408 protein-coding genes, 6 tRNA genes and 12 pseudogenes (2 of these 426 cut by a window edge) are annotated in these 461373 nt (G+C 65.8%); 230 read left to right on the top strand and 196 right to left on the bottom strand.

Going from position 1 to position 461373, the window contains the following annotated elements; genetic code table 11:
• The 7 genes from ACQPZ2_RS37375 to ACQPZ2_RS37345 form a co-directional block, all read right to left on the bottom strand.
• Positions 1-20, bottom strand: the beginning of a protein-coding gene (locus ACQPZ2_RS37375) for an AI-2E family transporter (protein WP_063043080.1). The gene continues 1123 nt to the left of window position 1, outside the view; 20 of the gene's 1143 nt are visible here — the first part of the coding sequence; it begins with the start codon at positions 18-20; its stop codon lies beyond the left edge, outside the window.
• A 4-nt stretch (positions 21-24) separates the two neighbouring features.
• Positions 25-1401: a DUF5933 domain-containing protein gene (locus tag ACQPZ2_RS37370; protein ID WP_433522711.1), complete on the bottom strand. Its 1377-nt coding sequence runs from the start codon at positions 1399-1401 to the stop codon at positions 25-27.
• A gap of 129 nt (positions 1402-1530) precedes the next feature.
• A complete protein-coding gene (locus ACQPZ2_RS37365; RefSeq protein ID WP_433522710.1) occupies positions 1531-2400 on the bottom strand; it encodes a universal stress protein in 870 nt (289 codons plus the stop codon).
• Positions 2401-2430: 30 nt separating this feature from the next.
• Entirely contained in the window at positions 2431-3345 is a 915-nt protein-coding gene (locus ACQPZ2_RS37360; RefSeq protein ID WP_433522709.1) for a universal stress protein, read from the bottom strand.
• Between the two features lie 166 nt (positions 3346-3511).
• Positions 3512-5242, bottom strand: coding sequence for a GAF domain-containing protein (locus ACQPZ2_RS37355; protein ID WP_433522708.1), 1731 nt, complete (start codon positions 5240-5242; stop codon positions 3512-3514).
• Positions 5243-5301: 59 nt separating this feature from the next.
• Positions 5302-5952, bottom strand: a complete 651-nt coding sequence (locus ACQPZ2_RS37350) for a response regulator transcription factor (RefSeq protein WP_433522707.1) — start codon at positions 5950-5952, stop codon at positions 5302-5304.
• Between the two features lie 121 nt (positions 5953-6073).
• On the bottom strand, positions 6074-7072 hold the full coding sequence (locus ACQPZ2_RS37345) for an Acg family FMN-binding oxidoreductase (protein ID WP_433522706.1): 999 nt from the start codon (positions 7070-7072) through the stop codon (positions 6074-6076).
• A 117-nt stretch (positions 7073-7189) separates the two neighbouring features.
• Here ACQPZ2_RS37345 and ACQPZ2_RS37340 point away from each other — a divergent pair, with 117 nt between their 5' ends.
• Positions 7190-8002, top strand: a complete 813-nt coding sequence (locus tag ACQPZ2_RS37340) for a sigma 54 modulation/S30EA ribosomal C-terminal domain-containing protein (RefSeq protein WP_433522705.1) — start codon at positions 7190-7192, stop codon at positions 8000-8002.
• 299 nt (positions 8003-8301) lie between these two features.
• On the opposite strand, the gene ACQPZ2_RS37335 is transcribed toward ACQPZ2_RS37340, so the two are convergent.
• The gene (locus ACQPZ2_RS37335) at positions 8302-9129 is read right to left on the bottom strand and encodes a DUF1460 domain-containing protein (protein WP_433522704.1); all 828 of its coding nucleotides are present in this window, start codon (positions 9127-9129) and stop codon (positions 8302-8304) included.
• Between the two features lie 701 nt (positions 9130-9830).
• Between ACQPZ2_RS37335 and ACQPZ2_RS37330 the strand changes: the two genes are divergently transcribed.
• Positions 9831-10460, top strand: a complete 630-nt coding sequence (locus ACQPZ2_RS37330) for a hypothetical protein (protein WP_433522703.1) — start codon at positions 9831-9833, stop codon at positions 10458-10460.
• Between the two features lie 239 nt (positions 10461-10699).
• On the opposite strand, the gene ACQPZ2_RS37325 is transcribed toward ACQPZ2_RS37330, so the two are convergent.
• From ACQPZ2_RS37325 to ACQPZ2_RS37310, 4 genes are read right to left on the bottom strand one after another with little or no spacing between them, the layout of a single operon-like run.
• A complete protein-coding gene (locus tag ACQPZ2_RS37325; RefSeq protein WP_433522702.1) occupies positions 10700-11791 on the bottom strand; it encodes an ABC transporter ATP-binding protein in 1092 nt (363 codons plus the stop codon).
• Between the two features lie 16 nt (positions 11792-11807).
• Positions 11808-12662: a carbohydrate ABC transporter permease gene (locus ACQPZ2_RS37320; protein WP_433522701.1), complete on the bottom strand. Its 855-nt coding sequence runs from the start codon at positions 12660-12662 to the stop codon at positions 11808-11810.
• A complete protein-coding gene (locus tag ACQPZ2_RS37315) occupies positions 12659-13504 on the bottom strand; it encodes a carbohydrate ABC transporter permease (protein WP_433522700.1) in 846 nt (281 codons plus the stop codon). Before ACQPZ2_RS37315 ends, ACQPZ2_RS37320 begins: the two co-directional genes overlap by 4 nt.
• Before the next feature lie 2 nt (positions 13505-13506).
• Positions 13507-14814 carry an ABC transporter substrate-binding protein gene (locus ACQPZ2_RS37310; RefSeq protein ID WP_433522699.1) on the bottom strand — a complete coding sequence of 436 codons (1308 nt, stop codon included), beginning with the start codon at positions 14812-14814 and terminating at the stop codon, positions 13507-13509.
• Positions 14815-15103: 289 nt separating this feature from the next.
• On the opposite strand from ACQPZ2_RS37310, the gene ACQPZ2_RS37305 reads away from it, so the two are divergent.
• The 4 genes from ACQPZ2_RS37305 (at position 15104) to ACQPZ2_RS37290 (ending at position 18765) form a co-directional block, all read left to right on the top strand.
• Complete coding sequence (locus ACQPZ2_RS37305; protein ID WP_063043105.1) at positions 15104-15325, top strand: hypothetical protein; 222 nt, start codon at positions 15104-15106, stop codon at positions 15323-15325.
• Complete coding sequence (locus ACQPZ2_RS37300; protein ID WP_433522698.1) at positions 15325-16611, top strand: hypothetical protein; 1287 nt, start codon at positions 15325-15327, stop codon at positions 16609-16611. Before ACQPZ2_RS37305 ends, ACQPZ2_RS37300 begins: the two co-directional genes overlap by 1 nt.
• 184 nt (positions 16612-16795) lie before the next feature.
• Positions 16796-17674, top strand: coding sequence for an alpha/beta fold hydrolase (locus tag ACQPZ2_RS37295; RefSeq protein ID WP_433522697.1), 879 nt, complete (start codon positions 16796-16798; stop codon positions 17672-17674).
• 53 nt (positions 17675-17727) lie between these two features.
• Positions 17728-18765, top strand: coding sequence for a GlxA family transcriptional regulator (locus ACQPZ2_RS37290; RefSeq protein WP_433522696.1), 1038 nt, complete (start codon positions 17728-17730; stop codon positions 18763-18765).
• Here ACQPZ2_RS37290 and ACQPZ2_RS37285 read toward each other — a convergent pair.
• Entirely contained in the window at positions 18719-19996 is a 1278-nt protein-coding gene (locus ACQPZ2_RS37285; RefSeq protein WP_433527626.1) for a lipase family protein, read from the bottom strand. The two genes, ACQPZ2_RS37290 and ACQPZ2_RS37285, sit on opposite strands and share 47 nt — an antisense overlap.
• 336 nt (positions 19997-20332) lie before the next feature.
• On the opposite strand from ACQPZ2_RS37285, the gene ACQPZ2_RS37280 reads away from it, so the two are divergent.
• The gene (locus tag ACQPZ2_RS37280) at positions 20333-21889 is read left to right on the top strand and encodes an amino acid permease (protein ID WP_433522695.1); all 1557 of its coding nucleotides are present in this window, start codon (positions 20333-20335) and stop codon (positions 21887-21889) included.
• A 490-nt stretch (positions 21890-22379) separates the two neighbouring features.
• A complete protein-coding gene (locus tag ACQPZ2_RS37275) occupies positions 22380-24824 on the top strand; it encodes a hypothetical protein (RefSeq protein ID WP_433522694.1) in 2445 nt (814 codons plus the stop codon).
• Positions 24825-24851: 27 nt separating this feature from the next.
• Here the strand turns inward: ACQPZ2_RS37275 and ACQPZ2_RS37270 are convergent, their stop codons facing one another.
• Positions 24852-25868, bottom strand: coding sequence for an alpha/beta hydrolase (locus ACQPZ2_RS37270; RefSeq protein WP_433527625.1), 1017 nt, complete (start codon positions 25866-25868; stop codon positions 24852-24854).
• Between the two features lie 216 nt (positions 25869-26084).
• Here ACQPZ2_RS37270 and ACQPZ2_RS37265 point away from each other — a divergent pair, with 216 nt between their 5' ends.
• The 5 genes from ACQPZ2_RS37265 to ACQPZ2_RS37245 all read left to right on the top strand — a co-directional run bounded on the left by ACQPZ2_RS37265 (position 26085) and on the right by ACQPZ2_RS37245 (position 32513).
• Positions 26085-27506: a condensation domain-containing protein gene (locus ACQPZ2_RS37265; protein WP_433522693.1), complete on the top strand. Its 1422-nt coding sequence runs from the start codon at positions 26085-26087 to the stop codon at positions 27504-27506.
• 37 nt (positions 27507-27543) lie between these two features.
• Positions 27544-29091 (top strand): glycosyltransferase family 39 protein, encoded by a 1548-nt coding sequence (locus tag ACQPZ2_RS37260; protein WP_433522692.1) that lies wholly within the window; start codon positions 27544-27546, stop codon positions 29089-29091.
• Between the two features lie 33 nt (positions 29092-29124).
• On the top strand, positions 29125-30090 hold the full coding sequence (locus ACQPZ2_RS37255; RefSeq protein ID WP_433522691.1) for a glucosyl-3-phosphoglycerate synthase: 966 nt from the start codon (positions 29125-29127) through the stop codon (positions 30088-30090).
• 26 nt (positions 30091-30116) lie between these two features.
• Positions 30117-31148: an alpha/beta hydrolase gene (locus ACQPZ2_RS37250; protein WP_433522690.1), complete on the top strand. Its 1032-nt coding sequence runs from the start codon at positions 30117-30119 to the stop codon at positions 31146-31148.
• A 135-nt stretch (positions 31149-31283) separates the two neighbouring features.
• The gene (locus ACQPZ2_RS37245; RefSeq protein WP_433522689.1) at positions 31284-32513 is read left to right on the top strand and encodes a PucR family transcriptional regulator; all 1230 of its coding nucleotides are present in this window, start codon (positions 31284-31286) and stop codon (positions 32511-32513) included.
• Here ACQPZ2_RS37245 and ACQPZ2_RS37240 read toward each other — a convergent pair.
• A complete protein-coding gene (locus tag ACQPZ2_RS37240; protein WP_433522688.1) occupies positions 32493-32927 on the bottom strand; it encodes a helix-turn-helix domain-containing protein in 435 nt (144 codons plus the stop codon). The two genes, ACQPZ2_RS37245 and ACQPZ2_RS37240, sit on opposite strands and share 21 nt — an antisense overlap.
• A gap of 239 nt (positions 32928-33166) precedes the next feature.
• On the opposite strand from ACQPZ2_RS37240, the gene ACQPZ2_RS37235 reads away from it, so the two are divergent.
• The gene (locus ACQPZ2_RS37235; RefSeq protein ID WP_373283277.1) at positions 33167-33661 is read left to right on the top strand and encodes a MarR family winged helix-turn-helix transcriptional regulator; all 495 of its coding nucleotides are present in this window, start codon (positions 33167-33169) and stop codon (positions 33659-33661) included.
• Here ACQPZ2_RS37235 and ACQPZ2_RS37230 read toward each other — a convergent pair whose 3' ends face one another.
• The 3 genes from ACQPZ2_RS37230 to ACQPZ2_RS37220 form a co-directional block, all read right to left on the bottom strand.
• Complete coding sequence (locus tag ACQPZ2_RS37230) at positions 33662-35860, bottom strand: hypothetical protein (protein WP_433522687.1); 2199 nt, start codon at positions 35858-35860, stop codon at positions 33662-33664.
• Between the two features lie 107 nt (positions 35861-35967).
• Complete coding sequence (locus ACQPZ2_RS37225) at positions 35968-36243, bottom strand: response regulator transcription factor (protein WP_063043118.1); 276 nt, start codon at positions 36241-36243, stop codon at positions 35968-35970.
• 278 nt (positions 36244-36521) lie between these two features.
• On the bottom strand, positions 36522-37034 hold the full coding sequence (locus tag ACQPZ2_RS37220) for a hypothetical protein (RefSeq protein ID WP_433522686.1): 513 nt from the start codon (positions 37032-37034) through the stop codon (positions 36522-36524).
• A gap of 269 nt (positions 37035-37303) precedes the next feature.
• Between ACQPZ2_RS37220 and ACQPZ2_RS37215 the strand changes: the two genes are divergently transcribed.
• Positions 37304-37633, top strand: coding sequence for a cupin domain-containing protein (locus ACQPZ2_RS37215; protein ID WP_433522685.1), 330 nt, complete (start codon positions 37304-37306; stop codon positions 37631-37633).
• Positions 37634-37643: 10 nt separating this feature from the next.
• On the opposite strand, the gene ACQPZ2_RS37210 is transcribed toward ACQPZ2_RS37215, so the two are convergent.
• From ACQPZ2_RS37210 to ACQPZ2_RS37195, 4 genes are read right to left on the bottom strand one after another with little or no spacing between them, the layout of a single operon-like run.
• Positions 37644-37973 (bottom strand): SH3-like domain-containing protein, encoded by a 330-nt coding sequence (locus ACQPZ2_RS37210; protein WP_063043121.1) that lies wholly within the window; start codon positions 37971-37973, stop codon positions 37644-37646.
• Complete coding sequence (gene scnC / locus ACQPZ2_RS37205) at positions 37970-38677, bottom strand: thiocyanate hydrolase subunit gamma (protein ID WP_433522684.1); 708 nt, start codon at positions 38675-38677, stop codon at positions 37970-37972. The genes ACQPZ2_RS37210 and scnC overlap by 4 nt, the downstream gene beginning before the upstream one ends.
• The gene (locus tag ACQPZ2_RS37200) at positions 38674-38973 is read right to left on the bottom strand and encodes an SH3-like domain-containing protein (RefSeq protein WP_433522683.1); all 300 of its coding nucleotides are present in this window, start codon (positions 38971-38973) and stop codon (positions 38674-38676) included. The genes scnC and ACQPZ2_RS37200 overlap by 4 nt, the downstream gene beginning before the upstream one ends.
• Positions 38970-39395 (bottom strand): SH3-like domain-containing protein, encoded by a 426-nt coding sequence (locus ACQPZ2_RS37195; protein ID WP_040699665.1) that lies wholly within the window; start codon positions 39393-39395, stop codon positions 38970-38972. Before ACQPZ2_RS37195 ends, ACQPZ2_RS37200 begins: the two co-directional genes overlap by 4 nt.
• 460 nt (positions 39396-39855) lie before the next feature.
• On the opposite strand from ACQPZ2_RS37195, the gene ACQPZ2_RS37190 reads away from it, so the two are divergent.
• From ACQPZ2_RS37190 to ACQPZ2_RS37175, 4 genes are all read left to right on the top strand, one after another.
• Positions 39856-41994 (top strand): MMPL family transporter, encoded by a 2139-nt coding sequence (locus ACQPZ2_RS37190; RefSeq protein ID WP_433522682.1) that lies wholly within the window; start codon positions 39856-39858, stop codon positions 41992-41994.
• A gap of 63 nt (positions 41995-42057) precedes the next feature.
• On the top strand, positions 42058-42327 hold the full coding sequence (locus tag ACQPZ2_RS37185) for a metal-sensitive transcriptional regulator (protein WP_063043125.1): 270 nt from the start codon (positions 42058-42060) through the stop codon (positions 42325-42327).
• Between the two features lie 99 nt (positions 42328-42426).
• Positions 42427-43281, top strand: coding sequence for an MFS transporter (locus ACQPZ2_RS37180; RefSeq protein ID WP_433527624.1), 855 nt, complete (start codon positions 42427-42429; stop codon positions 43279-43281).
• 138 nt (positions 43282-43419) lie between these two features.
• A complete protein-coding gene (locus ACQPZ2_RS37175) occupies positions 43420-45639 on the top strand; it encodes an MMPL family transporter (protein ID WP_433522681.1) in 2220 nt (739 codons plus the stop codon).
• Between the two features lie 6 nt (positions 45640-45645).
• On the opposite strand, the gene ACQPZ2_RS37170 is transcribed toward ACQPZ2_RS37175, so the two are convergent.
• Positions 45646-46095 (bottom strand): EthD domain-containing protein, encoded by a 450-nt coding sequence (locus ACQPZ2_RS37170; protein ID WP_433522680.1) that lies wholly within the window; start codon positions 46093-46095, stop codon positions 45646-45648.
• A 156-nt stretch (positions 46096-46251) separates the two neighbouring features.
• Positions 46252-47304: a DUF3068 domain-containing protein gene (locus tag ACQPZ2_RS37165; RefSeq protein ID WP_433522679.1), complete on the bottom strand. Its 1053-nt coding sequence runs from the start codon at positions 47302-47304 to the stop codon at positions 46252-46254.
• 214 nt (positions 47305-47518) lie between these two features.
• On the opposite strand from ACQPZ2_RS37165, the gene ACQPZ2_RS37160 reads away from it, so the two are divergent.
• From ACQPZ2_RS37160 to ACQPZ2_RS37150, 3 genes are read left to right on the top strand one after another with little or no spacing between them, the layout of a single operon-like run.
• Positions 47519-47875: a DoxX family protein gene (locus ACQPZ2_RS37160; RefSeq protein WP_433522678.1), complete on the top strand. Its 357-nt coding sequence runs from the start codon at positions 47519-47521 to the stop codon at positions 47873-47875.
• A complete protein-coding gene (locus ACQPZ2_RS37155; protein ID WP_433522677.1) occupies positions 47872-49071 on the top strand; it encodes a cytochrome P450 in 1200 nt (399 codons plus the stop codon). The genes ACQPZ2_RS37160 and ACQPZ2_RS37155 overlap by 4 nt, the downstream gene beginning before the upstream one ends.
• Positions 49072-49085: 14 nt before the next feature.
• Positions 49086-49283, top strand: coding sequence for a ferredoxin (locus ACQPZ2_RS37150; protein WP_433522676.1), 198 nt, complete (start codon positions 49086-49088; stop codon positions 49281-49283).
• Positions 49284-49489: 206 nt separating this feature from the next.
• Here the strand turns inward: ACQPZ2_RS37150 and ACQPZ2_RS37145 are convergent, their stop codons facing one another.
• Positions 49490-50077: a hypothetical protein gene (locus tag ACQPZ2_RS37145; RefSeq protein ID WP_433522675.1), complete on the bottom strand. Its 588-nt coding sequence runs from the start codon at positions 50075-50077 to the stop codon at positions 49490-49492.
• 296 nt (positions 50078-50373) lie between these two features.
• Between ACQPZ2_RS37145 and ACQPZ2_RS37140 the strand changes: the two genes are divergently transcribed.
• Entirely contained in the window at positions 50374-51057 is a 684-nt protein-coding gene (locus tag ACQPZ2_RS37140) for a TetR/AcrR family transcriptional regulator (protein WP_433522674.1), read from the top strand.
• A 69-nt stretch (positions 51058-51126) separates the two neighbouring features.
• Here ACQPZ2_RS37140 and ACQPZ2_RS37135 read toward each other — a convergent pair whose 3' ends face one another.
• The 18 genes from ACQPZ2_RS37135 to ACQPZ2_RS37050 all read right to left on the bottom strand — a co-directional run bounded on the left by ACQPZ2_RS37135 (position 51127) and on the right by ACQPZ2_RS37050 (position 68711).
• Complete coding sequence (locus ACQPZ2_RS37135) at positions 51127-51879, bottom strand: DUF6390 family protein (protein ID WP_433522673.1); 753 nt, start codon at positions 51877-51879, stop codon at positions 51127-51129.
• Positions 51879-52985 carry a HoxN/HupN/NixA family nickel/cobalt transporter gene (locus ACQPZ2_RS37130; protein WP_433527623.1) on the bottom strand — a complete coding sequence of 369 codons (1107 nt, stop codon included), beginning with the start codon at positions 52983-52985 and terminating at the stop codon, positions 51879-51881. The genes ACQPZ2_RS37135 and ACQPZ2_RS37130 overlap by 1 nt, the downstream gene beginning before the upstream one ends.
• Positions 52986-53033: 48 nt before the next feature.
• A complete protein-coding gene (hypE, locus tag ACQPZ2_RS37125; protein WP_433522672.1) occupies positions 53034-54122 on the bottom strand; it encodes a hydrogenase expression/formation protein HypE in 1089 nt (362 codons plus the stop codon).
• Positions 54115-55227 (bottom strand): hydrogenase formation protein HypD, encoded by a 1113-nt coding sequence (gene hypD / locus ACQPZ2_RS37120; RefSeq protein WP_433522671.1) that lies wholly within the window; start codon positions 55225-55227, stop codon positions 54115-54117. The genes hypE and hypD overlap by 8 nt, the downstream gene beginning before the upstream one ends.
• Positions 55224-55589 carry a HypC/HybG/HupF family hydrogenase formation chaperone gene (locus ACQPZ2_RS37115; RefSeq protein WP_433522670.1) on the bottom strand — a complete coding sequence of 122 codons (366 nt, stop codon included), beginning with the start codon at positions 55587-55589 and terminating at the stop codon, positions 55224-55226. The genes hypD and ACQPZ2_RS37115 overlap by 4 nt, the downstream gene beginning before the upstream one ends.
• 16 nt (positions 55590-55605) lie before the next feature.
• Entirely contained in the window at positions 55606-57879 is a 2274-nt protein-coding gene (gene hypF / locus ACQPZ2_RS37110) for a carbamoyltransferase HypF (protein WP_433522669.1), read from the bottom strand.
• The gene (locus ACQPZ2_RS37105) at positions 57876-58121 is read right to left on the bottom strand and encodes a HypC/HybG/HupF family hydrogenase formation chaperone (RefSeq protein ID WP_433522668.1); all 246 of its coding nucleotides are present in this window, start codon (positions 58119-58121) and stop codon (positions 57876-57878) included. Before ACQPZ2_RS37105 ends, hypF begins: the two co-directional genes overlap by 4 nt.
• A gap of 2 nt (positions 58122-58123) precedes the next feature.
• A complete protein-coding gene (locus ACQPZ2_RS37100) occupies positions 58124-58597 on the bottom strand; it encodes a hydrogenase maturation protease (protein WP_433522667.1) in 474 nt (157 codons plus the stop codon).
• 1 nt (position 58598) lies between these two features.
• The gene (locus ACQPZ2_RS37095) at positions 58599-58718 is read right to left on the bottom strand and encodes a DUF6893 family small protein (protein ID WP_373864772.1); all 120 of its coding nucleotides are present in this window, start codon (positions 58716-58718) and stop codon (positions 58599-58601) included.
• 13 nt (positions 58719-58731) lie between these two features.
• Entirely contained in the window at positions 58732-60033 is a 1302-nt protein-coding gene (locus ACQPZ2_RS37090) for a hypothetical protein (protein ID WP_433522666.1), read from the bottom strand.
• Positions 60030-60674 (bottom strand): DUF6084 family protein, encoded by a 645-nt coding sequence (locus ACQPZ2_RS37085; protein WP_433522665.1) that lies wholly within the window; start codon positions 60672-60674, stop codon positions 60030-60032. The genes ACQPZ2_RS37090 and ACQPZ2_RS37085 overlap by 4 nt, the downstream gene beginning before the upstream one ends.
• On the bottom strand, positions 60674-61303 hold the full coding sequence (locus ACQPZ2_RS37080; RefSeq protein ID WP_433522664.1) for a DUF5947 family protein: 630 nt from the start codon (positions 61301-61303) through the stop codon (positions 60674-60676). Before ACQPZ2_RS37080 ends, ACQPZ2_RS37085 begins: the two co-directional genes overlap by 1 nt.
• Positions 61300-62214, bottom strand: a complete 915-nt coding sequence (locus ACQPZ2_RS37075) for a NifU family protein (protein WP_433522663.1) — start codon at positions 62212-62214, stop codon at positions 61300-61302. The genes ACQPZ2_RS37080 and ACQPZ2_RS37075 overlap by 4 nt, the downstream gene beginning before the upstream one ends.
• A gap of 29 nt (positions 62215-62243) precedes the next feature.
• Entirely contained in the window at positions 62244-64040 is a 1797-nt protein-coding gene (locus tag ACQPZ2_RS37070; RefSeq protein WP_433522662.1) for a nickel-dependent hydrogenase large subunit, read from the bottom strand.
• A 12-nt stretch (positions 64041-64052) separates the two neighbouring features.
• Positions 64053-65108 carry a hydrogenase expression protein HypE gene (locus tag ACQPZ2_RS37065; RefSeq protein ID WP_063043142.1) on the bottom strand — a complete coding sequence of 352 codons (1056 nt, stop codon included), beginning with the start codon at positions 65106-65108 and terminating at the stop codon, positions 64053-64055.
• Between the two features lie 112 nt (positions 65109-65220).
• Positions 65221-66021 carry a hydrogenase nickel incorporation protein HypB gene (gene hypB / locus ACQPZ2_RS37060; RefSeq protein WP_433522661.1) on the bottom strand — a complete coding sequence of 267 codons (801 nt, stop codon included), beginning with the start codon at positions 66019-66021 and terminating at the stop codon, positions 65221-65223.
• A complete protein-coding gene (locus ACQPZ2_RS37055; RefSeq protein WP_433527622.1) occupies positions 65979-66353 on the bottom strand; it encodes a hydrogenase maturation nickel metallochaperone HypA in 375 nt (124 codons plus the stop codon). Before ACQPZ2_RS37055 ends, hypB begins: the two co-directional genes overlap by 43 nt.
• A 126-nt stretch (positions 66354-66479) precedes the next feature.
• On the bottom strand, positions 66480-68711 hold the full coding sequence (locus ACQPZ2_RS37050; protein ID WP_433522660.1) for a serine/threonine-protein kinase: 2232 nt from the start codon (positions 68709-68711) through the stop codon (positions 66480-66482).
• Between the two features lie 236 nt (positions 68712-68947).
• Here ACQPZ2_RS37050 and ACQPZ2_RS37045 point away from each other — a divergent pair, with 236 nt between their 5' ends.
• The 6 genes and pseudogenes from ACQPZ2_RS37045 (at position 68948) to ACQPZ2_RS37020 (ending at position 73651) form a co-directional block, all read left to right on the top strand.
• The gene (locus tag ACQPZ2_RS37045) at positions 68948-69217 is read left to right on the top strand and encodes a DUF1876 domain-containing protein (RefSeq protein WP_063043146.1); all 270 of its coding nucleotides are present in this window, start codon (positions 68948-68950) and stop codon (positions 69215-69217) included.
• A 171-nt stretch (positions 69218-69388) separates the two neighbouring features.
• A complete protein-coding gene (locus ACQPZ2_RS37040) occupies positions 69389-70327 on the top strand; it encodes a class I adenylate-forming enzyme family protein (protein WP_433522659.1) in 939 nt (312 codons plus the stop codon).
• A gap of 169 nt (positions 70328-70496) precedes the next feature.
• Complete coding sequence (locus tag ACQPZ2_RS37035; RefSeq protein ID WP_433527621.1) at positions 70497-71717, top strand: PucR family transcriptional regulator; 1221 nt, start codon at positions 70497-70499, stop codon at positions 71715-71717.
• A 223-nt stretch (positions 71718-71940) separates the two neighbouring features.
• Positions 71941-72138 (top strand): annotated as a pseudogene (locus ACQPZ2_RS37030) (class I SAM-dependent methyltransferase); the annotation flags it as partial.
• Between the two features lie 19 nt (positions 72139-72157).
• The gene (locus ACQPZ2_RS37025; protein ID WP_433522658.1) at positions 72158-73171 is read left to right on the top strand and encodes an alcohol dehydrogenase catalytic domain-containing protein; all 1014 of its coding nucleotides are present in this window, start codon (positions 72158-72160) and stop codon (positions 73169-73171) included.
• 168 nt (positions 73172-73339) lie between these two features.
• Positions 73340-73651: a hypothetical protein gene (locus ACQPZ2_RS37020; RefSeq protein WP_433522657.1), complete on the top strand. Its 312-nt coding sequence runs from the start codon at positions 73340-73342 to the stop codon at positions 73649-73651.
• Positions 73652-74430: 779 nt separating this feature from the next.
• On the opposite strand, the gene ACQPZ2_RS37015 is transcribed toward ACQPZ2_RS37020, so the two are convergent.
• From ACQPZ2_RS37015 to ACQPZ2_RS37000, 4 genes are all read right to left on the bottom strand, one after another.
• Positions 74431-74997: a nuclear transport factor 2 family protein gene (locus ACQPZ2_RS37015; protein ID WP_433522656.1), complete on the bottom strand. Its 567-nt coding sequence runs from the start codon at positions 74995-74997 to the stop codon at positions 74431-74433.
• A gap of 662 nt (positions 74998-75659) precedes the next feature.
• On the bottom strand, positions 75660-78968 hold the full coding sequence (locus ACQPZ2_RS37010) for a protein kinase domain-containing protein (protein WP_433522655.1): 3309 nt from the start codon (positions 78966-78968) through the stop codon (positions 75660-75662).
• A 123-nt stretch (positions 78969-79091) separates the two neighbouring features.
• Positions 79092-79541 carry a nitroreductase/quinone reductase family protein gene (locus ACQPZ2_RS37005; protein WP_433522654.1) on the bottom strand — a complete coding sequence of 150 codons (450 nt, stop codon included), beginning with the start codon at positions 79539-79541 and terminating at the stop codon, positions 79092-79094.
• A gap of 56 nt (positions 79542-79597) precedes the next feature.
• Positions 79598-82882 (bottom strand): BTAD domain-containing putative transcriptional regulator, encoded by a 3285-nt coding sequence (locus ACQPZ2_RS37000; RefSeq protein WP_433522653.1) that lies wholly within the window; start codon positions 82880-82882, stop codon positions 79598-79600.
• A gap of 56 nt (positions 82883-82938) precedes the next feature.
• Between ACQPZ2_RS37000 and ACQPZ2_RS36995 the strand changes: the two genes are divergently transcribed.
• Positions 82939-83613 carry a hemerythrin domain-containing protein gene (locus ACQPZ2_RS36995; RefSeq protein ID WP_433522652.1) on the top strand — a complete coding sequence of 225 codons (675 nt, stop codon included), beginning with the start codon at positions 82939-82941 and terminating at the stop codon, positions 83611-83613.
• A gap of 276 nt (positions 83614-83889) precedes the next feature.
• On the opposite strand, the gene ACQPZ2_RS36990 is transcribed toward ACQPZ2_RS36995, so the two are convergent.
• Positions 83890-85095 (bottom strand): AI-2E family transporter, encoded by a 1206-nt coding sequence (locus ACQPZ2_RS36990; RefSeq protein WP_433522651.1) that lies wholly within the window; start codon positions 85093-85095, stop codon positions 83890-83892.
• A 341-nt stretch (positions 85096-85436) separates the two neighbouring features.
• On the opposite strand from ACQPZ2_RS36990, the gene ACQPZ2_RS36985 reads away from it, so the two are divergent.
• Positions 85437-85814 carry a phage tail protein gene (locus tag ACQPZ2_RS36985; RefSeq protein WP_433522650.1) on the top strand — a complete coding sequence of 126 codons (378 nt, stop codon included), beginning with the start codon at positions 85437-85439 and terminating at the stop codon, positions 85812-85814.
• A gap of 217 nt (positions 85815-86031) precedes the next feature.
• Here ACQPZ2_RS36985 and ACQPZ2_RS36980 read toward each other — a convergent pair whose 3' ends face one another.
• The 10 genes from ACQPZ2_RS36980 to ACQPZ2_RS36935 form a co-directional block, all read right to left on the bottom strand.
• Complete coding sequence (locus tag ACQPZ2_RS36980) at positions 86032-86601, bottom strand: Dabb family protein (protein WP_433522649.1); 570 nt, start codon at positions 86599-86601, stop codon at positions 86032-86034.
• Complete coding sequence (locus tag ACQPZ2_RS36975) at positions 86601-86930, bottom strand: hypothetical protein (RefSeq protein WP_433522648.1); 330 nt, start codon at positions 86928-86930, stop codon at positions 86601-86603. The genes ACQPZ2_RS36980 and ACQPZ2_RS36975 overlap by 1 nt, the downstream gene beginning before the upstream one ends.
• Positions 86927-87832 carry a TIGR03619 family F420-dependent LLM class oxidoreductase gene (locus tag ACQPZ2_RS36970; RefSeq protein WP_433522647.1) on the bottom strand — a complete coding sequence of 302 codons (906 nt, stop codon included), beginning with the start codon at positions 87830-87832 and terminating at the stop codon, positions 86927-86929. The genes ACQPZ2_RS36975 and ACQPZ2_RS36970 overlap by 4 nt, the downstream gene beginning before the upstream one ends.
• Before the next feature lie 671 nt (positions 87833-88503).
• Positions 88504-89544, bottom strand: a complete 1041-nt coding sequence (locus tag ACQPZ2_RS36965; RefSeq protein WP_433522646.1) for a tyrosine-type recombinase/integrase — start codon at positions 89542-89544, stop codon at positions 88504-88506.
• A 3-nt stretch (positions 89545-89547) separates the two neighbouring features.
• A complete protein-coding gene (locus ACQPZ2_RS36960) occupies positions 89548-90036 on the bottom strand; it encodes a hypothetical protein (RefSeq protein ID WP_433522645.1) in 489 nt (162 codons plus the stop codon).
• A gap of 256 nt (positions 90037-90292) precedes the next feature.
• Positions 90293-90844 (bottom strand): TerD family protein, encoded by a 552-nt coding sequence (locus ACQPZ2_RS36955; RefSeq protein ID WP_433522644.1) that lies wholly within the window; start codon positions 90842-90844, stop codon positions 90293-90295.
• A gap of 17 nt (positions 90845-90861) precedes the next feature.
• Complete coding sequence (locus ACQPZ2_RS36950; RefSeq protein ID WP_433522643.1) at positions 90862-92151, bottom strand: SLC13 family permease; 1290 nt, start codon at positions 92149-92151, stop codon at positions 90862-90864.
• Between the two features lie 28 nt (positions 92152-92179).
• A complete protein-coding gene (locus ACQPZ2_RS36945) occupies positions 92180-92632 on the bottom strand; it encodes a CBS domain-containing protein (RefSeq protein WP_433522642.1) in 453 nt (150 codons plus the stop codon).
• A 62-nt stretch (positions 92633-92694) separates the two neighbouring features.
• Positions 92695-93135, bottom strand: a complete 441-nt coding sequence (locus ACQPZ2_RS36940) for a hypothetical protein (RefSeq protein WP_433522641.1) — start codon at positions 93133-93135, stop codon at positions 92695-92697.
• Positions 93136-93349: 214 nt separating this feature from the next.
• Positions 93350-93835, bottom strand: coding sequence for a MarR family winged helix-turn-helix transcriptional regulator (locus tag ACQPZ2_RS36935; RefSeq protein ID WP_433522640.1), 486 nt, complete (start codon positions 93833-93835; stop codon positions 93350-93352).
• A 183-nt stretch (positions 93836-94018) separates the two neighbouring features.
• Between ACQPZ2_RS36935 and ACQPZ2_RS36930 the strand changes: the two genes are divergently transcribed.
• A complete protein-coding gene (locus ACQPZ2_RS36930; protein WP_433522639.1) occupies positions 94019-96256 on the top strand; it encodes a hypothetical protein in 2238 nt (745 codons plus the stop codon).
• An 85-nt stretch (positions 96257-96341) separates the two neighbouring features.
• Positions 96342-98114, top strand: a complete 1773-nt coding sequence (locus tag ACQPZ2_RS36925) for a chloride channel protein (RefSeq protein ID WP_433522638.1) — start codon at positions 96342-96344, stop codon at positions 98112-98114.
• Positions 98115-98147: 33 nt separating this feature from the next.
• On the opposite strand, the gene ACQPZ2_RS36920 is transcribed toward ACQPZ2_RS36925, so the two are convergent.
• Together ACQPZ2_RS36920 and ACQPZ2_RS36915 are read right to left on the bottom strand one after the other, a co-directional pair.
• Positions 98148-99293, bottom strand: coding sequence for an alpha/beta hydrolase (locus ACQPZ2_RS36920; RefSeq protein WP_433522637.1), 1146 nt, complete (start codon positions 99291-99293; stop codon positions 98148-98150).
• A gap of 425 nt (positions 99294-99718) precedes the next feature.
• Positions 99719-100447 (bottom strand): class I SAM-dependent methyltransferase, encoded by a 729-nt coding sequence (locus ACQPZ2_RS36915; protein WP_433522636.1) that lies wholly within the window; start codon positions 100445-100447, stop codon positions 99719-99721.
• A 723-nt stretch (positions 100448-101170) separates the two neighbouring features.
• Between ACQPZ2_RS36915 and ACQPZ2_RS36910 the strand changes: the two genes are divergently transcribed.
• The 4 genes from ACQPZ2_RS36910 to ACQPZ2_RS36895 are packed head-to-tail and all read left to right on the top strand — an operon-like array spanning position 101171 to position 105358.
• Positions 101171-101785, top strand: a complete 615-nt coding sequence (locus tag ACQPZ2_RS36910; protein WP_433522635.1) for a TetR/AcrR family transcriptional regulator — start codon at positions 101171-101173, stop codon at positions 101783-101785.
• Positions 101760-102500, top strand: coding sequence for an ABC transporter ATP-binding protein (locus ACQPZ2_RS36905; RefSeq protein ID WP_433522634.1), 741 nt, complete (start codon positions 101760-101762; stop codon positions 102498-102500). The genes ACQPZ2_RS36910 and ACQPZ2_RS36905 overlap by 26 nt, the downstream gene beginning before the upstream one ends.
• A 5-nt stretch (positions 102501-102505) precedes the next feature.
• The gene (locus ACQPZ2_RS36900) at positions 102506-104857 is read left to right on the top strand and encodes an ABC transporter permease (protein WP_433527620.1); all 2352 of its coding nucleotides are present in this window, start codon (positions 102506-102508) and stop codon (positions 104855-104857) included.
• Positions 104858-104893: 36 nt separating this feature from the next.
• Positions 104894-105358: a nitroreductase family deazaflavin-dependent oxidoreductase gene (locus tag ACQPZ2_RS36895; RefSeq protein WP_433522633.1), complete on the top strand. Its 465-nt coding sequence runs from the start codon at positions 104894-104896 to the stop codon at positions 105356-105358.
• 183 nt (positions 105359-105541) lie between these two features.
• Here ACQPZ2_RS36895 and ACQPZ2_RS36890 read toward each other — a convergent pair.
• A pseudogene (locus ACQPZ2_RS36890) lies at positions 105542-106572 on the bottom strand (IS1380 family transposase); the annotation flags it as partial.
• Positions 106559-107503 (bottom strand): NADP-dependent oxidoreductase, encoded by a 945-nt coding sequence (locus ACQPZ2_RS36885; protein ID WP_433522632.1) that lies wholly within the window; start codon positions 107501-107503, stop codon positions 106559-106561. The gene ACQPZ2_RS36885 and the pseudogene ACQPZ2_RS36890, both read right to left, overlap by 14 nt.
• Positions 107504-107773: 270 nt before the next feature.
• Here ACQPZ2_RS36885 and ACQPZ2_RS36880 point away from each other — a divergent pair, with 270 nt between their 5' ends.
• The 7 genes from ACQPZ2_RS36880 to ACQPZ2_RS36850 all read left to right on the top strand — a co-directional run bounded on the left by ACQPZ2_RS36880 (position 107774) and on the right by ACQPZ2_RS36850 (position 113287).
• A complete protein-coding gene (locus tag ACQPZ2_RS36880) occupies positions 107774-107974 on the top strand; it encodes a hypothetical protein (protein ID WP_433522631.1) in 201 nt (66 codons plus the stop codon).
• Positions 107975-108024: 50 nt separating this feature from the next.
• Positions 108025-108672: a TIGR03085 family metal-binding protein gene (locus ACQPZ2_RS36875; RefSeq protein WP_433522630.1), complete on the top strand. Its 648-nt coding sequence runs from the start codon at positions 108025-108027 to the stop codon at positions 108670-108672.
• Between the two features lie 1280 nt (positions 108673-109952).
• Positions 109953-110261, top strand: coding sequence for a PadR family transcriptional regulator (locus ACQPZ2_RS36870; protein WP_433522629.1), 309 nt, complete (start codon positions 109953-109955; stop codon positions 110259-110261).
• The gene (locus ACQPZ2_RS36865) at positions 110258-110614 is read left to right on the top strand and encodes a DUF1048 domain-containing protein (RefSeq protein WP_433522628.1); all 357 of its coding nucleotides are present in this window, start codon (positions 110258-110260) and stop codon (positions 110612-110614) included. The genes ACQPZ2_RS36870 and ACQPZ2_RS36865 overlap by 4 nt, the downstream gene beginning before the upstream one ends.
• Before the next feature lies 1 nt (position 110615).
• A complete protein-coding gene (locus ACQPZ2_RS36860; protein WP_433522627.1) occupies positions 110616-110942 on the top strand; it encodes a DUF1048 domain-containing protein in 327 nt (108 codons plus the stop codon).
• Positions 110943-111293: 351 nt separating this feature from the next.
• Entirely contained in the window at positions 111294-111644 is a 351-nt protein-coding gene (locus ACQPZ2_RS36855; protein WP_433522626.1) for a DUF190 domain-containing protein, read from the top strand.
• 170 nt (positions 111645-111814) lie between these two features.
• On the top strand, positions 111815-113287 hold the full coding sequence (locus ACQPZ2_RS36850; protein ID WP_433522625.1) for a cation:proton antiporter domain-containing protein: 1473 nt from the start codon (positions 111815-111817) through the stop codon (positions 113285-113287).
• Between the two features lie 34 nt (positions 113288-113321).
• Here ACQPZ2_RS36850 and ACQPZ2_RS36845 read toward each other — a convergent pair whose 3' ends face one another.
• The gene (locus ACQPZ2_RS36845) at positions 113322-114185 is read right to left on the bottom strand and encodes an alpha/beta fold hydrolase (protein ID WP_433522624.1); all 864 of its coding nucleotides are present in this window, start codon (positions 114183-114185) and stop codon (positions 113322-113324) included.
• Between the two features lie 417 nt (positions 114186-114602).
• Between ACQPZ2_RS36845 and ACQPZ2_RS36840 the strand changes: the two are divergent.
• From ACQPZ2_RS36840 to ACQPZ2_RS36825, 4 genes and pseudogenes are all read left to right on the top strand, one after another.
• Positions 114603-114922, top strand: a pseudogene (locus tag ACQPZ2_RS36840) (PadR family transcriptional regulator).
• Positions 114923-114924: 2 nt separating this feature from the next.
• Positions 114925-115281, top strand: a complete 357-nt coding sequence (locus ACQPZ2_RS36835) for a DUF1048 domain-containing protein (protein WP_433522623.1) — start codon at positions 114925-114927, stop codon at positions 115279-115281.
• Positions 115278-115604: a MerR family transcriptional regulator gene (locus ACQPZ2_RS36830; RefSeq protein ID WP_433522622.1), complete on the top strand. Its 327-nt coding sequence runs from the start codon at positions 115278-115280 to the stop codon at positions 115602-115604. Before ACQPZ2_RS36835 ends, ACQPZ2_RS36830 begins: the two co-directional genes overlap by 4 nt.
• A 155-nt stretch (positions 115605-115759) precedes the next feature.
• The gene (locus tag ACQPZ2_RS36825) at positions 115760-116548 is read left to right on the top strand and encodes a lysostaphin resistance A-like protein (RefSeq protein ID WP_433522621.1); all 789 of its coding nucleotides are present in this window, start codon (positions 115760-115762) and stop codon (positions 116546-116548) included.
• A gap of 338 nt (positions 116549-116886) precedes the next feature.
• Here ACQPZ2_RS36825 and ACQPZ2_RS36820 read toward each other — a convergent pair whose 3' ends face one another.
• Positions 116887-117165, bottom strand: coding sequence for a hypothetical protein (locus ACQPZ2_RS36820; RefSeq protein ID WP_433522620.1), 279 nt, complete (start codon positions 117163-117165; stop codon positions 116887-116889).
• Positions 117166-117234: 69 nt separating this feature from the next.
• On the opposite strand from ACQPZ2_RS36820, the pseudogene ACQPZ2_RS36815 reads away from it, so the two are divergent.
• Positions 117235-117939, top strand: a pseudogene (locus ACQPZ2_RS36815) (TetR/AcrR family transcriptional regulator C-terminal domain-containing protein).
• On the opposite strand, the gene ACQPZ2_RS36810 reads toward ACQPZ2_RS36815, so the two are convergent.
• On the bottom strand, positions 117930-118364 hold the full coding sequence (locus ACQPZ2_RS36810; protein ID WP_433522619.1) for a hypothetical protein: 435 nt from the start codon (positions 118362-118364) through the stop codon (positions 117930-117932). The pseudogene ACQPZ2_RS36815 and the gene ACQPZ2_RS36810 sit on opposite strands and share 10 nt — an antisense overlap.
• A gap of 612 nt (positions 118365-118976) precedes the next feature.
• On the opposite strand from ACQPZ2_RS36810, the gene ACQPZ2_RS36805 reads away from it, so the two are divergent.
• Both ACQPZ2_RS36805 and ACQPZ2_RS36800 read left to right on the top strand, forming a co-directional pair.
• On the top strand, positions 118977-119597 hold the full coding sequence (locus ACQPZ2_RS36805; protein ID WP_433522618.1) for a hypothetical protein: 621 nt from the start codon (positions 118977-118979) through the stop codon (positions 119595-119597).
• Positions 119598-119670: 73 nt separating this feature from the next.
• The gene (locus tag ACQPZ2_RS36800) at positions 119671-122103 is read left to right on the top strand and encodes a hypothetical protein (protein ID WP_433522617.1); all 2433 of its coding nucleotides are present in this window, start codon (positions 119671-119673) and stop codon (positions 122101-122103) included.
• Between the two features lie 205 nt (positions 122104-122308).
• Here ACQPZ2_RS36800 and ACQPZ2_RS36795 read toward each other — a convergent pair whose 3' ends face one another.
• Positions 122309-122788, bottom strand: a complete 480-nt coding sequence (locus ACQPZ2_RS36795; RefSeq protein WP_433522616.1) for a cation:proton antiporter regulatory subunit — start codon at positions 122786-122788, stop codon at positions 122309-122311.
• A gap of 736 nt (positions 122789-123524) precedes the next feature.
• On the opposite strand from ACQPZ2_RS36795, the gene ACQPZ2_RS36790 reads away from it, so the two are divergent.
• Together ACQPZ2_RS36790 and ACQPZ2_RS36785 are read left to right on the top strand one after the other, a co-directional pair.
• The gene (locus ACQPZ2_RS36790; protein ID WP_433522615.1) at positions 123525-124343 is read left to right on the top strand and encodes an SDR family NAD(P)-dependent oxidoreductase; all 819 of its coding nucleotides are present in this window, start codon (positions 123525-123527) and stop codon (positions 124341-124343) included.
• Between the two features lie 590 nt (positions 124344-124933).
• The gene (locus ACQPZ2_RS36785) at positions 124934-125326 is read left to right on the top strand and encodes a winged helix-turn-helix transcriptional regulator (protein WP_433522614.1); all 393 of its coding nucleotides are present in this window, start codon (positions 124934-124936) and stop codon (positions 125324-125326) included.
• A 60-nt stretch (positions 125327-125386) separates the two neighbouring features.
• Here ACQPZ2_RS36785 and ACQPZ2_RS36780 read toward each other — a convergent pair whose 3' ends face one another.
• On the bottom strand, positions 125387-126079 hold the full coding sequence (locus ACQPZ2_RS36780) for a response regulator (RefSeq protein WP_433522613.1): 693 nt from the start codon (positions 126077-126079) through the stop codon (positions 125387-125389).
• An 882-nt stretch (positions 126080-126961) separates the two neighbouring features.
• On the opposite strand from ACQPZ2_RS36780, the gene ACQPZ2_RS36775 reads away from it, so the two are divergent.
• From ACQPZ2_RS36775 to ACQPZ2_RS36760, 4 genes are read left to right on the top strand one after another with little or no spacing between them, the layout of a single operon-like run.
• Positions 126962-127048, top strand: a complete 87-nt coding sequence (locus tag ACQPZ2_RS36775; protein WP_433527619.1) for a potassium-transporting ATPase subunit F — start codon at positions 126962-126964, stop codon at positions 127046-127048.
• Entirely contained in the window at positions 127049-128719 is a 1671-nt protein-coding gene (kdpA, locus tag ACQPZ2_RS36770; RefSeq protein WP_433522612.1) for a potassium-transporting ATPase subunit KdpA, read from the top strand. It abuts the gene before it with no gap.
• 1 nt (position 128720) lies between these two features.
• The gene (kdpB, locus tag ACQPZ2_RS36765; RefSeq protein ID WP_433522611.1) at positions 128721-130889 is read left to right on the top strand and encodes a potassium-transporting ATPase subunit KdpB; all 2169 of its coding nucleotides are present in this window, start codon (positions 128721-128723) and stop codon (positions 130887-130889) included.
• A gap of 1 nt (position 130890) precedes the next feature.
• Positions 130891-131778 carry a potassium-transporting ATPase subunit C gene (locus tag ACQPZ2_RS36760; protein WP_433522610.1) on the top strand — a complete coding sequence of 296 codons (888 nt, stop codon included), beginning with the start codon at positions 130891-130893 and terminating at the stop codon, positions 131776-131778.
• Between the two features lie 104 nt (positions 131779-131882).
• Here the strand turns inward: ACQPZ2_RS36760 and ACQPZ2_RS36755 are convergent.
• The 3 genes and pseudogenes from ACQPZ2_RS36755 to ACQPZ2_RS36745 form a co-directional block, all read right to left on the bottom strand.
• Positions 131883-133815 (bottom strand): annotated as a pseudogene (locus ACQPZ2_RS36755) (potassium transporter Kup).
• A 429-nt stretch (positions 133816-134244) separates the two neighbouring features.
• Positions 134245-134649, bottom strand: a complete 405-nt coding sequence (locus tag ACQPZ2_RS36750) for a hypothetical protein (protein WP_433522609.1) — start codon at positions 134647-134649, stop codon at positions 134245-134247.
• A gap of 159 nt (positions 134650-134808) precedes the next feature.
• Positions 134809-135645 carry an alpha/beta fold hydrolase gene (locus ACQPZ2_RS36745; RefSeq protein WP_433522608.1) on the bottom strand — a complete coding sequence of 279 codons (837 nt, stop codon included), beginning with the start codon at positions 135643-135645 and terminating at the stop codon, positions 134809-134811.
• A 113-nt stretch (positions 135646-135758) separates the two neighbouring features.
• Here ACQPZ2_RS36745 and ACQPZ2_RS36740 point away from each other — a divergent pair.
• The 6 genes and pseudogenes from ACQPZ2_RS36740 to ACQPZ2_RS36715 form a co-directional block, all read left to right on the top strand.
• Positions 135759-136037 (top strand): annotated as a pseudogene (locus ACQPZ2_RS36740) (cytochrome P450); the annotation flags it as partial.
• Positions 136038-136210: 173 nt separating this feature from the next.
• A pseudogene (locus ACQPZ2_RS36735) lies at positions 136211-136384 on the top strand (IS1380 family transposase); the annotation flags it as partial.
• A 507-nt stretch (positions 136385-136891) separates the two neighbouring features.
• Positions 136892-138484: a TIGR02677 family protein gene (locus ACQPZ2_RS36730; RefSeq protein ID WP_433522607.1), complete on the top strand. Its 1593-nt coding sequence runs from the start codon at positions 136892-136894 to the stop codon at positions 138482-138484.
• Positions 138481-139710: a TIGR02678 family protein gene (locus ACQPZ2_RS36725; protein WP_433522606.1), complete on the top strand. Its 1230-nt coding sequence runs from the start codon at positions 138481-138483 to the stop codon at positions 139708-139710. Before ACQPZ2_RS36730 ends, ACQPZ2_RS36725 begins: the two co-directional genes overlap by 4 nt.
• Positions 139711-139712: 2 nt before the next feature.
• Positions 139713-143831: a TIGR02680 family protein gene (locus tag ACQPZ2_RS36720; RefSeq protein WP_433522605.1), complete on the top strand. Its 4119-nt coding sequence runs from the start codon at positions 139713-139715 to the stop codon at positions 143829-143831.
• Positions 143828-145069: a TIGR02679 family protein gene (locus ACQPZ2_RS36715; RefSeq protein ID WP_433522604.1), complete on the top strand. Its 1242-nt coding sequence runs from the start codon at positions 143828-143830 to the stop codon at positions 145067-145069. Before ACQPZ2_RS36720 ends, ACQPZ2_RS36715 begins: the two co-directional genes overlap by 4 nt.
• 191 nt (positions 145070-145260) lie before the next feature.
• Here the strand turns inward: ACQPZ2_RS36715 and ACQPZ2_RS36710 are convergent, their stop codons facing one another.
• Both ACQPZ2_RS36710 and ACQPZ2_RS36705 read right to left on the bottom strand, forming a co-directional pair.
• A complete protein-coding gene (locus ACQPZ2_RS36710; protein ID WP_433522603.1) occupies positions 145261-145680 on the bottom strand; it encodes a type II toxin-antitoxin system VapC family toxin in 420 nt (139 codons plus the stop codon).
• Positions 145673-145927: a type II toxin-antitoxin system Phd/YefM family antitoxin gene (locus ACQPZ2_RS36705; protein WP_433522602.1), complete on the bottom strand. Its 255-nt coding sequence runs from the start codon at positions 145925-145927 to the stop codon at positions 145673-145675. The genes ACQPZ2_RS36710 and ACQPZ2_RS36705 overlap by 8 nt, the downstream gene beginning before the upstream one ends.
• Positions 145928-146595: 668 nt before the next feature.
• Between ACQPZ2_RS36705 and ACQPZ2_RS36700 the strand changes: the two genes are divergently transcribed.
• Together ACQPZ2_RS36700 and ACQPZ2_RS36695 are read left to right on the top strand one after the other, a co-directional pair.
• A complete protein-coding gene (locus tag ACQPZ2_RS36700; protein ID WP_433522601.1) occupies positions 146596-147582 on the top strand; it encodes a potassium channel family protein in 987 nt (328 codons plus the stop codon).
• Between the two features lie 473 nt (positions 147583-148055).
• Positions 148056-148211: pseudogene (locus ACQPZ2_RS36695) on the top strand (IS630 family transposase); the annotation flags it as partial.
• A gap of 15 nt (positions 148212-148226) precedes the next feature.
• Here the strand turns inward: ACQPZ2_RS36695 and ACQPZ2_RS36690 are convergent.
• The 5 genes from ACQPZ2_RS36690 to ACQPZ2_RS36670 all read right to left on the bottom strand — a co-directional run bounded on the left by ACQPZ2_RS36690 (position 148227) and on the right by ACQPZ2_RS36670 (position 153631).
• Positions 148227-149909, bottom strand: coding sequence for an ABC transporter permease (locus tag ACQPZ2_RS36690; protein WP_433522600.1), 1683 nt, complete (start codon positions 149907-149909; stop codon positions 148227-148229).
• Positions 149906-150841, bottom strand: coding sequence for an ATP-binding cassette domain-containing protein (locus ACQPZ2_RS36685; protein WP_433522599.1), 936 nt, complete (start codon positions 150839-150841; stop codon positions 149906-149908). The genes ACQPZ2_RS36690 and ACQPZ2_RS36685 overlap by 4 nt, the downstream gene beginning before the upstream one ends.
• Positions 150842-151503: 662 nt before the next feature.
• Entirely contained in the window at positions 151504-151806 is a 303-nt protein-coding gene (locus ACQPZ2_RS36680; protein ID WP_433522598.1) for a hypothetical protein, read from the bottom strand.
• A gap of 290 nt (positions 151807-152096) precedes the next feature.
• On the bottom strand, positions 152097-152729 hold the full coding sequence (locus ACQPZ2_RS36675; protein WP_433522597.1) for a CBS domain-containing protein: 633 nt from the start codon (positions 152727-152729) through the stop codon (positions 152097-152099).
• 626 nt (positions 152730-153355) lie between these two features.
• A complete protein-coding gene (locus ACQPZ2_RS36670) occupies positions 153356-153631 on the bottom strand; it encodes a hypothetical protein (protein ID WP_433522596.1) in 276 nt (91 codons plus the stop codon).
• 372 nt (positions 153632-154003) lie between these two features.
• Between ACQPZ2_RS36670 and ACQPZ2_RS36665 the strand changes: the two genes are divergently transcribed.
• A complete protein-coding gene (locus tag ACQPZ2_RS36665; RefSeq protein WP_433522595.1) occupies positions 154004-154654 on the top strand; it encodes a lipocalin family protein in 651 nt (216 codons plus the stop codon).
• A 304-nt stretch (positions 154655-154958) separates the two neighbouring features.
• Here ACQPZ2_RS36665 and ACQPZ2_RS36660 read toward each other — a convergent pair whose 3' ends face one another.
• Complete coding sequence (locus tag ACQPZ2_RS36660) at positions 154959-155195, bottom strand: hypothetical protein (protein WP_433522594.1); 237 nt, start codon at positions 155193-155195, stop codon at positions 154959-154961.
• Between the two features lie 163 nt (positions 155196-155358).
• Between ACQPZ2_RS36660 and ACQPZ2_RS36655 the strand changes: the two genes are divergently transcribed.
• The 3 genes from ACQPZ2_RS36655 to ACQPZ2_RS36645 all read left to right on the top strand — a co-directional run bounded on the left by ACQPZ2_RS36655 (position 155359) and on the right by ACQPZ2_RS36645 (position 157490).
• A complete protein-coding gene (locus tag ACQPZ2_RS36655) occupies positions 155359-155637 on the top strand; it encodes a DUF1918 domain-containing protein (protein WP_433522593.1) in 279 nt (92 codons plus the stop codon).
• A gap of 889 nt (positions 155638-156526) precedes the next feature.
• Positions 156527-157018 carry an Hsp20/alpha crystallin family protein gene (locus ACQPZ2_RS36650; RefSeq protein WP_433522592.1) on the top strand — a complete coding sequence of 164 codons (492 nt, stop codon included), beginning with the start codon at positions 156527-156529 and terminating at the stop codon, positions 157016-157018.
• A 25-nt stretch (positions 157019-157043) separates the two neighbouring features.
• Positions 157044-157490: an SPW repeat protein gene (locus ACQPZ2_RS36645; RefSeq protein ID WP_433522591.1), complete on the top strand. Its 447-nt coding sequence runs from the start codon at positions 157044-157046 to the stop codon at positions 157488-157490.
• Between the two features lie 534 nt (positions 157491-158024).
• Here ACQPZ2_RS36645 and ACQPZ2_RS36640 read toward each other — a convergent pair.
• Positions 158025-158106 (bottom strand) — tRNA-Leu (locus ACQPZ2_RS36640).
• Between the two features lie 385 nt (positions 158107-158491).
• Between ACQPZ2_RS36640 and ACQPZ2_RS36635 the strand changes: the two genes are divergently transcribed.
• Both ACQPZ2_RS36635 and acpS read left to right on the top strand, forming a co-directional pair.
• Positions 158492-167848 (top strand): fatty acid synthase subunit beta domain-containing protein, encoded by a 9357-nt coding sequence (locus ACQPZ2_RS36635; protein WP_433522590.1) that lies wholly within the window; start codon positions 158492-158494, stop codon positions 167846-167848.
• 92 nt (positions 167849-167940) lie between these two features.
• On the top strand, positions 167941-168375 hold the full coding sequence (gene acpS / locus ACQPZ2_RS36630; RefSeq protein WP_040687506.1) for a holo-ACP synthase AcpS: 435 nt from the start codon (positions 167941-167943) through the stop codon (positions 168373-168375).
• A gap of 66 nt (positions 168376-168441) precedes the next feature.
• Here the strand turns inward: acpS and ACQPZ2_RS36625 are convergent, their stop codons facing one another.
• A complete protein-coding gene (locus ACQPZ2_RS36625; RefSeq protein ID WP_245721387.1) occupies positions 168442-169062 on the bottom strand; it encodes a TetR/AcrR family transcriptional regulator in 621 nt (206 codons plus the stop codon).
• Positions 169063-169376: 314 nt separating this feature from the next.
• Here ACQPZ2_RS36625 and ACQPZ2_RS36620 point away from each other — a divergent pair, with 314 nt between their 5' ends.
• On the top strand, positions 169377-170636 hold the full coding sequence (locus ACQPZ2_RS36620; RefSeq protein WP_433522589.1) for a hypothetical protein: 1260 nt from the start codon (positions 169377-169379) through the stop codon (positions 170634-170636).
• 107 nt (positions 170637-170743) lie between these two features.
• Here ACQPZ2_RS36620 and bcp read toward each other — a convergent pair whose 3' ends face one another.
• A complete protein-coding gene (gene bcp, locus ACQPZ2_RS36615) occupies positions 170744-171217 on the bottom strand; it encodes a thioredoxin-dependent thiol peroxidase (RefSeq protein ID WP_433522588.1) in 474 nt (157 codons plus the stop codon).
• 110 nt (positions 171218-171327) lie between these two features.
• On the opposite strand from bcp, the gene ACQPZ2_RS36610 reads away from it, so the two are divergent.
• The gene (locus tag ACQPZ2_RS36610; protein WP_040687513.1) at positions 171328-171549 is read left to right on the top strand and encodes a DUF3618 domain-containing protein; all 222 of its coding nucleotides are present in this window, start codon (positions 171328-171330) and stop codon (positions 171547-171549) included.
• 60 nt (positions 171550-171609) lie between these two features.
• On the opposite strand, the gene ACQPZ2_RS36605 is transcribed toward ACQPZ2_RS36610, so the two are convergent.
• Both ACQPZ2_RS36605 and ACQPZ2_RS36600 read right to left on the bottom strand, forming a co-directional pair.
• Entirely contained in the window at positions 171610-171906 is a 297-nt protein-coding gene (locus tag ACQPZ2_RS36605; RefSeq protein ID WP_040687515.1) for an excalibur calcium-binding domain-containing protein, read from the bottom strand.
• A gap of 136 nt (positions 171907-172042) precedes the next feature.
• Positions 172043-173020, bottom strand: coding sequence for a pirin family protein (locus tag ACQPZ2_RS36600; protein ID WP_433522587.1), 978 nt, complete (start codon positions 173018-173020; stop codon positions 172043-172045).
• A 58-nt stretch (positions 173021-173078) separates the two neighbouring features.
• Between ACQPZ2_RS36600 and ACQPZ2_RS36595 the strand changes: the two genes are divergently transcribed.
• Positions 173079-173543 (top strand): MarR family winged helix-turn-helix transcriptional regulator, encoded by a 465-nt coding sequence (locus ACQPZ2_RS36595; protein WP_433522586.1) that lies wholly within the window; start codon positions 173079-173081, stop codon positions 173541-173543.
• Position 173544: 1 nt separating this feature from the next.
• Here the strand turns inward: ACQPZ2_RS36595 and ACQPZ2_RS36590 are convergent, their stop codons facing one another.
• The 3 genes from ACQPZ2_RS36590 to ACQPZ2_RS36580 form a co-directional block, all read right to left on the bottom strand.
• Complete coding sequence (locus ACQPZ2_RS36590) at positions 173545-173856, bottom strand: hypothetical protein (protein ID WP_433522585.1); 312 nt, start codon at positions 173854-173856, stop codon at positions 173545-173547.
• 95 nt (positions 173857-173951) lie between these two features.
• On the bottom strand, positions 173952-174569 hold the full coding sequence (locus ACQPZ2_RS36585) for a transglycosylase SLT domain-containing protein (protein WP_433522584.1): 618 nt from the start codon (positions 174567-174569) through the stop codon (positions 173952-173954).
• A gap of 532 nt (positions 174570-175101) precedes the next feature.
• Positions 175102-175572 carry a MarR family winged helix-turn-helix transcriptional regulator gene (locus tag ACQPZ2_RS36580; protein WP_433522583.1) on the bottom strand — a complete coding sequence of 157 codons (471 nt, stop codon included), beginning with the start codon at positions 175570-175572 and terminating at the stop codon, positions 175102-175104.
• A gap of 77 nt (positions 175573-175649) precedes the next feature.
• Here ACQPZ2_RS36580 and ACQPZ2_RS36575 point away from each other — a divergent pair, with 77 nt between their 5' ends.
• Positions 175650-176024 (top strand): cupin domain-containing protein, encoded by a 375-nt coding sequence (locus ACQPZ2_RS36575; RefSeq protein ID WP_433522582.1) that lies wholly within the window; start codon positions 175650-175652, stop codon positions 176022-176024.
• A gap of 134 nt (positions 176025-176158) precedes the next feature.
• Here ACQPZ2_RS36575 and ACQPZ2_RS36570 read toward each other — a convergent pair.
• Positions 176159-176231 (bottom strand) — tRNA-Lys (locus ACQPZ2_RS36570).
• Positions 176232-176547: 316 nt separating this feature from the next.
• On the opposite strand from ACQPZ2_RS36570, the gene ACQPZ2_RS36565 reads away from it, so the two are divergent.
• Complete coding sequence (locus ACQPZ2_RS36565; RefSeq protein ID WP_433522581.1) at positions 176548-177762, top strand: L,D-transpeptidase; 1215 nt, start codon at positions 176548-176550, stop codon at positions 177760-177762.
• Between the two features lie 8 nt (positions 177763-177770).
• Here the strand turns inward: ACQPZ2_RS36565 and ACQPZ2_RS36560 are convergent, their stop codons facing one another.
• Complete coding sequence (locus tag ACQPZ2_RS36560; RefSeq protein ID WP_063047778.1) at positions 177771-178049, bottom strand: hypothetical protein; 279 nt, start codon at positions 178047-178049, stop codon at positions 177771-177773.
• A gap of 152 nt (positions 178050-178201) precedes the next feature.
• On the opposite strand from ACQPZ2_RS36560, the gene menC reads away from it, so the two are divergent.
• Entirely contained in the window at positions 178202-179308 is a 1107-nt protein-coding gene (gene menC, locus ACQPZ2_RS36555; RefSeq protein WP_433522580.1) for an o-succinylbenzoate synthase, read from the top strand.
• A gap of 84 nt (positions 179309-179392) precedes the next feature.
• On the opposite strand, the gene ACQPZ2_RS36550 is transcribed toward menC, so the two are convergent.
• Positions 179393-179465, bottom strand: a tRNA-His gene (locus ACQPZ2_RS36550).
• Positions 179466-179520: 55 nt separating this feature from the next.
• Positions 179521-180162, bottom strand: a complete 642-nt coding sequence (gene orn / locus ACQPZ2_RS36545) for an oligoribonuclease (RefSeq protein ID WP_063047777.1) — start codon at positions 180160-180162, stop codon at positions 179521-179523.
• A gap of 312 nt (positions 180163-180474) precedes the next feature.
• Here orn and ACQPZ2_RS36540 point away from each other — a divergent pair, with 312 nt between their 5' ends.
• Positions 180475-182262: a helicase HerA-like domain-containing protein gene (locus tag ACQPZ2_RS36540; protein WP_433522579.1), complete on the top strand. Its 1788-nt coding sequence runs from the start codon at positions 180475-180477 to the stop codon at positions 182260-182262.
• Between the two features lie 86 nt (positions 182263-182348).
• Here ACQPZ2_RS36540 and ACQPZ2_RS36535 read toward each other — a convergent pair whose 3' ends face one another.
• Positions 182349-183443 carry an FAD-dependent oxidoreductase gene (locus ACQPZ2_RS36535; protein ID WP_433522578.1) on the bottom strand — a complete coding sequence of 365 codons (1095 nt, stop codon included), beginning with the start codon at positions 183441-183443 and terminating at the stop codon, positions 182349-182351.
• Between the two features lie 52 nt (positions 183444-183495).
• Between ACQPZ2_RS36535 and ACQPZ2_RS36530 the strand changes: the two genes are divergently transcribed.
• Complete coding sequence (locus ACQPZ2_RS36530) at positions 183496-183939, top strand: MarR family winged helix-turn-helix transcriptional regulator (RefSeq protein WP_433522577.1); 444 nt, start codon at positions 183496-183498, stop codon at positions 183937-183939.
• Positions 183940-183949: 10 nt separating this feature from the next.
• Here ACQPZ2_RS36530 and lysA read toward each other — a convergent pair whose 3' ends face one another.
• The 4 genes from lysA to ACQPZ2_RS36510 all read right to left on the bottom strand — a co-directional run bounded on the left by lysA (position 183950) and on the right by ACQPZ2_RS36510 (position 189161).
• On the bottom strand, positions 183950-185293 hold the full coding sequence (gene lysA, locus ACQPZ2_RS36525; RefSeq protein ID WP_433527618.1) for a diaminopimelate decarboxylase: 1344 nt from the start codon (positions 185291-185293) through the stop codon (positions 183950-183952).
• Between the two features lie 311 nt (positions 185294-185604).
• Positions 185605-186408, bottom strand: a complete 804-nt coding sequence (gene cmrA / locus ACQPZ2_RS36520) for a mycolate reductase (protein WP_433522576.1) — start codon at positions 186406-186408, stop codon at positions 185605-185607.
• 144 nt (positions 186409-186552) lie between these two features.
• Positions 186553-188583: an FAD-dependent oxidoreductase gene (locus ACQPZ2_RS36515; protein WP_433522575.1), complete on the bottom strand. Its 2031-nt coding sequence runs from the start codon at positions 188581-188583 to the stop codon at positions 186553-186555.
• Entirely contained in the window at positions 188580-189161 is a 582-nt protein-coding gene (locus ACQPZ2_RS36510) for a PadR family transcriptional regulator (RefSeq protein WP_433522574.1), read from the bottom strand. Before ACQPZ2_RS36510 ends, ACQPZ2_RS36515 begins: the two co-directional genes overlap by 4 nt.
• 105 nt (positions 189162-189266) lie before the next feature.
• Here ACQPZ2_RS36510 and ACQPZ2_RS36505 point away from each other — a divergent pair, with 105 nt between their 5' ends.
• Positions 189267-190655, top strand: a complete 1389-nt coding sequence (locus ACQPZ2_RS36505) for an MFS transporter (RefSeq protein WP_433522573.1) — start codon at positions 189267-189269, stop codon at positions 190653-190655.
• Between the two features lie 14 nt (positions 190656-190669).
• On the opposite strand, the gene ACQPZ2_RS36500 is transcribed toward ACQPZ2_RS36505, so the two are convergent.
• Positions 190670-191290, bottom strand: a complete 621-nt coding sequence (locus tag ACQPZ2_RS36500; RefSeq protein ID WP_433522572.1) for a TetR family transcriptional regulator — start codon at positions 191288-191290, stop codon at positions 190670-190672.
• Positions 191291-191473: 183 nt separating this feature from the next.
• Here ACQPZ2_RS36500 and ACQPZ2_RS36495 point away from each other — a divergent pair, with 183 nt between their 5' ends.
• The 3 genes from ACQPZ2_RS36495 to ACQPZ2_RS36485 are packed head-to-tail and all read left to right on the top strand — an operon-like array spanning position 191474 to position 194011.
• Positions 191474-192532, top strand: a complete 1059-nt coding sequence (locus ACQPZ2_RS36495; protein WP_433522571.1) for a ferredoxin reductase — start codon at positions 191474-191476, stop codon at positions 192530-192532.
• 21 nt (positions 192533-192553) lie between these two features.
• Entirely contained in the window at positions 192554-193702 is a 1149-nt protein-coding gene (locus tag ACQPZ2_RS36490) for a fatty acid desaturase family protein (RefSeq protein ID WP_433522570.1), read from the top strand.
• A gap of 42 nt (positions 193703-193744) precedes the next feature.
• Positions 193745-194011, top strand: a complete 267-nt coding sequence (locus tag ACQPZ2_RS36485) for a hypothetical protein (RefSeq protein WP_433522569.1) — start codon at positions 193745-193747, stop codon at positions 194009-194011.
• Here ACQPZ2_RS36485 and ACQPZ2_RS36480 read toward each other — a convergent pair whose 3' ends face one another.
• Positions 194012-194551 (bottom strand): DUF4254 domain-containing protein, encoded by a 540-nt coding sequence (locus tag ACQPZ2_RS36480; protein ID WP_433522568.1) that lies wholly within the window; start codon positions 194549-194551, stop codon positions 194012-194014.
• A gap of 440 nt (positions 194552-194991) precedes the next feature.
• On the opposite strand from ACQPZ2_RS36480, the gene ACQPZ2_RS36475 reads away from it, so the two are divergent.
• Complete coding sequence (locus ACQPZ2_RS36475) at positions 194992-195270, top strand: hypothetical protein (protein WP_397046142.1); 279 nt, start codon at positions 194992-194994, stop codon at positions 195268-195270.
• A 167-nt stretch (positions 195271-195437) separates the two neighbouring features.
• Entirely contained in the window at positions 195438-196106 is a 669-nt protein-coding gene (locus ACQPZ2_RS36470; protein ID WP_433522567.1) for a DUF4389 domain-containing protein, read from the top strand.
• 35 nt (positions 196107-196141) lie between these two features.
• Here the strand turns inward: ACQPZ2_RS36470 and ACQPZ2_RS36465 are convergent, their stop codons facing one another.
• From ACQPZ2_RS36465 to ACQPZ2_RS36455, 3 genes are all read right to left on the bottom strand, one after another.
• A complete protein-coding gene (locus ACQPZ2_RS36465; protein WP_373864792.1) occupies positions 196142-197005 on the bottom strand; it encodes an ABC transporter ATP-binding protein in 864 nt (287 codons plus the stop codon).
• A 128-nt stretch (positions 197006-197133) separates the two neighbouring features.
• Positions 197134-197967, bottom strand: coding sequence for an ABC transporter permease (locus tag ACQPZ2_RS36460; RefSeq protein WP_433522566.1), 834 nt, complete (start codon positions 197965-197967; stop codon positions 197134-197136).
• On the bottom strand, positions 197960-198814 hold the full coding sequence (locus ACQPZ2_RS36455) for an ABC transporter permease (protein WP_433522565.1): 855 nt from the start codon (positions 198812-198814) through the stop codon (positions 197960-197962). The genes ACQPZ2_RS36460 and ACQPZ2_RS36455 overlap by 8 nt, the downstream gene beginning before the upstream one ends.
• A 151-nt stretch (positions 198815-198965) precedes the next feature.
• On the opposite strand from ACQPZ2_RS36455, the gene ectB reads away from it, so the two are divergent.
• Positions 198966-200258: a diaminobutyrate--2-oxoglutarate transaminase gene (ectB, locus tag ACQPZ2_RS36450; RefSeq protein WP_433522564.1), complete on the top strand. Its 1293-nt coding sequence runs from the start codon at positions 198966-198968 to the stop codon at positions 200256-200258.
• Here the strand turns inward: ectB and ACQPZ2_RS36445 are convergent, their stop codons facing one another.
• Complete coding sequence (locus ACQPZ2_RS36445; RefSeq protein WP_433522563.1) at positions 200259-200918, bottom strand: L,D-transpeptidase family protein; 660 nt, start codon at positions 200916-200918, stop codon at positions 200259-200261.
• A gap of 118 nt (positions 200919-201036) precedes the next feature.
• On the opposite strand from ACQPZ2_RS36445, the gene ACQPZ2_RS36440 reads away from it, so the two are divergent.
• The 3 genes from ACQPZ2_RS36440 (at position 201037) to ACQPZ2_RS36430 (ending at position 202801) form a co-directional block, all read left to right on the top strand.
• Positions 201037-201411, top strand: a complete 375-nt coding sequence (locus tag ACQPZ2_RS36440; RefSeq protein ID WP_433522562.1) for a VOC family protein — start codon at positions 201037-201039, stop codon at positions 201409-201411.
• 152 nt (positions 201412-201563) lie between these two features.
• The gene (locus ACQPZ2_RS36435) at positions 201564-202043 is read left to right on the top strand and encodes a DUF4383 domain-containing protein (RefSeq protein ID WP_433522561.1); all 480 of its coding nucleotides are present in this window, start codon (positions 201564-201566) and stop codon (positions 202041-202043) included.
• A gap of 149 nt (positions 202044-202192) precedes the next feature.
• Positions 202193-202801: an Rv1733c family protein gene (locus ACQPZ2_RS36430; RefSeq protein WP_433522560.1), complete on the top strand. Its 609-nt coding sequence runs from the start codon at positions 202193-202195 to the stop codon at positions 202799-202801.
• 13 nt (positions 202802-202814) lie between these two features.
• On the opposite strand, the gene ACQPZ2_RS36425 is transcribed toward ACQPZ2_RS36430, so the two are convergent.
• Both ACQPZ2_RS36425 and ACQPZ2_RS36420 read right to left on the bottom strand, forming a co-directional pair.
• A complete protein-coding gene (locus tag ACQPZ2_RS36425; protein ID WP_433522559.1) occupies positions 202815-203396 on the bottom strand; it encodes a hypothetical protein in 582 nt (193 codons plus the stop codon).
• An 88-nt stretch (positions 203397-203484) separates the two neighbouring features.
• Complete coding sequence (locus ACQPZ2_RS36420) at positions 203485-204435, bottom strand: FAD-dependent oxidoreductase (protein ID WP_433522558.1); 951 nt, start codon at positions 204433-204435, stop codon at positions 203485-203487.
• Between the two features lie 84 nt (positions 204436-204519).
• Between ACQPZ2_RS36420 and ACQPZ2_RS36415 the strand changes: the two genes are divergently transcribed.
• Complete coding sequence (locus ACQPZ2_RS36415) at positions 204520-205944, top strand: amino acid permease (RefSeq protein WP_433522557.1); 1425 nt, start codon at positions 204520-204522, stop codon at positions 205942-205944.
• Between the two features lie 281 nt (positions 205945-206225).
• On the opposite strand, the gene ACQPZ2_RS36410 is transcribed toward ACQPZ2_RS36415, so the two are convergent.
• A tRNA-Arg gene (locus ACQPZ2_RS36410) sits at positions 206226-206299 on the bottom strand.
• 222 nt (positions 206300-206521) lie between these two features.
• On the opposite strand from ACQPZ2_RS36410, the gene ACQPZ2_RS36405 reads away from it, so the two are divergent.
• The 7 genes from ACQPZ2_RS36405 to ACQPZ2_RS36375 all read left to right on the top strand — a co-directional run bounded on the left by ACQPZ2_RS36405 (position 206522) and on the right by ACQPZ2_RS36375 (position 219297).
• Positions 206522-208561, top strand: a complete 2040-nt coding sequence (locus ACQPZ2_RS36405; RefSeq protein ID WP_433522556.1) for a cytochrome c oxidase assembly protein — start codon at positions 206522-206524, stop codon at positions 208559-208561.
• Positions 208562-208581: 20 nt separating this feature from the next.
• Entirely contained in the window at positions 208582-209550 is a 969-nt protein-coding gene (locus tag ACQPZ2_RS36400) for a threonine/serine dehydratase (protein WP_433522555.1), read from the top strand.
• A gap of 156 nt (positions 209551-209706) precedes the next feature.
• Positions 209707-210234 carry a single-stranded DNA-binding protein gene (locus ACQPZ2_RS36395; RefSeq protein ID WP_433522554.1) on the top strand — a complete coding sequence of 176 codons (528 nt, stop codon included), beginning with the start codon at positions 209707-209709 and terminating at the stop codon, positions 210232-210234.
• A gap of 77 nt (positions 210235-210311) precedes the next feature.
• Positions 210312-211988: an energy-dependent translational throttle protein EttA gene (gene ettA, locus ACQPZ2_RS36390; protein WP_433522553.1), complete on the top strand. Its 1677-nt coding sequence runs from the start codon at positions 210312-210314 to the stop codon at positions 211986-211988.
• A gap of 1108 nt (positions 211989-213096) precedes the next feature.
• On the top strand, positions 213097-218034 hold the full coding sequence (locus ACQPZ2_RS36385) for an NAD-glutamate dehydrogenase (protein ID WP_433522552.1): 4938 nt from the start codon (positions 213097-213099) through the stop codon (positions 218032-218034).
• Positions 218035-218075: 41 nt separating this feature from the next.
• Complete coding sequence (locus tag ACQPZ2_RS36380; protein WP_157124589.1) at positions 218076-218498, top strand: acyl-CoA thioesterase; 423 nt, start codon at positions 218076-218078, stop codon at positions 218496-218498.
• Between the two features lie 133 nt (positions 218499-218631).
• Positions 218632-219297 carry a hypothetical protein gene (locus tag ACQPZ2_RS36375; RefSeq protein WP_433522551.1) on the top strand — a complete coding sequence of 222 codons (666 nt, stop codon included), beginning with the start codon at positions 218632-218634 and terminating at the stop codon, positions 219295-219297.
• Here the strand turns inward: ACQPZ2_RS36375 and ACQPZ2_RS36370 are convergent.
• The 3 genes from ACQPZ2_RS36370 to ACQPZ2_RS36360 all read right to left on the bottom strand — a co-directional run bounded on the left by ACQPZ2_RS36370 (position 219294) and on the right by ACQPZ2_RS36360 (position 220553).
• Positions 219294-219449: a hypothetical protein gene (locus tag ACQPZ2_RS36370; RefSeq protein WP_433522550.1), complete on the bottom strand. Its 156-nt coding sequence runs from the start codon at positions 219447-219449 to the stop codon at positions 219294-219296. The two genes, ACQPZ2_RS36375 and ACQPZ2_RS36370, sit on opposite strands and share 4 nt — an antisense overlap.
• Before the next feature lie 23 nt (positions 219450-219472).
• Positions 219473-219793, bottom strand: coding sequence for an AzlD domain-containing protein (locus tag ACQPZ2_RS36365; protein WP_433522549.1), 321 nt, complete (start codon positions 219791-219793; stop codon positions 219473-219475).
• A gap of 61 nt (positions 219794-219854) precedes the next feature.
• Positions 219855-220553 carry an AzlC family ABC transporter permease gene (locus ACQPZ2_RS36360; protein WP_433522548.1) on the bottom strand — a complete coding sequence of 233 codons (699 nt, stop codon included), beginning with the start codon at positions 220551-220553 and terminating at the stop codon, positions 219855-219857.
• A gap of 79 nt (positions 220554-220632) precedes the next feature.
• On the opposite strand from ACQPZ2_RS36360, the gene ACQPZ2_RS36355 reads away from it, so the two are divergent.
• A complete protein-coding gene (locus ACQPZ2_RS36355; RefSeq protein ID WP_433522547.1) occupies positions 220633-221193 on the top strand; it encodes a helix-turn-helix domain-containing protein in 561 nt (186 codons plus the stop codon).
• Between the two features lie 183 nt (positions 221194-221376).
• On the opposite strand, the gene ACQPZ2_RS36350 is transcribed toward ACQPZ2_RS36355, so the two are convergent.
• Positions 221377-221982: an HNH endonuclease gene (locus ACQPZ2_RS36350; RefSeq protein ID WP_433522546.1), complete on the bottom strand. Its 606-nt coding sequence runs from the start codon at positions 221980-221982 to the stop codon at positions 221377-221379.
• 291 nt (positions 221983-222273) lie between these two features.
• Here ACQPZ2_RS36350 and ACQPZ2_RS36345 point away from each other — a divergent pair, with 291 nt between their 5' ends.
• The 4 genes from ACQPZ2_RS36345 to ACQPZ2_RS36330 all read left to right on the top strand — a co-directional run bounded on the left by ACQPZ2_RS36345 (position 222274) and on the right by ACQPZ2_RS36330 (position 225205).
• Positions 222274-222678, top strand: coding sequence for a globin (locus tag ACQPZ2_RS36345; RefSeq protein ID WP_433522545.1), 405 nt, complete (start codon positions 222274-222276; stop codon positions 222676-222678).
• Positions 222679-222812: 134 nt separating this feature from the next.
• The gene (locus ACQPZ2_RS36340) at positions 222813-224417 is read left to right on the top strand and encodes a glycoside hydrolase family 13 protein (protein WP_433522544.1); all 1605 of its coding nucleotides are present in this window, start codon (positions 222813-222815) and stop codon (positions 224415-224417) included.
• A gap of 61 nt (positions 224418-224478) precedes the next feature.
• On the top strand, positions 224479-224754 hold the full coding sequence (ctaJ, locus tag ACQPZ2_RS36335; RefSeq protein WP_063044630.1) for an aa3-type cytochrome oxidase subunit CtaJ: 276 nt from the start codon (positions 224479-224481) through the stop codon (positions 224752-224754).
• Entirely contained in the window at positions 224741-225205 is a 465-nt protein-coding gene (locus ACQPZ2_RS36330; protein WP_433522543.1) for a DUF5130 domain-containing protein, read from the top strand. Before ctaJ ends, ACQPZ2_RS36330 begins: the two co-directional genes overlap by 14 nt.
• A gap of 69 nt (positions 225206-225274) precedes the next feature.
• Here the strand turns inward: ACQPZ2_RS36330 and pepN are convergent, their stop codons facing one another.
• A complete protein-coding gene (gene pepN, locus ACQPZ2_RS36325; RefSeq protein WP_433522542.1) occupies positions 225275-227857 on the bottom strand; it encodes an aminopeptidase N in 2583 nt (860 codons plus the stop codon).
• Positions 227858-227994: 137 nt separating this feature from the next.
• Between pepN and ACQPZ2_RS36320 the strand changes: the two genes are divergently transcribed.
• Positions 227995-228831, top strand: coding sequence for a phosphoribosylaminoimidazolesuccinocarboxamide synthase (locus ACQPZ2_RS36320; RefSeq protein ID WP_433522541.1), 837 nt, complete (start codon positions 227995-227997; stop codon positions 228829-228831).
• A 97-nt stretch (positions 228832-228928) separates the two neighbouring features.
• Positions 228929-229312 (top strand): hypothetical protein, encoded by a 384-nt coding sequence (locus tag ACQPZ2_RS36315; RefSeq protein ID WP_433522540.1) that lies wholly within the window; start codon positions 228929-228931, stop codon positions 229310-229312.
• A gap of 135 nt (positions 229313-229447) precedes the next feature.
• On the opposite strand, the gene ACQPZ2_RS36310 is transcribed toward ACQPZ2_RS36315, so the two are convergent.
• The 4 genes from ACQPZ2_RS36310 to ACQPZ2_RS36295 form a co-directional block, all read right to left on the bottom strand.
• Complete coding sequence (locus ACQPZ2_RS36310) at positions 229448-229924, bottom strand: NUDIX domain-containing protein (RefSeq protein WP_433522539.1); 477 nt, start codon at positions 229922-229924, stop codon at positions 229448-229450.
• A gap of 699 nt (positions 229925-230623) precedes the next feature.
• Complete coding sequence (locus tag ACQPZ2_RS36305; RefSeq protein ID WP_433522538.1) at positions 230624-231853, bottom strand: RNA polymerase sigma factor; 1230 nt, start codon at positions 231851-231853, stop codon at positions 230624-230626.
• A 9-nt stretch (positions 231854-231862) separates the two neighbouring features.
• Positions 231863-232261: a YciI family protein gene (locus tag ACQPZ2_RS36300; RefSeq protein WP_433522537.1), complete on the bottom strand. Its 399-nt coding sequence runs from the start codon at positions 232259-232261 to the stop codon at positions 231863-231865.
• Between the two features lie 97 nt (positions 232262-232358).
• Entirely contained in the window at positions 232359-233606 is a 1248-nt protein-coding gene (locus ACQPZ2_RS36295; protein ID WP_433522536.1) for an NAD(P)/FAD-dependent oxidoreductase, read from the bottom strand.
• 181 nt (positions 233607-233787) lie between these two features.
• Here ACQPZ2_RS36295 and ACQPZ2_RS36290 point away from each other — a divergent pair, with 181 nt between their 5' ends.
• A complete protein-coding gene (locus tag ACQPZ2_RS36290; RefSeq protein ID WP_063044640.1) occupies positions 233788-234432 on the top strand; it encodes a mycothiol-dependent nitroreductase Rv2466c family protein in 645 nt (214 codons plus the stop codon).
• An 8-nt stretch (positions 234433-234440) separates the two neighbouring features.
• On the opposite strand, the gene ACQPZ2_RS36285 is transcribed toward ACQPZ2_RS36290, so the two are convergent.
• Positions 234441-235583 carry a M48 family metalloprotease gene (locus ACQPZ2_RS36285; RefSeq protein WP_433522535.1) on the bottom strand — a complete coding sequence of 381 codons (1143 nt, stop codon included), beginning with the start codon at positions 235581-235583 and terminating at the stop codon, positions 234441-234443.
• Positions 235584-236019: 436 nt separating this feature from the next.
• Here ACQPZ2_RS36285 and ACQPZ2_RS36280 point away from each other — a divergent pair, with 436 nt between their 5' ends.
• Together ACQPZ2_RS36280 and ACQPZ2_RS36275 are read left to right on the top strand one after the other, a co-directional pair.
• Positions 236020-236493: a ribose-5-phosphate isomerase gene (locus ACQPZ2_RS36280; protein WP_063044643.1), complete on the top strand. Its 474-nt coding sequence runs from the start codon at positions 236020-236022 to the stop codon at positions 236491-236493.
• Positions 236494-236709: 216 nt separating this feature from the next.
• Positions 236710-237525 (top strand): Fpg/Nei family DNA glycosylase, encoded by an 816-nt coding sequence (locus ACQPZ2_RS36275; RefSeq protein ID WP_433522534.1) that lies wholly within the window; start codon positions 236710-236712, stop codon positions 237523-237525.
• A 9-nt stretch (positions 237526-237534) separates the two neighbouring features.
• On the opposite strand, the gene ACQPZ2_RS36270 is transcribed toward ACQPZ2_RS36275, so the two are convergent.
• The 6 genes from ACQPZ2_RS36270 to ACQPZ2_RS36245 are packed head-to-tail and all read right to left on the bottom strand — an operon-like array spanning position 237535 to position 243929.
• Entirely contained in the window at positions 237535-237993 is a 459-nt protein-coding gene (locus ACQPZ2_RS36270) for a MaoC family dehydratase (RefSeq protein WP_433522533.1), read from the bottom strand.
• Positions 237994-238021: 28 nt separating this feature from the next.
• Positions 238022-239536, bottom strand: coding sequence for an acyl-CoA synthetase (locus ACQPZ2_RS36265; protein ID WP_433522532.1), 1515 nt, complete (start codon positions 239534-239536; stop codon positions 238022-238024).
• Positions 239533-240408 (bottom strand): amidohydrolase family protein, encoded by an 876-nt coding sequence (locus ACQPZ2_RS36260; protein WP_433522531.1) that lies wholly within the window; start codon positions 240406-240408, stop codon positions 239533-239535. Before ACQPZ2_RS36260 ends, ACQPZ2_RS36265 begins: the two co-directional genes overlap by 4 nt.
• Entirely contained in the window at positions 240405-241328 is a 924-nt protein-coding gene (locus ACQPZ2_RS36255; RefSeq protein ID WP_433522530.1) for an SDR family oxidoreductase, read from the bottom strand. Before ACQPZ2_RS36255 ends, ACQPZ2_RS36260 begins: the two co-directional genes overlap by 4 nt.
• 26 nt (positions 241329-241354) lie before the next feature.
• Positions 241355-242455 carry an NAD(P)-dependent alcohol dehydrogenase gene (locus ACQPZ2_RS36250; protein ID WP_433522529.1) on the bottom strand — a complete coding sequence of 367 codons (1101 nt, stop codon included), beginning with the start codon at positions 242453-242455 and terminating at the stop codon, positions 241355-241357.
• 19 nt (positions 242456-242474) lie between these two features.
• Complete coding sequence (locus ACQPZ2_RS36245) at positions 242475-243929, bottom strand: aldehyde dehydrogenase family protein (RefSeq protein ID WP_433522528.1); 1455 nt, start codon at positions 243927-243929, stop codon at positions 242475-242477.
• 189 nt (positions 243930-244118) lie between these two features.
• Here ACQPZ2_RS36245 and ACQPZ2_RS36240 point away from each other — a divergent pair, with 189 nt between their 5' ends.
• From ACQPZ2_RS36240 to ACQPZ2_RS36215, 6 genes are all read left to right on the top strand, one after another.
• Positions 244119-244577: a MarR family winged helix-turn-helix transcriptional regulator gene (locus ACQPZ2_RS36240; RefSeq protein WP_433522527.1), complete on the top strand. Its 459-nt coding sequence runs from the start codon at positions 244119-244121 to the stop codon at positions 244575-244577.
• Between the two features lie 12 nt (positions 244578-244589).
• On the top strand, positions 244590-245333 hold the full coding sequence (locus ACQPZ2_RS36235) for an IclR family transcriptional regulator (protein WP_433522526.1): 744 nt from the start codon (positions 244590-244592) through the stop codon (positions 245331-245333).
• Between the two features lie 85 nt (positions 245334-245418).
• Complete coding sequence (locus tag ACQPZ2_RS36230) at positions 245419-246498, top strand: Rieske 2Fe-2S domain-containing protein (protein WP_433522525.1); 1080 nt, start codon at positions 245419-245421, stop codon at positions 246496-246498.
• Positions 246495-246689 carry a hypothetical protein gene (locus tag ACQPZ2_RS36225; RefSeq protein WP_433522524.1) on the top strand — a complete coding sequence of 65 codons (195 nt, stop codon included), beginning with the start codon at positions 246495-246497 and terminating at the stop codon, positions 246687-246689. The genes ACQPZ2_RS36230 and ACQPZ2_RS36225 overlap by 4 nt, the downstream gene beginning before the upstream one ends.
• Positions 246686-247621: a PDR/VanB family oxidoreductase gene (locus ACQPZ2_RS36220; protein ID WP_433522523.1), complete on the top strand. Its 936-nt coding sequence runs from the start codon at positions 246686-246688 to the stop codon at positions 247619-247621. The genes ACQPZ2_RS36225 and ACQPZ2_RS36220 overlap by 4 nt, the downstream gene beginning before the upstream one ends.
• A gap of 24 nt (positions 247622-247645) precedes the next feature.
• Positions 247646-248428, top strand: coding sequence for an alpha/beta fold hydrolase (locus ACQPZ2_RS36215; RefSeq protein ID WP_433522522.1), 783 nt, complete (start codon positions 247646-247648; stop codon positions 248426-248428).
• A gap of 42 nt (positions 248429-248470) precedes the next feature.
• Here the strand turns inward: ACQPZ2_RS36215 and ACQPZ2_RS36210 are convergent, their stop codons facing one another.
• Positions 248471-249424: a diguanylate cyclase domain-containing protein gene (locus tag ACQPZ2_RS36210; RefSeq protein ID WP_433522521.1), complete on the bottom strand. Its 954-nt coding sequence runs from the start codon at positions 249422-249424 to the stop codon at positions 248471-248473.
• A 513-nt stretch (positions 249425-249937) separates the two neighbouring features.
• Here ACQPZ2_RS36210 and ACQPZ2_RS36205 point away from each other — a divergent pair.
• The 5 genes from ACQPZ2_RS36205 (at position 249938) to ACQPZ2_RS36185 (ending at position 253566) form a co-directional block, all read left to right on the top strand.
• Positions 249938-250011, top strand: a tRNA-Gly gene (locus ACQPZ2_RS36205).
• Between the two features lie 44 nt (positions 250012-250055).
• Positions 250056-250129: transfer RNA gene (locus ACQPZ2_RS36200), tRNA-Pro, on the top strand.
• A gap of 151 nt (positions 250130-250280) precedes the next feature.
• Positions 250281-250559, top strand: a complete 279-nt coding sequence (locus ACQPZ2_RS36195; protein ID WP_433522520.1) for a hypothetical protein — start codon at positions 250281-250283, stop codon at positions 250557-250559.
• 473 nt (positions 250560-251032) lie between these two features.
• Positions 251033-252139 carry a GAF domain-containing protein gene (locus ACQPZ2_RS36190; RefSeq protein WP_433522519.1) on the top strand — a complete coding sequence of 369 codons (1107 nt, stop codon included), beginning with the start codon at positions 251033-251035 and terminating at the stop codon, positions 252137-252139.
• A 176-nt stretch (positions 252140-252315) separates the two neighbouring features.
• Positions 252316-253566: a cytochrome P450 gene (locus ACQPZ2_RS36185; protein WP_433522518.1), complete on the top strand. Its 1251-nt coding sequence runs from the start codon at positions 252316-252318 to the stop codon at positions 253564-253566.
• A gap of 25 nt (positions 253567-253591) precedes the next feature.
• On the opposite strand, the gene ACQPZ2_RS36180 is transcribed toward ACQPZ2_RS36185, so the two are convergent.
• Positions 253592-254797, bottom strand: coding sequence for a styrene monooxygenase/indole monooxygenase family protein (locus tag ACQPZ2_RS36180; protein ID WP_433522517.1), 1206 nt, complete (start codon positions 254795-254797; stop codon positions 253592-253594).
• A 113-nt stretch (positions 254798-254910) separates the two neighbouring features.
• Between ACQPZ2_RS36180 and ACQPZ2_RS36175 the strand changes: the two genes are divergently transcribed.
• From ACQPZ2_RS36175 to ACQPZ2_RS36150, 6 genes are all read left to right on the top strand, one after another.
• Complete coding sequence (locus ACQPZ2_RS36175; RefSeq protein ID WP_433522516.1) at positions 254911-257514, top strand: LuxR C-terminal-related transcriptional regulator; 2604 nt, start codon at positions 254911-254913, stop codon at positions 257512-257514.
• A gap of 66 nt (positions 257515-257580) precedes the next feature.
• Positions 257581-258297: a response regulator transcription factor gene (locus tag ACQPZ2_RS36170; protein WP_063044666.1), complete on the top strand. Its 717-nt coding sequence runs from the start codon at positions 257581-257583 to the stop codon at positions 258295-258297.
• Positions 258298-258376: 79 nt separating this feature from the next.
• On the top strand, positions 258377-259876 hold the full coding sequence (locus ACQPZ2_RS36165; protein ID WP_433522515.1) for an ATP-binding protein: 1500 nt from the start codon (positions 258377-258379) through the stop codon (positions 259874-259876).
• 248 nt (positions 259877-260124) lie between these two features.
• A complete protein-coding gene (locus tag ACQPZ2_RS36160) occupies positions 260125-261330 on the top strand; it encodes an RNA-guided endonuclease InsQ/TnpB family protein (RefSeq protein ID WP_433522514.1) in 1206 nt (401 codons plus the stop codon).
• 21 nt (positions 261331-261351) lie between these two features.
• Positions 261352-261714, top strand: a complete 363-nt coding sequence (locus tag ACQPZ2_RS36155) for a GMC oxidoreductase (protein WP_433522513.1) — start codon at positions 261352-261354, stop codon at positions 261712-261714.
• A gap of 139 nt (positions 261715-261853) precedes the next feature.
• Positions 261854-262060, top strand: a complete 207-nt coding sequence (locus tag ACQPZ2_RS36150; protein WP_433522512.1) for a hypothetical protein — start codon at positions 261854-261856, stop codon at positions 262058-262060.
• A gap of 35 nt (positions 262061-262095) precedes the next feature.
• Here ACQPZ2_RS36150 and ACQPZ2_RS36145 read toward each other — a convergent pair whose 3' ends face one another.
• Complete coding sequence (locus ACQPZ2_RS36145) at positions 262096-262797, bottom strand: NAD(P)-dependent oxidoreductase (protein ID WP_433522511.1); 702 nt, start codon at positions 262795-262797, stop codon at positions 262096-262098.
• Between the two features lie 98 nt (positions 262798-262895).
• Between ACQPZ2_RS36145 and ACQPZ2_RS36140 the strand changes: the two genes are divergently transcribed.
• Positions 262896-263612, top strand: a complete 717-nt coding sequence (locus tag ACQPZ2_RS36140) for a TetR/AcrR family transcriptional regulator (protein ID WP_433522510.1) — start codon at positions 262896-262898, stop codon at positions 263610-263612.
• A gap of 93 nt (positions 263613-263705) precedes the next feature.
• Here ACQPZ2_RS36140 and ACQPZ2_RS36135 read toward each other — a convergent pair whose 3' ends face one another.
• From ACQPZ2_RS36135 to ACQPZ2_RS36120, 4 genes are all read right to left on the bottom strand, one after another.
• Positions 263706-264932 (bottom strand): serine hydrolase domain-containing protein, encoded by a 1227-nt coding sequence (locus ACQPZ2_RS36135; protein WP_433522509.1) that lies wholly within the window; start codon positions 264930-264932, stop codon positions 263706-263708.
• Positions 264933-265275: 343 nt separating this feature from the next.
• Positions 265276-267846, bottom strand: coding sequence for a polynucleotide kinase-phosphatase (locus tag ACQPZ2_RS36130; protein ID WP_433522508.1), 2571 nt, complete (start codon positions 267844-267846; stop codon positions 265276-265278).
• Positions 267846-269483: a 3' terminal RNA ribose 2'-O-methyltransferase Hen1 gene (locus tag ACQPZ2_RS36125; RefSeq protein ID WP_433522507.1), complete on the bottom strand. Its 1638-nt coding sequence runs from the start codon at positions 269481-269483 to the stop codon at positions 267846-267848. The genes ACQPZ2_RS36130 and ACQPZ2_RS36125 overlap by 1 nt, the downstream gene beginning before the upstream one ends.
• A 54-nt stretch (positions 269484-269537) precedes the next feature.
• Complete coding sequence (locus ACQPZ2_RS36120) at positions 269538-272006, bottom strand: phosphoketolase family protein (protein WP_433522506.1); 2469 nt, start codon at positions 272004-272006, stop codon at positions 269538-269540.
• 272 nt (positions 272007-272278) lie between these two features.
• Between ACQPZ2_RS36120 and ACQPZ2_RS36115 the strand changes: the two genes are divergently transcribed.
• The 7 genes from ACQPZ2_RS36115 (at position 272279) to ACQPZ2_RS36085 (ending at position 278555) form a co-directional block, all read left to right on the top strand.
• Positions 272279-272869, top strand: a complete 591-nt coding sequence (locus ACQPZ2_RS36115; RefSeq protein WP_433522505.1) for an FKBP-type peptidyl-prolyl cis-trans isomerase — start codon at positions 272279-272281, stop codon at positions 272867-272869.
• Between the two features lie 168 nt (positions 272870-273037).
• Positions 273038-274411: a trigger factor gene (tig, locus tag ACQPZ2_RS36110; RefSeq protein WP_433522504.1), complete on the top strand. Its 1374-nt coding sequence runs from the start codon at positions 273038-273040 to the stop codon at positions 274409-274411.
• Between the two features lie 179 nt (positions 274412-274590).
• Positions 274591-275199, top strand: a complete 609-nt coding sequence (locus ACQPZ2_RS36105; protein ID WP_084509095.1) for an ATP-dependent Clp protease proteolytic subunit — start codon at positions 274591-274593, stop codon at positions 275197-275199.
• A gap of 47 nt (positions 275200-275246) precedes the next feature.
• Positions 275247-275915 carry an ATP-dependent Clp protease proteolytic subunit gene (locus ACQPZ2_RS36100; RefSeq protein ID WP_063044696.1) on the top strand — a complete coding sequence of 223 codons (669 nt, stop codon included), beginning with the start codon at positions 275247-275249 and terminating at the stop codon, positions 275913-275915.
• Positions 275916-276343: 428 nt separating this feature from the next.
• Positions 276344-277624 (top strand): ATP-dependent Clp protease ATP-binding subunit ClpX, encoded by a 1281-nt coding sequence (clpX, locus tag ACQPZ2_RS36095; RefSeq protein ID WP_063044679.1) that lies wholly within the window; start codon positions 276344-276346, stop codon positions 277622-277624.
• A 26-nt stretch (positions 277625-277650) separates the two neighbouring features.
• A complete protein-coding gene (locus ACQPZ2_RS36090) occupies positions 277651-277974 on the top strand; it encodes a hypothetical protein (RefSeq protein WP_433522503.1) in 324 nt (107 codons plus the stop codon).
• Positions 277975-278156: 182 nt separating this feature from the next.
• Positions 278157-278555, top strand: coding sequence for an STAS domain-containing protein (locus tag ACQPZ2_RS36085; RefSeq protein ID WP_433527617.1), 399 nt, complete (start codon positions 278157-278159; stop codon positions 278553-278555).
• Positions 278556-278615: 60 nt separating this feature from the next.
• Here the strand turns inward: ACQPZ2_RS36085 and ACQPZ2_RS36080 are convergent, their stop codons facing one another.
• Positions 278616-278993 (bottom strand): nuclear transport factor 2 family protein, encoded by a 378-nt coding sequence (locus ACQPZ2_RS36080; RefSeq protein ID WP_433522502.1) that lies wholly within the window; start codon positions 278991-278993, stop codon positions 278616-278618.
• Between the two features lie 546 nt (positions 278994-279539).
• Here ACQPZ2_RS36080 and mihF point away from each other — a divergent pair.
• Together mihF and ACQPZ2_RS36070 are read left to right on the top strand one after the other, a co-directional pair.
• Positions 279540-279854: an integration host factor, actinobacterial type gene (gene mihF / locus ACQPZ2_RS36075; RefSeq protein ID WP_040687687.1), complete on the top strand. Its 315-nt coding sequence runs from the start codon at positions 279540-279542 to the stop codon at positions 279852-279854.
• A gap of 52 nt (positions 279855-279906) precedes the next feature.
• On the top strand, positions 279907-280317 hold the full coding sequence (locus tag ACQPZ2_RS36070) for an NUDIX hydrolase (RefSeq protein WP_433522501.1): 411 nt from the start codon (positions 279907-279909) through the stop codon (positions 280315-280317).
• Positions 280318-280382: 65 nt separating this feature from the next.
• On the opposite strand, the gene ACQPZ2_RS36065 is transcribed toward ACQPZ2_RS36070, so the two are convergent.
• From ACQPZ2_RS36065 to ACQPZ2_RS36055, 3 genes are all read right to left on the bottom strand, one after another.
• Positions 280383-280916 carry a hypothetical protein gene (locus ACQPZ2_RS36065; RefSeq protein WP_433522500.1) on the bottom strand — a complete coding sequence of 178 codons (534 nt, stop codon included), beginning with the start codon at positions 280914-280916 and terminating at the stop codon, positions 280383-280385.
• Between the two features lie 68 nt (positions 280917-280984).
• Positions 280985-281818 carry a formate dehydrogenase accessory sulfurtransferase FdhD gene (gene fdhD, locus ACQPZ2_RS36060; RefSeq protein ID WP_433522499.1) on the bottom strand — a complete coding sequence of 278 codons (834 nt, stop codon included), beginning with the start codon at positions 281816-281818 and terminating at the stop codon, positions 280985-280987.
• Complete coding sequence (locus ACQPZ2_RS36055) at positions 281815-284124, bottom strand: FdhF/YdeP family oxidoreductase (RefSeq protein WP_433522498.1); 2310 nt, start codon at positions 284122-284124, stop codon at positions 281815-281817. The genes fdhD and ACQPZ2_RS36055 overlap by 4 nt, the downstream gene beginning before the upstream one ends.
• 274 nt (positions 284125-284398) lie before the next feature.
• Here ACQPZ2_RS36055 and ACQPZ2_RS36050 point away from each other — a divergent pair, with 274 nt between their 5' ends.
• The 3 genes from ACQPZ2_RS36050 to ACQPZ2_RS36040 are packed head-to-tail and all read left to right on the top strand — an operon-like array spanning position 284399 to position 288731.
• Complete coding sequence (locus tag ACQPZ2_RS36050) at positions 284399-285454, top strand: hypothetical protein (protein WP_433522497.1); 1056 nt, start codon at positions 284399-284401, stop codon at positions 285452-285454.
• Positions 285451-286284 (top strand): hypothetical protein, encoded by an 834-nt coding sequence (locus ACQPZ2_RS36045; protein WP_433522496.1) that lies wholly within the window; start codon positions 285451-285453, stop codon positions 286282-286284. Before ACQPZ2_RS36050 ends, ACQPZ2_RS36045 begins: the two co-directional genes overlap by 4 nt.
• On the top strand, positions 286281-288731 hold the full coding sequence (locus ACQPZ2_RS36040; protein WP_433522495.1) for a protein kinase domain-containing protein: 2451 nt from the start codon (positions 286281-286283) through the stop codon (positions 288729-288731). Before ACQPZ2_RS36045 ends, ACQPZ2_RS36040 begins: the two co-directional genes overlap by 4 nt.
• A gap of 115 nt (positions 288732-288846) precedes the next feature.
• Here the strand turns inward: ACQPZ2_RS36040 and ACQPZ2_RS36035 are convergent, their stop codons facing one another.
• Complete coding sequence (locus ACQPZ2_RS36035) at positions 288847-290883, bottom strand: FHA domain-containing protein (RefSeq protein ID WP_433522494.1); 2037 nt, start codon at positions 290881-290883, stop codon at positions 288847-288849.
• A 429-nt stretch (positions 290884-291312) separates the two neighbouring features.
• Entirely contained in the window at positions 291313-292143 is an 831-nt protein-coding gene (locus ACQPZ2_RS36030; protein WP_433522493.1) for an SDR family oxidoreductase, read from the bottom strand.
• Between the two features lie 92 nt (positions 292144-292235).
• On the opposite strand from ACQPZ2_RS36030, the gene ACQPZ2_RS36025 reads away from it, so the two are divergent.
• A complete protein-coding gene (locus ACQPZ2_RS36025; RefSeq protein WP_433522492.1) occupies positions 292236-292907 on the top strand; it encodes a TetR/AcrR family transcriptional regulator in 672 nt (223 codons plus the stop codon).
• A 5-nt stretch (positions 292908-292912) separates the two neighbouring features.
• Entirely contained in the window at positions 292913-293455 is a 543-nt protein-coding gene (locus tag ACQPZ2_RS36020; protein ID WP_433522491.1) for a GNAT family N-acetyltransferase, read from the top strand.
• 2 nt (positions 293456-293457) lie between these two features.
• Here the strand turns inward: ACQPZ2_RS36020 and ACQPZ2_RS36015 are convergent, their stop codons facing one another.
• Positions 293458-295011, bottom strand: a complete 1554-nt coding sequence (locus tag ACQPZ2_RS36015) for a glycerol-3-phosphate dehydrogenase/oxidase (protein WP_433522490.1) — start codon at positions 295009-295011, stop codon at positions 293458-293460.
• A 28-nt stretch (positions 295012-295039) separates the two neighbouring features.
• Complete coding sequence (locus ACQPZ2_RS36010; RefSeq protein WP_433522489.1) at positions 295040-295648, bottom strand: TetR/AcrR family transcriptional regulator; 609 nt, start codon at positions 295646-295648, stop codon at positions 295040-295042.
• 152 nt (positions 295649-295800) lie between these two features.
• Between ACQPZ2_RS36010 and ACQPZ2_RS36005 the strand changes: the two genes are divergently transcribed.
• Positions 295801-297378 carry an FAD-binding oxidoreductase gene (locus ACQPZ2_RS36005; RefSeq protein WP_433527616.1) on the top strand — a complete coding sequence of 526 codons (1578 nt, stop codon included), beginning with the start codon at positions 295801-295803 and terminating at the stop codon, positions 297376-297378.
• Positions 297375-298331, top strand: a complete 957-nt coding sequence (locus tag ACQPZ2_RS36000) for a diacylglycerol kinase (protein WP_433522488.1) — start codon at positions 297375-297377, stop codon at positions 298329-298331. Before ACQPZ2_RS36005 ends, ACQPZ2_RS36000 begins: the two co-directional genes overlap by 4 nt.
• Positions 298332-298341: 10 nt before the next feature.
• Here the strand turns inward: ACQPZ2_RS36000 and ACQPZ2_RS35995 are convergent, their stop codons facing one another.
• A complete protein-coding gene (locus ACQPZ2_RS35995) occupies positions 298342-299022 on the bottom strand; it encodes an AAA family ATPase (RefSeq protein WP_433522487.1) in 681 nt (226 codons plus the stop codon).
• A gap of 416 nt (positions 299023-299438) precedes the next feature.
• On the opposite strand from ACQPZ2_RS35995, the gene ACQPZ2_RS35990 reads away from it, so the two are divergent.
• The 9 genes from ACQPZ2_RS35990 (at position 299439) to proB (ending at position 312182) form a co-directional block, all read left to right on the top strand.
• A complete protein-coding gene (locus ACQPZ2_RS35990; protein ID WP_433522486.1) occupies positions 299439-302117 on the top strand; it encodes a valine--tRNA ligase in 2679 nt (892 codons plus the stop codon).
• Positions 302114-303574, top strand: a complete 1461-nt coding sequence (gene folC / locus ACQPZ2_RS35985) for a bifunctional tetrahydrofolate synthase/dihydrofolate synthase (RefSeq protein WP_433522485.1) — start codon at positions 302114-302116, stop codon at positions 303572-303574. Before ACQPZ2_RS35990 ends, folC begins: the two co-directional genes overlap by 4 nt.
• A 170-nt stretch (positions 303575-303744) precedes the next feature.
• Entirely contained in the window at positions 303745-304071 is a 327-nt protein-coding gene (locus tag ACQPZ2_RS35980; RefSeq protein ID WP_433527615.1) for a DUF4233 domain-containing protein, read from the top strand.
• A 95-nt stretch (positions 304072-304166) separates the two neighbouring features.
• Positions 304167-304583, top strand: coding sequence for a nucleoside-diphosphate kinase (ndk, locus tag ACQPZ2_RS35975; RefSeq protein ID WP_327096241.1), 417 nt, complete (start codon positions 304167-304169; stop codon positions 304581-304583).
• A gap of 416 nt (positions 304584-304999) precedes the next feature.
• Positions 305000-308197 (top strand): translation initiation factor IF-2 N-terminal domain-containing protein, encoded by a 3198-nt coding sequence (locus ACQPZ2_RS35970; RefSeq protein WP_433522484.1) that lies wholly within the window; start codon positions 305000-305002, stop codon positions 308195-308197.
• A gap of 305 nt (positions 308198-308502) precedes the next feature.
• A complete protein-coding gene (gene rplU / locus ACQPZ2_RS35965; RefSeq protein ID WP_040687720.1) occupies positions 308503-308814 on the top strand; it encodes a 50S ribosomal protein L21 in 312 nt (103 codons plus the stop codon).
• Between the two features lie 40 nt (positions 308815-308854).
• On the top strand, positions 308855-309121 hold the full coding sequence (gene rpmA / locus ACQPZ2_RS35960) for a 50S ribosomal protein L27 (protein WP_063047669.1): 267 nt from the start codon (positions 308855-308857) through the stop codon (positions 309119-309121).
• 262 nt (positions 309122-309383) lie between these two features.
• Positions 309384-310838, top strand: coding sequence for a GTPase ObgE (obgE, locus tag ACQPZ2_RS35955; RefSeq protein ID WP_433522483.1), 1455 nt, complete (start codon positions 309384-309386; stop codon positions 310836-310838).
• 228 nt (positions 310839-311066) lie between these two features.
• Positions 311067-312182: a glutamate 5-kinase gene (proB, locus tag ACQPZ2_RS35950; RefSeq protein ID WP_433527614.1), complete on the top strand. Its 1116-nt coding sequence runs from the start codon at positions 311067-311069 to the stop codon at positions 312180-312182.
• A gap of 183 nt (positions 312183-312365) precedes the next feature.
• Here proB and ACQPZ2_RS35945 read toward each other — a convergent pair whose 3' ends face one another.
• The 3 genes from ACQPZ2_RS35945 to ACQPZ2_RS35935 form a co-directional block, all read right to left on the bottom strand.
• Positions 312366-313784, bottom strand: a complete 1419-nt coding sequence (locus tag ACQPZ2_RS35945; RefSeq protein ID WP_433522482.1) for a hypothetical protein — start codon at positions 313782-313784, stop codon at positions 312366-312368.
• Positions 313785-313854: 70 nt separating this feature from the next.
• Positions 313855-314229 carry a hypothetical protein gene (locus ACQPZ2_RS35940; protein WP_433522481.1) on the bottom strand — a complete coding sequence of 125 codons (375 nt, stop codon included), beginning with the start codon at positions 314227-314229 and terminating at the stop codon, positions 313855-313857.
• An 86-nt stretch (positions 314230-314315) separates the two neighbouring features.
• Complete coding sequence (locus ACQPZ2_RS35935) at positions 314316-315029, bottom strand: ESX secretion-associated protein EspG (protein WP_433522480.1); 714 nt, start codon at positions 315027-315029, stop codon at positions 314316-314318.
• A 251-nt stretch (positions 315030-315280) separates the two neighbouring features.
• On the opposite strand from ACQPZ2_RS35935, the gene ACQPZ2_RS35930 reads away from it, so the two are divergent.
• From ACQPZ2_RS35930 to ACQPZ2_RS35895, 8 genes are read left to right on the top strand one after another with little or no spacing between them, the layout of a single operon-like run.
• Complete coding sequence (locus ACQPZ2_RS35930) at positions 315281-318040, top strand: phosphoenolpyruvate synthase (RefSeq protein WP_433522479.1); 2760 nt, start codon at positions 315281-315283, stop codon at positions 318038-318040.
• A complete protein-coding gene (locus tag ACQPZ2_RS35925) occupies positions 318027-321428 on the top strand; it encodes an AMP-binding protein (protein WP_433522478.1) in 3402 nt (1133 codons plus the stop codon). The genes ACQPZ2_RS35930 and ACQPZ2_RS35925 overlap by 14 nt, the downstream gene beginning before the upstream one ends.
• Positions 321425-321751: an acyl carrier protein gene (locus ACQPZ2_RS35920; RefSeq protein ID WP_433522477.1), complete on the top strand. Its 327-nt coding sequence runs from the start codon at positions 321425-321427 to the stop codon at positions 321749-321751. Before ACQPZ2_RS35925 ends, ACQPZ2_RS35920 begins: the two co-directional genes overlap by 4 nt.
• The gene (locus ACQPZ2_RS35915; protein ID WP_433522476.1) at positions 321748-322839 is read left to right on the top strand and encodes an SDR family oxidoreductase; all 1092 of its coding nucleotides are present in this window, start codon (positions 321748-321750) and stop codon (positions 322837-322839) included. Before ACQPZ2_RS35920 ends, ACQPZ2_RS35915 begins: the two co-directional genes overlap by 4 nt.
• The gene (locus ACQPZ2_RS35910; protein WP_433522475.1) at positions 322836-323756 is read left to right on the top strand and encodes a nucleoside-diphosphate kinase; all 921 of its coding nucleotides are present in this window, start codon (positions 322836-322838) and stop codon (positions 323754-323756) included. The genes ACQPZ2_RS35915 and ACQPZ2_RS35910 overlap by 4 nt, the downstream gene beginning before the upstream one ends.
• Positions 323753-324739 carry a ScbA/BarX family gamma-butyrolactone biosynthesis protein gene (locus ACQPZ2_RS35905; protein WP_433522474.1) on the top strand — a complete coding sequence of 329 codons (987 nt, stop codon included), beginning with the start codon at positions 323753-323755 and terminating at the stop codon, positions 324737-324739. The genes ACQPZ2_RS35910 and ACQPZ2_RS35905 overlap by 4 nt, the downstream gene beginning before the upstream one ends.
• A complete protein-coding gene (locus ACQPZ2_RS35900; RefSeq protein WP_433522473.1) occupies positions 324739-325371 on the top strand; it encodes a nitroreductase family protein in 633 nt (210 codons plus the stop codon). The genes ACQPZ2_RS35905 and ACQPZ2_RS35900 overlap by 1 nt, the downstream gene beginning before the upstream one ends.
• Complete coding sequence (locus ACQPZ2_RS35895; protein WP_433522472.1) at positions 325368-326306, top strand: hypothetical protein; 939 nt, start codon at positions 325368-325370, stop codon at positions 326304-326306. Before ACQPZ2_RS35900 ends, ACQPZ2_RS35895 begins: the two co-directional genes overlap by 4 nt.
• 21 nt (positions 326307-326327) lie before the next feature.
• Here the strand turns inward: ACQPZ2_RS35895 and ACQPZ2_RS35890 are convergent, their stop codons facing one another.
• Both ACQPZ2_RS35890 and ACQPZ2_RS35885 read right to left on the bottom strand, forming a co-directional pair.
• Complete coding sequence (locus ACQPZ2_RS35890) at positions 326328-326792, bottom strand: hypothetical protein (protein WP_433522471.1); 465 nt, start codon at positions 326790-326792, stop codon at positions 326328-326330.
• A 77-nt stretch (positions 326793-326869) separates the two neighbouring features.
• On the bottom strand, positions 326870-327043 hold the full coding sequence (locus ACQPZ2_RS35885) for a hypothetical protein (RefSeq protein WP_433522470.1): 174 nt from the start codon (positions 327041-327043) through the stop codon (positions 326870-326872).
• A gap of 150 nt (positions 327044-327193) precedes the next feature.
• Here ACQPZ2_RS35885 and ACQPZ2_RS35880 point away from each other — a divergent pair, with 150 nt between their 5' ends.
• Both ACQPZ2_RS35880 and ACQPZ2_RS35875 read left to right on the top strand, forming a co-directional pair.
• Positions 327194-327493: a hypothetical protein gene (locus ACQPZ2_RS35880; RefSeq protein WP_433522469.1), complete on the top strand. Its 300-nt coding sequence runs from the start codon at positions 327194-327196 to the stop codon at positions 327491-327493.
• Between the two features lie 60 nt (positions 327494-327553).
• Positions 327554-330295: an ATP-binding protein gene (locus ACQPZ2_RS35875; RefSeq protein ID WP_433522468.1), complete on the top strand. Its 2742-nt coding sequence runs from the start codon at positions 327554-327556 to the stop codon at positions 330293-330295.
• Positions 330296-330595: 300 nt separating this feature from the next.
• On the opposite strand, the gene ACQPZ2_RS35870 is transcribed toward ACQPZ2_RS35875, so the two are convergent.
• The 7 genes from ACQPZ2_RS35870 to ligD (ACQPZ2_RS35840) form a co-directional block, all read right to left on the bottom strand.
• A complete protein-coding gene (locus tag ACQPZ2_RS35870) occupies positions 330596-331366 on the bottom strand; it encodes a MerR family transcriptional regulator (RefSeq protein WP_433522467.1) in 771 nt (256 codons plus the stop codon).
• Positions 331367-331467: 101 nt separating this feature from the next.
• Positions 331468-332991 (bottom strand): flavin-containing monooxygenase, encoded by a 1524-nt coding sequence (locus tag ACQPZ2_RS35865; protein ID WP_433527613.1) that lies wholly within the window; start codon positions 332989-332991, stop codon positions 331468-331470.
• A gap of 38 nt (positions 332992-333029) precedes the next feature.
• Positions 333030-333956, bottom strand: coding sequence for a ferritin-like domain-containing protein (locus tag ACQPZ2_RS35860; RefSeq protein ID WP_433522466.1), 927 nt, complete (start codon positions 333954-333956; stop codon positions 333030-333032).
• A gap of 2 nt (positions 333957-333958) precedes the next feature.
• Positions 333959-334864, bottom strand: coding sequence for an SDR family NAD(P)-dependent oxidoreductase (locus tag ACQPZ2_RS35855; RefSeq protein ID WP_433522465.1), 906 nt, complete (start codon positions 334862-334864; stop codon positions 333959-333961).
• A 1-nt stretch (position 334865) separates the two neighbouring features.
• Complete coding sequence (locus tag ACQPZ2_RS35850; protein WP_433522464.1) at positions 334866-335852, bottom strand: alpha/beta hydrolase; 987 nt, start codon at positions 335850-335852, stop codon at positions 334866-334868.
• A gap of 213 nt (positions 335853-336065) precedes the next feature.
• The gene (locus ACQPZ2_RS35845) at positions 336066-337022 is read right to left on the bottom strand and encodes a D-isomer specific 2-hydroxyacid dehydrogenase family protein (RefSeq protein ID WP_433522463.1); all 957 of its coding nucleotides are present in this window, start codon (positions 337020-337022) and stop codon (positions 336066-336068) included.
• 122 nt (positions 337023-337144) lie between these two features.
• Positions 337145-338101, bottom strand: a complete 957-nt coding sequence (ligD, locus tag ACQPZ2_RS35840; RefSeq protein ID WP_433522462.1) for a non-homologous end-joining DNA ligase — start codon at positions 338099-338101, stop codon at positions 337145-337147.
• A 113-nt stretch (positions 338102-338214) separates the two neighbouring features.
• On the opposite strand from ligD (ACQPZ2_RS35840), the gene ACQPZ2_RS35835 reads away from it, so the two are divergent.
• From ACQPZ2_RS35835 to ACQPZ2_RS35820, 4 genes are all read left to right on the top strand, one after another.
• Positions 338215-338655, top strand: coding sequence for a MarR family winged helix-turn-helix transcriptional regulator (locus tag ACQPZ2_RS35835; RefSeq protein WP_433522461.1), 441 nt, complete (start codon positions 338215-338217; stop codon positions 338653-338655).
• Positions 338652-340055 (top strand): MFS transporter, encoded by a 1404-nt coding sequence (locus ACQPZ2_RS35830; RefSeq protein WP_433522460.1) that lies wholly within the window; start codon positions 338652-338654, stop codon positions 340053-340055. The genes ACQPZ2_RS35835 and ACQPZ2_RS35830 overlap by 4 nt, the downstream gene beginning before the upstream one ends.
• A 44-nt stretch (positions 340056-340099) precedes the next feature.
• A complete protein-coding gene (locus tag ACQPZ2_RS35825; RefSeq protein ID WP_433522459.1) occupies positions 340100-340681 on the top strand; it encodes a hydrolase in 582 nt (193 codons plus the stop codon).
• A 64-nt stretch (positions 340682-340745) separates the two neighbouring features.
• Positions 340746-340955 carry a hypothetical protein gene (locus ACQPZ2_RS35820; protein WP_433522458.1) on the top strand — a complete coding sequence of 70 codons (210 nt, stop codon included), beginning with the start codon at positions 340746-340748 and terminating at the stop codon, positions 340953-340955.
• A 28-nt stretch (positions 340956-340983) separates the two neighbouring features.
• Here the strand turns inward: ACQPZ2_RS35820 and ACQPZ2_RS35815 are convergent, their stop codons facing one another.
• Both ACQPZ2_RS35815 and ACQPZ2_RS35810 read right to left on the bottom strand, forming a co-directional pair.
• Complete coding sequence (locus ACQPZ2_RS35815; RefSeq protein WP_433522457.1) at positions 340984-341142, bottom strand: hypothetical protein; 159 nt, start codon at positions 341140-341142, stop codon at positions 340984-340986.
• Between the two features lie 171 nt (positions 341143-341313).
• Positions 341314-343446, bottom strand: a complete 2133-nt coding sequence (locus tag ACQPZ2_RS35810; RefSeq protein ID WP_433527612.1) for a RecQ family ATP-dependent DNA helicase — start codon at positions 343444-343446, stop codon at positions 341314-341316.
• 324 nt (positions 343447-343770) lie between these two features.
• On the opposite strand from ACQPZ2_RS35810, the gene ACQPZ2_RS35805 reads away from it, so the two are divergent.
• Positions 343771-344253 carry a hypothetical protein gene (locus ACQPZ2_RS35805; protein ID WP_063047099.1) on the top strand — a complete coding sequence of 161 codons (483 nt, stop codon included), beginning with the start codon at positions 343771-343773 and terminating at the stop codon, positions 344251-344253.
• 186 nt (positions 344254-344439) lie between these two features.
• Here ACQPZ2_RS35805 and ACQPZ2_RS35800 read toward each other — a convergent pair.
• Both ACQPZ2_RS35800 and ACQPZ2_RS35795 read right to left on the bottom strand, forming a co-directional pair.
• Positions 344440-344835, bottom strand: a pseudogene (locus tag ACQPZ2_RS35800) (RtcB family protein); the annotation flags it as partial.
• Positions 344836-345855: 1020 nt separating this feature from the next.
• A pseudogene (locus ACQPZ2_RS35795) lies at positions 345856-346689 on the bottom strand (RtcB family protein); the annotation flags it as partial.
• 203 nt (positions 346690-346892) lie between these two features.
• Here ACQPZ2_RS35795 and ACQPZ2_RS35790 point away from each other — a divergent pair.
• Entirely contained in the window at positions 346893-347633 is a 741-nt protein-coding gene (locus tag ACQPZ2_RS35790) for a DsbA family protein (RefSeq protein WP_433522456.1), read from the top strand.
• Here ACQPZ2_RS35790 and ACQPZ2_RS35785 read toward each other — a convergent pair.
• Both ACQPZ2_RS35785 and ACQPZ2_RS35780 read right to left on the bottom strand, forming a co-directional pair.
• Complete coding sequence (locus tag ACQPZ2_RS35785; protein WP_433522455.1) at positions 347630-348685, bottom strand: amidohydrolase family protein; 1056 nt, start codon at positions 348683-348685, stop codon at positions 347630-347632. The genes ACQPZ2_RS35790 and ACQPZ2_RS35785 overlap by 4 nt on opposite strands.
• A 1-nt stretch (position 348686) precedes the next feature.
• Positions 348687-350060 (bottom strand): glutamine synthetase, encoded by a 1374-nt coding sequence (locus tag ACQPZ2_RS35780; RefSeq protein ID WP_433522454.1) that lies wholly within the window; start codon positions 350058-350060, stop codon positions 348687-348689.
• 240 nt (positions 350061-350300) lie between these two features.
• Between ACQPZ2_RS35780 and ACQPZ2_RS35775 the strand changes: the two genes are divergently transcribed.
• From ACQPZ2_RS35775 to ACQPZ2_RS35755, 5 genes are all read left to right on the top strand, one after another.
• Positions 350301-353750 (top strand): protein kinase domain-containing protein, encoded by a 3450-nt coding sequence (locus ACQPZ2_RS35775; RefSeq protein ID WP_433522453.1) that lies wholly within the window; start codon positions 350301-350303, stop codon positions 353748-353750.
• 462 nt (positions 353751-354212) lie between these two features.
• Positions 354213-354542 carry a type VII secretion target gene (locus ACQPZ2_RS35770; RefSeq protein WP_433522452.1) on the top strand — a complete coding sequence of 110 codons (330 nt, stop codon included), beginning with the start codon at positions 354213-354215 and terminating at the stop codon, positions 354540-354542.
• Complete coding sequence (locus tag ACQPZ2_RS35765; RefSeq protein ID WP_433522451.1) at positions 354542-355267, top strand: WXG100 family type VII secretion target; 726 nt, start codon at positions 354542-354544, stop codon at positions 355265-355267. Before ACQPZ2_RS35770 ends, ACQPZ2_RS35765 begins: the two co-directional genes overlap by 1 nt.
• Positions 355268-355756: a hypothetical protein gene (locus tag ACQPZ2_RS35760; RefSeq protein WP_433522450.1), complete on the top strand. Its 489-nt coding sequence runs from the start codon at positions 355268-355270 to the stop codon at positions 355754-355756.
• Positions 355753-356328, top strand: coding sequence for a hypothetical protein (locus tag ACQPZ2_RS35755; protein ID WP_433522449.1), 576 nt, complete (start codon positions 355753-355755; stop codon positions 356326-356328). The genes ACQPZ2_RS35760 and ACQPZ2_RS35755 overlap by 4 nt, the downstream gene beginning before the upstream one ends.
• Positions 356329-356677: 349 nt before the next feature.
• On the opposite strand, the gene ACQPZ2_RS35750 is transcribed toward ACQPZ2_RS35755, so the two are convergent.
• The 4 genes from ACQPZ2_RS35750 to ACQPZ2_RS35735 form a co-directional block, all read right to left on the bottom strand.
• Complete coding sequence (locus tag ACQPZ2_RS35750; protein WP_433522448.1) at positions 356678-357619, bottom strand: SDR family NAD(P)-dependent oxidoreductase; 942 nt, start codon at positions 357617-357619, stop codon at positions 356678-356680.
• A gap of 399 nt (positions 357620-358018) precedes the next feature.
• The gene (locus tag ACQPZ2_RS35745) at positions 358019-358210 is read right to left on the bottom strand and encodes a DUF397 domain-containing protein (RefSeq protein WP_433522447.1); all 192 of its coding nucleotides are present in this window, start codon (positions 358208-358210) and stop codon (positions 358019-358021) included.
• A 9-nt stretch (positions 358211-358219) separates the two neighbouring features.
• A complete protein-coding gene (locus tag ACQPZ2_RS35740; RefSeq protein WP_433527611.1) occupies positions 358220-358426 on the bottom strand; it encodes a DUF397 domain-containing protein in 207 nt (68 codons plus the stop codon).
• Positions 358416-359321, bottom strand: coding sequence for a helix-turn-helix domain-containing protein (locus tag ACQPZ2_RS35735; protein WP_433522446.1), 906 nt, complete (start codon positions 359319-359321; stop codon positions 358416-358418). Before ACQPZ2_RS35735 ends, ACQPZ2_RS35740 begins: the two co-directional genes overlap by 11 nt.
• A gap of 231 nt (positions 359322-359552) precedes the next feature.
• Here ACQPZ2_RS35735 and ACQPZ2_RS35730 point away from each other — a divergent pair, with 231 nt between their 5' ends.
• Genes ACQPZ2_RS35730 through ACQPZ2_RS35720 form a run of 3 tightly spaced genes read left to right on the top strand, consistent with a single transcriptional unit; the run spans position 359553 to position 360506 of the window.
• On the top strand, positions 359553-359921 hold the full coding sequence (locus tag ACQPZ2_RS35730; protein WP_433522445.1) for a hypothetical protein: 369 nt from the start codon (positions 359553-359555) through the stop codon (positions 359919-359921).
• Positions 359921-360250: a hypothetical protein gene (locus ACQPZ2_RS35725; RefSeq protein ID WP_433522444.1), complete on the top strand. Its 330-nt coding sequence runs from the start codon at positions 359921-359923 to the stop codon at positions 360248-360250. The genes ACQPZ2_RS35730 and ACQPZ2_RS35725 overlap by 1 nt, the downstream gene beginning before the upstream one ends.
• 10 nt (positions 360251-360260) lie before the next feature.
• Positions 360261-360506 carry a hypothetical protein gene (locus ACQPZ2_RS35720; protein ID WP_433522443.1) on the top strand — a complete coding sequence of 82 codons (246 nt, stop codon included), beginning with the start codon at positions 360261-360263 and terminating at the stop codon, positions 360504-360506.
• 429 nt (positions 360507-360935) lie between these two features.
• Here the strand turns inward: ACQPZ2_RS35720 and ACQPZ2_RS35715 are convergent, their stop codons facing one another.
• The gene (locus ACQPZ2_RS35715; RefSeq protein WP_433522442.1) at positions 360936-362342 is read right to left on the bottom strand and encodes a PQQ-binding-like beta-propeller repeat protein; all 1407 of its coding nucleotides are present in this window, start codon (positions 362340-362342) and stop codon (positions 360936-360938) included.
• A gap of 619 nt (positions 362343-362961) precedes the next feature.
• Here ACQPZ2_RS35715 and ACQPZ2_RS35710 point away from each other — a divergent pair.
• The 5 genes from ACQPZ2_RS35710 (at position 362962) to ACQPZ2_RS35690 (ending at position 370508) form a co-directional block, all read left to right on the top strand.
• A complete protein-coding gene (locus ACQPZ2_RS35710; RefSeq protein WP_433522441.1) occupies positions 362962-364227 on the top strand; it encodes a glutamate-5-semialdehyde dehydrogenase in 1266 nt (421 codons plus the stop codon).
• Between the two features lie 84 nt (positions 364228-364311).
• A complete protein-coding gene (locus ACQPZ2_RS35705; protein WP_433522440.1) occupies positions 364312-365193 on the top strand; it encodes an AAA family ATPase in 882 nt (293 codons plus the stop codon).
• Between the two features lie 3 nt (positions 365194-365196).
• Positions 365197-366612: a vWA domain-containing protein gene (locus ACQPZ2_RS35700; RefSeq protein WP_433522439.1), complete on the top strand. Its 1416-nt coding sequence runs from the start codon at positions 365197-365199 to the stop codon at positions 366610-366612.
• A 91-nt stretch (positions 366613-366703) separates the two neighbouring features.
• Positions 366704-368557 carry an HSP90 family protein gene (locus tag ACQPZ2_RS35695; RefSeq protein ID WP_433522438.1) on the top strand — a complete coding sequence of 618 codons (1854 nt, stop codon included), beginning with the start codon at positions 366704-366706 and terminating at the stop codon, positions 368555-368557.
• Position 368558: 1 nt separating this feature from the next.
• Positions 368559-370508 (top strand): hypothetical protein, encoded by a 1950-nt coding sequence (locus tag ACQPZ2_RS35690; protein WP_433522437.1) that lies wholly within the window; start codon positions 368559-368561, stop codon positions 370506-370508.
• Here the strand turns inward: ACQPZ2_RS35690 and ACQPZ2_RS35685 are convergent, their stop codons facing one another.
• Positions 370509-370943, bottom strand: coding sequence for a nuclear transport factor 2 family protein (locus tag ACQPZ2_RS35685; RefSeq protein ID WP_433522436.1), 435 nt, complete (start codon positions 370941-370943; stop codon positions 370509-370511).
• Positions 370944-371116: 173 nt separating this feature from the next.
• Here ACQPZ2_RS35685 and ACQPZ2_RS35680 point away from each other — a divergent pair, with 173 nt between their 5' ends.
• The 8 genes from ACQPZ2_RS35680 (at position 371117) to ACQPZ2_RS35645 (ending at position 377273) form a co-directional block, all read left to right on the top strand.
• A complete protein-coding gene (locus tag ACQPZ2_RS35680; protein ID WP_433522435.1) occupies positions 371117-371881 on the top strand; it encodes a DUF3298 domain-containing protein in 765 nt (254 codons plus the stop codon).
• Between the two features lie 49 nt (positions 371882-371930).
• Entirely contained in the window at positions 371931-372611 is a 681-nt protein-coding gene (locus tag ACQPZ2_RS35675; RefSeq protein ID WP_063046820.1) for an RsiV family protein, read from the top strand.
• Between the two features lie 48 nt (positions 372612-372659).
• Positions 372660-373301, top strand: coding sequence for a nicotinate-nucleotide adenylyltransferase (gene nadD / locus ACQPZ2_RS35670; RefSeq protein ID WP_433522434.1), 642 nt, complete (start codon positions 372660-372662; stop codon positions 373299-373301).
• Positions 373302-373384: 83 nt separating this feature from the next.
• Positions 373385-373822 carry a ribosome silencing factor gene (gene rsfS / locus ACQPZ2_RS35665; protein WP_433522433.1) on the top strand — a complete coding sequence of 146 codons (438 nt, stop codon included), beginning with the start codon at positions 373385-373387 and terminating at the stop codon, positions 373820-373822.
• Positions 373819-374478 (top strand): histidine phosphatase family protein, encoded by a 660-nt coding sequence (locus ACQPZ2_RS35660; RefSeq protein ID WP_063046817.1) that lies wholly within the window; start codon positions 373819-373821, stop codon positions 374476-374478. The genes rsfS and ACQPZ2_RS35660 overlap by 4 nt, the downstream gene beginning before the upstream one ends.
• Positions 374479-374974: 496 nt before the next feature.
• Positions 374975-375670 (top strand): diglucosylglycerate octanoyltransferase, encoded by a 696-nt coding sequence (gene octT, locus ACQPZ2_RS35655; protein ID WP_387291419.1) that lies wholly within the window; start codon positions 374975-374977, stop codon positions 375668-375670.
• 3 nt (positions 375671-375673) lie between these two features.
• Entirely contained in the window at positions 375674-376516 is an 843-nt protein-coding gene (locus ACQPZ2_RS35650; RefSeq protein ID WP_433522432.1) for a DegV family protein, read from the top strand.
• 256 nt (positions 376517-376772) lie between these two features.
• Positions 376773-377273 (top strand): HIT domain-containing protein, encoded by a 501-nt coding sequence (locus ACQPZ2_RS35645; protein ID WP_433522431.1) that lies wholly within the window; start codon positions 376773-376775, stop codon positions 377271-377273.
• Positions 377274-377276: 3 nt separating this feature from the next.
• Here the strand turns inward: ACQPZ2_RS35645 and thrS are convergent, their stop codons facing one another.
• Complete coding sequence (thrS, locus tag ACQPZ2_RS35640) at positions 377277-378737, bottom strand: threonine--tRNA ligase (RefSeq protein ID WP_433522430.1); 1461 nt, start codon at positions 378735-378737, stop codon at positions 377277-377279.
• A complete protein-coding gene (locus tag ACQPZ2_RS35635) occupies positions 378682-379437 on the bottom strand; it encodes an SDR family oxidoreductase (protein WP_433522429.1) in 756 nt (251 codons plus the stop codon). Before ACQPZ2_RS35635 ends, thrS begins: the two co-directional genes overlap by 56 nt.
• Positions 379438-379543: 106 nt before the next feature.
• Between ACQPZ2_RS35635 and lexA the strand changes: the two genes are divergently transcribed.
• A complete protein-coding gene (gene lexA / locus ACQPZ2_RS35630; protein ID WP_433522428.1) occupies positions 379544-380203 on the top strand; it encodes a transcriptional repressor LexA in 660 nt (219 codons plus the stop codon).
• Between the two features lie 86 nt (positions 380204-380289).
• Positions 380290-380781: an FBP domain-containing protein gene (locus ACQPZ2_RS35625; RefSeq protein ID WP_433522427.1), complete on the top strand. Its 492-nt coding sequence runs from the start codon at positions 380290-380292 to the stop codon at positions 380779-380781.
• Between the two features lie 136 nt (positions 380782-380917).
• Here the strand turns inward: ACQPZ2_RS35625 and ACQPZ2_RS35620 are convergent, their stop codons facing one another.
• Both ACQPZ2_RS35620 and ligD (ACQPZ2_RS35615) read right to left on the bottom strand, forming a co-directional pair.
• Complete coding sequence (locus ACQPZ2_RS35620) at positions 380918-381118, bottom strand: hypothetical protein (protein WP_433522426.1); 201 nt, start codon at positions 381116-381118, stop codon at positions 380918-380920.
• A 111-nt stretch (positions 381119-381229) separates the two neighbouring features.
• Positions 381230-382180, bottom strand: a complete 951-nt coding sequence (ligD, locus tag ACQPZ2_RS35615) for a non-homologous end-joining DNA ligase (RefSeq protein ID WP_433522425.1) — start codon at positions 382178-382180, stop codon at positions 381230-381232.
• A 192-nt stretch (positions 382181-382372) separates the two neighbouring features.
• Here ligD (ACQPZ2_RS35615) and ACQPZ2_RS35610 point away from each other — a divergent pair, with 192 nt between their 5' ends.
• The gene (locus ACQPZ2_RS35610) at positions 382373-382999 is read left to right on the top strand and encodes a histidine phosphatase family protein (protein WP_433522424.1); all 627 of its coding nucleotides are present in this window, start codon (positions 382373-382375) and stop codon (positions 382997-382999) included.
• Here the strand turns inward: ACQPZ2_RS35610 and ACQPZ2_RS35605 are convergent.
• Entirely contained in the window at positions 382992-383579 is a 588-nt protein-coding gene (locus ACQPZ2_RS35605; RefSeq protein ID WP_433522423.1) for a TetR/AcrR family transcriptional regulator, read from the bottom strand. The two genes, ACQPZ2_RS35610 and ACQPZ2_RS35605, sit on opposite strands and share 8 nt — an antisense overlap.
• Before the next feature lie 62 nt (positions 383580-383641).
• Here ACQPZ2_RS35605 and ACQPZ2_RS35600 point away from each other — a divergent pair, with 62 nt between their 5' ends.
• The 4 genes from ACQPZ2_RS35600 to holA all read left to right on the top strand — a co-directional run bounded on the left by ACQPZ2_RS35600 (position 383642) and on the right by holA (position 389571).
• Positions 383642-384457, top strand: coding sequence for a class I SAM-dependent methyltransferase (locus tag ACQPZ2_RS35600; RefSeq protein WP_433522422.1), 816 nt, complete (start codon positions 383642-383644; stop codon positions 384455-384457).
• A 167-nt stretch (positions 384458-384624) separates the two neighbouring features.
• Entirely contained in the window at positions 384625-385716 is a 1092-nt protein-coding gene (locus ACQPZ2_RS35595) for a ComEA family DNA-binding protein (protein ID WP_433522421.1), read from the top strand.
• The gene (locus ACQPZ2_RS35590; RefSeq protein WP_433522420.1) at positions 385713-388289 is read left to right on the top strand and encodes a ComEC/Rec2 family competence protein; all 2577 of its coding nucleotides are present in this window, start codon (positions 385713-385715) and stop codon (positions 388287-388289) included. Before ACQPZ2_RS35595 ends, ACQPZ2_RS35590 begins: the two co-directional genes overlap by 4 nt.
• 310 nt (positions 388290-388599) lie before the next feature.
• Complete coding sequence (gene holA, locus ACQPZ2_RS35585; RefSeq protein WP_433522419.1) at positions 388600-389571, top strand: DNA polymerase III subunit delta; 972 nt, start codon at positions 388600-388602, stop codon at positions 389569-389571.
• A gap of 299 nt (positions 389572-389870) precedes the next feature.
• Here the strand turns inward: holA and ACQPZ2_RS35580 are convergent, their stop codons facing one another.
• A complete protein-coding gene (locus tag ACQPZ2_RS35580; RefSeq protein ID WP_433522418.1) occupies positions 389871-390941 on the bottom strand; it encodes an aldo/keto reductase in 1071 nt (356 codons plus the stop codon).
• Positions 390942-391064: 123 nt separating this feature from the next.
• On the opposite strand from ACQPZ2_RS35580, the gene ACQPZ2_RS35575 reads away from it, so the two are divergent.
• A complete protein-coding gene (locus ACQPZ2_RS35575) occupies positions 391065-391976 on the top strand; it encodes a helix-turn-helix domain-containing protein (RefSeq protein WP_433522417.1) in 912 nt (303 codons plus the stop codon).
• A 49-nt stretch (positions 391977-392025) separates the two neighbouring features.
• Here ACQPZ2_RS35575 and ACQPZ2_RS35570 read toward each other — a convergent pair whose 3' ends face one another.
• Complete coding sequence (locus ACQPZ2_RS35570; protein WP_040687907.1) at positions 392026-392271, bottom strand: hypothetical protein; 246 nt, start codon at positions 392269-392271, stop codon at positions 392026-392028.
• 360 nt (positions 392272-392631) lie between these two features.
• Positions 392632-392892 (bottom strand): 30S ribosomal protein S20, encoded by a 261-nt coding sequence (gene rpsT / locus ACQPZ2_RS35565; RefSeq protein ID WP_040687883.1) that lies wholly within the window; start codon positions 392890-392892, stop codon positions 392632-392634.
• Between the two features lie 432 nt (positions 392893-393324).
• Here rpsT and ACQPZ2_RS35560 point away from each other — a divergent pair, with 432 nt between their 5' ends.
• The 5 genes and pseudogenes from ACQPZ2_RS35560 to ACQPZ2_RS35540 all read left to right on the top strand — a co-directional run.
• Entirely contained in the window at positions 393325-394911 is a 1587-nt protein-coding gene (locus ACQPZ2_RS35560; protein ID WP_433527610.1) for a circularly permuted type 2 ATP-grasp protein, read from the top strand.
• Positions 394911-395885 carry an alpha-E domain-containing protein gene (locus ACQPZ2_RS35555; protein ID WP_433522416.1) on the top strand — a complete coding sequence of 325 codons (975 nt, stop codon included), beginning with the start codon at positions 394911-394913 and terminating at the stop codon, positions 395883-395885. The genes ACQPZ2_RS35560 and ACQPZ2_RS35555 overlap by 1 nt, the downstream gene beginning before the upstream one ends.
• Positions 395882-396724: a transglutaminase family protein gene (locus tag ACQPZ2_RS35550; protein ID WP_433522415.1), complete on the top strand. Its 843-nt coding sequence runs from the start codon at positions 395882-395884 to the stop codon at positions 396722-396724. Before ACQPZ2_RS35555 ends, ACQPZ2_RS35550 begins: the two co-directional genes overlap by 4 nt.
• Positions 396725-396888: 164 nt before the next feature.
• Positions 396889-397677, top strand: a complete 789-nt coding sequence (locus ACQPZ2_RS35545; protein ID WP_433522414.1) for an aquaporin — start codon at positions 396889-396891, stop codon at positions 397675-397677.
• Positions 397678-397767: 90 nt separating this feature from the next.
• Positions 397768-397970: pseudogene (locus ACQPZ2_RS35540) on the top strand (IS5/IS1182 family transposase); the annotation flags it as partial.
• 640 nt (positions 397971-398610) lie between these two features.
• Here the strand turns inward: ACQPZ2_RS35540 and ACQPZ2_RS35535 are convergent.
• Entirely contained in the window at positions 398611-398985 is a 375-nt protein-coding gene (locus ACQPZ2_RS35535; RefSeq protein ID WP_433522413.1) for a hypothetical protein, read from the bottom strand.
• An 82-nt stretch (positions 398986-399067) separates the two neighbouring features.
• A complete protein-coding gene (locus ACQPZ2_RS35530; protein ID WP_433522412.1) occupies positions 399068-399436 on the bottom strand; it encodes a hypothetical protein in 369 nt (122 codons plus the stop codon).
• 746 nt (positions 399437-400182) lie between these two features.
• Here ACQPZ2_RS35530 and ACQPZ2_RS35525 point away from each other — a divergent pair.
• Positions 400183-400560, top strand: a complete 378-nt coding sequence (locus tag ACQPZ2_RS35525; RefSeq protein WP_433527609.1) for an RDD family protein — start codon at positions 400183-400185, stop codon at positions 400558-400560.
• A 312-nt stretch (positions 400561-400872) separates the two neighbouring features.
• On the opposite strand, the gene ACQPZ2_RS35520 is transcribed toward ACQPZ2_RS35525, so the two are convergent.
• Both ACQPZ2_RS35520 and ACQPZ2_RS35515 read right to left on the bottom strand, forming a co-directional pair.
• The gene (locus tag ACQPZ2_RS35520; RefSeq protein ID WP_433522411.1) at positions 400873-401451 is read right to left on the bottom strand and encodes a type II toxin-antitoxin system PemK/MazF family toxin; all 579 of its coding nucleotides are present in this window, start codon (positions 401449-401451) and stop codon (positions 400873-400875) included.
• A 72-nt stretch (positions 401452-401523) separates the two neighbouring features.
• On the bottom strand, positions 401524-402252 hold the full coding sequence (locus tag ACQPZ2_RS35515) for a hypothetical protein (protein WP_433522410.1): 729 nt from the start codon (positions 402250-402252) through the stop codon (positions 401524-401526).
• Positions 402253-402317: 65 nt separating this feature from the next.
• Here ACQPZ2_RS35515 and ACQPZ2_RS35510 point away from each other — a divergent pair, with 65 nt between their 5' ends.
• From ACQPZ2_RS35510 to ACQPZ2_RS35500, 3 genes are all read left to right on the top strand, one after another.
• Complete coding sequence (locus ACQPZ2_RS35510) at positions 402318-402971, top strand: DUF6304 family protein (protein ID WP_433522409.1); 654 nt, start codon at positions 402318-402320, stop codon at positions 402969-402971.
• A gap of 62 nt (positions 402972-403033) precedes the next feature.
• A complete protein-coding gene (lepA, locus tag ACQPZ2_RS35505) occupies positions 403034-404920 on the top strand; it encodes a translation elongation factor 4 (RefSeq protein ID WP_433522408.1) in 1887 nt (628 codons plus the stop codon).
• A 106-nt stretch (positions 404921-405026) separates the two neighbouring features.
• Positions 405027-405635 (top strand): Uma2 family endonuclease, encoded by a 609-nt coding sequence (locus ACQPZ2_RS35500; RefSeq protein ID WP_433522407.1) that lies wholly within the window; start codon positions 405027-405029, stop codon positions 405633-405635.
• Between the two features lie 3 nt (positions 405636-405638).
• Here the strand turns inward: ACQPZ2_RS35500 and ACQPZ2_RS35495 are convergent, their stop codons facing one another.
• From ACQPZ2_RS35495 to ACQPZ2_RS35485, 3 genes are all read right to left on the bottom strand, one after another.
• Positions 405639-407354 carry a sensor histidine kinase gene (locus ACQPZ2_RS35495; RefSeq protein WP_433522406.1) on the bottom strand — a complete coding sequence of 572 codons (1716 nt, stop codon included), beginning with the start codon at positions 407352-407354 and terminating at the stop codon, positions 405639-405641.
• Between the two features lie 139 nt (positions 407355-407493).
• The gene (locus ACQPZ2_RS35490; protein ID WP_433522405.1) at positions 407494-408189 is read right to left on the bottom strand and encodes a response regulator transcription factor; all 696 of its coding nucleotides are present in this window, start codon (positions 408187-408189) and stop codon (positions 407494-407496) included.
• A gap of 26 nt (positions 408190-408215) precedes the next feature.
• A complete protein-coding gene (locus ACQPZ2_RS35485) occupies positions 408216-408593 on the bottom strand; it encodes a hypothetical protein (protein WP_433522404.1) in 378 nt (125 codons plus the stop codon).
• A gap of 417 nt (positions 408594-409010) precedes the next feature.
• Between ACQPZ2_RS35485 and ACQPZ2_RS35480 the strand changes: the two genes are divergently transcribed.
• Together ACQPZ2_RS35480 and ACQPZ2_RS35475 are read left to right on the top strand one after the other, a co-directional pair.
• Entirely contained in the window at positions 409011-411254 is a 2244-nt protein-coding gene (locus ACQPZ2_RS35480) for a hypothetical protein (RefSeq protein ID WP_433522403.1), read from the top strand.
• Positions 411255-411339: 85 nt separating this feature from the next.
• The gene (locus ACQPZ2_RS35475; RefSeq protein ID WP_433522402.1) at positions 411340-413139 is read left to right on the top strand and encodes a hypothetical protein; all 1800 of its coding nucleotides are present in this window, start codon (positions 411340-411342) and stop codon (positions 413137-413139) included.
• A 303-nt stretch (positions 413140-413442) separates the two neighbouring features.
• Here the strand turns inward: ACQPZ2_RS35475 and ACQPZ2_RS35470 are convergent, their stop codons facing one another.
• Complete coding sequence (locus ACQPZ2_RS35470) at positions 413443-413730, bottom strand: hypothetical protein (RefSeq protein WP_433522401.1); 288 nt, start codon at positions 413728-413730, stop codon at positions 413443-413445.
• A gap of 106 nt (positions 413731-413836) precedes the next feature.
• Here ACQPZ2_RS35470 and ACQPZ2_RS35465 point away from each other — a divergent pair, with 106 nt between their 5' ends.
• A complete protein-coding gene (locus ACQPZ2_RS35465) occupies positions 413837-415825 on the top strand; it encodes a glycoside hydrolase family 15 protein (RefSeq protein WP_433522400.1) in 1989 nt (662 codons plus the stop codon).
• Positions 415826-416121: 296 nt separating this feature from the next.
• Here ACQPZ2_RS35465 and ACQPZ2_RS35460 read toward each other — a convergent pair whose 3' ends face one another.
• Positions 416122-417186, bottom strand: a complete 1065-nt coding sequence (locus tag ACQPZ2_RS35460) for a M48 family metallopeptidase (RefSeq protein ID WP_063047839.1) — start codon at positions 417184-417186, stop codon at positions 416122-416124.
• A 72-nt stretch (positions 417187-417258) separates the two neighbouring features.
• On the opposite strand from ACQPZ2_RS35460, the gene ACQPZ2_RS35455 reads away from it, so the two are divergent.
• From ACQPZ2_RS35455 to ACQPZ2_RS35415, 9 genes are all read left to right on the top strand, one after another.
• On the top strand, positions 417259-417348 hold the full coding sequence (locus tag ACQPZ2_RS35455; RefSeq protein ID WP_373864843.1) for an Ms4533A family Cys-rich leader peptide: 90 nt from the start codon (positions 417259-417261) through the stop codon (positions 417346-417348).
• A 164-nt stretch (positions 417349-417512) separates the two neighbouring features.
• Positions 417513-418571: a sulfate ABC transporter substrate-binding protein gene (locus tag ACQPZ2_RS35450; RefSeq protein WP_364477741.1), complete on the top strand. Its 1059-nt coding sequence runs from the start codon at positions 417513-417515 to the stop codon at positions 418569-418571.
• Positions 418572-418638: 67 nt separating this feature from the next.
• Complete coding sequence (gene cysT, locus ACQPZ2_RS35445; RefSeq protein WP_433522399.1) at positions 418639-419580, top strand: sulfate ABC transporter permease subunit CysT; 942 nt, start codon at positions 418639-418641, stop codon at positions 419578-419580.
• Positions 419577-420383, top strand: a complete 807-nt coding sequence (gene cysW, locus ACQPZ2_RS35440) for a sulfate ABC transporter permease subunit CysW (protein ID WP_062991326.1) — start codon at positions 419577-419579, stop codon at positions 420381-420383. The genes cysT and cysW overlap by 4 nt, the downstream gene beginning before the upstream one ends.
• Entirely contained in the window at positions 420380-421375 is a 996-nt protein-coding gene (locus ACQPZ2_RS35435; RefSeq protein WP_063047837.1) for a sulfate/molybdate ABC transporter ATP-binding protein, read from the top strand. Before cysW ends, ACQPZ2_RS35435 begins: the two co-directional genes overlap by 4 nt.
• 225 nt (positions 421376-421600) lie before the next feature.
• Positions 421601-422311, top strand: coding sequence for a hypothetical protein (locus ACQPZ2_RS35430; protein WP_433522398.1), 711 nt, complete (start codon positions 421601-421603; stop codon positions 422309-422311).
• Between the two features lie 499 nt (positions 422312-422810).
• Positions 422811-423923, top strand: a complete 1113-nt coding sequence (locus tag ACQPZ2_RS35425) for an Hsp70 family protein (RefSeq protein ID WP_433522397.1) — start codon at positions 422811-422813, stop codon at positions 423921-423923.
• 127 nt (positions 423924-424050) lie between these two features.
• The gene (locus ACQPZ2_RS35420) at positions 424051-425055 is read left to right on the top strand and encodes an AurF N-oxygenase family protein (RefSeq protein ID WP_433527608.1); all 1005 of its coding nucleotides are present in this window, start codon (positions 424051-424053) and stop codon (positions 425053-425055) included.
• 1 nt (position 425056) lies between these two features.
• Positions 425057-426640 carry an FAD-dependent oxidoreductase gene (locus ACQPZ2_RS35415; protein WP_433522396.1) on the top strand — a complete coding sequence of 528 codons (1584 nt, stop codon included), beginning with the start codon at positions 425057-425059 and terminating at the stop codon, positions 426638-426640.
• Between the two features lie 159 nt (positions 426641-426799).
• On the opposite strand, the gene ACQPZ2_RS35410 is transcribed toward ACQPZ2_RS35415, so the two are convergent.
• The gene (locus ACQPZ2_RS35410) at positions 426800-427561 is read right to left on the bottom strand and encodes an SDR family NAD(P)-dependent oxidoreductase (RefSeq protein WP_433522395.1); all 762 of its coding nucleotides are present in this window, start codon (positions 427559-427561) and stop codon (positions 426800-426802) included.
• A gap of 591 nt (positions 427562-428152) precedes the next feature.
• On the opposite strand from ACQPZ2_RS35410, the gene ACQPZ2_RS35405 reads away from it, so the two are divergent.
• The 3 genes from ACQPZ2_RS35405 to ACQPZ2_RS35395 all read left to right on the top strand — a co-directional run bounded on the left by ACQPZ2_RS35405 (position 428153) and on the right by ACQPZ2_RS35395 (position 432124).
• Entirely contained in the window at positions 428153-430393 is a 2241-nt protein-coding gene (locus ACQPZ2_RS35405) for an Hsp70 family protein (RefSeq protein ID WP_433522394.1), read from the top strand.
• 291 nt (positions 430394-430684) lie between these two features.
• Entirely contained in the window at positions 430685-430819 is a 135-nt protein-coding gene (locus tag ACQPZ2_RS35400) for a hypothetical protein (RefSeq protein ID WP_433522393.1), read from the top strand.
• Positions 430820-431293: 474 nt separating this feature from the next.
• Positions 431294-432124, top strand: coding sequence for an HAD family hydrolase (locus ACQPZ2_RS35395; RefSeq protein WP_433522392.1), 831 nt, complete (start codon positions 431294-431296; stop codon positions 432122-432124).
• Positions 432125-432295: 171 nt separating this feature from the next.
• Here the strand turns inward: ACQPZ2_RS35395 and ACQPZ2_RS35390 are convergent, their stop codons facing one another.
• Positions 432296-432694: a VOC family protein gene (locus ACQPZ2_RS35390; protein ID WP_433522391.1), complete on the bottom strand. Its 399-nt coding sequence runs from the start codon at positions 432692-432694 to the stop codon at positions 432296-432298.
• 89 nt (positions 432695-432783) lie between these two features.
• Here ACQPZ2_RS35390 and ACQPZ2_RS35385 point away from each other — a divergent pair, with 89 nt between their 5' ends.
• The gene (locus ACQPZ2_RS35385; protein WP_433522390.1) at positions 432784-433725 is read left to right on the top strand and encodes a helix-turn-helix transcriptional regulator; all 942 of its coding nucleotides are present in this window, start codon (positions 432784-432786) and stop codon (positions 433723-433725) included.
• Positions 433726-434360: 635 nt separating this feature from the next.
• Here the strand turns inward: ACQPZ2_RS35385 and ACQPZ2_RS35380 are convergent.
• Together ACQPZ2_RS35380 and ACQPZ2_RS35375 are read right to left on the bottom strand one after the other, a co-directional pair.
• Positions 434361-435047, bottom strand: a complete 687-nt coding sequence (locus tag ACQPZ2_RS35380; RefSeq protein ID WP_433522389.1) for an SGNH/GDSL hydrolase family protein — start codon at positions 435045-435047, stop codon at positions 434361-434363.
• A gap of 8 nt (positions 435048-435055) precedes the next feature.
• On the bottom strand, positions 435056-436471 hold the full coding sequence (locus ACQPZ2_RS35375) for an MFS transporter (protein ID WP_433522388.1): 1416 nt from the start codon (positions 436469-436471) through the stop codon (positions 435056-435058).
• Positions 436472-436575: 104 nt separating this feature from the next.
• Between ACQPZ2_RS35375 and ACQPZ2_RS35370 the strand changes: the two genes are divergently transcribed.
• On the top strand, positions 436576-437190 hold the full coding sequence (locus tag ACQPZ2_RS35370) for a TetR/AcrR family transcriptional regulator (RefSeq protein ID WP_433522387.1): 615 nt from the start codon (positions 436576-436578) through the stop codon (positions 437188-437190).
• A 10-nt stretch (positions 437191-437200) separates the two neighbouring features.
• Here ACQPZ2_RS35370 and ACQPZ2_RS35365 read toward each other — a convergent pair whose 3' ends face one another.
• From ACQPZ2_RS35365 to ACQPZ2_RS35350, 4 genes are read right to left on the bottom strand one after another with little or no spacing between them, the layout of a single operon-like run.
• Complete coding sequence (locus ACQPZ2_RS35365) at positions 437201-438733, bottom strand: bifunctional 3-(3-hydroxy-phenyl)propionate/3-hydroxycinnamic acid hydroxylase (RefSeq protein ID WP_433522386.1); 1533 nt, start codon at positions 438731-438733, stop codon at positions 437201-437203.
• Positions 438734-438755: 22 nt separating this feature from the next.
• Positions 438756-440633, bottom strand: a complete 1878-nt coding sequence (locus ACQPZ2_RS35360) for an acyl-CoA synthetase (RefSeq protein ID WP_433522385.1) — start codon at positions 440631-440633, stop codon at positions 438756-438758.
• Positions 440634-440635: 2 nt separating this feature from the next.
• Positions 440636-441574 (bottom strand): fumarylacetoacetate hydrolase family protein, encoded by a 939-nt coding sequence (locus tag ACQPZ2_RS35355; protein ID WP_433522384.1) that lies wholly within the window; start codon positions 441572-441574, stop codon positions 440636-440638.
• On the bottom strand, positions 441571-442704 hold the full coding sequence (locus ACQPZ2_RS35350; protein ID WP_433522383.1) for a VOC family protein: 1134 nt from the start codon (positions 442702-442704) through the stop codon (positions 441571-441573). The genes ACQPZ2_RS35355 and ACQPZ2_RS35350 overlap by 4 nt, the downstream gene beginning before the upstream one ends.
• A 126-nt stretch (positions 442705-442830) precedes the next feature.
• On the opposite strand from ACQPZ2_RS35350, the gene ACQPZ2_RS35345 reads away from it, so the two are divergent.
• On the top strand, positions 442831-443487 hold the full coding sequence (locus ACQPZ2_RS35345) for a TetR/AcrR family transcriptional regulator (RefSeq protein WP_433522382.1): 657 nt from the start codon (positions 442831-442833) through the stop codon (positions 443485-443487).
• Positions 443488-443489: 2 nt separating this feature from the next.
• Here the strand turns inward: ACQPZ2_RS35345 and ACQPZ2_RS35340 are convergent, their stop codons facing one another.
• Genes ACQPZ2_RS35340 through ACQPZ2_RS35330 form a run of 3 tightly spaced genes read right to left on the bottom strand, consistent with a single transcriptional unit; the run spans position 443490 to position 446539 of the window.
• Entirely contained in the window at positions 443490-444626 is a 1137-nt protein-coding gene (locus ACQPZ2_RS35340) for a 2Fe-2S iron-sulfur cluster-binding protein (protein ID WP_433522381.1), read from the bottom strand.
• A 12-nt stretch (positions 444627-444638) separates the two neighbouring features.
• Positions 444639-446126 carry a phytoene desaturase family protein gene (locus tag ACQPZ2_RS35335; RefSeq protein WP_433522380.1) on the bottom strand — a complete coding sequence of 496 codons (1488 nt, stop codon included), beginning with the start codon at positions 446124-446126 and terminating at the stop codon, positions 444639-444641.
• Positions 446123-446539 (bottom strand): nuclear transport factor 2 family protein, encoded by a 417-nt coding sequence (locus ACQPZ2_RS35330; protein ID WP_433522379.1) that lies wholly within the window; start codon positions 446537-446539, stop codon positions 446123-446125. Before ACQPZ2_RS35330 ends, ACQPZ2_RS35335 begins: the two co-directional genes overlap by 4 nt.
• Before the next feature lie 124 nt (positions 446540-446663).
• Here ACQPZ2_RS35330 and ACQPZ2_RS35325 point away from each other — a divergent pair, with 124 nt between their 5' ends.
• Positions 446664-447257, top strand: coding sequence for a PadR family transcriptional regulator (locus ACQPZ2_RS35325; protein WP_433522378.1), 594 nt, complete (start codon positions 446664-446666; stop codon positions 447255-447257).
• Between the two features lie 203 nt (positions 447258-447460).
• Here ACQPZ2_RS35325 and ACQPZ2_RS35320 read toward each other — a convergent pair.
• Positions 447461-447695: pseudogene (locus tag ACQPZ2_RS35320) on the bottom strand (transposase); the annotation flags it as partial.
• On the opposite strand from ACQPZ2_RS35320, the gene ACQPZ2_RS35315 reads away from it, so the two are divergent.
• Positions 447681-448868, top strand: a complete 1188-nt coding sequence (locus ACQPZ2_RS35315; protein ID WP_433522377.1) for an RNA-guided endonuclease InsQ/TnpB family protein — start codon at positions 447681-447683, stop codon at positions 448866-448868. The pseudogene ACQPZ2_RS35320 and the gene ACQPZ2_RS35315 overlap by 15 nt on opposite strands.
• Before the next feature lie 275 nt (positions 448869-449143).
• Here ACQPZ2_RS35315 and ACQPZ2_RS35310 read toward each other — a convergent pair whose 3' ends face one another.
• The 6 genes from ACQPZ2_RS35310 to ACQPZ2_RS35285 form a co-directional block, all read right to left on the bottom strand.
• Entirely contained in the window at positions 449144-449944 is an 801-nt protein-coding gene (locus ACQPZ2_RS35310) for a sirohydrochlorin chelatase (protein ID WP_433527607.1), read from the bottom strand.
• Between the two features lie 106 nt (positions 449945-450050).
• On the bottom strand, positions 450051-451340 hold the full coding sequence (locus tag ACQPZ2_RS35305; RefSeq protein WP_433522376.1) for a sulfate adenylyltransferase subunit 1: 1290 nt from the start codon (positions 451338-451340) through the stop codon (positions 450051-450053).
• A gap of 1 nt (position 451341) precedes the next feature.
• On the bottom strand, positions 451342-452271 hold the full coding sequence (gene cysD / locus ACQPZ2_RS35300) for a sulfate adenylyltransferase subunit CysD (protein WP_433522375.1): 930 nt from the start codon (positions 452269-452271) through the stop codon (positions 451342-451344).
• Positions 452268-453002, bottom strand: coding sequence for a phosphoadenylyl-sulfate reductase (locus ACQPZ2_RS35295; RefSeq protein WP_387290850.1), 735 nt, complete (start codon positions 453000-453002; stop codon positions 452268-452270). Before ACQPZ2_RS35295 ends, cysD begins: the two co-directional genes overlap by 4 nt.
• A 14-nt stretch (positions 453003-453016) precedes the next feature.
• Positions 453017-454816 carry a nitrite/sulfite reductase gene (locus tag ACQPZ2_RS35290; protein ID WP_433522374.1) on the bottom strand — a complete coding sequence of 600 codons (1800 nt, stop codon included), beginning with the start codon at positions 454814-454816 and terminating at the stop codon, positions 453017-453019.
• A 136-nt stretch (positions 454817-454952) separates the two neighbouring features.
• The gene (locus ACQPZ2_RS35285) at positions 454953-455045 is read right to left on the bottom strand and encodes an Ms4527A family Cys-rich leader peptide (protein ID WP_357470198.1); all 93 of its coding nucleotides are present in this window, start codon (positions 455043-455045) and stop codon (positions 454953-454955) included.
• 212 nt (positions 455046-455257) lie between these two features.
• Between ACQPZ2_RS35285 and ACQPZ2_RS35280 the strand changes: the two genes are divergently transcribed.
• From ACQPZ2_RS35280 to ACQPZ2_RS35265, 4 genes are all read left to right on the top strand, one after another.
• The gene (locus ACQPZ2_RS35280) at positions 455258-455647 is read left to right on the top strand and encodes an SgcJ/EcaC family oxidoreductase (RefSeq protein ID WP_433522373.1); all 390 of its coding nucleotides are present in this window, start codon (positions 455258-455260) and stop codon (positions 455645-455647) included.
• Positions 455648-455691: 44 nt separating this feature from the next.
• Complete coding sequence (gene hemW, locus ACQPZ2_RS35275) at positions 455692-456897, top strand: radical SAM family heme chaperone HemW (RefSeq protein ID WP_433522372.1); 1206 nt, start codon at positions 455692-455694, stop codon at positions 456895-456897.
• 216 nt (positions 456898-457113) lie between these two features.
• Complete coding sequence (locus ACQPZ2_RS35270) at positions 457114-457329, top strand: hypothetical protein (protein WP_063040796.1); 216 nt, start codon at positions 457114-457116, stop codon at positions 457327-457329.
• 354 nt (positions 457330-457683) lie between these two features.
• Positions 457684-458487 (top strand): alpha/beta fold hydrolase, encoded by an 804-nt coding sequence (locus ACQPZ2_RS35265; RefSeq protein WP_433522371.1) that lies wholly within the window; start codon positions 457684-457686, stop codon positions 458485-458487.
• Between the two features lie 19 nt (positions 458488-458506).
• Here the strand turns inward: ACQPZ2_RS35265 and ACQPZ2_RS35260 are convergent, their stop codons facing one another.
• Complete coding sequence (locus tag ACQPZ2_RS35260) at positions 458507-459178, bottom strand: hypothetical protein (protein WP_433522370.1); 672 nt, start codon at positions 459176-459178, stop codon at positions 458507-458509.
• Positions 459179-459431: 253 nt separating this feature from the next.
• On the opposite strand from ACQPZ2_RS35260, the gene hrcA reads away from it, so the two are divergent.
• On the top strand, positions 459432-460463 hold the full coding sequence (gene hrcA / locus ACQPZ2_RS35255; protein ID WP_063040803.1) for a heat-inducible transcriptional repressor HrcA: 1032 nt from the start codon (positions 459432-459434) through the stop codon (positions 460461-460463).
• Positions 460464-460556: 93 nt separating this feature from the next.
• Positions 460557-461373: the 5' portion of a molecular chaperone DnaJ gene (gene dnaJ / locus ACQPZ2_RS35250; protein ID WP_433522369.1), read on the top strand. 335 nt of this gene lie beyond the right edge of the window; only the first 817 of its 1152 coding nucleotides appear in the window; it begins with the start codon at positions 460557-460559; the stop codon falls past the right edge of the window.

Raw genomic sequence — 461373 nt, 5'->3', positions numbered from 1 at the left:
GTGCCGTCCTGCTCACTCACGCCGTCAGTCTGGCACGGTAGACGGCCGGACGGTGCCATCATCGGCACGCTGCGCAGGACTCAGCGGGTCGACCTCTACCGAGTCGTTTGCGGCGAACCAGGTCCGGTAGAAGGTGAACGCCAGCGCGGCGAAGACACCCAGAATCGCGACGCCGAACGGGAACGGGTAGTTCGCCATCGGCAGCGCGAGGAAGCGCACGCACAGCAGCACCCCCGCGAAGGTCGCGATACCGAAGGCCACCACTTGGGCACGGCCGCGGTCCCAACCCCGGTCCGGATCGCGCAGGACGGATTCGACGGTCAGGCACAGTGCCGCGCCTGCGACGAGGTCGACGCCGTAGTGCGCCCCGAGGCCGAGCGTCGCGACGAGGGTGCAGACCAGCCAGAACGCACCACCCCAGCGCAACCAGAGCGGCCCGCGCCGGGAGTGGATGAACAGCGACAGCGCCCACGCGGTATGCAGTGACGGCATGCAGTTACGCGGTGTGATGCTGTCGAAAGGCATCGAATCGACCGAGGACGGCAGTGCCGCAACGATATTCGGCCAGACATCGGCGAGTTCGAAACCCTGCCCCTCCGGGCCGAACGCGAGCACCGGCCCGACCACCGGGAAGACCACATAGAACAGCGGACCGACCACACCGAGCGTCAGGAATGTGCGCACCAGGTAGTGCCGCGGCCACCTGCCCGCGGTGACGCCGCGCAGTTGCCACGCCGCGACCACAATGGCCGCGACCGGCAGTTCGAAATACACCCAACGCACCACACCCAGCGGCACCGGTCCTGCCGCGTCGAGTACCTGTCCGACGAGCCACGACGGATTGCCGAGCGCGTGATCGGCCAGTTCCGCATAGGGATCCAGCACGGTCGGGCAGGCCCATGCGGTGATGTCCAGCCAGATCTCGCCGACCTTCGTCGCCAGAATCAGCAGCGCACCGAGAGCGATTGTGCGCAGCGCGGTTTCGCGACGCGCACCGGTCCAGCGCACGGCCGCGATCACCGCCAGTGCGGTGAGCACAATGGTCGGACCGTTCCCGACCGTGAACAACCGCCCCTCGATCGCCCGAATGATCACGAAGACCACATCGATGCCGACCGCGGCCGCCAGTGCGCGCACCCGCACCTTCCAGGAGACGCCGATCAGCGCCAGCAGAAACCCGGCCCACGGCGTGGTCGCCGACTTGGGCCGCCCGACATAATCCCAAGAAAGACTGGTCAGCGGCCCGAGCGCATTGATATGCACGGCCATCAACTGCCCCGCGATCAACACCACGACCGCGCCCGCGATACTGCCCCAGATCAACCGAGTTCGCCACGGACGCGCAATCCCCACTTCCCCCGGGGGTGCAACCGATCTCTCCTGCGCGTCCTGAATCAACATCCCGACATCGTAAACAGGATGTGAACACCACCGTGCGCCCCGATTAACGCAACCTGTGAACTCGCTGCGCGCGCTTACGGACCGGTGCGTTCCGGAGCTTGCTGAAGCACCAGCCGAGGTGGCCGGATATCAGGGGCGGGCGATGATGAGGGGGCAGTCGGTGGCGTGTAGGACGGCCTGGCTGACCGAGCCGAGGGTCATGCCCGCGAAGCCGCCGCGGCCGCGGCTGCCCAGGACGATCAGTTGCGCGTATTCCGCCTCGGCGAGTAGGCATCTGGCCGGTCGATCCTCGACGACCACGCGCTGTACTTCGAGGTCCGGATACTTTTCCGCATAGCCCGCCAGGCTCTCGGAGAGCAACGCCTCGGCCTCTTTCTGCATATCGTCTCGGGAGATATAGCGGTTGAATTCGGACCAGGTGAGTACCGCGCGCAATCCGACCGCGCGATGGGCGGCCTGGTCGAAGGCGACCTCGATGGCGCGGGTGGCGCTGGGGGAGCCGTCGACACCGACGAGCACCGGTCCCCGCAGCCGATCGGCTTTGTAATCCTCGGGTTCGGGAATGACGGCGACCGGGCAGTGCGCGTGTCTTGCGACGGCGGTGCTCACCGAGCCGAGCAGGCCACGACGGAAGGCGCCGAGACCGCGGGTGCCGACGACGAGCATGCGCGCTTCCTTGGAGCGGTCGAGCAGGACCGGTATCGGCGGCGCGTCGACCACGAAGGTGGCGATTTCGAGGTCGCCGACCGGTGCCGCGGCCGCGGTCGCGTAGGCGCTGGCGGCGGTGACGGCGGCGGCGCCGTCCGCTCGATAGGTGTCGTAATCGATTTGGTCGAAGGCTATTCCGGGGCCGAAGTCCATCGGGGCGCCGATGCCGTGCACGATGTGCAGCGGCGCGCGGTGGTGGACGGCGTCGGCCGCGGCCCAGCGCACCGCCTCGGCGGCGGCGTCGGAGCCGTCGAAGCCGACGAGTACGGGGGGATTTATGGTGGTGGACATGGGATTTCGTAGCCCTCCAGCGTGACCGTGCTACTGCGGACGGACGACCATGACCGGGCAGTGCGCGGTCTGGACCAGTGCGTCGCTGGTGGAGCCGAGCAGCAGTCCGCGGAATCCGCCGCGCCCCCGGCTGCCGACCACGACCAGCTGCGCCGACCGCGACCATTCGCGCAGTGCCTGCCGCGGACCCGACAGGTACACCTTGCGGATGACCTGCACGTCCGGGTACTTCTCCTGCCAGCCCGTGAGCTGCTCGGCCAGGATCGCCTGTCCGGCGGTCTCGGCATCGTGATCAACGGCGTAGGGGAGCCCTGCGATGCGGTCGAAATACAGGTCGCTCCAAGCGTGGACGGCGACGAGTCGGGTTCTGCGTTCGCTGGCCTCGGCGAACGCGGCCCCGACGGCGGCCGTGCTCCCCGCTCCACCGTCGATACCGAGCACAACCGGGCCTACGCGTCGGGTCTGCTGTTCGGTGCCGGTGTCACGTACGACCACGATCGCACCGCGGCCGTGGCTTGCGACCGCGAGCAGCGTCGATCCGAGATAGCTCAGGGTGCCGTCGGAACCTGCGGTCCCGATCGCGACCAGATGCGCCGCCTCGGACAGCTCGATCAACAGATGTGCCGGATTGGCATCGGAGAGTTCGGTTTCCACGGTGAGGTCCGGATCGATCTGATGGGCGAGTCGGCGTGCGGTGCGCAGCACGTCGGCACCTTCGCCGCGGATCGCGTCGATCACCGGCGGCATGATCACGTCGTACATCCCGTAGACCGACCCCGTCGCCGCGAGGTCGAGACCGTGCACGATGCGCAGCCGCCGGCCCCGCTGGGAGGCGGTCTCGGCGGCCCAGCGGACGGCGAGATCGGCCGCCTCGGAGCCGTCGGTGCCGACCACTACTTCGGCCGACGCCAGCCGGTGTGATTCATCGCGGTGCTGGTCGGTCATGGATGTCCCTTCGGGTTCCGAGATATCAGCTACCCGTAGGTTAGGAATCCGAGGTCGTCGCGCACGCCTGGCATTGGTCACCAACCGCAGGGCCCAAAGGCCGCTCATGTCCGAACAGGGTGCGGATGACACAGCGCCCGGACAACCCCGCCTGGGCAATACGGGTTCAGGGCAACGGTGCCGACCAGCGCAACATCGTGCCCCCGTGCTCGCCCTTGATCACGCTGAAACTGCCGCCCGCCTGCTCGGCGCGTGTCGCCAGATTCGCCAATCCGCTCATCCGTGCGAGGTCGTCGGGCACGCCGATACCGTCATCGGTCACCTCGATGGTGACATCGTCGCGCACCCGGAGCTGGACCGATACCGTCGTCGCCGACGCATGCCGCACCGCATTGCTCACCGCCTCGCGCAGCACCGCTTCGACATCCTCCGACAGCGGCGGTGTCAGCACCGAGACCGGACCGGCGAGGCGAATCGTGGTGCGCAATCCGCTTTCGCCGATCATTTCGGCGATGATGCCGTGCAGCCGTTTACGTAGTGTCGGCGCATCCGCGGTGGTGCTCTCGTGCAGATCGAAGATCGAATGCCGGATTTCCTGCACGATCGACTGGACGTCCTGGATGGTCTCGGTGAGCCGGGATTTGACCTCGGGCACGCGGGCCCGCTGGGCAGTGCCCTGCAGGGAGAGACCGACCGCGAACAGGCGCTGGATGACATGGTCGTGCAGGTCACGCGCGATCCGGTCGCGGTCGGAGAGCACGTCGAGTTCGCGGTTGCGGCGCTGGCTCCGGGCAAGTTGCAGTGCCAGTGCCGCTTGGACGGAGAAGTCCGCCATCATGGCCTGTCCTGCGGCGTCGATCGGCCCGGCCGCTGGTGGACGCAGGAGCGTGAGCACACCGATAACCGTCTGTTCGGCCCGCAGTGGCAGTACCAGCGCCGGACCGAATTCGGTCGAGTTGCCGAACCGCAGGCTGTATTGGAGCCGATCGACCGAAAGGACCCGGTTCTCCCGAAATGCGATGCCCGAGTGCGATTCGTTTATCGGAATGCGTTGTCCGGTCAGCTTTTGCGCATCGACACCCGCCGCGGCGACCACGACCAGATCGGTCACCTCGTCGGGCGGAATATCCGGATCTTCGGGCAGTGAGAGGAAGCTGCACGCCGATTGGGTCAGCTGCAGCGCTCGGTCGGTGACCAGCTCCAGCACCTCGTTCGGTTCGCCGCCGGCGAGTAGTTCGGTGGCCACATCGCGGTTGGCCTCCAGCCATTGCTGGCGGATCCGGGATTGTTCGTACAGGCGGGCGTTGGCGATGGCGATACCCGCGGCGGCGGCCAGCGCCCGCACCACCACCTCGTCGTCGTCGGTGAATTCCTGCCCACCGGCCTTCTCGGTCAGGTACAGGTTGCCGAAGATCTCGTCGCGAACCTTTACCGGTACGCCGAGGAAGGTGTGCATCGGCGGGTGGTGGGCGGGAAAGCCGACCGACGAGGGATGCTTCGAAAGATCTGGCAGCCGAATGGGTTTCGGTTGTTCGAAGAGCAGGCCGAGGACACCGTGACCACGCGGCAGATCGCCGATCATGATCCGGGTGCGGTCGTCGATGCCCTCGTAGACGAATTCGGCGAGCTCGTTGCTGTCGGTTTCGCGCACGCCGAGCGCGCCGTATTCGGAGTCGACCAACTCGATGGCGGTGTGCACGATCGAGCGCAGCGTATTGTCCAGGTCCAATCCGGCGGTGACGACCAGCATGGCCTCGATCAGGCGGTCCATCTGATCGCGGACGCCGACCATTTGGGCGATGCGGTCCTGGACTTCGCCGAGCAGTTCACGAAGTCGCAGTTGAGACAAAGTTTCCGTGACCGGCGCCTGGCCGGAGACGGTCGACTCGTCTGCCATGATCTGTATTCTGCCCGGCGGGGATACCCCATGTCACGCCGAACGAAACCACAGGTTGCTCACTCCTGCTGTTTGGTGGGCGCGTTGAGTTTGGAGGCCAGCACCGCTGCTTGGGTGCGACGTTCGACCCCGAGTTTGGTCAGCAGCCGGGAGACGTAGTTCTTCACGGTTTTTTCCGCAAGGAACATCCGGCTCGCGATCTGCCGATTCGTCAGCCCCTCACCCAGCAGACCGAGCAGCGTCCGTTCCTGTTCGCTGAGACCGGCCAACGGTCCCGTCTTGGCCTCGGCTTCCTCGCGCAGCTTCGTCATGAGGGCCGCGGCCGCCCGATTATCGAGCAGCGACTTACCCGCGCCGACCTCGCGAATGGCCTCGACCAGCTCCATCGTGTCGATGTCCTTGACCACATACCCGCTGGCCCCGGCCAGGATGGCGTCGAGCATGGCCTGCTCGTCGGTGAACGAGGTAAGTATCAGACACCGCAGCTCAGGATGCTGATTCAGCAGTTCACGACACAATTCGATGCCATTGCCATCGGGCAGGCGCACGTCCAGAACCGCGACCTGCGGGCGCAGCGCGGGAATGCGCGCCAATGCCTGCGACACCGTGCCCGCCTCGCCGACGACCTCGAGATCGGGCTCGGAATCGATCAGATCCTTCACACCGCGACGCACGATCTGATGGTCATCGACCAGGAACACGCTCGTCATCGCAACACCTCCGCTGGGTCCCTCCAGCGTAGCCCCGCCGATATGCGCATCTGGGCGGTCGATCACCACGCGTAGGCGGAGCCAGATGTCGAGAAGGCCCCACCACCAGCGCATTCTCGAGTTACCGCATTGTGAGGATGTCGGGGAGGGGACGGCGGGGGGTCGGTGGGGGTTCGGGGGTGTTGTCGGGGGTGGTGCCGACGCGGATGAGGACCTGGGGGATGGTGGGGTGGGGGAGCATGGTTGCGATAGCTGTGCGGGCCGAAGGCAATTCGGTGATGTGGGTCATCGGGCAAGTTGCCAGGCCGGACGTGGTGCATTCCAGGAGGACGGCGGAGAGGGCTTCGCCGGTGTGCAGCCAGGTGGTGACGGATTCGCGTGGCGAGCTGAGTACCAGTAGGCGGGCGCGGTCCTCGAGGGTGTCGCGGCGGGCCGCATGCGGTGCGGACGGGAAGGTGCGGCCTACGCCGACGCGGGCGAATTCGGCATCGGAGGCCAGGGATTCGCGCGGGACGCCTTCCGTATCGCCGGAATGTCCGGCCCACCAATGCAATTCGGCCTGGTATTCCATGTCGTAGCGCCGGACCGCAGTGGCGTGGTCGGAGGCCGCCGTGAGCTTCGCGCGGGCGCTGTCGTCGAGGAGATCGAGTTCGATGTCGTGGGGTGTCACCAGCATTCGACCGGCATGCAGGAGCGGCGACAAGTCGGTCGGCGCGTACAGCGGCAGTCGGTCCGTGCGTCGCTTATCGATGGCGTGGGCGCGGGCCAGCACGCCGGTCGGCGGCTCGGGCCATGGCCGGAACTCGATCACCGCCAGATAGCCGGGGCGGCCGGTATCGGGTAGCCGGGTGGTATCGGTGTGCCAGCCCTTTGCGGCGAATGCGGTGCGCACGTGGTGCAGCATCGCGCCGCAGCTGATCACCAGTTGCCGACCCAGCGGGTCCGCCGAGGTCAGCAGGCGGTCGTCGTCACGGTACAGGTGCAGTCGGGTCCCGTCGAAGACCCAGCGCCACGGTTGGGTGTTGTGCAACGACGGCGCGCGGCTGGCCGAACGCATGGCCGCCAGCACCGTCGAATTGTCCGGCACGGAACGTACGGGGGAAAGGCGGGTGTCGGTCATACTCCCGAGCCTCGTCCGCCGATGCGCCGGTCGAAAGGGCCTTTTTCCTGTTCTCGAAGGTCGATGGTCACCCGCCCGGTCGGGCGGTGCACTTGGTGCCGAAGGTCAGGTGTGGCAGTGACTTTCGGCCCTCCCATCGTGGACGTCGCGGATGCTGCCATCGAGTCCCGAGGGTCGGAACTCGAACAATCCAATAGCGAGGTCGTCATGAGTGCGTCAGGGAAGTGGTCCACCCCGGCCTTCCCCGACATCGTCGTATTTCCGCGTGGACCGATCGCGGAGTTGGAACTCGAACGCGTGGCCGGCGCGGTCGGGCGATTGCTTACCCGAAATCGAATCGACGGTGGTGCCCGGGTGCGGGTCGTCGTCGCGAATTGCCCGAGCGGGCCGCAGTTGGTGCAGGTGAATCTGTGCGTGCGCGGCACTCCGGCGCGCGTGCAGACGATCACGCCGGGGGCGGGCATGGTGCTGCCGGTCGTGCAGCGGCTGGAGCGCCTGATCGAGCGTTTGACGACAAAGCGACGGGTGGCGCCGGAAGGGGAGCCGATACGGCGACTACTCGCGGCATCCGGACATGGCACGATCACCCGCCGCAAGAATTGTTCGCTGCTGGTGGTCCCCCCGGATGCGGCGGCCGCGGTGCTGGACGCGATGGACTACGAGGCGCACCTGTTCGTCGACGCCGAGACCGGCGCTGACGCGATCGTCTACCGTGGCGATCCCACAGGTATCGAGCTGCTCCGTTCGCCGAGTGACCCATCAGCAGCCGATCCGAGAATTCCGGAGTTGTCCGAGACCGCGGCCGTCGACCGCCTGTGCGCCGTCGGCCTGCCGTTCCTGTTCTTCATCGATCCCGTCAGCCGCCGCGGGAACCTGCTGTACCGCCGCTACGACGCCGACCTCGGGCTGATCACGCCCCGGACCAGCTGACCTGGGTTCGGTAGGACCAAACGTCCCTGGATCTAGGGCATCCCGGCTCTGTCGACGACGGTGCCACCCCGAGCACAGTTGGGATGGGAGCCGGCCACCGATGGTCGGGCAGAAGCGAGGCGGTACGAGAACGGCATACTGCGAGAGCGGATCACGGGGCGGGCGAGTCGACTCGGCGGTGCCATGCGGGGCAGCGCACGAGTTCTGTGGCGATCGACGACCACGCCGTGATCCGACGGATTCGCGCCGTCGCCGCCGAAACCGCTCGCCCGCTGTCGCGCTGGCCGGCTCCGTTTCGATTACTGCGCGCGGAGCACCATGATGCCCGGCGTCGTTCGCACGTAGTCGGCGAAGGGGGAGTCGACCACCTTGTTGTTGGCGGCGAGCGAGGACGCGTTGCGGAAGACCGGGCCGCTCGGTGTCATGACGAAGATTCCGACATGGGTGACATCGAGTCCCGGCTGGTCGGCGTAGGCGCCGATGTAGTCACCGGTGCGAAGTCCACCGATGACGCTCTCGTCCACCGCAGCGCCGGGGATGTAGGTGATATCGCGATCGACCACCGGCAGTCCCGGAAGATATGTTCCGCCACCGGCTTTCGCGTTGAGGTGCTTGGTGACGGTCACCGCGGCCGGGCTCAATGTGCCGGTGATATCGGTGGCCGCGATGCGCGCGGTATGCGACCAATCGCTGAAGAAGTGCTTGCGCTGCTGGAACTCGACGCGACCGTCGGTGTAGCGGGTCGCGATCAGATTCGCGACGAACTGGTCGCGATCCGCGGACCTGCTGAGCGCTTCGACATAGTCGAGATAGGTGAAGCAATCCACTCGCCGCAGGTCGATGACCAGCTGTTCGGGCTGGTCCGCCGAGCCGATGAGCATATCCGCGCCGTACGGCGTCCCGAGCAGGCGTCCCGACAACCGCTCGATCAGCTCACCCTTGCTCGCACCCGGCGAGGCGGCCCGCAGTGCCAGCAACTCATCGATCTTCCCGGCAGTGACGTCATCGCTGATCGGTGCGCCGAACGCGGCGGGAACGGTCGGTATGGCCATGCCGACGAACGCCGAGATGATGAGCAGTACGCGGGCGATGCTGCGCAAAGGGCCTCCAGCGGGTCGATCGGTCATTGCTGCCACGGTAGTCCGAGTCCGGCGGTCCTCGGTCGCCGAACACGAAAACGGCCCGGCGGCCGCAAGATCCGTTGGGGATTCCGTCATGAGCCCTACATTCCGAGTCGAACAGTTTGGACACGGGATGATCACGATGTTGCTGTTTCGTTATCTCGGAGGGGCCTTGGTTATTGGAAATTGCCTGGTCGAGCGCGATTCGACCGGACTTGCAGATGCAAGCGCACGGTGGGGTCCCGCAGGACCCGGGGCTCGGCGCGACGATTCCCGGCAAGTGTGGCAGGCTCAGTAATCGAGGCCGGGGTGCAGAGGTTTCGACTCGCACAACGGTCGGCGTGACCACGGGAGACCCCAGCTACGGCTGGGGTCTTCGTGTGTCTGTGGCGTGCTTGCCGCCTCGAAACGGTGCTCATCAATGTCGATTCCGCACCGATGTGAGCTCAGTAACCATATCCTGTTAAGCGTCAGTTACCGACGTAAAAGTTCGTTACGGCCGACCTGCTGCGTTTGTGAGGCCGGAACCTCCGTGTAACGATAGTTTCAATCGCGAACGAACAAATCATCCCGAAGTGTTCACCCACGGCAGATACGGTCCCCATCGTCGCACCGGATTTGTTCCCTTCGGTGTGTTCGCATGCGGGTCCAATCGCCGGTTGTGGCTGTCTCGCGCATGTCTGCGCGAAAAACGAGGAATGGTGTACGTGAGTGAGTTCTGGAGTCTGAGCACGTCGGCAGCTTTGGTCAGCGTCGGCATCTCATTGTATGGTGTCGTCGCATATCTGGTCGGAATTCTGGATGGTGGTACGCGACCGCGAATGGCGTCTTGGGTGGCCTGGTGTACTGCCAATACGGTATTCGCGATGGTCGCATATCTGGCGGGCGCATATCTCGCCGCTGGTATCAATGCCGCGTCGGCAAGTATGAATGCCGCCGTTATCGTCCTCGGTTTGCGGCGTGGGGTGAGTCTGCGGCCCTGCGACAATATCGATTGGGCTTGTCTGCTCTCCTCCATCGCATGTGTGCTGGTCACATTGGAGATTTCGGAGAAGACTTTCGGTGCGCTGGTGGCCATCTGCGCCAATCTCGTCGCCACCGTCCCGACGCTCCGGCACGCCTGGTCGAAGCCTCAGGAAGAAACCTGGCAAATGTTCGCCGCGAATGCATTCGCCGGAGCCCTCGGTGTGCTGGGAGTGCTTCTGGCAAGTGGATATCAATTCGCCACTGTCGCGGGACCGCTGATTACCACGATCGGCAACATTGCCTTGGTGTCACTTACCGTCGGCCGTGGCCGAATTGCGGAAGAATCTGCTGTGCCCGTGCGAGTCGGTTAGTCGAAATGCGATCGATAATCTCCAATATCGGCGACTGTTTCAGTGATCCCGGTGAATTGACTCCGGGACAAGCGCGGCGTGCGATGGCCATTCACTATATTTGTTCATCGCGCTGCCGAATCTTGCCGCAGGCGAAACTTACTCTCGATGGCTCATTGGTATCCACGGAGGGCTTCGGCGAGATTCCAAAGTATTCGGACGTCGAATTGATCGGATACGACGAACTCTCCACCGGATATCTATACTGAGTCCTCCAGCAATAATCCGGTTTCCGGGTCGTACCAGCGGCAGGCCCGCGGTGGCACATGCAGGTTCAGCGCATCGCCCTGGTCGGCCCGGAAGCCGGGCCGCGTCTGAATCTTGACGGTCTGTCCGCTGACATCGGTGGTCAACAGGGTGGACGAGCCGAGCGGCTCCAGCACCTGGAGTTGGGCGCGCACCGAATCAGTGCCCGCCTCGTCGCCGACGGCGATGGCCTCGGGCCGGATGCCGAGGTTGAGCTTCTTGCCGTTGAACGACGCGAGTGCGGTGGGAACCGGCAGCGATTGCCCGCCGAGATCGATATGCGGTCCGGCCTCGCCTATGTCGACGATCCCGGTGAGGAAGTTCATCGGTGGGCTGCCGAGGAAGCCGCCGACGAATTCGGTCGCCGGACCGTCGTATACCGCTGTCGGCGAACCGCATTGAACGATCACCCCGTCGCGCATGACCGCGACGCGATCGCCGAGCGACAGCGCCTCGACCTGGTCATGGGTGACATAGATCGTGGTCGTGCCGAGCTCGCCGACCAGCTTCTTCAACTCGGCGCGGAACGAAAGTCGCAGCAGCGCATCCAGATTGGACAGCGGTTCGTCCATGAGCAGCACATCGGCGTCCATGACGATCGCGCGCGCCACCGCGACACGCTGGCGTTGGCCGCCGGACAATTTCGCCGGATACCGATCCAGGTACGGCGTGAGTTGGAGCAGATCCGCGGCCCACGCGACCTTGCGCCGGATCTCCTCGGCGGGCACACCGTGCACCCGCAGGCCGAAGCCGATATTGTCGGCGACCTTCTTATTGGGGAAGACGGCATAGGACTGGAACACCATCGACAGATTGCGCCGCCGCGGTTCGAGGTAGGTGACATCCTTGCCACCGATCACGATCTGCCCCGCGTCGGGCAGTTCCAGCCCGGCGATCATGCGCCGCAGCGTCGTCTTACCGCAGCCGGACGGCCCGAGCAGCACCATGAATTCACCGTCGGCGACCTCGAGCGAGACCTGGTCGGTGGCGCGCGTCGTGCTGCCGGGGTAGGTCTTCGCCAGGTCTCGCAGAATCACTTCGGCCATATGCCCTGCACCTCTGTCATCTCAGCGTCGTCCCCCACATGTTCACCAGATAGCGTCGCATCACGAAGATGAAGACCAGCGCCGGAATGATCAGCGCGAACCCGCCCGCGAACCGGTACGGCGTCGACGCCTCACCGAGCGTGGTGAGCACCTGCGCGGGCAACGTGCGATGTCCGAGCGTCACGATGGTCGCGCCGAGGATCTCGTTCCACGACAGCACGAACGTGAAGATCGATGATGCGGCGAGACCGGGAAGTGCCAGCGGCACGACGACTGTGCGAGCCGCCTGCCAGCGCGTGCAGCCGAAGACGCGCGCCGCCTCCTCGAGATCGGCCGGTACCGCGACGAAAATGCTCGCCGTGATGAGCACGGTGGTGGGCAGCGCGAGCGTCGTGTGCACGAGCGTCACGGCGAAGACGGTGTCGTAGACGTCGAGCCGCAGGAACATCGTGGCCAGTGGCACCGAGAGCACCACGATCGGCAGCGCCCGCACGAACAGGATGAATATCTGGTAGCTGTCCTTACCGCGGAAGGCATTGCGAGCCAGCGCATATCCGGCGGGCGCGCCGATGAGCAGCGACCAGAACACGGTGTAGAGCCCGACCAGCACCGAGTTGCCCAGTGCTGCAACGGTTCCGGTCGCGTGGAAGAACGACCGCAGCGTCTCGGTGGAGAATTCGCTGGGCAGCAATGGCTTCGGGAACTCGTTCAGCGCCTCGCGCGAGGACACCGCGGCGAGTCCGATCAGCACGATCGGGAGCGCCATGAACAGCGTCACCGCGATACAGGCCACCTGCACTCCGACGGCCCGCCACCGACGTCGGCGCAGCGGTGCGCGATCGATCGGCGGCAGCGCCGTGGCCTCACTCATCGCGACCCTTCCGGCGCCCGGACCGTCCGCAGATAGAACACCGCGGTACCGAGCGAGATGGCCAGCACCACAAGCGAAACCGCGCTCGCGACCGCCGGATTCTGCAGATTCGAGTACCACTCGTAGGTCTCGCCGACCAGCAGCGGAAAGTCGCGACCGGTCAGTGCCTGTGCCACGGCGAAGGCCTGCAGCGCGAGGATGGTGCGCAGGATCAGCGCGACCTGCAGGCTCGGCCCGAGTTGCGGCAGCGTCACGTGCCGGAGGCGCTGCCAGAAGTTCGCCCCGAACACCTGCGCGGCCTCGTCGTAATCCCGTGGAATCAGCTGCACGCCCGCCACCACGATGACGAAGACCAGTGAGGTCGCCCGCCAGATCTCGGCGATCACCACCGCGAGCAGCATGGTTCCGGTGTGCTGATAGTTCAACCACTGCACACCGTCTTCGGACAAGCCGAGCCAGACCAGCAGTGAGTTCAGGTATCCGCGATTGCCGAGGATCGACAACCACACCAGTCCGGCGGCCAGTTCGGAGATCGCCAACGGCACACACCACAGGTAGAAGTGGCCACTGGCGAACCGCGGCCGCGCCTGCATCAGCAGCGCCATACCGACCGCGAGCACCAATTGGATCGGCACCACGATGACGATCAACAACAGGGTATTGCGCAGCGAGGTAAGGAAATACGGGTCGTCGAACAAGCGCCGCCAGTGCGCGAGCGTGAAGCCGTGATCGTCGCCGAACGCATCGAAGATCGCCCGCACCAATGGCCAGCCGAACAGCGCGGCCAGCAGCACGATCGAGGGCAGCAGCAGAATAGCCGGTGAACCGAGTCGCGCGCGCACGGCTACCCCACCCCGCAGACGTCGGCGACCGGATCGGGTGCCCAGCACGGCACCTTCAGCTCGTCGAGAATGCCTTGCAGCACCCGCGCCTGTTGATCGAGTGTGGTCCGAATATCGGCTCCTTCCAACACGATCGAGCGGAAGCTGTCCTTGAACACCTTGCTCACCTCACCCTCCCGCTGGCCGAGACCGACCGGTGGCAGCGACAGGATCGCGCCCGGTGCCTGCTGCTGCCGTTCCACGGCATCGGCCTCGAGTCTGACCGCCGACGGCAAATCGTCCGGGATGGCGGTGTCGACCGACGGGAAGAAGCCGTTGGAGCGCAGCAGTTCGATCTGGGTTTCCGGCTTGGTCAGTGCGCTGATCGTGCGCTGGGCGAGCTCGGCATCGGTGCTGCCCTTGGGAATCGCGAGCCCGGCGACCACGGCCATATAGCCGAGTCCGTGTTTGCCGCGCGGCGCGGGCAGCATGTGCCAGTCCTGCGGTTCGTGCTCGGGCGCGTGCACCAGGCGGACGACGTGATCCCAGGCCATGCGCACCTCGCCGCTGGCAAGGGGCTCCTGCATGAAGTCGAAATTCGTGCTCGACTGTGCGCAGTTGGCCCACAGTTCGCGGAAGTACTGCCAGGCCGTCACGGCCTCGGCTGAGCGGAAGGTGGTGATCTGACCGCCCGTGAACGACGGCAGCAGATAACCCTGGGTGAATCGATGCAGCAGGCCTTTCGGGCCTGCGGGCAGCCCGAGCATCGGTCGGTTGCTGTTGGCTCGGCGCGCCGCGATCGCCCAGTCGAGGAACTGGTCGTAGGTCAGTGCCGTGGCGTCCACGCCGGATGGCAGATGCTGCAGCGCGTCGGCATGTGCGGCGAGTACGTAACTGGCTGTGGCCCAGGGGATATACCACGTCCGGTCGGTACCGGCCCGCGCCAGTCGCAGGTAGGCGGCGGGCCAGCCGCGGTTGCCGAGATCGGCGAGCAGGCCGGTGAGATCCTCGAGATAGCCGTCGGCCAGCGGTGCGATATCGCCGTGCAGGCCGCCGAGCAGACCGACCTGCGTCGAGCCCGCCCCGACCTGGCTGCGCACCTGACTCGCGAACGGACTCTCCTCGATGGTCACATAGCTGACGCCCGGCGCTGTCTTCCCGAGCAGGCCGCGGAAACGCTCGGCCTCGTCGGCGGGGCGGAATTGCGTGGACAGAAAGAGCATGCCGCCGCTGCCCGTGGTGGCGAAGCCGGTGCACGCGGCGGTGAGCGCGAGGGTACCGAGGCCCGCCGCGCCGAGGAACGTCCGGCGCGTCAGGCCGGATGCCGGCATGGGTGGCTCCCGAGGCAGGTATGGACCCGGGTGCGCCGACACCAATCCATCATGCCCAGATACAAACAGATGTGCGCGCACAGCCGGACACGCAACTTCCCGTGACTGAGAATAAAACCCGAGTTGTCTTGCGGCACAAATAAAAAGGAAGTCAACCCTCTCAAAAAAGTTATGAAGATCTTTGGATAACGAATTCTTTACGCACTGCCCCGCCGGGTCGCCGAGACACCTATGCTCGGGGCTTTCACGAGTGATCGACGTTGCGATAGATGAAGAAACAGGTAGCCGTATGACCGCCAGGACCGACCTAGAACACGAACTACGCGGGCCGCTGGCGGCAACCGGGCTGATCACCGAACAGGAGGCCGCCGAACTGCTCGAGATGTTCCGCGCGGCCAAACAACTCGAGACGGCCGCGCTCATCGAGGCCATCGATGAGATGGTCGGCGCGCTGCCCCGGCCATTCCGGGCGGTGACGAAGAAGATCATGTTCGGGAGCCGGCTCGGCTGATGAGTGATCTGGTAACCGGCGCCCAGATCGTCCTGCTGTCACGGACTTTGCACGCTCCCGTGGAGCGACTGGCGCATCTGGAGCGGTTGGGCAGTGAGAATCTGCACGAACTCCAGGATCGGCTGGCGGGCCTGATCTTCGACCAGCACAACGAGACATTCGAGCGGATCAGCAAGCTGGTGCCGATCATTCCGCTGCGCATCTCGATGCCGCTGGTGCAGCGCCTGGTGCCGCCGATGATGACGGGCCGGGCTGCGGGTGCGGTCGGTGTCGATCACCCGAAGAAGGCGGCCGAGACGGTTGCCATGCTCGCGCCCGCGTATGTGGCCGACTGCGCGCCGTATATGGATCCGCGCACCGTCGGCCAACTCGCCGAGGTGGCGCCGCCGGAACCCATCGTGCGCATCCTCAACGAAATGCTGGCCCGCAAGGACTACATCACCGCCGGGCCGTTCCTCGACGCCTTCGCCACACCCACACTGGTCGCGGCCTTCGAACAGGGCGTGCTCGATGACGAGGGCCTGATCTTCTCCGCCGCCTATGCCTATTCCGTCGCGGGCGTGAGCGCCATTTTTCGTCAACTGCTGGCCGGGCCGCGGCAGCGGGTCCCGCGCATGCTGCATACCGTGCTCATCGGGTCTACGGGGCTGCAGTTGGCAGCGCTGTCGACGTTCGCGCGCTGTGAAGCCGAGCTGACCGCGTCGATCGGTGATGTCCTGTTCAGCATCGGCTCCACCGAAATGATCGGCAATCTCGTCGCCGGTTATCTCCGGGCCGGTGCGGCGCCGGAGCTGTTGACCTTTATCGGAAGGCTGAGCAAGTGGGCACTGGGGGCCTTGGCCGCGAATCCGATCATCGCGAACGACGCGGCGCTGGCCGGACTCGTCGGCAGCCTGGAGGGCCGCATCGAATCCGACCTGTGGCGTGGACTTTTCAGCCTGCTGGCACACGCCGACGCCGGGATTCAGCGCCGGATGATAGCCCTGCTCGCGCAGATGAACGATGCGATGGTCTCCGCATTGCCCGGCATCGCCACCGATGCCCACGACTGGCCGCTGCTGCTGGACCTGATCGCCGGCGCTGACGCTCCGGTCCGCGGCCGCTTCGAAACGATGTGGTCCAACCTGCCGCCGGAGCGCCGCATCGATCTGGAACACCGCATCAGGGAACTCGGTCTGAACATCCGCCTGGCGCCCGTGACTACCACGACGCTATCGGTGGACGAGGTGTTCTACCGTCGCCGCCAGATGCGCCGCCGCTACGACGCGGTGCAGAGTTGGGACTGATCGCTCTAGCTGCAAGGTAGCCCGCGCGGAGGCGGCTGGGAGCCGGTTGGGTCAGGGACTGACGAAACCAGCTGTCTATCTGACCGATCCGGTCGGGGCTACCGACAACCGCGCAATTCCGGCGTTCAATTCGAGCACATCGCGCGCCACGCGACGTTTCGAAAACGCTTGGAAGGTAAGACAAATGACCGAGTTCGTGACATTCGAGGAGGGGCGGATCGCCTGTGATGTCGTAGGGGACGGACCGCTGGTCGTGCTTTCGCACGGTATCGGAACTTCCCGGCACGACTATCGCCATCTCGTACCGCGACTCACCGCCGCGGGCTACCGGGTGGTGAATGCCGACCTGCGCGGGCACGGCGAATCCAGCCCCGGCTGGCCGTCGGTGACCGGGAAGGCGGCCATCAGCCGAACCGATGTCGCGGGCGATCTGCTCAGTGTGATCCGGCATTTCGGCGGTCCCGCGGTGATCGTCGGCCACTCCCTGTCCGGCGGTGCGGCGACCATTGCCGCGGCCGAGGCGCCCGAACTCGTCAGCGCCATCGTCGAGATCAACCCGTTCACCAAGAGGCAGCGACTGGATTTCGGTGCTCTGTGGACGGTGCCGCGGTACCGGCGCGGACTGGTGCGGTTGATGGGCACGCTGCTGCTGGGGTCGCCGCGGTTATGGCGCAGGTACCTCGATGTCGCCTATCCGACCAAGCCCGAGGACTTTCCGCGCTACCTCGACGGCGTGTTCACGGCCCTGCGTGAACCCGGCCGGTGGCGCGAGTTCCGGAAGACCGGCAAGACCACTCCGGCCGACGCCGAGGTGGCGCTGTCGCAGGTGCACCGGCCGGCACTGGTGATCATGGGCGCCGAGGATCCCGATTTCCCGGATCCGAAGGCCGAAGCCATGGCGATCGTCGCGGCCATGCCGATGGGCATCGGCAAGGTGGCCGTCATCGAGCACTGCGGGCACTATCCGCATGCGCAGTTCGCCGACCGTGTCGCCGAATTGATCATTCCCTTCCTCGGACGGCACGCCGCCGGTGTGGTCGCACCGGTCCGGCACGCGAGGTGATCGGACTGCACATTGCCGTGACAGTCCGGGGGCAGTGCGGCGATGATAGGGATGTGTCGACGCCTCGCACGGTTGTCCTCGTGGTCTACGACGGCATCCAGCTGATCGAATTGGCCGGCCCCATGGACATTTTCGGTGCGGCGAACGCCATCGTCGGCGCACCGGCCTACCGGTTGGTGACGGCATCGCCGCGCGCGGGCACCGTCGCGGTGGACGGCGGACTGACGATGAATGTCGAACATTCTCTGCCGGAGATCGCCGCCGGTGACGACGAGATCGACACCATGATCGTGATCGGGGGCAACGGAGCCTTCGTCTCATCGGTATCCGCCGAAGTGGTGCGCGAGCTCCCGGCGATTGCCCGGCGATCGCGGCGGGTGGCATCGGTATGCGCCGGTTCGCTTCTGTTGGCCGGTGCCGGATTGCTCGACGGTTATCGTGCGACAACGCATTGGGGAGCGTGTGCGGTGATGGCCGAGCGCTTCCCGCGGGTGCTGGTCGAACCGGACCGGATCTATGTCAACGACGGCAACCGGTGGACCTCGGCGGGGGTCACCGCGAGTATCGATCTAGCGCTCGCCTTGGTCGAGGCCGATCACGGTACCGAGGTCGCGCAGTTGATCGCCCGGTGGTTCGTCGTCTTCACTCGAAGGCCCGGTGGCCAAGCGCAATTCAGCGCCCAGCTACGTGCGCAACCCGCGCGCACCCCGGCGATCCGGGCCGTGCAGCAATGGCTGCCCGACCATTTGGACGAAGACTTGAGCGTGTCCGCATTGGCAGCGCGGGCGGGGTTGAGCGAGCGCGCCTTCGCCCGCGCTTTCCGTACCGAAACCGGTAGTACACCAGCAGCTTTCGTCGAGAATCTACGTGTCGAGGCGGCCCGGCGACTGCTCGAGACGACAGATCTGACGGTGGTCGCGATCGCCAAAGCGGTCGGCTACAAACACGGTGAGACGCTGCACCGGGTCTTCTCCCGCCAGCTCGCCACCACGCCCGACCGCTACCGGCAGCATTTCGCGATTACCGGTTCGGACACAGACGATTTCAGCTACCGGGAAAGCCGGGCGGCAGCGGCTGGAAATCAGCTTTGAACTTCGGCCCCGGCGGCAGACCGCGCAACACCGCGCTGGTCCAGGCCACCGCGGGCGGCCAGCCGGTGACGGCATTGACGATGTGCTCGGGGACGGGAACGGTGTAGAAGCGCAGATCCACGCCGCGCTCCCAATAGCTTTGGACGGTAGGCAGCACCACCGACGGCGGAATCAGTTCATCCCACAGTCCGTGCCACCACAGGATCGGCGTATCCGGAAGGTATTTGCCCAAGCTGTTGTCCTGCAGGACCCGAAGGATCTCCGGGGACGATTCCAGCGACTTGCCGGGCTGGTAGTAGGCGCTGATGGGCCGGTAGACGCCGGTGAGCGAAATGGTCGCGTAGCAACGACTTCGGACGTCCCTGATGATCTGCTGCCCCTCGGCGGTCAGCAGATCGGCGGGATCGAAGACGTCCGGATATTCCCGGGCCAGACTCGCGAAGCCGAGCCACATGGTGAAGTTGCTGGTGCCGGTGAGTCCGGGTTCCGCGTGGGTCGCGTACCTGGCCTCCGCCACCAGGTCACCGGGCGTGCCGCCGATGGTGGTGCCGAGCAGCCGCACATCGGGTGCGTAGCTCGCGCGCAGCTCCGCCGCGCGAATGGAACCCGAACCGCCGCCGGAATATCCGTACAGCGCGATGCTGGAATCAGTGAGGCCGAGGGTGGGATCGTTCTTCATCGCGCGCAGGCTGTCGAGGACCATCTTGCCCTCGGCATAGGTGTTGAAGGTATTGAACTTTCCGTCGAAGTCGGGCACGTTGATCGCGAAACCCTGTGCCAGCCAATAGATCACCAGCGCCGACTCCTTCATGGTGCCGGTCTGCATGGTGTGCGAGGGATTGCACGCCGAATCGGTGGAGTCGATCGCCTCCTGGAAGGACAGCACCGGCCGAGGGCTGCCCTGCCACGGAATGCCGGGCACCACAACGGTTGTCGCGGTGACGATCGGATTGTCGTGCACATCGTTCGAGCGGAACAGCAGCTGCTCGGTATACACCGGGAAGGGAATTCCGAGCACCCGCGTCTGCACTTCGCGGCTGCGCACGATCTGGCCCGGCTGATACGACGCGAGATCCGCGGGATCGTCGTACCACGGATCCTGATCCGGCGACGGGATCGGCAGCAGATCGTAGATCTGCGGTTCGGTCGGCAACTGTGGCAGCTGATTCTGATCCGGTGGGAAATTCGGCGGGAAGGCCGGATCGGCGATCGCCACCCCGGCACTGCCCATCGCCAGGCCTGCCGCCACCACCAGCACCGCGAGCCGCCGTCGAGATCGCTTCACCGCATCCTCCGAATCTCCATTGATCCGCCAGCCGATCATGGGTTCGGCTTGCTGGATTCAGCTCACCGCAATTGACGGCGCCGGGCTATCGGCATGATGCAGAGCCTGGACCTCGGGTTTTGTGCATATGCACGAACCCGCTCGGCCGGGAGTCCGGCTCGTATATCGTCCTGTGGGGCCGCCAGAATACCCGTTGAACCTTCAAACAAAACACGTTGAATGTACCGCTAAATAACGGTACATTCTTCCGCGACATGACTTCCCTTACTGGAAGGCCTGGTCGTGATCGCAGTTCGGGGACCAGTTGAGTTATCGGCGCTCGCAGATGCGCTGCATGCCGAGGACGTCGGTTATCGCAGATCGCTGCGCGCACGCCAAGTGCAGATGATCGCGATCGGCGGGGTGATCGGCACCGGGCTATTCCTGGGTGCCGGTGGGCGGCTCGCCAGCGCCGGACCGGGATTGTTCCTGGTGTATGCGGTGTGCGGCGTATTCGTCTTCTTCATCCTGCGCGCGCTCGGCGAACTGGTGCTGCATCGCCCCTCCGCCGGATCGTTCGTCTCCTATGCGCGCGAGTTCTACGGGGAGAAGCTGGCCTTCGCGGTCGGGTGGACCTACTTCTTCCACTGGTGCCTGACCGGGATCGTCGATATCACCGCCATCGCCACCTATGTGCACTACTGGGGCGCGTTCGAGGTCGTCCCGCACTGGGTGATCGCGCTCATCGCCCTGATCGCGGTGGTGAGCACCAATCTGATCTCGGTGCGCTGGTTCGGCGAACTGGAGTTCTGGGTCGCTCTGGTCAAAGTCGTTGCGCTGGTGGGCTTTCTGATCGTCGGCACGATTTTCCTGGCCGGTCGCTTCACAATTCAGGGTGCGCAGACCGGTGTCGGGGTGATAAGTCAGCACGGCGGGTTGTTCCCGACCGGTTTGCTGCCGCTGGTCACGGTGACGACCGGTGTCGTATTCGCCTATGCCGCAGTCGAACTGGTCGGCATCGCGGCCGGTGAGGCGGAGCGTCCGGAGACGATCATGCCGCGGTCGATCAACTCCGTCATCGCCCGCATCGGACTGTTCTACGTCGGTTCGCTGGTGCTGCTCGGACTGCTGTTGCCCTATACGGTCTTTCGGGCCGGTGAGAGCCCGTTCGTCACGTTCTTCGCGAAAATCGGTGTTCCGGCGGCCGGTTCGGTCATGAACCTGGTCGTGCTCACTGCCGCGTTCTCCAGCCTCAATGCCGGGCTGTACTCGACCGGCCGGATTCTGCGTTCGATGTCGATGAACGGCAGCGCGCCCGGTGTGGCGGCGCGCATGTCGCGGACGGGCGTACCCTACGTCGGTATTCTCGCCACCGGTGCGATCGCCCTGGTCGGCGTCGGGCTCGATGCGGTGGTGCCGGACAAGGCATTCGAGATCGTGCTGAACGCGTCGGCACTCGGCACCATTGTGTCGTGGACTGCGGTTGTGCTGTGTCACCTCCGACTCTGGCGGGAGTGGCGCCGCGGTCTGGCCTGGCGCCCGGCCTCCCGCCTACCCGGCGCCCCGTACACCGATGTGGCGACTCTGCTCTTCCTCGCCACCGTGGTAATCCTGATGGCCACCAGCGGCGACATGGTCCAGCGCACAGCCGTACTCGCCATGCTCGTCATCCTGGGGCCGGCTTTGGTCGGAGGCTGGTTCCTCGCGCGCCGAAAAGTGTTGCGAATAGCCAATATCCGACAACATCACACCGGCCAATTCGAGGTAGTTGCCGAGCGTCCGCCGCTCGGGCCCTCGGCCGAACCGGAAGTGATCGTCGAGGCTCCGAAATCCCGCTACGCCAACCCGGATCCGCTCTAAGGACTTGATTCTCGCGACGGTGCGTACTCGCTGTAGCAGCGATGGGCGGGCAATCGTCACGCTTCCTCGATCGGGCTAGCGGTCCACGTGGAGACCGGACCGGTAGGTTTGCTCGCTTTCTGTGGAAAATACTGAGCTACAGCCACTTTCGTGGGCGCTCTCTGCTCGATCGAGCCTGACCCTGGGCAATGTTACGGCGAAACCTGCGCCCGACGACGCGTCGGGCAGCGCGAATGTTCCGCGACCGCGCAGGACGAACAAACGGTGAACGGCCGTGGTCGGGATGAAGACGAAAAGCCAACGGGCTCTGATGTTTTCGCAGTGCTCTGTTCACTGATCGGAGGGTGGTCGTTCACGGCGCGTGATTAGCGTGTGAAGTTGTCGTTTCCGGAGACTGTTGAGCAGCTCCGAGTGTTGTCCGCTTCGATGCTCGTCTTGCCATGCCGTGCCTGCGATCCGGGGGTGCGCGGAAACGAATCAGGTTGTGGTCGTGAACAACTGGAGATCGGATTACTGGGATCCGGACCGGTGGCGGTTGCCCGCAGTGCTGCGAAGGTGTCGTGCGTGGATACGCGCCACGCGCCGTCGGCGCTGGACGGTCGGAGTGCTGCTCACTGTCTTCGTTCTGGTCGTCTTCCCTGGTCTACTCGGCGCTACAGCCTCGGCTACGGCCGAAAGCGGTACCCGGTCCGCCGGATCGTCGGTAGGTACTGCGCTCGGCTGGACTCATGTCGCCGATTCCTCGGGCGTCGAGGCCGCCGGCTATATCTTCGCCACCGACCACGGCGGCGTACTGAGTCCGGGAAATACCGCGATTTCCCTGGTGATCGGCCTGGAATTCGCGGGCTGGAAAATCATTGTGATCACGGCGATCTGGCTGATCGGCTACGCCCTGAGTTTCGAGTGGCTGAACCTCTTCTCGAAAGCACTGCTCGGTGTGGCGCACAGCCTGACCGGACAGATCGCGACGCCGATCATGCTGGTGACCGCGGCGACGATCGGCGCATTCTTCGTCGCGTGGTTCGTCGTGCGCGGCCTCTACTCCAAAGCCACCCTGCAAGTGGTGACCATGATCATGGTCGGATTGCTGGGACCGGTATTCCTTGCCGAGCCCCTCGCCGATGTGCTGTCGTCGGACGGCCTGCTTGCGAAGGGCCGCGATCTCGGCATCTCGGTGGCGGCCGGGCTGAACGGCGATAACAATATCGATCCGCACCACATGGTGGCGACCATGCAGGGCACGCTGACCGACAACTTCGCTCGTCGTCCGCTGCAGGTCTGGAACTTCGGGCATGTAGTCGACGAGCAGGCCTCTTGCCGTAGCGCGTGGTCGGCAGCTGTCACGGCACGCAGCGAAGACCGGGTGAAAAAGGGTATCGGCTCCTGCGGGGACAGCTCGGCCAAGGAATCGATGGAGAATCCGAATTTCGAGCAGATCGGCACCGGCTTATTACTGCTGTTGGCCGGGGCGATCCTGCTCGCCTTCGGAGCCGTGCTCGCGATCAAGGTGATCCGGGCGGCGCTCGACACGATCTACCACGGATTGATGTCGATCTTCGGTTTCGCCGCAGGCGGATTCGTGTACGGCCCCACGCAGACGTTCCTGATCCGCAATGTCGTCGACAGCTTCGTGGCTGCGGCACGGATGACCGCCTACACCATCTTCCTCGGCGTTTATGTGCTGATCCTGGGAGACCTGTTCAAGCTCGCCGGTGATCAGGTCATGGTGGTGTTCATCATCGGCGCGATCTTCGAAATCGTGGCGATCCTTCAGCTCAAACGCCTCAGTAAAAGTCTGGATCGCGGCAATGAGTGGATCGCGAATCGATTCGCACTGGCCGTGCAGGGCAGTGGTGGTGGCGCACGCGGTTCGGGTGGCAGCGCGACCGCCCTCGGCATGGGAGCGGCCGGGGCGGGCCATTCCATGCGAATGGGCATGCTGCCTGCTCTTGCCGCGTTCAGCACCGTCAGCAATTCGCCTGCGACCGAATGGCTCTGGGGTCGGACCCGTTCACCGCTGCGGCCGTTCGCCCGGATGGAGCGCGAGGCACAATTGGGCCAATGGGGATTCTGGGGCGCGCCGGGTGTGGGTGGCCCCGACGGCTCCTATGCCCAGGCATACGTGCACCGGCCTGTGTTCGCGCGGGCTGCCCGGGAGGCCGCCCTTGCCGCGCCGAATGGCGGCATCAATACCGTTCGCGGCGCGGCGGCGGCGATACAGGGTCTGGTGGATATCGGCGGGAAGATCACCGATGCACCGGCGGCATTGATGGCCGCCGGATTCACCGACGAGGACATCATGTTCAACGCCATTCGCTCGTCGTCGATCGTCGATGACAACGCCAAGGGCTGGACGCTCGGCAATAACCATCTCGGCCGCGTGGTGGCCGCGGTCCAACGTGTCCAGGACTCCTCGCTCCGACTCCTCGAGGGGGGCAGTTCCACCGGCGAAGTCGCCGCGGATCTCGCCACCTTGCAGGCCGCCGCATTCCGGTATCGGCGCTCGGCGCCCGCAGGCGTCACCCTTACCGCGGACGAGGACCGATTTGTCGCCTCATACCTGCGCACACCCACGGAGGACGTGGCACAGGATCTCCAAACAGTCGCTGGTGGCGGCACCCTCGGGTCTGGACGCCCATTGCATGGTGGTCCATTCGCAAGCGACGCCCTCGCCGCCCAGCGCATACTGGGGGAGATCGGAAGCAGACAGGCGGACCGTATCTTGGGCAGCGTCAACGATGTACTGCGTAATCCGGCGGACCAAGAATTGCTCCGCGTGGCTCGAGGCCACATCTCCGAAACGGTGCTCACCGACCAGGCGTTGAGCGGGGCCAAACGAACAGCGACGAACACGCCGACGCCGCCGAGGCAGGGCAGTCCGCAGCGACCCGGCTGGGCCCCGCCGATGGCCCGGGTCGGCGCTCGGCTGAATTGAGATGGTGCGCTGAATTGAGTTGGCGCGCTACCCGTTCAGCGCGTCGCGGATCATCGGCCACGACTTGTGCAGGTCTTCCTGCCAATAGCCCCACGAGTGGGTGCCGGTCGGGCGCAGGTCGAAGGTGGCGGGGATGTTCAGTTGCTGAAGGCGGTCGCGCAGAGCGTGCGCGCACTGGTTGGTAATGGCCTCCAGCACGCCGCCGTTGACGAGCTGCCCGACGAGTTTGCCCCCGTTACCTCGGATGCCGTGACCGCCGAGGGTGTCGAGCGGTCCGGGGACGCCGGTTCCGGTCGAGACGTAAACGGCTGTGCCGCGGAGCTTTTCGGCATGCACATAGGGGTCGTTTGCGGCCCAGGCCGGATCGCTGGGCGACCCCCACATATTGATCGGATTGCCCCGCCATCGTAGGACGACGGCATCGACCATGGCTTGGCCCAGCGGGTCACTGGTCTGGACGCAACCGCTGTAGGAGCCGATGGCCCGGTAGCGTCCGGGTGCCGCGAGCGCGAGCTGGAATACCGATGTCGCGGCCATGGAGATCCCCGCGATCGCGTCGGCGCCGCTGCCGTTGAAGGCCGAGTCGATGATCGGCGGTAGTTCCTGGGTGAGGAAGGTGGTCCAGCGTTGGCGGCCGAGGATCGGATCGTCGTCGCGCCAATCAGTGAAGTAGCTGCCATTGCCACCCATCGGAGTGACGACCGTGACCTGTTCGTCGCGGAAGAAATCGACGATATCCGTCTGCTCGGGCCAACTGCTGGCATCCGCGCCACCGCTGGCGCCGTTGAGCAGGTACAGGGTGGGTGCGCGTAGCGAACTATCGGGTGCCCGAAGCACTTTGACGAGAATATCGGCGTCCATCGCGGCCGAGTGCACCCGCAGGTCGAGCATGCCATCCGGGTTCTCGACCATGTCTACGAGGTAGGAGCCGTCGGCGGCGGGGCGAGCGGCGGTGGTGGCCGTGGTGACCGTGATCGGGCCACCGGGTTCCGAGCGTGCGGTCACGGGCACGGCGACCAGACCCACCGCGGAGATGAGCGCCATCAGCCTTGCAGTTCGCACTCGACTCTTCCTTCCCGCTACCCGATGCCGTCGTCACGATAGTCGGCGATTACCAGGGCGGATAAGGCTGTTTGGACGATCTTTCGGCGAAATCCATTGCTGCTGGGGAACATCACAAAGTTCGCGCCCGGCCATGGTCGACGGGCATTACATGCCGTTGACTGAGATTCTCCTGGCTTCACGAATTGAGGGCATCCGTTGGTCAATTTCGGTTTCTTCGATGAATGGCATCCCGAGGGCGGCCGGCTCACCGCATGGACGGCGTCGCCGAGCTCGCGGGCGGCGGTGCGGACCGCTCCGATACATGCGACAGGCCCCTCTTACCAGCAGGAGGCGTATCTGCGGACCGCGTATCGCAATGCCGATGCGGGCGTTCGAGCTTCGCGATTGTGCATGATTGCCTTCGATATTCCCGGCGCTCCGGTCTACGATGCGCTGACCCGCGCATGCAACGAATTCCTGCGCAGGCACGACACGTTTTGGAGCTGGTTTTCGTTTACCACCGACGGCCGGATCGTGCGGCATGTGGCGCGGCCGGAGGATATCGAATTCGCCGCTACCGACCACGGTGAATTCGCCGACGCCGACGCGATTCGCGACCGGGTACAGGCCGAAACTCCGGGCCCGTTCGAATGGGATTGCTTCAGCTTCGGCGTGATCGATCACGGTGATTCGTTTACGGTGTACGCGGCCGTGGATCATCTGCATACCGACGGGGTTGCGCAAGCGCTGTCGTGTGTGGATCTGCTGACGCTGTACGGCAACGAATTATCGGGTGGCCGAGTCCCCTCCACGCCCGTCGACGGTCACGTCGCGTACTGTGCGCGCGAACGCGAGCTCAATGAACAGCTCACGCTGGCGTCACCGCAGATCCGGCACTGGGTCGAGCTGCTGCACCTCAACGACGGTGAAATGCCGTCGTTTCCTCTGGATCTCGGACTGACCGACGGTGGCCACATCCGGGGTGCGCAGGTGACGCTGCCGCTGATGAGCGAGGCCGAAGCATTGCGATTCGAGCAGGTCTGCCAGGACAATGGGGGCCGATTCATCGGCGGACTGTTCACCGTGCTCGCCATGGCGGAGCTCGAATTGACCGGTCGGGATTGGTATTTCGGACTCACCCCCGCCAATACCCGCGCCACAGCCGGTGAGGCGACCTCAGTGGGCTGGTACACCAACCTCATTCCGGTCACCGCGGCGATCCGGCCGGATGACACCTTCACCTCGCTTGTCGCCTCGGTCCAGGACGCAACCGAGCGCGCCAAGGAGCTGACCGATATTTCGCCGCACCGGGTGCTCGAGCTGGTCACGCCGGATCTTGGCATCCGGACGAATCCGGGCTGGGCCGCGCCGATGCTGTCGTATGTCGATGTCCGCAGGATGGCGGGCGCGGAAATGTTCGATCGGATCAACGGCGGCCTGTACGGCAACCGGGCCAGTGCGAGCGAGGTCTATCTCTGGATCAACCGGTTCAACGATGTCACCAAGTTGAGCCTGATGTTTCCGGATACCCCGCAGGCACACGCCTCGATCGACCGGTACGCGAAGGCGCTGACCGCGGTCATCACCGCGGTGGTCGCGGACGGTGACTATGCCGTGCGGGTCGACGTCTTGTCATGACCGTCCGGCTTCCCGCGTTTTTGCCGACGAGGCGCTGATGACCACCGCGACCGAGGCGGATGGCGCTGATCGGCGAAATACCCTGCCGCCGTTCGCATTGCGTCCGGTGGGCGCGATCACCGCGCTCGTCGCGGTCGTGCTGCTGGCGCGAGCGGACCGATACGACTACTTCGGTGACGAACTGTACTTCATTTCAGCCGGTCATCGGCTCTCCTTCGGCTACGTCGACCAGGGGCCGTTGCTACCACTCATCGCTCGATGCATGGACTGGATCGATACGGGTTCACTTGTTGCACTGCGTATTCCGTCGATCATGGCGGCCGTGCTCGCGATCCTGACGGCCGCCGCGTCGGCCCGCGAATTCGGCGGCGGGGTTTTCGCGCAGGTACTGGCGGCACTGGCCTACGCCTGCTGTCCGTTCGCGATCACCCAGTCGGCCACGCTGTCGACGTTCGCTCTCGATGCCACGCTGGTTTCGGTGCTGATCTGGTTGACCGTGCGCTGGATCCGGATTCGTGACGATCGGCTCCTGATCGCGGCGGCCGCGGTCGTCGCGCTGGATCTACAGGTGAAACTACTGGCTCCGGTGCTGGTCGCCGGAATCGGTATCGGTGTCATTGTTTTCGGTCCGCGAGATCTGGTTCGGCAGCCTGCCCTGTGGTTCGGCGCCGCGTTTTCGGTAATGGCGGTGCTACCGGGACTGGTGTGGCAGGCGCGGCACGGGTGGCCGCAACTGGCTATGGGCGCGACGATACGAGCCGAACAGCAGACCGCCACCGGTGGAATCGCCGGATTGCCCATGCAGTTCGCCATGCTGACCGGTATCGGCGGATTCCTTGCCCTGGTGGGCATTTGGGCGTTGATCAGGCATTCCGCGCTGCGACCGTATCTGTTCATCGTCGTCACGGCCGCCGTCCAAGCGGGTTTCGTGCTGGTGACCGGGACGCGTGCGTACTACGTCGCGGGGCTACTTCCCATTTTGTTCGCCGCAGGTGCGGTGTGGGCGGAGGCCCGCGAGTTCCGCCGATGGGAGCGGGCCACGGGAATCGCTCTGTCCGCGCTCACCGCGACAATCGCTGTGGCCGCGGTGTCTCTGTTGCCGGTATCGTCGGCTACCCGAGATCGGCCGACGAGTACGCAGAGCGAGTTGTCCACCCGAATGCGCGTATTCGGCACCAGCGGTTGGCCGGAACTGCTTGCTGCCGTCGATAGCGCTTACCGCACAGTCGATCTCGGCGAGCACGCCGACACAGTCATTGTTACGCACACCTATTGGCAAGCAAGTGCGCTGGACCGGCTCGGCAGTCCCGGCCTGCCCCCGATCTACAGCCCCAACCGCGGATTCGCCTACTTCGGTCAGCCGTCGGAGACCGACTCCACGGTGCTGTACGTCGCCCCTGAAACAGCAGAACCGCTTTTGCGACATACATTTTCGGATGTCACGTCGGTGGCGCGTCTCGATGATCGACTCGGATTTCCCGGTATCAACCGCGAGATCGTCATCTGGCGCTGCGACCGCCTCATCCGCCCCTGGGCCGAAACCTGGCCGCAACTGACCACCAACGTGCTCGACCCGGGTATCTGACACCCCGCGGTCTCCGAGGAAAGGGACTCACCGATGAGATATACGAGCACCGGCATTGCCTGGTTCCAGCGAACCTGGTCGCTGCCAGAGCTTGTCGAGCGCAAAGGCGAGCGCATCATCTCCGTCGTCATCCCGGCGCTCAACGAGCAGGACACCATCACCGATGTGATCGCCGCGATCCGCGAGCTCGTCGGCACGCTTGTCGACGAACTGATCGTCATCGACTCCGGCTCGACCGACGACACCATGGTGCGAGCCCGAGCGGCCGGTGCGACCGCGGTCTACACCCGCGAGCAGGCCCTCGAGGGACTGTCGCCACGCCCGGGCAAAGGCGAGGTGCTGTGGCGCTCGCTGGCGGTGGCAAACGGTGATGTCATCGTTTTCCACGACTCCGACCTGGTGGCGCCGGACCCGCGATTCGTACCGGCCTTGGTGGCGCCGCTGCTATTCGACGAGCAATTGAAGCTGGTCAAGGGCTACTACCGGCGGCCACTGGCCACCGATCCATTCGGCGACGCCGACGGTGGCGGGCGCGTCACCCAACTGGTGGCGCGTCCATTACTTGCCGCGCTGGCCCCCGAACTCGCGGAGGTGCTGCAGCCGCTGGGCGGGGAATACGCGGCGACGCGAGACCTGTTGACCAGCCTCCCGTTCGCGCCCGGCTACGGCGTCGAGATCGGCATCCTCATCGATACCTGGCAGCGCCACGGCGCACACGCGATCGGCCAGGTGGACCTCGGCACCCGGATCCACCGCAACCGGCCCACCCACGAGCTGGCCGCCATGAGCCGCCAGATAGTCGCAACCATGCTCGACCGGTTCGGCATTCGCGACTCGGGCCGCGGACTGATCCAATACCGCCCCGACGGCGCGACCTGGCGACGTACAACGAGCACGGTCTCCCTGGCCGACCGCCCCGCTATGTCGGCGCTGCCCTCGGCACCGATCACCGACGAAATCGCCTCCGCCGCAGTCGAACACTTGCTTTTTGCCTGGTAGAAACTTCATATCGCTCAGGAGCACTCGTGATCGGTACCATCGACAGCGCCGGGCTTGTTCGAGTCCGCTTGTTATGTGTCGCAATGGTTCTCGTCATCTGCGGGGCGCCTGCCGCTGTGGTGCGCGCCCAGCCACCGCAGGAACCGATAGCGGAGTCCGCCGACGGGTCGCGCCTGGACCGCATCCAGCAACGGAACGACCGCCTGATCGACATATCCGTCTATTCGGCCGCGATGAACACCGCCTTCCCGGCACAGGTGTTGCGCGCCCGCGACGAGGACGCGCCCGCACCCACGCTGTACCTGCTCAACGGGGCCAACGGCGGTGTCGGCGGCAGTTGGTACGACGAAACCGATGTGGCGGACTTCTTCCGCGACAAGCAGGTCAATGTCGTCATCCCCATCGGCGGCGCGGGCAGCTATTTCACCGATTGGCGGTCCGATGATCCGCTGCTCGGGCGGCAGCGCTGGACTACCTTCCTGACCGAAGAACTGCCGCCGATCATCGACCGGGCATTCAACGGCAACGGCGCCAATGCCATTGCCGGGCTTTCGATGTCCGCGACCTCGGTGTTCCAGCTCGCACTGGCGGCGCCAGGCCGGTACCGGGCGATCGGCTCCTACAGCGGTTGCGTCCGCACCAGTGATCCGCAGGGACAGGCGTTCGTCACCGGCGTCGTCGCGCGTTGGCGCGGCAATGCCGTGAATATGTGGGGCCCGCCCGCGGATCCGGCGTGGGCCGCCAATGATCCCTACCTGCACGCCGATCGGCTGCGCGGCACCGCCATCTATGTTTCCGCGGGAACCGGCGCACTCGGCCCGTTCGACACCCCTGAAGGCACGCGGGGCGACCTGATCCAGCTGGTGTGGCAGGTGATGTTCGGTGTGCCGCTGGAAGCGGTCATGAACATGTGCACCCACCAACTGCACGACCGGCTCGAATCCCTCGGCATTCCCGCCACTTTCGATTTCCGATCGAACGGCACGCATTCCTGGGGCTATTGGCAGGAGGACCTGCACAAGTCCTGGCCGATATTCGAAGCCGCCTTGACCGAGTGAGCGTCGGCTCGGTGCGCGTCATCGAAATCCACGGAAGGTTTTGTGTCGGTTCACCATCGACCGCCTGGTGCGTGTCACACACCGAAATCTGTCGTAGCGTGACCGACCGACGCTGCAGTCGAACGGGGAAATGCCATGACGGTCACGAATGATCCGATCGAACCGAATTTCGCGGCATTGTCGCGCAAGATCGTGAACCGACTCGAAAGCGTACCGGGCGAAGGGCTCGATGGCGCCGTCCAGAGCGACCTGATCACGATCGCGCGCTGTGGTCTGGAAGGGCTCACCGCCGCGATTCGTACAGGTAGGCCGGTATCAGAGCGAACCGTTGCCCGGCTCGAAGCCATCGCGGCCAGAATGGCGGATCGGGAGTTGCCGATCGCGCTGATCCAGCACGTCATGCATGCCGGTATCAAAGCCGGTTTCGAACTCGTCGCATCCGATGGGCCGCGGTCGGTTCGGCAGGGGTTCTACACCGACGGCACCCGGCTCATCCAAGCGACACAGGCGCTTTCGACCGCGGTATTGCGCGGGTACGTCGGCGAAGTGCGTGCCATGACCGGTGATCGCAGAGTCGCCGCGCAGACGCTGGTCTCGGCGCTGCTGGCCGGAAAAGCGGATCCGACGATGGCACACCGATGCGACACCGAACTCTCGCGGTCCTATTTCGTGGTCGCGGTCGCGCTGGGACCGCATCCCGACGAGAACGATCGTCGACTCGATTCCCGGGTGGTCGCGCGCCGCAAGCTGCGGCGCGTCCAAGCCGAGCTGGCGACCCTTCGTGAATGCCAGGTGTTATCGATACTCAGCGTCGACGGCGGAACCATCCTGATCCCAACGGAATTCGCGGCTGATGTCGAGAAAAGACTGGACGACCTGGTCGCTCGGCTGACCCGCGCCGCTGCCGCACCGATAATCGCGACATTCACGGCATCGCCGCGCAGCCGGATTCCCCATGCCGCCGACCGCGTGCACAAACTGCTCGACCTCGCGCAGCGCCTGGATCGCGGACCCGGTTTGCACCGGTTCGAAGATCTGGCGCATGAGTACCAACTGATCCAGCCGGGTCCCGGCTACCGGCACCTGCGCGCGATCCTCGATCCACTGCGGGCCGAGCCCGGACTCCTCGACACCCTGCGCGCCTACTTCGCCGCGCAAGGCAAACGCGCGCCGACCGCCCGCCGACTCGGCGTCTCGACCAGCGCCGTCCGCCGCCGCCTCATCAGAATCGCCGAATTGACCGGACTCGATCCCGAAAATGCCACCGACGCCTGGTATCTGAGATCGAGTCTGGTCGCATGCACCTTCGCCGACTTTCCATCGAGACATGCGCCGGGCACGACGTTATGCCTGGTCGGGTCCTGAGTCGCCGGTGTCCGACGGCGCGGCCGGTAGTCCTTCGCTCGCCCGCAGCTTCTCCGCCATGGTGGCGAGCAGATTCTGCGATTCCTCGGAAAGGTCGAAAGCCCGGCTCGATAGTCGGCGCAGGTGGTAGCCCTGGAGCTGAGAGAGCAGTTCCAGGTCGTGGTCGATTTTGGCGGCGTAGACGTCGTTGAAGAAGTAGTCCGGTTTGACCTTGAAGAACTTGGCGAGAGCGGCCATGGTCTCGTTGGACGGGTTGGCGCGCTGTCCCGAACGCAATTGGGACAGATAGGGTTTCGAGATCGGGTGTCCGGAGTTCGTCAACGCGTCGGCGACTTCCGCGTTGGTATGCGAGCGGCGGCCGGGGGGATGCACGGTTTCGAATAGCTTGTTCAACCGCTCGGCGAAATCAGCCATCTGAGGTGCCCATCTTCTTCGCAGATCGAAACATCGGCCTCGCAGGTTACCGTGCCCGCTCGCGGACCACTCGGGCGACGTCGATGCGTTGCACCACCGGAAGGCCCCTTCGTCGAGTCGATTGGACAATCGCCTTGGGCGTACGTCCAATCCAACTCCGACAATGGCACTCTGCAATAGTTGTCATAAGCAAGACGGTGTTAGCGGGTAAGGTCCTTACGTCACACCGACGGAGGAGGATGATGGCGACGTCAGCCCGCTCGACACCATCGGACTCGGTCGACGAGGTCACCGATGCATTGCTGACCGCGTCCCGCCTGCTCATGGCCATCTCAGCCCGCTCGATCGCGCACGTCGACGATACGATCACGCTGCCGCAGTTCCGTACTCTGGTGATCCTCGCGACGCAAGGCCCGAGCAATCTGGCCACCTTGGCGCAGCAGCTGGATGTGCAGCCTTCGACCGCGACCAGGATGGTCGAGCGACTCGTATCAGCGGAATTGCTTACCCGGCAACCCAATCCGCAGTCCCGTCGCGAGCAGATCGTCGATCTCACCGAGCACGGGCGCCACGTCGTCGCCGAGGTGACCGCGCGCCGTCGCGCGGAAATCGCCCGCGTCGTACAGACCATGCCCGCTGCTCAGCGGCAGGGGCTGGTGCGAGCGCTGACCGCGTTCACCACCGCGGGGGAGGAGTGCGGAGCCGCCAAGGGGCTGCAGGCGTACCCGCTCTAGCTAGCCGCGCGCGACAACCAGTTCCGGCTCGCGCTCGGGCTTATCGGGCACCTCGTCGTCCGGGAATCGACGCCTGGGCCGGCCATGAGCCCACTGCAAGGCGGCCAGCCCGGCGAGTCCGGCAAGTGCCGCCGCACTGCTGATCTTCCACCCGGGTGGCCGCCAGGACAGGAGCAATTCCGCGTTGTCGGTGTTCGGCGGGATGTCGACGGCGATGAAGGTGCCCGCCACCGTCGTGAACGGAATATCGGTGCCGTTGAGGGTGACTCGATAACCCGGCCAGCCGAGGCGAGCGAAGACGACACGTCCGCCGCCGGGTGAGGTGACCCGGATCCGGCTGGTGACACTGTCGCGTGACACCGAACTCGCTTGTACGCCTTCGGCATCGGCGATCAGTCCATTGCGGGTCGAGAGCGGACCGTCGACCCGTTCGAGTACCCAGATGTAGCGTTCGTGGCCCGGGTAGTCGACCCACTGCCAGCCCGGTGGTGCGGGGTGGTCGCGGGCATCGGGGAATTGGGCCCGCTGCAGGACGACCCGATCGACCTTCATCAGATCGACAATCGTTTTGCCAGTGGAGGATTCGGTCGAAAATGCGCGACGGTAGGCGTCCGGACAGGTGCTGCCGTCCCAACCCATGCACAGCAGCGCGCTGAAGGCGGCATATCCGATCGGGGTGTACGCGTTGACGTAGTCCAAGGGCAGGTTCTTGGCGTAATTGCCGAAGGCGAGGGACCCGTATGCGCCCGCGAGGCTCTTATCGCTCGGCTGCACGAGCGCGCGATCGGCGAGTTGCAGTGTGACACCGGGGAAATCAGGGAAGGTCGCCTGCATCTGCGAGCGCCGTTCCGGAAAGTTGTACGACATCGGCGTCGGCGGTGCGCCGCGCACCTGCGAGTTGGCGATCGGGAACATCGCCACGATGGTCAGCAGGCAGGCCACCGCGACCCCTCGAGTGCGGATCACCCACAGCACCGCGGCCCCGAGCGCGGTCACCGCGACGACCGCGACGAGATGCCACACCAGCAGTGCCGGCGCGGCCGAGAACGACCGCAGGAACAGCAGTCCGATCAATACCCCCGCGGCCGTCCCGCGACGTCGCCACTGCTCGAAAGTGCCGTGGCGACTGAGTAGTACGCACACCAGCACCAGCAAACCGAGCGCGAGCATCGGCAACACCCTGGCGGGCCACCGCAGCGGGCCGATACGACCCGGCCCCGCGGTCCACATCAACATCCCCGCGGCGAAGATCGCGATCGAACCGAGGTCCCGCGCCGACTTCAGCGCCGCCCGCCAATCGATGAATGCCAGCGCGGGAATCAGGAACCACGCGATGTACACCATGGGCAGCGGCTGTATATAGCCCCACCATCCGGTGAATGCGGGCACGGTGCTGGGCAGGCTGGCATTGAGCGATTCCGACCACGGCACCGTCAGGAACGGGTCGTTGAGCACCCGCTCGTTTCCGCGCCAGGTCACCGCCGAGGACAGCACACCGGGCAGATAGGTCGCCAACCCCGCGAGACCCGCGCATCCCGCCGCGAGCAGCAGCCGGATCGAGGGTCGCCATCCGCGGTGGTAGAAGAATTCGCCGACGGCGACCGCACCGATCATCAATGCCGATTCGACTGCGGGAAAGACATATTGGACCGAGATCGCCAGATACAGGAATACGAAGACCGGGATCGGTCCGCCCCGGCCACGCGAATAACGCACCGCCGCGGCCCAGGCCTGCACCATCCACGCGGTGCCGGTCAGTGAGGTCGCCCAGCTGGCCTCGTCGAAGAACAGGAACCACCCACTCAGCGTGAACGCGACCCCGGCGACCGCCGCCCAAGGCGCACGCGCGTCGTATGCCAGACAGATCCGGAACACGCCCAGCGCGGCGATGATCGAGAAGACCAGCTTCACCACCGTGACGAACAGCGCGAGGTTGTCGACCGACGGCGCGATCAGGTCGACCAGCAGCTGTGGCGGGTTGTAGATTCCGGCTTCTTCCAGCGCATAGTTGCCCGACATCCACTCCCACGGCACCAGCGCGGGAAACCGCCCCTCCCGCAGCTGGCGACCGAGCATGACCCACATCGGCCCGTACTGGGATTCGGTGTCATCGGTATAGAAGTGCCGTCCGTTTGCCAGCAGCACCGCCGCATAGCCAAGGACCACGCCGACCCCGGTGATCGTCCCCCATCGACACACATCCCTCGGTGATCCAACAGCCGCACTCGATGCCACGAGTCCGAGACACTACCGGACCGGGGCAGTATGCAACAGTTGCTATCTGCATCTGTCTCGCTGCCCGATGGTCAGAGCTCGTTCAGGCCGATATGACCGTCCTGCAGTGCGCGCGCCAGCAATGCGGCCTTGGTCGACGCCGGTCGGCCTGCGGCATGGTACTTGTCGCGGATGCGTGCGAGGTGGGTGTTGACCGTGCCCGCCGAGATGTAGAGCTGTTGACACACTTCGGTTTTGGAATCGCTGAGGATCCAGGCTCGCAGCACTTCGCGCTCGCGCGGGCTGAGCGACGGAACGAAGTTGTGCGCTGCTCGCGGCACGGACGTATGACCAGTGAAGGTGAGCACGGATGCTTCCTCTCGCCGAACTCGGGTGGGGACAGGATGTTCGGTCCCCGACCGTTGCCTGCGGCGCAATCACCTTGTCCTGCATATGTTCTCCCACCCATCGAAACACGGTTGCTGCGTAGTTACGACGCGACTCGAGGCGATCGGCACAGAATGGCTCGGGCTCGATCGTTCCGGCAAAATCAGCCAAACCGAACGGTGTGCTGGGCAAGATCTTGCTGAGCGGATGGGGCGCGCGGGTGGTGACGCGCCCCATCCGCTATCCGGTGATCACTGGGTTACGTCGGGCATTTGACGGTGTAGTCCCAATCGGTCCCGTTCGGACCGGTGACGCGCACCAGCACGGCCGTCGCGCTCCCCGGCGGGACATTGACCACCACCGACCCGGTTCCTTCGTTGATATTGTCGCCGACATACCCCGTACTGCGGATCAGGGATCCTTCGTAGAACACCTCGATCAGATCCGGGATGCTGTAGGTCTCATAGACCAGCACGAACGATGTCGGGCCGCTCCTGCCGAGTTGGTGCATCGTGTCGGTGACCCCCGCACCGCCGGATTTGGTCGATTGGTTGCAGCGTTGCGTCTGCGGCGGTGCGGACTGGCCGCCGCCGCTGCTGCCGCTGCTTCCACTACCCCCACCGCTACTGCCCCCGTCGCTGCTCCCCGCACTGCCTGTTCCCGGATTCGCGGACACACCCGCCGAACCCGCGAGGACGACCGCCGCCGCCAGCACCACGGCCGCGGCCACGCTACGCGCACCCGATTGTCGAATTCCCGCCTTGCCCAACACTTTTCCTCCCACAGTTCGTTGTCGAACATCCGCTGTCAACGATGCCAAGCGGACAGTTCGCCGAATATCCGTCGTTCGCACGACACCCCCGTCGGGAGCTGTTGTCGACGGCGAAACTGTTGCGTGGCTACCGAATCCGGTGTGGACACGTGCGGCTACTGTGGAGTTGCGTTGATGGCGTCGCGGACCGTGGATTCCGGGTTGCCGAGGAATTTCGGGTCCGGTTCGCTCAGCGGAATAGTGCGGCCGAAACCGGCGGTTGTAGAGATATGGAGATCACCGAGTTCCCTGGATACGAGTGGACAACCGTCGCGGATTCGCCTGTGCGAGAGCTGTTTCCGGGCATTCGCTCACGGGCGCTGTGGCGCGGGGCGAACGACGCGAAAGCGTACGTGCTGGAAATGGATCCGGGCACCGCATGGGAGGGCATCGATCTGCACGAACCCGGGCCGGAGGAGGTCTTCGTAGTGTCCGGCACGTTCAACGACGGATTCCGCGACTATCCGGCCGGATCGTTCATCCACGCTCCGGCCGGATCGTCACACATCCCGCAGTCGAGCACCGGCTGCACACTGTTCGTCTTCTACCCCGAGGGCTGAAGTCGTCGAGTTACTCGCGGTTGAACCGCTCCCGGACCGCGTCCATTCGGGCGCGCAACTCGTCCGGGACTATCACTCCACGATCCATCAGCGTGTGGGCCGTCACGACGACCGATCGGGTGTGTACGGGAAAGTCGTGGTAGATCGTCTCACCGAGCGCATCCTCGGCATGACGGCGTTCCAGATTGTCCAATGCGCCGCGCCAGGACAGGCATTCGCATGTCGCCTGCATGCTCGACTCCCATGGGTCGGGCTTGCGATCGAGTTCGGGCAGCGCGTTCTCCCGCCGCGACTCCGGATCGAGGGTGCGCAGGAGCACGTCGTACGGGCTGCTTGTCACCGACCGCTCCTTTCCGAGGCGGCCTCGACCTGGTCCGGCGGCGCCTGCGCGGTCCAGTCGACCTGCGGCACGGCCACGCCGATCATCGTGTCCCGGGTAACGATGGCGGCCAGCTGTTCCTCCGTCCAGCCCTCGGTGCCCGCCGGGCGCATCGGCATCACCATGAACCGGGACTTCTGATTCGAATCGTGCACCCGGACCTCTACCTCGGGTGAGATATGCAGGCCGAATTCGGCGAGCACCTGACGGGGCCAACGCACCAGGCGCCGACGGTAATTGGGGGTGCGATACCAGTCCGGCGACATACCGAGAACCGGTCGCGGATAGCACGAACACAGCGTGCAGACGATCACGTTGTGCACCTCGGGCGTATTCTCCAGCACGTAGAAGTAGGTGTAGTCGCTCGGCGTTCCGGAGCCGGTCGGGTCGCGCCAGTCGATGCCGACCTCCTTGCACGTCTCGGTGCCGTCGGCGAGCAGGCGCGCCTTGAACTCGGGATCCGTCCACGCCTTCGCGACCAGTTTCGATCCGCCGTGCGGCCCGACCGATTCCGCCCATTCGGAGAACCGTCGGTGGTCTTCTTGCGAAAAGAGGCCCTTCTCGATGGCGAGCTCGCGAACCGCGGTCTCCAGGATCTCGAACTCGCTGATCTGCGAGCTCGTCTGGATCGGCGCATGCGCCCCGTGATCGTGGGTCTGACTCACTTGGCATCCTCCTCTGCGGGCTCGAGCCAGCGCTCGGAGACCTCCGTCTCCAGGGTGTCGACGTCGAAGCCGGTGTATTTGGGCCAAAGATCTGTCTGGCGGAATCGCACGACGTAGAACGGTTCGAAGCGACCGTCGTCACGTCCCCAGGCCTCGTCTTCCGGAATCACCCATTCGGGTCGGTATTCGACGACGACACCCGTTCGACCACGGGTGTAGGCCTGGGTGCGAGTGTGGAACATCGACGTCGCGTTTCGAACCCGGACGCGATCGCCGATTGCATACTTCCTGGTCATTGCCGCGCCTCCAGCCGTGCGCGTACCTCGTCCAATTTCGCGGACAGTTCGTCGGGGGTGATCAAACCCTTGTTGATCAGAACCTTCGCCGCGACGGTCGCCCAGCGCGCGTAATAGGGCAGGCCGAAGTACAGCGTCGCGCCGAGGTCGTTTTCGGCTCGTCGGCGCTCCTCGGAATTCCACACGCCACGCCAGCCGAGGCATTCGCAGGTGACGTAGGTGTTCATCTCCCAGGGTTCTTCATCTTTTTCGCGGTACTCGACCGGCACGTCCGGCTGTCCGCCCACGTCGTGCAGGACGTGTCGAAGTGCGGTGAACAATTCGTTCGAGATCTCGTACGGCGAGTCCAGCGGTTTGCGGAAAACGGGAGCGAGATCTGCTACGCGAGTTTGAACTTCGTCGAATCGATTCGGTGAACTCATGAGGTCTCCGTAGTGACGGATCCGATGTTCCCCCGGCCGAGTGATCGCATACGGCGCACACCCGGCTGCGGGGCCGCGAGCCCCTATTCACATTGCGTTGATCCGACTGACAAGGCTACACGTCAAGATCGTTCGATTGAAGCCGCCGCCGCCCGCCGTGTCACCCGAAAGGCCACCATGACCTGCTCGGACGCGGATTCGGCGCGGTGCATGAGCACCGCAGCTCGGGCGGCACGTCGAACAGCACCTGTTCGACGTGCTCACCGCACCCTCGATAGGTGGGCTTACCGCATTTCGGGCAAACGGCACGTTGACACATTGGGTCTCCTTCAGGGGTGATACCCACAGGGGTATGGCGGAGTTAGATCTTTCACTCGACCCGAGCTTGGCATGTCATATACCCCAGGGGGTATTGTGCTCACAGGATCACATACCCATGGGGGTATAGAGAGGATCGAGCATGCGAGTGACAGAGCAAGGCATGACCGCCACCGGAACGACCGGTGGTCTGGGCCGATTGGGTGCGGCTATGACAGATCGGGCGCGATGGGTGTTCGGCGTGTGGTTGCTGACGCTGGTCGCGTTGGGTGCGGCCGCGCCTACGGTGTTCGACTCCCTGGCCGGTGCGGGCTGGCAGGCGAACGGATCGGAGTCGGTGCAGGTTCGGGAACTCGCCGAACAGCACTTCGGCGGTAACTCGGCGGCTGCGGTTCAGGTCGTCGTCCACTCGGACACGGCCACTGTCGACAGTGGCCGGATGCGTCAGGTGATCGGGGAGATCACCGACGTGCTGGGGCGGGACTCGCGCTTCGGTGCGGTGATACCGCCGCAGCAGGGGATGACGATCAGCGCCGACGGGCACACCGGCATTCTCATCGCGGGCGCGAATGCGAACACCGACGACATGGTCGCCGCGGTCGACGATCGGAAGGCGGAGTTGACCGCACTGTCCGGCAATGGGGTCGAGGTCTATCCGACCGGGTCCTCGGCGCTGTGGAGTGACTTCAACAAGGCCAATCACGACGCCATGATGAAGGCCGAAATGTTTTCCTGGCCGGTCACTTTGGGCATTATGGTGATCGCCTTCGGTTCCCTGGTGGCCGCCGGGCTGCCGCTATTGCTGACGCTGGCCGGGCTGGTTGCCTCGGCGGGCGGTCTGGTGCTGCTGAACCAGATGACGCCGATCTCGGTGTGGGCGATGAACTTCGCCATGATGTTCGCACTCGCCCTAGGTATCGACTACGCGCTGTTCATCGTGTCCCGCTTCCGTGACGCCATTCGGCAGACAGGCGATGCGCGGGCCGCGGTCGCCGAGACCATGGACACCGCGGGCAAGGCGGTTCTGCTGTCCGGATCGACCGTGCTGGTGAGTCTTTCGGCCGTACTGATCGTGCCCGCCCCGGCGGTGCGGACGATGGCGGTCGGCATCATGTTCGCGGTGTCGTTCGTCCTGCTCGCCACGCTGACCCTGCTGCCCGCGACATTGGGCAAATTGGGGCGCAAGGTGAATGCCGTTTCGCTGCCGCATGTGCAGCGGCAGCAACACCGATCGCCGCGCTTCGCGGCCTGGGCCGAACTGCAGCACCGGCGGCCGTGGCCGTTCGCGATCGGCGCGCTGGCGGTACTCATAGGCTTGGCGATTCCGGTCTTCGGCCTGAAGGTGGCAATGCCCTCGATCGCGGTCGTGCCCGAGGATGCTCCGGTGCACCGCGGCTACGAATTGGTGCAGCAGCAGTTCGGGGCGGGCGCTCCCGGGATGCTGCAGATAGTCGCTGCGCAAGACATCGGCGCGCGGGCAGCCGAGATTGCGTCGGCGACCGACGGCATCGCCATGGTCACCCCGCCGCAGCCCGCCTCAGACGGCAGTGGTCTCGTCATGCTGCAGGCCATGCCGGAGGTCGATCCGTCGGATGCGTCCATGGGCGCGACCCTCGACATGCTGCGTGATCGGCTGCCCGACGGCGCGTTGGTCGGTGGCGCGGCGGCGGAGAATCTCGATCTGCAGCAGGCGCTCGACGACTACTTGCCGATCATCGTGGGCGTCATCCTGGTACTCGGCTTCGGGTTGCTGCTGATCGCTTTGCGGGCTCCGCTGATCGCGCTGCTGGGCACCGTGGTGAGCCTGCTGTCCACGGCGGCGGCCTTCGGTGTGGCGAAACTGGTGTTCCAGGACGGGCACGGCGCGAGCCTGCTCGGCTTCACCCCGCAGGGATTCCTGGACGGCTGGGGACCGGTGTTCTTCTTCGCCATGATCTTCGCCATCGCGATGGACTACACGGTGTTCCTACTGGCCACCGCGAAGGAGCACTACGAGTTGTCGAATGATCCGAAGGTCGCGCACGTGGACGGTGTGGCGCATTCGGGCCGGGTCATCTTCGCCGCGGCGGCGGTCATGGTGGCGGTGTTCTTCACCTTCGCGCTGGCGGATCCATTGCCGCCCAAGGAAATGGGCATCATCCTCGGTGTCGCGGTGCTGCTGGACGCGGTGCTTATCCGACTGGTGCTGTTGCCGGTGCTATTGCGCCTGACCGGTCGTGCGGCCTGGTGGTCACCGGCCTGGCTGCAGAAGGTGCTGCCCGCCATCAGCTTCTCGCACTGACCCCGGAAGCCGCATATACCCCGGCGGGTATACTGGGTAATTCGATCGAAGGAGACGATTCTCATGGTTGGTGACGAGGAAAGCATCGCCCAGGTGCTCAACCGCCTGCGCCGCGCACACGGACAACTCGCGGGCGTGATCTCGATGATCGAACAGGGCCGCGACTGCAAAGATGTCGTCACCCAACTCGCCGCGGTATCCCGTGCCCTCGACCGCGCGGGCTTCAAGATAGTCGCCAGCGGCCTGCGCGAATGCCTGACCCGGGAAACGCCCGAAGGTTCGGAACCCATGACCGTCGACGAACTCGAAAAGCTGTTCCTGGCCCTGGCCTGACCCGAAGGATCAGAACGATCCTGGTCACGATCGCAGTGGCCGCGGCGAGCCGGTTCTACTCGATGCCGTCGTGCGCCGGTTGCGGGTGCGCTCCCTCCAATTGCGCCGCGGCTCTGGAGATTTCATCTGCTTTTCGAAGGGGCGCGCAACGGTTGGCGCACTTCCGCGCTGGTCGCGGGCATTGTGGGCGTGATCGCCGCCGCCGGATTCGTTGTCTGGGAATTGCGTCATCCCAACCCGATGCTCGACATCCGCAAGTTCGGCAACCGTGCCTTCGCCGGTGCGAATCTCGCTGTGCTGCTGTTCTTCTTGGCTGCTTTCGGTTCGATCTGTTACGTCACCCGGCATTTGCAGTTCGTGCTCGGAGACGATGCACTCGAGACGGGCGTGCGGTTGCTGCCGCTGGCGGGCGCGGTCTTCGTCGGCTCGGCGATCACCGGTGTACTGACTCCGCGCCTCGGGCTGCGCGCGATGGTCGTGGCGGGCATGATGCTCGGCATTCTCGCCCTGGTGGTCCCCATCCGGGTCGACGCCGAATCCGGCTACGCCGCGTTCGCCTGGCCGCTGGTGCTGCTGGGCCTCGCGATCGGCCTGAGCGTCTCACCGGCCACCGACACGATCATGGACGCCTTCCCGGAAGAAGGCATACGCCGGTGCGGTGTACCTCTACACCGCGGCCCATCAGGATGCTGTTGCGGCCCGGCATGTTTCCGGTGCCGAGTGCGGTTCCTGCTCGCGGTCGGCGACCTGCTGGTTGCCTGGCGACTGCTCGTCGCCGCCGAAATCGCGCTCGCCGCTCTCGGCTCCGGCACCGGCGATCGAACCTTCTATGAGGGCAAGGTCGCCGTCGCCTCGTTCTTCGCCAAGACCGTCCCGCCCGGTCTCGGCGCCGATTGGGCGGTCATTTCCGATATCGACGCCACCGCAATGGAACTCGACGACGCGGCGCTCTGACGCCTGTCTCGATGGTCTAACAGGTTGCTGACCATTGCTGCGTTTATGAGGAAATCATCAGTTGTTGTGTTATCGTACCGGTGTTGTGCGTGATCGCTTTGCTGATGTGTCAATCGGTGGCTCGGTGAGAGGACCCGTATGTCCCGGTATCTGTTCGCCCTCGGCCAGGTCGTAGCGCGTCGCCGCTGGTGGGTGCTCGCACTGTGGATCGTCCTGCTGGTCGGCGCGATCGGTTTCGCCGTCGGCGCCGGTGGTAAGACCAACGACAACTTCACCGTTCCTGGCACCGAGTCGCAGGATGCCGTGTCATTGCTGCAGCAGCGGATGCCCGCGTTCAGTGGCGCGCAGATGCAGGTTGTTTTCGAAACCCCCGCCGTGGCCAAGGTGACCGACCAGCAGGTGACCGCCGAGATCGAACGGGCAATGGCGGGGTTGAAGGGACTGCCGCAGGTCGCGGCGGTCGTCGATCCGTTCGAGGCGCAGGCGGTGTCGCCGAATCAGCGTGTGGCACTGGGCAGCGTGCAGTTCGCGGTGTCGGCGGGCGAGGTCGGCGAGGGCACCCTCGACGAGGTGGATCGCATCGCCGACTCGGCTCGCGATGCCGGTCTCACGGTGGAATTCTCCGGTGCGGTGTATCCGGGCTTCACGGCCGAGATCCCGCATACCCCGGAGATTCTCGGCATCGTCGCGGCATTCATCATTCTGCTGATCACCTTCGGCGCGGTGGTCGCCGCCGGACTGCCCATCATTACCGCGCTGGTGGGCGTGGGTATCGGGCTCACCGGGATTCTGGGCGTCGCCGCCTTCGTCGACGTGGCCTCGGCGGCGACGTCGCTGGCGCTGATGCTCGGTCTGTCCTGTGGCATCGACTACGCGCTGTTCATCCTGTCGCGGCATCGGCACCAGATCGTGCTGGGCATGGCTGCGGACGAGTCGATTCCGCTTGCCGTCGGAACCGCGGGCAGTTCGGTCGTATTCGCGGCGATAACCGTGATCATCGCACTGTGCGGCCTGGCGGTCGCGGGCATTCCCTTCCTCACCGTCATGGGGCTGACCGCGGCGGGTGCGGTGCTGGTCGCCATGCTGGTCGCACTGACACTGCTGCCCGCGCTACTCGGCTTCGCCGGCGATATGGTCGCCAAGTTCATCTCGCCGCCGCTGCATCCAGGCAAGCCGCAGGAGGTCGCGCGCATCGCCGCCTACGAGCCCGAACGCACATTCGGGCACGCGTGGGGCCGATTCGTCACCCGATTCCGGATCCCGATGCTGGTTCTCGGTATCGCCGTTCTCGCCGCACTGGCTATCCCGGCCACGCGCATGGACCTCGGATTGCCCAGCGGTGAAACGCAATCGGAGTCGAGCACCGCCCGGAAGGCGTACAACATCGTCAGCGGGTCGTTCGGCCCCGGTTTCAACGGACCCCTGCTGGTTGTCACCGACCTGTCGGCCGCTACCAGTCCGGACGCCGCACAAACACTGATGGGCCGACTGCGGCAGGTGCCCGGCGTCGCCGCCGTCCAGCCCGCGGGCTCCGGCAACGGGTTGCTGCTCGTCCAGGTGATCCCGAAGACCGGTCCCAACGACTCCGCGACCACCGATCTGGTGCACCGGCTGCGTGACGATCGCGACAACATCGAAAGTGGCACCGGCGCAAAGTATCTCGTCGGTGGCACGACGGCAGCGAACATCGACACCTCGAACCAGTTGGCGAAGGCGCTGCCCCCCTTCCTCGCGGTCGTCGTGGGTCTGGCGCTGGTATTGCTCACGATCGCGTTCCGCACGATTCTGGTCCCGCTGTCCTCGATCGTCGGATTCATCCTGTCGGTCTTCGCCGCCCTCGGCGCCCAGGTCGCGGTATTCCAATGGGGCTGGGGTGCAAGCTTTTTCGACGTGACCAAGGCGCAGACGCTGAGCTTCCTGCCGATCATCACGCTGGCCATCATCTTCGGCCTGTCCAGCGACTATCAGATCTTCGTCGTATCCCGGATCAAGGAGGAGCACACGCGCACCGGCGAGGCCATCAGTTCGGTGCAGAACGGCGTCGCGCACTCCGCGCGCGTCGTCACCGCGGCGGCGCTGATCATGTGCGCGGTATTCGTCGCCTTCACCACCACCGACAATCCGATCGTCAAACCCCTGGCGTTCACCCTGGCGGTCGGTGTCCTGCTCGATGCCTTCATCGTCCGGCTGACCCTGGTGCCCGCGGTCATGGCCATCATTGGAAACCGCATGTGGTACCACCCGCGCTGGTTCGCCCGCTATGTCCCCGACCTCGACATCGAGGGTGTCGAACTCGAACGCCGATTCGGTCACCACGCCGAAGCCGAAGTGCCGCAGGACATTACCGGCGTGTCGTGACGCCCGCTAGCCGAGCAGCACGTGCTCCTGGGTCACGAAGTAGGAGGACTGCGCCAGGTCGATGAAGTTCTTCTCGTCCTGGGTGAGTCGGTCGTCGGCCTGGATTCCGGCGGGTGTGGTCAATGCCGTGATCACGGCTTGTGCGGAGGGGAACCAGACTTCGGTGACGCCGTCGAAGGCCGCGCCGGTGCCTCGCGCGGTGGCGAGGAGCAGGTTCTGAGTCGAATCCGCCGTGTGGCTCTGGACGTAGCGGTAGCCGCCGAGCACTTTGATCTGCTCGGTGGCGAAAGGCCCGTGGCTGTTGAGCCAGTAGTCGTAGAACTGGGCGGGCGACAGGTCCGCCCGACGTCGGATGGCGCACACCAGCTTCAGTGGATAGGACGAGGAGTCCGCGGCCGCGTCGGGTGCGCGGGAGGCCAGGATGGCCCCGATGCCCGCTGCGGTCGAACCGGTCATGAAGGCGCGCCTTGAACCTGTGCTCTCGCCGGTGTTCTCGTTCAACTGCACTCCTTGTGGTGGCCGCGGGCCGCGGCGTTTCTGATCATTTGATCAAGCGTGATGAGGCTAACAGTTGGCATCAATATGATGCAACGGTCACATTTGACTGATTCATCATTTAGTGGCTCGGCGTGCTCTGGGCCGCGAGATGCCGAATGTCAGCGCCGCCATCGCGGCTATCGCGGCGGCGATGGGGCCGTAGACGTGCAGTGCGGCGATTTGCCTGCGGGCGTCGCGAGCCTGGCCGGTCATCTCGTGGACGGACTGCTCGTCGAACTGCAGTGTGCCGTCGAAGACGGTGATGGCGGCGGGGTCGTCGGACGCCGTCGCCAGATATCGGTGCTGATATTCGCTCACCGTGATGACCGCGCCGGTCACCGGCTCGACCCAGATGTCGCGGGTGGCGGTGTAGTACAAAGACATCGCCACCCCCTGGTCTCCGGCTCGTCCCACCGACTCCGCGGGCAGTGTGATCTCGCCTCGCATCGGCAGCAGGGGAGCGAGGTCGACCGGCGGTACCTGTGAGCGGAAATGCAATAGGCCCAGGCCATCTCGCACGGTGGTGTCGTCGACGTACCGCAGGCGTGTCTCCTGTTGGGAGATGACGTCGAAGTACGGATAGTCGTGCCTGTCGGTGTCGAAAGGAAACTTGTACTGGAATCCGCTGCGGACCGTCTCGAGTGGACGCTGACCGGGCTCGAAAACCGTCTGCGCCGGGGTGTGCCGAGGCGTCCCGCTCGTCCGGCTGATGCTCACCTGATCGACCAGTGCGTCGAGTAACCCGGCCTGTCCCTGGCGATCCAGCCGCGAGGTCTGCTGCGCGACCCGGAGCGTGATGCTGTCGGAATCAGTCGGCTCGACGCTGGTCACCAAAGACGACACCTGGACAGGGACCTTCGACTGGATCTGCACCTTGCCCCGCATCAGGAGGTCGAGGTCCAAGACTGCGCCGGTGCCGACCGCCATCGTCACCTGCCGAATCGGTGCGGGAACCTTGATCAGCGCATCCGCGGTATGGATCGGCAGCAGTGCCGCGACCACCGCGAACACCGCGGCGACGGCTATCGCGACGAATCCGAGGACGCGCCGCCTCGCCCGCGCCTCGCCCTTGCGTTCTGTGCTGCGCTCGCACGGTAGGTCGGTACGCGGGTGGCGATAGCCGAGCATCGACCACTCCTTTCAGCTAACTGACGATATCGGCACTCATGATGACAGAGTCATTTGAAAGCAGTTGACGAATTCGTCACATTCGATCGACGGGGCTCGAGGCCGACGCTGCCCAATGCCGGTCGTGCTGACGAAATATTCAGAATCCTTGACTGACTGCATCCTCGTGAGTGACGATATCGTCAGACAATCACTGGAAAGTAGGAGTGCGCCGATGACAGCCGCATCCATCGTGTTCGCCGTGCTGTTGGCGGTCGGGCTTCTGCCGCTCGGTGCGGTCAAGGTGCTGGCCGTGGCGGCCATGCGTCAGCGTGCCGAACACTTCGGCTACTCGGTGACCGTCTTCCGCGGCATCGGCGTGCTCGAGATCACCGGGGCCCTGGGCGTGCTGGTCGGCATGGTGTGGTGGCCGCTCGGGGCGGCGGCCGGAATCGGGTTGGTGCTCTTGATGATCGGCGCTGTCATCACCCATGTGAAGGTCGGTGACGGTGTGGGCGAGTACGCGCCGTCGATCGGCGTTTGTGTGCTGGCAATCGCCTATGTCGTGACTGTATTCGGGGCGCACCTATGACTGCTCGAAGGGGAGTTCCTCCAGCCCACGTCCCGGTCTACCGTCCCGACATCTATTCGCGCGAGGGCATTCTCGACCCTTATCCGCACTATGCGCGGTTGCGCGAACTCGGGCCGGTGGTGTGGCTGGCCGAGCAACGCGCCTATGCACTGCCGCGCTACGCCGAATGCAAGGCCGTCCTGCGCGACGATCGGACGTTCGTCTCCGGAGCCGGTGTCGGGTTGAACCCGGTGGCCAACCGGCTCTCGAAGGGCACCACCCTCAACAGCGACGGCGAGGATCACAACCGCCGCCGCGCGTTGCTGGCCCGCCGGTTGTCCCCGCGGGCACTGCGAGCGATGCGCGAATCGATCGACCAGCAGGCGGCCGCGGCCGTCGAACATGCGATCGCGCAGGGACGTATCGATGGTGTCGAATTGGCGGCCGCGCTGCCGCTGTCGGTCGTGCCGGATCTGATCGGGTGGCCCCAGCGCGGTCGAGAACACTTGCTGCGGTGGGCGGGAGCCACATTCGACGCGCTCGGGCCACTCAACCGGCAGTCCATGTGCACCGCACCGTCGGCGATCGGGATGATGCATTTCACGCGACGGCTCGCCCGCGAGCGAGACCTGCTGCCGGGCAGCGTCGGGGAGGACGTGCTGCAGGCCACCGACGACGGCAAGCTTTCCCGCGCCGAATGCCCCGCTCTGCTGATCGATTACCTGGCCCCTTCGTTGGACACCACGATCAGCGCGATCGCCAGCGCCATGTACCTTTTCGCACGCCACCCCGAACAGTGGCAGATGCTCGAGGACGATCCAACACGGATACCGAACGCGGTGAACGAGGTCGTACGATTCGAATCACCGCTACGTGCGTTCTCCCGCAAGACGATTCATGATACCGACATCGCCGGAACCAGCATCCCCTCGGGCTCCCGCGTGGTCGTGATCTACTCCTCGGCCAATCGTGACCCGCTGGAATGGGACGACCCCGACACCTTCGACATCCGCCGCGACGCCACCCGCCAACTCGGCTTCGGTCACGGCATACACGGTTGCGCCGGTCAAGGTCTCGCGCGGCTGGAAACGCAGGCCATGCTCGCCGCACTCGTCGAGCAGGTCGACCGCATCGAGATCGCCGGTGCGCCCGAATGGGCGATCAACAACATCATCCACCGCTTCGAACGCCTTCCGCTGCAACTCATTCCAGCCTGACAGAGGAATCCGCCATGAAGATCTCCGTCGACTACCCCCGGTGCGAGGGACACGGCCTGTGCGCCGCACAGGCACCCGAGGTGTTCAGCCTCGATGGCGACGCCGAGCTCATCTACCGTTTCGACGGCGCCGAGGTGCCCGTTGATCTCGTCACGGCTGCCCGCACGGCCGTGGACTCCTGCCCCGTCGCGGCGCTGCGGGAGATCTCGTGAGCCAGTCCGGCTGGCGCCGCTGTCGAAATGCATTACCGGGTTCGCGGCCAATGCGAGGGGCCTGAACAGACAACCGGAGGCAGATATCCTCTTTGCGCACGCCAGCGCTTCGGACCGTGCAGTCGGCGTCGTGTTGCTCGGGGCAGCGGTGATCAGGCCGCACGCTGCTGCGATTCCCGCACGCCGCGCCGATGTTCGACCGCCTGCTACTGCTCGGCCTGGACCGCCACGTCGGCGTCGATTTCCGGGCTGTCGGTTTGGCGGGTGTGCCGGATGCCGCGCCAGCCCAGTGGGAGTTGGACGCGGCCTGCCCGGATATCGCCGATGAGGTGCTCGTATCCGTCACGGACCTCGCTGAGATGGACCCATGCGGAGTGCCGAAGCTCCTCGCAGTCGGCGTGCAGCACCGTCCACCATGCCTCGGCGTAAGTCTTCGCGACATGACTGATCACCTCACCGAAGGTGTGGGTGTGGCGGCGGGCGCACCGGCTGTGACGGACGTAGGACGCCGCCCAAGAGTTGATCTTGTCGATCACCTTCGCGATATCCGCGTGCAGGGCCGTCTCGGTGACTTCGGGCGCATGCCGTTGCGGATTCAAAACCGCCGAAATCAGGGCGGCATGCAGATCGCCGAGTTCTCTCGCCCACGTGATCATCGGGAACGGTTCGGTGAGACGCCCTGCGATCGCGGCCAGCAGTTGATCCGGCGACAGCACCGACGCCGCATCGATCGCACTGTCCCCCGGTGCCGCTATGCCCGCGTCCATGGTGCTCACGGCGCTGCTGACCACCATCTGCGGCCGATGCTGACGTAGTGGTCGCCAAATCGGGCGATGCGCGTCGTGATGTCGGTGGCGCTATCGCGGAGGCTGGTCATGTGGCTCGTCGATCGATGACGGCCTCGGCGGGATGGGCGTGCTGAATCATAGGTTGTTGCTCGACTATTTCGAGATGAACGGTTGATGCGGCGAGTGCGGCGCTGCGTCTCGGCGCATAATGCTAATACTGACTGCGCACTCAGTCAACGACTGGCAAAGCAGTCGGCTGGTGCTAGAGTTTCCGGAAATTTGGCCGAGGAGGGGTGGGATCCGTGGGTGAGCGTGCGACAGGACCGGGCAAGTCGGGCGCGATTCTCGATATCTTCACGCGCCATGTCGCCGAGAAGGGTTACGACGGAACCAGCTTCAGTGGTGTCGCAAGGGAGTTGGGCATCTCTCAGGGCCTGATCGTGCATCACTACGGCACGAAGGCGCGGTTGTTGGAAGCTCTACATGTTTCCTACATGCGGCAGCGGATCGACGAGGCCGAGCGGATTGTTTCGAAGTTCGCCACGCCGACCGAGCAGCTTGCCGGGCTGTTGCACGCGGCCATGCTCTATCAGGTGCACGATCGGAATCGGACCGTCGCATTCCAGCGTGAGGTCGCGCGGTTCGCGCAGCAGGATGAAGCTTCCGAAGGGCGCAAGCTGCGCAGGGCTTACATCGGAATCCTGCACAACGTGGTCGATGCGGGCGTTGCCTCGGGTGAGTTCCGCACTGTCGATACCAGCATCCGGAGCCTGCTCATCTTCGGTTCCGCGCAGTGGGCGTGGACGTGGTTCGAGCCGGAAGGGCGCAGATCCGCCGCGCAGGTCGGTGCCGAACTGGTAGATCTCACCCTTGGATCCCTCTTGGTGAATCGCAATTCGCTGCCGCGCCTGAGTGACCCCGACGGCCCACTGATCGCAGCGGTACTCGAGATCATCACCGCCACCCCGAAAACCGCGTCGGAGTGAAGTCGGCGAAGTTCACGGTCGCCGGGCCGCTCGCGTAGGCGCCGAGCCAAAGCCGGGTCTCGGCAATCCCTATGGGCGGTAGCGCGGACCAACGCCGTCGATGGCCGCCAAACGCTGATTCGTCACCTGCAGTTGACGTTCTGTGCTGCTGGTGAGGTCGTCGACTTGCTCGGCGGTCAACCGCCCGCACGGTTGTCCCCAGTGCAGTGCGATGTCGTCCCCCGGCGCCGCGTCAGGGAGCGCGGCGTAGCCGTCGGTCCACACCGGGATGGTTCGCCGTGTCGTCGCCGACAGTGATAGGCGTGCGCCGTCCCAGCGCAACCGGCTGATCCCGACCGTGAGGTCGTCGCGGTGGCGATCCAGTACCGTCGCGGCGGTGATGCGGCAGTTGTCGAGGATTTCCAAGGGCTGGTCGCCGCCGGCGACGGGCAGCAGCCTGGTCCACGGGTAGACGCCGAAGACGTGGAAGCTGTGGTTCGCGGCCGCCTCCGGAGCGAGATCGGGCCCCAGATGGGACCAGTACACACCCGCGATCGGAGCGATGAGGCGCAGCAGCTCGGCCAGGAACTCGGGACCGTCGAGTTCGTCGCCGATGCCTCCACCCAGCCAATAGGACGCCACCAGCCGCTCGTCGAGCGGGTCGGTGACGCCGGTCAGGCGCGACATCGCCCGCAGGTACGGCCATGCGCCGGAGAAGCCGCGCGCCAGCACCCGCACGCGTTCGCCATCGCGGTCACGTAGCGCCGCGGTGTGCTCTGGCCCGCAGTACCCGAGGTGGTTGGGCGCGTACGCGTAGCGCGCGAACATCTCCACACCGTCCATCAGGTCGGTTCCTCCGATAGCGTTGCGCTCCAGCGGTTTTCGATGTCGCCGTAATGCCAGATCGCGAGTGCGCCTGCCCAGGTGAACGCGAAGAGGCCGACGATGATGAAGCCCATCGTGGCGAGGTCGACGCCCCCGATCCAGGCGAGTACCCCGCCGGTGACCTCGAGTTTCTCGGTGAGGATGGAGATGAGCTCCTGGACACCGATCAGCAGGGCCACCGCGACCGAGAGCCCGGTGACCACCATGTTGTAGTAGATCTTGCGGATCGGTCCGGCGAAGGCCCACCCGTAGGCGTAGTTCATGAACGAACCGTCCAGCGCGTCGAACAGCGACATGCCCGCCGAGAACAGCACGGGCAGAACGAGAATCGCGTACCAGGGCAGCCCGGTGGCGGCCGCGCCGCCAGCGATCACCAGCAGACCCACTTCGGTGACGGTGTCGAAACCGAGGCCGAACAACAGCCCCACCGGATACATCTGCCAGGGCTTGCGCACCGTGCGCATGACCGGCGCCAAGATCCGGTTGAGCACGCCGCGCGAGTCCAGTGCGCGCTCGAGTTGCGCTTCGCTGTAGCCGCCGCGCCGCATGGCACGTAAGACCTGCCAGATCCCGATCAGCGCGGCCAGGTTCAGCAGTCCGATGAGGATCAGGAAGGTGCCCGAGACCGATGTGCCGAAAACCCCGGTCCACCGCTGCAGCCGCGAGTCCTCGTCTTCCAGGTTTCGCGCCAGCGCCGTAATCCCCGAGGCCAGCAGTCCGACGAGCACGAAGACGATCGTGGAGTGCCCCAAGGAGAACCAGAAGCCGACCGTGATCGGTTTCTGCTTGTCTGCCACCAGTTTTCGGGTGGTGTTGTCGATCGCCGCGATATGGTCGGCGTCGAAGGCGTGTCGCATGCCCAGCGTGTAGGCGGTGACGCCGAGCCCGACGCCGAAGATCGCGCCGTCCACCAGGTACTCGTCGGGCACGACCAGCAACAGCAGCGTTCCCCATCCCACGATGTGCAGGATGACGATCGTCGCTGCCATGCCGAGGATGCCGCGACGCTGCCCGCGGTCGAATCCGGCCCAGGCATCTCGCAGCCTCGTGGTGATCGTCGCCATCGCCACGGTCCCATCTTTCCCACTCGTCCGGCGGAGCCACCGCCGTGTTCAACAGATTCGCGGTAGCTGTTCTCCTGCGGGCAGGTCGACGACACGGGTGCCGCCGAGGGCGGTGCGGGCCACCACCATCCCCGGATGCTCGACAACGCAGTGACCCACGAGTGCCGCGTGAGCGCCGAGGGGATGCGCGTGCATGGCATCGAGGACCCGGTCGGCGTCGGCGGGTGGCACGAACGCGACGAGTTTGCCTTCGTTGGCGACATACAGCGGGTCGAGACCGAGCAACCCGCAGGCATCGCGCACCCCGACAGGCACCGGTATCGCCCGTTCGTCGAGTTCGACGCCGACGCCCGCGGCCCGGGCGATCTCGTTGAGGGAGGCGCCCATGCCACCGCGTGTGGGATCGCGCAGCACGTGCACATCGGCACCGGTGGCGAGCATGGCCGCGACCAATCCGTGCAGTGGCGCGGTATCGCTGCACAGTGTCGTGCCGAACTCGAGTCCTTCCCGGCAGCTCAGCACCGCGATACCGTGCAGTCCGATCTCACCGCTGACCAGCACCATATCGCCGGGCCTTGCCCGCTTGGGCCGGATGTCCACGCCCTCGGGCACCAGTCCGATGCCCGCGGTGTTGATGAAGATGCCATCGCCGTGCCCGGCGTCGACGACCTTGGTGTCACCGGTGACCAGCCGGACCTCGGCCGCGAGCGCGGCGGTGCCGACGGCTTCGGCGATGCGGGCGATCTCGGCCAGCGCGGTGCCCTCTTCGAGGATGAACGCGGTCGAGAGCACCATCGGCTTGGCGCCGGACATCGCCAGATCGTTCACGGTGCCGTTCACAGCGAGGTCACCGATCGAGCCGCCCGGAAACACCAGCGGCTTGACCACGAACGAGTCGGTGGAGAACGCCAGCCGCGCGTCGCCGAGGGGGAGCACCGCCGAATCGCCGAGCTCGGTGTCGGCGGCCGCGCCGAATGCGGGCAGGAACAGGTGCTCGATCAGCTCGCCCGACATCGCACCGCCGCCGCCGTGTCCCATCACGATATTGGGCGCGTCGCGCAGCGGCATGGGACAGACCCAACCATCGATGTCGAGCGGGGGAGATGCGGCTGCCCGACTGCCGTTGGTGTCAGGCATGGGCGACCTCCGCGGGAAGATCGAGACGCCGGTACAGGTAGTACGCGGCACAGGCGCCTTCGGAGGAGACCATTGTCGCGCCCAACGGGTTTCGCGGGGTGCATTCCTTGCCGAATGCGGCGCATTCGTGAGGTTTGATCAAGCCTTGGAGCACTTCACCGGACCGGCACACCGAAGACTCGGCGGTGTGCAGATCGCCGACGGCGAAACGCTGTTCGGCGTCGTAGTCGCGGTAGCGCGACGACAGCCGCCAGCCGCTGAGGGGGATCACGCCGATGCCGCGCCACGCTCGGTCGGTGACCTCGAAGACGTCCTCGAGCATCGCCTTGGCCGCCGGATTCCCGGCCGCGGCTACCGCGCGGGGATAGGCGTTCTCGACCTCGTGGCGTCCTTCCTCGAGCTGGAGCACGGTGCGGCGGATGCCTTCGAGGATGTCCAGCGGTTCGAATCCGGTGACCACCATCGGAACCTTGTATTTCTCGGCCAGCGGCGGATATTCGCCGGTGCCCATCACCGTGCAGACGTGCCCGGCGGCGAGGAATCCCTGCACCCGGCAGCTGGGCGACTCCATGATCGCCGCGATGGCGGGCGGGACGAGCACGTGCGAGACCAGCAGCGAGAAATTCTCGATGCCGAGCCGTTGGGCCTGGTACACCGTCATCGCGTTGGCGGGCGCGGTGGTCTCGAATCCGATGCCGAAGAACACCACCTGCCGATCCGGGTTGTTCTTGGCCAGTTCCAGCGCGTCCAGCGGCGAGTAGACCACCCGCACGTCGCCGCCTTCGCTCTTGACCCGGAACAGATCCTTGTGACTGCCGGGTACCCGCAGCATGTCGCCGAAGGAGCAGAAGATCACCCCCGGCCGTGCGGCGATCTCCAGTGCCTTGTCGATCACCTCGAGCGGGGTGACGCACACCGGGCAACCGGGCCCGTGGATCATCTCGATCTGATCCGGCAACAGCTGGTCGATCCCGTGGCGGATGATCGAATGTGTCTGTCCGCCACACACTTCCATGATCGACCAGCGCTTGCTGGTGGTGGCGCGGATACGGTCGAGCAGGTGCCGCGCCAGCTCGGGATTGCTGAATTCGTCCAGGTATTTCATGACTTCGCCTCCTGGTCGTCGACGGTTGCGCCCGGCGCGGTCGCGTCGGAATTGTTCGCCCCGGGTTGTGGGGCTTCGGGGTTGTCGACACCGGCCTGCTTCGCCGCGAGCGCGAAACCGTCGCCGAACTCCTCCTTCAGTACGCCGAGATGTTCGAACTCGGCCAGCGTCCGCAATGCGGATTCTTCATCCAGGCGTTGGATCGCGAACCCGACGTGCACCACGACGTAATCGCCGACCGCCACGTCCGGGATGTATTGCAGGCACACGTCTTTGTGCACGCCGCCGAAGTCGACCTCCGACATCAGCGTGCCGTCGCGTTCGTTGACGCTGAGCACCTTTCCGGGAACCGCAAGACACATCGCTCGTCTCCTTCACTCACACCGCACCGGCTACCAGGAGCTGACCGAACGCGATCCCGCCGTCGTTCGGTGGCAGTCTGCGATGACTGATGACACGGAATCCGTCGTGCCGCAGCAGACGGGTACAGCTCGACAACAGCAGCGCGTTCTGGAACACACCGCCCGACAGCGCGATCGCCGACTCGGGCGCGGCGAATCGCCGTGCGGTGTCGTGCACGAGGTCGGCGACGGCGGCGTGGAATCGGGCGCCGATGATCGCGGGCGATACGCCGCCTGCCGCGTCGGCGACGACCTCGGCGAGTACCGGGGCAGGATCGATCCGCGCGGGATCGCCGTCGTGCCAAGTGAATCGGTACCGGCCCGCCGCCGGGCCTGCCCCGCGGGCCAGACCCTCGAGTTCGATCGCGGCCTGCGCCTCATAGTCGACGATGTGCCGCACCCCGGCCAGGGAGGCGACCGCGTCGAACAGTCTGCCCATGCTCGAGGTCGGCGCGCAGCCGAGCCCGGTGTCGAATTGGTGCGCGAGCACGGCCCGCTCGGCTTCGGGGCAGGCGTCGACCGAGGCGATGCCGGGGAACCATTCGATGCCCGCGGTGCGCAGATGCGACAGGGCCATCCGATAGGGCTTTCGGACGCTGAGGTCGCCGCCCGCCAAGGGCACATAGGACAGGTGCGCAATGCGCCGGTAGCCCTTGTATCCGGCGACGAGCACCTCACCGCCCCAGACCGCGCCATCGGGTCCGTACCCGGTGCCGTCGAAGGCGATGCCGAGGACCGTCTCGTTCGCATCGATCCCGTGCTCGCCCATCACCGCGGCCAGATGCGCGTGATGATGTTGCACCGTGTGCACCGGTCGGTCGGCCGCGTTCGCCCGGGCCCACGCGGTCGAACGGTAGCCGGGGTGCGCGTCGGCGGCGAGTTGGGTCGGGTGCACGCAAGTGAGTTCCTCCAGGTGGGATCGCGCCGTGTCGAATGCCTGCAAGGTGGCCAGATCGTCCATGTCGCCGATGTGCTGACTCAGCCAGGCGTACCGTCCGTCGGCGACAGCGCAGGTGTTCTTCAGGTCGGCGCCGACCGCCAGGGTCGGCGGAACCGGGATGGGCAGCGCCAGCGGGAGCGGTGCGTAGCCGCGGGAGCGGCGCACCGGCAGCTCGGCGCCGTCCACGACACGCACCACCGAGTCGTCGCACGGGACGAGAATGCGCCGGTTGTGGCCGAGCCAGGCGTCGGCGAGCCCGGCCAGACGGGTGCGGGCGTCGGCGTCGTCGTAGCAGATCGGTTCGCCGCCGAGATTGCCGGAGGTCATGACCAGCACGTCGGGGCCGGGTGGATCGCCGGGCAGGCCGAACAGCAGCAGATGCAGTGGGGTGTAGGCGAGCATGACGCCGAGGTCGGGATTGCCCGGTGCGACCGCGTCGGCGACGGGCCGTTGGCCACGCGGCAGCAGGACGATAGGCCGCTGCGGACCGCTCAGCAGGGTCGCACCGGTGGGATCGATGGTCACGATGCGGGCCGCGGCGTCCAAGTCGGCGACCATGACGGCGAACGGCTTGTTGCCGCGCCGCTTGCGGCGACGCAATTCGGCCACGGCCGTGTCGTTGTCGGCGTCGCAGGCGAGGTGGTAGCCGCCGATGCCTTTGACCGCGAGAACGCCTCCGGCGCAAAGTAATTCGCGCGCCGCGGCGAGTGGTCGGGCGGGATCGCCGGGGCCGACGTAGGACAGGGTGGGCCCGCAGTCCGGGCAGGCGATGGGCTGGGCGTGGAACCTGCGATCGGCGGGGTCGGCGTATTCGCGGGCGCAGCGCGGGCACATGGCGAAATCGGCCATGGACGTGCGCTCGCGGTCGTAGGGCAGTCCGGCGATGATGGTGAATCGCGGGCCGCAGTTGGTGCAGTTGACGAAGGGGTGGCGGTAGCGGCGGTCGGCGGGGTCGCGCAGTTCCCGCGCGCAGTCCGTACAGATCGCCACATCGGGTGAGGCCAGGGTGCGTCCGGCGCCGCCGCGCCGGGTGTCCCCGATCCGGAATCCGGTACCGCCGCGGATATCGACCGCGGTCTGCTCGACCGAGGCGACGGCGGCCAGCGGCGGCGGGGACTCGTGCACCCGGCGAACGAACTCCCGCACCGATGCCTCGGCGCCCTCGATCTCGATGACGACGCCGTCCGTGTCGTTGGCGACGCTGCCGGTCAGCGCGAGCTCGACGGCCGTGGTGTAGACGAACGGCCGGAATCCGACGCCCTGCACCACGCCGCGCACGAGCAGGCGGCGGCGAACGCGGTCGACGGTCACGGCTGTTCTCCGCTGCCGAGCAGGCGCAGCCCGGCCATCGCCCGCTCCGCCCCAGCGGCGTCGGTCTTCTCGACGACGAATCCCATGTGAATGATCACCCAATCACCCGGTGCGGCGGACTGATCCGCGTCGAGCAGACCGATATTGACCTTGCGCTTCTCCCCGGATACCTCGACCACGGCGATCTGCCCGTGGTAACCGTCCGGAATCTCCACGACCCGCCCCGGAATGCCAAGGCACATCCTCACACCTCCTGTCCAGCGCGCAATTGGGCCGCGATGCGCGTGACCTCGGCCGCCGCCGGGTCGACGGCCGCGGAGACGGCAGGGCTGAGGCCGATTCCCTCGGCCACCGAGTCGACCTGGCAACCGACGACGACGGTCGGCGGCACGACACCGCCGAGCGCGCGCACCGCGGCGAAGACCGCTTCGGGATTCATCGCGTGCGCGTCCATTGCCGTCGTCGCCCCCGACTCGTGTTCGGCGCGCAGTATCTGCACGCGTCCGGGTTCGCCGGTATTCGGCAGGGCGTCGACCAGCACCACCGCATCCCACCCGTCGAGCAGGTCGTAGGCCAGGTGCAACCCGCGGATGCCGTAGTCGACGATCCGCTGGTTCTCCTCCCACGCCGTGGGCAGCCGACTGACCACCTCGGGGCCGAATCCGTCGTCGCCGAGGAAGATATTGCCGATCCCGGCAATGAGCACACGAGCGCCCATCTCACATGTGGCGAATCTTCATATACCGCCGGAGGTCGGGGATCGACCGTATGCCGACATACGCGCCGCCCACGACAATGACTGCCACCACCGCGATAGCGACCACACCGACTACTTCCATGACCGTATTCCTTTCACTCGTCGCCGTTGACAATCGGTTCGAGCTCATCTGGAGCGAAATACAGATAGCGGCCATACCACTCGTGCAGATCGGCCGCGGGATCGTCGTCGATGACCACACCGACGTGCGTTTCGCCGTCGACGTCGGCGTGCACCGAGGTGACGCGCGCCGCCCTGCCCTCGTAGAACAGGTCGTGTGCGTCGGCGCGCCGCATCGGGCGCAGCCGAACCCGGCTGCCCTTGCGTACCAGCACCCCGGCGATCGGGACCGCGTCGGACTCCGGGCGCACCGCGCCGTCGGCCGCGGGATCCCACCAGCTCATGCCCTCGGGCACCTCGGGAACCAGGTGCGGCGTCGGCTCGCGCCACAGTCCGTGCAGGTCGTGCATGGCCTCGGGCGTCATCCCTTCGCAGCGGTCGATGATCTCGGCCGCTCTCGGGTCGGTGGCGCGGGCCCGTTCCTTTTCGTCGTCGGTGAGCGTCATCACCCGCAGTGTGAGGATTTCGTCGATCTCGGTGGAGTCGAACAGCTGGCCCGCGCTCTGCTCGGCGATCTCGGGATGGTCGTAGAGGATGATCGGCGACACCAGGACAACGCCGTGGTGGCCGGGCGGCCCGGCCAAGACCGGGAAACAGCGGTGCTGGGCGCAGTGCCCGACGGCCGTCTCTGCGCCGGGTTCGGGGTCGAGGAGCGAGACGAACTCACCGTCGTCGAGTTCGGCGATCACGTGGGCGCCGAGCATGGAGCGGGCGGTGGCGTCGTCCGAACTGGCGGCTGCGCCGCCGCTGTTGCGCAGCCGTATTCCGATCCGCCGATAGTCGCCCTCGGGGGCGACCGTCAATTCGAGTGTGCCCTCGATCGGTGCGCGAATGCGCACCATCGTGCCCGCCGTCGATCCCGGAATCGGTTCGACCGCCTGCCAGCCCGGCACCTCGATCGGCGTCGTAGTTTCAACCAAAGTCCAAGGGCCACAGGTTATTTCGCATTCGGTGGCCTCGTCCCAGCTGACCCATCGGCGGCCGTCGACGATCAGTTCGGCGCGCTCGGTCCCGTCCAGTTCGACGGTTCGGCGCTGCAGTTGCAGGAACCGCGCGGTGAGCGTGATCCGCGTGGCACCGGACGCGCGGACGAGGCATTCGGCGGCCAGCGAATCGTCCTCACCGAATCCGGCCGCGGCCGCGCCGCGCGGGCCGAGCACGCCGAACTGCCAGCGGGACTGGTTCTTTCGCGCGTCCGACCGGTACGGGTACAGCAGATACCCCTCGTACAGCACCGCGTCGGCGACGGCGCGGGCGCGGGTCATGGCGGCGTTCACGGCGCGGACTCCTCGGTGAGAAGTTTCGCGACAGCGTCGTCGAATCCGAGCAATCCGTGCGAAGACTTGTAGGCGGCAAGCGCTTCGACATTCTCCCTGCGCAACCGCACCCAGCCGGAATTCGGATAGTGGGCGTCCATGAGATCGCGCCATACGGCGACCGGCATCTCGAATTTGTCCTCGCGGTCCCATGGCACCTGCTGAACCGCGAAACCCGTTTCCCCCCTGATGAATACGGTGCCGCTGAACAGGAAGATCAGGGGCACGGTGCCCTCGCGCAGGGCGTGCAGATACTTCGATCCGGTGACCTCGAAGTCGTAGGTGCACGGCATCGGCAGTTCCACCTCGGCGCCGCCGGAGAAGCCGGGCACCATGGTGGCACAGTGCATCCAGGTGAACGACTTCTGTGTTTCGTGCCAGCGTTCGCGCGGGCCGAAAAGGTCGAGCAGCCCCGCGCCTTCGGCGTCGGAGTAGCCGCGCCGGAAGGGTTCGATGCGCACCTGGGCGCGCAGCGCGATCGCGTGCACCGGCTCCTCGGCCAGCGCGGCGATGCCGATGCGCGCCGACAGATTCGGGGCGACCGCGTACGGTTCCGGTCGCACCTCGAGCACCGCGAAGGTCATCGCATAGGCCGGGCTCATCACGCCACCTCCGGCCGGGCCCGAGCCGACATCGTGGTGAAGAATTCGGCGATGTAGTCCCTGGCCTCCTTGCCGCCGTCGAATCCGCGCCACAGCATCCGCATCCGTCCGACGAACTCGTAGCAGGCATCGATCGGAAGCAGCAGGACCGCACCGGGACCGCCGCGCTCGGGCATCCGGATCAGCAGGGCCTCGACATCCGGTGCGAGCCGGTCGAGTTCGGGATGGCGATCCAACATCGCCTGCCAATCCCGCAGTGGCAGTTCGGATTCGGTCGCCCCGGCCGGTCCCGGATAGAACGCGGCAGTGCGTCCGAGCGCCGAATTGACGAAGAAGAACGCCAGGCCGACCGGGATTTCGAGGGCGTCCCATTCGCCCTGACCGATCGCACAGTCGGGGAACGAGACGTAGTGGTCGGGCACCGCCCGGTAGCGCAGCGCGGCGTGCTGATCGGTGAACAGCAGATAGCAGCCCACGCATACGCACATGAGCTGCCTGCCCTCGATATCCACCACATGCCGATGCTGTGCACCGACCGGTTCGGCGCACATTTCGCATCGCTCTCCGGCCGCTGCTGGCGGGGGCGGATCGGTCACGATACGGCGCAGTGCGCGCAGACCCTGGTTCATCCACTGACCTCCGCGGGCACCGCCACCGAGATCTCACCGGAGCGCACCAGCACGGGCAGCGGCTCGAGATGCCCCTCGCCGTCCAACCGCGTTCCGGCGTGCACCACGTCGAAATGGGCCAGGCACCCCGGACAGCGCAGCACCGCCGAACCGGCCGGAGCTCCCATCCTGCGGTGCAGCGCGGCCCCCGCCATCGAACGCCCACAGGCCGCGCAGCGGTCGCGATAGACGAACAGGTCCGTGCCGACCCGGCAGGCCAGCACCGGCACGTCGGCCACGGTGAACCCGCCGACCTCGCCTGCCGCCAGCTCCGCGAGCTCCGGGACCGAGATCCAGCTGCCCGCGGGCGGATCAGCGGTGTGTACCCGCGCGAAGAGCGCTTCGGCCGGTATCACCCCCGCCTGCGGCTCTGCCGCCGCGGCGACCACCTCGATGGTCTCGATTTCCGGCGCGGCCGCACGCACCGCATCCTCCACCGCCAGTTCCAGCGTCACCGACGATGAAGGGCAGGTGCGACAGCTGCCGGACAGCTCGAGCCGCACGACACCGTCGGCCACATCGATGAGCGTCACATCGCCGCCGTGCGAGCCGAGGTAGGGGCGGACGCTGTCCAGCGCCGTCGCCACCCTCGTTCGCACGTCGTGCGGGTGCAGGCCGTGCACCAACAGCAGGCTCGCGACCAGATCGTCGCGGGTCAGCTGCTCGACGACCCGGTCGTCGAGCCCGGCCGTGATCCGGCCGAGTGCCGCGCCGTAGAGGTCGACCACCTCACGCACGAGACGCTCGGCGCGCTCGCGCGCCACCGGCCCGCCTGCCGAACAGGCATCCAGCAGGGTGTCGATCCGATCACCCGCGCCCCGCCACTGGTTGTCGTCGATCGGTCTGGCTCGCTGCTGCGGGCCACCATCCACGCTGTGCCTCCCGTCGTCGGCCCGACCTGTCATTCCGCGGTGAGCGCCTGTGTCGGTGAATGGAGCTTGTCCAGGGTGACGCCGTTGCCCAGATACATGTGCACCCCGCAGGGCAGGCACGGATCGAAGCTGCGCACCGTGCGCATGATGTCGATGCCCTTGAAGTGCTCCCGGTCGTTCTCCTCGAAGATCGGCTGGCCCTGGACCGCGTCCTCATAAGGCCCCGGCGTACCGAAGGAGTCACGCGGACTGGCGTTCCATGGCGTCGGCGGATACGGGTGGTAGTTGGCGATCTTGCCGTCCCGGATGACCATGTGGTGCGACAGCACACCGCGCACCGCCTCGGTGAAACCACAGCCGATGCCCTCGTCGGGCACCTCGAAGTGTTCCCAGGTCTTGGTATGGCCCGCCCGGATCTCACCGAGCGCCTGCTCGGCGAAGTGCACCGCACATGCCGCCGCGTAGGCCTGGAAGTAGGTCCGCGCCCGGTCGCGTTCGATGGTGTTGCTGCCGTGCGCCGGAATCTTCCATTCCAAGGTGACCGGGCCCTTCAACGCGGTCTTGGGCAGGTTGATCTGCACGCTGGAACCGGTGGATTTGACGTAACCGATGTCCACCAGCCCGGCCAGCGCCGTCGCCCACAGGCGAGCCAGGGGCCCACCTCCGGTGTCGAGTGCGAGATGGTCCTTGCCATCGAACCAGCGGGGGGACATCACCCAGCTGTACTTGTCGTCCAGGTCGCGCTTCTGCGGTCTCGGGTTGGTGTGCTGATTCCACGGGTGGCGCCGGTCGACCGGATTGCCGAGCGGATCGGTCGTGACGAACATTTCCTGATCGGTCCAGTCCTCGTAATACGAACTGCCCAACAGGATCCGGAGACCGAGATTGATGTCGACCAGCGAGGTGGTGATCAGCTTCCCGTCCACGACTACGCCGGGGGTGACGAACATACCCCGGCCCCACTGCTCCATGCCCTTGTAGTCGAAGTTGCATACCGCTGGATCCTGGAACGATCCCCAGCAGCCGAGCAGTGTGCGGCGCAGACCAACCTGCTCGTAGCCCGGCAGCGCCTCGTAGAAGAAGTCGAACAGGTCGTCGTGCATCGGCACGACCTTCTTCATGAACTCCACGTACCGCATCAGCCGCGACATGTAGTCGGTCATCAGCTGAATCGTCGCGACCGTGCCGACCCCACCGGGATACAGCGTCGACGGGTGCACGTGCCTGCCCTCCATCAGGGAGAACATTTCGCGCGTGTACCGACTGACCTGCAGCGCCTCCCGATAGAACTCGCCGGTGAACGGATTGAGCGCCCGCATGATGTCGGCGACGGTGCGATAGCCGTGGTCACCGGCGTGCGGCGCCTCGGTGCGCTCGGCTTGTTCGAGCACGCCCGGGTTGGTCTCGGCGACCATCTTCTCGCAGAAGTCCACCCCGACCAGGTTCTCCTGGAAAATGTTGTGGTCGAACATGTACTCGGCGGCCTCGCCGAGGTTGACGATCCACTCGCCGATGGGCGGTGGTTTGACCCCGTAGGCCATGTTCTGGCAGTAACACGAACAGGTCGCGTGGTTGTCACCGCAGATGCCGCAGATGCGGCTGGTGATGAAGTGCGCGTCGCGGGGGTCCTTGCCCTTCATGAAAATCGAATAGCCGCGGAAGATCGACGAGGTGCTGTGGCACTCGACCACTTCGCGACTGTTGAAGTCGATCTTGGTGTAGATGCCCAGGCTGCCGACGATGCGGGTGATCGGATCCCAGGCCATCTCGACCAGGGCGTCGGGTTCGATCTTGCGAAGCGACGGATCGGGAATGATCTCTGTCATCGAAATATCTCCCTACCAGGTGCGTGTCGCGCCGGACTCGAGCTTCCCGCCCTTGTGCCGCCAGCGCGGTTCCTTGTCGACGGTGCGGCCGGTGATGTGACGCAGACTGCGGATCACCGACCCGTACAGCCCGGAAGCGGTCGAGGAGATCTTGCCGCCCGGCGGTTCGTCCATGAACGGCATGAACTTGTCCGGGAATCCCGGCATCGTGCAGCCGATGCAGATGCCACCCACATTCGGGCACCCGCCCACGCCGTTGACCCAGCCGCGCTTGGGCACGTTGCACTTGACGACCGGGCCCCAACAGCCCAGCTTCACAATGCATTTCGGTGATCCGTACTCTTCGGCGAAATCACCCTGCTCGTAGTAGCCCGCTCGGTCGCAACCTTCGTGCACGGTGGCGCCGAACAACCACTTCGGGCGCAGCGCGTCGTCGAGCGGGATCATCGGCGCCTGGCCCGTGGCCATATAGAGAAGGTATGTAAGGGTTTCGGACAGATTGTCGGGCTGGATCGGACAGCCGGGCACGCAGACGATCGGAATGCCCGCTTTGCTCTTCCATTCCCAGCCGAGATAGTCCGGGACACCCATCGCGCCGGTCGGATTTCCCGCCATCGCGTGGATGCCGCCGTACGTCGCGCAAGTGCCCGCGGCGACCACCGCGGTCGCCTTCGGCGCCAGTCGATCGAGCCATTCGCTCGTCGTCATCGGCTGACCGGTCGCAGGATTGTTGCCGAAGCCGCACCAGTAACCCTCTTCGTGCAATTGCTCATTGGGGATCGACCCCTCGACGACCAGAACGAACGGATCCAGTTCGCCCCGATCTCCCTTGAAGAACCACTCCAGGAAATCGTCCGCGCCGCCGGTCGGGCCGCATTCGAAATCGATGAGCGGCCAATGCACGGCAATCTTCGGCAATCCCGGGAGTGATCCGAGTGCGATCTCTTCGATGCTCGGCTGGGTGGCGGCGGTGAGGGCCACCGAATCGCCGTCACAGCTGAGTCCCGCATTGATCCAGAGGACGTGGATCAAGGTGTCTTCGGCTTTTACTGCTTCCTGAGTTGGCATCGGACTGCCACCTTCCGCAGCGGGGGCACGCGGATGAATCTCTGGTCAGCTACGCCGACAGATCCGCGTGTGACTCTGATCACATGAGTCTAGGTCTGAGAGCTGACGGCTTTCAAGGTATCGGTATGCCGACGGTTAGCCGGGCCTCGAGCCAGTCGTACCAGAGGGCCAGTCCATCGCCGGTGGCCGCCGATACCGGAAGAATCTTTACGCCGGGATTCACCGACTGCGCGTATTCCACGCATCGCCCTGAATCGAAGTCCACATATGGCAGCAGATCGGTTTTGTTGATCAATACCAGCTCCGCCGCGGCAAACATGTGCGGATATTTCAACGGCTTGTCGGTGCCCTCGGTGACCGAGATGATCACGACCTTGCCCGCCTCGCCGAGATCGAACAATGCCGGACAGACCAGATTGCCCACATTCTCGACGAACAGCAGGCTGCCCGGCGCCGGATCCAGCGCGTCGAGAGCGCGTCGCATCATGTCCGCATCGAGATGGCACCCGGCGCCGGTATTCACCTGCACGACCTTGCAGCCGGTTGCCTCGATGCGCTGCGCGTCCAGCATGGTCGCCTGATCGCCCTCGATGACGGCCACCGGAACCGAGTCGAGTTCGCGGATCGTCCGCTCGATCAGGGTCGTTTTCCCCGCGCCGGGCGAACTGGTCATATTCAGCGCCAAGATCCCACGTTCACGCAATCGCGCACGGTTCGCCGCGGCGAGCTCGTCGTTCTTGGCGAGCACCTTCTGTTCGAGGGTCAGCGTGGTCAGAGCGTGTTCGTGGGGGTGTTCGTGTTCATGCCCGGGACCATGCTCATGGTGGCCATGATCGTGCGGCTGATCGTGGTCTTGATGTCCGACGGTGATCACCGCGACCCCGTCGCCCTCGCATCCGCAGGTTGCGCACATTGCTCACTCACCTCCATCGATACGATTCGAAGTTCCCGCCCCGCGGTTATCTCGACATCGGCGCTGCCGCAACGGCACAGCACGATGAGGTCGGGCAGGAGGAATTCCGCCCCGCAGTTCCGGCAACGCGCCGTCCCTTCGACAATGCGCAGGTCCAGCTTTGCTCCCTCGGCGATCGTTCCCTCGGTGGCAAGCTCGAAACAGAACTGCATGGACTCGGGCACCACAGCGCACAGCGCGCCGACCTCGACCGTCACGTCGTGCACAAGGCGCCCTTGCGCATGCTCGCAGACGGCGTCGACAAGGTACTGGGTTATAGCCATTTCATGCATCCCGACCTCGCCTTTCGACAAGCCCCGAGGTGAATCCTACGCTGCGGTGTTCTGCGATTGCTCCGGTATTCCGTAGGTGCTTTTCCAGGCAATGCGAGGGCGCAATCCGGCCACCGAATAACGCCGTCAGCGAGAATCAGGCTTTTGCAAGACCACCCGCTCGAGTGCGCGCAGATCTGCATCCAGCTTGCGGAACAACCAATAAGCGGCGACGAACGCGAGCCCGGAGGCCGCGCACAACCCAAGGACCGAATCGCGCACGAGCGGAAGCTCCTCGGGTTCGAGGGCGGTGAATCCGGCCAGCACTCCGACCAGCGGCACCGACGCAGTCACCGCGAGATAGGCCGTGAGTCTGCGACGCAGCGCACGCAGATAGGCGGCGTCGTGCGCCGACGTGCGGCCGTGGCGCAGGTAGATGGGATAGACGCAGCGGACGACGTAGAACGTGGAAAGGAAGAATGTGTACGCAACGGAGATGGTGCCCGCCACCAGAACGGTTGCCGCGGCATGGACTATCAGCCGCGCCGGTAGATCGGTGAACCAGCGAAGCAACATCACTCCCGTCACCGTTGCACACACCGCGAACAGCAGGGTGTTCATCGCACACAGGTCGCCCCAGAACAGTGTTCGCGACCGCACCCGCGCGAGCTTTGCCTCGTCGTAGCGTCTGCCGACGCGTAAACCGCGAGGAACCGCGAGCAAATCACGCGACATGTATGCGTAGATGAGGATGGCAGGCGGCGAGGCGCAAAGGATGAAAACGATGACACCCTTGTTCAGCTGCGAGTTGGTGGCATCGGAGAGCTGCTCTCTGATCAGCTCCTGGACGTGCACAGCCATGTAGACCGTAGCCAGGGTGACGCCGACCAGCGAAGACAACCACAGGATGGGGGTGGGCCAGCGTGAAAGCCGGGCCCGCCAGCTGTTCGGCGGCGGATAGACAAGGTCGCGGGCCAGTTCCTCGAGACACAAATCGAGCTGCTGGGCCAATTCCGAACCGCAGGAGTAGCGGTCTTCGCGGTCGGGCGACAGACACTTCAGCAGCACTTGGCGCAACGCCGCGGGGCAATCCGGCGGAAGCTCCGATAGGAACGTCGACTCGACGGGTCTACGCCGCAGTTCGAGCATGCGGGCCAGCGATGTCTCCGACTCGCCCGCGCAGGTTTCATCCGCGAATGGCCGGTGTCCCGTGAGCAACTCCCACAGCATGACAGCCAGCGCGTAGATGTCGCTTCGAGTATCGAGGTCGGCGGCGGTCGCCGGGAGGTCCGGGTGGCAGGCTTCGAGCTGTTCGGGCGACATGTACGCCAGTGATCCGCCGAAGTACGCGAGAGGACTCGTCCCCTTCAGGTGTTTGCTGGAGCTGACATTGAAGTCGGCCAGTTTCGGGATTCCCTCGGCGCTCAGCAGCACGTTTGCGGGTTTGATGTCTCGATGCAATACCCCGCGGTCGGACGCGTGCTGCAGTGCGTCCGCGAGCCGGCGGCCCAGCCAGGCGACGGTCTCCGGCCAACTCAGTGCGGCGGTCCGGGTCCGAACAGCTGATTCCGTCGGCCGAACCTCGCCCTTATCGGCGAGTACCTTGTCGATGGCATCGAGCAGCAGTTGCCCGCTGCGGTATTCCGGAGGCGTCGAGTGCTGCAGACGCAGCACGTCGAGCAGCGTTCCCCCGGGTAGGTACTGCATGTACAGCAGCTTCAGCTCGCCGTCGGCGATGAGGCGCTGGTCGAAGATGCGCACGATGTATTCGTGGTCCAGTTGCGCAAGGGTCTGTGGCTCGTTGCCGTGGTTATGGGAAATCTTGACCGCGACCAGTCGCTGCATTGATTGTTGTCGAGCGAGATACACCTGGGCGAAGGCGCCGGCCCCGATCCTCATCAGGAGATCGAAATCGTCGATATGGTGGCCGACATCGATCGTGTCGAGAACTATTTGGGCACTCGGACGAGCAATCATGGTGCTGTGGTAGTCGCTCGTGAGCTGTGCGAGATCGGGACCGGCCGCCGTGGCGGTGGCCTCGGCGAGAGTAGCCGCATCGGCTGTGTGCGAACCGCGGCGCAGGGCGTGGAACTCCTCGTAGACCAGCTCGGCCGGAAGCGGACCATCTTGCAGCTCTGCGAATTCCGCGCGGTATTCGAACAGTCGTTTGGGAAAGTGGTAGCGAAGCCAGCGGTATTCCAGATCGATCTTGATCAGTTCGATCAGTATCGTGCGCCGCTCGGCCGGTTCGCGGGGCAGGTACGCCGACAGATCTGGTGGCGAACCGGACGCCCAAGCCTTGGAAAACCGTGCCACCACAGCGGCAAGCGCTGTGCGGGTTCGCTCCGCTGGATCGACCAGGTCGGTCGGCTCGTACATCGGTCGCTCGGGGATCAGCGCCAGGCGCTCAGCCGGCGGCTACGCGCGATGCGGCCCAGGTCGTAGTTGCCCCACATTATTTCCTTTCCGCCAAACCTCTCTGCCCAAGGGTATCGCCCCGATACGAGCGCATGGTCGGCAAAATCGCCGAACCGAGCATGGTGTGCGCGAGCCATGATGGTGCGATATTGGAGGTGAAGCGACACAGTCCCCGCTGAATCTGGAGGGCAGTGCGAATGCCGTCGAAAACTTGGAACATCTCCATCGCCATCGAAGAACTCGACCGCCTGACCAAAGTAAAAGCCCAGCTGATCGGCCGCGGAGATGAGCCGTTGATCTCGGCCGGTTCCGCTCACACAAATCCCGCCGACGAGAATGTCCCCGCCATCGGCGATGAGCTGGCTTGTGCCCGTGCGCTGCAAGATTTGGCTCACCAACTGCTGCACGCGGCCATAACGGATATCGAAGCCCACACGCACAAGCCGGTTCAGGGCTTGCAGGGCTGACATCTGACCAGGCGATAGTTTCATCCCGGTTACTGCGGCGGGGCATTGCGAGGTGGGCATTGTCCTCCGGTGACAATGCCCGCGGGGAATTTGGTTCATGCACGACGGTGTCCAGCAGCGGTGTGATTTCTACCGTTGTCGTCATTCCCTGTACCCCTACCGAGGACACCGATGAATGTTTCGACTCTTCCGGACCGTCGTGCGGCCGCCGCGCCGGACGCGGCCGCCGTCGCCGACGACAGCACCGACCTGGACAACACAGGATTCCTCGACGCTGTGCGGCGTGCTGCCGCTACCCTGCGGGCCGCGGGAGTGTCGAGCGGCGACGTGGTGGCGATCATGCTGCCGAACACTGCCGCCTTTGTGGTATCGCTGTTCGCCACCTGGCGTGTCGGTGCCACGGTCACCCCGATCGACCCGTCGCTGACCGACGCGGAAGCCGACTGCCAGCTGACCGACACGGGCGCCAAGGTCCTGATCACCGCGCAGCGGCCCAGTGTCGATGCCCCGGTGCACGCGGTGATCCCCGCGGACGATCTCACCGCCGCGGACCCCGATGTCGCTGAACCCGCACGGCCCCGCAACGACACACTGGCGCTGCTCATCTGTAGCAACGGCACCACAGGCAAACCCAACAGCGTCACGGTCGACCACGCCAACCTCGACGCCATGTGCGCAATGGTGATCGAGGCATTCGAACTCGACGGGGCCGACCACAGCCTGCTGAATCTGCCGCTGTGCCACGTCAACAGCATCGTGGTCGGCACGTTGTCGCCGCTAATCGCCGGTGGCCGCGCCACCGTGGCCTTCAGCCCGAAGACGTTCTTCGACCGGATCGAGCGCAACCGTGCGACATATATATCCGCGGTCCCGACCACGTATGCACTGCTGTCGGATCTGCCCGCCCAGATCCGGCCGAACACCGCATCGGTACGGTTCGCCATCTGTGGCGCGGTCCCGGTCGACGTCGAACTGCTGGCTGAATTCGAACGCAGCTACGGAATACCGATCATCGACGGCCACGTCTCCGAAGTTCCCGCGCGAGCACGCTCGTTCTGCTCACCGTCACCCGCAAGGACACCGTCGGAATACGCCGCCCGGGCCAGCTGATTCGGATTGATTTCCACGATCCGCAGTTCGCTGCCGGTGTTGTCCCTGGAGCACAACACCGCAATTTTCCGCGCGGTAGCCGTCGAGTAACTACCGTTGGGGCGTGACGACTTTTCGTCGCGACGGTCATGTCGATGTGAGCCGCTATGTCGCGGAGATCGCCGCCCGCATGAACGAGCGGGTGACGGAAATCAGCGCGATCCTCCGACGCGGTCTCGAGCACGATATCCCCGAATTACGCGGCGACCCACGCACCGTCGAACTGCTCGGCGCCAGCGTGGAAGGCAATCTCGATACCGTCCTGCACGCGCTGCAGCACGACATACCGGTCGCTCGGATCAACGCTCCCACGGCCGCCATCGAGTACGCCAGACGCCTTGCCCAGCATGGAGTTCCGGTCAATGCCCTGGTGCGCGCCTATCGGGTCGGCCACAGGCGGATGACCGAGTTGGTCTTCGCCGAATTACGGGCCGGTGATATCGCGCCCGCCGATGGTGTCGCGGTCGCGGAAGCGATCACCACCACGATGTTCGACTACATCGACTGGATCACCCAGCAAGTCGTCGCGGTGTACGAGTCCGAGCGCGAGCAGTGGCTGGAGAGCCGCAACAGTGCCCGCGCGCTGCGCGTACTCGAGGTGCTGTCCGGGAAGAAGCCAGTCGATATCGATGCCGCGACCGAAGCCATACGCTACCCGATGCGTTGGCATCACCTAGCGCTGATTCTCTGGTATCCCGACACCGGCGCGAGCAGTGACGAGCTGAACCGGCTGCAACGCTTCGTCCGTGAGCTGGCCGAGGCGGTCGGCGCGGACGCCGCGCCGCTGGTCGGGGCCGCCGACCGGACAAGCGCCTGGGCTTGGCTGCCGTATCGGTCCGAGCAGTCCGACGCGGTGGACAAGGTCCGTGATTTCGCCGCCAAGTGTCCGGATGCCCCGCATCTGGCGATCGGCATCATGGGCCAGGGGCTATCCGGTTTCCGCCGGTCGCATCGGTATGCGCTGCGCGCACGCTCGGTCGCGCTCGCCGGTGGCGATGTGGAACCGAGGATCATCGCGGCGGGTGAGCCGGGGTTGTCGGCTGCGGCGCTGTTCGACGGCGGCAGCGCGGAGGTCCGCGAATGGGTGGGCGAGGTGCTCGGCGAATTGGCCGCCGACAACGAGAACGATGCCCGGCTGCGCGAGACGCTGCGGGTGTTCCTGCGCACCGGTTCCAGCTACAAGGCGGCTGCCGCAGAGCTCGATCTCCATTTCAACTCGGTGAAATACCGGGTCGGGCGGGCGGTTTCGCGGCGGGGGCGGCCGATCACCGACGACCGGTTGGACGTCGAGCTGGCGCTGCTGATCTGCCACTGGTACGGCGCGGCGGTATTGCGGCCGAATTCGGACTGACCGCGGCGAGAAATCGAGATCCTTGGGACCAGAGTGACCTTCCCAGTCTGATGGCCGAGGAAATCGTGGTTCCCGCCGTCGCCGACAGCGGTAGCGTTGGACACAGCGCGCGCAATCGTTTCGCTCGAGGCGGCGGCGACCACGGAGACCGATGCGGTCATCCGAGATCTTCCACCGCCAGCTGTGAACAGCAAGTACTGGCTTGTGAGAAAGTGCCGCACTCATGACCGGTCACATCACTTACCGCGAGGTCGACTCCCATGGCGGTGTTCGCCTCGATCCGTCGGATGAATTCTTCTCTCTGTTCCTGGATCCGACACGGACCTACAGTTGCGCGTTCTGGACCCGCCCCGACGACACACTCGAACAGGCCCAGCTGAACAAGATCGACCTTGTGCTGGGCAAATGCACCGCCGCTCCCAGGGAAAGCGAGGATACCGATGTCCAATCATCAGGCCGTTCACGTGCAATCCGCCGGTGCGGAGTTGAAACTGGTCGATGTCGAAACAGAAGCGCCGCCGCGCGACCATGTGCGCCTCGCGGTTTCGGCGTGCGGGATCTGCGGTACCGACCGTGCGTTCGTCAGCGGAGCATTTCCGGACATGTCGTGGCCGCTGACACCGGGGCATGAGATCGCGGGCACGATCGCCGAACTCGGCGCAGGCGTCGACAACTACGTCGTCGGTGACCGCGTTGCCGTTGGCTGGTTCGGTGGGCATTGCAACAAATGCGTCCCATGCCGCAGTGGCGACTTCATCCATTGCCGGAACATGCAGGTTCCCAGCTGGCAGTACCCGGGCGGATACGCCGAGTCGGTGACCGTACCGGCCAATGCGCTGGCCCGCATCCCTGACGCGCTCTCCTTGGCCGAGGCCGCGCCGATGGGTTGCGCCGGCGTCACCACCTACCACGCGCTTCGCGAAACCCGGGCGGTACCCGGCGACCGCGTCGCCATTCTGGGCGTCGGCGGACTCGGCCACCTCGGCGTGCAATTCGCTCACGCGATGGGCTTCGAAACCATCGCGATCGCCCGCGGCGCGGACAAAGCCGAAGACGCCCGCGCCCTCGGCGCCCATCACTACATCGACTCGACTGCCGGCGAGGTCAGCCGAGCGTTGCGGAGACTCGGCGGCGTGTCCGTTGTCCTTGGGACCGTGGGCAACGCGAAAGCCATGGGCGAAACCGTCGATGGGCTACTACCGCGCGGTGAGCTCATCACCATCGGGGTCTCCGCCGAGCCACTGCCGATCAGCCCGATGCAGCTGATCACTCGCGGACTCAGCGTCACCGGCCACGCCTCCGGCACCGCGCGCGATATCGAGGAAACGATGCAATTCGCGGTCCAATCCGGCGTGCGCACACGAATCCAACAGCGGCCGCTGGATCAAGCCGCCGAGGCATACGCCGCAATGGAACAGGGACGGGCCCGGTACCGCATGGTCCTCACGGTCTGAGTGATCAGGTTTGGCCGCATTGCTGATCGTCGCAGGTCATCAGGCCTGTTCGGAGACGTCGGCGGGCGATTTGACGTGGATGAATCCGGGCCGGAGCCTTCCCTTGCGACGTACCATCGATTAATGTGTCGTTATATAGCGGTACGTTAGTTGAGGGGAAGATGTCTCATGGAGATCGCGACGAAGTTCTGGACGGTGCGTCGTGTGGTGATTGCGACGCTTTTCAGCATCGCGCTGGTGCTGATGACGATCGCGTCGCCGCACCTTTTCGCGGCCTCGGCCGGGCCGCGGGATTCGCACAGTCCCGGGGGTGGTCACGGCTACGGGGTAGGGACGCGCCCCAACAGTAATGACCACAGTCAGCGCAACAGTGGTTACGGCTACGGGGCGCGCTCCAACAGTGACGGCCACGATCAGTACCGAGGTCGCACCGAGAACCCCTGCCAGTACACCCCGACGGGGACGTGCGGAGCGCGCTGACAACGAGGTCGGGCGCCATCCCGATCCCCGTTGGGGTGCAGGGTTTTGCGGCATTTGCAGTGCGGATACCTGGAGAAGCCGGGGATCCGGCCGAGTGTCGCGACGGGAATCCCGTCCGCGGCGGTGCCGCGGCAGCGTCTGGGGCGGAACTCTGCTCAGTCGCGGCAGGGGCACGGTCTTGACCCTCCGCTGTCGTGGCATTAGGATTCTATCAATTATCCGTCAGATATTATCGAATAATCGATAGAAAGAAGTTCGATACTCGCTCGCGTATACCTGGATGCGGCCGGAGCCTGCGGCTCTCCGGACGCGCGTGTGGGTCGGGCGGACTTGCGCGAGGACGCCCACGCGCGGGTAGCCGCCGCATCGAGAGGTGTGCAGTTGTTATTGACTGGCAGTTTCTTCGGCCGGGTCGGTGTGTGGGGCAGGGCCTGGATCGCTCTCGCGATGCTTATGGTCCTCGCGCTGGCAGTTCGGGTTCCTGCGGGGCGCTGGGCTCGCGCGGTGCGTTCTATTCGTATGGCCCATCCCACTGTCCGAGAATTGAAAATCTCCACCTCACCGCACTTACCTGGATCCACTTCTGGTGCGGGAAAGAAATCGATGGCTACCGTGCGCTGAGGCCAATCAAAAGAATGGCTCCGGCATGTTTTCGAGTTTCCTGTCATCTTTCCCGGAAAGGCATCGATGCTGCTGAGTGGCGCCCGCTCCGGTTGCCACTTCACCTCGGGCAGCGCAAAGGCGGGAGGCCACGCAGTGGTCTCCCGCCTTTGCCGTGATTACCAGGGGCCGATGATATCCTTGACTTTCTCGACGATCTCCTCGAGTGGAACGTTCGCCTGGATTACCGTGCCGTCGTCGGGGTTGATCAGATCCAGGCGGGTGCGGGTGAGTTTGGAGTATTTGATCACCCACTTGCCGTTGCTGTTTACATAGCGATCGTGGTAGTTGCCATAACCGTGCACCCCGAGTGTCCCGCCCCAGACGAGTATGTCCTCCAATCTCCAGTCGCCCTCGGCAGTCGTCGCGGACGTCAGCTGGATCGCGGGATCGAAGCCCTGATGGTGCGTTTTGGCGGGACCGATCGTGAGCTTCAGGAAGGCGATGAACGGGTCCCGGCCGACAAGGATGGGGCCACCGCTGCCTGTGGTGTCCACCACGACGTCCGGAGCGAGGAGGTCGCGCAGCGCGTCCCAGTTTTTCGCGTCGATATCCGCGAAGTAGCTGGTCTTGAGCTGCTTGATCGCTTCGATGTCGGCGGTCGCGTCGGTCGCCGAGAAGACGCCCGGGAAAGCGGGCGGCGACGGCTCGGCGTTGGCGATCGAGATGCCGACGGCGCCGAGCATTGTCGCCGTGCTCAACGCGACTGCGGTGCGCAGTGCACGTCGCTCGCCCGGTCTGGCCAGGAATCGACGATGGTTTTCTACAGACATATCTCTTCTCCTCTTCGAGTGGGATATCTCGGATAATTTGGTCGGTAGCGGATGATCAGCAGGACCGAGCAGCTCAGGTGCTTTGGTCCGTGCAGAATCCGATTGGTGATGTCTTTTGGAATCCAGAAGCATTTCCTCCACTCGGTGTGCGGCACCGGGTGATTCATTTCATGCATTTGCCGTGTTTCTGAGCCGAAGGAGCTCGAATCTATTTACCTCGAATAATAGGAGGTGCGTATAACTGGTGCCGTACGGTAGTGACATTTTTAGCACCGAGAAAGTAAAAGTGGAAGCAATAAAAGTTGTGCGGAATATGTGAATCTCGATCCGATCCGTGGGAGCCGGTCGGCGCGCTTTGTCCCGCTCACTGGGAGGTGGATTTGACAGAGCGAGCTATGGGAGTGCAATCCGAAAGCTATCGGCAGTGCCGCGTGCTGTTGATTGCCCCTATGTTGATCGCGTGAATGCGCGAGGCTATCACTGTGTCGGTTGATAAATACATAGCAGACGATTCCGGTTTAAGCGGTGCGATGACCGGAAATTTCCGTTTAACGAGAAGAACTCTCGAACCTCGTTCAGCGCATCGGGCCGAAACCGCCATTGGATCCGTGGTCCCGCTCTTGCCGGACCTCGTCGATGACCCAGGCCGCGATCTGGGCGCGGGAGGTGAAGCCGAGTTTGCTCAGGATGTGTTCGACGTGGTGCTGTGCGGTGCGCTGGGAGAGCACGAGTTTTGCGGCGATCTGTTTGTTGGTGAGTCCTTGGGCGACAAGGTTGGCGACTTCGCGTTCGCGCTTGGTCAGGGTCGGTCCGGAGTCGTGTGGTTTGGTGGTCGGTGGTTCTCCCAGGGCGTACGCGACAGCGGCGTTCATCCCCATGGCTTGTCCGCGCTGGAAGGCGGCGTCGAATCCGCGGTCGCCGAGTGCGCGCCGCACGAGGCGCTCGCATTCGTCGTGATAGTGGGATAGCTCCGTGAAAAAAGTGGTGACACCTGGGGCGGAGCGCAGCAGGTGCTCGGCGGCGCCCATCAGGATGGCCGCGCGTTCGCCATTGTCGTCGGCGCCGGTCCAGGCCAGTCCCTCGATTGCCAGCGCCGCGACGACAGGGCTGCGGACGCGCCGGTTGGCTCGTAGTGATTCCAGCAGTAACTCTTGTGCGCGGGACTGCTCGCTTTGCTGCCATACGGTGATGGCGATGCCCCACAGTGTGGTCGATCGGAACAGCGATTCGCCGCACGCCTGGGTGATGGAAAGTATCCGCTCGTGATACTGGATCGCCCGTCCGGTGTCTCCCCGGAGTGCGTGTGCCCATCCGAGGTTGGACAACGTGGAGATATACAGAGCTCCTCGTGCGTTGGATTCGAATACCGCGAGGGTGGGCTCGAGTGCGGATATCGCCTGATCGAGTTCACCTCGAAACAGTGCCAGGGTGCCCTCGGCGGCCGTGGCCAGCGCTTTGGTGGTGGGTGCGGGGTCCTGTTCGGCGAGGGCGCATGCCTGCTCGACGAGGCTGGCCGCGTATTGCAGGTTTCCCCGCACCGCAGCCATGTACGTGCTCGTATGCAGTGCTTTGACGCGATCGGGTATCGAATGTGCGGCGGGGTGGTCGAGGATGCGGTCGAGCCAGCGTCGGCCTTCCCCGAACCGTCCTCGGAAGCTCCAGTACACGAATAACGCGGCGGCGGTGCGCAACCCGGACTCGGCCGATTCCGCGGTGTCGTCGGATACACAGAACTCGAGCGCGTCCCGCAGATTCGACTGTTCGCGGTCGAGTCGAGCGAGCACGTCGAGCTGCCGGTCACTGATCCACCCGGCCTCGGCGTCCAACGCCAGGCGCTGGTACCAGTCGCGGTGGTGTCGACGCAGATCCTGGTATTCGCCGGTCTCTCGTAGCTTCTCGCGACCGTAGTCACGCATGGTCTCGAGCATTCGGAAGCGCACGACGCCTTCGGGTTCCTCCCGATTCACGATGGACTTGTCCACCAGGGAGGACAGTGCGTCCAGCACACTCTCCGGCGCCAACTCGGCACCACACACGCATTCGGCGGCGTCGAGCTCGAAACCACCGGCGAATACCGTTAGCCGAGCCCACATCCGCTGCTCGACCGGCGTGCACAGCTGGTAGCTCCAGTCGATGCACTCTCGGAGTGTCTGTTGCCGGGTGGGTGCGGTGCGACTACTGCGGGTGAGCAGCGCGTATCGGTCGGTGAGCCGCTGCAGGATCTGGTGCGGCGACATGGCGCGCATCCGTGCCGCCGCGAGTTCGATCGCCAGCGGCAATCCGTCCAGCCGCGAACAGATTCCGGTCACGGCGGCCTTGTTGTCGTCGGTGAGTTCGAAGCCGGGCACCACCGCCGCGGCGCGGTCGGCGAACAATGTCACGGCGTCGTATTTGGGCAGTCCGCGCAGCGGCGGTTCACCGTCGGGGTCCGGCACGCTCAGCGGCAACACCCGCAGTACCGCTTCCCCGGCAATGTCGAGGGGTTCGCGGCTGGTGACGAGAATCCGCAGATCCGGACAGGCCATCAGCAACGTCTCGACCAGCCCCGCGGCAGCCGCCGACACTTGCTCGCAGTTGTCCAGAACGAGCAGCGTTTCCCGGGATTGCAGGAACTGGACCAGCACTCCCTGCGTCGACCGGGCCGAATCGTCCCGCAGGCCAAGGGCGGCCGCGACGACGTCGATGAGCATCGCTGGGTTGCGCACATCGTCCAGTTCGACAACCTGGACCCCATCGGCGAAATCGCGTCGAGCGTTCGCCGCCGCTCGCAGCGCAAGCCGGGTCTTGCCGACGCCACCGATCCCGGCCAGCGTCACGAGTCGGCAGGTGGACAACAGATTTTTCACCTCGGCCGTCTCGGTGCGGCGGTCGACGAAACTGGTGAGCTCCAATGGCAACTCGCCGATGCTGCCGTGACCTTCAGCCGTCGGCGGCGGGCCCCATTCCCGCATTGCCGAGGCGTAGTCCAACGGCTCTGGGGCTGGTTTCACGTGCAGCGCCATCTCGCCGACCGGGTATCCGTGGCGCAGCTGTACCTGCCGGAGGGCCTCGCCTATTCCAGTCGCCGACGGCCGCTGCTGCGGATCCCGTTGCATCGCCGATTCCACCACCGCCGACAAGTCATCGGGTATGCCGCTTTCGCGCAGCTCCGGCACCGGCTGGCTGGTGATCCGCAGGAACTGGGCGACTACTTGCTCACCACGGCGGCGTTCGAACGCGGCATGCGCGGTGAGCGCGCAGAACAGGGTCGAACCGAGCCCGTAGATATCCGCGGCCGACGTCGGGTCGTCGCCACCGAGCACCTCGGGCGCGGTGAACGCCGGAGACGCGGTCACGACGCCCGTGGTCGTTCGGAATCCGTCGGCAATGCGCGCGATGCCGAAATCTGTCAACGCCGGCTCGCCGTAGTCGGTGAGCAGAATATTTCCCGGCTTCACATCACGGTGCACGATGCCGAGCCGATGGGCGCTCTCGAGCGCACCCGCGATCTTCACCCCGATCCACAACACGGTCTGCACCGGCAACGGTCCCTGCCGACGGATCCACGCGTCCAGCGAATCCAACGGGTGATACGGCATCACCAGATAGGGACGTTCACTTGCGGTGACACCCACCTGGAGCACAGTGACGATATTCGGATGTCCGGTCAGCCGCCCCATCGCCCGCTGCTCGCGAAAGAACCGCTCCTGGTTCTCCTCGTCGAGCTCCGCGGTCAGCACCTTCACCGCCACCGTGCGATCCAGCGCCACCTGCCTGCAGCGATAGACCTCACCGAAACCGCCACGCCCGACCTCTTCGGCGTCCTCGAACCCGGACGCGCTCAAATCATCCGCGACGGGTGTGACCGCGTCGCGGCGGGTCCGAAATGGATCATCGGCTGTCATCAGCGGCGTGCAATCCACTCGGCAGGTACGCGAACATCGGCGCCATGCGCTCCCTTTCGACAATGCCCAGCGTATCGCTGGCAAAGATGAACGGTCCGCCCGTCCGCGTCGCGAGTCACGGGCCTATGGAGCGTCGATCTCATCGGCGAGTGGGGTCAGGGTGACCAGAGGAATTGTTCGGGTCGTCATCGCCTGATAGTCGGCGTAGCCGGGGTGGGCTGCGATGACGTCGGGCCAGAGTTCGTCCCGCTCGGCCGGTGACAGGACGCGAGCGGTCATCGGCCGGTTCGGGCCGTGCACGAGCGAAACCTGGACTGCGGGGTTCGCGCGCAGGTTGTGCAGCCACGCCGGGTCGGTGGGATCACCGCCGCGGGAGGCGACGATGACGATCGTGTCGCCGTCGATGATCGGTGCGGTGAGGACGACGGTGTGCGGTCGGCCGGATTTGCGGCCGGTGGTGGTCAGCGTGAGCGTCGGCATGCCTTTGAAGGTTGTGCCGAGGATGCCGCCGCTGATCTTTATTACCGTGCGGTGGATGGTGGTCAAGGTCTTGAGCTGACGGTCGGTCGGCATGGCGGCGCTCCTTCTGCTGGCTGATGCGTGATCTGCTACCCAGCTTCCGGATGCGACTAGTAGTCCACTTGTAAACCGATGCGGTTGTGCACGGTGGTGATCCACTCTCGGCATCCGCAGCGGCGGGCGAGGCGTTCTGCGGCGGCGTAGTGCTCCGCCGCGCGGTCGGGTTTGCCGAGCAGCGCCGCGAGGTCGCCGAGCACGGTGTCGACCGGGCCAACGGCGTGCGCGCCGGTGTCCGCGCCGCCGATCTGACCGGTGTAGGTGCGCAGCTGCTGGTACACCTGCGCCGCTTCGGCGCGTTGTTCGAGACCCGCGACGGCCATGCCGCGCACGGTGAGGAACAGCGAGCGGAAGAAGTCGTTACGCAGCGGGCGGCGACCCTGCGTTGCCGCTCGTGCGCCGCGCCGGTCACCGGTCGCCAGCAGCGCCAACGCGAGCGGGTCGGCGACGAGGTCGTTGCCCGAACTTCCGAGTTGGGTGAACATTTCGGCGAGCAGCGGTGCGAATTCGCCGACCCGGCCTTGCGTGAGACGGATGGTGAGGAGGGCGATCAGCTGGTTGCCGTCCGAATCGAAGACCTTGTGGCGCATGAACAATTCGTGGGCCTGCTGATAATGCTGTTCTGCCGCTTCGAGATTCCCCGTCAGGTGGGCGATCATCGCGCGGCCCATGGTGTTCGCGGCTTGGGCCTGACGCCACTGGTAGCGGTCGGCCAGCAGCGTCGCGGCCGCGAGTTCGGTATTCGCGCGGTCTACGTCGCCACCGGCCGCGGCGACTTGGAATGCGGCGTTGCGGCCGATCAGCGCGAAAGCGGGAAGATCGTTGGCCTCGCCGAGGCGAATCAACTCGGTGGCGAGCCGTTCACGATCGGCGAGCGGAATTGATGTGTCGTACACCGAGGTTCGCGCCTGCAAGGCCAGCCCGAGCAGTCCAGGATCGCTCAGTCCGCGTGCCAGCGCTTCGGCTTCCTCGGCCGCCTCGCTTGCTCGTTCGTGCAGTTCTCCGCCGATCTCGCGGACGAGCGCGACGAGGAGCCTGCAGCGCGCCTGCGGCGTGAGCCCGGGTGTCCGCAGCGCCTCGTCGATGGAGGCAACCACCCGCTGGTCGACGGATCCGTACGCGCGGTTCAGCCAGGGAGTCGGCGTGTCCCATGCGGTGAGCGCCTCGACGAGCAATTCAGGCGTGTCGGCCGCCGACACCGCCTGGTCGCGTGCATCGCGAGCTGGCAGTCCGGCGCCGGCGGCGAGATGGCTCCTGCTCATAGCCGAAAGCACGGCGACCCGCTCGGCCGTCGTGTCTGCGCCGGTGATCCGTTCGAGCGCGTTGACGGCGCGACCGTAGCTTTCGGCCGCGACATCGTGGACGAATCGGCGTTCGGCCTGTTCACCCGCCGCGCGAGCATAGTCGGCGGCCCGCCGTGCCGTCGCCGCGGTGAGCGCCTCCCCGAAATGGTGCGCGAGCGCCGACAGGTCGTCCGGTCGGGCCCGCTCGATCGACTCGGCAATGCGCAGATGCCAGCGGCGTCGCCGTATGCGGGACAGGTCACCGAGCAAGGTGTCGCGGACGAGCGCGTGCGTGAAGCGCGCGTGGTCGGGATCCGGTTCCTCGAGCAGTCCGGCGAGCACGCCCGCCTCCACGGCATCGAGGACCTTGTCCTCGTCGATTTCGGCCGCGCCGATCAGCACGTCGATGTCGAATTCGCGTCCGATCACCGCGGCGAGGCGCAGGACCGACACGCTGACTTCGGGTAGCCGTGCGAAGCGCCTGCGTAGCACGTCGCGGACGCCTTCCGGTACCTCCGAAGTCGCCACGAGCGCGCCCTCACTGGCGAGTAGACGAGCACTTTCGGTGAGGTAGAAGGGATTTCCGTCGGTGCGTTCGGCCAGTGCCTCGATCGTTGCCCGATCCGGATCGTGTCCCGATACCGACCGGATGAGAACCGCCGCATCGTCGAAACCCAGGCCGCGCAGGCGTATCCGCGCTGCGGTCACGGTGGCCAGCGAGGCCAGCGTGTCTTCCAGCGGCATCCCGATCTCGTCGGGACGGTAGGCGATCACGATCAGGATCGAGGCCGATTTCGCCACGCTGGCGAGCAGAGTTGCCGTCTCGGAGTCGCCGCGGTGCAGGTCGTCGAGAAATACCGCGAGCGGTTGCTGTCGTGCCGCCTCGTCCAGGTACGCACCGACGGCGCGATGCAGTAGGAACCGCCCGACCGAGGCATCGGCGCCGAACTCGCGGCGCCGATCGGCGAGCAACGGCTCCAGCGGCTCGGCGTATCGGCCGGGATCGACCGTGCCTGCGAGCTCACGTAGCGCCTCCAACCAGGCCCAGGCCGGTGGTGCGCCGTCCTCCTCGGGACAGCGGCCCGTGACCACACGCCAGCCGCCGGCCGCCAGCTCGGCCCGAAACCGCTGCAGCAAGCGGGATTTGCCGCTGCCTGCTTCCCCGATCACGGCCGCGACACGAGGTGCGCCGCCCGCTCGTGCCGCCCGCCGCAGCTCATCCAGTTCCCTTGTCCGGCCGATGAATTCGGAATGCGCTGCGGGTGGCTCGGGTGTCGGTGACGGAAATGAAACCGGTGCGGGTAGATCGACGGGGATGCGTTGCGCCAGCAGATCGGCCTCGAGTTGGACCAGGGCGGGGCCGGGGTCGATGCCGAGTTGGTCCGCGAGTACGTCGCGGGCGGCACGTAGCGCGGCGAGCGCGTCCGCTTGTCGCCCCGCATGGAACCGCGCCAGCGCCGAAATACGCCACGCCTCCTCGCGCAGCGGATGCGTACTCGTCAACGCATCCGCTTCCGCGGCAGCGGCGGTCGGGTCACCGAGTTCGACCAGTGTCGCGGCCAGTCGCTCGCGCGCGGCCAGGCGTAGTTCCTCGAGTCGGTTCGCTTCGGGTTGTGCCCACGATTCGTCGCTGAACTCGGCGAATGCCGGGCCGTGCCATCGGCTGAGCGCCTGTTCGAGAATGCGCCGTCGTTCTGCGGAATCCGTTGGCGCGCTGCGTAGTTCGGCTTCGAACTGCCAGGCGTCCACCGCCTCGGGGGCGAGCCGTAGCGCGTATCCCGGTGCTTGGCTCACCAGCACGGTGGCCGGCGAGCGGGGCGGCCGATCCGGCTCGAGGAGCTTGCGCAAGTGCGAAATGTAGACCTGCAACGCGGCGAGTGCACGCGGCGGCGGCTCACCGCGCCAGAGATCGTCGATCAGCCGGTCGATCGGTACGACCGCGCCGCGGGCCACGACCAGAAGGGCGAGCACACCGCGCTGGCGTGGGCCACCGAGATCGACGCTGCCGCGCTCTGTCTGCGCGGCCAGCGAGCCGAGCACCTGAATCCGCACCATGACCGGCCAAGTCTATTGCAAGTGCGCTACAAGCGGATCGACACACAGTGAGAACCATGAACACCGCGACTCAGACCACCGAACGCCCCGATACGGCTGACATGGTGCTTGTCCACAACGCCTTTCGCCGCCATTTCAACGCGCTGCCCGGACTCGTCGGCGATGTAGCCGACGGCGATACCGCTCGCGCGGGCCGCATCGTCGAGTTCCTCACCGAACTCGATACCGGCCTGCATCACCACCACGCCGGCGAGGACGAGCTGATGTGGCCACTGCTGCTCGGGCGGGCGAAGACCGATGGCGCACTGATTCTGCGGATGGAGGAACAGCATGAGCGGATCGCCGAACTGATCGCCCGCGCGGACCGCCAGGCCGAGGAATTCGCCGCATCGGCGCATCCTGAGGCGCGCGGGCATCTCGTGGCCACGCTGTCGTCGCTCGCTGCCGCCCTCGACGAGCATATGGCCGAGGAGGAGGCACTCGTCCTGCCGCTCGCCGGGCGCGTCATGACCGTTCGCGAATGGGCGGCGCTCGGCGAACGGGGACGCGCCGCCGTGCCCAAGGACCGGCAGTTGGTCTTCCTCGGCTTCATCCTGCAAGGGGTACCGCACGCTGAACGCCGAAAGTTCCTTGCCGACATGCCGTTCGCCGCCAGACTCGCCTGGCGCCTGCTCGGCCGCCGCGCCTTCGCCAAGGAGTACCGCTCGATCTATGGGACAGATCCCGAATAGATCCTCGGCCTGTGTTGGCCCCGAGACCTTCCCTGCTGGGCGATACCTGCGCGGCGGAGCCGTCTCAGGTGTCCGATCACATTCAGGCGCATGTGCATCGCAGTGCGGCGGCGGATTCGCGAACCGAGTTGGACAAGGAGTGGGAGCGCGCGGACAACGTCGATCCGGACGCGAAGCCAGGTGAGCAGCAGCAGGGGGCTGATCCCGGAGCGCCGTCCCAAACTGATTTGATCCCGGAGATCGGTCCGCCGCCCGCATCCAGCCGAGCGCGGGTAGCTAGCGCTCGTCCAGAGACGGCAACACCGTTTCACTGATGATCAGCAGCACCGCGGCAGCGACCGGGATGGCGAGCAGGGCACCGACGATCCCGAGCAAGGCTCCACCGAGCAGCACCGACACCACCGTCACGACCGCAGGCACCCGCACCGTTCTGCCGATGATTCTGGGCACAAGTACGTAGTCCTCGAACAACCGCAGGATGATGAAGAAGACGATGGTGGCCACCGCGACGGGCAGGGACACGGTGAGTGCGACCAGGGCCACGATGATTCCGGCCAGCGTGGAGCCCACTACCGGGATCAAGTCCAGGACGGCGACCAGGACGGCCAGCAATAGCGGATAGGGCACGTCGAAGATCAGCAGCCAGATGAATGTCAACACCGCGGTTATCACCGAAATGACCAGATTGCCCAGGATGTAGCCGCCGACCTTCACGAAGATCTCGTCGCCGATCAGGATCGCTCGAGCTCGGCGCGAGTGCGGAAACAGCCGGTAGATCGAAGTTCGAAGCTGTGCGAAATTGGCCATGAAGTAGCCGGTGAGCACCGCGACGACCACCGTGCCACTGACGATGCTGAATACGAGGCGGCCCGCGCCCAGGACACCACCGGCCAGCTTCGAGGGATCGGACCCGAGCCACTGCTGGAGTCGGTCCTGCAGGTGCAAGCGTGTGTTGAGCGTGTCGATGAGCGGATATCGGTGCGCAAGATGGTCGACGTAGTCCGGAGCGTTGTGGACCAGGGCGCTACCTTGGGTGACCAGCGGAGGTATCGCGGCGGCGAGGAACCCGGCCAGCAAGCCGATCGCGACCAGGAACACCGCGGTCACGGCGGCCCATCGTGGAAACCACGGCCGAACCAACCACGACACGACAGGTTCCAACCCTATTGCCAGGAACAACGCGATGGTGATCAAGACCAGCACTTGACTTACGGCCATCAGTGCTTGGATCGCGCCGTAGGTCACCGCCACTCCGGCCGCGCCTGTCATGCCGACCATGAACGGCGATCGCGGATCGAATCGTCGCCCCGGCTTGCCCAGCGGGTTATGCGCCGTGCTGGCCCGCGCAGCCGCCGCTTCCGCGGTAAGGATCGGTCCGCCCTCGTCGGGGGTGTGCGGTTGCGCGACCAAGTCCCTGTGGCCTTGCTCCGTCCCGTCCAGGGTTCGGCGCTCCTCGGGTTCTGGGTCGGTGTCTTCATTCATGGCATCGACGCCCACGTGCACATGGGCCCCGCACCCGGGCCATCCCTCTCATGCGGGCGGGACTCGAATCCGTTCGCAGCGCGGCGATGTTCGTGTGCCCCAGGGTGACTGTTTCGACTTGGACCGGTTTCATCGCCAACCGCCGCTCTTTACTCGACCTCTGCATGTCGACCTACCCACCGGCCGGTCCTGGAAACAGCCGCTCACCATGATCCCCAGGACGGCGAGGGCATGGTGCGCCTCGGCGAATTCGCACTCCGGTGGCCCGAGCCACACCGTATTCTCGAGTGGCATTGCCTCATGAGAGAGAACCCAACCGGTTACGAATTCAGGAGGTCGACATGCAAATCCAGGACAAGGCCGACAACCGTAGCTTCGCCATCGATCTGGGCGATTTCAGGGTGGAAACGGTGCAGGACGTGCGGGGTATCAGCACGCCGTCGGAGGGCACGCTGGGGGAGGTGCGGATCACCCGGGGGCTTGATCGGAGCAAAGCGTTCACCGATTGGATCGAGCGAACGTTGGCCGACGGAGGCATGGATTCCGCCAGAGAGGACATCACCATCACCGTGATGGACTCTGATAAGAATCCTGGTCGGCGAATTCGCTTGCTGCGCGCCCTGCCGACCAGTTGGACGGAGCCTTCGCTCGACGCTGAGCACGCAGAGCCGGTGAGTGAGAGCGTCACTGTCGCCTACGAAGAGATGAAAATCGAGTAGCACAGTTCGCTCGGCGTCGTTCCGCGACTAGCCGGATCTTCGGCGCTGGATCGGCCCGCGCTGGTCTGTGGCGGGCCGACTCAGTGGCCATCGAGCTAGCAGTCGTGACCCGTGGGCATCTCGCAGCAGATTCGCCGCAAGTTTCGGGCGGGGTCAACCGGCCGGAGCGAGGGGGAAGCGGGCCGTGTCAGCCGATTAGAAGCCACCGAGGCCTGCTCTACCCGAGGATGGGGTTGTCGGCCCAGCGGAAAATGTGGGCGATGGCGGGCTCGACGATGGCGTCGGGAATCTCCGCGTCGAACCAGCGATCGACGCAGGTCCAGTGATAGGGGTGCAGCAGATATTCGCCGTTGAGACCGTCGGGGTCGGCGAACTCCTGCTCCCACGCGTGCGTCCAGCCCGCAGCGGCGTCGGTTCTGCTCAGTGCCCACGAGTGAATGGTGCGGATGTGTCGGGGCATCGCTGTGAGGTCCGCTTCGAACCGCGTGACGGTGTGCTCAGGTGTACCGGGTCGGACCCGCAGCAGCAGGGTCCGTTTGACTCGCGGCCCCGATAGTGTGACCTGCTGCGACGCAACCGGTCTCAGCGCCACGATATCGGCTGATGTAGGCAGGCCGGGCAGTGCTCGCCATGGCTCGACATCTGCGGTCAGGTCGCATGTCATGCCCAATCCGCCGACGCTGCCGGGCAGATCCGGCCCGGCCGAACAGACACGCACCGAGGATGTTCCGGCTTCGGGTAACACGACCCCGTTATCGACCGGTGTACGAATGAACCAGCGGGTCATCAGTTCGCCTCCAGTGGTTGAAGCATGCGGCGGTCGCGGGTGATGGCTATGGCGTCGGTCTCGACCCAGAATCGGTCCACCCCCGGATCGGCACCGGCCGCGCTGCGCATACCGTAGAAGGCGTAGCCGCCGTCGAGTTCCCACAGAATGTGGATCGAGACGGTGTCAGGTGACGGGTAGGACCGCCATACGCGCACGACGCGCATGCCACGCTGTTCGTGCGCATCAGGTAGATAGTCGGTATGCCAGCGTTGCAGCCACGAATCGACGTGGTCTGCCGCGAGGGTTATCACATCGAGTACGTTGACGACGTCGATCAGGGGTTTCACAGTTTCTCCAGCGTGTCTTGATACCGGGCGAGGTAGTCGCGCAGGCCGCGCGGGCCGAGTAGCGATTCCGGGCCGAACAACGGCGGGTTGATCACCAGTCGGGAAGCGCCCGCTGTCACATACGGCCGGATGAAGTCCGGGTCGAACTCGCGTGTCATGTCACACGAGCCCGGCCAAGCGGTGAATTCGACTGCATCCGAGGCCCTTCCGACGGCCTCGGCGGTCTCGCGGATCAGGTCGGCTCGCAGCGCGAAGTCCTCGGGACCGATGGTGTAGGGGAACCAACCGTCCGCGAGTCGAGCTGCTCGCTGCACGGCAGGTTCGCTATTGCCGCCCAACACGATTGGAATCGCGCCGCCAGCCGGTTGCGGCACACAGTGCAGTCCGTCGAAGGATACGTGGGTACCGTGGAAGCTCGCCGGAGCATCGGCCCACAGGGTCCGCATCGCGCCGATGCAGTCGTCCAGGCGAGCGCCCCGCGCGCGATAGGGCACACCGACGGCGGCGTATTCCTCTTTCTGCCATCCGATGCCCAATCCGAGCAACAGCCGGCCGTCGGAGTGCAGGTCGATGGTCGCTGCCCGTTTCGCCAGCACCACCGGGCTGTGCAGGGGTGCGACGACCATTGCGGTGCCGAACCGCAGCGTGGTCGTGCAACCCGCGGCGAAGGCGATGGTCTCGAGCGGATCGGTCATCGGGACGACTCCGGTGTCCGGACCGGGCATTCGTCCGTCGTCCGAATACGGATACAGCGGTTCGTAACTTTCGGCTACCGCCACATGCTCGACGGTCCACAACGATTCGACGCCGCAGTCCTCCAGCGTCCCGGCGAAATCGCGGAGAAATCCACCAGAGGTGATGAGACCGTCGACATAGGGTGCCAATACGCCGATTCGAACCATGGTCGCGGCTCCATCCTTTTCGAACTATCCGGAACCCGCGGCTGCGGGCTGTCGAATCGAGCCTGCAGTGTGACGGCCATCGCATACGCGGCCAATCTCGCTGAGCAAGACCCACAGGTCGAACGGGATACGAAGCCGATATCGGGGGACTATGGCGCACCTTCAGGGCTGGTCGGGTGGCGAGCGACCCCTGCGCGCGTCGGCGTCGTCAGAGGCCCTGGAGACAAACGTGGTCGGCGAGCCCGCCGGTCCGCGCATTCGGCCAGCACCGAGCAGCATCGCCGGTGGGAACGCCGTGTCAGAGGGATTCGAACACGGATTCGTGTCAGGCATTGGCACAAATGCGTGCTCGAGAGGTGCGCGAGAGGGGAATCGATCACGCAGCCGCAACAATATTGGTGCAGATGTGTGCACGAGTGGCATCTATCGTGCGTCGCTAGAGAATAGCACAGAATCTGTGATCACGTATTGACGACGGTATTATCTTGAGCTGCAACACTTTTCGGTATTCCATTGGGGGTAGCTGGGCGGAAGGGGCTGGCGTCGGTTCTGTCGCGTGGTTCAGATTCGGGTTGTTGCCCGAGTCAAATGTGTTGTGGCCGTGGAATCGTTGGTCGAGGGCTGCTCTGGATGGTGCCGGTCGCGTGTTGGTGGGACCGGCACCATGGTTGTCAGAGCGTGATGCGGTGGGGTTCAGCAGTGACTAGTGGGTGGGGTTCTTGGGTGAGGGCGGATAGTGCTGCGGCGATTTCGTAGAGGTCGGCTTTGACGTACGTGGCGGTGGTGCCGTGGGTTTTTCGGGTGTGGTGGCCTGCGTAGGTGCGGGCGGTGGCGTAGCCGAAGGTGCGTTCGACCCAGGTGAGGGTGGTGTGGCGTAGCCAGTGGGTGGTGATGTGTTGGGTTGCGACCCAGGGGAGGTGTTCACCGATGCGGGCCCAGAGGTGGTCGTATCGGCGGGCGGTGATGGGTTTGGTGTTGCGGTAGCGCAGGAGTTGTTCGGTGGGTGGGCTGCCGCGTTGTTCGGCGTGGCGCAAGAGGTGTCGTATGAGGGTGGGGGAGACGGGTTGCCACCGGTCGATGCCTTCTTTTTCGCGTAGCAGAATTAGACAGTGGTGTGGGTCGAGGTCGCAGGGGCGAAGCCGCAGGGCACCAACACGGCGGCAGGCGGTTTCGGTGTGTAGGCGTAGTAGGAGGGTGTCGAGTTCGGGGTCGTTGAAGGTGAGGGCAGTGATGTGGCAGATCTCGGTGAGTTGGGGCGAGGGGATCGCTTGGCGTTGTGATGGGGGTCGGGTGGGTATTGCTAGGTGGCGGGCGGGGTTTCGGGTGGGGTGGATCCAGTTGTTGTCTTCGGCGTAGCGGTAGAGGCAGCGTGCGGTGCTGATGAAGTGTTCTCGTGCGCTGGTTCCGTTGCGTGCGCCGGGTTTGGCGCTGCTGGTGGTCTGGATGGTGTGGGCTCGGTGGTCGAGATCAGCTTTGGAGATTTGGTCCAATGGGTGGTTGTGCCAGGTGGTTTCGAGCCAGTTGAGGTGGGTGTTGTAGGTGCGCAGGGTGCCAGGGGTGAGGGTGGCCCGAAGTTTCGGGATGGCTTGGCCGAAGGTGGGTACGGCGGGGGTGGTGAGTAGGTCGGTGGCGGTGATGCCTATCTGCGACAACAGGATTCGGGTGGCGTCGATGGCTGTCGGGTCGGCGACGGTGCGGACGTCTGTTGTCATCGGCTATGACTCCAGTGACCGCAGGTAGTTGCCGAACAGCGCGTTCAGCATCGGTGGTGGGTAGATCGCGAGTTGCTGTTGATCCGGGTGAGCGACGAGCAGGACTTTGTCGCCGATGTCCAGGTGTGCTTGGCGTCGTTGCCGGAAGGGGATGCGGAAGTAGGCGCTGGTGACGTGTGCGGTGCCGAGATCGGTGTGGTGGACGAGCAGGATGCCGTCGTAGTAGCAGCGGATTGTGAGGCGGGTGCCGCTGGTCCAGTCGAGGGCGTCGGCAGGCGTGGCGCCCACGGCGAGGCAGCCTACCTCGACGATGCGAATCCATCTTCGTCGTGGCGAGGTTCTGCGCGCCCGGATAGCCGATGCTGGTTCCGATAAGCGCCGACGAACTCGAACAGCGGTTGTATCGGTTAATCTCGGGAGCGGTTTTTGGTTCGCATCAGCAGTGAGACCAACGAATGTCCCAATCAGCACCAGTGCGGCGATCTCGGCCATGACGAGTGCTCCTCCATGGGAGCGGCGCGATATTTTATTCGCGATCCGGCCGCGCCCGACGGGAGAGTACCCACTCGCGACACTTGCCTCGCGGGGAATATGTCGAGGCCGGTTTTCCGGGTCTCCTCCTGATCTCAGGACTCACCGTCCAGCGCCGTGAGCAACCGTCCCAGCGGCGCAACGCTGACGCTCCCTGAATCTCGGGGTGTCGGACTGTTCTTGCCGGCCATGTCGGTCGCGCGCTGGACCGTCGCGACTAGGTCAAAAACGCCCGCAGTTGGGGGATGGCTTCGACGGGATGTTGTGCGCGGATGGCTTCGCCGATCGGGTCGAACTGCCACACCTCGTTCGTGCGGAACAGTTTGCCCATGACCAGCCCAGTGTGCGGCCCGCCGCCGGTCAGGTCGTAGCGGGCGATTTCGGTGTCGGACACGCCGTCGACCAGGCGGCAGAACGCGTTTTCGATCTGGTCGAAGGTCTGGCCCGAGTAGGAGGTGACGATGAAGACGATGGTGGTGGCCTCCGGTGGTAGTCGGGTCAGGTCGACGGTGATTATTTCGTTGTCGCCCTTGCCTTCTCCGGTTGTGCTGTCGCCGAGGTGCCGTACCGATCCGTCGCGGGAGCTGAGTTGTTCGTGGTAGACGACATCGACGATCTGGTCGGCGGCGAACAACAGCGCCGCCGCGTTCAAGTCGATGTCGACCGACTGTGAGCGCAACCAGCGGCTGGTGCGGACGGGGTCCCAGCCCAGCGCCATGGTGACGTGGTTGAGCTCCGCTCCGCTTTGGTCGCGCAGCGTTACGAACAATGGTTTCTCCCTTGATGTCAGGCGAATACGAAGTAGCGCAACCACAGATACGGCGCGGCGACCGCGATGGTGATGGCGGTGACGACCGCGCCCTTGCGGGTGAATTCCCAGAATGAGATCGGTGCCCCGGCGCGGGCGGCGATGCCGAGCATCACCACGTTCGCGCTGGCGCCGACCGCGGTTAGATTCCCCCCGAAATCCGAGCCCAGAGTCAGCGACCACCACAGGGCGTCGGTGTGCCCGGGGTTGTCGATTCCGGCCGCGAGGTCGGCGACCAGTGGGCTCATCGTGGCAACGTACGGAATGTTGTCGATGATCCCGGACAGCAGCGCCGATACCACCAGGATCACCATCACCGCCACCAGCGCGTCACCACCGGTGGCGTCGGTGGCCCAGCCTGCCATCGTCTCCACCACACCGGTCTTGACCAATGCGCCGACCATCACGAACAGTCCGGCGAAGAACAGCAACGTCTCCCATTCGACACCGGACAGATAGTCGGTGGGCTCGGTGCCGGAGATCAGCACCAGCACTCCGGCGCCGAGCAACGCGACGACCGAGGGATCAACATGTAGCACCGGGTGACCCACGAATCCGGTGAACACAGCGAGCAGTACGACGCCGCATTCGATCAGGAGTCGGTGGTCGCGGATGGCTTCGCGTTCGTCCAGTGCCATCACATCGGTGATCCGTTCGGGGTCGGCGTCGAAGGAGCCGCGGAACAGTCTCGGAAGTATCAGGGTGAACACCACCAGTTCCAGCACCACGATCGGCGTCATGTGCACCAGGAAAGCGTTGAACGACAACCCGCTTCGGCTGGCGATGATGATGTTGGGTGGGTCGCCGATCAAGGTGGCGGCGCCACCGATGTTGGAGGCGAATACTTCGGCGATCAGGAACGGTGCGGCGCGGATTCCGAGTCGGTCGCACACGAGCAGGGTGACCGGGGCGATCAACAGCACGGTGGTGACATTGTCCAGAAACGCCGAAGCGACGGCGGTGATCAGAGTCAGCAGGATCAGCACGCGCACCGGGGATCCCTTGGCGCGCTTGGCCGCCCAGATCGCGGTGTATTCGAAGACGCCGGTTTGGCGCAGTACCCCGACGATGATCATCATCCCGAACAGCAGCAGGATGACATCCCAGTCGACTCCGGTGTCGTGGGAGAAGAACGCCTCCCCGGAATCGAGCACCCCGAGCGCGAGAATTACCGCCGCGCCACCGAGGGCGGCTTTGGTTTTGTGGATGCGCTCGGTGGCGATGAGCAGATACGCCACTGCGAATGCGGTGACCGCGATGGCGGTCATCGTCGGCTACTCCCGCGCGGGCGGCCGTTCACGTGGCGGCGAGCGCCACCTGAAGGAGCCGTGACGCGGTGATCACGCCGATCATTCGTGTTCCGTCGACGACCGCGATCAGCGGGCATCGGCAGCGGGCCATCAGCGCGGCGACTTCGATCACGGTGTCGTCGGCGCGGGCCACCGGCAGGACGGGTTTGGGTTTCGATTCCGGCAGCAGTTGCCCAACGGTCTTGCCGCGCAGTGCTTCCGCGACCCGATCGGCCGCCGATTCCGACAACACGCCGGCCAGCGACGGATCGTCCTGGACATATCCCGGTACCAGGAACCGCACCACCTGCGACGCTGGCAGTACGGCCTGGGGCACTTGGTCGCGGTCGGTGACCACGATGCCCGGCAGCCGATGCTCGGCCAGCAGCTTCGCCGCGGCCAACGCGTCGGAATCCTTGGTCACCGACGGGTAGTCCTCGGCCATTTGACTTGCGTGCACACCAGCACGATACGACCGTCCGAGCTTCCACCGACACATATCCGCCCTCGACATCGGTACGATCAACCGTCGCCGCACAGCACACCCGAGCGAGCCTCACGAATCACCCCTTCGCCGGACCGCCCGACCCGCCGACCGGGCCGGGTTGCCGACCAGACTTCCCGGCGCACCACCCGTAAAGATGCCGTAAAAACGCCAGCTGGGCAAACCGTGGGCGCGGAGGACAGCGCTCGATTCGGTCCGAGACCGGTTGGGAGGTGCAGGATCGAATCGGGGCTGCCACCGCGCGGTCCGGCGAGTTCGATGACGCCGAAGATCATCGCCAGCAGCGCAAGCAGCAACCCGAAGACAGTGGAGTCGAGATAGCCTGCGGTCGAGGAGATATCGTCCAAGCGCAGCGCTTCTCGCATCGCTTGTGGATAGTTGGCCACGTCGGTCATACCGCCTTCGGAGACCTGCGGGTAGAACTCGGCATACATCGGGTCGACCGCCGCGATGCCCACCGACCAGGCGATCAGTCCGCGCCGTCGTCGGTGATGGTCTGATGGATATCAGGCACCATCGGATTCTCCAGTGACGTGGCCTGTGGTCGCCTGATCCCAGCATGCCAGGGCACGGCGAATACACCGAGGATCGTGGCCGCACAACAAGAATCCGCGCTCGCCATCCGGGGAATAACGGTATGACGCCGCTCGTCGTCGGGTCGGATGCTCTCGATCAGAGTTGATAACTGTCGATGTCGAAGCCGAGTTGGGGTTCGCCGCCAGCATTGGTGAACGCGGTGAGCGCCCGCACCAGCCCGGATCGGTCCCGCTCGGACATCCGTTCCACGACGGTGGCGATCTCGCTCCGTCGATGGGTGGTGACCCGGTCGACGACTCGATGTCCGAGTGTGGTCAATTCGATGATCAGCTCGCGGCGTGAATCGGGATTCGGTTTGCGGTTCACCAGCCCCGCGGTGACCAGTCGGTCGACCATGCGGGCCGCCGTGGACGGCTGAACGTTGAGCGATTGAGCGAGCGTGACGACTTTCGACGGTCCTCGGGTCGACAGGATCACCAGTGTCCGGAACTGCGGGATGGTGATGGATTCGTCGACGAGTGCGATCGAGCGCGCGGACATGGCGACGAGCAATCGGGACGCGGCCAGCAGCGCATCGGTGATCTCGTCGGCCGACTCTCCGACCACTGTGTCTTTCGCCATCGCGACCGCCTCCGCCGACTCTGTGTGCATCTATCTTTCTATCGTGCCGCGTGCGCCCTGTTCACGGGTATCCCCGTCGCCGTCGCGCCGGGACAGAACTCAGGCAAATCGCAACTGTTGCATACTGCCTTTATCGGGTAGGGTCCACGACTCGTGGTAGTTCGCACATCGCCCGGGGCTCGAATGGACGTGTGCCGGTGGGGATTCGTCACCGTCGTCGGCGTGGTCGCGGGGTATGCGTCGGTACTGTTGGCCAATCCGCGCCACTTCTATACCGACGACACCGAATCGCAGTATGGGCCCATGTGGGTCATGCTGGGACGGCACCTGCATCAGGGGCGGTTCCCGGCATTGGTGCCGTGGGAGTGGATGTCGGGCAACTACTCCATGGAGGAGGCGGGGCTCTACAACCCGCCGCAGTTGCTGCTGGACTGGTTCGCGCCGGAAGTGGACAACCTTGCGCTGTATGTGACGGTCGTGAAGCTGATCTTCTCGATCATCGCCGCGTTGGGCGTATTCCGGGTGTGCCTGGCCTATGGGGCGCGCACGCCGTGGGCTGCGGTGGCGGGCGTTGCTTTCCCGCTGTCGGGATGGTTCCTGTTCTTCGACGAATCCAGTTGGGCTACTTCGCTCACCGGTACCGCGTGGATGTTGCACGCGTGGGCCTCGGCGGTGCGGTACGTGCGTGTCGAGCCGGACGCCAGGCGCTGGTGGAACGGGCCGATTCCGGTCTTCGTGTTCCTGTACCTGGCGATCTCGGTCCAATACGTCTTTCCTGCGGTCGAGGCCGCGCTGATGATCGTGGCGGTGGTTGTCGGAGAGGTGGTGTACCGGCGTACATGGTGGCCCTCGCTGCGGCTGCTGGCGGTGGCGGCCTGTGCGGGCCTGGCGGGATTGGAAACCTATCTACCGGGAATGCTTTCCTCGTCGGTGACATGGCGCGGCAATGAGCGCGTCCTCAACGACGATTTCTTGAACGTGGGTTGGTCGGAATCGTTGAACGCCAGTCTGCCCAGCACGGTTCCGGCTTTCACCGGCTGGTGGGGATATGTGCAGCCGATCCCGATGGTCTACATCGCCTGGTTCCTGATTCCCTTGCTGGCTTTCATCGATTGGGCCGCCGTGCGGCGGTCGTGGCGCGAGTTCGCCGGTGCGGCCCTGTTCGCGCTCATGTTCCTGATGTGGACCGCCGGGCCGGGCCGTATCGGGCCGTTGCGCTGGCCCGCCCGAGTGCTGCCAATGCTGGCGGTCGGTCTGCTGGTGCTGGTGTGTGTATTGCTGTCGCGGTACGGCAGTTTCGCCGACTGGCGACGCCGGGGCATCGCGGCTGCGGTGCTGATCGGGTTGCTGTTCGTCCGATCCTTCAGCGCGGCACCGCATCTGGTGCTGCGGCATCTGGGTGCGGTGGCGGTGGTGGCTGTGCTCACCGCGGCCCTGGTATGGCTGGCGCGTATCCGCGGCGTGGCGGCGGCTTGCGTGCTGGCCATAGCGGCCATGTTCCCTATCGCCTACTACCAGGTCATCGCGCAAGCGCCGACGCCGCTGTCGTATCACTTCCCGGAGCGGCGTTCTGACATGCGCGCCGCGTTCCCGCATTTCGACGGCGTCACATTGCAACTCGGCGACCGCGCCCTGGTGCCGCCCGCCGAGCAGAGCCTCGACCGGGCCTGGGGTTCGCTGGCGTTCGGCAACTACGCCAAGAACATGGGGCTGCAATATGTCAACGCGTACACTCCGATCGGCTACCGGAAGTTCAGCAAGCTGTTGTGCATGGGCTGGGACGGCAGCACCTGCCCGGCCGCGTTCGGTGCGGCCTTCTCGGTCGAACCGTCCACCGGGCGAACCTATATCGACCTGATGAAGGTGGATCGTGTGGTGCTGCAACGCGCCCAGTACCCCGACATCGGCAACCATCCCGCCCCACCGGGGTGGAAATGGGTCGACTACCCGGGGCACGAACGCGACATATGGGTGCTCGAACGCGAGAACGGCCCGATCTCCACCAGTGCGGGTCCCGCCGACGCGCAGGCTGTCGCCTTCACCCAGGTCGGCCGCGACAGTGTCAGCAGCCACTTGCGGGTCGACTCGACCGAAGGTGGGCGGCTGGTGTTCGCCCGCCTGGCCTGGCCCGGCTATCGCGTTACGCTCGACGGGCACGACATCGGCTTCGGCGCCGTCGCGAATACCTTTGTCGCCGTGGACATCCCGCCGGGCACTCGTGATGGCGACCTGATCGTGGCCTGGCGGCCGCCGGGCTGGAAGATCGGCATCGCCACCGCCCTGGCCGGACTGTTGGGTCTGGGCCTGCTGCAGTGGTCACACCGTCACGACAGCCGTCGGGGCGGCCGCATCGACGCCGACACGCCCGTGGACAGGCTCGGTCCGGAGACCGAGCCCTCGACGACCCCGGTACTCGTCTGATCAACCGACCTCGGGCGGGGTGTCTCCGGTCACGGATGCCGCGACCCAGCTCTCATGTATATGACAACTATTGCATACTGCATGCATGCTGTTGCTCGACGGGGCCAAACAGAACACGCTCAGAATCTCTCGCGGCTCGCGCCGGACTTTTCTCGGCTGGCTGCGGGAGAGTTCATCGGGCGTGCTCGTCATGGCGGTCGGCGTCGGCGCGGTGACAGGCGTCGCGGCGGTGGCGTTCCGGTTCCTGATCACCGCGGCCACCCGCCTGTTCACCGGTTACGACGACTACTCCGGGCTCGGCCGGATCGCCTCGACACATTGGCCCGGACTCGGCTGCTGGTTCCTGCTGCTGGCCCCGGTCGTGGCCGGTGCGATCTATGGGCCGATCGTGTACCGGTTCGCGCCGGAAACGCGCGGGCATGGTGTACCCGAGGTGATGTATGCGGTGGCCGAACGTGGCGGACGCATCGCGCCGCAGGTGGTCGTGCTCAAGGCGGTGGCTTCGGCGCTGTGTATCGGCGGGGGCGGCTCGGTGGGCCGGGAAGGGCCGATCGTGCAGATCGGATCGGCTGCCGGATCGGCCATCGCGCAGCCGATCCGGCTCGATACTCAACGTATGCGACTGCTGGTGGCCTGCGGCGCTGCGGGCGGTGTCGCCGCGACCTTCAACGCACCGCTGGCCGGGCCGTTCTTCGCCATGGAACTGATCCTGCGCGACTTCGCCGCCGAATCCTTCGGCGCGATCGTGCTGTCCAGCGTAACCGCGAGCGTGGTGGGCCGGGCCGTCCTCGGCGACCAGGCGTTTCTGACCCTGCCGGTCTTCGCGGTCCGCAATCCTGTCGAATACCCGCTGTACCTGCTACTCGGCTTGGCGGTGGGGATCGTGGGCGTGTGCTTCTCGAAGGTGCTGTATCTGATCGAGGATCTGTGCGACTGGGCCTGGCGCGGTCCCGAATGGGCGCGTCCTGCCGTGGGCGGACTGCTGCTGGGCGGGCTGCTCGTCGCCCTGCCGCAGATGTACGGGGTCGGATATCCCGTGCTGGAAAACGCGGTCGAGGGCAAGTACCTGCTCGGCATGCTGGCGCTGCTACTGGCCGGGAAGATGGTGGCCACCGGCCTCACGATCGGCATCGGCGGCTCCGGCGGAGTCTTCGCGCCCACATTGTTCATCGGCGCGATGGCCGGTACCGCATTCGGTGATATCGCGCACCAAATCCTGCCCGGCGCAACGGAATCCCCCGGTGCGTACGGTTTGGTCGGGATGGCCGCGGCGCTCGGCGGCGCGACCCGCGCTCCCATCACGGCGGTCATCATCCTGTTCGAGCTCACCGGCGAGTACCGCATCATCCTGCCCCTGATGGCCGCCGTCGCAATGGCCGCAGCCGTGTCGCGGCTCTTGTCGAAAGACACCATCTACACACGAAAACTGCGGCGTCGCGGCGTCGACATCGATCGCCCTCGGCATCCGTTCGCGACGGTGACGGCGGCCGACCTCGCCCGACCTATCCCGCAACCCCTGTGGCAGACAAGCGATCTCGCAACGGCCGCGACCGCGCTCGAGCGCAACCCCGGCGGGATTCTTCCGGTTCTCGACGCGACCGGGCGCTATCGCGGATGTGTGTCCGCGCGCGAGGTCGCCGAATCCCTCGACGCGCCCGAACCCCCGCCCACCCTGGCCCCGCTGGTGCGGGAGTTGTCGCCGATCGCCGCCGACACCTGTTTCCACGACATCGTCATCGCCCTCGCGGGTCATGGCAGCACCGGACTTCCCGTGGTCGATGCCGACCACACCGCCGTGATCGGCTGGGTGAACCACGAAGACCTGCTCTCGGTCCTGCACACAGAACCGGGACGGTAACGCTCATCCGGATCGACTGCGGCAGAGCCGACTTCAGTGCGGAGAACATACCGACGGACAGGGCTGGCGCCGTTGCGGCGGCTCGGTGGTTCCGGGCCGGGGGATGGACAGGGCGGCGGGCGCGGCCGGCTTTCGTGGTGGACTCAGATGAGTGTTGAGCCAGCCGAACGCTTTCGGATACATCGCCCGCCAGGTCCCCCAATTGTGGCCGCCGTCATCGACGATCAGCGGAGGCGCGACCTGCGTCGGCGCCTTCGCGGCAGCGACCAGCGCTCGGGCATTGGCGGGCGTGCTGGACGGGTCGCGGCGGCTCGTCGCGACCAGCAGCGCAACCGGCGCTCCGGTGCCGACAAGGCGAATCGGGTCGTTGAGCCGACGCAGCGTCCGGCTGGGCACCACATCCGGATCGCCGCGAAAGTCGTCGGGGCTGAACGCGAGCCCCGTGGCGAACTGCGCCGGATACCGCAGTGGCAACGTGATCGCGCACAACCCGCCGGTCGAGTCCCCGGCCATCGCCCACCCGGAGGCGTCCCCGATCACCCGGAAATGGCCGATGATCAGATTACGCACATCCTGGGACAGCCATGTCGCGGTCTGCGCGCCGCGGGGGATGTCGGCACAGTCGGTATTTCCGCCGGGATCGACCCGCGGCATGACCAGAATCGCTGGCGCCAGTTGACCTTTGCGCATCATCTCCGCCAGCTCGGTGGTGACACGGCCGCCCTTGATCCAAGCCTGCGGCGTTCCGGGAACTCCGTGCAACAACATGATCACCGGAAACCGCTCCCCGCGGTACTCGGGCTGGTCGTATTGCGGTGGCGTCCAGACCAGCACCCGCCCCCGAAGACGCGACCGCGGGCCGCGGTATTCAGCGGAGCTGACCCTGTCGCCGAGGTCGTGGAAGACGGCGGTGCCGGTTGCCCCGCCCGGTGCGGTGTCGTCGGCGGCCGGTTCGCCCAGCAGGTCGTTCCACGAGCTGTAGAGAGCAAAGTTGTCGTTGACCCACAGGCCCAGCACCGCGACCGCGGTCGCCTGGCACATGCCGATCATCAGCAGTCGTGTCAGCCAGCGCACCGGGCGCGGGCCGCGCACCCGATTCCAGGCCGACAAAGTGACCATAACCGCGGCGAGAGCTGCGGCGATCACGGTGTAGAAAAGCCAATCGCTGGTCAGGCTCATCGAATCGAGGTGGGACGGCCTTCATCCGCCATCGTATCCCGTTGCGTCACGGCGATTCTGCGATCGGAAAGAGGCATCGAGCGCAGGGAACGTCGTGCCGGAGCGTCGTGCGTCACGGATTCGGAGGCTACCGGATGGACTCCTACTGCAATAGTTGCGATATGCCACCTTTTGCGCGGCTGGTGCCCTGACTTCCATGGCGACAGCCACGGCCACACGTGCGCTCGGCGACACGCAGGGTTTTCGCCGCCAGCCGGACATGGTCACTGCACAGGCCACCTGCTCCGACAGCCGAGCCACGCGGTCGGACAGCAGCTTGCCGCGACGGCGGCCACAGTGGGGGCGGCATGCGGCTCATCGGACAGCGGGGGATGGGGAGGTCTGCGACAAGATCTCGTTTCGTGTGCCAGAGGCTCGGCCCATGCTCACGGGCGGGTGCCCACCAACATGTCGACCAGATAGGTCTCCTCGATGGTGCCATCCGGGAAAGCAGTGCTCAGCAGCCTGTGTTCGTCTGCAAGAAGGGCACGCCGTCGGCTTTCGTCGAGAACGAGGCACGCCGAGCGGCTACCGATGTTGGCCAGATGCGTGTCCAGTGAGACCGTGCGGGACCAGCGCATCTGGCACCGCGCGACGCGCAGACCTGTCAGGCCCGCAAGCCGGATGGCTTCGGCGTCGTCCGGGCGCGCGGCGGGCCTGGGTTTCGTCCCGCAGTGGTGGGCGATGCGCAGGTGCTGCGCGTGGATCCACGGCACATCGAACGCCGTGGTGTTCCACCAGATCGCCAGTGCACCATCGCCACGTAATACACGCAGCGCCTCGGGCACGGAAACCGCCGGGTCGGTCCACTGCCAAGATTGCGCGTAGGTGACGAAGTCGTGTGAAGTGCTCGCGAGTGGGAGAGCGTTGCCGTCTCCACGCACGACCAGCACGCCCGGGACCCGGCTACGACACTCAGCGGCCATCTCCGCACCAGGCTCGACCGCGGTGACCTCGGCTCCCCGCCCAACCAGCAGCGCGGTGGCGATCCCGGTGCCCGCGCCGACATCGGCGACGCGCGCACCCGTCAAACTGTGGCCTGCGAGTTCTTCGATCGCGTCGAAAAGCTCAGGCGGATAAGAAGGTCGGCTGGCCGCATACTCGGCGGCGGCCATATTGAAAGACTGGGCCCGCGATCTGGTGGTCATCTACCCATCATCGACGCTACCCGGCGGCGTCAGGGCGTCGTCTCCTAGTGACGCTTTCGTGCGGTTCAGCCGCTGACACTCTCGTGCGGTCTTGCAGTGTCGGTGGATTCGGCATGGCGCGGTTTCGGACAGCCATCTCCGCAGCAACGGGAGGACTGACGGCAGCGTGTGGCATCGACTCCGACGCGATAGCGCTAGCGCGGCGTATCCGAATATTCGATTCGGACGGTCAGGTCCGCAACCGAACGCGGGTGGCGGACCCGAGACACCGATCGTCCGAGAACCGCGCGGACGGATACGCATGTCGACCGGTTTGAGACGATCAGTCACCTCGGTGACGCAGTGACGCACCAATTCTTCGGACCGGCAATCCAGTCGGACCATCGTGACGGTCGGGTCCAGCCGCAGGTGTCTACTGGTTTCGGCCACGCGGAAGCCGCGTTCGGCGAACCTTCGCGCTATCGCCTGTCCGGTACCCGATGACGCGCCGGCCACCAATACCGCGGCTGACACTGTGATCGGCCGCCTTCGCGACTTGCCGGCGAGCGTGCCTCCATATTGTCAAATCACGCACTCGATGCGCTGGGGGTGCTCTGCCATCAGATGCAGGTAGTAGGAAACTATTGCATAGTGCAATTGATGGGCGTAGTTTGGACATACGCCCAAGGTGATCGTCCAATCGGAGGTCCGGTGGTAACCGCAACCGAACAAGGTCGAGAAACCCGCGCCCGCCTGATGGCGGCGGCGATCGAACTCGTCGCCGAACATGGCTGGGGTGCGGTGAGCACTCGCATGGTGGCCGAGCGCGCCGGGGTGCGTCCCGGGGTGGTGCACTATCACTTCCACTCGGTAACCGACCTGTTGATCGATGCCGCGGTGTCCGCCGCGCGGCGGGAGTACGAGTCGGTGATGGCCGGTGTGCTGGCGCTTCCCGGGCCGGAGGCGATGCGCGGAATGCTCGCCGCCATCGCCTCCTACACAGCGGCCGATCCGGTCACGGTGGCGATGACGGAGATGATGCTGGCGGCCACGCGGCACGAGCGGCTGCGTATCGAACTCGGCCGATTGGTGGCCGAGGCGCGGGCGGCGATGGCGAATTGGTTCCGCGCCAACGGCGCGGTGACCGATCCCGAAGCGACCGCCGCGGTGGTCGCGGCGCTGCTGGACGGACTCATCCTGCACCGCCTGATCGATCCGAGTCTGGGCGCAGTGGATATGACCGGCCCGCTGCTTCGCGCGGCAGGGTTGACCGAAAACCAAGCGAGCGAGGCGAATTCGGATGGATCGGACAGACACCAGCGGTGATGCTCGCCGCCGCGGCGGCATAACACTGCGAGCAGTGAACAAGACCTACGGCACAGGCGAGGCCGCGGTCCACGCGCTGACCGACGTCGACCTCCACGTCAGACCGGGCGAGCTGGTCGCGGTCCTGGGGGCGAGCGGTTCGGGAAAAACCACACTGCTCAATATCATCGGCGGCATCGAAGCGGCCGACTCCGGATCGATCGTTGTCGCGGGACAAGACATCTCGGGCCGGAACCCGGCCACCCTGGGGGAATTCCGGCGCGATCACGTGGGATTCGTATTCCAGTTCTTCAACCTGATCCCGACCCTGACCGCGCGCGAGAACGTCGAGGTCATTGTCGAGTTGACCGGCCGTGGCGATCGCCGCCGCGTGCGGACGTTGCTGGCCGCGGTCGGACTCGCCGACCGCGCCGATCACTTCCCGTCGCAGCTGTCGGGTGGTCAGCAGCAGCGTGTTTCGATCGCGCGGGCGCTGGCGACTGATCCGGACCTGCTGCTGGCAGATGAGCCGACCGGCGCGCTGGATGTGGCCACGGGGCGGGGCGTGCTCGAACTTCTGCAGCAGACCAGCCGGGCCGGTCGCGGTGTTGTCATGGTCACCCACAACGAGGTGGCAGCGGGCATCGCCGATCGGGTGATCCACATGCGCGACGGTCGTGTCGTCGCCGACGAGGTGAACGCGAATCCGGTTGCCGCCGCGACCATTCGGTGGTGAGTGCGATGTTCATGGTGTCGAACCGGGTGCTCGCGACGAAGATCCTGCGCGATCTGCGCCGCCGTGCCGCGCAGGTCGCGGCGGTCGCTGTCACCGTGCTGCTCGGCGTGCTGCTGTTCGTGGCCAGCTACGACTCCTTCCGTAACCTCGAAACCTCCTACCAGCAGACCTACGCTCGCCTGCACTTCGCCGACTTCACCGCCACCGGGGGAAATCCGGCGCGAATCGCCGACGCTCTACGAGGGGCACCCGGTGTGGCGCGCGTCGCCGTACGCACCCAAGCCCATACGGCGATGTCGATCGGCGGCACGAAACTGCTGGGCAGGATCGTGGGCCTGACCGGGTCCGCGGGCGTGAACGAGATCAGCCTGGCCGCAGGGAGATTGCCCGATCCGGCCTATCCGGACGAGGTGCTTGTCGAGCATCACGCGGCACAGACATTCGGCCTGCACGCGGGCAGCCAGGTGCGCACCTTCGACGGCACGAGCTGGCATACCGTCACGGTGTCGGGCATCGCCTGGTCATCGGAGTACCTGTGGCCAGCCCGCAGCCGCCAGGAAGTGCTCGGCGACCCGCACGGCTTCGCGGTCGTGTTCGCGCCCCAGAACGAGGTGACGCGCTTGTCCGGACGTCCCGGCCCCGATCAGACCCTCGTCGAAATGAATTCCGGGGCAACGGCATCCGAGCGTGACCAGGTCACCCGGCTGCTGTGCGACACCGGGGCCCTCGACGTGCAGACCAGGGCCGATCAGCCCTCCAACGCGGCCCTGCACGAGGATCTCAGCGGCTTCTCCGAACTCGCGGTCGCCTTTCCCGCGCTGTTCCTCGTCGCGGCGGGTGTGGCGGAATACGTGTTGATCACCAGGCTGGTGCTCGCCGAGCGGCCGATCATCGGGACGCTGCTGGCAATGGGCGCACGCCGGCGCACGGTCATCAGCCATTACGTCGGCTACGGGTTGGGGATGGTGCTCGCGGGCACGGTGTTCGGTGTACTCGGCGGGTTCCTGGCCACCTCGGCGGTGACCGCCGCCTACACCGAGGCGGTCGGGATTCCCGACACCGTCGTCGAGCACCGGCCGACGACCGCGATCGTCGCCGTGCTGCTCGGCCTGCTCACCGGGGTCGCGGCGGGCCTGGCCCCGGCGGTGGCCGCGGCACGCATCGCGCCCGCCGCGGCAATGCGCGGCGACGGCCTGCGCCCGGCGCGCGCAGGGCGATGGTCCCGGTCGAGCGCACGCTGGCACCGGGTACCAGTGGTCGCGCGAATGACGCTGCGCTCCTTGGCGCGCGGCCGCCGCCGCACGGTGGCGACGATGACCGGGACCGTACTCGCGCTGGTCCTGATCCTGGCCTCGCTCGGCATGCTCACCAGCATGCGCTCGGCACTGCACATCCAATTCGACGAGATCGAACGCGAGGACGCCACGGTGATCACCTCGGATCCGTCGAACGAGCTTGCCACCCAACTGCGCTCGATATCCGGCGTCACCGCCGTCGAGCCCACCGGTCTCACACCGGTGACATTGTCCGCGGGTGGGCGCTCGTATTCGACGACACTGACCGGATTGCTGCCCGACACCACGATGCACGGTTTCCGCGCACACGGTGGCGGCACCGTGGCATTGCCCGACACGGGCATCCTCGCCGGGGCCGCGGTGGCCAAGCAGCTCGGAGTCTCGGTCGGCGATACTCTCACCGTCACCCCTGCGGGTGGTCTGCCGAAAGCCGAGCAGTTGACGGGTCTGCTCGATGAGCCGCTGGGAACCTACGCCTACGCCACCGACGCGACCGTCACGGACATCGGCGGCGCCGGACTGCGCGGCTACCTGCTGCGCTTCACCGCGAACGCCGATCGAGACGCCTTGCGCGCCACGGTAACCGAGCTACCCGGCGTCATCGCCTACAACGACTCCCACGCCATGCAGGACCAGCTCGACCGGTTCCTCGGGCTGTTCTGGGCGTTCATCGCAGCGATGCTGATCTTCGGCACGGTGCTCGCCTTCACGGTCATCTACGTGACCATGACGGTGAACCTCGCCGAACGCACCACCGAACTGGCCACCCTTCGCGCGGCGGGCGTGCCCGTGCGCAGGCTCACCGCGTCGCTGGCCGCGGAAAACCTCACCGCGACACTGCTGGCCGTCCCGCTCGGACTGGTCGCCGGATATTTCGCGGCCTGGGCATTGCTGCGCTCGTTCACCAGCGACATGTTCACCTTCGACCTCGCCTTCGGCGTCGCCGCGCCCGTGCTCGCCGTCGCGGCGGTGCTGGCCGCCGCCGGACTGTCACAGCTGCCGGCGGCGCGCCTGGTCCAACACATCGACATCGCCCACGTCGTGCGCGAACGAGCCCAATGACACCCGACCGACATCATCACCGAAGGAGCATGAGCGATGGTCTCTCCCAGCCGAACCGAAAGATTCGGCGCTCGCGCGCTGCGAACCCGATGGGTGGTCCGAGCACCGATAATCCTCTACCGGGTCGGCCTCGGATTCCTGTTCGGATCGCGGCTGTTGATGTTGGAGCACACAGGACGACGGACCGGCGTTCGCCGATACGTCACCTTGGAGGTGGTCGATCATCCCGAATCCGCTACGTACGTTGTGGTCTCCGGATTCGGCGTCGGCGCCCAGTGGTACCGCAATATCACCGCGAACCCGCATGTGCGGATCTCCATCGGATTCCGCCGCAAGGTGTCCGCGATCGCGACACCGATGACAGCCGATGAATCCGCGCTGGCGCTCGAACGCTACATCGACCATCATCCCAAGGCGTGGACCATGTTGCGCGGCACTATCGAAGCGGCCACGGGCACACCGGTGAATACCCTTCCGATGGTTCGGCTGGTCACCGGATAGCTTGTGCCCCTAGCTCGGATCTTTCGTGGGGCTGACGTGCTGGCCTGACGGGTCGGGTTGGTGTTTTGCGGCGTTCCGGCCGCAGAACGGCATGATTCGTGGCCCGTTCAGCGAGTCGGCTGCCGGGTTCCACTGTCCCGGAGTGGTTGGTCCTCTCCTCTGGCTAGGGCGATTTTGTGCTGGTCAGCCGGGTATCAGGCGGGCCAGTGCGGTCAGGATCAGTTCGGTGAAGGGCCAGTGGGCCGAGAATCGGAGGTGGGTTCGGCGTGCGTGGCGGGCGACGCGGGCCTTGGCGCAGAACAGTCGCAGCCGAAACCGTTCGGGTTCCCAGCGGCGTGCGGGGTGGTCGTGCAGGGCGGGCATCTGCATCCAGGCGGTGAGTTTTGTTGCCAGACAGATAATCTCGATCCAGATCCGGTTCTGCTCGAACCCCTGCAGTGGGAGGTTGGCCAGACCGGTGTCCTTCGCATTGCGGATGCGGTCCTCGCAGCGGGCGCGTCGGCGGTGCCGGAGTTCCAGATCGGGCAGCTGCCCGCGGCGGGTGTTGGTGGCGATCGCGTTAACCGCAGGCCGTCGCGGTCGGTGAACCGCAATTGGGCGCCAGGGTGCGGGCGCTCTTTCCGCACGATTACGCGCATGCCCGGCGGCCACTGGCTCAGGTCGATCAGCCCGGTCAGCTCCGCCACCCACGCCCCGTCACGAACCTTCCCGTCGGCGTCGTAGGCTTCTGTCCACGCGTCGGCGGGGATGAGATCGACTGCGGCGGCCGTGGCGTAAATCAGCCCGAATCCGACGGAATACTGCAGGTGCCGATTGTGGCAGTAGGCGGTGAATTCGTGGGTGCCGCCACCGGAATCGGTGCGCACCAGCACTTTCCGGCCGACTCGGTAGCCGGGCTGCCATGGTAACTATCGGAGAGCCTGGTTGAGTACCTGTTTGTGGTCGGCCGACGGTATTGGAGCCGGCGTTGCCGGCTCGCAGCATCACTACAAGAGGTTCACCGGTGCCGGTGGGGCGGCGTGGTCGACCCACGATCCCAGCGGGTGATGGCCGAAGGTTATCTTGAATGTCGGTGTCGCACATTCCTTCTCCGAATGCGAGATCGTCACGGTCGCATCCACGTCGATGATCAGCGGGTGTTCGACATCGATGCCGTGATCGGGAGCCGATCTGCTGCCCGGCGATCGCGTCGCCGAGTCCTTACGGGCGAACGCGGATGATCGTCTTCCCCTTGGCCCGCTTGGTCGGGTTGAAGGCGGCTACGGCATCGTCAAGGGTCGCGATGTTGCCGATGTTCGTCCGCAGTCGTCCGTCACGCACCCGCCGGACAATCTCACTCAGTTGGGCGCGATCGGGCACGACAACGAAGTCGATCGCCAGGCCGTCGGCGGGCCGCGCCTCGGGCGGCCCGGCGATGGTCACCAGCGTTCCTCCGGTCCGAATCAGGCCTGCGGACCGCCTCCCGATGTCTCCGCCGAAGACGTCGAATACCAGATCGACTCCGCCGACGTCTTCCAGCGAGTCGTTCTCGAGGTCGACGAACTCCTGCGCGCCGAAGTCGAGCGCCGTCTGACGGCCGGCAGCGCGTCCGATGCCGATGACATAGGCGCCGGCCTCGCAGGCGAGCTGCGTCGCCATCGAACCGACCGCGCCGGCCGCACCGTGCACCAGGACGCTCTGCCCCGCCCGGAGGCGGCCATGCTCGAACAGTCCCTGCCACGCGGTCAGGCCCGGCATCACGACGCCCGCGCCCACCGCGAAGTCGACGTCACCCGGCAGCGGCGCGAGGTTGCGTGCCTCGACGACTGCGTACTCCGCCAGCGTGCCGTCGCGAGTCCAGTCCGTGAGGCCGAACACCCGCTGTCCCACCGACAGCCCCGTCGTGCCATAGCCGAGAGTGCTGACCACTCCGGCCAGCTCGTGCCCGGGGATCGACGGCGTCCGGTCACGGCCGAGGCGGTCGGTCCAGGTCGAGGGCCACTCCAGCTCATCCCAGGTGAATCCCGACGCATGAACTTCAACGACTACATCGCCGTAGCTCGCGCCCGAGAGGCTGGCGAGCCTCGCCGCCTGCGGCTCGGGCCGCTCCACCAGCTTCATCCCGGCCGTTCCGGCGACCTGGTCCGTCACCACGATCGCTTTCATCTGGCACCTCCCCTGTATCCGGTCCTCGCCGCCACACTTTCTGGACGATTCTCTGGGCTAATTCGTCCATCTGCCATGATAAATGCCTGGTGACTGGACTTATATAGCCCTTATCGCGTGTTGGGAGGTCGATCATGAACATGCACGAACCACGGGAGTCATTGGGGGGGAGATCGCCGGGCCCAAATACCCAGGACGCATCGAAAGCTTCCTTCCGCGCCGCATCGCGCTTACACGCGGCCGGGTTCGTGCGGTCCGCCGCCGGGCTTGGTGCTGAACCTCGGCGGTGAGCAACCGCAGCTGCGGCGTGATCTCGGCTACAGGCGCGAAGTGAACAGGCAGATCGCGCGCCGCGTCGGGCAGTTGCACGAGGTCGGCTTCGAAGCGGTCGCGGCACATCGCGACGCCGTCCGCAGCAGCGATGCGTCGTCCGGCGCGCATCACCGGTTCCAACAGCGGATGTGCGGCTGACGTGGCCCCGCTGGGTTGTGCAGCCGAATCGCGTTGCCATCATTGATGTCATGCGGGACCTGCCGTTCGACGCACAGGAGCGTATTGCGCTATGCGATCTTCTTGGTGAACTCGGAGCGCAAGCGCCTACGCTCCTCGCCGGATGGACCACGCGAGATCTGGCCGCCCATCTCGTGTTGCGTGAGAGGGATCCCGTTGCGGGTCTGTGCCTGGTCCTTCCCGGGCCGTTCGAACGGTTCGCCGAGCGGCGCAGAGTGCGCCTCGCCGGGCGCGCAGAGTTCGGGTGGCTCGTTGCGCGGCTTCGGTCGGGCCCACCCCCTGGGTTCTTCCGCATCGGGTGGGTCCGCTCCTTCCCGAGCTTGAACGAGTTCTTCGTCCACCATGAAGACGTGCGCAGGGCCAACGGACTCGGCCCTCGCGACACCCTGACGCCAGCGTTCGATGAGGCGTTGTGGCGGAATGTTCGTCGAGGTGGCCGCTATTTGAGCCGACGGTTGCGCGAGGTCGGACTCGAGATCGTATGGGCGGGAACTGGCGAACGGGTGATGATCCGGAATGCCGAGCCCACCGTTCGGCTCGGCGGCGCGCCGGGTGAGGTCCTGCTGTACCTCTTCGGGCGCCGGGCGGCGGCACAGGTGGAACTGCACGGACCGGCGGACGCTGTTGCGATCGTCCGTCACACACACTTCGGGATGTAGATCCTTCTCGCGCGGGAGGTGGGAGGTTCCCGCAAGGGCGGGGCATCACCATCGGTGATGTACTGCTGCACGCGTTCCACCGGCCGATGCCCAGGGTGATGGCGGTCGCTTTGCTGGTTGAGCATTCGGGTGTGATCGTGTCCATGGCGGACAGTGATTTCGGAGCGGGCGGTAGTTCTCATGGCGGCCGAACTCGATTCCGGCGAATGGGAACCTGCGACCCGATCGCGGCCACCCGCTCGGCGGCAGCGATCTCAATCACATGCCCGTCGCTGATCGAAGTGCCCCATAGCCCTTCCGTCGCCTGATCGGCGTGTCTCGATCAGGTGGCATGTGGTCCTCGACGCTGCCCAGCAAACATTCCGGTTGGCTCAACGGTGCAATGCCGTGTGTCAACGGGTGGTGCGGGGGAGCGCTCGCGCACGTGTCCGCCTCAGTTGTGCCGTTTCCGTGGGGCAGAGGGTGAGTGAACTTCTACTCGCACACGCAGATGTGTCACCGGTGACGAAAATGTGTGCTGCGAGCGGCATTGCTGTCTCAGCTGGGCCGACGTCTGACTGCACAAGCGCGGGGGGACGTGCTCGAGTAATGCACGAGGGGGGATTTGAACACGCGGGAGCAAGAATATTGGTGCAAATGTGTGCGCGAGTGGTTCTATTGTGCGGCGCTGGAGCGTAGCACAGATCATTCTTTCTTGTTGTAGGCGTTGTATTCTATTGAGCTGTAACAGTTTTCGCTGCCTCGGTGGAAGTAGCTGAGTGGCAGGCCGTCGTCGCGTTCTGTCGATTGGCTTGGTTTCGGTCTGTTGCCTGCTTCAAACAGGTTGTGGCATGGGCGGAATCATTGATCGGAATGTTGTTGATTGTGGTGCCGGTCGCGTGTTGTGGGCGACCGGCACCGTGGTGGTTAGGGGGTGATTGTGGCGGGGTTCGGCAGTGAGTAGGGGGTGGGGGTTCTTGGGTAAGTGCTGCGCGTGCTGCGGCGATTTCGTGGAGGTTGGCTTTCATATGGGGTGGCGGTGGTGCCGTTGTTTCAGGTGTGGTGGTCGGCGTATGTGCGGGCGGTTGCGTAACCGAGGGTTCGTTCGACTCGGGTGAGGGGGTGTGACGGAGCCTGCCGTCCACCCTCCACTGCGATCGACGGCCGCTCCGGGGCGACCCCTCCGAGTCGGGCGAAGGGCAGTCTCACTGCCTACTCTGTGATACAGTCTAGTACTACTCAGTAGTACTGAATAGCGTATTCCTGTCGAGAGAGGGGCTGTTACGGACAATTTGACGGAGATGCTGAAAGGTACGCTCGAAGGCTGCGTCCTCGAGATCATCGACACCGAGGAGACATATGGTTACGCCATCACGCGCCGGCTGAATGAACTCGGTTTCACAGACGTCATCGAAGGGACGATCTACGCCATCCTGCTGCGGTTGGAGAAAAATGGACTGGTCGATGTTTCCAAACGATCTTCCGAAGTCGGCCCGCCGCGCAAATTTTACGCACTCAACGACGCGGGACGCAGAGAACTAGCGACATTCTGGGCGAAATGGGAATACGTCTCATCGCGCATCAATGAGCTCAAGGAAAACGAGAAATGAACTTCTGGGAGACAATCACAGGCAACGATCTCACCAGGGAATATAAAGCCTTCGAAGCTCGAGCCAAGGCCCTCCCGACCGAGTATCAAACGGCGTGGGAAGAGATCAAGATCCATCTCTTCCCCTACTCGGGCTGCACGGGCCGAAACTTGATGCCGATTCTCGACGGCACTCTAGGGCTGCTCGAGGAAACAGCGTCGGATGGTCAGAGTGTCCACGAGGCATTGGGCGACGACATCAAAGGCTTCTGTACGGCGATTGCCGGCGAAGAAGGAGCCAAGAGTTATCGCGACAAGTGGCGCGAGCAGCTGAACAAGAACGTTGCAAAGAAACTGGGCCGGCTAGGAGGGTAAAGTGGGCATCCGCGACATCATCGAAGGTAAGAGAGAGTGGCGGGCGCACATGGCGCGAGTCAAGGCGCTCCCACCCGATTACCAGATTGTCTACAAGGAGATTCAGAAGTACTTTTTCAAGATCGGGCCAGTCGAGCTGGTCGACGGGAGCTTGCTCTCGGGGATTCTCGATTTCTTCGAGGAAGGAGTCGCGGCCGACAAAGGAGTCATGGAACTCATTGGCGATGATGTCGCGGCTTTCTGTGATGACCTTATAAAAGACTCACCGACCTATGCCGCTATCTATCAGGAGTCTGTCCGCAAGGAAGTCGGTAACGGAATGAACTGATCTCCATTGTCTCGCTGTCCATCTGTGGTTGAGTCAGGAGCTGACCAGGGATTTTCCGTTTGAGGGGCGTCATTTCTGGCGGTGGGGACGGGCCTGGCGGTCGGCTGTGGTCGGGTCTGAGCGCCACCACGCGTCGTGCTGTCGACAGCAGTGCTGAATGGTGGCCCGGATGGCGCTCTGATCATCGCGGGTGTGGAGGTCTGGGGCCTGTAAAGAAGGCGTATGACACTCGCGGCCGGGGTTCGAATTCCTTGATTACGCACCGCAGCGGGGAGTTGGATCGAAGCACGCGGTAAAGCGTTGTCAGGGCCGCGACGGGCCTATCGGGTGTCCGGGATAGGGTGAGCGCGAATGCGGGTTGTGGGCAAGGCGTTGCGGCTGTCGATCTTCGTCGGTGATGGTGACACCTGGCATCGGGAGCCGGTGTGGCGGGAGATCGTGCGGCGTGCCCATGCGGCCGGACTGGCGGGGGCGTCGGTGTTTCGCGGGATGGAGGGCTACGGCACCACCTACCGTATTCACAGCCGCCGCTTCTTCGCCCCGTCGAAGGACCTCCCGGTGGCGATCATCATCGTCGATGCCGAGGACAGCATCCAACGGTTCCTGCCGCAGATCGACGAGATCGTCACCAACGGCCTGGTCACGCTGGACCCGGTCGACATGCTGATCCGCTACGCGGGGAATGCCGATCGCGCTCCGTAGCCGGGCGACACGAGCAGGTCCACCGCCCCGGCGGAAATTCGCTGCCACGGCAGGATTCCGGACCGTTAAGGTTGGTACGGGTGTGCCGGGAAGTCTGGTCGGCGACGTATGTTTCATCGCCGGAATCAGAAGGAGTACTCGGTGGCAGGGCAAGGCATCGGTCGGCTCCGATGAACGATGTGCTGCCCTTCGCGACCGCGCTGATCATCGTCGCCGGAGTCGGACTCGCTGCGGTGCTCTCACACCGTTTTGTCGAGCGCTTTCCCATACCGGCATCGGCGTTGTTCCTGATCGGAGCCGCCGTGGCCTCCGATATCTGGACACCGCTGACCGAGGTACCGATCCTGCAGGTGGAGCGGGTGGTCACCATCGCGCTGGTGGTCATCCTCTTCGACGGCGGTATGCAGCTCGGTTGGCGCAGGGTACGTGCCAACGCGGGAGCCATCCTGTGGCTCGGCGCGACCGGTACCTTGCTTACCGCGCTGGCGGTTGCCGCGTCCGCGCACCTGCTGTTCGGCCTGGACTGGCGCATCGCGCTGCTGCTGGCCACCGCGCTGTCACCGACCGACCCGGCCGTGGTGTTCTCCGTGCTCGGTCGTAGGCAGATCGGTGGACGCAGCGGCGTGCTACTGCAGGGCGAATCAGGCGCCAACGATCCGGTCGGCATCGCGCTGCTGGTCGTGCTGCTGAGCACCAGTCAATTCACCGGCGCCGCAGCCGTTTCCGTCGCCTGGTCATTCACAACGCAACTGGTCATCGGCGCGGCGATCGGCGTCCTCGGCGGGTTGGGGCTGCTCTGGCTTATGCGCAGCATCCTGCTGCCCGCGGCCGGGTTGTATTCGGTGCGCGTGCTCATGTGCGTATTCGCCATCTACGCGCTCACCACCATCGCCCATGGGTCCGGATTCTTGGCGGTGCTGGTCGCGGGCGTCGTGGTCGGTGACCAGCGTGCCCCGTACAAGGTCGAGATCGAGCGGTTTCATTCCGCGTTGGCGAATCTGGCCGAGATCGTCGCTTTCGTCATGCTGGGGTTGACTATCCAGATCACCGGCCCGCACGGGATCACCGGGGGCAACGCGTTGGGGATCGGGCTTTGCCTGGCGGCATTGCTGGCCATCGTGATTCGCCCACTGCTGGTCGCAGTCCTGCTGTGGCGCACCGATCTCACCCGTGGCGAGCGGTTGTTCATCTGCTGGACCGGCCTCAAGGGCGCAGTACCGATTCTGTTGGGCGTGTTCATCCTTCAGGCCGGTGTCCCCGACGCCGCGCGCGCATACGACATCATTTTCGTCGTCGTCGCGTTCTCCGTCATCGTGCAGGGCGGCACGGTGACCGCCCTGGCCCGCCGCCTGAGCATTCCCCTGGAATCGGTCAACCCACGCCCCTGGGGTATGAACGCCCGCTTCGAAGAGGAGCCGAACAGCTTGCACCGGTTCACCATTGCTCCCGGGGCGACGGCCGACGGCAGCACCGTCAACGACCTGCCATCGGATGATCTGTGGGTGAGCGTGCTGATCCGGCATGGGCGGCTGGTCACCGTCACCGCCGATACCGTCCTGCACGCCGGTGACGAAATCCTGGTGCTCGCCGAACCGGAATCGGTTACCGATGTGGCCAAACTCTTCGGCCGAACCGCTGGATAACCTGCCGGGGTGGACGGCGAGCGATTCCGCCCACTCATGCGCCGCCCGGTCGCGGTGCGACCTCGGCTACGAGTGTTACCACCTCGTCGAGGTGGGCTGGGGTGGTCAGGTGGCCCATGCCGGCGATGATGTGCGGGTCGACGTTCATGGTGCGCTGGACTGCCGGGGCCAGTCGGCGAGGTGGCAGGAACCGGTCGTGCTCGCCGACAGCGACCACGCAGGGGCTATCGGCGCGGTCGGCCAGCACATCCGCTGGCAGAGGTGGTGGGGCCAGAGTGGTGCGACAGCTGGTGGCCATGAGAGTCATCCATTCCACCTCGGTCTCGGGTGGTTCCTCGCCGGGAGCGACGAACCACCGCAGCATGTCGCGTGTGTGTTCCGTGCTGGGATGTAGCATCCAAATGGCGGAAGCCACAGCGACTTTCGGGTTCACGGTGAGTCGGATGTAGCCGGCGGGGGAGATCAACGCTCGTGCCGTGATGCGAGCCGAGTCAGCGGCGAGAGCCACTGCCGCACCCAGCGAATTGCCCACCAGTACAACGTCATCCAGCTGTGCGACGGTCAGAATTTCATCGAGCACCTGGCCGTACCAGGGCAGCCGGGCTCGGCGTGGCCGGCGCGGGTCGCTGAGACCGGGTTGACCGGGAAGATCCACGATCACGCTCGGCCAATGTGCCGAAAACGCCTGGAGCCAAGGCAAGGCCACTGCGGCATTGAATCCGGTGCCCGGCACCACCACGATTCGTGGCGTTCCGGTTCCGGCAGAGGTGAGCTGAATCCGTCCGACGCTGGTATCGATGGCGGTCGTGGTCAGCGGAAAGTTCGCTCGCGATATGGCCTGCGCGCACCACCGCTGGACCGCGCGCTGACCACGTGCGCTCTTGTAGGCAGTCTGCATCGCGCCAGTGTGCGCGCCGGGCTCGTGATTCGTCCAGCGAACGCGCACCCAGATGCCTACTGCTCTCGAACGCGCCGTATTGCCGCTGATTTGCTCAGTCGAGGGACCGGTAGTTCAGCGAACCGTTGGTCTCGTTTGCGGGCTGGTCTTGAAGCAGAGTTGTTGCGGCTCAGCAACTTTCGCGAGACTGCAACAGTTCGCGACAGGTGTGGCATCGGGATTCGGCCGGTGGCGCTGACCTTGGACATCGGCCTCGGTCCGTTCCCCGGAGCCGCTCGACCGGACGCTACCCGAAACGTCGTTGTGCTCTTACCGAACCCCTGACTTTCGCTGGACAGCGAGCGTCTTGCGCCACCACTACTCAGTGTTACTATCTACTGGTAGTCGGCAACACTGAGTAGTGCGAGGAGGTGGTCCATGGGCAAGCAGATAACGGAGATGCTCAAGGGCACGCTGGAGGGCATCGTTCTGGCAATCCTGGCCGTGCGGTCGGCGTACGGCTATGAGATCACGGCGTGGCTGCGGGAGCAGGGCTTCTCGGATATCCCGTCTATGCCCTGCTCGTCAGGATCGAGAAGAGGGGCCTGGTCGACGTAAAGAAGATCCCGTCGGAGAAGGGGCCGCCGCGCAAGGTGTATTCCCTCAACGCTCAGGGCCAGGAATATCTCGACGAGTTCTGGCGGACCTGGAGCTTCCTCTCCGAACGGCTCGAACAGCTCCAAGAAGGGAGCAAGTGATCATGTTCGTCGAAAAGGTAATCGGCGATCTCGGTGATAAGCGGCGATGGCGGCAGTATCGGGCGCGCGTGCGACAGCTTCCGCAGAGCCATCGCGCGGCAGTCGAGGCTTTCGAGCGGTACCAGACGAGCTCTGGTCCGGGTGGCGGCGTTCCGATGTTCGAGGATCTTGCCCATCTATTCGAACAGAGCGCCGCGGATCGAACCCCGCTCCGCGAGGTCGTCGGGGAGGGGCCCGTGGAGTTCATCGAGACGTTCGCGCAGAACTACGGGGAGGATTCGTGGCGCAACCGTGAACGGGAACGGCTGATCAACGCCAGTGAACGCGCCACCGGAAGAGAAATTAGGGCCGTTCGATGACGACACAGCAAACCCTGGCGATCCCCGTGCAGGGTTTGGAGAAGTCCTGCGAGGCACTGCATGTCGCGCGGGACGGGTTCACGATCGGCCAAGCGGCGGCATTCGTCGGCGTCACGGTGACGACGGTGCAGCAATACCACCAGTACGGATTGGTCGACGAACCGGACTGCGACGGCTCCGGCCACAGGCGATATCGAGCTGCCGAGCTGATGCGGCTGGTGCAGGTCCGGACACTGGCCGGAGCGGGTGTGCCGCTGGCCGAAATCGGGGATCTGCTCGACTATCTCGCCCACGTCGAGCACGTCCTCAGCAACCCCCACTGAGCCACGGCACTCGAAGCATATTGTGCCCCAACCGAATACGCGGATAGGAGCCGCTGTGGAATCCGCCCACCAACCTTGGGACCTCCGGCCCGACGACCCGAGGGCGTCGAGCCTGGCCGAAGCCGTCCGATCCTGCCTCTAGAGGAATTCTTGTCATGCGCGCCGTTGAAGACACTCGACCGAACGGAATAGCCGCGCGGCTGCTGGGTGACCGCCACTGCCTGCCGCTGTCGATCGCGTTGCATCTTGTCCCCGGCGCCCTGGTCGTCGCCGTCTATCTGCTCATCGGGGAGCCGTTCGTCGAGGCCATCGGTTATCCGGTCCTCATGGGCTGGGCGATCGCCCTGTGCGTGGTTCTGATCCCGGTCCTGGTGGGGCTGCTGTGGCTGGGCCGCATGCGCAACGGCCATTTCTCGCTGCGCGGCGTGCTGCACTACACCGACAAGCCGGTCCCGCGCGGGAAGCTGGTGGCGATGGTCATTCCGCTCATCGTATGGATGATGGTGCTGAGCTTCGCGCTGATGCCGGTGAACCGCTTCTTCCTCGACCACTTCTTCGCATGGGTCCCGTATACGGACGGCGCCGGCAGTGCCACCGCATTCCTCGACGGATACTCGTACTCGATCAGGCTCACCACGATGCTGATATGCCTGCCGCTGACCGGAATCTCCCTCCCACTCATCGAGGAGTTGTACTTCCGCGGTTTCCTGCTGCCCCGCATCACCCACCTGGGCGGCTGGGCGCCGGTGGTCAGCGCGGTCTTGTTCTCGCTGTACCACTTCTGGACGCCGTGGGTGTTCGTGTCGCGGGTGATCTTCATGTTCCCGGGATTCTGGTTCGCCTGGCGGAACAAAGACATCCGGCTGTCGATCGGGATGCACGTCGGCGTGACCTCGATCATGGCGACGCTCGGCACCATCGCCGTTGCGCTGAACCTCATCTGAGACCCAGCAGGAGCCGCACGCAATCTGGGGCATCGTGAACCCGCAACCGCCTCGCCGTCGGCGGCGACTGGATCAGCGGGCCGGCGCCGCCCGCATCCAGCGGGTGCGGTTGCCTCAGCTAGACCGTAGGTGCAGCGGGCGGACCACCAAGGCGCTGTTGTGGTTTGGCTGGCTCCTATTCCTCGGCCACACCGTAACCCGGCCCGCGGTAATCATCTCCGCACTGGCACAGGACAACCCCGTGCCTGAGCACCTGGCCTCGCAAAAGTCGCTGAGCCGCAACAACTTTGCGTCAAGCCAGCCCGCAGCCGAGAGCAACGGCCGAGCATCACCGGCGCTTATTCCGTGTCGTCGCGCTGCTCTTCGGTGAGTTCGGCCAGAATGTCGGAAGCATCGCTGTTGGCGTCGGCTGCGAGCCGCCGCAACTCGGCGACATCGCCTCGTTCGGACGCCAACTCGACGAGCTGGTCGACCGCATCGCCGTTTCCGTCAGCTGCCAGACGCCGCAGCTCATCCATATCGCCACGCTCACCAGCCAGCTCGACCAGTTCGTCGGCCGCGTCCGTGTCACCGGCAGCAGTCCTGGCCCGAAGATCGGACAGCTCGGCATCGGTCATGACAGCCACCCTATCCGCGGGGCGCCGGTCCGGGAAGCCACTGCGGTTCGATCCGCCGAGTCGGAGTTGGTGCTGGGTACGGTGGCGGTTGTGCCGCGAGAGACGTTGACCAGGGAACAGATCGTCACCGCGGCGGTCGCGGTGCTGGACGCCGAGGGCGTGGCCGGTTTGAACGTGCGCCGGCTCGGTACTCGGCTGGGCGTGGCGTCCACCGCGATGTACTACTACGTCAAGAACAAGGACGAGTTGGTCACCCTGGCCGCGGACCTGGTCTGGCGCGAGATCGAACTGCCCGACCCCGCGGTCACCAAATGGCGTTCGGCCGCTGCGAAGTTGGCGCGCGAGGTGCACGCGATGCTCGGCCGCCATTTCTGGCTGCTGCCCGCCATGAGCACGCATCTGATCTACGGTCCGGGCAAAGCCCGGTTCGACGAATGCTGCCTGGCGGTGTTCGAGTGTGCGGGGTTCACCGGGCCGGACGCGGACCATGCCGCCGCGACCGTGCTGATGTATGTCATCGGCGCGGCGCATGGCTCGGCCGCCGAACGCGCCTAGCAGGCCCGGACGCGACGTGCGGGTGTCGACGAAGACGCACGCCAGGCCGAGGTACTCGCCTACATCACCGAGACTGCGCGGCAATTCCCCCGACTTCGGGCCCGGCTGGAAGCCGCGGCACCCGAGACCGTTGAAACCTTGCCCGCCGATACGGGTTTCGAGTTCGGGTTGCGCACCGTGCTCGATGGCCTGCAGGCCCGGCTGGATTATCAGAAGTAGCGGTCGGCCGAAGGTAGAGTCAGCAGAACGATCACCGCGAGCGAGCCCACGGTCGCCAGCAGCCACCGTGCCACGATCGCCGGTCGACACCACGACGGCAGGGCATCGACCGCGGCCTGCAGCACCGTGCGGATGTCGAGCCCCCGCACTCGCGGATCGTCGAGTTTCGCGAACGCGGACACCGTCATTCGCATCGCGAACACCTGCATGGTGGTCACCCAACCGACCCCGAGCAGAACCAATGGCTCCACCACCCACGACAACACCCGTCCGGTCCCGATACCGGCTAGATCGAGTGCTGCCAGCACGGTCAGCACCGCCGCGATCGCATATCCCGCGATGAAAAGCCCCTCGTCCTTCGTCCAACCGGACCCCGTGCTCGGCGAGCACCTCCGGCGCCACCCCTTGCCGCGCCGCCGCCGCATCCGCCGCGCCCTGCGCAAGCGGCCCAGCAGTCCGGTAGGCGCCCAGCATCACAAAGAACATTCCCGCCAACCCACCTGCAACAGGCTTGCGATCACCACGGCAACAGACATGCAGTCTCCCCGAATCGATTTGAACTAAGTTCAAAACGAGCCTAGCCAGTATCTCAACTTGGCTCAATCCGTGAACCCGGGCGGATCGCGGGTTTGTTGTCCGTGCAACGCGCGTGTCGAATGCGCCTGGAGGACTTCTCATCTCGATCCGAGGCACTTGGTGGCCCGGCGAACGATCGGTAGTCGGCAATGCCGAGCGGTTGGCTGCAAGGAATTCATCAAGGAATTCATCGGTCTATCCGAGTTGCGGTAAAAGCCTCGTATGGAGCGCAATGAGGGTGCCAACCCGTTCATAGCATGCTGAGATGGTCTGGCATCAGGGACTTTTCGGCGGCGGGCACGTGTGCATCACGGACGGAGATGTCCATCGGCTTCGGTCGACGTTTCCGAGTGGTTGCTGAGATGATTCAGCCGACGCCTTGGCAGTTGCGTGAATCTTCTCGTGTCGCGAAAACCACACGGACCATCCCCCGGACGCGAGCGCTGCAGTCTGCTTCGCGAGTGCTGCAGTGGGCTCTGCCGGATGGATGGGCAGCGTCGGTACGCGGAAACTCGGGTTATCTGGTGGCCGCTGCCGCGAACCTGGTCACCCTGGTCATGCTGTTCCGGCCTTGGATCACCGTCACCGGACCCGACGGGTCCGCTCGGGCCGATGCTTTCGGCCGGATCGAGGCCACCACCAGCTACCTGATGGCGTGGTCGGGATCCGGTCCGACCACGGCTGATATCAGTGGCACGTGGGCCATCCTCACCACAGCCGCGATCTTCGTGATGGTGACGGTGGTGGTGACCAATCTCCGACTCCGTAAGGCGGCGCTGTATCGGACATCGGTCGCTTCCGGTATTGCGGTGGCGGTTTTCGTGCCGCTGGCCATGCGTAACCTGAATAGCCGAGCCTCGGACTTGTTGGACATGACCTCTCGCGGTTGGGACGCGGGTGGCCAAGTGGGTTCCTGGATTCAGTGGGCCTTTTCCGGCGGTGACCTGATGTTGCCGGGTGTTCGTTCCTCCGGATATTCCACCACCAGTTTCACCGGTGCCGCCTTGATCGCCTGCGGTGCATCGATGATCGCGGCGGTCGCGGCCATCACCCAGTGGATGCTCCAGCGCTCGAAGCGATGACACCGGTGCCGTGGACAACAGTTGAGTGGCGCTCGATGAGGTCTGAATCTATGGCGCTGCAATGGATTTCGGTATGACGGCCGATCCGGTGACCGTCGGCGGCGTGCGTAAGCGGCGCGGCCAGGAGGCGTTCCTTGCATGGCAGTCGGCATTTTTCGACCCGGATCGCTGGTACCCGCAGGTAGTGGCCCGGCGGGTCGCCGCGTGGATCGAGGCGAGTCGGTGGCGTCGGCGAATTGTGGTGGGGGTGGTGACGTTCACCGTGCTGGTGGTCGTCCCGGTCGCGGTCGGCGCGTTGGCCACCGCGCAGCCGGGCGCGGTCGCTCCGACCGAGCACGGTACTGCGTCGTCGGCTCCCAATAGCGGGCTGAGCTGGACGCACGTGCGCGACTCATCCGGTGTCGAGTTGTCGAAGTACACCTTCGTCACCGATCACGGTGGTCCCTTCCATCCCGGAACGACCGCGCTGGCGGTCATCCTCGATCTGGAGTTCGCCGGCTGGAATGTCATTGTCACCTTCGCGATCTGGTTGGTCGGGTGGGCGTTGAGCTTCTCCTGGCTCAATGTGTTCAGCTCGGCCCTGCACGGGGTCGCGGTGAACCTGACCGGACAAATCGCGACGCCGCTGATGCTGGTCACGGCCGCCACCATCGGGGCGTTCTTCGTCGCCTACTTTGTCACCCGCGGGTTCTACTCGAAGGCGACGATGCAAGTGGTCAGCATGCTAGGGGTGGCGATCGCGGGGACGCTGTTCCTGTCGGATCCGCTGGCGGAGGTGTTGTCCTCGGACGGGTGGCTGGCCCAGGGCCGCAATGTCGGCATCTCGGTGGCCGCCGGATTGAACGGCGATGCCGATCCGAATCCGGCCGCGCTTGTGGCGACCATCCAGTCGGAGATGGCCGACAATTTCGCGCGTAAACCGTTGCAGGTATGGAATTTCGGGCACGTGGTCGACGATCGACCGGCGTGCAAGGCGACATGGACGGCAGCGGTCAACTCCGGCAACGACGAGCGCGTCAAGAACGGCATGAAGTCGTGCGGTGATTCCGCCGCGTATGCCGCGGCCGACGATCCCACGGCGAGGCAGGTCGGTGCGGGGCTGGTGCTGTTGCTGGCCGGTGCGGTGCTGTTGTTGTTCGCGGTCTATCTTGGACTGAAGATCATCAAGGCGGCACTGGACGCTATCTATCACGGGTTCATGTCGATCTTCGGATTCGCCGCGGGTGGGTTCATCTACGGGCCGACGCAGACGTTTCTGGTTCGCAATATGGTCGATTCGTTCATCGCGGCCGGGCGGATGGCGGCCTACACCATATTTCTGGGCGTCTACCTGTTGTTCCTCGGTGATCTGTTCCGGCAGGCACGCGGTCAGGAGATGGCGGTATTCGTTATAGGCGCGGTGGTGGAGATCATCGCGATCTTCCAGCTGCGCAAGCTGGGCAGCGGCCTGTCCAGTGGCAACGATTGGGTGGCGAACCGGTTCGCACTCGCCATGCAGCGGGGGTCGTCCGCAGGCGGCGCAGGCGGTGGAAGGGCATTGGGGATGGGACAATTCGGCGCTTCCCACGCCAGCACGACGGCGCTGGTCAGTGGGCTCGGCACCGTCGCCGAGCCGGCGATGGAGTGGTTCGTCGGCCGGGGACACACCTATCCGCACTCGCGCATCGACGGGAATATGGGGCCAGCACATTTCCGGCAGATAGCACGCCGATACGGGCAGGCGTATGGGGGTGTGGGGACCGCGCGCGGGGCGGCGGCTGCGGTCGAGGCCGTGGTGTGGCGTGCCGGAGGCGGTCTGGCGGAGGCGGCCGGCGCGCTCGAGCTCGAGGGCTGGAGTGGGCCGATGATTTCGGACGCCATGGAGGTCTACGCCGAACAGCAGAGGTACGCGCAGCACAATCCGCTCGTCCATCGGCCACTGGCCGAACTCACTGCGGCGCAGACGTTGGCGGAGAACTCACTCGGTCGGCTGGCGGGGTTGGGTGGCAGGCAGGCGCGGTTGCGCGAGGAACAGCGCCTCCAGGCCGCGGTGTACGCGATGGAAAGGGCCACGCTTCGCTACCGCGACTCACTGCCCCGCGGTGTCGACCTGATCGACGGCGTGAACACTCTCAACGGACACACCTATCGCGGCAATCATCTGAGGTCGATCGTCAACGACTACCTGGCGAACCCGACCGAAGCGAAGATGCGGGCGCTGGAGCAGGCTTCGCGCGGCGACACCTCGGCGATGGGGCGTGCCAACGCATTCGGACACCTCGGTCTCGGTGCCCGCGATCTCGAATCCGTCGCCCGCGACCCCGCGGCACGCATGATGCAGTCGATCGCCAACGCGGACGCCAGAAACTTGGCCGATTCGGTCCACGCCGTCGTGCACAGCGACCTGCGCGACCTCGACCTGCACCGCGAGGTCCGACACTTCGTCGGCCGTGCCGTCGATACCGACAACTGGTCGACCGGCACCGCACGCAGCGCCTCCGCCCCGAGCCCACCGAACCGCCCGTAATCAGGTGTGGACCACGGTGGCCGACGAAGACCATCTGCGTCGGCACTTTCATGATTTCCAGTCGATCAGATGCCTTGGCAGACAGGTGGATTCCACAGTGCGGCCAGCGTTCATGGCACGTCCGCCGTCTGCATATAACCGAATCGGGCGGTGAGGTGGATGATGCCGTCGTCGGCGTAACCGAGCGTGAGCGCCGTCGGCGGTGCTATCCGTGAGTGAGGATGCGCACAGCCGTGGTGACGCCATCGGCGGTACCGACGATCACCAACACGTCCCCAGTGGTGAATACGAGGTCGGGGCCGGGCGACGGAATCACCTGCCCAGCTCGGATCACCGCGACGATTGATGCCTTCGCGCGGGCGCGCATGCGAGTCTGGCTGAGCCTCTGTCCGTCATACGTCGATCCGCGGTGGATCGGCACGTGCCGGATCGCCACCGCGTGGATGTCGCGACAATCGTCTTGGGGCCGAGCGACCAGTTGTGGTGCGCCGAGCAGTGCAGCCAAGAGTGCCGCTTCCGAGGCCGACAGCAAGATCCGACCGGCGACGTCGGGATCGCCTGGTTTGCCGACGATCAGGTCGACGGTGCCGTCCCGGCGATCGACTACCCCGATCCGCCGGGAACTGGTGAGTGAAATGTCTTTGTGCACACCAATTCCCGGCAGAAAGGCTCCCTCGATGTGCACACCACCAGGATATTGGCGAATTCCGAGGCAAGCCGGAAATATTTCGTCAATATAAGCGTCCGACTTGCCCGCAGCACTGTCATTCACCGCTGGCCTGGTACGGAAATTGGCTGACCGAGCCCCTGGAACAGGTGGTCCCCGACCGTGGTCGCTGGTCGCTGCCACGGCAGCCTCGCTCCCTTGCCGCTGGCTCCTGCGGTACTGGAGCCGACCGCGGTACCCACACCACCGTGGTCGCTTCACCTCGTAGAACTGGGGTGTGCGGCCGGACTCCTGCAGATCGACCTATTCGGTTTCGATGGTCTGCGGTACCCGGCAAAGGTTCGCCCAGCACCGCGGCCCGGGGTGTCAAATATCCGTCAAAGCGAGTACGGCGGGCTTGTCCGCATTGCGCGGGGTGCGTTTATATGAGGGTGTGACCGCAACTTTTGGCCCTCCTCGCGCCTTGCGCACCGCGGCCGCCGTTGCTCGACACCGTGTGGCGCGCATGCCGTCCGCCCTGGAGCTGTTCGGCTTCGGGAGTGAGGACGAACCGCCGAGTCCGGTGTAGCCGGTCTGTCCTGATCTCCAAAGCCGCACGGCTGCTCTATTTTGTGCGGTTTCACCGCTGAGCGTGCAAAGCATCCGCTGAGCATGTGACGCATCTCTGCGACATCTGGTCGCGAACCTCACTTCCGCGCGTCCCCGTACTGCTCCTCGCGGTGCGACCGCTGCGCACTCACCCGATGGGAGAACTATGTCCGCAAACTCCTCCACCGCCCGTACCGTGCTCGTAACCGGTGCCGACCACCGCCTGGGTTTCGCGGTCGCCCAGCGTCTGATCGCCGACGGTGCCATCGTTATTGCCCACGTCCTGCGCAAGGATCGCGCCGACGAGATATCAGAAGGGCTCTCGGCCGAATCGCGACCCAACCAGGTGCGCATGGTGCATGCCGACTTCGCCCGCCTCAGCGAGGTCGACGAGCTCGGCCGCACACTCACCGCCCAGCTGCCCGGCCTGGATGCACTGATCAACACCGCATCCATCGCACCGCCGCAGCGGCGCACGTATACCGAGGACGGGCACGAACTGACCTTTCAGACCGACTACCTCGCGCCGCAGCGCCTCACCATGGCAATGGCTCCCGCTGTGGCGGCAGTCGGCGGCCGGGCGGTCACTGTTACTTCGAGGCTGCATATCGGCGGCAATATCGACTACACCGACCTCGATCGCAACCGCGGTATCTACACCCCGCTCGCGGTATACGCGCAGGCCAAGCTTGCCCTGACGATGTTCTGCCGTTCTCTGGCCGAGACCGGGCCCGCGGGACTCACCTCGGTCAGCGTGGCCCCTGCCGACTTCGAGATCGACCTTCCGCAGCTGCGCAGCCATCGTATGGCGCCGCTCGACGCGGCTGCGTCGTTGCTGGTCGCATTGAGCGTGTCGGCCACGCCGGTCGTCAACGGCGGCTACTACGAGGGCACCGAACTCACGGAAGCGGCTGCACTGGTACGCAATTCGCGCTCTCGGACCCGGCTTGCGGCATGGAGCAACCGGCTCGTGCCTGCCGCGTAGAGCATTCGATACCCCGGTAAGGAGACAGGCGACATTGTCCAAACGAGCGAGCAAGAAACGCGCCCGCCGCAAGAAGAAAGCGAATCACGGCCACAAGCCCGGTCAGGGTTGACCGCTCTTCGACGCTGCCACTGTTGAGCTGCGCGGGCACGCCGAGGGAATATGAGCCGCCGCGGACCCAGACAAGGATCGCGGCGGCTCGGCCGTTCGGATACTTATTCTCCTCTCAGAGAACAGAAACCGCTGCGGCAGAATTGGATTCGCTTGGGCCCACCAGTCGGGCAGGATCGTCATCTCGACCAAGGCTCACCCATCAAGGATTCACCGAACACGCTGATCACCTCATAATGTCGGCACGCGTTACGCGCCGAGCCAATCCGCGGCCAGACAATTCGGCATCAACATCTCACATCACACGCACCACGAACACCGCGTCCCGATCAGTAGGGGTTCGGGCGGAGCCGGAGGATAGAACCGCAATGAGCCGTTGCCGGTAGGAATCCGACGAAGTCCTGCCAACGGAGCCCGTATGAATTCTGTAAAGAGTGACGTGGCGGTCCGAGAAATCTCATCAAGAAAAATTTGCGGCAATGAAGACGCCGCTAGTGTCCGTAGCTGATGTGCACTTCCCTGAGGCAGTCGCCTCGATGAACGATCGACCGTATGATATTGCGGCGCTGCGTGAGCTGGTCAGCCGTCGTCATGTCGTGGAGATTCTGGACGCCCTGTCGAACAGGCCCCACACAACTGCCGAGCTGACCACACTCATTCACGTTCGCCGCAACACCCTGGCGCGCGTGCTGCGGGTGATCGCCTCGCAGAGCCTCATCGCCGCCGATAGCCAGGGAAGCTGGGATTGGCCGCTCGAGGCGACCGATGTGATCCGATTGACAGGCCGCGGTACCCAAACCATCGAGTCGCTGTCGAGCCTGTCGGTGTGGACGGCGTTGTACGAGTGCGCCGGTTACGAGCACGAACGGTAAGCCCACGAGCGATCGTGCCAGGGGCGACGACTCCTCCTGGTCGCGCAGCGCGCGTAGCCACTATCGCTGGAACCGGTATCCCATACCTGCTTCGGTCAACAGATGCTTCGGATGCGACGGATCGACCTCGAGCTTGCGACGCAGCTGGGCCATATACACCCGCAGGTACTGGGTTTCGGACTCGTGGGACGGACCCCACACCTCGCGCAGCAGATCCCTGCGCCCCACCAGCTTGCCGTTGTTACGCAGCAGCATCTCGAGGATTCCCCACTCGGTCGGTGTCAGACGCACGGTGTCACCGTCCTTGATGACCTTCTTGGCGGCCAGATCGATGCTGAGCGAGGCTGTCACCACCACGGAGTCGGAGGTGACAGCAGCACCGCGCCGGACCGCGGCGCGCAGCCGGGCCAGCAACTCGCCCATCCCGAACGGTTTGGTGACATAGTCATCGGCACCCGCGTCGAAGGCTTCCACCTTGTCCGCCGAACCCGTACGCGCGGACAATACAATCACCGGCACCGAAGTCCACCCGCGCAGTCCAGCAAGTACCTCGATACCATCCACATCGGGCAGCCCGAGATCGAGAAGCACCACATCGGGATGCTCGTCGGCGGCTGCGCGCAGTGCATCGGCACCAGTGGCCGCAGTGATCACCTCGTAACCGTGTACGGACAAATTGATGCGCAGCGCGCGCACGATCTGCGGCTCGTCGTCGACAACCAGTACCTTGACCTCGGTTGTCGTCTTGGTCATCACAGGTTCTGTGTCACGACTGGTATGCACGCCTTGGTCGGCTCCGTCCGACGGCGCCAGGTCACTGTCACTCGAATCGGTTGTCATCTGTACTCTCCGATTCATTTCCGCTGGCGACCGCCGATTCGCGCAATGCATTGTCGGGCCGCAAGATACTGCGCACTGGCGCATTGCCCGCACCGGCGAGCTCGACATTGCGGCGCGACAGCCTGCGCCTCAGTACTTCCGGCGGCGACACAAGGCGCGCTCGATCCGACGAGGCGCCCCGGCCGTGCAACGCGTAACTCTTGCCCGCATCTGGTGGAGCACCGAGATACAGCACAGTCGCCTGCGCCTTACTCGCCTACCATCGCGCGACTCGACGAAGCGCCCGGGTGCCGCATTCGGTCGGTAACGACATCGGTTTGCCAGAAACCATCCACGCGAGTATTCGTGCTGGCTCCCAGTGCACGAATGAGCAACGCGCAGCAGACAAATCCAGCGATCACTACAACGGTAACAACCGACATGGCAATACCTTTCGCAACGAAGCCCGGTTGCGCCGGAATCTTCCGATTGGCAGGGTCGTGACTTTTCTACCCGCCGATCGAGCGTCGATCTCGATCTTTACGGTGTGTTAACTCCCTGTCGGCATACCTTGACGGCATCCTTTCATCCATACAGGGCTCAGTTGTAAGTGAAGTGTCAAACCTTATCGACGAGACGCTAAAGACTCGTAAAGGCCCCTCCACAGGCGCCCCGCTGCCGCTTGACTCACCCTGGCGCGTCCGATGAGGGAGCGCGCGATATGGAGGTTGTGTAAATGTCTGTCGTGGTGTTCACGGTGCTCACCGTGGCGATCTTCGCGCTGCTGGGCTTGATCCAGCGGGGGGTGGAAAAGCTGTGATCGCGAATCTGATCGGTCTGGTACTGGCGATTCTGATCGCCGTCTACATGGTCGCGGCGCTGCTTTTCCCCGAGAGGTTCTAGGTGAACACGACAACAGCGGGGATCGCCTTCCTTGCGTCCCTGATCATCGCGCTGGCCCTGGTGCATGTGCCGCTCGGCGACTACATGTTCCGGGTGTACAACGCCAAGAAGCACTCCCGCGCGGAACAGGTCATCTACAAGGTCATCGGCGTCCAGCCCGAGGTCGAACAGACCTGGGCCGTCTACGCCCGCAGTGTGCTGGCGTTCTCCGCGGTCAGCGTCTTGTTCCTGTTCTTCTTCCAGCTGATCCAGGGCAGGCTGCCGCTGCACCTGAACGATCCGGCCACCGACATGACCCCGGCGCTGGCCTGGAACACCGCGATCAGCTTCGTGACCAACACGAACTGGCAGAACTACTCCGGTGAATCGACCCAGGGCCACCTGGTGCAGATGGCCGGTCTCGCGGTGCAGAACTTCGTCTCGGCCGCGGTCGGCATCGCGGTGGCGGTGGCGCTGGTGCGCGGCTTCGCCCGCAGGCACACCGGCGAACTCGGCAACTTCTGGGTCGACCTGGTGCGCGGCACCATTCGCATCCTGCTGCCGTTCGCGTTCGTCTTCGCGATCATTCTCATCGCCGGTGGCACGATCCAGAACTTCCACCTACACGACCAGGTCGCGCAGACACTCAACGGCACCGAGCAGACGATAACCGGCGGACCCGTGGCCAGCCAGGAGGTCATCAAGGAACTCGGCACCAACGGTGGCGGCTTCTACAACGCGTACTCCGCGCATCCCTTCGAGAACCCGACCACCTGGACCAACTGGGTGGAGATCTTCCTGCTGCTGGTGATCAGCTTCTCGCTGCCGCGCACCTTCGGCCGGATGGTCGGCAGCAAGAAGCAGGGCTACGCGATCGTGGCGGTGATGGGCACGATCGCCTTGATCAGCGTGACCCTGCAGAATTTCTTCCAGTTGCAGCACCACGGCACGGTGCCGACCGCGATCGGCGCATCCCTCGAGGGCGTCGAAACCCGTTTCGGCGTGGCCGATTCCGCGACCTTCGCGACCGCGACTACGCTGACCTCGACGGGCGCGGTGGATTCGTTCCACGACTCCTACACCAGCCTCGGCGGCATGATGACGATGTTCAACATGCAGCTGGGTGAGGTCGCGCCGGGCGGCACCGGCTCGGGGCTGTACGGCATGCTGATCCTCGCGGTGATCACCGTTTTCGTCGCGGGTCTGATGGTCGGTCGCACACCGGAGTACCTGGGTAAGAAGATCACCCCGCGCGAAATCAAGCTCGCCGCTTCGTATTTCCTGATCAGCCCGCTCATCGTGCTGGTGGGCACGGCGGCCGCGATGGCGATGCCGGGACAGCGCACCGGAATGCTCAATTCCGGACCGCACGGGCTCTCGGAAGTGTTGTACGCCTTCACATCCGCGGCCAATAACAACGGCTCGGCCTTCGCGGGTCTGACCGGCAATACCGAGTGGTACAACACCGCGCTCGGCCTGGCCATGGTGTTCGGCCGGTTCCTGCCGATGATCTTCGTGCTCGCCCTGGCCGGTTCGCTGGCCCAGCAAGGCACCACCCCCGAGTCGATCGGCACGCTGCCGACGCACCGGCCGCAGTTCGTCGGCATGGTGGTCGGTGTGACGGTGATCCTGGTCGCGCTGACCTTCCTGCCCGCACTCGCGCTCGGGCCGCTCGCTGAAGGAATCCACTGAAATGACCAGTCCCACTACTGAAGTGACCGCTGTGGCCGAGGCCGCTGCTCCGAAGCAGCAGACCGAGCACAAGGGCGGCCGCGTCCCGCGTGGCGCGCTCGATCCTAAGATGCTGTTGACCTCGCTGTCCGATGCTGCGCGCAAGCTCGACCCGCGCACCATGTGGCGCAACCCGGTGATGTTCATCGTCGAGATCGGGGCCGTCTGGTCTTCGATTCTCGCGATCGCCGACCCGTCCTTCTTCGCGTGGGCGATCGTGGTGTGGCTGTGGCTCACCGTGATCTCCGCCAACCTCGCCGAGGCCGTCGCCGAGGGACGCGGTAAGGCCCAAGCCGACACGCTGCGCAAAGCCAAGACCGACACGATGGCTCGCCGGCTCGTCGATTGGTCACCCGGCGCGCGGGTCGTCGAGGAGAGTGTCGGCGCGCCCGCGCTGCAACGCGGCGACTACGTCGTAGTCGAGGCGGGCCAGATCATCCCCGGCGACGGCGATGTCGCGGAAGGTATCGCATCGGTGGACGAATCGGCCATCACCGGCGAATCCGCCCCGGTTATCCGGGAATCCGGCGGTGACCGCTCCGCCGTGACCGGCGGCACCACCGTGCTCTCGGACCGCATCGTCGTCAAGATCACCCAGGAGCCCGGCGCGAGCTTCATCGACAAGATGATCGCCCTGGTCGAAGGCGCGAGCCGGCAGAAGACGCCGAACGAGATCGCGCTGAACATCCTGCTCGCCTCGCTCACGATCATCTTCGTATTCGCGGTGGTCACCCTGCAGCCGCTGGCGATCTTCGCCAAATCGAACAACCCCGGCGTGGCTGACACTTCGGCACTCGACCTACACGGTGTGACCGGCATCGTGATGGTCTCACTGCTGGTCTGCCTGATCCCCACGACCATCGGCGCCCTGCTCTCGGCCATCGGCATCGCCGGTATGGACCGCCTGGTGCAGCGCAATGTGCTTGCCATGTCGGGCCGCGCCGTCGAGGCCGCGGGCGACGTCAACACCCTGCTGTTGGACAAGACCGGCACCATCACCCTCGGCAACCGCCAAGCCTCGGAATTCGTTCCGGCGCCCGGCGTTCCCGATGACGAATTGGCCGATGCCGCACAGCTTTCCAGCCTCGCCGACGAGACCCCCGAGGGGCGTTCCATCGTGGTGTACGCCAAGCAGACGTTCAACAAACGCGAACGCACCCCGGGTGAGCTGACCGGCGCGACCTGGGTGGAGTTCACCGCCCAGACCCGGATGTCGGGTGTGGACCTGGCCGACGGTCACCAACTACGCAAAGGCGCCGCCAGCGCCGTCGTCGAATGGGTCCGCGCCCAAGGCGGGAACGTACCCGACGAGATCGGCATGATCGTCGACGGCGTCTCCGCATCCGGCGGCACACCACTGGTCGTCGGTGAAGTCGATGACGGCAAGGCCCGGCTGCTCGGCGTCATCCACCTCAAAGACGTCGTCAAGCAAGGCATGCGCGAACGCTTCGACGAAATGCGCCGAATGGGCATCCGCACCGTCATGATCACCGGCGACAACCCGTTGACCGCCAAAGCGATCGCGGATGAGGCCGGCGTGGACGACTTCCTCGCCGAAGCCACACCGGAAGACAAACTGGCGCTGATCAAAAAGGAGCAGGACGGCGGTCGCTTGGTCGCCATGACCGGTGACGGCACCAATGACGCTCCGGCACTGGCCCAAGCCGATGTCGGCGTCGCGATGAACACCGGCACCTCGGCAGCCAAAGAGGCCGGAAATATGGTCGATCTGGATTCGGATCCGACCAAGCTCATCGAAATCGTGGAGATCGGCAAACAGCTGCTCATCACCCGCGGAGCGCTGACCACCTTCTCGATCGCCAACGACATCGCCAAGTACTTCGCGATCCTGCCCGCGCTGTTCATCGCACTGTTCCCCGGCCTCGACGCGCTCAATGTCATGCGGCTGTCCAGCCCGCAGTCAGCGATCCTGTCGGCGGTCATCTTCAACGCGCTGGTCATCATCGCGCTGATTCCGCTGGCGCTGCGCGGGGTGAACTACACCCCGACCAATGCCTCGAAACTGTTGAGCCGCAACCTGACGATCTACGGTCTCGGCGGCATCGTCGCGCCGTTCATCGGCATCAAGCTGATCGACCTCGTCGTCCAACTCCTCCCCGGGATGTCCTGATATGCGTATGTCAACTTGGATCCGGCAGCATCTGGCCGCGTTGCGTGCGCTGCTGGTACTCACCGCGATCACCGGAATCGCCTACCCACTGGCGGTTTTCGCGGTTGCTCAGCTGCCCGGCCTGCACGATAAGGCGCAGGGCTCGCTGATCGAGTCCGACGGCAAGGTCGTCGGCAGCAGCATCATCGGACAATCGTTCACCGACAAGGACGGCAACGCCCTGGTGCAGTACTTCCAGAGCCGCCCGTCCGCGGCCGGTGACGGCTACGACCCGCTGTCCACCGCGGCGTCCAACCTCGGCCCGGAGAGCATCGTCGACACGCTCGACGCCGATCCGGCGAATGTGAAGTTGAGCCTGCTGTCCACCGTGTGCTCGCGCAGCAAGGCGATCGGCGACCGTGAGGGGGTCGACGGCAGCCGTTCGTTCTGCACTAAAGACGGTGTCGGCGCGGTGCTTTCGGTGATCGGGCCGCGCGACGCCGTCGGTGAGGTTTCGCAGCCGGTGCAGGTCGTGAGCGTCAACGAAGCGTGCCCGGCCAAGCCGTTCCTGTCCACCTACAAGGGCGTCGCGGTCGAATGCGCCAAGCCGGGTGAGGACTATTCGGTCGGCCGGATCGTTCCGATCATCGGCGATGCCTCGACCGATACCCCGGTGCCGACCGATGCGGTCACCGCCAGCGGCAGCGGCCTGGACCCACATATCTCACCGCAGTACGCAGCCATCCAGACCGCGCGAATCGCCAAAGCCCGCAATATCTCCGAGGATCAAGTGCGCGCACTCGTCGATGCCCACACCGATGGCCGGACCCTCGGCTTCCTCGGTGAACCCCGCGTCAACGTGGTCGAACTGAACCTCGACCTCGACAGCAATTACCCGTTCCGCGGTTAGTCATCCGCAGCCGATCCAACGGCCCGGCCCGGCAATGCGAATTGCCGGCCGGGCCGTTTCGTCGTCGGCGACACCCGCAGGAGACATCATGCTGGCCGGTACAGCTACACCTCGACTCGCGAACCCATGATCACTGTCCGCTCCCCGGGCAGGCCGAAGTACTCGGCGGCATCGGCGGTGATGTAGGACGTGGCGATGAACAGGCCCTTGCGCCATCGTGGGTTCGGTCCCCTTCTTCAGCTCGATCTTCGACAGGAAGTAGGAGGCGTCATCGACCGATATCCGGCCCTCGGTCTTCGCCGGGTCGAGCAGGCGCAGCGTATTCGGGACGTTCGGTGTCTCCATGTATCCGAAATACGCGTTCGCATGGATGATTCCGTCCTCGGTGTAGCCGAGCGGGTCGATTTCGGTCCGCTCGGCGTCCGGCACGCGCGGCACCGGCAGCGTGATGATCGACATGATCACGACATGCTCGTGCAGCACGCGGTTGTGCTCGACATTGGCCCGCATCGCCAGCGGCGCGGTCTCCTTGCCACGATTGAGGAATACCGCGGTACCGGGGATCCGTACCAGTGGCGGCCGATAGTCCGGCAACTGGTCGATGAATTCGCGCAGCGGTCCCTCCGCCCTTTCCCGCGCGTCGGTGACGACTTCACGACCGCGTGCCCAGGTGGTCATCACAGTGAAGGCGGTGAGCCCGATCAGCAGCGGCAGCCACGCCCCATGCACCAACTTGGTCATGTTCGCGGCCAGGAACATCACATCGACCACCAGCAAGGGGATGGCGCCGAGCAGGATGAGCCACAACGGGGTGTGCCACTTGGTGCGGGCGATGTAGAAGAACAGCAGGGTGGTGATGGTGATCGTGGCGGTCACGGCCATACCGAACGCGAACGCCAGCGCCGCCGAGCTGCGGAAGGCGAAAACCAGCGTGATCACCGAGACCATCAGCACCCAGTTGATCCACGGCACGTAAATCTGACCGATCGTCGACTCCGAGGTGTGCGCCACCCGCAACCTCGGCAGATAACCGAGCTGGGCCGCTTGCGCGGCCACCGAGAACGCGCCCGTGATCACCGCTTGCGAGGCGATCACCGTAGCGGCTGTCGCCAACAGCACCAGCGGCAACCGCGCCCAACCCGGAGCGAGCAGAAAGAACGGGCTGCCGACCGCACTCTCATCGCCGAGCAGCAGCGCTCCCTGTCCGAAGTAACTCAAAGTGCACGCGGGCAGCACCAGTCCCAACCAGCCGCGGGTGATCGCCTTGCGCCCGAAGTGCCCCATATCCGCGTACAGTGCCTCGGCGCCGGTCACCGACAGTACGACTGCGGCCAACGCGAAGAAGGCAATGCCGAAGTGCCCGCACATGAAACTGATGGCATAGGTCGGCGACAGCGCCTTCAGGATTTGCGGATGATCGGCAATACCCACCACCCCCAACGCGCCGATCGCCACGAACCAGACGATCATCACCGGCCCGAACAGTCGACCGACCGCCGCGGTGCCGCGTCGCTGCACGGCGAACAGCCCGACGATGATCACCACCGTGATCGGCACGACCAACTCTTCCAACCCCGGCTGGACGACCTTCAACCCCTCGACCGCGGATAGCACGGAGATCGCCGGGGTGATCATGGAGTCGCCGAAGAACAATGCGGCACCGAACATGCCGAGCCCGGCCAACAGCACGGCGACCCGACCACCCGATCCCCCACCAAGTCGCCGCAACAGCGTTATCAGCGCCATGATGCCGCCCTCGCCGTCATTGTCGGCACGCATTACGAGCAGGACATATGTCAGCGTGACGATGATCATCACCGACCAGAAGATCAGCGACACAACGCCGTACAGGTTGGCGGTACCGATCGGCACCGGATGGGGATCGTCCGGGTTGAACGCGGTCTGGATGGTGTAGATCGGGCTGGTGCCGATATCACCGAACACGACCCCCAACGCACCGACCACGACGCCGGCCCGGACACTGCCGCCACTACCCGATAGGTGATTCGAAGGACCGAGTTCGGTCGCTGTACTCATGGTGCTCCTCATTTGCTGGTCCGCACCATATCGTGCCGTGTTCGCCGCGGGGACGCGGTAACGACTCGGCTCGACAATGGCTGTCGATACAGCCAGCGACCGCGCCGATGACACATCGGACGACAGGCTCGCTCAGATGATCGATGTAGGAGTCCAGCCACTCGGTCACTGTCGCGGGCGCTGCGGTGCTGCCGCGCTGAAAGTCCAGCAACGCCAACGCACCCGCAGGGCCGAGCTTGATGAACGGCTGCGCCGACTCGCTCGCAGCGCAGCTGTCAATCAGCAAATGGAGTTCGGATGTCTCCCACAGCTCACCACGTTCGGGCGTCCATACGAGACCGGACAGACCATGAGCTCTATCCGGTCTCTCGATGCGCATCCCTTCAGTTCACCGACCTGACGCCGGTTTCCGGGCACCGTCTTGTCGCATCACGCGGCGTCGAGGGCTGCGGTGATCTTGCGGACCATCTCGGTCATGGTGGGGCTCGGCTTGTCACGGTGGGTTCGGGCGGCTTCGATGGCGACCAGGACGGTGTTGCGGAAGTTGTCGGCTTCGGCCGGATCCTGCTTGTGCAGCAGGCTCATCGCTGCGGTCAGCGCGGGCAGCACGTGGTCGGCGAGTTCGGCGACGGTCTTGCCGTCGAGGTTCACGGGCTTGGACTTCTTGGCGAGCACGTGTCCGACCAGGCCGGTCGCCGAGGACAGGGCGATGGAGCCGTTGGTGGCGATCTTGTGGGGTTTGCCGGTGGCATCGGCGGCGACCAGCAGCGAGATGGCGCCGTAGGCGGCGGTGCGCAGGGTGGCCTTGTCGGAGTCGGTGAGGGTGATGGACATAGTGGTTCTCCTTGGAATCTGTTGTGGTGGAAGTCGATTGAACGAATGAGTGGTGGCTTGCGGCCGGGCCTGTGCCCGGGTGTCCGGATCGCTCGGGGCGCGTCGCGTAGGTCGCGGAGGCGGTGAACGGCGCCGCCTGACCGGTCGTGAGCGAGTCGGTCAGCGGATCGCTGAACCGTCCCGGTCGAGGGCGGCGACCTCGCGCACGGCGTCGGTGACGGCACGGAAGTCTTTGCGCAGGATGTGGTCGTGGTTGCTGGCGACTTTCGCGCTGATGCGGATGTTGTGGTTGCGGGCGGTCACCGCGCCGAGGCTGGCGCGGATGCGTTCCTGCTCGTCACCCTTGCTGCCGAGCGAGGCGCCCGAGGCGAGCACATACCGCGTCGCGACGGTGATGTTGTCCAGTACGGGGCCCAGCTCGCGCTCGCGGGCGATCTTGCCGAGTTCGATATTGCACTCGGCCTGCTGTGCCGCACCTATGCGCGGGGTCAGCCCTGTCGGGCGCAGCAGCGCGGTGATCGGGCGCAACCGCTTGAACAGCTTGCGGATCCGCGCCTCCATGGCCTCGTCGAGCCAGTCATGCGGTTGCGCGCCATCGACCAGGACCGCGCCCATGCACCGTTGCGGATTGCGGCTGGCCCAGTGCGCGGCGACGAACGCCCCGTAGGACCATCCGATCACCACCGCCCGCTCGACGCCGCGGGCCGCGAGCACGGCGTCGACATCGTCGACGCAGGTGGCGAAGGAATAGTCGGCCGAGGTCTTGGATTTGCCGCGGGCCCGCTCGTCGAAGGTGATGTGCCGGAAGCCGGGACCGAGGTCGGCGATGACGCGCTTCCAGTACCCCTGCGTGGCGAACTGGCCATTGCAGTAGATCACGGGGATCCCGGGACCGCCGGTGTCGGTGACGGCTAGGGCGGTGTCGTCGACCGGCACCATGCCCGTCCAGGCCGGGGTGTTCGCGGTGTGGTTCGAGTTGTTCGCTGCGCTGTTCATGTGGACTACTGTCGCCAGCCCGGCTGACACCGACCTGACGCCGACCTGACACCCCCACTGACACGGTGTCCGACCTGGTGACAGCGGACAACGGGGACAGATAGGCATCGGCTCGACATCGGTCGTGGGGTGGTGATCCCGAGGCGTTCGACCCGGATCGGTTCCTTCCAGAGCGAGTCAAAGCCCGCCACCCCGAGCTCTACAGGCCGTTCGGGGTCGGGCTGCGAGGGTGCATCGGCCGTCAGTTCGCCTACCACGAGCTTCAGTTGGTCCTCGCGACGATTCTGCGGAATTTCGATCTGACACCGGACCCCGGTTATCAGCTGCGCGTCAAGGAAACGATCACTCTGAAGCCGGAAGGGTTGCAGCTCGAGCTTTTCCGGCGTGACTAGCATCGGTTGCGCTGCCGCTCGTCAAGGCTAGGGGATAAGGGCTTGGCGCTCGAAGTCGGCTTGCCGCGGCAATCGGATGCGGTTGCCCGGAGTCGCGCAGCGCTCGCAGCAGGTCGACCGCCCGTCGCAGCTACTACGACAGAAGCGACTCGCCCTTCTAACCATGTCCCCTAACGTGCGGAGAGTTCGGTCAGCTGGAGTCGGTGCTGCGGGGGCATATGTCCAGGTTGTGTGAGTGGGTCCATCTGTTGCCTGGCGCGCACGAGCGGGCATTCGTCGATATCGACTCGCTGCTGCGTCCGGTGTACGGGCCTGCCAAGCAGGGCGCGTCGTACGGCTTCAACCGGACATGGCCCTCCTACCGCTGCTGACAACATCGATCGTCAAAGACGCGCGTATCGAGGCAGATTCATGTGGCCACAGGTGGAACGACGCTAAGTTGTGGTTTGCACGTGGGTCAGATCCGCATCAAGCAATTGGTCAGGCCCGGCAGGCCGCCGGGCCTGACCAGCTTCGGTCGAATCGTCACCGCCCTTCTCTCACCGATGATGTCGACGTACGGGTGCTCGATTGCGGTGTAGGCCCGGGCGCCGTAGACGGTCTCGACCGGTCGGATGTTCTGACCGTGTCCATCGTTGTGATCCCCAGACGCCGCGCTGCCGTGGCGAAGCTTCGAGCGGTCTCGCGGGTCGATGCTCCCGGTCTCGATCGTGGCTCGAGCCGGCCCGGCTACCGACTCGGTGAACCGTGGTTCGCGTTGTTGCCGGGCAGGATCGGCCAATCGCGTTGGTCGGTCCTGGTCCGTGTCGGGGCGTGCCCGTAGACTCGCACAAACGCTAGTGAGGAGGGGTGTTTTGGCGGGAGCGACCGATGCGGGGCAACCCGCTCGGGAGACGAGTCAGGGACCGCGGCCGTTCGCGCACATCAATGCCGGGAATACCGGGTTGTACCGGGGGATCATGGGGGCGTTCGCATCGGCCAAGCGGCGGTTCACCATTCATTTGCGGCCCGAGGACGTGCAGCACCACCTCAGGCAGTCCGGGCAACAGTCGCCCGAATACGCGGTGATCGTCGACGCATTGGCTCAGCTGTGCGGGTGGGGGAATCTGCGGGCCGATCCCGACACCAGTCGGGTGACAACGGTGGAGGAGTTCCACCGGGCGCGGTTCCTATATCAGCTCACTGTGGAGGGTGAGGCCGCGGAGGAAGCGTTGGCCGCCTACGACGCGGCGCTCGGTAGGCGCGGGGCGCTGCAATCGGTGGCATTGGTCGATATCGTCGTGCACCTGCGTGCGCTGCTGGAGCTGGCGGGTGCCACCGAACCGGATGTCGCGCGAGTTCACTTGTCGCTCAACGCGCTTGCCGGGCGGTTCCGTGACCTGGCAGATAATGCGCAGGCGTTTATGGGCTCGCTGCAGCGAACGATCGAATTGCAGGACGCGGAGGTCGAGGCATTCCTTGCCTATAAGGATCGCCTTATCGAGTATCTCGAGCGTTTCATCAAGGATCTGGTTGCCACCGGAGCCGAAATCTCGGAACTGGTGCTCGAACTCGAGCGGCGTGGTGTATCTGCGCTACTCGATGTCGCGGCCGAGCGCGAGTCCGCGGATGCCGCGCCCGACGGAACCGACGATTTCCGGGGGCGGGAATTCGCGCGGTGCCGGGCACTGTGGGCCGAACGCTGGGACGGTTTCCACGCCTGGTTCATCAGCGGCTCCGGACATGCCAGTCAGGCCGCGATTCTGCGCGGTCAGGCCAGGGCCGCGGTGCCCAGGATGTTGGCGGTGGTCGCGGCGCTCAACGACCGGCGGGCGGGGCGGTCGGATCGATCGGCTGATTTCCGCACGCTCGCACGGTGGTTCGCGCAAGCCCCCGACGACGCCGCGATGCATTGTTTGTGGCGGGCGGCGTTCGGCCTGCACTCCGCGCGTCATTTGACCATTGACGCCGATACGGTCGACGCCAGGGAGCAGCGGCCGGTGCCGCCGAGCGCGTCGTGGGCGGATGCTGCACCGATCATGATCAGCCCGCGGTTGCGTAAGACGGGACGATATGAGCGGCGTGGCCGCCCGAACCGGGTGATCGACCGTACCGAGCAGCGCCGGTATCTGGCGGAGTTGGCGGCCAAGGAAGCGGAGGAGACGGCCGCGGCGCGGGAGGTGTTGCTCGCGAAAGTGGGTGCGCCGACACGACTGTCGGATGTCGGCCACCTCGACCCGGATGCGTTCCGTCTGTTCCTGGGGCTGCTCGGTGACGCGCTCGCCGGGAAGACGCCCGGGCGCACCGAGGTGACGACGGTGACCTCCGACGGCAGCCTGCTGGTACGCCTCACCGAATTGGCCAACTCCGGTGTCGCCGAAATCCGCACCGATATGGGTGTTTTCCGTGGGCCCGACCACTTGCTACAGATCGAGGATCCAATGGCGTGGCGGGAGGCGGCATCATGACCAGTGCTCTCACCGACGCGGTGGTCGCGACCCGGGCCGCCGAACAGCGCAAGGCCGCCCGTGCCCTGCTGCGCCGCCCGCTGCTGCGGGCCGACAGTCGTGACGCCGAGATGTTCGCGCTGGTGACCCGGCATGCTCAGGAACTACGCGAATGGTTCGACCGGGAGACCGGGTGGCGGTTGTCGGTTTCGGGTGAGGTGGCGAGGCTGTTCAAGGTCGTCGCCGACACCGCCGATCCAACCCACCCTGCCGTCGACGCCGGCCGCAAGCTCGCGTTCGGGCGACGTCGCTATGTGCTGGTCTGTCTGGCGCTGGCAGTGCTGGAGCGTTCGGATAATCAGATCACCCTCGGTCGGCTCGCCGAGCAGATCGTGCTGGCCGCTGCGGATCCGGAATTGGTGGCCGCGGGAATAGTGTTCACGCTGCAACGTCGGGACGAGCGTGGCGATCTGGTCGCCGTCGTTCGATTGTTGCTCGATCTCGGTGTGCTGGATCGGGTCGCTGGTGAGGAACAATCGTTCATCGATCACGGGGGCGATGTGCTATACGATGTGCGCCGCCGGATCACTTCGGCGCTGCTGACCAGCGTGCGTGGTCCATCGATGGTGCGGGCGAACGGCTTCGCCGACCGCCTGGCCGAGTTGACCCACGAAATGCCCGCCACCACTGACGATCTGCGCAACCGGCGCATCCGTCAGCGGCTCACCCGGATCCTGCTCGACGAGCCGGTGCTGTACTACGAGCGCTTGGGCGAGGACGAGCGGGCGTACCTGACCGGTCAGCGTGCGGCGATCTGCGCCCGGATAGCCACGTTCACCGGGCTGGTCGCCGAGGTGCGGGCCGAGGGTATCGCCATGGTTGATCCGGGTGATGAGCTGACCGATATCCGGATGCCGGAGGTGGGTACCGACGGCCATGCGACGTTGCTGATCGCCGAGCGTCTCGCGCGATCGATCGGCGCGCGAGTTCCGGTGCCTGAGCTGCGTGTTTGGATGGCTGGTCTCGCGAAAGAGTATGTGCGCCAACGTGTATGGCGGGCAGGCTCGGCCGAGACGGGGGCCGAAACGGAATTGGTCGAGGCCGCGCTGACCAAGTTGGAAGCGCTGCGGTTGGTGCACCGCTCACCCCGCGCGACCGACGAGGAGTGGGTACTGCCGCTGCCCGCGATCGCCCGGTACGGAGTGGATGCCCCAACGGTCGCCGAGCCGACCGGCCGAAAGGCGTGACGTTGACAGAACAACAACTGCCGCAACCACATTCGGCGCGCTGGCAGCCGCTGCGTGCCGGTTTGGTCGACCTGTTCTACTACGATCTGCAGGAATTCTGGTTTCGTGACGGGCGTCTGCTGCTGCGCGGCAACAATGGCACCGGCAAGTCGAAGGTGCTCGCGCTGTTGCTGCCGTTCCTGCTGGATGGTGACCTGTCCGCGCACCGGGTCGAACCCGACGCGGATCCGAAGAAGCGCATGGAGTGGAATCTGCTGCTCGGTGGCGCACATCAACATCCTGAGCGAATCGGGTACTCCTGGCTGGAATTCGGGCGCGTCGACGCCGAGGGGGCGATGCACTACCGCACCATCGGCTGCGGAATGAAAGCCGTTGCCGGGCGCGGGATCGCCGGGCACTGGTATTTCGTCGTCTCCGGGCGGGTAGGTGTCGACTTCCAATTGGTCGACGGACAAGGATTCCCACTTACCAGGGATCGGCTGGGAGAGGCGGTAGCCGCTTACGGTGAGCGCTACGACAAGGCGCGTGATTACCGGCGTGCGGTGGACGGGGCCCTGTTCGGGCTCGGTGAGCAGCGCTACGGCGCGCTGGTCGATCTGCTGATCCAACTGCGCCAACCCCAACTATCCAAGCGTCCGAGCGAGAAAGCGCTGTCACAGGCGTTGACCGAGTCGCTGCCGCCGTTGGATCAGGCGATCTTGGCCGATGTCGCCGAGGCATTCCGCAGCCTGCAGGAAGACCGTGACGAGCTGAACGAGATGCGCGAGGCGCTGGCCGGTACACGCAGTTTCCTGAATCATTATCGCGGATACGCGCGGATCGCCACCCGTCGTAAGGCCGGTGTGCTGCGGCAAGCGCACTCCCGATATGAGCGCGTCGGGCGAGATCTGGGCGAGGCCAAAACCGCTTTGGCCGCCGCACGGGACCTGGAAGCACGGTTGCGTGCGGGGCTCGAGGAAGTGGCCGACGAGCAGACGCGACTGACGCAACGCCGCCAAGCCCTGCACGACAGCAAGGAAATGGAAGCGGCCCGGGAACTCGAACACGCCAGAGCCGCCGCCGAGCGGGCGGAAAAGTCCGCCGCGCAACGAGAGTCGGAGCGCGCCGAGGCCGAACGTGGCGCGGCTGAGCGAGAACGCAAACATGCCGACGCCGAAGGAACCGCCGAGAGCGCTCATGCGGAACTGGCCACACGCCGTGCCGCGGCAGAGATAGCGGCCGAGCGTGCCCTGCTCGCACAACCGCATACCGTCGAGGTCACGGGCCGCTTGGAGCAGGCCGCCTCCATCGACGTCTTACGGCATGCGGCGGCCACGGCAGTGACAGCCCAGCAAGGCGCGATCAAGCATGTGCGGACTCTGATCGGCCGCGCCGACGCAGCGCAGGCACGATTGCGCGAAGCTCGGGGACATATCGATCAAATCGACAGCCGCGCGGCGGAACTGGCTCAGTGGTGTGCCGATGCCGAGGGCCGGATCCGCACCGAGGCAGGCGAATTGGCCCGGGCAACGGAACGGCACTTCACCGCTGCCACCGAACTCACACTCGACGATCTCGCCGATCTGCTCGATCGACTCACCGAATGGGCCGAACTGCTCACCGGCGACAACCCCGCCGTCATTGCGGCCCGCGCCCGTGCGGAGGAACTCACCGCGCGGTTGAGCCGCGCCGATGCCGCGGCCGAAGCCGAACAGGCCCGGCTCACCGGCGCCCGCGACCTGTTGCTCGCCGAACAGAATAGGTTGGAGCGCGGCGGAATCGAAACTCCGCCAACGCCTTACACCCGCGACCCGGCCACCCGCGCCGAGTGGGACGGTGCACCGCTGTGGCGGCTCATCGATTTCGCCGCCGGTCTCGATGATCTTGCCAAGGCCGGACTGGAAGCGGCGCTCGAAGCGGCGGGCATACTGGATGCCTGGGTGACGCCCGGCGGCGAACTTCGTTCCGACACTGGTGATGTCATCGTGACCGCAGGCGAGTCGGCGCCTGGTGTGAACCTGGCCGAGGCGGCCGTACCGGCGATCGATGACGCCGACGAACACGCTCGTGCCGTCGATCCGGAGACGGTGGCGAATATTCTGCGTGCCATCGGTCTGGGCGCTGACTCGAGTCATCACACGTGGGTGGATCCCGGCGGCCGATTCCGGATCGGCGTCCTCGACGGCGCCTGGCACAAGCCTGCCGCACAGTACATAGGTGCCGGGGCGCGCGAGCAAGCCCGGCGGCAGCGTCTGGCCGAACTACGCGACGAGATCGCGAACCTCGCTGAACAGATCAGCGAAATCGCTGGTCAGCGAACGGTATTGGCGACCCAACTGGAAACGGTTCGCATCGAACGCGATACGGTACCCAGCGACGCGGCACTGCGCACGGCGCATCAGGATCGTGCCGAGATCGCCCGCAGACAAAGGGAACTCGCCGACGAGCGCATCGCCGCCGTTGCCGAAGCTGATAGCACCTCAGCGGCACACGCGGCGGTGGCCGCCGAACGCGACCGCGACGCCGCCGACTGCGGCTTGCCGACCGACCGGGAATCGCTGGAACAGGTCGCCGAGGCACTCGCCGACTATCGGGTCGCGGTGGGCGAACTGTGGTCGGCGGTGATGTCTGTGCGTACCGCGGAGCAGCACGCTGCGGACACGCGCGGCGATCTCGAAGAGGCCATCGAGCGCCGTGAGCAGCGCACCGAACTCGCCGCCGCCGAACGCCGCGACGCCATCGGCGCAAAGGAGCGGTTCGACACCTTGAGCGCCAGCGTCGGCGCGGCCGTCGCCGAACTGGAAACGAAGCTCGCCCGGGTGGAACGCGAGTCGACCGCCAATCGCAACCGCCACGGAACTCTTACCAAAGATCTGGAACGGACCCTGCTCGATGCCGGTCGCGCCGAGGGCAAACGCGATGAGCTGACGACCCTACTCGAACAGGAAAGACAAGAGCGCGACAGCGCCGCGGCCGGGCTGCGGCGATTCGCCGACACCGGACTGCTCGACATCGCCTTGGCACACACCGCGATACCCGATACCGGCGAACCGTGGGCGCCGAATCCGGCGGTGACCTTCGCCCGCGCGGTAGACGTCGAACTTGCCGAGGTGGTCGACGACGACAAGGCGCTGGAACGGGCCCAGCGCCGGGTCACCGAGGAACACAAGGCCCTTGGCGATATGTTGAGCCGACAGGGTAATTCGACGTCGGCGTCATTGTTGGAGGAAGGCATCGTTGTCGATGTCGTCTTCCGCGGCAAGATCACCACCGTGTCGGCGTTGGCCGCCACTCTTGACGCCGAGGTTGTCGACCGGGGCAGGCTGCTCACCGAACGTGAACGCGAAATTCTGGAGAACCATCTGGTCAGCGAGGTCGCCTGCGCCCTGCAGGAACTCATTCTCGCCGCCGAACGGCAAGTGGCACAGATGAATTCGGAGCTCGCCGCCCGGCCGACCAGCACCGGGATGAAACTGCGGCTGGACTGGGTGCCCGGTGACGACGCCCCGGCGGGGGCCGGGGCGGCGCTGCGGCAGCTGCGCCGGACCGCGGATGTGTGGAACGAAGCCGATCGCGCCGCCGTCGGCGAATTCCTGCAGCGCGAGATCGAGCGTGTCCGCTCGGCCGATACCGCGGGCACCTGGCTCGAGCATCTGACGAAGGCACTCGACTACCGGCAGTGGAACAAATTCATCATTCAGCGCTACCAGCACGGCAATTGGATGGCGGCGACCGGACCCGCCTCCGGCGGTGAACGAGTGCTGGCGGCGAGTGTGCCGTTGTTCGCCGCCGCATCGGCCCATTACGCGTCGGCGGGCAATCCGCATGCCCCCAGGCTGGTCATGCTCGATGAGGCATTCGCCGGTGTGGACGACAACGCCCGTGCCAAGTACCTCGGCCTGTTGGCCGCCTTCGACCTGGATGTCGTCATGACCAGCGAACGCGAATGGGGTTGCTACCCAGAGGTTCCAGGGCTGGCCATAGCCCAGCTCGCCCGTGTCGACGGAGTGTCCGCGGTGCTGGTCACCAACTGGGAGTGGGACGGGCGGGAGCGTACGCGGGTGCGGCGACCGGCTCCGGCGCTTGTCCCGGTCACTGGCGAGCGCACATCCGATGCCACCCAGGATGGGCTGTTCGAATGACGCATGATCCGGTTCGGCTCGCGAAGATCCTGGGCGGTGCGGACACCGACTGGCTGGTGGACCGGGTGGCCGAGCGGCTGGCCCGAGGGCTCTCGCTGGCCGAGACGATCAGCTTGAAGAACCCCACCGCCGCCCAACGCATGGCCGTGGATCAACTACTCGGCCGCCGGGCGAGCACCGGCGCGAGCGTGACCGTCCCATTGGCGAAACTCGATGCGGCACTGAAGTATTCAGGCATACACCCCGATGGCCTCGCGGCGGCCGTCGCGGCACTGCGTGGGCCGGTTGTCAATCGTGCCTCAGCGGGCGTCGCAGCCGAACGAGCCTGGGCTGAGGCGTTGCAGCCGTTGTGGGAATACTGTGGGCAACGAACCGAACTGCTGGATTGGTGGACCGAAGCGGTTCGCTCCGGATTGGTGCGCAGGCTTGCCGGTGATGCCGTCGCCGCGGGACCACTGATCCTCCGGTTACAGGCTGTGCTTGCGGCGTTGCCCGCGGAACGTGAGTTGCTGGGAGCCTTGGCCGCTCGAGTGGTCGGTGGCGCGCATGCCCTCGATCCCGGTGAGCCGCTGGCGACGCTGACGCTCAGCGCCGCGCGTGAGCTCGGCGGTGTTCCAGACGGTGCCGACCGGCGCACCACTTGGGCGGCGGTCGGTGTCGTAGTAGATGAGCTGAGCAGCACAGTGCTGACCGTCGGTCTGCCAGGCGATTCGCACACTGCGACGGGGCGGGTACTGCGGGAATTCCAGCGGGTCGGACAACCGGTTGTGCTCACGTTACGTCAGCTCCTGCGCGACCCGCCGGTGTTCATATCGGGCCAGGTGATCTCGATCTGCGAGAACCCGGCAGTTGTAGCCGCGGCCGCGGACCGCCACGGGCCCGCCTGCCTACCACTGGTGTGCACCTCGGGACAACCGGGCGCCGCTGTGCTGCGCCTGCTGGAACTCGCCGTCGGCAACGGCGCCCGCTTGCGCTACCACGGTGACTTCGACTGGTACGGCATCGCCATCGCCAACTTCCTGCGCAGCCGATTCGCCTGGGCCCCATGGCGATTCGATCACCAGCAGTACCGTGCGGCCGTAGCCGTGACCGATACCCCCGGACTGACCGGCAAACCGGTTACCGCGACCTGGGATCCGGATCTGCGACATGCGATGCGAGAACTCGGCAAACAGGTCGAGGAGGAGGCAGTGCTCGAAGATCTACTGACCGATCTGGCGCCGACCCCGCCCGCCTGAGCGGCTCAGCCTTCGAGTTGCGGGAAAGTAGTCCCGGCATCGACGTGGCGGGCCGGTGGTAGGGCCGCTTCGGCGAGTGACCATGCCACCCTGGGTAATCCGCTTGCCAATACTTCGATGACCTGGGCGCCAGCTGCGGGGCAGCGAGGTGCTGGCAGATGCCGACCGGGTCCCAATCGGTGCTCGAGTTGTCAGACCGATATCACGGTCAAGAACGGATCCAGCCCTTTGAAGTCGTCCGCGTTGCGGGTGAACAGCGGTAGATCGTGCACCGATGCCACGGCCGCGATCATCAGGTCCATCTTGCGTGGTTTGGGATTGCGTCCCGCTGCGACCACCAGTTTCGCCATGGAGGTAAATCGCCGTGCCGCCGCGGACGCGAAGGGAAGCGCATCGAAACCGTGCTCGACCTCCAGCAGTCGCTCGGTGCGCAACGCCAGAGCTTCCGGTGTGGCGGCGACCGCGATGCCCAAACCCAGTTCGGCGAGTGTGATTGTGCTGATCCTCGCTCGAACCGGCAGTTCGGCCTCGTCGATGATGCCGATGTCGATGAGGACGCAAGTGTCCAGCAGTCCCACCGGAACTCGCTTATCCGATTCCGGTTCAGTCATCGAGGCGGTCCTCTCCGAATGCCGCTTCGATTTCAGCTCGCTCCGCCGTGCCACTGCTGATATCGGCGAAGCGGGCAAGCCGTGCCTTGAGGTCCGCGACCGCCATGTCCTGTCGTGGCGCGATGGGCCGCAGTTCGCCGACGGCGCGCCCGTTGCGGGTGATGACGAAGTCCTCGCCGGCTTCGAGTGCGTCCATCACGCCAGCGCTGCCGTTGCGTAGCTCGGCCTGTGTGATCGTTCTCGTCATGCATCCACGATAGCAACGGATGCTATGAACTGCTATTGGCCGACTGCTCAGTATTCAGCTGGCGGCGCCGTCCTGCTGCCCCAATCGAGGAGGCTCAACAGGAGCGGTTCCGGCCAGCCTGATCCATCACGGCCCGGCATCCGGTGGAGGCCGTCCCGCGACTCGGGTCCTACCTGAGCTGAGCGCCGCCGCCGTGCGGCCTGCGTATTTCCGGTCGAAAGTACGCGGCGGCTCAACCTGTCGCGACGCGTTCGTCGACGAAGCAAAGAGGCGCCTGGATTCATCGCACGGCTGGTCGGCGATCGGGCTCCGCGGTCGCGGTGCCCGATCTGGGAGTAGAGCGGGCGATGGTGCCGGATGTCGTTTTTGCCCATGAAGATCGACAATTGAAGGGCGCGGCCGCATGGCGGCACGGTAGTCAGTCCCCTCCGGGTGCTCGTGGTGGGCGAGGGCCCCGGCAACGGGTGTGCGGACCGCCTTCGAGGCGGCGGAGCACGAGGCGGACCTATCACCTTCCCGTAGTACGCGTGGGTCGACCGCGATCCAGCCCCGGGCGGCCGCCATCCCGTTCGGTGTCGAGCTGTTGCAGGACTAACGGATGGATCGGCTCCCTGGTATATGAAGCACATGGTGGGCCACGGTTGTTGCGCCGATGCCACAATCTTCGTGTGAACCCGTTGCGCCGCCTCAGCCGTGTGGTTCTGGCGTTCGTGCTGGTGACGATTGCGGGCACAATCGGTTACCTGGTGCTGGGGTTCGGGTTTCTCGACGCGCTCTATCAGACGGTGACGACGATAACGACGGTCGGTTTCCGCGAGGTCCATCCGCTCACCCCGTTGGGGCAGGTCTTCACCATGGTGCTGATCCTGGTCGGGGCGGGCACTGCCTTCTATTTGTTCGGGGTCATGCTGGAGGCCCTCATCGATGGACACCTACGGCACCGTCTGGAGCGAAGACGAATGGATCGGCAGATCGATCGGATGCGCGGGCACGTCATCGTCTGCGGCTGGGGAAGAGTGGGCCGCTCGACCGCGCAGTACCTCAGCAGCCTCGGCAAACCGATCGTAGTCATCGATCGCGATCCGGAGCGGTTACGCGGCATCGAGTTCGCGCACATCCTCGGTGACGTCACCGACGATGCCGTGCTCCACGCGGCCGGTCTCGAGCACGCCTACGCGCTGATCGCGGCACTGGACAATGATGCCGACAATGTCTACGTGACGCTGTCGAGCAGATCACAGCGCGCGGATCTGGTAATCATCGCGCGGGCGCGCAACGACAGTTCCAAGTCCATACTCCTGCGCGCGGGCGCGAATCGGGCGGTCAACCCCCAACTGATCGGCGGTCGCCGGATGGCGGCCTTCGCGTTGCAGCCCAACGTGGCCGAGTTCCTCGACGTGGTCATGCACGAGGACGCCCTCGAATACCGCATCGAGGAGATCACGATCGGCGCGCAGTCGCCGCTGATCGGCCACACCCTGACCGATGCCGCGCTGCGCCGCACCACCGGCGCCCTGGTAATCGGCATCCGAGCGTCGAGCGGTCGGTTCATCGCCAACCCCACCGACGACACCCGAATCCACGCCGACACCATCCTGATCGTGCTCGGCACACCGGCTCAGCTCAATGCGGTCCACACCCTCGCTATGTGCTAGCGGGCTGCCATCCGAGGATTGAGCCGACTCGGAGGTCGAGAGCGGGGCGAGGGGGCGGGACTTGGTGGTGGTGAGATCCGTGGGGAAGACATTGAGATAGGCGGCGGGGACGCCCCAGCACGACACGCTTGGCCAGATCGACTGGTGAAACCACGAAATGGCGGCCTACGGAGACTCTGGTCTTCGGGTTGTATGGACTCCGAAAAACTGCGTCTGATCGCGAAGGATATCGACAAGATGCTGGCCCAACGCCGCAGGGCGATGGTTATCGTCCGCGGACTCATCTGTGCCGACCACAGGTGGCAATAGAACCGATGAACAAACCGGCGAGCAACCTCGCTTACCTCAGGAATTGGTCTCTCGCGAATTCGTGGTAGCGATCCTGGACGCGCTCACAGAGAGCCCCCTTCCTGCGGACTCGGGCCTGCCGGGTCGCCGCCGCGCCCTCCTCACCGCTTTCCGCGTGCTCGTCGCGGCGCGGGGTGTTTCACTGCGTACCCGACCTGGCCCCTCGATCCAGGAGTACCTCGACGCGCACAACGAAGACCCGCCCGTAGGTCTGGACCGCGACCGCCGAATCGATCCTTGCGAAAGCTGCCCGCAGGCGCGTCGCACTCGAAAAACTCAGCCAAATGCGCGACACACTAGGAGGTCGTGAGGTCGCGGCGGCGGAACAACACGACCCCGGCGGCACCGATCCCGAGAGCGAGCACCGTCAGCCACGCGAGCGGAGTGGCTGTCACCTGCGCCGCGGGGACCGCGGGTACGTGGGTGAACGGTGACAGGTTCCGGACGGATTCGGGCAGGTCGAGCAGTGATCCGAGGAATCCGAAGGTCAGACAGAGGGCGAGGACGCTCCAGGAGAGTCCGGCCGACCAGGCGGGGAGGCTGCCGAAGAGGAGTGCGACCGCGGCCGCGACGACCAGGATCGCGGGCACGATGACGAGAGCGGCACCGGTGAGCCGCACGACCTGATCGGGCACGTCCCCGACGACCAGCCCGTACGCGAGTCCTGTCGCCGCCCCGGTCAGCAGCTGCAGGGCCACGATGCCCGCCGCGACCAGGCCGAGGTGCGCGAGCATCCAGCGCGGACGCGAGACTGCTGTCGCGAGAACGGGTTCGAGGCGACCGGCGGCCTCCTCGGTGCGCATCCGTAGCAGCGCCTGCACCGCGTAGCCGGAGACCGCGATCGCCGTTATGCCGAAGATCGCGGCGAAGTAGGCGTCGACCATGTCGGTGGTGCCGCCGCCCAGTTGCTCCATCATGTCGGCCACCTGGTCGCCTTCGCCGAGGAAGTCGTCGATCTGATCGCCGATCGCGCCGTACACCACCGCGAGGACGCCGGTGCCGAACGCCCACCAGAACAGGATCGTCCGCTGCATCCGCCACGCCGATCCGAGCGTGGTCGGCAACGAACGGGATGCCCGGGCCGGCCCTGGGCGGGTCGGGACGAGTCCCGAGCCGACGTCCCGGTGCTCGGTGAGGGCGAATCCGACGGAACCGACCACCAGCGCGAACGCGACGGGCAACGCCAGGAGCCACCAGGTGTTGTCGTCGTATGGCCGGATCTGCTCGGCCCACCCGATCGGCGACAGCCACGTCGGCCAGCCACTGATCACCCGGGTGCCGTCGTGCGTCACCGTGCCCGTCATGTCGCCCACCGCCCGCAACAGGAACGCCACGCCCAACGCGGCCCCGGCCAGCCCGTTCGCGGTGCGGGCACTGTCGCTCACCTGTGCGGTGACCGCGGCGATCGCCGCGAAGGCGATCCCCGCCGCCGCCACCGCCGCGCCGAGGGCCACCGACCCGACCAGTGGCAGGCCCTGCGCCGTCAGGACGACGATGTTGAGGAGTCCGAGAAGCAGGTTGGCCCCGACAGCCACCATCAGCGCGGCAGTGAGCAAGGCCGCGCGACCGACCACAGCGGACTCGACGAGTTCGGCGCGGCCCGTCTCCTCGTTCTGGCGGGTGTGCCGCACGACAAGCAGCGTGGTCATCAAGGCGGCAGCCAGCGACAGCGGCATGACGATCTGACATGCGAGCACGGCCCCGGCGCTGTAGCCGGAGACGAGGCCGTTGGTGGCCAGCGCGACCGGTGACGCCGCAGTGGCGATCGAGAAGCTGCGCAGGTCGGCCTCCGTGGGATACAGGCCGAGCACGCTCGACGCCGAGAACGCCTGCAGGGCCGTGAGGGCGAGCAGCCATACCGGCAGTTGGATACGGTCGCGGCGCAGTGCGAGCCGCACGAGCCGGGCAGTGCCCGCGTACCGGTTCCGCCACGTCGACTCGGCTGGCGGTGCCGGTGCCGGTGCCGTCCGGGTGCTCATCGTGTCCGGGTCTCGGATTCGGCCCGTCGGTGGTTCTCGCCTTCGCGGGCCAGTTCGTCGCCGTAGTGCCGCAGGAACAATTCCTCCAGGGTCGGTGGCGTCGAGGTCAACGACAGGACGCCGAACGCCAGCAACTGCCGCAGCGCTGCGTCGACCGCGCTGGTGTCCACCTCGCATCGGGCGTGGAGGCCGTCGACGCGCACGTCGTGCACACCGTCGACGGCCTCGAGTCCGGTCACCGGCCGCTGCGTCTCGGCGGTGATCGACGTGCGTGTGAGGTGGCGTAGCTCGGCGAGCGTGCCGGTCTCCACGGTCCGGCCCTCGCGGACGATGCTCACCCGATCGCACAGCGCCTCGACCTCGGCGAGGATGTGACTCGACAGCAGGACGGTCTTTCCCGCATCCGACATCTCCTCGACACAGTCCTGGAACACCGACTCCATCAACGGATCCAGGCCCGACGTGGGTTCATCGAGAACGTACAGTTCGACGTCCGACGCGAAGGCCGCCACCAGAGCGACCTTCTGCCGGTTGCCCTTCGAGTACGTGCGCGCCTTCTTCGTCGGATCGAGCTCGAACCGTTCGAGGAGCTCGGCGCGCCGCGACTCGTCCAGCCCGCCGCGCAACCCGGCGAGGAGGTCGATCGCCTCGCCTCCGGTGAGATTGGGCCACAGGTTCACCTCACCTGGAACGTAGGCGAGCCGCCGGTGCAGCGACACCGAGTCGCGCCAGGGGTCGCCGTCGAGCAGGCGCGCGTCGCCCGAGTCCGACCGCAGCAGTCCGAGCAGCACCCGGATGGTCGTCGACTTGCCGGAACCGTTGGGGCCGAGGAAGCCGTGCACTTCCCCGGTCCCCACCTCGAGGTCGAGACCGTCCAGTGCGCGGGTCGGCCCGAACGTCTTGACGAGATCCTGCACCGAGATCGCAGCCATGAGCGGGACGCTACGCCAGTTCGACGGTGGTGCCACGTATGTGCGAACAGCGACAGGCCGGGTAATGCCGATACCTCCTGAATACGCCATCGCCAACAACCGCGACCACCCACCATCGGTCTACCTGCGCGAAGACCAGCTCACCAGCCCCTCGACACGTGGCCAGCCGACGTCTTCCGCCTGGATCGGATCGAGCACTCCCAGACCACGCGCGAGGCCGCCCAACCGACAACACACCAGGACTCGAAGCGGCACGCCGGTCACGGGCTGCCCTTGATCAGAAGCTCGCCAGACCGTTCTCGGAGATGGGGTGATCGGCACTGCGGGTGCGACGTATCGGTCACCTTCCCACGGCCGCCGGACTGCGCTTGGACCCCGATGCGATATTCGACGCTGGCGAGATGCTGATGCGTGGCTACGTCTGGCAATTGCCATCTGGCCCGTTCGAGTGACGTGTTACGGGTGTAAGCCGTTTATGGACGGGGGCCACTGCCGGGATCGGGGGCGCCCATATCGGTCCAGTACACATGGCCCCGGGGATTGGCCGACGACAATACCGTCGGGCCTCTCATCGAGTCCGGCGATCAGGGTCCGCACCCAGGTGCCGTCCAAAGACACCGCCTGCATGTCCTGTCTGGCTACGTTCAGCACCAGCAGCTCGGTCATCGATCGCCCCCTAATCCGAGTCGGGGACTCGAGCACTCGGTGTAGGAGGTATCGCCGATGTGTGGTACTCCGGCGAACGAGGGCACCGCGTCACAGATCGCTGGGGTGTGCCGGCTCGCCTGCATCACGGTGCCGTCAGGCCTGATGATCGCGGCGCTGGCCCGACCTTCCTGTAGCCAGTTGGCGAGTTCGTTTCCCCGGGCCGCGGAGACGACGACGGCGCCGCGGCGCTCCAGTTCGTTGCGCTGCTGCTCGTCCAGCGCTGAGGAGGTGATCAGCGCGAATCGGTTTGCGATCACTTTGTCGAGCCGAACTCCCTGCGGCAGAACGGGATTGGGGCATAGTTTGCCGGGCGAGGTGTCCTCGGCTGTGCGACTTGATCACCAGAGCGGAGGTGTGCAACGCAGGTGCAACTCCTGGGGTGGCGAAGCGGCGTATGGGGGGTAAGTGAAGCACCCGTGGGAAGACCAACCCTCGGAAATGGTCTCCCAGTGGCCCGCCGACGGTCATGGCCCGGCCCAAGGAGATCGCGAGTCGAATCATTGCGCGGACGTGGGGTTCTCGTTCTTGCTGGTAAGTGTCGAGCGCGCTACACGATCGATTCATCGGCCCGCTGCTGCAACCATTCTTTCAGCGGCATTGTCGGCGGTCGTGTCGAGGGTGCGGGGTCGGCCGCGATCTCGACGTCGTCGATGCCGTCGACGGTGAGCACGAGTTCTGAGACGGTGCGCTGTTCGTCCGTGTCGGCGAAGCGGCCCCGGATGATTGCCCGGCCCTCGGCCACCTCGACCGACCATTGCCGTCTGCTACCGGCGTAGTTGTCGAGCAGGGCGCGGACATCGGCCGCCGCAGCTGCCGTGTCGCGGACGAGGGCGCGCAGGAGGTCGCGGCGAGCGACTATGCCGACGAGCACACCGGCCTCGACCACCGGCATGGACCGCAGGTTTCCGGCAATCATCCGGGAGGCGATGGTGGAGACGGCCGTACCAGGCTCGACCACCTCGGCCGGGACTGTCATCGCTGCCTCTACGCTGGCGGTCTGGGCGGCGCCGCGCGCGGCCAGCGCATCGGCTTCGCTCAGTATGCCGATCACTCGGTCCTGTTCGTCGACGACCGGTAGCGCACCGAATCCGCCTTCGGTCAGCAGCGAAATAGCCTCCGTTAGCGGCTTGTCGGGTCGGACGGTTACAACCGGTCGGCTGAAAATGTCGCGGGCATACACTGCATTCACCTCCAGGAAAGAGCCAGGTGCCGAGTGGTCGGCGAACCTCCCGGCAGACGACGTCGAGTGCGCCACCGAAGGTCACCGCGCCGAATCCGCTCGGTGGCGTTCTGCGTCATGTCAGCCTCCTTTCTGCTATCGCACTCCACGGCTCCCGAAGCGGGATAGTGGCGAAAGCCCCCTGCGGATCGTCCGTTGGCAACCAGACGCGGTGCAGTGCGGCGGGGAACAATCGGCGGTCCGGCCGAGCGCAGTGACCGCACGGCGTTGCCGTGGTCGACGCCGCACACAAGCCGCCGCATAGCATGAATCACCTCGACGTTTCTCGCGGCCCGAGGAGCGCACCGTCGAGAAGACAACCGGACCGGCATCGAAGGCCATTGCTGGGCATGGACGAGAATCATGTGGTACCTCCGCCGATCACGGGCATTCATCACCTTGGTGTGCCCAGCAGCGATCCCACTGTGGCCGGTGACTGGTATACGACCGTGTCCGGGTTTGGGTCCGTCCTCATCGAGGAGCGGGAAGACAGGGTGACAACCGTGTTGCTGCAACACCCGAGCGGGGCCCGGCTGCTGCTGTCCTGCCCTGAGCCCGTCACTGGTCATTCATCGCACGGGCCGCCGTTACACGTGCGTTGCCGGCATGGCCGTTGCCGAGGAAGAAGAGCAAATAGGCCACATGATCTCGACGCCCATGGTGAATCCGGCATCTCTCGGCGACCACTCGATATTCAGCTCGCGGTCGACTCGGTCGGGTACGGCAATACGGCCTTCGGCCTCGAGACCGCCATAGCTGAGATCCTGGCCGGACTCCAATTGATCGGCGAGCAGGCGCAGCTCGATCGCGAGCTGGCCGCGGGTGAGAGTTCGCCGATCCTGATAGATCTTGCGATTCGGCATGCCTTTGAGCGCACCACAACGATCGACCCGCCGGCCAGAGCCGAACTACCCGCGACTGTGCACGGAAGTCCACAAGCGATCGAGCTTCCATGTACGGAGCGTATGCGGGCACAGGGAGCCGAATCGGCAGCCGTCTTCTCCCGTGCTCCAGAACGGCAGCCTCGCCTGCCCAGGCAAAGGGTGGCCGTGGCCGCTCCGGTGGGTCGTCGCGCGAATACCTGTGCAGTCTCATTTGATAGCTGAACGATCCGCCATCCGATCCGACATGCATCGTTTCTGCCTCGATCACAGGTAGAGTGGGCCTGTTCCTTGAACCGTGCGGAACTCGGATCCCTCCCACCTCGAGCCTTAACAACTCCGAGGAGCTATCAGATGAGAGCAGCTTCCTCCAGAATCGATTCCGTACGAAGGTCCAGCAAGACCGTCCGCGCCATTGCCGCGGTCGCGGTGCTCGCTGGGGCTCTGGCGTCCACCACGGCAACCGTATCCAGCGCGCCCGGTAACACGGACTGGCAGCCGTTGTCCCCGATCGCGTCCCTGGACGTGCAGCGCTACCTCGGAGATTGGAACCAGGTCGCCGCCGTCCCGCAACCGTACAATCTCGACTGCGCCCGCGACACCGTCGCGAACTACCAACTGGTCGACCCGAGCAACATTCGGGTCGAAAACAGCTGTACCACCTGGACCGGCGCCACGAACCGGATCATCGGCAACGCCCGGATCAACGACCCGGCCAGCCAGGCCCAGCTGCACGTCAGTTTCCCCCAGGTGCCCTTCCAAAACTCCCCCGACGGTCCCACCAACTACATCGTCACCTACATAGCCGAGGACTACTCCTGGGCGCTTGTCGGTGATCCGCTGCGCTTGTCCGGATTCGTGCTGTCACGATCACCGGCCGTCGATGCAGCACGATGGCAGGAGATCCAGGCGGTTGTGTCCGCCCGCGGTTACAACCCGTGCCTACTGCTGACCTCACCGACCTCGGGCGGCGCAGCCGGCATCCGCGCCCTCTGCACGGTGTAGGCGGACTGAGCCCGCATCGTACTGGAGGCTGTGATCGGGTGACCGCGCAGTTGCCATGGCCGAAAAGTGCTGCCGACACGCGCGGGAATTGGCTGACCTGCCGGTCGCGGCCGATGTACCAAGCCACCTCTGGCTGTCGATCTACTTGCCCGTGGCGATTTCGTACCGGCCTGCGGTACCCGGGACCGATCGTCCAATGTTGCGTCTGAGTACAGGTCAGCCGCCGAGGGCGAGATCGATCCGGAGTCGCTAACGAAGGTCGGCATCGGCACCGGGACGAAGGCGGTGCAGCGTCGACACGCGGTTACGTTGGTGCCCCGCTGTCTCTGGGCAACTCGGTGAGGAACGGTCCTACATCGAGCCATTCCTGGACCGGCTTCCCGCCCGCGCCTGGAACTGCGGCCAGCTCACCGGTCAGCTCGAGCGCCCGCTCGTAGGTCTCGACGTCTCTGACCGGGAGGTTCAGGATCGCGGTGATCTCGTTCGGTTGCATGGTGGTCGCTCTTTCGTCGGTGCCGTCGAGGCTGATCAGTGGACCCAACACCCGCTCCTGAGGCCTGAGGCGGCGATCCGCACGCTGAACAAGGTGCGCCCGGCATCGGTGACAACAGCCCCGGATGGCGGAGACCTACGACCCTGCCCGCGTATCGCCGGTGCAGCGACGATGAGGTGGACGGGACGACGCGGATGAAGGAGGTCCGGGGATGCACGCGAAGCCAGGAGATTGGCTGGTGGTCGAAGCGCGGACCATCGACGGCGACGTTCGGCGGGGGCTTATCGAAGAGGTGCACGGTGTGGACGGGGCGCCGCCATACCTCGTGCATTGGGTCGATACCGGGCATCGGGCGCTGACATTTCCCGGTCCGGACTCCCATGTGCTCAGTGCGACTGAATTGCGGGCCGAGGAAGAGAGTGCAGCGAGTCGATTCTCGGCGATGCAACGCAGCTCGCAGCGCGGCGCGAAGGAAACCCGGTCGAGTTGACCGACGAATTGCCGATGGGCGCGAACACGCTCATCGGTGGTGTAGGCCGTCTTGGTCGTTCGACTGCGTCGCCGAGACCGACTGCATATGGGAGACCTACGGCGCGATCGACCGATTGCCGGCTGATGACGATGAGTGGGTCACGTCAGCGGGAATGCGGTTCGATGATGCGGCGAAATCGGAAGAATAGGCAAGCCCTCTCGGCGGCGCACGGACAGGCGCGGATATCGGAGTACGAGGTCGACGGAGCTGAGGCGAAAGCCGGTCGGAGTAAACCAGAAACGCGCGGGATGCCGACCTTTCGTGAAGTGGCGCTGCTTTCGCGATCGGTGCACTGGTCACAGCGGGCCTGATCGCACGAGTAGCCAGGGCGTGGCGTTTCGCCCACGGTGTGGGTCGTCCGGGATCTGCGGAAGAGGCGGAGCGGGGCTGCTGGCCTTGGGGGCGTTAGGTGGCGCTGTCGCGGTCGGTGAGTACTTCGCTGGTGCGCTGATCCCGATGATCATCGTGCGCTCCAAATAGGCGAACGCGGCACCGCATCGCGACGCGCGGAGCGCCATGCCGATCGCGACGTGCACATGCCGACGCTTGGCCATCTCAGAACTTTACGGGTGAGGTCTCCGGCCCCATCGCTGTTCTACCGATCGCCCGCGTCCGAGACGGGTAGGGCGATTACTCCCGGCGAGGCAGTGATTCCACAATCGGCGTCGTGTCTTGGCCTCCCCTTCGAGTCGGCGCCTACTCATCCCACGTCAGCGGAGCTGAACCCTCGGAACTGGTCCCGAGGACCCTCGTCCTCCAGGGAAGGACCGTCGGCCCTACTGCCACGACACAGTGAGCGAGTCCAATTCGAAGGGGCATCGTATGTTCCCTGCATGTTGGAGTTGACATGAACACCCTTTCTCCCCACCGCCAACGCCAGTCCTGGTTCCCGAATCTGCCTGCCATGCCCGATTGGCCGGATCTGATGGCCAGATTCGAGTCGATGCCCCCGTGGACATCGCTCGAGGGCCACATGATCCGCGTGGAAGAACACGTCGAGAGCGGCCGCTATACCCTGCGCGCCGAACTACCCGGTGTAGACCCGGCCAAAGACGTCGACGTCAGCGTCCGCGACGGACAACTCACGATCAAGGCCGAACGCAGCGAAGAAGAACGGGAAGGCACCCGATCGGAATTCCGATACGGCAGCTTCTACCGGTCTATCCCGCTGCCCACCGGCGCGAAGGAAGAAGATATCGACGCCACCTACACCAACGGAATCCTCACGGTGTCGATGCCGATTACCGAACCGCAAACATCCGAAAGGCATGTCGAGATACACCAGGTCGCCGTAACCCCAGCGAAAACCACCCCCAAGGACACCGGCAAGAAGTCCTGACGAGCCCACCGAGGAGATGAGCACAATGTCGACATCTGCGCACACCGCGATCCACACCCACCCCGACATCGTCGCGCTGCGTGAACGCTACGACCAAGCTGCCGAACACCCCACCGCACAGGTCACCGAAGGGCTGATGCTGCTGTCCGGACTGTACGCAGCAGCGTCCGCCTGGATCACCGGCTTTGCAGGCCAGACGACACTGACAATGACGAACCTGATCTGCGGTATCGCGATCGCGTTGCTAGCCTTGGCATTCGGGTCCGCATACGGCCGCACCCACGGCATGGCATTCGTCGCACCATTGCTCGGGGTCTGGCTGATCGTCTCCCCTTGGATCGTGGCCGACGTCGATACCACCACCGCGATGATCTGGTCCAACGTCGTCGTCGGGGCCGTTGTGTGCGTGCTGGGCTTGGCCACCGCTGCTGTGGGGATGGGGCGCCCCACCCGGCTGCGGCCGGCGCGATAACCCAGAGGCGGTCGAACCTTCGCTGCGATCACCGGTGGGGGACTCTGCTGACGGGACGCACATGAGCGCCGCCGCCAATCGGAGTCTGGGATCGGCCTGGGGTGATGAATTTGCCTTCAGCGGGTAGAGAAGCCTTCCCGATCAGATCCCGACTACCTCCGCCTCGATGAGGACACAGCGGCACCGACACGTCGTCGATCGTCGGCGAGGTCGTCAGGAGGCATGTAGGTCGTCGAAGCTGTGCAGCAAACATTCCGGGTGCCGCAACTGTGCAATGACCCTGCGTCTGCGGGGTGTCGAGGGACCACTCGAGCACGCGTCCGTCTCAGTTGTGCCGTTGCCGTGTGTCAGAGGGGCGAGCGAACTCCTACTCGCGCACGCGGAGGTGTCACCGATGACGGAACTGTGTGCCGCGAGCGGCTTCGCTGTCGCATCTGGGCCACGTCCGACGGCCCGAGCGAGGGGTGAACGTGTGCGAGGAGGTGATCGAGCACGTATTTGCATCAAATTTGATGCAAATACGTGCTCGAGTAATGCGCGAGAGGGGACTTGAACCCCTACGTCCGTGGACACCAGAACCTAAATCTGGCGCGTCTGCCAATTTCGCCACTCGCGCTTGATGGTACGACCGTCCAAACTCTACCGGCCTTGACCGACATCGCGAAGCGCAGCCCCGGCATGTCGTACTCGCCAGTAACCCCACCTGGCATTATAACGATTTAGTAACGGTCAACATGAGGAGTGCTCATGTTTCGTACGCGTTGGTAACCGGGTGGACCAGCGGCTTTGAACATGAGGGAGGGTCATGTTTCTGAGCATTCTGGTACGGGAGTACGGAAATACTCGGTGGTAAGCGGGGATTCTGGGAGCAAACGTGAGGATTTCCTCATGATTTTCTGGAATCCTTGCAGTCATCAGGGCTCATTGGTGAGGAACACCTGCGCACCGGAGGGAGCGGCGTGTCTCGACGGCATGTCGCCAGAGAAGGAAGTCGAAGCGTCTTGACGATCAATGAGAGCACTGCGGCCGGAACCGGACAGAGCCCGAAAGTGGTTGGGGCGCCACAGCAAGGGGGGTCGAGGGCCCCGCTGCTGGATCGACTGCTGGGCGGAACGCCCTACGCGCTGGCCTTCGGTGGGCAGGGTGCGCGTTGGCTCGGTGAGTTGGAGGAGATCGGGCGCGATGCCGCACTGGAGCCCGAACTGACCGCATTGGTCAATGAAGCGGCGACGCTGCTGGAACCTGTTGCGGCACAATTACTTGTGGTGCGACCGGTCGGTTTCGACCCGATCGGCTGGATGCTCGAGAACGAGCTCGCCGACGGTGACGAGGCGGAGGTTTCCGCCGCGCCTTCGGAGCAGGTGCTCCGCTCGGCCGTGGTGTCGATGCCAGGTGTATTCCTGACGCAGGTGGCCGCCGTGCGCGCGCTGCGGCTGCAGGGGCTGGATGCCAACGAGCACGCGCCGGTCGCGGTCGTCGGCCACTCGCAGGGCCGCCTCGCCGCGACCTCGGTGCAGGCCGGTGGGCAGCGTGACGCCGAACTGCTCGCGATCGCCCAAATGATCGGCGCCGCAGCGGGTTTGGTTGCCCGGCGACGCGGTCTCATGCCGGTGGGCGAGCGTTCGTCGATGGTCGCGGTATCGAATGTCGATCCCGAGCATCTGCGCACGGTGGTGGCCGAGGTGTCCGCGGGCGTGGACCCCGCCGCGGCCGCGGTGGTTTCGATTCGCAACGGTCGGCGGCGTGTGGTGCTTTCCGGTACGCCGACCCAGTTGGAGCGGGTGCGTCAGCGTTGCGCCCAGATCCATGACGAGCAGACTCGCGAGCGCGATGGGAAGTCGCGCGGTGGCGCGGTGTTCGCGCCGGTCTTCGAGGACCTGGCCGTCGATGTCGCCTTCCATCACCCCGCGCTCGCCGACACGGTCGACATCGTGAGCGGCTGGGCGTCCCAGTGTGGTCTGGATGCGGAGCTCGCGGGTTCGCTGGCCAAGGAGATCCTCGTCGACCCGATCGACTGGGTCGAGGAGGTCGACGGCGTCGTTGCCGCCGGTGCGCAGTGGATTCTCGATCTGGGCCCTGGCGATCTGCTCAGTCGGCTCACCAGTGGTTCACTCAAGGGCACCGGCGTCGGCATCCTCGCGGCCGCGACCCGCGCGGGTCAGCGCAGCCTGCTGACCCCCGGCGCCGCGCCCGAGGTGGCTCAGCCGTGGTCGGCCTTCGCGCCGCGCCCGGTGCGCCTGCCGAGCGGACGCGTCGTTGTCGAGACCTCGTTCACCAAGCTGACGGGTCGCTCGCCGATCCTGCTCGCGGGTATGACCCCGACCACCGTCGACGCCAAAATCGTTGCGGCGGCGGCGAATGCGGGCCACTGGGCGGAGCTGGCCGGTGGCGGTCAGGTCACCGAGCAGATCTTCGCCGACCGGGTGGCCGAGCTGAAGACGCTGCTGCACCCGGGCCGCGCGGTGCAGTTCAACTCGCTGTTCCTCGACCCGTACCTGTGGAAGCTGCAGCTCGGCGGTAAGCGCCTGGTGCAGAAGGCCCGTACGGCGGGCGCGCCGTTCGACGGTGTCGTCGTCACCGCGGGCATTCCGGAGCTGGAAGAGGCCGTCGCGCTGATCGCGGAGCTGACCGAGGTCGGTATCACGCACGTGGCGTTCAAGCCGGGCACCGTCGCCCAGATCCGCGCGGTGCTGCGCATCGCCGACGAGGTGCCGGACTACCCGGTGATCATGCACATCGAGGGCGGCCGGGCCGGTGGACACCACTCCTGGGAGGACCTGGACGACCTGCTGCTGGAGACCTATGCCGAGCTGCGCAACCGCGGCAATGTGGTGGTCTGCGTCGGCGGCGGCATCGGTACCCCGGAGCGCGCGACCGAATACCTGACCGGTGAATGGGCTGTGCCGCACGGCTATCCGGTGATGCCGCTCGATGGCGTGCTGGTCGGCACCGCCGCCATGGCGACGCTCGAGGCCACCACCGCACCCGAGGTCAAGCAGCTGCTCGTCGACACCCCCGGTACCCCGGACTGGGTCGGCGCGGGCACCGCGACCGGCGGAATGGCTTCCGGCCGTAGCCAATTGGGCGCCGATATCCATGAGATCGACAACGCGGCCTCGCGCACCGGCCGCCTGCTCGACGAGGTCGCCGGTGACGCCGACGCGGTCGCCGAGCGTCGCGACGAGATCATCGCCGCGCTGAATGCCACGGCCAAGCCGTACTTCGGCGATGTCACGACCATGACCTATCTCGAGTGGCTGGAACGCTACGTCGAGCTGGCCGTCGGCCTGGACCGCCGCCAGGACTTCGACTGCGGCAGCGACCTCGGCGACGCCATCCTGGACGCCACCCGTTCGGTCTGGCTCGACATCACCTGGCGCGACCGGTTCGCGGAGATGATGCGCCGCACCGAATCCCGGCTGCATCCGGCCGACCGCGGTGAGATCCCGACGCTGTTCGAATCCGACGCGGTCTTCGAGAACCCGGTCGAGGCGCTGTGCACGCTGAAGCAGCAGTACCCGGTGGCCGAGCAGACCCTGCTGCACCCGGCGGATGTGCCGTTCTTCGTCAGCCTGTGCAAGACCCCGGGCAAGCCGGTGAACTTCGTGCCCGTGGTGGACGGTGACGTGCGCCGCTGGTGGCGTTCGGATTCGCTGTGGCAGGCCCATGATCCGCGTTACTCGGCCGATCAGGTCTGTGTCATTCCGGGCACGGTCTCGGTCGCCGGTATCACCCGCGTCGACGAGCCCGTCGGCGAATTGCTCGATCGCTTCGAGCAGGACACGGCGTACGCGCTGGTTCGTGCCGGTGTCTCGCCGGTCGCGGTGGACGCGCGCCGCTCCGCCGGTGTCACCGAGGGGCCGGTCGATGCGGTGCTGGCCGCGCCGGATGTCGAATGGTCCGGCCGCACCACGGTCAACCCGATCCACCGCCTCGGCGACCTCGCCAAATGGACTGTCGACGACAAGGGCGCCGTCCATCCGCCGACCGGTGCGACGATTACCGAAACCACCGGCCCGGATGCCGATCACGCCTACGTCGAGCTCACGGTGCCGCTGTTCGGCGGTGACGCCGTGCGCATCCGCCTGCGCATCACCGTGCCGACCTCTCTCTACAACGGCGGCGCGCCGGTCATCACCGAAACCGATGCCGACACCGCCATGTCCGCGTTGCTCGCGGTCGCCGCGGGCCAGGCGCTGCCGGAGGTGAAGGGCAAGGTCGCACACCTCAATGTCGCCTGGACCCCGGACCTCATCGCCGATCACGCGGGCGTCACCGGTTCGGGCCTGCCCGGCACGCTGAGCACGCTCGGGCGCAGCGTGCCCGATGTGCTCGTCGGTGCGTGCTGGCCCGCCGTCTTCGCGGTGCTCGGCGCCGCGCGTAGCGCCGACGGCGACAGTGTCATCGAGGGCATGCTGGATCTGGTCCACCTCGATCACCAGATCGCACTCGAGCGCGACCTGCCGCACGACACCAGCATTCTCGTTGTCCGCGCCGAATCGGGTGACGTTGTCGACACCGACCTGGGACGCGTCGTCGAGGTGCGGGTGTCCGTCGGCGAGATGCGGGATCAGGGCCTCGACGTGGTGCCGCTGGCGACGTTGACCGAACGCTTCGCCATCCGCGGCCGCAACGGCGCGGGTGAGCTGACCGATCCGCCGCGCGCGGCGGGTGTGGTCTCGGATGCGGCCACCGACACCCCGCGTCGCCGCCGTCGTGACGTCACCATGCGGGCGCCGCGCACCATGCGTGCCTTCGCCTCGGTCTCCGGTGACTACAACCCGATCCACACCAGTGATTCGGCCGCCAAGCTGGCCGGACTCGGCAACCCGATCGTGCACGGCATGTGGCTCTCGGCCGCCGCGCAGCACGCGGTGTCCGCGGTGGATCCCGAAAGCTCCACTCCGGCACGGACTTTGACGGCATGGACCACCCGATTCCTCGGCATGGTCCGCCCGGGCGCTGAGATCGACGTGCGCGTCGAGCGGATCGCGGTCGACGCGGGTAGCGAGATCGTCGAGGTCTCCTGCCGCGCCGACGGGGATCTGGTGATGACCGCGACCGGCCGCACCGCCGCCCCGAAGACCGTCTACGCCTTCCCAGGCCAGGGCATTCAGCGCAAGGGCATGGGCCTGGACGCCCGCGCCCGCTCGAAGGCCGCCAAGGAGATCTGGGAGCGCGCCGATAAGCACACCCGTGCGGCACTCGGCTTTTCGATCCTGGCCGTGGTGCGAGACAACCCGACCTACCTCAAGGCGCGCGGTGTCGAACACCGGCACCCGGACGGCGTGCTGCACCTGACCCAGTTCACCCAGGTCGCCATGGCCGTGCTCGGTGTGGCCCAGGTCGCCGAGTTGCGTGAGGCCGGCGCCTACGTCGAGGGCGCCATGCTGGCCGGACATTCGGTCGGTGAGTACAACGCGCTCGCTGCCGTCGCCGGTGTGCTGCCGCTGGAGGCGGTGCTGGAAGTCGTCTTCCAGCGCGGTTCCGCCATGCACGAGCTGGTGCCCCGGGATGCGCAGGGGCGCAGCGACTACCGGATGGCCGCCATCCGGCCGTCGCAGATCGGTCTGCCCGATGACGAGGTCATCGACTTCGTCAAGGGTGTGGGCGAGAGCGTCGGGGAATTCCTCGAGGTCGTCAACCTGAACCTGCGCGGTTCGCAGTACGCCATCGCGGGCACGGTCAAGGGCCTCGATGCCCTGGAGACCGAAATCGACCGCCGCCGTGCCGAATTCGGCGGTAAGCGGGCCTTCATCCTGGTTCCGGGGATCGACGTGCCGTTCCACTCCACCGTGCTGCGCGAGGGCGTGCCGGAGTTCCGGCAGAAGCTCGAACAGCTGCTGCCCGCGGACCTGCACCCGGAAATCCTGCTCGGACGCTACATTCCGAACCTGGTGCCCAAGCCGTTCTCGCTGGAGCGCGCGTTCATCCAGGAGATCGCCGATCTGGTGCCCTCGGAGCCGCTGGCCACCGTGCTCGCCGACTTCGACAACTGGGCCGCACGCCCGACCGAACTGTGCCGCGTGGTGCTGATCGAGCTGCTGGCCTGGCAGTTCGCCAGCCCGGTGCGCTGGATCGAGACCCAGGATCTGCTGTTCGCCGATGCCGTCGACGGCGGACTCGGGGTGCAGCGTTTCGTCGAAATCGGTTTGGGCGCAACGCCGACCGTGGCGAACCTGGCCAGCCAGACGCTGAAGCTGCCCGCCTTCGGCACGGTCACTGTCGAGGTGCTGAATATCGAGCGCGAGGCCGCGGTCGTCTACTCGACCGATACCGATCCCGCCCCGGTCGACGATCCCGCCGACGAGCCGGTCGAAACCGCTTCGGCCGCAGCGCCGGTCGCGGCGGCCGCCCCGGTGGCCGCTCCGGTCGCGAGCTCGGGCGGTCCGCGTCCGGATGACATCGCCTTCACCGCCGCCGACGCCACCCGCGTACTTATCGCGCTGTGGACCAAGCTGCGGCTGGATCAGATCGGCCCGGTGGATACCATCGAGGGCCTCTGCGACGGTGTCTCGTCGCGGCGCAATCAGCTGCTCGTCGACCTCGGTTCCGAGCTGTCGCTCGGTGCCATCGACGGTGCCGCCGACGCCGATATGGGTGCGCTCTCGGCCACCGTCGAGCGGCTTGCCCGCACCTACAAGCCTTTTGGTTCGGTGCTCTCCGATGCCATCGGCGATCACCTGCGCAAGGTCTTCGGTCCGTCCGGTAAGCGGCCCGCCGCGATCGCCGAGCGGGTCAAGAAGGTCTGGGAGCTGGGCGACGGCTGGGCCAACCATGTCACCGCCGAGGTTTCGCTCGGCACCCGCGAGGGCGTCAGCGTGCGTGGTGGCGATCTCGGCGGGCTGGTCGCGAGTGTGAGCGACGCCGCCTCGGTCGATGCGGCCATCGACGCCGCCGTGCAGGCAGTCGCGGCCCGTCGGGGTGTCGCGGTATCGCTGCCGAGCGCGGGCGGCGGTGGCGGCGCCACCGTGGACGCCGCGGCGCTGGGTGAGTTCACCGAACAGATCACCGGTCGCGACGGTGTGCTGGCCACGGCCGCCCGCGTGGTGCTCGAACAGCTCGGCCTGACCGAGCAGGCCTCCGCGCCGGAGGCCTCGGATGACACCCTGGTCGATCTCGTCTCGGCCGAATTGGGTTCGGACTGGCCGCGTTTGGTCGCGCCCGCCTTCGACGCCCGCAAGGCCGTGCTGATCGACGACCGCTGGGCGACCGCACGCGAGGATCTGGCCAAGCTCTGGTTGCTCGACGACATCGGCTCCGGCGAGGAGCCGGTGGACGGCTTCCTCGGTGCCGGTGCGGCCGTTGCGGCACAGGCGAACTGGTGGCGTGAGAAGGCCAAGCACGAGGCCCGCTCGGTGCTCGCCGGACTGTACGAGCGCATCGCCGATGCGGCGCTGAACACCGAAGAGTCCGGCCTGTGGTCCTCGGATATCGCCGTGATCACCGGTGCCAGTAAGGGTTCCATCGCGGCGGCGGCCACCGGTCGACTGCTCGGCGGCGGCGCCACGGTGGTGGTCACCACCTCGAGCCTCAACGACGAGCGGCTCGGCTTCTACCGCAAGCTCTACCGCGAGAACGCGCGCCACGGTGCCGCGCTGTGGGTCGTGCCCGCGAATATGGCGTCCTACCAGGACGTCGACGCGCTGATCGACTGGGTCGGCAGCGAGCAGGTCGACAATGCGGGCGGTGCGAAGGTCAAGATCAAGGACGCGATGACCCCGACCCTGCTGCTGCCGTTCGCGGCACCGCGGGTCGCCGGTGATCTCGCCGATGCCGGCGCCCGCGCCGAAATGGAGATGCGGGTGCTGCTCTGGTCGGTCGAGCGGCTGATCGGTGGGCTGTCCAAGATCGGCATCGATCACGATGTCGACGCGAAACTGCATGTGGTGCTTCCGGGTTCGCCCAACCGCGGCATGTTCGGCGGCGACGGCGCCTACGGTGAGTCCAAGGCCGCACTCGACGCGGTGGTCGCCAAGTGGCGGGCCGAGAAGTCGTGGTCGAGCCGAGTCACCCTGGTACATGCCCTGATCGGCTGGGTGCGCGGCACCGGGCTCATGGGCCACAACGATCCGATGGTGACCGCGGTCGAGCAGGCCGGTGTGCACACCTGGTCCACCGCCGAGATGGCCGATGAGCTGCTCAAGTGGTGCACCTCGCGGGCCCGTCAGGTGACCGCAACCGGACCGCAGCAGATCGACCTCACCGGCGGACTCGCCAGGGTCAAGCTCGATCTGCCCGCACTGGCCAAGCAGGCGCAGGAGGCCGCCGCGGCCGAGACCGAGGAAGCCGTTGCGGCGGGGACGATTTCGGCGCTGCCCGCACCGCCGACCATGAGCTCGGCGCTGCCGGTGCCCGAATGGGGTTCGGTGACCGCCGATCTCGCCGATATGGTCGTCATCGTCGGTGCCGGTGAGCTCGGCCCGTACGGTTCGGCGCGCACCCGGTTCGAGATGGAGGTCTCCGACGAGCTCTCGGCCGCCGGTGTGCTCGAACTCGCCTGGACCACCGGCCTGGTCGCCTGGGAGCACGATCCCAAGCCCGGCTGGTACGACACCGAATCCGGTGACTACGTCCCCGAACACGAGCTGGCCGAGAAGTACCACGACGCGGTCGTCGCGCGCTGCGGTGTGCGCCGCTACGAGGACGACGGCGCCATGATCGACAATGCCGCGCCGCTGATGACCTCGGTCTTCCTGGACCAGGATCTGACCTTCACGGTCGGCGGCGAAGGCGAGGCGCGCGCCTTCTACGCCGCGGATCCGGAGCACACGGTGATCACCCCGGTCGCCGATTCCGGTGACTGGCAGGTGATCCGCAAGGCGGGCACCGAGATTCGGGTACCGCGCAAGGCCAAGCTGTCGCGCACCGTCGGCGGTCAGATCCCGACCGGCTGGGATCCCACCATTTGGGGCATCTCCGCCGATATGGCGGCCTCGGTGGACCGGGTCGCGCTGTGGAATATCGTCTGCACCGTCGACGCGTTCATCAGCTCCGGGTTCAGCCCGGCCGAGCTGATGAGCTGGGTGCACCCGAGCCTGGTCGCCAATACCCAGGGCACCGGTATGGGCGGCATGTCCTCGATGCGTTCGCTCTACATCGACAACCTGCTCGGTGAGTCGCGCCCGAACGACATCCTGCAGGAGGCACTGCCGAACGTCGCGCTCGCGCATGTGGTGCAGTCCTACGTCGGTAGCTACGGTGCGATGGTGCATCCGGTGGCGGCCTGCGCGACTGCTGCGGTGTCGGTCGAGGAGGGCGTCGACAAGATCCGTTTGGGCAAGGCCGATTTGGTGGTCGCCGGTGGCTTCGACGATCTCGGTATCGAGGGCATCGTCGGCTTCGGTGATATGTCGGCCACCGCGGATTCGGCGGCCATGAGCGCCAAGGGCATCAGCGACCGGTACTTCTCCCGTGCCAACGACCGCCGTCGCGGCGGCTTCGTGGAATCGCAGGGAGGCGGCACCGTGCTGCTGGCGCGCGGCGACGTGGCGGTGGAAATGGGCCTGCCGGTGCTCGGTGTGGTCGCCTTCGCACAGTCCTTCGCCGACGGCGTGCACACCTCCATCCCGGCGCCCGGCCTTGGCGCGCTGGGTGCGGGGCGTGGCGGCCGCGAATCCAAGTTCGCCGCCGAACTGCGCAAACTCGGTGTGGCGCCGGACGATATCGCGGTCATCTCCAAGCACGACACCTCGACCGCGGCCAATGATCCGAACGAGTCCGAACTGCACGAGCGGTTGGCCACGGCCGTCGGACGCTCCGAAGGCGCGCCGCTGTTCGTGGTTTCGCAGAAGAGCCTGACCGGACACGCCAAGGGCGGCGCCGCGGCCTTCCAGCTCATCGGCCTGTGCCAGGTGCTGGAAAACGGTGTGGTGCCGCCGAATCGGAGCCTGGACTGCGTCGACGACAAGATGCGGGCCTACCCGCATCTGGTCTGGGCGCGCGAACCGCTGCGCTTCGGTGAGCGATTCCCGCTCAAGGCCGGTCTGCTGACCTCGCTCGGCTTCGGCCATGTATCGGGTCTGCTCGCGGTGGTGCATCCGGAGGCGTTCATCCAGGCGATCGAGCCGGGTCGGCGCGAGGAGTACCAGCGCCGGGCACAGCAGCGTCAGCTCGCCGGACGGCAGCGGTTCACCGAGGCCATGTGCGGTGGTGCCCCGCTGTACGAGCGGCCTGCCGATCGTCGCCTCGGTGCCGACGGCACGCCGTCGGAGCAGAAGCGGCAGCTGGAGGCCGACGTGCTGCTCTCGCCGGAGGCGCGGCTGTCCGGCGACGGCACCTACCGGGCCGACGGCGCGGGTTGTGGCACCGGGGCAGTGATTCTCGGGCAACTCGATGCCGGTGGCTCTATGGCATAGCGGCTTCGGCCATTACCGTGCAGAGTGCGGTCGCTACGGCGGCCGCACTCTGACTTTTTCATTGAGCTCGAAGGCTGAGGAGCGGCGACGCATTGACCATCCTGGGTATCGGCTTGGACTTGGTGACCATCTCCGAGTTCGCCGAACAGTTGCAACGGTCCGGAACCACCATGCTCCGGGAGAGTTTCACCGCCGGTGAGCGGCGCTACTGTCAGAGCAAGGGCACCGACCCGGCTCGCAGTTACGCGGCGCGCTGGGCGGCCAAAGAGGCGGTGTTGAAGGCTTGGGCGTCTTCGCGTTTCGCGCGCCGCCCACAGATCGGCGACAACCCGTACCCCCTCATCGAGGTGGTCAACGACGCCTGGGGGCGCCCGAGCATCAAACTGCACGGCTTGGCCGCCGAATTCCTGCCCCGCGCAAGGGTTCACCTGTCCCTGACGCACGACGGCGACACCGCCGCCGCCATGGTCGTGCTCGAGGATCCGGGCGAACTCGCCGATTTGATCGAAGGTCGCGAGGCGCAGTAGCCGTTCGATGTTCGAGCCGGGTGCCCTGTACGCAGGATGCCCGGCTCGAAAGCGGATTGCTGAATGTTAGCGCTGGCCGCCGGTTCGGGATTCCTTTTCGGCAACCATGAGGTATGCCACCATCAGCCGTTTGAGTTCGGAGACCGCTTCGGTGTTGCTCTGGTCGTCTTGCACGGAGAAGTTCAGCATCGAGTAGACGACGTGCACCAGGACTTCGGCCATCATGGTGCGGCGGGCGCGGGGGGTGCGCGGGGTCAGCGGACGCAGCATTTGCGAGACGACCTCGGCGAATTCCTTTTCGTGGATCGCGCCGGTGGCTCGGGTGGACGGGGTGGACTGCATTGCCAGCCATACCTCGCGCCGGGACGGGTCGGTCATCCACAGATTCGCCAGATGGTCGACGAACTGGTTCATGTGTCGCAACCAGTCCAATGACGGGATTTCACCGTGGAAATCGGCGAGTTCCTGGGAAACCGCAACCAGGTCTTGGCGATTCAGCTCGCAGACGATGACGTATTTGTTGGCGAAGAACTGATACAGCGTGCCGATCGGCACTTCCGCCCGTGCCGCCACCTCTTCACAGGTGAACGATTCGAACCCGACCTCGACGAGCAATTCCCGGGACGCCTGCAAGAGGGCATCGAACTTGCGTTTACTGCGTTCCTGAGTCGGCCTGCGCCGCGGCATGAGCTCCTGCGGGTCGTCCTGCAGGTCCAACGCAGGGTCCAGACGTCGCTGCTTCGACCTGGCCTCCGTGCGTACATCCACGTATCAAGGCTAGCGGTATCGACACATATGCGACACGCGCACCGTATCTGCGTGTTAAGGACTGTCACATTTCATCACCCATCCAAGCCCGAGATGGCACCGAACACATAACCGAGCGTGCGTGCATCTCGACGCACGTTTCGTGCCGGGGAATCCAAGGGGCTCAGGGGTTTCGGCAAGCTCGTGAGCTCGGCAATTGCACTGGGAAGGCGTGATCAGTGGGAGCTCGATCTGTGGTAACTCTAGGCGTTTCCACCGAACGCGGCGCCGTTCACGCGGTAGCCCTCGCCGACGGCGGCGAGAAGCTATCCGAGCGGGTGCTGCTGCAGCGGGTGGTGAAGACTCGAGGCGATTCGAAGGCGGACCTGGCGGTTGCGGTCCAGACGGCGATGGACACACTAGCGGCGGAGCTGGAGTCCGAGCGGGATATCGTGGGTGCGGCGGTCACCTACCGCGATGCCGCCGAGCGGCGTGCCATCGTCACCAAATTGGCATCCGGCCCGTGGCATACTGCCTCGCTGGTATCGGCCAAGTCGGCACATCTGAGCGTGGCCGGGGTCATGACCTGGCTCGATGAATTCGACGATCTGCTCATCTGCGAGGTGGTTCCGGGGCATCAGGCGTTCACGCTGATCGACCGCAAGCGCAGTCGGGTGCTGGCCGCGACGAGTCATTCCGGCAATCCGACCGCCGAGGCGCTCGATGTCGCGGTGTCGGATGCGTGGGACCAGTTCGAAGCGGCAATGGTTCGGCCGGATGCGGTGGTGCCGATCGGGTCGGCGGCGGACAGCTCGGTGGTGGCCACCGCGATGGACGGCTTCGGCGCTCCGGTGCTGCCGTGCAAGATCGCGGCCTCCGCCTCGGCGGTCGGTGCGGCGCTGTTCGCGATGAGCGACGTGACCGGTGTGAGTGAGCCGGTCGAGCGGGTGCGAAGTACGCGCGGTCACACGGCTATGTTCGCCGCGGCCAGTGTGCTGGCGGGCGGACTGGTCGCTGGCGGTTTGTACGTGACAACGCGTACGGGGGCCGTCGTCGCGGACGCGCGGGTCACCGCGGACGCCCGCGTGGTCGACGGTGACACCGGATCGGCGAGCGGTTCCACCGCGGGCTCCTCGGTGCAGCCCAATATCAACCCGTTCGATCGTCCGGAGGCCCGGCAACCCGCGGCCGCCGGCAACACCGCCGACTCGACGGTGACCGACTTCGATCTGGACAACCTTCCGCAGTACAACGAACACTGGGGCGCTCTGCCGTCCGTATTGGCCGCTCCGGATGCACACGAGCACGGTAACGAGGCGGCCGGATCGCCTCAGCAGCTCCCGGGCACCGGAACCCAGGGACCGACCACCAAAGTCGGTGCTCCGAACGACGCCATGCTCTTCCCGGGTGAGGCTCCGCCGCCGGCGGCCTTCACCCCCGAGTTCTACCGCTGGTGGGACAACCACGTCCGCCTGCTCGTGCAATGGGCAACCCAGCAGATGCAGCCCACCTAGGAGATGATCTTCGAAAGGTCCGGTGCCCCAGTGGCTCCGGACCTTTCGCTTTATGCGCCTTCGGGCTGGACGAAACCCGTTGGGCGCAAGCCGATCTGTGCTTCGGTCTACACCGACAGGTCGCGACGGAGTTTCGCTACGTGACCGGTGGCGCGAACGTTGTATTGCGCCACTTCGATTTCGCCTTTTTCGTCGACCAGGAATGTGGAGCGGATAACACCGGTGACGGTCTTGCCGTACATGGTCTTCTCGCCGAACGCGCCCCATGCGGTGAGGACGGATTTGTCCGGATCCGACAGCAGCGGGAAGGTGAGCTTTTCGTTGTCGCGGAACTTGGCCAATTTGGCGGGCTTATCGGGCGAGATGCCGATGACCTCGATGCCCGCACCCTCCAGGTCGGCGAGGTTGTCGCGGAAATCGCAGGCCTGTTTGGTGCAGCCAGGGGTGCTCGCGGCCGGGTAGAAGTAGACGATCACCTTGCGGCCGCGGTAGCCGGACAGCGACACGTCCTTGCCGTCGGCGTCGGGCAGAGTGAAATCGGGGGCGGCATCGCCGGGGGAGAGTCGTTGGATGTCGGTCACCTCTTGCACGGTAATCGAACGCCCCGACAATGCCGCCGCACCGACGCAGCCCGGCTGGCTAGACTCGTCGGCAGCGCGGTTCGCGGCATATTGAATACAGGAGGATATACGTGGCTAGGGATACCGAGCGGATCGAACGGGAGATCGAGGCCGCACGGACACGGCTCGCGAGCACGCTCGACGAAATCGCCGTACGGGCCGATCCGCAGCGCATCGCCGATGACACCAAGCACATGGTGCTGGCGAAGCTCAACCAGCCGAAGGTGAAGTACAGCCTGATCGGCGCGGCCGCGGTGGTCGTCGGGTTGGTGCTGGTCAAGATCTTCCGCTGAGCCGAAAACGTAGAACACCCGGTGTGGCCAGCCACACCGGGTGTTCTACGTTCAGGACTATCAGACCGTCGGGCAGGCGAAACCGTCGCCGTCCGGATCCAAATGCGGGCCGTAGCCCGGTTCCCCGCGGAACAGCGGTGCCCGACCGGCCGCGCGGGCCTCGTCGCAGTTGGCGAATGCGCCACCGGCCGAGCCGGTCTGGGACATGCCTGCCGAACCGGTCGCGGCCGATCCGGTATCGATGGCGGATGAGCCTGTTCCCGCGGAACCGGTAGGGACGTCGGCCAGGGCTGCGGGCGCCGCTAGGAAGGCGAGTCCCGCGGCGGCAACGCTGACGGTGAGCCGGCGAACGTTCATATATTCCTCTGTTTGTGTGCTGCGGTGGAGTAGCGTCCAGGGGGAGACGCCGCATCCACTGTTGTGACGGGCCGCGTACTTGTCAACCGCGCAGCAAAACAATTAGGGGCATTAGGGGACAACGCCCCTTCGTTCGTTATTCGCCCAAACGCCTACCCACCAGATGTTCGGCCGGGATATCGCCCATGCGTCCGGCCTGGTAATCCGCCATGGCCTGGATGATTTCGGCGCGGGTGTTCATGACGAACGGACCGTATTGCACCACAGGCTCTTTGATCGGCAGGCCGCCGAGCAGCAGCACCTCCAGGTCGCCGGTTCGGTTGTGTTGCAATGCGTCCGCGGCGACGGTGATCGAGTCGCCGGGGCCGAATACCGCGAGTTGGCCTTCGCTGATCGGCCGGCGCTCGGTGCCCACTGTTCCGCTGCCGGACAGGACATATGCCATCGCGGTAAACCGTTGCGGCCAGGGCGTTTCCAGCTGTCCGCCCGGGGTGAGCGAGGCGTGTGCGTAGGCGATCGGGGTATAGGTCGAACCCGGACCCTCGAAGCCGCCCATCGCGCCCGCGATAATCCGCACCAGTGCGCCACCGTCGTGCGAACTGACCAGCGTCAATTCACTGCCGCGCAGATCCTGATAGCGCGGTGCGGCCATCTTCTGCGCGCGCGGCAGGTTGACCCACAGTTGGATGCCGTGGAACCAGCCGCCCGTGATGACCAATTCCTCGGCGGGCAGTTCATCGTGCAGAATGCCGGAACCGGCCGTCATCCACTGGGTATCGCCCTCGCTGATGACGCCACCGCCGCCATTGGAATCGTGATGCACCATGGTGCCGTCCATGACGTAGGTGACGGTCTCGAAGCCGCGGTGCGGATGCCACGGCGCGCCCTTGGCCTCGTACGGCTCATAGGCGACCGGACCCATCTGATCGAGCAGGATGAACGGATCGGCCGAGCGCAGATCCATACTCGGGAACGGCCTGCGCACCTCGAAGCCCGCGCCTTCGCGCTGCTGATGTGCGGTGCTGATGCTGCTCACCTTGCGTTCCCGCGTCGAATCCGTGGGGCGAGGGAGTCGCGGCAGCACCATGATGTCGGGGACAGTGATGGCTGGCACGGGCACCTCCTGAGTAGTTGGTGTCCATGTCAACCAATCACTGGCTAGGATCATTCCCGTGGTGCGTTGGTTGAGCGATGACGAGCAGCAGACCTGGCAGGCCTTCATCCGGTTGCGCCAGCGCCTGGATGCCGCGCTATCGGCCGGTCTGGCCCAGGACGGCCTGTCCACCGCCGACTACGAGCTCCTGGTGCCGTTGTCGGCCGCGCCCGGCGGATGTCTGCGCGCCAAGGAGTTGGCCGCCGAGGTCTGCTGGGAGAAGAGCAGGCTCTCGAAACACCTGGCGCGCATGGCCGCTCGCGGACTGGTCGATCGGCGCCCGGCCGAGGACGATGCCAGGGGGATTCTGGTCGAACTCACACCCGATGGACGCAAGGTGCTCGAGAAGGCGGCACCGAACCACGTCGAACTGGTGCGCCGGATCTTCGTCGATCCGATGACGCCCGCCGAGGCGCGCGCGATGCGCTCGCTGGCGGACAAGGTGGTCGTCGAGGCCGAGAGCGAGTCCGAACTCGGTTACTGAATCACCACGGGGTGATCGGCGGCTTCACCCACAGCAGCTTCTCGTCGCTGCTATTGCGCTGTGCCGCAGGATGATTCGGATGACGAGCGGCCCAGGTGTCCTTCTCGTCGAGCAGCTTCGCCACCGTGGTCCACGTCTCGTCGGTGCTCGGCGGATTCGTCTCGGCCGCGCGTGCCAGCTTCCGGCGGACCGCCGCAGGCATATCCAGCAGTTCCGTTCCGGTGATGCCGCGATCCCAGATAAAGGTGGCGAGGCGGCGCGCCTTTTCGGCACGACTCTTCGATGCATGGTCGGAGTGGGCGTAATCGGTCATGGCGGAATCCGCATCGGTGGTGGTCGGTCCTGGTCGACCCTACGACAATGCCTCCCCGCCGTCGGGCGGGGAGGCATTGTTCGCGAAGTCGTGGATCAGTACGCCGAGTTGACGTTATCCATCGAGCCGTAGCGGTGGGCCGCGTAGTTGCAGGCCGCGGTGATGTTGGCGACCGGGTCCCAGATGTCCCATGCGGTGCCTTCGACGTGGTAGGCGTTGAAGGTCGGGTCGATCACCTGGAGCAGACCCTTGGACGGGATGCCGGCGGCGGCGTTGGAGTCCCAGAGGTTGATGGCCTGGGGGTTACCGCCCGATTCGCGCATGATGTTGCGGTAGATGCCGTTGTAGCTACCCGGGATGCCGTTCGCCGCCATGATGTCGAGGGCGTGGTGGATCCAGCCGTCGAGGTTGTCCTCGTAGACCGGGGCCGGGGGCGGCGGCAGCGGCACGCTGGGGACCGGCGGCAGTTCCGGCAGCGCGGGCAGGGCGGGGATGAGCGGGGCATCGACCGGCGTGGCCACCGCATCGACCGGCGCGGCAGCGGGGGCGGGCTGCTCATCGGCGACCATGGCAATGCGCGACGGAACGCTGTCGTCGGCCAGCGCGACTACGGAGGAGGTGCCGACGGCGATAAGACCGGCCGCGGCCACAGCGAGGGTGACACTGTCACGCAGCGATAGGCGGCGGAAAGAGGTGAGGCGTTTGTCGAGCATTTCGAAATCAGTTCCTTGATCGTGTCCAGAGAGGGGATCCGGCCCGGTTGAGGCAGCGCGGATCTCCGACGGGGCACCCGGTGGGAAGGCCCGCCTGAATCGGTTCCGTATGCTGTTTTCGGGTTTTGTTGTGAAGGCCAGGCGAGCCCTGGCGCGCGACGCGGTGTAAGCCACCCGGGGTCGGTTCCCAGCGGGTGCCGCTGTCGAGCGGGGAGATTGCGGTCGTGGTGCCGCTGATATCTCCGGCGACCGCGGCGGGTGAAACCCATCTGCCGTTGCGGTCGTTTTCCGACTGTGTGTGGATCGCTCCACGGTGTAACCAAACTGTAGGTCTGCTTGCGACCTGATCTCAGCTTGGTCACAGTCGGTTAACGCAGGGTGAACGAGGAGTGAATGGCGGGGGTTGCCGATCTTGGAAAGCCCAGGTCGGCCTTCTCGAAACCCCATCTATGCTGGGAGTTTGCTGTTAAACTTGATGTGACGCAGGTCACGGAAATTTCAGGGTAACGCAGGCCACTTTGTCTCGATTTGGTCACCAAACGGCCGGACGGACTCTCCCGGGGGCCACCACGCGGGTCAAAACGTTACGCAATTGGGCCACCGTTGAATCGCCCAAAACGGACGCCCATTGGTCGGCGAATTCGGCAGCGGCGGCATCGGCCGCGCGCGTGCACGCCCACCCCTTCGCGGTCAGTGTGATCAACCGTGCACGCGCGTCGTCCGGATGCGCGTTGCGCTCGGCGTAACCCTTGCGCACGAGTTCGTCCACCAGCTGACTGGCCGCCTGTTTGGTCACTCCCAGATGTTCGGCCAACTCGCCGACTGTCGCCCCGTTCGGCGACAGCCGCACAAAGGCGAACCCGTGCGTCGGCCGTACATCGGCGAACCCGGCCGCGACCACTCCGGCGTGAATGGCGTCGGTGGCAGCCGCCCCCGCGGCGAGCAGCAGCAGCGCGAGATCCTGGCCTGGCCGCAGGGTCGAAGCGGGTTTCGGATTCGACATGACTGACATCTTGACACGGATAGGCAAGTTGCTTGACTATATAGTCAAGCTGCTTGACCAAATGAAGGAGTTAAGACATGCCGGTAACCCGCGCCGCCGATGCCGAAGTCCATGAAATGCACGGCACCCGATTCACGTCCTATATCCGTCCTGGCACCGGCAGCGCCGAACTCTGCGTCTGGCAGATCCAGGTGTCGGGCGAGACGGAAGGCGTGCCACACAAGGTGCTGCGCGAGGAGGCGTTCGTAGTGATCCAGGGAGCGGTGACGATCACGATCGATGGGCAGGCGGAGGCGCTGGTGGCCGGTGACGCCGCGGTAGCGCCTGCGAATTCGATGATCTCCCTGACGAATTCGGCCGCCGACCCAGCCGTGCTCGTCGTGACGGTCCCGGTCGGATTCCAGGGCGAACTGCCCGACGGAACCGTGATCAACCCGCCCTGGGTCGGCTGAGTCACTTCGCGCGACGGACCGGGTGGCGAACAACACACCCGGCGTTACCGCTTCGATGGCCGTGCGTAACCGAATTGATGAAACGAAAAATCCCCCGTCGGAGGTGCTGCCTACGACGGGGGATTCTGCTGTTGTGCGCCATCAGGGACTCGAACCCCGAACCCGCTGATTAAGAGTCAGCTGCTCTGCCAATTGAGCTAATGGCGCGTGTCTTGCTGCGCTCCGTGTTCCGGTGCGGGACAAACATTAACAGGCCGAGTACCCAGAAGTGAAATCGGTTTCTGACCGGGGACGTTGCGGACTTCGCGATGGGTGTTAACACCCGGCGGGGTGCGGATGATCTATCCGATGGAACTCGCCTGTGGCGGAGTGATTTCCCATTGGACCGGACCCGTTGCGCTGGCAGAATGTCTGGAGCGTGGTCCGGACCGAACTCCGTCGGCGTTGCGGGAGGAGCGTGGTCGGGTTGGATCCGAAGCCGTCGGGTGCCCTGGCCGCATCGGGACTTGAAACGGGGTTGGTAATGAACGTTGGTCAGGGTCGACATCGGTCGATGAGAAAGATCACGGGACCGGTAGTCGTATGCGCGGTGTTGGCGCTGGCCTTGACGGCGTGTTCGTCGTCCAACGCCACCGACGCCTCGCCGGTGGCAATCGACCGTAATCCGATCACCGAACTGATGAAGCCCAAGCTGTTGTCGCCGGTCAAGGACGGTGACATGGGAGTTTCACCGGGCGTGCCGCTGACCGTCAAGGTCGACGACGGCAAGTTCACCACCGTGACATTGACCAGCCCGCAGGGTGTTCCGGTCGCGGGCAAGCTGGCCGCGGACGGCCGGACCTGGGAGAACACCGAGGTACTCGGCTACGGCAAGACCTACAAGCTGAAGGCCGACGCGATCGGTCTCGGCGGCGCGAACTCCACGGTATTGAGCTTCACCACCAGCTCCCCGGACAGCCAGACCAAGCCCTATCTGCTGCCGGGCGAGGGCGAGGTTGTCGGCATCGGCCAGCCGGTGGCCGTGCAGTTCGACGAAAACATCCCGGACCGCATGGCCGCGCAGAAGGCGATCAAGATCACCACCGAGCCGCCGGTCGAGGGCGCTTTCTACTGGGTGAACAAGCGCGAGGTCCGGTGGCGGCCGGAGCATTTCTGGGCGCCGGGGACCAGGGTCACCATCGATGTGAACGTCTACGGCCGTGATCTCGGAAGCGGGCTGTTCGGCCAGGACAATATCCATTCGTTCTTCACCGTCGGCGATCCGACGATCTTCACCGCGGACGACAACACCAAGCAGGTGACGGTGGAGATGAACGGTCAGGTGGTGCGGACCATGCCCACCTCGATGGGTAAGGACAGCACCCCCACCGATAACGGCGTCTACATCGTCGGCGACCGCTTCGACCGCATCATCATGGACTCCTCGACCTACGGCGTCGCGGTGAGTTCGCCGAACGGCTACAAGACGCCGGTCGACTACGCGACCCGACTTTCCTACTCCGGCATCTTCTTTCACTCGGCGCCGTGGTCGGTCGGTGCGCAGGGCTCCTCGAATACCAGCCACGGCTGCCTGAACCTGAGCCCCGCTAACGCGCTGTGGGTTTTGCAGAACGCCAAGCGCGGCGACATCACCATCGTCAAGAACACTGTCGGCGGCACGCTTTCGGGCGTCGACGGACTCGGTGACTGGAACATTCCGTGGCCGGAGTGGAAGGCGGGCAACGCCGACAATCGCTAGGCAATCGCCTACGCGCAACTGAGTGTCGCCCCGACGGCGCTCCCGAGCGCGGCGCACAGCAGCGGCCCGCCGAACAGCAGATTCTCGAAGCCGGACATCGCGGCACCGGCCGAGCCGGTGCCCGAGGAGCCGGTGGTGGTGACACCGCCGGCCGATCCGGTGGTGACCGAGCTCGAACCCGTGCTGGATCCGGTGCCCGGTTCGATCGCGATATCCGCGGTTGCGGTACCGGTGGCGCCGGCGAGCAGGGTTGTGCCGAGGAAAGCTGCGATTACCGCGGAACGCATCACGAACTTGGTGTCTTTCTGATCAGCCGGGATGGCGTCCCGGTGACACCGCCCCTGATGCCCGCAGTCTACGGAGTGAAACGGTGATCTGTCAGATAATTTGGTGATAGTAAGCGGCTATCGAAGAGGTGCTGATATGTCAAGCTGTGAAGGTGAGGCTCGAGGGCGTTGAGCTGCGTCGGCTGGGCCTTCCGCTACGCAGCCCATTTCGGACCTCGTTCGGGGTCGAATTGTGGCGCGACATTCTCCTGCTGCGGGTGGTCGCCTCGGACGCCGAGGGCTGGGGAGAGTGCGTCGCCCTGCCGTCTCCGAGTTTTTCCTCCGAGTACATCGATGGTGCCGCCGATGTCATCCGCCGGTTTCTGTTGCCTGCGCTGGCCGGCCGCGATCTCGATCCGGAAGATGTAGCGCCCACGCTTGCGCAGTTTCGTGGTCATCGAATGGCCAAGGCCGCGTTGGAGATGGCGATCCTCGACGCCTGGCTGCGGTCCCGACGACGGTCTTACGCCGGATATCTCGGCGCGACTCGCACATCGGTGGCCGCGGGCGTCTCGATCGGGATCATGGACGAGATACCCGAACTGCTGGATATCGTCGTGGAATATCTGGAACAGGGCTACCAGCGGATCAAGCTCAAGATCGAGCCGGGATGGGATATCGCGCCGGTGCGGGCGGTACGGGAGCGCTTCGGCGACGCTCTCGAGCTGCAGGTCGATGCGAACTGCGCCTATACATCGGCCGATGCGGACCACCTCGCCGGTCTCGACGAGTTCGGACTCGAAATGCTGGAACAGCCTCTTGCCGAGGACTGCTGCCGCGATCACATCATGCTCGCCCGTCGCTTGCGTACGCCGATCTGCCTGGACGAATCGATTCTCTCGGCCCGGGGCGCTGCCGACGCGATCGAGCTGGGGGCGTGCGCGGTGGTGAATATCAAGGCCGGACGTGTCGGCGGCTATCTCGAGGCCCGCTCGACGCACGATGTCTGTGCGGCGCACAGCGTACCGGCATTTTGCGGTGGAATGCTGGAAACCGGGCTCGGTCAGGCGGCGAATCTCGCGGTAGCGGCGCTACCCGGTTGTACGTTGCCCGCGGACATCGTGGCCTCGGATCGCTATTACGAACAAGACATCATCGAACCGCTGCGGCTGGAAGCCGGATACATCACCGTGCCTGACGGGCCCGGCCTCGGTGTAGAGCCGTTGCCGGATGCGCTGAAGGCGGCAACGACGAGCAAGGAATGGTTGTCGCCGATCTGAACCGAGCGGCACTGTCGAGTAGACGACGGGCGAGTAGACAACAGGCCAGGTCGGAGCTGATGCACTCCGACCTGGCCCGCTTCGGGTGGCTGACGGGACTCGAACCCGCGACAGCCAGGATCACAACCTGGTGCTCTACCAACTGAACTACAGCCACCATCGCCGGTGAATTACCAGCGCGGTCGATATTAGCGTGTCAACCCCTCGAGTCCCTAATCGGTTTCTGACGTCGCGTTTTGCTCGGCCGTCTTGTCGGCACCGCTCAATTCGTTCGCAACGGCGGTGATCTCTGTGGTCGACGGTCCCGGGGCGGCGACGAAGGCCGTGCGCCGGTAGTACTCGAGTTCGCGAATGGATTCCTTGATATCGGCCAGGGCGCGGTGGGTCAGGCCCTTCTCGGGCTGGCCGAAGTAGATGCGCGGGTACCAGCGGCGGCACAACTCCTTGATGGAACTCACATCGATCATCCGGTAGTGCAGATGCGCATCGAGTGCGGGCATATCGCGGGCGATGAAGCCACGGTCGGTTGCGATGGAATTGCCGGCCAGTGGGACCGTGCCCGCGGCCGGGGCGTATTCGCGGATGTAGTCGAGTACCTGCTTTTCGGCATCGGCGAGGGTGACCGTGGAGCGGCGCACTTCCTCGGTCAGGCCCGAACGTGCGTGCATATCGGCGACCACCTGCGGCATGGCGGCCAGGGCCGCGTCGTCGGCGTGGATGACGATATCCACGCCGTCACCGAGAATATTGAGGTCGCTGTCGGTCACGAGCGCGGCCACCTCGATCAGCTTGTCGCTGTCGAGACGCAGGCCGGTCATCTCACAATCCATCCACACCACGTATTTGTCGGACACCCCGGCAACATTAGCTGTATTTATTGGCGATGCCTTCGGCATCCCGTGTTCGCGGCCCCCGGATGTCTCGCATCCGAGCGGCCGAGACTCGCGACTGCTCGCATGCGCTTCGGCCACTCGGATGCGAGACGGGCCGCGAACGGCGCATGCTCGCTCTCGCTTCGCTCGGAACCAGTGCTGGTTGCTGAGGAGTGCATGTCACCACTGAGTTGAGCCGTCTCGAGGGCAGCAGCGGCGATAGAGTTTGCGGGAGATCGGCGTATGCGTTTTCGGCACGACAGCTAACACTGCGGACCAGACGGAGGACGCGCGATGACAACCCCTCAGGAGAAGGCGGCCGCAGCACGGAAGGCGGCCGAGGAGGCGGCGCGCGTGGCCGCGGAAGCGGCCGCCGCGGCCGAAGCCGCCGAACGCGAGTTGGCCGAGCAGGAGGCGGCGGCCGCGAGCGCGGACCCGAATGCGTCGCAGGCCGAGGCCGCGCAATCCAAGGCGGCCGCGACGGCGGAGACCGCGGTCGCCAGCGCCGCCGCGGCGGAATCCGCGCGGTTGGCGGCGTCCAAGACCGCGCAGGCCGCGGAACAGTCGGTGGCGCGGCAGATCGCTGCCGGATACGCGTCCGACGGAGCGGCACTGGAATTGGGCACAGTTGTCGTGGACGGCGCCGTGGATTCGACTGCGCGCGTGCGGATTCCGATGCGCACCATGAACCGGCACGGGCTGGTCGCCGGTGCGACCGGCACCGGTAAGACGAAAACACTGCAGGGCATCGCCGAACAGCTTTCGCGGGCCGGGGTTCCGGTGGTACTCGCCGATATCAAGGGCGACCTTTCGGGGCTCGCACAGCAGGGGCAGGCCGATGAAAAGCTCAGCGCCAGGGCCGCCGAGACGGGTGCGCCGGACTGGGCGCCGACCGGTTATCCGACCGAATTCGTCTCGCTCGGCACCGGCGGTGTCGGGGTGCCGATCCGCGCGACCATCACCGCATTCGGGCCGGTGCTACTCAGTAAGGTGTTGGAGCTCAACGAAACTCAGGAGTCGACGCTCGGGCTGATTTTCCACTGGGCGGATAAGGCGGGTCTCGGTCTGCTGGATCTGAAGGATCTGCGCGCGGTCATCACCCATCTCACGAGTCCGGAGGGCAAGGAGGATCTCAAAGGCATCGGCGGGGTTTCGGCGGCCACCGCAGGAGTGATCCTGCGCGCGCTGGTGAATCTCGAGGCCGATGGCGGCGACACCTTCTTCGGTGAGCCCGAACTGGATCCGGCCGATCTGCTGCGCACCGCGGGCGGTCAGGGCGTGATCACGCTGTTCGAACTCGGTGCGCAGGCGGCGCGGCCGGTGATGTTCTCGACCTTCCTGATGTGGGTGCTCGCCGATCTGTTCCAGACGCTGCCCGAGGTCGGTGATGTCGAAAAGCCCAAGCTGGTCTTTATTTTCGACGAGGCGCACCTGTTGTTCGCGGATGCCTCGAAGGCTTTCCTGGAACAGGTGGAGCAGACGGTCAAGCTGATCCGGTCCAAGGGTGTCGGCGTTTTCTTCTGCACCCAGCTGCCCACCGATATCCCGAATCCGGTGCTCTCCCAACTGGGTGCGCGCATTCAGCACGCGCTGCGTGCCTTCACGCCCGACGATCAGAAGGCGCTGTCCAAGACGGTGCGCACCTACCCGAAGACCGGCGTCTACGACCTGGAGCAGGCGCTCACCTCGCTGGGCACCGGGGAGGCGATCGTGACGGTGCTCTCCGAGAAGGGCGCGCCGACGCCCGTGGCGTGGACCAGGATTCAGCCGCCGCGGTCGCTGATGGATACCATCGGGGAGGATCAGATCAAGTCGCGGGCGCTGTCCAGCGCGCTGGCCGCCAAATACGGCCAGACCATCGATCGTGAGTCGGCTTACGAGATCATGGCCGCGAAAGCCGCTGCGGCACAACAGGAACCGGAGACGGCTCCGGCGCCGGGGCATTCGAAGGCCGCACCCGAGGAGGAATCCGCCGCCGAGCGCATCATGAAGAATCCGGCGGTGAAGAGCTTCCTGCGTTCGGCCGCGACCGCCGCGGGCCGCGAGATCAGCCGCAGCATTTTCGGCACCCGCAAGCGCTGAGCGCGAGCACCGATGACGCCGATCCCGAGCAGTGCTGGTCTGCGGATCGGGAGAGGGTGGATCTTCGAATGGGGCCGCGGCGAGGATCAGGTAGCGCTGCGCAGCGAGCGCTCCACCATCGCGAAACCGTAGTCGAGCATTTCGGTTTCGTAGGCGTGGACCGCGTCGCGCAGGGAACCGGTCCGCTCGGTAATGCGGCGGCAGAGCAGGGCGGCGTCGCGCAGGGCTGTCGCCGCGCTGCTCCCGGCGGGGATCATGGTGTGGATGGCGTCGCCCATCAGTGTGACCGGCCCGGTTTCCCAGTGCGGCAACGGTTTTGCCGTCCGCATCGTGGTGTTGTGGACGGATTCCGAATCGGCATGGCGCACGAGTGCGGCGAGATTCTCCGGCCAGTCGACGATCAGTTCCATGGCGATTTTCCGTAGTTGCCGCTTGTCCATAGCGGACAGGTCGGCCGGAACCGTTGCAGTCGGTGCGGCGACCACCCACATCACATAGTCATCGCCGTCGCCGGCGGCGAATTCGTGTGCGGCCAGCGACATGAATCGGCCATCGGTACCGGCGATCACGCTGAATCCGTCCAGTGCGGCGTCGGGGGTCAACGCGCGGATCTCGTCGGTCAGCGCTGTCTTGCCATAGATCTCCGCTTGGCCGGTATCGATCACCTCGGCGTCCGGTAGCCATTGGGCGCGGATGCGGGAATGGGTGCCGTCGGCGGCGACCAGCAGATCCGCATCGGTGACCGTGCCGTCGTCGAAGTAGGTCCGGACCCGGCCGTCGTCGAGCAGTTCGAAGCGTTGGAAGGATGCGCCGTGGTGGACGTCGATGCCGGTGAGCAGGATCTTGCGCAGTGTTACCCGGTCGACGGTCAGATGCCGTCCGTGCACATGCTCATCGGCCCTCGGTGGCACCAGCATCTCTCGGACGACGTGCAGTTGCGGGTCGAGGAACCGCACCCCGGTACCGCGTTTGCCTGCGGTGGCGAGGATTCGTTCGTAACGGTCCGACGGCAGACAGCTGCGCAATGCGAGGTCGCCCTCCGGATCGAGGGAGATGCGGTAGCCCTGGCTGTGCTGGTCCGCGGCTTCGCGTTCGTAGAGCTCGACGGTGATTCCGGCACGATGCAGGCCCTGTGCGAGCAGGGGTCCGGCCAGCCCGGCTCCCACGATGACAATATTCATGATTTAAAACTATCTGAATTCAGACGATCTGTCATCGGATATAGTTTGCACCGTGGCGGATATTTCGGATCAGCTCGGCGCCCAGATCGGTGGTCAGCTCTATCTGGCGCACCGCTATGCGCGTGCGGCCGCCAATCGTGCACTGCGGGAACAGCGGCTCGAGCTGCGTCATCTCGGGGTGCTCGGCTGTCTGGCCGAGGTGGGGCCGCTCAGCCAGCGCGCGTTGGTCGACCGGCTGCAACTGGACAAGTCATCGATGGTCTACATCATCGATGAGCTGGAGCGGCAGGGGCTGGCAGAGCGGCGCAAGGACGAGCGGGATCGTCGCAGCTATGCCGTGCACATCACGCCGAGCGGGCGGGAGCGGCTCGAGGCCGCAAATCGCACCGCCGATGCGGCGGTGGTCGAATTACTCGCGCCGTTCTCGGAGGCCGAACGCCGACAGCTGCATGAACTGCTCGGCCGATTCATCGAGCGCGCCGCCGGACAGGACTGAGATCGGCCCGTCAATTGCCGATATCGCGGGCGAGTAGATCGTCGGTGGTTTCCCGGCGGATCAGCTGGCGGGCGCGTCCGTCGCGTACCGCGATGACAGGTGGGCGACCGACGCTGTTGTAGGACGAGGCGAGGCTGTGGTGGTAGGCGCCGGTGCACGGCACCGCGAGCACCTCGCCGGGGCGCAGGTCGGCCGGGAGCCGGATATCGGTGGCCAGCAAATCGCCCGCTTCGCAGTAGCGACCCGCCACCGTCGCGGTCATCTGTGGGCCGCAGGGATGGCGATTGGCAATGACCACTTCGTAATTCGCGCCGTACAGCGCGACGCGGGCATTATCGCCCATGCCGCCGTCGACGGTGACGTAGGTCCGTCCGCCATCGATAGGCTTGACCGACAGCACGCGGTACAGCGTCACGCCTGCGCGCGCGACGATGGCGCGCCCCGGCTCCAAGGCGATATTCGGGCGCGGGAAGTGGTTCCGCGCGCAGGCCGCGTCCAGGGCGTCGTCGATGATGTCGGCGAGTTCGGCCAGATTCATCTCGGCGTCCCCGCTGCGGTAGGCGACCGCATGTCCGCCGCCGAGGTCGAGATCGGTGAGAATGTGGCCGTGATCCACACGGACCCTTGCCATTTCGGCGATCATCCGGCGCACCGCCTCGCCGTAGTGGTCCGGATCGTAGATCTGGGAACCGAGGTGGCAGTGGAAGCCGATCAGCTCGAGGTTCGGCTGGCGCATAATGCGTTCGACCGCCTCGGCGGCCATATCGCCGCCGAGCGGAAAACCGAATTTCTGGTCCAGCACACCGGTTTTCACGGCCGGATGCCCGTGCACATCGATGCCGGGCGACAGCCGGAGCAGGACCTGCTGTGGTCGGGTGGCCAGTGCCGAGAGCAGGGTGATCTCGGTCATCGAATCGATCACAATCCGGCCGACACCGCTTTGCACCGCGGCTTCGAGTTCGTCGAAGGATTTGCCATTGCCGTGCAACACGATTCGCTTCGGGTCGACACCGGCCGCGATGGCGATGGCGAGTTCACCCGCCGAACATACGTCGACTGAAAGTCCTTCCTGAGTAACCCATTCCGCGACCGCGCGGATCATCAGCGCCTTGCCCGCATAGATGATCTCGGCCTCCGGGAAGGCCTTCTTGTAAGCGCGGCAGCGGGTGCGGACCTCGTGCTCGTCGAGTACATAGGTGGCGGTGCCGTACTGGTCGGCGATATCGGCGAGGGCGACCCCGCCGAGGGTGATTCGGCCGTCGTCGTCGTAGTGGGTGTCTTGCGGCCAGACCGCGGAGTCGAGGCGCGAAGGCATTCCCGACCGCAGCGACGGGAAGATCTCGAGCAGCGTCACGTGGTTCTCCTGGGTGTGCCCCCGCTTTCTCGGCATGCGGGGCCGATATCAGGACTACGCTGGTTCGTGCTGGTCAGGGGCGATGCTGACGGATCCTTGACGCACCTGAAACATTTCCTGACGGGTTGCTGATCGGCCCTGCGATGCGGCCTGCGCTTGCGCCGAACCGGACCGATTCCGGCGTTGATGTCGGTGGACGGTTCGGCCACGACGCTGGACGCGGCCACCGATCAGGTCTGGCATTTGACCGCGACGACCTTGGACCTCGCTGCGCGCACCCGGTTGGGCGGTGATGGCGAAGCTGCTACTGCTCAGCCGCCGAGCTTCTTGTAGAACGCGCCGGCGACCGGGGCGGTGAGGGCGCGGGGGCCGTACTGGCCCGCGACGCTCATGCCCTTGCTGATCAGGCCGGGGACCACGCGCATCTTGTTGCGGGCCAGGGCGTCGATGGAGATCTTGGCCGTGTATTCGGAGGTGACCCACATGAAGTCGGGCACCATTCGGTCCACGATGGAGGCCTCGGCCGGATCGGGAGTTTCGGTGCGGACCGGGCCCGGCGCGAGCAGGGTGACGTGCACGCCGGAGCCTTTCAATTCGCCGCGCAGCGATTCGGAGAAGGTATTTGCGAAGGCCTTGCTCGCCGCATAGGTCGCATTGTTCGGAATCGGCATATTGCCCGCCGCCGACCCGCTGATCAGGATGCCACCGCTACCCCTGGCGATCATGCCGGGCAGCACGGCCAAGGTGAGATCGTGCACCGCGACGGCATTGAGCTCCATCTGGTCCCGCTCATACGCCGGATCCAATTCTGCGACCGCACCGAAGGTTGCGATACCCGCGTTATTGCACAGGATCGAAATATCGCGAGCCGCCAACTCCTCGACCAGCGCCCCCCGCGCCGCCCGATCGGCCAGATCGACCGCCCGCACCTCCGCGGTAATCCCATGCGCCAACGTCAGCCGCTGCGCGAGCTCGTTCAACACCTCCCCGCGCCGCGCGACCAGGATCAACGAATACCCGCGAGCAGCAAGCTCAGCAGCAAGCGCCGTCCCGATACCCGAAGAGGCACCAGTAACGACCGCACGATTCTCGGAGGTAGCAGAGGGCAAACTCACGAGAGGAGCCTAGGCGATACGGGTGGGAAGTGGCCCCAGCACCCATTCCGGGTGCGGCGGGCGGTGCCCTGCAGCAGGTGCGACCGCGCGTCGCAGCAGTCCGTGATTCTCACCCCGAGAGGCACGGCGTGGGGAGTGGAGTCGCTACAGGCGGGCCGCGAGGCGGGTGCCTTGGTCGATGGCGCGTTTGGCGTCGAGTTCGGCGGCCAGGTCGGCGCCGCCGATGAGGTGGATGTTGGCGCCGGCGGCGCGCAAGGGCTCTTCGAGTTCGCGGACGGATTCCTGGCCTGCGCAGACGACGACGTTGTCGACCGGGATCAGTTGGGGGCGTTGGCGTTTCTCGCCGAAGCTGATGTGCAGGCCGTGGTCGTCGATGCGTTCGTAGTTGACGCCGCCGACGTGCTCGACGCCTTTCGCCTTCAGCGCCGCGCGGTGCACCCAGCCGGAGGTCTTGCCGAGATCCTTACCGAACGGGGTCGACTTGCGTTGCAGCAGAACAACTTCGCGGGCGGCGGGTGCCGGTTTGGGTTCGGTGAGCTGGCCGCGGTTCTGTTCGTCGGCGGAGTCGACGCCCCACTCTTCCTTCCACTCGTCGAGTTTGAGGGTGGGATGTCCTTCGACGGTGAGGAATTCGCTCACGTCGTAGCCGATGCCGCCCGCACCGATGACGGCGACGCGCTTGCCGACGGGCCGCTCCTCACGGACCAGTTCGGCATAGGACAGCACCATCGGGTGGTCGATGCCGGGGATATTCGGAATGCGCGGGCGTACACCGGTGGCCAGCACGATCTCGTCGTAGCGGGCCTCGAGCAGTTCCGCCGCGGTGACCCGCTTGTTCAGGTGCACGGTCACACCGGTGACCTCGAGCATCCTGGTGTAGTAGCGGATCGACTCGTTGAACTCTTCCTTGCCCGGAATGCGGCGGGCGATATCGAACTGCCCGCCGATCTTGTCGTCGGCCTCGAAAAGGTCCACCCGGTGCCCGCGTTCGGCGAGATTGACCGCCGCCGATAGTCCGGCCGGGCCTGCGCCGACGACCGCGACACGCTTGGTGCGCCGAGTCGGGAGCAGTTTCAGTTCGGTCTCGTGACCCGCCCGCGGGTTCAGCAGGCAGGACACGGTCTTGTGCTGGAACGCGTGGTCCAGGCAGGCCTGGTTGCAGGCGATGCAGGTGTTGATCTCGTCGACCCGGTTGGCGGCGGCCTTGTTCACCCATTCCGGATCGGTGAGGAACGGCCGCGCCAGCGAGACCAGTTGCGCGTCACCGCGAGTGAGGATCTCCTCGGCGATCTCCGGCATATTGATCCGGTTGGACGCACAGACCGGAATGTTCACCTGCTCGGTGATCTTCGCGGTGAATTCGACGAAGGCCGCTCGCGGCACCGAGGTGACGATGGTCGGCACCCGCGCCTCGTGCCAGCCGATATCGGTATTCAGAATGCTTGCGCCAGCCGCTTCGAGTTCCTTTGCCAGCGCGATGATTTCGTCGAAGGTCTGGCCGTTCTCGACCAATTCGGCCATGGACAAACGGAATACGATGATGAAGCCGGGCCCGACCGCCGCGCGGGTGCGGCGCACGATCTCCACCGCGAGCCTGCGCCGGTTCTCCGGCGAGCCGCCCCACTTGTCGGTGCGCTTGTTCGTGCGCGGCGCGAGGAACTGGTTGATGAAATAGCCTTCACCGCCCATGATTTCGCAACCGTCGTAGCCCGCGAACTGGGCCAGCCGCGCACAGCGGGCGTAGTCGTCGATGGTCTGCTCGACCCCGCGCGCGGAGAGCTTGCGCGGCCGGAACGGATTGATCGGAGCCTTGATCGAGGATGCCGAAACACTGCCCGGCATATAGGAATAGCGGCCCGCGTGCAGGATCTGGATGGCGATCTTGCCACCCGCTTCGTGCACCGCCTTCGTGATCACCCGGTGCCGGTAGGCCTCGGACTTATTGGTGAGTTTGGCACCGAACGGCAGCAGCCAGCCGGTGCGGTTCGGGGCGTAGCCGCCGGTGATGATGAGACCAACACCGCCGCGGGCGCGCTCGGCGAAATAGGCGGCGAGCCGGTTGGTATCCCAGGCGCGATCCTCCAGGCCGGTATGCATCGACCCCATGATCACGCGATTGCGCAGCGTGGTGTAGCCGAGATCGAGAGGCTCGAAAAGATGGGGGAACGAACTCATCGCTGAGTCTCACCTTTCTTCGGGTCCACGTGCGGGGCTGTTGCACGCGGTTGCAGGGCTTGCAGTACTTCGTCGCACCATTCGACGAAGCCGGACTCCACGCGGATGCCCGCGCGCAGCACGAGGTACTGGTGCAGCGGGGTGCCGGAGAGCTGATCCGGAGCAGGGAAGTCGCGTTTCTCGATGAGCAGGAAAAGCTCGAGGCGCTGATTGTGCTGCTCGCGATGGCGGGCGACCTCATCGCGGAGCGCGCCGATATCGCCGTGTGCGGCGGCGCGAATCTTCACACCGAGCTCATTGCGGGGTATCGAGGTATCGGACGGTGCGGCGATCCAGCGCGCCAGCTCTGCCCGGCCCGCCTCGTTCACCGAGTAGACCTTCTTATCCGGCCTGCCCTCCTGCGTCACCGCCTCGCTGGTGAGCCAGCCGGATTCCTCCATGCGCTTGAGTACGCGATAGATCTGCTGGTGGGTGGCGCGCCAGAAGAAGCCGATGGACTTGTCGAAGCGACGCGCCAGCTCATAACCCGAACCGGCGCGCTCGGTCAGCGATACCAGCAGCGCATGTTCGAGTGCCATGACGCCAGGTTATCGTTACACCCGGTACTATGCAACTGGGTGCATAGGAGTGGCGGTATCGAGTGTTGGCCCGCCCGACGGCGAAATCCGCACTAGGCTGCGCCCATGAGCGCCGCATCGCGCAGCGGATTCGATGAGGGTGGTGGCCGGGTGACGGATGAGCCGGAGGTTGACGCGCGGGCGACCGTCGGGCAGGCCGCCGGGCGCGGGCAAGTGGTGGCGTGGGGGTTGTGGGATTGGGGGTCCTCGGCATTCAATGCCGTGATCCTGACCTTCGTATTCTCGGTGTACCTCACCGATAAGGTCGGCGACGATCTGCCGGGCGGGGTGGAACCGAGCGCATGGCTCGGCTGGGCCCTGGGCATCGCGGGTTTCGTGGTCGCACTGACCGCGCCGATCAGCGGCCAGCGCTTCGATGCGAGTGCGAAACGTAAACGCTCACTTGGCGTATTGACCGCGCTGACCATCCTGACGATGGCGCTGATGTTCTTCGTTCACGACAACTACCACGACTTCTGGTTCGGCCTGGTCCTGCTCGGCTTCGGTTCCGCATTCTTCGAATTGGCGGGCGTGCCCTACAACGCCATGCTGCGCCAGGTCTCCACTCCGGCAGATGTCGGCCGGGTCTCCGGATTCGGTTGGGCCATGGGCTATTTCGGTGGCATCTTCATCCTGCTGATCAGCTACTTCGGCTTCATCTCCGGCCACGGTGACAACCGAGGTCTGCTCGGTGTGCCCATCGATGACGGTACGAATATCCGATTGGTCGCGATGCTGGCGGCGGTCTGGTTCGCCGCCTTCGCGCTGCCGGTGCTGTTCGCCGTACCCGAATTACCGCCCACCAATGCCGATCCCGGTGCGGCGAAGGCCGGATTCTTCGGCTCCTACCGGGTGCTGTGGCGGGATCTGCGCGAGCTGTGGGCGGTGGATCGACGCACCGTGGGCTTCCTGATCGCCAGCGCGATCTTCCGCGACGGTCTGGCCGGGGTGTTCACCTTCGGTGCGATCCTGGCCGTGCGGGTCTACGGCATCGCCGACTCCGACGTGCTGCTGTTCGGCATTGCCGCGAATGTGGTTGCGGCACTCGGCGCGGTCACCGCGGGTCGGTTCGACGACCGCGTGGGCCCGAAGATCGTGATCGTGGTCTCGTTGATCGCCATGGTGATCTGTGGCATCGCGCTGTTGCTCGTGTCCGGTCCGGTCATGTTCTGGGTCTTCGGCCTACTGCTCACCATCTTCGTCGGCCCGGCCCAATCCGCCGCCCGCTCCTTCCTCACCCGCCTGGCCCCACCCGGCCGCGAGGGGCAGATGTTCGGCCTCTACACCACCACCGGTCGCGCCGTATCCTTCCTTGCCCCAGCACTTTTCGGCTTCTTCGTCTGGGCCTTCGACGCCGACCGTGCGGGCATTGTCGGCATTCTGGTAGTCCTCGCCATCGGTTTGGCGGCATTGCTGCCGGTCCGTGAGCCGGATCGCGTGGTTGACGCTGTGTAGGCGAGATCGATTGTTCAGCGCTCCTTGGCGGGCCGCCAGGCGGCCATGCCGAGTGCGATGAGACGGACCTGGCGGATGGTGCGGTCGATGATCGCGGGTTGGTCGCGCGGGGTGGCGGCGACGTAGTCGGCGATGCAGTCGGCGACCGTGGAGACGATCAGGTCGGCGGCCAATTCGAGGTCGTCGGGGGACCAGGAGTCCAGGTCCGGAATGCGCGACAGGTCGACGACCAGTTCGCGGACGATCAATTGCAGTTCGAGTGCGATGGCATGTTGCAGGGCGGCCGAGCCGCCGCGGCGTTCGCGGGTGATGAAGCCGAAGAGTTCGCGTTTGGTGGCGACCTGACCGAAAACGAACCGAACGGTCTCTGAGAGTCTGGCGTCGGGCGTGCGGCGCAGTTGACGCAGAGCCAGGCGCAGCGCCCGGATGCCCTCGTCGACCAAGGCCGCGCCGAGATCGTCGAGTGAGGCGAAATGCCGGTAGAACGCGGTCGGGACGATGCCCGCGGAGCGGGCGATCTCCCGCAGGCTCAGCGCGCCGAAGCCACGTTCGGCGGCCAGTGCGAGCGTGCCGTCGAGCAGGGCCTGTCTGGTGCGCTCCTTGCGCTCGCCCCGGGTAGCTGCGGTCTCGGTCATCACAGTGAGCATACAGCCGTTCACCATTCGTCTATTCCTAGGATGTAGTTCGGGTCACATCAGTTCCTGGTTGACACTGCACCCGGTTCATCGGTCACACTAGTTGAGTGTACAGGCGTGCACTGAAATCTTCGCCGATGAGGGTTCAGGAGTACGCCGCGGCCCGAAAGCAGAGGCAACCGCATGGTGGGACTCATCGACCTGGTGCAAACCCTGACCACACCGCACCCGCTCGACCGCTACCTGGAACTCGTCCGCCCCACGCTGACGGTTCGGGAGTTGCGGGCGGAGATCACCCACGTCCGCCGCTCGGTGCCGGGATCGGTGACGCTGACCCTGCGGCCCACCCGGCAGTGGCGCGGCCACGTCGCGGGGCAATATGTGCAGATCGGCGTCGTCATCGACGGCGTCCGGCACACCAGGTGCTATTCACCGGTCAATCCGGCGGGGCGGCGCGACCGGCACCTGCAACTGACGGTCAAGGCGCATCCGGGCGGCCTGGTATCGCAATATCTCTACCGCAACGCCGTACCCGGCATGGTGGTCAGCCTGGAACCGGCCGCCGGTGTCTTCCGACTGCCCGAACCGCGCCCCGAGCGGGTATTGCTGATCAGCGGCGGCAGCGGCATCACCCCGGTGCTGTCCATGCTGCGCACGCTGGCGGACGAGGGCTATCCGGGCGAACTCGCCTTCCTGCACTATGCGAAATCGCCGGAGACGGTGCCGCATCGGGCAGAGCTGGAGGCGATCGCACAGGCGCACAAGAACTTCCGCATCGAACTGCGCTATCCCGGCGACGGCTCCGGCCATTTCGACTACGACCAACTCGAATCCGTCGCACCCTGGTTCGCCGACAGCGAGACCTACGTCTGCGGGCCCCAGGGCCTGATGGACGCGGTGCGCAAGATCTTCGAGGCAGAGCAGTTGGACGCGCGGCTGCACACCGAGGAATTCACCCTGTCCAGCACGCCCGTCGACGCCGACGAGGCCTTCGGCACGGTCAGTTTCTCGGCCAGCGGACGCAGCGCAGAGAACAACGGTGCGGTCCTGCTGGAGCAGGCCGAGGCCGCGGGATTGACACCGGAGTACGGCTGCCGGATGGGCATCTGCTTCTCCTGCACCGCGGTTCGGCGCAGCGGCTGCACCCGCAATGTGCGCACCGGCGAGACCGACAGCGATCCGGATCAGCCCATCCAGCTCTGCATCAACGCGCCCGTCGGCGACGTCGACATCGATATCTGACAAAGCAAGGGGACCGAAGCAATGACAATTCTGACCGAAACGAAAGACGGCCCGCTGGTACTGAGTCCGGACCAGGTCGAGGAACTCGGCCGGGCCCTCGACGACCTGCGCGCCCGCGTCGTCGCCGATCTCGGCGATGCCGACCGCGAATACATCTACTCGATCATCAAGGCGCAGCGCGGTTTCGAGATCGCCGGGCGCGGCCTGATGTATCTCGGCTTCCTGCCGCCGTTCTGGCTGGCCGCGGTGGCCGCGCTGAGTGTGTCGAAGATCCTGGACAATATGGAGATCGGCCACAATGTCATGCACGGCCAGTACGACTGGATGCGCGAGCGCGGCCTGAATTCCCGTGAGTTCGAATGGGATACGGTCTGCCCGGCGGACCAGTGGAAGCATTCGCACAACTACATGCACCACACCTTCACCAATATCCACGGCATGGACCGGGACATCGGCTACGGCATCCTGCGCATGGACGAGGCTCAGCAGTGGAATCCGCTGCGACTCGGCCAGCCGCTCTACGCTTTCGCGCTGATGGTGCTGTTCGAATGGGGCGTGATGGGCCATGACCTGGAGGCGGAGAACATCATCCGGGGCAAGAAGAGCTGGTCGGATGTCAAGCGATTGTTGAAGGGCCAGTGGCGCAAGGCCGGTCGGCAGGTGCTCAAGGACTATCTCGTCTTTCCGGCACTGACCGGTCCGCTGTTCGTCAGCACACTCGCCGGAAATACCGCCGCCAATCTGGTGCGCAACCTCTGGGCCTTCTCCATCATCTTCTGTGGCCACTTCCCCACGGGCGTACAGACGTTCACCGAAGAGGAGACCGCCGAGGAGACTCGTGGTGAGTGGTACGTCCGGCAGATGCTCGGCTCGGCCAACATCACCGGCAGCAAGCTGTTTCACATCATGTCCGGGAATTTGTCGCACCAGATCGAGCACCACCTCTTCCCGGATCTGCCCGCGAATCGCTATCCGCAGATCGCGCCGGAGGTTCGGGAACTGTGCGAGAAGTATGGATTGCCGTACAACACCGGTTCGCTCGGTAAGCAAGTCGGATCGGTCTGGCTGAAGATTTTCAAGCTGGCACTGCCGCCGTTCTTGGTCGGGAAGGAGTCCACGCCCGGTGTTATCGTGATGCGACAGCGGAACACAACCGAAGTGGGCGTGTGAATGATCGGGAAATTCGAAAGTAACAAGGATCTAATTCAAGAATTGACTTCCTCTGGTGCAAGACATGTCGGAAATATTGCGAACATCATCACCGGCACCGTCGCGGAAGTCACCCGGGAGATCGGTGAGTGGATCACCGACGCCATCGAGATGAACGAGGCCGCGGCCGCCGCGCGCAAGGATGCCGCGGCGCAGCACGGGAATGATCTCGTCGACGAGGCCGACGTGTCCTATGACGCGGAGGTCGAGCCGAGCGCGTCGTTCGTCGAGGCAGAGGTGGTCGAGCCGGAGGCGGAAAACCCCCGGTGATCACCACACCGGCAGCCTGCGCCGGTGCTCGATCACATCGGTGATCAGGTCCTTGTACCCGTCGGCCAGTTCGGCCAATCGGCTCCACTGCAGCTGGGCGTCATCGTCCAGCTGCAGTGGATGCGGCGGCCCGACCGGTGCCGCGATGCCCAATGCGTGTTGTGCCGCAACCCATTTCGCCGCCATTCGATCGATGACCGCGCCCAGCGTCTCGGTGTGCAGCGAGGCGCCGGCGCGATGCTCCACATTGTCGGCGACCCAATTGTCGATATGGCCGACCAGTTCGGTTCGGTGTGCGTCGAGGTCGTCGACGAGTTGCAGGCACTGTGCTACGCGGCCGCTCGGCGCCTCCGGCGCATGCGCGGCCTGCAGGGCATTGCGCCTGCGTTCATGACATTCGACCAGTGCGCGTCCCGCGGCCAGGACACGGTGTCGGTGTCGATTCGGATCGTCGGGTTCGCGAAATGCACGCAGTAGCGCCGATGGTGATGGCAGCTCGTCGGCTTCGATACGACCTGCTGCTGCATATTGGGTAGGCATGATGCACGCCTCTGCGGTGGCGATGGGTGTGTCTTGGATGCGCCAGGGCCGAGGAGGATTTCGGGGAGGGGCACCCCTCGGCTCCGGCGCAGCCCCGCAGCCGGATCGCCCTCCGCATAGTCCACCAGCACGGCAAAGAAACCGGGAAATCCGCGACGATGCGATGAGGAAGACGGCCCGAGAAAATCGGGACCTTTTCAGGAAAGCGCGATAGTCGAATCGGCGCAATAGAATGGTGTAGAAACAGATGAGCTGCCGGGAAATCGTTATGATCCGTTACGGATCGGTCACATAACTGCCGACTTTCCTACCTTCGTGAAATCGCTTGGCGCATGGGCAGCAACCACTTCCGGCGAGGCGCGCGCACGACGCCGTTCGATCGACTAGCCTCGGTGTTTGTGCCCGCCTATGTGTCTTCGCCCGAGTTGACGTTCGGGTTCATGTTCGCGCTGGAAGATCCGGAGCGAATCGCCGAGGTCGTGCGCACGCTCATCCTCCGCAAGACGGTGTCGGTGTTTCGGCTCGCCCGCCTGTCCGACGACGACGGACCGCCCGAACGCTATGTCGTGAACTGGGCGGTGATTCCGCAGATCTCGATCACCACCAGCGCCCCCGACCCGGATGAGCTGGAGGCCGGGCAGATCATGCTGGTGAACGCCTTCCTCGGTGAGGAGGGCGAGGTCAGTCTGTACTCGGCCCAGGGGCAGGCGCCGAGCTGAGGCCTGCGGCAGGGCCGTTGCGGCACTGCGCGATTCGGCACGACGGCGGCCACCTTTTCGTTGGCGAGTCGGTATCGGAACGTGGTCCGGCCGCATGTCCGATACGGGACAATCGGGACATTCCACTCGTTGTCGAGGCATCGAAGCACCTGGAAGGAGCATCGATCATGGAGCCCGAGAAAACCGTCGCTGCGGCGGCCGATCCGGTTCGAGTCCGAGGAGATCTCGATCCCGCGCTATCGCGCTGGATGTGGCTGGTCAAATGGATCCTGGCCATCCCACACGCCATTATTCTGGTATTCCTGTCCATCGCGTACGTGATCGTCTCGGTGGTCGCATTCTTCGCGATTCTGATCACCGGTAACTATCCGCGCGCACTGTTCGACTTCAATGTCGGCGTCATGCGGTGGGGATGGCGGGTCGGCTTCTACGCCTACTCGGTGCTCGGCACCGATAGGTATCCGCCGTTCAGTCTGCAGTCGGATCCGGATTATCCGGCGGATCTGGAAATCGACTATCCCGAGCAGTTGAGTCGTGGTCTGGTGCTGGTGAAATGGTGGCTGCTGGCCATTCCGCACTATCTGATCCTCGGTGCGATTTTCAGTGCGAGTATGGGCGGCAAGAATGACTGGGGCGCATTCGCGCTGGCCAACGTGTTGTTACTGGTCGCGGTGGTGGCACTGCTGTTCACGGCGGTTTATCCGAAGGGGCTGTTCGACTTCCTGCTCGGCGTGCACCGGTGGGCCATCCGGGTGGTCGCCTACGCCTCGCTGATGCGTGACGAATACCCGCCGTTCCGACTCGACCAGGGCGCTCGCGAACCCGAAAACAACTGAATATCAATCGAATCGGAGCCGGGCAGCGGCGTCGGTCACCAAGCGGATTCATAGATCCGCCGGACCACGTCCTCGATGTCCGGCTCCTCTATGGACAGGTCGCGCACCTCGGCGCGGTCGGAGACCGCGGCGAGAACCTGTGCGGCGGTGGTGGATTCGGCGTCGAAAGCCAATCGCTGGCGCATGCCCCCGCCCTCGCTGGTCAACAGTTCGGCGCTCGGCAGATCGTCCAGATTGCGAGTCGGTTCGGCCAGATCGACGACCAGCACCCGCCGCGCGCCCACCCGCACCGCCAGGCCGGTCAGTGAACCGTCGTACACCAGACTGCCGCGGTCGACGACCAGCACCCGGTCACACAGCCGCTCGATATCGCCCATATCGTGCGTGGTCAGCAACAGCGTGGTGCCGCGCTCGGTGCGTTCGGCCCGTAGGAACTCACGTAGTCGCTGTTTCGACAGCACGTCGAGGCCGATGGTCGGTTCGTCGAGGATGACCAATTCGGGGGAGTGCAGCAGCGCCGCGGCGACCTCGGCCCGCATGCGCTGGCCGAGCGAGAGCTGGCGCACCGGAGTGTCGAGTGTCTCGGCCATCTCCAGTTGTTCGACCAACTCGTAGGTACGTTTATGCGCGACATCGGATTCCAGCCGGTGGATCGCGGCTAGAATCGAAAACGATTCGCGCAGCGGCAGATCCCACCACAGCTGGGAGCGCTGCCCGAAAACCACTCCGATCCGGGCGGCGAGTTCGCGCCGCTGCCGCACCGGATCCAGGCCACAGGTGCGCACGGTGCCCGAGGTGGGGACCAGGATGCCGGTCAGCATTTTGATGGTGGTCGACTTGCCCGCCCCGTTCGCGCCGATATAGCCCACCGCCGAACCGCGTTCGATGCGAAACGTCATCCGGTCCACCGCGGTGAGCGTTTCGCGGCTGCGTCGCCAGCGCTGCCCGTTCCTCCGATACAGAATGAATTGCCTTGTCAGGTTCTCGATCTCGATGATCGAGTCCGATAGCTCGCTGTCCGCCACGCTTATCCGCCGCCTCCCTGATAGTGCTGAGTGCCTAGTCGCCACAAACCCAACGCGAGCAGCCACACCCACAGCGCCGCCAACGGTGCGCACCAGGCCAGCCAGGGTGGCAGCAGCGGTGGGCCGGGTAGGTGCAGCAGTGCGATGGTCGGTAGATACGCCGTGAAGGCGACCGGAATGGCGAATCCGAATACCAGTTTCAGCGATGTCGGAAATACCGAAGCCGGTTGCATGGCGGCGAAGGAGCCGCCGTAGGTGAAGCTGTTGGTCAGTTCCGCACCGTCGATCAGGTAGAACTGCGCGCCTGCGGCGCAGACGAACACGCCGCCGAACAGGGCGATGCCGCTGAGCAGGGTCATGACCAGCAGTGCGAGAGTTTGCGGGCCCCAAGTGAGATCGTTGCGAACGAGGCCGAGTCCGAGCACGATGATCGCCACCGAGGCGCGGGCGAATCGGCGCAGCGAGATGTCACTGGTGATGAGCTGCAACAGGAGTGGCTGGGGGCGTAGATGATAGGCGTCGAGCACGCCGAGCCGGATGAGTGTCGGCAGTGAATCCAGGTGCCCGAACAGCACTTGGGCCAGTGCGAATCCGGAATTGCTCAGGCCGAACAGCAGCAGCGCGCCGTCCAGATCGAGCCCGCCGAGGACCCGGACATTGTGGTAGATGACCCATACCTCGGCGAATTCGACGATGCCGATCAAGAAGGCGCTGAATACTTCACTGGCGAAGGACAATCGGTATGCGCGCTGGGCTCGCATTCGCGACCGCAGCACCGCCGCGTAGGGGGTGAACCAGGTACCGGCCGGTACGGGCGTATACGGGGGCTCAGCCACCCTGCACCTCCAGCCTGCGGCGCCCGGCCACCAGCAGCACCCGGCCCACCGCACCGACCGCGAGTACCCAGAACACCTGTGCGGCAACGACCGTCACGGCATCCATCCCGGTGACCCGACCCGACAGGATGTCGATCGGCGATTGCAGGATCGACGGGAACGGAGTGGCATGCGCGACGGTGCGCAGCCATGCCGGGAACATATGGACCGGCACGAACAGCCCGGCCAGAAACGTGCCGCAAATCTGGTATAGCACTCGGAGCCCGCGGGTTTCCACCACCCAGAATCCGATCAATCCGACTGCGAAAAGGCATAGAAATGACAACGCTACGGCCAGCACCACGCCGACCAGCCCGAGCAGGTAGGGCCCCGGTGTGCCGGGCATGACCAGCCCGAAGGTAAACACGCCGACCAGTACGCTCGGCACGCCGCGCGGCAGGATCGTGCACGATGCGCGGCCGAGATCGATGGCGAGATAACTGAATTGGACATCGACCGGACGCAAGAAGTCGATGGCGATATCGCCGTTCTTGACCCGATCCACCAATTCCAGTGGAGGTCCCATGAATTGGGTCGCACCGAGCAGGGCCTGGGACAGCCAGACGTAGGCGCCGATCGATCCCGCGTCGTAACCACTGAAGCCGCCGGATGCACGCACCGCGGCCATCATCACCGCCGCCCGCACGAATCCGAAGACGCAGTTGGTGAACAGACCGGCGAACATCGCCAGTTTGTACTGGGATTGGCGCCGGAAACCGGCTCGGACGAGGTAGAGGTACAGCCGCGCGGTCCGGAGTGCGTGCAGTGCGGCTAGCTGCGATCTGTTGCCCTCCACACTGCCGCGCACAAACGGTTAACTCTACGGTGCGTCGGGGGACGCGCGGTAGGTAAGCGCGCGATTTTTGGAAAAGTGCGACAAACCCGCTGCACCAATGTTAGAAACACAGTCACTTCAGATTTGCCGCGTGGGCGCTCGCGCACGACAGGAAGGAATGTCGATGACTGTCGCCGCTAGCGACTGCTCGCAGGTCGCTCGAAACAACACTGAGATGACCGTTTTCGAGACGCTCGAGTCGAATGTGCGCGGGTACTGCCGGGCTTGGCCGACCGTCTTCGACACCGGCAGCGGGGCCTGGCTGCGCGATGAGAACGGCAAGGACTACCTGGACTTCTTCGCGGGCGCGGGCGCACTCAACTACGGCCACAACAATCCGGTGCTGAAGCGGGCGCTGCTGGACTACATCGTCGGCGACGGGATCACGCACAGCCTCGATATGTCGACCGTCGCCAAGCGGCGACTGCTCGAGGCCTTGCGCGACACGATCTTCGAGCCACGCGGACTCGACTACAAGGTGCAGTTTCCCGGTCCGACCGGCGCTAATGCGGTCGAGGCCGCGTTGAAGCTGGCGCGCAAGGTCACCGGACGCCAGACCGTTCTCAACTTCACCAACGCCTTCCATGGGATGTCGCTCGGCGCGTTATCGGTGACCGGCAATGCCGCCAAACGCGCGGCTGCCGGTGTGCCACTGCCGCATGCGATGCCCATGCCCTACGACGGCTTCCTCGATGCGGCCGACGACCTGCGCTGGATGCGGCGGGCCCTGGACGACTCGTCCTCGGGTTTGGACAAGCCCGCCGCGGTGATCGTGGAGACGGTGCAGGGCGAGGGCGGGGTGAATGTCGCACGCTCACAATGGCTGCGGCAGCTGGCCGAATTGTGCCGAGCGCGCGGAATTCTGCTGATCGTCGACGATGTGCAGATGGGTTGCGGACGGACCGGTGGGTTTTTCTCGTTCGAGTTCGCGGGCATCACTCCCGACATCGTGACGCTGTCGAAATCCATCGGCGGGTACGGGTTGCCCATGGCGCTGGTGCTTTTCAAGCCCGAACTCGATCAGTGGGCCCCCGGTGAGCACAACGGCACCTTCCGCGGCAACAATGCGGCATTCGTCACCGGGCGGGTTGCACTGGAGCACTACTGGTCCGATAGCACGCTGGAGATTTCGACGGTGGCCAAAGGGGAGCGCACGGCGCGCGCGCTCGCCGAAATCGCGGCGGCATTCCCCGGTGTCTCGACGCGCGGGCGCGGGCTGGTGCACGGCATCGTGTTCGAGGAAGCGTCGTGCGCCGGCAAGGTGTCCCAACTCGCCTTCGAGCGCGGGCTGCTCGTGGAGACCTCCGGTTCGGCCGACGAGGTGGTAAAGCTGTTGCCGCCGTTGACAATCAGCGAGGACGAGTTGGATCGCGGGTTGTCGCTGCTCGCCGGTGCGGTGGGGGAGATCTGCGGATAGTCACTTGCTGCCGATATTGATCACCGGGTGCGCGCTCGGATCCAGCCATCGCATAACGGCTTCGAGGTCGGCAGCCGGGATCGATACGCACCCAGCGGTCGGGCGTCCGGTCTCGACATGGAGGAAGAAGGCCGAACCCGCGCCCGCGACGACAGGCTGACGGTTGTAATCGATCACCACGGCATGTTCGTACGCCGGACCGGCCGCGCTCAGGTTCTCGCTGGCATGCTCATCGAACTCGCAAGTGCCGGTGGCGCATTGCACGTGGTGGTTGTAACTCGGCGAGCTCGTATCGGAGACCCACCAGTCCTGTGCGCCGACCTGGCGATAGGGGAGGCGGGTTCCGTTGTTCGGCGCGATCCCGAACGCCTCGCTCAGCGTCCACACACCTGCTGGAGTATGCGCCGAGTCCTCGCTTGCTCGGCCGATGCCGTCGCGCCCGACATAGGCCCGAAGCGGACCGATAGCGGCGCGCCAGCCACCTGAAATGCGTTGCCATGCAGTCAGTGTCGCGGTGGTATCCGCGGCGTGCTCGGCGACGACGGTGACGACTTGGTCGGCATCGCCGTGGTACGGCAGGGGCAGATCGGATCTGGGTGTGCTGGTGCACGCGGCGACGCCGGCCAGCAGCACGATGAGCAGCGTTATGCGTTTCGACAACTGAAACCTCCCGACGGGCGTCGACCCTAATGCAGATTCCGCCCGTACCGCCGCAGGCGGATTCGAGTGTCCGCACGCGGGTACGCGATGAGCATTTCCGCGACATACAGGAGGTCGAATGATGACCGAAGGCAGGGTTGGAAGTCTGCGCACTGTCGTGCTGGATTGCCCGGATCCGCCGAAGCTGGCCGAGTTCTATGCCCGGCTGCTCGGCGCCGAACCGACCGATGCGCCGGATGACACCTGGGTCGTCATCGAAGAACCCGGCGGCAGGCGCTTGGCGTTCCAATACGCGCCGCAGTATCGACCACCGCGTTTCCCGGATCCGGAAGCGTCCCAGCAGCTGCATTTCGATGTGCTGGTGGACGAGATCGAAGCGGCCGAGCCGAAAGCGCTCGCGCTCGGCGCACGATTGGTGCAGGCCAACGACGACAAGCAGTTCCGTGTTTATGCCGATCCCGTCGGACACACCTTCTGCCTCATTTGGCTATAGGGGTCGGTCTGCGCGCTGGACCTGCGGGTTTTTCGTTTGTCTACACAGCGCACGGGTATGACGCAGGTGACTGCCACAAACCGGCAGTCATCGAAATCAGTCGCACGAAGCGGGCGCCTGTTCCGACGCCTGGTTCGGGAGAGGCGGTCACCATGGCCGCGCATCACGCGCAAACCTCATCCGCGCATTGGACGCCGCTGCGCATCGCGGCGGCGGCGGTCGGCGCGGTGTTCCTGGTGGTCGGCGTGCTCGGCTTCATACCGGGCATCACCACGAATTACGACAGCATGGAATGGGCCGGACACAGCTCCGACGCCCAGCTCTTCGGGTTGTTCAACGTCTCGATCCTGCACAACATCGTCCACCTGGTGTTCGGCGTCGCGGGCTTGCTGGCATCGCGCACAGCGCTCGCGTCCCGGGCGTTCCTGCTCGGCGGCGGCATCATCTACCTGGTGCTGTGGTTGTACGGGTTGGTCATCGACCAGCACAGCGGTGCGAACTTCGTCCCCGTGAACACCGCCGACAACTGGCTGCACTTCGCCCTCGGCGTCGGCATGGTCGCCGTCGGGGCGGCGCTCGGGTGGTCGGGCAGCAGAAGCGTAACCGGGTCGCCGCGTCCGTCGATTCAATAGGTATGAGCCGATGAAGCCCGCTCGGACGTGCGCCGAGCGGGGTTTGTCCATGTTCCGGGCTTGCGCTGGTGCATCAATTGGCGACTCGGGGGAATGCCGGGGATAGGAGTCGCGGTTGCTCGCGGGCTCCGTCGTAGGAGGTGATGGAGGTGTCGGAGTCGCCGACGTGGCCGGTGCGGAGCTGGCGGATGCAGCCCTGGAATCCCAGTCCGCTGATGCGGGTCTCCGATCGGGTGGAGGGGTTCGTCCGCATTCTGGCCGTCCTGGTACTGCTGATCGCGGTACCGACCGCCGCTGCGGCCGGTACCGCGGCCTATAGCGCGGCATCCGAACGGATCCACACCGAAAACGCGACGAAACTCGTTGTGACAGGGACCATAATCGGCACCCCCGCCCGGGTCTCCGCACCCATCGCGGACCGCAACGGAACGGTGCGCGACCACTTCGAGGCGCAGGTGTCCTGGACCCACGACGGCAAGTCCGGCACCGCGATCGTCGGTGTCCCCGATCTCACCGCACCCGGTCGGCCCGCCCCCGTCTGGCTGGGCCCGGACGGAACACCGACCACCCCTCCCGAACGGTCGAGTGCCGCCGCCGTGCACGGCATCGGTGTCGGCATCGCTGTTCTCCTCGAAATCTGGTGTGGCGCGGCAGCAGTCGTCTGGTCCACCACGTGGGCGCTGAACCATCGCCGCCATATCCGGTTGGACCGGGAGTGGCGTCAATTCAGCCACCCCACAGGTCAGGGCAGCCAATGAGGGGCTGCGGTGATCACTTGCTCAGGGCCTTGCCGCCGTTCGGTGCCACTGCGAACCAGGTTCCGCCGACACCTTGCCCGAGCAGATCACCCGGCTTGGTGTCTTTCGAGAAGTAGTACACCGGCCAGCCGCCGATGGTGATTTGGCATGTGCCGTCGGCACGTTCGATGAATCCGACGAGCTGGGGATCGACGCCCGCGGCATAGAGCACCTGGTCGCGGGTCACGGTCAACGGCGGCCAGGTCACGGCGCACTGTCCGGAGCAGTTGGATACCGACGGTGCCGCCGTGTCCTTGTCGAACCGGTACAGCGACCGGCCCGATCCGTCCGAAACATACTGTCCGACAGTAGGATTGCTGGTCACGCGGAGCTGGACCGCATTCGCGGTACCGGTCGGCGCGGTGCCGTCGTAGATCTTCAGCCAGCCTTGCGTTTTCGCTACCGCCGGTGCCTGCCCCGCGACGGTGGCCGCAGTCGTCTGTGCCACCGCCTCGGCGCCTTTCTCGCCACTACAGGCGCTCAGCAGACCCGCGAGAACGACAGCGGCGGCCGCGATCGGCACGGTGACTTGCTGAAAACGTCTGGCTGAATTCATCTTTCGAACCCTTCGTCGCAATTCGACGATGCGCGGATCGCAACTCGTCCCCCGTACTACGAGCCAACGCGACTACTGGTTCAACCGATCACAGCGTATCGATGAGCGCCGATACCTCGCGGGCGCAACCGTGGGCGATGGTGATGCCGGAGCCGCCGTGGCCGTAGTTGTGGACCACGGGAACCGATGACGCGTCGGCCTGCGCGATCTCCAGGCGGACTTCGGCGCGACCGGGCCGCAGTCCGACGACCGTTTCGATAATCTCCGCGCCGGTCAGCTGCGGTACGAGGTCTCGGCAGCGACGCAGGATCGACTGTGTCAGTTGCGGATCGGGAGTGCGATCCCATGCGCCCGTCTCCAATGAGCCGCCGAGGATGCAGTCGTGGGTGCGGGGATGGACATAGGCTCGTCCGAGGGGGTGTGCTTCGTCACGTACCGACACCGAGATACCCGGATTGGTGATGCGCACGATCTGGCCGCGGATCGGGTAGACGTCGGCATCATCTGCCAGTGGACCGGCACGCAGGCCCGCGCAGTTCACGATGACATCGGGCGCCAGATCGTCGAGCTCGTCCAGACTTCCGATCGTCCGCCGAACCCAGTACGCGCCCGCCTCACGAACCTGAGATGCCAACCACGGCAGGAAGATCGGCATCTCTAGCAGCGGAACGGCGAACCGGAACCCGAATCGGTACTGCGGCGGGAGTTCGTCCGTCCGCGCCCGCCGGAACGCTCGGACGGCCTCGGACCAGGACGGTGTCGCCGGTTCGTCGCGATAGACCGCGAGCGATTCACACATGCGCGCGCCAGGGGTACCGGCTCGCGCGAGTCGTTCCAGATGGGTGAACGTTTCGACGCTCCAGGCGGCGACGCGCTCGGTCGGCCCGGCCGCGGTGGGAAACCACACCGCGGCGGCCAGAAACGATGTCGTCGAGTCGATGGGCGCCGCGCTCACCACCACGACATGGTGCCCGCCGCGCAGCAGTTCGAATGCCGTTGACAGGCCGACGATTCCGGATCCGACTACCACCGCTCGCACGGCGATTATTTTACCACCATTGAGTGTACCGCTATTTGACGATACATTATTCAACGATACGATTCGGGGAGCGCGGGAGGCACTGTGGCTGACGTATTGCATGACGAGGACGTCGGGTATCAGAAGAGTCTCCGCCCGCGTCAGTTACAGATGATCGCGATCGGCGGCGCCATCGGGACCGGGCTGTTCCTGGGTGCGGGCGGTCGGTTGGCCAGCGCCGGTCCCGGGCTGGTTCTGGTCTACGCCGTATGCGGAGTGTTCGTCTTCTTCGTGCTCCGCGCGCTGGGCGAGCTGGTACTGCACCGTCCGTCGTCGGGGTCGTTCGTCTCCTACGCCCGCGAGTTCTACGGCGAGAAACTCGCGTATGCGGTCGGCTGGATGTATTTCTTCCACTGGTGCATGAGCGGCATCGTGGACATCACCGCCATCGCCACCTATGTCCACTACTGGTCGGCCTTCGGCTCGATTCCGCAGTGGGTCATCGCGCTGATCGCGCTGGCCGTGGTGGTGGCGATCAATCTGGTCTCGGTGCGCTGGTTCGGTGAGCTGGAATTCTGGGCCGCGCTGATCAAAGTTGTCGCGCTGGTGAGCTTTCTGGTGATCGGCACGGTCTTTCTCGTCGGCCGCTTCCGGATAGCAGGCGAAAGTACCGGGCCCGGTGTCCTGCGTGACCACGGCGGACTGTTCCCGACCGGGTTGCTGCCGTTGGTCGTCGTCACGACCGGTGTCGTATTCGCCTACTCCGCAGTGGAATTGGTGGGCACCGCCGCCGGAGAGGCGGAAAATCCCGCGAAGATCATGCCGCGCGCCATCAACTCGGTGATCGCGCGCATCGCCGTGTTCTACGTCGGTTCGCTGGTGCTGCTCAGCCTGCTGCTGCCCTACACCGCCTTCCGTGCGGGGCAGAGCCCGTTCGTCACGTTCTTCGCCAAAATCGGTGTGGAGGGCGCGGATTCCGTCATGAATCTGGTCGTACTGACGGCGGCGTTCTCCAGCCTCAATGCGGGCCTGTACTCGACGGGTCGAATCCTGCGCTCCATGTCGATGAACGGCAGCGCCCCCGCCCGCGCCGCCAAGCTGTCGGCGAACGGGGTTCCCTATGTTGGAATTCTGGCCACCGGTGCGATCGCCCTGACCGGCGTCGGACTCAATGCGGTGGTCCCCGAGCAGGCTTACGAGATCGTGCTGAACATGTCGGCCCTCGGCGTCATCACCGCCTGGGCGGCAATCGTCCTGTGCCAATTGCAACTCTGGCGCTGGTGGCGCGACGGCCGCGCGACCCGCCCCGCATTCCGCCTGATCGGCACCCCCTACACCGGCATCGCCACCCTGGTCTTCCTCGCCGGTGTAGTAGCGCTGATGGCGAGCAGCGGAAGCGCCGAACAGCGCAGCGCAATCGTCGCCGTACCGCTGATCATGGTTCCGGTCCTGGTCGGTGGCTGGTTCCTCAGACGACGAACCGCGAGAGCGCCAGTCCAGACGGCGGCGGACTCCGAATCGTCTCAATAGAAACGCCGGTCGGGTCACGGCGAGTCGCGGAAGAACTCTGATTTTCCCCGTTTAAGAGGTGCTCTGGGGTGGTACCTATCCCACGGCAGGCCGTGACCTCTGCATACTTCGGGCTATTCGGACGGGAATCGGTCACACACGTGACAACTGAATTGGTGAGTTCCCAGGGGTTGACTCGGGGACGAGCCCTCGAACTTGGATCCGCGGACGGTCGACAGAGGGTGAGACGACGTGCGCGGTACCCGTCTGCCCGCATAAACGCGAACGGACGGGCTGCGCGGCGCCCCCGGCAGGAATCGAACCTGCGACCTAGGGATTAGAAGGCCCTTGCTCTATCCAACTGAGCTACGGAGGCAGTGGGTTCCACCATGGCCGACATTGGCCGTGCTGTCCAGCGCGCCAAGTATAGCGACCGTCCAGATGGCTAGGTTCTTAGCGTCAGCAACATTTCAGCCACCTGCGGTGTACGGGCCAAGCGAGTCGCGGCATGATCGACATCGCACCTCCGATCCGTTAGTCACCATATCGGCCCAAACCCCGCCGGGCCACGCATTAAGGGCCGACTACGCTCAGTGCCATGTCGTCACCGCAGGACCCGTCCGTCGCACCCGAGCTCGAAACGGGTAAGCCGGGCTCCGGGGCGACCTTCGCGACCTTGACGGTGCTGGCCGGTGCCATCGCCGCGGTGGTCGCCGCGATGATCGTCGGACTGTCGGCGGCGCAGGCGCTGAGTCTGCTCGGTATTCCGGATCCGGGACCGCTGACCACCTATGGCCTGCCCGCGGTGCGCGCACTCGCCGATCTGTCCGCGGCGCTGACCGTCGGCTCGCTGCTGCTCGCCGCATTCCTGGTGCCGCCACAGGCCGATGGGCTGCTCGATGTCGGCGGATATCGGGCGGTGCGGCGCGCCTCGAACTTCGCGTTGACCTGGGCGTGTTGTGCGGCGCTGCTCATACCGCTGACGGTGTCGGACACCACCGGGCAGCCGGTCGGGCAGATCTGGCGGCCGGAGCAGCTGTGGCGCGCGATCGACCAAGTCGAACTGGCCCAGGCGTGGCGCACGACGGTGGTGTTCGCGCTGGTCGTCGCGGTGGGTTGCCGCCTCGCACTGCGTTGGGGATGGACCCCGGTGCTGTTCGGCGGCGCGATCGTGACCATGATGCCGCTTGCGCTGACCGGGCATTCCTCCGCGGGCGGCGCGCACGACCTGGCCACCAACAGTCTGATCCTGCACCTGGTTTCGGCCGCGGTATGGGTCGGCGGATTGTTCGCGGTGCTCGCGCATGCGCTGCGCGGCGGCGACCACACCGATGTCGCGGCCAGGCGGTTCTCGCTCACCGCCACCATCGCCTTCGTCGTGATCGGCGTCAGCGGTGTGATCAATTCCTGGGTGCGCGTGCCGTGGAGCGATCTGTTCACCACCACCTACGGCCGACTCGTGATCGCCAAGGCCTGCGCACTCGCAGTGCTCGGCGTATTCGGATATCTGCAGCGCCGCGCCAGCCTCCCCGCGCTCGCGGCGAATCCGCGTGACCGCGCCGCGCTCATCCGATTCGGTGGGCTGGAGGTGCTGATCTTCGCGGCCACGATGGGTCTGGCCGTCGGGTTGGGGCGCACGCCGCCACCGCCGCCGGCCAGTGTGCCGACACCGGCCGAGGTGGAACTCGGCTACACTCTCGACGGTCCGCCGACGGCCTCGCGAATACTGTTCGACTGGCGCTTCGATTTGATCTTCGGCACGCTGGCCATCGTGCTTGCCGTGCTGTACCTGCTCGGTGTGCGGCGGTTGCGCGCGCGGGGGGACGCCTGGCCGGTCGGGCGGACCATCGCCTGGTTGTCGGCCTGCGCAATCCTGCTTTTCGCCACCTCGTCGGGGGTCGGGCGGTACTCGCCCGCGGTCTTCAGCGTGCACATGGGACAGCACATGGCGCTATCGATGCTCGCGCCGATTCTGTTCGCGCTCGGCGGTGCGGTCACCCTCGCGCTGCGGGCGTTGCCTGCGGCGGGGCGCGGCGGCGTTCCCGGGCCGCGGGAGTGGATTCTGGCGGCGGTGCACAATCCGGTCTCGCGTTTTCTGACCCATCCGATCGTCGCGTCGGTGATCTTCGTCGGCGGGTTCTACGCCCTGTACATGGGCGGCATCTACGACTCGTTCGTCGACTCCCACGCGGCGCATCTGATGATGAATCTGCATTTCCTGCTCAGCGGCTATCTGTTCTATTGGGTGGTCATCGGCATCGACCCCAAGCCGCGCCAAGTGCAGCCGCTGACCAAGCTGGGCATGGTGTTCGGGTCCCTGCCCTTCCACGCCTTCTTCGGCATCGCGCTGATGAGCATGACCACCGTGATGGGCGGATGGTTCTTCCGCAGTCTTGCCCTCGGCTGGAACAGCGACCTGCTCGGTGATCAGCGCACCGGCGGTAGCCTGGCGTGGGCCAGCGGTGAGGTGCCGTTGGTCGTGGTGATGTTGGCGCTGCTCATCCAGTGGTCGCGCAGCGATGCGAAACTCGCGAAACGGACCGACCGGGCCGCCGATCGCGACCACGACGCGGAGCTGGCCGCCCACAATGCCATGTTCGCCGAGCTGGCCAAACGTGATCGAGGAATACGTCATTGAGCTCCCATCGAGGTGCAAGCGTGAGTGAGCGGAGTACCGCGGTGGTCGAGAACAGGCACGCCCGACGGGTATATCGATCCGACGTGCGGGCGGCCCGCAGACGGCTGGCCGGTCAGGTGCGCAAGACACCGGTATTCCATACCTCGATCATCGGACCGAACGGGCCGGTTCCGGTCACGCTGAAACTCGAGTACCTGCAGCACGGTGGGACATTCAAGGTGCGCGGCAGCTTCAACGCGCTGCTGGAGTCCTCGGCTCAGGTCGACCACGTGGTCATCGCCTCCGGTGGGAACGCCGGGATCGCGGCCGCGCTTGCCGCGGCTCGTCTCAGCAAGACGTGCACGGTCGTGGTCCCGGAGTCGGCGCCGCATACCAAGGTGGCCGCGATGTGGTCCTACGGCGCCGAAGTGCTGTGGCACGGAACGACTTACGCGGAGGCCTACAAGTACGCGACCGAACTCGCCGAAGAGCGGGGGGCGTTGCAGCTGCACGCCTACGACCTGCCTGCCGTGGTCGCCGGTGCGGGTGTCGTCGGGCTCGAGTTGGAGGAGCAGGTGCGTGGGCGGCCGCCGGTGCTGGTCGCGGTCGGTGGCGGCGGGTTGGTCGCCGGGATCGCCGCGGCGTTGGGGCGGCGTCAGCAGGTGGTCGGGGTCGAACCGGAGGGCATTCCGACGCTGAACGCCGCGCTGCAAGCGGACCGTCCGGTGGATGTGAACGTCCGCAGCATCGCGGCGGATTCCTTGGGCGCCAATCGAATCGGGGATATCGCGCTGGATGTCGCGCGACGCTATGAAGTCCGGTCGCTGCTGGTGACCGATGACGCCATCTCGACCGCTCGCGAATATTTGTGGCGCGAGTTCCGGGTCGTGGTCGAACTTGCCGGGGCAACGGCGTTGGCCGCCGTGCAGAGCGGTGCGTATGTGCCTGCCGAGGGTGAGCGGCCGGTGATCGTGCTGTGTGGCGCCAATACCGATCTGGCGGCGCTTTAATTCTTTCGGGGATTTGAAGCGGTGACTGTCCACATGTGGCGAGGTTGTCCACATTCGGGAGCCGGGTCGGCCGGAGGGGGCGCGGAGCCGTCAGGCTGAAAGGGCATCTCGGTGAGGGACCCGGGAGCCGGACGGATCGAAATGTGAAGGGGCGGAATGATGTATGAATCGATGGTTACCGTGATCGGGACCGTGGTGACCCATCCGGTCAAGCGCGATCTGACCAATGGCGAGCAGGTGGTCAGCTTCCGGATGGCGAGTAATTCCCGGCGGTTCAATCCGGAGACGGGTGAATGGGTCGACAGCGGGACCCTCTATCTCACCGTCAGCTGCTGGCGTCGTCTGGTGGTCGGTGTCGACGCCTCGTTGCGGCGCGGCGATCCGGTCATCGCCTACGGTCAGCTGCGCACCCACGAGTACCGGGCCAGGGATGGCGTGGAGCGGCGTGATGTCGAGATGCGCGCCACCTCGATCGGTCCGGACCTGTCCCGCTGCACCGCACAGGTGGTCCGGCGCGCGGTTTCGGGCGCGGCGTCGGGACCCAGTACCCTGGCACGGAATAGTTGTGACCGATCCAGCGCTGATGACCGTGCACGCGTCGATGGGGAGGGACCGGGGGAGGACGCGACGTCCCTGACTTCCGCACCGCCCCGGCTCGCGGATACCGAGCCCGTCGACGCTTGACCGCAGGCCGGATACCCCCGGCGACAGTGGTGGCTCTGCTGCATTCCATCCATACCCACACCGATAGGCTTCCCTGTATGGCTGAGTTCATCTACCAAATGAAGAAGGTTCGCAAGGCGCACGGCGACAAGGTCGTGCTCGACGATGTCACCTTGAACTTTCTTCCCGGCGCGAAGATCGGCGTCGTCGGCCCCAATGGCGCGGGTAAATCCAGCGTGCTGAAGATCATGGCCGGACTGGACCAGCCGAACAACGGAGACGCCTTCCTTTCGCCGGAGGCCACGGTCGGCATCCTGCAGCAGGAGCCGCCGCTGAACGAGGAGAAGACGGTCCGCGGCAATGTCGAGGAGGGCCTCGGCGAGGTCAAGGTGAAGCTGGATCGCTTCAACGAGATCGCCGAACTCATGGCCACCGACTACTCCGATGAGCTCATGGACGAAATGGGCAAGCTGCAGGAGTACCTCGATCACGCCGATGCCTGGGATGTCGACTCCCAGCTCGAGCAGGCCATGGATGCGCTGCGCTGCCCGCCGCCGGACGAGCCGGTCACCAACCTCTCCGGTGGTGAGCGCCGCCGCGTCGCACTGTGCAAGCTGCTGCTCAGCAAGCCCGACCTGCTGCTGCTCGACGAACCGACCAACCACCTCGACGCCGAGAGCGTGCTGTGGCTCGAGCAGCACCTGGCCTCCTACCAGGGCGCCGTCCTCGCCGTCACACACGACCGGTACTTCCTCGACAATGTCGCCGAGTGGATCCTCGAACTCGACCGCGGCCGCGCCTACCCATACGAGGGCAACTACTCCACCTACCTGGAGAAGAAGGCCCAGCGGCTCGAGGTCCAGGGCAAGAAGGATCAGAAGCTGCAGAAGCGGCTCAAGGAGGAGTTGGCCTGGGTGCGTTCCGGCGCCAAGGCCCGCCAGGCCAAGAACAAGGCCCGCCTCGGCCGGTACGAGGAGATGGCTGCCGAGGCCGAGAAGCACAGGAAGTTGGACTTCGAGGAGATCCAGATCCCGGCGGGTCCGCGTCTGGGCAATGTGGTCGTCGAGGTCGAGCATCTGGACAAGGGCTTCGGGGATCGTCAGCTCATCAAGGATCTGTCGTTCACCCTGCCGCGCAACGGCATTGTCGGTGTCATCGGTCCGAACGGTGTCGGTAAGACCACGCTGTTCAAGACGATCGTCGGGCTCGAATCGCCCGACAGCGGTGAGGTGAAGGTCGGCGAGACGGTCAAGCTGAGCTACGTCGACCAGAACCGTGCTGGCATCGACCCGAAGAAGAATGTCTGGCAGGTCGTTTCCGACGGGCTGGACTTCATCGAGGTCGGCAACCAGGAGATGCCCTCGCGCGCCTACGTCAGCGCGTTCGGCTTCAAGGGGCCGGATCAGCAGAAGCCAGCCGGGGTGCTCTCCGGTGGTGAGCGCAACCGCCTGAACCTGGCGCTGACCCTCAAGCAGGGCGGCAACCTGATCCTGCTCGACGAGCCGACCAACGACCTCGACGTGGAAACGCTGGGTTCGCTGGAGAACGCGCTCGAGCAGTTCCCGGGCTGCGCCGTGGTCATCTCCCACGACCGCTGGTTCCTCGACCGCACCTGCACCCACATCCTGGCGTGGGAGGGTGACACCGACAACGAGGCCAAGTGGTTCTGGTTCGAGGGCAACTTCGAGGCGTACGAGGCCAATAAGATCGAGCGCCTCGGCCCGGAGGCGGCCCGCCCGCACCGGGTGACGCACCGCAAGCTCACCCGCGACTGAGTCCGGCGTCCGGCGGGGCGGTTGCCATGTGCACGGCCCCGCCGGATCGGCTTTTGCGGCCAGACGCTCGTCCGCGACGGGCTCTCTAGGCCGCCCTCCTCCGCATCCGCGGGGCGGCTGAGTCGAGCCGAAACAACCATGTTTCGACCGGGCAAAGCGGCAGAGGCATCCGATTTCGGGTGCCGTTGTGGAGGCGGCGGGAATCGTGAGCGAGGGGATGGGAACGCGCGGTACAGCTACCGGCTGAGCTGTCCCGCGCCGCCGAGCAGGCGTTGCTGGCCGATGGGACCGCTGTCGGCGGGTATGGAACCGATGTATCGGCGAACCTCGGGACCGCTCACCGGGCCCGGGAGAGGATCGGCCCACTGGGCTCGATGGGAAACCTACCGGCTGGCGGGCCGAACTCGACTGCCTCCGCGGCGGGGCGTCGGTTCCGCGGCAACAGATCATCCGGGACTTCGGTAAGTCTCGTGCGAACGCGTTGAGCGATATCAAAAACCTTGTCCCGCAACATCGTCGGGCGGGAATCCAGTCGGCAGCGCCAGGACCACCGCCCGGAAGTGGGCCAAGCGGATGACACGGGATTGCGACCAGAACTGCGATGCGAGAGCCGAGCACTGTCTCCTGCTGTCCGAACGCACCTTTGTGTGAGAACTGCGGACCCACGTCCCCGCAGGACAAGAACTCCGCACACGTAGTACGGAATCCCCCCGCCTCGAGGCGGGGGAGGAATCACATCTGTGCATGACGATGTCGAGCGGTCGTTCTGTCGAAGGAATTGCGGCCAACACGCGCCGCACGGTGTCTCCACCGAAGGAAATACGGTCGACACACGCCCTTCCAAAGATCTGACTATGGTGGGGAACGTGCATGCGCAGGCGCAGTCCGGGCATTGGGTCGCTACCACCGCGATTGCGTCTACCTGACGTTGCCGGTCCGATCGGGAGCTGTGCCGGGACCATGACCTCGGCAATCAAGCGGCGAACGCTGCGGTATCGGTGAACACCCTGCATTTAGAAGGGAATTCACCCACGCGTCAGCATGGCACAGCTACTCTCGGACCGGCGTCACTTTGTTGCGGAACCGAATCCGAGGAGTTGGCGAAAAAATGACGGTCTCGTCCGAATTGTCCAGCGCGGCGTGGGCCGCGAGTTTGCCGCAGTCGCTGCGCGGCGAGCTCGCAACCCTCGAGGAGGCGTATTTCCGCCACGTCGACGCGGGCGATGTGGACTGTGCGATCACCGGGATCACTCAGATCTTCCGGCGGCATATGGAACTCGCGATGACCCGCCCCGCCGGGCGGGCGCTAGTACGGGTCTACCACCCCGACGACGGCTCCGGCCTCGGCGCCGCGGTGCAATTGGTCACCGACGATATGTCGCTGCTAGTGGAGTCGATCACCTCCTCGCTGAGCCGGATGGGCGTCAGCGTGAGCGAGGTGATCCACCCGATCTTCGAGGTGACGCGCGATCCGGACGGACGGCTGATCAGCGCCGCGCCACACGAGGTCGACAGCAACGGCACCGATGGCCTGCGCGAATCATGGATGCATCTGCAACTGCACCCGTCGACCAGTGCGGCCCTGCTGGGCCGGATCGAGCAGTCCATACCGGACGTCGTCGCGGATGTGCGTCAGGTCATCGGTGACACCGAGGCCATCAAACAGGTGCAGAGCAATCTGGCAGATGAACTGGAGGTGGCGGCGAAATCCGGCCACGCGCCGTTCTCCGATACCGATCTCGTCGATACCGCGAATCTGTTGCGCTGGTTGGCCAGTGGCAATTTCACCGTGCTCGGCTATGCCCGCTACCGGCTCAGCGCCGATCAGGAACAGACGATCTCGAACCCGCTGCCCGGCACCTGCCTCGGCGTGCTGCGCCCGGATGTCGGCACCGACTTCCATGTGCCGATCAACGCCGGCGACCGCCAGCTGCTCATGCTGACCCAGGGCCTGGTGCCCGCCACCGTGCACCGCTCGGTGTACCCGTACTTCATCGGTGTCGCCGACTTCGACGAGTCCGGCACCATCGTCGGCGAGCACTTGTTCATCGGTGTCTTCACCGTGACCGCGGTACATGAGAACGTCATGGATATCCCGGTGATCGCGCGCCGGGTGCGTTCGGTGATCGAGGAGAGCGGCTTCGATCTGGATTCGTTCTCCGGACAGGCCATGCTCGAGGTCATCCAGTCGTTTCCGCGCACCGAACTGTTCTCCTCCGATGTCGAGACCATGCGTCGCACCGCGACCGCGGTGCTGAATGTCGGTCTGCGCCGACAGGTTCGGCTGTTTCTGCGCTCGGACGGCTACGGCCGGTTCGTCGCGTGCCTGGTTTATCTGCCCCGGGATCGCTACACCACGCGGGTGCGGCTGGAGATGCAGGAAATCCTGGTGCGCGAACTGGGCGGTGTCTCCATCGACTATTCGGCGCGGGTCAGCGAAAGCGAGCTGGCCAGTGTGTATTTCACGGTGCGCATGCCGGAGTCCGAGCTCGGGGTGCCGCGCGAATCGGTTGCCCAGGCCGACACCTCCGAGGCCAATCGGCTGCGCATCCAGAACCTGCTCGCCGAGGCGACGCACACCTGGGACGACCGCCTCAACGATGCGGTGAGCACCTCGACCGTGCTGGATCCCGGCGTGGTGCAGCGCTACGCCGAGGCATTTCCGGAGGCCTACAAACAGGATTTCGCCGCCGAGCGCGCCCTGGCCGATGTGGTCCGGCTGGAGGGCCTCGCTTCGGGTTCCATCGACCAATACCTGTATCGCCGTGCGGATTCGGTGCCGGGTTCTTGGCGGTTCACGCTCTACATCGGCGGCAGCGGCATCTCGCTGAGCCAGGTGTTGCCTGTGCTGCAGAGCCTCGGCGTCGAGGTGGTCGACGAGCGGCCGTATCAGATTCTCTTGGATCCGGTGCTCGGCGATGACGGCGGCGAACGCTGGATCTATGACTTCGGCTTGCTGGCTCGCCCGGAATTGCTGCGCAGTTCGCTGGACCGGGATCTGGATGCCGAACTGCTGGAGTCTTCGGCGAGGGCCGATGCGCTCGAATCGGAGGAGCGTGGGCTGCACGACCGGTTCACCGAGGCCTTCGAAGCGGTCTGGTTCGGGCGTGGCGAAGCCGACGGGCTCAATGAACTCGTGCTGCGCGCCCGGCTGACGTGGCGGACCGCATCGATCCTGCGGATGTACGCGAAGTATCTGCAGCAGGCCGACTTCCCGTACAGCCAGGCGAATATCACCAGGGTGCTGCTCGCCTACCCGGATATCGCGCGGCTGTTCGTCGATCTGTTCGCGGCGCGGTTCGATCCGGATACCGAATCGGCCGAGCACGCCGCCGAACTGGAGACCCGGGTCCGCGGCCGCATTGATGAGGTCGTCAGCTTGGACGCCGACCGGATCCTGCGTGCGATCCTGTCGCTGGTCAAGGCGACGCTGCGGACGAACTACTACATAACCGATGCCCAGGGCAATTCGCGCGGATACATCTCGGTGAAGGTGGAACCGCGCGAGATCGCCGAATTGCCCAAGCCGAGGCCGCAATTCGAGATCTTCGTGTATTCGCCGCGGGTCGAGGGTGTGCATCTGCGCTTCGGTCCGGTGGCGCGTGGCGGGTTGCGCTGGTCGGACCGTCTGGAGGATTTCCGCACCGAGGTCCTGGGCTTGGTGAAGGCGCAGGCGGTGAAGAACGCGGTCATCGTGCCGGTGGGTGCCAAGGGCGGTTTCGTGGTGAAGCAGCCGCCCGCCGCTACCGGTGATCCGACCGCGGATCGGCAAGCACTCGGCGCGGAGGGCGTCGAATGCTATCGGACCTTCATCTCTGGTCTGCTCGATGTCACCGATAACGTCGACCGTGCGACCGGTGCGGTACTGCCGCCCGAGCGAGTCATCCGCCGCGACAGCGATGACACCTACCTCGTGGTGGCCGCCGATAAGGGGACCGCGACCTTCTCCGATATCGCCAACGACGTGGCCCAGCGCTACGGCTTCTGGCTCGGTGACGCATTCGCCTCCGGTGGTTCGGCGGGGTACGACCACAAGGCGATGGGCATCACCGCCAAGGGTGCGTGGGAGAGCGTGAAGCGCCACTTCCAGGAGATGGATATCGACACGCAGACAACCGATTTCACTGTGGTCGGGGTCGGCGATATGAGCGGCGATGTCTTCGGCAACGGCATGCTGCTGTCCGAGCACATCCGATTGGTCGCGGCCTTCGACCACCGGCACATCTTCCTGGACCCGGAGCCCGTCGCGGACACCTCGTTCCGAGAGCGGCAGCGGATGTTCGCACTGCCACGCTCGTCCTGGGCCGATTACGACACCTCGCTGATCAGCACCGGCGGCGGCGTCTGGGATCGCACCGTGAAGTCGGTGCCGATCAGCCCGCAGGCCCGGAAGGCGTTGGGGCTGGCAGATGATGTAATCGCCCTGTCACCGCCGGAACTGGTGCGGGCGATTCTGCTCGCGCCGGTTCAGCTGCTGTGGAACGGCGGCATCGGCACCTACATCAAGGCGAGTACCGAGACCAATGCCGAGGTCGGCGACAAGTCCAATGACGCGGTGCGCGTCAATGGAAATAAGCTGCGGGTCAAGGTGATCGGTGAGGGCGGCAATCTGGGTGCGACCGCGCTGGGCCGAATCGAGTTCTGCCGCAACGGCGGCAAGATGAACACCGACGCACTGGACAACTCGGCCGGTGTCGACTGCTCCGACCACGAGGTCAATATCAAGGTGCTGCTCGACGGCGTGGTCAGCGCGGGCGTACTGCCCGAGGCCGAACGCAATCCGCTGCTCGCCTCGATGACCGATGAGGTCGCCCAGATGGTGTTGCAGGACAACGTCTCCCAGAACTTCCTGATGGGCATCTCCCGGGCCGAGGCAGCCGGGATGCTGAATGTGCACCAGCGGCTCATCGAAGATCTGGAGGCGCGTCGCGGGGTGGATCGCGAGCTGGAGGCGCTGCCCTCGGAGGTGGAGATCAAGCGCAGGATCGAAGAGGGCACGGGTCTCGCGTCGCCGGAATTGTCCAATCTCATGGCGCACGTGAAGCTTTCGCTCAAGGCCGACCTGCTCGAAACCGATCTCCCGGATATCGCGTATTTCGCCACCCGGCTGCCGGAGTACTTCCCGACACCGCTGCGCGAGCGTTTCGGCACCGCCATCAAGCGGCACCGACTGCGTCGCGAGATCACCACCACCATGGTGGTGAACGAGATGGTCGACTACGGCGGCATCTCCTATGCCCATCGGCTGAACGAGGAGATCGGCGCCAGCTCGTCCGACGCCGTGCGCGCATTCGCGGCGGCCAGCGAGATCTTCGATCTGCACGATCTGTGGGCGCGGATCCGGGCCACCGATGCCGCGGTGTCGGTGCGCGACGAACTCGAGCTGGAGACCAAGCGGACGCTGGACCGCGCCTCGCGCTGGTTGCTGAGCAACCGTCCGCAGCCGATCGCGGTCGGTGCGGAGATCAACCGGTACAGCCGGGGCGTGCGGGAACTGGCGCCGAATGTGCCCGGCTGGCTGCGCGGACATCATGTCTCGACGCTGACCGATCAGTCCGCCGAAGTGATCGCCCGCGGCGCGCCGACCGATCTCGCCACCGAGGTCTTCGGGCTGCTGAATCTGTTCCCGCTGCTCGATGTGTTGGATATCGCAGATATCACCGATCGCAGCGGTGAGGAGGTCGGCTCGCTGTACTACGCGCTCAACGATCACCTCAAGATCGATTGGCTGTTGCAGGCGGTCAGCCACCTGGAACGCGGCGATCGCTGGCATGCGTTGGCCCGGCTCGCACTGCGTGACGATATGTACGGATCGCTGCGCTCGCTGACCCTCGACGTGCTCTCCGGGGGCGACCCGGAGGAGACAGCGGACGAGAAGATTGCATACTGGGAGTCGAAAAACCAGTCCCGGCTCGGGCGCGCTCGGGCCGCGCTGTCGGAGTTGTTCGAGTCCGGAACCCACGATCTCGCCACGCTGTCGGTTGCAGCGCGGCAAGTGCGAAGCATGGTGAGCGGGGTGGGCGCTCAATCGGAGGTACCGCGTTGACCAGTTCGTTCAACCGTAATGGGAGCGCGCTCGGCGACAGCCTGCTGCTGCCCAAGCGCTTCCACGCCAAGGTAGACGTCAGGTGGTCGGACATGGACGTGTTCCAGCACGTCAACCATGCCCGCATGGTGACGTTGCTGGAGGAGGCGCGGATTCCGTGGCTGTTCGAGGACGGGCGCCCGACCGCGCCGTTGCGTGAGGGCTGTGTGCTGGCGGACCTTCGGGTCCGCTACCGCGGCCAGCTGCGGCACGAGGACACCCCGCTCGATATCGCGATGTGGATCGAGCAGTTGCGCGCGGTCGACTTCACCATCGGTTACGAGGTCCGGGCCAATGGCGCGGCCCCGGACTCGCCTGCGGCGGTGATCGCCTCCACCCAGATCGCGGCCTTCGATATGCGCACGCAGCGCCTGCGTCGGCTCACCGATGGCGAACGTGATTACCTCTCCGAGTGGAAAGACTGACAGCGGCGCGAATCGACTCGGCGGGAGCTGGTGGCCGATCCGGCGGACATGTTCGGCTCGATCGCGGGCAGTGGTGGAATGGTCGTGTGGTGATGGCTGAATCCAGTTGCGGCGCAAAGATGGTGACGCGCTGATGTCGGGGCAGCGGGTGCTCGATGTTTCCGATCCGGCCGAGCGTGAGAACCTGGCGACGTTTCTGACCCGGGCGACGCGTTTGGACCCCGCGGCGGTGGTGCGTATGCGCCGTCGCGGGGAACGGTACGTATCCGCATGGGTGGCAACGGGTTTCGAGGCGCTCGCGGTGCGCACCGTGGTCGCCGAGCTCAGTGTCGACGATGTCACCGTCGGTGCCGATCTGGTGCTGGCCGGTTTGCCGTCCGGCAGTCCGATCGATCTCGGCTACTCGATGGATTCGGCCTGGCGCGGTGCGCTGCCGCCGGATGTCGGCTTCGAACATGTCGATGACGTGCCTGCGCGCACCCTCGTCGAACTCGCCGAACAGGGGGCGGCGCTGGCCAAGGAGCACGGCAGCAGTCACGGCCCGCCCGCCTCCCTGCTGGACCAGACGGTGCTCACCGTATCGGCGGCCGAAGCTCGGGTGCAGGTGCCGATGCGCGTCGTATTCGCTCTCACCGCAATGGATTTCATTCCGCACTCCGGTGATAAAGCCGACCCGCGCCGCATCCCGCCCGCCGAGATCGTCCGCGTGCGGGCCACCAGAACTTGGTTGCGTCTCGATGCGCGCTACGGCTCGGTAGCCCGCCGCCGCGGTGGCGGCATCCCGCTCACTCCCAGCTAGGCTCCCGCACAGCTGCTGCCGCGAACGCTGACCGGGCCGCTCGATCGGTCCGCTGTTCCCTCGAGCGGCCCGTGGTCGGCGCGGGTGTCGAAGCGCCACAGCCGCTGGTCGATCAGATGCTCGACCAGCTCCGGCTCAGCGCCGGATCTCACCGCACTCTTCTTCAACCCCCGAGTCAGGAAACGCCGAACAGGCGCAGGGCGGCGGTAATGGCTGCGGCGGCCAGTATCACCACAAGCATGGGCTGGTTGCGCCAGGCCAGGAGGCCGCCGACGAGAACGCCTGCGGGAAGGGCGAATCCGAGATGGCCGGAGCCGGTGGGCAGGGTGGTGACGGCGACCATCGCGGCCAACAGCACGACCGCGCCGATCTCCAGGAGCTTCGTCGCCCGCTCCGGGAAGCGGATGCGATTGCGCAGAGCAGGACCCGACGAACGGAACGCGTAGGTTCCGGCGGACAAAGCGCCCATGGCCGCCAGCAAGACCGGTGTGATCATACCTGCCCCTCGTGGGTGCTCGGCTGCGCACCACGGGCGGCGGTGTTGTTGTCGCGCTCGCTCATGATGCCCGCGCCACGCCCGGGTTGTCGCCGTCCCGGTTCGAGATCGCGAAGAACAGTCCCGAAAGCGCAACCAGCACAGGCATTCCAGCGGGCAGGAACGGAGCGCTCGCCACGGCGGCGGTGGCGCCGATCAGTGCGGCGCGCAAGGTGCCGCGTGCTCGGAGTGCGGGCATGATCAGCGACAACAGCACCGCAGGGAACACCGCGTCCAACCCGATCGCACCGGTATCTGGCACCACGGTCCCGATCAGCGCACCGATTGCCGCACCACCCGGCCATGCGATGAGCACGCCCAACCCGCTCACCCAGTACGCGGCCCGCCGTCGCGCCACATCGGGCTGGGCCAGTGCCAGCGCGACGGATTCGTCGTTCATCACATGCACGCCGATGCGCCGCCGCCATCCGGTGCCGACCACATCGGGCACCGACAGCCCGTACGGCAGATGCCGGGCATTGACCAGCAGTCCGGCCAGCACCGCCGCGATCGGGCTGCCACCGGCGGCCATGATACCGATGAACAGGAACTCCGCCCCGCCCGCGAGCACCACGACCCCGAGCACAACCGGTACCCAGAGCGGAAATCCGGAGGTGACAGCGGTCGCACCGTAGGAAACACCGATCAGCCCGACCGCGAGCAGTACCGCCGCGATCCCGGAGAGTGTGTCCCGATCGAGTGTTCGCCATATCGAACGCATGTAGCTTATAGTGAACATGGCGGGACGATTCGTCAATATGGTTCTCTGTTGGGCGGCCGGTTACTTGACGGGAGCGGAAATGGAGCAGAGTCCGACGACGCCACAGGCGGTGATCGCCGCTGCCCTGCGCCGCGAACGCACCCGCGCCGGGCTATCGCTCACCGAGGTCGCCAACCGCGCGGGTGTGGCGAAATCCACACTGTCCCAACTGGAATCCGGCACCGGCAATCCGAGCCTGGAGACCTTGTGGGCGCTGTGCGTCGCCCTGGATATGCCCTTCTCACGGCTGCTCGACCCGCCGCGGCCCACCGTTCACGTCATCCGCGCGGGGGAGGGGCCGGTGGTCGCCGCCGCCGAGTCCGAGTACCGCGCAACGCTGCTGGCGGCCGGTCCGGCCAACTCCCGCCGTGATCTGTTCCGCATCACGTCCGAACCCGGTCATGCGCGCAAATCGGAGCCGCATATCCCGGGCGTGGTCGAGCACGTGCTCCTCGCCAGTGGACGCGCGCTCGTCGGCCCGATCGACGCACCCGTCGAGCTAGCTCCCGGCGACTACATCGCCTACCCGGGCGACGCACCGCACGTCTTCGAGGCCCTCGAAGCCGACACCTGGGCCACCTTGGTCGTCGAATACACGTGATCGGCTCGTCCGGCGATCACCGGGCTGCCGGAATTCCGGCCCGGTGACGACCTCGCCGAACACATCGCGGGCGCCCCGCCCTGGAGGATCGACGGCGACATCCTGATCGTCATGACCTCCGGCCGCGGCACATCTCGCCTGAGGACATGCGAAACCCGCTCAGGCCACGCATGCCTCGAGGCTTCAGGCAGCGCCCTCACCGAGATACTGCAACCACACCGGATCAAGATCGGCGGTCGTGGACAACAGCCGCCAATGCGGCCCCTTCGGCGAAACCAGCGGCGAACGCAACGTCCACCCCAGCTCGCTGAGCAGCTTGTCGGCCTTGCGGTGGTTGCACGGCGCGCAGCTCGCGACGCAGTTCTCCCAGGAATGTTCGCCCCCGCGGCTGCGCGGTATGACGTGGTCGATGGTCTCCGCCTTCCCGCCGCAATAGCCGCAGCGGTAGCGGTCGCGGTGCATGAGGGCGGCACGGGTCATCGGGACGCGCGCGCGATAGGGCACGTGCACATAGCTGCGCAGCCGGATGACGGAGGGAATCGTGACGGCGGACTCGGCGGAATGCACCACCGAACCCTCGGGGTCGTGGTGGACGGTGTCGGCTTTATCGCAGATGAGAAGTACGACGGCGCGGCGCGCGGACAGTGCGGTGAGCGGCTCGTAGGTGGCATTCAGAAGCAGCACCCGGCGCTTCAACCAGCTGGCGGCCTCGTTCTGGACGGGCGTGAGGTGTGGAATGTGGTGAGCAGGCTCACCGGTGCGATGGGCACCCGGATGGTGGTCGGACAAGATGTGCAGCGGAGTAGCCCCCGACCCACGATTGTGGACGTCGGCGGGCTGGAGTTGTCGGTGCGTCCTGGCCTCATGTGATCGGCCGTGCCGCTGCTTCATAGTGACCCCGGTTTCTTCGTAATCAAGATCATGTGGTATCTCGGCAGAGACTGCCACCCAGTTGACCATGGAACGCCTGCTATTGCACGGTGATTTCGCACAATGTCGGATGAACTGTGGTTGAAGGGCCGCCCGTTCGTAACGCGGGCACAATGGACGGCGGCACATTGCCCCGATCGAGAGGACCTGATGAGTTCCGGCGAGCAGACAGCCACGTCGTTCTACGAGGCGATCGGTGGTGCGGAGACGTTCCAGCGGATCATCGCGGCGTTCTATCGCGAGGTGGCGGGCGATGAGGTGCTGCGCCCGCTGTATCCGGAGCAGGACCTCGGACCGGCCGAGCGCCGCCTGCGCATGTTCCTGGAGCAGTACTGGGGCGGGCCGCGCACCTACTCCGACGAACGTGGGCACCCGCGGCTGCGGATGCGGCATATGCCGTTCAAAATCGGTCCGGTGGAGCGCGACGCGTGGCTGCGCTGCATGCACATCGGCGTGGCGGAAATCGAACCGGAAATCCTGGACGACGAACATCGCAAGGCATTGCTCGACTATTTGGAGATGGCGGCAAATTCGCTGATGAATGCGGCTTGGTGAGATCATTTCGTCGAGTTCCCGGGTCAGCGCCGGGGTTTCGGCTCGGGTTGAGCAACGCTGACAATTTGCCGGATGTCGCAGAACACAGTTGAGCTTGGGCGAATTCACCGAAAATCTTTGGCACTATTGCGGATGTGACTGATACACCTGCCGTGCCGGCGTCGGTGGATCGCACCGCCCAACCTTGGTGGCGGTCGGCCGTGTTCTACCAGGTCTATCCGAGATCCTTCGCGGACTCCGACGGTGACGGGATCGGCGATCTCGGTGGAGTTCGCGAGAAGCTCGGCTACCTCGAACTTCTCGGGGTGGACGCGCTCTGGATCTGTCCGGTGATGCGGTCGCCGATGGCCGACGGCGGCTACGACGTCGCCGATCCGCGCGATATCGACGCGCTGTTCGGCGGTATGGCGGCGATGGACGAGTTGATCGCCGAGGCGCACGACCGCAATCTCAAGGTCACCATGGATCTGGTGCCGAACCACACCAGTGATCAGCATCCGTGGTTCGCCGCGGCACTGGCCGCCGCACCCGGCAGCCATGAACGCGAGCGCTACATCTTCCGCGACGGCCGCGGACCCGACGGCGCCACGCCGCCGAACAACTGGCCGAGCATCTTCGGTGGACCCGCCTGGACCCGGATCACCGAGGCCGACGGCACCCCCGGCCAGTGGTACCTGCACATCTTCGCGCGCGAGCAACCCGATCTGAACTGGCAGAATCCCGAGGTCGCCGCCGATTTCGAGCAGACGCTGCGATTCTGGCTCGACCGCGGCGTCGACGGCTTCCGCCTCGATGTCGCGCACGGCATGGCCAAACCGGACGGACTGCCCGATATGGTGCGCGTCGATACCAAGATGCTCGTGCACGACGACAGCGATCCGCGCTTCAACAATCCCAATGTGCACGAGATCCACCGCCGCATCCGCAAGGTGCTCGACGAGTATCCGAACGCGGTCTCGATCGGCGAGGTGTGGGTCGACGACAACACCCGATTCGGCGAGTACGTCCGACCGGACGAACTGCACCTGGCCTTCAATTTCCGTCTCGCCGAGACCGAATTCGCCGCCGATCCGGTGCGGGCCGCGATCGACAATTCGCTCGCGGCCGTCGCGCCGGTGGGCGCCTCGCCCACCTGGACCCTGTCCAACCACGACATCGAGCGCGAGGTCACCCGCTATGGCGGCGGTCCGGTCGGGGTGGCGCGGGCGCGCGCGATGATGATGGTGGAGTTGGCGCTGCCCGGTGCTGTCTTCATCTACAACGGCGCCGAACTCGGACTGCCGAATGTGGACGATCTGCCCGAGGCGGTGCTGCAGGATCCGGTCTGGGAGCGTTCCGGACATACCGAGCGCGGACGCGACGGCTGCCGGGTGCCGATTCCGTGGGAGGGCGCGACGCCGCCGTTCGGCTTCACCACGGCCGAGCGGTCCTGGCTGCCGATACCGCCGGAATGGGCGTCGTCGTCGGTCGAGGCGCAGTTGGAGGCGCTGGGCTCCACGCTGTCGCTGTATCGCCTGGCGATCGAATTACGCGGTGTCCGACCGGAATTCGCGGGCCTGCGGATCGAGTGGTACGGCAGCCCGTCGGGTTGCCTGGCCTTCCGTCGACCGGGTGGACTGGTCTGCGTGCTGAACGCATCCCCGGTGCCGATCTCCCTGCCGCCGGGCGATGTACTGCTCGTCAGCGCTCCACCGGTGAACGGGCAGTTGCCCGCGAATGCCGCCGCCTGGCTGGTGTGACCGGACAACACGAGTTCGACCAGAGCGCGAACTACTACAGAGGATCGTCTACCTTTGTTCCGTGAGCATTCTCGAGACAGTGCTGATCTTCCTCGGCATCCCGCTGGTGATCTACGGCGCGATCGCCGGATTGTCGTTTCTCGGCAAGCCACTGCCCGGCGAGAAGCCGGTCCACTTCGATCTCGGTCAGAAGTGGACGCAGCCTCCCGTGCTGTGGAGTGCTACCGACGAGGTGACCGGATCGGGTCACCACGCTGAGTCGTCGCATGGGCACCATGCGGCAATCGAATCCACCGACGTGGAGCTGATCGGAGGCCGGGCAAGTGGCAAGTTCTAATTGGCCCGCGGTAGTCGAATCCGAACTGCCGCACGGTTCGGTGGTCACCAGCAGCGGCCGCGTCTCGGGTGTGCACGAGGCCGGCGCGGTGTTCAAGGAAGCCCCGTTCAGCGATGACGAGCGGCTCACCATGGACAACGTACTCAGCGAGGCGACCCGCGCGACCAAGGTGCGCTTCAACATCTACATCGGTGATCTCGGCGCGGATCCGGCCGCCGGTGCGGACGCGGTCTTCCCCGCGACCCCGGAGGCCGCGCGTTCGGTGCTCATCGCGGTTTCGCCCAATGACAAGGCCATCGAGGTGCGCTCCGGCCACGAGGTCGCCGATCGCGCCAACGACCGCGTCTGCCAGCTCGGCGTCACCGCCGCGCTGAGCTCGTTCCGGCAGGGCCAGCTCATCGACGGCTTGGTCTCCGCGGTTCGCGTGATGGCCGCCGCCATCGGTCGCTGATCGTTCCACGTCCGGCGCGTTCACCTCGGTTGAGGTGAACGCGCCGTTTGTGTTTCAGCGCTGGGTGTTTCAGTCCTGGGCGTCGAAGGCGCGGGCGCGCAATGAGCGTTCGATGCCCGCCTTGCCCTCGATCACCAGGCGCCGCAGCGCGGGCGGATGGTCGTCGGCGAGGAACTTGTCCGCCGTCGCGACGGCTTCCTCGCTGATCGCCCACGCCGGATAGAGCCCGATGACCACGGTCTGCGCGACCTCGCTGGAGCGGCGCTCCCAGACGCCGGGAACCTCGGCGAAATAGCGCTCCACGTACGGCGTCAGCAGCTCACCCTGGCCGTTGGGCGCAAAGCCGCCGACGATCGAGCGGGCGGTGATATTCGGGACCGAATCGTCGGACATCACCGTCGTCCAGGCCTGCTCCTTCACCTCGGCGATCGGACGGGCCGTCGCCGCGGCCGCGGCGTGCCGCTTACCCGCCGCGGTCGGATCGTTGGACAACTCCGTATCGATCGTGGGGGTGGCGAGCCCTTCGGCGTCGATCTCACCGGCGGCGGCGAGTGCGGTGACCAGCCGCCAGCGCAGATCGGTGTCGACGATCAGACCCGGGAGACCGACCTTCGCCGGATCGCCGTCGAGCAGTTCACCCAGCACCTCGGTGTGCCAGTCCGACAGCTTGGCGCCGGTGAGTGCGTTGACGAAGGCGAGTTGGTGGTCCGAACCCGCCTCGGCCTCGCGAGCGAGCTCCAGCAGCCGATTGGCGTATTCGGGCCAGCCGGTGGTGGTGGCCCATTCCGGATCCGCGTAGCTGCCGATCGCGGTGTTGGCCTGCATCAGGAGTCGTTGCACCACACCGATTTCGGATTCGGCGCCGATGCCGCGCTGGACCAGGGCGACGAAATCGCGGGCCCGGAATTCGGCCTGCCTGGTCATCTCCCAGGCGGCCGACCAGGCCAGCGTGCGGGGGAGCGGTTCGGCGATATCGGCGATGCGGTTGACCAGCACGTCGAGCGAATCGGCATCCAGGCGCACCGAGCAGTAGGTGAGGTCGTCATCGTTGACCAGTACGAACTTGCCGCGTGACACGCCGACCAACTCGGGGACGTCGGTGCGCTCGGCGGCATCGAGATCGAGCTCGACGCGCTTGGTGCGCACCAGCTTTCCGTCCTGGTCGTCGTAGACGCCGACGGCGAGGCGGTGGACGCGACGTTCGCCCGCACCAGGTGCCGCACCCTCCTGCACCACGGCGAACGAAGTGAACTTGCCCTCGGCGTCGACCTCGAAATCCGGCCGAAGGATATTCAAGCCGGTGGTCTTGAGCCACTGCGCGCCCCAGCCGGACAGATCACGGCCCGAGGACTGCTCCAGCGCCGACAGCAGATCGTCGAAAGTGGCATTGCCGTAGGCATGTTCGGTGAAGTAGGCGCGCAGACCCGCGAGGAACGGCTCCAGACCGACATACGCGACGAGCTGCTTGAGCACGGAAGCGCCCTTGGCATAGGTGATTCCGTCGAAGTTGACCTCCACCGCATGCAGGTCCGGGATATCCGCGGCAATGGGGTGCGTGGAGGGCAGCTGGTCCTGGCGGTAGGCCCAGGACTTCTCCACATTGGCGAAAGTGGTCCAGGCACTTGTGTATTCGGTCGCCTCGGATTGGCACAGTACCGAGGCGAAGGTCGCGAACGACTCGTTCAACCACAGGTCGTCCCACCACTTCATGGTGACCAGATCGCCGAACCACATATGCGCCATCTCGTGCAGTACGGTCTCGGCGCGGCGCTCGTAGGAGGCACGGGTCACCTTGGACCGGAAGACGTAGTCCTCCAGGAACGTGACGGCACCGGCGTTCTCCATCGCGCCCGCATTGAACTCCGGGACGAACAGCTGGTCGTACTTGCCGAAGGCGTACGGCACACCGAAGTTGCCGTGGTAGAAGCCGAATCCCTGCTTGGTCTCGGTGAAGAGGCGCTCGGCGTCCATATGTTCGGCGAGCGAGGAGCGGCAGTAGATGCCGAGCGGGATGGTGCCGTGATCGTCGGTGTAGGCGTCGGTCCATTCCGCGTACGGGCCCGCGATGAGTGCGACCAGATAGGTGCTCATCCGGGGGGTGGTGCGGAACAGGTGCTTGCCGGGATCGGCGATGAGCGTATCGACCGCGGCGGAGTTGGAGATGACCTTCCAGCTCGGCGCGGCGGTGACGCTGATATCGAAGCTGGCCTTGAGATCCGGCTGATCGAAGCAGGCGAACATGCGCTTGGCATCGGCGGTTTCGAATTGCGAGTACAGGTAGACCGCGTCATCGGTGGGATCGACGAAGCGGTGCAGGCCCTCACCGGTATTGGAGTATTCGCAGTCGGCCTCGACGACGAGTTCGTTGCGCTCGGCCAGACCGGTGAGGGTGATGCCCTTGGCTTCGTCGTAGTCGGCGACGTCGATCGGCGTGTCGTTGAGCACGGCGGAGCGGACCCCGCGGGCGACGATATCGATGAACGTGCTCGCGCCCGCGGTCGCGGTGAAAGTGACCGTGCTGCGGGAGAAGAAGGTCTGCTCGCCCGGCTGCCCCGTCCCGTCGGTCAGGTCGAGCTCGATGCGATAGTTCTCGACCTGCACTGTCGAGGCGCGTTCGATCGCCTGGTCGCGAGTCAGGTTCGGTGCGGACATTGGACTCCTTCGTGGTGCGAAGAACATGCACGGGCGGCCCCCGGCGGGCACAGCACTCACCACAATGCCACCTCGGTAAGGTTGCCCGCGCGGGACTTTTTCCCCTGAACCCTATCGACCAGGATCGGAGCTGCGACGTGAAGCACATCCACGCCGGAAAGGTGCGCGACCTCTACGAGGACGGCGACACCCTGCTGCTGGTGGCGTCGGACCGGGTATCGGTCTACGACGTGGTGCTGCCGACGCCGATCCCGGAAAAGGGCGCGCTGCTGACCCAGCTGTCCAACTGGTGGTTCGAATTCTTCACCGATGTGCCCAACCATGTTGTCTCCGCGACCGATGTGCCCGCGGAATTCGCTGGTCGCGGCATCCGGGTCAAGCCGCTGAAGATGGTGCAGGTCGAATGCATCGCGCGCGGCTATCTGACCGGGTCGGGTCTGAAGGAATACCAGCGCACCGGGACCGTTTCCGGCGTCGCACTGCCGCGCGGTCTGCGCGATGGCGACATACTGCCCGAGCCGATCTTCACCCCGACCAGTAAGGCCTCCGAGGGCCACGACGAGCCCATCACCTTCGCGGATGTGGTGAATCAGGAGGGCCGCGAGGTCGCCGAGCAACTGCGCGACCTGACGCTGCGGATCTACACCCGCGGTGCCGCGCACGCCGCCGTGCGCGGCGTCATAGTCGCCGACACCAAGGTCGAATTCGGTTGGGACGGTGACATTCTCACCCTCGGTGACGAAGTACTGACCTCCGACTCCTCCCGCTTCTGGCCTGGCGCCGAATGGGAACCCGGCCGCCCCCAACGCTCCTTCGACAAACAGTTCGTCCGCGACTGGTCCACCTCCACGGGCTGGAACAAGGAGTACCCGGGGCCGGAGATCCCCGCCGAGATCGTCGACGCCACTCGGCAGAAGTACATGGAGGCATACGAGCTGATTACCGGGCAGACCTGGAGTGGCGCGCCGCGCTGACCATAGGCGGCTGGGCTCGCCAGCGCCGCAGCCGACAACGTTCGCCCGGCCGAGCCAAGGGCCTGGGGCGCCGCGCTGGAATGGGTAATCTCGTGGCGTGCATTCACATCTGATCTTCCACAATCCTGCTGCCCTGCCGCATGACGTGGTAGTCGGGGTGTTGGAGCGGGCGCTCGCAGACCGGGCGCATGAGCCCGAGGCGGCGGATGCTCTGGTGGGGAGTGCCTTGAACGACGACGATCGGGAGTTCGTCGAGCACTGGTGCGTGCAGGCCGGAATGCGGGCGGTGCCGGGTAGCCCGCTGCTCGGGCTGGCAGGCCTGTGCCTGGGACATACCGCTCGACGGTTCGGACAGCTCAGCGATGAGTCCGTTGCGCTGGTGCGGTCCTTGGCGGCGCGTGCTGAGGTGGATCCGTCGGACGTGGACGGACGGGCACTCGATGGTCTCGACGATGTCCGGAGTTTCCTGCATCTCTGGTGAGGCTGGCCCCATCAGAGTGGGTCAGTGGTGCTCGGTTGCTGTTGGGGACGTGCGGTGGTTGATGGGTGCGGGTGCCCGGTTGTCGCAGCCGGTTGGGTGCCCGGTTGAGGCGGGGTGTTCGCTGTCCGGGGCCAGTCAGACGAGGTGTCCGGCCAGTCGCTCGAGATAAGGCCGCTGGCCCGCACCCAGTTTGTCGTGCGCGGTGGCGAGGCCGAACCACTCGGCGCGGTCGATTTCCGGGAAGGTGGCGAGGCGGCCGGATCTGGGTGGCCATTCCATTTCGAAGGTGCCGGGGACGACGGCGGCTGGGTCCAGATCGCCCTCGACAGCCCAGACGGTGAGGTTCTTGGCGGATTTGCCGCTGCCGTAGCGAACCTCGCCCAACGGCACCCGCTCGCCATCGGGCACCGGCAACCCGAGTTCCTCGAGGAACTCACGCGCCGCGGCCACCTCGGCGCTCTCGTATTCCGGTTCGTACTCACCCTTCGGAATCGACCAGGCCCCCGCATCTTTACCCGCCCAGAACGGCCCACCCATATGCCCGATCAGCACCTCGGTATCACCGGCGGTCCGACGGAACAACAGAATCCCAGCACTGAATTTGCCTGCCACACCGAGCAGTCTGCCGCCTGCCGTCGTCCGCTCGGAAGGGGACCGCGTCGGGTTCTCGGTCAGGCCACGAGTGGCCCGGCCAGGACCTGCCGTCCGTCGCGGGTTTTCACGCTGACTTGTGGTTTCTCGCTGCCGGTGGTCGCGACCGTCACAGGCCCGAACAACCTGTTCGGATTCGGGTCATACAGCACCTCGCGGCCGATCCGGTCTGCTGCCGCACGCGCCGAACTCAGCGCATCCTCGGTCTCGCCGGGCGAGTCGTCGCGTACACCAACGTTTGCGACGTACAGACGGTGAAACGCCAGAGTTGCTTGCCAATTCGCGCTGGCTCGATCCGCGCCGCTTCCGCGTTCACTGTGCCGGTCTGGAGGCTCCTGGTCGATGTAGGCGTTGAGACTCGGCTCCGTCCGGCATCAGCGATCGGTCAGCAACCGAGAGTCCTTCGCTGTTCTTCTTCATGAACCAGTGATCGTTCTTGTCGGACTGGATGCCCTCCAATGGTTTTCGATGGAACCCCTTGCCGATCATCATTCCGAAGGCCATAGCATCGCGGCGTCCCGTGCGTAGAGCTGGATGTCCAATACGTGGCCAGGTTTATCCGATAGGACAGTAGGCCGACCGCATCGGCGCCCGCGGTGGGTCGAGGGGCGGCGAATGCATTCGGGTTGCCTGGGAGTGAACGATGACAACCGACCGGCTTCAGGCTGGAGGTAAGGCGTCGTGGCGCAGGTGGGCGGCGCGCAGGGTCAGGTAGTCGCGTTCGGGGAGGCTGGTGGTGTGGTTGGCGGCGGAGGTGTAGCAGGTGATGGCTGCGGCGAAATCGCCTGCCATTTCGTGTAGGTGGCCGCGGACGGCGTCGAGGCGGTGATTGCCCGCCAATTGGTCTTCGAGGGTGTCGGCGAGTTCGAGACCGGCGGCGGGGCCGTGCACCATGGCGGTGGCGACGGCGCGGTTGAGAGTGACCATCGGGTTCTTCGAGATGCGCTCGATTATGTTGTACAGGGCCAGGATTCGACGCCAATCGGTGTCCTCGGCACGCAGCGCCTCGGCGTGTAGTACGGCGATCGCGGCCTGGATCTGATAGGGACCGGTGAGACCCGAGGCGAGTGCATCGGTCGTCAACGTGATGCCCTCGGTGATGAGATTGCGATCCCACAGCGCGCGGTTCTGTTCGGCGAGCGGAATCAATTCACCGTGCGCGCCGGTGCGGGCGGCCCGGCGGGAGTCGGTGAGCAGCATGAGCGCGAGCAGCCCGGTGACCTCGGTGTCGTCGGGGAGCAGCCGATGGATCGACCTGGTCAGGCGGATCGCCTCGTTCGAGAGGTCGGTGCGCTGTAGGTCGGGTCCCGCGGTGCTGGTGTGCCCTTCGTTGAAGATCAGGTACAGCACATGCAGCACCGCACCGAGCCGCTCGTGCCATTGCGCGTCACCGGGCCGGGCGAACGGGCGGTCGAGGGTGGCCAGCTTCTTCTTCGCACGCGTAATCCGTTGTGCCATGGTCGTTTCCGGCAGCAGGAAGGCATTGGCGATCTCCGCCGTGCCGAGCCCGCCGACCGCACGCAATGTCAGCGCGATGGCACTCGCGGACGACAGTGCCGGATGGCAGCAGAGGAAGAACATGGCGAGCGTGTCGTCACGATCGATGGCCTCGGCATCGGGCACGTCGCGCTCGAAAACCGTTGTCTCCCTATGTCGCCGGGCCACCTCGGCGCGCACCGTATCGGCCATCCGTCGCTGCGCGACCTGGATCAACCACGCCCGCGGATTCTCCGGCAACCCATCGGCGGGCCATTGGGCCGCCGCCGCGAGCATCGCCTCCTGCAGTGCGTCCTCGGCGGTGTCGAAATCGCCGAATCGGCGTACCAACGTGCCGAGGACCTGTGGCGCGAGTTCGCGCAACAGGTCCTCGATGGGCGGTGCTCCGTGCATGGACAACTATTACTCGGTCGCCGGGGCACCCATCACCGCGCGCACCTCGATGTACTCGCCGATCGGCTTACCACCCGGTCCGGGGGCCGCCGACGCCTGTGCGGCGATCTCCAGCGCACGCTCCGGACTTTCCACATCGACAATCCAATATCCGGCCAGGAACTCCTTGGTTTCCGGGAACGGCCCATCGGTGACGACCGGCGCCGAGCGCCCGTCCGAACTGACCAGTCGTGCCTCGTCCGGCCCGGCCAGGCCCTGCGCGTCGACCAGTTCACCGGTCTTGGCCAGCTCCGCGCCGAGCGCCCGCTGGAAGTCCATATGCGCCTCGATCTCCTCCGGCGTCCACTCGGTGATCGGGACGTCGCAGCTGGCGGCGGGACCATAGGTCTTGAGCAGCATGTATTTCATTTCCGGTCTCCTAGCCTGCGGTGCGCCCCGGCGGCGCGCTCGCGATGAGGTCGGAGCTGGGTGCGCCGATTCGACGCATCCTTGATAGTGATTCACATCACAGCGGCGCGGAGGTGTCTGCGAGCCTTTCCGGATCGACCTGCTGGCCGATCAACTCCTTGATCCGGTCGGTCACATCCCAGACGTTCACATTCATCCCTGCCAGCACCCGGTTCTCGGCATCGAGCCAGAACGCGACGAACTCGCGCTTCGCCACATCACCGCGCACGACCACCCGCGCGTACTCACCGGTCGCGGCATATCCGGTGTACTCCATGCCCAGGTCGTATTGGTCGGTGAAGAAGTACGGCAGGCGTTCGTAGGAAGCCGATTTGCCGAGCATGGTCTGCGCCGCGACGGCGGGCTGATTGAGCGCATTCGCCCAGTGCTCCACCCGAATTCGGCGCCCGAGCACCGGATGCTGCGCGTCGGCGATATCGCCGACCGCCACGATATCCGGGTCGCTGGTGGCCAGGCTCGCGTCGACGAGCACGCCGCCGTCGGTCGCCAGTCCCGCGTTCGCGGCCAGTTCGATATTCGGCCGCGCGCCGACCGCGACGAGTACCGCATCGCCCTCGATCACGGTGCCGTCGGTGAGCCGGACCCCGCTCGCCAGCTCCACCCCTCCCTGACTTGCGGTGATCGCCCCGGCCTGATGAGTGGTGATCGACTCGACCTGCGCGCCGAATCGCAGGTCGACGCCGTGGTCGCGGTGCAGATCCGCGAAGACCTCACCCATCTCGGGGCCCAGCGCCGCCAACAGCGGCAGTTCGGCGGATTCGACAATGGTGACCTCGACCTGGGCGGCGCGTGCGGCCGCGGCGACCTCGAGCCCGATCCAGCCCGCCCCGATGATGACCAGCCGCCGGGCCGAGCCGAACAGCTCGATCAGGCTGTCGGAATCGCCGATGGTGCGCAGCGTGTACACCTCGCGCGCATCCATGCCCGGAATCGGCAGGCGGCGCGGTGTCGAGCCGGTCGCGAGTGCGAGCTTGTCGTAGCCGAGGGTCGAACCATCCGGCAGCGTCACGGTTTTCGCGCTCGGATCGATCGCGCCGATCTCGGTGCCGAGCCGGACGTCGATATGGTGATCGCGGTACCACTGACCCGGATCGACGGTGAATTCCTCGAGTGATTTCTTACCGAGCAGATGTTCCTTGGACAGCGGTGGTCGCTCATAGGGCAGGTAATCCTCGGCGCTGATCAGCGTCACGGTTCCGGCGAAATCGTTGGCGCGCAGTGCTTCCGCCAGTTTGGCCGCGGCCAGCCCGCCGCCGACGATGACGAAATGCTGATCAGAGGTCATTACGGACTCCTTTTCGGGAGGGAACCGGACGCCTGCGTGTCACCCTACTGGGACCTCGGGCCGCCTTTTCGGAAAATCGGGCGTCCGGTCCGGGAACGAATCGCGCGCCCGCGTGGTTGGCCACGGATAGTGGCGCGGCGAATCCGCGCGTTACGAGCGTGCGATGGAGAGGAACAGCTCTGTGAGCGAGACGACCACCAAGAACGTTGCCGATTTCTGGTTCGACCCGCTGTGCCCCTGGTGTTGGATCACCTCCCGCTGGATTCTCGAAGTCGAGCAGGTCCGCGATATCGAAGCCCGTTTCCACGTGATGAGCCTGTCGGTGCTGAACGAGGGCAGGGAGGGGCTGCCGCCGCAGTACGAGGAGCTGCTCGCCACCGGCTGGGGTCCGGTCCGGGTCGCCATCGCCGCCGCCGAGGAGCACGGTGACAAGGTGCTCTCCCCGCTCTACACCGCGATGGGCACCCGCATCCACAACCGTCGCGAGGAGTACACACGCGACTCCCGCAAGGAAACCCTCGCCGCCGTGATCGCGGATTCGCTCGCCGAGGTGGGCCTGCCCGCCGAACTCGCCGCGGCCGCCGAGAGCACCGAATTCGACGAGGCGCTGCGCAAGAGCCATCACGAGGGCATGGATAAGGTCGGTCCGGATGTCGGCACCCCGACCATCCACATCAACGGCAATGCCTTTTTCGGTCCGGTGCTGTCGCGGATCCCGCGCGGTGAGGAGGCCGGGAAGCTGTGGGACGCGGCGGTCACGCTGGCCGACTACCCGCACTTCTTCGAGCTGAAGCGGACCCGGACCGAGGATCCGTCCTTCGACTGACCGCAGACCTACGGCACGGGTTTCGGCGGCAACGCCGGAACCTCGCCATAGCTGCTCGGGTACGGACCGGCCGGTGGCGCACCGGCCGGTCGGTTCGGTCGCCAGAACAGCTTGCCGTGCCTGCTGCGGTCGCGCAGTGCCCACATCCGCCAGGTCAGCACCGGATGCGAGGACATGGCATTGCTGATCCAGACGAAGAAGCCCTTCTCGACCGCGGCTCGATCGGCCATCTCATCGAAGCCCACCAACTTGTTCAGGTACTTGCCCGCCGCGAGGGTGCCCATGGCGCCCGGTGCGCCGACATGCCGGTTGCAATAGCCGTGGTTGTCGGCGGTGTATTCCTGGGACCGGATCAATGAGCTACCGATGATCGGGAGTGATGGCGCCACGAACATGCCGAGCTGACGCCAGTACGAGGTGTGCCCGGCCGCGATATGCCCGACCTCGTGACCGATGATGAAGGCGAGAGCCTCGGGTTCGCGTGCGGCGCCGCCGATTTCGAACAGATCGCTGTAGACCGCGACGTAACGCCGGAACCCGTGACCGGAGGCGAAGGCATTGATCTGGCCGTTGCCGAGCACGACATAGGCATCCGGCACCTTGGCCATTCCGAATCGGGCCGCCGCCTCGACCACCAGCTGATAGCCCTCCGGAAACTGGGTCGGCGACATCTTGACGCCGTTGACCCGCATGGCCGCGTAGCCCATACCGCGCAGGAACCACACCACGATCGGTGCGAAGACCAGGATGATCAGGTAGATATTCGGCTGCTTCCCATCCAGTACGAGATCGATGCACACCGCCACCGCGATCAGCATCGCGAGCGTGGTGATCACACAGACGACGACCAGCAGCGGAATCTCCCACGGGTGCCGCGCGGGCATGCCGTACGGGGACAGGCCGCGCGGCTGCCGCTGCGGGGGTGTACCGGGCGGGACCGGAGCCACACCGTATCCGTACGGTGCGGGTCCGTAGTGGGGTGTGGGGAATCCGGGGTACGGCGCGGTGGGGTATTGCGGCGTCGATGGGTACTGCGGCGAATCGTTCGGTGTGGCGGTCGCGTCCTGAGCCTGCGCCCATCCGCCGAGAGCGGGATAGGGATCGGCGGGTCCGCCCGGCTGCTGGGGCGGCTGGGAGTCGTGCGGCTGCATGCGAAGAACTCTATTCATTTGCCGGGGACGAGGTTCGGGCTGTTGCCGTGCGGTCGGCGCTGGTGGCCGCGAACACTGCTGACATACCTGTCGATTCGCCGTGGCGGCCGGTGGTGTTAATGCCCGGTGGTGCGACACTCGCACGGAAGGTCGAGCCACCGGCCACCACTGTCGCGCCTTGCGCCTGGCCGGATCCCGCCCACAGGCAATCGACAGTCGGCGCGGCGCTCGCCTGGCCGGTTGCCGCACCGAGCAGGCCGGCCGTGGCCGATCGAGATGGCCAGCCACAGCGGTGAACTTCTGCCATCAACGATCGCGTTGCGGGCCCGTTGCCACGAGGGAGCGCAATCCCGAGTCGATGGTGTCGCCAGGTGCACCATGACAGTGGTGCCGCCCACCGCGTGCCGCGCGAAACACGCCTGACACAATCGCAGCCATGCGCGTATACCTGGGTGCCGACCATGCCGGTTTCGAACTGAAGAATCACGTCAAGGCCCATCTGGAGCAGGCGGGCCACGAGGTCGTCGACTGCGGCGCCCTCGAGTACGACGCACTCGACGACTACCCCGCCTTCTGCATCGAGGCGGCCCGCCGCACCGTCGCCGATCCGGGCAGCCTCGGGCTGGTCTTCGGCGGCAGCGGCAACGGTGAGCAGATCGCCGCGAACAAGGTGCCCGGCGCCCGCTGTGCCCTGGCCTGGAGCGTGGAGACCGCCCAGTTGGCCCGTGAGCACAACAACGCCCAGCTGATCGGCATCGGCGGCCGCATGCACTCCACCGAGGAGGCGCTGGCGATCGTGGACGCGTTCGTCTCGACCAAATGGTCCGAGGAGCCGCGCCACCAGCGCCGCATCGACATCCTGGCCGAGTACGAGAAGTCCGGTGTGGCCCCGGCCGTTCCGGCCTACTGACGCACCACTGGCGAAATCCGCTGTCTCGCAAGTCGAGCGAGATAGCGGACCGGAGAGGATCGCTACTTTCGATGCCTGAGGGCTATACGCCGCACCGGCTTGCGCGGCCGCGGCAACGGCGCTTCGCGGGCGATGTGGTGTGCGTTTCGAGCTCGAAGCAACTGGCCGCCGTCCCTGCCGTGCGCGTCGGCGGACCGGAGAGGATTTCGACCTTCGATGCCTGAAGGGCACACACTGCATCGGCTCGCGCGTCTACATCAGCGGCGCTTTGCCGGGGGAGTGGTGCGCGTCTCCAGTCCGCAGGGCAAGTTCGCCTCCGGTGCCGCGCGCATCGATGGACAGGTGCTGACGCGCGCCGAGGCGTGGGGCAAACACCTTCTGCACCACTACGAGTCGGGTCTGGTGGTGCATGTGCATCTCGGGTTGTACGGGGTGTTCACCGAGGTGCCGCTGCCGATGGGGGAGCCGGTCGGGCAGGTGCGGATGCGGATCGTCGGTGACGCGTCGGCTGATGATCGCCTGTACGGCACCGATTTACGCGGACCGACCGCCTGCGAGGTGTACACCCACGCCGAGGTGACGGCACTGACCGAACGGCTCGGCCCGGATCCACTGCGGCGCGGCGCCGATCCCGAACGGGCCTGGCGGCGAATTCATCGCTCGCGCAGGCCCATCGGCGCACTGCTGATGGATCAGCAGGTACTCGCCGGTGTCGGCAATGTGTATCGCGCGGAACTGCTTTTCCGGCACGGTATTTCGCCACAGCGACCGGGCACCGCGCTCACTGCCGACGAGTGGGACGCGATGTGGACCGATCTGGTCGCGCTGATGCGGGTGGGCGTTCGGGTCGGCAAGATGGTCGTCGTCCGCCCCGAACACGACCACGGCGAACCCTCCTACGCGGTCGACCGCCCCCGCACCTACGTCTACCGCCGCCCCGGCGCCCCCTGCCGCCTCTGCGGCACCCCCGTCGCACACACTGTGCTGGAGGGCCGGAACCTCTTCTGGTGCCCCACTTGTCAGGCGGGCTGAGCCGCAGCTCTACCGGAAGTAGCGGTGCACCATCTGGGCGATGCAGACCGGCTTGTCGGCGCCTTCACGTTCCATGACGGCGTCGACGGTGACTTGGACGTCGCCGTCGCCGAGGTCGGTGGCGTCGGTGAGGGTGGCGGTGAGGCGGACCTTGGAACCGGCGGGGACGGGGGCTGGGAATCGGACCTTGTTGAGGCCGTAATTGATTGCCATGCCGCGGTTTTCGATGACGAGTATTTGCGACCAGAGCGGAATGAGCAGCGACAGGGTCAGGTAGCCGTGGGCGATGGTGCCGCCGAACGGGCCGGTCTTCGCGCGTTCGACATCGACGTGGATCCACTGCTCGTCGTGAGTGGCCTCGGCGAACATGTCGATATCGCGCTGCGGGATCTCGAGCCAGTCGCTGCTGCCGAGTTCGGTGCCGATGAGGTCGAGTAGGTCGGTGGGTTTGTCGACGGTGGTCGCCATGTGGCGCGCTCCTTCGGTTGTTGTGGATTTACGGTGTCAGTCCGCGCGTTTGGCGAGCGTCGCCGCGGAGTCGCAGGCGCTCGAGCTTGCCGAGGGCATTGCGTGGCAGCTGCTCGCGGAAGATGAAATATTTCGGGATCTTGTATCGGGCGAGATTCGCTTCGAGATGGGTGCGAATCGCGTCCTCGTCGATTGCGTTACCGGCGCGGACGACGATGAACGCCAATCCGACCTCACCCCATCGCTCATCCGGCACCGCGACCACAGCGCAATCGGAGACGCCGTCCAGGCGGGAGATGGCCGCCTCGACCTCGACGGGGTAGATGTTCTCGCCGCCGGAGATGATCATGTCTTTGACACGGTCGACGATGTGCGCCCAGCCGTCATCGTCGATGCGGACGATATCGCCGGTGCGGAACCAGCCGTCGATGAACGCCTGTTCGGTGGCGTCAGGTCGATTCCAGTATCCGGCAAAGACGTTGGGGCCCTTGACGAGTAGCTCGCCCTGGCCGGGTCCTTCGATGATCTCGCCGGTCGGGGTGAGCAGCGCGACGTCGGTGAAGAAGTGCGGAACACCCGCGGATACCGGATGTGCGTCTGCGCCGTGGCGCAGTGCCATGAGCACGCCGGGTGCGGCCTCGGTCATGCCGTAGCCCTGTAGGGCTTGGATGCCGCGGGCCAGCCACGCCTTGGCCACGTGTTCGAGGACGGGGGAGCCGCCGAAGGCGACGCAGCGGACGCTCGACAGATCGGTGGTCTCCCACTCCGGCGCCTCGCACAGCATTTTCAGCATGGTCGGGGCGAGCGGGAAAACCGTGGCCCGCCTGCGCTCGATGGTGGCAAGGAACTCGCCGGGATCGAATTTCGGTATGACTACTACGGTTCCGCCTGCGTAGAGGGTCGGCAGTGTGATCTGTCCGAGTCCGAGTACGTGGAACAGCGGCGCGGAACACAAGCTGACATCGTCGCGGCCGAGACTGAAATGGGCGAATTGGTTGAGGGTGTTCCAGACGATATTGCCGTGGGTGAGCACGGCGCCCTTGGGGCGGCCGGTGGTGCCGGAGGTGTAGAGGATCAATGCGGGATCGCCGAGTCCGACCGGGTGGGCGGGCGGTGTCCAGCCGGTGTGGTCGGTGATCGCGTTCTCGTACTCCTCGCCCAAGCGCAGCAGCCGGGGAGCGGCGGAGCTTCGTGCGAGCGCATCGCTACCGGTGTCGGCACCGACGACGAACACAGTCGGGTCGGCATCGTCGAGTAGACCGGCGATCTCCGGCGCGGCCAGCCGAGTGTTGAGTGCCACGAAGATGGCACCGAGATGCATTGTGGCGAAGAGTGTTTCGAAGGTCGCGATGTCGTTGGGTCCGAGGTAGGCGACCCGGTCGCCCGGCTTGACGCCGAAATCGGCGAGGGTCGCGGCGAGGGAGTCCACGCGATCGGCGAGGGTGGCGTAGTCGACGCGCCGATCCTGCTGGATCAGCGCGATGGCATCGGGCTCCATCCGGGCCCGCCGACGCGGCCACGAGCCGATTCCCTGGTCCATCATGTCGACCTCAATCCCAATGCGGTGATGGCGTTTTCACGCAGGATCAGGGGACGGACCTCGTCCTTGACATCGAGTTGCTCGAAGTCCTTCATCCACCGATCCGGAGATATGAGCGGAAAGTCCGAGCCGAACAACACCTTTCGCTTGAGCAGGCTGTTGGCATACTTGACCAGTTGCGGCGGAAAGTATTTCGGCGACCACCCGGACAGATCGATATAGACGTTGGGTTTGTGCGTGGCCACGGCCAGCGCTTCGTCCTGCCAGGGAAACGAGGGGTGCGCGATGATGATGGTCAGATCCGGAAAGTCGACGGCCACATCGTCGAGCAGCATCGGGTTGGAGTATTTCAGCCGGATGCCGCCGCCACCGGGGAGTCCCGAGCCGATTCCGGTCTGACCGGAATGGAACAGGGCGGGCACGCCGAGTTCGCTGATGGTCTCGTAGAGCGGGTAGACGGCACGATCGTCGGGCCGGAAAGCCTGCACGCTCGGATGGAATTTGAAGCCGCGGACCCCGTGCTCGACGACCAGTCGCCGGGCTTCGGTCGATCCCGCCTTCCCTCTGGCCGGATCGATACTGGCGAACGGGATGAGGACGTCGCTGTGCGCGGCGGCCGCGGCGGCGATGTCTTCATTGCTGATCCGCCGATGGCCCAGCGCTGCTTCGGCGTCGACGGTGAATACGACCGCGGCCATGCGACGTTCCCGGTAGTAAGCGGCCATCTCGTCGATGGTCGGCGGGCCGGATTCGGCGCCGAAGTAGGCGTCGGCGCCCGCCCGGAGCTGGTCCGGTAGCGAATAGTGGCCGCAGCCATCGGTTTCGGCGTGCGTGTGCACGTCGATCGCGACTAGTTGGTCCAGGTCCAGACTCATGACAGCTGCTGCGCGGTGGTCGGGATCTTGGGCAGCGGGATGCCGTAGGTTTCGAGCTGCTCACCGATCGAGGAGTCGAACGCCTCGGCGATCGCGTCGGCGGTCCAGCCACCGTCGAGGAAGGCGCTGCGGATTTCGCTCGGATGCGACCAGAGCGACAACCGGTCACCGCCGATCCCGATGCATTGGCCCGTGATATCGGCGGACGCGTCGGAAGCCAGGAAAACCACCAGTCCGGCGACATCCTCCGGGGTGCCGAACGAGGCCGCGCGGCGCACCACCGAGGGGATCGGCTCGCCGTTCTTCATTCCCTCGACGTAAGGGGCGAGGAAGGGAATGGTCTCGGTCATCGCGGTTGCCGCGTTGGGGATGATCGCATTGACCGTGACTCCGGCCTTCGCGCATTCCATCGCCCAGGTGCGCGCCATCGCCGCGATACCGGCTTTGGCTGCCGCATAGTTGGTCTGACCGAAATTGCCGCGCTGCCCGGCGGGGGATCCGGCGAGCACGACCCGCCCGCCGTGACCGGCCTGACGGAAGTGTCGGACCGCTTCCCGAACGCAGGTGAAGGTGCCGCGCAGATGGACGTGGATGACGGCGTCGAAGTCGTCGTCGGACATGTTCCACAGCACCTTGTCGCGCAGGATCCCCGCATTGGTCACCATCGCATCCAGTCGCCCGAACGCGTCGACGGCCGTCGCGACCAGTGTCTGCGCGGCCTCGGTGGTGCCGACGGCGACCGGTACCGCGAGTGCCCGGCCACCGGTTTCGGCGATTTCGGCGGCGGCCTTCTCGGCGCGGTCCGCGGCAACATCGTTGACCACGACCGCCGCGCCGGCGGCGGCCAGCGCCTTGGCGTAGGCGAGGCCGAGACCTTGGCCGCTGCCGGTGACGATGGCGACTTTGCCGGTGAGATCCATATGCAATGTTCCTTTCGAAAGAGGGATCAGAAGATGAGGACGGGTTTGATCGCCTTGCCCGAGGTCATATCCGCAACGGCCTGGCCGATATCGTCGAATCGATACCGGGTGATCAGCTTGTCGATCGGGAGCCGCCCGCTTTGCATCAGCGAGACCAAAGCCGGTATGGCGGTGCGGGTTTCGTGATCGCCCAGGGTCAGTCCGACGACCTTGCGGCCCGGCAGCATCGCATTGACGTCGAGCGCCACCTCGGCGCCGAACGGTGGCGCGCCGACGACGACCAGCGTGCCGCGCGCGGCGAGGACATCCGCGCCGGTGCGCAGCACGGCGGTGCTGCCGGTGGTTTCCACGACGGCGTCGGCGCCACCGGTGATTTCGGTGATCGCGGTGGCGATATCGGTGGTCGTCGCATCGATGATGTGCGTGGCGCCGAGTTCCCAGGCCAGTTCGAGACGTTCGGCGATCTTGTCGACGGCGATGATCGTCGTGGCCGGTGACAGCGTGGCCGCCATAATCGCGGACATTCCGACCGCGCCGGCGCCGAGTACGACGACGCTCGATCCCGGCCGCGGCCGTACGACATTCCATATCGCGCCGACACCGGTCTGGACTCCGCACCCGAGCGGGGCAATCGATTCCAGCGGCACATCGGGGTCGACGACGATCATGCTGCGCTCGTCGACCAGCGCGAGTCGGCTGAACGACGACTGCCCGAAGAAGTGCCCGCCCAAAGGCGCGTTGCCGCGGGTGATGGTGTGGCTGTCATCGGCTCGCGCACCGCCGATCAGGTTGAGCGGCAACCAGGTTGCGCAATAGGCCGGGTGGCCGTCACGGCAGTTCGCGCACGCTCCGCACGAGGTGAACGACAGCAGTACGTGATCACCGGGTACGACACCGGTGACTTCGGATCCGACGCGTTCGACGATGCCCGCACCTTCGTGACCGAGGACGCCGGGCAGCGGAAACGGCAGTCCGCCGCTGGCGACACCGAGGTCGGTGTGGCAGACACCGGCCGCGACCATGCGCACGATCGCCTCGTGCGGTCGTGGTTCATCGAGTTCGATCGCGGAGAGGGTGAACGGCGCACCGCCGGATTCGACGACGGCTGCCCAGGTGGATGTGGTCATGGTAGGTGTCCTTGCGGATTCAATCGAGTGCGATGACAACGGATTTGACCTTGGTGTAGGACGCGAGGGCCTCGGGTCCGTACTCGCGTCCGAAGCCGGAGTCCTTGACACCGCCGAACGGCATGGCCGGGTCGAGCATCGCCCAGTCGTTGACCCAGACGATTCCGGCCTGCAATTTGTCGGCGACGCGGTGTGCGCGGGCGAGATCGGTGGTGTGCAGGCCGGACGCGAGTCCGTAGCGCGTGCCGTTGGCCAGCGCGATCGCTTGGTCTTCGGTATCGAAGGCCTGCACCGTGAGTACCGGTCCGAAGATCTCCTCCTGCACTACGCGGGAGTCGTCGGCGAGGTCCGCGATCACGGTGGGCCGGTAGTAATAGCCGCCGTCCAGATCCAGGCGTGCACCACCGCACACCACCCGGCCGCCCTCCCGGCGGGCCAGCGCGACATATTCTTCGACCTTCGCGACGTGCCGTTCCGCGGCCATCGGTCCGACCACGGTCGCCGGGTCGCGAGGGTCACCGACGCGTACACCTGCGACGGCTTCGGCGAGGATGCCGACGACGGTCTCGTAGAGCGGCCGAGCGACCAGCAGCCGGGGACCGCCCATGCAGAACTGCCCGGTATTGAAAACGAACCCCTTGATGATCGCGCCGATGGCCTTGTCGATATCGGCGTCGGCGAACACGATCTGCGCGGCATTGCCGCCGAGTTCCATGGTCACCGGCTTCAACGCCGCACCGGCCACGCTCGCCGCTCGCCGACCGATCTCGGTCGATCCGGTGAACGCGATCTTGTCCACGCCCGGATGCTCGAGCAGCGCCGCACCCACCACCGGACCGGAGCCGGTGACGACGTTGACCACACCCTGCGGCACACCGGCGCGTTCGAACAGCGTCGCCATGAAGAGTGCGCTGAGCGGCGTTTCTTCGGCGGGCTTGTGGACGACCACATTGCCCGCGGCGAGCGCGGGCGCGATCTTGGAGCTCGACAGGATCAGCGGAAAGTTGAACGGCGTGATGGCGGCGACCACGCCGAGTGGATCGCGGCGGGTGTACGCGAACGCGGGTAGCGGCGTGCGGCGGGTGGCGCCGTCGATGGTCTGGGCCAGCGCGGCGCAGTACTCGTACTGTTCGATGGTGGTCGAGACGTCCACCGATCGGCACAGGGTGACCGGCTTGCCGACGTCGAGGCTTTCCAGCCGGACGAGCTCATCGGCGTTCTCGCGCACCAGCTCGGCGATCCGGAGCAGGATGCGCGCTCGTTCCCGGCCGCTGCGACCGGACCATTCGGCACCGGTGAACGCCGCCCGCGCGGCGGCGACCGCGTCGTCGACGTCGCTGCGGTCGGCCTCGGCGACGGTGCCGATGACGCGGCCGGTCGACGGGTCCACCACATCGCTGCGGCCACCGGATGCGGAGTTCCGCCATTTGCCGTCGATGAACAGCTGTCCGTCGACGTTGTCGTTCGTGCTCATGCTTGCTCGGTCCCGTCCCGACGACTCCGGCCGCTCGGCCGAGATGCGTCTGCTCTCATCAACAGGAAACCTGATGGTTTTAGTGATGTCAGCCACTATTCGCCACTGACAGGATTCCTGTCAATGGTCTATTCTCGATTTCGCCGAACATCCCGGTTCGGCGCCCGCGACGAGGTGAGGAGAGTGCTGGTGACCATCTCGGAGGCGAAGCCGACCGTAAGCCGACTGCCGCGTAGTCAGACCTCGCTGCTGTACGCGGTCAAAAGGGTCGAGCTGGCGGTGCGGGCGCGCCTGGACGAGCTGCTGCGTCCGGTCGGGATCACCACATTGCAGTACACCGCGCTGACCGTGCTCGAACGGCACGACGGCTTACCGGCCGCGCAGCTGGCGCGGGATTCGTTCGTCACGGCTCAGTCCGTCGCCGATGTGGTCCGCGCTCTGGAGAGTCGCGGACTCATTGCGCGCGAACGCAACTCACGCAACCGGCGCGAGCTGCTGATCCATCTCACCGAGGCGGGACGGGGGTTGCTCGCCGATGTCGCCGACGAGGTCGACGCGGTGGAACAGCAGATGATCAGTGCTATGACGGCCGAGCAGGCGGATGATTTCCGCTCGGCGCTGGTCCGAGCCTGGCATGCGCTGTCCTGACAGGCTTCGGCGATGACCCAGTCGTCGGTGCTGGCCCGCGCACTGGTGCTGCTGGAGGCGTTCGACAACGCCCACCCGGTGTTGAAGCTGTCGGAGTTGGCCGAGCGCACCGGTCTTCCGCAGACAACGGTCTATCGCCACGTTGTCGATCTCGTGCAGTGGGGTGCGCTGGATCGGGCCGCGAGCGGCGGGTACCAGATCGGTTTGCGCATGGTGGAGATCGCCTCCTATTGCCCGCGCGCCAGGCCAATCCGTGATGTCGCGCTGCCGTTCATGGAGGACCTGTACGAGGCGACGCACCAGAACGTGCAGCTGGCTGTCCGCGACGGCACCGAAGTGGTCTATGTCGAATTCCTGGCGGGCCGCGACGCGGTATTCGTGCGCACCCGAGTGGGTGCGCGCTGGCCGATGCACGCAACCGGCGTCGGGCTGGCCATCCTGGCCTACGCCCCCGCCGAGATCGTGGACAAGATCGCCGACCGGCCGCTGGCGGTATTCACCACGAAGACGATCAGCACGCCCGAGGTGCTGCGGCGCGCATTGGCCGAAGTGCGCCGCACCGGGGTCGCGATCAGCGACGGACAGGTGACCCTCGACGGATATTCCGTCGCCGCGCCGATTTTCGGTTCGGACGGTCAGGTCGCGGCGGCGCTGTCGATCGTCGTACCGGCTGGCGACTCCCGCCGGGCCATGTGGGCTCCTGCGGTGCGCACCGCAGCGCACGGCATCACCAGGCAGTTGGGTAGCGGGCGCTGACTTCCGTTCGACGGAAGTGTGTCTTGGCTCACGCATCGGCGGCCCACACGATGGACCGCACAGCCCACATTTCAGGAGCATTCCGATGAGCCCGACAACCGCAATTGCCCGCAACCAGTGGTATGTGGCCGCCTACAGCCAGGAGATCGGCCGCGACCTGTTCGCGCGGACCATCTGCAACGAGCCACTGGTGTTCTACCGGACCGAGGACGGCGTGGTGGCGGCGCTGTCGGACCGCTGCATCCACCGCCGCTACCCGCTGTCGCAGTCGCGGCTGGTCGGTGACCGTGTCGTCTGCGGTTACCACGGTTTCACCTACGACCGCACCGGCGCCTGTGTCGCGGTACCCGCGCAGACCCGCATTCCCCGCAGCGCCCGCGTTGCCTCTTACCCTGTGGTGGAACAGGACTCGTTCGTCTGGGTGTGGATCGGCGACCGCGAATCGGCCGACCCGGCCGCGATCCCGCGCGCACCGTGGCTGGTACAGGACGGCTGGACCACCATCCGAGGCCTGGAGACCATCCGGGCCAGGCATGCGCTGCTGATGGACAATCTGATGGACCTGTCCCACGAAACCTATTTGCACGGCGGCTATATCGGCACCCCAGAGGTCGCGGAGACGCCGATCACCACCGAGGTCGACCAGGCAGCCGGTGTGGTGCGGGTGAGCAGGCATATGGACGATGCCGAATGCCCACCGTTCTATGCCAATTCGACCGGCATCACCGGGCGCATCACCCGCTGGCAGGACATCGAGTTCCAGCCACCGTGCCTGTACCGGCTGCACAGCCGCGTCGCGCCGCAGGGCGACTATCCGCCCGAGGGCTACCTGCCCGGACGCGGTGCCGACACCGATCCCGGCGCGTTCCACACCGAAATCGTGTACGCCCTCACTCCGGAAACCGAGCATTCGGTACACGACTTCTGGATGGTGGCAAGGGATTTCGCGATCGACGACCAGGACGTGACCGACTACCTGCACAAGAGCAATCACACCGTGGTCATGCAGGACGTGGTGGCGCTGAACCTGGTCGAGGAGGTCATCGCCGCGGAGGAACGCGCCGGGGGGACCTACCAGGAGCTGTCGATCAATATCGACACCGGCGCGCTGGCGGCACGTCGGTTGATCGCCGAGCTCACCCGGACCGAAGCGACCCGAGCATGACCGCGGCTGCCTGCCACCGCGTGCAGTGGTTTCCGGGCAGCGATCAGCTGCTCGGCCGATGCCATTGCGGCGCAACCCGGATCGCCGATGACCCGATCGAGATCTGGCAGTGGTTGCTCGCCCACCCGGACGGTCACCACGACCGCGCGCCCGATCCGCGGCCCGCGGTCCTGATCGGAGCCGGAGTATGACCGCCGAGCCGGAATTCACCGTCACCGTCACCGACCGCCGCACCGTCGCCGACGGCATCGTCGAACTCACCCTCGCCGTGACCGACGGCCACACCCCGAAATGGCAGCCGGGCGCCCACATCGACCTGATCCTGCGCCCGGGCCTGGTGCGCCAGTACTCGTTGTGCGGCGATCCCGACGACCACGACCGATTGACGGTCGCGGTCCTGCGTGCGCCGAGCAGCCGCGGTGGATCGGCCTACGTCCACGACCAGCTGACAGTGGGCGATCATCTGCGAATCCAAGGTCCCCGCAACAACTTCCCGCTCCGGGACGCGGAACGCTATCTGTTCATCGCCGGTGGCGTCGGCATCACACCGCTGCTGCCGATGATCCGCACCGTCGCGGGTCGCGGCGGCGAGTGGAGCCTGCACTACGGCGGCCGCACCCGCGCGAGCATGGCCTACTTATCCGAACTGTCGGCGCTCGGGCCGATCGAGGTGTGTCCGCAGAGCGAGACCGGTCCGCTCGATCTCGACGCCATCCTCGCCACGCCGGACCGGGGCACGCTGGTGTACTGCTGCGGTCCGGAGTCGCTGCTGGCCGCCGTCGAAAGCCGCTGCGCGGTAACCTGGCCCGCCGACGCCCTGCACCTCGAGCGGTTCGCACCGAAGCCGACCGAAGTGACTGCCGATTCCGCCTTCGACGTCGAATGCGCGCAATCCGGTGTCACCGTGCACATCCCGGCGAACACCTCCGTCCTCGACGCCATCGAAGGCGCCGGTATCGCGGTCTTGTCCTCGTGCCGCGAAGGCACCTGCGGTACCTGCGAAACCGTTGTCCTGGACGGCATCCCCGACCATCGCGACAGCATCCTCACCGCGCAGGACACCGACGTGATGATGATCTGCCGCTCGCGCGCCCACACCCCGCGCCTGGTCCTGGATATCTGATCCCCTGATCGAAAGGTTCCCGCTATGCCCGTCGTCCGTGTCTCCGATACCGATGTCCACTACACCGTGTCCGGTGCCGGACCAGGATTGGTCCTCGTCCACGGCACCAGCATGAGTGCCGAGTCCAATTTCGGACACCTCATCTCCGAGTTCACCGACCGCCACACCGTTGTCGCACCGAACTATGCGGGCAGCGGCGAAACCACCGCACCCGACGGCCGACTGACCCTGGATCTGCTGGTCGCGCAGATCATCGCGACCATCGGGGATGCATCGACCGGCCCGGTCGACCTGGTGGGCTTCTCCCTCGGCGCGGTCGTCGCGGCAGCAGTCGCCGGACGGCGTCCCGACCTGGTGCGCAGACTCGTCCTGGTGGCCGGTTGGTCGGTGACGGAGGATCCACGGCAGTTGCTCACCCTGCACGGCTGGGCGGCGTCGCTGGAGGCCGGACCCGAAATGGCCTCCGCATTCGGTCCGTTGCTGGCGTTCAGCCCGGCATTCCTGAGCGGGCTCGGCCACGCGGGTCTGGCCCAATTGCGCGCCACGAAACCCGAGCCAGGAACGCTGCGGCAGATCGAGGTGAACCTCGCAGTGGACATCCGGGACGAGCTGAGCCGTATCGCCGCACCGACATTGGTGATCGGCTGCACCCAGGACCAGTTGGTCCCGGTCACCCACGCCCGTGACCTGCACGCAGCGATCCCGAACAGCCGCTACGCCGAAATCGACAGCGGCCATGTGGTGTTCTTCGAGAAGCCCGCCGAACTCGTATCGCTTGTACAGGGTTTCCTGCACCCGGTCAGCTGACTGGACAGGCCCTCCGGGGGTGACCAGAGGGCCTGTATCGGATCAGCCTGCGACGGCCTTGATTTCGGGTTTATCGGTGTCGGCGAGGGCGAAGCGGCGTCCACCCGCGGTCTTCGCCGAATACATCGCGCGATCGGCGCGACGCAGCAGATCGGTGAAATCGCAGGAGTCGCCCGGCGGACAGTATGCGGTGCCGACACTGGCCGAGACCGGCACCGGACCGGCCGTCGACCACACCGGATCCCGCAGCGCGGCCACGATCCGATGCGCGATTTCGCCGAGCGTGTTGTGCAGCGGGTTGGTGGCGAGCACGAATTCGTCACCGCCGTAGCGGCAGATGACCGTATCCGGCGGGCAGATCTCGCGCAGCCTGCGGGCCAGCTCGACGAGCACCTCGTCGCCGACGGCATGTCCGTAGTTGTCGTTGATCTGCTTGAACCGGTCCAGGTCGATCAGCAGCAGACCCACGCCGCGGTTCGGATCGGCCGCCATCAGCCGCACCTTGTCCTGCAGCAGCGTCCGGTTGGCCAGATCGGTGAGCGCGTCATGGGTTGCCTCGTGCCGCAGCCGATGCTGTAGCGCGGCGATCTCCTGCACCCGCAACGACACCGCGGCCGAAATGTGTTGCTCCTGCTGGGCCAGCGCCCGCTCCTGCAGCGCCTGGGCATAGCTGTCGATGGCCTGGCTGGCGACCAGCGGCCAGCGCGTGGCGACCAGCGACCCGGGCGCCCCCGCCGGGAAGCCGAGCAGCCAGCGGGTGGCCTGGGCCAGCATTCTGGTCCGTTCGAACGGCGCTTCGACCAGTCGCGCCCCCAAGTTCCGAGCCTCGGGCACCGGGAAGGGCTCGGACCTGGCCAGCAACAGCAGCCGCTCGATGATCTCGACCAATACCGGCTGCAACTGTTGTGGTGACGCGTGTGATCCCGGTTCCGCGCAGACCGCACGCGCCCACGCGCCTGCCATCTGCGCTACGGGTGGCTCGATATCCGCAGACATCGCACTCACCCGCCACGGGTGATGTCGGTACCCGGGTGCCCTGTTCCCACGCAGGTGCCGGCGTCACCCCGATCGTTCCCACTGCTACGCGGTTGTGTCCACCTCGCTTGGTGCACGCTCACCGCCCCCTTTCCAGATACCCCCGTCCGGCAAAAAGGATCCTAGCAAGCCACTCGGCACTGAAAAACGCCGTTTTATAACGAGTTATCGGTCCCTCGCGAATGGCGATCGGGTATGTCATCGCTGTCGGGCCGCTGGCGTTACACATCAATTTTGTTCGCCGGGAAGTCGCGGACCGACACGCCGACAGCACGCCGAAAAGGGACGTTTCCGGCTCACTCGCCGACTCGATGCGATTGGTGATAGCGATCGGCTACCGTCGGCGGCTCGGATCGTGGGCGCATCGGCCCCGCTGGACGCTTTGGTGGGGGCTGATTGGCGTATCCGAGGCCCGATTCGGTACAGTCGGTTCGCACACGACATCGTGGCGATCCCATCAGATGTCGTATGCCTGCGGGTGTAGTTCAATGGTAGAACCTCAGCCTTCCAAGCTGATGGTGCGGGTTCGATTCCCGTCACCCGCTCCACGCAGGATTCATCCTCGTCGGCACCGTCTTTCGCCGCGAGGCCACGGGGTGTAGCGCAGCTTGGTAGCGCATCCGCTTTGGGAGCGGAGGGTCGCAGGTTCAAATCCTGTCACCCCGACAGAAACAGCAAATGGGGCTTGGGGAGGGATGAGAACGGGGTCGGAATCCCGTTCCCTTCTTGGGTATCGTCGTCCGGCGATGTTCGAGAGGATGTAAATGCCAGCACCGTTGGAGGATCGGGTTACCAACCTCGAGACGCTCTGGCTGCGTTGACGATGCAGCAGGCGGAGGTGAAGGCGAAAGCTGGTTCGCCGACCGACCTTGCCGCGTTGGACGCAAAGGTGGCGCGCAACCATGACGCGGTTATCGAGGAGATCGGCAGTCTCAGGGCTGAGATCAATGACCGGTTCGGCGCTGTTGATGATCGGCTCTCCGCGATTGACGACCGGCTTGCCGCAATGGATGACCGGTTCGCCGACGTCGGTTGGAAGTTGGATCGCATCCTGACGGCGTTAGGAGACGCTGGCGAAGCTGAGGTCGATCGGTAGTCGGATTAGTTTGCTGGCAGCCACACCCGCAGATAGCCGGCGCTTTGCCCGGAGCCTGTTTCGGTGTCGAGAAATTTCGGCGATGTCGAGGGTCGCCGGATTGCGCGGCGGTCCGCTCCGGTAGACGGGCAACCGGGAATCTCGTGCGGCGCTTGATGCGTCGCGTGTCGCGGACCGGATTCTCGGCGGTGGCGCAGAGTGAGGTTCATGATCCCGAGCAGTGCCGACCACGATGAGATCGCGGGGTTCCGCCACGGACAGTGGCGAATTGTGCTAGGCGCGTAAGCGTATTCGGGGAGGTGCGACGCTGGTTAGCGGGGGAACATCGCGTCGCGCCCACACACCTAGGTAGTGAACCCGGCTGCCCACGTGGCAGCACCCGATGCCGACACCTCCCCGATCTGGGAATACTGAACCGACGTGCAGACAGTCGCATGTGTTGGCAGGCAACGGTCGGGGCGGAGGGAGGTGCGATGATTCCGTGGGCGACGGTGGAGACGTTGGCGCCCGGGGTCGCTTCGGTGGCTTCGATGGGGGAAGCGTCGCGCAATTTCGCCAATTGCGACCGTGTTGTGCAGCGATTGCTGGCGAAGAGTCCGGCGCTCTATGACACTCTGACGACCCGCGACATCACCGGGATGATCCGCTTGGTGCACCTTCGGGGCGAGGATATGGATCTGACGATCCCGACCGGCGCTGGGCCGCACAAGCTGATGCTGCGGCCGGTGCTCGGTCCGGCGGGCGATGTGCACGCGGTGCGGTTGTGGCTCGGTCCCGCGGTGGCGCCGATCCCCCCGTTGCGCCCGGCGGTCGGTCTGATCTGGGAACTCGATACGCAGATGATCCACCAGCCCGTCGGCCTCCGCCGGTTGTGCGGTGTCGAGGCCGAAGAGTATGTGCCGCGACGTTCTATTGCCGAATTGTTCCACCGGATTTCGAAATTCGATCGACATGTGGAGGTGCTGGATCTGCTCTACGGTCCGGTGCCGGGGCAGAAGCTCCAGTTCGACGTGATCGTGACCAGTGGGTCCTCCCGACGAGGGCAATGGCGGATCACCATGCGGGCTCGCGATGACGAACGTACTCGCGGCGCCTGGTGGTTGATCGAAGACGTGACCTCGGACACCATGCCCTCGATGGCGCCGACTCTCGATCACGTCGGACTGCGGGAAGCTCACCGCCGTGCCGGGACCCATTTGGCTATCGTGCAACTCGAGCACGCCACCATCTCCCATTGGCTCACTGAGCCTGCCCCTTGGGTCCGGTGGGACTACCTGTTCCGGCCGGTCGATGTGTTCCATCCCGGTGATCGCGCTCGATTGGCCGACCTCGGCGGCAGGCTCGCATCCGGCGATGCGACGGAAGCCACCGTACGCACACTGAATTACGGTGGCGGATACACGCCGACAGCATTGTTGCTCTATCCGTATCCCGGATACTCGGTACGTCGGCTCACCATCGCCCAACTCGTCCTCATCGGCGACGACCTCCCGATTGCGCGACCGGGCGAACCCGTCGGCTACGACGAACAACTGTCGCGCGGTCGGTCCCACCGAATGGAACATATCCCGGCTCACTGAATGATGACGCACCGTTGGGCAGCGGCCGGGCATCGGTAGCGACCGACCGGTGCTCGCTGGGCGGCGGTGCCGAAATGCCCGTGGTTCTACCGATGTTCGGGACATACCTATTGCGCGATCGTTACCGCGACCCACCACTTGCCTGTGTGACCTGGCCAGCGTTCGGAGTTTCGCTTTTGAATACGCAACAGCCTCCACTCGAGCCCGATACTTGTCCCGTTCCGCACCACGTATCGCCTGCCGGGGGTGGTGGCGACTACGTCCCGCTGTACTCCCCGGAATTCGCCGCCGATCCACATACCGCCTATCGGGAGATGCGTAGCCGCTACGGCGCGATGGCGCCGGTGGAACTCGCACCGGGAGTGCCCGCGACCCTGGTGCTCGATTACTACACCGCGGTGCGCATCCTGAACGATCCAGACCATTTCCCTGCTGATCCACGCGGCTGGCAGCAGACGATCCCCGAGGAATGTCCGGTACGGCCGATACTCGAGTGGCGTCCGAACGCACTGCGCAGTGCCGGTAACGAACACACCCGCTATCGGCAGGTCATCGCCGCGGCGATCGATGGGGCCGATCTCCATGCCCTGCATGCCACCGTGGAGTCCATTGCCGTTCCGCTGATCGAGGCCTTCAGCTCGTCTGGTTCGGTGGACCTGATCAGCCATTACGCCTTGCCGCTCGCATTCGGCGCGATCAATGCGATGCTGGGCTGTCCACCGGAGATCGGCCAGCGGGTCGCACAGGCGACTGCCGCGATATTCGATGGAGTCGACGCCGAGCAAGGCAACAAGATGCTCAGCGAGGCATTGCTGGACCTGATCGACTTGAAACGAGCCGAACCCGGCGATGACATCACCACGCGACTACTCGAACATCCCACCCGACTCGACGAGCCGGAGTTGATTCATCAGCTCGCCATCTTGTATGGCGCGGGAATCGAACCGCAACAGAATCTGATCGTCAATACGCTGCTGCTCATGCTCACCGACGAGCGGTTCGCGGGAAATGTGCTGGGCGGCAGCCTATCGACCCGGGACGCACTCGACGAGGTGTTGTTCGCAGACCCGCCGATGGCCAATTTTTGCGTCACATATCCACGGCAACCGATTCTGTCCAGCAATATCTGGCTGCCCGCGAACCAACCGGTCGTCATCAGCATGGCCGCCTGCAATAACGATCCAACGATCAGCGGCGGTGAGTACCTCGGCAATCGTTCGCACCTGGCATGGGGCGCCGGACCGCACGCCTGCCCGGCGCGAACGGCGGCCTATCTGATCGCCCAAGATGCCATCGATCAACTCCTCGACGCCCTGCCCGATCTGACGCTGGACGTGCCGGTGGATGAACTGAGCTGGCGGCCCGGTCCGTTCCACCGCGCTCTTGCTGCCCTACCCGTGGTCTTCCCGGTATCGACGACGCGCTGACCGCGATTCGGCGATCCACACCGGCTCAGTGGGGTGTGGTTTCGGCAGCGGCGAATTTCACCATATTCGCTGGGCGGACGAAGGTTTCGGCGAACGCGTCGGCCAGTGCGGTGTCCTCCTGTGCGGCGAGCATCAATTCCCGCACGGCCGGTGGGGGGTCGAGCACGGCCATTGTCCAGCGTGCCGCGGCATGGGCGATCGCGGTCAGCCACGGCCGTGCCGCCGAGGTCATCCAGGCCCGGTCGAACGGGCCGGTGGGATTGTCCAGAATCGCCGCGCTGTACTGGGCGGCGCAGTGTGCGGCGCTGTTGGCGCCCTGCGCACCGCCGGGATCCATCCGGCACACGACATCGCCGCCGCCCAGCACGAGGGTGCCGGAGGGCAGTGTGCCGATCGGCTCGCGCACGGTCGGCGGTACGGCGCCGACCAGAGTCGCGCCACCGTCGGTCAATTCGGCATTGCGATACCGATCGGCAAGTGCCGCAGGCAGATACTGTTGCAAGAGTTGTACTGCGCGCGGCAGCCGCTCGGCCGGGACGGTGTGCCCGAAAACATCCAGTCCGCCGCCGGGTAGTCCCTCGAAAAGCAGTATTTCGCAACGCCTCTCCTGTCCGGGAGGACCGGTCAGGCCCGGATAGGAGATGATTTCGCCGTGGCCGGGAAGGGCCATGTAGGTTCCGAGGCCATCCGGATCGGGTTCGACCCCGTCGAGGTACAGCACCGCCAGCCGACGCATCGGCTCGGCCGGAACCGACCAGCTCGGGTCGGCGGGAAAGTATGCGGCGAGCTCACGCGATGCTCGAGTGACGACAGTCAGATCGTATGCGGCGGTCCGCCGATCCAGTTGCGGCACAGACAGTTGTGCGATCTCCAGATCGCCGCCCGCAGCCGCGAAGTCGGCAAGCCAGCGCGCGAACACCGTCCGCTGGTCGACACTTTGCGCTGGTTCGCTGAAGCGTCCGGCCCACCCGGACACCACGTTGCGGTCGACGACCAAGCTGAATCGGATGCCTAGGATCCGCGGCGCAGTCGAGCGCCAAATACCCAGCCCCGCTCGGGATTCGAGGTCCAACGTCGGCCCGAACTTCACCTGTGTGCTGGTCACCGAGCCGGACAGCACCGCGGCGGCGTCGCGATCGGTCACCAGGGTGACCGGGATGCCGCTGTGCCGCAGCCGCAGTGCCAGCGGGAGGCCACACTCGCCGGCGCCGAGTATCTGAATTCCGCGCACGTGAAATCCTTCCGATGGTGAATTCGCTGGTCTCAGCTTCGTGACATAGGTAGGTCACGTACATCGGGTGCAACGACGAATGTTTCAGATTCCAGCTGACTAGTGTGCTCACCATGACCGGGCGATATTCATCGAGCCTCGGATCGCTGCCGTCAGCCGCCAGTGATTTCGTCGGACGCGAACGGGAGCTGGACAAGATCGCGGAGTTGCTGCTGGATTCGGCGCGACTGATCACCTTGATCGGTTCGGGTGGAATCGGCAAGACTCGCCTTGCCACCGAGGCGGTGCACCGCTACCACAAGGCTCGTCGGGTTCCCGTCCATTGGGTCCGGCTGGCCAGGTTGGCGAGCGGCGCGGACGTATCGGCGGTCGAGGACGAGGTCGCGCAGGCGATCGTCGACGCCGACTTCTCCGATCGATCGGTATGGGCCGCTCTGGTCGACACCCTCACTCGTTCCGACGCCGTGGGCCACCGACTGCAGACGATCCTGGTGATGGACAATTGTGAGCACGTCCTCGACGGCGCCGGGCGATTGATCTCCGACCTACTCGACGCGGTGCCGGGGTTGACGGTGCTGGCGACCAGTCGCGAGGCGGTCGGCTGGGTCGATGAGCAATTGGTGCCGATCGGTTCCTTGCCGCGAGAACAGGCGCTGCGACTGTTCCGCAAGCGAGCGGAGCTCACCGGGCGTGCCATCGCCGATGATCAACTCGCGCTGGCCGATTCGATCTGCAGGCATGTGGACAACCACCCGCTCTATATCCGGCTGGCCGCCGCCCGCCTACGGCATCAACCGTTGCGCATGATTCTGCGCGACCTCAGCGGCGAGGCAGGCGATCGGCGGCTGCGGTGGTCGCCAGGTCCACGCGTCGGCACCGAGGAACGGCATCAGGGCATCCGGGATGTCATCGCATGGTCCTATGACCTGTGCACGGACCAGGAACGCCTGCTCTTCGATCGGATGTCGGTCTTCGCCGCGGGTTACGACGTGGATCCCGACGATGAAGACGACACGTCCGTGCTCGATGTCGGTGCGGAACTGGACGCGATCGAGGGTGTCTGCGCCGATCTCGACATCGTCGGCGGCGACCCACGCGTCAGCATCGCGACGGGCGAGGTCGAGGGTCTCTTGGAGCGTTTGGCGGATCAGTCTCTGGTGTCGGTCCACCTGACTTCCGACACGGTCCGTTACTCACTGTTGGAGAGCTTCCGCGTATTCGCTCAGCAGCGATTGCGCGAGCGCGCGGCGGGCGCCGAATGGGAGCGGCTGACCGCCCGGCATCGGCGCTACTACCGCGACAAAGTCATGCGGGCCTGCGCCGAATGGTGCAGTCCTGCCGAGCAGGATCTGCTCGATTGGGCGCGGGCGGCTTGGGACAACCTGCTCTGCGCGATCGACGGAAGCCTCACCACCCCGGGGGAATCGGTGATCGGGCTGGAAATCGTCGTCGGCCTGATCTCATTGCGGGTTCCCTTCATCAAGGGGTCGCTGCGCGAGTCTCGGCGGTGGGCCGAGCGAACGCTGGCGGCAACGCGTGAACTCGACCCACAACCCGTCGAACTCCAGATATCGGTAATGGCCCTGATCGGCTGGATCAGCTTGTGCCAGGGTGTGCACGACGACGCCGAGCGGATGCTCGAGGAGTGCGTCGCCGCGTGCGTGACAGATCCGGCGGCACGAGCGAACTGGCGCCATACCTTCGAGCGTGATCTCGGTCTGCCCGCACCCGTCGAGTTCACGCGCGGTTGCGAACTGATGCTGGTGCAGGGCGACGCACGTGCGGTAGCGGTGCTCGGGAGCGCTCGCCAGAAGTTCGCCGCTGCTGGCGATCTCGGTGGTGCGGCCATGTGCGAACTGTTCGAGGCACTTGCGGCCGGTTTCGGTGGCACCGCGGTGCAGGCCATGGAGATTGCCCGGCGTCATCTCGACAACGCCGTTGCGGCGGGGGCGCGCTGGGCGAAATCCTGGGCCGAACTGGCGTGGGCGATTGCCCTGACCAAGCATGGTGACCCCGAAGAAGCGCTCGCCGTCGGTCGCTCCGCGTTGGCGGATCAGGTCGCGATGCGTGACCAATGGGGTGCCCTCTGGGCGGTGCACATCCGGATGTGGACGCTCGCGCGCATGTCGGGCGATGCGCGGACCGCGGACGGTGCCGTCTCGGACCAGGTGCTTGCGGGGGCCACTGAAATCGCACTACTGGGCGGCGGAGTCGCCACTTGGCGGCAGCGCATGGGCGTGAACATAGCGAACTTGGTGCCATTCGAAACCGAAACCGACAACGCGATCGACATCGCACGGGATGTGCTCGGACACCAGCTGTTCGAAGCCACTCGGCGCGAGGGTGCCATGCTGCGGCCGGAGCACGGTGAGGTGGCAAAGCTGGCGTTGGGCACGTTGTCGATGGGCAAGCTGGAGGTGGACCATCCCATCCGGCGCGACCGCCCGTCACCCTGGCAGGAACTGTCGACCGCCGAACAGGAGGTGGCCACGCTGGCGGCGGCAGGCTGGACCAATACGGCGATCGCGGCCAGTCGCGGCAATTCGTTCAAGACCATAGACGCACAGATGGTTTCGATCTTCCAGAAGCTGATGATCACATCGCGAGCAGACATCATCACCTTCGTGCCCGCGGACCGGCGCGGCGACGTCACGAATGCGGCCGCGCGTCGACCGGCACGTGCGCGGCGCGGACCGACACCCGAGCGCGGCCGCTGACCGGCGAAAGCGACAGGCGTGATGTTGCGGGTCGGCCCGGTGGACGGTGCGGCATAGTGTGTAGGCGTGCCCGACCGTGACACGTCACCGGCCGCGACCGTTCTCGTGGTCGACGACGAGCCCAACATTCTGGACCTGCTCTCCGCCGCGCTGCGGATGAGCGGATTCGACGTGCATACCGCCGCGAGCGGGTACGCGGCGCTGGCCGAGGCGTCGGCGCATCCACCGGACATCGTGGTGCTGGACGTGATGCTGCCGGATCTGGACGGCTACGCGGTGGCGCGGCGGCTGCGGGAGTCCGACAGCCAGGTGCCGGTGCTGTTCCTGACCTCCCGGGACGCGGTCGAGGATCGGATCGCCGGGCTGGCCGCCGGTGGCGACGACTACGTGACCAAGCCGTTCAGCATCGAGGAGGTCCTGCTGCGGTTGCGGGCGATCCTGCGGCGCACGCGTGGCCCCGAGTCCGGCGACGATCGGCTGCTCAAATATGCCGACCTGGAACTGGACATCGATGCGCACGCGGCATACCGGGCGGGCACCGAGATCTGGCTGTCGGCAACCGAATTCAGCCTGCTGCAGTATCTGGTGGTCAATGCCGAGAAGGTGGTCAGCAAGCAGCAGATCATCGATCGCGTGTGGAGTGCGGAGACCGGGCGCGACGGGCGGGTCGTGGAGACCTTCATCAGCCAGCTCCGGCGTAAGGTCGATGCCCGGAATCCGCCGCTGATCCACACGATTCGCGGCGTCGGATACACCCTGCGCCTCGGCGGCGGACGTCCGTGAGTGAGCGCAGCGAGCGAACAATCAACACAGCCGGGCATCGCTCGGTCATGGCGGAGCCGAGCGCCGGCGAGGCGCAGTCATGAACGGGCGCCGGGTGTGGAATCGGGCTCGCCGGTTGACCTTACGCACTCGGCTGCTGCTGGCCCTCGTCGCGATCGCCGGTATCGGAATGGCCGCCTTCGGGCTGCTCAGCGTGACCATGTTGGATCGGGCGCTGCTCGATCGGGTGGACGACCAGCTGAATCGCGTTGCCAGCGATATGACTTCGACCAAGCGGCCACCGCCGCCCCCGCCGTCCGGCCCGCCGGAGTACGAGCAGTTGCCTTCGGACTTCCGACTGATGTTCTTCGATGTCGGCGGGCATCAGATCGGTAAGCTCGGCGCACCGGCCCAGGTGAGCACCGTGCCCGCGCTGCCCGCGATGGACGCGGCATCGGTGCGCGCCCGCCCGAATACCGCGTTCACGGTCGGCGACCAGAAGAGCGATATCCGTTGGCGGGTGCGCACCGTCGTGCAGCCCGCGACCGAATGGCAGCCCGACGGCGGCACCGTCGCGATCGCGATGTCCCTGGCGACCACCGAGGCGACCACCGGCAACCTGCGCACGATCGAGTTGGCGGCGGGGGCGACGCTGCTGCTCGCCATCTGCGTGATCGCGGCGCTCCTGGTGCGCATCGGCCTGCGACCGCTGACCCGGATCGAGCACACGGCCGAGGCGATCGCCGCCGGGGATCTGGATCGCCGTGTCGCACAGACCGATCCGCATACCGAGGTCGGCCGGCTCGGTACCGCGTTCAATGTGATGGTCACCCGGCTGTCCACGGCACTGCGCCAGCTCGCCGATTCCGAGCAGCGGATGCGGGCATTCATCGCCGACGCCTCCCACGAACTGCGCACCCCGCTGACCTCCGTGCGCGGCTACGCCGAGCTGTATCGGCGCGGTGGTGCGTCCGACGAGGTGGGCGTGCGCGAGATGATGAGCCGGATCGAGGGCGAGGCGATCCGGATGGGGGTGCTCGTCGACGACCTGTTGCTGCTGGCCAAATCCGATCAGGAACGGGCGCTGGATCTGGCGGAGCTCGATCTGGTGGTGCTCGCGATGGAAGTGGTGCGCGATGCCGCTACCCGAGCCCCGGATCGGGACATCGGTCTGGAGAGTTCGGATGATCCGGTTCGGGTGGTCGGTGACGAGCATCGATTGCGGCAGGTCGTGACGAATCTGGTCAATAACGCCCTGGTGCATACGCCATCCGAGGCGTCGATCACCGTCACGGTCGGGATCAGAGCCGCGGCCGCGCTGACCGATCCGGTCGCCGCCGAAGCGGGTGCGGTACTGCCCGACGTGTCCGAATTCGCCGTACTCGATGTGCACGACGACGGACCCGGCATCGCGCCGGAGAACGCCCCACGCATCTTCGATCGCTTCTACCGGGCCGCGGAATCGCGTTCCCGCACCGGCGGTTCGGGACTCGGACTCGCCATCGCCGATGCGATCCTCGGCGCGCACGGCGCCCGGATCCAGCTGTTGCGCACGCCCGGCGCGGGTGCGACCTTCCGGATCCTTTTCGCCGTTTCCTGATCGTCGGCGGATTGGGCACGCGTTAGTAAGTTAATTGTCATTCTGTCCTCTGGGTAGGAGGACGATATCGTCGGCTCTCGCCGAGCGCACGACGCTCGGCCTCATCGGATGGCTGTACCGCGGCGATGTCTGGTTTGCGCTGTGGGTGGAAAGCGCTTCAGGTTCACGCCCCGTCTTATCCCGGAGCCGAAATTGATTCTGACGCTGATTGTTCACTGTTCATGAACTGACTTGTTGGTGTGTGAGTCATGGGGGAGAGGTTGGTGAAGCGGGCGTACAAGTGCCGCTTCTATCCGACCGAGCAGCAGCAGGAGCTTGTGCGCACGTTCGGATGTGTCCGCTTGGTCTACAACAAGGCTTTGGAAGCCAGGACTACCGCGTGGTACATCGAGCGGCGTCGCGTCAACTACAACGAAACTTCCGCGATGCTGACCGCGTGGAAGAAAACCGATGAGCTGAAGTTTTTGGGGGAGGTGTCGTCGGTGCCGTTGCAGCAGACGCTGCGGCACCTGCAGCGTGCGTTCGCCAACTTCTTCGACAAGCGGGCGCGTTACCCGCGTTTCAAGTCGCGGAAGAGGTCTCGCTCGTCGGCGGAGTACACGCGGTCCGCGTTCACTTTCCGTGACGGGGAACTCACCCTCGCGAAGATGGCCGAGCCATTGAATATCGTGTGGTCTCGGCAGTTGCCCGAAGGTGCGCAACCGTCCACGGTCACCGTGTCTCGCAACAGCGCGGGCCGCTGGTTCGTTTCAATGCTCACCGAGACCGCGGTCACCGACCACCCGCACACCGATAGCGTTGTTGGTGTGGATGCCGGGATCACGTCGCTGCTGACGTTGTCGACCGGTGAGAAGATCACCAATCCCAGACAACTACGGCGAGAACAGGCGCGACTGGTGAAAGCTCAACGCGCCCTTGCCCGCAAGACCAAAGGGTCGGTCAACCGGGATAAGGCTCGCCGGAAGGTGGCGCGTCTCCACGCTCGTATCACCGACCGCCGCACAGACCATCTGCACACACTGAGTACTCGGCTCGTTCGTGAGAACCAAACGATCGTGATCGAGGACCTACACGTGGCCGGGATGCTTCGCAATCACCGTCTGGCGCGTGCGATCTCCGATGCCTCGTGGTCGCAGTTGCGTTCCATGCTGGAATACAAGGCCGCCTGGTACGGGCGTCAGGTGATCGCCGTGGACCGATGGTTCCCGTCGAGCAAGACCTGCTCGGCGTGTGGGTCGGTGAACGATGATATGGCGTTGGATGTGCGGGAATGGGTGTGCCGTTGCGGTGTGACCCATGATCGTGACGTCAACGCTGCGAGGAATATTTTGGCCGCCGGGCTGGCGGTGTCTGCCTGTGGAGGCGGTGTAAGACCACCCCGGCAGTCGTCGGCGCGGCAGTCGCCGGTGAAGCAGGAAACACGACCTGTGAAGGTCGGAATCCCCCACCAATAGATGTGGGGGAAGAAGCCAATTGTGACACCTTCGCGTGGTGTCATCACTCGCGACCACGGCATCCGCTACCGCCTGTCCGGATACGACAAAGCGCATATGCATGCCGGAATCTCCTGTGCGGCACAGATTTTGGGAGCCGCCGGTGCCCTCCGCATTTTCTCCGGGCACCAGTCGGGTCCGGTCTACGAACCGGGTGCCGCGGGCTCACACGACACCTTCGTCGCCGAATGCCTGTGTGCCGGTTACGATCCCGGCCGCTGCGCAATGGGTGCGCTGCACAATATGGGTTCGGCACGCATGGGCGGCTCGCGCGCGGATTCGGCCACCGATCCGGACGGCGTGGTCTGGGATGTGCCGAATGTCGTTGTCGCCGATGCCTCCTGATTCCCGACCTCGTCGGGGGGTGAACCCGATGGTCAGTATCGAAGCCATCGCCCATATGAACGCGTCGCGGCTGGCCGCGCGACTGACCTGAGCGTTGCCCGGCCGGTCCGCGTGCCCGAAATGCGGGAGGCCGAACCCCTTGGACAAGCAGATCGGCAGAAATCGTGCGTTATCAGGCACGGATCCCGAAGGCATCATCACCGGCGGCCACGAGAGCTGGACCGGGCGCACCGTGGCCGTCCATGACGGTGAAAAGACCAACGCCCCAGTACTTCTCGCGATATTCGAGCAGATCATCAGCAACAACATCGCTGGTGGTCGACGCAAGATTAAACGTGAAAGCTGAACTTCCGCACCGAAGTTCGGTGCGGGAGTATCCGATCAGTAGCCGATTGTGAAGCGGCGCTGGATGAATCGCGGTAGTTCGGCTTCGTCGAGCAGCGCTACCGCGGCGTCCTCGATGGAGATGCGGCTGTGGCCGTCGATATCGCGGACCGGCTGGTCGCCGCCGACGCGGTAGCGGCCGGTGCGTTCGCCGGGGGCGATCAGTTCGGCCGGGCTGAGGTAGGTCCAGAGCCGATTCGAGGTGCGCAGGATATCGAGGGCGGCGCGGTGGCCGCGAACCGCGGCGGCGTACTCGCGGGGGAGCCCGAGTCCTTCGAGGGTATCGGCGAGGCGTTGGTCGTCATCCGCGGTGACTCGGCCGGGCTCGTACTCCAGACTCCCCGCACCGCCGACGACGATCAGCCGTGTGCGCGGGTGCGTGTGCAGTGCTTCGATCAGTGAGCGAGCGGCACTCGCGTAGACCGTCGGATCGGCGATGGAGCGCGCGACGGTGGCATCGAAATCCGCTGCCGCATTTCCCGGTTGGTAGCAGCTGATCAGAACGTCCATGCCCGGGAGGGCCGCGGCGATGGCCGCGCTGTCGAAGATGTCGAGGCTGCGCCAGGTGACGTTCGGCTGGCTGGTGGTGATCTGGCCTGCGTCCCTGGTGAACGCCGTGACGTGGTGGCCGCGGGCGACGGCCTCGGTGCGTACCCGCTGGCCGATATTGCCGGTCGCGCCGACGATTCCGATGAACATGGTTCTCCTCGAACTGATTGATACGGCGTGTAGAAACTATACGCCGTGAAGTATTTGCGCAATGTCAAGTTTTCTCACACCGCTGTAGAGTGGCCGCCGTGGGCACTGCGACGCCGAGCAGGCGGGAGTTACGACGCTCCGAGACGACAGCGGAGATCAAGCAGGTCGCGCTCCGGTTGATGGCCGAGGGCGGACCGGGCGCCATCACGCTGCGGGCGATCGCGCGCGAAATGGGCATGACCGCGAATGCCGTCTACAGCTACTTCCCGACCCGCGATGACCTGATCACCGCGCTGATCAACGACGTGTACTCCGAACTCGCCGATGCGGTCGAGGCGGCCCGCGATGCCCGTCCCGCAACCGATGCCTCCGGCCGAATCCTCGCGTGGGGGTGCGCGTTTCGTGATTGGGCCTTGGCGAACCCAGCCGGGTTCCGCCTCATCTACGGCGATCCGGTGCCCAACTACGAGCCGCCCGAGGGCGGCGCGGCCCCGGACGCGGAACACCGAGTGTGCGCCGGTTTGACCGGTTTGGCCGCAGGCGCGTGGCCGCACGCCGAAAACCTGTACGCGGACAACGGTTTCGAGTGGTCGGACTTCGAGCCGAAACTCGTCGAGGAGGTCAAGGCGGAGTTCCCCGGTCTACCGCCCGCCGCGGTCGCGATCGCTCTGCGCATCTGGGGCCACCTGCACGGCCTTGTCTCCCTGGAAATCCTCGGCCACCTGCGCTCTCAGACCGCCGATCCGGCAAAGCTGTACCGCAACGAAATCCGCCACCTCATCCGTTCGCTGGGCCTGAAGCCACCCGAGCGCTGAGCCCGGTTGTGGGCACGCGGCTGCGCGCCCGTTCTCGAGCCTGAGGGCGTGCGCGAGGATTCGGACTGATCGCCCGCACCCGCGTGGTGCCTATCAGGTGCCGTCCGACCTGTCGGCAGCCGGATCGCCGATGGCCGCGCGAGCGGCGCGTTCGGTGAGGGCGGCGAGGAAGGGGAGGCGGGCGTCGCCGAGGGACATGGCGTGGTTGCCCAGGTGGTTGGTGACGAAGCCGATGCCGAGGCCGAGGCCGGGATTGGTGATACCGCCGGAGCCGCCGATGCCGAAGTGGCCGAGGGCCTGGCGGGTGAGGCGGGTGCCGACGATGGCGCGGTGGTAGCCGAGCGCGAAATGCGGTGGGGCGCCGAGCACGTAGTCGTAGCGGCTGTTCGGCGGCATTTCCGCGATGCGGTGCGTGGTTTCGGGACGGAGCAGACGGCGGTGGCCGACCAAGCCGTCGTTGCCGATCGCGCCGTACATCTTGGCGATGGCTCGGGCGGTGAAAACGCCGTTCCACCCGGGCATCATCGCGTCGTAGGGGCGCATGCCGAGGGTCATATCGGCCCAACCGTCGTAGACCGCGCTGCGAGCGGAATTCATCACCCTCACCGAGGCGAAGGGTGCGATGAGCGTGTCGAACGGGACCCTGGCGATGCCGAGACGGGGCGAGAGCCGGGCCAGCCGCTGCCGCTGGTTGTCGGGTACACCGAACCAGAAATCGTTGTCGCCCAGTGGCTCTCGGAGTTCACTGCGCACGAGGTCGGTGAAGTCGCGGCCGGTGGCGCGCTGCGCGATCTCCGCGACCAGGGTGCCGAAGGTCAGGCCGTGATATCCGGAAGCCCACAGCCGCAATGGATCCGGCGCGGATGCGGCCATCGCGGCGGCCACGGCATCGTGGTCGAGCAGATCGTCCGAATCGGCGACCAGATCGCGGGTGCGCTGCAATCCGGCGCGGTGATTCAGCACGTCGCGAATCGTGATGGCGCCCTTGCCCTGCGCCGCGAATTCCGGCCAGTAGTCCGCCACCGGAGCGTCCAACGCGAGCACGCCGCGCTCGATCAGCCGATGCGCTACCGTCGCGGTGACGCCCTTACCGGTCGAATAGGACAGTGCCATGGAATCGGCCCGCCACCGCCGGTCGCTATCGGCCCACCCTGCCCAGATATCGAGGACCGGCTCTCCGTGGAGGTACACCGCCAGCGCGCCGCCGCCCTGGCTCCTACGCCGGAACATCGCGAAGAATTTCGCCGCGACGGCGGTGAATCGGTCGTCGACCAGCATGTGGCCGGGCACGCCCGCGCCATCGGTGCTCGCAGCTGGCATGGTCAGACTCCTTTGTCTGTCAGGTAACGCCACGCAGGCCTCTGCTAACAGTTGCAAGCAGCCTGCTAACTTACTGTAACCAGCGTTTCTGGATAGACGCAATGGTGCGTACCGGTGGTCGGAATAGCGCACGGCCCGACGAGGTCGGGCTGCCGCGCGGAATCCGCTTGAATTCGGTGAGTCCGGGCTGGATCTCGGAGACCCGCACCGCGCTCGGGCGTGACGGTTCTGCGGGCACTCCGGTCGCCGATGTGGTCCGGGCCGCTATGTGGAGTTCATCGAAGGATCCGCCCACGGCCGGGTGGCCGGGCGATGGTCAGGTACCGGCCGCGGGCGTGACCCTTCAGAGGCGCGGGTCGACCGGCTCCGACTCCAGGGCGAGGACCGCGAACACCGCTTCGTGCACGCGCCACAGCGGTTCGCCTGCGACGAAACGGTCCAGCGCTTCCAGACCCAGTGCGTACTCGCGCAGCGCCATCGAGCGCTTGCGGCCCAGACCTCGGGTGCGCAACCTGCGTAGGTTGTCCTCGCGCAGGTACTCCGGACCGTAGATGATCCGGAGGTATTCGGGGCCTCGGCATTTCACGCCCGGCTGGACCAGGTGGTCGCCGTCGCTGCGGACCATCGCGTCGTACGGCTTCACCACCATGCCCTCGCCGCCCGCCGTGGTCAGCTCGGTCCACCAGCTGGTTGCGGCGGCTTCGCTGTCCGGGTCGGTCAGATCGACGATCCTTCGGCCGGTCGGGGTGAACAGGTCGGCGTCCGCGGCGACCAGCCGGTCGATCGTCGACAGGTGCCAATCATGGTCGCGCACCGCGTAATTGATGCCCGCACCGGCCAGGATCTGGAACGGCGCGATCCGTAGACCGGCTAGGCCGTCCACCGGCCAGCAGTACCGGCCGTAGGCGGTGGTGAAGGCCATCGCGTCGGTCTTGCGTGCGGCGGTGCGTTCCGCGAGATCGGTGACGTCCAAGCCCCGGGCCGCGACAGCAGTCAGGAGATCGGTCGCGGTGCCGAGTGCGGCACGGGCCGCCGTACCGACAGCGGCATACTGATTGCGCAGCAGGCCAACGGCCTTGGCCGACCACGGCATCAGTTCGGCATCGAGCAGCAGCCATTCGGTATTCAGTTCCTCGAACAGGCCCGCTGTTTCGGCCGCGGCCCGCACCCGGGCGAGCAGCTCCTCGGTCTGCGCGGCGTCGTCGAAGAACGGACGCCCGGTGCGGGTGTAGAGCGCACCGGTGCTGCCGTCGTCGACGCCGAACCGATCGGCCGCGGCCTGCGCTGAGCGTGTCACGAGGACGATTGCGCGCGAGCCCATGTGCTTCTCCTCGCACACCACGCGTCGCACACCCTCCGACCGGTAGTAGTCGAAGGCCTCGGCGGGATGTTCGAGGTGGCCGTCCAGTTGGGTGGTGGCACACGGCGCCATGGTCGGCGGCAGGTACACCAGCCAGCGCGGATCGATGGCGAAGCGGCTCATCACTTCCAGTGCGGCCCCGGCGTTTTCCTCCTGCACGCCGACGCGGCCGTGCTGACGGGTCTCCACTACACGGCGGCCCATCACATCGTCGAGATCGAGCACGCCGGGATCGCGGTGCGTTACCCCGCCGGGCGTCGCCATTGTGGTGGCCTGCAGCGGACGCACCGGCTCGTACCAAACCCGTTCGGCCGGAACCGAAACCGGCACGCGCTCCGGATACCGCAGGGCTGAGAGCTCGCCGCCGAAGACGACACCGGTGTCCAGGCAGAGTGTGTTGTTCACCCAGCGCAGATCGGTCACCGGCGTGTGGCCGTACAGCACGGTGGCGCGGCCGCGGTAATCCTCGGCCCACGGATAACGCACCGGCAGACCGTATTCATCTGTCTCCCCGGTGGATTCGCCGTACATCGCGAAGGCGCGCACCCGGCCCGACGCACGCCCGTGATACTCCTCCTTGAGCCCCGCGTGCGCGACTACGAGGCGGCCGCCGTCGAGCACGTAGTGGCTGATCAGCCCGCGACAGAAGTCCAGCGCCGCCTTGCGGAAATCCTCGTCCTCGGTCTCCAGCTGGGCCAGCGATTCCGCGAGGCCGTGCGCGATGCGCACCTTCTTGCCGTCGAGTGCGCGTACCAGCTTGTTCTCGTGATTTCCGGTGACACACAACGCCGTTCCCGCGCGCACCATCCCCATGACGAGTCGGAGCACACCAGGGGTATCCGGTCCGCGATCGACCAGATCGCCGACGAATACCGCGGTGCGCCCGCCCGGGTGACTCGCGCCGACAGCCCGGCCCGCGTCGTCGCGCGCCAGTTCGTAGCCGAGTTCGCCGAGCAGTGTCTCCAATTCGGCGCGGCAGCCGTGCACGTCGCCGATCACATCGAACGGTCCGGTGAGTTCACGCTTATCGTTCCAGGCCCTTTCGTCGACAATGGTCGCCGACTCGATCTCCTCGACACCGCGCAGTATGTACACCTTCCGGAAGCCCTCGCGTTCCAGACCGCGCAGGCCGCGGCGCAGTTCGCGCTGCTGCCGTGACACCACGTGCCTGGCCAGGTGCGCCCGGTCGGGACGTTGCGTATTGCGTTCGAAGCACACGTCATCGGACACGTCGAGCACGATCGCCACCGGCAGCACGTCGTGGGCTCGCGCGACCGCGATCAGTTCCTGACGCGCCTTGGGCTGCACATTGGTGGCGTCGATGACGGTCCGCAGGCCGCGCCGCAGCCGGATACCGGCGATGTGGTGCAGCAGTGCGAAAGCGTCCGGCGTCGAGGACTGATCGTTCTCGTCGTCGCTGACAATGCCGCGACAGGCATCCGAGGAGACGATCGCGGTATGCCGAAAGTGCTTGCGCGCGAACGTCGATTTACCGGATCCGGTACTGCCGATCAGCACGACGAGGGAGAGCTCCGGGACGGATAGCTCGGTCATCACGCGGCTCCTCTCGTACTGCTGTCGGTTGTGGCCTTGGTGAACAGGGCCAGTTGCGTGGGTGGGCCGAATTCGGGATGTTCGACACCGACGGGCCCGAAGCGCACCGCGTAGCCATACTGTTCGGCCACGCGAGAGGCCCAGTCCGCGAATTCCGCACGGGTCCATTCGAAGCGGTGATCGGAGTGCCGGAACTTGCCGGCGGGCAGCGTCTCGTACACCACATTGTGCTCGGCATTCGGCGTCGTCACTACTACGGAACCCGGTGCGGCCGAGCCGAATACCGAGTATTCGAGCGCACCCAACCGCGGCTCGTCGACGTGCTCGACAACCTCCATCAGCACGGCAGCGTCGTATCCACGCAACCGCGCATCGGTGTACGTCAACGCACCCTGCAGCAACGTCAAACGCTGCGCGACTCGCTCCGGCATCCGATCCAGCCGCAACCGCCGCTTGGTGATGTTCAAGGCACGCATCGATACGTCGACACCGACGACTTCGGTAAAAGCCTTGTCGGCCAGTAGTTCCCGCAACAATGCCCCCTCGCCGCAGCCGAGATCGAGCACCCGATGCGCCCCGGCGCCCCGCAGCGCCGCCAGCACCTCGGCCCTTCGCATGACCGCCAACGACGGTGCCCGATCTTCGCCCTCGGTCGCCGCTGGCTCGGCAGCCGACGTGGCTTCCGAGGCCGTGGCGTCTACGGTCGCGGCCTCTGCCGCCGAGATCTCGGTCGACCGGGTCGCTGCCGGTACACCGGGTCCGGCGTTATTGCCCACGGCCTCGGGTCCACTGCCCGACCAATCGGCTGCGACCGCCCCGCTGTCAGTCGGGTCCAGCGCCTCGTCGCCCCCCTCCTCGACCGCATCGAGCTCCTCGGCCTCCACATCGTCCACCTCGGCCAGCCGCGCCAGCGCCGTCCGCACCAGCGACTGACGTCGCGCCAGGTAGCGCCGCGTGATCCAGCCGCGTTCCGGATGCTCGGCCAGCCACCCGGCCCCCGCGCGAATGAGTTTGTCGACTTCGTCGGCGGCCAACCAGTAGTGCTTGGCACCGTCGAGTACCGGCAGCAGGACATACAGGTGTGCGAGGGCGTCGGCAAGGCGGATGGTTCCGGCGAGCTCCAGTCGCACATAATGCGAATCGCCCCACTCCGGAAAGGCCGGATCGAGGAGGAGTGGTTCGGCGATCACGGTCCAGCCGAGCGGCGCGAAGACCCGCTCGGCCGCCTCCGGTCCGCCCTTGCACGGCACCGCCGGCAACACGATTCGCAAGGGCAGTGCCGTCTGCGCCAACTCGGGCCGCTGATCGCAACGTCCGTGCAGTGCCGTGCGGAATACCGCGCCGAGTGCCACCGACAGCAGCGATGACGCGGCATACGGCCGATCGTTGACATACTGCCCGAGACTGAAATCCGGTGTGCTGCGCGATCGCCCGCGCACCAACCGAATCGGATCCACCTCCAACAGCAGCGCCGCCGTACACCGCGCCGCGCTCGCCTCCGGGTACACCACATGCGCGGTGCCATAGGACTGCTCGAACGCCTGCACCCGGTCCGGGTTCTTGTGCAGCAAGAAGCCGAGATCGGTCGCGGGCCATGCCGCACCCTCCGGTGGTGTGCAGGTGATCGTCAACAGCATCTTGCGATCGTCGCCGAGCCGCACACCGCACGCAAGGAAGTTTCGCGGGGCTTATCAGAGACTGAGGTTCGGCCAGGTCCATTCGGCGACCGCCGGAATGTCCTCGCCGTGTTCGCGAGTCCAGGCGCGGGCATTCCAGCGAGCGTCGACCATCTCCTGGCGCAGCCCTGCCGCCTTCTCCCGCAGCGCCGGAACCCGGTCGATCACATCCATAACCAGGTGGTACCGGTCCAGATCGTTGAGCATCACCATATCGAAAGGTGTTGTGGTGGTGCCCTTTTCCTTGTATCCGCGCACGTGCAGCTCGCTGTGGTTGGTGCGCTGGTAGGTGAGTCGGTGGATCAGCCACGGGTACCCGTGGAATGCGAATATCACCGGACGGTCCCGGGTGAACAGCGTGTCGAACTCGCTGTCGGACAGGCCATGTGGATGTTCGTCCGATGGTTGCAGCCGCATCAGGTCGACCACATTCACCACTCGCATCCGCAGTTCCGGCAGACGTACACGCAGAATCGCCGCCGCCGCGAGCGTTTCCAGTGTCGGCACATCTCCGGCGCAGGCGAGCACGACATCGGGCGTGGTGCCGAGATCGTCGTTCTGTCCGGCCCAGCCCCAGATTCCGGCACCGCGCGCGCAGTGCACCGCGGCATCGGAAACCGAAAGCCAGTCCGCCTGCGGCTGTTTCCCGGCGACCACCACATTGACGTAATGCCGTGAACGCAGACAGTGATCGTAGGTCGACAGCAGCGTATTCGCGTCCGGTGGCAGATACACCCGCACGATCGATGGCTTCTTGTTCAGCACGACATCGAGAAATCCGGGATCCTGATGGGTGAAGCCATTGTGGTCCTGTCGCCAAACATGTGATGACAGCAGGTAATTCAGGCTAGCGATGGGTCGCCGCCACGGCACCGCCGCACTCGCGTCCAGCCATTTGGCGTGCTGATTGAACATCGCGTCGATGATGTGGATGAAGGCCTCGTAGCAGGTGAACACCCCGTGCCTGCCGGTCAGCAGATATCCCTCGAGCAGCCCCTGGCACATATGCTCGGACAGCACTTCGATCACCCGTCCGGTGCGGTCGAGATCCACATCGAATTCGCCGATTTCGGCCTGCCAGTTACGACCGGTGACCTGCAGAATGTCCTGCAGCCGATTGCTCGCCAATTCGTCGGGGGCGAAGGTCAGGAAGTTGTCCGCGTTGCGCGCGGTGACATCGCGCAGCCACGCGCCGAGCACCCGGGTTGCCTCGTGCTGTGTCGCGCCCGGCTCACGCACCTCGACGCCGTAGGGCCGCCAATCGGGCAGCCGTAGATCCCGAACGAGCATGCCCCCGTTGGCAATTGGATTCGCGCTCATCCGCCGATCGCCGTTGGGTACCAGGTCGAGCAGCGCCGGGACCGGCCTGCCCGACTCGTCGAAGAGCTCCTCCGGCTGATACGACCGCAACCACTGTTCGAGCACGGCCCGATGTCCGTCATCGGTACGCGCGGCCGCCAACGGCACCTGATGCGCTCGGAAGGTGCCTTCAACCGGATTGCCGTCCACCACCGGCGGGCAGGTCCATCCTTTCGGCGTGCGCAGCACGATCATCGGCCAGCTCGGGCGCACCCCATCGGTCCCCGCGCGTGCGGTCCGCTGAATCTCCGCGATGCGATCCAGGGCGGTGTCGACAGCAATGGCCATTTCCTGGTGCACGTTCGCGGGATCGCTGCCCGCGACGACGATCGGCTCATAGCCGTATCCGCGCATCAGCATCAGCAATTCGGATTCCGAAATGCGTGCCAGGATGGTCGGATTGGCGATCTTGTACTGATTCAACGCGAGAATCGGCAGCACCGCACCGTCGCGCGCCGGGTTGAGGAATTTATCGGCATGCCAGCTGGTGGCCAGCGGCCCGGTCTCCGCCTCACCGTCGCCGACCACGCAGAACACCGTCAGATCCGGATTATCCAGTGCCGCCCCGAACGCGTGCAGCAGTGAATAGCCCAGCTCACCACCCTCGTGGAAGGAACCGGGCGTCTCCGGCGCACAGTGACTCGGCACCCCGCCCGGAAAGGAGAACTGGGCGAACAGCGCGCCCATCCCGGTCTCGTCCCGCGGCACATGGCTGTACAGCTCGGAGTACGTCCCCTCCAGCCACGCACAGGCGTTCGGCCCCGGTCCGCCGTGTCCTGGCCCGGCCACGAAGACCGCATCGAGATCACGCTGCCGAATCGCCCGATTGGCGTGTACCCAGACCAGATTCAGGCCGGGCACGGTGCCGAAATGTCCGAGCAGCCGCGGCTTGATGTGTTCGGCCAGCAGCGGTTCGCGCAGCAGCGGATTGTTCATCAGATAGATCTGGCCGACCGCCAGATAATTCGCGGCCCGCCACCACGCGTCGAGTGATTCCAGTTCCGCGCGATCGAGCGGGCCCGGCGCCTCCGCGAGCTGATACGGCCGGGGTGCGACGGTCGCGCCGTCGCCGCTTTCGACATTGTCGGCCGAGGTATCGCCCCCGGCGCTGGCTACCTGGGTCATGCTCGACTCTCCTCACACTCGGGCATCAGCGGCGGCACCTGGAGGGACCGCCGATTACCGGGTCCTGCGCGGTTGCCGACGTCGATTGATAACGCCGGATGGAGAATTCACAGCCAGCCTACCTACGCGGGCGCGCGCCAATCGGTTCTCACGGTCTCGCGTCCACGACGGGTCCGTCTGGTGCCGGAGGTCACCCGATCCGGTGCCATCCGTCGTCGCACTATCGGCGGGTGGTTGGGCCGAGCCGGTCGCGGTGGATTATGGTCCGCCGCATGCAAACACTGCGCAGGATCATCGGTATCGGCACCATCGCCGCGGCGACATTCGCGCTGGCCGCATGTGGCTCGGACGATGACAAGGGCTCCTCCGCCACCACGTCTGCCCACACCTCATCGGCCGCCGCGGCATCGGCGCAGCCCACCTTCGGTCAGCTGCCCGCGCAGAACACCGGCGCCGAATGCACCACCGACGACATCGTGGTGGTCGGCGGTTTCGGCGCGACGCCGAAGATCACCATTCCGGACACCTGCACCCCGCCGACCCAGCTCCTCGTCAAGGATCTCGTTCCGGGCAGCGGTCCCGGTGCGGTCGCAGGTCAGCCGCTCACCATGAACTACACGCTGATCACCTGGTCGGATAAGAAGAAGCTGGACAGCTCGTTCGACCGCGGCAAGCCCTTCCAGTTGACGCTCGGCGCTGGACAGGTCATTCCGGGTTGGGAGCAGGGGCTGGTCGGCGTGCAGGCGGGTGCGCGGCGGCTGCTGATCATCCCGCCGAACCTCGGTTACGGCGCGGGCGGCAACGGCATCAAGCCCAATGAAACGCTGGTCTTCGTCACCGACGCGGTCGGCGTCGGCAAGTAATCGCAACGCGCAGCCCGCGGCGGTGGTGCTGCTTGCAGCCCGCCGCGACGGGTCAACTAACCTGGTCGAGATACGCACGTTGAGCCGTGCGGCGATTTCGCTCGTGATTACCCCCAGCAAGTCGGCCACAAGCAAGTCGACCAGAACCAACGAACAAGGAGCATGTCCGTGAAGAGCACCGTCGAGCAGCTGAGCCCGACCCGGGTCCGGATCAACGTCGAGGTGCCTTTCGAGGAGCTGAAGCCGGACTTCGACAAGGCCTACAAGGCGCTGGCCAACCAGGTCCGCATCCCCGGCTTCCGTCCGGGCAAGGCCCCGGCCAAGCTCATCGAGGCCCGCCTGGGCCGCGGCGCGATCCTCGAGCAGGTCGTCAACGACGTGCTGCCCGGTCGCTACAGCGAGGCCGTCACCACCTCCGAGGTCAAGGTCATCGGCCAGCCCGAGATCGAGATCACCAAGATCGAGGACGGTCAGGAGCTGGCGTTCACGGCCGAGGTCGACGTGCGCCCGGAGATCGTCCTGCCCGCCTACGACGGCATCGAGGTGACCGTCGACTCGTTCACCATCGGTGACGAGGACATCGAGGAGCAGCTGCAGTCGCTGCGCCAGCGCTTCGGCACCCTGACCGGCGTCGAGCGTCCGGTCCAGGACGGCGACTTCGTCTCCATCGATCTGTCGGCCACCGTCGACGGCGAGGACGTGCCGGAGGCGGCCACTACCGGCCTGTCCCACGAGGTCGGCTCCGGTCAGCTGATCGAGGGCCTGGACGAGGCGCTCAACGGGCTTTCGGTCGACGAGGCCAAGGAGTTCACCTCGACCCTGGTCGCCGGTGAGCACGCGGGCAAGGAGGCGGTCATCACCGTCACCGTGCGCTCGGTCAAGGAGCGCGAGCTGCCCGAGGCCGATGACGACTTCGCCCAGCTGGCCAGCGAATTCGACACCCTCGACGAGCTGAAAGAAGACCTGCGCAACCGGGTCGAGCGCGTCAAGAAGGTCGAGCAGGCCGGTCAGATTCGCGACAAGGTGCTCGAGACCCTGCTCGAGCAGGTCGAGGTGCCGCTGCCGGAGGCGGTCGTGCAGGCCGAGATCGACGCCGTGGTGCACGATGCCGTGCACGGCTTCGACCACGACGAGGCCAAGCTCGCCGAGGCGCTCGAGGCCCAGGGTTCCAGCCGCGAGGAATTCGACAAGGACACCAAGGAGTCCGCCGAGAAGTCGGTGAAGACCCAGCTGCTGCTGGACGCCATCGCCGAGGCGGACAACACCCAGGTCGGCCAGGAGGAGCTCACCGAGCGGATCCTGTTCCAGGCGCAGCGCTACGGCCTCTCGCCCGAGCAGTTCATCCAGCAGGTGCAGCAGGCGGGCCAGCTCGGCGCGGTCTTCGCGGATGTGCGTCGCGGTAAGGCGCTGGCCGGTGTGGTCGGCAAGGTGAAGGTCACCGACTCCGACGGCAACGCTGTGGACACCGCCGAAATGTTCGGCGCCCCTGAGGGTTCCGAGCCGGAGGGCACCGAAGAGGCCACCACCGCGAGCGCCGAATAATTCCATGGAGGAGCAGCGTGATCTGGACGTGTGTGGTTTGGTGATTGCGCTGTGAGCGAAGACGGGCGGTACCGGGAGTTCGGTGCCGCCCGGCTTCGTTAATGTTTGTGACAAGCGAACCAGAGATGGCTGTTCGGTATCAGCAACGAGCCGGTAAGAGAAGGCAGGTATCCGTGACAATGAACAAGGCAGGGGTCGTCATGACATCCGCGACTGCTGGTCTGAACCTCAGTGATTCGGTGTACGAGCGCCTGCTGCGTGAGCGCATCATCTTCCTCGGCACTCAGGTCGACGACGACATCGCCAACAAACTGTGCGCGCAGATCCTGCTGCTCACGGCGGAGGACCCCACCCGCGACATCGCGCTCTACATCAACTCGCCCGGTGGTTCGGTGACCGCGGGCATGGCCATCTACGACACCATGCAGTTCGCCGAGTGCGATATCGCCACATACGGCATGGGCTTGGCCGCATCGATGGGTCAGTTCCTGCTCACCGCCGGCACCAAGGGCAAGCGGTACGCCCTGCCGCATGCGCGCATCATGATGCACCAGCCGTCGGCGGGTATCGGTGGTTCCGCGGCCGATATCGCGATCATGGCCGAGCAGTTCGCGCACACCAAGCGTGAGCTCAACGAGCTGCAGTCGCTGCACACCGGCAAGCCGATCGAGCAGGTCACCATCGACGCCGACCGTGACCGCTGGTTCACCGCGCAGCAGGCCCTCGAGTACGGCTTCATCGACCGCGTGATCACCCACGCGGCGCAGGCGAACGGCGCGGGTAACTAGCAACTGTCGAGCTGCCCCGTTCCCCCTCAACGACTTTGGAGACGAAGATGGCCAATCTGTTCGACCCGCGCGCCGGCCTCGGCGGCACCGCCCCGGCGAGCCCGCAGTCGCGCTACATCCTGCCTTCGTTCATCGAGCACTCGAGCTTCGGTGTCAAGGAGTCCAACCCGTACAACAAGCTGTTCGAGGAGCGCATCATCTTCCTCGGCGTGCAGGTCGACGACGCCTCGGCCAACGACATCATGGCGCAGCTGCTGGTGCTGGAGTCGCTGGATCCCGATCGCGACATCACCATGTACATCAACTCGCCCGGTGGTTCGTTCACCTCGCTGATGGCGATCTACGACACCATGCAGTACGTGCGTGCCGATGTGGCCACCGTCTGCCTGGGTCAGGCCGCTTCCGCCGCGGCCGTGCTGCTCGCGGCCGGTACCCCCGGCAAGCGTGCCTGCCTGCCCAACGCCCGCGTGCTGATCCACCAGCCGTCGCTGGAGGGTGGCATCCAGGGGCAGGTTTCGGACCTGGAGATCCAGGCCGCCGAGATCGAACGCATGCGTCGCCTGATGGAGACCACGCTGGCGCGCCACACCGGTAAGGATGCGGACACCATCCGCAAGGACACCGACCGCGACAAGATCCTGACGGCCGAGGACGCCAAGGAATACGGGATCATCGACACGGTCTTCGATTACCGCAAGCTCAGCGCCCAGAAGTAGGGCGGACGCGCCGGACGCGGCGCGCCGATCGCTCGTAAGTTGCTCTATGTCAGGAAAATCCGGCCGGGCCACATGCCGCTCGGCATGTGCCCCGGCCGGACTGCTTCAGGGAAGCTGACCGGCCGGAAGGGTGTCGGGCGGAAGGGTTTCCGAGGCGGGCGGCCAGGAGTGTCGAATGGCCGTCGATCGGGGTGAACGTGTTCCATAGTGGTGAGAACTCGGACGACCCCCGTGAGAAACATGCTCGAGTTGTCGACCTCCGTCGCACACACCGGGTACGGTCGACCTAGGGACCTTTGCTCCCGGTTGACGGCAGTGCTCGAACCGTCGGAATCGCTCGAGGTGTTCGTGATTACACCCGAGGGTGGCGGATTGCTGGCAACCTGGATAGACGGTTGCACGCGGACAAGGAAGTAGGGACCCACGAGATGGCGCGCATCGGAGATGGCGGCGATCTGCTGAAGTGCTCGTTCTGCGGAAAGAGCCAGAAGCAGGTCAAGAAGCTCATTGCGGGACCAGGGGTGTACATCTGCGACGAGTGCATCGATCTATGCAACGAGATCATCGAGGAAGAGCTGGCCGAGTCCAGCGAGGTCAAACTCGATGAGCTGCCCAAACCTGCCGAGATCCGAGATTTCCTGGAGAACTACGTGATCGGGCAGGACACCGCCAAGCGCACCCTCGCGGTGGCCGTCTACAACCACTACAAGCGCATCCAGGCGGGCGACAAGGGTCGCGACAGCCGCGGCGAGACCGTCGAACTGGCCAAGTCCAACATCCTCATGCTCGGTCCCACCGGCTGCGGTAAGACCTACTTGGCGCAGACGCTGGCCAAGATGCTCAACGTGCCGTTCGCCATCGCCGACGCGACGGCGCTGACCGAGGCCGGATATGTCGGTGAGGATGTGGAGAACATCCTGCTGAAGCTGATCCAGGCCGCGGACTACGACGTCAAGCGAGCCGAGACCGGGATCATCTACATCGATGAGGTCGACAAGATCGCCCGCAAGAGCGAGAATCCGTCGATCACCCGGGATGTCTCCGGTGAGGGTGTGCAGCAGGCGCTGCTGAAGATCCTGGAGGGTACGCAGGCGAGCGTGCCGCCGCAGGGCGGGCGCAAGCATCCGCACCAGGAATTCATCCAGATCGACACCACCAACGTGCTTTTCATCGTTGCGGGTGCGTTCGCGGGGCTGGAGAAGATCATCTCCGATCGCACCGGACACCGCGGTATCGGCTTCGGTGCCGAGGTGCGGTCCAAGGCCGAGATCGATACCGATGACCACTTCGCCGAGGTGATGCCGGAGGATCTGATCAAATTCGGTCTGATCCCGGAATTCATCGGCCGCCTCCCGGTCGTCGCCTCGGTGACGAACCTGGACAAGGACTCGTTGGTCAAGATCCTCTCCGAGCCGAAGAACGCACTGGTGAAGCAGTATGTGCGGTTGTTCGAGATGGACGGCGTGGACCTGGAGTTCACCGATGACGCGCTGGAGGCGATCGCCGATCAGGCAATCCTGCGCGGCACCGGCGCCCGCGGTCTGCGCGCCATCATGGAGGAGGTCCTGCAGTTGGCGATGTTCGACATCCCCAGCCGCGATGACGTCGCCAAGGTGGTCGTGAACGCCGACACCGTCAACGACAATGTGCTGCCGACCATCGTGCCGCGCAAGGCGCAGCGCGCCGAGCGCCGGGAGAAGTCGGCGTAGCAGTTACGCGGACCGGGTCAGACTGAATGCAACCGCCACCTCCGTTGCTTCCGGCTGGCCCGGGCGCGCTGCTGGATGCCGCCGCGATTCTCAACGGCACCGTCGATATGCGCACGTATCAGCGCAGGTACCTTGTGGTTTACGCCGATACCCCTAGGGAGTCCGCAAGGATCGCAAATACGGCGATCCCCGACTACCAGGGGATCCTCTCGCTTGTGACGACCTGCGTCGAATGGCTCGATGAGCATTTCGGGTGGGAGCTGGTAAACGTCTTCACGCGGGAGTGCCAGGGGGATTACCTGCAGTGGCACTGCTACTACGCGATGCTGCGGCGATCGCGCTCGAACTAGTCCGATGTGTAGCTGCCTGCCGGTTGGGGTACTCCTAGGTCACGGTTGAGTAACCAGCCCAGTCCTGGTCCCTAGGTGGTCAGGGCGAAAAGTTCCCGCCGACGAGGTTTCTCCGGCGGATGCGACGGACCGAGGTCCTCATGTCGACAGTTCTAGTTTCCTCAGATCAACGTATCGCTGCCGTGGACGGATCCGGACCGAAGCGGTCCGCCGATTGTCTGTGCGTAGTCGTGTCGCAGCCGGTGGATTCGGTCACCTTGTGTGCCGTGGGCGGCGAGATGGACTACCTGACGGCCGACGCCCTTCGGCAGTCTCTGCTAGAGGCACTGCCGACGGCGGGCGCGGTGGTGGTTATCGACCTATCGCAGGTGACGTTCTTCGGCGTCGCCGGTCTGCGAGTGTTGATGGAGGCCCGATCCTGGTTCGGCCACAGCGGCCGTCGACTCCAGTTGATCACGGGTCCGCGCTGCGTGGATCGGCTACTCGAGGTCGCGGGTCATGCCGCGGTCTTCGACGTCATCCCGAGTCTCGCCGCGGTCGCGCGGCCGAAACCGCTCGGGTCGGCTCGCGCGAGCGCCTGATCATCGAAAACGCGGGTGCGGCAACCGAATTCGGTTGCCGCACCCGCGGTCTGTGTCGACTCAGGACGCTTCGTTGCGCATATCGTCCTGGCTCCAGTAGGCGCGCATGGCAACGATCTTGCCCTCGTCGTCGAAGTCCATCGCATCGATGGGTGAGAGGGTGAAGCGCTGATCGCCGAATTTGGTGACGAGGGTGAACATGAAGGCGGCGTGGTTGCCTGCGATTCGAACCGAATCCGTGCGCAGCTCGGTTTCCCGATCGAGGTTTCCGAGCACCTCGTAGAACTCGCGAATGGCGTCGTGCCCGCGCTTGGGTTCGGTGCCGATCGGATCCTCCACCACCGCGTCGGGTGCGTAGAGGTCGACGATCGCCTCGGTCGGGCCGGAACCGACCAACTTCACGTACTGCTCGATCACATCGCGGATCTTGGCTGCCATGGAAACCTCTCACGAATTGAAACGTGTTCTAATTCGGAGCGTAGCAGTGCCCGGTGATCGCGTGACATGGAATCCCGTTGGCTGGGCAGACGTACTGGCGCAGATGGCCCCCCGCGCCAGCACTCGTCGAACTGTATTGCGCACCGAACGGGCTCCCCCGCCGGTTATCTTGTTGGCGCGCTAGTGATATGGGATACGGTGACGACCGCTTGTCACATCACTGTGCCGCCCGATCGCGCCCGGATTCGGAATCGCCATTGACTCCCTGGTTCGCCGTTGAACCTTCTGTCCCGCACTTGTGCGTCTGCTTTTGGTGTCGCCAGAAACCCTTCGTGTGTTACCGCCTCCGCGGCTTTGTGGCTTCCTTTTGTCCTTTTCGCCTGGTCCGCATGGGTCTTCAGCCCGGTGGGGCGGCGGTGTTTCAGAAAACTTGTCGCTATTTCTCGCTGTTCGAACCCGGTGTGTCGAGCTTGTGTGGTGCTCGTCGTGCTGTTTACTCGGTCCGGTCAACCAGATGTTCGAGTGACGAGTGAAAGCGGAGGAGACATGGCACTGCCTACCATGACCGCGGAACAGCGCACTGAGGCGTTGGCCAAGGCGGCTGCGGTCCGCAAGGCGCGCTCCGAACTTATCGGCAAGGTGAAGGCCGGCAAGGTTTCGGTCGCCGACCTGTTGAAGAAGGCGGACAGCGATGACCTGGTCAAGAAGACCAAGGTTGCTGCCGTGATCAAGGCGCTGCCCGGTGTCGGACCGGTCAAGGCGGCCAAACTGATGGACCAGGCGGAGATTCCCGAGGACCGCCGCATCGGTGGACTCGGCGCCCGCCAGCGTGCGGCGTTGCTCGAAGCGTTGAAGGACTGACCAGTCGTCTGTAGCGTTTGCTTGCAGGTCGCTCGAAAGGGTCAGCCGGACCATGATCGGGGAACGAATGCTCACGTCGGTGGCGTGGCTGTGCGTCGAGAACGGCCGCTTACTCGCGGTCCGAACCGAGGGACGCGACGCCTTCTATCTGCCGGGCGGCAAGCCCGAACCCGGAGAAACTCTGGCGGGAGCGCTCGTTCGGGAGGTGCGCGAGGAAGTCGGCGTCGAATTGGAGGCGCACCGGATTACGCCCGTGGTGACGATTACTGCCCCCGCCCACGGGCGTCCCGGAACGCTGGTCGAGATGCACTGCTTCCGCGCGCCCGGTCACGGCACGCCGGCTCCGGCGGCGGAGATCGCCGAGATGGCGTGGCTCGGACCGGACGACGGACACCTGTGTGCGCCGGCCGTTGTGCGGGCCCTCGGCCATTTGACCGAGGTCGGAGGTTGGCACGCGTCCTGAACGCGCCCACTTCGCACGGAGAACGCCCCACAGCATGCGCTGTGGGGCGTTACTGTTTCGGCGGTCTAGCGGTTGGTACGGCGGCGGGGGCGTTGGAAGGTGATCGGGGCGGGATCGCGCAGCTGTGGCCCTCGCGGGGTCACCAGGATCAGGGCCAGACCGAGCGCGACGATCAGCGCCGCACCGATGACGCTGAGGGCGAAGCTGGCCCCGCCCATCTCGGCGGGTTTGTGGAAGGCGTGATAGATCAGGTGCGGAAGGCCGAAGACCAGCCAGCCGAGGCCCGCGACCTGGGCGAGTGCGCTGCCGCCGAGGAATAGCGCGGCCAGTGTCACCGCGGTCAGCGCCAGAAAGAACGAGCCGACATCGGAGGCCAGATGGTGGTTGTACGGGCCGTCCGCGGAAATCCACTGCATGCCGAAGCCGGGAAAGCTGGCGTACCAGGAATGCGGCGCCAAGACCGCCCACAGTCCGACGACTGCGCCCTGAAATGCCAATACCCCCAACATGATTCGCACCGCGAGCCAGCGATTGCGCTGCTGTTCGAACCGCATCCGCACGCGTAGCCCGCCGGATTTGCCGTCTACCGTGATCCGCATCGGTCTCTCCGTTCATCGCCGAACCAGGGATCTGGTGCTGCAACCGTAAGTCGGACCTCGGGTCACGATCAATAGGCGGCGACCTCGTCGGTGATGGTCAGCCGGTCCGAGCGGGAGTAGATGTTCATGGTGTCCCCGCGCAGGAAGCCGACCAGGGTGAGGCCGGATTCGGCGGCCAGATCGATGGCCAGCGAGCTGGGGGCCGAGACGGCGCCGAGCATCGGGATGCCCGCCATCACGGCTTTCTGGACCAGTTCGAAGGAGGCCCGGCCGCTCACGATGAGCACGAGATCGTTTGCGGGGATACGGTTTTCGAGCACGGCCCAGCCGAGTACTTTGTCGACGGCGTTGTGCCTGCCGATGTCCTCGCGCACGGCGAGTGCGGTGCCGTCGGTGGTGAACAGTCCCGCCGCGTGTAGACCGCCGGTGGCATCGAAAACCGTTTGGCGGATGCGCAATTGGTCCGGCATGGCGGCGAGGGTTTCGGTGTCGACGGTGATCGAGGTGGTCGGCAGCGGGAATCTGGTCCGGGTGCGGACCTCCTCGAGTGCGGTTTTGCCGCAGAGGCCGCATGCGCCGGTGGTGAGGAAGTTACGGCCGTGCACCGGGATCGGGGTGCGCAGGTGGACATCGAGGACGTTGTAGGTGTTGTGCCCGTTCTCGTCGGTGCCCGCGCAGTAGCGGGCGCTCACCACATCCTCGGCGGTTTGAATAATGCCTTCGCCCAGGAGGAATCCGTGCACCAATTCGATATCGCTGCCCGGGGTGCGCATGGTGACGGTGAGCGATTGGCCGTCGAGGCGCAACTCCAACGGTTCTTCTACCGCGACGGAATCCGGGCGTTCGATCACGCCGTTGGGCGAGATGCGGCGCGTCTTGCGGCGCGCGGTCACTCTACTCACGATGGCTGCCCCATATGGATGTGCGGCTCCACCCGGATGGTCACGGCCTTGGATACCGGTGTATTCGACCGTGCCGCAACGTGATCCAGCGGAACCAGCGGATTGGTCTCGGGATAGTATGCGGCGGCATTTCCACGCGGGGTCGAGTATTCGACGATGCGGAAGCCGGTCACCTTGCGCTCGGTGCCGTCGGTCCATTCGGAGACCAGATCCACCAGATCGCCGTCCACGAAACCGAATTCGGTGATGTCGTCGATATTCATCAGGACCACCTTGCGGCCGCCGTGCACGCCGCGATATCGGTCGTCGAGGCCGTAGATGGTGGTGTTGTACTGGTCGTGGCTGCGCAGGGTCTGCAGGATCAACCGGCCCTCGGGGACCGGGACCCAGGTCAATTCGTTCACCGCGAAATTGGCTTTGCCGGTGGCGGTGCGGAATTCGCGGGAGTCGCGTGGCGGATGCGGCAGCACGAAGCCGTTGCGGTCGCGCACGCGTTTGTTGTAGTCGTCGCAGCCGGGGACGACACGGGCGATCGCATCGCGGATCTTGTCGTAATCCTGCTGATACTGCGCCCATGGCACCGGGTGCTCGGCACCGAACAGTGTCTGTGCGAGTTCGCAGACGATGGCGACCTCGCTGCGCAATTGTTCGCTGACCGGCTTCAGTCGACCGGTGGACAGATGCACCATCGACATCGAATCCTCCACCGACACTTGCTGTTTCGTGCCGTTCTGCAGGTCGAGATCGGTGCGGCCGAGGGTGGGCAGGATGAGTGCGGTCGTGCCGTGCACGACGTGGCTGCGGTTGAGTTTGGTGGAGACCTGCACGGTCAGCGCGCAACTGCGCAGCGCGGCCTCGGTCACCCCGGTATCCGGGGTTGCGGACACGAAATTGCCGCCCATGCCGATGAACACCCGCGCCGCGCCCGCGCGCATGGCCCGGATGGCATCGACGGTGTCGTAGCCATGCTTGCGCGGGCTGGTGATGCCGAATTCGCGGTCGAGTGCGTCGAGGAAGTCCTCGGGCATCTTCTCCCAGATGCCCATGGTGCGGTCGCCCTGCACGTTCGAGTGGCCGCGCACCGGACAGACGCCCGCGCCGGGCTTGCCGATCATGCCGCGCAGCAACAGCAGATTGGTCGCTTCCTCGATGGTGGCGACGCCGTGGCGCTGCTGGGTCAGGCCCATCGCCCAGCAGATGATGATGTTCTTGGATTCGGCCAAAAGTGTTGCGGTGCGATGTAAATCGTCGTCGGTGAGGCCGGTTGCCGCCCGCACCGTGCTGAGATCGACTGCGCGCGCATTCTTTTCGTATTCGGCGAAGCCCGCGCAATGTGCGTCGACGAATTCGCGGTCGACCACCGTGCCCGGTGCGCGGTCCTCGGCTTCGAACAGCAGTTTGCCCAGGCCCTGGAAAAGCGCCATATCGCCGCCGAGCCGGATCTGCAGGAAGTCGTCGGCAATGGTGACGCCGCTGGTGAAACCCTTGACCGTCTGTGGGTCGCGGAAGCCGAGCAGTCCGGTCTCCGGCAGCGGGTTGACCGCGACGACCTTGGCGCCGCCCGCCTTCGCGTCCGCCAGTGCGCTGAGCATCCGCGGATGATTGGTGCCCGGATTCTGGCCCGCGACGATGATCAGATCGGCGTGGGCGAAGTCGTCTATCGAGACCGAACCCTTGCCGATGCCGATGGAACTCATCAGCGCGGCGCCGGAGGATTCGTGGCACATGTTCGAACAGTCCGGCAGATTGTTCGTGCCGAAGCTGCGGACCAGCAATTGGTAGAGGAATGCGGTCTCGTTGGCGGTGCGGCCGGAGGTGTAGAACAGGGCCTCGTCGGGGGAGTTGAGCGCGCGCAGGTGCTCGACGATGAGTTGGTAGGCGTCGTCCCACTCGATGGGCGTGTAATGGGTCGCGCCGGGGCGTAGCACCATCGGATGGGTGAGGCGGCCCTGCTGGCCGAGCCAGTAACCGGATTTGCTCGCCAGTTCCTCGATCGAATGCCGAGCGAAGAACTCAGGGGTGACGGTGCGCAGCGTCGCCTCCTCGGCGACGGCCTTGGCGCCGTTCTCACAGAACTCGGCCGGGCGGCGATGCCCGGTCGGCTCCGGCCAGGCGCAGCCGGGGCAGTCGAAGCCGTGCACCTGGTTGACCCGCGCCAATGTGCGCGCAGTGCGCAGCACGCCCATCTCCTCGACCCCGCGTTTGAGCGCAACAGCCACAGCCGTCACACCCGCCGCCTGCTCCTTCGGCGGGGTGACGGTCAGTTCGGACTCGTCGATGTCCTGTGTCGGCCCATTGCGGTGCATGCCCGATATTGTCCTCTCCCCGCGAAGGTCGTCGCGGACCCACCCTTTGTCCTGATCGCGGGTGCGCACGTTGCGGCTGTCGGCTCCTGCCCGACGGGTACCACCTGGTTCGGATCGTATGCATCGGTGGCTGGTTTCGGTGTCGGTTACATCGGTGACGCTACCTGGTAGCCAGCGGTTTTCGCCTGGTTCGGGCTCGGCGAGAAGGCTCCGCGCCGGTGGGTGCTGGCTTTACCATTGCTACTGATCAAATCGCTGATCTGAGGCATGGGCGATGGGGACGCTGGCGGCAATTCCGACGCGTGCCGGCGGGGAGCGTCGGCACGCGGCGTCTCGGCGCGCGAAATTCGGTGTTCGGTGGGGGATCGTCTGTTCTGCCGCGCTGTTGGTCGCGGTGGCGCCGGTCTGGTTCGGCGGGGTGTCGGCCTTCGGTGTTCCGGCATCGGGGGAGCCGACTTCGCCGGTGGTTTCGCCATCGCCGACGCCCGGGCACCACGGGCCGGGAACGCGGGATGGGTCCGCGGCACCGTCCAGCACGGCGGTGCCGGATGACAATTCGGACGGCGGTGGAACCCGCGACGGGACCGGGACACGCGACGGAACCGGGACGCAGACGACGACCAGCCGGGTGCCCACCGATCCGTGCGCCGGACGGTCGTCGGATGGGTGCTCCGGACCGACTTCCGATCCCGAACAACCACGGCTGCCCGATATTGTGCTGCCGCCGATCACCGTCACCTTCCCACCGGCGCCACAGCCGCCGATCACGCCGACTCCGCCGCAGCCGATCACGCCGGACCCACCTGCGGATTCGTCCACTACGGTGCCGCCGCAGCGGCAGATACCGGAGAATCCGCGGCCGCCGATATCTCCGTCGAATAGGCAGCCCGAGGTGGTTGTGCCGACCGTTGGGCCTGCACCGATGCCGACGACTGTGGCACCGGCGCCGCCGGTTGCGCCGCCACCCGCCGCGCTGGAGCTCACACCCACGGCCATCGGGCTCGGTGGTGATGTCACCGCGGCCGGATCGGGGTGCGATCCGCGGTCGCAGGTCAGCTTGCTGGTCGGGGAGACGCCGGTGGGTAACACCGTCGCGGGGGCGGACGGCGGGTTCCGGGCGCCCCTGGCGCTGACGTCGATCGAAGTCGGGCGATACGAGGTGACGGCGCGCTGCGGTCGCACACTCACCGCGCCGCTGGATGTGGTGCTGGTCAGCCGGGTCAGCTCCGCCACTTCGACATTGACGGTGATTCTGTTCTTCTTGTTGATCGGTGCCTGGTTCTACGGGCATCGGCTCGTCTCGCACCTACCCGCGCGGAGGGAACCATGATGCGAGCCCGTGTCTCGGCGGCCACGCGAATTATCTTGCTGCCCGGTGTGTTCGCCCTCGTGCTCGCCGGATTGTTCGCGGCACCGGTCGCGGCCAAGCCGCAGGGTGTCGACATGTCGGCGGCCATCGACGATCGCGATATCACCGAAACCTCCGCCACCGAACCACTACGGCTGCAACCGAACAGCACCATCCGGGTGGCTGTCGCGTTGACCAACAACAGCGATGGGGCGTTGCATATTCGGCGGGTCGATCTGGCCGGGCATGTGCTCGGGCTGACGTTCTTCTCGTACTCGACCGCCGTCGAATTGACCATCGCACCGGGAAGATCCGAGGCGCTGAAGTACCGGCTCGATCTGACCGGACTCGAGGGGCAGGCGACCGGACTGATCGTCGCGGATTTGGCAGTGATCGGCGACGACGGCGCACCGATCGCCTCGATACTGCTGGACACCGATGTGCGCGGCTCGATGTATTCGGTATACGGACTGTTCGGAATCGCGTTGGCGGTGCTGACCGCGCTCGCCATTGCCGATGCGGCGCTGGCGATTGCCCGGCACCGGCTGTCCACAAACCGGTGGCAGCGCGGGTTGCGGTTACTTGCGCCGGGTATCGGCATCGGATTGATATTCGGATTCACCGCATCGGTGTTGCGGTGGTGGGTTCCGGATACCGGATTGTGGCTCGCGGTCGCCGGTGTGGCGGCTTCGGTCGGTTTCCTGCTCGGATACTGTTCGCCGACACCGGAAGTCGAGGATCTCGCGCCGACCGAGGAGGACGAAACCGCCGATGTGGAAACCGTGCGCTTCCCGGATGGGGCGACATCTTGACATCTGATACCGGCCGATTGCGGGCCGTGCTGCCCGCATATGACATCGGTGCGCAGGTCGGCAGGGGCGGATGCGGTGTGGTGCTCGCTGGTACGCATCGTCGGTTGGGGCGACCGGTTGCCATCAAGCAGATTCCACCGCAGTTCGCGCACGACGAGCAGGTGCGGCGCCGGTTCGTCGCCGAGGCGCGTCTGCTTGCGGCCATCGATCATCCACATGTGGTGCGGGTTTTCGACTACATCGAGGCCGATGAGCTGTGCCTGTTGGTTATGGAGTATCTGCCCGGCGGGACCGTTGGCAGTCGGTTCGCGACCGAGGGGTTCGACGCGGCTACCGCAGTCGCGGTCGGGCTGGCCTGTGCCGCGGGGTTGGAAGCGGCGCATCGCCACAAGATTCTGCACCGGGACGTCAAACCGTCGAATCTGATGTTCGGTACCGGCGGTGCGATAAAGCTGACCGATTTCGGGATCGCCAAGATTGTCGGCGGCGATGAGACATTGGTGACCAGGACCGGTGAGATCGTCGGAACTCCGTCCTATATCGCGCCGGAACAGGCACGCGGACAGCCGCTTTCGGCCGCGACCGATGTCTACGCGCTGGCGACCATGCTGTATCAGCTGCTGTCGGGGGTGCTGCCGTTTCCGCCGCACGAAGATCATCTGGCAACGCTTTTCGCACACGCCTTCGGTCACCCGATACCCCTCATCGAGGTCGCACCCGGCGTGCCGGAGCCGATCGCCGATGTGGTGATGCGCGGCCTCGCAACCGATCCCGCCGATCGTTTCGACACCGCCGAACTCTTCGGGATCGCGCTCGCCGAACTCGCCGCCTTGTGCTGGGGCGGTGATTGGCTTATGCCCGTGGGTATTCCGGTCATCGGTGCGGACACCATTGTCGCCGCCGCGACCGGGAGCAGTCGCGCCGCCGGGCGATCCGGTATTCCGACGCCGAGGGCGCGAGGCGGACATGGGCAGGCCGCTGTCACGCAGCGGACAGCCGCGCCTCCCGCGGGCTTCGGACCCCGCACGCCGGTAACCGCCGACCCCACCCGGCCTCCGACGGACGCCCGACCTGGGGTGATTCCCGCGGTGCCACCCGCTTCGTCGGCCCCGACCGAAATCTCGCGGACGCCGAGACCAGACGGTACGGATTCGGTTGCGGGTGGACCGATATCGACGGTGCCACCGGTGCACGGAGATATCACGAGTGGTTCCGAGCAGTTCGGCGCTGCGACACCAGGTGCACGGACCACGTCGGAGCCGCCCGGGGTGGACCTGCCTTGGTCGCAGTCACCCGCGCCGGAGCCGCCAGGGGCGAGGGGGCCTGCGCCTGGGGCGGATGCGCCTGGGGCGCACGCTTTGGGAGGTACGACGCCTAGGCCGCGCCCGATATCCGGGTCGCCCGCGTCGGAGCCGCCCGGGTCTGGGTGGCCCGCAGCGGAGCCGCCCCGGTTGGGGCGGGGCGGGGCGGCGTCGCGCATGCCGGGGGATGTGCCATCAGTACGGCCTATTAATGGAGCCGGTCAGGGTTCGTCGGAGTATGGCGAGTCGGCACGACCGGTGCCGTCGTCTGGGAAGTCGATGCCTGGGCCGTCCGGGTCGGCGCCCTTACGGCCGCCGATGATTCGGGTGCGTCCGGTGCATGGGTTGCAGGACAACGGTGTTCGGTTGGCTGATGTCGATCGGCGGGATCTGGTGCCGATCCGCGATGTCGTCAGCTTCGCCTCGCCGTGGCCGTTGTTCTTGGTGGGTGCGTTGCTTGCGGTGGGTGCCTGTGCGGTGGCGGTGCTCGGGGTGGGTGCGCCGACCGCCGGAGGGGATCTGGTGCATGGCACGGTCACCCTCGCCGGTATCGATGTGACGGGGCCGAATCCGATCGAAGTCGATCTGTCGAAGCCGATTCCATTGCAAGTCAACGGAATCGATGTCGACTCCGCCGCGCTCACGGTGGAGGTATTCGGCGTGCGGCTGGGTGGGGATCCGGTGCCGCTGCAACCCGGTGGCGTGGCCGACCTGCCCGACCCGGTGAACTCGCATGTGCTGGCCGGAAACCTCGACGGCGAGCTCACGCTCCTGCGCAGTGGAACCGAAATCGCCACGCAGAGAATAGAATTCCGCACTGCCCAGAACCCGACACGCACCGCGGCGGCGGCGGTGATCGTGGTCCTCGTTCTGTTCGCCGTGGCTTACCTGGAGTCCAACACCCGCACCTTACGCCGCGGCCACGGCGGCCTCGCCAACATCATCGGCCTGTCCGCGAGTTCAGTCATCCTGTCCGCCGCCGTTGCCGGTGGCGCCTGGATTCTCCGTGACACCCCGCCCACCAGCACCACCCTCGCCGTCGCAGCCGTACTAGGCGCCGGAGCCGGGGTCGCCGCCGCACTAGGCGCACGACGGATCGGCAAGCGCCACCGCTTCCTTCGCCGCGCACGACGCGACAACCGTTGACGCAGTGGCCCCGCGAATGTACTGAACGGGACGGCACGGGAGCTGTGCACGCTGCCGGGGCGGGTACCCGAGTGCGCCTCCACCGTCGGGCAGGTCTGCTGTTGGTACGAGCCGCTCAGGAGCGGCGGCGTTTGCTCGTGGCCTCGGTTGGGTGTTTCGGGTGAGCTTCGGTGCGGTAGGTGAGGATGCGTTGGCCTATGCGGAGGCTCCAACCGGGATGTAACTCGGTGGGGGTGGTGCCGATGCGGGTCCATTCGTCGGCGCCGGGGGCGGCGATGAAAGTGCCTGCGGGGGTTGCGGCGTCGCGGACGTAGACCTTGCCGCGGTCGACCGAGACATAGGCGTGCACCCGCGAGACGTGGCGGTCGCGCGGGACCGCAAGGGGTGTGGCAGTGGCGGCACGCACCGTCTCGTCGATCATCGGGCTTCGGCCGACAACATACGGTCGGTCCAGCGGAAACGCGGAGCCATCCGCGAGAACCAGCGCGCCGACGGGCTGCCCCGCCCGCGAGTTTTCCGGGTTTTTCGCGCTGCCTACCGGTCGCAATGGCCGCGGTCGTACACCCCGCAACGCCGGAATCTTGTGCAGTGCAATCGGTTCCGGCCGCGCTGCCACACCCGACCGTGTTCCAGCGGCCTCGTCGCGTTCCTGGGCGGACATGGCCTGGGTACTGATCTCCTCCGGCGCGTCTACCTGCCCTGATCCATCGGACGGTGCTGAACCCCTCGGCCGCGCCTCCGATGATGCTGGGCCCGGCCGGGCATCGGCCGTCGATCCCACGGTCCCGGCCTTATCGCTCGCCTCGCCGAATCCCACGGCCTGCGTGGCCGATCGTTGCGGGGCCCGGCCCGAGTCCGGCGACCCGGTTGATCCTGCTTTTTCGGGTGGTTCGTCGTCCTCGGCGGAGTTGGCAGCGGATTGTTGTGCGGGCTGGCCGGAGTGTATCGATCCGGTGGGGCCTGCTTTCTCGGTCGGCTCGTCGTGTGCGGTGGGCTCGGCGCCGGATTGCGGGGACCGGCCGGAGTGTATCGATCCGGTGGGGCCTGCCTTGTCGGTCGGCCCGTCGTATTCGGCGGACTCGGCGGCGGATCGTTGCGGAGACCGGGGAGCGCGCGGCGACCCAGCGGACGGATCGGCTTCGGTTGACCGCGCAGGGGGTTTCCGTAGGTATCCCGTTGGGTGGGTTGATCCAGCGGCGCGCTCCAAGCCGGTGGCGCTGGCGGATCCGGTGGCTTGAGCCGCGCCGGTGGGCTGGTCAGTTGTGGTGGGTCGGGCGGAATTTCCGGCCGCCGCCGAATCTGCTCGTTGTCCCTGCGCGGCCGACTGTGCAGCGGAGCGTTGCATTGATTCGGATGAGCGCGCGGTCTCGGTGGCTTGCGCTGAGGCACGGGGCTGAGCCGATCGCGGCGAGCCTCCCGGCTGTCCATGGGCGGCGGCAGTTGCAGCGGAGTGTTGCGTTGATTCGGATGAGCGCGCGGTCTCGGTCGCTTGCGCTGACGCGCTGAGCTGGGCAGATCTGGCGGGGCGGGGCGTGCCGACGCGTTGGGCAGTCGGGGTGGGCTCGGATTTCGCGGTCGGCTCGCGCAGGGCTTCCAGTCCGGCCGGAGCGGTGGGTGGCGGCTCGGCGGTGGGGTTGGCGGTGGTGCGGGCTCGGGTGGCTGCGGATTTTCCGTTGCGGCGAGCGGCTATGCGCAGGACGAAGCCGCTGCCGGGGACGATGCCGGCACGCAGGTCGGTGCGTGGGAGTTCGTGGATCGGGAATGCGGCATCGGCGCCAACCGAGATCCGGCGCACCGGTTCTCGCACGATTTCGTCTACCCAGGTGAACGCGCGTGCTCCGGAGAGTCGCCGGGTTCCCTCCGCGCCTTGGATCTCCGCGCTGACCTGCCCGCGCAGCAGAATGACGGTGCCGTCCGCCGTCGGTGCGATGACGCCGAACGGTGGCGGTTCGGAATTGCCGCCGAAAACCACTGCGGCCAGCCGCTGTGCGATCGCCGCCCCGGGATGGCGCGTATCGGCCACGGCCTCGATCGCACCGAGTATCCGGTCCGTGGAAGGGGATTCGCCCGCGAGATACACGACAACCGCACCGAAACGTGCGATCAGACCATCGCCCAGCGCAATCCCCACCGTCGACGCGTCATTCCGCACTCGCGTCTCCTTCCCGGACCACTACCGGCGTCCAGCATAGAACGTGCCGAGCTCCCGACACCGGCCCTCGAAGAACCGCGAGCGCGAACGCGCAATGATCTTTATCCGCTCCGGCCGACGAAGTGTCGTGCATCACTCGATGCCACGAATCCAAGGGCTCCCTCGCGCAAGTGCTGCCCGCTGCGAGCTCCAGATGGGTTAAGGCACCATCTGGTCCGGTTCGCTCGCCGAGAGCAGTCGAAACGCGGCACGACACGTTCTGCGGCACCGCCATATGACTGCGCTCGACGGATCGTGATTGCCTCAGCAGCCAGCTGGACGCGGCACTAGCGCGTTGAGGCTAGGCGATCGGTGAACGACCAAGGCGCACGAAGTGATCCATGTGCTGGATCGTGGATCCATCTGCCGTGCACGACCAGCCGGGAAGGTTCAGCCGGTGAACTCGGATGCATGGTCTTCGAGCCAGGTGGTGAAGGGCCGCGCGGGATGGGCGGTGAGGGTGGTGACGGTGTCGGTGATCGGGGTCGGGACGCCATCGCAGCGGCGCCAGTAGTCGAGGAGCCCGTCGGCGTAGTGGGCGGGGATGAAGTCGGCCACCTCCCGTCTCCACGCGTCAGGGGTGACGTGGGCGATGGTCGCGGTGCGTCCGGTGACCTTTGTGATCAGGTCGATCTGTGCGGTGAAGGTCAAGGTCTGCGGGCCGGTGAGGGTGTAGACGCCACCACGGTGGTCCGGTTTCGTGAGCAGCGCATGGGCGCACTCGGCGACGTCGAGTTCGTGGATCGGATCGGCGTAGGCATCGGGGTAGGGGAGGCTGACCGGGCGGTCGGCCTTGATCGCGAACGACCAGCCGCGGGCATTGCCCGCGAAAGCGCCGGGACGCAGCACGGAGACGGTCATCGGTGCGTCGGCGAGTCCGAGCTCGGCATCGAGGTGGGACTTCGCGACCGGATTGGTGGTCGTATCCGGATCGAGCACCGCGGACGAGGAAAGCAACACGATGTGATCGACTCCGGCTTCGGCTGCGGCGGAAACGAATTCGGTGCTGCACTCGGGCTCGGCATACAGGAACACCGAGGTGACGCCGTCGAGCGCGGCTGCGAAGGTGGCCGGGTCCCGCAGGTCGCATGCGACGGCGGGCACTCCCGCGGGGAGTTGCTCGGGGCGCCGGGAGCCGACGCGGACGGCATGGCCGTCGGCGCGCAGCAGGGACGAGAGATTGGTGGCGACCGCGCCGCGGCCTCCGGTAATGAGAATCATGAGAAGTCCTTGGGGTCAGTTTTGCGGGTGAACCATATGGAACGAACGCTGTTCGTGTCAAACAGTGTTCGTCAGAGCGTATGCTCCGGGATATGAGCGCCACACCCGTCAGCCGCCGGGCCCGCCCCGCGAAGGCACCCCTCAGTCGTGACGTCATCATCGAAACCGGTTTGCGCATCCTCGACCGCGATGGCTTGGCCGCCCTCACCATGCGCCGCGTCGCGCAGGACCTCGATACCGGTGCGGCCTCGCTCTACGTCTACGTCGCCAACCGCGACGACCTGATGGCGGCCATGCTCGACCACGTGCTCGGCACGGTGCCCGAGCCGACCGGCGACACCTGGCGCGACCGCCTCACGACACTGGTCGAGACGACCGTGGATGTGATGTCCAAACACGAAGGGCTCGCACTGGTCGCGCTCGGCTCGATACCGACGAGCCCGAATGCCTTGCTGATCGTCGAGCGGCTACTGGCCCTGCTCGCCGAGGGCGGCGTGGAGCCGCAGACCAATTCCTGGGCCGTCGACCTGATCTACCTGCACATTTCCGCGCAGGCCGTGGAGCAGAGCGCATACAACACCAGGGACGCCAACGAGCAGGACTATGTCGCCGAGGTCGCCCGGCACTTCGCCGAACTCCCTGCCGAGCGATACCCGACGCTGGTCGGCATGCGCGAACAAATGCTGGTGGGCGGCGGCGGCGATCGATCCCGCTGGGCGCTGCGTGCACTGGTCAACGGCATCCTGGCGACTCCGGTCGAATGAATGTCGTGGGAGAATCGTCCATGCGGATGATTCGACCGGCGGTCGAGGACGACCTGCCGACACTGCAAGATATCGAGCGGGTGGCGGGTAAACCATTCGCCGACATCGGCATGATGGCCGTTGCCGATGACGAGCCGCCGTCACTGGATACGCTCCGGGACTTCCAGCGGGCGGGCCGCGCCTGGATCTACCCCGATGACGCGGGCCGCCCGATCGGCTACCTGATCCTCGGAATCGTCGACGGTAACGCCCACATCGACCAGGTCTCGGTGGATCCGGATCACGCGGGCAAGCGGATCGGCAAACGGCTCATCGACCATGCCGTGCGCTGGGCGAAAGCCCAAGGGATGCAGGCGATCACGCTGACCACCTTCGTCGATGTGGCCTGGAACGGCCCGTACTACGAACGGCTCGGCTTCCGCTTTCTGACCGCCGCCGAGGAGACCGCGGAACTACGCGAAATTCGTGCCGCCGAGGCCGCGCACGGCCTCGACCTCTGGCCGCGCGCCGCCATGCGAGCCGAACTCGACGCCTGGCAGCTGGACTGAAGCTAACGCTGCCGCGCGAAAGCGGCCTCCGCCGCGGGCACGGCCGCGGCGCGGTCCTCGGGGACGAGACCGATCCGGGTGCGGCGGTCCAGTAGATCGTCGGTGTCGAGGGCGCCTTCGTGGGTGATCGCGAAGGCGAATTCGGCTGCGGTGACATCGATACCGGGCGCGACCTGTTCGGCGAGGGCGGGATTCCGGTCGGCCAGTTCGAGTACGGCCGCAGATTCGCTGCCGTAGCGCTCGACCAGCACGGTCGGGGCGTTGATGAGGTCGCGTGCGGCGCCGGAGACCGCGCCGACCAACGGAAGTCGCTTGGTTCGGCACGGCCCAGGGGTGAGGTTGCCGTGCGCGATGGCCGCGTCGACGGCATCCTCGGCCATCCGGCGGTAGGTGGTGAGTTTGCCGCCGACAATGGTGACGACGCCGGTGGGGGAGTGCAGGACCGCGTGTCGGCGGGAAATATCGGCGGTGCTGTTGGCGGATGTCTTCAGTAACGGTCGCAGTCCGGCGTAGGTTCCGCGAATATCCTTGCGGGCCAACGGTTCTCGGAGAGCAGTGTTGATGGTGTCGAGAAGGAAATCGATTTCCGTTTCGGTGGGCTTCGGCTCGTCGGGGACCGGACCGGGGGCATCCTCATCGGTGAGACCGACGTAGACCCGGCCGTGCGCGGCGGGGAAGGCGAAGACGAAGCGGCTGGTGCTGCCGGGTACGGGGACGGTCAGCGAGGCGGTCAGGCCGCCGAACGATTCGGCGTCGAAGACCAGGTGGGTGCCGCGACTCGGACGGAGTTCGATGCTCGGGTCGACTTGGTCGGCCCAGACGCCGGTGGCATTGATGACGGTGCGCGTCCGGACGGACATGGTGTCGCCGGTCAGGGCGTCGCGCAGGGTGGCTGAATCTCCGGTCACATCAAGGGCTTCCACGCGGGTAAGGACCGTCGCGCCCTCTGCCGCCGCGGTACGAGCCAGCGCCACTACCAGCCGCGCATCGTCCACCAGCTGTCCATCCCAAGCCTGCAGGCCGCCACGCAACCCGTCGCGACGGACCGTCGGCGCCAACCGCAGCGCCTCGGCGGTGGCGACCCGACGCGAACGCGGCAGTGTCTCGGGCGAAGTGCCCGCACTGCGGCGCAGCACATCTCCGGCGACGAAGCCCGCGCGAATCAAAGTCCGTTGTGCGATACCGATTTCCGGAAGCAGCGGCACCAGCTGCGGCAGGGGGCGAACGAGATGCGGTGCGGTGGTGGTGATCAGAATCCCGCGCTCGACCGCACTTTCGTGTGCGATGCCGACCTGTCCGCTGGCCAGATACCGGAGTCCGCCGTGCACCAGCTTCGAACTCCACCGGCTCGTGCCGAACGCCAGATCGTGCCGCTCCACCAGCACGGTTCGCAGTCCGCGTGCGGCGGCATCGAGCGCCGCACCGGCACCGGTCACGCCGCCGCCGATTACCAGCACATCGATTTCGCCGCCGTCGCCGAGCAACTGCAGCTCACGGTTGCGGCGTCCCGCATTCAGTGCGGAATCGCCGTGGGCGTCAGCAGAATTCGCAGTCATTACAATCCTTTTCGATGGCGTACGGAGGTCATCGCGCCTCTTCGACGGGAGCCAGGTAGCCGTCGATCGCCCGGGTCAATTCGGTATCCAGCGCAGGCCCGGCCAGCAGCGGCGCGACCGTACCGGCCGATTGCACCGCCGACTGTGCGATGAGTAGCAGCATTGTCGCCATCTGTTCTGGATCACCCGCGCGAATCGTGCCGTCCCGGTGGCCTTCCCGGATGCCCGCACTGAACAGCTCGATCAGCGCACGCTGGTTGCGGCCGAGGCGGCCGAAGACATAGGTCAGCATCAGATCGGTATCGGTGCGAAAGATCTTGCCGAACAACGGATTCGAGCGAATCGTCGCCGCCCCCGCGACCACGCCCTCGACCAGTCTGGTGCGCGCGTCGCCCGCGGCGGGCATGGTGTCGGCGACGATCGCGCGCAGTTCGCGCACCAGTAGTTCGGCCACCAGCGATCCGGTATCGGGCCAGCGCCGGTAGACGGTCGGCCTGCTGACGCCGGCGCGACGGGCCACCTCGGTGAGCGTGGTGCGGCGCACCCCGAACTCCTCCACGCAGGCCCTGGCCGCGTCGAGGATCGCGAGATCGGTCGCCGAGAGCGCGTCATCGGGGGCGGACGCTGCGGAGGTCATCGAGTATCACCACCATGTCTGTTCGTTACTGCTTGACAGTCTATGTCAAACTGTAATGCATGGTCGAGATGCAACAGCACACCGGCGAAATCGGTTCGTCCGGGACCGGAGCGCCCGCCGCAAACCCGGGCGCGCCGACGTACGCGGCGAGTATGGTTTGGGACGCCTGGGGCATCCCCGCCGGACACAAGCCGCTTTCGGCTTCGATTCGGAACCTGTTGACGCAGGTATTCGGAGTGTCCGGTGACCCGGTGGCGCGCCGCGATGAGGGCGATGTGCCGCTACGCGAGTCGACACTGACGCCGGCTCAACGGGACGGGTTGGTCGCGGTGGTCGGCGTGGGCAGCATTTCGGTCGACCACCACGATCGTCTGCTGCACGCGGGCGGTAAGAGCACCCCCGACCTGCTGCGCCGTCGCGCCGACGGTCCGCAGGACGCCCCGGATGCCGTCGTCTTCCCCGCCGATCACGAGCAGGTACTCGCGGTGCTCGGTTACTGCGCCGACACCGCCATCGCGGTCGTCCCCTTCGGCGGCGGTACCAGCGTGGTGGGCGGCGTCGATCCGGTCCGCGGTCGCTTCGACACCGTCATTGCGCTGGATCTGCGCCGCCTGGACGGTATTTCGGAGATCGACCCGGTCAGCGGCACCGCCACCCTCGGTGCGGGACTCACCGGCCCCAAGGCCGAGGAACTGCTTGCCGCCCATGGACTTTCGCTCGGCCACTTCCCGCAGAGCTTCCAATTCGCCAGCATCGGCGGATTCGCCGCAACCCGGTCCTCCGGTCAGGCATCGGCGGGCTACGGCCGCTTCGACGACATGGTCCAGCACCTGAAGATCGCGACCCCCAGCGGCACTATCGAACTCGGCCGCGCCCCCGCCTCCGCCGCGGGCCCGGACCTGCGTGAACTGTTCGTCGGGTCGGAGGGAACGCTCGGTGTGATCACGGAGGTCACGCTGCGGGTGCATCCGATGCCGGAGACCATCGGCTACCAGGCGTGGTCGTTTCCAGACTTCGAAACCGGAGCCGCCGCACTGCGGTCGGTGGTCCAGGCTGGTGCGGCACCGACGGTGCTGCGCCTGTCGGATGAGGTCGAGACCGGCGTCAACCTGGCCCGTTCCGCGGATATCGGTGGTGCGGCGGTGGCGGGTTGCCTTGCCATCACCACCTTCGAAGGCACCGAGGCCCATGTCGTGGCCCGCCGCGCCGAAGCGGGCGCATTGCTCATCGAGGCAGGCGGGAATGCGCTCGGCCGGATTCCGGCCGAGGAATGGGAGCACGGGCGTTTCGCTGCGCCCTATATGCGCGATGCGCTGCTCGATCTCGGCGTGCTGTGCGAAACCCTGGAAACCGCGACCACCTGGTCGAATCTGGCCGAGCTCAAGGCGAAGGTGACCGCCGCGCTGACGGATTCGCTTGCCGAGCAGGGCACCCCGCCGCTGGTGATGTGCCATATCTCGCACACCTATCCGACCGGGGCTTCGCTGTATTTCACCGTCATCGCCAAGCAGTTGGACGATCCGATCGCCCAGTGGCACATCGCGAAACGCGCGGTCGGTGACGCGATCGTGGCCGCGGGCGGCACCATCACCCACCATCACGCGGTCGGCACCGACCACCGCCCATGGATTCCGGACGAGATCGGCGATCTGGGCGTGCGCGTGCTGCGCGCGGTGAAGCGGGAATTGGATCCGGCGGGCATCCTCAACCCTGGAAAGCTGGTCCCGTGACACAGGATTCGCGCCCGGTGCGTGCGGTTACCGTGGTGACCAACCCGCAGTCCGGTGTCGGCAGAGGGCATGAGGTGGCCACGGCCGCGCTGGCGCGCTTCGCCGCACAGGGGGTCGAGGTCACCGAGGTGTGTGCATCTTCGGCCGCCGAATCCGTACGTCAAGTGCGGGGTTCGATCAACGGAAGCGCCAAGCCGGACGCGGTGGTCTGCATCGGCGGTGACGGGCTGATGAACGTAGTACTGGAAGCCATCGCGCAGACCGGCGTGCCGCTCGGTTTGGTCCCCGCGGGCACCGGCAACGATCTCGCGCGCGAAATCGGCGTGCCCACCAACGATCCCGTCGCGGCCGCGGACCTTATCCTCGGCGGCCGCACCCGCACCATCGACCTCGGCCGCATCGAATCGCCCTCGCCCGGATTCACCCCCAAGTGGTTCGCCACCGTCACCGGCACCGGCTTCGATGCGCGAGTCACTTTGCGCGCCAACGATATGCGCTGGCCCAAGGGCCCGCTGCGCTACACCTTCGCCGCACTGGCCGAGATATCCGGCCGCTTCACCGTGCCGTACCGAATCGAGCTCTCCGGCGTCGTGCCCGGTGCACTCGACAACCCCGACGCCGACACCGTCATCGAGACCGACGCCGTCATGGTGGCCATCGGCAATACCCGCACCTACGGCGGCGGCATGCGGGTCTGCCCGGATGCGGTCATGGACGACGGGCTCCTTGATCTGACTGTCGTAGGCGCGGTTTCGCGCCTGGATATGCTGCGCCTGCTGCCCGCTCTGTCGGCGGGTAAGCGAATCGATCACCCGGAGTCCAAGCAGTATCGCGTCGCTCAGGTGACGCTGACCGCCCCCGGCGCTCCCGCCACCGCAGACGGCGAACCGGCGGGCACCCTGCCCGTCTCGCTCCGCGCGGTCCCCGGCGCGCTTACCGTGCTGGTTCCATGATTGCTACTGGTCAAGCCGCGAAACTGACCCGGCCCATGTGGTCGATGGCGGTCCGGTCGAGGACGACCGTCGACACCGGCTCGGGCGGAGGTGGACGACCGGAGTCGACAGCGCGGATGAGGCGATCCCAGCGTCGGCAGTGCAGGGTGAAGAAGAGCGGATTGATCCGGCGTCCGCGGGCGTGCTGACCGGCGCGTGCGACACCGGCGGGCACATCGAGCAGGATCACGTGTAATTCCCGGCCGTAGCGTCTTGCCCAGCGGCCGATCATTCGTCTGGCCCAGCCGAAGGTGGCGCAATCATGGATCACCACAGGTCCGGCGCCGTCGCGCAGCGCGGCCCGGATTCCGGCGTAATGCGCCACATGTACCACCGGCCGCCACAGCGGATACGGGAGCCGACCGAGCTTGTGCCGCCATCGATTTCGGGAATGGTGCGAATCCAGCACCACCGTGCCCTCGGGGCCGCGCGGCGGCTCCTCGGCATCGGCCTGCGCGCCGAAGAACAGTCGCAACGCCGTACTCTTGCCCGCCCCCGGAATCCCGGCCACGAGTAGTGCCGTCCTCGCTGGATACCGCAGTTCCTCGATCGTGCGGCCGCGCAGATCGTGCACGGAATCCGGTGTTACCACACGGATATCGGGGAGTCGCGGTTGCGAACCGGGATAAGGCGAATCGAGCGGAGGGTTCACCTCTTCCAGGCTCCCCAGCCGGATTCGATTAGGCAACAGGGAAAACCCTGATTCTTGCTGGCTATTTCAAGAGATGGGGTACCGCCAGTCGCACCCACGGGTCATCCCCACTGCGGAGCCCTACTCGCGCACAAGCACAGCTGGGTTGTCACTGCCCCTTCCAGTCGGCGCGGGGTCCAGGGTGTCCGGGCATCAGATGCGCCGTCAGGGGCGGAGAAAGTGCCGTTCCGGTGACCGCGCAATGAACTCGTCAAGAAGCTGAGAATTGGTTGTGGATTCGGGGCTCGGGCCGGTTTCGGCGGTAAGCTCTCCAGGTGTAGGCGGAGTCTTCGGTGTCCCTCATCCACCGAAGACTCCGCCGCTTTTATGCCCCGGCCCTTTTATGAGCTCAGCGGGCATCCCACTAGAATGCCTGGGTGACCAGCGCAGCCCCTGACAACCCGCGTAATCGTGCCGATGCCCTCCCCAAGAGCTGGGTTCCCAGCGAGGTGGAGGCCGAGATGTACGAGCGCTGGGTAGCGGCTGGCTACTTCGCCGCCGATGCCGCCAGTGACAAGCCCGGTTACTCGATCGTGCTGCCCCCGCCGAACGTCACCGGCAGCCTGCACATGGGCCACGCACTCGACCACACCCTGATGGACACCCTCTCGCGCCGCAAGCGCATGCAGGGTTACGAGGTGCTGTGGCTGCCGGGCATGGACCACGCGGGCATCGCCACCCAGACCATCGTGGAGAAGCAGCTCGCGGTCGACGGCAAGACCAAGGAAGACTTCGGCCGCGAACTGTTCATCGACAAGGTCTGGGACTGGAAGCGCGAATCCGGCGGACAGATCCAGTGGCAGATGCGCGCCCTCGGCGACGGCGTCGACTGGAGCCGCGACCGCTTCACCATGGACGACGGGCTCTCGCGGGCCGTGCAGACCATCTTCAAGCGCCTGTACGACGCGGGCCTGATCTACCGGGCCGAGCGTCTGGTCAACTGGTCACCGGAACTGCGCACCGCCATCTCCGATATCGAGGTCAAATTCGAGGATGTCGAGGGCGAGCTGGTCTCGCTGCGCTACGGCTCGCTGAAAGACGATGAGCCGCATGTGATCGTGGCCACCACCCGGGTGGAGACCATGCTCGGCGATACCGCGGTGGCGGTGCATCCGGAGGATCCGCGCTACCAGGATCTGATCGGCAGCACCCTCGAACATCCGATCACCGGACGTCAGATCCCGATCATCGCCGACGACTACGTCGATCCCGAATTCGGTACCGGCGCAGTGAAGATCACCCCGGCACACGACCCCAACGACTTCGAGATGGGCCTGCGGCACAACCTGCCCATGCCGAACATCATGGACGAGCGCGCCCGGATTACCGGCACCGGAACCGAATTCGACGGTATGGACCGGTTCGAAGCACGGGTCAAGGTGCGCGAGCGGCTCGCGGCCGAGGGCCGGATCGCCGCCGAGAAGCGGCCGTACCTGCACAGTGTCGGACATTCCGAGCGCAGCGGCGAAGCGATCGAACCGCGCCTTTCCATGCAGTGGTGGGTCAAGGTGGAGTCGCTGGCCAAGGCCGCCGGTGACGCGGTTCGCAACGGCGACACCGTGATCCACCCGACCAGCCAGGAACCGCGCTGGTTCGAATGGGTCGACAACATGCACGACTGGTGCATCTCGCGGCAGCTGTGGTGGGGCCACCGCATCCCGATCTGGTACGGCCCCGACAGCGAGGTGGTCTGCGTCGGTCCGGACGAGACCGCCCCCGAGGGCTGGGTGCAGGACCCGGATGTGCTCGACACCTGGTTCTCCTCCGGCCTGTGGCCCTTCTCCACCATGGGCTGGCCCAATTCCACCGAGGAGCTCCAGAAGTTCTATCCGACAAGCGTTCTCGTCACCGGCTACGACATCCTGTTCTTCTGGGTGGCCCGGATGATGATGTTCGGCACCTTCGTCTCCGACGATCACGTGCTCACCGCGGGCAAGGGCGGCGCGAAGCAGGTGCCGTTCCAGGATGTGTTCCTGCACGGCCTGATTCGCGATCAGTACGGCAAGAAGATGTCCAAGTCGCGCGGCAACGGCATCGACCCGCTGGACTGGATCAACTCCTACGGCGCGGACGCGCTGCGCTTCACGCTGGCGCGCGGTGCGCAGCCCGGCGGCGACCTCTCGGTCGGCGAATCGCATGCCCTCGCCTCGCGCAGCTTCGTGACGAAGCTGTTCAACGCCACCAAGTTCGCGCTCATGAACGGCGCGCAGCCTGGCGCGATGCCCGATCGTTCCGAACTCACCGACGCCGACCGCTGGATCATCGATCGGCTCGAACAGGTTCGCGCCGAGGTGGATTCGGCCTTCGACGCCTACGAATTCGGCAAGGCGTGTGAGGCGCTGTACCACTTCGCCTGGGACGAACTGTGCGACTGGTATCTGGAACTGTCCAAGGTGCAGTTCGCCGCCGGTGGTTCGCGCGCCGAGTCGACCGGCATCGTGCTCGGCAATGTGCTCGACGCGGTGCTGCGGCTGCTGCATCCGGTCATCCCGTTCGTCACCGAATCGCTGTGGCGGGCGCTGACCGGCGGCGAATCCGTCGTCGTCGCCACCTGGCCGCAGGCCACCGGTGTGGCCACAGATGTGACCGCCGCACAACGGATTTCGGATGCACAGCGATTGATCACCGAGATCCGTCGCTTCCGCAGCGATCAGGGGCTGGCCGATAAACAGAAGGTGGCGGCCAAGCTGATCGGCTTGGATACCGCGGGCCTCACCGAACTGCACGATTCGGTGACCAACCTGGCCCGGCTCACCGAGCCCGGTGCCGAATTCACCGCGACCGCCTCGGTCGAGGTGCGCCTGAGCGGGTCCACCGTGACGGTCGAGCTCGACACCTCCGGCGCGGTCGACCTCGATGCCGAACGCCGCCGCCTGGAGAAGGACCTCGCCGCGGCCGAGAAGGAATTGGCCACCACCGCAGCCAAACTCGGTAACGAGGCGTTCCTGGCCAAGGCGCCGGATCAGGTGGTCGACAAGATCAAGGGACGTCGCGATGTCGCCGAGGGCGAGGTCGCGCGCATCGGCGCCCGGCTCGCGGAATTGAGCGGCAAATGAACGCCGAACCGGAACCCCAGTACGCCGACGACGAGCACCCGAACCGGCGGCTCGGCTCGGGACCGTCCCCGGTGGACCTGGCCGAAATGGCGTTGGTCGAGGCGGAATTGGATCGGCGCTGGCCGGAGACCAAGATCGAGCCGTCGCTCACCCGCATCGCGACGCTGATGGATCTGCTCGGCTCGCCCCAGCAGAACTATCCGGCCATCCACATCGCGGGCACCAATGGCAAGACCTCGGTGAGCAGGATGATCGATGCGCTGCTGACCGCGCTGCACCGGCGCACCGGCCGGATCACCAGCCCGCATCTGCAGCTGGCCACCGAGCGGATCAGCATCGACAACGCGCCGATCACCCCGGCCAAGTATGTGGAGACCTACCGCGAACTGCTGCCCTATATCGAAATGATCGATAAGCAGTCCGCCGCCGCGGACGGTCCGGCCATGAGCAAGTTCGAGGTGCTCACCGGCATGGCCTATGCCGCCTTCGCGGAGGCGCCGGTGGATGTCGCCGTCGTCGAGACCGGCATGGGCGGCCGTTGGGACGCGACCAATGTCATCGACGGACAGGTCGCGGTGATCACTCCGATCGGGCTGGATCACACCGATTTCCTCGGCGACGATCTCGCTTCCATCGCGGGGGAGAAGGCCGGGATCATCAAACGTGCCCCGGAGAGCCTGGTGCCGCGCGATACCGTCGCCGTCATCGCCGAACAGGAACCCGAGGCCATGGATGTGCTGCTGCGCCGGGCCGTCGAGGTCGATGCCGCGGTGGCGCGCGAGGGTTCGGAGTTCCGGGTGCTGGCCCGCCAGATCGCGGTCGGCGGCCAGCAGCTCGAATTGCAGGGCCTCGGTGGGATTTACGACGAGATCTTCCTGCCGCTGCACGGTGAGCACCAGGCCCGCAATGCGGTACTCGCGCTGGCCGCGGTCGAGGCGTTCTTCGGTGCCGGTGCGGATCGGCAGCTCGATATCGAGGCGGTGCGTGCGGGCTTCGCGAGTGTCACCAGTCCCGGCCGGATGGAGCGCATGCGCAATGCCCCGACCATCTTCATCGACGCCGCGCACAATCCGGCGGGCGCGCAGGCCCTGGCCGCGACGCTGACCGCCGAATTCGACTTCCGCAAGCTGGTCGGCGTCGTCGCGGTGCTCGGCGACAAGGACGTGGCGGGCATACTGGACGCGCTGGAACCGGTATTCGACGAGATCGTCGTCACCAACAATGGTTCGCCGCGCGCCATGGATGTCGAACGCCTCGCCGACCTCGCGGTGCAGCGCTTCGGTGACGAACGAGTGGTCACCGCCGAGACCCTGCCCGATGCGCTGGAAACGGCCATTGCCATCGCCGAGGAGGTCGGCGATGCGGGCGAAATGGTTTCCGGCGCGGGCGTCGTCGTGACCGGATCCGTGGTCACTGCCGGTGCGGCGCGCGCTCTGTTCGGGAAGGACCCGGCGTGAGTTGTGCGGGTCGGATGCGGCAGCATGCGTAAACACGTGGGGCCCGCGAATGCCGAGAAGGAGACAGCGTGACCGAGTCGACCGGCGACGCCGCCGAGCCCGAGCGGGCCGACGGCGAGCCGCAGGTCCCCCCGCCCGCGGCAGACCCGTGGAAGGGTCTGCGCGGCGTCATGGCGGGCACGCTGATCCTCGAGGCGATCACAGTGCTGCTCGCGTTGCCCGTGGTCGGATCCGTCGGCGGCGGTATCGGCTGGTTCTCCGGCGGCTACCTCGTCGTCCTCGCGCTGATGATGATCCTCGGCGCCGGACTGCAACGCCGCCCATGGGCCATCCCGTTCAATCTGGGCCTGCAGGTCCTGCTGATCCTCGGCGTCTTCGTGCACATCTCCATCGGCGTCATGGGTGTCTTCTTCGCTGTCGTCTGGGGCTTCATCCTGGTGCTGCGCGCGGACGTCAAGCGCCGGATGGAGCTCGGCCTGCTGCCCAGTCAGCGCTAGCGACTGCTTGCAGGTCGCTCGAACGGGTCAGCATCCAGGGCTCTTCGTAGCCGCCGGTTCGGTAACCGGGGGTATCGCCTATTAGGCTGTGCGCCGTGACTGAGCAGACGTTGGTACTCATCAAGCCGGACGGTGTGGCCCGTGGCCTCGTCGGTGAGGTGCTGGCCCGGATCGAGCGCAAGGGGCTGAAGATCGCCGCCCTGGAGCTGAAGCAGGTATCCGACGAGTTGGCGCGTGGCCACTACGCCGAACATGCCGAGAAGCCGTTTTTCGGTTCCTTGATCGAGTTCATCACCTCCGGCCCGGTCGTCGCGGCCATCCTGGAGGGTCCGCGCGCCATTGCGGCATTCCGTCAGATCGCCGGCGGCACCGATCCGGTCGAGAAGGCCGTCCCCGGCAGCATTCGTGGCGACCTCGCGCTGGAGACCCAGGAGAACCTGGTGCACGGCTCCGATTCGCCGGAATCGGCCAAGCGGGAAATCGCTCTCTGGTTTCCCGAGTTCCCGGCCTGATCCAGGGCCATGAGAGTGCGGTGATGGAGAGACGTCGCCGCACTGTGTGGGATACTGGCAGTGGTTGCTGACGATGCCGACTGTTCGCGCAGGTACGCGGACGATCGGTGCCGGACGGTAACCGGATGACACTGCGGTTCGATGCCGATCATCGCTGCTACGAACAACTGGCCCGTTGCTGGGGCCGGAGGTTCGCGTCGGCACGCTGGATGAGCGCTCGCGCCGTGGAGTTCAGCCAACAGCCAGGCGCCGCGTGACCAGTTAGCCCGACCGACGAAAACCATGGGTGTTAACCGGGCACGCGGGGCGAGACCACTTGACCTCGCGCCAACCGCGTGAGGTGAACGGACAGTGCCCCCGCGTCGGCCGCGTCACTCCTGCCAGGAGGGACGCGCCCGGGGACCCGAGGAGACTTCGTGGCCGATCAAGAGCCGCTGACAACAACATCACAGGATGCCGAACAATTGCCGGAGCGAATCCGAGTTCACGCGCTTGCCAAGCGGCTGGGGGTAACCAGCAAACGCATCCTGGCCAAGCTCGCCGAGTTGGGTGCCGACGCACGTAGTGCGCAATCGAATGTCGACCGAGCCGTAGCGGAATCTGTCCGCGATGCGCTCGGCACGGTGGAATCGGAGGTCGTCGAACCCGAGGCGCCCGCGACCACCGCGCAAGAGCCGGTTGCGGCCGAGCCCGAGCCGGTTGCGCCGGAACCGGTAGCGACCGAGCCGGTTGCGCCGGAGGCGGTAGCGGCCAAGCCCGAGCCGGGGCCCATTTTCTCCGCACCGGACCAGGCGATCGACCAGTCCGAATCGCTGGCATCGGGGGAGCAGCCCGCGGCGCATCAGCCGTCGGTGCAGCTGTTCACCCATTCGGTTCCGCAGGAGCCGCACGTAGCGACGCCGGTCGTTTTCGAGGCCGCCGCCTCGGTCGCCGCACCGCTGTTCCTGCCGCCGGACGCCGCGGCCGCCGAGGAGGCGCGTCGGCAGCGTCGGGCCGAGCGTGACAGCCGTCGCGCCGAGGAAACCGCGGTCGAAACCGTCGAGGAAGAGCCCGAAACCACCGAGGACGAGTCGACCGAACAGCAGGGCGAGGCGGATCAGCCGCGTCGTCGTCGGCGTGGCCGTCGTGGCCGGGGTCGTGGCCGGGGTGAACAGCACGCCGACGCCGAATCCGAGGGCGACGACACCGAAGCCGTCGACGAGGGCGCCGAGGACGAGCAGGCCGCGGTCAAGAGCGAGGCCGAAGCCGAGTCCGGCGACGACACCGAGACAGAGGACGACGAATCCGGTGTGCCGGAGGGTTCGAGCCGCCGTCGCCGTCGCCGTCGTCGCCGCAAGGTGGCAGGGGAGGGCGCCGATAGCGAGGGCGTCTCCGATGACGATCCGCCGAATACCGTCGTGCACGAGCGTGAGCCGCGCAATAAGAGCCGCAGCCGCGCCACGGTCGACGAGGTGCAGGGCATCACCGGTTCCACCCGGCTCGAGGCCAAGCGGCAGCGTCGGCGTGACGGTCGCGAGGCCGGTCGCCGTCGCCCGCCGATCCTGACCGAGTCGGAGTTCCTGGCCCGCCGCGAGGCGGTGGACCGGGTCATGGTCGTGCGCGAGAAGACCTTCTCGGAGCACCCGACCGCGACCCAGGTCGCGGTGCTCGAGGACAACATCCTGGTCGAGCACTTCGTCACCAATACCGGCTCGGCGTCGATGGTCGGCAATGTCTACCTCGGCAAGGTGCAGAATGTGCTGCCCTCGATGGAGGCGGCATTCGTCGACATCGGCCGCGGCCGCAACGGTGTGCTGTACGCCGGTGAGGTGAACTGGGAGGCCGCCGGTCTCGGCGGTAAGGAGCGCAAGATCGAGCAGGCGCTCAAGCCAGGCGATCAGGTGCTGGTCCAGGTCTCCAAGGATCCGGTCGGGCACAAGGGCGCCCGGCTCACCACCCAGATCAGCCTGGCCGGACGCTTCCTGGTGTACGTGCCCGGCGGTTCGTCGACCGGTATCAGCCGCAAGCTGCCCGATACCGAGCGCAAGCGGCTCAAGGAGATCCTGCGCGATATCGTGCCCGCCGACGCCGGAGTGATCATCCGCACCGCGTCGGAAGGCGTCAGCGAGGCCGAGCTGGCTCGCGACGTCGAGCGGCTGCAGGCGACCTGGCGCACCATCGAGAAGGCCGCCGAGGCCAAGGACAACGGCGCGCCCAAGACGCTGTACGAAGAGCCGGACCTGTTGGTCAAGGTCATCCGCGACCTGTTCAACGAGGACTTCTCCAAGCTGGTCATCGAGGGTGAGCGGTCTTGGAGCACCGTCGAGAACTACATCCGCACGGTCGCCCCGGACATGCTCGCCCGGGTCTCCCGGCACGAGAACAACGGTATCGACGTCTTCGAGACCTACCGGATCGATGAGCAGCTCGCCAAGGCGCTCGATCGCAAGGTGTGGCTGCCCTCCGGCGGCACCCTGGTGATCGACCGGACCGAGGCGATGACCGTCATCGACGTCAATACCGGCAAGTTCACCGGTGCGGGCGGCAGCAATCTGGAAGAGACGGTCACCAGGAACAACCTGGAGGCCGCCGAGGAGATCGTGCGCCAGATGCGGCTGCGCGATATCGGCGGCATGATCGTCGTCGACTTCATCGACATGGTGCTGGAGTCGAACCGGGATCTGGTGCTGCGCAGGCTGACCGAGGCATTGGGCCGCGACCGCACCCGTCACCAGGTCTCCGAGGTGACCTCGCTCGGCCTGGTGCAGATGACCCGCAAGAAGCTCGGCACCGGTCTGGTCGAGGCGTTCTCGACGACCTGCGAGCACTGCCATGGTCGGGGCATCGTCGTGCACACCTATCCGGTGGAGCTCACCGGTGCCGAGGACAGCACGCGTGGTGGCCGGGAGACCGGATCGCGGCGGCGGCGTGGCCGGGACAAGGGTGCGGCGGCGAGTGCGCCCGCCGCGGCAGCCAATGGCACCGCGCATGCTGTCGAAGACGAGGCGGAGATCGCGGTCAAGCGGGCGCATCCGGTGGCGTTGGCGATGGCGGCGCATCAGTCGGAGGAAGTGCACGCGGAGGATGTCGCGGACCTCGAGGAGGTCGCGGTGGCGGAAGCCGTCGCGGATGTCGTCGCCGCAAGCGATGAGGCTCCGGTCGAGGAGGTCGTCGTCTCCGAGTCGGTCGCGGCGGTCGCCGAGGAAGTCGCGGAGGCGGTTGCCGAGGAAGTCGCGGAAGCGTTGACCGAGGGAGCCGCGGAGGCGGAAGGGGTGGCCGAGGAGGCTGTCGCGTCCGCGTCCGAGGAGGTCGCGCCGGTCGCTGCCGCAGCTTCGACGTCCGTCGCGGATGAACCCGCGGAGCGCGCGGTAGAGCCGGTTGCGGCATCGTCCAACGGTGTGCCCGAATCCGCGGCACCCCGTTCGGCCGGCCGCAGACGTCGCGTCGCGCGTTCGGCCGCCGCACCGGCCGCCGACAGCGCCGGGGCCGTCTTCGTGCTGCCGACGGCGGATCAGGGGGCGGCAGGGCCCGTCGTGGACTACACGGCGGATGTACCGGTCGTGGTGCCGTCGCGCAAGCCGCGCCGCCGCGCCGTCGGTCGTCCCGCCGGACCGCCGGTGGACGACGCGAACTGATCGCCACGATCGGATCGAAAACCTGGGACCCCCGCCGCATTCCGCGACGGGGGTCCTGCCTTTCACGGGCACCGGTTTGGTCGGGGTGGTACCCGTCCTGTAATCTTGGACAGTCGCTGCCCGGCGACAGCGCTTATTCGCGCTGTGTTTGTGACTCGGCTCGAAGCCGAGAGCCATCAGGTTGCTGAGGCGGCGGTGACTACCAGACCAGAGTGCTGTGGTTTCCAGCCGGAGTCATCCGGGCGGGAGCACGCAGCCGCGCGAGCACGAGCCGCGCGCATTACAGGAAGAAGGGCAGCCGACCGATGGCAACGTACGCGATCGTCAAGACCGGCGGAAAGCAGTACAAGGTCGCGGTCGGTGACCTGGTGAAGGTCGAGAAGATCGAGGGTGCGCCGGGTTCGTCCGTGGCGCTGGCCCCGGTTCTCGTGGTGAACGGCGCCGAGCTGACCACCGATGCGGACAAGCTGGCCAAGGTTTCCGTGGCCGCGGAGGTCGTCGAGCACACCAAGGGCCCGAAGATCCGCATCCACAAGTTCAAGAACAAGACCGGCTACCACAAGCGTCAGGGTCACCGTCAGCCGCTGACGGTCCTCAAGGTCACCGGCATCAAGTAAGCCTCCGCGCTTTCTCGAATTACTTCACAGGAGTTCAGAAATGGCACATAAGAAGGGTGCATCCAGCTCCCGCAACGGTCGCGACTCGAACGCCCAGCGACTCGGCGTCAAGCGTTTCGGTGGCCAGACCGTTTCGGCGGGCGAGATCCTGGTTCGCCAGCGTGGCACGCACTTCCACCCCGGCGTGCTCGTCGGCCGTGGCGGCGACGACACCCTGTTCGCCCTGGCGGCGGGCAAGGTCGAGTTCGGCACCAAGCGTGGCCGCAAGACCGTCAATATCGTTGTTCCGGAGCCGGCCGAGGCCTGACCGCCTCTGGCATTCCGGAAAAGCTGAGCGGGTCAGGGTGCATTCCCTGGCCCGCTTTTCGCGTTCTCGAAAGATCGCGTTCCTATAATGCAGGTTCTTTCGAGCGACCTGGCAAGCAGTCGCTACGGCTGACCGTTTCGAGCGACCTGCAAGCAGTCGCTACGGCTGACCCTTTCGAGCGACCTGCAAGCAGTCGCTACGGCTGACCGTTTCGAGCGACCTGCAAGCAGTCGCTACGCCCACCGAGGAGGATGATTCGGACATGTCCAAATTCATCGACCGTGTCGTATTGCACGTGCGTGCGGGCAAGGGTGGTCACGGCTGCGCCTCCGTGCGCCGCGAGAAGTTCATGCCGCTCGGCGGTCCGGACGGCGGCAATGGCGGACGCGGCGGGGATGTGATCCTCGAGGTCGACCCGAATGTGCACACCCTGCTGGACTTCCACTTCCATCCGCATGCCAAGGCGAGCAACGGCAAGCCGGGCGAGGGCAGCAACCGCGACGGTAAGCAGGGCACCGACCTGGTGCTGAAGGTGCCCGACGGCACCGTGGTGCTGGACGACGACGGCAAGGTGGTCGTCGATCTGGTCGGTTCGGGCAACAAGTTCATCGTGGCCCGTGGCGGACGTGGCGGACTCGGTAATGCCGCGCTGGCGTCCAAGGCGCGCAAGGCGCCCGGTTTCGCGCTGCTCGGCGAGGACGGCGACGAGGGCGATCTCGTCCTCGAGTTGAAGTCCGTCGCTGATGTGGGGCTCGTCGGGTTCCCGTCGGCTGGCAAGTCCTCGCTGGTGTCGGTGCTCTCGGCCGCCAAGCCGAAAATCGCGGACTACCCGTTCACCACGCTGGTGCCCAATCTCGGTGTGGTCTCCAGCGGCGACACCACCTTCACCATCGCCGATGTGCCCGGTCTGATCCCGGGTGCGAGCGAGGGGCGTGGGCTCGGGCTGGATTTCCTGCGGCATCTGGAGCGCTGCGCGGTGCTCGCGCACGTCGTCGACTGTGCGACCCTCGAGCCGGGACGCGATCCGGTCTCCGATGTCGATGCGCTGGAGGCCGAACTCGCGGCCTACCAACCCGCTCTGGATGCCGATACCGGGCTCGGTGATCTGGCCGATCGGCCGCGTGTGGTGATCCTGAACAAGGTCGATGTGCCCGATGCCGCCGAGTTGGCGGAGATGGTCACGCCTGAATTCGCCGCACGTGGCTGGCCGGTCTTCGAGATCTCGGCGGTGAGCCGGGCGGGCCTGCGTCCCTTGACCTTTGCGCTCGCCGAGATGGTCGAGCAGTATCGGACCGCGCATCCGAAGGCCGCGCCGAAGCGCCCGGTGATCCGCCCGATCGCGGTCAGCGAATCCGGCTTCAGCGTGATCGCCGATCCCGAGGAGCCGGGCGGCTTCATCGTGCGCGGGCCGCAGCCGGAGCGCTGGGTGCGCCAAACTCAGTTCGACAACGACGAAGCCGTCGGCTACCTCGCCGACCGTCTGGCCCGCCTCGGTGTCGAAGACGAACTGGTGAAGCAGGGCGCCGAGCCCGGTGCGCCGGTCACCATCGGCGATGTCACCTTCGATTGGGAGCCGCAGATCTCCGCGGGTGTGGATATGGTGCCCACCGGCCGCGGCACCGACATTCGCCTGGAGCAGAACGACCGGATCAGTGCCGCCGAACGCAAACACGCGTCCCGAGTACGCCGTGGTCTGGTCAAGGACGACGAGGAATAACGTGAACGCCGTGGGCTTGTGGTGTGCGCCGGGGTCTGGCACGGCGTTACGGCGAGCGCCGCGGTTCGGGTCACCCGTCCGGCGCGTGTCGGAATTCGGTGGCGGCCAGGGCGTTCAGGGTGCAGTGTTGCGCCCGGCGGGTTCGGCCGGACTGGCGGGTATGTCGAGTTCTGTTGCGGTACAGGGAGTTCGGTTGCGATGCAGGTGAGTTCGGGGATGGCCGAGGTGATGTCGCAGTCCGGGCTGAGTGAGGCCAGGACGGCGATTGGTTCGGCGCGCAGTGTGGTGGTGAAGATCGGATCTTCGGCGCTGACCAGCCTGAAGGGTGGGCTGGATGTGGCGCGGCTGGATCGGCTTGCCGATGCGGTGGAGGCGCGGATGCGGGCCGGATCCGATGTGGTCGTGGTGTCCTCCGGCGCTATCGGTGCGGGTATCGCGCCGCTCGGATTGACAAGTCGCCCAAGGGATCTGGCCACCAAGCAGGCCGCCGCCAGCGTCGGTCAGTTGGCATTGGCGCATGCGTGGGGGACCTCGTTCGCGCGGTTCGGGCGGACGGTCGGGCAGGTGCTGTTGAGCGCCGACGACTTCTCCCGGCGCGAGCATCACCGCAACGCGCAGCGCACCCTGGATCGGTTGCGCTCGCTCGGCGCGGTCGCTGTGGTGAACGAAAACGATACTGTCGCAACGGAAGAGATCCGCTTCGGCGACAACGACCGGCTCGCCGCACTGGTCGCCCATCTGGTCGGCGCGGACGCGCTGGTGCTGCTCTCCGATGTCGAGGGCCTCTACGACGGCGACCCGCGCAAAGGCGCCGCCAATTTCATCCCCGAGGTCCGCAGCAGCGCCGACCTCGACGGCGTCATCGCGGGCAGCGGCGGCGCACTCGGCACCGGTGGCATGGCCTCCAAACTCTCCGCGGCCCGGCTGGCCGCCGACGCGGGCGTCCCCGTCCTGCTTGCCGCCGCCACCGAGGCCGATATCGCGCTCGGCGCGGGCACCGTCGGCACCGCCTTCGCCGCCCGCCCGGTCCGCCTCTCCGCCCGCAAATTCTGGGTCCGCCACGCCGCCGACAGCCGCGGCGCCATCCTCATCGATGAGGGCGCCGTCCAAGCCGTCGCCCACCGCCGCCGCTCCCTGCTCGCCGCGGGCATCACCGGCGTCCGCGGCCGCTTCCACGGCGGCGACGTCGTCGACCTCATCGCCCCCGACAACCGCATAGTCGCCCGCGGCGTAGTCGAATACGACAGCACCGAGCTATCCGGCATGCTCGGCCGCTCCACCACTGAACTCCCGGACACCATGCAACGCCCGGTAATCCACGCCGACGACCTGGTCAAAGTCTGACGCGGTCCGGGTTGTGCGCCTGCCCAGGCTGTGGAAGAAGGGCCTGGGTCGGCAGCGATGCGCATCGTGGTGCCAGCTAAAGCGCTGCGCGGCAATGAATCTCGGAACCCGAGTCTATGGACTTGCGTCCGACCACAGGCCAACCACAATTTGTGACACCGTGACGCTGGGAGTGTGGGTGGGTCAGCGGGTTCCTTCTGGGGTGGGGATGACGCCGGGTTGGTTGGAGGTCGGTGGGGGTTGGGAGGGGCCGGATTGGTCGGGGATGGGGCCGGTGATGCCGGGCTGGCCGCCGGGGTCGGGCAGGGCAGGGGTTGGTTGCGACGGGACGGGGGCCGGGGGTGGGGGTGCCTGTTGGGTAGGGGGTGCTGGCACGGGGGCGGGCGGTTGGGTCTCCTGCGTTGGGGGCGGGGCCTGTGGTGGGGCCGGAGGCGGTGCTTGTTGGGTTGATGGTTCCGGCGTTGGGGCGGGCGCCGGAGTTGGCTGTGGCGCCTGGGATTCCGGTGTCGGGGGCGCTGTTGGTTGCGGCGCTGGAGATTCCGGTGTGGCAGGTGCAGGGGTGGGCTGTGGATCTGGAGCAGGCTGAGGGGGCGGAGCCGGGGTCGGCTGGGGTGCCTGGGGCGTGGGTTGCGGTGCCTGGGGCTCCGGGGTGCCGGGTGCTGGTGTCGTCGGATCCGGAGTTGGTTGTGGCGCTTGGGATTCCGGAGTGGGGAGGGGCGATGCCGGTTCCGGTGGGCCGGGCGCCGGGGTGGGTTGCGGTGCCGGGGTTCCGGGGGCCGGAGATGTCGGTGCTGGTGTCGTTGGGTCCGGAGTTGGTTGTGGTGCTCGGGATTCCGGAGTGGAGGGAGCAGGTTCCGGGGCGCTGGGTGCCGGGGTCGGTTGTGGTGGCTGGGAATTCGACGTGCCGGGTGCCGGGGGCGTTGAGTTCGGAGTTGGTTGTGGTGCTTCGGACTCCGGGGTAGACGGTGTGGGCGTCGGTTGTGGCGCTCGGTATTCCGGGGTGGAGGGTGAGGTTTGGGGGGCCTGTGCGCCGGGCTTGGTGGGTGTCGCGCCTGGTGTGCCGGGTAAGGCGGGGGGTGTGGGGAGGGCGGGGACGGCGGTGCCTGCCATTTGGTAGGCGGGTTTGTAGATCATGTTCATGGCGAGGACGGCTTCTTGTCGCAGCGCCTCTTCCGCCATTTGCGCATTGATCACATGGGCGGCTTCGAGCAGCCGGGCTATGGTGCCGATCGGGCCCGAATTGCCCGGTGGCACAACGGCGATCTTCACGGCTTCGGCGGCCGCGGCCACCGCGCCGAGGCGGGTGCCGACCTGTCCCATGATCGCGGCGAGTTCATCGACGGAGTCGGCGTAGCTGCGGGCACTCGCATACGCGGCTTCGGCGGCGGCGCCCTCCCATGCCATCGAATTCATTGTCCGATCCGAACCCGCCCTGGTCAGCGGAAACGAACTGGCCAGCGTCCCTGCCACTTCCAGCCACGTGACGGATGCATTGAGGATCCGCGCGGCGTCGATCTGCTGGGTCTTGGCGTAGATCTCCTCATGCTTCATCGACTCGAAATGCTCCATCGAGCTGATGTAATCGGGATCATTACCGCTCATCGCCGCGCCTCGCTGACGCTTGTCCCTGCGTCCTGACCCGCGCGACAGCCGCCTTGTGCGGCATCACCACTCATCGCGGCACCCGCGTTTCGATCGCACGCAGCGCCGCGGCGTTCGCGGCATCGGCCTCCTCGAACAGCCCGCCGCTGATCAGGAATGCCTCTTTCATGCGGTAGGCGGCTTCGATGTAGTGGTCCAGCAGGGTGGCGGCGTCGCGGGCCTTGTGCGCGAATCCGGCCTCCAATTGCTGTGCGGAGATGAATCCGCCGAAGCCGTCCAGCTCGCCCGCCGATTCGAGGCGTTGGCGTAGATAGATGAGTCGGTCGGCTTGATTGTTGTACATTTCGGCGCAGCGTCGCGCCGCGTCCGGATCGAACTTGACGGTGCCCGCCTGTGCCTCCTGTTTGAAGCGGGCAATATCGGCTCGGCTGCTTTCGATCGTCATGAACCACACCCCCGGGGATCGGTCGGTCCGCCTCAGACTAACCGTTAGCCATGCCTCCGGATGAAATAGTTCCGGCCGGTGGCGACTTATCGGGCCTGCACGGGAATACGTTTCTGCAGCTGCGTAGCGAGTTGGTCGGCCGAGGCGGGCACGATGTGCACGGTGTCGCCCGCCTTGATCAGATAGCGCCCGTCGCCCTTGACGTCGATCCAGGTGTAGTGGATCGGCGGCTGCGGCGACGGGTGGTCCAGCCGCCCCTCGATCCGGATATGTCCCTCGGCGGTATGCGGCTTGAGCAGCAGTCGCCGGATCGAGGGCACCGCTCGCTGCGCTACGACCACCGTCTCGTCGTCGCGGATCGCATCGGCGGAGGCTGCCCGCGCCGGTTCGTGTCCGGCCGGGACCGCGGGCAGCAATGCGGCGATCCGCGCGCCGAGCTTGGCACTGAGTCCGATCGAAAGTCGTACGCGCCCACCGAAATCCGGTCCGGCACCGGGTTCCTGGATGGCGAGGACCGCGCGGTCGTAGATCGCACAGGCCAACAACCGGATCTCGGTGCCTGGACCGTGCCCGCCGCCGATCGCCACGATCCTGGTCTGCGGTGTGGCCATGATCCGCAGGCATGCCGATAGATCCGGATCGCTGCGCGGCGGTAGTCGCTCCTCCAGCTGTGCGCGCAATTTGTCGGCCTCGGTCTCGGTTCGCGGCGTCTCGAGAATGCGCAGCGGATACGGGTGACGGTCCACTTCGGTCTCGCGCCAGACATGGGCGAACTCGTCCGGGGTGAAGGTCCAACCCACGCCGAATCACTCCTCACAACCCACGAACGTCATGGCACCGCTGGCGACTGCTTGCAGGTCGCTCGAAATGGTCAGCTTACTGGTGCCTCTGGGCGTTCGAACCAAGTCTTTACCAAGCAGTACCCAAGGTTTGCGGGCTAACGTCGAAAGCAAATCTCGGATATATCCAGACAGCCCCTTCGGTTTGCGCTGCCTTGTTGTGCCGGAGCGCCTGCTCCGGTGCGGTGAACGGGGGTGATGGGAGAAAAGTCTTGCAGGTACTCGGACCGTGGACCGACTCGGCGACATTTGCCGCGCTAGGCGGGGGTAAAGCGCGTGGGTTGTACACCTTGCACAATGGTGGCTTCCGGGTCCCGGGCTGGGCGGTGCTCGGCACCGATGTCTTCAACCGGTTCCTTATCGAGACCGATACGGACGCCGATTTGGCGACTATTGTGTTGAATGTCACATCATCGGGCGATCTGGATTCGGCGCTGGCCGCCGGTGCGGAACTACGCGCCGCGATCGTCGATGCGCCACTGCCGCAGCCGGTACTCGAACTGATCGCCGATGCCTACGGCCGCCTGGGGACGGGCGCGGTCGCGGTTCGATCGTCGGCGGTCGTCGAGGACGGTCCCGGCCAGTCCTATGCGGGCCAGTTCGATTCATTCCTCAATGTCAACGGTGTCGACGCGGTCGCGGCGCGCGTGCGTGACTGCTGGGCCTCGGCATTCTCGGAACGGTCCATCCGCTATGCCTTCGCGCACCGACAGCCGCGCACCGACGCCATAGCCGTTGTCCTGCAACGTCTTATCGATGCGCGGGCCAGCGGAGTGATGTTCACCGCGAACCCGATCAGCGGCGCCGCGGACGAATTGGTCGTCAGCGCGGTGTACGGGCTCGGCGAGGGGTTGGTGTCGGGCGCGGTGGACGCCGACTCGGTCGTGGTCGACAAATCCTCCGGCACGGTGCTGGAAACGACTGTGGGGGACAAGGATCGAAGCTATGCACCTGTGGGGGAGCAGGGCTGCACGGTGCTCGAGGTCGAGCCACAGCGCCGCGAGAGCGCGGTGCTCGCCGATGCCGAACTGGCCGAATTGGTGGAGTGGGGACGCAAGCTGGAGGCCGATTTCGGTGCGCCACAGGACATCGAGTGGGCCATCGATGCCGACGGCCTCTGGTTCCTGCAGTCACGGCCGATCACCACGGCGGTGACCGACGGTCCGGTGCGCGGTGCGGTACTGCGCGGCGCCGGTGAGGAGCTCGCCGACGGCGACGAGCGAATCTGGGACAACTCCAACATCATCGAGAGTTTCAGCGGCATCACCTCCCCACTGACCTACACGACCGCCGCCGACATCTATGGCCGCGTCTACCACGGCTACGCCAAATCGCTGCGGGTGCCCGACGCGCAACTGCGGCAGACCGATCGCTGGACTCCGGTGCTACTCGGCTACTTTCACGGCCGGGTCTATTACAACCTGCTGCACTGGTACCGGATGGTTGGCATCGCACCCGGGTATCCGTTGAACCGGAAGGTGCTGGAGGCCGCGCTCGGCGTCGATGAACCCCTTCCCGACGAGATCGCGAAGACCTTGCGCCCGTTCACCTTCCGCACGCCACTGGCCCGGCTGCGGTCGCGGGCGATCACCACGGTGACCTATGTGCGGCGGCTGTTCGGTATCGACGAGATGGTCGAGCGCTTCATGACCGACTTCTACCGCGTCTACGACGAATACGACGCACTCGACTACTCGACGCTGACCGGCGAACAGGCCTACGCGGCTTATCGCAAGGTCGACCGGGACCTGGTCGAGCGCTGGGGTCCGCTGATGGTCCTGGACGCAATCCTGTTGACCTGTACCGGTCTGATGTATCTGCTGACCAAACTGCTGCTGCCGAAGGCGCCGGAGTGGTTCCTGTATGCCGTCGTCGGCCCCGGCGCGGACGTCGAATCCGCCGAACCGGCCCGCGCCATGACCGAACTCGCGCAGTTCGTTCGCCAGGATCCCGAACTGGTGTCGTTGATCAATTCGACTGCACCGGAACAGATTTACGACGCCGTACGTGACCGCAGCGAATTCCGCGACCTGATCGAGGACTACATCGATCGCTACGGTTACCGCAGCCTGGACGAACTGAAGTTGGAAACTCCGGATCTGCGCGAGGAGCCCGCGAGCCTTTTCATCATGCTGCGCAGCGCGATCGGCCGCGTCGGGGAGGCGGCACAGCACAGCCGCGGTGCGGAGGCCGACGAGTACCTGGACGCCAATCTGCGCGGCTTCCGGCGGCGGATCTATGAACGCCTGCGCGGCAAGGTGAATCGGTGCGCCGCGCATCGGGAGCGGCTGCGGTTCTGCCGCACGCGGGCCTTCGGCATGGTCAAGCGGATGATCCGGGTAATGGGCCGAGATCTGGTCGCGCGCGGCGTCATCGACGAATTCGACGATGTCTTCGCCCTGACCGTCCATGAGTTGCGCGGCTGCTACGACGACAGTGCCGTTCCGAGCGACCCACAAGCAGCCACCAGCGGCGCCCTGCGCGATCTGGTCGCCGCACGGAAAGCCCTGCGCGCCAGGGACGCCGCGCTGGTCGCCCCGGCCCGCTTCGTCACCTCGGGGCCGACCTTCGGGCGCGCGGAGCTCGCGCGCCAGGGCTGGGTACCGGTTACCGACACCCCGGCCGCGACTGTCGGCACCGTCCTGCCCGGCACGCCGTCGGCATCCGGAATCGTCGAGGGCGCCGCGGTGGTCGTCGACGAGCCACGCGACGTGGCAGGCGGCATTCTGGTGGCATACCGCACCGATCCGGGTTGGGTGGCCGCGCTGCCCTCGGCGGCGGCGTTGGTGATCGAGCGCGGCAGTCCCCTCACCCATGTCGCGATCGTGGCACGGGAGTTGGGAGTTCCGACGGTGGTCCAGGTCAAGGACCTGACCAAGAAGATACGTTCTGGTATGGGAATACGGGTCGACGGCACGAACGGTACCGTTACCGTGCTGTCGGGAGGAGAGCTGCGGGATGAAGCCGGATAAAGACGTTGCCGCAGTTCGTAATTGGCTGGCCGATCCGGCGCGCGACGCCGGGATCCACCTGGCCGACGAGGCCGACGGCTGGGAGTACCGCAGCTATCACGATCTCGCGGAGCTGAGCTGGTCGATCGCGGCGCGCATGCGCGAACACGGTATGGGCAGCGGCGATGGCGCGTGCGTGATCATGCCGACCGGATTCCACTGTGCCGCCGCCTTTTACGCAGTGTGGGCCTGCGGTGGGGTCTTTACCCCGGTCGCGCCGCCGATGTTCGGTGACCTCGACCAGATCATCGCCCATATCGCGGCCATTCTGGAGCAGGCCCGGCCGCGATTGGTGGTGACCTCGACCGAGTTCGAGCAGTTGGTGCGCAAAGCGGCGGAGGCGGCGGGCCGCGCGGACGAGCCGCTGGTGATCGATGCCGCGAATCCGGGTCCCGCGCCGACGGAGCGCGAATTCGGCGAGCCCGATGATTGCGCGCTGTTGCAATTCACCTCCGGGTCCACCGGAACGCCGCGCGGGGTACGGGTCAGCTGGCACAACCTGGCCAACAACATCGCGATGATCTCGACGCTGATCGACTGGCGCCACGGCGAAACCATGGTCTCCTGGCTGCCGCTCTATCACGACATGGGCTTGGTCGGCGCGTTTCTCACCACCGTGACCAATCAGGGCGAGCTGTATCTGATGCGCCCGGACCAGTTCGTCCGCGATCCGGCGCGCTGGCTGCGCGCCATGTCGCACGCACAGCACACGCCGTCGCCGTCGTTCGCGCTCGGTTATGTGGCGCATCGCGTCGCGCCGGAGGAGATCGCGGATCTGGATCTGTCCGGCTGGCGCACGCTGGCCGTCGGTTCCGAGCCGGTCGAGGTGGCCGACCTCCAGTCCTTCGCGGGTCTGGCTGGCAGACAGGGCTTTTCGACCAGCGCGTACACCCTCGCCTATGGTCTGGCCGAGGCCACGCTGATGGTGACCTCTTCCGCGCGCAACCGGCCCATCACCGCACTGCGGCTCGACAATCCGAATCTTCGCTTCGGTCGACCCATTACGATCCTGGCCGAGGAATTGCTCGACGACACCCATCGTGTCGAGAGCTCCGGGTGGATCACCGGACTCGGCTACTCGACGCCCGAATCGACCGTGCGAGTGGTCGACGAAGACGGCCGGGAACTGCCCGACGGCACCCTTGGCGAGATGATCGTCGTCGGCGATTCGGTCGCGCTCGGTTACTCCGGCGAACCGACCGCTGGTTCGTCGACGCGGATCGTCGAGCGGGTGCTGTTCACCGGCGATGCCGGATTCCTGCACAACGGAGAGGTTTTCGTCCTCGGCCGGATGGGGTCGAGCCTGAAGGTCCGCGGCCGATCGGTGTTCATGGAGGACATCGAATCCCGGGTGGCCCAGGAAACCGGAATCACCAAGGGCAAACTCGCCGCCGTCGCGATCACCGAGGCCGGTGCCCAGGGCATCGCGCTGTTCGCCGAATCGGCACCGGGAGACTGGATTGCCGAGGCACGCAGGATTATTCGCGGTGAACTCGGGCCCGCACAGACGGTGCACATCGTGACCGGCCCGCGCGGCCTCATCCGCCGCACCTCCAGCGGTAAACCGCGGCGTCGGCATATGTGGCAGCTGTTCGCGGACGGCGCGTTGGCGGGCGCGGTGGTGCACGCGGCAGACGGCACTACCGAATCGGCACCGCGCACGGACAGCCCGGCTACCGACGATGCCGTGCCCGAGCCCGCGCTGCCTGCCGAACGAGTGCGGCAGTTGCTCGATCGGGCATTGGACAGTGTTGCGGTACCGCCTGATTCGACCGTCCTGTTCGAAGGTTCGCTGGCGGAGGGATTCGGCAATGCCGGATCCGATATCGACTTCCTGGTTGTCGCCCCCGGTGACGAGGAGTTGCCGACACTGCCGACCGTGTTGTTCATCGATGGTCGGCGCGTTGAGGTGCGGACGCGGTCCGAGACGCAGCTGCGCAATCAACTGGAGCTGGCGGCGAGTGGTTCGGACAAGATCGACGAGGATCTGCTCAACCGGTGTCAGCGATTCCTGCGTGCGACCGTGGTCCGGCCTGGGGCGCCGAACGTCACGGAATTGCGTGCACTGCTACCGCATTCGAGATTCATCGCGCTTGCGGCCGACTGGTGGACTCGGCGCGCGACGCAGGCGCTGCGATACGCGGTCGCGCTGCGGGCCATGCGCGCCGAGGCCGAAGCCGCCGACTGGGCACGCGACGGACTGCTCCAGGCGATGAAGGGCTGGGCTGCCCGCAAGGGCGAAAGCTACCTGGAAACCAAGTGGCTGCCGCATCAACTCGACCGCATCGGAACCGATGCGCTCATCGACCGCTACAACGACCTCACCGAGCCGACCGAACACCTCGCGTGGGAACAGGTTCGGCAGCTGGCGGCGGAGCTCGGCGTGCCCGAGATCGCCGATGATCCGCACCAGATCCTGTTCGCACGCCGTCCAGGAGTCACCACCTGGACGATCGGCGGCCACATCCACGTGATCCGGGACGATCGTGATGTCTTCGCGCTGTCGGACAGCGCGGCCCGCGCCTGGCGTTCGGTGGTGTTCCGGCATTCATTGCGCGATGTCCTGGGCCGCGCCGAACATGACATCGCCGAGGATCTGCTCGAGTTCCTCGGACTCGGTCTGGTCGGATTGCAGTGGCGCGGCGGTGAACTCATCGAACCCGCGCTGGCCATGTGCAAGCCGGTCAAGCCGTACACCCCGGTGCCCCACGCGGCCGCGCCCGCCCTCGGCCTGACCGGTGCCACCCGTGACGATGTGATCGCGACATTGTCGCCCCTGCCCGCAATCAGATTCACCGAATGCGCGCTGAATCTGGTGTGGTCCAACGTCGTCCTGGAGAACGCCAGAGAGGACCTGGCCGGTGCGGTCAAGAACTCCCAGGGTGCGGTCGCCGATATCGCGGCACACCGGCTCATCGCCATGGCGGTCCGTGTCTTGTTGTCCGCATTCGGGATTCATTCGCTGCCCGCCGATGTAGCGCCCGCGCAGACTCTGCGGCGGCTGTTGCCGAACCACGCCCTGCGTCGTGACGATCTGCTGACGCAGCTGGAGTCGGCACGACGGGTCCGTTTCTCGGAGATAATCGGAACGGGCGGAGATACTCTCGCGGGTCTCGCGGTGCTGGACGACTTCGTCACCCTGGTCCGATGGGTCGCGGCGGGGGCGGAGACGACAACGGGATTCCCGGCCTCCTTCGATTCACGTGAGCAGTGGCGGCGCACGCTGGCGATCGGTTACGACTGGCTGCGCATCGCCGGGTATCTGAATACCGACCTGCCCCTGGACGAGGCCCGCGATCTGCTGGCCTCCGGTGGCCAACAACCGCATCTGCGGGAAGGAGAGCTATGAGGGCAGCATCGCGCAGCGATCCGATGAGGGGTAGTGGCCGGGTGACGGGTGGGCCCGCGGTGGCTGGCGCTACGACTGCCGACAAGGTGCGCCGGATCGTCCTGACGATGGCCCCGGAACCGCCCGCCGAATTGTCCGACGAGCACCGCCTCGTGGAGGATCTCGGCTTCGATTCACTGCGGCTGATGGAACTCACCGTCGTCCTCGAGCGTGCGTTCGAACTGCCGCGCTACCGACCCGAGCAACTGGTGGGTGTGCGCCGGGTCGATGCCGTGATCGCCCTGGTCTCGGGCAGTTTGGCCGCTGCCGGGGTGCCACTGTGAACTCCGGCGACACCGTGCTGGTGACCGGTGCGGCCGGACTGGTCGGCGCCGAGGTGGTCGCCAGGCTCGCGGCCGCGAGCCGACCGGTTGCCGCTGTGCTGCACAGTAATTCGACCATCGTGCGCAATGACGGAACCCTGATCGAGGCCGGTACCGCCGTCGCGGGTGACGTGCGGTTGCCCGGATTGGGCCTGTCCGTGCGCGATACCGAGGATCTGGCCGAGCGGGTCGGCATCATCGTGCACTGCGCCGCCACCACGGCATTCGACGCATCGGCGGCCGACTACGAGGAACTCAATGTGGTCGGCACCGCGAATGCCATCGCGCTCGCACGCGAGTGGGAGGTGCCGCTCGTGCACGTCAGCACCGCTTACGTCTGCGGCATGCGGGGCGGCACCATCACCGAGGACGAACTCGACGCCGGTCAAACCTTCGGAAATGGCTACGAGGACAGCAAGTTTCGCGCCGAAAAGCTGGTACGCGCGGCCGGGGAGCAGGGCCTGCCGTGGGCCATCGTGCGCCCCGGCATCGTCACCGGAGCGAGCGATACCGGGACGATCCGGGAGTACAAGAACCTCTACACCGTCGTGAAACTCATGGTCGAGGGCAAGCTGCGCTCGCTGCCCGGCCGCTACGACGCGACGCTCTCGCTGGCGCCGGTCGACCATGTCGCCGATGTAATCGCCGCGGCCGTACTGGATTTCGATTCCGCACAGAATCGGACGCTGCACGCCCTCGGCCGCGACACCCTCTCGCTGCGCGAGGTCTCCGACGTGCTCGCCGAATATCCGTCCTTCGAGGTCGCCACCTTCGTGCCGGAGGCGACCTTCGCCGAGGACGATCTCGAGCCGATCGAGCGCGAGTACTACCGCCGCATCGGTTCGCTGTACACGAGTTATTTCCGGCGGCGGCTGGTATTCGACACCGCCCGCGCCGACGTGCTGCTCGGGAAGCCGTCTCCGGCGAGCGGCAAGGAGTATCTGCGGGTACTGCTGGACTACTGCCTGGAATCGGGATACCTCGGCATGCCGCTGCCCTCGATAGCGGACATCCTGGCCAGCAACGACTTCGACGGAGCGGCCCCATGAGTGAGTCGTTGCGGGAATTGCTGAGCCCACTGACGCCGTCGCCGCAGAAGGTCGACGCCTACGTCGCCGACACTTACGTGCAGGAATCGGTGGACCAGCTCGATCGACTCGGCATCGACGCGGCCGAATTCGCCAGGGAGCATTCCCTGCTGCTGCTCAAGCCGGACGCGATTGTCGCGCGTTCTGTCGATCCGACGCTGAATTGGTTGGCCGACAACGGCTTTCGGGTTGTCAGCGCGTTCCGCGTCCCGGTCGACCGGCATCTGGCTCGCGCACTGTGGTACTTCGCATGGAATATCGCTTCTCCCGAACGCCGCCGCCTGGCCGACCTGCTGGTCGCCATCTCGGATGTGCTCGTACTCGTCGTGCACGCGCCCGACGGTGAGCTGCCCGTACCGGTGCGGCTGACCGAGGCGAAGGGCGCCACCGATCCGCGCAAGCGCCGCCCCGGTGAGCTGCGGTATCTGCTCGGCCGTCACAACTACTTGCTGAACCTGGTGCATTCGCCCGACGATCCCGCCGACGTACTGCGGGAACTCGCCATCTACCTGGACGAATGGAGCCGGGCAGCGGTGATCGCACAAGCCTGCACCGGCACGGACCGCGCGGCGGACGCGGCGGCGATCGCCGAGGAACTGTATGCGCGCACACCCGCGCGCAGCTTCGATCGGGCGGACGCGCTCGACCGGGTGCTACACGATTCGGCACGGGGCGGTAGGACAGCCCCATCCGGCTTCGATCCTGCCTCGGATGCGGACTGCGCGCAGTTGCTGTATCAGGCCTGGGCCGATGGCCGGGAGCTCGATCCGTGGTCGGCGATCGTACTCGGATCCTATGTACTTCCCATGCGGACCGGCACCGCGTCGCAGACGTTGCGGCCGGTGTCCGCCGAAGAATGGTTGGAGGGTCGAACGTGACCACAGACGCGGCCGCCGTACAGACGGCGAGCCATACCCGCACGATCTCCCGGGAACTCGCACACCGATGCGCGGTCTCGGAGGTGTTCGTCACCTCATTGGACGCCGTGGGCGAGCACACCTTCGTCGCTGGAGCCCAATTACCAAGAATGCATGCGTATTACGGCGATCACGCCGGATCGCTCGCGGTGCGCCATGATCCGCTGGTGGTCATGGAGGCGGCCCGGCAGGCCGCCATCGCATTGACGCACGAGTTCTACGGAGTGCCGAACGAAATGGCATTCGTGGTACGCACTTTCAATGGCACCGGATCCGACACCGCCGCTTGGGAGGTGCGCACCGCGCCCGCCGATCTGGTGATGCACGTGCGTGTTCCGCAACGCCATCAGCGCGGTGGCGTGCTGCAGGGGCTCGATATGGTGCTCGAGATCGAATCCGACGGCGCGCCGATGCTGACGGTCGACGGATCCTTCTCCTGGGTGACCGGGCGACAGTGGTCGGGGCTGCGCAGCGGATTCCGGGACAGCCTGGGGCTCGGCGAGTTTCGCGGTGCGTCGGCACTGACCGAACGCGCCGCACCCGCCGCGGTGGGCCGGGAGAACTGGCGCAATGTGGTGATCGGCGCGCCGGTGCGCGACGGTGCGGTCGCGCGGGCGCGGCTGGTGCCCGATCTCGGCCATCCGTTCCTGTTCGACCACCAGCTCGACCATGTGCCCGGCAGTCTGCTCATCGAAGCCTGCCGTCAGACCGCATTGTCGATGGTCGTGCGCGACCTGCCCCAACTCGAATGTGTGGCCAGCACGTTCGACCGATTCGTGGAGCTGGACCTGCCTGCGGAATGCACCGCGGAGATCACCGATCAGGGGGCGGGCAATACCGTCATCCACTGCGAGATCCTCCAGGCCGATGCCGTGGCCGCCCAGATCGATCTCGAATTCGCCGAGGACGCACTGGTTTCCGAGGCCGATACCGAAGGAGTCTGATGGGCGAGGAGTTCTCGGGCACCGACCTGCTGACCACCACCCGCGCCTTCCGTCGCCGCCTCGACCCGACCCGTCCGGTTGCGCGCCAGGACCTGCTGGACTGTCTGGACATCGCGGTGCACGCGCCGAGCGGCACCAATCGCCAGCCGTGGCGCTTCCTGGTCGTTCAGGATCAGGAGACCAAACAGCAGATCGCCGAGTACTACCGAAAGGGTTTCGCCGCTTACCTTTCCGCGCGTACACCCCGTCCGGACCAACTCGGTGACCTGGCCTCCGGGCAGCATCTCGCGGCGCATCTGCACGAGGTGCCCGCGCTGGTCATCGTATGCTCCCTCGGTCGCCCGCCCGCGGACGCCTCGCCACTGTTGCTGGCCAGTTTCTACGGCTCGATCTACCCGGCGGTCTGGAACTTCATGCTCGCGCTGCACGAACGTGGGCTCGGCTCCACCATGACGACCGCACATCTGGCCTATGAGCGAGACATCGCCGACCTGCTCGGGATTCCGTTCGAGCAGGTCACCCAGGTCGCCATGCTGCCGGTCGCGCATCTGCTGCCCGGCACTCGGGGGCCGGGCCTGCGGCGCACGCCCGCCGCTGAGGTGACCATGTGGGATCGGTGGAGCGAGAAATGAGCGAGGTCGCTCGAACTTCGTCCTCCGGTGTCCTCGATTCGGTGGTCCGCATCGGCCGCTTCACCGCGGTTATGTACAAACCGCACTACGTCCTGTACGGCGTGCTCTGGGTGCTCGCGTTGGAGGGCACCGCGGCCCTTGTGTCACAATCAGATTCAGCCTGGCATCCGACCGGGTCCACGGTTCTGCGCATCGTCGTCGTCGCGTTCGTCCTGCTGTATCTGCGCATGGTCGACGAACAGAAGGACCTCGACTACGACCGTGTGCACAACCCGGACCGCCCGTTGGTCACCGGCGCGATCTCCGCCACCGAACTCCGTGCCGCCATGGCCGTCATCGCCGTCGGCGCGACCGCCGCGAGCCTGACGCTCTCGGTGGTCTCCGCGCTCATGATCGCCGCCGTCCTCGCCTACGGTCTGGCGCTGTGGGGTCTCGAGCGCCTGTCGGCGACCGTTCGAACCGATATTCTGGCGAATCTGGCCGTCACCTATCCGGTTCAACTCCTGGTCACCGCGTACGTCGTCCTCTCTGCCGCCGACACCGGTGCGGTTCGCGCCACCTGGAAGACCGCGGCCGTGGCCTTGATCTTCGCGGGCGCGTTCTTGCAATTCGAATTCGCGCGTAAGACATCTCGCACGCCACGTACCGACGAGCACTTCTACTCAAATACCCTCGGCGCGACCGGCAGCACCGCGTTCGGACTGCTGTGCGCCGCCATCGCCGCCGGCACCGACATCGCCCTCGTCCAACCATGGACACATACATCAGCGCAGGCGATAGTCGCCTGGATTCCGTTGGTGCTCTTACTGCTTCCCATCTGGGGAGCGGTAAAGTTCGTGCGCGGCAGCAAGCCGGACTATCCGGTGCTCCCGGCCGTCCTGTTCATCCTGACGCTGTACATCGTGCTGATCGTGCAGGCGAGCGCTCTGACGTAAGTCCAACGCCCGCAGCAGGTTTCATCCGATCGGCAAGCACGCCGACCCGAGATCGATGCCCGTCCCGACGCGCACCACAACCGAGCCCTCCGACTCCGGCGTGTAGTTGCCGCCCACATACTTCGCCCGCACCGTGTGATTGCCGGTCGTGGTTGGCTTCCAATCGACCTGGCCGGTCAACGAAACACCGTTCGACGGAGTCGCCTTGTTCACGGTCGGCGTGACACTCCCGAGGAACGTTCCCTCATCCCAGAACTCCACCGGCGGAATGTAATTCCCGAGCCCGAGCGCGGAACTCCCTGCCACCGTTGCCTTCACCTGCGCCGTGCATCCGGTGGCCGCCTGCCACGATAGCGTCACCGTGGTGGCGACATCCCCCGGTGCGCCGACGGCCGCGCCGGACGCCAGCAACGATCCGCCTCCCAACGCGACGACTGCGGTGAGAACCGCGAACCCGGACGAGATACGACGAACAGCTGTGGCCATGTTGGCTCCTGCACTCGCGAAACTTCGACCGGTCCAGTTTCGACAGCGACTCGCCCCATCGCAAGATCTGAAAGGCCTCAGCCGCCGTAGAGCCGGATGAAATCCTGCGTGGGGTCGACCGCGGGCAGCGTGTACGACGAATATGTCGGCTCGACCTGGGTCTCTTCGACGTACCGGTCAGGCTCCTTCGGTAGGTGCCGCCACCGGGCGCGCGGGTCCGCGACTTCGCTCTCGAAACTTTCCGACGCCATGATCGAGTCCTCCCGAATTGTGCTACCTACGAGGCTACCTGCGCGAATGAGTAGCTGGAATGAGTAGTTCGGCGGACGTCGGACCTGTCGGTTCCTTCGTAGTCTCGCTGCAACCACCGCACCCGACGGTGGCGCGAGGTAGGAGAAGCGATGCCGTACATCAACATCACCCGCACGCCCGGAGTGGGCTTGCCGGAATACCAGGCGGTCGTGGCCGAACTCGGCGATGCACCGATCGCGGGACAATTGCTGCACATCGTCGGAGTGTCCGACGGGGCACTGCACATCGTCGATGTCTGGGAATCGGCGGCCGCCGCCGACCGATATGCGGCCGAACGGCTGTTCCCGGCATTCGAGCGCGCGGGGGTGCGTCCGGGTCCGGATGCGAGCATCCACGCCTTCGAAGGCGATGTGACCACCGACGGCCTGACCGAACGTGAGGCGTCCTAGTCGCGATGGTGGCTCGTGCGCACCACCGCGCGGGTAATGTCAACGTCTCGGAGGTGGCGCGTGTCGACCGAGCTGATCGGGCGGGGAGACGAACTTGCCGATCTGCTCCGCTGGCTCGACGCTGCGGTGAACGGAAGTCCGCAGTTGGTCGTGTGTTCCGGCGAGGCGGGTATCGGCAAGACCCGTTTGGTGTCCGAACTGGCCGAGCGCGCGCAGGCGCGGGGTGTGCGCACGCTGTGGACCCGGGCGCTGGAACTGCCCGACGCACCGCCGTTCTGGCTGTGGCGGCAGGCCCTTGCCGATCTACCGGCCGTCGACGTCGCACCGGTCGAGCGCACCGCGTTGTTCGAGAGCTTCGCCGATCGTCTCGATGGCACCGCGGCCCTGTTCGTCATCGATGACATCCACTGGGCCGACGAACCGTCGCTGCAGGCGCTGCTGCATCTGATCCGGAATCTGCGCGGTAAGCGAATCCTGGTGTGCGCCACCGAACGTGACGCGGTATCCGATGCCGCGACCGGCTGGCGCGCGATCAAACCGGATCTGCTGCGGGAGCCGGTGACCAGGACACTCGGCCTGACCGGTCTGTCGCCGGAGAATTCGGCACAGTGCCTGCAGGCCGAGGCCGGGCGGGTCGTCCCGGATCAGATCACCTTCGACGCTTACACGATGACCGCTGGAAACCCTTTCTATCTGCGCGAACTCGGGCGATCACTACAGGCGACCGGTGCGCTGCGACTGCCCGCGACCCTGCGTGAGGTGGTCCGCGGTCGATTGGTGCCGCTCGCGCCGCGTACCCAGGAGTTGCTGCGGGCGTCCTCGATTCTCGGCGAGGAGTTTCCGATCGCGGTGGCGTCGCGGTTGATCGGCAGGCCCGCGCTGGAGTGTCTGGCCGCGGTGGACGAGGCCGTTGCGGCCGGATTGCTGGTAGTCGGTGCGGAGCCGGGCGCGGTGCGATTCGGGCATGCGCTGGTGCGTGCCGCACTGCAGGAAAGCCTGCTGTTGCAGCAGCGGGTGATCCTGCACGCCAGGGCGGCACAGGCCATCGAGGAACTGTATCCCGATGCGCTGGAACATCATTCGGCGGCACTGGCCCGACATTGGGCGGGTGCGGCGGTGACCGGTGAGCACGGTCCCGCGGTGCACTGGGCGCGTCGCGCGGGCGATGCGGCATTGCGGGAATTGGCGTTCGAGGAAGCCGTGCGGCTCTACGGTCTGGCGCTCGACCACGCCGCCGGATCGGCCGCGGCCGATCGCGGCAGATTGCTGCTGGCCAGGGCGACGGCGGGGCTGCGGGCGGGCGATCTCGGTGCGGCCCGCGCGGACTGCGTTGCCGCGCTGACCATCGGCCGCCGCGTCGGCGATGCCACCCTGATCGCGGAGTGCGCACTCGTGCTCGAGCCGGTCGGCGATCGTGTCTGGGATCGCGATATTCGTGAATGGTGCACGGAAGCACTGGAATTCGACGACCTGTCGGAGCTCCTCCGGACGCGGCTGCTCGCGCGCTCGACGGAGGCCTCGGTCTATCTGGGTCTGCTCGATGATGTCGACGAGACGAGCCGCGCCGCACTGAAACTCGCCGACGTGTGCGGCGATCCGGAGGCCGTGGTCGCCGCCTTGCGTGCCCGTCAACTCGCGTGCGCCGCACCGGAACACCGCGTGGAGCGCGCCGAGTTGGCAGCCCGCATGACGGATGCCGGACTGAGCCTGCGCAGCCCATCGATCGAACTGTGGGGCAGGCTGTGGGCCATCGATTCGCATTGGGAGCGTGGCGAACTCGCGGCGATCGGCAGTGAGCTGTCGCGGCTGCGCTGGTGTGTGCGGCATACCGGCGGGCCGATGGCGCGCTGGCATCTGCTGGTGGCCGAGGCGGCCTTGGCGCAGGGCCACGGGGATCTGGACGAGGCGCTGCGGCTCGGCGGGCAGGCGCGCGAACTGGCCGAATCGATCGGCCATCCGGCGGGTTATGGCGCGTACCGGGCGCTGGTGAGCACCATCGGCCATCACCGCGGTCACCTCGATATCAGCTTCGAATTACCGCCGTTGTCCATGCGCGGCGAGGTACGCAACGAGATCTTCGCCCGGCTGGGCACGGCATTTCCACTGGTCGAAGACGGTCGCACGGCAGAGGCCGAACCGCTGTATCGCGGGCTCGGGCCGCCCGAAGAGTGGGTGATCCCGCCGTACTTCGTGCTCAACGCGCTGGTGGTCGGCGGTTCCGTCGCACTGGCTCTCGGTCTGGACCAGGACATTCGCTACTTCGCGCAGCGCCTCGCCCCGTATCGCGATGGTCATGCGGTCGGCGGAGGCGGCAACGGACACTACCTCGGCCCGGTCACCCTGTGGCTCGGCAAATTCGCGGCAGCCATCGGCGACTCGGCCACCGCCGAGCAGGATCTCGGCACCGCCCGCAAGATCTGTCGTGCGATCGGCGCCCGCTGCTTCGCCGTGGAGGCCGATTGTGAACTGGCCGACCTCCTGATCCGCCGCGGCGCCACCGAGGACGGTGTAAGCATGGCCAAATCCGCACTGCCACTGGCGGAGTCCTACGGTATGGCCCCCTGGGTGCAGCGCCTGCGCGCCCTCGCCGCGACACCGCTGAACCGCGCGACGCTCTCCCCACGGGAACGCGAAGTCGCCGCTCTCGTCGCCGCGGGTAAGAGCAATCGCGAAATCGCGACCGCGCTGGTGTTATCCGAGCGCACCGCGCAGAACCATGTCCAACACATCCTGACCAAGCTCGGATTCACCAACCGCAGCCAGATCGCGGCCTGGGCGAGTAGGAACCCGGGTCCGAAGTAACGGTTGTGTTGCCATGGGCTCACATGGCGTTGATTTCGCCGGAATTGGGAATCCTTGGTCACACGTCCCGTGAGCGGAATGAGGTGCCACATGAACACAGTGGTATGCGGCGATTGCTGGCGTCGCGAAAACTTGACGTTCGCACAGCGACTGGACCCGGCATTCATCCGGCCCGGATTTGCCTATCTGTGCCCCGAGCACCGAGCCTGTCGAGCCGAAACGCTCGGTCGGCCCGAGCTCGGACAATCGGCGGCGTGAACCCCCGAAACCAACGCGCACCCCAGCGAATTTCGCTGGCGGTCAAGGCGCGTCGGGCAATGAACCGGTACGTCCGCGTTCGCGCTCCGCGGCGGTGGCGAGGTAATCGCCCAACTCGCGGCGCAGCGTGACATCGAGCGACCGGACCAGGGTGGCGTGCACCGAGGCGACGGCCAGTTCGCGCATTTTGTTGAGCATCGCTGTGGTGTCGGCGATTTCGCTGCTGGTCTCGGGCAGCCAGCCGGGCCCGTGTTCGTCGACGATGTGCTGTTTGGCGGCCGTGATCATGATGTGGGTGATGTCATCGATGCGGTCGGCGACCTTGGCATAGATCTCGATCAGCGTGCGCAGTTCCAGGCCGTATTCATGCAATTCGGCGAATGAGGTGAGCAGGGCGGTATCGGTGAAGGCGACGGTATCGCCCTCGATCCGCACCAGCTTCATCTCAGCGAGCCGGTCGACGAGTTCGTCGGTATCGGTGCCGAGAATGGTCCCGATCAGTTCGCGGGGCACCTCGAAGGTTTCGTCTTTTGCCCAGGGGGCCGTCACCGCGTGCTGGAGGCCGAGCACCTCGGTGAGGTCCTTGCCGGTTTCCCAGCTGGTGATGAAACCGGCGATATGGGCGGTGGTGAAGCCGCGCTGCAGCAGCGCGTCGATGAGTCGCAGTCGTTCCAGATGCGAATCGTCGTAGATGCTGGCGCGCCCGTCCTTGCCGACCGGGGGCGGTAGCAGTCCGCGCTCCTGGTAGGCACGCACATTCCGGCTCGTGGTGCCCGCGGCGCGGGCGAGATCATCGATCCGGTATTCCGGCACCGATATCACCTCCCATAGCGACTAGGGCACGCTGCACCGGCGGCCGGAATGCGGTCTTCGAACCGACCGAGTCTAGCGTCCCGACCACCAGTGCCCGTCACCTAGGAAACCGCCGCGATCCGGTGCTTCGCTGTGTCCGAGGCGGGTACGACGTGATAGTCGTCGAGGTTCACCGTCCGCAGCTGGCCCACGTACTGGGTGGCGAAACCCGGGTACATGGTCGCATTGAACCCGTCCTCGGTGAGATACCAACTGCGGCAGCCGGAATTCCACGTGGTGCTGCCCAGGCGCCGCTGGATCGCCGCGTTGTAGCGGTCCTGCCGGTCCTTGCGCACATCGAGCATGCGCAGATCCCGGTCCAGGATGGTGCCGATCGCGCTAACCAGATAGTCGATCTGGGCCTCCATGTACACCAGCGCCGAATTGTGTCCCGGCCCCGAATTCGGCCCGAAGGTGAAGAACAGATTCGGGTAGCCGGAAACCGCAATGCTCTTGTACGCATAGGCGCCGTGGTGCCACTCCTCGGCGAGGACCCGCCCGTCCCGGCCGACGACCGGGATGGGCGTGCCCGTCTTGGAGACATCGAATCCGGTGGCGAAGACGATGCAATCGGCTTGGTGCTCAACACCTTCCGCGGTGCGGATGCCGTGTTCGGCGATGCGTGCGATCGGCCAGGTGACCAGCTTGCAGTTGTCGCGTTGCAGGGCCGGATAGTAGTCGTCGGTCATCAGCAGCCGCTTGCATCCGGCGCGGAAGTCCGGGGTGAGCTGGCGGCGCAGCCACGGATCCTTCACCTGTCTGCGCAGCTGGGCCCGCCCGACCAATTCGACGACTCTGGTCAGCGGGGTATTCCACACCACGCCGAGCGCGACGGATTCATGTCCGTAGAACCAGGCCAGACGCGAGAGGGATTCGGCCGCGGGCACCCGCCGGTAGAGCTGTTTGGTCAAGGGGGTGGTGCGCCGATTGACTCGGGGCAGCACCCATCCCGGCGTCCGCTGGAACACCTTGACCGAGGCCGCCCGCTCCACCAGCTCCGGAATGATCTGCACCGCACTGGCCCCGGTGCCGACGACCGCCACCTTCTTCCCGGTGAAGTCGTAGTCGTGATCCCAACGGGCACTGTGGATCTTGTGCCCCCGGTAGTCCTCGATGCCGGGAATGTTCGGCAGACTCGCATTGGCCAGCGGCCCGGAGGCCAACACCACCGCTCTGGCGCGGATGGTCTCCGCGCGGTCCTCGATCGTGATGTGCCAGACCCCGGCGTCCTCGTCGAACGCGATTCCGGTGACGTTGTGGCCGAAGCGGAAGTGCTTGTGCAGTCCGAACTTCGCGGCCATCGACTCGATATAGCCGAGGATTTCGCTGCTGCCGGAGTAGGTGTGCGACCAATCCGGGTTCGGCGCGAAACTGTAGGAGTACAGCCGCGACGGAATATCGCACGCCGCACCGGGATAGGTGTTGTCGCGCCAGGTCCCACCGATCGCGGTGCCGCGTTCGAAGATCGCGAAATCGCCGATTCCCTTTTGCTTCAGGCGAATCGCGGCGCCGATACCGGCGAATCCGCCGCCGATTATGGCGACATCCAGGATATGCCCACCCGTCGCCCGACCGCCGCCCCTCATCGAATCGCTGCGCGATGCTGTGTTCATCTCGTCCTTCGTCATGCTGCGGGCTCGTACGTGAGTTCCTTGGACCAGGTCGGCTGCGGCCGCAGCAGCCGCTTCGGCACCCGGGCGGTGATCTTGACCAGTGCGTCGGCCAGCAGGTGATAGGGGTGGCCGCGGTTGATCACCCAGCCGCCGTGCATCTTCACGATCTGATACATCGGCAGCCTGCGCGCGAATTCACTGCGCTCGCCGACATTCGCGTAGCGCTTCAGCGCCGCGTACAACTTCTCCTCGTCTACGCCCATCTCGACGATGTTGTCGCGCATCTTGTTCAGCAGCGGCACATAGCTCAGCACGCCGATGATGAATGTCGGCTTGGCCCACCCGCCGACCAGATCGATGAGCAGCTTGCGCATCTGTGCGTGACCGAGCAGATCCATCACCGCGAAATCCACGGCCAGATGCCGGGATTCGTCGGCATTGATCTTCTTGAATGCCTCCTGGCAGATCGGATCCTCGATCTCGTCCATGATGAACTTGATCAGCGCACCGTCCAGCGCCACCTCCAGCATCGGAATCACCGTGCCCAGGAACGACAGCGACATATCGTCGGAGTACTGGTCCAGGAAGTCGATGACCAGCTTGACATTCACATTCGGCTGCGGAATCTCATCGCCGTCGAGCATGCCCCAGCGCCGCATCAGCGCGAGCTCGGCATTGGCGTGCTTCTGCTCCTCGGCGTGGAAGTAGCGGTAGATCTCGCGCAGCGTTTCGGTCGGCGCCTTCTTCGCCATGGCGGCGAAACCGCGCGCACCGACATTCTCGATCCACATCAGATCGGCCATGAACGGCTTGAGTTTGGCGTGCAGTTCGGGCGAAATCGTTTCCGCGCCGGGTGCATCCCAGTCGATATCGGCCAGTGCCCATTGGCGATCCTTGATCTTGCGGAGCATGTCGTCGAAGTCCATACCGTTGGCCATGATCAGACTCCCGTCTTGTCGGAGACCGAGGTCCGGTCCGTAGTGGTCGAGTCCTCCTGTGGCAGTAGCCGATCCAGGAGTCCGAGGGCATAGGTGTACTGGGCGGGGAAGTAGCGCTTGAGCAGCCAGATGAGGTGCGCGTCCAGTTGCGGCAGCACATACAGCTGCCCGCGGTCGTGGGCGTCGAGGGTGGTGCGCGCGACGCTGTCGGGGGAGGAGCCGGTCAGGCGCATGATGGTCTCGGCCAATCGGGCCGATTGCGGTGTAATGCGGCCGTCGCGAGCCACATTCGTCTTGACGAAGGTCGGGCACAGCACGGTGATCGCGACGCCGGTGCCGCTCATCTCGGCGGCCATGGTCTCCGAAAGCGAAAGCACCGCGGCCTTGGACGCGTTGTAAACCGCCATCGATGGTGCGGCGGCGAAGGCGGCCGCGGAGGCGACGTTGATGATGCCGCCGCGGCGGGCGGCGCGTAGTTGCGGTGCGAAGATCTCGCATCCGTGCACCACACCCCACAGGTTGATGCCGAGCGCCCACTCCCAGTCGTCGAAACCGATTTCGCCGACCGGCTTTCCGCCGATGCCGACACCGGCATTGTTGACCACCAGCGTGACCGGGCGTTCGAACAGCGATTCGGCGAAGCGCGCAAGCACTTCCACCTCCTCGCGCCGCGAAACATCGCAGCGGAACGCATGCGCGGCACCCGGATGGTTGCGCTCGATGAGGGCGACGGTCTCGTCGGCGCGGGATTCATCGATATCGGCGCAGATCACCTGTCCACCGCGTTCGGCGATTTCGAGTGCGAAGGCCCGGCCGATACCGCTGCCCGCACCGGTCACCACCGCGCGGGCGCCATGGCTGCGCCGCGGTCGGATGCCGATCGGAATGAGCCTTTCCAGTCCGAACATCTCAGCTCACCTTCTTCGTGACGGTCTGGGAAATCAGTGCGGTACGGAGGAATTCGGCGGCCCGATCCAATGCCCTGTCCGCCTCCGGAACCAGTAGCGGCAACGCTTGGAAGACGTGCACCTGGCCCGGCCAGATCTCGAGTGCGCAGTCGCCGCCCGCATCGCGCACCATCGCGTGCAGGTGCCGGGCGTCGGCGCAGAGCATTTCGGCGCCGCCCGCCTGGATCAGCAGCGGCGGCATGGCCATACCCGGTGGAATTTGTAGCCGCAGGCGCGGTGCGTCGGCGGGCAGGTCGCGGGTATAGGCATAGGGAAGTCGTCCGGCCGCGCGGGCCGAGATGACCGGATCCCGTTGCCGCCGTTCCTGTTCGGCGGCCAAACCGAGGGTGAGATCGATCAGCGGGGAGAACATCGCGACGGCGGCGGGTTGTGGGCGGGCGTGGCGGCCGTTCTCGATCAGTAGATCCAGTGCCAGATGCCCACCCGCGGAGTCGCAGGCGATCACCAGGTCTTGTGCGGTGAAACCGCGGTCGAGCAGCCAGCGGTATCCGGCCTCGACATCATCGGCGGCGGCCGGAAACCGATGCTCCGGCGCGAGCCGGTAGTCGGTGAGGAAGACCGGCAGTCCGGTCTTCCTGGACAGTTGTGCGGCCAAACCGCGATGGGTGCGGGCCGAGCAGAGGACGTAGCCGCTGCCGTGAATGTAGTAGATGGCGCGCTGTCCGAAATCCACGCCGGGTGCGCGGACCCATTCGCCGCGGACAGCGCCGGACCTGACCTGGGCGACGGATATGTCACGCGGGGTCGGACCCGCCGTGGCCATGATCGTCGCGATCAGCTTGCGTGCGAACCACACTCCCGGTGCGTTCATGGGTACCGCGTTGTTCAGCGGCCGCAGCCCGATCTCGCATGCCGCGGCAGCGAGTCTGGACCGTGCCGACGGCACCGTCGGAACGCCGGGGACCGAGGTCCTCGTTGACCTTGTCATGACCTAAGCGTCAGACATGAATGTGCCAGTTGTCAATGGCACATTTAAAAAAGGCTTTTTATGGTGCAGACATTCTGAGCCAGGCCTCGATCGAATCCGAGGGAATGCGGTGCTGCCCGTTCAGTGTTCGCGACAGGGTGCTGGAGGCCGCCGCTCACCGTGGTGGATTCCAGTGCTCATAGCTGAATGACACCGACCTGGGCCCGGGGTGGGTCAGTAACCCCGTTTGATATCGATCGGAGCGAGCAGGTCGCGCCCGGTGGTGAAGCGCTGCACATTCGCCCCGACATGGTCCGCGAAAGCCGCGAGCCGCAGCTGCGGTGGATTCGAATCATGCGGTGTGACAATGGCATTCGGCAGCACCCAGAGCGGGTGGCCATCCGGCAGCGGTTCGGGATCGGTGACATCGAGACCGGCGCCGCCGATCGCGCCGGAGGCCAGCGCGGCCACCAGTGCGTCGGTATCGATGAGGCTGCCGCGCGCCACATTGATCACCCAGGACGACGGCTTCAACCGGGCCAGTTCCTCGGCTCCGACCAGGTGTTTCGTCTCGGGCGTCGCGGGGGCGGCGATCACCACGTGATCGGTGCGCGGCCAGATGCGGGCGAGATGTTCGGCCGGAAGGGTCTCGACGGTGTCCGGGATGCCGGGTCCGGTCACCGGGTGGCCCGAGCGATTGACGGCGATGATGTGCGCGCCGAGCGGGACGAGCATGGGAATCAGGGCGCGCCCGATCCCGCCCGCACCGACAATGGTCACCGTCTTGCCGTGCAGTGTGCCGACATGCGGGAAGAAATCGTACTGTCGCCAACTTCCCGCCCGGAGGTGCTCTGGCAGATAACGCACCCCGGCGAGCAGCAGCATCAGTGCGTGCTCGGCCACGCTCGCGGCGAAAGCGCCTGCGGCGGAGGTGAATCGAACCTCCGGATGCCGAGCGAGAATGCCCGCGGTGAACCAGTCCTCGACACCGGCCGCGGGCAACTGCACCCATTCGACGGACGGCGGTAACTCGTCCGGGAATTCACCTGGCCCGCCCGCCCAGATCAAGGCTCGAGCCTGCGGCAGATCCGCGACGGTCGCGCCGCCCTCGACCACGGCCTTGCGCAGCAACGTCGGCGCGGGCGTCGACGGGCCGATCGCGACCGGCACCGGAACCTCGGCGGGGCTCATGACGACCTCCTGTCCCGGCAAAACCACTGGCACGGCGCCCGCGGCTGTCTCCGAAGCGAACCGTAGCACCGGTGCCCTTTGTCCGGTTCCAGCCGCCACCCTGTGTGACGATCGTTCGGCGGTCAATCCTCGTCGAGGTCGACGTCCAGATTGTCGCGTTCGGCCCACTCCAGCAGTTGGTCGATGCGGAACACCGCCTCGTCGATGCCCTCGTGCAGATCGCCGAATTCGGCGAAGCGGGTGGGGACCGTCTTCATGGTGAAGTCGCGCGGGTCGACGTCGGGTATCTCGTCCCAGCGGACAGGGGTCGAGACCGTCGCCTCCGGGACGCCGCGCACCGAATAGGCGGCGGCGATGGTGTGATCGCGGGCGTTCTGGTTGTAGTCGACGAACAGCAGTTTCGGATCGCGGTCCTTGCGCCACCAGGTTGTGGTCACATCGTCGGGTGCGCGGCGCTCGACCTCGTGCGCGAAGGCCAGCGCCGCCCGGCGAACTTCGGTGAAACCCCACTCCGGCGCGATGCGCACATAGATGTGCATGCCCTTGCCGCCGGAGGTTTTCGGCCAGCCGACCGCGCCCAGCTCGTCGAGCACTTCCTGCGCGACGCCCGCGACTCGCTGCACCCGCGACCACGGGCAATCCGGCATCGGGTCCAGGTCGATGCGCCATTCGTCGGGACGCTCGGTGTCCTCGCGGCGCGAGTTCCACGGATGGAACTCGACCGTGGACATCTGCACCGCCCAGATGACATCGGCCAGCTTGTCCACGCAGAGTTCGTCCGCGTGTCGGCTGTAGCGCGGAAAGAAGACGCGCACGGTGGGAATCCAGTCCGGCGCGCCGGCGGGCAGCCGCTTCTGATGCACCTTGTCGCCCGCGAGCCCCTTGGGGAACCGGTGCAGCATGCACGGCCTGTCCCGCAGCGCGCGGACGATGCCGTCGCCGACGCTCAGGTAGTACTGCACCAGGTCGAGCTTGGTCGCGCCGGACTCCGGGAAGTAGATCCGGTCCGGGTTGGAGATGCGGACGGTGCGGTCGCCGACGTCGAGTTCGACAGCGGGCGACGCGGACTTACTGGCCACCTGTCCGACGATAACGGCTCGGTGGGTCCGCCGCCCGCATCCCGCGTGATATACAGCTCAAACTGTGTAGTTGAAACTGTACAGTTGAGACTGGATAAAATAGAGTCGATGGCATGGACGAGAAGATCTCCGAATCGGCCGTCCGAGCCGCTAGTGAGGTGCGGGTGGTCGTCGGCAGGCTGCGGCGGCGCCTGCGCGAACTGGCCGCCGATGACGACCTCACCCCCTCGCAGACGGCGGTGCTGAGTCGCTTGGATCGCGACGGCGCGGCATCCACCAGCGATCTAGCCGCGGCCGAACGGGTGCGGCCGCAGTCGATGGCGATGACCGTCGCGGCGCTGGATCGCTACGGATTCGTGGAGCGTCGTTCGGATCCCACGGACGGGCGCAGGCAATTGCTGTCGTTGACCGACGCGGGCCGTGAGCGACTGAAGGGCGACCGGCAGGTGCGTCAGGAGTGGTTGGCGCGCACGCTGCACGAGCGGTACACGGAGGCGCAGCGACGCACCATCCTCGAGGCACTGGCACTGCTCGACGATGTGGCGCAATCATGACGGCCGTCGAAGAGTGCTCCGAATCATCCACTGATGTAAGGGGATTCGATCGCAGGCTGATCGCGCCGATGATTCTCGGCTCGATTCTGAATCCGATCAACTCCTCGATGCTGGCGGTGGCGCTGGTGCCGATCGGCAAGGCGTTCGGCGCGCCGCCGTCGGAAACCATCTGGCTGGTGTCGGCGCTGTATCTGGCCACCGCGGTCGGGCAGCCGGTGGTCGGGCGGCTCGTCGACAGATACGGACCGCGCACGCTCTATCTGCTCGGTACGGCTTTGGTCGGTATCGCGGGCGTACTCGGCGCCTTCGCACCTGGGCTAGGTGTCCTGATCCTGTCCAGAGTGCTGCTCGGCTTCGGTACCTCGGCGGCATATCCGGCCTCGATGTTCTTGTTGCGCAGCGAATCCGAGCGCACCGGGTCGCAGAGCCCGGCCGGGGTGCTCGCCATGTTGTCGATCGCCAATCAGGTGATGGCGGTGGTCGGGCCGACCCTGGGTGGGGCGCTGATCGGCGTCGGCGGTTGGCATCTGATCTTCACCGTCAATGTGCCGTTATCGCTGGCCTGTCTGGTGCTCGGGCGGATGAGTTTGCCCGAATTGGCCGAGCTGCCCGCGAGCGTGCGGGCACGGCAGGGCGGTGGCCTGGATATCACCGGCATGGTGTTGTTCGCGGGAACGCTGGTCGCCTCGATGCTGTTTCTGATGAAACCGGCTGTCGCGCACTGGTATCTGCTCCTGCTCGCCGGTGTGGTCGGTATCGGATTCGTGCTGCGGGAGTTGCGCGCCGCCCAGCCGTTCATCGATCTGCGAGTGCTCGGCGGCAATGCGCCGTTGCTGGCCACCTATGGCCGTCAGGTGCTCGCCTTCGTCACGGCTTATGCCTTCCTGTACGGCTTTACGCAATGGCTGGAGGAGGGACGGTCGCTGAGTGCGTCCGTGGCCGGACTGGTGCTTTTGCCGATGTCGTTGAGCGCCATCGCGATTACCGCGATCACCGGGCGGCGTCACCAAGTGCGCGGCAAGCTCATCGCCGGTGGTCTGCTGCAAGTCGCGGCGTGTGCGTGCCTGCTGTTACTCGGTCCGCACACCGGAATCTGGCTGCTCGTGGTGGTCGGTGTGCTGAGCGGTCTGCCGCAGGGACTGAACGGGCTCGCCAATCAGAACGCCCTGTACCACCAGGCCGATCCGGCGCGGATGGCGTCGTCGGCCGGATTATTGCGCACCGGAACGTATCTCGGTGCGCTGATCGCGGCGGCGGCAAATGCCGCGGTATTCCCGCACGTCGCGGACAGTGCCGGCGTGCACGAGCTGGCACTGTTGCTGCTCGTCGTCTCGGTGCTGCTGGTCATCGTCACGCTCGCCGACCGCTCGCTCGCGCGGGTGGGACGCGACTCCGCTTGAACTTTCTTATGTCCCAGTATAATTCAGCTCAGAAAGGGTAATTCATGCCGGTCACCACACTCGACGAGCGCACCGCGCTGGTCGTCATCGACCTCCAGCAAGGCATTGTCGCCGCACCGCGCCAACCGCATTCGGCCGCCGCGGTCATCGAGAATTCCGCCGCACTCGCCCACGCATTCCGGGAGCACGGCCTGCCGGTCGTCCTCGTCCGCGTCTCGTTCGCGCTCGATGGTGCCGATCAGGTCAAAGGGCGCAATGAATTTCCGTATCCGGGCGGAAATCCGCCCGAGGGTTGGGACCTGATCGTGGACGAGCTCACCGGCCATCCGGAGGATATCCACGTCACCAAGCGCAACTGGGGCGCGTTCTACGGCACCGACCTCGATCTGCAACTGCGTCGCCGCGGCATCACCCAGATCGTGCTGGCCGGAATCGCCACCAGCATCGGCGTCGAATCCACCGCCCGCGCCGCGCACGAACATGGCTATCACGTCACCCTGGCCGTCGACGCCATGACCGACTCGGACGCCGAGGCCCACCAGCACAGCGTCAGCAAGATCTTCCCGCGCCTCGGCGAAACCGGCGGCACCGCCGAAATCGTCGAACTGCTCGCCGCGACCCGCTGACCCCGCGGCTTCGCCGGTTGTGAACACCGATGCCATCCGAGTCGAAGGGGCGCACACTGGCGAGATGATGACCAAGCTGATGCGAGCGATTCGTCGACTGTTCGGCCGGGGCGCGGTGCCCGCAGGCGGTGGTCAGGGTCCAGGTGAGGCCGGTGGCGGCGCCGCGGGCGTCCGCGAGCCGCGCAGGCCGATACCGCCGGACAACAGCCTGAGCGACACCGTGCGGATCGAGCCGGACCCGCCGACGCTTCGACTACCGGACGCGCGCCAGTAGGGCGTGTCCGGTAGCCATCCGCGCAGGCTCAGTCGAGCCCGCGCAGCTCCGGCATGGGCGGTAGCTCGGTGGTGTCGGCTATCGGGTCGATGCGCAGGTTGTCCAAGGATTCGAAGAATGCCTCGGCCGAGCCATACCGCGCTTTGACCTCCTCCAACAGCCGTTTTGCGGCAAGGTTCGAGTACATACGCATATCGTGACCGATGTTTCGGGTCCGAAGCATTAGTTAGCCAAATATTCGCCAGTTTGTTAGTTATCGACTGGCAAACGGCAGTGTTCGCGGATGCGGGCGGAGCCTCCGGATGGCGGCCGGGACTCTCGTCGTCCGCGAGCATGTGCCGACTACGAGCGAATCCGACTAGGTCTGGCTGGCCAGTGCGAACGGCAGCACTGCTGGTGCCCCGGCGTTGCGCAGCGCATGAGCGGCCACGGTCAGCGTCCATCCGGTATCGGAGAGTGCGTCGACGAGCAGGATCGGACCGTCCACCGAACTCAGGTCCGGGATCAGCCAGGAGTCGAACAATCCGGCCACCCGATGGGCCGAGTTCGCCGCGGATACCGGCGGCCGGTCCGGACGCAATTGCAAGGTACCGAGGTCACGCAGACGACCGACTTCGGCGAGGCGGGCGGCGAGGGTGGCGGTGAGCACCGGATAGCGGTGCGATTCGAGGGCCATGACCGCGGTCGGTCGCGTCGTCCAATTCCATTCGCGCAGCACCGCGATACAGGCATCGAAGACCGCATCCGGAACCGGATCGTCGGGCGCGTCCAGCAGGGCGCGCAGGCGCTGACCCCAGCCGAGATCGGTGAGCCGGCCCAGCGCGCGTCCGGTCTCCGCGCCGTTGGTGATCTTGCCGGACAACGGAATACCGAGTTTCGCCATCCCGGTCGGCCACTGCTTACGCGGGGCGAGATCGAGGCCGGGACGGTCCAGCCGGGCGCGGGTCGCGGCGATGGCCGAGGAGTCGATGGTGGTATCGAGGCGAGTCCCGGTGCAGTTGTCGCAGCGGCCGCAACCGGGCGCGTCGGCCTCGAGTGCGGGCAGGCCCGGATCGTCGAGTTGGCGGCGCAGGAATTGCATCCGGCAGCCGGTGGTGCGCTGATAGTCGATCATCGCCTGCTGTTCGACCTCGCGGGCCGCGGCGAGACGTTCGTAGCGTTCGGTGTCATAGACCCACGGCTGTCCGGTGGCGATCCAGCCACCGCGGACCCGCTGCACCGCGCCGTCCACATCGAGCACCTTGAGCACCATTTCCAGGCGCGAGCGGTTCAGCTCGACCATGGGCTCGAGCGCGACGGTCGACATGGCCCGGTCGAAATCCAGTGCGTCGAGTACCGAGCGCACGATGTGTTCGCGTGGAAAGGCAACGGAGGCAAAGTAACTCCAGATCCTGGCATCCTCCGGACCGGGCAGCAGCACCACCTCGGCGCGATCGGTGCCACGACCGGCACGACCCACCTGCTGGTAGTAGGCGATGGGGGAGGACGGCGCACCGACGTGCACCACGAAACCCAGATCGGGTTTGTCGAAGCCCATGCCCAGCGCCGAGGTGGCGATGAGCGCCTTCACCTCGTTGTTCAGTAGCGCCGCCTCCAGCGCCTCGCGTTCGGCGGTATCGGTCTGCCCGGTGTAGGCGGCGACATTGTGTCCGTGCGAATTCAGTACGTCGGCGAGGTCGTGCGCGGCGGCGACGGTGAGCGTGTAGACGATGCCGGAGCCTGCCAACTCGCCGAGGTGTCCGCTGAGCCATGCGGTGCGCTCGACGGCGTCATCGAAACGCACCACCGACATGTGCAGCGATTCACGATCCAGGGTTCCCCGCAGTACCAGCGTGTCGGTACCTATCTGGGTGGCGACATCGGTGACCACCCGATCGTTGGCGGTCGCGGTGGTGGCGAGCACCGGCACATCGGACCCGAGATCGGCGATCAGCGTGCGAATGCGGCGGTAGTCGGGCCGGAAGTCGTGCCCCCAGTCCGAGACGCAGTGCGCCTCATCGATCACGACCAGTCCGGCGTCGGCGGCCAACTTGGGCAATACCTGGTCGCGGAAGTCCGGATTGTTCAGTCGCTCCGGGCTGACCAGCAGCACATCCACCGCGCCCGCGGCCACCCGATCGTGGATCTCATCCCATTCGGTGACATTGCCCGAGTTGATGGTCGCCGCGACGACGCCCGCTCGTTCGGCGGCCGCGACCTGGTTGCGCATCAGCGCCAGCAGCGGCGACACGATCACGGTGGGTCCACGCCCCGCCCGCCGCAGCAGCTTGGCCGCGATGAAATACACCGCCGACTTACCCCAGCCGGTGCGCTGGACCACGAGCGCCCGCCGCCGCTGCACGATCAGCGCCTCGATCGCCGTCCACTGATCCTCGCGCAGTCCCGCCTGCGGTCCCGCGAGGTCGCGCAGCAGCTCTTCGGCCCGTTCCCGCAGATCGGGCGCGGTGAGGTCGATCGCTGAAGTACCGGCCGCGGTGGTCATGCGCTCCATCGTGCCTGATGCCACCGACACCGATACTGACGACCGTGCCGCGCGGTATCCCTTCGACGAAATGCTCGGCGGATCGAAGGTCCCTTCGCGCAACCGGTAGACACCGATAATCTCCGGCGTCGCCAGAGGGCGCACCCTGGTGGATTCGCGACGAAACGTTTCGACGTCGACGGGAATGCCCGCGATAGTCACGGGCGAGTGCGGGGCGGCGAGTTACGACTCACCGGCGACCGGCACCGCAGCCGAAACGGCGAAATATCCCTGGGCAACGGACAATAGAGTGAGATCATTGCTCCGCACCGTGGGACCGCGCAGGAGGCAGCCATGACCAACTACGAGCCGCCGCCGGGATGGGCGCCACCCGGTGCTCAATTCCGCAGTACCGGTGGATTCGGGCGGACCGTTTTCGGCATACTGACCGGTCTGGTGGTGACCCCGGTCGGGATCGGACTAGCCGCGCATGCGGCGCTCGATACCCGGCAGTGGGTAATTCTCGGATCCGCGGCCAATCGGGCGGGATCGACGTTCCAGATCGTCGGTGGCGCGCTTCTATTGCTCCTCGTGGCGGCGCTCGCCGCGTATGCACCGGCCGGAACGGTGCTGGCCGGTCTGGTTTGGGGTGTGGTGCCGGGATTCGTGTACTTCCTGTTCCCGGACGACACCTGGCGGATCATTCACGACGACCTGCCGATGTTGTCCGATGAGATGCGGTTAGCACTGATCACCTGGGTGACGAGTGGATACGCATTCATTCTCGGCGTCTTGCTGCTCGGTGCGGGCGTCGCGGGTACGATGCGGCGACGCTGAATACCTTCATGACGAATTGCGTTGTTGTTGAACGTAATTCGGCTCTGCCCGAAATTCGGGGACGTACAGTTTCCGGCGTGTCGGTCCGCAAGTGGCGACTCCGCAATATGGCAACGCGGCGCCTTGGATATCGCTGAGCTCACTCGGGCCGAATTGCGGTTGTACTCACCGCAATTCGGCCACGTCTCACCCCTTCACGCACAGCACCTGACGCAACGTCGCGACGATATCGACCAGATCGCTCTGTGCGGCGATGACCTCGTCGATGTCTTTGTACGCGGCCGGGATCTCGTCGACCACACCCGCATCCTTACGCGATTCCACACCTTCGGTCTGCGCGATCAGGTCCGCGACGGTGAACTGCCTCTTCGCCGCATTCCGGCTCATCCGCCGACCCGCACCGTGTGATGCCGACTGGAACGAGGCCGGATTTCCCTTGCCGCGCACCACATATGAGCGTGTGCCCATCGAACCCGGAATCAATGCCAGATCGCCTGCGCCCGCCCGCACCGCACCCTTCCGGGTGACCAGCATCGGCACACCGTCGATCTCCTCCTCCGCCACATAATTGTGGTGACAGTTTCCGGTCAGGATGTTCCCCGCCAGGGCGAATGAGTGTGTGTGCTCCACAACAGCGCAATAGACCTCCTCCACATCCGTAGTTGGGCTGACCGAACGAACGATCCAACCACGTCGCTCTACGGCCTTATTGTTGGCAGTCCACCGTGAGCGGTGTTCTGTATGTACGAAAAACTCGGAAGTGAGGTCTCCGCGCGAGATTCCCATGACAAATATGTTGGTCTCGCACTTGCCGAATCCGCTGCGGACCTTCTTCCGAATGGGCAGGGTCCATATACCCAGTACATCGCAGGCGGCCTTGAAGAATTCGAGATCCTCGCGATTGGCAGACCAGATAGCTGGACGGCCCGTCCTGCCGACCTCCCCGTCTGCTGCGAAATAGCCGGCGAGCCACCCGTACAGGTCGGAGGTGGAGCCGTCGAGCGCCGGGTACTCGCGTTTCCACTCGCGCGGGAGTCCGCCGAGCCGCTTGAACTCTTGGACCGTCCGGCCTTGTTCTCGCAGTAGGGCAACCTCGTCCAACCCCACGTGCGTCTTCCGCATTGTGTCGGTCGAGTACACGTAGTGATAGGTCCGCAAGCGCTCGGTGGTGTCGAAGTAGGGCAGAAGGGCCTGGTCCTTCGCACCATAGAAGTTGGCATGAGCCAGCGCATCGCCGGAGATGGAGCCGTCTCCGTACACAAAGCCTCGGGCGATACCTTCACGCGACGGTTGAAGGTTATCCGCGCGCTTCGGAAAGGTGTAAGCAAGACGGTCCCCGCCGCGCAGCTCCGAAGTGATTGCTTCGGCGCGATTGTGTGCCACCTTCGGCCGAAGCAACCAGCGATGGTCCGCTGTTGCTCGGATGGTGCGCTCTTGTCCATAGCGTCCGATTACCACTTCCCAGAGTGGTTGTTGCCCGAAGGACTTGACGGGTGCCTTCACCCACTCGCCGCCCTCGGTAAGCAAGGTTTGCATTCCACCCGCGAGTTCCGCGATGGGGCGGCAACCCTGGTCTGTCATGACCGAGGTCTCTCCAGCGAAGCAAGAGATCGGGTCGTCGAAAAGCACCTCGCGTCCGGGGAATTCGGCCCGCACGGCACCGCATACGAGCGACAGCATGACAGCGCGGTTGCGTGCGGCGTATTCCTGCGCCCAGGTCAGATCGCGCCGGTAGGCTTCCATTTCCGGTGTGCCGGACAGGAAGACGGCTAGATCGCGATCAGGTAGGTCCTGGTTGTGCGGCAGTGCGCGCGCGACGGTCATATGCCGCTCGGCGAGTTCCTTGCCGATATTGCGGCTACCGGAGTGCAGCAGAATCCACACCGAATCGTGCTCGTCGAGGCAGACCTCGATGAAGTGGTTGCCGGAGCCGAGCGAGCCGATCTGCCTGTGCGCCTTGGACTCCAGTGCCTGCACGCCAGGATTCAGCGAGCCGAACTCGGACCAGAAACGCGCCCAGCCACTGACATGCTTGGCCAGCTCACCATGAGAGGCGGCGAACTGCGTGCCCAACTTCGCAACGTCGACCGCATTCTTATGGGCCTGGAACCCCACCGGCACCGCCGCCTCGATGCGCGAGCGCAGCGAATGCAGATTGTCCGGCAGGTCGGCGGCGGTGAGGTCGGTCTTCACGCTCTCCATGCCGCAGCCGATATCCACGCCGACGGCCGCGGGTGCGACGGCATCGCGCATGGCGATCACCGAGCCGACGGTCGCCCCCTTGCCGAGGTGCACGTCGGGCATGACGCGGACGCCGTGGACCCATCGCAGTTGCGCGATATTCCGCAGCTGCCGCAGCGCGGACTGCTCGATTTCGTGCTCGTTGGCCCACATGAGCGTCTGCGCCCTGGTGCCGCGCAGCTCGACGGGAAACATGGGAAGCGTCCTTATCTTGTTCGGTCTGTTCCCTATCAACGCTAGATTCACGCAGGGCTGTGCGCACTTCAATATTCGAGAACCTGGCGACAGGAATCGGCGGTGCGGCGTCCCGGCGCGCGACCGGACGTGCATGCCGCGTTCGGCGACCGCTATCGTGCGGAGCGGAACTTTTCGGCGAGCGAAAGCATGGTGAAGGTACCGTGAGCAACCCTCAGGGGGGATGGGCCGTTCCGCCGTCACCGCCCCGGTCCAGCAACCGCGCTGTCATCGTTCTGGTGGCGGTCGCCGCGGTGCTGTTCGTCGTCGTGGGCGTGGTCGGCGTCGTTGTGGTGCAGAAGAGCAACGTCATTTCGGGTGCCGCGACGGCAGCGGGCGCCGGTTCCGGGACGACCCCGGCGGGCGTGACCGCCACCGGTGCGGTCCGCGTCGGCGATTCGAATGCGAAGGTCGTCGTTCGCGTGGTCGCGGACCTGCAGTGCCCCGCATGCAAGCAATTCGAGAAACGCAATGCCAAGACGCTCGAGGACGCCGCCAAGAACGGCACGGCGGTCATCGAGTACGACGTCATTTCGTTCTTGGACCGCGCCTCCAGCACCAAGTACTCCTCCCGCGCCGCGAACGCGTCGTATTGTGTTGCTGGACAAGACCATTCGAAGTATCAGGGCTGGTTCGCCGCGATGTTCGAACAGCAGCCCGCCGAGGGCGGCACTGGCCTGCCCGACAGCAAACTCGTCGAGATCGCCAAGAACGCGGGCTACACGGACCCGTCGGTTGCCCAATGCATTACCGATCGCAAATACGACACCTATCTCCGTGACAAGACCGAGCAGGTCCTCAACGGCGACGTCAACGCCACTCCGACCGTCTTCGTCAACGGTAGGAAACTCGACTCCAGCCAGCTTTCCAACGGACTCGACGCCGCCATCGCCGCCGCACGCTAGGGGTAGGTGCGCACGGCGTTTCCGCGGGCGATCGCGATGACGAGCCCTTCGGCATCAGCGAGGGTGATGGCGTCGTCGGCGATCCATTCGTCCAGTAGGCGGCCGAGACCGCGCCGCCACAGCCGTGCGCCGAGGTAGTGCAGCTCGGGGAGTCCGTAGCCGTCGGAGGAGTAGAGCATCGACCGGAACGGCGCGAGTTCGAGCGCTTCGCCGAGTACCGCCGCGGCTCGTTGTCCCACGTAGGGGATTGTCAGGCCGAGGTCGAAGTGCACATGGTCGAAGGCGTGCGCGAGGTAGGCCGCATTGCGGTGGAAGGGCCAGCAATGCAGCAGCATGACCGATAGTCCGGAGCCCGCGGTGGCGTGCAGGAAGTCGGTGAGCAGCAGCGGATCGGTGTGCTGGAGCCGCAGATCCGTATCGCCGAATCCGGTGTGGAACTGCAGCGGCAGGCCGAACTCCGCGCCGATGCGGGCACCGAGTCCGACCAGCCAGCCGAGCGTCGCCGGATCGGTGAGGCGCAGTTCGTGGATGATCGTCGATGGCAGGGCATCGGTGACGGGAAAGTTCAGACCATAGCGGTAGGCCACGATTGTCTTGAGGCCGACGGCATTTCGGGCCCGACCGCGCAATGTGGTTTCGATATCCTCGAAAGGCATTGTCGCGATGCTGACTTCGGCGATCACCTGTTCGGCTATCTGTTCGAGCCGGACGATCTCGCGCACCTCGCCGGGGGCGACCGCGGCGAATTCCGCTCGGCCGCCGCCGAATCCGGTATCGAGAAACCATCGCGTGGTGCCGGAGGCGCGCAGCAGCCGCGTGGTCGTTTCACGCCAGCCGAGTTCGGCCCTGCGCGCCAGATATCTTTCCGGATCGGCATGCGGCTCCAGGTCGAGAATCGGTGCGCACCAACGCCTTACGGCAAGACCGATGGCAGAATCGAAGGTGCCGCGCTGCCCTTCACCGAGCAGACGCTCGAAGCCGGGGCGGTCCAGATCCGCGGCGACGACGCCGTGACAATGGTGATCGGTCAGTGCGACACCATCGGTGAGCACGCTAGAACCGCCAGCGGGTCATCTCGATCACCTTGGCCGGGCTGATATCCCGATAACGTTCGGCCTCGGCGCGGCGCACGGTGAGCAGCGCGTCGTGCAGTTCGACGCCGAGTGCCTCGGCGAGCACCTTGGAGTCCGCGAGTGCGTCGGCGGCCTCCATCGAACTGGTCGGCAACCGTCGCACACCCGACAGCATCAGGTGTTCGGCATCGAATCCCATTGGATCGCCGCTGATTTCGGCGGGCAGACGCAATTCCTCGGCGATACCGGCGAGTCCGGCGGCAATGACCGTACCAACGATAAGATACGGATTACCGGTCGCGTCGAAACATTTGATCTCGGCATTGGCTGCCCATTCCTCGGTGCCCTGCACGCCGGTGATGAAGCGCAGCGCCGCCTCCCGCGTCTCCCGGCCCCAGCACTGCCAGACTCCGGCCCACCGCGAGGGTTGCAGCCGCAGGAAACTCGCCGGATTGCCCGCGCCGATCGCGACCAATCCGGGCAGTTCGCGCAGCACACCGGCCAGGAACGCCTCGCCCGCGGGGCGCATGCCGTACGGTCCCTCGCCCTGTGCCAAGAGCGGTCCATCGTCGTCGTGCAGCGAAAAATGCAGGTGCGCACCGGAACCCGCACCGCTGGGCTCGATACACGGCGCGAGCAGCGCCCGCCAACCGTATTGCGCGCTCACCTGCCGGATGGTGTGCCGCACCAGAATGGCGTCATCGGCGGCAGCGACCGGATCATTGGGCGCGACCGACAATTCCAGTTGCGACAGCGCGTACTCCGGATGGAACTGATCGACGGCGACCTCCTGACGCTCCAGCGCCGCGACGAGATCACTGGCGTACTCGCCCACCTGGCTCAACCGGATCAAGCTGTAGGCGGGTCCGAATACCGCTGGGACGAAATCGTTTTCGACATCCCCGCGCCCGACCGACCACTCCGTCTCGAATGCCATCGAAATCCGGAGCCCGGCGTTCTGCGCCGCCTGCGCCTGCCGGGTCGCGAAGGCGCGCTGACAGGCGACGAAGCGGGTGCCGTCCTGGGTGTACTTATCGGCGGGCGCCCAGGCCCACCCCGGCTGACAGGCGAGTTCGGTCAATCGCGACAGATCGGGAATCAGCCGCAGATCACCATCGGGCCCGCCGAGATACCGCCCGACGGACATCAGATCATCGAAGGTGAACGTCTCGAAACAGGGCGACACTCCGATCCCGAATTTGGCGGCATGTGCCAACCGCCCCTTCGGCACCGTCTTCACCCTGGTTATCCCGGCATTGTCCACAAAAGTCAGGGCAACCATATGGGCCTCGAGGTGCCCGATCAACGCATCGTGGGCACCCTCGGCCGGTATCCGATCCGGCATGGTGGGCATGAGTCCCAAGATAATCCGCCCTCGCCCGCTTGGGGACGGACTCGGCCCACCTCAGCGCGGCCAGTTCGATGACAGGCACGCTGCTCCCGTCGTCGCGGCTTATGATCGACCTATCGAGACCAGCTGGTTTTCGCCTCGAGAGGTGAGTACATGAGTCGCTCGCGGTGCGGTCGGAGTGCCAGGCCGCCGCAAACGCGCGAATTTCCGGGAAGTCTGCGCCTGTGATCGGGTGAGCGGTGGGTGTCCGACGGTAAGGCCGAGGGGACGCAACGCGACCTGACTTTCGGTATCGCAGCGGAACTGGCTGCGGCCGGGTTCGCCGATGCCCAAGAGATCGGCCGCGGCGCATTCGGCATCGTGTACCGATGTACCGAGTCCGCACTCGATCGGGACGTCGCGGTCAAGGTTCTCGGATCCACGGTCGACGACGAAGACCGGACCCGCTTCCTGCGCGAACAACGAGCGCTGGGGAAGTTCTCGACCCACCCGAACATCGTCCAGGTGCTCACGACCGACGTCACCCCGACCGGCCGGCCGTTCATCGTGATGCCCTTCCACCCCAGAGGCTCACTCGACGCGCGGATTCGCGCGGACGGACCCCTGCCGTGGCAGGAGGTATTGGCCGTTGGCGTGAAGCTGGCGGGCGCGCTGGCGACCGCGCACGCCGCCGGCGTCATCCATCGCGATGTCAATCCCGCTAACGTGCTGATCAGCGACTACGGTGAACCGCAGTTGGCGGATTTCGGTATCGCGCGCGTCGGCGGCGCGTTCGAGACAGCGGCCGGGCTCGTCGCGGGGACCCCGGCCTATACGGCTCCGGAGGTCATACGCGGCGAACCTCCGTCGGTTCTCTCCGATATGTATGGGCTGGGCGCGACGCTGTTCGCGGCGCTCACCGGCCACGCCGCGTTCGAGCGCCAGGCGGGCGAGTCGATGGTGGCGCAGTTCGTGCGCATCACCTCCGAACCCGTCCCTGACCTGCGATCCGCCGGGGTACCGGCAATGGTGTGCGCCATCCTGGAGGCCGCGATGGCCGCCGACCCCGCGCTGCGCCCGGTCACTGCACGGGACTTCGGCGAGCGGTTGCGCACCGCGCAGTTCTCCTGCGGGTTGCCGGTGGACACGATGGCCGCCCCGGAGCATGACGGATCCGTCGAAACCGTGTCGGTCGCGGGCGGTCGGCCGATCTCGTCGACAATGTCGGCCGCCGCAATCGCGTTGCCGCCGCAGTCGGCCCCGAAGACCCGGTTCCGTCCACCGACGACGCTGCGCCGGCTGGTGAATCGCCCGCGGTTGCTGGAAACCTTACGGGAGGGACAATCCAGGCGGCTGGTCCTCATTCATGGCCCGGCCGGTTTCGGCAAGAGCAGCCTGGCCGCACAGTGGGCGCACGAGCTCGACGTGGACGGCGTCCGGGCGGCCTGGTTGGCGATCGCGGAGGACGACAACAATGTCGTGTGGTTCCTGAGCCACTTGGTGGAGGCGATTCGCCAGGTTCGTCCCACGCTGGCGATCGAACTGACACAGATTCTCGAGGAGCATTCCGCCGCGGCGGCGCAGCAGGTGATGACGGCCCTGATCAACGAGATCCACGACAGTGCGGAGCCCGTTGCCGTCGTGATCGACGACTGGCACCAGGTGACCAGTCCGGCGACCCTCGCCGCGATGGAGTTCCTGCTCGACAACGGGGGCGACTACCTGCGATTGATCGTCACCAGCCGCACTCGCACCGGTCTTCCGTTGGGGCGCCTGAGCGTTCAGGACGAACTGGTGGAAATCGACGAGACCGCACTGCGATTCGATTCCGGGGAAGCGACGGATTTCCTGGTCGGTGCGAAGAGATTGCACCTTTCCGACGCCGACGTCGACCGGCTGCGCGAGTCGACGGAGGGCTGGGTGGCGGCTCTGCAACTCGCCTCACTGTCACTGCGCGGCAAGGAGGATCCAGGCGGCTACCTGGACCAGATCACGGGGCAGCACTACGCCATCGGCGAATACCTGATGGAAAACGTCGTCGCCGAGCTCGAACCGACGATGCTCGAGTTCGTCATGCGGACCGCCGTCACCGACACCATCTGTGGAGATCTCGCCGAGGCGCTGACCGGAGTGCGGTCCGGGCAGGAACAGCTCGAGGAGGTCCGGCGCCGAGACTTGTTCCTGCGCAGCGTCGACGACGAACTGCGGTGGTTCCGCTATCACGCGCTCTTCGCGGACTTCTTGCGCCGCAGACTGATCCAGCAGCACCCCGGCTTGCTCGAACAGCTCCATCTGATCGCGTCGACCTGGTTCGCCGAGCACGAAATGCTCACCGAAGCCGTGGATCACGCACTCGCGGCCGGGGTCGCCGAGCAGGCGAAAAAACTGGTGCAAGAACACGCCGACGAGCTCATCGAAGATTCCCGCATGGCCACCTTCCTGGGCCTGGTGAAGAAGCTGCCCGCCGAGATCACGGTTGCCGATCCGCAACTGCAACTGTCGGTGGCCTGGGCCAACATCTCGCTGCAGCGCCCCGTCGCAACCCGGACCGCGCTGGATCGCGTGGACGCGGCACTGTCGACCGCCGCGCCGGACGATCCCGGGACCGCGGATCTGCGCATCCAGGCCGATGTGACACGAGCCGCGGAATACCTTGTGACGGACCGGTTCAAGGATTTCCCGGCTGCCGCCGAGGCATGGCTGCAGCAGCCGGTGCGCCCGTTCTTTGCCAGTGTCGCGGCCACCACCGCGGAAGCGGCCGCCTACTATCGTTTCGACTTCGCCGGTGCCCGCCGCTGGCACGCATGGGCCGAGCCCTACCGGACGCGCATCAACGGCCCCGCAGGTGTGGTCTACGGCGCCTGTATCGCGGGCCAAGCCGCCGCCGAAGAACTCGACATCGCCGGCGCCGAGGCGCTCTTCCGCTCCGCGCTCACCCGTGCCCGGAATACCGGCAGCAAATCCCACGCGACCCGGATGGCCAGCGGGCTGCTCGGTGAATTGCTCTACCAGAAGGGGCAATACGCCGAAGCCGCCGAGCTGCTGGCATTCGGCCCCGGTGTCGCGGCAGGCGCCATGGAATTCCTGATCGCCACCTATGGGACCGGTCCCAGGCTGGTGGCAATGCGCGGCGATCTCGATGCCGCACGAAGACAGTTGGACGAGGGGCAAATGGTCGCGGAGCATATCCCCCTGCCACGGCTGAGCGCGCGCATTGTGAACGAGCGGGTACGGCTGGGTCTGCCGATCACCGACGCAGACCGGCAGACGCTCGAGCACCTGCCCGCGTACCAGCGGCAACCGAACCACCCACTCGCGATCACCGCCGAACTCACCCACGATTCGGCCATTCGTCTCCTACTCGCTCAACAGTCACCGTCCGCCGCCGAGCGCTGCGTCGTCGCCGCCGAACAGATCCTTGCCGAAATCCGTACCCAACCTCGCCCCCGCGCTCTTCTACAGGCTCAATTGCTATACGGCGGTTGCCTTTCCGCTGCCGGACGAACCGATCAGGCGATCGCCTGCCTGACTCCGGCACTTTCCCGCTGCGCCGAACTCGGTCTCCTCCGAGTGGCCGTGGACAGCGCCCCCGCGCTCGCGCCGATCGTGGAAGCCCTGCTCGCCGCCCCGGAGACTTCCGACCGCCCACCCCGTGCTTTTCTACGGCAAATCCTGAACGAGATCGATGGGATCAGCCGGGCATGTCACGACTAGGGAAACGTGGAGGGCCTGCGCCACCAGCACCAACCGGAGCGGCGATCCATCCGGAATCGGCTGCGACGCAACCATTCCCACTCTACGGGCCGAATCTTCGCCCACCTCGGGCGGAGTCGGTTCGGCGGTCTCGGTGCAGATCTCGCTCATCGTTTCCCGCGTGATCGCCGGTTCAGCTCCGCACCCACGACACCATCGCCCAACCAGCATCGACGACGAACTCCTGGCAACCACCACAACAGTGGCCCAAGCGTTTTCACAGGTCAGCCAACCCGGGTCGCTAAACGATCAGAGTGGCCCACGGGCACCGAGCCGCGCACGGGGGTGCCGCAGATCGTCCGCAGTCGGGACGGTTGCCACGCGCCGCCGCCCGAGATATCGGCGAAGTTGCGCCGAGCAGGAATTTTGTGTGAAGGTGCTTGGGTGTAGAGCGGCCGGCGCACGGCCGAGAGGGGAGGTCCGATGTCGGAGACATTCAAAGTCGATCCAGCCGCGGGGGACACGTTCGCCGCGGCTTTGAAGACGCTGGCCGGGGCCAATGCGAATGTCGCGACCTATCTGGACAAGTGGCTGGTCCTGGACAACACCGTGTGGGGCGACGGCGGGCTCATCCGTACCGGGCTGAGCGCTGTTGCCGAGGCGCACGACAAGCTGAAGCCCAATTACGCCACCCTCGGCACCCTCGCCGAGGCTGCGGCGACCGAATTGACCAAGGTCGCGCAGGTTTACCGGACCACCGACCACGCGCGCGCCGACGAGTTGGACCGCACGTACCCCACAGGCAGCAACTGATGACGAAGACGCCGTCCGAGCATCTGGCGGAACCTTCGCTCGAGGACCCGCTCAACGACAGTTTCGAGTTCCTCATCACCTCGAACGCTATTTCGCCGTGGTATTGGGTTTGTAAGTGGTGCGAAAACGTCCTCGGGACAGACCCGCTGAAGTGGTTCACCACCAAGATCTCCGGTGATTGGGAGGCCCTGCAGAAGGCGGGCAAGGCGGTGGAAAACCTGGCTTCCTACAGCGCGAGTTTCTCCGAATCGGTCAAGTCCGCCGCGACGACTGTCGACGCGACGTGGGACGGCAATGCGGCGACCAGTGCCCAAGCCTATTTCACGGAGCTCTCGACAGCCATTTCCGCGCAGGTCGAGCCATTGAAGGAGATGGCGACCGAGATCAACCGCTTCGCATCGACGGCGTACCACCTCTCCACCGCCATGAGTAATGCCTTGCAGACCTTGCTGGACTGGGGCACCATGGCGGTGATCGAGTGGGCCGCGGCCAAGGCTTCCGCGCTCAGCGGCGTCGGAATTTTCGCGACGGCGGCCCTGGTCGCCGCCGCCACCGCGACCACAGTGAAGGTGATCGCGGAATGGGGCCTGCTGGTCGAGAAATTCAACGCCGCGTATGTCGCACTCGAGGCCATCGCCGGGGTCGGTTTCGGCGTGGTCGCGGTGGTCGAGTCCGCCGATATGCCGAGCCTGCCCACCGCCACCTACGACCACCCTGGAGCCTGATTGAACGCGCCCGAGCCGATTCATGATCTGGCCCACGGCGATCTCGGGGCCTCGCGCCAACTGTCCCGGGCGATTCGGGTGCTGATGGATACCGCCACCGATCCGCAATTGAAGCAGCAGCTGCGCGGTGTTCTCGAAGGCAAAGGCAGCGCACGCGAATTGATGCACAGCGAGGCATTCAATCGGGTGCTCGATCGCACGTTGCCCGCCGCCATGCAGCAGTTCGCGGATATGCCGGAGGAAGAACGGCAACGGCTGGCCGCCCAAGGCGAAGCCGAGTTGGTGCGACTCCGGTCTGAACCGCTGGAGGACCAGCGGCCATCGGACCGGCCGACGCCACCTCCTGAGGACCGGCCAGCGCCCGCCGGGAACGCCGTCATCCCGGGTACCCGCAAGCCCAACCGCGATCGCATCGTATCCCCGACTGATGACGACGACGAGGACGACGAATACTTCCGGGCCCGCCAGCAGCGCGGGTGGCTGCAGTGACCAGGGCGCGGGTGGTCTTCGACACTGAGGTCAACCCGGATTGGATTCCGATTTTCGCGGCGGCACCGATGGAGCTCGTTCTTACCGAGCCGATGCCGGGGTTGTGCAGCGAGCACGGTCTGACCGCCAGTGAGACCCGTTCCTGCGCAGTCAATTCCAGTGGCCCACTATCGGAGCTGCCGACACCGCGAGCCATGTTGCGCTCCATGAAACCCAAGCGGCGGGAACCCGTCCTGGCGCGCGTCCGCTTCGACTGCCCGGCCTGCGAGGTCTGTCTGCACGAGGTCCGGCGCTTCCGTCGAATCGCGCTGCTGGCACTGCTGGCGGTACCACTGACAATCGCGGCCGTTCTCATCGCACGGGCGCTCGAACTCGAACCGCTCTATATACCTTTGGCTTTCGCGATCGCGCCCGGATGCATGCCGATCGCGTTGCTGGTGGCGATGCTGTACTGGAGTCGCTCCGGCTATTTCGCCGATGTCTGGATGAACGAAACAGCCGACCAGCTGATCGTTTCCGCGCACCCGGATTTCGTGGCCGCCGTCGAGCAAAATCGGGCCGGGAATCGCTGAACGCCCCACCGGAGCCCACCCCAACAGGGGCCCAAGCCTTCTCACAGCTCCGCTGTGTTTTCGGTCCGGCTGGTTCGCCGAGCGCAGTCGAAACGCGGCACGACACGTCCTGCGGCACCGCCATAAGACATCGACGGATCTCGAGTACCTCAGAAGCCATCTGGACGCGGCACCAGCTCACTTGATTGCAAATCTGTTGGCGGTTATCGACGGGGATGCGAGCAAGCTCGGTTCGGAAGAAGGGGCGGTGGGTGGTTTTGTGCTGGATCGGTTCGGCGCCCTGCGCATCATGGCGACCGTCCAGTTGCGGAACGCCCGGGGCGATCTCGAATGGTGGCGGAAGCTGTTGCTACTGAAGAGCGTTGACGCCCAGGCGCTCGCAGATGGCGAATACTTCCTCGAAGATCGAGCCGGGCACGGTGAACGGTTCGGTTGCCGAGATCTGCGGCAGGTGGGCAGCGATATCGTCGGCGGTGGGGTCGCTGTCCGGATCCGCCAGCCAGCCCTCGCCCAGGCCGACGAACACGCGCGCGAACCGGCCTGCGCAGGCGGAGTAATTGTGGTGGGTCAGATCGCAGTCCCGGCTCGCGAGGAACACGACCATGGGTACGACCAGCTCCGGTTTGATGACCTTCAGAAATCCCAAGGCGTCCAGCGCTTTCGGATCTCCGACAGTTTCGGTGACCATGCGCGAGAACCCGAACGGGAGGACGGTATTGGACTTGATGCCGTGCTGTGCTCCCTCGATCGAGATGACATTGGACAGCCCGACGAGACCGGCCTTGGCGGCCGCGTAGTGCGACTCCATCGGTTGTCCGAACATGCCACCCGAGGACGAGATGAACACGAACCGACCGTATTTCTGTTCCTTCATCACGCGATAGGCCGCGTGACTCAGATAGAAGCCACCGTCGAGGTGGACATCGAGCATGCGGCGCCAGTCGGCGGCCGTCATATCCTCGAATGCGATGCTGTTGAAGATGCCTGCGTTGCTCACCACGGCATCGAGGCGACCGAAGGTCTCAACCGCCTTCTCGACGATTGCCGCCCCACCCTCGAGGCTGTCCACCGACTCGTGCGAAGCAACGGCCCGCCCGCCGACCTCCTCGATCTCCGCGACGACCCGGTCGGCCACGCTCGCGTCCGCGCCCGCGCCCGCGCCGTGCATGCTGCCGCCGAGATCGTTGACGACAACGGACGCACCGCGTTCGGCTAGCTCCAAAGCATAGAGTCGTCCGAGTCCGCGACCGGCTCCGGTCACGATGACAACCTGGTCGGTGAAGTCGATCATCCGTATCCGCCTGTTCATGGTCGCTTCGGCCACACGCTACTGCTGAACGAATATTTGGTCAACGTGTCGGATGCGATGAAGCCCAGCGCTATCGGCCTCAGCCGGGCGTCGGTGAGCACCGGCCTCCCCGAGACGGGCGGAGTTCGCCGACCTGATTGATGGCGAGATGCGGTGGAATCGTTCATCTCGTGCACGACAAGGTGATTCGGAGCTCGCTCGCCTGATTTCGGTCAGATCAACTGACAACGGACAGCAATGGCTGTGGCGTGTCTACGCGCGCAGGTTCGAAGCTTCTCTCGTGAGCGCTTAGTGGGCGATGTCGATGCAGTCGGCTGAAATGGTAACGGCCCCAGTCCGTTACGTGCGGGACCGAGGCCGTTGGCTGTCGTCGGGGAGCTGCTATGCGGTGGGACTGGTGAACTCACCGTCTTGTACGCCTGCTGCGAAGGCGTCCCACTCGCCGGGGGTGAATACCAGTGCTGGGCCGGTTGGGTTTTTCGAGTCGCGGATGCCGACTCTGCCTCCGTCGAGCCAGGCCACCTCGACGCATTGCCCGCTGCCTTCGCTGTAGCTGCTCTTGAACCAGTTCACCCGGATCGCTTAACGTTGACCACCCTTGTGCCCCTTCATTACCTGGGTGAAAGCATCCCACTCGCCGGGAGTGAATATCAGTGCTGGGCCAGTTGGGTTTTTCGAGTCGCGGACGCCGACTTTGCCTGCGTCGAGCCAGGCCACCTCGACGCATTTTGCGTCGCCTTCGCTGCGACTGCTCTTGAACCACTTCGCCTCGGACAGGTCAGCGTTCACCACGTTCGTGCTCCTTCGCTATCTGCCGCAACAGGTTTCTGCTCTCGATCTCACCCAGAGATACACCCTGGATGGCTGTATGAAGCTCATGATAGAACCGAACTTCGTTGGGCTTCTCGAGGTAGACGTCTTGGGCCGCTCCGCCCTCTATGAACACTATGGGAGGTTCAACGGGGTCTCCCTTGGCGGGCCGGTCGAAATCCAGGATGATGAACGGGCCGAAAGGCATTCCCCATGTCAAGCCTGCACTGTACGGAACTATTCGTACGGTGATGTTCGGCCGCTTCGACAGCTCGGCGACGTGCCTCAGCTGTGCCGCCATGACGCGCGGGCCACCGATAACACGATGCAGCGCCGAAATATGCAGCAGAACCTCCATCTGCACAGGATTCGTCTTCCGGGTGACAATGGCTTGCCGTTTCATCCGGTGCTCGACGCGCCGATCAACTTCGGAGCTGGTGAATTCGGGGAACGCGCGGATTATTGCTCGTGCGTATTCGGCTGTTTGGAGCAGACCGGGGAGGTGTTGCTCATGGTAGGTGCTCAGCCGACGGGCAGCTGCTTCGAGTCCGATGTACATGGTGAAGGCGCTGCCGTACAACCCGCCGTATACGTGGTGCCAGGTCTTGGCTCGACCCCGCGCCGCCAGATCGACTGCTATCGCGGTCTCGTCTTCTGCAACGTCGTACACCTCGCATAGCGCATGCACATCCTGTTGGCGGACCTTCTGAATTTGTCCAGTCTCGATCCGCTGGAGTACAGCTCGCGATAGATCTACCAATTTGGCCGCTTCGGCGATGGTGAATCCAGTTCCTTCGCGGCGCTCGCGAAGGAACCGTCCGAGCTGGCGGCGCGGCAGGGTTGATGACGGGCTGTCGTCGTCGATGATTGTCACGAGGGTCTCCTGGAATCGAGTCACATCGGGTCAGAAACCGAGCCTGTATCTAGCGTGGAACCGAGCCCCGTTCTGGCGCTTTGAAGCAATAGCAATCGAGTTCTCGTTTTCTCTTGGTATCGAGCGATTGCTGCTGCTGTGCTGTGGACGGCGTTCGCGATGGGAATTACTGAGGAACGAGACCTGCTCGGCCGCCACCCACCGTAATCCATCGACCGAAGGGGCGGAGCGATGACGAAGAATCAAGTGGCAGAACAAGATAACGGGCGTTTCGACACGCCGAAAGCTGTCGGATTCGTGCGTGGTGAAGTGTCCGGACTCGCCGCACCCAGGCACGCGAGCGCGGTGATGCAGCACGCTCAATTACTGGGCTATCAATACGTGTACACGATACGGCCGCCGCAGGACACACCCGATCCGATCGGGTACGCCCTCGGCATCGCAGCCGGGCTTTGTGTGGCCGCGATCGTGGTCTACGACCTGGCTCAGGTCGACGATCAACCGGCGCGGGTGTGTGAGGACTTCGATCTCGAAACGGTCTGTCCCGCAACCACATGGGCCAGGGTCGCGCACCCGACCGTTGAGACGGGAGCGGCGTGATGAGGGAGGACACGATCCTGGCACCGCCGAGTGTTTGCGGGTATGCCGATATCGAGTTGGCGCACGAGCAGATGCGCCAGCATCGCGCTTGTCGGATCGGCCGGTGCGTGTGGAAAGCGGCGGCGTACTACACGCTGGTTGATGCGGGTCGCCTTGCGCCGGAGTCGTTGACGCCGCGTGAGCGTGCTGCCGCGAGGGGGCTCGAGTTCCCACCCCTCGACAACCAAGTGCACGCGGGCGATGGGCCGAGATTGCAGACCCTGCGTGAGGTGCTGGACAAACTGACCGAACTAGGGCTGCCGGGCGCGGACAGCGGTGGCCACGGGTAGTCGGTCCCGGATGAGCGAGCATCGCACCGAGGTGGACGGCTGGCAGGCGATCTGGCGTATCGACAATTGCTGCATTCGAATGATGTTGGTGCGCAATCTATCCGAAGTGAAGCCGCTGATTTCGATGTCGAGCGTCGTCGCCGCGCCGGATCTGGTGCAGGTCCGTGAGCGGTTCCCGGAACTGGCGCGGTTGTGGGACGCGGTACGGCACGAATATTGGGTTGAATCCCTCGGCCCGGGGGGCAACGGCGCATGATCTGACTGACCAGCATCGTTCACCTGGATGACCCGCACCGGTATGGGCCGGAACCAGCTGCCGGCGCGGCGGTTCGGGGCACTTGCGATCGCCGACAATCGGTGCGCGATGGGTCAGCCGCCGATCCCGGTGAGGACGAAAGCGACTGTCGCCGACCGCTGTCCGGCAGCCGAAGCGGGGCGAGCCCGGCCGGACCAGGCCGAACGATCAGGAACTCGGATTCCGATCCGGGTTCGCCGGTGCTGAATACCGCTGCGGTGATCCGGGTATCGCCGTTCGGGCTGTCGGCGATGTCTGTGGAGCCAAGCGGATCCGCATGGCTTCCGCCGCTGTTGGTGGCGGTGATCGAAGGCTTTTCGGCGGCGACGCCGACGGCTGGGCCGCCTTCGGTTCGAATCCACCGAGATCTGCCGCTGAATGTCGAAGATCTTATGCCGCAGCGTATCCGGTGAACTCCTGCGCGGTCGTCGTGACCATGCGGCCACCCATGGCCTTCACCGCCGAGCGAAAATTGGGCCTACCGCTGGGCGGTAACGGCATCGACCAAGCGCTCGAGCCGTCTCCAGCGTCGATCGCGTGCACGGTGGTGCCGTCGGTCAGGATGAGATGGCTTGCGTCGGTTATGCCGTCGTTGCGGGAGTAGCGGGAGGCATTCGCGAACGGCGTCGGCTGCTGCCAGATTCGGTGTCCGTCGGTGAGATCGAGACCGGCGAGCTGTGTGCCATCGAGCGATCGGACGATCACAGTGTTACCAACTACTCCTTCGATCGCGCTCTGGCGTCCGGAGTACTCGTCGATGCCGGTCTCCGCATTGGTCCAGAGGACCCGGCCTGTCGTTCGCTCGTAGGCACTTTCGCCGGTGAGGATCGGCGGCGGCGTCGCGGTCGCGGTCGGGTACCAGTCGAAGACGAAGCTGGGGTTGCTGACCTCGGTGATCGGGTGGCCATTGCGGTCGAGCAGCGTGACCCGGCCCGCGCTCCCGCTGCGCTCGATCACCTGCGCAGCGACAATTCCGCCGTCGAACGTGTAGCCAACGGGTCCGGTAAGCAGCAACTCGCCGGTGCGCAGATCGTAGACGCGAACGTCATGGTCGTGCCCGTCCATGAAGTAGTCCTGCGCGATCCTGGGCCTGACCGGGTCGCCGGGAACAGGCGTCGGATAGGTCCGCCGCCAGGTGGCGTCGATTGCGGAAACGGTCCCTTGCGTGACGACAGCGGTCATCCAGTCCGCGGTTCGGCCGGCTACCGAAACCACGCCGTCGCGTACCGCCACGTCCATGACCTCGAAGTCGGTCGCACGGTCCGCGAGTACCGCGCCCGTGGCAGCTTCGATGATCAACACCCGATTCGTGTCGTGGCAGGCGATCTTTCCGTCGAATACCTGCTCCTGGCACCCGAGGAGTTCGCCGACATCGGTCGTCCATCGCACCTGGCCGGTGTCCGGATCGATGCCGTGCATCCGCACCCGACCGACGGTAAGTCCGGCATTTTCACCCGGCCCAGGCCCGCCGGGCACGGCGGTTGCCGCGACGATCATCGTCCCGGCGTCCATCGGTGCGCCGTAGCCGTAATAACGATGCAGCGTCTGTGGCGCGGCCAGCAGAACCACACCGGGCTCGTCGGACAGGTCGGCAGCGCGCAATGTCCACTGTGGCACCGGAGTGGAGTCGAGCCGGTGCGAAATCCGGAACCGGCCGCCGACCGCGGATACCTCCTGCGGCTGCACCGGCGACCGGTTCACCCACACGACCGCGGTGATACCCGCCACCACGGCCACGACCAGCACGGTGATCCAGATCCGCCACTGATCGGCGAGCCACCTTGCCGCCTTGTTCACTCGGGGTCTCCTTCATGTATCTATTGGGACCAGGCACCGTTCGGTCCGATATGCAAGGTATCGGCTCGTCAAAGCTGAGAACTCGGACCGGACCGAGCCGATATGCCGGTTTGCCCTGCCGCGCAGCATGTTTCGGCGGGAGCCACCTGCCGACCTCGAGCCCCCGGTGCGCCCTGCCGGCGGAATGGCACGAAGCTGGGGACCAGTGCCGCCGCCAGCTGGCTTCCGAGGTGATCGAGGTCCGTCGAGCGCAGTCATGTGGCGGTGCCGCGGAGCGTGTCGTGCAGCGCTTCACCTGCGCTCGGCGAGCGAGCCGGACCGGATAGCGCGGCAACCTGTCTGGACGGGGGACTGGCTTCTGAGGTGATCGAGGTCCGTCGAGCGCAGCCATATTGCTGTGCTGCGGAGCGTGTCGTGCCACGCTTCGACTGCGCTCGGCGAGCGAGCCGGACCTGATGGCGCGGCAACCTGTCTGGACGGGTGACTGGCAGCGGCCGTAAGAACAGTTGCTGAGCGAACTCGTGGTGCGGGCGGTCGGAGCTCGAACGCGCTGGTCGACTCCGCGCACTCGCGGGAATGGGTGCTGAGGCCACTTCGCCCGGTCAGTAGGCTGTCACCTATGACGGTAGGGACGACGACCGGCCAGGATATCCGCGAAGCGGTGCACGATGCCGCGCGCAAGGCTCGGATTGCTTCGCGCGCGCTCGCACAGCTGACCACAGCGCAGAAGAACGAGGCGCTGCATGCGGCAGCCGATGCGTTGCTCGCGGCGGCCGATACCGTGCTCGCCGCCAATGCCGAGGACATCGCGACCGCGCAGGCGGCGGGGACCGAGGAGTCCCTGCTGGACCGGCTGCGGCTGACGAAGGCGCGCATCGACGGCATCGCGTCCGGGCTGCGTCAGGTGGCCGGGCTGCCGGATCCCGTCGGTGTGGTCGTGCGCGGGTCGACGCTGCCGAACGGGCTGGAGATCCGTCAGGTCCGGGTGCCGCTCGGCGTGGTGGGCATGGTCTACGAGGCCCGCCCGAATGTCACCGTCGACGCATTCGGACTCGCGCTCAAATCCGGCAATGCGGCGCTGCTGCGCGGATCCTCCTCGGCCGCGCACTCGAATGCCGCACTCGTCACAGTTTTGCGGGAAGCCCTTGTCGCACTGGACATTCCGGCCGACGCAGTACAGCTGCTGCCCAGCCACGATCGCTCCAGCGTGACCCATCTGATCCAGGCTCGCGGCCTGGTCGACGTGGTCATCCCGCGCGGTGGCGCGGGCCTGATCAATGCGGTAGTCCGCGACGCGCAGGTGCCCACCATCGAGACCGGTACCGGCAACTGCCACGTCTACGTGCACGAAGCCGCCGATCTGGAGATGGCCGAGCAGATCCTGATCAATGCCAAGACCCGCCGTCCCAGCGTGTGCAATGCCGCCGAGACGGTGCTCATCGATGACGCGATCGCCACCACCGCCGTGCCCCGGCTGATCGAGGCGCTGGAACGTCATGGCGTCACCGTGCACGGCGACCTGCCCGGACTGGTGCCCGCCAACGATCAGGACTGGGGCGAGGAGTACCTGACCCTCGATATCGCGCTCAAGGTCGTCAAGGATCTCGACGAGGCCGTCGAGCACATCAACACCTGGGGCACCGGCCACACCGAGGCCATCGTCACCGCTGAGCTGGCCGCGGCCCGCGAATTCACCAACCGCGTCGATGCCGCCGCCGTCATGGTGAACGCCTCCACCGCCTTCACCGACGGTGAGCAGTTCGGCTTCGGCGCGGAGATCGGCATCTCCACCCAGAAGCTGCACGCCCGCGGTCCGATGGCGCTGCCGGAACTGACCTCGACCAAGTGGATCGTCTGGGGTGACGGCCAGATCCGGCCGGTCTAGATTTCGTTCGGTGTAAGAACCGCCGAGCGCTTGCTTCGGGTACTCCCGTAGCGTTAGGGGTGGGAATGAATGGAAGGACGCTACGTGGGTACCGAAAGCGCAGTGCAGGAGCCGATCTTCACCTCGGTCGACGATGTGATCGAACGGCTGGCCACGACCGGGTACCTGGCCGATAAGGCGACGGCGACCTCGGTATTCCTGGCCGATCGGCTCGGTAAGCCGCTGCTGATCGAGGGTCCGGCCGGTGTCGGCAAGACCGAACTGGCCAGGGCGGTCGCGCAGACCGCGGATGCGGAGTTGGTGCGGCTGCAGTGCTACGAGGGCGTCGACGAGGCCCGCGCGCTGTACGAGTGGAATCACGCCAAGCAGATTCTGCGGATCCAGGCATCCAGCGAGAACGACTGGGAAGAGACCAAGGCCGACGTCTTCACCGAGGAATTCCTGCTCTCGCGCCCGCTGCTGACCGCGATCCGTCGCGCCGATCCGACCGTGCTGCTCATCGATGAAACCGATAAGGCCGATGTCGAGATCGAGGGTCTGCTGCTCGAGGTGCTCAGCGATTTCGCGGTCACCGTTCCCGAACTCGGCACGATTACCGCCAGCCGCAAGCCGTTCGTGGTGCTGACCTCCAACGCGACGCGCGAACTGTCCGAAGCGCTCAAGCGCCGCTGCCTCTATCTGCACCTGGACTTCCCGGACGAGGAACTCGAGCGCCGCATCCTGGCCAGCCGTGTTCCGGAGCTGTCCGCCTCGGTCGCCGCCCAGTTGGTTCGGATCGTGCACGTGCTGCGCGGGATGCAGCTGAAGAAGCTGCCGAGCGTCGCGGAATCGATCGACTGGGGACGCACCCTGCTCGCGCTGGGTCTGCAAGACCTCGACGAAACCACCGTGCGCGCCACCCTCGGTGTCGTGCTCAAGCACCAGGCCGACCACCATCGCGCGCTGGCCGAGCTGAAGCTGGCCTGAGCCATGGCGGCCGGATCGCAGCCCATACTCGAAGCGCCGCACGGGATTTCGGGACATCTCGTCGGTTTCGTCGAGGCACTGCGGGCGCGCGGCATCCCGGTCGGTCCGTCGGAGACGGTGGACGCGGGCCGTGTGGTGTCGGTGCTGGATCTGATGGACCGCGAGGTCGTGCGCGAGGGTCTGGCCTGCTCGCTACTGCGCCGCACCACCCATCGCAGTACTTTCGACGGCCTGTTCGACCTGTGGTTCCCGGCGGCTCTCGGCGCGCGCAGCAGCACTGCGGATGATCTCGAGGTTCCGCGCACGCCGTCCGGTGAGATCGATATTCCCGCGCTGCGTGGACTACTCGCAGACCTGCTGACCAGGGAGGATTCGACGCAGCAGCAGGAGATGATCGCCGCACAGCTGGTCGAACAGCTCGGTCAGTACGAATCTTCGCGCGGCCCCTCCTTCTCCGCATACCGGACGCTGCGCGAGGTACAGCCGGAAACACTGTTGGCCAGGATTCTGGCGGGTATGGCCGCCGGACCGGATACCAGCGAATTCGATACCGAGATCGCCCGGCGTATCGGCCGACAGCGCATCGCCGGATTCCGCGCCATCGTGGAGGCGGAAACGCACCGGCGGGTGGCCGAGAATATCGGCAAGGAGCGCGTCGCGAGCTATGCCGTCGCTCGCCAAGTCGAGGATGTCGATTTCCTGCGTGCCTCCGAAACCGAGCTGGCGGAGATGCGGCGCGGCACCCAGCGGCTGGCCCGAATCCTGGCGTCCCGGCTTGCCGTGCGGCGCAGGCATTCTCGTCGCGGTGAGATCGATCTGCGCAAGACGCTGCGCAAATCCATGTCGACCGGCGGCGTGCCCATCGACCTGGTGAATCGCAAACCGCGACCGGGCCGCCCCGAACTGGTGCTGCTGTGCGATGTGTCCGGCTCGGTGGCCGGATTCAGCAACTTCACTCTCTTGCTGGTCAATTCGCTGCGCGAACAGTTCTCCCGGGTGCGGATATTCGCCTTCGTGGACCGGACCGACGAGGTGACCCGGTTCTTCGATCCGCACACCCAGCTGGACCAGTCCATGGCCCGCATTTTCACCGAGGGCAAGGTGGTCGGCCTGGACGGGCACTCCGACTACGGCCATGCGCTGTCGACCTTCGTCGAGCAGTGGCCCGATGCGGTGACCTCGCGCAGTTCGCTGCTGATTCTCGGCGATGCCCGCACCAATTACCGTGATCCGGATCTGAATACGCTGCGCGGGCTGGTGCGCACCGCCAAGCACGCGCATTGGCTCAATCCGGAGAAGGAAAGCAACTGGGGCACCGGCGATTCCGCCGCCGACAGGTATCGCGAAGTGATCGAGATGCACGAGTGCCGCTCGGCCAAACAACTGACCGCGGTGGTGTCCCGGCTGCTGCCGGTGTGACGCGATTGTGACCGAACTCATTATCGGTCTCCGTTAACACCATCAGCATTCGTTAAGGGAACTATTGGCGCTGCGCACCAGGATTCGGTCCATGGTGAACAACGCGCCGGCCAGGTCTGGCCGCAGCGGTGGTGGGGATTATTCGTTCCAGGTCGATCTGCGCGGAATCGTCGATCTGCTCTCGCACCACTTGTATTCGAGTCCCCGGGTCTACATCCGTGAGCTACTGCAGAACGCGGTCGATGCCGTCACCGCGCGCAGGCAGCACGATGCGTTGGCGCCCACCGCGATTCGGCTGATTGTCGACGAATCTGGGCTGCGGATAACCGATCACGGCATCGGTCTCACCGAGGCGGATGTGCACCGCTTCCTCGCTACCATCGGGCATTCGTCGAAGCGTGACGATATCGAGGGTGCGCGCCGAGAGTTCCTCGGGCAGTTCGGTATCGGGCTGCTGGCGTGCTTCACCGTGGCCGAGACGATCCGCGTGGTCACCCGCTCGGCCCTCGATCCCGACGCACGGCCGGTGGAATGGCTGGCCGCCGCCGACGGCACCTATTCGCTGCGGCTGCTCGATCCGGCAGAGCAGCAAGAGCCGGGCACCACGGTGCATCTCACGCCGCGAGCCGGTGCGCAGGCATGGTTCACACCGGGGCGGGTGCTGGATCTGGTCCGCGATTATGGCTCGCTGCTGCCCTACGAGGTGACGGTCGAGGCGAATGGTGCCGGACTCCGCGCGACGGATGGTCCGCCGGTGTGGCGGCGCGCCTATGCATCCCCGGCCCAGCGGCGTGCGGCGCTGTTCGAGTACGGCGAGCGTGTCCTGGGGTTCACACCGCTGGATGTGATCGATCTCGATGCCGAATTGGCGGGGGTCAGCGGGGTCGCCTTCGTGCTGTCACAGCCGGGCAATCCCGCCGAAAGCAGTGCGCACCGGGTTTATCTCAAGGGCATGCTGCTCGGTGACGCGGTGCGTGGACTGCTGCCGGACTGGGCCTTCTTCGTGCGCTGTGTCATCGATACCGACAGCCTGCGCCCGACCGCCTCACGTGAGGGCCTCTACGAAGACGAACGCCTCGCCATCGTCCGCGACAGCCTCGGCGGCCGAATCCGCGACTGGCTCACCGAAATCGCCGCCGAACAGCCCGAGCGGCTCGCCGCATTCCTGTCCGTGCACGCACTCGGTGTCAAGGCGATGGCAAGGCATTCGCCGGACATGCTGCGGATCATGGTGCCGCACTTGCTGTTCGAGACCACCGACGGCCGAGTTCCGCTGACCGAATTCGCGCGCAACCATCCGAGCGTGCGGGTGACGGCGACGGTGGAGGAATTCCGCCAGGTCGCTGCCACCGCGGCCGCGCAAGGCATCGGCGTCGTCAACGGCGGCTATACCTACGATGCGGAACTCGTCGCGCTGCTGCCGACGATCCTGCCTGGTGTCACGGTGACCGAGCTGGACGCCGCCGCGGTTACGGCCGCCCTCGACCCGGTGGATCCCGCCGAGGAACTCTTGTTGGCTCCAGTGCTCGCCGCGGCGCGCACCGCACTGGATCCGCTGTCCTGCGATGTGATTCTGCGTGCGTTCCATCCGGTTTCGGTGCCCGCACTGCATCTGGACAGCCGGGGTGCGCGCAATGAGCGCGCACGGGTCGAGACCACTGTCGGCGCGGATGAGCTCTGGACCGAAATCCTCGGAGCGCTGGAGGCGAGCGCACCCCGTGCCCAACTGGTGTTGAACCACAACAGCCCGGTGGTCCGACGCTTGAGCCGGATCGACGACCCGGCCTTCCTGCGGACCGCGGTCGAATCGCTCTACGGCCAAGCGTTATTGATGACGCACCGGCCGTTGCGACCGGACGATACCGCGCTGCTCAATCGCGCTTTCGGCGAATTCCTCAGCTGGGCCACCCGGCGTGCGGCGGGCGAGACCGCGGAGGAGGCCTGAGATGGATACCTCCGAGATCCAATCCGCGCTGGCGCAGAGCCGTTCGCTGCCACACGGTCGCGGTCGCACTGAACGACTGGAAATGCTTGCCGCCGAGGCGAAGTCGGGTGCGGACCGGGCACTGGAGGGGAGTGTCCTGTTGGAGCTCGCCCAGGCCTATGCCTATGCGGGCGAACGCGATCTGGCACCGGTCGCCTACGGCAGGCTGTTGCGGATCTACGACGAATTCCCGGCCGAACTCGGTCCGATGACGCATTCGGTGCACTGGTATCTGAAATGGCTGACCTGGGGTCTGATCGAGAATCCCGCGGTGCCGCTGCAGACCACCTACCGTTGGCTCGACGAGCTCGAAAGTCGCTACCGGCAGCGGGGATACAGTGCGCGTCCGGTGCTCGCTTTGCGATCGGACCTGGCGCGGGAACTGGGTCAGGACGGCTCGGCCGCCGAACTGCTGGACGCCGCGCGTGCGGCACCGCGCGACGGCATGTCCGATTGTGATGCCTGTGAACGCAACCAGTGGGGTGCGAACTACGCGCAGGCCGGAGACGACGAGTCCGCGTTGGAGAGCTGGCGTCCGGTCATCGACGGTGCCCGCAGCTGTGCCGAAGAGCCGCATCGGGTGCTCGGGCAGGCCTTGCTGCCGATGCTGCGCACCGGGCGCACCGCCGAGGCCCGCAGTGCGCATTTGACGGGTTATCCACTGGTGCGCCACCTTCCGGATCTGCGGCGCTCGGTCGGCGAGCACATCGAGTTCTGCGCACTGACCGGGAACGAGGCGCGTGGTCTGGAGATACTGGCCGAACACGCGGCGTGGCTGACCGATCCCGGCGCGGACGCCGCCATTCGGCTGGCCTTCGTATCGGGAGTGTGCGTGCTGTTGCGGCGGCTGGCCGAGCTGGATCTCGGTGCACTCGAAGTCGGTGTGGGCACGGTGGACTCGGTACGTGACAAGCTGAGCGTCGAAATCGGCAAGCTCACCGCACGTTATGACGCGCGCAATGGCAATACGGTGGTCAGCGAGCGGGTCGCGGCCCGGCTCGCGCGACAACCGCTGGTCGACCACCTGCCGCTCGGCGCGCGAAACACGTTGCCGCGCAAGGTTGCGGCTGTCGCGCCTGCGGAGACCGCCACCGTTGAGGAACAAGCCGAGGACGCGCGGCAGCTGGCCGAACTTGCCGCAGTACGTCTCGTCGACAATCCGAAGGATGCCGAACAATATCTGCGTCAAGCGCTTTCGATCGGCGCGACCGCGCTGCCCGCCGAACATCTCGCCCGGCTGAGTTCTCAGCTCGTCATGGTGCTCTCCGGACAGCAGGGCCGGGAATACGAACTGGCCGATGCGGCGCTCACCGCGGCCGCACGGTGGGAGCCGATTTCGGCGGCGGATGCGATACACCTCACCTTCGTCGCCGCGCGAGCCTGCCACCGGGCCGGACGGCACGGGGAGGCGGCGGCCCTCTTCGAGCAGTCCCTCGCGACCGGCGAGCAGCCGTATCCGCGCGCCGAAATGGCGATCGTGCGCCGCCAATACGGCGAATCCCTGCGCAAGCTCAACCGATTCCGTGATGCGGCACAGCAATTCGTCGAGGCGGCCCGTCTGGTCCACAACGACCCCGACCGCGTCGAACTCGAAGCCGAGCTCGCCTGGTCCGCCGCCTCGGTGCTGGACTACTGCGGCGAAGACGAACAAGCTGTCGTCGCCTTCCTCCGCGCCGCCCACCTCTGGGGCACCCTCGACCGCATCGGCCCCCGAGCCAAATGCCTACGCTCCGCCGCCTGGCTACAGCTCTACGGCGCCGGTATGGAATCCGACCGCCCCTGGCTCACCACCATGCGCGACCTACTCGCCGAACTGGAGAACATCGCCGAAACGTCCCCTACGCCCGAAGTAACCACCGAACTCCTCAACACCCGTACCCAACTCGCCGACATGCAGCGCGACGACCACTGATCACCCAGCGACCAGTCCGCCGAGCAACGCCTCCACCTGGTCGAAAGCGATGGCACCGGCAAGCGGATTCGAGTAACTGCGGGTCGAGACGATCAACCCGTCACGCACCCGGGAGACATTGATGATCAGCAGGTCGAACCGCTTGCCGGTGGCCGACACCGTTCCGTTGATCCGGTATTCGGCGATGACGACCTCGGGGTCGGCAGTTTCGTGAATGCGGACATCGTCGACGGAATCGAAGCGCTGAATCCGAGCACCCTCCACCAGATGAGCGCGAAACGCCTCGCGCCCGACCTCGGGATGTTCCGCACCCGGCGGCAGAAATGGCAACTCGAACACCGCGTCGACGGCATACATATCAGCCATCTCCGGCGTAGGGCCGCCAGGGGTAAAGGCCAGCAGGCGTTCGATGGTCTCGCGAGCGGTAACGGACATGGTGCGTACTCCTGTTCAACAGCTAACCGGGGGTGATTCCCCGTCTAATATACGGGGCGCTCGCCCCGCTTGTCGGCGTGCATTTGCGGACGATAAGAAAACTGTTAGGTGGGATCGGCATCGTTGGGGGGACACCGAGATCGGCTCGGTGCGTTCGCGATTCGGAGCTCCGGATGAAGAAGACCGCTGCTGTTATCGGCGCGCTGGCCAGCGCCGCAGTACTCACGGCCTGTGGGCCGGACGAATCGCCGACGACCGGGGGCGGATCGTCGACGACCGCGACACCGGCCGCGTCGGTGACGGCGACACCGGCCGCGTCGACGACCGTCGCCGGATCGCCTCGAGCCGAAACCTTCACCGCGACAACAGTTCATCTCGAGGGTGCCGGGTACAAGATCGACGTGCCCCAGGTGAGCGGCGGAAAGGCCGATGCCAGAACCGAATTCAACGCGGCGATGCGGGCGGGGGCGCAGGAGTGGATCGACCGCATCAGCCGTCCGGGCGATTCGGTCACCGGCGGTGACAGCCAGGTCGTCCGCATCGGTTCGCGGGTGCTCAGCGGCCACCTGGTCGTCATCATGTACGGCGAGGGCGCCGCGCATCCGAACAGCTTCGACGCCGCGCATGTCACCAGCATCGATACCGGCAAGGCCATCACCCTGCCCGACCTGTTCACCGACCTGCAGCAGGGCCTGAACACGCTTTCGACTCAGGCCGAGGCCCAGGTGCAGCAGAATCCGCGAGCGACCGGCTACAGCAAGAGCCTGCTCACCCCGGTCGCGGAGCACTTCCAGACCTGGGTCGCCATGCCGGAGGGTATGCGGATCTATCTCGGTGAGATCGCTTCGCATGCCGCGGGCAATATCGATGTCACCGTGCCGTGGTCCGCGCTGGACGGCGTGCTGAAGCCGGGGATGCGCGCGATCGTCAGCAGCTGATGCGGTGGTACGTTCTCGGGCACGAAGGCGAGCTATTCGGGGAGGCGAAATGAGGAAGACCGCTGCCGCTGTCCTGGTCGGCGTCCTGTTCGCCGTACTGACGGCGTGCGGGGCCGCCGACCGGGCCGATTCGCCCGCGGCACCGCCCTTCACCGCGACCTCGATTCGGCTGGAGGGCCCCTGGTACTCATTCGACCTGCCGCAGGTCGAGGGCGGAACCGAGGATGCGCGCACCGACTTCAACGACGGCTTGCGCGCCGAGCTGGATCCGTACCTGCGGGCCGCGGCGGAGAACCAGAAGGTGAAGGGATACAAAAGTGAGGTCGCGCATATCGGCCGCCATGTGCTCAGCGGTGTGCTCGGCATCGAGGTCGACGACGGCTATACGCATCCGACGACCTTCAAACGCACCCACGTGACGGATATCGACACCGGCAAGGCGCTCACCCTGCCGGATCTGTTCACCGATCTGCCGAAGGCCCTCGATCGACTATCGGCGCAGGCGGAGGTGCAGATCCCCAAGACCCGCGTCGGCACGAACCCCTACGACAAGCAGCGCATCGCACCGGCCGTGGAGAACTTCAAGGACTGGCTGGCCATGCCCGACGGTCTGCGCGTCTACCTCGGGGAGATCGCTTCGCACGCGCTGGGCTATATCGACATCACGATCCCGTGGTCCGAACTCGACGGTGTGCTGAAGCCGGGTCTGCGGGCGGTCGTCAGCAGTTGACCGTCCGGCCCCGGCTCGAACCGAACCGACCGGTTAAGCTCGGCTCTCATGCAGGAGAACGGTCGGCGTCGACGCAAGCTGGGGGTGATGGGTGGCACCTTCGACCCCATCCACCACGGCCACCTCGTCGCCGCCAGCGAGGTCGCGAACCGGTTCGAACTGGACGAAGTGATCTTCGTCCCGACCGGACAGCCGTGGCAGAAGGCCGATAAGCAGGTCAGCCCGGCCGAGGATCGCTACCTGATGACCGTGATCGCGACCGCTTCCAACCCCCGATTCTCGGTCAGCCGGGCCGATATCGACCGGGGCAAGGTCACCTACACCGTCGACACCCTGCGTGAGATGCGCACCAAGCATCCCGACGCCGAGTTGTACTTCATCACCGGAGCTGACGCGCTCGCCAACATCTTGACGTGGCAGGATTGGGCGGAGTTGTTCGAACTGGCGAAATTCGTCGGGGTGAGCCGACCGGGGTATGAGCTGAACACCGATCATCTCGAGGAGCATCTGCGTGACCTGCCGGTCGATGCGGTGACCATGATCGAGATCCCGGCGTTGGCGATCTCGTCGAGTGAATGCCGTCGCCGCGCCGCCGAGAACCGGCCGGTGTGGTACCTCGTGCCAGACGGCGTCGTGCAGTACATATCGAAGCGGCATTTATATGTGCCCGTAGCAGTGGAAGGTAGATAAGGCGTGAGGGAGCGGAGCGAGCGAGCCGAAGATACAGCCGCATTTGCGGTCATGCCGGAGCCGAGCGCCAGCGAGGCGCAGGCATGAGCGCATCTGTCGAATCGGTGGAGATGGCGCAGGTCGCCGCGCGCGCGGCGGACGAGAAGCTGGCCACCGACGTCGTGGTGCTCGACGTCTCCGAACAGTTGGTGATCACCGACTGCTTCGTGATCGCCTCCGCGCCGAACGAGCGTCAGGTCAATGCCATCGTCGACAATGTCGAGGAGAAGCTCCGCGAAGCCGGGCACAAGCCGGTCCGGCGCGAGGGGACCCGCGAGGGTCGGTGGGCACTGCTGGACTACGTCGACATCGTCGTGCACATCCAGCACAATGACGAACGCAATTTCTATGCGCTGGAACGGCTCTGGAAGGATTGTCCGGCGGTTCCGGTGGACGGGATCGCGGCCGGGACCGAGGTTTTCAAGCACACCGAGTCCGAGGGTGTCGTGGCGCGTGGTGAAGCGGGGGAAGAACGCGAGTGAGCAAGTATGCCGGCGTCCGCACGCTGATCCTGCTGCGGCACGGGCAGACCGAGTGGAACGCATCCGACCGGATGCAGGGGCAGATCGACACCGATCTCACCGAGCTCGGTCGTCGTCAGGCGAAAGAGGCCGCGCGCGAACTGGTTTCGCGCAATGCGATCGCCATCGTGTCCTCCGATCTGCGGCGCGCCTTCGATACCGCCTCGGCACTGGCCGACCACACCGATGTTCCGGTGGTCCCGGATCGGCGGCTGCGCGAAACCAACCTCGGCGACTGGGAGGGGTTGACCCATCTGGAGGTCGACGCCGACTATCCGGGCGCGCGGGTCGCGTGGCGCTTGGATGCGGCCTATACCCCGCCCGGCGGTGAGAGCAAGCTCGAGGTCGGCGCACGGTCCCTACCGGTTGTTCGAGAATTGTTCGCCGAGCGGCAGGATTGGCCAGGCCGGACTATCATCCTGGTGGCGCACGGCGGGCTGATCGCCGCCCTAACGGCCGCGCTGCTCGACCTGCCGCCGCGGAACTGGCCTGCCCTAGGGGGATTGGCCAATACCAGCTGGGTGCAGCTGAGCAGTCACGGTCCGAGCATCGATCAGCCCGGTTGGCGCCTGGATGTGTGGAATGCAGCGGCGAAGGTGGCCCCGGATGTCCTCTGAAGAACCGGTTCGGCAGGTACCGGATGAATTGTTCCGTCGGGTTTCGGCGAAGCCCGAACGGGCGATCCCGGACGCTCTATTCGGACCTCCTCCGGTGAAGACGGTCGAGCCGGAGGAACCGGCCGAGTCGCAGTCGGCCGAGTCCGACAGCGACGAATCGATTACCGCCGCCGACTCCGGTGAAGGTAACGAGGAGCCCGCCGCATACGCGACCGAGTTCGGAACCGGCGCGGAGCCGGCGGAACCAGCAAGTGAACCACCGGAAGGCGTTGCGGCAGCTTTCGATACGGATATCGCGGCGTCGGCGATCGGCGCTGAATCCGACGACGAATCTACTAGTTCCGCAGCGGAATCCGAGCTCGAAGTCACGGTTGCGGTTTCGGCGAGCGGTGACGAATCCACAGTGGATTCGGTCGTCGACGATCCCCCGCTCGAATCGGTTACCGGCGACGAGGTTACGGCCGACCCGGCCTCGACCGATGAATCGGATCGTCCGGTGCTGCTGGTGATCGCGGACTCGCTGTCCTACTTCGGTCCGAAGGGCGGCCTGCCCGCGGACCATCCGAAGATCTGGCCGAATCTGGTCGGCGCCGAACTCGATTGGGACGTCGAGCTGATCGGGCGGATCGGCTGGACCTGCCGGGACGCGTACTGGGCGCTGATCGGCGACCCCCGGGTGTGGGCCGCGGTACCGCGCGCGGGTGCGGTCGTCTTCGCGGTCGGCGGCATGGATACCTTGCCCTCGCCGCTGCCGACCGCGCTGCGCGAGTTGATCCGCTATGTGCGTCCGCCCGTGCTGCGTCGCGGGGTCCGCGCCACCTACAACTGGCTGCAGCCCAAGCTGTCGAAACTCGGTCGCCCCGTGGCATTGCCGCCGAAGGTGAGCGTGGACTACCTCGAGCAGTCGCGCGAAGCGCTGGCCCAGCTGCGTCCGGATCTGCCGGTCGTCGCGGTACTGCCGTCCGTGCACAACTGTGCCGCGTACGGACATGTGCACAGCGGCCGGGAGCCTGCGGTCAAGGCACTGCGCGCATGGTCGGACAAGACTTCCGTCCCGCTGGTCGATCTCGGTGAAGCAGTGCGCGAGGACATCTTCTCCGGCGACGCGAATCCGGACGGCATCCACTGGGGCTGGGCCGGGCATACCGCGGTGGCGAATTCGATGGTGAAGACCTTGCAGGAGGTTCGGTAGTCCGTGGCCGTTGTGGTCGTCACCGATTCGTCCGCCAGCCTCCCTGCCGAACTCGTCGCTGAGTTGGACATCGCCGTTGTCCCACTGCATGTGCTGGTCGGCGACCGCACCATCCGCGAAGGCGTCGACGCCATCGATATCGACTACGGCTCGGATACCGTGACGACCTCGGCGGCCTCACCCGGTGAGCTGCGTGCCGTCTACGAGCAGGCGCTGGAGCGTAGCAATGGGGACGGCGTTGTCGCGGTACATCTTTCGCGCCAACTCTCCGGTACCTGGGAGGCGGGACGGCAGGCGGTCCGCGATATGGATGCCGCCGATCAGGTCCGGCTGGTCGATTCACTCGGCGCAGGTCTGGCTACCGGCTTGCCGGTGCTCGCCGCCGCGCGTCGCGCGCACAGTGGCGCGACATTGGATGTCGTCTATGACACCGCCGTCGCCGCGGCCAGTCGATCACGCACCTTCATCTTGGTGAACCGCACCGAGCAATTGCGCCGTGGCGGCCGATTGAGCAGCGCCGCGGCCTTTTTCGGCAGCGAACTGGTGAGCAAACCGCTGCTGCAGATCGTCGAGGGCCGCCTGGAACTGCGCGAAAAGGTTCGTACCCGCTCCAAGGCCTACGCCAAACTCGTTGCGGCAGCGGTGGATGCGGCGGGTGACGATGGCGCCGCCGTCGCCGTACAACACCTGGGTGCCGAGGATGCCGCGAATACGGTCGCCACCCAACTGCGCGAGTTGCTGCCCGGCATCCGCGAATTGATCGTCGCGGAATTCGGGCCGACGCTGGCCGTCCACCTCGGCGTCGGTGCGGTCGGTGTGTTGGTCGTCCCCGGCGGCTGCGCCTGATCGGCTACGGTCCAGCACTCGCGGGTGTGCCGCATCTCCGGTCGAATGGCGTGGTGAGCGTAATAATTTCTGCGTGATCGCAACCCCTTCGGTCGGCACCGGCGGTGACTAACGTCGCGGCATGACCGCTGAGGCACTGAACTGATCGACGATGCCACGATCCACAATGTGCGGCGGTGCCGCCAGGCGGCACCGCCCGACCCGACCTTGTCAGCGGGATACCACCAAGTGCCGCAACGGCGCTCGGCGATATCGAGTGGGATGGCAAAGCTTCGATATCGAGGCGGTGTACGGCAGCTATGGTGACGATATGGGGACCGAATGCCCGATCTGCGATAAGCATCGGGGGATCGGTGCGCTCGTCGGTCCGGTGATCTACGCGGACGACCTGGTATTGGTCACCCATCGGCCGCTCACCGAGGGCACGCCGGTGCCGGGCTACCTCTTCGTGGAGACCCGGCGGCACGCACCGACGTTGTCTACCTTGACCGACGCCGAGGCCCGGGCGGTGGGCTGGGCCGCTCGACGCGCCGCACACGCGTTACACGTCGAGCTGGCACCGGAATTCGTGTTCTCCGCGATCACCGGGCGCAGCGTCGCGCATTTCCATCAGCACGTATTCGCTCGTCCGCACGGCACCCCAGCCTCGGTGCCGTGGACGAACGCCGATGCGTGGCCGAACGCGCCACACATAGACGCGTGCGCACTCGGCGAACTGTGTGACCGCTTGGCGATCCACTTCGTCACCGAGCATTGACGGTCAGAGCAGGATGCTGTGCGCGGCGATGAGTTCGGTTATGCGGGAAAGCAATTCGTCGGCACTTAATGGTTCGAGGCGTTGTCCATCCCGAATCCGCACCGCGACAAGGTCATTGGCGACTTCCTTCGGACCTATCACGACCTGGTAGGGGACCAGGCGGGCTTCGCGAATGCGCGCGCCGAGACTGCCCCGATCAGCGATTTCGGCGCGCAGTCCCAGCTCGAGACAGCGTTCGACGAGCGCCTCGGCGGGTGCCGACTCGGCCGCCGAAACCGGTAGGGCGACCAACTGGGTCGGGGCAAGCCAGGCCGGGAACGCACCGCCGTGCACCTCGATCAGGTGCGCGACGGCTCGCTCGACGCTGCCGATAATGCTGCGGTGCACCATGACCGGCCGGTGTTCGGCGCCGTCCGCGCCGATGTAGTGCAGATCGAATTGCTCCGGTTGATGGAAGTCGACCTGCACGGTGGACAGGGTGAATTCGCGGCCCGCGCTGTCGGTGAACTGAATATCGATCTTGGGGCCGTAGAAGGCCGCCTCGCCTTCGGCTGCTTCGTAGGGCAGGCCGGAGCGGTCGAGCACATCGGTGAGCATGGCGATCGACTGCTGCCAGAGTTCCGGGGCGGCAACGTATTTCCCGCCCGGTCCGGGTAGCGAGAGGCGGTATCGGGTGGGCCGGATGCCCATGGCCGCGTGCGCCGATCGAATCAGTTCCAGCGCGCCCGCGACCTCGTCGGCGACCTGATCCACGGTGCAGAAGATGTGTGCGTCATTGAGCTGTATCGCGCGGACACGGGTGAGTCCGCCGAGTACACCGGAGAGTTCCGATCGATACATCCCGCCCAATTCGGCTATCCGCAAAGGTAATTCGCGGTAGCTGTGCGAGCGGGAGCGGAACATCACCGCGTGATGCGGGCACAGGCTCGGGCGTAGCACCACCTGCTCGCCGCCCAACTGCATGGGCGGGAACATGTCGTCGCGGTAGTGCGACCAGTGCCCGGATATTTCGTAGAGTTCCCGCTTCCCGAGCACCGGTGAGTACACGTGCCGGTAGCCGGCGCGTCGTTCCGCGGTGCGGATGAACTCCTCGAGTGCATGGCGCACGGTGGCGCCGTCGGGCAGCCAGTACGGCAGGCCGGATCCGATCAGCGGGTCGGTATCGAACAGGCCGAGTTCGCGGCCGAGTTTGCGGTGGTCGTGCACGGGGGTCTCCTCGCGGACAGCGGGCGAGTGAGCACAAGACGAAGCCCCGGGCACTCGCCCGGGGCTTTCGATCTGGACAGCAATCAGCGCGCCGGGACGGTCTCCGGCGTCGTCGTCACAGCAGCGCGCTTCATGTCGGCCACGGTAGCAGAGCAGACGCGGTGTCGGCACATCATTTATTACTGCGGTTGCGGGAGGAGATTCACACCTGCTGGGCCAGGAAGTTCTCCCAGGTGAGTTTGCCGACCGTCGCACCATCGAGGGTCAGATTTTCCTTCGCGCGATACGCGCGCCCGATCTTGCCCGGCACCGGAACCGGCAGGAACAACCGCCGCTTGCCCTCGGCCTTCAGGTAGCCGCGGATCAGCTCGGCCATCGTGTACACCGTCGGCCCGACCAGATCGGGTACCAGCCCGGCCGGTGTGCCGCGGGTCAACTCCACGAGCCGCGCGGCCACTTCCCGCGAATCGACCGGCTGCCACAGGATCGCGCCCGGTGCGGGAACGATCGGGCTCTTCGCCATGGCTTGTGCGGTCTTCAGGGCGAGATCGTGGAACTGGGCCGCGCGCAGGATGGTGTACGGCACGCCCGATTCGATGATGGCCTGTTCGGCGGCGAACTTGGCCCGGAAGTAGCCGATCGGCAGCTTCCCGGCGCCGACCACGCCGATGTAGACGATGTGCTGCACGCCCGCCTTGACGGCGGCGTCGACCAGATGCCGGGTCGCGATGTCGTCGCCCTTGGGGGCACCCGCGAGGTGCAGGATGATCTCCGCGCCGTCGACCGCGGCCTCGACGCCGGTGCCCGCCAGCAGATCTCCGGTCACGAACTCGATGCCGTCGGTCGATTCGTGGGCATTGCGGCTGAGCATACGAATCTTGAAACCGGCTTCGACCAGCAGTGGTGTGACGTGGCGGCCGAGGGTACCGGTGCCGCCGGTCAGCAGGATGGTCGTCATGATTCCTCCAAAGTTCCCAGGTGCTGCTCTTCACCGGTATGACGACGCAGGGGGGCCGGGTGTGACAAAGCGGGGAATTGTCCGCGCGCACCTCTAGGATTCCCGGGTGACCGGATACGACCACGATGCCTTCGAGCACCTCGACTCCTCGACCCTGCCGCCGCGTCAGCAGCGGATCCTCGCCACGATCCGGGACTGGGTGCTGCGGTACGGGTACGCGCCGAATACCAGGGAGATCGGCGATGCCGTCGGGCTGCGGTCCTCGTCCTCGGTCTCGAAGCATCTGAAATCCTTGGAGGACAGGGGATTTCTGCGTCGCGGCGAGACCATGTCGCGGCCGATCGATGTGCGCATGTTCCTGCAAGCGTCCGCGGTTCCGGAGCAGGCCGAGGATTCGGTCGTGGTTCCGGTCGTCGGCGATATCGCGGCAGGTACGCCCATCCTCGCCGAGGAACACGCCGACGACATGATGACGCTGCCGCGTGAACTCGTCGGTCGCGGAACGGTTTTCGGGCTGCGCGTGCGCGGCGATTCGATGATCGATGCGGCGATCTGCGACGGCGACCTGGTGGTGATCCGCAAACAGCACGAGGCGCATTCCGGTGAAATCGTCGCCGCGATGATCGATGGCGAGGCGACGGTGAAGGTCTATCGGCGTCGCAACGGACACGTCTATCTGGAGCCGCGCAATCCGGCCTACGACGTGATCGACGGTGACGAGGCCGTGGTGCTCGGGAAGGTCGTGTCGGTGATGCGCCGCGTGTGAGCTGGAAATTCCGTTGCCTGGGCTAATGACCAGCTGTAGCGTTCCTTCGGTTTGTCAACCGATCTATCGAAGGAGTCGATGCCGTCATGAAAGCCGTCACCGAACGCGACATCAGGTCGTCGTTCGTCAACTGTTCCAAGACGACCGCCAAGAAGCTGCCGGTGCCCCGGGACCTGGACGCACAGCCCTGGGATGACCTGGATTTCCTCGGCTGGAGCGATCCGTCGCTACCCGGCCGCGGCTATCTCGTTGTGCCGCAGGACGATCGCATCATCGGCGTCGCGCTGCGCTACGAAACGGGCGGATCCGGCCGGACCCAGATGTGCGCGATCTGCCTGACCGCGCATACCGGTGGGGGCGTCTCGCTGATGACCGCGCACAAGGCGGGCGAATCCGGACGCCGGGGCAACTCGGTCGGCACCTATATGTGCACCGATCTGGCGTGTTCGCTCTACGCGCGCGGTAAGCGAACGCCCGCGCTCGGCAATCGGTACCGCGAAGATCTCATCACCGAGGAGACCAAGATCGAGCGGGTCCGGGACAACATGAACGCCTTCGTCACCAGGCTGTTCACCTAGATCCGTTTATTCGGCCCCAGCTATGAAATGGAGGTAGATGCCATGTGCCGACACTCAACAGAACTCGGGATGCCCAGGATTCCTCTCCGGTTGAGCAGGCCCGGATCCGGTCCGGACCCACTCATCCGGAGAGGAATCACTCTTTCGAGTCAGCCCTTGTACTCGGCGGGTGGGCCTTCCTGGGGACCGAGAGCCGACTCGAATGCCGCCGAGTAGACCGCGAAGCGGGATTCCAGGCATCCGGCGCAGGCGCGACTCCGACAAGGCGGTCCAGGCACTCGTCCCAACCCGCGGCATTGCGTGCCGCCGCGCCCGGTGGGAGTTCGTCGACCAGCACCAGGCGGGTACCGCCTTCGTGCTCGGTCAGCTCGAAGCGCAGGGTCTCCTCGCCCCGAGCCAGTTGTCGAGTTCGACCAGCGGCTCGAGCCTGATGCGGTAGAGGCTGGCGTCAGGGCTGAGGTTCGCGTTTCACTTGTCGTGGTTCCTTGTCGAGACGGAGGCCGCGCCAGGACGGGTGTCGAAGCCGGTCGTCACCGGTCCATTCGGTGAACGACACCTCACCGACAAACTGGGGCTCGACCCAAATGGCGTCGGGAACACTGGTGTCGACAGTGGGTGTCTTGCGTTGCAGCGGTTGGAGTCTCGCCTTCAGTTCGTCGAGCATCGCCTGGGTGAATCCGGTGCCGACATTGCCGATATAGGTCAGCTTTCCGGCGTTGTCGTAGATGCCCATGAGCAATGAGCCGATGCGCCCGGCCCGGCGGCCGACACCCGGGCGCCAACCGATGATGACGACTTCCTGGTCGTTGACGTTCTTGACCTTGGTCCACAGCGGGCTGCGTCGCCCGGGCAGGTAGGGGCTGTCGAGTCGCTTGCACACGATCCCTTCGAGGCCGAGCCGTCGCGATTCGGCGAGAACGTCGGCGCCGGAGCCGTGCAGACGCGGCGGAACCCGCCAGTGCGGGCCCCGGAGGTCGAGTTGTTCCAGTAGTTGCCGACGCTGCTCGTAAGGCAGATCGATCAGAGAGCGTGTGCCGATATGGAGTAGATCGAAGATGAGGTAAGTCGCTTTCACGGACTTGGCGAGGCTTCGAATCGCCGCGGGATTGCGCTGGTGCATGCGTGGTTGCAGCGCCTCGAAGGAGCTGCGGCCGTCGGCGGTGAAAGTCACGATTTCGCCATCGATGACGAAGGGCGGGGTCGCCGGGGCGAGATCGGCGAGTTCGGGCCACGCGGGAGTGATGTCGTTGCCGTTGCGTGAGATCAGGCGCAGGTCGCGGTCGACTTGCCCGATGGCGCGAATACCGTCGAATTTCACCTCGTATGCCCAGCGTTGGTCGTCGCTGGGGAGGTGGCCCGCGAGCGCCAGCATCGCCGCATACCGCGGCAGCCTCGTCACATTCGCCTCGACACCATCGCCTGGCCTTTCGCCGGAGATGACAATCAGTTGAATAGTACCGATTGGTCTGGATAGCTGATTGGTCGCTAACTGTGTTTCCGGCTCGGCCTGTTGTCGTCGTCGGTCGTCCAGCGTCGCCTTCCTGGCACGGCCCGCCCCCGAAGTCACGACCACGTCGACGAGGATCGGCTCGTGCGAATCATCTATGTCATCGCTCATCCGGAGTCGACACATCACGTTGAGGGCCTGGTGGGCGGGTGGTACAACTCGCAACTCACGCCTGCCGGTTTGCGCGCAGCGGATGCGATCGCCGATGCGCTTCGCTCGAGGATTCCGGCGCAGGTTGGCGTGGAGTTGTTCTCATCGGATCTACAGCGCGCGGCACAGACCGCGGCCGTGATCGGCAATGTGCTGCAGGTGCCGCCGATTCTCGATCCGCGATTGCGTGAGAAGTCCTACGGCGAGGCCGAGGGCAAGCCCCAGCAATGGTTGGATCAGCGATTCGTGCGGCCGCCGGTTGCCGGGGAGCGAATGGGCCACGATGAAGGCATACCGGGATCGGAGACCATCGCCGCATTCGCGCAGCGCGTCTACGCGGCGATGGATGCGATCCGGAAACGTCACTGCGATCGTCAGATCGTCGTGACCCACGGCGGCGCAATCACTTTCGTCATTGCGGCGTGGGCGATGTTGCCGATCGAATCACTCGGTTACGCCCGGTTCCATGCTGCTCCGGGAAGTATCACGGAGCTGCGCGAGGATGACTACTTCCACAACCGCCAGGTCGTCAGCCTCGGTGACACCCGCCATCTCACCTGAGAGTGCTTGCGATGACGGTGGTTACGACTTTGCGGGTGGCTTCGGGGGTTGGTGTGGGGTTGCTGCGGTCGGCGAAGAGGAGGTGGGCGCTGCCGATGAGGGTCAGGGCGAGGGTGTCGGTGTCGGCTTCGGGGGTGATGCGGCCGAGGGCCTGTTCAGCGGTGAGGTAGGACGCGAGCATGGTTGTCGCTTCGGTGAGTACGGGCACGCCGGAGGGGCGGACCTGGCGCAGGCGGGTGCGGAGTTCGTCGCGGAAGGTGACGAGGCTGACTATGGCTATCGCGACCGATTCGAAGACGGTGGTCAGGGCGTCGGTGAGATTGTCGGTAACTGTGCTGGTGCCTGCTGATTCGTGTAGGGCGGCGGACTGTCGATCGATTCGGCCGATGTGGTCGAGTACGAGTTCCGCGAGGAAGGCGTCGAAATCGGCGAAGTGCCGGTGCAGGACGCCCTTTGCGCAGCCTGCCTCGGTGGTGACAGCGCGGCTGGTCAGCGCATTCGGGCCGTCTCGCAACAGGATTCGCTCGGCAGCCTCGAACAGCTGCTCGCGGGGATCGCGCATGGCCACGCCAGTCGGCACGGTATCTCCTTTTCCCGGGCGCACCCGTTGGCAAGTGGGCATGCGCCCACTATGGTGGGCGCATGCCCACTCTACCTTCGGAGCCCACGTCCTCCGACCAACGCGAATCCCATCGAGCCCGTGAGCTGGCCGAATCGTTCGGCTCGGACCCGGAACGTTATGACCGGGCCCGGCCCAGCTATCCGGCGGCGATGGTAGATGCGATCGTCGCCGCCAGCCCCGGACCTGAGATCGTCGATGTCGGCATCGGTACCGGCATCGCGGCCCGGCAGTTCCGGGCGGCGGGTTGTCATGTACTGGGCGTGGAGGTCGATGCGCGGATGGGTGACTGGGCGCGAAAGTACGGTTTCGAGGTCGAAGTGTCTGCCTTCGAAGCCTGGGACCCCGCGGGGCGAATCTTCGACGCCGTCATCTCCGGCCAGACCTGGCACTGGGTGGACCCGGTCGCGGGCGCCGCGAAGGCCGCTGAAGTGCTGCGACCCGGTGGACGGCTGGCCGTGTTCTGGAATGCGGGCCAACCGCCGACGGACTTGGCCGAAGCCTTTGCCGCGGTCTATCAACGGGTCGTCCCCGACTCGCTCGCTGCCCGTTGGGCAGCGGGGGCGAAGACCACGTATGCGACGCCGTCCGACAAGGCGATCGAGGGGATTCGGGCGGCGGGTGGCTTCGGTGAACCCGAGCAGTGGACGTTCGACTGGGAGCGGACGTACACCCGAGACGAGTGGCTGGATCAGTTGCCGACAACCGGCGGCCACGCCCAATTCTCCTCTGCCACACAGGAAGAGGTGCTGGAAGGTGTCGGGGCTGCTATTGATGCTGCGGGCGGTTCCTTCATGGTTCGGTTCACCACGACGGTACTCATCGCCTTGCGAACCTGATCCACGTGCCTCAGGTCTCGTAATGAGCGTCTGCCGCCGCTGTTGTCGGGCAAGTATTCGCGTCCGTGCGGGCGGGGTTATCCACAGGCTCGGAGTTATCAACAGACTTTTTATCTCGCCTGGTCGACACTGATTCCCGACCTTGTCGCGGGACTAGCGTCGCCGCCATGTCCCGACATGACGAGCGTGAGCGGATTCGCCGACGACTGAGCGTATTGGCCGAGCGAGTCGGTGCCAGCCGAACGATCGGTGCCGGAAGTCCGGCGCGTACCGACGCCGAGCTGTGCCGAAGTTCGCCGCGTTCGTCGAGGTCCGGACAGCGATCGGGGCGGCGAAGCAAGCCGCCGGTTCGCGGTGGGCGGTGGGATGACGAGGAGTTATCCGAGGCGGTGGAGTCCGATCCTGAGGTTTCGTCTACCGAGGCGGCCGGGGCCGATCTCGAGGATGATGACGACGGGGTCGGCGAGGTGCGGGCACCGAGTTGGCTGGATGTGCCGCAGCGGCGCTCGGCTTGGCGGGATCGGCTTGTGCCGGAACGATTTCGGGGGACTCGCCTGGATCCGGGGTGGCGTGGGCTGGTGACGCTCGTCGCGGTCGGGCTGGCCGCGGTGGTCGTCGCGGCCGTCGTGGTGTTGCGTGAGCGACCGGTCGCGCAGGCGGTGCCGCTGCCGTCGGCGGTGCGCATCAGCACGGGCACGGTACCGGCTGAGCTGCCCAGCGTCAGCATGGCGGCATCATCCGGATCCGGACCATCAGCCGTGCCGGTAACCGCCAGTCCCACAACGGAATTGGTGATCAGTGTGGTCGGCCTCGTACATCGCGGCGGCCTGGTGCGATTGCCCGCCGGGGCACGGGTCGCCGACGCACTCGCCGCCGCTGGCGGTGCCAAGGACGGCGCGGATCTGAGCGGACTCAACCTCGCACAGCGTCTCCAGGACGGCGACCAGGTTCTCGTTGGTCCAAGTGGCCCGAACGTGGGGCCGCAACTCGGCAGCACCACGATCAGTGCAGGCGGACGACCGCCAGGCGGATCGGCTCCGAATTCCGCTGCGGCACAACGCCCGTCGAGCAAAGTCGACCTCAATACCGCAACCGAAGCCGAACTCGACGCCCTGCCCGGCATCGGCCCGGTCACCGCTCGCGCAATCGTCACCTGGCGCACCACGAATGGACGATTCACCGATGTCGCCCAACTCGGTGAGGTCGACGGTATCGGCCCGGCCCGCCTCGCCCGTCTGCGCGATCTGGTGACGGTATGACCGCAATCGAAGGTGTGTCGGACGGACAGGGCGATATCGACCGCCGGGCTGCCGAGGATGGCGAGCCGTCGATGGAGGCGGTACCGGTGCTCGACGCACGGTTGCTGCCTGCGGCGCTGAGTTGTTGGGGTGCAACGGTTGTCGCGCTGACGGTGGGATGGGTGGCCGGTCTGGTGCTGGCGTCGGTGCTGGTGCTGCTGGCGATCGGGCTCTGGGTGGGGCTGTTGCGCGCGGCGGCCCATCCCAGTGAGCGATGGCGGGTGGTCGCCGTTGCCGCACTCGCGGCGCTGCTGTTGGGTGCCGGGTTCGCGGTGGCCGGGGCGTGGCGCGAGCACCGGGTGGCGACGCATCCATTGCGAAACGCAGCGGCTTCGGTCCGTGTGGTCGTCACACCCACAGATGATCCGAAACCAGTGCGGTCCAGCGCATTCGGGGGTGAGCAGCGGTGGACGGTGCGGGCACAGTTGCGCGATTACCGGCAAGGCGGTTCGACGGTGCGGGCGGGTGGCACCGTGGTGGTGCTCGGGTCCGGTGCGGACTGGGACGGGCTGTTGCCCGGACAGGCGGTGGAGTTTCGGGCCAGACCTGAGCTGCCATGGCACCGCGATCTCACCGTTGCCACGTTGCGTGCCCAGGGACCGCCGGTGGTGGTCGGCGCGTTGCCCTGGTGGCAACGGGTCGCCGCGGCAGTGCGCACCGACCTCGCGTCGGCCGCACGCGTACTACCCGAACAGCAGGCCGGGCTGTTGCCCGCGCTGGTGGTGGGCGACACGTCCGCGCTGTCCGACGAAGTCCGTGCGGAGTTCGAAATCGCTGGGCTGGAACATATCTGCGTGGTCAGCGGGGCCAATTTCACGATCTTGTTGGCGGTGGTACTCGGTGCGGTGCGGCTGCTCACCCTGGGCCCGCGCGTCGGTGCAGCGGTCGCGGCGGCGGCACTGCTGATGTTCATCGTGGTGGCACGTCCGGACCCGAGTGTGCTGCGGGCGGGGGCAATGGGTGCGATTACCTTGCTCGCCTTGATAACCGGACGCCGCAAGCAGGCATTGCCCGCGCTCTGCACGGCGGTCATCGGTCTGCTCGCGCTGTGGCCGGAACTGGCGGTGCGTGCCGGATTCGGACTGTCGGTGCTGGCAACCGCCGGACTGATCCTATTGGCGCCGAGTTGGGCGGACTGGTTGCGCGCCCGCGGCTGGTGGCGGGTGCCAGCCGAGATCGTCGCGGTATCGGCCGCCGCGTTCGTCGTGACGACACCGCTGGTGATCGCGCTGACCGGACGGCTCAGTTTGGTTGCGATCCTCGCGAATATCCTGGTCGAACCGGTAATCGCACCGATCACGGTGCTCGGGGCTTTCGGCGCCGCGCTCGCCGCGGCCTGGCCTCCGCTTGCCGAACTGATACTGCGTTGTGCGCAACCGCCACTGTGGTGGCTGCTGTTCGTCGCCGAACACGCGGCGAATGTGCCTGGCGCGGAGATCTCCGTGCGCGGTGGGCTCACCGGCGGGGCTATCGCCTGTGCGGCAGTAGTTCTCGTTGTGCTGGCATTGCGGTCGGCGGCATTGCGTCGTCTGGCAACTGCCGTTCTGCTGGGCGTCGCGGTCGTGCTGATTCCGGTGCGGGTCTGGCATCCGGGTTGGCCACCCGCTGGGTGGGTGTTGGCCGTCTGTGATGTCGGACAGGGTGACGGACTCGCATTGTCTGTCGGTAATCACACGGCGGTGGTCATCGATGTCGGTCCGGACCCGCGCATCATGCGCACCTGTCTGAATCGTCTGCGCATCAACCGAATCTCGCTACTCGTGCTGACACATCCGCACGCCGACCACATCGCTGGTCTGGGCGGTGCCTTACAAGGCCGGACGGTCGATGCCGTGGGTGTCGGGCCTGGCGAGCTGTCCGGAACAACGGTCGACGTCGAATCCGCACGCACCGGCGAGGTGCGAATATCGAATTCGACCAGATCCGAGGCGGATTCAGATGAGTCGACGGGCACGTCCAACGCACCGCGTTCACCACGAGATCGGCGGGCATCGGTCAGCGGTCCGGAGCAAGTCGCCAGTCTCGCAGCACAGGCTCACATCCCGGTGCTGGAGCTGTCCTCGGGACAGGTATTGCGTTTCGGCGCTATCGAACTGAACGTACTGGCCCCGGCCCCGCCCGCACACCGCCCGACCGGCCCGCCGAGCGCCGATGACGCCAACGACCGCTCGATTGTCATCGCCGCCACCACTCCCGCGGGCCGAATTCTGTTCACCGGCGATATCGAGGCACCGGCGCAACAACGACTGCTCCACTCGGGTGCTCCCGTTCAGGCCGACGTGCTGAAGCTGCCGCACCACGGCTCCCGCACGACCACAAAGGAATTCATCGCCGCCGTCCGCCCTCGACTCGCCTTGGTCAGCGTCGGTGCCGACAACACCTTCGGCCATCCGCACCCCGGTGTGCTCGCGGATCTGGCCGGGCTGGGCGTCACCGTTGCCCGGACCGATCAACAAGGCGACGTCCTGGTTCTAGGTGAGGGTCGTCAGCTGCGAACCCTGACGGCTCGACGAGCCAGATCGCCGTCCCGATAGTTCGTGCGCCGATCTGGACAAAGCTGATCGACCTCGGGGCAGCTTCCGAGCGCAGGTCTTGGCCCGCGTCCGGCCGAAGTCGGGACAGTCATCTGCCGACTACAGCGCCTGGTTGTCGATGAAGGAAGGACAGCCAGACGACCGGGAGGTCCGAGTTCGAACAAGTACGGTGACAAATCGGAGGTGCCTGTGAGGTGTGAGGACGTGTCGGTGACGGACCGTAGGATGCTCGCGTGAGCGAGCGCAGCGAGCGAACCAAAGACACAGCACCGTCAGGCACGACGGAGCCGAGCGCCAGCGAGGTGCAGTCGTGACCGAACGGACTGCGGCAGTGCACCTGGTGCTCGGTGATGAAGAGCTGTTGGTCGAACGGGCCATCGCGGGGATTACGGCGCAGGTGCGGGCCGATGCGCCGGACCCCGACGCGGTACCCGTTGATCGACTGCGGGCCGGGGATGCCAGCACCGCGGAACTGGCGGAGTTGTTGAGCCCTTCGCTGTTCGCCGAGGATCGGGTGATCGTGCTCGAGTCGGCGGCGGAGGCGGGTAAGGAGGCGGTCGCGGTGATCACCGACGCCGCCGCGGATCCGCCCGAAGGTGTGGTGCTCGTAGTGTTGCACTCCGGGGGCGGCCGGGCCAAGGCGCTGGCCCCTGCGCTGCAGAAGTCGGGTGCGCAGGTGCACGATTGCGCCAAGTTGACGAAGGCGGCTGAGCGGGTGGAGTTCGTGCGCGGCGAGTTCCGCAATGCCGGGGTGCGGGTTTCGAGCGAGGTCGTGCAGGTGATGCTGGAGGCGGTCGGCTCGGATCTGCGGGAATTGTCCGCCGCCTGTTCACAATTGGCCGCCGATACCGGCGGCAAGATCGATATCGCCGCGGTACGCCGCTACTACTCCGGCAAGGCCGAGATCTCCGGTTTCGATGTCGCGGAACTCGCGGTGGCCGGGGATCGACCCGGTGCCATGGAGGCGTTGCGCTGGGCCAATGACCGCGGCGTACCGCATATACTGCTCGCCGACGCACTCGCCGACTCCATCCATACCATTGCCCGCGTCGGTTCCGCGGGCCGCGGCGACCCGTTCAAGCTGGCCCAGCAATTGGGCATGCCGCCATGGAAGGTGAAGAAGGCCCAGGCCCAAGCGCGGGGGTGGAACCAGGCCAGCATCGGTACGGCCCTGCAAGTCGTCGCCACGCTGAATGCCGACGTAAAAGGCGGTGCCGCCGACGCCAACTACGCCTTGGAACACGCACTCACGCAGATCCTGGACCTGCACTCCGCAAGCTGAGTGGGTGCCGTGAATGCAATACCGCGGCGGAGGGGCACCGAGCGCAGGTTGACGGCGACAATTCACCGCGGTTCGGGAACCGGCTCCTGCGACTGCCGAAGATCGGCGACCACGTCGGTCACCAACTGAACGATCCCCTCGAATGCTTCTGCCATCGAGTCCGCCAGCCAGGACAACGACGGAATTCGAGGCATCGGCCAACGAACTTCTCGTCGTCGGGCGACCATTCGGCGGAATTCCGGCCCGACGCGCTGATGGGGTGGTGCGAGCCGGACTCGCACCACCCCATCAGGTGAAACTCAGTTGCGGCCTTCGATTTTCAGGTCGCCGAAGGTCACGCCGCGGGTCATCGGGCGGGCGAGCATGTCGTGGGGGAAACCCAACTCGATCGCGCTGGCCTGCTGCAGCCGGTCCAGCTGCGCGGTGTCGAATTCGACCTCGAGCGCTCCGAGGTTGTCCTCCAACTGCGCTGCCGTGCGGGCACCGATGATCGGTGCCGTGACGCCCGGATTCTGCAGTGTCCAGGCGAGCGCTACCTGTGACGGCGTCTTACCCAGTTGTGCCGCAACATCTTTCACCACGTCGGCGATCACCAGGCCGCGTTCGGTGAGCGACCCGTTGGCGGCCGCTACGTTCTTGCGGGTGCCCTCGGGTGAGCTGTCCGAATCGTGCGCCAAATCGGCGCGGCTGTACTTGCCGGTGAGCACCCCGCTGGCCAGCGGCGACCACGGCACCACACCGAGGCCGAGTTCTTGCGCCATCGGAATGAGATCGCGTTCGACGGTCCGCTCGATCAGGCTGTACTCGATCTGCAGCGCGATCAGCGGGGACCAGCCGCGCAGGTCGGCGATGGTCTGCATGCGGGCGACCTGCCAGGCCGGTGCGTCGGAGATGCCGACATAGAGCACCTTCCCGGCGCGGACCAGATCGTCCATGGCGCGCAGGATCTCCTCGACCGGGGTCAGGAAGTCCCAGGCGTGCAAGTACAGCAGGTCGATGTAATCGGTGTTCAGCCGACGCAGGCTGGCCTCCACCGAACCGACCATGCTCTTGCGGTGATTGCCGCCGGAGTTGGGATCGGTCGGCCGCCGCAGCATCGTGTATTTCGTTGCCAGCACCAGACTTTCGCGATTGGCGGCGCTGAACTCGCCGAGCAGCTGCTCGGAGGTGCCGTTGGTGTACTGGCTCGCGGTATCGATGAAGTTGCCGCCGCGCTCGACGTAGGTGTCGAAGATCTTGCGGGCCTCGTCCTTATCGGCGCCCCAACCCCAATCGGCGCCGAACGTCATGGTCCCGAGGGACAGCGGAGACACCCGAAGACCCGAGCGGCCGAGCAACCGGTAGGTATCGAGGGTGCGGGCTCCGGACATGTCGTGCTCCTGTCGTTCGTACTTCGTTTCCGGTGTCATCGAGTCTGGAACGGCGCGAGAGTGTGGGTAAGGGAAGGTTTTTCCTGGGAAGGCCAGTCCTAGTCAGCCGTAAGATCGAGGGCGATGACGAGCACGGTGAATGCGACACAGCGGAGCGAGCTGAGGCCCGGAGGCGGTAGCTCGCGTGACCACGGGGGGCCGGGGAGTTCCGCGAATTGGGCACAAGCACTCGCGGCCTTTCTGCGCGCTCGGCGCGAGCGATTGAATCCCGGCGACTTAGGGCTGCCCCCGCGCAAACAGGCTCGGCGCACCCCTGGTCTGCGCCGTGAGGAAGTCGCCGAGCTGGCGGGTGTGAGCACCGACTACATCGTGCGGCTGGAACAAGGGCGCGGCCTTCGCCCATCCGCGGACGTCCTGGAGGCGCTCGCACGCGCGCTGCGCCTCGATACCGACGAGCGCGCCTACCTTTTCGATCTGGCCCAGCAGCGCCAGCCGAATGCCGGGAAACCGAGCACTGTCCCCGCGCCCGCGCTGGAGCTGCTGGTGCACGATCTGTCGCCATTGCCCGCGATGCTGATCAACCACCGCTACGACATCCTGGCGTGGAATCCGGAAATGGCGCGGTTGGTCGTCGACTTCGGCGCGCTACCACCGCGGCAGCGCAATTCCATGTGGCTGTGCCTGTTGGATCCCGCCATGCGCGATTTCTACTGCGATCGGGATCGGATCATTCGCGCGGGCATCGCCGATCTGCGCGCAGCGTGGGCGGCCCATCCGGACGATCAGGAACTGGCCGACCTGGTCGCCGAGTTCACCGCACGCAGCGAGGAGTTCGCGCAGGGGTGGGCCAGGCACGACGTGCGGGTGCAGGGGCGCGGCAGGAAGCCGCTGCGCCACCCGGAGGTCGGGCCGCTGGTGGTCAATTTCGAAGTGCTCATGCCGCTACAGGATCCGGACCAGCGCATCATCATCTATCGCGCGGCCGATGCCGACTCCCAGGCCGCGCTGGATCGTTTGAACGCCGACCTGGATTGAGCACTCGGAGATCCGCACCCGCTCGGTGCGGGTGCGGATTCGCAGGGATCTATTCGACCGAGCTGAGAACCAGTTCGATGTCCTCTTCGGACTCCTCGTACCGGCCCTCCCACTCCTCGTAGACCGGAATTTCCTCGTCCCGGGTGACGATCCACTCCAGCGAGTAGCCGCCTTCCTCATCGGGGACCATGACGTTCTCGATCTTCAGTCCGATGCCGAGGACCTCGGCTGCGCGGATGATGTCCGGCAGATCTTCGGAGCGAACCGGCGTCTGATTGGCGTACACGGTAACCATGCGCCGAATCGTAGCGGGAACCTCCGACATGTGGTGCCCGATCAGAATTCGGCTCGAGGAATGGGATGCGGGGGATGACCTGGGGATGTTGGTGGGTACGCCACTTTCCTGCCGATTTGCCCAGGGCAGTCTCGATGACCTGGCATCTGTCGGGACGGATCCGCTCAACGCCCAGGGGGCCGCATCGGCGCCGAAGCGAGCGATTGCTGAAGTATTGCTGAAGAAATACCCGAAATCAGGCTACCGGACCGAAAAGTGATCCTCGCAATAGTCGATCAGCGACGACAAAAGCCGCCGTGGTCATCGAGGCCACGGCGGCTGCGTCAACGTATGGGTGGTACCGCAGCGGTACCGGTGCGATCAGAGCTTGTTCAGCGCCAGCGCGAGGGCCGACTTCTTGTTGGCGGCCTGGTTGGCGTGGATGACGCCCTTCGAGGCGGCCTTGTCCAGCTTGCGGCTGGCACTGACGACCAGATCGGTGGCCTTCGCCTTGTCGCCGGCCGCAAAGGCCTCGCGGACCTTGCGGATCTCGGTGCGCAGCTCGGACTTGACCGACTGGTTGCGCTGGCGCGCCGCCTCGTTGGTACGGATCCGCTTCATCTGGGACTTGATGTTGGCCACGCCTGTTTCCTCGTGTTCCTGTCGCTGGTGGACTGTGCTGAAAAGTTCGCGAGCGCGCGTTGACAACCGGAGTAATCAGGTAACGCGACGCCGAAGGTCGAGGGTACCAGCCGCTGCGTCGCACACGAAATCACTGCCACTGCGGCACGCGAAATCGCCACCGCGCGAACGGCTCGACCGGCAACGCTACCGACCGCTGTAAGGGGGCGTAAACCTGGAGTGATGCAAGAAATTTACCTGTGTCTCACACGGCATCAACGCTGCGTGTAGCACGATTTTTGCATGACTCCCGCCTCGCCGCCACGTTCGGCACGATCACCTGCGCCGACCCGTGTCCGGTCGAACGGGCATGCGAACGGCAACGGCAGAGCAACCACATCCGGACTATTCGAGGGCTACCGTCCCGGCCGGTACGCGGACGCCTTCGACGAGATGTTCGACGGGCAGGGCCGGGTGCGTCAGCCATATAGGGGAATCTTCTCGGCGCTCGCGCCGATCGACGTGGCCGATCTCGCGGCCCGCTCGGACGCACTCGACCGCGCCTTCATCGATCAGGGCATCACCTTCTCGCTCTCCGGACAGGAGCGGCCCTTCCCACTCGATCTGGTGCCCCGGGTGATCGCGGCCGCCGAATGGGCCAAGCTGGAGCGCGGGATCAAGCAGCGGGTGACGGCGCTGGAGCTGTTCCTCGCCGATGTCTATGGCGAGCAGAACATCCTGCGCGACGAGGTCATCCCGAAGCGGCTGGTCACCTCGTGTCAGCACTTCCACCGCGAGGCCGCCGGACTGGTGCCGCCCAACGGCGTGCGCATCCACGTGGCGGGAATCGATCTCATCCGCGACGAGCGCGGCGACTTCCGGGTGCTCGAGGACAATCTGCGCTCACCGTCCGGGGTTTCCTATGTGATGGAGAACCGGCGCACCATGGCGCGGGTCTTCCCGGATCTGTTCTCCTCGCACCGGGTGCGTGCGGTCGGCGATTATCCGACGCATCTGCTGGCCGCGCTGCGCGCCTCGGCCGCGCCGAACGAGGCCGATCCGACGGTCGTCGTGCTCACGCCCGGCGTCTACAACCCGGCCTATTTCGAACATTCGCTGCTGGCCAGGCAGATGGGGGTGGAACTGGTCGAGGGGCGCGACCTGTTCTGCCGCGACAATGTCGTCTACATGCGGACCACGGCGGGGGAGCGCCAAGTCGACGTGATCTATCGCCGCATCGATGACACCTTCCTCGACCCCATGCACTTCCGGCCCGATTCCGTGCTCGGCGTCGCCGGACTGGTGAATGCCGCGCGGGCGGGCAATGTGGTCATCTCCAGCGCGATCGGCAACGGTGTCGGCGACGACAAGCTGACCTACGCCTATGTGCCGACGATCATCGAGTATTACCTCGCCGAGAAACCGGTGCTGCCCAATGTCGATACCTATCGCTGCTGGCTCGACGACGAGCGCGAGGAGGTGCTCGACCGCATCGCCGAACTGGTGATCAAACCGGTCGAGGGGTCCGGCGGTTACGGCATCGTCATCGGTCCGGTGGCCACGCCACGGGAACTGGAGACGATCCGGCGCAAGATCAAGTCGGATCCGCGGGGTTGGATCGCCCAGCCGGTGGTGCAGTTGTCCACTGTGCCGACCAAGATCGGCAACGAGCTGGTGCCGCGTCATGTCGACCTGCGGCCCTTCGCGGTCAATGACGGCGAAGACATCTGGGTGCTGCCGGGTGGTTTGACGCGGGTGGCATTGCCGGAGGGGTCGTTGGTCGTCAATTCGAGTCAGGGCGGCGGCAGTAAGGACACCTGGGTCCTTGCCGGGCGCGCCTCACCCGCCGACCGCGAGCTGGCGGGCGAGGAACTGGTGAGCGACCCGCCGCAATCCGATCAACGTGAGCTCGGCCGGGAATTGACCCCGGCTCAGTCGAATCAGCAACAGCAGCAGCAACAACAGGAACAGCGGCTGGGATCGATGCGACAGGATCAGCGACTAGGTCGGGGTCAGCAGCAGAGCGAGGTGACGCGCTGATGTTGGCCCGCAACGCCGAATCCCTGTACTGGATCGGACGATACGTCGAACGCGCAGACGACACCGCCCGCATCCTCGACGTCGCGGTGCATCAGCTGCTCGAGGACGCCACGGTGGACCCGGACCGGACCTCGCGAGTTCTGTTGCGAGTACTCGGTATCGAACCGCCCGACGTCGAACTCGATGTCTGGTCGGTCACCGACCTGGTGGCCTTCAATCACGACCACGGCAATTCCATTGTCGACTCGATCGCCAATGCTCGCGAAAACGCCAGGGGCGCACGCGAAGTCACCTCCAGCGAGATGTGGGAGTGCCTGAACGCCACCTATATCGGGCTCACAGCCACCGAGAAGGCCGCCCGCGGTCTCGGCCCGCACGAGTTCTTCCACTACATCAAGGATCGGGCGGCGATGTTCGCCGGTCTCTCCGATTCCACACTCAGCCGCGACGACGGCTATCGCTTCCTGCTGCTCGGCCGCTCCATCGAACGCGTGGATATGACGGTGCGCCTGCTGCTTTCGCGCGCGGGTGACCGCACCTCGTCACCGGCTTGGGTGACCGTTTTGCGCTCGGCGGGCGCGCACGACACCTATCTGCGCACCCATCGCGGCGCGCTCGACGCCAATCTGGTCGCCGAATTCATCCTGCTGGACCGGCTTTTCCCGCGTTCGGTGTTTCATTCGGTGCGGGTGGCCGAGGCCTGCCTCGCCGAACTCGATCAGCGCCCGAGCAGCCGGGTCGGCGCGCGACACGAGGCGCAGCGGCTGCTCGGCAGGGCCCGCAGCGAACTCGAATTCCTGCCGCCCGGTGCGCTGCTGGAGGATCTGCAGAATCGCCTGCTCTCGCTGCAGAAGACCTGTCGCGAGGTCAGCGAGGCGATCGCGCTGCAGTACTTCCACGCCGCACCGTGGGTGGCCTGGACCGATCTGCGCAGCAGTCACGATAACCATGCGCAGGTGGAGGGAGAGCTGTGAGCTGGCGGATCAGGGTGGTGCACACCACCGGTTATGTTTATGACTCCCCGGTCACCCGGTCGTTCAACGAGGCTCGGCTCACTCCGCGCGCGGACAGCAGGCAGAACGTCATCCTGAATCGGGTCGAGACGGTGCCATCCACCCGGTCCTATCGCTACACCGACTACTGGGGCACCGCGGTCACCTCCTTCGATCTGCACGCGCCGCATACCGAATTGGAGGTCACCGGATCATCGGTGGTGGAGACCGAACCGTTCGCCGGTCCGGCCGAAGAGCTGTCCTGGGAGGAGTTGCACTACGAACACATCGGTGACCGTTTCGACGAAATGCTCTCGCCGACCGCCTATGTTCCACAGGACAAGAAGCTGGCGGCGATCGCGAAACAGCTCGCGCGCGGCGTCCCGCCCGCGAAAGCCGTTGTGCGCGCGTCCGAATGGGTGCACGGCGAAATGAATTACATCGCGGGTACCACCTCGGTGCACACCTCGGCCGTGCAGGCCTTCGCCGAACGTCAAGGCGTATGCCAGGATTACGCGCATCTGACCCTGGTGCTATTGCGCAGCATGGGGATTCCGAGCCGCTACGTCTCCGGATATCTGCATCCCAATCCCGCCGCCGAGATCAATACGACGGTCGCGGGACAGTCGCACGCCTGGATCGAGGCCTGGACCGGTGCCTGGTGGGGCTACGACCCGACCAACAATATCGCCATCAACGAACAGCACATATCCGTCGGCGTCGGCCGTGACTATGCGGATGTGCCGCCGCTGAAGGGCATTTTCTCCGGCGGCGGTTCGACCGATTTGGAGGTTGTGGTGGAGATAACCCGGCTCGCCTAGCCGAGCCCGGCCGTAGCGATCGCTTGCGGGTCGCTCGAAAGGGTCAGCGTTGTAGTGCTCACCCGTCTCGCGTAACGTCCAGTTTCACATCAGCCGTGATTTTCGTAGCAGGTCCAAGGCAAACCCCGTGCATACGGGGAAGATCCTCTCGGAAGGTGGCGCGTATGTCTCCCACTGCTCAGGAAGTCGTCGAGGAAGTCACCGAACTGGAGCCGACGCCGGAGGCCAAGAAGTGGGCCGCCGAGGCGCTCGGCACATTCATTCTGGTCATGAGCGGTGTCGGCACCGCGGTACTGGCCGGTCAGCGCGTCGGGCCGCTGGGTGTGGCACTGGCCTTCGGCCTGTCTCTGCTGTTCCTGGTCTACGCGATCGGCCCGATCTCCGGCTGCCATGTGAATCCGGCCGTGACCCTCGGGCAGCTGCTGCTCGGCAGGCTTTCGGTGATCTCCGCGGTCGGCTATGTGATCGCGCAGCTGATCGGCGGATTCCTGGCCGGAATAGTGCTGTTCGCGATCGCGAAGAATCTGCCGTCCTACGATCGCGCGGTCGACGGACTCGGGGCGAACGGCTGGGGTAAGCACAGTCCGTCCGCGGTGCGCGGTCCGCTCGGACAGGTGGTGATCGCGAACGGATACGGCCTGTCCGCGACGATCATCATCGAGGTCATGCTGACCGCCCTGCTGGTATTCGTGGTGCTGGCCTCCACCGACCAGATCTCCGATATTCCGCTGGCCGGCCTGTCGATCGGCGTCACGCTCGCGGTGATCCACCTGATCTCGATCCCTGTGGACAACACCTCGGTGAATCCGGCCCGCAGCCTCGCCGTCGCCTTCTACCAGAACGGTGCGGGACCCCAGGTCTGGGTCTTCGTGGTGTTCCCGCTCATCGGTGGCGTACTGGGCGCGCTGGTCTACGGTCTGCTCTTCGGCCGTTCCCGCGAAATGGTGTCTTGACCGCCTCCCCGCGCCTTCAGACCGACCAGTGAGTGCTGCGATGGCAGCGCAGATCACCCAGGCGGAGTCGGTACCTGATTTCCCGGACGCGCGCGGCTGAAGACGATCGCGCTGGACACCTGCGACCGCATCGTCGGGCTGGCCCTCGACGACGTCGCTGTCGACGGCTGCATCACCAAAGCACCCGACGGTGGAGAACACGCCGGACCGTCTCCGGTCGACCGCCGCAAAAGTGCATCAAACGGTCGCTGCTGGTCAACGGCTTCGGAATCCCGCTCGGGCAGGTCCTGGCCCGGCGCGAACCCCGACACAAAGCACAAGCTGAGAGACTTCGAGTTATCCCCAGTCCTGAGGGCCTCTGCAGAGTTGCCCCTGGCTCTCCGAGCAAGATAGACACGATCCATGGAAACCAGTACTGCACATGTTCGGCTGAAGCGTTCGCTGGCGGGCGTCGCCACTGGTCTGGCTTTGGTTGCGACCGTTGCTCCGACCGCGTCGGCCGCCTCCGATCTTTCTGCTCAAACCTCGACCACCGTTGCGGCTCCGATCGACTCGGGATCGTCCAGTGGCTCTGGATATCTGCTCAATGGTGTACTCAACCTCCTCTGTGTACTCACTGGTTCACGGCCAACATGCTGGGGCGATGTTCCCCAGTAAATTCAGTTCGGTATAGATCCCGAGCTTCTGCGGATCCGAGACAACAGATGGATGCTTGACATTCGGATCCCTTGAACCGTTGCGGGGTTCGGGCGAGTAAGCCCGGGCCGAGCCATGAGATGCATCAGCGTCTGCGGCCCTTCGCCAAGTCGGGAAGTTCTAGCTTGTTGTCCTGCTGTCGACTCAGCGGTTTTCACTGAATAAGCACCGATAATTGGACATGTCTCCGACTGAACGAGTTCACGAGGGCCAGTGCAATCCCGCACGTAAACGGATTCAGTCCAGTATGCGGTCACAGCTCCCTGCATCTGCCCCGCGACCGTACGCCCGTTCAAAATCGGAATAACTCGGATCGATCTTGTCCATATTATACGGGATAATGGCCGCCTCGACGTCTCGGCACAACCATTTTTCACCCGTTTCGCTGTTTTCTATTTGGAAAGTTAAAATGTGCCAGCCGCTTAAAGGGGCACCCGCCGCGGCCGTGCATTCACGCCCTTTCACGGATCCGAATGGGGTGAGCTGTGTGTACTTGCAGGTGTAGGTCGGCAGGGCTTGTGCCGTAGCTGTGGGGGCGGTCACCAGGCCGGCGGCAGTGGCGGCCAGGACGAGTGTGGGCAGCCCGAGGCCGGCATGGCGGGTTGTGATCATCGTGGTTCCTGTTCGAAATCGAAATAAGTAACACTGTGGAGAATGGTCACTCCAGAACGGCTATATCGTTCGCGCCGCGCGGTCAGATAGGGCGACAGTTGCTCGCGTCCACCCCGGCGTTGAGCACCTCCTCTGCGTATGGCATTCCCGGGTAGATCGGATTGTCGAAGTATGCAAACGCAGCACCGCACTCCCATTTTTCGCCGGTGACGCTGTTTTCCATCCTGACAGGATAGAAATATGTGTCATCCAACGGGGCGCCCGGTGACGCCGTGCACCTACGCGCTTTCATCGAGTTGAATACTGCCAAGACATTTACGATGGGCGTGTACTTGCAGGTGTAGGTCGGCAGCGGGGGTTGCGCCGCGGCAGTGGGAGCCGCCGCCAGACCGGCGGTAGCGGCCAGCACGAGCGCGGAAAGCCCAAGGAGGGTAAGACGGGTCGAGATCATCAAGGCTCCTGATCGAATCAAAATCAACTGTCGCAACAGCAGTAAGCGACTATTCGGCATCAGAGTCCGAATCCGTGTGAAATCCATAGGTAGACCACTGGTTCGCGATCATGCTTGGCGATCGGTCTTAAGGAATCCTTAACGACACCTGAGCACGGTGAACCGGTTACGGTTCCCGCGCAAGTACTTTCGGCCGCAGCGCGTCGAGATCGCACCGCCTTGAAGCGGGCATGCGGTTGTGCCGTCGAATTGGCCGCCGAGCGTTGCTGAGATCCCCTTACCGTGTTTATGCCCTCGCTATTTGCTGGCGACCTCGTAGATGGTCCGCAGGTAGGCGTTTGCTTCGTTCGGATCCAATAACCGTCGGGGCTCATATGGTTCACGGTGTAGGGATCGTCATCCGGCTCAGCGGTCCATGACTACGATTGATCAGCCCCGCCCGCCCCGGTAGCAGCGTTCATCGGGAGGGATCGACCGCAGTAGCGGCGGCGGAGCCGATCAAGGATCGGACAGGGTGGCCCGGTGCAGTTGCGCATCCATTGTGGTGCTGGGCCTTTGATCGTTCGTGTGCGGGTCTCGCTACCGGGTCGAGCGTATGGCTTGGGATCCGGGAGTGAGGCACAATGCGTCGAGTGAGTGTTCAATATCCGAGCCCTCGAGCCCGCGGGGGCGGTCGGCATCCGCAATCTCGGCCGCAGGGGGATGTTCCTGAGGAAGCAGGTGAGAATCGCCTGGCCTTGGCGGCCATGATCGACGGCTTACTGGCCCTGACTGTCGGTCTGGGGGTTTCGGTACGGGTCTTTCCTGATACCGACGGCGCTGTGGAATTCCTCGCGGGTTTTGTTCCCTGTGTCGTTGCGGTGTCTTTCGTCAATCACGTGGTCGGCACATTGTTGGTTCGTGGCAGCGTCGCTAAGCTGTTGCTCGGAATGCGGGTGGTGCGGTGGAAGAATGGCCGGCGTCCGCGTTTCTGGCAGACGTTGTGGCGGTGGCTGTTCGGCTTTGTTCTGATCGCACTGCAGTATGTCCTGGAGGGTGCGAGCGTGGCGCAGGCATGTGGTCTGCGAACCGTGCGTCGCCGCGACGAAATGCGCCGTGCTCCCAGGGCGGTGAGCGGCCACTGACGGTGTCCACGTCCGATCCCGCACCGTTGACCACCATCGGGTCCGCCAACCAATATTCCTCGCCGCAGGTCAAGGCACCCACCTCGATCGCTGTCACCTGGTCGTCAACGACGGTGACAGTGCTGAAGTGTTCTGGGCTCGGTGAGCTGGCGACGGTAATCATGCATGCTGTCGGGTCGGCGAGGAATTCTCAACGGTCGGTTGCGGAACAAACTCGAATAGGTTGTCCCCCATAACGCTGCGACGTACGGCTCGTCGACGATGTCAGCGCAGCGTTCGAGCGCGTCGGTTGCACCCAGGCCTGCTTCCCAGTCAGTGCCAGTGGTATTCGGCGCACAGTCGATGGGCGACCAGATCGAAGGTCTTGCGGGCCAGGATCGCGCCTTCGCGACGGATGCCGTCCTCCGGGACGTCGAGTACTCGATCGAGGCGGACCCAGCTCGGCCTGTCCTCGTGATCCCAACTGCCACTGCCGATTCCGACCCAGTCGCGGTCGTGCGCGCGCTCCGGATTCGACGACAGCATCAGCCCGAGCAGGGTCCGGCGGTCGCGTCCGACGACGAGCACCGGGCGGTCCTTGCCGTTATTCGGATCCTCCTCATAGGGCACCCAGGTCCACACGATCTCGCCCGGATCGGCCCGACCGTCCAGCTGGGGGCAGTAAACGATCTGCCTGGCCCGCTCGCCGGTCGGTACCGGGGTCGAGGCGGTCGGCCGGATCGCGACCGCGGGCGCCTTACGTGTCGCCAGCGACCCGACCGCGCGCTCGAGCAGTGATGAGCGCTGGAGCTTGTCCACCAGCTTCGGTCCCTGCTGCTTGACGATCTTGGGACCCTGCTCCTTCGCGATGAGGCCTAGCTGCTTGCCGATCGTGTTCCAAGTTCGGGCCATCCTTGGATGGTAACGGCGCGATCTCGCGTTCTCATCAGCGCTGCCTACCGCCCGGTAGGGCGAGTTCGCGCATCATGCGCCGGTCCGCTGCGTTGTCCGTGTCGAAAACGGTTGCAGCACCGGGTATCTGCTGGCGGAGACGGTATCGAGGTCGCGATCGGCACCGATCCGCGCGACCGAGTCCAGCATGCGCCGCACCCGATCCTGGAATTCGGCCGCGTCGCGCGCGCCGTACCAGACAAGCGGGTCGGTGAGCGCCGCGGCCGGAAACTGTTCCTCGACAATGGCATCGATGGCGGGCGCGTCCGGGGTGATCGCCCGGACCACCACGTTCTGCGTGTAGCCGAACGTCGACTGCGTCTCGACGGCCACGGCGGTGTGCCGTCCCTGCCAGTCACTCAGCCATTGCGCCTGCGTGAGTTCCGCGGGCTTGCGCAGGAAGGCGAGGTTGCCGAACCCCTCGGTGCGGGTCGGGATCGAATCGTCGAGCCGCAGCGGCACCGACTCGGTCACCAGGTAGCCGTGTGCCGCGGTCGCGAATTCGGCGAGGATATCCGCCGCGGCCGTGGCCACGGGACCGTAGCTCTGCTCGACCCAGACCGTGACGGCCGCGGCGATCGGCGGGTCGAGCGTCACCATTCGCATCAGCGCGGCCTGGACTGCCGCATCACGGACATAGACGGTGACACCCGCAACCCCGAGGTCGACCAGTCGCGCGGCCACGGCGGTCCGCAGCGATTCGCACCACGACTCGGTCGCCTCGGCATCAGATCGGCGCAGGACGAAAACCAACTTCTCCACCCGCCGAAAATACGGCGAATTCTCCGTTAGAGTCGGGCAATTCGTCGTGGAAGAAGGATCGAGCTGTGCAGCCGCAGGTTTTTCCGGGAAACTACACCGACGGGCACGGTACCGAGCCCATCATGTGGCGGCTCGGGCCATCGCGGCACTGGGGTGCGAACCGGTTCGATATCCGGACGGTTATCCGTGGCGTTCCGGTGGCGGGCCCGGACTTCGACGCGCTCGGCCCCTATGACAAGGGCGCCGCACTTCGGGTCGGGCTGCCCGTCGACCAGTGGGATGTCCTCTCGGGCTGCGCGTTCTCCGGCGAACTGCCCTGCTCGGTGCAACTGCACGACCAGCGCCGAGCCGGTGTGATCCACTTCCGGCTGACACTGCCGCCCGGCGGGGCGGGGGAGTCACTCGAACTCGCCATCGAGATCGACGGGAAGACCTATCAGGGCACCGACAGATACTTCGAGGACGCGCTGTTCCGGCTCGGGCAACAGTTCCCGGACGACATCCGCCTGCTCTCCTGCATTACCTGCCTGTTCTCCGACTACTCGCCGTACGGCCACGGCCTCACCGGGATGTGGTGTCATCGCGATGCCAAGGACCAGTACCTCGCGGTCCGCACCAAGGACGACTATTTCGAGGTGCCGGTGACCGAGCAGGTACCCGAGACCTACCTGTGCGCCGACTACACGCTCCGCATCCCCGGCACCGGCTACCGCGGCTGAAAAGTGGTACAGAACGCGGAACGGTGAACCGCTGACAGTGCCGCTACCTCGCGCATGGGACGATGGATGGCAGTTTGCCGATACCCATGAGGAGTGGAGTGCCCGCCAGCTTCGCCGACACGACGTTCACCGATCCCGCCCGGATCCGGAACTTCTGCATCATCGCGCACATCGACCACGGCAAGTCGACGCTGGCCGACCGCATGCTGCAGCTCACCGGTGTGGTCGAGGAGCGGGCGATGCGCGCCCAGTACCTGGACCGGATGGACATCGAGCGCGAGCGCGGCATCACCATCAAGGCCCAGAATGTGCGGCTGCCCTGGCAGGTCGACGGCACCGACTACGTGCTGCACCTGATCGATACGCCCGGCCACGTCGACTTCACCTACGAGGTCTCGCGCGCGCTCGAGGCGTGTGAGGGTGCGGTGCTGCTGGTCGACGCGGCACAGGGCATCGAGGCGCAGACACTGGCGAATCTGTACCTGGCGCTGGACAAGGATCTGACGATCATCCCGGTGCTGAACAAGATCGACCTGCCTGCCGCCGATCCGGACCGCTACGCCGCCGAGATCGCGCATATCGTCGGCTGCGAACCCGATGACGTCCTGCGGGTCTCCGGTAAGACCGGTGTCGGGGTCACGGAGCTGCTGAACGAGGTCATCAAGCAGGTGCCCGCGCCGGTCGGCGATCCGGACGCGCCCGCGCGCGCCATGATCTTCGATTCGGTCTACGACACCTATCGCGGTGTGGTCACCTACGTCCGCGTGGTGGACGGCAAGATCGTTCCGCGTGAGAAGATCAAGATGATGTCCACCGGCGCGACACACGAGTTGCTCGAGGTCGGCATCGTCTCCCCGGAGCCCAAGCCCACCCAGGGCCTCGGCGTCGGCGAGGTCGGTTATCTGATCACCGGCGTGAAGGATGTGCGCCAGTCCAAGGTCGGCGATACCGTGACCTCCGCGCGCGGCGGTGCGAGCGAACCGCTCACCGGCTATCGCGAGCCGCGCCCGATGGTGTACTCCGGTCTCTACCCGGTCGACGGCTCGGACTATCCGGACCTGCGCGACGCGCTCGACAAGCTCCAGCTCAACGACGCCGCGCTGACCTATGAGCCGGAGACCTCGGTGGCGCTGGGCTTCGGGTTCCGCTGCGGCTTCCTCGGCCTGCTGCATATGGAGATCACCCGCGAGCGCCTGCAGCGCGAATTCGATCTGGACCTGATCTCGACCGCGCCGAACGTGGTCTACAAGGTGGAGATGGAGGACGGCGCCGAGCACGTCGTCACCAATCCGTCGTACTGGCCCGAGGGCAAGGTCCGGCATGTGTACGAACCGGTGGTCAAGTGCACGATCATCTCGCCCAGCGAATTCATCGGCTCGATCATGGAGCTGTGCCAGGCGCGGCGCGGTGAACTCGGCGGCATGGACTATCTGTCCGAGACCCGAGTCGAGCTGCGCTACACCATGCCGATGGCCGAGATCATCTTCGACTTCTTCGATTCGCTGAAGTCGCGCACCCGCGGTTACGCCAGCCTCGACTACGAGGAGTCGGGTGTGCAGGAATCGGCGCTGGTCAAGGTGGATATTCTGCTGCAGGGCGAAGCGGTGGACGCGTTCAGCGCGATCGTGCACCGCGACGCCGCCCAGGCCTACGGCCACAAGATGACCACCAAACTGCGCGAACTCATTCCGCGCCAGCAGTTCGAGGTGCCCATCCAGGCCGCCATCGGCTCGAAAGTCATTGCCCGCGAGAACATTCGCGCCATCCGCAAGGACGTGCTCGCCAAGTGCTACGGCGGTGACATCAGCCGTAAGCGCAAACTGCTCGAGAAGCAGAAGGAGGGCAAGAAGCGCATGAAGACCATCGGCCGCGTGGACGTCCCCCAGGAAGCGTTCGTAGCCGCCCTGTCGTCTGATGCTGCCTCCGACAAACCCAAGGGCCAGAAATAGGTTCGCCACTCCGGCGGTTGTCGCCGAACTGCGGGATCCTGCCTCATAGGGAACGACTATGAGGCAGGATCCATTGTCTGGTGGGCAGAAACCGAGGAGGCGGGCTGTGACTGCGGTACATAGGGACCCGGCTCTTGCGTCGGAGGATGGTCCCATTTTTACAACCGAGTTCGAGTCGATCGCTCGCGCCGTCGAGCGCGAGACCGAAGGCGTGCAGGTTGAACTTATCGGTGGACGACTGGGGGTCAAACGAGTGCCCGATGGCGATCATGGCCGGATACTCAACTGGCTGCTCCTGCTGCTGCTGCCGCTGAACCCTGAGTTGTTTCTGCACGTCATCGGGCAGGGGTTGGCAGTTGGGTCTTGTCGCAAGGGGCGAGCACGTCCGGACGGCATTCTGGCGCCCCCCGATTCATTCGCGGGTGCCGGTGAGTGGGCATCGCCTGACGCCGTAGTGATGGCAGTGGAGGTTACTTCACATGATTCGGATACCAATCAACGTGACCGAATCGAGAAGCCGCTCGCCTACGCGCAGGCTGGGATTCCGATCTATCTGCTCATCGATCGCGAGGCCGGAAAGATTGTCGTGCACAGCCAGCCGGACGAGGATGGCTATCAGGACTTGCATCGCTATCCATTCGGGAGCGCGGTGAGTCTCCCGAAGCCGGTGAGCATCACGTTCGATACCGAGTCGCTCAAAGATATGGGCGACTGAGCTTCAGCGGGGGTCCAAGGCGGCAATTCGGACGCGCAGGCGGACGCCACCCAGTGGACTGGAGTCGAGTTCGGCTGTGCCGGAGTGGAGTTCGGCTTGTTGGCGGACAAGAGCGAGGCCTAGGCCGGAGCCGGGGGAGCCGGGGCCTTTGATGAAGCGGTCGAAAGCGGTGGGGCGGATGGATTCGGGGATGCCGGTGCCGTCGTCGTCGATGACGATCTCGACTTTGGCGGCCGCCTTGCGTCGGAATGCATTCGGATCGGCCCGGCTCACGTCGCCGTTCGGGGCCGCAGCCTTCGGATCGGCGGGGTACAGGCCAGCCGTGGCTGGATCGGCGGGTCCGCCGACAACGCTTGGAGAGGTATTACCTGGATCGGCGGGGTTCGCGCCAGCCAGGCTTGGATTCACAGAACTCGCGGTGGCGATGCTCGGTTCGCGGTGATGGGCGGCGATCGTGATGGTGCGTGCGTGACCGTGTTGTACGGCGTTGGCGACCGCGTTGGTGACGATGAGCATGAGGCCGCCCGGCAGGCCGGTCACCGTGGTCGCGGGACATTCGGTCAGGGCGATGCTGACCTCGGGGTGTCTGCGGCGGGCGTCTTGTACTGCGCGGTCGAGGGTTTCACAGAGTTCGAAGGGTTCGAAGGCGTCGGATTCGGTGAGTTCGCCGACGGCGAGTTGTTCCAGATCGGTCAGGGTGTTCTCGATCTGGCGCTCGGCCAGCAGGACGTCGGCGAGGACCGCGCGCTGCTGCTCGGCGGGTAAGTCCTTGGTGGCCAAGACTTCCAGGTCGGTGCGCATCGCGGTGAGTGGTGTGCGGAGTTCATGGGCGCAGACCGCGGCGAAGTCCCTGGCACTGGCGAGCGCGCGATTGGTGGCGCCGTGCGCCGCCTCTAGCCGGGTGAGCATGCGGGTGATGGCGTCGGAGAGTTCTTCCGCCTCACGGGCTCCGCGGCCGCTCAGCGGCGGGAGCTGTTCGAGGGTGTCGATGCCGTGCGTCGCGGTGGCCAGTCTGCGCAGTGGCCGCGCGGCATAACCGGCCAGGAACCAGCCGAGCACCGCGGCGAGCAGCACGCCCGCGATGCCGATCCCGACGCCGATCAGCTGGCTACGGCGGATGGCCGAATCCACCAGTGCGCGATCGGGTTCGAGCCGCACTACTAAACCGGGCGCGCCTGCGACAGCGGTGCGGACATCCCCGGGGCCCACGATCACCCGCCCAGGTAGGGAGGGATCTAGGTAGGGGAGGGGGATGTCGAGGCCCAGTTGTGGGGTGGTGATTGCGGGACCGGGTTGTGGGCCGGGGATCGCGGGACCGGGTTGTGGGGTGGTGATTGCGAGACTGGGTTGTGGGCCGGGGATCGCGGGATCCGATTGCGGGGCGGGGACTGCGGGGCCCGGTCCAGGGGCAGGGATTGCGGGACCGGGTTGCCGGGTGGGGAGGGGCTGTGGTTCGGGGACGGGATTCAGTTGGGGGGCGGGCAAGGGCGGTGGATCGAGGAGCGTCCGAATCACTACGTGTGGTGGTGTATCCAGCGGCGGTGCGATGGCGACGCCCATGGTCGAGACCGTCTCGTCGAACTGGCGGGAACCGGTGGCGTCGAGCAGTGCCGTGTAGGCGATGCCGAGCGTCACCGCGACCAGCGCCGCGACCACGCCCGACACCAGCGCCACACGAGCGCGCAACGACAGGGACACTTTGCCTTTCGGAGACTTCACTGCCCGGCTCCACCGACTCGTCGGCGCTCGGATCGTTGTGCCGCTGCCGCTGCCGCTGCCGCTGCCGCTGCCGCTGCCGCTGCCGATGCCGATGCTCGCTCGCGCTGCCGCTGCTCGCTCACGATTCCTCTGTCGGCGCTCATGCTTCCTCCCGCAGTACGAATCCCACCCCGCGTACGGTGTGGATCACCCGAGGTGCACCGTGCGCCTCCAACTTCCGCCGCAGGTAGGAGACGAACACATCCACCACATTGGTGTCGGTGGTGAAGTCGTAACCCCAGACCGCGGAAAGGATCTGCTCGCGACTGAGCACGATCCCGATGTTCTCGGCGAGCAGCGCGAGCACCTCGAATTCCCGTTTGGTCAGTTCCACCTGGTGTCCGCTCGCGAACACCCGATGCCCGGCCCGATCGATGCGCACCTGTCCGACCTGGCGTTGGTCATCGCCGGACGGCCGGATCAGCGCGGGCCGACGGCGCAGCAACGCATGCAGGCGGGCGACGAGTTCGCCGAGGTCGAAGGGTTTGGTCAGGTAGTCATCGGCGCCGCGCTCCAGGGCCGCGATGCGATCACTGACCGCGGTTCGGGCGCTCAGCACGCAGATCGGGATGTCGTTGCCCATCGCGCGCAATGCCGTAACCACGCCCGCCCCATCGAGATTCGGCATATTCACATCCAGCACCATGGCGTCCGGTTCGGCGCTGTGGACCATCGACAGCGCCTCGGCGCCGTCTCCCGCGGTGACCACTTCGAAGTCCGAGAGTTCGAGCCCGCGCCGCAGCGACGCGAGAACTCGAACCTCGTCGTCCACGACCAAGATGCGTTGTCCGGTCATGGGGCCACCATAGAGCCGGACCTCGGTCAGCTGCCGCTGCTGCCGGTCGGCGCCGGACGTGCGGGTCGGACATGCAAGACGCCGGGCCCAACAGGTCCGCCGGGCCGACCGGGCGCCACGATGACCGGTCCGGACGGATCGATATCCGGGCAGCCCGGCAGCGCGAGGTCCGGCGGTAGCGGTGCGCTCGGAGCGCCGGGCATCCGACCCGGCCGCTCCATGATCACCACGTGGGGTTCGCCGGGGCCCTGCACCACGCACGTCACCGTCACGTCCCCATCGCCCGGTAGCGGCGGCTGGGCCGACGCGACTCCCGCGACCAGCGCGGCCGCGGTGGCGGCGAATGCGGTACCCGTGGCGATGGTGACAATGCGGGTTCGGCCGCGTCCGAGGGTTGCGATCATGGTGCGATCTCCTTCGCGTCGGTGCCGGGTTCGTCCCGGCGAGACCGACGCTAGGGAGCCGAACTTCACCATCTCTTGAGCAATCATTAGAAATCTCTTGCGGCGCATCGAACTTCGGGCTGTACGGGTGGCCGCCGACGAGTTAGTCTCGTCGACACGGTTTCGGGGCCGACGCGTGGCGCGGGCTCGGAGCGCTCGAGCTGGTCCGATGGCAACACCGGTCCCCGATTCGGATGCCCGGAGAAACAGGGCTTCCGTTCTGGTTTCTGCAATGGCAAGGTTATGTTGCTCGTCACAGTCGTATGCTCTGCGGACCCGCAGAATGTGACAGTTGGGTTTTCCGGAATATCGTTAGGTGATCTTCACTCGGTCTGCCCGGCGTGGTGAGGATGCTGGAAACCTGAGAGTGGAGCTTGCATGACGAGTGACCTGCCCTTCGACAGCGATGCCACCGACGCTGACGACCGTGCGGGCGACACCGCCTATCGCGTTGCCACCGGCGTCGCGCGGGTAGCGAGGGCGGGCGCGTACGTGACCGGCGGCGCGCTGGTCGCCGCCAATGGCGGTACCGCACCCGTACATCCCGGCGGGCAACGGCTCGACAGCTGGACTTCGGCCTACACCCGCGACCCCGATGCGGACGCGCCGAGCCCCGTGGTCACCTTCCCGGATCCGGACCCGAATTCGACACCGCCCGCGCCGCTGCATTCGTCGACGCCGACCCCGCGCGATGTGAGCGTCAACGCGCCGTTCACCATTCCGAATGTGCCCAATTCGGGCGTGTACATCGGGCCTGTGCCGCAGCAGCATTCACCGCAGCCGTGGCAGAACACCGGGTACGGCAGCTATCAGCCCGGCCTCGCGCTCGGAACCGAGAGCGAACGGTCCGGCCTCGATCTGCACAGCGACTCACCGCAATCCGGCCTCGATCTCGGTACCGGACATGTGCCCGGCCTCGGTAACGTGCCCGGACTCGACCTCGGTCAGGGCGGCCACGGCTTCAACCTCCCCAGCCCGAACCTCCCCAGCCCGAATGGCTTCCTCGCTCCGGGTTCGAATCCCTTTACCCTGCCCCGTGTTCCGACGTCGGGGACGGCCATCAGCGAGTCGGTGAGCAGCGATGCCGAAAGCACTGACGACGGCGATGCGGTCGCGAGCAACGTTCCGTTCTACGGCGGCAACATGTTTCACAGCGGCGCGACCGGGGGCAGTGGTGAGCTGTTCCATGGCAACGACGCTTTCCATGGCAACGATGTGCTCCATGGTGGCGACGCATTCCACAGCGCCGACATGTACCACGGTGTCGGCAGCCCGGATGCGTTCGGCGTTTTCATCAATGCCGAAGCCGGTTTCAGCGTGCACACCGAACTCCAAGTGGACTTCAGTGCCGGTCCGAACGGGGTGTACCTCGCCACGCAGTCCAAGATCGAGGTCGAGGGCGCGCTGAAGGTCGAGGTCGGCGCGGGCCGGGTCGGCGACAATATCGACAGGTACTCCGATTGGCTCGGCCAAACCCCTGGCACCGCCGGACGTACCGGCCTCGACAATGCCGGCACGAACGGCACGGTCAACCCGGTCGGCACCCAGCCCGTGGGTGGATCCGTCCCGCAGTACTCGGCCGTGCAGCCCGTCGCGGTGCAGCCCGTGCAGCCGTTCGCGGCGCCGCTGCCCGCTCCGGTCGCGGCCGTCGCGCCCGCCGCGGTGGCCCCCGCGGTCGTCGCGCCTGCTGCGGTGGCAGCGCCGGTTGCGGCGACTCCGCTGCAGACCACGATTCAGCCGGATGTGGCGAGCACTCCGGTCGCCAACGTCCTCGTCGCCCCGGCGGGTCCGTCGCCGCTGACCGCGCCCGCCGCGACCGTTCCCGCGCTGTTCGAGCCGAGGCCCGTTCCGGCCAAGCATCCGGTCGTTGTCGACGATTCGTCTTCGACCACGACGCCGCTGACCAACACTCCGACCACCGTCACCAAGACGGTCCCGATCCCCGGCGACAACACCACCGGGCATCCGACCAAGACGCCCGATACGGGCAGCACCAAGCCCGGCCACCCCACTGTTCCGGACATGGATGCCACTGGGACGACGAAGATCCCGACCGCGACCCACGCGCCGACCACCCAGGCTCCCACCACGCACGCGCCGACCCACACCGCGACGCCGACGATTCCGGACGACGACGATGTGACGATCCCGAGCACCGGCAACGGTGGCGGAACCAGCGCCGGTCACAACGGCGGCACCACCCCGAGCACCGTCAACGGCGGCAACTCGGTCCCGAACACGCACACCACCCAGCCGGACATCGACGACCCGACCGTGGACGTCCCGACCGTCTCGGTGCCGACGGTGACCCACTCCGCACCGACGGTCCCGGCGACCCCTGATATCGATATCCCGACCGTGAATTCCCCGGCGCCGATCCCGACTCAGCAGCCGCACGTGCCCGCGCCGACGATGCCCGCACCGGTCACCCCGATGAAGCCGCCTGCGCACCCGATCGCCGCCGACCTCGGCGATCCGGCCGATTTCGCGCACCCGGTTTACGAGCCCGATCACACGGCACTGACCCTCATGGCCGCCGGGCTGTCCACCCCGTTGCTGCCCGATCCGGGTGTGGACGACGGCCACCACTTCGTGGCGGGCCTGGATATCAACCTGTTCTAGGAGCCGCACGGGGGTCGCGCGCATCCGTCGCGCCAGCGCATGTCATCGTCGAACGCGATATTCGTACGACAGTTAGGAGGAGCGGTTGTCTGCCGCAGCTGGGCTGGAGGCCGCCACGGTGAAACATCCGGCGGCGATGGCGCCAGTGATCGGAATTCTCGATCAACTGCAGGAGATGACCCGCTCCGCGGGCCGGCAAGACCTGGGTGGCCGACTGAGTATGGTCCGGGCCAGGGTCGGTGACACACGGCTGCGCCTTGTGGTCGTCGGCGCCGCGAAGAACGGTATGAGCACCCTGGTCAACGGCCTGATCGGGGCGCGGGTGAGCGCCACCGAGAGTGCGCTGAGCGTGCCGGTGATCGCGGAGTTCGGACCGGAGCCGACCGCCGTACTGGTGAAATCGCTGGGTGCGGGCCGGATCGAACGCCAGCCCGTCGATCCGCTCGACCCGGGGCCCGCGCTGGCCGCCGACGGGGTGATTCGCGCCGAATTCACCGAGCCGAGCCCGCTGCTCGCCGAGGGCCTGGTCCTGATGGACGCACCGGGCGGCAACGGCGACGATCACACCACCTGGTCGATGATCGCCGCCGCGGATGTCGTGCTCTACGTCGGTGACGCCGGATCCGAGTTCAGTGCGGAACAGATCGGCTACCTCGAGCGCATCCAGCAGCTCTGTCCGACGGTCATCTGCGCGTTGAACAAGATCGACCTGCACCCGCACTGGCAGCACACCCAGCAGCGCAATCGCGAACTATTGGACGCGGCCGGTCTCGGTTTCGCGGTGGCGCCGGTTTCCGCGCTGCTGCACCTGCAGGCGGGCAATTACCAGCGCGATATCGAATCCGGAGTGCCCCAACTGGTCGACCACCTGCGCGACTATGTGCTGGCAAGGGCCGACAGCCTGGTACTGGACGCCGCGGCCAACGACATCCGCCTGGTCACCGACCACCTGGCCGTGACCCTGCGGACCGAGGCCGAGGCGCTGCGCGATCCGCGCCGCCGGGTGGAGATCACCGAACAACTTGTCGCCGCCCGCGACCAGGCCGACCAGCTGCGGCAGCGCTCGGCCAATTGGCAGGTCACCCTCGGTGACGGCAGTACCGAGCTGATGGCCGATATCGAACACGACCTGCGGCATCGGCTGCGCAGTCTGGTGCGCGATGCCGAGGCCGAGATCCTCAACACCGATCCAGCCCGCCGCTGGCAGGATTTCGGCGCGGATCTGGATGCGCGCATCTGCGAGGCCGTCGAAGAGAATTTCGTGGTGGCGCACTACCGGGCGGTGGAACTGTCCGAACAGGTGGCCGCCAAATTCCCCGCCGATCACCGCAGCCCGCCGCTACCGGACCTACGCCTGGAAAATCCTGGTGAAGTGCTCGACCAGGTCGCGCCGCTGGATCCGCTGACCAGTGGGAAAGCCGGTGTGCTCGGCCAATTCCTGACCGTCATGCGTGGGTCCTACGGTGGTCTGCTCATGGTCGGTGTGCTCACCAGCCTGCTGAAAATGCCACTGGTGAACTGGTATTCGGCCGCCGCCGCGCTGCTGCTGGGTGCCAATGCGCTGTGGGACGACCGCAAGGCGCGCAAGCAGCGCCGTCAGGCCGAGGCCAAGGTTTCGGTGGCAAGACTGATGGACGACGTGATCTTCCAGGTCGGTAAGGAATCGCGAAATCGGTTGCGCGCCATGCAGCGCACACTGCGTGACCACTTCACCGACATCGCCACCGATGTACTCCGCGCCGCCGACGAACGCTTGCGCGTCGCGGAGGTGGCTTACGGGAAATACGGCGATCACCGCGAGGAACGCATCGCCGACCTGGATGTGCAACTCGGCCGGTTGCGCGGGTTGCGCGCCGAGGCAGATGGGATCAGCGCGGCCGCGTAAGCAAGTTGCGGCGCGCGCATTAGCAGGACACAGCGCGGCCCACGTGAGCAGATCGCAGCGCGGCCCGCGTGAGCAGATCGCAGTGTGACTAGTCGCGGGGTGGCCGCATCGGTAGGACCGCGCGCAATCCAGAGCTCGATACGGGCTTGGTGACGAGCTGAGGTCGGCGAACCTGCCCCGAGATCGGCAAGGACGTAGACGACCGGCGCGGACTCGGACGACTCGGCTAGCGGGTGACGAGCCAGGCGATGACCACGAGCACGAGCAGCGCGATCAAGGCGAGCTGAACGCGGGAACGCGGCATCAACGTGCCCCGCTCTGCGCGATCTCGCGCACCGCCACCGGCGGTGCGATCGGCTCGGGCATCAGGGCGGGTTCGGGGCCCACGACATCCTCGGCGGTGAGTGCCGTCGAGGACGCGCGATTACGGCCGAGCAGTTGCAGCGAGACCCGCAGCAGCCGGTCCAGCAGGTAGGCGATGGCGAAGCTGACCGGAACCATGCCGACCAACACCACGATGAACTGCGGGATAAACGGCAATCCCGCGACCCACAGCTCGAAGCCGTCCCACCACCCTGCAATCTGATGCACGGCACCAGCCTAGCCGTGTTGAATTCGCCGCGCCGTCGGCACCGCGTGGTGGCCGGGTTTCGGCGCGCTCGGTGGACGACACGGGCAGACGGACCGAAGATGAGGTATGGCGTCTTCCGATGATCTGACCGTAGAAGAACCTGCCGACCTGCCTGTGCTCAGTCAGCTGAGTGACGTGCGTCAGCATGCCACCTATCCGCCGATCGACGATTACGCATTCCTGTCCGACTGTGAGACCAGCTGTCTGATCGCCAGCAATGGCGGCGTCGAGTGGATGTGCGTGCCACGGCCCGATTCGCCGAGCATCTTCGGCGCGATGCTCGATCGCAGTGCCGGTCATTTCCGGATCGGCCCGTACGGGGTCAATGTGCCCGCGGCGCGGCGGTATCTGCCCGGCGGCATGATCCTGGAGACCACCTGGCAGTCCGAGACCGGCTGGCTGATCGTGCGCGACGCGCTGGTGCTCGGTCCCTGGCACAACAACGATCAGCGCAGCAAGACCCACCGCCGCACGCCGATGGACTGGGACGCCGAGCACGTCCTGCTGCGCACGGTGAAGTGCGTGAACGGCACGGTCGAGCTGGAGATGAGCTGCGAACCCGCCTTCGATTACCACCGTGCCCCGGCGCGCTGGGAGTACACCGGCAAGGTGTACGAGGAGGCCACTGCGGTCCGGACCGCCGATCCGAGTGTGGGCCCGACGCTGGTGCTGACCACCGACCTGCGGCTCGGACTCGAGGGCCGCGAGGCCCGCGCCCGGACCAGGATGAAGGAGGGTGACGAGGTGTTCGTCGCGCTGACCTGGTCGGAGCTGCCCGCACCGCGCACCTTCGAAGAGGCGGCGCAGAAGATGTGGCAGACCACCGAATGCTGGCGGCAGTGGATCACCCTCGGCGATTTCCCGGATCATCCGTGGCGCAACTACCTCCAGCGCAGTGCGCTGACGCTGAAGGGACTCACCTACGCGCCGACCGGTGCGCTGATGGCCGCCGCCACCACCTCGCTGCCGGAAACTCCTGGTGGACAACGCAATTGGGACTACCGCTATACCTGGGTGCGCGATTCCAGCTTCGCGCTGTGGGGTCTGTACACCCTCGGTCTGGACCGCGAGGCCAACGACTTCTTCGCCTTCCTCAACGACGCCACCACCGGTGACAACGGCGAACCCGTTCCGTTGCAGGTGCTCTACGGCATCGGCGGTGAACGCGACCTCACCGAGACCACACTCGACAACCTGACCGGCTACGACGGCGCCAAACCCGTGCGCATCGGCAACGGCGCGTACAACCAGGACCAGCACGATATCTGGGGCACCATGCTCGATGCGGTGTACCTGCACGTGAAATCCCGCCAACAGGTTCCGGAGTCGCTGTGGCCGCTGCTGGAGCGCCAGGTCGAGGCGACCATCGCGCGCTGGCAGGAGCCCGACCGCGGCATCTGGGAAGTGCGTGGTGAGCCACAGCATTTCACCTCGTCGAAGGTGATGTGCTGGGTGGCGCTGGACCGCGGTGCGAAGCTGGCCGAACTGCACGGCGAATACGAGCGGGCCACCGAGTGGTACACCATCGCCGACCAGATCAAGGCCGATATCCTCACCAACGGCGTGAATGCCGATGGTGTCTTCACCCAGACCTACGGCGGCGACACCCTGGACGCGTCACTGCTGCTGGTGGTGCTGAACCGCTTCCTGCCGCCCACCGACCATCGAGTGCGCGCCACCGTGCTCTCGATCGCCGACCGGCTCACCGAGAACGGTCTGGTACTGCGCTACCGGACCGAAACCACCGATGACGGATTGACCGGCGCGGAGGGCACCTTCACCATCTGCTCGTTCTGGCTGGTCTCCGCACTGGTGGAGATCGGCGAACTGCAGCGGGCCAGGCATCTGTGTGAACGGCTGCTCGGCTATGCGAGTCCGCTGCGGCTCTATGCCGAGGAGATCGATTCGCGCAGTGGACGTCATCTGGGCAACTTCCCGCAGGCCTTCACCCATCTGGCGCTGATCAATGCGGTGACGCACGTGATCAGGGCCGAGCAGTCGCACACCTCCGGCGCGTTCCAGCCGGCACACACACCGGCGACTCACCCAGCCTGAGCCCATGGGGCCGGTACACGGCGAGCGATGTCGACGCCAGCTTCTGCGCACGGCCTCCCCGACAGCTGCTCGGGACACCTGCGACGGTCGAAAAGGTGTGCAGCTCGGGATTTTTCACGCCTAGTCGGCGTGCGGGATCTTTCGTTCCGTCAGCGGTTGCTATTCGCCGGATTGCCCGATCGCCCTGGCGGCGCCAATCGTTGCAGCGCTTGCCGATCTTGGAGGCGGTCTCGCTGACCGCGTGACCTACCGTGCTCACAGGCGGGGTCGACCTCACGTCCCGACCGACGTAGCGCTCATTCGTCCCGATCGCCCCCGGTGCGCCAGTCGTTGAACCGCTTGCCGATCTTGGAGACGGTCTCGCCGACCTCGTGCCCCACCGTGCTCACCGCGGATCCGACATCATGCCCGAGATTGCGCACCGTGCGGATCAGTGGATCCTCGGACTGGTCGAAGTTCTGTCGATAGGTGCGCGCGGCCTCCTTGATCTCGTCGCTGATCTTGGTGTGCTTATCGTGTTCGCGGCGTGGGTAGTCGCCGCCGAGCATCCGGTTGTATTCACCGGATTGGATCCAGCGGCGCAGTTCCGCGGCTCGCAGCACCGAGAACGGATGGCTCTGCAGTTCCAGATTGAGCAACTTCAGCACACCGTCGCGCAGATCGCCGGAGCGCTCGTAGTCATCGGCCTGCTGCAGGAACGCGCCGTGATTCATCTCCTTGATCCAGGTGCCGCCCGCGGTCTTCATATGCACCCGCACCGACGCCTCGACATCCTGACCGCACAGCAGTCCGGCCCGGTCGCCGGACAACTCGGACTTGCGGCTCCACTCCATCAGTGCGGCAACGATCGCGCGCAGTGCCCAGCCACCGACCGGCATCCAGCCCAGATTGGCCGAAATGCGCAGTAGATGCATGAGCATGGTGCGGTACACCGCATGTCCGGACAGCGCGTGCCCGAGTTCATGACCGACGACGAAGCGCAGTTCCTCGGTGTCCATCAGATCGATCAGCCCGGTCGTCAGCACGATGAACGGCTGGTCCATGCCGATCGTGAAGGCATTCACGTGCGGGCTCTGCAAGACGAACATCTCGGGTGTGATGCGCGCGTCCAGGATTTCCACACAGTCCTGACGCAACTGATGCAGCGAACGGAACTGCCGCTCGTCCACCCGGACCGCGGTCGCGAGGTAAAGCAGCCGGTGCTGGCGTTCTTGCAGCAATCCGGACAGGGTTCGCAAAACGGTATCGAACCCGGTGAGTGAGCGCAGCGTCACCAACGCGGTGCGATCGGCGGGATGCTCCCACGCGCGAGTGCTGATATCAGGGAATACGGTGCGCACACGGTCCGGGCTGGTAGTCATGGGATGAAACCCCCCTCTTCCTGGAACTCTGTTGATTCGAGCTGGTGGCATTTCCTCTGATACAGTCTGCCCGTGTCTTCGATTGCCGTCCCGCAGGTCCGCCATGAATTGGCGTTGATCGCTGTCGGCAATCTCGCGGTCGCGGACATTCTCTGTCGCTGATCGGCGCCGGGCGCTGCTGCGCACCCATCTTTCTCTAGACTGGCGCGCAAACTTTTTCGCAGCAGTGTCCGTACCCCGACCTTCGGTCGACAAGTCGCGCCGCAGTTCTACCGCCGCGACAACTAGTCCATGTCGCGGCGGAGCGCATAGGAAAGGTTCCACCCATGTCACCCAGGTCCTTGCTCCTCGGATCCTCCCGATCGCACCGTCGCCCGGTGATCGCCGCGCTAACGGCTGTCGCCGCCGTAGTGCTTACCGCGTGCGGTGGTGGAGCGAGTGACACCGTGGGCGGAGGTGGGCCCGACGGCAGCGGCGGCACCCTCAACCTCTACGCCTACGCCGTCCCGAAGCCCGGTTTCGACAAGGTCGTCCCGGAGTTCAACAAGACCGATAAGGGCAAGGGCGTCCAGATCAACGGCTCCTACGGCGCCTCGGGCGATCAATCCCGCAAGGTCAAGGACGGCGCCGAGGCCGATATCGTCAACTTCTCGGTCGAGCCCGATATCACCCGCCTGGTCGACGCCGGTCTGGTCGATCCGAGCTGGAATGCCGACGCCACCAAGGGAATTCCGTTCGGCTCGGTCGTCGCGATCGTGGTGCGCAAGGGCAATCCGAAAGGCATCAAGGACTGGGACGATCTGCTCAAGCCAGGCATCCAGGTCGTCACCCCGAACCCGTTCAGCTCGGGCTCGGCCAAATGGAATCTGCTCGCGCCGTACGCGGCCAAGAGCGACGGCGGCAAGAACCCGCAGGCGGGTCTGGATTACCTGAGCCAGCTCATCTCCAAGGAGCATGTGCAGGTCCAGCCGAAGTCGGGCCGCGAAGCCACCGAGACCTTCCTGCAGGGCACCGGTGACGTGCTGCTGAGCTACGAGAACGAGGCGATTTTCTCCGAGCGCAACGGCGACCCGATCGAGCACATCGTGCCGCCGACCACCTTCAAGATCGAAAACCCGGTCGCGGTACTGAAGAACAGCAAGCATCTGGACACGGCGAACGCCTTCCGCGACTTCCTGTTCACGACCGAGGGCCAAAAGGCTTGGGCCTCGGCGGGATTCCGCCCGGTCGACCCGAAGGTGGCCGCCGACTACGCCAAGGACTTCCCGACTCCGCAGAAGCTGTGGACCATCGCCGATCTCGGTGGCTGGAAGACCGTCGACAAGGAGCTGTTCACCGCGAACACCGGTTCCGTCGCGGTCATCTACGACAAGGCCACCAAGTAAGTCGGTGATCCGAAACACCCCGCGGTGTGTGCGTCGGGCCCGGAGGAGGCAGCTTGCGTAACCACGGATGGCACCGCGCACACCGCAAATCGAAGCAGGATACTGGACGATCGTGACTGACAGCAGCAGCGCCGGGATCGGGCATGCGCCCGCTCCCGGCGGCTCCGAAGACGCCACCCCCAAGGCCGCCGGTCGCACCTGGTCGTGGCTGCGGGTAACCGGTTCGGTGGGTCCGCTCGGCATCGCCACCGCGGTGCTCTGGCTCAGCATCATCGTGCTGCTACCGCTGGCCGCCCTGACCGTCACCTCATTCGATGACGGCTGGTCCGGATTCTGGGATGCCATCACCGCACCCGCGGCCATCGACTCGCTGCGCATCACGGTGCTCGTCTCCGTGGTGGTGGCGGTCATCAATGTGGTGATGGGCACGCTGATCGCCTGGGTGCTGGTCCGCGACCAGTTCCCGGGCAAGAGCATCGTCAACGCGCTCATCGACCTACCGTTCGCGCTACCGACGATCGTCGCGAGCATCGTGCTGCTGTCGCTCTACGGGCCGCAGAGTCCGATCGATATTCACCTCAACGCCACCCAGCCCGGCCTCGTGGTGGCACTGGCCTTCGTCACGCTGCCGTTCGTGGTGCGTTCGGTGCAGCCGGTGCTCATCGAGGCCGACCGGGAGGTCGAGCAGGCCGCACTGTCCCTCGGCGCGGACAACTGGACCACCTTCCGCCGCATCGTCTTGCCGACCCTCGCGCCCGCCATCATCAGCGGCGGCGGGCTCGCCTTCGCCCGCGCCATCGGCGAATACGGTTCGGTGGTGCTGATCGGCGGCGCCATTCCGCGCAAGACCGAAATGGCCTCGCAGTACATCCAGAAGCAGATCGAGATCGATCGGCCGGTGAATGCGGCGGCGGTGTCGGTCGCACTGCTGGTCATCTCGTTCGCGACGCTGCTGGTGCTGCGGCTGTGGGCCGAGCGCACGGCGCGCAAGGAAGAGGAGGCGCGATGAATCTGTCCTGGCCGACTCGTATTTCGCTGCGCGTGGTTGCGCTCGGCTACCTGTTCATCCTGCTGGTGCTGCCGCTGATCATCATTCTGTGGCGCACCTTCGAGAAGGGGATCGGCGCGTTCATCGACTCGATCTCCACGCCCGCGGCGATTTCGGCATTCCAGCTGTCGATCCTGATCGTGGCGATCGTGGTCCCGGTGAATGTGATCTTCGGCATCGTCACCGCGATCGCCCTGGTGCGCGGCAAGTTCCCGGGCCGCACCCTGGTGCAGGGCATCGTGGATCTGCCCTTCGCTGTCTCGCCGGTCGTGGTCGGCGTCGCGCTGATCCTGCTGTGGGGTGCCGACGGTTGGTTCGGCGGACTCGAAGACGTCGGCTTCAAGGTGATCTTCAATCTGCCCGGCATGGTGATCGCGACGATCTTCGTCACGCTGCCGTTCGTGGTGCGCGAGGTCGAGCCGGTGCTGCACGAGATCGGCGACGATCAGGAGCAGGCCGCGGCCACCCTCGGCGCGTCCCGCTGGCAGACGTTCTGGCGGATCACCCTGCCCGCGATCCGCTGGGGCCTGACCTACGGTGTCGTGCTGACCGTCGCGCGTGCGCTCGGCGAATTCGGCGCGGTGATCATGGTGTCCTCCGCGCTACCGGGTAAATCGCAGACGCTGACCCTGCTCGTACACGGTCGATACATCAACGACCACAACACCTTCGGCGCATACGCCGCCGCGACCCTGCTGATGGGCCTTGCCCTCGTAGTCCTCCTGTTGATGACCCTCCTCGAACGTAAGCGGGGCACCAAGTGATCACCGTGACCAATGCGAAGAAGAACTACGGTTCCTTCGCCGCCCTGGACGATGTCAGCATCGAGATCCCCTCGGGAGAGCTGACCGCCCTGCTCGGCCCCTCGGGCTCGGGCAAGTCGACGCTGCTGCGCTCGATCGCGGGCCTGGAATCGCTGGACTCCGGCGTCGTAGCCATCGCGGGCAACGATGTCACCCACATACCGCCGCAGAAGCGCGATATCGGCTTCGTGTTCCAGCATTACGCCGCGTTCAAGCACATGACCGTGCGGGATAACGTGGCCTTCGGACTCAAGATCCGCAAGCGTCCCAAGAGCGAAATCGCCAAGCGCGTCGACGAATTGCTCGGCATCGTCGGCCTCGACGGCTTCCAGCACCGCTACCCGGCTCAGCTCTCCGGCGGCCAGCGTCAGCGCATGGCACTGGCTCGCGCGCTCGCGGTCGATCCGCAGGTGCTGCTGCTCGACGAGCCGTTCGGCGCGCTCGATGCCAAAGTGCGTGCCGATCTGCGCACCTGGCTGCGACGGCTGCACGAGGAGGTCCACGTGACCACCGTGCTGGTCACCCACGACCAGGAGGAGGCGCTCGACGTCGCCGACCGGATCGCGGTGATGAACAAGGGCCGCATCGAACAGGTCGGCAGTCCGGAGGATGTCTACGACCGGCCCGCCAACGAATTCGTGATGTCCTTCCTCGGTGCGGTGGCCCGGCTCAACGGACATCTGGTGCGTCCGCACGATATTCGCGTCGGCCGCGATGCGAGCATGGCGCTGGCCAAGGACGAGGGCACCGCGGAATCGGCGGGCGTCACCCGCGCCACTGTGGAGCGCGTGGTGCACCTCGGATTCGAGGTGCGCGTCGAGTTGCGCAATGCGGCCACCGGCGATCTGTTCGCCGCCCAGGTGACCCGCGGTGACGCCGAGGCGCTGCAGCTCAGCGATGGGGAAACCGTCTACGCCCGCGCCACCCGTATTCCGGAACTGCCTGCGGGATAAGCGCGAATTCGACTCCGCTTTATGGCCGCGGATTCCGCAAGCGCGAAATCCGTGGCCATTCCTGGCGTGTCGAAACCGAACTCCGGTTTCCACGTCATATTGTGCTGAATGCGAAACACCCGCTAGTGGGTTCCGGTGAATTATCGGAACGTAATCCGATGTGAGCATTCGCAATGGTCGTCGAACGCGGCCCGTATGCGGGCGGCGGGAAGTTGAACGATCACCATGTCGATTCGAAGACAGATATTTCTGGCGCTGGCCGCTGCCGGCGTCGCGGTGCTGATCCAATCCGGTCCGGCGATCGCCGCACCACCACCCGGAACGCCGGCAGTACGCGCACCGGATGGCCCGGTTATCACCGAGATTCCCGCGGACTCGCCCGAAGTGGCCGCGATCGGTCCGGAATCGGTGGGGAAGCCGATCCCGAACTCATATGGCGGTCTCACTCCGGCGCAGTTGACACCGCACGGAATCGAGGGCGAGCAACGGCATTTCACGCCGAATCCGGAGCAATGGGATAACGCGCGAACGATTGTCGAAGTGGTTCTGCGTCGTGATCTGCCCGCCTATGCGGCGGTGGTCGCGCTGGCCACCGCAATGCAGGAATCGCTGCTGCGCAACGTGACCGAGGCGATCGATCACGACTCGCTCGGGGTGTTCCAGCAGCGGCCGTCCGCGGGCTGGGGTACGTCCGAGCAGCTCACCGATCCGCGCTTCGCGACCGATCGATTCCTGGACGCACTGCTGGTCCACGCGCCTGATTACCAGGCGATGCCGCTGTGGCAGGCGGCGCAGGCCGCACAGCGCTCGGGCTTTCCGATGGCGTATGCGCGGTGGCAGGAGCAGGCCGCGCAGATGGTGTCGCGATTGCTCGGACCACGGCAGGGACCGGTGCGGCGGGCGGCGAGTGCCCAAGCGGTGCTGGGCTGTTGCTGACGAGTTGCCAATGGGTGTGATGGTTTTGATTTCCCGCACCGGAATCGCTCGCGAATTCCGGTGCGGGAAGTCGGAACTCGTTGCCGGAGCGGGCCTATCCGGCCGATGGCGGACTGGTCGGTTTCGATATGGCTCGGATCAGCTTGTTGCGGCGTATTCGGCAACCTCGATGGGGTCTGATCAGGGCTTTTCTCGCATATAAGACGCGGGAGCGGCGAGCTGGCTGCCTGCTGGCAAACGGCTACAGGGCATCGTTGAATTCCGGCGCGCCGTAAGAAGATCCGGCCACGATATCGGCGCGTCACCTCCCGTGCCAGGTGAGCCGGGATCGGTGCTATTGCTATGCAACCTGTGTCAGTGGCGGCGGCATGCGGACAATCGTGTGTCCGGTGGTTGGCAGGCCGGTCGCGGAGTGGTTGCGTGAACAAGGTTCGAAGCAAATCGGCTCGGCGATCAGAGGATTGCGATGGCGGTTGGTCTTGGTTTGAGCATAGGCACGGTGAACACGGTTTCCGCTCTGGCGGAGGAGGGTTCGGCCAAGGCTCCACCCGGTCGCCGCTCCGCCGCCGAACGCTCGCCCGCCGTCACCCGCCGCACCACCCTCACCTTCGACAGCACCGGAATGGCCAGGGTCGGCATGATTCCGCGGCACGGGCGCGCCATCACCGAATTCGCCGATCTGAGTCAACGCAAGACCAAGCAGGCCAGGGTCGGGCACCGCGCGCTGAGCGCGGCCGATCTGATCGCGGTCGTCGCGGATTGTCTGATCACCGAGGCGCATCGTGATCGTCGAGCGGTCGGTGCGGGTGTCATGCTGACGCATCCCGCGGGCTACACCGAAGGCCAGTTGGGGGATTTGCGCGCGGCGCTGGATGCGATCGGCCTGACCCGTGTCGCGCTGGTCGCCGAACCCGTCGCGGCAGCCACCTGGCTCGAGGTCGAACGCGGACCGCTGATGCCGGGCCTGGCCCTGGTCTATGACCTAGGTGGAGCAAGCCTCGACATCACCCTGGTGCGAGTCGGCGCGGGCTGTCCGCACAATCCGATCGTCGGGTCGCCGATTCGTTCGACGGAATTCGGCGGACGTGCCTTCGGCGCGTTGGTCGCCGCGCGGGCCGCGAACGGGACCGTACCTGCCTCCATCTCCGGTGCGATCACCGGCGCCACCGCCGATGAATTGCGCACCATCCATATCCGATCGTCGCTGAATCTGGTCTATCGCTGTCTGCGGATGGCGGATGTGACCATGGCCGATGTGGACTGCGTGCTGGTGGTCGGCGGCGCGGCCCGGCCGGTCGAGGTAGCCCAGGTGCTCGCCGGTGAACTGGCGCGTCCGGTGATCACGGCCCCGGATCCGGAACGCACGATCGCCGACGGCGCCGCCATCATGGCGCGTCGCGCCGCCGCCGCGGACGAGGAGACCACCGGACATCAGCATCGGCGCAAACCACGCAGAGCGACGACGCGCGCCCTTTTACTTTCACGGCGCACCAAGCGCCGCTTGACCCGGGTGGCGATCGCGGCGGGGATGTCGGCCGCTGGAGTGGTGCTCGCGCTGGCGCTGCCCGCCGACTCCGTGGTCGCGAGCTTGTCGCAACTCGGGCTGCGGTAAAGGCGGACCCGGCGGCGCACCGGGTCGTTGCCGGGAATGCCGATCATGTGCCAGGTTGACGTGACTCCTCGTAGGTGTAACTATGGGATACAGTAAATGTGTCCCACGAGGAGAGGCAGTGACGACGATGTCTACAGCCGTGACGCCCGCAGTCGATCCCGATCTGGCGAAGGCGCAGGAGTATGCCGCCAAGCTGCTGCTGCTCTCCGAAGGTTCGGTGAACAAGCACTTCGACCCCTTCGAGGACATCGACTGGGACAATCCGGATTTCGCCGCCGATGCCGGTGAAGAGCGCTGGGTGCTGCCGGTATCCGGCGATGCGCTCGGTCGCCACCCCTGGTATCGGGCGCTGCCGCTGGATCGGAAGATCGCGATCGGCAAGTACCGCCAAGCCAATGTCGCCAAGGTCGGTCTGCAGTTCGAATCCATCCTGATCAGCGGCATGGTGACGCACAGCTTCGGCCTGCCCAACGGTTCGCCCGAATTCCGTTACTGCTCCCACGAAATGATCGAGGAGCACAACCACACCCTGATGTTCCAGGAGATGGTGAACCGGATCGGCATCGACGTACCCGGTATGGGCCCACTCGTGCGCAAGTTCAAGTACATCGGTGCGCCGGTGGCCGCCTTGTTCCCGAACCTGTTCTTCATGGCCGTGCTCGCGGGTGAGGAGCCGATCGACCACATTCAGAAGGCGATCCTGCGCTCGGGCGAGGACGTGCACCCGATCATGCGCGGCGTAATGGCGATTCACGTCGCCGAGGAAGCGCGCCACATCTCCTTCGCGCACGAATTCCTGAAGCGGCATGTGCCCGAGAAGAATGCAGCCAATAAATTGGTGCTCTCGATCGTCATGCCGATCGTCATGTTCATCCTCGGCCGCTCCATTTACACCCCGCCCCGGTCGTTCTTCAAGGAATTCGATATCCCGGACGAGGTGCGCAAAGAGCTGTTCTACGGTTCGAAGCAGGCCAAGCAGGAGTTCAGCGACTTCTTCGGCGATGTGCGCACGCTGGCCAATGACATCGGCCTGATGAACCCCATCGGCAAGGCGGTCTGGAAGCTGCTGAATATCGACGGCCACACCACCCGCTACCGCTCCGAGCCGTTGCGCTCGGCCAAGGCCGGCTGACGTGCCGTACGTCGTCACGCAGTCCTGCTGTAGCGACGCGTCCTGCGTCTACGCCTGCCCGGTCAACTGCATCCATCCCACGCCCGACGAACCCGATTTTCTGACGGCGGAGATGCTCTATGTCGACCCGCAGGCGTGCGTGGACTGCGGCGCGTGTGCCAGTGCATGCCCGGTCGATGCCATCACGTCATCGAAGAAGCTGACCGACGAGCAGCAGCCGTTCATCGAGATCAACGCCGACTTCTATCGGCAGGCGCGGCCGCGGCCGCTGCTGGCGAAGCCGGTGCCCGCCGCGGAGATCCATACCGAGCGTCAGCCGCTACGGGTGGCGATCATCGGATCCGGGCCCTCGGCCATGTACGCGGCCGATGAACTGCTGACCCAGCCCGACGTCACTGTGACGGTCTTCGACCGGCTTCCGGTACCCCACGGACTCGCCAGATACGGCGTCGCGCCGGACCACGCCAAGACCCGGCAAGTCAACAAGCTCTTCGATATCATCTCGGCGCAGCCCGGTTTCGAGTCATACCTGAATATCGAAGTGGGCAAACATATTTCGCACCAGGAGCTGCTCGCCTACTTTCACGCGGTGATCTACGCGGTCGGTGCGTCCTCGGATCGTAAGCTGGACATTCCTGGAGAAGGTTTGGCGGGAAATGTATCTGCCACCGACTTCGTCGCCTGGTACAACGGGCATCCAGATCACGCCGAGTGCACCTTCGATCTGTCGCAGCGCCGGGCCGTCATCGTCGGCAACGGCAATGTGGCACTCGATGTGGCGCGCATTCTTGCCAGCGATCCGGAAGCGTTGGCAGGCACCGATATCACACCCTATGCGCTGCAGGTCTTACGGGAGAGCAAGATCGAGGAAGTGGTCGTGCTCGGGCGGCGAGGTCCGGCCGAATCCGCTTTCACGGTACCGGAATTCGTCGGACTGCTCGGCGCGGATGTCGATATCGCCATCCAGGGTGAACTGCCCCCGGTGACCGGCGAACTGCCGTATCACATCGAGCAGAAGCTGCGGCTGCTGCACAAGGTGGCCGACCGGCCGTTCGGTACGCGCAAGCGGATCGTTTTCCGGTATCTGGCCGCGCCGACCGCGATTCTGGGCACCGACGAGGTAACCGGCATCGAGCTGAGCCGCAACGAACTCGTCACCGATCCGGATGGTCGCGTCCGTGCGGTGGCGACGGGGGAGACCGAGCGGTTGGATACCGGGTTGGTGCTCACCTCGGTGGGTTATCGCGGTGTTGCACTGCCGGGCTTGCCGTTCGACGAGCAGGCCGCCGTGATTCCTAATCTGAACGGCCGCGTGCTGGAACATTCCGGTGGTGCGGTGCTGCCCGGAATGTATGTCACCGGCTGGATCAAGCGTGGTCCCACCGGATTCATCGGTACCAACAAATCCTGCGCGCAGGAGACGGTTCGGCAGTTGGCCGATGATTTCAACGCCGGTCGGTTACGTGAACCGGCAGGTAAGGCGCAGGATTTCGATCACCTGGTGCACCGCCGTCGGCCCTCGGTCCTGGTCCGCCGAAGCGCGGTGCGAACCGGTATCGTGCGTCGCCTGCTCGCCCGCGCCTGAGCAGCGGCGCAAGCGCGCCCATGTCTTAATCGTGCTGTGTAACGGTTTTCGCCTTCCGCCGACATGGTGTGTGCGCGGTAGGGTCCGTGACGACGGTCGGCACCTCGGCGCACGGCGACGCGATGAGGGCGAATGCCGGACCGAGGTGCCGATTGGCGACTATTTGGCGGTGAACCCACCGTCGATCGCGAGCGCCGCGCCGGTAATGAAACTGGCCTCGTCGCTCAGCAAATAGGCGCAGAACGACGCGATCTCCTCCGGCTTGCTGATCCGGCCGAGCGGATGCAGTGCGGCGATGGCCGCTTCACCCTCGGGCGTCGCACCCATCGAGTTGCGGAAAGCGGGCGTATCGACGGCGCCGGAGACCAGCGCGTTGACACGAACACCCTGTTCAGCGACCTCCAGCGCCACCGCGCGGGTCAGCCCGACGACGCCGTGCTTGGCCGCCACATACGGTGCCACCGAGCCCATGCCGACCACGCCGAGGTTCGAGGCGTTGTTGAGGATCGCGCCGCCGCCGGAGGCGACAATCGCCGGAACCTGGTGGCGCAGACCGTAGAACACGCTCGTCAGATTGAGTTCGAGATCGGCGCGCCAGCCCGCCTCGTCGATCTGCTCGATCGGGCCGAAGGCATTGACGGCGCCCGCATTGTTGAATGCCGCGTCCAGCCGACCGTATTCGGTGAGGGCTGCTTGCGTCAGCCGGGCGACCTCGTCCTCGACGGTGACATCGGTCGGCACGAAGATCGCCCGGCCACCCGCCGCGCGGATATCGGCCGCGACCTGCTCGCCCGCGTCTTTACCACGTGCGCCGAGCGCCACCGCCGCACCCTCGGTCGCTGCCCGGAGGGCCACCGCCTTGCCGACGCCCGAGCTGGCCCCGGTGACGAGCATGACCTTGTCCGCGAAACGTGTCGACATCGTCTTCGAATTCCCTTCTCGTTCTTCAGATTTCATGAGCGATGAGGCGGCTCGGGAACTCGGCTCGTTCGAGCGCGCTTGCTCATCGCTGAATCCAGTCAAGCGGTCGGGGAGTGGTGCTGCTGGCGGAAATCAGCCGTTGCGTTTGACGCGTCATATTCCGACGGTTGGGACGCTCGTACTATGAAATCTGCAGTGCTGGCAACAGTTTGGTTACCGACCGGTCGGTGTGTGTTGCCGGTTCTGGGTGGTTCTGTTCGGTAGGGCAGATCCGGGGCTCGATTTGAGTTACTGTGTGGTAGCGGAATCTGGCTTACCGCAGTGAAATCGGGCCTTCGGTCGCGAAACGCCGAACGTCCAGGGGTCTGGATGAATCTTTCTCATGCGATCTAGCTGGGAGTTTTAAACAGGGCCAACGGAAGCCGAACGTTTCATATCAAATCGACATCCGAATCGATCCGGCAGCAGCTAACCTGTGGGTGCTGTTTGGGAAGCGACCGCGGCCACATGGATCTTCTATGTGATGGACGTGGTCTCGGTGCGTTGACGGGATAGCGAATGACTACAGGTCTGGGTTTCAGCATCGGTTCAGTGAACTCCGTGTCCGCCATGGTGACCGGCGAGCGACCGTTGTCGTCGGTGCGGACGCGCCGCACGGCAGTGACCTTCGACAGTGCGGGTGGCATCCGAATCGGGGGGATCCCCCAATTCGACATGGCGGTAACGGATTTCGCCGACCTGGCGCGCGAACCCGAGTCGATCGTCGTGGGCGGTCGGCTCTGGTCACCCGCGAACCTGGTCGCCGCCGTGGTGAACGGCCTGCTCGAATCCTTCCCGCCGACCGCGGGAGCCGTGGCCACCTATCCCGCATGCTATTCCGATAAGCAACTGTCGCTGCTACGGCAGGCATTGAATCTGGCCGGTGCCGCGGATGTGCTGCTCATACCCGAACCCGTCGCGGCCGCGGAGTGGCTCGAACAGGAACGCGGACCGCTCGAGCCCGGCTTCGTGCTGGTGTACGACCTCGGCGGGTCTTGCCTCGATGTGTCCATGGTGCGGGTCGGACCGGACTGGGACGATCACCCGATTGTCGGAAAGTCCGTGCGCTCCTACGATTTCGGCGGTCGGCCGCTCGGTTCGATGATCGCGCGGTATGCCCGGGTCGCCGAACCCGGTGACAACGGGTCGATGCTGCAGATGACCTCGATTGTCGATATCACCAGCATGCGTGCCCAGCACATCCGGGATTCCCTCGATGTGGTCCACGAATGTGTGGAATCGACGGGACGGTGCCTGTCCGATATCAGCTGCATCCTGCTGGTCGGTGGCGCCACCCGTCCGGTCGAGGTCGCGCGCATCCTTGCCGAACTCGGCCGACCGGTGGTGATGTCGAGCGATCCGGGGCAGACCGTCGCGGTCGGCGCCGCCGGCTATGCGGCCCGCAGCTTCGCACCGCTGTCGACCGGTGGCCGGCATCGAGCGCCGAAGGTCGCCGTATTCTCCAGTGCCGCAGTGGCTTCCGCGGTGGCTGTATCGGCCGTCACGGTATTCGGCGGCCCGAACATCTCGCAGATGCCGTCCCTGGTGGATGCCTTGCCGGGCAGCTTTCCGATAGACAACCTGCTGCTCGAGCCCGATGTCGAAGCGCTCGCGGAGGCCGGTTCGGCGGCGGTTGGCTGGGCGACCACAACCGCGGGTTTCGGCTATTCCGGTCGACCGGCCTACAAGGTCGCTTCCGTCGCCCATACGACGCCGATCGGACCAACGATCGGCCCGTCCGTGGCCGAGGCACACGGCGGCAGTCACAGCGAACCACGCGGTGGGACAGCACATTCCGGTGGCGTCACCTACGCCGACCCCGCTCAGTTCCTGAACCCGCTGCCATTCATCCGAAGCCCGCGGACGATCCCCGCCGTGCCGTTCCAGCCTTCGGCGCCCATCCCGAGCGTCAGCCTTCCGGGTTCGGCTCCCGCCCCGACCAATTCGACTCCCACCGTTCCGGCTGGCACCACAACGCCCCCGGGTACTGCGACCCCGGCGACCGGCGGTACCTCGACGGGCGCTGGTGTACCGGGTACGACTTCGGGCGAAACATCCACCGGGACTGCGGCATCGGGCGGATCCGCCTCGGATGGCAGCACGGGTGATGCGTCCGGCGGCACGACTTCGGGCGCGAGCAGTTCGACGTCGGGAAATTCTCACAACGGCGGTTCGTCGGGTAGTACCTCGGGCGGCTCGACAAGCACTGGCGCTTCAGGTGGTTCGACCGACGGCAGTACCTCGGGCAGTTCTGGGGATGGTGGTGCCTCAGGCGGATCCACGAGCGGTGGTGGATCGGGTTCGACGGGTGGTGGTGCGTCGGGTGGTTCGACGAGTGGTGGTGGATCGGGTTCGACGGGTGGTGGCGCTTCGGGTGGTTCGACTGGCGGTGGTATGTCGGGTGGTTCGACTGGCGGTGGTATGTCGGGTGGTTCGACTGGCGGTGGTATGTCGGGTGGTTCGACTGGCGGTGGTATGTCGGGTGGTTCGACTGGCGGTGGTATGTCGGGTGGTTCGACTGGCGGTGGTATGTCGGGTGGTTCGACTGGCGGTGGTATGTCGGGTGGTTCGACTGGCGGTGGTATGTCGGGTGGTTCGACTGGCGGTGGTATGTCGGGTGGTTCGACGAGCGGCGGCACGGTCGGCGGTTCGACCGGAGGTCCCTCCTCCAGCGGCAAGTTCTCCGGCGGAACCACTTCCGGCGGCAGCACCAGCTCGGGCGGCGCCTCCTCCGGTGGTATCTCCTCACACGGTTCGGGCGGCTCCGGCGGTGGCGGCGGTGCCCGCAGGTAGTCCGCAGTAGTACTCCTCGGGGGGGCGCAGCGCAGCGCCTGCATGGAGGTTGGCGGCGGCGGGCGATCGTCTACTGAGCGCGGCCGGGTTTGAGCTTGCGCGATTGCACGGGTCGGTGGAGCGGTGTTGGCCGATTGTGGGCGGTGCCCGCAGGTTGTCCGGGGTGGTATTCCGGGCGGAGTGGTGAAGTCGTTGATACGCACGGCCGCCGGTGCTGCATCCGAACGCCATGTACGTGCACGGGTCTGCACTCCTAGCGTTGGTAAGTGCGGGTTACCGTTCGGAGTTGGCGTGACACTTGCGATCCCGCCGATATTCGGCCTCGCCACGCGTTCGGGAGAATCCCAGGACTTCTTCGTCTGCCACAGCGTCGAATACGAGCTGCGCGTGCAGTGTGCACCGACCTCGACCCATGCCGATCGGTGATGGTGGCGACCATCCGCTTCGACCCGAGATGGCGTGCTGTGCGTGTGGACCGTTGCGCGGTCGGCATCGCTGCTTCGGCTGCACTGGTGCGGGTGGCACTTCGTGCCGAGATCCTCTGGCGGAGCAGTGGGTGGCGGCTCTCGTGGGTGGGCTCTGGCTGAGGGGTGGAGACCGCAGCGTGGCCACGGGGCAGCGCCTGCGAATTCCGCCGTCCGAACCGACTGCGCTATCGCGAAGCCCGCCGCCGCCAGACATAGTCACCGTGGCAGCATCGGTGGTTGGGTGAAAGTCGCTGGTCCGCATGGCTGTTGGGGGCGAGGCGGACTGCCGTGCTCGGGTAGATCCGCACCGTTTGTCAGAATTCGCACTTCTTCTCGGCGCTCATGAGGGGCGCGGGTTCCGTGACGGAGCGCGGCTGTTCGTTTCGCTGGTCTGTCAGCGAGTGATGGGCACATCCGGACCGGTCGAATTTCGATGACGCCGAGTGCCATAGCGATGCACAATGGGTTGGTGGTACACGGGGGACCTCAGCTTATTGCGCTGGATGTCGATGGAACGTTGCTGCAGACGGGATCGCCGGTCAGTGAACGGGTGATCGATGCTGTGCGGGCGGCGGTGGCGGCGGGGGCGCATGTGGTTGTGACGACCGGGCGGACGTTGATGACCACGCGGCCGGTGCTGCAGGAGCTCGGGCTTATCGATGGACATGCGTTGTGTTCCAACGGCGCGGTGCACATCGATGTGGCGAGGGGGGAGCCGGTGGCGGTGCAGACCTTCGATCCGGGGCCCGCGGTCATCGCCCTGCGAGCTCTGTTTCCGGAGATGATCTTCGCGGTGGAGAAGGTCGGCATCGGCACGTGGGCCACGGGCGTCAGTCCGGGCGAATTCTCTATCGGCGAATACGTTCTCGTCGATGACGGCGCGTTGAGCAGCGAGCCGACCCCGCGACTGAACGGCTGGTGGCCCGACGGTTCCCTGGAAGAGATGCTGCGCCTGCTCACCCGACTGCGGGTACCGGGTGCGAGCTGGGTACACGGCGAATTCGGCCCGTGGCTTACCGTTTCGCGCCGGGGCGTCTCCAAGGGGTGGGCACTGGAGCGACTGCGCACCGCACTCTGCATCCCCCGAGCCGCCACCCTCGCCATCGGCGACGGCTACAACGACCGCGAAATGCTGCACTGGGCAGGACATTCCGTAGCAATGGCGAACGCACCGAACGAAGTTCGCAACTGGGCAGACGAAGTCGCCGACGACGTCGCCGCCGACGGCGTCGCCAAAATCCTGGAGCGCTGGTTCCGCCACTGACCTGGACCGATGATCACCGTACGTTGGTGGTGGCAAACATCGAGAGGCCCACTCCACCAACGCATTCTCGGGCAAGGCTGGCCGTCGGCGACGTCACGAAAGGGTGGGCAAACCCCGAGAACGGACTCGCCGTCGACGCGTTCTCGGGGCAAGCGCGCCCGGGGCGGGTGTTCAGGCGCGGCCGAGGATTTCCAGGTAGTGGGGGTTCTGCATGATGCCGAGGACGTTGCCGAAGGGGTCTACTACCGAGGCGGTGATGAAGTCTCCATTGCCGCGTGGTGTGATCGGTTCGTATTCCTTGGCGCCGAGGGCCACGAGTCGGTCGAAACTTGCCTGCACATCGTCGACGTGCCAGTTCAGGATTGCTCCGCCGGGGGCGTTCTGTGCGCCTGCGGGGGCGAATTTGCGATTGATGATCCCCAGTTCGTGCTGGTAGTCGCCGATGCGGAATTCGTAATATCCGCCGGGCACCGCGTAGTACGGGTCGAGGCCGAGGACCTCGATGTACCAGTCCTTCGCGGCCTCGAGGTCGTCGGCGTAAAACGAAACGGTGGCCATTCCTCGCAACATCTTTGTCTCCTCTGATCGGGTTCTGTGCGATCCATGATTCCGCCTGAAGTGCTCACCGAATGAGCACTTTTTTCGGCAGAATTGCGCTCATGCGAGCAGACCGATTGGTGGCGACCCTGTTGCTGATGCAGACCCGCGGACGGGTGACGGCTTCCGAGATCGCCGCCGAACTCGAGGTATCGGTCGCCACCGCGCGCCGCGATCTGGAGGCGCTCTCGTCCGCGGGAGTTCCGGTCTATCCGCAGCCGGGCCGCGGCGGTGGCTGGTCGCTGGTCGGCGGCGCGCGCACGGATCTCAGTGGCCTCACCGAACCGGAGGCTCGCGCGCTGTTCCTGTTGGCGGGCCCGTCCGCGAGCGCGGTGCCCGAGGTGAAGTCGGCACTGCGCAAGCTGGTGCGCGCGCTCCCACAGACCTTCCGCACCGATGCGGAGGCCGCGGCCGACGCGGTGGTGATCGATCCCGCGCGCTGGGGTGAGCACGATCAGACCCGGCCGCAGCTCGTCGAATTGCTGCAGCGCGCGGTCGTCCAACGCCGCAAAGTGCAGCTGACATACGAGCGGGCAGGGGAGCGCACCCGGCGCGCCGTCGACCCGTGGGGCCTGATCGACAAGGACGCCATCTGGTATCTGATCGCAGGCACCGACCGCGGCAGGCGCACCTTCCGCGTCGATCGCATCGTCGAGGCCACGATCACCGACGAAATTGCGCACCGTCCTGCGGATTTCGATCTATCCACCGCCTGGGCGGAGGTGGTCGGCGAGGTCGAACAGCGTCGTGCCGCCACATCCGCCACCGCACTCATTGCGCCGCAACTACTTCCGGTCCTGCGCAAGCAGCAGGGGCGACACTGTGAGGTAGACGGCCCGGTGGCCGACGGTCGCGTTCAGGTCCGCATCACCGCACCGACACCGCGCATGATCGCCCAACAATTGGCGGGCTGGGGTGCCGAAATCGAAGTGCTGGCACCGCGATCTGTGCAGGCGGAGTTGGCCGTACTCGGTGCCGAACTCGTCGATCGATACGGTGAGTGACCGCAACGGCAAATCGAATCACGCAGATCGATCCGCGCACCGCGAATGATCGTGGTGCACGCTCGGACTTTCAAGAACGCAGGCCGCATGATGATCGCCGGAATGCCGCCATTGGCTGTGAGGGGCACATTCGCGGGGGTGGCCTCGGCCGATCCGGGAACCGCCCCCGCGCTGGTCGCCTGCCTCGGTGGTGCAGCTAATTTCCGAGTCGGAGCCGGTGGCGGTGGGCATCTCGCTCGACGATGTCGCCACCCCTCCGGATGCGAAGAACCACGACCCGCCGGCCAATGGCGCCGCCGGTGCACTCGCGGGTGCGGTCGGTTCGGGAGTGCCCGGCGTTGCGGCGTGCTTGTCCGGGTTCATCGTCGTAGCGATTCCGTGCGGTATCAGCGGCGCGCTCACCGGTGCACGGGGGACGTCATCGGTCTGTTGCTCGGGCCATGGCTCCGGGCGCGGTGCCGCAGGTTCTGCCCTGATCCGCATTCACTATGGGCTTCGGCGTTTGCGAACGCCGATCAGGTATCCGGCTCGGCGGTTGCACGCCGAGAATATGTCGCCCTCGGCAGTCATAAGCGTCGAGGAGAAGACCACCGGACCGCGTCCGAGTGACAAGCTCGAACGCGGCCTGGTTTCGATCAATGCGCGGGTTCGGGCAGCAGCCTGTGCAGTGCGCGCACCATTTCGGTGGCCACCACCGCATGCCCGCTCATCGTGAAGTGAATGAGATCGGCGCTCATCACATCCGGCCGCAGCCGCAGCGGATGGTCCCAGAACTCCACCAGCACAGCGTCGTAACGAGCGGCCAACTCGCGCGTGATGTCGTTGAGCGCCGACATCCGGTCCCGCATCGGGCGCATCGGCGCCATCCGTTCCGCCTCCCACACATCGGCGAGGGTGAAGGTGCTCACCTGTGCCCCGCCGCGGGCAAGCGCGCCGAAGATCGCGTCGAGATTCGTGCGCAACTCGTCGAGATTGCCGCCGGGAGTGAACAGATCGTTTCCGCCGCAGCTGATATGCACCAGATCCGGTGCGAATTCGAGCACCTGCGGCAGTTGATCGGCGCGTACCTGCGCGGACGTCGCGCCGATCCGGCCGGTATTCAGATATGCCAGAGCGGGATTCGTCGCCGTCAACACCGCGGCGACGCGATCTGCCCATCCGGCGGTGTCGTACCCGGGGCTCGGATCGCCGACGCCATGGGCGATCGAATCCCCGATTACCGCGTAGCGCTGCCAGGGCGCGTCGGCGAGCAGTTCGAGTGCGGCGGTGTTCGACAACAGCATCGGGTCGTTGGCTTCGGTACGAATATCGTTGTGCGTCACGGTGACTCCTAGCTCTGGGCAGGAACGGCAGCAGGGATGCGCGCCGGAATCGCGATAACCAATGCGGACGCGATACCGATGCCCGCGCAAACGGCGAACAGCGTGTGGAAGGCGGCCAGCGCATCGTCGGCATCGGCGGCGAAGACCGCGGCCAGCACCGCGACGCCGAGCGCGCCGCCCACCTGCCTGGCGGTCAGATTCATGCCGATTCCGGCCGCGAAGCGTTGCGGCGGAAGCGAACTCGCGGCGGCGGTGCCGAGCACCGTCACAACGATCCCGACGCCGCCGCCACCGAGCAGCCCAGCTGGTACCCACGCGGACCAGAGCGCCGGTGTCGGCCCGAAGGTATCGGTGCTCATCCACACATTGGTGCCGGTGTACATCAGCGCCCCGAGAATACCGAGCCAGCGCCGCGTGCTCGCCGCCGTGACGCGACCGGCAATCGTCGCGGTCACCATCGAGGACACCGCGCCCACCGTCAATGCCGCGGCCGAGCCGAGCACCGAATACTGCCAGATCGCATCGAGGAACAGCGGTCCGGCGAGCAGCCAGGCGAACATGGTCGCACCGAAGGCGAACGAGGCGGCATTGGCCAGCGCATACGGCCTGCTCTGCCACAATTCGACCGCGATGGCCGGATTGTGGTGGCGCACAGAGCGAATCAGTGCGGCCACGATCAGCAGTGCGCCGACGCCGAGTACAGCGAGTGTGCCGGGTGCGGTCCAGCCCCATCGCTGCCCCTCGGTCACCCCGGCGACCACGCCGCCGAGTCCAAGAGCAATGGCGATGGTCCCGATGGGGTCTGGCAGCGCGCTGCCGGGCTGACGGATATCGGGCACGGGAATGCGCAGCCCGGGCGCGATCAGCACGATCGCCACCGGGATATTGATGACGAATACCGCTCGCCAGCCGAAGGTCTCGACCAGCGCGCCGCCGATCGCAGGACCGACCACCGCGGCGAAGCCGCCTGCGGCAGACCAGGCTCCGATGGCCGCACCGATCTTCTCGCGCGGGGTGACGGTGAGGACGAGTCCGAGTGCGGACGGCACCATCAGCGCCGCCGTCGCACCTTGCAGCAGGCGTCCGGCAATGAGCCAGCCCGCGGTGGGCGCGAGACCGCACAGCAGGGATGTCATGGCGAAACCGGCCAGTGCGATCAGGAACAGCCTGCGCCGTCCGAGGGTGTCGGCGAAGCGGCCCGCCGGGGTGAGCAGTGCCGCGAAGGCGATGGCATATCCACTGACCACCCAGGTCAGCGTGGTTGTCGCGGTACCGGGAAAGTCGCGGGCGATCGAGGGAAACGCGATATTGACGACGGACAGATCCAGGAAGGCGATGAACGCTGCGCCACAGGCGATGACGAGCGTGCGCACGGCGGCCTTCGAGGTCGGCGGACTGTCGGTCCGCTCGGATACTTCGGTCATGAGGAGATCCTTCGATGAGGCGAAATCTAAACGTACGACCGTTCGTGCAATAAACGTACGACCGTGCGTTCGTATTTGCAACCCGGAAGTGGAAGAATGGCCTCATGGCCGAGTCGACATCCACCGCGCAGGGCACCGATCAGCGCCTCGCCAAGGGCGCCCGCTCCCGGGCCTCGATCGCCAGACATGCCGCCGACGTGGCTTCCATCGAGGGGCTGACCGGTCTGAGCATCGGCCGTCTCGCGACCGATCTCGGCATCAGCAAAAGCGGGATTGCCACCCTGTTCGGCACCAAGGAAGCGCTGCAGGTCGCCGCGGTGAAGGTGGCCCGTGAGGCCTTCGTCGAACGAGTGATCGCGCCCAGCCTCAGCGAACCGCGCGGCCTACCCCGCCTGCGCGCCATCATGGACCGCTGGTTCGACCACATCACCGACCCGACTTTTCCGGGCGGCTGCTTCCGGGTGGCCACCATCGCCGAATTCGACAGCAAGCCCGGCCCGGTCCGCGACGCCATCGCCGAGGATCGCGGCGAATGGCTCGACTTCTTGGCCAAGCAGATTCGGCACGCGCAGGAACAGGGCGATCTCGCCGGTCGCGACGCCGATGCCATGGCTTTCGAATTCGACGCGGTGATCAGCGCGGCCAATACCGCCCTGCAGATGGGTGATGATCGCGGTGTCGCCACCGCGCACACCATCGTGAACGGGCTACTGGGCTGAGATCCTCTGCTTACGCGTCGGGATGCAGCACGCGTGATGAATCACCCGGAGCGGGTGCCTTGAATCGCGGCAAGTCGGCGATGAGGTCGGACAGTTGACGGCTGGTTCGCTGCACTGTGCCGTCGGGACGGATGAGGGCACCGCGTCTGTGCCCGAGCCAGCGTCGCAACGCACCCTGAGCGATGACGATGACACCGCCGTGCTTTTCGATCTCGCGGCGCTGTGCCGGTGTCGGCTGGACAGCGGTGACGATCGCGAAACGCCCCGCCGCGATATCGTCGAAGCGACGGCCGTCGAGGAGTACGTTCGGGACCAGTTTGCCCGCCTGCCCTCGGTAAAAGCGATGCGCCACAACAAGTTCGGATCGGTGCAGCGGCGGCGTCTGTCCGTTGGTGACCAGTTCGGCGAAGCCGGGCAGGTGGTGCACCCGGGGCGCCATGAGGCGGCGTAGCAGATTTCCGAACTCACCGCCGTCGGTCATGGCCCATCCGATGAACTTGGCGAGCCTGATCATGGCGTGCGCGTGCGGTTTTCGTTCGATTTCGTAGGTATCCAGGACGCTCGCCGACAGGTCTTCGGCGAGGACGCCCGCGAGCTTCCAGGCCAGATTGGTCGCATCGCGTAACCCGGCGCCCATGCCCTGCCCGATGAACGGTGGGGTCAGGTGGGCGGCATCGCCGAGAATGAACATCCGGCCGGAACGCCAGCGGTCGGCGAGCTGAGCGCGGAAGGTGTATTCGGCGACGCGCACGAGCCGGAGTTCCCCGGACGGAGTGTTCCCGGTCCAAGGTGCGATCAGTGGCTGCAGACTCGTCAAATCGCCATAGTCTGCGGCGGTTTCACCGGGGCGGAGTCGGAATTCCCAGCGGTAGCGAGTCGTTCCGATCCGCATGTAGGTCGCGGCACGCACCGGGTCGCAAACCTGGTGCACTCCTTCCCATTCCCCGAAGTCGGCAGCGGTGTCCACATCGACCACGAGCCAGCGCTGTGCGAAGTTCAGATCGCGCATCGTGGCTCCGATCGCGGACCGGACCACGCTGTTGGCACCGTCGCAACCCAGCACATATCCGGCCAGGACCGAATCGGCCGCGCCGGTCGCGCGATCGGTGAAATCGACACGTACGCAGTCGTTTTCCTGCGTCACGTCGACGACCTCGGCATTGCCTCGGAGGGTGATGCCGGGATACCGCCGCACATTGGCACGCAGGATTGCTTCGAGCTCCGGTTGGTCGAATAGATTCGCCTCCGGGTAGCCGTTGGCGCCGCCCGCCGGATCGCGATCGAATTGGGCGAGTACCCGCATATCGGGGTCGATCAATCGCAGGCCCAGCGCCGGACGCGAAATCGCGTCGAAGTCGTCCCCTACGCCGAGACGTGCGAGTATCCGGCGGATTTCACCGTCGAGATGTACCGCCCGAGGCTGCGGATATATGCCGTCCCACCGTTCCAGCACCAGGGTTTCGATGCCGTATTCGGCCAGCAGCGTCGCCGCGGTGAGGCCTGATGGGCCCGCACCGACGACGACCACCGGAACCGACTTCATCGGCTCGCGCCGATCACGAGATTCACTGCCGGACCACGACTTTCCAGCGGATTGCATACCTGCCGAGGATTGCGGTGGCGACACCGTCGGCGGCGGCTGCCAGTTCGACGGTCACGACGATCGCCCCGTCGTCTACTGCCGCCGTGACGCTGTGCACCCCGGCGACTTGTTCGAGTGCGTCCTGCAGTTCACGTCGAGTCGCATCGGCGCGCAGCCCGAGCTTGTATGGCTTACCGACATCGGTGACCGGCAATGCATCCAGGACCACAACGGATTTCGGTACGGCCGCTCGTTCGGGCACCCGTTCGCTCGCCCACGTGAGCAGTTCCGGCTCGGTGACATCGGCATCGGCTTGCAGCGTGACATAGGCGACTGGTACTTCACCGGCGTGGACATCGGGACGTCCGACGGCACCGGCAGCGGTGACGTGCGGATGTGACAGGAGTGCGTCCTCGATCAGCGCCGGGTCGATATTGTGGCCGCCACGGATGATGAGATCCTTGGCGCGGCCGTGCAGATGGATGAAGCCGTCCGCATCGATGTGCGCGAGGTCGCCGGTATCGAGCCAGCCGTCAACCGTGGTGCCGAGGCCGTCGAGGATGTGGCCCTGCTCATTGCGGCCCGTCACATAACCTGCGAAAACCGTTGGGCCACTGATCTCCAGTACGCCGATCGCACCGGTGGGCAGCGGCTCCCGGTCGCCCGCGCGCACCACACGCACCTGCTGGTAGGGCATCCGCTGCCCGACCGCACCCGGTCGCGGCCGGTCCGGATAGCTACGGGCGGTTGCGCAGGTCGCCTCGGTGAGTCCATAGCCTTCGACCAGGGTGACACCGGTATGCGTCTGGAAGTTCGTCCGCACCGCGGACGGCAGCGGTGACGCGCCGACCATCGCGTAGCGCAGACTGCTGATATCGGCGTCGACGGGGCATTGCGCCAGTACAGCATATACGGTCGGAACCGCGCTCATCGCGGCAATGCCATAGTGCGCCACGATCTTCCAGAATTCGCCGTACAGCGTGAGATCGCGGTAGCCGAGCGGACCGGCCCAGACCACCGGTTGTCCCTTGAACAGCGGCGCCAGCAGTGTCACTACCAGGGCATTGACATGGAACAGCGGGAGTGCGGCGAAGATCGTCGCATCCGCGTCGAGCAGGGAGTTGGCGGCGATCATCCACGCGTTGGCGATCTCGCCGGAATGGGTGTGCGCGGCCAGTTTCGGCACGCCGGTGGTGCCGCCGGTATGGAACAGCGCGGCCAGATCGTCGTAGGCCGGGAGCTGTCCGGCGAAGGCGCTCGAATCATCCTCGGCGGCAAGCTCATTCATATAGCCGATATGCACACCGTCGATCAAGGGCAGCGGGTGCGGCTCGGCGGCGCCGGTGGGGCGCAGCACGAGTACGGCATCGAGCAGCCGGTCATTCGCCAGGTCGAGTGCGGATTCCCAGGTGTCGGTGGCGAGTTCGGGCCCGGCCGCGATCAGCACTCTGGCACCGGAGCGGCGCAGCAGTTCCGCGATATGCGGACCCGACATCGCGCCATTGACGGGTGCGGCGATACCGGCCAGCTGCGCGGCGAGCGTCGCGGGGATCAACTCCGCGCAGTTGGGCGCCATCAATGCGACCGCGTCGTCGCGTCGGATACCGAGCCGGTGCAGCAGATTCGCATAGCGGTGCACGTCGGACAGGAGTTCGGAGTAACTGCGCTGCAAGGGTTCTCGCCATCGAGCGGCCTCCGGCAATACGGTGAGCGCGTTTCGGTCGGGCCACAGCTCGGTGGCCCGGACCAGCAGTGCGTAGGTCGATTCCGGCAGCCCACGCTCTTCCAGCGGCAGGGATTCGATCTCGGCCAGGTCGCCGGGGCCCGAGTAGCGCGGCCACAGCAGATCCGTTGTCGTCATGTTCACCGCGCGTACCGCACAACCGTACGCTGGCGACCGAGATCGATCGCGCCGTCATCGGTAGCCACCGCGGCCTCGATGATGTCGCCGTCACGCAGATACTTCGGGTTCTTGCCCTGCCCCTTGAAGAACAGCTTCCACTTCGTCGCCGCCGGGAGCAGCGAGGCGATGATCTCGACCGGTTTCGGCGGGGCGCTGATCGCGGTGCCGATCGGGGTACCGGTGAGCAGCAGATCACCCGCATCGAGTCGCTGGAATCGGGTCAGCGCCCGCAGCGTCTCGACGGGACCGTAGATCATATCGGCGACCGTCATATCCTGGCGCGCTTCACCATTGACCCACAGCCGCAACCGCAGATCGGTGAACCGCTTCAGCTCGTCGGCATCCAGCAGCACCAGCGCCGGACCCACCGGTGTGAAGGTCGGATACGACTTCGCCTCGTAGAATTGGGTTTTCGGCAATTGCACATCGCGCGCCGAAACATCATTGGTGACAACGAGCCCGGCGACGTACTCGGCGAGATTGTCGGCGGTGATCGCGGTCCCGACCGGCATCTCCTTACCGAAGACCAGTCCGATCTCCACCTCGTAATCCAGCAACTGCACGTGCGCGGGCCGGATGACATCGTCGAGCGGTCCGCTGATCGAACCGGAGGATTTGCGGAAGAACGTCAAGGGCACGGTCTCCGGGTCGCCGCCCGAATCCCGCACGTGGGATGCGAAATTCGTCATCTGCGCGACCACTCGGCACGGTGCGGTCACCGGTGAAACCAGCGCCAGGCTCTCGACGGGGACGATCTCGGTATTCGATGCGGCCGCCGCCAGCGCTGCCCGGTCGGCGAGCAACTGACCGGTGGTGGCCGCCGCGGTATCCACCCGCGCGGCTCCCGCCGGCGTCGACACCCACCAGGCATCGGCGGTACGGAGAACGGAAATACTCATGAGTTGGCAACTTTCAGTAGACCGCGCAGGCGGCGTAGATCGAATTCGTTGTCCGCACGCAGCGCGTCGAATATGCCGCGCAGTTCGCGAACCGATTCCCGGCCGGGTTTGAGGCCGAGGAAGTCCTTGGTGGCGGGCGGTCCCCATTGGGCCAGCCCGGATGCGGTCATCGGCGCCCAGCCGGGCTCCAGCGTGCTGTCGAACATGTCGCCATCGCTGAAGTGCTCGACCATGAACCCATCCGGATCGCGCCAGTAGTCGAAGATCTGGCTGCCCTGGATATGCCTGCCGATACCCCACGACCGCTGGTAACCGTGGTCGAGCAGATATTCACCGCCCGCGGCCAGGGCATCGAGGTCGGCGACCTGATAGGCGGAGTGCACATACCGGTTGACCGGGCCCAGCACCAGCGCGAGCGTGTGATGGTCGGCCGGGGTGCGGCCGCGGTCGCAACGGGTGAAGCTCATGACCGGGCCGCGCTCGCGTTGACCGGGGTAGTAGAGGAAATCGCTGACGATCAGGCCCAGGTGTTTCAGATACCAGTCGAGCGTCTCCCGATAGCGGGTCGTCTGGACCACCACATGCCCGAGCCGCTGCACCTGCGCCGGTACCCGGGGCGGACGTTGGGTCCGGTTCATGCGCGGCATTTCATGGCCGAAATTGAGGGTGTGTGGCTGCTGGTCGGGCAGGGCGGTGAGCACATGCGTATCGGCGACCACTCGCACCCGCAAACCGCTCGGGTCGGACAGGTCGACGGAGAAACCGCCGATACTCTCCGGCAGCGGCACCGGTTCGGGTCCGGCGGCCTGCGCCAGCCGGAGCAGATCCGCGGTGGCCGCCGCCTGGAATGCGGGGCCGATGAACCTCGACCGCGAACCACGGCGAATGACCACACACGGTGCACCCGGGTCGGTGCCACGCAGCTGCAATTCGTCCGCGGTGCGCAGCACGGTCGTGAAACCGAAAGCGCGAGCGAAGATTTCGGCGGCCGCCAGGTCGGGCTTCTCGAACTCCAGCCACGCCAGGTCGTGCACCTTGATGATCGGATTCCGCGCTCGCCCCGGATGCTCACCCGCCTCGGCGCCGAATTCGCTGTGCAGACCCGTATGCGGGTCGTGCTGGTCGATCATCGGCTTCTCCCTTCATGCAACTGAATATATCGTCACTTACGAGGGAGTGTTCAGTCAAGATTTTCTGAGGAATTCGTCATTACTGACTCGACAGGTTAGGATTGCGAGATGGACCAGGGAGAGGTGATGAGCGAGCAAACCGGTGCCGAACCCAATCGCTTGGAGCGGCGAAAAGCACGTACCCGGGCAGCGCTGGTCAGCGCGGCCCAGTCTTTCCTCGCCGCCGGGAAACCGAATGTGCCGATCCTGGAGATCACCCAGGCCGCCGATGTCGGGATGGGATCGTTCTACAACCACTTCGAAAGTCGTGAGGATTTGTTCCGCGCCGCGATCGAGGAGGCGCTCGATCGGCACGGCTCAACCCTCGACGTGCTGACCGAGGGCATGGACGATCCAGCGCATATCTTCGCGCAGAGCTTCCGCTTGACCGGTCGTCTGCACCGCAAAAATCCCACGTTGAGCAAGGTGCTGCTCCATCACGGTCTGGCCCTCGTCAGCTCGACGAAGGGCCTCGCGCCCCGCGCGCGACGCGATATCGATGCCGCGGTGCGCGCGGGACGGTTCCAGGTCCGCGATGTGGAACTGGCGATGACCATCGTCGCCGGTGCCTCGCTATGCCTCGGTCAGCTCCTGCACGACAATCCCGAACGCGACGATGCCGCGGCCGCGGACGAGGTCACCGAGGATCTGCTGCGCATGTTCGGTATTCCGCCGGACGAGGCGCGCGAGATCTGCGAGCGACCGCTGCCGCCGATCGACACGTTGCCGGACACCGCCGCCTGATATCAAAGATCGATCTCCACATCGCTGATCGGGTAGGCCACGCAGGAGTGGGTGTAGCCGAACTGCTCGTCGGAGAGTCGTAGTTTCGCTTCCTCGGCGGTGTGCACCTCGCCTTTGACGATCCGCACCCGGCACAGGCTGCACTCACCGGATCGGCATCCGGCCTCGGGCCGAATACCGTTGTCCTCCAACGCATCCAGCAGTGGCCGGTTGCGCGGCGTACGAAAGCTGGTGCCGCCGACGGTGACGGTCACCTGCTCGGCGGGATCCACGCCGGCGGGCCAATGGGGTCGGGCGGCCGGGTCGCTCGGTGCGCCATTGGCTTCGAAGCGGATTCGCTTGCGCGGCTGGCCGAGTGCGCGGAGTTGTCCGAGCGCGTACGGGTAGAGCGCCTGCGGGCCGCAGACGTAGACCATGCGGCCGCCGAGTTCGCCGGTCGAAGCACGGATCGTGTCGGCGGTGAGGAATCCGGTGGGTCCGGTCCAGTCGGTGTCGGGTTCGGCGATGACGTGATCGACGACGACACCGGGGTATCGGGTGGCGAGTGCGTCGAGTTCGGCGCGGAAGATGATGTCGTCGGCGGAGCGGGAGCCGTAGACGAGGTGGAATGTGCGGTCCAGATCGCGGTCGACGATCTCGCGGATCATGCTCATCGCCGGGGCGACACCGGAACCGCCCGCGAGGAATACCAGGTCGTCGCCGTGGAAGAGCGGGTTGTGGTGGAAGGTGCCCATCGGCCCGGTCGTGGTGAGGACCTGCCCGACCCGCACCGTGTCGATGAGCAGATTGCTGATGCGTCCGCCGGTGACGCGCCGCACGGTCAGGTCGTAGTGGTCGAGCATGGTGGGGCTCGAGGAGATGGCGTACGGGCGGCTGGTGCCGTCGACGAAGACATTGACGTACTGTCCCGCCAGGAACGGCGGCAGTTCGATTTGGTCGACACCCTCGAGCCGGAAGGTTTTGGTGGTCGCGGTCTCGTCGATGATCTCGCTGACGATCAGCCGCAGCCGCTGGGGGTGGTAGGCCTCGATGGAGGCGCGGGTTTCGGCGGGGTGGTCGCGGGTGTCGGGGATGCGGGAATCGATTTCGACGAGTATCTGTGCCGCGCCGTCGAAGCGTTCTGCGAGGGGATGTTTCACGATGTGCTCCGTTCAGGCGGACTTGGCACGCAGCAGGCGGCGCGCGACGCGTGCGCCGGCTTCGAGAGTGGGCTGGAATCCGCCCATGCCTGCCCACGAACCGGCCAGGTGCAGTCCAGGAATGTGGGTTTCGCGTTCGCTGTTGCGGAACAGCCAGTTCTCGGTGGCGTCCTGGTCGTAGCCGTAGATCGTGCCGCCGGGGTGGCCGAGGTAGCGCATCATGGTCAACGGTGTTGCGACATCGACCTCTTCGATGGCATCCCGGATGCCGGGGGTGATGGTCTCGCACAGGTCGAGCAGCGTTTGGGCATAGGCGAACTTGGTGCGCGCGTATTCCGACGGAGCCACATTGCGCCAGATATCGCCGTACTGCAGGGTCATCAGGCTGACATGGGTGGAGCCGGTAGGCGCGAATCCGATCGGCGCGACATCGTAAGAGCTGACGCATATTCCGCGCGCGGGCTGGAAGGAGCGCCACGCGTCGTAGGTGCGGTCGTCGTCGGTGTCCATATTGACAAAGGTTGTGCTGGTGGTGAACCCGAGTTCGGCCGGGGTGGCGTCCAGGCCCATGTGCAGCACGAAACCGGATACGCCGATTCGCCTGGTGGCCAGATCATCTCGTACCGCAGCGGGCAGCTCGATGCCTTCGAGCATGCCGTAGGTGACCGGCAGTGAAGCGTTGGATACCACGTCGCGTGCGGTGACCTCGGTGCCGTCATCGAGCCGGACACCCAGTATCTGGCCCGCATCGGTGAGGATGGCCTCGACCGCGGTGTTGAACCGCACCTCACCGCCCGCCTGCAGGAAGGCGTCGAGGATGGCGGTGGACATGGCTTGTGAGCCGCCGCGCAGATGCCATGGCTTGAATTCGAAGTACGCGAACAAGGTCAGCGCCAGATCCTGGAACCGCAGCTTCGACGGCGGCTGCCCGAGATAGGTCCAGTACATACCGAGCGCGACCTTGATCCGGTCGTCGTCGAAGAACTCGTCGAGCACCGCCTTCAGCGGCCGTAGCCCGTATTCGAACAGCACCGGATCGATCTGCTCGACCGGCATCCCGCGCATGGCGGTGATCTGCCAGAACGTCACCTGTTTGAGCAATTCGAAGAACTTCGCCGTCCGGTCGCGGTTGCCGGGGAACTCGGCTTCGACAGCGTCGATCGCGGCATCCCAGTCGGCGGGCAGCGTGAGGTCGAGTTGCCCGGGAATCACCGCGCGGTACAGGTCGTGCTCCTGTACGAATTCCAGCTTGTCGGCGATACCCAACTGCTGGAACAGGCCTTCCCGCAACGACATCGGCTGTCCTTCGGCACCGACACCCGAGAGTTGGTGCAGCGCGACCTCGAATTCGAAACGTCCACGGCGGAAAGAAGTTCCGCAGCCGCCCGGAACGTTGTGCCGCTCCAGCAACAGAGTTCGCGCACCCGCGCGCTGCAAGGTCGCCGCGGCCGTCAGCCCGGCATTGCCCGCGCCGATGACGATGGCGTCGTAATCGGTCACGCCTGCCCCGCCGCACGCTGGATCTGCTCGGTCGCCTCGGCCTTGATCTGCTCGAATTGTTCGCCCATGCGCGCGGCCAACGCTTGCGCGGCCGAGAGCGGACGTACCATCACCATGAAGTCGTCGATCTTGCCGTTCTCGTCGAAATGCAGGAAGTCGCATCCGGTGAGCTGCTTGCCGTCGACGGTGGCCTCGAAGACGAAGGCGTGGTCGCGGCCATTCGCGTCGGCGATCTCGCGTACATAGCGGAAGTTCTCGAATACGCGGATCACCCCGCGCAGGATGGCCGCGGTGATCGCCTTGCCCGGATACGGCTTGAACGCGACCGGACTGGTGAACACCACGTCCTCGGCCAGCAGCGCCTCGATCGCGGCCTCGTCGCCGGCCTCCACGGCTGCACGGAAGGGATGCATCGCTCCACCTTTCATAGTCAATTATTTGTCTATCAACTCCGAACAGTAACCGTGCATGCGCTCTAGTGTCCATAGTTGACTAGACAAGAATTTGAATAGTCATCGAGGCTGGTAGCCTGTGCGAGTGGCGTTACGTGACGCGGTACTGGCCGCTCTGCTGGAAGGGGAGGCGTCCGGCTATGACCTGGCCAAAGGCTTCGACGCCTCGGTGGCCAACTTCTGGATGGCCACGCCCCAGCAGCTGTACAAGGAACTCGAGCGGATGGCCGCGGAGGGCCTGATCGATACCCGGGTCGTGCAGCAGGAGCGTCGTCCGAACAAGCGCCTGCACGCGATCACCGCGGCTGGGCGAGCCGCGCTGCGCGCATTCATCGCCGAGCCCGCCAAGCCGACCGCCGTCCGCGACGAATTGATGGTCAAGGTGCAGGGCATGGACGCGGGCGATGCGCCGACCGTACGCGCCGCGGTGGCCGAAAAGCTGGACTGGTCCAGGGCGAAGCTGGCTCGCTACGAACGGTTGCGCGCCCGGCTGCTCGACGGGCGCAGCGAGCAGGCGTATCTGGCCGAGGCCGAGCGCATCGGTCCCTACCTGACCTTGCTGCGCGGAATCTCCTTCGAGCAGGAGAACATTCGCTGGGGGGAGTTCGCACTGGCCGCCATCGACCGGCGCATCGCTTCGGGATCCGCGACCGCGGCCGACTCGATCACGCCGCGGTGAGGGGCGCCGGTCCGTATTCGGTGAGCGCGTTCCAGTCCGGCCTTCGAGGCTGATGCGGCCTCCCCGCGCGGTGTGCCAGAATTCGCGGGTGCGCAGTCCGGTGATCGACGTTGCGGTGGGCAGCGATATCGGCAGACGCTATGCGGCGAATTTCGATCAATGAAATGTAGCGCACGTACCCCGCCTTCAAGGCGGGGGGCGCATCAAGTGCGACCTAGCCGATCTTGGTTCTCGATGTGCTGATGCAGGACCGAGATTGGTTCTCCGCCAATCGAACCCGCGAAAATGCGAGCGCGACCACAGCGTGCCACCCTGCCAATAGTGGATCCTGATGTCCTCGAATTCCTTGCGTAGCAGGCGAGATGAGACACCCTTCAGGCTGTTGGCGAGTCGACCATGACACCAAATGCTAATGTTTCGAACATGTTGACGGGGCGGCGGTATCGGGTGGAGTTCACGCCCGAACAGGCCGAGTTCACCGAACTGATCGCCGACACCTGTCGCGCCGTGTGGAACACCGCGTTGGAGCAGCGTCGCGAGTACCGGCGCCGAGGCTGTTGGATCAACTACAACGAGCAAGCCCGCCAACTCGCCGACGCGAAGAACGAGCACGAGTGGCTGAAACAGGCTCCAGGACATTGCCTCCAGCAAACGCTGATGGACTTGGAGAAGGCATGCAAAACGCATGGCACGTTTCGTGTCCGGTGGCGGTCGGGTCGGCGATGGTGTCCGTCGTTCCGGTTCCCAGAGGGCGGCAAGATCGCCGTGGAGCGCCTTGGCCGCAAGTGGGGGCGGTGCAAGCTGCCGAAGCTCGGTTGGGTTCGGTTCCGGTGGTCCCGTGCCCTGGGCGGTGCTGTTCGCTCAGCCACCGTCAGCCGCGACGGGCGATACTGGTATGTATCGTTCCTCGTCGACGACGGCGTTAAGACACCGGCGCAGCATCGGTCGACCTCGGCGGTGGGTGTGGATCGCGGTGTCGCCGTTGCGGTCGCCTGCTCAGATGGTGCGATGTTCGACCGACAGTTCACCACGCCGGGTGAAGCCGAGCGCTATCGCCGATCGCAGCAGAGACTAGCCCGTCAGAAGAAGGGGTCGGCGAACCGGCGGAAGACCATCGCCATTATGCGGGAGATCCGCAAACGGGAACGGGACCGGCGAGCCGACTTCAATAATCAGACAGCGCACGAATTGGCATCCAGGTACCGTCTGGTCGCGCTCGAGGATCTGCGCACCCGCAACATGACCGCCTCGGCAAAGGGCACCGTGGCCGAGCCCGGCACGAATGTGCGCCAGAAAGCTGGTCTCAACAAGGCCATCCTCGCCAAGGGTTGGCACCAGTTCGAGGTGGCACTCCAGAACATTGCCCGGTATACGGGTACCGAGATAGTGAAGATTCCGGCCGCATTCACGTCGCAAACGTGTTCCCGCTGCCTGCATGTGGACTCTGGGAGCCGTGAGAGCCAAGCGCGCTTCCAGTGCACCATGTGCGGATACAGCGATAACGCGGACGTGAACGCGGCCAAGAACATTCTCGCCGCAGGACGTGCGGTGACAGCCTGTGGAGACCTTGGCGCTAGCCGGTCCGCGAAGCAGGAACCAACTGCCGCCTAACGGTAGAAACCTCCGTCCTCCTTCAGGGCGGGGAGGACGTCAAGTCACCTATCTGCGTGCGCGTGCGTGCGGCGGGCTGCCGTTGCTTGCTGTGCTGACTGATGGCGACCTGCGGACCTGAACCGGATCGCGGTTGCCTGGAACATTAGCGCCGTTGATAAAGAGGGCGCGCCGAGCCGCCAACCGCCTGAGCAGCGGATCAACCTGAGGGCCTAGGTCATTCGACAGGTAGTCGCCTCCTGCGCAAAACTGTTCGGAGGCCGTGCGGCCAAAGATCAGGCGGAGAGGCTCAATGCGCTGGAGAGCGCGGTGTCGTAGCGGTCCCAAACTATTTCGGTCAACGCTGTGTCCGGCCCGATGACCTGCGCATGCACCACCTCGGGTGCGGCGGCTACCAGGCGGTCGGTCAACAGCCCCGGCGCGAGGAACCACGGCGCCACGAGCACTCCCTCGGCACCTCGGGCGCGCAGACGCGAAATCGCCTGGGTGACAGAAGGTTCGGTGGTGGCGAAGCAGACCTCGGTGAGCCAGCCGGTCATCGCCGCGAGCTGTCGCGCAACCTCGCTGGTCCGCGCATTAGCCGCCGTCGATGCCGCCCCAACCGCAGCTACCACAACCCCAAGTCGTTGCCGCGGTCGTGCGTCACCCGCAGCCGGGCACAGCGCGGTCAGGGTGCGGTCGCGGAGGGTAGTAATGAGTCGCGGGTCCGGCCCGAGAACGTCGGCTTGGGTCAGCACGAGTTGGGGGTGTGCGGTGCGGGCGGCAGCAAGCATTCCCGGTAGATCGACTCGCGCGTGATAAGCGCTGCCCAACAGCAACGGCGCCACAACCGCATGCGTGTGCCCTTGTGCGGCAACGGCATTCACGACCTGCTCGACCGACGGCGCATTCAGATCGAGGAAGGCGAGTCGCACATCGATATCTGGCCGGGCGGCGGCAATATCGGCGACGACCGCCGACATCGTCGCGGCCGAGCGCGGATCCCGACTGCCGTGCGCCACCGCGATGAGCGCAGGCCTGGGCTCCGCGTATCCGCCGATCGGTGTGGCAGCCGTGACCCGGACAGGGCCGAACATCGGTCTACTCGGTCCGTGTCCGTGGTCGGACAATCGCTCCAGCTCCGCCCACATGGATCCGCCCGGCAGCCGCGCCACCGAGCCGATACCACCGGGCGAACTCACCTCAGACTCCGACCTCGACCGCGGTCAGCACGTCACCGACCAGACCGGCGGCGAGGGTATTGCCGCCCGCCGGATCGATGAGCAGGAAGCTGCCGGTGTGCCGGTTGACGCGGTAGTCGTCGGCCGCGATCGGCTCGGCGACGCGCACGGAGATGCGGCCGATATCGTTGAGCGCCAACGACTCCGGACTCGCCTCGGCCGTCAGGTTCTGCTCGTCGAACCGCTCGACGAGCGCGCCGACAATCGCCTGCGTGGTGCGGGTGCCGTGCTTGAGCAGCAGTCGCGCGCCGGGACGCAGCGGCTTATCGCCGAGCCAGCAGACGGTCGCGTCGAAGGAGTCGGTCGGCTCGGGCGCATCGGCGGGGGAGGCGATGATGTCACCGCGCGAGATGTCCACATCGTCGGCCAGGATCAGCGTGACGCTGCGGCCGACCTGTGCGACGGCGAGCTCACCATCGGGGGTGTCGACGCGCTCGACGGTGGAACGAATGCCCGACGGCAGCACCACGATTTCGTCGCCCGGCGAGACCGAGCCCGCCGCGATCTGACCCGCGTAGCCGCGGTAGTCCGGGTATTCGGCAGTGCGCGGACGGATCACGTACTGCACCGGGAAGCGCAGGCCGATCGCGTGCTCGCCCGAGCTGTCGGCATCTACCGGTACCGATTCGAGGTGCTCGATCAGCGAAGGTCCGTCGTAGTACGGAGTGTTCGCCGAGCGCGAGGCGATATTGTCACCGTGCAGTGCGGAGACCGGAATCTCCAGCACATCCTCGGCGGCCCAGCCGAGCGTGCTGGTGAGGGTGTTGAATTCGGCCGAGATCGCGGCGAATACGGTCGCCGGATCATCGACCAGGTCGATCTTGTTCACCGCGAGCACCAGCTTCGGCACGCCGAGCAGCGCGAGGACCGCGGCATGCCGACGGGTCTGCTCGATGACGCCCTTGCGCGCGTCGACGAGCAGGATCACCAGCTGCGCGGTGGACGCGCCGGAAACGGTGTTGCGGGTGTACTGCACATGCCCGGGCGTGTCCGCGAGCACGAAAGACCGTTTGGGCGTTGCGAAGTAGCGGTAGGCGACATCGATGGTGATGCCCTGTTCGCGTTCCGCGCGCAGCCCGTCCACGAGCAGCGAAAGATCCGGCGTGGCAAGACCTTTGTCCACCGACGCGCGGGTGACGGCGTCGATCTGGTCGGCCAGTACGGATTTCGTATCGTAGAGCAGGCGTCCGACCAGGGTGGACTTACCGTCGTCGACAGAACCGGCGGTGGCCAGCCTCAGTAGGTCGGACATATCAGAAATATCCCTCTCGTTTGCGGTCTTCCATCGCGGCCTCCGACACTCGGTCGTCACCACGGGTCGCGCCGCGCTCGGTCAAACGGGACGCGGCCACTTCGGCGAGAATCGCCTCGTTATCGGCCGCGTCGGAAAGAATTGCGCCGGTGGATGATCCGTCGCCGACGGTGCGGTAGCGCACCGAACGGGTCTCCAGCAGCTCGCCATCGCGCGGGCCGCCCCAGACGCCGGGGGTCATCCACATGCCGTCGCGCTGGTACACCGGGCGCTCGTGCGAGTAGTAGATGCTCGCCAGATCGATATCCTCACGCGCGATGTAGCGCCAGATGTCGAGTTCGGTCCAGTTGCTCAGCGGGAACACCCGGACGTGCTCGCCGGGAGCGTGCTTGCCGTTGTACAGATTCCACAGCTCGGGCCGCTGCCGCTTCGGATCCCACTGCCCGAAGGCATTGCGCAGCGAGAAGATTCGCTCCTTGGCGCGCGAACGCTCTTCGTCGCGGCGGCCACCGCCGAAGACCGCGTCGAAGCGGAGCTCGGTGATGGCATCCAGCAGCGGAACCGTCTGCAGCGGATTGCGGATACCGTCCGGGCGCTCGGTGAGACGGCCATCGGCCAGGTAGTCCTCGACCTTCGCGACATGCAGTCGCAGACCGTACTTTTCGACCACCTTGTCGCGGAACTCGAGCACCTCGGGCAGGTTGTGCCCGGTGTCGACGTGCAGCAGCGCGAACGGCAGCGGCGCGGGCCAGAAGGCCTTGAGCGCCAGGTGCAGCAGCACCGTGGAATCCTTGCCGCCGGAGAACAGGATCACCGGCCGCTCGAATTCACCTGCCACCTCACGGAAAATGTGGATCGACTCCGACTCCAATGCCGCGAGGGTGTCGAAATCGGTGATGCCCAAGGAACGTGCGCTGATGGTTTCGGTCATGACTGATGCAACCCGCATTCGGTCTTGGCGAGGCCGGCCCAGCGGCCGCTTCGCGGATCGGAGCCCGGCTCCGGCTTCCGTGTGCACGGAGCGCAGCCGATGGACGGATATCCCTCCTCCACCAGGGGATTGACGAGAATGCCGTGCTGTTCGATATAGGCCTGCATCTCGTCGTCGGACCAGGCGGCGATCGGGTTGATCTTCACCAGTCCGAACGCCTCGTCGAACGAGATGAGCGGGGCGTTGGCCCGGGTCGGGGCCTCCACGCGGCGGATGCCGGTGACCCAGGCGTTGTAACCGCCGAGCGAGCGCTTCAGCGGCACAACCTTGCGCAACCGGCAGCATTCACCGGCATCGCGCGCGAACAAATCCTTGCCGAGCAGCTGATCCTGTTCGGCCACAGTGCTTTCCGGCCGCACATTGATCACATTCACGCCGTATACGGCCTCCACCGCATCCCGGGTGCCGATGGTCTCGGCGAAGTGGTAGCCGGTATCCAGGAACAGCACGTCCACACCCGAATGCACTTGGGCGGCAAGGTGAACCAGCACGCCGTCCTGCATATTCGAGGCGACGATGTAGCCGGTGCCGAAGACGTCCTCGGTCCACCGCAGCAAATCCAGTGCCGTGGCGTCGGCACCGAGTTCGGCCGCGCCTTTTTCGGCGATAGCCCGCAATTCGTCTTCCGACAGCTTCGCGGGCAGGTCCGCCGTTACTTGATCCGTTGTCACGCTAGTTCTCCCATTTACCGAAGGTCGGCCTCGTCGGCACGAACCGCCCACTGAGCGAACCGTTCGCCGTCCTCGCGGTGCTTGATGAAGTTGCGCACCACCCGTTCGATGTAGTCACCGAGCTCGTTGGTGGTCACCTTGTGCTGACGCAATTTGCGACCGAAGGCGCTGTCGAAGCCGAGGCTGCCACCGAGATGAACCTGGAAACCCTCGACATGATTCCCGGCGCCGTCATCGATCAGCTGACCCTTGAAGCCGATATCGGCGACCTGCGCACGCGCGCAGGAGTTCGGGCAGCCGTTGATATTGATGGTCACCGGAACGTCCAGCTGCGCATTGAGATCCGCGAGCCGCTCCTCCAACTCCGGCACCAGCGCCTGGGAACGCTTGCGGGTCTCGGCGAAGGAGAGCTTGCAGAATTCGATTCCGGAGCAGGCCATCAGGTTCCGGCGCCACAGCGACGGACGTGCCTGCAGGCCAAGGGGTTCCAGCTCGTCGATCAGCGCGTCGACCTTGTCGTCGGCGATATCGAGCACGATCAGCTTCTGGTACGGGGTGAACCGGATCCGGTCCGAGCCGTACTTCTCCGCCGCGTCGGCGACCTTGGTCAGGACCGTGCCCGAAACCCGGCCCGCGATGGGGGAGAAGCCGATCGCATTGAGCCCGTTGCGCAGCTTCTGCACGCCGACATGATCGATCGGCTTCTTCGGCTGCTCCGGCGCCGGTCCGTCGATCAGCTTGCGCTTCAGGTACTCGTCCTCGAGCACCTGACGGAACTTCTCGATGCCCCAGTCCTTGATGAGGAACTTGAGCCTGGCCTTGGTGCGCAGGCGGCGGTAGCCGTAATCGCGGAACAGCGAGACGACGGCCTCCCACACATCGGGAACCTCGTCCAGCGGCACCCACACGCCGACGCGCTGGGCCAGCATCGGATTCGTCGACAGACCACCGCCGACCCACAGATCCAGACCCGGGCCGTGTTCGGGATGATTCACCCCGACGAACGCGACATCGTTGATCTCGTGCACCACATCCTGCTGGCCCGAGATCGCGGTCTTGAACTTACGCGGCAGGTTGGAGTACTCCTTCTTGCCGATGTAGCGGCGCACGATCTCGTCGATCGCGGGCGTCGGGTCGATGATCTCGGTGAGTGATTCACCGGCCAGCGGCGAGCCGAGCACCACGCGCGGGCAGTCGCCGCACGCCTCGGTGGTCTTCAGGCCGACGCCTTCGATCCGCTTCCAGATCTCGGGGACGTTCTCGACCTCGATCCAGTGGTACTGGACGTTCTCGCGGTCGGACAGGTCGGCGGTGTCGCGGGCGAATTCGGTGGAGATCTGGCCGAGGGTCTTCAGCTGCGCGACATTCAATGCGCCCGCATCGCAGCGGATGCGCATCATGAAGTACCTGGCCTCGAGAATGTCGATGTTCTCGTCCCCGGTCCAGGTGCCGTCGTAGCCCTGCTCGCGCTGGGTGTAGAGACCCCACCAGCGGAACCGGCCGCGCAGATCGCCCTTGTCGATGCTGTCGAAGCCCTGCTTGGAATAGATGTTCTCGATCCGGGCCCGGACATTGAGCGGGTTGTCGTCCTTCTTGGACTGCTCGTTCGGGTTCAGCGGCTCGCGGTAGCCGAGCGCCCACTGGCCCTCGGCCTTGCGGCGCACCGGCTTACCGGTGCGGACTCGCGGACCCGCCGCTGCCTCGGTCCGGGGACGGTCCGGGCGGACCCGTCGTTCGGAGGCCGGGCGCTGCGGGCGCGCGTGGGGCCCGGAACCGGGCTGATCCGTGGGACCGGCGTCGGTGCTCGACGTCATGGGGGTCGCTCCTGCTGGGTGAAGGTACATCCGTGCTGAAGGCGTGAGGGGCTGACTCACGCCTGCGGTGTCAGCGGGCCGATGTCCGTCGAAATCGGGGAATCACCGGGCAAACCCGGGAATGCGCGCCGCTGAGCTACCGAAGAGAACCGGGCAGACAGCAGGCGCTACAGACGCGCTTGTAGTCGACGTGGCGACGTGCCACAAGTCGTACTCCAGATCCGCGCATGCGGCCTATTGTGCCACGTCAGGGTGGCCCTTCCGACCGCGCGGCCATATTTCCCGCGAAATCGAGGGAAATTCCCTGGACTATGCGGGCCGATTGTGATGGCTGTCATAGTCAGCGGTCGCAATGCGTCGCATGATTCGTCAGGATCATCGCCAGTGAAGCGAGTCACTCGGATTGACCTCGAGTTAGGTCGAGGTAGCAAGCTCGGTCGCATGAGTACCGATACCGATCTGGACGCCATCCGCGAGGTCGTCGCCACAATTCAACATTCCCAGCAGAACGAGCTCGTCGACGAATTCGTCGGTCTGTTCCGCGAGGACGCCATCTGGACGACCGGAGGCGGCAAGCGACTGTTCGGCCGCGCGGCCATCGGTGAGTTCACCGCTCGGGTGCTGCCGGGTGCGATGCGGGACGGTACCGCGACCTACGAGGTCGAGCATGTGCTGTTCATCCGTCCGGACGTGGCTGCGGTCAAGGTGGTCCAGCGGTACTTCGACGGCGCGGGCCAGCTGTCCGGTCAGGGCTCGCCGATGTACGTCATGGCCAAGGAGGACGGACGCTGGCTCCTCACCGCGAATCAGAACACCGTGGTCGCCGACTGAACCCGCCCGCAACGGCCCAGGGGAGCGGCGGTCACACTGGAGGGGTGAGTTCCGCCGCCGCCCCGATCGAAGCCGAGACGCCTGCCCTGGTGTTGCGCGACTTCGGCGGCGGGCCGTTCGGGATCTACATCCACGTTCCGTTCTGTGCCACACGCTGCGGATATTGCGATTTCAACACCTATACCGCTGGCGAGCTGGGCACCTCGGCGTCGCCGCAGTCCTGGCTCGAGGCGCTGCGCGGTGAGTTGGCGACGGCGGCCGAACGGTTCGCTGCGCTGCCGACCACCACGCCCGAGGTGGCGACGATCTTCGTCGGCGGTGGCACGCCGTCACTGCTCGGCGGTGACGGCTTGGCGGACGTGCTGGACTCGGTGCGTGCGAACTTCACCCTCTCCGCCGATGCCGAGGTGACCACCGAATCCAATCCGGAGTCGACCGCACCGGAGTTCTTCGAACGTATCCGCGCGGCCGGATTCACCCGGGTGTCGCTGGGCATGCAATCCGCGGCCCGGCATGTGCTGAAGGTGCTGGACCGCACCCACACGCCGGGCCGAGCCGTCGCCGCGGCGAAAGAGGCTCGCGCTGCCGGATTCGACCATGTGAACCTCGACCTGATCTACGGCACGCCGGGCGAACATGACAGCGATCTGGACGCGAGCCTGGACGCGGTGCTGAGCGCGGGTGTCGACCACGTCTCGGCCTACTCGCTCATCGTCGAGGACGGCACCGCGCTGGCCCGTCGCGTGCGTCGCGGCGAACTGCCCGCTCCCGATGACGATGTGCTCGCTGCCCGCTATGAGCGCATCGACTCTCGTCTCGCTGCGGCAGGCCTCACTTGGTACGAGGTATCCAATTGGGCCGCAGGCGATTCCGCGCGCTGTCGGCACAACCTCGGGTACTGGGACGGCGGCGACTGGCTCGGCGCGGGGCCCGGCGCGCACAGCCACGTCGGCGGCGTGCGGTGGTGGAACGTCAAACACCCTGCGCGCTATGCCGATACCGTCGCGCGCGGTGGTTTTCCCGCGGCAGGCTGGGAAATGCTCACTGCCGACGAACAGCACACCGAACGCGTCATGCTCACCGTTCGCTTGCGCACCGGTCTGCCGCTGAACGAGTTGGCCCCGACGGAATCCGCCGCCGCAACCCGAATCGTCGCCGACGGTCTGGCAGTTCGCTCCGGTGACCATCTGATCCTCACCGACCGCGGCCGCCTACTCGCCGACGGCGTCGTTCGGGACCTCCTGACCTGACTCCGCTCGGGCTTTTCGTCGCCGTCTCGATCACTCACACGGCGGGGCGACAAGGTCATCGTCGAGTTGCTGGATACCTGCGAAACGGCAAGCAGGAACCGGCATAGCGGGCATTGTGACTTACCCCCACTTCACGGCTGAGTTCATGCATACCGGCCGTTGCGCTATCACAGATCGGTAAAGACGCGTAGGCTTCGGGCCAACCCAAGGAGTCTTATGCCATCGGCACGACACATCACCCTGATCCCTGAGCAGAGCGAGTTCGCCGAGGCGCGCGCCGCCGAGAAGGCCGAAAACGCGAGACAGTGCGCGATAGCCGCCAGGACGGTCGCCAGCCACGCCGAGAACGCAGCGGATTGCGAGTCCTTACTCGCCATGCTCGGCCTCGACGCACTGGCGGGCAAGATGGCAAGAACCGCGTCCGAGCTCTAGCAGCGGGCTAGTTCGCTCTCGGTCCGTGCCGTCCCGGGGTGCCGTCTGCCGCAGCGACATCCGGCCTCGGGTTGCGCTCCCACACAAGCCGTCACTATCTCGCACAACGTCTACTGTGTGCGAGATAGTGACCGGCTATGTGAGGTGCTCGAGCCTTTGCGGCAGCGCGGAGTCAGTGTCACAAGCGCTCGGGACTCCGCGTCGTCGTGCACCAATTCGGGCGGGTTGATGCGCGATAGTCGGTGCTCACGCAGAGCGCCGTAACCGACTGATCAGTCCGTCTGCGTGTCGGGGCTCGGCAAAAGGTGACAACATCATGAGCCGACAGCATCAACGACGACAGGCAGGACTCTGATGAAAATCACCCGTAGTCTTCGCGCCTGCATCGCGGCGCTCACCTTGGCTTTCACGCCTGTCCTCGCGGTCGCCCCAGCGACTGCCGAACCCCTCCCGACGATCGTGCTCGTGCACGGCGCCTTCGCCGACACCACGAGTTGGAACGGCGTAGCCGCGACGCTGCGCGACCGCGGTTATCAAGTGGTTGTTCCCGACAACCCGCTGCGCGGCCCTGCCTTCGACGCCGCGGCCATCCAGCGAACCCTGGACACCATCGCCGGACCTGTTGTCCTGGTGGGCCATTCGTATGGCGGCTTCGTCATCACCAATGTCCACGACCCGAAAGTCCAAGCGCTGGTCTACATTGCGGCCTTCGCCCCAGTGCAGGGCGAAACCGGTCTCCTCGAACTCAACCCGATCAGCTTCCCCGGCAGCCAGTTACTGCCTCCGGCGCTTCAGGTACGCGTCGTCGACGATCCAAATGGCTTGGCAGGCAAGAACATCGACGGCTACGTAGCCCCTGCCTACTTCAACTCCGTCTTCGCCCAAGACGTATCCCCCGAAGTAGCCGCCGACATGATCGCCCACCAACGCTCCCTGGCCGTATCCGCCAACGTCGAGCCCTCCGGCGCTCCCTCCTGGTCCGCAACCCCCAGCTGGTACCTCGTCTCAGCCAACGACCGCGTAATCCCCCCTGCCTCCCAACGCTTCATGGCAGACCGCATGGGTGCCCACACCAGCGAAATCGACGCCTCCCACGCCTCCCTGGTCTCCCGCCCCACCGAGGTCGCCGCCCTGGTAGAAGCCGCCGCCGGTCGATAACAGGGTCCGATCGCCGGGCCTAGTAGGTGAGCACTTGGTAAGCGCCGAGCACCATGGCCAGGATCGCTATAGAGGTGAACAACAGCCAGCTGATAATGCCGGGAATCCAGCGCTGTGGTTGTGGTCCGAGTCGGCCCGGGGTGCTGACGGCCATGGATGCCCGGGAGTAGACGCGGGTCTCGTGGTCTGCGGTGACCGGCACCATGATGTCGGCGGCCATGGGGTGGCTGCCGAAGCGGGACCAGGGCGCTCGCCATGGTGGTGGTCCGACGCGCAGATGGTGTAGTCCCGGTTCGGCGGGAATGAAGGTGACGCCCCAGCCGACCTTCTGCGGCACGTGCTGTCCGTTGAGCACGACGTCCGGGCGGGTGAACAGATGCGCCAAGACCCTCGGCATGCAGGACGCCACCAACGCGATTCCGGTCTCCGCGGGTTCCGGCTGGAAGCGGGGCATCGGATCGTTCTCGTCGACGCCGTGCGCCAGGATGAAATTGAACGGCAGGAGGGTGCCTCGGTAGGGCGGCATCGGGGTCTGGGGGAGCGAGCCGTCGGGCAGCACATAGTCGGCCACCCGCAGCACGCGGTAGTCCGGCGCTTTCGGCGGCAACCCGAAGGGGCGGAAGCCGATCGGTGGAGTTGCCGGACCGCCGAGGGCGGGCGCGAGGATTTGCGGATAGTCCGGTTCGTTCACGGCTTTCGAATCCCCCTGTCACACTGGCTGCGCGGTGAGGTTAGCAGTCGGATCTCGCTCCGGCGCAACGTCAGTCGGTGTCGAGGGGATCTGGGTCACATGCGTCCATGGTGTGCGAACGGGCAATTGTCGAATAGGCAATTAGACTGGATAAACAGACGTACCTAGTAGCCTGCATCGAATTCGGGTCGATGCGGACGGTGCGCACGTGACCGTTACGACGTACCCGAGGACGAGCGAGGAGGTGGGGCCCATGTCGAGCACCGAGGATCGGCGCTTCGAGGTCCTGCGTGCGATCGTCGCGGACTATGTCGCGACCAAGGAGCCGATCGGGTCGAAGACCCTGGTGGAGCGGCACAACCTCGGAGTATCCAGCGCGACGGTTCGCAACGATATGGCGGTGCTGGAGGCCGAGGGCTACATCACCCAGCCGCACACCAGTTCCGGTCGCATTCCGACCGACAAGGGCTACCGGCAGTTCGTCGACCGCATCTCCGAAGTGAAGCCGCTCTCGCCGGCCGAGCGCCGGGCGATCATGGAATTCCTGGAGTCCGGCGTCGATCTCGACGACGTGCTGCGCCGCGGTGTTCGGCTGCTTGCTCAGCTCACCCGTCAGGTCGCGGTCGTCCAGTATCCGACGGTGTCGGCGTCCACGGTCCGCCACATCGAGGTGGTCGCGCTGAATCCGGCGCGGTTGCTGCTGGTCGTGATCACCGACACCGGTCGCGTCGACCAGCGTCTGGTGGAACTCGGCGCACTCGTCGATGATCAGGACCTGGCCGCGCTGCGCGGCATGCTCGGTGGTGCGATGGACGGCAAGCGCCTGTCCGACGCCTCCGCGGCCGTCGCGGAATTGCCCGAGCGAGCGCCGGTGCGGCTGAAGGATGTGCTGGTGCGCGTCTCGACCGTGCTGGTCGAGACCTTGGTCGAGCATCCGGAAGAGCGGCTGGTGCTCGGCGGCACCGCCAACCTGACCCGCAATGCCGCCGACTTCGTCTTCCCCGGTTCGCTGCGCGATGTGCTCGAGGCACTGGAGGAGCAGGTGATCGTGCTGAAGCTGCTCGCGGCCGCCCAGCATCCGGGCACCATCACGGTGCGCATCGGCGAGGAGACCCAGGTCGAGCAGATGCGCGGAACCTCGGTCGTGTCGACCGGCTACGGTGCCGCGGGTGCGGTGCTCGGCGGTATGGGCGTGCTGGGTCCGACCCGGATGGACTATCCGGGGACCATCGCATCGGTCGCGGCCGTTGCCCGTTATATCGGTGAGGTGCTCGCGGAGCGCTGAGGGCACCCGTCGCTGATACGCTCGATCCTCCGGCGGATAAAGTTGAGTGCATCCGACTAATGCTGTTGCAAACCAAGGACTAGAGAACTCAAAGTGGCACGGGACTACTACGGACTGCTCGGCGTTGCGAAGAACGCGACCGACCAGGAGATCAAGCGCGCCTACCGCAAGCTGGCGCGGGAGCTCCACCCCGACGTCAACCCCGACGAGGCGGCGCAGGCCAGGTTCAAGGAAGTGTCGACCGCCTACGAGGTGCTGTCGGATCCGGAGAAGCGGCGCGTCGTCGATATGGGCGGCGATCCGTTGGAGTCCGGTGGCGGCGGCGCGGGCTTCACCGGCGCCGGTTTCGGCGGGCTCGGCGATGTCTTCGAGGCCTTCTTCGGCGGTATGAGCGGTTCCGGCGGGACGCGCAAGCCGCGCGGCCGGGTGCAGCCCGGCGCCGATTCGCTGCTGCGGACCCGGCTCAGCCTGGCCGAATGCGCGGTCGGGGTCACCAAGCACCTGACCGTCGACACCGCCATCCTCTGCGATATCTGCCACGGCGCGGGCACCAACGGCAAGTCCAAGGCGGTGCGCTGCGAGACCTGTGGTGGGGCGGGCGAGGTCCAGTCCGTGCAACGTTCGTTCCTCGGTCAGGTGCTGACCTCACGTCCGTGTCCGACCTGTCGCGGCGCGGGTGAGACCATTCCCGATCCGTGCCACAAGTGCGGCGGCGACGGGCGGGTGCGGGCGCGTCGCGAGATCGCCGCGCCGATTCCGGCCGGTGTCGCCAATGGCATGCGGGTGCGGCTGGCCGCGCAGGGCGAGGTCGGTCCCGGCGGTGGGCACGCGGGCGATCTGTATGTGGAGATCGTCGAGCAGCCACACGATGTCTTTGTTCGCGACGGCGACGATCTGCATTGCACCATCC

The sequence above is a fragment of the Nocardia pseudovaccinii genome, assembly GCF_050942345.1.
In the GTDB taxonomy this organism is placed as follows: domain Bacteria; phylum Actinomycetota; class Actinomycetes; order Mycobacteriales; family Mycobacteriaceae; genus Nocardia; species Nocardia pseudovaccinii.
The sequence above is the reverse complement of the archived record's forward strand: the minus strand, read 5'-3'. Positions and strand labels throughout refer to the sequence as shown.

What these genes read in the sequence shown, in the direction of transcription:
- ACQPZ2_RS35385 (WP_433522390.1), top strand. Translation starts at nt 432,784, where the DNA reads ATGCGAGCAGACCGATTGGTGGCGACCCTGTTGCTGATGCAGACCCGC.
- ACQPZ2_RS35265 (WP_433522371.1), top strand. Translation starts at nt 457,684, where the DNA reads ATGAAAATCACCCGTAGTCTTCGCGCCTGCATCGCGGCGCTCACCTTG.
- ACQPZ2_RS36655 (WP_433522593.1), top strand. Translation starts at nt 155,359, where the DNA reads ATGCACGCGAAGCCAGGAGATTGGCTGGTGGTCGAAGCGCGGACCATC.
- ACQPZ2_RS37150 (WP_433522676.1), top strand. Translation starts at nt 49,086, where the DNA reads ATGAAGATCTCCGTCGACTACCCCCGGTGCGAGGGACACGGCCTGTGC.
- ACQPZ2_RS36810 (WP_433522619.1), bottom strand. Translation starts at nt 118,364, where the DNA reads ATGCGGCGGCGGCGCGGCAAGGGGTGGCGCCGGAGGTGCTCGCCGAGC.
- ACQPZ2_RS36375 (WP_433522551.1), top strand. Translation starts at nt 218,632, where the DNA reads ATGTCGGGGCAGCGGGTGCTCGATGTTTCCGATCCGGCCGAGCGTGAG.
- ACQPZ2_RS36670 (WP_433522596.1), bottom strand. Translation starts at nt 153,631, where the DNA reads ATGCCGAATCGCAAGATCTATCAGGATCGGCGAACTCTCACCCGCGGC.
- ACQPZ2_RS37355 (WP_433522708.1), bottom strand. Translation starts at nt 5,242, where the DNA reads ATGGCAGACGAGTCGACCGTCTCCGGCCAGGCGCCGGTCACGGAAACT.
- ACQPZ2_RS36515 (WP_433522575.1), bottom strand. Translation starts at nt 188,583, where the DNA reads ATGAGTTCGTTCCCCCATCTTTTCGAGCCTCTCGATCTCGGCTACACC.
- ACQPZ2_RS35770 (WP_433522452.1), top strand. Translation starts at nt 354,213, where the DNA reads ATGTCGGAGACATTCAAAGTCGATCCAGCCGCGGGGGACACGTTCGCC.
- ACQPZ2_RS35525 (WP_433527609.1), top strand. Translation starts at nt 400,183, where the DNA reads ATGATCGACGGCTTACTGGCCCTGACTGTCGGTCTGGGGGTTTCGGTA.
- ACQPZ2_RS35720 (WP_433522443.1), top strand. Translation starts at nt 360,261, where the DNA reads ATGAGCGAGCATCGCACCGAGGTGGACGGCTGGCAGGCGATCTGGCGT.
- ACQPZ2_RS37200 (WP_433522683.1), bottom strand. Translation starts at nt 38,973, where the DNA reads ATGACCAGGAAGTATGCAATCGGCGATCGCGTCCGGGTTCGAAACGCG.
- ACQPZ2_RS35330 (WP_433522379.1), bottom strand. Translation starts at nt 446,539, where the DNA reads ATGCATCCCTTCCGTGCAGCCGTGGAGGCCGGCGACGAGGCCGCGATC.
- ACQPZ2_RS37195 (WP_040699665.1), bottom strand. Translation starts at nt 39,395, where the DNA reads ATGAGTTCACCGAATCGATTCGACGAAGTTCAAACTCGCGTAGCAGAT.
- ACQPZ2_RS37010 (WP_433522655.1), bottom strand. Translation starts at nt 78,968, where the DNA reads ATGACAGCCGATGATCCATTTCGGACCCGCCGCGACGCGGTCACACCC.
- ACQPZ2_RS35725 (WP_433522444.1), top strand. Translation starts at nt 359,921, where the DNA reads ATGAGGGAGGACACGATCCTGGCACCGCCGAGTGTTTGCGGGTATGCC.
- ACQPZ2_RS36120 (WP_433522506.1), bottom strand. Translation starts at nt 272,006, where the DNA reads ATGACCCAGGTAGCCAGCGCCGGGGGCGATACCTCGGCCGACAATGTC.
- ACQPZ2_RS36920 (WP_433522637.1), bottom strand. Translation starts at nt 99,293, where the DNA reads ATGAGCCTGACCAGCGATTGGCTTTTCTACACCGTGATCGCCGCAGCT.
- ACQPZ2_RS36385 (WP_433522552.1), top strand. Translation starts at nt 213,097, where the DNA reads ATGACGGTCTCGTCCGAATTGTCCAGCGCGGCGTGGGCCGCGAGTTTG.
- ACQPZ2_RS36215 (WP_433522522.1), top strand. Translation starts at nt 247,646, where the DNA reads ATGCCCGTCGTCCGTGTCTCCGATACCGATGTCCACTACACCGTGTCC.
- ACQPZ2_RS35855 (WP_433522465.1), bottom strand. Translation starts at nt 334,864, where the DNA reads ATGTTCGGACTGGAAAGGCTCATTCCGATCGGCATCCGACCGCGGCGC.
- ACQPZ2_RS36220 (WP_433522523.1), top strand. Translation starts at nt 246,686, where the DNA reads ATGACCGCCGAGCCGGAATTCACCGTCACCGTCACCGACCGCCGCACC.
- ACQPZ2_RS36115 (WP_433522505.1), top strand. Translation starts at nt 272,279, where the DNA reads ATGCAAACACTGCGCAGGATCATCGGTATCGGCACCATCGCCGCGGCG.
- ACQPZ2_RS35360 (WP_433522385.1), bottom strand. Translation starts at nt 440,633, where the DNA reads ATGACGACAACGGATCTGCTGTGGCCGCGCTACTCGGGCCCCGGCGAC.
- ACQPZ2_RS36365 (WP_433522549.1), bottom strand. Translation starts at nt 219,793, where the DNA reads ATGATCACACCGGTCTTGCTGGCGGCCATGGGCGCTTTGTCCGCCGGA.
- ACQPZ2_RS36855 (WP_433522626.1), top strand. Translation starts at nt 111,294, where the DNA reads ATGCGGGTTGTGGGCAAGGCGTTGCGGCTGTCGATCTTCGTCGGTGAT.
- ACQPZ2_RS35420 (WP_433527608.1), top strand. Translation starts at nt 424,051, where the DNA reads ATGTCTACAGCCGTGACGCCCGCAGTCGATCCCGATCTGGCGAAGGCG.
- rsfS (WP_433522433.1), top strand. Translation starts at nt 373,385, where the DNA reads ATGAGCGCATCTGTCGAATCGGTGGAGATGGCGCAGGTCGCCGCGCGC.
- ACQPZ2_RS36435 (WP_433522561.1), top strand. Translation starts at nt 201,564, where the DNA reads ATGGCCGCGCATCACGCGCAAACCTCATCCGCGCATTGGACGCCGCTG.
- ACQPZ2_RS37050 (WP_433522660.1), bottom strand. Translation starts at nt 68,711, where the DNA reads ATGTACGAGCCGACCGACCTGGTCGATCCAGCGGAGCGAACCCGCACA.
- ACQPZ2_RS35680 (WP_433522435.1), top strand. Translation starts at nt 371,117, where the DNA reads ATGAAGAAGACCGCTGCTGTTATCGGCGCGCTGGCCAGCGCCGCAGTA.
- ACQPZ2_RS36915 (WP_433522636.1), bottom strand. Translation starts at nt 100,447, where the DNA reads ATGGCCGCCGCCGAGTATGCGGCCAGCCGACCTTCTTATCCGCCTGAG.
- ACQPZ2_RS36125 (WP_433522507.1), bottom strand. Translation starts at nt 269,483, where the DNA reads ATGCTGTTGACGATCACCTGCACACCACCGGAGGGTGCGGCATGGCCC.
- ACQPZ2_RS35555 (WP_433522416.1), top strand. Translation starts at nt 394,911, where the DNA reads ATGTTGGCCCGCAACGCCGAATCCCTGTACTGGATCGGACGATACGTC.
- ACQPZ2_RS35410 (WP_433522395.1), bottom strand. Translation starts at nt 427,561, where the DNA reads ATGTCGACACGTTTCGCGGACAAGGTCATGCTCGTCACCGGGGCCAGC.
- ACQPZ2_RS35750 (WP_433522448.1), bottom strand. Translation starts at nt 357,619, where the DNA reads ATGATCGACTTCACCGACCAGGTTGTCATCGTGACCGGAGCCGGTCGC.
- ACQPZ2_RS35560 (WP_433527610.1), top strand. Translation starts at nt 393,325, where the DNA reads ATGTTCGACGGGCAGGGCCGGGTGCGTCAGCCATATAGGGGAATCTTC.
- ACQPZ2_RS37105 (WP_433522668.1), bottom strand. Translation starts at nt 58,121, where the DNA reads ATGTGCCTTGGCATTCCGGGGCGGGTCGTGGAGATTCCGGACGGTTAC.
- ACQPZ2_RS35690 (WP_433522437.1), top strand. Translation starts at nt 368,559, where the DNA reads ATGGATACCTCCGAGATCCAATCCGCGCTGGCGCAGAGCCGTTCGCTG.
- ACQPZ2_RS36405 (WP_433522556.1), top strand. Translation starts at nt 206,522, where the DNA reads ATGTCGTCACCGCAGGACCCGTCCGTCGCACCCGAGCTCGAAACGGGT.
- ACQPZ2_RS35920 (WP_433522477.1), top strand. Translation starts at nt 321,425, where the DNA reads ATGAGGGCAGCATCGCGCAGCGATCCGATGAGGGGTAGTGGCCGGGTG.
- cysT (WP_433522399.1), top strand. Translation starts at nt 418,639, where the DNA reads ATGGCACCGCGCACACCGCAAATCGAAGCAGGATACTGGACGATCGTG.
- ACQPZ2_RS36190 (WP_433522519.1), top strand. Translation starts at nt 251,033, where the DNA reads ATGATTCCGTGGGCGACGGTGGAGACGTTGGCGCCCGGGGTCGCTTCG.
- nadD (WP_433522434.1), top strand. Translation starts at nt 372,660, where the DNA reads ATGCAGGAGAACGGTCGGCGTCGACGCAAGCTGGGGGTGATGGGTGGC.
- ACQPZ2_RS36590 (WP_433522585.1), bottom strand. Translation starts at nt 173,856, where the DNA reads ATGACCGATTACGCCCACTCCGACCATGCATCGAAGAGTCGTGCCGAA.
- ACQPZ2_RS35395 (WP_433522392.1), top strand. Translation starts at nt 431,294, where the DNA reads ATGACGCCGAGTGCCATAGCGATGCACAATGGGTTGGTGGTACACGGG.
- ACQPZ2_RS35570 (WP_040687907.1), bottom strand. Translation starts at nt 392,271, where the DNA reads ATGGTTACCGTGTACGCCAATCAGACGCCGGTTCGCTCCGAAGATCTG.
- ACQPZ2_RS37035 (WP_433527621.1), top strand. Translation starts at nt 70,497, where the DNA reads ATGAACGAGCGGGTGACGGAAATCAGCGCGATCCTCCGACGCGGTCTC.
- cysD (WP_433522375.1), bottom strand. Translation starts at nt 452,271, where the DNA reads ATGACCGAAACCATCAGCGCACGTTCCTTGGGCATCACCGATTTCGAC.
- ACQPZ2_RS36605 (WP_040687515.1), bottom strand. Translation starts at nt 171,906, where the DNA reads ATGAACGTTCGCCGGCTCACCGTCAGCGTTGCCGCCGCGGGACTCGCC.
- ACQPZ2_RS36835 (WP_433522623.1), top strand. Translation starts at nt 114,925, where the DNA reads ATGTTCGTCGAAAAGGTAATCGGCGATCTCGGTGATAAGCGGCGATGG.
- thrS (WP_433522430.1), bottom strand. Translation starts at nt 378,737, where the DNA reads ATGGTGCGACGGTCGGCAAACTCACCTGGGAGAACTTCCTGGCCCAGC.
- ACQPZ2_RS37255 (WP_433522691.1), top strand. Translation starts at nt 29,125, where the DNA reads ATGAGATATACGAGCACCGGCATTGCCTGGTTCCAGCGAACCTGGTCG.
- ACQPZ2_RS37320 (WP_433522701.1), bottom strand. Translation starts at nt 12,662, where the DNA reads ATGAGTGAGGCCACGGCGCTGCCGCCGATCGATCGCGCACCGCTGCGC.
- ACQPZ2_RS37270 (WP_433527625.1), bottom strand. Translation starts at nt 25,868, where the DNA reads ATGGCGCTCATCTCCGCGGTGGGTCTGGTCGCCGTGCCCGTGACCGCA.
- ACQPZ2_RS35885 (WP_433522470.1), bottom strand. Translation starts at nt 327,043, where the DNA reads ATGGCGTCGGAAAGTTTCGAGAGCGAAGTCGCGGACCCGCGCGCCCGG.
- ACQPZ2_RS35925 (WP_433522478.1), top strand. Translation starts at nt 318,027, where the DNA reads ATGAAGCCGGATAAAGACGTTGCCGCAGTTCGTAATTGGCTGGCCGAT.
- ACQPZ2_RS36780 (WP_433522613.1), bottom strand. Translation starts at nt 126,079, where the DNA reads ATGACCAAGACGACAACCGAGGTCAAGGTACTGGTTGTCGACGACGAG.
- ACQPZ2_RS35635 (WP_433522429.1), bottom strand. Translation starts at nt 379,437, where the DNA reads ATGACGACCATCCTGCTGACCGGCGGCACCGGTACCCTCGGCCGCCAC.
- ACQPZ2_RS35575 (WP_433522417.1), top strand. Translation starts at nt 391,065, where the DNA reads ATGACGAGCACGGTGAATGCGACACAGCGGAGCGAGCTGAGGCCCGGA.
- ACQPZ2_RS35940 (WP_433522481.1), bottom strand. Translation starts at nt 314,229, where the DNA reads ATGACGATCGAAAGCAGCCGAGCCGATATTGCCCGCTTCAAACAGGAG.
- ACQPZ2_RS36935 (WP_433522640.1), bottom strand. Translation starts at nt 93,835, where the DNA reads ATGGCGAAAGACACAGTGGTCGGAGAGTCGGCCGACGAGATCACCGAT.
- proB (WP_433527614.1), top strand. Translation starts at nt 311,067, where the DNA reads ATGTCGCAGTCCGGGCTGAGTGAGGCCAGGACGGCGATTGGTTCGGCG.
- ACQPZ2_RS36510 (WP_433522574.1), bottom strand. Translation starts at nt 189,161, where the DNA reads ATGGCACTCGAACATGCGCTGCTGGTATCGCTGACCGAGCGCGCCGGT.
- ACQPZ2_RS36575 (WP_433522582.1), top strand. Translation starts at nt 175,650, where the DNA reads ATGCCGGTAACCCGCGCCGCCGATGCCGAAGTCCATGAAATGCACGGC.
- ACQPZ2_RS37260 (WP_433522692.1), top strand. Translation starts at nt 27,544, where the DNA reads ATGACCACCGCGACCGAGGCGGATGGCGCTGATCGGCGAAATACCCTG.
- ACQPZ2_RS36285 (WP_433522535.1), bottom strand. Translation starts at nt 235,583, where the DNA reads ATGCAGCCGCACGACTCCCAGCCGCCCCAGCAGCCGGGCGGACCCGCC.
- ACQPZ2_RS36080 (WP_433522502.1), bottom strand. Translation starts at nt 278,993, where the DNA reads ATGGCAGCCAAGATCCGCGATGTGATCGAGCAGTACGTGAAGTTGGTC.
- ACQPZ2_RS35845 (WP_433522463.1), bottom strand. Translation starts at nt 337,022, where the DNA reads ATGAGCCCCGCCGAGGTTCCGGTGCCGGTCGCGATCGGCCCGTCGACG.
- ACQPZ2_RS36790 (WP_433522615.1), top strand. Translation starts at nt 123,525, where the DNA reads ATGTCCGCAAACTCCTCCACCGCCCGTACCGTGCTCGTAACCGGTGCC.
- ACQPZ2_RS36490 (WP_433522570.1), top strand. Translation starts at nt 192,554, where the DNA reads ATGACAATTCTGACCGAAACGAAAGACGGCCCGCTGGTACTGAGTCCG.
- ACQPZ2_RS36885 (WP_433522632.1), bottom strand. Translation starts at nt 107,503, where the DNA reads ATGAAAGCGATCGTGGTGACGGACCAGGTCGCCGGAACGGCCGGGATG.
- ACQPZ2_RS35535 (WP_433522413.1), bottom strand. Translation starts at nt 398,985, where the DNA reads ATGATCACAACCCGCCATGCCGGCCTCGGGCTGCCCACACTCGTCCTG.
- ACQPZ2_RS37305 (WP_063043105.1), top strand. Translation starts at nt 15,104, where the DNA reads ATGACCGCCAGGACCGACCTAGAACACGAACTACGCGGGCCGCTGGCG.
- cysW (WP_062991326.1), top strand. Translation starts at nt 419,577, where the DNA reads ATGAATCTGTCCTGGCCGACTCGTATTTCGCTGCGCGTGGTTGCGCTC.
- ACQPZ2_RS35880 (WP_433522469.1), top strand. Translation starts at nt 327,194, where the DNA reads ATGCCGTACATCAACATCACCCGCACGCCCGGAGTGGGCTTGCCGGAA.
- ACQPZ2_RS37185 (WP_063043125.1), top strand. Translation starts at nt 42,058, where the DNA reads ATGGTTGGTGACGAGGAAAGCATCGCCCAGGTGCTCAACCGCCTGCGC.
- ACQPZ2_RS36260 (WP_433522531.1), bottom strand. Translation starts at nt 240,408, where the DNA reads ATGAGTCTGGACCTGGACCAACTAGTCGCGATCGACGTGCACACGCAC.
- ACQPZ2_RS36495 (WP_433522571.1), top strand. Translation starts at nt 191,474, where the DNA reads ATGGTGGGACTCATCGACCTGGTGCAAACCCTGACCACACCGCACCCG.
- ACQPZ2_RS36870 (WP_433522629.1), top strand. Translation starts at nt 109,953, where the DNA reads ATGCTGAAAGGTACGCTCGAAGGCTGCGTCCTCGAGATCATCGACACC.
- ACQPZ2_RS36690 (WP_433522600.1), bottom strand. Translation starts at nt 149,909, where the DNA reads ATGAGCACCCGGACGGCACCGGCACCGGCACCGCCAGCCGAGTCGACG.
- ACQPZ2_RS35945 (WP_433522482.1), bottom strand. Translation starts at nt 313,784, where the DNA reads ATGAGCGGTAATGATCCCGATTACATCAGCTCGATGGAGCATTTCGAG.
- obgE (WP_433522483.1), top strand. Translation starts at nt 309,384, where the DNA reads ATGTCCAAATTCATCGACCGTGTCGTATTGCACGTGCGTGCGGGCAAG.
- ACQPZ2_RS37235 (WP_373283277.1), top strand. Translation starts at nt 33,167, where the DNA reads ATGATGGCGACGTCAGCCCGCTCGACACCATCGGACTCGGTCGACGAG.
- ACQPZ2_RS36785 (WP_433522614.1), top strand. Translation starts at nt 124,934, where the DNA reads ATGAAGACGCCGCTAGTGTCCGTAGCTGATGTGCACTTCCCTGAGGCA.
- ACQPZ2_RS36475 (WP_397046142.1), top strand. Translation starts at nt 194,992, where the DNA reads ATGTTCGCGCTGGAAGATCCGGAGCGAATCGCCGAGGTCGTGCGCACG.
- ACQPZ2_RS36645 (WP_433522591.1), top strand. Translation starts at nt 157,044, where the DNA reads ATGTCGACATCTGCGCACACCGCGATCCACACCCACCCCGACATCGTC.
- folC (WP_433522485.1), top strand. Translation starts at nt 302,114, where the DNA reads ATGAACGCCGAACCGGAACCCCAGTACGCCGACGACGAGCACCCGAAC.
- ACQPZ2_RS35765 (WP_433522451.1), top strand. Translation starts at nt 354,542, where the DNA reads ATGACGAAGACGCCGTCCGAGCATCTGGCGGAACCTTCGCTCGAGGAC.
- ACQPZ2_RS35280 (WP_433522373.1), top strand. Translation starts at nt 455,258, where the DNA reads ATGAGTACCGATACCGATCTGGACGCCATCCGCGAGGTCGTCGCCACA.
- ACQPZ2_RS36175 (WP_433522516.1), top strand. Translation starts at nt 254,911, where the DNA reads ATGACCGGGCGATATTCATCGAGCCTCGGATCGCTGCCGTCAGCCGCC.
- ACQPZ2_RS37165 (WP_433522679.1), bottom strand. Translation starts at nt 47,304, where the DNA reads ATGCTCGGCTATCGCCACCCGCGTACCGACCTACCGTGCGAGCGCAGC.
- pepN (WP_433522542.1), bottom strand. Translation starts at nt 227,857, where the DNA reads ATGTCCGCACCGAACCTGACTCGCGACCAGGCGATCGAACGCGCCTCG.
- ACQPZ2_RS35900 (WP_433522473.1), top strand. Translation starts at nt 324,739, where the DNA reads ATGGGCGAGGAGTTCTCGGGCACCGACCTGCTGACCACCACCCGCGCC.
- ACQPZ2_RS36965 (WP_433522646.1), bottom strand. Translation starts at nt 89,544, where the DNA reads ATGACAACAGACGTCCGCACCGTCGCCGACCCGACAGCCATCGACGCC.
- ACQPZ2_RS36395 (WP_433522554.1), top strand. Translation starts at nt 209,707, where the DNA reads ATGATGTATGAATCGATGGTTACCGTGATCGGGACCGTGGTGACCCAT.
- ACQPZ2_RS36055 (WP_433522498.1), bottom strand. Translation starts at nt 284,124, where the DNA reads ATGCACCGCAATGGGCCGACACAGGACATCGACGAGTCCGAACTGACC.
- ACQPZ2_RS37070 (WP_433522662.1), bottom strand. Translation starts at nt 64,040, where the DNA reads ATGACAGAGATCATTCCCGATCCGTCGCTTCGCAAGATCGAACCCGAC.
- ACQPZ2_RS35590 (WP_433522420.1), top strand. Translation starts at nt 385,713, where the DNA reads ATGACCGCAATCGAAGGTGTGTCGGACGGACAGGGCGATATCGACCGC.
- ACQPZ2_RS36845 (WP_433522624.1), bottom strand. Translation starts at nt 114,185, where the DNA reads ATGCAGACTGCCTACAAGAGCGCACGTGGTCAGCGCGCGGTCCAGCGG.
- ACQPZ2_RS37145 (WP_433522675.1), bottom strand. Translation starts at nt 50,077, where the DNA reads ATGGTGGTCAGCAGCGCCGTGAGCACCATGGACGCGGGCATAGCGGCA.
- ACQPZ2_RS36875 (WP_433522630.1), top strand. Translation starts at nt 108,025, where the DNA reads ATGCGGGACCTGCCGTTCGACGCACAGGAGCGTATTGCGCTATGCGAT.
- ACQPZ2_RS36715 (WP_433522604.1), top strand. Translation starts at nt 143,828, where the DNA reads ATGACGCATGATCCGGTTCGGCTCGCGAAGATCCTGGGCGGTGCGGAC.
- ACQPZ2_RS37005 (WP_433522654.1), bottom strand. Translation starts at nt 79,541, where the DNA reads ATGCCGACCGACCGTCAGCTCAAGACCTTGACCACCATCCACCGCACG.
- ACQPZ2_RS36980 (WP_433522649.1), bottom strand. Translation starts at nt 86,601, where the DNA reads ATGACCCGCTGGTTCATTCGTACACCGGTCGATAACGGGGTCGTGTTA.
- ACQPZ2_RS36025 (WP_433522492.1), top strand. Translation starts at nt 292,236, where the DNA reads ATGAGCGCCACACCCGTCAGCCGCCGGGCCCGCCCCGCGAAGGCACCC.
- ACQPZ2_RS35710 (WP_433522441.1), top strand. Translation starts at nt 362,962, where the DNA reads ATGACGGTAGGGACGACGACCGGCCAGGATATCCGCGAAGCGGTGCAC.
- ACQPZ2_RS36010 (WP_433522489.1), bottom strand. Translation starts at nt 295,648, where the DNA reads ATGACCTCCGCAGCGTCCGCCCCCGATGACGCGCTCTCGGCGACCGAT.
- ACQPZ2_RS36130 (WP_433522508.1), bottom strand. Translation starts at nt 267,846, where the DNA reads ATGACCGAGCTATCCGTCCCGGAGCTCTCCCTCGTCGTGCTGATCGGC.
- ACQPZ2_RS36425 (WP_433522559.1), bottom strand. Translation starts at nt 203,396, where the DNA reads ATGAATTCAGCCAGACGTTTTCAGCAAGTCACCGTGCCGATCGCGGCC.
- ACQPZ2_RS36470 (WP_433522567.1), top strand. Translation starts at nt 195,438, where the DNA reads ATGGAGCCCGAGAAAACCGTCGCTGCGGCGGCCGATCCGGTTCGAGTC.
- ACQPZ2_RS36065 (WP_433522500.1), bottom strand. Translation starts at nt 280,916, where the DNA reads ATGCGGATCACGGTAGACGGCAAATCCGGCGGGCTACGCGTGCGGATG.
- ACQPZ2_RS36850 (WP_433522625.1), top strand. Translation starts at nt 111,815, where the DNA reads ATGAACGATGTGCTGCCCTTCGCGACCGCGCTGATCATCGTCGCCGGA.
- ACQPZ2_RS35825 (WP_433522459.1), top strand. Translation starts at nt 340,100, where the DNA reads ATGCCGGTCACCACACTCGACGAGCGCACCGCGCTGGTCGTCATCGAC.
- ACQPZ2_RS35370 (WP_433522387.1), top strand. Translation starts at nt 436,576, where the DNA reads ATGGCCGAGTCGACATCCACCGCGCAGGGCACCGATCAGCGCCTCGCC.
- kdpB (WP_433522611.1), top strand. Translation starts at nt 128,721, where the DNA reads ATGACCAGTCCCACTACTGAAGTGACCGCTGTGGCCGAGGCCGCTGCT.
- ACQPZ2_RS37040 (WP_433522659.1), top strand. Translation starts at nt 69,389, where the DNA reads ATGAATGTTTCGACTCTTCCGGACCGTCGTGCGGCCGCCGCGCCGGAC.
- ACQPZ2_RS36295 (WP_433522536.1), bottom strand. Translation starts at nt 233,606, where the DNA reads ATGACCTCTGATCAGCATTTCGTCATCGTCGGCGGCGGGCTGGCCGCG.
- ACQPZ2_RS36235 (WP_433522526.1), top strand. Translation starts at nt 244,590, where the DNA reads ATGACCCAGTCGTCGGTGCTGGCCCGCGCACTGGTGCTGCTGGAGGCG.
- ACQPZ2_RS37135 (WP_433522673.1), bottom strand. Translation starts at nt 51,879, where the DNA reads ATGGACGGTGTGGAGATGTTCGCGCGCTACGCGTACGCGCCCAACCAC.
- ACQPZ2_RS35485 (WP_433522404.1), bottom strand. Translation starts at nt 408,593, where the DNA reads ATGATCGCAACCCTCGGACGCGGCCGAACCCGCATTGTCACCATCGCC.
- ACQPZ2_RS35460 (WP_063047839.1), bottom strand. Translation starts at nt 417,186, where the DNA reads ATGACTACCAGCCCGGACCGTGTGCGCACCGTATTCCCTGATATCAGC.
- ACQPZ2_RS37175 (WP_433522681.1), top strand. Translation starts at nt 43,420, where the DNA reads ATGTCCCGGTATCTGTTCGCCCTCGGCCAGGTCGTAGCGCGTCGCCGC.
- ACQPZ2_RS37350 (WP_433522707.1), bottom strand. Translation starts at nt 5,952, where the DNA reads ATGACGAGCGTGTTCCTGGTCGATGACCATCAGATCGTGCGTCGCGGT.
- ACQPZ2_RS36820 (WP_433522620.1), bottom strand. Translation starts at nt 117,165, where the DNA reads ATGACCGATGCCGAGCTGTCCGATCTTCGGGCCAGGACTGCTGCCGGT.
- ACQPZ2_RS37055 (WP_433527622.1), bottom strand. Translation starts at nt 66,353, where the DNA reads ATGCATGAAATGGCTATAACCCAGTACCTTGTCGACGCCGTCTGCGAG.
- hypB (WP_433522661.1), bottom strand. Translation starts at nt 66,021, where the DNA reads ATGTGCGCAACCTGCGGATGCGAGGGCGACGGGGTCGCGGTGATCACC.
- ACQPZ2_RS36045 (WP_433522496.1), top strand. Translation starts at nt 285,451, where the DNA reads ATGATGCGAGCCCGTGTCTCGGCGGCCACGCGAATTATCTTGCTGCCC.
- ACQPZ2_RS36160 (WP_433522514.1), top strand. Translation starts at nt 260,125, where the DNA reads ATGGGGGAGAGGTTGGTGAAGCGGGCGTACAAGTGCCGCTTCTATCCG.
- ACQPZ2_RS37100 (WP_433522667.1), bottom strand. Translation starts at nt 58,597, where the DNA reads ATGGGCGCTCGTGTGCTCATTGCCGGGATCGGCAATATCTTCCTCGGC.
- ACQPZ2_RS35600 (WP_433522422.1), top strand. Translation starts at nt 383,642, where the DNA reads ATGCCCACTCTACCTTCGGAGCCCACGTCCTCCGACCAACGCGAATCC.
- ACQPZ2_RS36225 (WP_433522524.1), top strand. Translation starts at nt 246,495, where the DNA reads ATGACCGCGGCTGCCTGCCACCGCGTGCAGTGGTTTCCGGGCAGCGAT.
- ACQPZ2_RS36800 (WP_433522617.1), top strand. Translation starts at nt 119,671, where the DNA reads ATGACGGCCGATCCGGTGACCGTCGGCGGCGTGCGTAAGCGGCGCGGC.
- rpmA (WP_063047669.1), top strand. Translation starts at nt 308,855, where the DNA reads ATGGCACATAAGAAGGGTGCATCCAGCTCCCGCAACGGTCGCGACTCG.
- ACQPZ2_RS36265 (WP_433522532.1), bottom strand. Translation starts at nt 239,536, where the DNA reads ATGATGGACCAGGGAATCGGCTCGTGGCCGCGTCGGCGGGCCCGGATG.
- ACQPZ2_RS36540 (WP_433522579.1), top strand. Translation starts at nt 180,475, where the DNA reads ATGACAACCCCTCAGGAGAAGGCGGCCGCAGCACGGAAGGCGGCCGAG.
- ACQPZ2_RS35835 (WP_433522461.1), top strand. Translation starts at nt 338,215, where the DNA reads ATGGACGAGAAGATCTCCGAATCGGCCGTCCGAGCCGCTAGTGAGGTG.
- ACQPZ2_RS36255 (WP_433522530.1), bottom strand. Translation starts at nt 241,328, where the DNA reads ATGGATCTCACCGGCAAAGTCGCCATCGTCACCGGCAGCGGCCAAGGT.
- ACQPZ2_RS35270 (WP_063040796.1), top strand. Translation starts at nt 457,114, where the DNA reads ATGCCATCGGCACGACACATCACCCTGATCCCTGAGCAGAGCGAGTTC.
- ACQPZ2_RS36165 (WP_433522515.1), top strand. Translation starts at nt 258,377, where the DNA reads ATGAACGGGCGCCGGGTGTGGAATCGGGCTCGCCGGTTGACCTTACGC.
- ACQPZ2_RS35390 (WP_433522391.1), bottom strand. Translation starts at nt 432,694, where the DNA reads ATGTTGCGAGGAATGGCCACCGTTTCGTTTTACGCCGACGACCTCGAG.
- ACQPZ2_RS36005 (WP_433527616.1), top strand. Translation starts at nt 295,801, where the DNA reads ATGGTTTGGGACGCCTGGGGCATCCCCGCCGGACACAAGCCGCTTTCG.
- ACQPZ2_RS35890 (WP_433522471.1), bottom strand. Translation starts at nt 326,792, where the DNA reads ATGGCCACAGCTGTTCGTCGTATCTCGTCCGGGTTCGCGGTTCTCACC.
- ACQPZ2_RS36145 (WP_433522511.1), bottom strand. Translation starts at nt 262,797, where the DNA reads ATGTTCATCGGAATCGTCGGCGCGACCGGCAATATCGGCCAGCGGGTA.
- ACQPZ2_RS37065 (WP_063043142.1), bottom strand. Translation starts at nt 65,108, where the DNA reads ATGCCAACTCAGGAAGCAGTAAAAGCCGAAGACACCTTGATCCACGTC.
- ACQPZ2_RS36535 (WP_433522578.1), bottom strand. Translation starts at nt 183,443, where the DNA reads ATGAATATTGTCATCGTGGGAGCCGGGCTGGCCGGACCCCTGCTCGCA.
- ACQPZ2_RS35810 (WP_433527612.1), bottom strand. Translation starts at nt 343,446, where the DNA reads ATGGAGCGCATGACCACCGCGGCCGGTACTTCAGCGATCGACCTCACC.
- ACQPZ2_RS37370 (WP_433522711.1), bottom strand. Translation starts at nt 1,401, where the DNA reads ATGTTGATTCAGGACGCGCAGGAGAGATCGGTTGCACCCCCGGGGGAA.
- ACQPZ2_RS36560 (WP_063047778.1), bottom strand. Translation starts at nt 178,049, where the DNA reads ATGCGTTCCGCGGTAATCGCAGCTTTCCTCGGCACAACCCTGCTCGCC.
- ACQPZ2_RS35355 (WP_433522384.1), bottom strand. Translation starts at nt 441,574, where the DNA reads ATGAGTATTTCCGTTCTCCGTACCGCCGATGCCTGGTGGGTGTCGACG.
- ACQPZ2_RS36650 (WP_433522592.1), top strand. Translation starts at nt 156,527, where the DNA reads ATGAACACCCTTTCTCCCCACCGCCAACGCCAGTCCTGGTTCCCGAAT.
- rplU (WP_040687720.1), top strand. Translation starts at nt 308,503, where the DNA reads ATGGCAACGTACGCGATCGTCAAGACCGGCGGAAAGCAGTACAAGGTC.
- ACQPZ2_RS37155 (WP_433522677.1), top strand. Translation starts at nt 47,872, where the DNA reads ATGACTGCTCGAAGGGGAGTTCCTCCAGCCCACGTCCCGGTCTACCGT.
- ACQPZ2_RS35480 (WP_433522403.1), top strand. Translation starts at nt 409,011, where the DNA reads ATGACGAGTGACCTGCCCTTCGACAGCGATGCCACCGACGCTGACGAC.
- ACQPZ2_RS35685 (WP_433522436.1), bottom strand. Translation starts at nt 370,943, where the DNA reads ATGTCCGTTACCGCTCGCGAGACCATCGAACGCCTGCTGGCCTTTACC.
- ACQPZ2_RS35430 (WP_433522398.1), top strand. Translation starts at nt 421,601, where the DNA reads ATGTCGATTCGAAGACAGATATTTCTGGCGCTGGCCGCTGCCGGCGTC.
- ACQPZ2_RS35350 (WP_433522383.1), bottom strand. Translation starts at nt 442,704, where the DNA reads ATGATCGACCAGCACGACCCGCATACGGGTCTGCACAGCGAATTCGGC.
- ACQPZ2_RS35310 (WP_433527607.1), bottom strand. Translation starts at nt 449,944, where the DNA reads ATGTTCGGCCCTGTCCGGGTCACGGCTGCCACACCGATCGGCGGATAC.
- ACQPZ2_RS36250 (WP_433522529.1), bottom strand. Translation starts at nt 242,455, where the DNA reads ATGACCACATCCACCTGGGCAGCCGTCGTCGAATCCGGCGGTGCGCCG.
- ACQPZ2_RS36300 (WP_433522537.1), bottom strand. Translation starts at nt 232,261, where the DNA reads ATGAAATACATGCTGCTCAAGACCTATGGTCCCGCCGCCAGCTGCGAC.
- ACQPZ2_RS35865 (WP_433527613.1), bottom strand. Translation starts at nt 332,991, where the DNA reads ATGAGGGGCGGCGGTCGGGCGACGGGTGGGCATATCCTGGATGTCGCC.
- ACQPZ2_RS37215 (WP_433522685.1), top strand. Translation starts at nt 37,304, where the DNA reads ATGGAGATCACCGAGTTCCCTGGATACGAGTGGACAACCGTCGCGGAT.
- mihF (WP_040687687.1), top strand. Translation starts at nt 279,540, where the DNA reads ATGGCACTGCCTACCATGACCGCGGAACAGCGCACTGAGGCGTTGGCC.
- ACQPZ2_RS36480 (WP_433522568.1), bottom strand. Translation starts at nt 194,551, where the DNA reads ATGCCTACCCAATATGCAGCAGCAGGTCGTATCGAAGCCGACGAGCTG.
- ACQPZ2_RS36960 (WP_433522645.1), bottom strand. Translation starts at nt 90,036, where the DNA reads ATGGCCGAGATCGCCGCACTGGTGCTGATTGGGACATTCGTTGGTCTC.
- ACQPZ2_RS36345 (WP_433522545.1), top strand. Translation starts at nt 222,274, where the DNA reads ATGAGTTCCGGCGAGCAGACAGCCACGTCGTTCTACGAGGCGATCGGT.
- ACQPZ2_RS35465 (WP_433522400.1), top strand. Translation starts at nt 413,837, where the DNA reads ATGGCGTCTTCCGATGATCTGACCGTAGAAGAACCTGCCGACCTGCCT.
- ACQPZ2_RS37045 (WP_063043146.1), top strand. Translation starts at nt 68,948, where the DNA reads ATGCCGTCGAAAACTTGGAACATCTCCATCGCCATCGAAGAACTCGAC.
- ACQPZ2_RS36665 (WP_433522595.1), top strand. Translation starts at nt 154,004, where the DNA reads ATGAGAGCAGCTTCCTCCAGAATCGATTCCGTACGAAGGTCCAGCAAG.
- ACQPZ2_RS36995 (WP_433522652.1), top strand. Translation starts at nt 82,939, where the DNA reads ATGAACACCGCGACTCAGACCACCGAACGCCCCGATACGGCTGACATG.
- ectB (WP_433522564.1), top strand. Translation starts at nt 198,966, where the DNA reads ATGACTGTCGCCGCTAGCGACTGCTCGCAGGTCGCTCGAAACAACACT.
- ACQPZ2_RS35595 (WP_433522421.1), top strand. Translation starts at nt 384,625, where the DNA reads ATGTCCCGACATGACGAGCGTGAGCGGATTCGCCGACGACTGAGCGTA.
- ACQPZ2_RS37240 (WP_433522688.1), bottom strand. Translation starts at nt 32,927, where the DNA reads ATGGCTGATTTCGCCGAGCGGTTGAACAAGCTATTCGAAACCGTGCAT.
- ACQPZ2_RS35345 (WP_433522382.1), top strand. Translation starts at nt 442,831, where the DNA reads ATGAGCGAGCAAACCGGTGCCGAACCCAATCGCTTGGAGCGGCGAAAA.
- ACQPZ2_RS37365 (WP_433522710.1), bottom strand. Translation starts at nt 2,400, where the DNA reads ATGTCCACCACCATAAATCCCCCCGTACTCGTCGGCTTCGACGGCTCC.
- ACQPZ2_RS36745 (WP_433522608.1), bottom strand. Translation starts at nt 135,645, where the DNA reads ATGAACAGCGCAGCGAACAACTCGAACCACACCGCGAACACCCCGGCC.
- ACQPZ2_RS37000 (WP_433522653.1), bottom strand. Translation starts at nt 82,882, where the DNA reads ATGGTGCGGATTCAGGTGCTCGGCTCGCTGGCCGCGCAGACAGAGCGC.
- ettA (WP_433522553.1), top strand. Translation starts at nt 210,312, where the DNA reads ATGGCTGAGTTCATCTACCAAATGAAGAAGGTTCGCAAGGCGCACGGC.
- ACQPZ2_RS35290 (WP_433522374.1), bottom strand. Translation starts at nt 454,816, where the DNA reads ATGACGTCGAGCACCGACGCCGGTCCCACGGATCAGCCCGGTTCCGGG.
- ACQPZ2_RS35850 (WP_433522464.1), bottom strand. Translation starts at nt 335,852, where the DNA reads ATGACAAGGTCAACGAGGACCTCGGTCCCCGGCGTTCCGACGGTGCCG.
- ACQPZ2_RS35520 (WP_433522411.1), bottom strand. Translation starts at nt 401,451, where the DNA reads ATGGCCCGAACTTGGAACACGATCGGCAAGCAGCTAGGCCTCATCGCG.
- ACQPZ2_RS36015 (WP_433522490.1), bottom strand. Translation starts at nt 295,011, where the DNA reads ATGACTGCGAATTCTGCTGACGCCCACGGCGATTCCGCACTGAATGCG.
- ACQPZ2_RS35820 (WP_433522458.1), top strand. Translation starts at nt 340,746, where the DNA reads ATGATGACCAAGCTGATGCGAGCGATTCGTCGACTGTTCGGCCGGGGC.
- ACQPZ2_RS35315 (WP_433522377.1), top strand. Translation starts at nt 447,681, where the DNA reads ATGTTGACGGGGCGGCGGTATCGGGTGGAGTTCACGCCCGAACAGGCC.
- ACQPZ2_RS37160 (WP_433522678.1), top strand. Translation starts at nt 47,519, where the DNA reads ATGACAGCCGCATCCATCGTGTTCGCCGTGCTGTTGGCGGTCGGGCTT.
- ACQPZ2_RS35980 (WP_433527615.1), top strand. Translation starts at nt 303,745, where the DNA reads ATGGCGGGCACGCTGATCCTCGAGGCGATCACAGTGCTGCTCGCGTTG.
- ACQPZ2_RS37020 (WP_433522657.1), top strand. Translation starts at nt 73,340, where the DNA reads ATGGAGATCGCGACGAAGTTCTGGACGGTGCGTCGTGTGGTGATTGCG.
- ACQPZ2_RS37245 (WP_433522689.1), top strand. Translation starts at nt 31,284, where the DNA reads ATGACGGTCACGAATGATCCGATCGAACCGAATTTCGCGGCATTGTCG.
- ACQPZ2_RS36725 (WP_433522606.1), top strand. Translation starts at nt 138,481, where the DNA reads ATGACCAGTGCTCTCACCGACGCGGTGGTCGCGACCCGGGCCGCCGAA.
- ACQPZ2_RS36210 (WP_433522521.1), bottom strand. Translation starts at nt 249,424, where the DNA reads ATGTCTGCGGATATCGAGCCACCCGTAGCGCAGATGGCAGGCGCGTGG.
- ACQPZ2_RS36505 (WP_433522573.1), top strand. Translation starts at nt 189,267, where the DNA reads ATGAGCGCCGCATCGCGCAGCGGATTCGATGAGGGTGGTGGCCGGGTG.
- ACQPZ2_RS36440 (WP_433522562.1), top strand. Translation starts at nt 201,037, where the DNA reads ATGATGACCGAAGGCAGGGTTGGAAGTCTGCGCACTGTCGTGCTGGAT.
- ACQPZ2_RS36760 (WP_433522610.1), top strand. Translation starts at nt 130,891, where the DNA reads ATGCGTATGTCAACTTGGATCCGGCAGCATCTGGCCGCGTTGCGTGCG.
- ACQPZ2_RS35530 (WP_433522412.1), bottom strand. Translation starts at nt 399,436, where the DNA reads ATGATCTCGACCCGTCTTACCCTCCTTGGGCTTTCCGCGCTCGTGCTG.
- ACQPZ2_RS36865 (WP_433522628.1), top strand. Translation starts at nt 110,258, where the DNA reads ATGAACTTCTGGGAGACAATCACAGGCAACGATCTCACCAGGGAATAT.
- ACQPZ2_RS36105 (WP_084509095.1), top strand. Translation starts at nt 274,591, where the DNA reads ATGAACAAGGCAGGGGTCGTCATGACATCCGCGACTGCTGGTCTGAAC.
- ACQPZ2_RS35285 (WP_357470198.1), bottom strand. Translation starts at nt 455,045, where the DNA reads ATGCGCGGATCTGGAGTACGACTTGTGGCACGTCGCCACGTCGACTAC.
- ACQPZ2_RS36985 (WP_433522650.1), top strand. Translation starts at nt 85,437, where the DNA reads ATGCAAATCCAGGACAAGGCCGACAACCGTAGCTTCGCCATCGATCTG.
- ACQPZ2_RS36625 (WP_245721387.1), bottom strand. Translation starts at nt 169,062, where the DNA reads ATGCCGCGGCGCAGGCCGACTCAGGAACGCAGTAAACGCAAGTTCGAT.
- ACQPZ2_RS36580 (WP_433522583.1), bottom strand. Translation starts at nt 175,572, where the DNA reads ATGTCGAATCCGAAACCCGCTTCGACCCTGCGGCCAGGCCAGGATCTC.
- ACQPZ2_RS36705 (WP_433522602.1), bottom strand. Translation starts at nt 145,927, where the DNA reads ATGACGAGAACGATCACACAGGCCGAGCTACGCAACGGCAGCGCTGGC.
- ACQPZ2_RS35815 (WP_433522457.1), bottom strand. Translation starts at nt 341,142, where the DNA reads ATGTACTCGAACCTTGCCGCAAAACGGCTGTTGGAGGAGGTCAAAGCG.
- ACQPZ2_RS36305 (WP_433522538.1), bottom strand. Translation starts at nt 231,853, where the DNA reads ATGCACGGAGCACCGCCCATCGAGGACCTGTTGCGCGAACTCGCGCCA.
- ACQPZ2_RS37130 (WP_433527623.1), bottom strand. Translation starts at nt 52,985, where the DNA reads ATGGCGACGATCACCACGAGGCTGCGAGATGCCTGGGCCGGATTCGAC.
- ACQPZ2_RS35895 (WP_433522472.1), top strand. Translation starts at nt 325,368, where the DNA reads ATGAGCGAGGTCGCTCGAACTTCGTCCTCCGGTGTCCTCGATTCGGTG.
- hypD (WP_433522671.1), bottom strand. Translation starts at nt 55,227, where the DNA reads ATGAAATACCTGGACGAATTCAGCAATCCCGAGCTGGCGCGGCACCTG.
- ACQPZ2_RS36950 (WP_433522643.1), bottom strand. Translation starts at nt 92,151, where the DNA reads ATGACCGCCATCGCGGTCACCGCATTCGCAGTGGCGTATCTGCTCATC.
- ACQPZ2_RS35695 (WP_433522438.1), top strand. Translation starts at nt 366,704, where the DNA reads ATGGTGAACAACGCGCCGGCCAGGTCTGGCCGCAGCGGTGGTGGGGAT.
- ACQPZ2_RS36280 (WP_063044643.1), top strand. Translation starts at nt 236,020, where the DNA reads ATGCGCGTATACCTGGGTGCCGACCATGCCGGTTTCGAACTGAAGAAT.
- ACQPZ2_RS36825 (WP_433522621.1), top strand. Translation starts at nt 115,760, where the DNA reads ATGCGCGCCGTTGAAGACACTCGACCGAACGGAATAGCCGCGCGGCTG.
- ACQPZ2_RS36990 (WP_433522651.1), bottom strand. Translation starts at nt 85,095, where the DNA reads ATGAATGAAGACACCGACCCAGAACCCGAGGAGCGCCGAACCCTGGAC.
- ACQPZ2_RS37300 (WP_433522698.1), top strand. Translation starts at nt 15,325, where the DNA reads ATGAGTGATCTGGTAACCGGCGCCCAGATCGTCCTGCTGTCACGGACT.
- ACQPZ2_RS36100 (WP_063044696.1), top strand. Translation starts at nt 275,247, where the DNA reads ATGGCCAATCTGTTCGACCCGCGCGCCGGCCTCGGCGGCACCGCCCCG.
- ACQPZ2_RS35830 (WP_433522460.1), top strand. Translation starts at nt 338,652, where the DNA reads ATGACGGCCGTCGAAGAGTGCTCCGAATCATCCACTGATGTAAGGGGA.
- ACQPZ2_RS35805 (WP_063047099.1), top strand. Translation starts at nt 343,771, where the DNA reads ATGACCAACTACGAGCCGCCGCCGGGATGGGCGCCACCCGGTGCTCAA.
- ACQPZ2_RS35675 (WP_063046820.1), top strand. Translation starts at nt 371,931, where the DNA reads ATGAGGAAGACCGCTGCCGCTGTCCTGGTCGGCGTCCTGTTCGCCGTA.
- ACQPZ2_RS37345 (WP_433522706.1), bottom strand. Translation starts at nt 7,072, where the DNA reads ATGACCGACACCCGCCTTTCCCCCGTACGTTCCGTGCCGGACAATTCG.
- lepA (WP_433522408.1), top strand. Translation starts at nt 403,034, where the DNA reads ATGGATGGCAGTTTGCCGATACCCATGAGGAGTGGAGTGCCCGCCAGC.
- ACQPZ2_RS36465 (WP_373864792.1), bottom strand. Translation starts at nt 197,005, where the DNA reads ATGACGTTTCGCATCGAACGCGGTTCGGCGGTGGGCTATATCGGCGCG.
- ACQPZ2_RS37285 (WP_433527626.1), bottom strand. Translation starts at nt 19,996, where the DNA reads ATGGGCAGTGCCGGGGTGGCGATCGCCGATCCGGCCTTCCCGCCGAAT.
- ACQPZ2_RS36245 (WP_433522528.1), bottom strand. Translation starts at nt 243,929, where the DNA reads ATGAGCACGAACGACAACGTCGACGGACAGCTGTTCATCGACGGCAAA.
- ACQPZ2_RS36930 (WP_433522639.1), top strand. Translation starts at nt 94,019, where the DNA reads ATGGACGTGTGCCGGTGGGGATTCGTCACCGTCGTCGGCGTGGTCGCG.
- ACQPZ2_RS36900 (WP_433527620.1), top strand. Translation starts at nt 102,506, where the DNA reads ATGTTCATGGTGTCGAACCGGGTGCTCGCGACGAAGATCCTGCGCGAT.
- ACQPZ2_RS36565 (WP_433522581.1), top strand. Translation starts at nt 176,548, where the DNA reads ATGAACGTTGGTCAGGGTCGACATCGGTCGATGAGAAAGATCACGGGA.
- ACQPZ2_RS36905 (WP_433522634.1), top strand. Translation starts at nt 101,760, where the DNA reads ATGGATCGGACAGACACCAGCGGTGATGCTCGCCGCCGCGGCGGCATA.
- ACQPZ2_RS37295 (WP_433522697.1), top strand. Translation starts at nt 16,796, where the DNA reads ATGACCGAGTTCGTGACATTCGAGGAGGGGCGGATCGCCTGTGATGTC.
- ACQPZ2_RS35375 (WP_433522388.1), bottom strand. Translation starts at nt 436,471, where the DNA reads ATGACCGAAGTATCCGAGCGGACCGACAGTCCGCCGACCTCGAAGGCC.
- ACQPZ2_RS36585 (WP_433522584.1), bottom strand. Translation starts at nt 174,569, where the DNA reads ATGCTCGACAAACGCCTCACCTCTTTCCGCCGCCTATCGCTGCGTGAC.
- ACQPZ2_RS37085 (WP_433522665.1), bottom strand. Translation starts at nt 60,674, where the DNA reads ATGAGCCCGGCCTATGCGATGACCTTCGCGGTGCTCGAGGTGCGACCG.
- ACQPZ2_RS37025 (WP_433522658.1), top strand. Translation starts at nt 72,158, where the DNA reads ATGTCCAATCATCAGGCCGTTCACGTGCAATCCGCCGGTGCGGAGTTG.
- ACQPZ2_RS35860 (WP_433522466.1), bottom strand. Translation starts at nt 333,956, where the DNA reads ATGGCCAACGGTATGGACTTCGACGACATGCTCCGCAAGATCAAGGAT.
- ACQPZ2_RS36685 (WP_433522599.1), bottom strand. Translation starts at nt 150,841, where the DNA reads ATGGCTGCGATCTCGGTGCAGGATCTCGTCAAGACGTTCGGGCCGACC.
- ACQPZ2_RS36355 (WP_433522547.1), top strand. Translation starts at nt 220,633, where the DNA reads ATGGAGCAGAGTCCGACGACGCCACAGGCGGTGATCGCCGCTGCCCTG.
- ACQPZ2_RS36230 (WP_433522525.1), top strand. Translation starts at nt 245,419, where the DNA reads ATGAGCCCGACAACCGCAATTGCCCGCAACCAGTGGTATGTGGCCGCC.
- ACQPZ2_RS36750 (WP_433522609.1), bottom strand. Translation starts at nt 134,649, where the DNA reads ATGTCCATCACCCTCACCGACTCCGACAAGGCCACCCTGCGCACCGCC.
- ACQPZ2_RS36050 (WP_433522497.1), top strand. Translation starts at nt 284,399, where the DNA reads ATGGGGACGCTGGCGGCAATTCCGACGCGTGCCGGCGGGGAGCGTCGG.
- ACQPZ2_RS36030 (WP_433522493.1), bottom strand. Translation starts at nt 292,143, where the DNA reads ATGATTCTCATTACCGGAGGCCGCGGCGCGGTCGCCACCAATCTCTCG.
- ACQPZ2_RS36500 (WP_433522572.1), bottom strand. Translation starts at nt 191,290, where the DNA reads ATGACCGAGACCGCAGCTACCCGGGGCGAGCGCAAGGAGCGCACCAGA.
- ACQPZ2_RS35580 (WP_433522418.1), bottom strand. Translation starts at nt 390,941, where the DNA reads ATGTCCGGAGCCCGCACCCTCGATACCTACCGGTTGCTCGGCCGCTCG.
- ACQPZ2_RS37190 (WP_433522682.1), top strand. Translation starts at nt 39,856, where the DNA reads ATGCGAGTGACAGAGCAAGGCATGACCGCCACCGGAACGACCGGTGGT.
- ACQPZ2_RS36135 (WP_433522509.1), bottom strand. Translation starts at nt 264,932, where the DNA reads ATGCCAGCTGCGAGCACCGATGGCGCGGGCGTGCCCGGCCACATGCTG.
- ACQPZ2_RS35780 (WP_433522454.1), bottom strand. Translation starts at nt 350,060, where the DNA reads ATGCCCACCATGCCGGATCGGATACCGGCCGAGGGTGCCCACGATGCG.
- ACQPZ2_RS37325 (WP_433522702.1), bottom strand. Translation starts at nt 11,791, where the DNA reads ATGGCCGAAGTGATTCTGCGAGACCTGGCGAAGACCTACCCCGGCAGC.
- ACQPZ2_RS36360 (WP_433522548.1), bottom strand. Translation starts at nt 220,553, where the DNA reads ATGCGTTCGATATGGCGAACACTCGATCGGGACACACTCTCCGGGATC.
- ACQPZ2_RS37015 (WP_433522656.1), bottom strand. Translation starts at nt 74,997, where the DNA reads ATGCTCGGCGCCGTCGGCATCTCGATCGCCAACGCCGAGCCGTCGCCG.
- ACQPZ2_RS35910 (WP_433522475.1), top strand. Translation starts at nt 322,836, where the DNA reads ATGAGTGAGTCGTTGCGGGAATTGCTGAGCCCACTGACGCCGTCGCCG.
- clpX (WP_063044679.1), top strand. Translation starts at nt 276,344, where the DNA reads ATGGCGCGCATCGGAGATGGCGGCGATCTGCTGAAGTGCTCGTTCTGC.
- hrcA (WP_063040803.1), top strand. Translation starts at nt 459,432, where the DNA reads ATGTCGAGCACCGAGGATCGGCGCTTCGAGGTCCTGCGTGCGATCGTC.
- ACQPZ2_RS35625 (WP_433522427.1), top strand. Translation starts at nt 380,290, where the DNA reads ATGAAAGCCGTCACCGAACGCGACATCAGGTCGTCGTTCGTCAACTGT.
- ACQPZ2_RS35700 (WP_433522439.1), top strand. Translation starts at nt 365,197, where the DNA reads ATGGCGGCCGGATCGCAGCCCATACTCGAAGCGCCGCACGGGATTTCG.
- ACQPZ2_RS37335 (WP_433522704.1), bottom strand. Translation starts at nt 9,129, where the DNA reads ATGACCGATCGACCCGCTGGAGGCCCTTTGCGCAGCATCGCCCGCGTA.
- ACQPZ2_RS35545 (WP_433522414.1), top strand. Translation starts at nt 396,889, where the DNA reads ATGTCTCCCACTGCTCAGGAAGTCGTCGAGGAAGTCACCGAACTGGAG.
- ACQPZ2_RS37170 (WP_433522680.1), bottom strand. Translation starts at nt 46,095, where the DNA reads ATGACCGGTTCGACCGCAGCGGGCATCGGGGCCATCCTGGCCTCCCGC.
- ACQPZ2_RS36270 (WP_433522533.1), bottom strand. Translation starts at nt 237,993, where the DNA reads ATGGCGACCACCGTCGACAAACCCACCGACCTACTCGACCTCATCGGC.
- ACQPZ2_RS36275 (WP_433522534.1), top strand. Translation starts at nt 236,710, where the DNA reads ATGCCTGAAGGGCACACACTGCATCGGCTCGCGCGTCTACATCAGCGG.
- ACQPZ2_RS35365 (WP_433522386.1), bottom strand. Translation starts at nt 438,733, where the DNA reads ATGAAGTCGGTTCCGGTGGTCGTCGTCGGTGCGGGCCCATCAGGCCTC.
- hypE (WP_433522672.1), bottom strand. Translation starts at nt 54,122, where the DNA reads ATGCCTGACACCAACGGCAGTCGGGCAGCCGCATCTCCCCCGCTCGAC.
- ACQPZ2_RS35730 (WP_433522445.1), top strand. Translation starts at nt 359,553, where the DNA reads ATGACGAAGAATCAAGTGGCAGAACAAGATAACGGGCGTTTCGACACG.
- ACQPZ2_RS37115 (WP_433522670.1), bottom strand. Translation starts at nt 55,589, where the DNA reads ATGTGTCTTGCGGTTCCCGGAAAGGTGCTCAGCGTCAACGAACGCGAC.
- ACQPZ2_RS36070 (WP_433522501.1), top strand. Translation starts at nt 279,907, where the DNA reads ATGATCGGGGAACGAATGCTCACGTCGGTGGCGTGGCTGTGCGTCGAG.
- ACQPZ2_RS36090 (WP_433522503.1), top strand. Translation starts at nt 277,651, where the DNA reads ATGCAACCGCCACCTCCGTTGCTTCCGGCTGGCCCGGGCGCGCTGCTG.
- ACQPZ2_RS37360 (WP_433522709.1), bottom strand. Translation starts at nt 3,345, where the DNA reads ATGACCGACCAGCACCGCGATGAATCACACCGGCTGGCGTCGGCCGAA.
- ACQPZ2_RS37080 (WP_433522664.1), bottom strand. Translation starts at nt 61,303, where the DNA reads ATGAACCAGGGTCTGCGCGCACTGCGCCGTATCGTGACCGATCCGCCC.
- ACQPZ2_RS36925 (WP_433522638.1), top strand. Translation starts at nt 96,342, where the DNA reads ATGCTGTTGCTCGACGGGGCCAAACAGAACACGCTCAGAATCTCTCGC.
- ACQPZ2_RS35490 (WP_433522405.1), bottom strand. Translation starts at nt 408,189, where the DNA reads ATGACCGGACAACGCATCTTGGTCGTGGACGACGAGGTTCGAGTTCTC.
- ACQPZ2_RS35305 (WP_433522376.1), bottom strand. Translation starts at nt 451,340, where the DNA reads ATGTCCGACCTACTGAGGCTGGCCACCGCCGGTTCTGTCGACGACGGT.
- ACQPZ2_RS36710 (WP_433522603.1), bottom strand. Translation starts at nt 145,680, where the DNA reads ATGACTGAACCGGAATCGGATAAGCGAGTTCCGGTGGGACTGCTGGAC.
- ACQPZ2_RS37310 (WP_433522699.1), bottom strand. Translation starts at nt 14,814, where the DNA reads ATGCCGGCATCCGGCCTGACGCGCCGGACGTTCCTCGGCGCGGCGGGC.
- ACQPZ2_RS35450 (WP_364477741.1), top strand. Translation starts at nt 417,513, where the DNA reads ATGTCACCCAGGTCCTTGCTCCTCGGATCCTCCCGATCGCACCGTCGC.
- ACQPZ2_RS36895 (WP_433522633.1), top strand. Translation starts at nt 104,894, where the DNA reads ATGGTCTCTCCCAGCCGAACCGAAAGATTCGGCGCTCGCGCGCTGCGA.
- ACQPZ2_RS37095 (WP_373864772.1), bottom strand. Translation starts at nt 58,718, where the DNA reads ATGGAAGTAGTCGGTGTGGTCGCTATCGCGGTGGTGGCAGTCATTGTC.
- ACQPZ2_RS36830 (WP_433522622.1), top strand. Translation starts at nt 115,278, where the DNA reads ATGACGACACAGCAAACCCTGGCGATCCCCGTGCAGGGTTTGGAGAAG.
- ACQPZ2_RS36970 (WP_433522647.1), bottom strand. Translation starts at nt 87,832, where the DNA reads ATGGTTCGAATCGGCGTATTGGCACCCTATGTCGACGGTCTCATCACC.